Here is a 453,163-nt window from a genome sequence, read left to right on the forward strand (position 1 = left end):
CCGCCCACGATCACCGTGAAGCACCCCAGCACGATGTTGCCGCCATGCGCGGTCAGATCGCCGATGCGCGCTTGCGGCATGCTGCCGGTGATGACCGTGGCGCTTCCCTTCACGATCGTATCCGGCGGCCCGACACAAACGGCCATGTCCGAAACCCGCGCAGCAGGGAGCGCACCGATCAGGACGGTGGGCTGTCCCGGTGCCGAGATCGGTCCACCGACATGGGGTACGACGCCCGTAACCATGGGGCATACATGCATGTCGGTAAGTCGTGCAGCGGGCGGCATAAGTTACCCCGATCCGAATTCAAGCCACACGATAGTAGCAGTTGTGTGCGGTCGATTCAAAAAAAAGTGGAGTGCGCGCGCGAAAGCTGTAAGTTTGTTCTGGGCTTGGGGAATATTGAGGGTGGCACGTGCTCATTGACGATGAACGACGGGCTGCGGTGCTGGCGCCGATTAATGATTCGGTGGGTTCCGATGGTCGCAGCGACGAGGGCGATGCGGCCGATCTGCTTCGCGAAATCCGCTCGCAGCGCAAGGCGATAGTCCGTATCGAGCAAACGGCGGCGATGACCGACGACGATGTCGTCCTTCCGCCGGGCGCCTGGGACTGGGAAACGCTGGCGGAAAACGCACTGGATTATCTGGCGGAGCACGGCAAGGATCTCGAACCGATGAGCGTGGTGGTCGAGGCGGCCGCGCGCAGCGAGGGTCTCGGTGATCTTGCGGCGGCGATGGTTCTGCTGGCTGATCTTGTCGAAGCATTCTGGGACGATGGGCTCTATCCTGCCGAGGACGAGGACGGGCTCGAGACGCGCTTTCAGCCCTTGTCCGGGCTTTCCGGCGGCAGCAACGATCGCGATGGCGCGCTCATACAGCCGCTGCGCAATCTTGTGATCGCGCGCACCGGCGAGGGGGATCTGCGCTACCTCGACAAGGTCCGCGCCGACCTTGCCATGGCTGCATCGCAAGGGCTTACCGGCGAGGCGAAGACGGCTCGGCTCGATGAGGCGAGTACGCTGACCCGCGGGATCGAGTCGCACGCCCGTCGTCTTTCGGGCGAAGTGCTGGCACGTCAGGCGCGGCTCGCAGGGGAAGCCGAGGATGGCTGGCGGCGCGCGATCGGGTTCATCATCGACCGGACCAAGCCGCAGATGCCCGCCGCATCGAAGCTCGGTGATGAGCTTCGCGCCTTGCGCCAATGGTTGCTGACGATGGCGCCCACGCAGGCCGCCGAAGATGCGCCGGCAGGGCAGGCGGAAGCGGGCGCGGTCGCGGCTGCAGGTGAGGGCGGGGGCGCCCCGCAGGCAGGCGGTTTTGTCGCCGGCAAGATTACGCGCCGCGAGGATGCACTCAAGGCGGTTGCGGCTGCAGCAGATTACTTTCGGCAACATGAACCACTTTCACCGCTCGGTGAAACGCTACGCGAGGTTGACCGAAGGGCGCGCATGAGTCTTCATGACTTCCTGACGGAACTTATTCCAGACGATTCGGCGCGGCAGGATTTCTACTGGCGCTCTGGTATCAAGCCGCCGTCGGATGAAGAAGAGTCTTAAGACGAGAACTGAGAGGCAGCTCCGTCTTGGAGCAACGGGCTGGTAGTGCGGCGCGTGCGTAATCTAGGGAGATCGACATGGCTGACTCGGTACATGACAAGCTCAAGCGCGTGCGCAAGCCGCGGGTCCACATAACTTACGATGTGGAAACCGAAGGCGCCCAGGAGGTCAAGGAATTGCCCTTCGTCGTCGGCGTGATGGGTGATTTTTCGGGCGACTCCGCTGTCGCCAAGAAGAGCCTCAAGGAACGCAAGTTCGTCGACCTCAAGAAGGACAAATTCGATCAGGTTCTCGCCAAGATCGAGCCGGGCGTGAAGATGAAGGTCGAGAACACGCTCGAAAAGAATGGCAAGGAATTCGAGGTCAACCTCAAGTTCAGCTCGATGGACGACTTCGAGCCGGAAAAGATCGTCGAGCAGGTGGAGCCGCTGCGCAAGCTCATGGAAACCCGCAACCGGCTGCGCGATCTCATGGCCAAGGCTGACAGCTCGGAAGAGCTCGAAAACCTCCTCGAACAGATTCTCGGCGATCAGGACAAGCTGAGCCAACTCTCTGCCCAACTTGGCAGCAGCGACAAGCCCTCGGAGTAAGGCAATGGCAGAAATGGAAACCCAGGGCGGCGCAGCCGTCAGCACCGAGACCGTGAACGCGCCGGCCAGCTTGCTGGACGAAGCGATTGCCGTCACCAAGCAGACCGAGCCGACACGGGTCGAGGAACTGATGCGCACGCTCGCCGAAGAGGCGATGAGCGGTACGGTGCAGTTCAACAAGAACCTCACCGTTACGCTGCGCGATGCAATTGCCAAGATCGACGCGCAGATTTCCGAACAGCTCGCCGCGATCATGCATGCGGAGAAGTTCAAGAAACTCGAAGGCAGCTGGCGCGGTCTGCACTATCTGGTCAAGAACTCGGAAATCAGCACCTCGCTGCGGGTGCAAATGCTGAACGTCACCAAGAAGGAGATCTCCAACGATCTCGCCAAGGCGACGGACTTCGACCAGTCGACACTGTTCAAGAAGGTCTACGAGGAACAGTTCGGCATGGCGGGCGGCGAGCCGTTCGGCGCGCTGGTCGGCGATTTCTACTTCGGCAAGCATCCTGACGACATCGAACTGCTCACGAACATCTCCAGCGTCGCGGCTGCGGGCTTCACACCGTTCATTTCGGCGGCGGATGCCAATCTGTTCAGCATGGACAGCTTCAAGGAGCTCTCCAAGCCGATGGACATGAAGCAGATGTTCGAAACGGCCGACTACCAGAAGTGGAATGGCTTCCGGCAGACCGACGACTCGCGCTTCGTCACGTTGACGATGCCGCGCGTGCTCGCCCGCCTGCCTTATGGCCGCGACACCAAGAAGGTCGAGGCGTTCGAGTATGAGGAAGCGCCGCGCGATGCGAACGGTGCGCCCAAGGCAATGGATCACGATGACTATTGCTGGATGAACGCGGCCTATGCGCTGGCGGCGCGGATGACCGATGCGTTCTCCCAGTATGGCTGGTGCACCGCGATCCGCGGCGCAGAGGGCGGCGGCAAGGTTTCCAATCTGCCCACCCACGTGTTCCAGTCTGATGACGGTGATCTCGATACGCAGTGCCCCACCGAGATCGGCATCACGGACCGGCGCGAGAAGGAGCTGTCCGACCTCGGCTTCCTGCCGCTGTGCCACTACAAGAATACCGACTATTCGGTGTTCTTCGGTGCGCAGACCACGCAGAAGCCCAAGGCTTACGACCGGCCGGAGGCAACAGCGAATGCCGCGATCTCGGCGCGCCTGCCCTACATCATGGCGACCAGCCGGTTTGCCCACTACCTGAAGGTGATGGCGCGCGACAAGATTGGCTCGTTCATGGAGGCCAGCGACTGCGAGACCTGGCTGAACCGCTGGATCATGAACTACGTCAATGCGACGGAAGGTGCCGGGCAGGAATCGCGGGCCAAGTACCCGCTTCGCGAAGCGCGGGTAGAGGTGAAGGAAGTGCCGGGAGCGCCCGGTTCCTACAGCGCCGTGGCACACCTGCGGCCGTGGCTGCAGTTTGAGGAACTGACGACCTCAATGCGCCTGGTTGCCCGCATCCCGTCCGCGTCCTGATACGCGGCAGAACCGATGGCGTCGTCGCCAGCCAGGGCCGCAGTGCCTGACGCGGAGACGGCGCCAGCGGCCCAGTCGGCAGCAAGGGTTCACTCCGATCCGGGTGCGGTGCGCGCGCGTGCGAATGCACTGATCGCCCGGATCGACGGTGACCTTGGCCGGCAACTCGATGCGATCCTGCATCATCCGGCGTTCAAGAAGCTTGAGGCCCTTTGGCGCGGGGTTAAATGGCTGATCGACGATGTCGACGATCCAGCCGTCTGCATCCGCATCCTCGATGTGCGCTGGACCGAGATATCCCGCGACCTCGAACGGGCGCTCGACTTCGATCAGAGCAGCATCTTCGATCTGGTCTACAGCCAGGAGTTCGGCATGCCGGGCGGGCGGCCTTATGGCATGGTCGTTGTCGATCATGCCGTGTCGCACCGGCTCGGTCGCGGCAGCAAGGTCGATGATATCGAAGTGCTCGAGGGGCTGATGGGTGTTGCTGCGGCGGCGTTCACGCCTGTCGTGTTTGGCGTCGATCCGTCGATGCTTGCGCTCGACCAACTCGATGAGATCGATCTGCGGCAGGAACTGGGCGCGACATTCGCCGATCCGCAGTTCGCGCGCTGGAACCGTATGCGCTTGCGGCCGGACAGCCGCTTTCTGGCCGGAGTCGTCACGCGCGTACTTGTTCGCCGTCCACATCGCGGACGGGATCATCCCAGGCTTGGCTTCGTCTATGACGAGAAGGTGGCGGATACGCGCGACCTTCTGTGGCTCCATGGCGGCTTTGCCCTGGCCCACGTGGCGCTGCGCGCGCAGGCCAGGAACCGCTGGCCGGCGGCGATCCGCGGCACCGTGCCACCGGGTGAGGGGGGACTGGTCAATGGCCCGGTCCGCCACTTCCTGCAGAGCGACGAGCCCGGGTTCGTTGTCCGCTATCCCGTGGAAGCTGCCGTTTCGGAAGGACAGGAAGTGGTCCTGAACGACAATGGCCTTCTCGCGCTGCGGCAGATGCACCTGACTGGCAATGTCGCCTTCATGAATCTGCCCAGCCTGCACCGCCCACCCGATTACGATGGCGAGGCGGCGCGCATGAATGCCAAGATGGGCGGCATGCTCAACTATGTGCTGTGCGTTGCGCGATTTGCCCACTACCTGAAGGTGATCGCACGCGATTGGGTGGGGAAATACAATGATGCGGCCGAGTGCGAGCGCCTGTTGCAGCGCTGGTTGCAGAGCTTTGTCACGGCCAATGATGATGCGAGCCCGGAAATGCGCGTCCGCTATCCCTTGCGCGAGGGGCGCGTGAGCGTTGCCGAATTGCCCGGCAAGCCCGGCTGCTATGGCTGCGACATCTATTTGCGCCCGCATTATCAACTGGATCAGATCACGTCCGAGTTTCGCCTCACCACGGTAATCGGCACTGAAGGAGCTGGCTGATGGCGCTCACGATCACCCAGTCGCTGATCGATCGGCTGATCGATGATGATCCCAACGGATCGGCCGACCACTATGAAACCGAGGATGAGGCCATCGCCCGGTACAAGGTGGCGCTGCGGCGCGATCTGGAAAGTCTGCTCAACACGACGCGTCCGTGGCTGCCGGTGCTGGAACGCTATCCGGGGCTGGAGCGCACAATTGTCGCCTTTGGCATGCCCGATCTTTCAACCGAGGACATGTCGGTGCCGGCCGTGCGCGAACGCGTCCGGCGCGTGATCGCGCAGGCCATTCGCGAACACGAGCCGCGCCTGTCCTCGATCGACATCGAGATGGAACAAGGGCCAACCTCGCGCGGGATGCGCCTGCGCATCACGGCCGTGCTGACCGTGCTGCAAGGCGAGGAGCCGGTGACGTACGAAGCTTCCGTGCGCCCGGGCGACCGTGCAATTGAAGTGAAGCTCTCCGCATGATCGATGATCTGATTGCCTATTATCAGCGCGAACTCGACTACCTCAAACGCAACGCCGGTGCGTTTGCCGAAGCCTATCCCCGCTATGCCGCGCGGCTGCGCATCAGCCGCGATGCGATCGAAGATCCCCACGTCAACCGCCTGATCGAGTCGGTTGCGTTTCTCAACGCGCGGCTCCGGCACAAGCTTGATGAGGACTACTCCGAGCTTTCCGATGCCTTGCTGCTTACGCTCTATCCGCACCTGATCCAGCCGCTGCCCTCGCTTATGGTGGTGCGTCTTGAGCCTGAGGCGGAGCTGGCCGAACCCTCCGCGGTGCCCGAAGGCACGATCATCACCACCGAGGCGCTGGATGGCGTGGCTTGCCAGTTCCGGCTGTGCAGCGATACCCGGCTACTGCCGCTGCGCATTGCCGAAGCCTCCATGGTGGGGCCTCCGTTCGATGCACCGGTCACGGTCCCCGGCGCGCGCGGCATGCTGCGGCTCGTGTTCGAGACGACCAAGCCTGAGGTCGATCTCGCCGCGCTCGATATCGAGAATCTGCGGCTGTTCATCAAGAGCGATGGCCGCCGCGCCCAGATCCTGCTGGAGCAGCTTGGTGCCAACTTGCTGGGCGGCGGTGTGGCAACCGGGCCGAGCGACCCCAATGCCACGCTGCTGGGGCAGGACTGCGTGACCCTGCTGGGCCTCGATGAGGCGGGGCTGCTGCTGCCGCAGACCACAACCGCCCGCAAGTCCTACGGCCTGCTGCAGGAGCACTTCGCCTATCCGCAGAAGCACCTGTTCTTCCGGATTTCCGGGCTTGATCGCCGGTTGCTGGTCGCGACCGGCAGCCGCTTCGAGATATACCTGTTCTTCGACCGGGTAGCCGCCGAACTGGAGCGTGTGGTGCGCGCCGACGATTTCGAACTGCACGCCGTGCCTGCACTTAACCTGTTCCCGGTGGAAGCGGAGCCGATCCACCTCGACCATACCTCGGTTGAATACCGGATCGTGCCCGATGCCCGGGCCGAGGATGCACTCGAGGTGCATTCGGTTTCCCGGGTGATCCTGCAGACGGCCAATGGGGAACGGATCGAGGCGCCTTCGCTCTATTCCTTCGAGCCGGGCACCAATGCATCGAGCACCTCCTACCACGCGGTCTCGCGCCGCTCCAGCTTCAGCAAGGGCGGCGGGGACGATGTCTTCCTGACCATAGCGGATCTCGCGGCAAAGCTGCATGCCGACGATACGACCGTGGTGAACACGTCGATTCTGGCCACCAATCGCGAACTGCCGGCACGGCTGCCGTTTGGCGGCGGACGTCCGTGGCTCGATGTTGCGGGTACGATCAACGGTCTTGCCGGCGCCAGCGCGTTGACCAAGCCTACTCCGACACGGCGACCGACGCGTGGTTCTGCCGCGCATTGGAAGCTGATCGGCCAGCTCTCGCTCAATTACCTTTCGCTGGTGGGCAATGATCGTTCGGCGCAGGCCCTGCGGGAGGTTCTGGCGATCTACGATACGGGCAACACGCCCGACAGCGAGTATCTGCGCGAACGGCTCATCGGCATCTCCGCGGAGCCCGGTGTTGCCCGTCTGCGCTTTCGCGGGCACGCCGCGATGTGCTCTGGTATCGATGTGACGCTGGTGATCGATGACGAGCGGCTTTCGGGATCGGGATCCTTCCTGCTCTGCGCGGTAATCGAGCGCTTCCTCGCCGGCGCCTGTGCGCTCAACAGCTTCGTCCGCGTGACCGCACGGCTGCAGCGCGAGACGGGGGCGTGGAAGACCTGGCCTCCGCGCGTCGGCGACCGGCCGCTGGTGTGATGACGGGGCAAGGCGCCGACATGGGCGAAGCGCTTCGATGATCGCTGTCGGGACCCTGCTCGGCCGGCTGCGGCGCTCGACTTTCGTGCAGGCGGTGCGGCAGGCGCACGTCTGGGCCTGGTTGAACGGCAACGAGTCCGAACTCGGCCGGGATGCGCCGCCGGCGGCTGAACCGACCCGGCTTTCCGCGTCTGACCGCATGCATATGCCGGTGACGGACATCGCCCGCACCGACCATTGGTCCGAAGGCCCCGAAGCGGCTCGAAGCGGTCCGGCAGGCACATCGGACAGGCGCCTGAGCATCGTGGCCAACGTGATGGGCTTTGCCGGCGCAACACCGGCGCTGCCGCAAGCCTACAGCGAATTGCAACTGCAGCGCCGGCGCGCGCGCGATTTTGCCTTTTCCCACTTTCTTGCGCTGTTCGATCACCGCACGCTGTCATTTTTCTGGCGCATTGCGGAAAAGTACTCTTGGCCGCTTATGGCCGAGCGGGGCGCCCGGCAGAAGACATCGGACAAGGACGCGAAGGATGACATCCAGCGCGCGCTCGTCACGCTGGCTGGCGTGGCCAATGATGGGGCCCGCAACCGGCTTGATGTTCCTGATGCAGCGCTGGTCACGCTCGTTGGCCATCTGGCGGATGCCCGGCGTAGTGCCGCCAGCGTGCAGACCGTGCTGCAGGTCCTGACCGGTCTGCCGCTCCGCCTGATCGAGGGAACGCCGACCTGGATGGTCGTGCCCTTGTCGGAGCAGACCCGGATCGGCGGGCCTTTTGCCGGCTTTGCCCGGCTTGGTGAAGGGCCGGGGGCGGAGGGTGCCGGCGCGAGCGCGGCCGCGATGATCGGCTCCAGCGTTCTCGATGCGCAGCATCATTTCGTCGTGGAGGTGGGGCCGCTTTCATGGAGCAGGGTGCAGGAGTTTTGTTGCCATCCGGGAAATCGGCGCAAGATCGCCCAGATCTGCGCATTGGCGGCAGGCATCGAGCAGCGGCCTTCATTGCGGCTGCTGGTCGCGACATCCGCGATCCCCGAATTGCGTCTCGGGGCGAGCGATGAGCCGGCCATGCTTGGTTGGACGACGTGGTTGGGATCGCCGGTGCGAGCGAACGGAATTGCCGATGATTGCTTGATTCCGATCGATTCCGCAGCGCTTTCCTGAGGGTCAGCGTAGTCAAGGTTACGCTTACCATTACAATTATTGTCGCATCTCGCCGCTGTTGTCATTGTTCCTAAATGATCCGGTCCTTGATGGATTGATGCATATTCGGTTGACGCTGCCAAATTGACGGGCATTGTGTCCGCGTCTGGAAGTATGGTGATGGTCAGACTCGGACCCGCAAGGGTTCCGAGAGACACGAACAGGAACAGCCAATCCGGTAAATCCGGGCTCTCCAGCGGTTCGGGCCGAAAAGACACCAGGAACCATCGAGCGATTCGATGCGGGCGTGGTGAGGGAGGGGCAGAAACGTGGAGTTGAATCTCAAGAGTCTGATCGGGAAGCTGGATGATACCTGTCGGCAGGCGCTGGAGGCTGCTGCTGGCCTCGCGCTGTCACGGACGAATTACGACATCGAGATCGAGCATTGGCTCAACCGGCTGCTGGAGCGGCAAACCTCTGACGTGGCGGTGATCGCCAGCCACTTCGATGTGGATATCGGTCGGCTTGCGCAGGACATCAACCGGCAGATCGACGGGTTCAAGTCGGGCAATGGCCGCTCGCCGGCGATCGCGCCGAACCTCGTCAAGCTGATCCGCGAGGCGTGGTTGGTCTGTTCGCTCGAGTATGGCGCCGGGCAGATCCGTTCGGGCCATCTGCTGCTCGCACTGTTGACGACCACCGACCTGTCGAGCATCGCGCGCGACGCCAGCTCGCACTTCGCCAAAATCCCGGCGGAAACCCTTCGCGCGGCCTTTGCCGCGATTACCGCGAGCTCGGAAGAGGCTGTCGCGGCGACGGCGGCACCGGCCACGGGCAGCGGCAAGTCGGCTTCGCCGGTTCAGGCGGGGGCACCCGGCGGTGAGGCGTTGGCGAAATTCTGCATCGACCTCACACAGCAGGCGGCCGACGGGAAGATCGATCCGATCTTCGGGCGCGATCCCGAAATTCGCCAGATCATCGATATTCTCACTCGGCGGCGGCAGAACAATCCGATCCTCACGGGTGAGGCCGGTGTCGGCAAGACCGCCGTGGTGGAGGGCTTTGCGCTGCGCATCATTCAGGGTGACGTGCCCGAGAACCTGCGCAACATTCGTCTGCTCTCGCTCGATCTTGGCCTGCTGCAAGCAGGTGCAGGGATCAAGGGCGAGTTCGAGAACCGGCTGAAATCGGTGATCGAGGAGGTCAAGAAGAGCCCGATCCCGATCATCATGTTCATCGACGAGGCGCACACGCTGATCGGCGCTGGTGGGGCTGAAGGGCAGAACGATGCTGCCAACCTGCTCAAGCCCGCGCTGGCACGCGGTGAAATGCGCACGATTGCGGCGACGACCTGGGCGGAATACAAGAAGTATTTCGAGAAGGATCCTGCGCTCACCCGCCGTTTCCAGGTGGTGAAAGTCGAGGAGCCGAGCGAGGCGCTGGCTGTCGCCATGTTGCGCGGGCTGGTTCCCGTGCTGGAGAAGCACCACGGCGTTGCCATTCTGGGTGAGGCGCTGGAGGCAGCGTCAGGCCTCTCGCACCGCTACATCAGCGGGCGGCAACTGCCGGACAAGGCGATCTCGCTGCTTGATACGGCGTGTGCCCGTGTCGGCATCAGCCAGGTCGCCACGCCGGCCGCCGTGGAGGACCTGGAACGGCAGCTGGGTTTGCTTGATTCCGAAGTGCGGATGCTGGAGCGTGAAGGAAAGGCGGGCGCTGACGTCACAGCCAAGCTTGCGGAGAAATCCGCCGAGCGCGAGAAGATCGAGGCCGACAAGGCCGAGCGGACGGAGGCCTGGCAGGCCGAGCTTGAAGCGGTGAAGGCCGTAGCGGCGGCGCGCGCGGTTGCGGCGGATGCCGTCGATGGCACGCCCGAGGCAGAGGCCGCGATTGCAGCGCTGCGAGAGGCGCAGGCGAAGCTGGCAGAACTTCAGGGCGAAACGCCGATGATCCATGACGTTGTGGATTACAATGCCGTGGCAGAGGTGCTGGCAGGCTGGACCGGGATCCCCGTCGGCCGCATGGTCAACGACGAGATCCGCTCGGTGCTCAGCGTTGCCGAGAAGTTGGGGGAGCGTATCAAGGGGCAGCCCTATGCGCTCGACATGATCGCGCAGACCGTGAAAACGGCGCGTGCGGGCCTCGCCGATCCGCGCAAGCCGCTGGGCATTTTCCTGTTCTGCGGCACATCCGGTGTCGGCAAGACCGAGACCGCGTTGGCGCTTGCCGAACTGCTTTATGGCGGCGAGCAGAATGTCACCGTGATCAACATGAGCGAGTTCAAGGAGGAGCATAAGGTCTCCACGCTCGTCGGTGCGGCCCCGGGGTACGTAGGGTATGGCGAAGGCGGGGTGCTGACCGAGGCGGTGCGGCGCAAGCCCTACTCGGTGATCCTGCTCGACGAGATGGAAAAGGCGCATCCCGGTGTGCAGGATGTGTTCTACCAGGTGTTCGACAAGGGCATGATGAAGGACGGTCAGGGCCGCGATATCGATTTCAAGAACACCCTGATCATCATGACCTCGAACGCGGGCACCGACACGATCGAGGATCTGTGCCGTGCCAAGGGCAAGGACGAGGTGCCGGGGCCCGAGGAACTGGCGCAGGAACTGCGCCCATCGCTGCTCGAGTATTTCAAGCCCGCGTTCCTCGGCCGCGTGGTCACTGTGCCGTTCTTCCCACTCGAACCGGAAATCCTGCGGGAGATCGTGGTCATCAATCTCAATCGGATCCGGCGCCGGGTTACCTCGAGTTATGGTGCTGAATTCACGTGGGATGATGCACTTCTCGACCGTCTCGTCGCGCGCTGCACCGAAGTTGAAAGCGGTGCTCGCAACATCGAGAACATCCTCAAGCGCGGGTTGCTTGCAGACCTCGCCGGACAATTGCTGGAGCTCCGCGCCGAAGGTAAGGATGTCAGCAAAGTTGAAGTTACTGAAGGTGAAGGTTTGGATTACGCATTCAAGATTACGTGATAGTAGTAGTGTCATCGGGGATTACACCCGAACAGGAAGTCAATCGGAAGGAGGCTAATCATGGCTATTTATCTCAAGTTTGACAGCATCAAGGGTGGTGCTACCGACAAGGCGTTCAAGGACCAGATCGAACTGTCGAGCTTTCAGTGGGGCGCCGGCGTTGGCGTTGGCAGCCCACGCGGTGGCAATCGCACCTCGAGCGAACCGAGCGTCTCGGAAATCACGGCATCCAAGGTCCTCGACAAGTCCTCGGAAGGCCTGTTCAAGGCTCTCCTCAAGGGCGAGCCGGTGGGCAAGGGAACGGTCTCGTTCACTGCGGCGAGCAAGGGCGAGTCGGTTGCCTATCTGACGGTGGAACTGGAAGACGTGATCATCTCGGGCTTCTCGGTTTCGAGCGGTGGCGATGTGCCTTCGGAAAGCCTGTCGCTCAACTTCACGAAGTTCGACTGGTGCTACACCGACCGCGATGCAAAGCAGACTGGCAGCCCGACCCACCTGGTGTACAACCTTGCCGAGAACTCGGTCGGCTGATCTGGCTCCGTTCATACAGGCGGTTCCTGGTCGGGGCCGCTTGTTGAACGGGACCGGTATTCTGCCGCAGGCCAGCGATGGGTAAACACCTTCTCAATCTTCGCGTCCTTGCTGATGCGACGATCAGCGATTACTCGCTTCTGGGCTTCGAGGGGCGTGAGGAAATCTCGCAGCCGTTCGATTATCGGCTCGAACTCGTCACGAATGCCACGCCGAACCTTTCGCAATGGATTGGCAAACTCGCCGAGTTTGATATCGACCCGGGCATGGGCAATGCGCGGGTTTTTGCCGGGCGCATCTATGCAGCCCGGCACGTTGTCGATGGCGACGTCGGGCGCATCTTCGTCTCGGTCCGGCCCGCGTACCACGCCTTGTCATACGCCAAGGCCACGCAGTTCATTCAGGACAAGAGCAGCAAAGACATTTTCGAGTCGATGTGCACCGATGTGACCGGTCTGGTGAAGACCGTCTCGTTGCAGCCTGCGCCGCCCAAGCGCGGCTATGCCGTGCGCTACGACGAAAGCGAGATCGATTTCCTTGCGCGGCTGCTCGCGCAGGACGGCATCATGTATTTCTTCGCATACGATCGCAACTCGGGGCCGTTCCGCCACAAGATGATCGTGACCAACAAAACGGCCGATTACCTCGAAATCGACGGCAGTCCGCTGGAATTCGTCAGCAACAGTCCCATCGGTCATGTCGACGTTCTGGAGAGCTGTTTTGCGGCTTTGCCCAGCAAGTCAAAGCATGTGTCGTTCAATGTGAACAAGCTGGATACCCCGTTTGCATCGCAGTCGACCACCAGCCTTCAGTGGGGCGCGGTCTACACCCACGAGCACGAGACGATCGGCTTCGAGGCGCTGAGTGGGCAGGGTAATTCGAGCCTCGCAGGGGCAACCGACGAACATCACGACCAAGCTGCGAACTTTATCGAGGGAAGTTCTTTCGAGCACGGCATAACGGCCGGCGGCCGGGCCGAACTCAAGGGAGCGGACGATCTGCTGGCATCAAATTGGGTGGTATTTACCACAGTGGTTCATTCGGCGCGCGATCCATGGATGTTCGGCGACGACCAGCACGCCACATATCGCAACCGGTTCAGCGCGATCGCATCCTCGCAGCGATATCGCCCTCCGGTGAATGTGCCGCAGCGGCTGGCACCCGGGCCGCTTCTAGGGGTTGTTGCATTTGATGGCGCCACGGCGGGCGAGATCAAGGTAGACAAGGAATGGCGCGTGCCGGTCGCGATTTCCAATTCAAGGAATGATGGCAAGTTCGACGCGGTGGTTTGGCTGCCGGTGCAGCAACAATGGTCGCATTCCACGCATGGCGCACAGTTCTTTCCGCGCATCGGCGCGCGCGTGATTGTCGATTTTCTCTATGGCAATCCTGACCTGCCGATCATCACCGGCTGCATGTATACTCCATCGCAGGCCTATCCGTTCGATCCGGCCAGCAAGGTGACACAGTCGGGCTGGCGGTCTGTTACCGAGAAGAATGGCGGGATCAAGCAGGAGCTCTATTTCGAGGACAAGAGCGGCTCGGAGGAAATCAAGCTCTACACCGGGCGTGATTATCGCCGTGAGATCGATCAGGATGATTGGGGCACGGTTAAGCGCGACCAGACCCTGGAAGTGCAACGTGATCGCGTGCGCAAGGTGAAGGGCAAGGAGACGGTGGACGTCGACCAGACGCGAACCATCACAGTTCAGCAGAAAAACCTTCTTGAATCAAAGGCCGAGATCCAGCTTAAAGTCGGAGGTTCGACCATCACGCTCAAACCGGACGGGATCGAGATCAAGGCGCTGAAAATCACGATCAAGGCCGAGACCAAGGTGGAGATGCAAGGCGGGGCGCAATTCTCGATTTCCGGGCCCTTGGGCGAGGTCAAGGCCGATGGCATTCTGACCGTCAAGGGCGGCATGGTGATGATCAACTGATGTCCAGTTCCCCCATCTCAATTCCGCTGCGCTTTCAGCGAGCCGAACTTGAGGCCAAGGCAGACCTGGAGCCCGAAGGACGCGCCTTGCTCGCCGAGATCGGCCACCCCGAGCAGCTGGTGCAAGCCCTCATCGATAGTGGCAATGCGCGGGATGCGATCCATTCGCTCGTTTTGATCCTGCCGCACCGGCATGCGGTATGGTGGGGCTGCATGGCGGCAAGAATCCTGCCTAATCTTGATGCCCGTCGGGCAGATCTGGCCGCGCTGGTTGCAGCCGAGCGCTGGGTGCAATCAGGCAATGCCGCCGATGCGGAAGCTGCGGGGGAGGCTGCAGAAGCCACCAACCGCGATTTTGCGCCATCATGGGTGGCGACGGCGGCGTTCTGGTCGGGCCGGTCGATCGCTCCGCGCGGATTGCAGGCAGTGCCACCTGCTCCTCACCTTGCCGGGGTGGCGACGCGCATCGCCCTCAAGTTGCTGGCAACGGACCCGGCCCTGCAAGGCCGCATCGGGTTTGCCGATTTCCTGCCGCTGGGCATGGCATTGCTGGCCGGTGGCAACGGGGCAGATGCTCAGGCGGCCTTGCGTGATCGCGTGGCTCAATTGCCGCCTCCAGGGCGATAAGCCATGTGGACTTTGATCGTATCGCGCCTGAATGATCCGCCAGGCAGCTACCTCGACAAACGCCAGCTCGATGCGGGGCAGCTCATCGTGGGGCGGAGCAAGAAATCGGCCGATCTTGTGCTGCCCGACGAGCAGGGTTTCGTCTCGCGCGAGCACTGCGTGATCGCGGCGCTGGGGATCGACCTGTTCGTCACGGATACCAGCAAGAACGGCGTTGCGCTCAACACGCCGGGGCAGCGGATCCTGCCGGCCCAACCCGTGGCGATCCGCCCTGGTGACCGGCTCATCATCAATGACTTCGTCATCGCCGTGAGCACGCCCGAGGCAGCGCGGACGATGTCCATGACGCCGCCGCCCATGGCGCCGTTGCCGCAGACCAGCACCGCAGGGGACGACATCTGGGGCGCTGGTGAGGCCAATCCGTTTCTGGGAGACATGGGCGGCAGCAAGTTTGGCGATGGCGGCTTGAACTTCGGCAGCGAGGTGCATGATTTTCTCGCGGGGCCGGGCGGACTGGGCGTCAGTCCCGCCGCACCGCCGCCGCCGGATCCGCTTCCCCCGATGGGCAACTTCGGCTTTGGTGAGCCATTCGGTCAGGCCTACGAGGCGCGGCCGATCATGGCCGAAGTCGATCCGTTTTCCAGCAGCCTGGCGATCCCCGATGACTGGGCCAATCCGGGCAACGGTGTCGGGGATGGCTTGCCCATCCCGGATTTTGCGTTTGCTCCGCAAGGGCGCAGCCCGCCGCCGCCTCCTCTTCCCCCCATCGAGCCGGGTATCTCGAACCCCTTCGCGGGCCTTGATGCGCCGTTCGGCGTGCTTCCGCCGCTGGGCGAGGAATCGCAGCCCGACGCGCCTTTTGCTCCGATCGCTGCGCCTCTCCCCCCTGCTGTTTCACCGCCGCCGCCAACTGCACCTGCCGGTCCAAGCGGTTCTGCAAACTGGGCAGCCTTCTACGAAGGGGCCGGGTTCAGCCCGGAAGAGCTCAAGCTGCCACCGGATGCGATGTTCCGCCTCGGGGTGTTCTACCGGCAGGTGCTGCTCGCGCTGTGCGACATTCTGCAGGACCGCGCGACGTTCAAGGACGAGTTCCGGGTGGAGCGCACCCAGATGAGTGGCGGCCGCAACAACCCGCTCAAGCACTTGCCGGCGTTCGAGGCGGCAAAGGTGGTGCTGGGCAATCCGCTGCCGGGCTTCATGGACGGCGAGGAGGCGCTGCGCACCGCCTTCGAGGATATCAAGCGGCATCAGATGGCCATGCTGGCGGGCGTGCAGAACGCGCTCACCACGGTCTTCTCCCGGCTTTCGCCGGCCGAAATGGAAAAGCTGGTGGCCGCTGCCGAAGGCGACAAGAAGGGTCTTTTTTCGCGGCGCACAGATCGATGGTCGATCTATGTCACGATCTATGAGAACCTCCGCAAGGACGCGACGTCGAACGCGAATGGAGTCATGGGTTCGGCCTTTCGCGAAGGCTACGAGAAGTTCACGAAGTCTGTACGGTGAGACGCCGCGAAGGGGGTAGGATCGCGTGACGTGGGAAAACAAGCCGGTGTGGTCGGAGGGCATGTTTCTCCGGCCGCAGCACTTCCAGCAGTACGAACGTTTCGCGGGCGCACAACTGGAAGCGCGGATCGCGCCGCTGGTCGCGCATGGCTATGGCGTGCTGCAGATCGAACTCGGCGAAGGGGCGCTCAAGACCGGTAAACTGGTGATCAACCGCTGCTCGGGCGTGTTCGAGGACGGCACCCCGTTTCGCATTCCGGAGCAGGCGGCGGCGCCGATGCCGCTCGAAATCATGCGCGATGTGCGCGACGAGGTTGTGCACTTGTGCATCCCGGAAAGCCGCGCGGGCGTGGCAGACGTCGCGCTGGATCGCAGCGCACAGACCGAAACGCGTTTCGTCGCCGAAGAGTTCGAAGCGGTCGATACAATCTATGGCGGCAGTTCGCGGGTACCGATCAACGTCGGGCGTCTGCAACTTTCGCTGCGGACCGAATCCGAAGGACTGGACGGCTATACGACCCTGCCGATCGCGCGCGTGATCGAACGCCGCGCGGATGACAGCATCATGCTCGATGCAGGCTTCATTCCGTGCTGCGCGGCTGTCTCTGCCAGCCCGGTGCTGAGCGGCTTCATGAGCGAGCTGGAAGGCATGCTGCACCAGCGAGCCGAGGCGATTGCAGGACGTCTGGGCACGCCCGGCGCCAAGGCCGTGGCCGACATAACCGATTTCCTCTGGCTGATGGTGGCCAATCGGAGCGAGGCGATGCTCAAGCATCTCTCTGCCATGCCGGTGATCCACCCCGCCGATTTCTACGGTATGTTGTGCGCCCTTGCCGGCGAACTTTCGACCTTCACGCAGACATCGAACCGGCCGCAGTTCATGCCGCTCTACGCCCACCGCCAGCAGCGCGTGTGTTTTGATGCGGTGATCGCCGATCTTCGCCGGTCGCTGAGCATGGTGATCGATCCGATCGCAAGGGCCATTCCGCTCGTGCCGCGCGGGTTCGGCATTCAGGTCGGGCAGATCGAGGACCGTTCGCTCTTCACCTCCGCCACGTTCCTGCTGGCCGTTCGCGCCGGTGTGGATACCGAGCAATTGCGCGCAGGCATGCCGCGGCTCACGAAGATCGGTTCGGTCGAGCATATCCGCGATCTGGTCAATCGCCACCTTCCGGGGGCAGACCTGTTCCCGATGGCGGCGGAACCGCGCCAGATCCCGTTCCGGGCCAACACGGTCTATTTCACCATCAACACCCGCCACGAACAGTGGCAGGCTGTACGTACATCCGGGGCCGTCGCGCTGCATGTGGCGGGCGAGATCCCGGGGCTTGAGCTCGAAATGTGGGCTATCCGAGGACAACAGCAATGAGCGGTGAAGACGGCGACGACGCAACCGTTTTCCGGCCGGGCGGACAACCTTCCGCCACGCCGCCGGCACAAGGTGTGCCGCAGGCCTCACCGCCCGGCCGTCCGGTAACGCCTGCTGGCGCACCTGCAACGCCCCCTCCGCAGGGCTGGGGCGCGCCGCCCGCATCACCGTCGCCGCCCACCGGCATGCCGCAGCAAGGCGGCGGACGCATCGAATTCGCGCCCGGCGAGCCGGTGCTGCACGGGCCGGAACCTGTCGTGGCGGCTGCAGGCCGCCTGATCCTGCTGGCCAACCACATCAAGGGCCTGGCCGTCGGACCAGACCTTGAATCGCTGCGCCGGACAACCGTCGCGGAGCTGGATGCCTTCATCAAGCGCGCCCGTGCCTTGGGACTGGAGCCCAAGTCGGTGCAACTTGCGCACTACATCCTGTGCGCATTTATCGATGATGCGGTGATGTCCACGCCTTGGGGCGGGGCGAGCCAGTGGTCCACCCAGAGCTTGCTGGTTGTCTATCACAAGGACGCGCGCGGTGGTGACCGCATGTTCCAGTTTGCCGAACAGATGGAGCGCGATCCCAGCAGCGAACCGCGCCTCATCGAACTGCTGTACCAGTGCCTCGCACTCGGCTTCGAGGGACGTGCCGCACTTGATCCGCGCGGACAGAACCTGCTGACGCAGCGGCGCGCGGGACTTGCCGCGCTGGTGCAGCGCCAGCGCGCAGCCCCTACCGGCGAGATTTCACCCCAGTGGCGAGGCGCCACCGTCGCGTCCGGCCGATTCAGCGCAGTGATCCCGCTCTGGGCTGTGCTTGCCGGGCTCGGCGTGCTCGGGCTGATGATCTTTGCGGCCCTGCTGCTGCACTTGTCGAGCCGCGCGACCTCGGCGATCGAGGCTGTCGACCGCGCGGTCGGCAAGGCGACCGTCGCGCCGCCACCGCCGCCGCCCGCACAGGCCGAAACGCCGCTCTATGAGAAGTTTCAGGATATCCTCCGTCCGGATGTGGCTGCCGGACGGCTTGAACTGACGCGCGAGGGCAACGAGATCGTGATCCGGCTCCATAACCAGGGCCTCTTCGGTTCAGCGCAGGCGGATGCGTCCAGTTCGTGGAGCGATACCTTCGATCACCTTGCGCAGGCTGCGAACCTGACCAAGGGCCCGATCAAGGTGGAGGGCCATACCGACGATCAGGCGATCCATTCGTTGCAGTTCCCGTCCAATCAGGAGCTATCGGAAGCGCGGGCGCGATCCGTCGCGCAGGCGATCGAGGGGGCAGGGCTGACAGACGCTTCCCGAATGTCCATCGCCGGTTTCGGATCGACCCAGCCGATCGGTGACAATGCCACCGACGAGGGTCGCACGCGCAATCGCCGCGTCGAACTGCGCGTCGGCAACGATATCAACTGGCGGTAAGGAGACTGCGGTCATGAAAGCGCTGTTTCGCAATCGCTGGTTCTGGCGCGTGGTCGGCGCGCTGGCGATCGGCCTGCTGATTTTCTTTGTCGGTCCGCTGGTTTCCATTGCGGGCTTCCGGCCGTTCGGTTGGTGGCCGGTGGCACTGCTCTTTGCCTTGCTTCCGCTGATCGTGGTGGGCGTGTTGTGGGTACTGGGCCGAAGGGGCGAGAAGGCCAAGAACGCCGAGATGATGGAGGCGCTCAAGCCCGATCCCGGTGCCACCGATCGCGACGAGATTGCCGCCAAGCTCTCCGAAGCGCTCGACATGCTCAAGTCGACAAAGGTCGGCACGCGCGGGGCCTATGCCTATCAGTTGCCCTGGTATGCGATCATCGGTCCATCAGGCGCGGGCAAGACCACTGCCTTGCTCAACTGCGGGCTGGATTTTCCGACCGCCGTCGCGGGTGAATACCGGGCTTTGCGGGGGCAGCCCAAGACGCCGAACTGCGACTGGTGGTTCACCGACGAAGCGGTGCTGATCGACACCGCAGGGCGGTATGTCACGCAGGACGATGACGCGAGCGCCGATGCTGCGGGTTGGAAGTCGTTTCTGGAACTCTTGCAGAAGCACCGTCCGCTCCAGCCGTTGAACGGCGTGATCGTGGCGGTGCCGGCACCCGATTTCGTTGACCCTGCGAAAATGGCTGAGCACGCCCGCCACATCCGCGCGCGCCTCGCTGAAATCGGCAAGGAACTTGGGCTGAATCTACCGGTCTACCTGCTGGTGACCAAGGCCGATCTCCTCGCCGGCTTCCGCGAATATTTCCGGTCGAGCACTGACAGCGAGGCCGAGCAGGTGTTCGGTGCAACCGCCATCGGCGAAACGCTGGACAACGCCTCGGTGATGCAGGGCTTCGAGGGGCTGGTCAATTCGGTGGCTGCCAAGGTGGTCGAGCGGATGCAGAACGAGCCGCAGATGCACCTCAGGGCCCAGATCGCGAGCTTCCCCTCGCAGCTTGCCTCGCTGCAGGAGCCGATTGCCCGCCTGCTCGATGCGCTTGGCCAGAAAAGCCGCTTTGACGATGCCGCCCGGGTGCGCGGGGTGTACTTTGCGTCTTCGGTGCAGACCGGCAATCCGGTCGACCGGATCCTGATGAGCGTGGGCGCCCCTACCACCCATTCGGCTTATGCGGTGGGCACCGGGCGCAGTTATTTCCTCAAGCGGTTCTTCTCTGACCTGCTGATCCCCGAACAGGGTCTTGCGGGCCGGAACCCGCTGGCAGAGAAGCGGTCCGCCCGCAATTATACCTTTGCCGTCGCGGCATCTGTCGCGCTTCTCGTGGTGTGCTGCGGGATCTGGACATGGGGCTATTTCCGCAATCTCGCTCTGATCGATCGCGTGTTCGCTACCGCCGAAGCTTATGGCAACGTGCGGGCCAACGGCGGCGGCGGCGTGGACGAGGATGTCGCCGCGCTCGGCATACTGGGCAGCGCGACGAGCGACATGGCCGCAGCGAGCGACTTCGGGCTCGGGCTGGGGCAGGGCGGGCGGCTTTCCGCGGAACTCGGCGGCATCTATGGCCGCGATCTCAAGCGCCGGCTCACCCCGATCCTCGTCGGTCTGGCGGAGCAGCGCCTGACGGCGGACACGAGCAATCCCAGCGCGCTCTACGACGATCTCAAGTCCTATCTGATCCTCGGCGGTCAGGGACCTGCCATGGGCGAACACGTTGTCGCCTGGGTGCAGCCCGCATGGCTCGCGCGCGGGGGCGGCAATGCCGACAGCCAGGCGGGGGAACTCGCCCGCCACACCAAGGCCATGTTCGATGGCAACTTCGCGCCGCAGACTATCGATGCTGGCCGTGTCGAGACTGCGCGAACGGTGTTGCGCGCGCAGCCGGCGGCGGTGCGCGTCTATGGCCGCCTCAAGAGCAAGGCCATGGAGCAGGGTGCGGGGATGTGGACCGCGCGCGACAACGCCGGACCGCGCCCCGAGGTGTTTTTCGAGATGAGCGGCGGTTTCGCGACCGGAGCCGGCGTGCCCTCGCTGTTCACGCGCAGTGGCTACGACAAGATCTTCGTGCCGATCGTCGCCAAGGGCGCGTCGCTGCTTGAGGAGGAAAAGTGGGTTGTCGGCGATACCGGCACCGCCAAGATGTCGGCGGCTGAACTGGTCGGGCTGAAGGCCGATCTCGAACGGCTCTACTTTGCCGAGTTTCTCGATCGCTGGCAGTCCTTCATGTCATCCATCAAGGTCAAGCCGGTCAACTCGCTGGGCGAGAACGTGCAGCGCCTGCGTGATGGCGGCGGCCCGCTCTCGCCGATCAAGCCGCTGCTTGTCGCCATTGCCAAGGTCACCGACATGACCCCGAGCGCGGCTGCCGCGCAGGCATCCGGCAGATTGGCGGATGCGATCGGCCAGTCCGTGGGTCTCAGCGGGGCGAGCGGCGCCATGCCGGCAGGCTCTGCCGGCGGGCGGCAGCCGGTGGTCGATGCCTTCCTGCAACTGCGCATGTTCGTGGGCAAAGGTGACGGTGCTCCGCTCGATGCCTGGCTGCAATCGATGAACCAGTTGGCCGACAAGCTGAACGTGATCGCGGTCTTGCCCGGTGGCGGCGGGGAGACGGGCTCGCAGCAGAGCATGGATGCCAAGGCGGCGATCCTGCAGCTTGACCAGACGGGCAATTCGATGCCCGCGCCGGCGTCGATCTGGGCCAAGGCCGTAGCGAGCGACGCCAACGTGGCGCTGGGCGGAGCCCGGCTTGCGCAGATGGGCGCAGCGATGAGCGGGAGCTTTGGCGAGGCTTGCGCCAATGGGCTGGCGCGCGCCTACCCGGTGATGCCCGGATCGGCGAGCGATCTTGCCGTACCGGATTTCGCGCGGTTCTTTGCGCCGCAGGGCCTGTTCGCAAACTTCGTCAACACCGAGCTCAGCGGCTATCTTGATCGAACGCCGCCAAACTGGAGCCCCAAGGCCAATGCCAGCGAGATCGGCCTGACCGCCTCCACGGTCAGTGCGATGCAGGCGGCGGACACCGTGACGCACATGTTCTTCGGGGCAGACCCGACGAACCCGCACTTGTCCTATCAGATAGAGCCGGTGGCTTTGTCCGGCGCGGACAACGTGACCTTGCAGATCGATGGCCAGACCCTGCGCTACGATGGCAAGATGGCGGTGCCGATGTCGTTCGACTGGCCCGGCGCCGGGGGGGCTTCCGTCATCTTTGCCATAACGGGAGGAGCCCCCGCCCAGCGGACCTGGAACGGCCCTTGGGCCGTTTTTCGTATGGCGAAGGTGGCTGCGATCAAAGCCGGTGCCTCGCCGGTTATCGGGGAGGGCAGTCTGACCCAGGGCGGTGCGCGCTTCGATTTCCGCATCCGCACGCTGGCGGGTGCCAATCCGTTTGTGGTCGATCCATTCGTGAAGGTCGGTTGCCCATCGATCAGTGCACCATCGGGGGCGAAACCGGCGCTTTAGGTGCGGCCGGGATGTTTGTGTCTTGTGAAGCTTTCGCGCGCTGACCAATGCCAGAACAGGCACAGCGCGGGCTGATCGGAGGGAGAGGCGGCGGTGGCATTGGTTCGCGGACAGCGGATTTCAAGCGGCGGATGTATCAGCCGCCTCAATTGGGTCGGTGCGCGGGCGCCGGCTTTGATCGAGCAAGCACTGGGCTACCAGAAGGGGCGCCTCTCACTTGGCTATGCCATCGGGCTGCTGATCGAGCCGATCCGGGCCAATCACGTCGAGTTCGGTGGATTGACGCTGCGCTCGGGCGGTCGTGAGGGCGCACCGCTGAAGGATCCCGAGCAAGACCAGCTACGGGTGAGAGTGCATACACGTATGTTGCAGGAATACGGCTCCAACAGCGTGGCGAGAATGCTGGAGGACCTGGCCAGGGACCCGCGCAACCTCACGGGCGGCGAGCGGATCGTGAAAATCTACCCGGTCATCGAGCACAAGGGCGACAACCCGAAAGAAGAGTATCCGATGGGCGGAGGCGGGCCGCAGTTCATTCTGACCGGGCGGCACGACTTCCTGATCGCGGCGGTTGTCTCGGGCGATTGCATCGCCGCCACGGCAGCGGGCTGGAGTGTCTCGGTAGCAGAGAACGCGCCTTACGCTGGACGGGAGCGCCTGGCGAAATACCTGACGACCGCGACGATCTGATCGTCAGCGCGATTCCAGCGCACGAATGATCGGCACCATCGAGTGCGGGTGCGGTGCGATCGAAGCGACCCGGATTGTCTGCACCTCGGCACCGACATGGCGGCCAACCTGGCTGACCGGATCCCATTCCCCGCGAAAGTTCTGAATGGGTGAGAATGCCGCGTCGTTGCTGGCCGCAGCTGCCATGTTGAGAAGGTTGGTGAAGCCAAGGGTGCTCACACTCAGGACGCCGCCCCCGATGCCGCCGATCGCGCTGATCAGCGGATTGGACGACATCTGATTGAGCAGGTTCAGCACGCCGGGTGCGTTGAAGGTCATCCCCGGCACCTCGCAGATGGCCGCAACCAGCTGCACGAACGCACCGCCCAGCGAATGGCCGGTCAACCACAAGTTCGGAAACGACACCTTCATGCGAGAGGTGAAATCGACCGCCGTGTTGAGCTTCATCGCAAAAGCATTGAGGCTCAGCCCGATGCCGCCGGCATCAGCGATCACCCAATCCTGCCAGTTTGCAGAACCGCGGAACGAGATGACAGGAGGCCGGCCCCGCTGCGTGGGCACATAAAGCCCGGCGAGAAAGTTGCCGTCTTCCATGCGCCTTTGCAGCGTCCATTCACCTGTCATCGCCGAGGTCGACCCGTAGATATCCTGCGCCATCCGCGCGAGTGTCAGGTTAAGCGATTCCGGCATTCTCACGTCTCCATACCGCGCAGCAGCGCAGCGTCGTCACTTGGTAGTCAGGTTCAGTGCAATTACTTTTGCGCCACCGCCACCGGCGTCAGCATTGTCTTCCCGCCATCGCCGACCAGGAAGTAGGCGCCCCAGTAATAGGGGTGCGAATAGCGGCGCGTGTCGATCATCTGGACCTGCGCCACGCGCAGCGACTTCGCCATGCCGGCGGTGCGGCCTTCGCTGTAGAACCGGGCCATCAGCTCATCGGTTTCCTTGAGCACCGGCACGGCCCAGAAGGTCGCAAGCACGGCGCGCGCGCGCGCAGTGATGAACGAGCGGACCAGACCATCGAGCGCCGGCGAAGAGCTTTCGACACCCGCTTTGAGCGCGGTTTGCGTGCTGGCACCTGCGCCAGTATCGCACGCGGAGAGCACGACAAGGTTGGCGTTGAGGTTGAGCTTTGCCACTTCGTCGAACGAGAGCATCCCGTCCGAGAGTACCTGCCCGTTTGCCGCAGGGGCGGCGAGCGTCGTCAGCAGGGCGGGGGGCAGGTGCAGCCGGCACTGCGGCAGGTCCACTTGCGTTTCCGGCAGGCCGTGGGTGGCAAAATGGAGGACCTGATACTGGTCGAGCTGCGCTCCGGCAGTGCCGTTGAGCAGGTTCGTATCCGTGAAAGCACCGCGGATGATCTCCGGCGGATTGTCGGCGCCGAGCGCGGCAGCCGCAAGTCCGATCTCGCGCGAGCTGATCGGGGTGATCTGGCCGAGATATCGCGCCCAGGTGCCGTAAGTGATCGAGCAATCGAACGGCATCTTGCTGTCCGCCGCCATGCCGCTTGCCGCCTCTGGCATGGCATTCTCGCCGATGCCGAGGAACTTGCCTGGGGCGTTCGACGGGGTCACTTCCTTGCGCGTGCGCAGGAACGCGCGCGGAGAAAGCGCGATGTCGGATTCGGTGGTGCGCGAAAGGAAAGCCACCTTCGAGTAATCGCCCTTTGCGCGCTGGCCTTCATAGGCTGCGGCCGAGGCTGGATCGCTCACCAGAACCGCGAGAGGAAGCTGGCGCAGCTTGCCTGCCGGGTTGTAGTTGATGCGCTGCGCGGCAGCAACGGCGCTGGCCGCAGGGCCGGTGATCGCCTGGAAGAGCTTCGAAGCCTTGCTGACCTGGAACGGCCGGATTGTCCGGGTCGCTTCGTCGACGCGCGCGCTTGTCAGCACGGCATCGGCAAGCTTCTCGGTCTTGGCGGCGCCGCCATCGACCATGTAGATCCAGGTCTTGTCCTTGGCGATGACGATCCCGGCCATCTCGTTCTTGAGCAGCGCGATTTTGAGGTAGACCTCACCGGGGGCAAGCGCCTCGCGGATTTCGGCGATTGTGGCGGCTTCGTCCTGAAGAGCACCGATGCGGTTGTCCGAAAGCAGCTGACTGTTGATGCTCTCGCGCTCGTTTTCAGCGCCCTGCCGCTCTTTTTCGAGCGCATCGAACTCTGGCCCCGACGTGACCCCGATGTTCGCGATCTCGGTCCGGAGACGAACCAGCTGACGATTGAGCAAGGCACTCTTGCGCAGGAGCCCGGCGATCTTGTCGTCGGCGGAAATGACCTTCTGCAGCTGCGTGTATTCGCGCGCGATGGCGGGTTCACCGACCATCTGCATGGCACTGAAGAATTCCTCATCCCGCGTGGGCGAGGCGTCCGCCTTGGTCAGCAGCACGAAGTACCGCTCCAGTGCCGCGAGCGAGACATAGCCTGTGCCGGTCAGCTGCGGCAGAGACTCAACGGCCGCGCGGTAGTTGGCAAGCACTTGCTGCGGGCTGATGGACGGATCCCGCGAGGCGATGCTGGCGCGTTCCAGCCGGGTATCGGCGAGCAGCGGCGCGTTCTGGAAGGTGTCGCTGACCGGCTTCGCATCCGGGAACAGGCACCCGCCTCCAGTCGCACTGCCGCTGAGGGCGTTCACCGCGCAGTTGAGATGGACAAGCGCCTGGCTGGCCGCACCGGGTCCGCCGCGGCGCATCAGGATGCGGGCGCGCTGGCGCTCGACCATGGTCCGCAGCCAGACGATATTGTCGGGCGCATAGCGCGCCACCACAATCTGTGCGGCCTTGACCGCGATCTTGAGCGCCTGATCAGCCTCATCGATCCGGTTTGAACCGAGGTAGGCCGTGCTCAGCGCATTGAAGCGCTGGGCCTCGAGCAGCGACCGCGTCAGCTGGTTCTGATCGCTGAGTTCGGACTGCAGGTTGTCACCCGAGCGGGCCGACTCATCGTTCAGGCGGCTGAGCGTGATCGGATCATCCAGCGTGCCATCGGTCTTCTTGTTCTGCGTGAGCGCCGCGATCGCATCGGACCAGGCATGCTGGTTGATCAGGTCGAGCCCCTTGTAGATGCTGACCTGAAGCGTCTGCTGGTCACGCCGGGGCGAGGGCGGTGCCTGTTCCAGGAGGGCGGAGGCCACGGCGAAATCGCCCTGCGCGAGCTCGAACTGGCTGAGATTGGAATTGGCAAGGCCGGACGCGAGCCGCAGGTCGATCCGGGTCGATATGTCGGCCGATGCAAAGGCGCGCAGCGCATCGGTCAGCGTGCGGGAGGCATCGAGCAGACGGCCGGTCTGCAATGCTACGACGCCATCGGCCAGCGCCGCGTCGGCGGTCAGCGCCTGTGTCCCGCCGCTGCCTGTGGCGGTGTTGCCGGCGGGTACGGATGCCAGATCGAAGGTGGCCTTCTGTGACTGGTTGGCCGGCGGCGGGGCCGCGCCGAGTGCAACCACCCGCAGAACCGCTTCCATCGTGCCGGTGGCCGATTCCAGCGAAGCGCCTTGCCAGATCCGCCCATCCTTGGCGGTGAAGCGGATATCGATCGCGGTGCGCCCAAGCGTCGCATCAAAGCAGCGCCGGATCTTTGCCGGCCCGATGCCGGTGAGCGAGACGGACAGCGCGGCGCCGCATTGACCGGTGTCTGCCGGTTTGCCCAGCGGGCTGATGTAACCCTGAATATCGGCCGCTGCGATATCCCGGCAGGTGATCAGATAAGGCTGATCGGCGCTGTACTGAACGCCAGAGGCGTCCTTCCCCCACTTCCGTGCTGCGGAACAGCTGTCCCCGTTTGCATTGGTTCCGACGGCAAAGCGTTCCGGTCCAGGGGCCGCGTGGACCGTAGTGGGGGCAAGTATCAGCGAAGCCAGCGCACTGGCGGTGAAAAGCGCAGCCTTGGCACTCTGGGCGCGCGACTGGGGCATGATGCGGATCGGCATGGTGCTCAATTGCCTTTGTTTGCAGTGCAGGTGCTGTCGTCGGGGCGGCACTCGATGGAGTCGATGTCTACGGGCGCGTTCGCCACGTCGACAATGAGACCATCATTGCCGCGCCCGATCAGCGGACTGACCGCAATGGTCGCGGAGTTGTCCGCATCAAACAGCGCAACCTTGCGCTCGTCGTAGAAATTGAACTTGGGCTGGGCCACGTCCGTGGTGAGGCAGCCCTTGTCAGGCGCACCGATCACACAGCCGTTGATGCGTGAGTTGCTGCGGTTGATGCGCGAGATGTTGCTGGTGTCCGCCGGTTCGGAAAGCTGGATGACCTTGTTGGTCAGCAGCGCGGCTGTGTTCAACCTGAAGTTGTTGACCACACCGAACATCGCGAAACTGTTCGCCGCCGGGCTGTCTCCGGTGCTGAACAGCTGGAGCGCGAGTTCGGACTGGTTGGGCAGGCCGTTTGCGGTGCTGTTGATTTCCACGCCGTTTGATGAGGAAACCCGCGTATTCTGGAACACTGCGAAGTTCTTGTAGCTGATCTTCATGGCCTTGGCGGTCATGAAAACGCCGACCGGGAGAGCGGTGAAGTCCGTATAGATCAGCGAGTCTGCCGAGGCGACCTTGAGCGCAATTTCTGCATCGCTATTGCCGAGGATGTTGGTTGACAGGGCCTGTGTTCCAAACAGGATCTTCTCGCCGCGCAGGTCGATCGTTGCCGAGGGACCGAGGATCTTTGGCTGCTTTGTCCCATTGGTGACCATCAGGATCTGGCTGGCGAGGGTATCAGCCTTGCCCGGATCGCCAACCTGACCACCGATCTGGAGTGTTCGCGCGCCCGTGCCTTTAACGGTAACAACACCGGTGATCTCGATGACGTTGCCGGTGCCGAGCAGGCGGGTTGCGTCCTTGCCTGTCGCCTCGGACACGTCGAGCGTGCCAATCTCGAGCGCCTTGTTGCCGCTATCGACGATCACGTTGCCAGCAGCCAGCCGGCCGAACTCGGCGTTGTCGACCTTGAACTTGCCAGTCGAACTGCTGGCGACATCGCCCACGCTGACGCTTCCGGTGCCCGTGTTGCGCAGCAGGATCGTGCCGGTGAGGGCGTTGATGGTACCATTGATCGCAACATCCGATCCTTCGACGGTGATCGTGTTGCCAGTCGTGCCGGTTTCGGCGCCAAACTGCACGCCCGGAAGCTTCCCGGCGTCGGACAGGGTCAACTTCGCGCTCCGGGTGTTGGCGCCGGTAGCGGTTCCCTTGATGGAAGCGCCGCCGCTGCCAATGGTGACGGTATCCACAGCCGAGAGCGAGATATCATCGCCCGCCGCCAGCGAAGTGGTGACGGTAAGGTTGCCCTTCGTGGCCACTGCAACGTCTTCGCTTGCGGCGATCGTATCCGCCCTGAACTCGCTCCCGGTGAGCGCGGCGACTGAACCGCCAGCGGCGTTGACCTTGGCCAGTGTGACCTTGAGTGCCGCGTTGGCGATGACGTCGCCGTCGGTTGTGGTCAGGCTTGTGGCCGAAGTCACATCGCCCGCTGTGGCCCGCAGCCGGATCGTCGATTTGGCAAGCTGGCTGTCTTCGCCGCTTGCGACCCCGACGGATCCTACCGCACCTGGCGTGCCGAAGGTCACCGAAGTCCCGCGTGCGCCAGCTAGGCCGTTCGAAAGACCGGTGGTTAGGCTTACAGTTCCCGTGTCGGCCAGCAGATCGATATCGTCACCGGCCGTGGCCGAGGTGATGGCGATGCCCGTCCCAGCCTTCGCCGCGACGTCGACACCAGCGCCAAGCGTGCCGGCGGTGACGGTGCCGCCCGCCAGCAGGCCAATTGAGCCCGAGGCATTGCCGGTTGTAACGCCCACATTGCGGCCTGCACTGGCAAGCAGATTGCCGCCCGTTGCGCGTGCCGTGGCAAAGGTGATGTCGCGCGATGCGGCTGCTGTCACGTCGCCGTCGGTTGTGGTCAGGCTTGTGGCCGAAGTCACATCGCCCGCTGTGGCCCGCAGCCGGATCGTCGATTTGGCAAGCTGGCTGTCTTCGCCGCTTGCGACCCCGACGGATCCTACCGCACCTGGCGTGCCGAAGGTCACCGAAGTCCCGCGTGCGCCAGCTAGGCCGTTCGAAAGACCGGTGGTTAGGCTTACAGTTCCCGTGTCGGCCAGCAGATCGATATCGTCACCGGCCGTGGCCGAGGTGATGGCGATGCCCGTCCCAGCCTTCGCCGCGACGTCGACACCAGCGCCAAGCGTGCCGGCGGTGACGGTGCCGCCCGCCAGCAGGCCAATTGAGCCCGAGGCATTGCCGGTTGTAACGCCCACATTGCGGCCTGCACTGGCAAGCAGATTGCCGCCCGTTGCGCGTGCCGTGGCAAAGGTGATGTCGCGCGATGCGGCTGCTGTCACGTCGCCGTCGGTTGTGGTCAGGCTTGTGGCCGAAGTCACATCGCCCGCTGCGGCCCGCAGCCGGATCGTCGATTTGGCAAGCTGGCTGTCTTCGCCGCTTGCGACCCCGACGGATCCTACCGCACCTGGCGTGCCGAAGGTCACCGAAGTCCCGCGCGCGCCAGCTACCCCGTTCGAAAGACCGGTGGTTAGGCTTACAGTTCCCGTGTCGGCCAGCAGATCGATATCGTCACCGGCCGTGGCCGAGGTGATGGCGATGCCCGTTCCAGCCTTCGCAGCGACGTCGACACCAGCGCCAAGTGTGCCCGCGGTGACGGTGCTGCCCGCCAGCAGGCCGATCGAGCCCGTGGCATTGCCGGTTGTAACGCCCACATTGCGGCCTGCGCTGGCCAGCAGGTTGCCGCCCGTTGCACTTGCCGTGGCAAGGGTGATGTCACGCGATGCGGTTGCGACGATATTGCCTCTCGAGGTCGCAAGGCTGTTGGTCGAGGTCACATTGCCGGTCGCCGCCCGCAGCCGGATGGTGGACAATGCAAGCTCAGCCGGCTCGCTGTTGGCAACCGTAACCGAACCCACAGCGCCCGGCGTTGCGAACGAAACCGAGCTTCCGCGCGAAGCGATCACGCCATTCGAGAGGCCGTTCGCAAGGCTGATATTGCCAGCATCGGTCAGCAGGTCGATGTCATCACCTGCCGTCGCCGAGGTAATTGTCACGCCGTTTCCGGCCTTCGCCCCAACATCGACGCCCGCTATGAGGGTGCCACCGGTGACGGTGTTGCCAGCCAGGAGGCCAATCGAGCCGGTCGCGTTGCCCGTTGCAACATTCACATCCCGGCCCGCGCTGCCAAGGAGATTGCCGCCCGCCGCAGTCGCGCTGGTCAACCTGACATCGCGCGAGGCGCTGGCGACGATATCGCCGGCGCTGGTGGTGAGGCTGGTGGTTGAGACCACATCGCCCGAAAGCGCACGAAGATTGATCGAGGAGAGCAAGAGTGCTGCCAGTTCACCGCTATCAACTCTGACCGAACCTGCCGCTCCGGGCGTACCGAAGGTAACCGAAGTCCCCCGCGCACCTGCCGCATTGGTCGAACGGCCGGTCGTCAGGCTGACATTGCCCGTCGTTGCCTGCAGATCGATGTCGTCTCCCGTCGTCCCGGACGTGATGTTCACACCCGTGCCGGCCAGCGCGGCAATATCGACACCGGCATTGAGCGTGCCGCCGGTGGCGGTAGCCCCTGCCAGCAGGCCGATCGAGCCGCTCGCATTGCCCGTTACGAGACTTGCATCGCGGCCAGCGCTGCCGAAGATATTGCCGCCGGTGGCGGAACCTCTGGTGATCGACACGTCGCGGAACGCGGTGGCGATGATATCGCCGTCTGCTGTCGAGAGGTTTGTGGTCGAAAGAACGTCGCCCGCCACCGAACGCATCCGGATTGTTGAGGCGGTGAGTTGAGCGTCCTCGCCGCTCGCGACTGCGACCGATCCTGCTGCACCGGGCGTGCCGAAGGCAACCGAGGTTCCCCGCGCGCCTGCCGCGTTGGTCGAACGGCCGGTCGTCAGGCTGACATTGCCTGTCGTGGCTTGCAGATCGATGTCGTCTCCCGCCGTCCCGGACGTGATGTTCACACCCGTGCCGGCCAGCGCGGCAATATCGACACCGGCATTGAGCGTGCCGCCGGTGGCGGTTGCCCCTGCCAGCAGGCCGATCGAGCCGCTTGCGTTGCCCGTTACGAGACTTGCATCGCGGCCAGCGCTGCCGAAGATATTGCCGCCGGTGGCAGAACCCCTCGTGATCGACACGTCGCGGAACGCGGTGGCGATGATATCGCCGTCTGTTGCCGAAAGGTTCGTGGTCGAAATCACGTCGCCCGTCACCGAACGCAGGTTGATTGTCGACTGGCTCAGCGCCGCATCTTCGCCGCTGGCAACCGCAACTGATCCTGCCGCGCCGGGCGTGCCGAAGGTAACCGAAGTACCCCGCGCGCCGGACGTGTTCTTCGCAAGACCGGTCGCGAGGTTTACGTCGCCGTTGATTGCGACGAGGTCGATGTCATCGCCTGCCGTGGCAGACGTGATGGCAACGGGCGTCGACGTGAGAGCACCAGCCGTTCCGCCCTGTGCCCTGATATCGACACCGGCAACGAGCGCAGTGCCGGTTATGGCACCGCCGGCCAGCAGGCCGATCGAGCCGCTCGCATTTCCGGTCACGAGGTTGGCATCGCGGCCAGCGCTGCCAAAGATATTGCCGCCGGTGGCGGAACCCTTGGTGATCGAGACGTCGCGGAATGCGGTTGCGATGATGTTGCCATCCGCAGCCGTGAGATTTGTCGCCGAGGTCACGTCACCCGTTGCCGACCGCAGCCGGATCGTCGACTTGCCAAGCTCGTCATCGACTTCGCCGGAAACCACTTCCAGCAGGGCGCTGGTGCCCGGCAGACCGGCCAACCGCATGCGGCTGCCTCGCGGGCCGGTTCCCTTGGCGTTGGCGACAGTCAGCGAAAGATCGCCGTTCAGCGCGGCAACGTCGATGTCATCCCCGGCAGTGGCCGAGGTGATCGTCACGTTGGTCGCCGGGGATGCGCCGGAAGTCCCGCCCTGTACTCCGATGTCGGTACCAGCAATCAGCGTGGTGGCGGAGACCGAGCCTCCGGCCAGCATGCCGATCGAACCGGTGGTGGCCACACCTGTCGTGATCCCGATAGCCTTGGATGCGCTGATCTTGAGATCGATGGCGGCCTGAGCCTGCGTGGTCACATCGGCCGAGGTGTCGCTCAGCAACTGGATGGAACCTGCGGTGCTGGTGAGGTTGGTGGCGCGCAGCAGATCGGTGGTCGTGTCCGATCCGGTGCTGATGCCATCGAGGTTCTGTTTGGTGAGCGCGATCAGCTGCTTCGCGGTGCCGGTGCCGACCTGCAGCAGGCCGTCGCTGGCGGCTGCGGTGATGCCGCCGTCCTTTGCAATGGCGGTGGCGATGGTCAGCGCCCGGGCGTTGACGGTGATCTGGCCCGCTGCACCCGTGGCCGGATCGGGGTCCGCGCCGGTGCCGGCGGTGAGCGTGCCCAGCTGGGCAATGCCTTGCACGGCGTTGACCGTGATCAGCGCATCGGCGGGCTTTGCCGTCAGCGTTGCCGCGCCGAAGCCCTCCGCCAGCTTCGTTGCCGGACCGTTGATCTCCAGCGTCGTGCCGGTCGCTGCCGTGCCGCCCGTGGTGGCGAGATCGACCTGCCCGCTGGCAATGATCGTGCCGACGTCGAGTGTGTTGCTGGCCGCAAGGTCAATCGTCCCTGCATTGACCTTGTTGATCCGCAGCACGGTCGCGCCGCTGGTCACAGTCTTTACCAGACCGCCGTTGATTGTTCCGAACGCTCCGCTGCCCACATCGATCAGGACAGTCTTGCCATTGGCATCGACGATATTGCTTGCGGAGGTTGGGGTGTACCCATCGGCAACGCCCGTAACCGCGCCGAGCGTTGCTGCGGCGCTGAGATTGCCTGTGGCCGTGATGTTGCGAAGGCGAATGTCGCCAGCGGCAGCATTGGCGGTAAAGGTGCCTGAGTTTACGTCACCCGCAATCAGCGCGTTGGAAGCCGCCCCCGGCGTGCCGACCGATCCGGCCTTGATGCGCACGACATTGGCACCGGCCAGCGCGAGGTCATCGGGGGTGGTGAAGGACAGGCCGGCCACGGCCCCGGCGCTGCCCGAGGTCACATCGGCAAAGCGCGTGCCGTCGGTGCCGCCCGTCAGGGTCAGCTTGGTGAAGTTCAGCGAACCGGTGATATCGAGGTCGATATCATCGAGCGCCTTGACCGTGCCGAGCGTGGCATTGCGCCCGGCGCCCACGGTCACATCCTCGCTGTTCGACGTCAGCGTGGTCGCCTGCGTCACGTCACGACCCGCGCGCACGACCACGCTGCCGCCGGTTGCGGTCACGGCGGCGAGCGAGACGTCGTTCGACGCATTGACCAGCACGTCGCCTGCAGTGGTGCTCAGGCTGGTGGCCGAGGCGATGTCGCCGGCAGCCGAACGCAGCCGGATCGTCGATTCGCCAAGCTGGGCCTCGCCGCCGCTGGCGACCGTGATCGAGCCGGCCGCGCCCGGCGTGCCGAAGGACACCGAAGTGCCGCGCGTGCCGGGCGAGTTGTTCGAGAGCCCGTTGTCGAGCGTGAGATCGCCGTTCAGCGCGGCAACGTCGATGTCATCCCCGGCGGTGGCCGAAGTGATCGTCACGTTCGTCGGAAGCAGGGCGCCGGAAGTGCCGCCCTGTACCGCGATATCGGTACCGGCGGTGAGCGTGGTGGCGGTGATCGCACCGCCCGCCAGCAAGCCAAGGGAGCCTGCGGTGGCCTCGCCGGTGGTGATCCCGATGTCCTTGGCCGCGCTGATCCTGAGATCGATGGCGGCCTTGGCCTGCGTGGTCACGCTGGCCGACGTCTCGCTCAGCAGATCGATCGAACCTGCGGTGCTGGTGAGGTTGGTGGCACGCAGCAGATCGGTGGTCGTGTCCGTTCCGGTGCTGATGCCATCGAGGTTCTGTTTGGTCAGCGCGATCAGCTGCTTTGCCGTACCGGTGCCGACCTGAAGCAGGCCGTCGCTGGCGGTTGCGGAGATGCCGCCGTCCTTTGCAATGGCGGTGGCGATGGTCAGCGCCTGGGCGTTGACGGTGATCTGGCCCGCTGCACCCGTGGCCGGATCGAGGTCCGCGCCGGTGCCGGCGGTGAGCGTGCCCAGCTGGGCAATGCCCTGCACGGCGTTGACCGTGATCAGCGCATCGGCGGGCTTTGCCGTCAGCGTTGCCGCGCCGAAGCCCTCCGCCAGCTTCGTTGCCGGACCGTTGATTTCCAGCGTCGTGCCGGTCGCTGCCGTGCCGCCCGTGGTCCGCAGCGTGAGCGTGCCTGCCGTGCGCATGGTGCCAAGGTCGAGCGTGTTGATGGCGACGAGGTTGATCGCGTCGGCGGTGATGGACCGGGCGCGCAGGATCGTCGGCGTGGTGATCTGGGTCAGCGTCGAGGCGGTAATCGCACCGAACGAGCCCGAGCCCACATCGAGCAGCACTTTGTGCGTGCCAGCGGCGATCTCACCGCCGGTGGGGGCCGCATAGCCATCGGCCAGACCGGTGACCGAGCCGAGCGTCGCCGTGACACCGATGTTGCCATCGGCCGTCGCGGTACCGATGCGGATATCGCCCTGATCGGCGGTGAAGCTGAAGGCGCCCGATGCAGGGTTGCCGGCCGCATCCTTGACGATCAGCGCGTTGGAAGCCGCCCCCGGCGTGCCGACCGATCCGGCCTTGATGCGCACGACATTGGCACCGGCCAGTGCGGGGTCATCGGGGGTGGTGAACGACAGGCCGGCCACGGCCCCGGCGCTGCCCGAGGTCACATCGGCAAAGCGCGTGCCGTCCGTGCCGCCCGTCAGCGTCAGCTTGGTGAAGTTCAGCGAACCGGTGATATCGAGGTCGATATCATCGAGCGCCTTGACCGTGCCGAGCGTGGCATTGCGCCCGGCGCCCACGGTCACGTCCTCGCTGTTCGACGTCAGCGTGGTCGCCTGCGTCACGTCACGACCCGCGCGCACCGCCACGCTGCCGCCGGTTGCGGTCACGGCGGCGAGCGAGACGTCGTTCGACGCATTGACCAGCACGTCGCCCGCAGTGGTGCTCAGGCTGGTGGCCGAGGCGATGTCGCCCGCAGCCGAGCGCAGCCGGATCGTCGATTCGCCAAGCTGGGCCTCGCCGCCGCTTGCGACCGTGATCGAGCCGGCCGCGCCCGGCGTGCCGAAGGACATCGAAGTGCCGCGCGTGCCGGGCGAGTTGTTCGAGAGCCCGTTGTCGAGCGTGAGATCGCCGTTCAGCGCGGCAACGTCGATGTCATCCCCGGCGGTGGCCGAAGTGATCGTCACGTTCGTCGGAAGCAGGGCGCCGGAAGTGCCGCCCTGTACCGCGATATCCGTACCGGCGGTGAGCGTGGTGGCGGTGATCGCACCGCCCGCCAGCAAGCCGAGGGAGCCTGCGGTGGCCTCGCCGGTGGTGATCCCGATGTCCTTGGCCGCGCTGATCTTGAGATCGATGGCGGCCTTGGCCTGCGTGGTCACGCTGGCCGACGTCTCGCTCAGCAGATCGATCGAACCGGCGGTGCTGGTGAGGTTGGTGGCGCGCAGCAGATCGGTGGTCGTGTCCGATCCGGTGCTGATGCCATCGAGGTTCTGCTTGGTCAGCGCGATCAGCTGCTTCGCGGTGCCGGTGCCGACCTGGAGCAGGCCGTCGCTGGCGGTTGCGGAGATGCCGCCGTCCTTTGCAATGGCGGTGGCGATGGTCAGCGCCCGGGCGTTGACGGTGATCTGGCCCGCTGCACCCGTGGCCGGATCGGGGTCCGCGCCGGTGCCAGCGGTGAGCGTGCCCAGCTGCGCAATGCCCTGCACGGCGTTGACCGTGATCAGCGCATCGGCGGGCTTTGCCGTCAGCGTTGCCGCGCCGAAGCCCTCCGTCAGCTTCGTTGCCGGACCGTTGATCTCCAGCGTCGTGCCGGTCGCTGCCGTGCCGCCCGTGGTCCGCAGCGTGAGCGTGCCTGCCGTGCGCACGGTGCCAAGGTCGAGCGTGTTGATGGCGACGAGGTTGATCGCGTCGGCGGTGATGGACCGGGCGCGCAGGATCGTCGGCGTGGTGATCTGGGTCAGCGTCGAGGCGGTAATCGCACCGAACGAGCCCGAGCCCACATCGAGCAGCACTTTGTGCGTGCCAGCAGCGATCTCACCGCCGGTGGGGGCCGCATAGCCATCGGCCAGGCCGGTGACCGAGCCGAGCGTCGCCGTGACACCGATGTTGCCATCGGCTGTCGCGGTACCGATGCGGATATCGCCCTGATCGGCGGTGAAGCTGAAGGCGCCCGATGCAGGGTTGCCGGCCGCATCCTTGACGATCAGCGCGTTGGAAGCCGCCCCCGGCGTGCCGACCGATCCGGCCTTGATGCGCACGACATTGGCACCGGCCAGTGCGGGGTCATCGGGGGTGGTGAAGGACAGGCCGGCCACGGCCCCGGCGCTGCCCGAGGTCACATCGGCAAAGCGCGTGCCGTCCGTGCCGCCCGTCAGCGTCAGCTTGGTGAAGTTCAGCGAACCGGTGATGTCGAGGTCGATATCATCGAGCGCCTTGACCGTGCCGAGCGTGGCATTGCGCCCCGCGCCCACGGTCACATCCTCGCTGTTCGACGTCAGCGTGGTTGCCTGCGTCACGTCACGACCCGCGCGCACGACCACGCTGCCGCCGGTTGCATTGGCGCTGACGAGGCTCACATCCCGGGATGCATTGACCAGCAAGTCGCCGGCAAGGGCGCTGAGACCGGTTCCTGAGGTGATATCGCCGGCAGCCGAACGCAGCCGGATTGTGGATTCGCCAAGCTGGGTATCTTCGCCGGAAACCACATCCAGCGAACCACTGGCACCAGCCGTACCGGTAAGGGTTACCCGGGTATCGACTGCGCCGGTTCCTTTCGCGGTGCTGCTGTCCAGCGTGAGCGTACCGCTCAGCGCCGCAAGATCGATGTCGTCCCCGGCGATGGCTCTGGTGATATCGACGCCTGCTCCCGCGCGGGCTGCAATATCGACACCGGCATTGAGCTTGCCGCCTGTGATCGCGCCTCCAGCGAGAAGGCCGATCGAGCCGGTCGGGGTTCCCGGTCCGGCAAGGACCGTCGTCACGTCGCCGATCGAGATGTCGTTCTCGGCAGAAAGCAGCACGTTGCCGCCGTTGGTCGCGATCGTGTCGGAGGCGAAAATGTCGCTGTCGGCGCCGGCTGCCGAGAGCAGGATCGCCGCATCTGCATTGCCCACGGTCAGCTTGCCGGTGGAAATCGAACCCCCGGTGGACGTGATGGTCAGCGCCTGATCGACGGTGACGTCGCCCGTGGTGATCGCATCGGTCGCTTCAAGCGCGGTGCCGGCACCCGAAACCAGTCCGGATGCGATCACATCGCCCAGCGTGATCGCTGGGCCGCTGGTGACGCGCACCATGCTGCGCTTGAGCGGATCCGCTCCGGTGAGGCCGGCCTGCAACAGCGTGTTCGCGCCGAAATCGACTTCACCCGCGTCAGCCTTAAGGACGAGATCGGCGGCGCCCGTGCCGCCGGTGTCAGACTTGAGCGAGAGAGTGCCCAGACCTGTGATGTCGTCGGTCGTCGCGTTGATCGTGACGTTCCGGCCCGCGCTCTGGCTTACCGTCGTGGCGGCTGCGCCGAGCGTGACGGTCGTGCCCGTCGCTTTGAAATCGCGCCCTGCGGTGACGGCATTGGCCAGCGTAACGTCGGCCGCCGAATTGACGATGACGTCTGCGATCGAGCCGGTCGCGGCAAGGCTGCCGTTCACCAGGATCGAGGGCGCCGCATTGGTGCCATTGGTGATGGTGGCCGTATTTGTCCCCACCGTTGTCGTGGCAGTGGCAAGCGTGACCGTCCCGCCGGCTACCGAGGCGGTAAGCTTGGCGTTGGCGTCAACGTTCAGCAGTGCTGCGGTCAGGTTTGTCTTGAGGCCACCGGCGATCAGCACGGATTGCCCGGTCACGTTCTTGTTGATGTTGACAGCAGCCTGGCCGAGATCCGTACCGGCGTTGACCGTAAAGCTCAGGGGGTTGCCGAGACCAGCGGTGAACGTCACATCGCTGCCCGCGATCATCACGACCGACCCGCCAGTCGATGTGACGGAAGCGTCGTTGGTGATGTCCTGCCCAACAACCACGATCGATCCGGAGACGCTCAGACCTGCGCCGCCGATCGTGATCGGATTCGTGCTGGAACCTGAAAACGAGATGGCGGCGGTGTTGGCTGTTGTCTCGAACGCAGTCCGGAAAGCGGGATTGACGGTACTCGTGAAGCCAAGTGTCGACAGCATCAGGCTGCCGCTGGTGAGCGTGGCAGTGCCGTTGAAAGTGATACCGTCCTGATTGATCAGCCAGACCGAGATGTTCGAAGCTGCGGTGATCTTGCCGGTGCTGGTTATAGTGGAAGCACCCGAGCCGACCACGCGATTGGCCGCAACGAGGTTCGCGCCGCCGCCGGTTGAGATGTAGTTCACCGTGGCGTTGTCGATATTGAAGCTGGTGAAATCGATGATCCTACTCTTGGCGAGCAAGTCCACGGTCCGCAGGTCGGCGGCGGGGGTGGTGATCTTGGCACCGCCATTGTTCCATTCGCCGCTGCCGGCGACCACCTCGAGCCCTGTCGGGATCGGCAGTGTTTGTGCCAGCGCGGGGGTGGCAAGGTTAAGGCTGACTCCGACAAGTGCGGTGGACGTGAGCAGGGCGAAGCGGCGGGCGCGGCCCGAAGCCGAAAGGCGCGGATTATGGACGAGGGTCATGATGCCGCTCCCCTTCAAAAAAACTTGGACGTGAGCGAGACAAGCACCCGGTTCGAAGGCCTGGACTTGTCCGACGGCAGAAGCTTGTCGAGCGGATGCGCAAAGGTCACGTCGACCACCAGGCGCTGCGGCAGCACGAAGCGCAGTCCGCCGCCGACGGAGCGCAAGGTCTGGTTGGGGATTGCCGTGCCGGGATCGATGTTCTGGACGTGGACCCAGTCATAGAATGCCGAAGCTTCAACCCGCACCTTGGGGATCGGCAGGACAACGCGCGGTTCCGCCGTAAACCCATAGGCACGGTCGCCGCCGCTTGAGCCCGGATCGTAGCCGCGGCCGCGGGTGTAGTTGCCGAGCGAGAATTCCTCGAGGTTAAGAAGCGGGTCATTGGACCACTGGCCGAAACCGTTGAGGCCAAGATGGAAGGCGCCGACCGGATGGATATCGAGGTTCGCCTCACCCTTGATCACGAAAGCCTGCGGATTGCCGAAAAGACGCGATGGGGCTCCCTTTGCGGTGACCGCACCAATCTTCGTCGCGCCAAAAATGCCGATGCCCTTGCGCAGTTCGAGCGAACCTGTGGCATGCATCCATTCGGTGTCGCCGTTGGTGAAGCGGAAGTCTCCGTCCACGCGCCCGAACAGCACCCGGATCTTGTCGAGCGAGAAGGGGATGCGGCTGCCCGCCGCAAAGATCTGTGCGCGCTGATCGAGCATTTCAAAGCCGCCCGTCGCAACGATCGTCTGCTTGAGATTGCGGACAAGCGACTGGCTGATATCGAGGCCGCCGATGATCGACCGGGAGCGCAAGTCCAGATTCTTGATATCCGGGCGAGACCAGGCCAGGCTCGTACGCAGGCCTAGCCGCAGGCCGGAATCATTGAGCGCGAAATCGTGCCCTGCCTGCAGCACTCGGATCTCCTTGAGATCCTTCGAGTTCGAGAACGCCACGTAGGTCCGGTCCGAGCGACCGGTCAGCCCATAGACTTCGCCGCGGATCGAACCGATCCAGCGTCCAAGCTGATGCGAACCGTAGTTCTGGAAATTGACCAGAAGCGAATGGCGCTGCGTCGTGACATTCAGGGTCCCGATCATTTCGCCCGGTGCAGCATTCGCTGAGCTGAGCGTCAGGTTCACATCGAGGCCGGGAATGTCGCCGACAAGCAGAAGTTCGCGCACGGCATCGCGCCGATTCAGCGGGTCGATTGCGCGAATGCGCTCCACCGCTTTTTCCAGCTGCGTGCGGAAAGGACCGGGTTCGCCAACAACGCGCACTTCGATGATGTGCGCGGTAACGACCTGAATCTTCAGCACACCGTCGGTGATCTTCTGCGCCGGAATCTGTGCCAGCGCGATGTAACCAGCGGTGGCGAGACGTTCGTTGATCCGGTCCCGAATCTTGCAAACCACGCTCAGCTTGGCTTCGCCGTGCAAGTCCGCATCGACGCCCGCGAGCAGCGTGACCAGTTCGGCCGGCAGGGCCGAACCATCGGGCTTTTCCAGCGCAAGCGAGGAAATCGTCACGGGAATGTCAGAGTCGGAAAGGGCGCAGGGCAATTCCGCAATCGCGCCTCGCGTCTCTACCCTGATCTGCGTTTTCTTCGGGACATCCTTGGGCGGCACGCTCTGCTCAATCTGAGCGCGGCCGATCTGGTGAACTTGCGAAGTTTGCTCGGTGTCGGCAGCTGTCGGAATTTGTGATTGCGCCATAGCCGAAGTTGAGGCGCACAGGCCTACAAAAGCTATGGTCGAGCGAGTCAACACGCCAGTCATCGAACCCCCAATTCGGTAAGCAAGCATTCATGCTTATTGAATTTCTGAGCGGCCCGGTTTTTTGAGTTAATGGCCCCCGACTCGCGGTGCAGTCAACCGGCAAATGCGAAACATCAAATTAGTGTCTCTCGAGGATACAAGTGCGGCTGATTGGTATGCCTTCGACCCGTCTTCCAGATCTGAAAATCATGGGTTTAGGCCCAAGCCAGCCGAGCACGTCTTGATTGCGAACGGCCGCCTGCTTCGCGCGGCAACTGGAGTTGTTAGAAGGGATTTTCGTGGAATTTTTACGATGCGGGCCGGGATGCCGCCGTCTAAGTGAGCCAGCTTTCCGTCAGTTCGAGTATCACGTGCGATGAAAAATCTCTGGGAATCCTGCGGCGACTTTTTCACGCTGCTGGTGATCAACATCAGTGTCTATCTTCGACACCCGATCTGGATGGCACGCACTACCTTTCGGCAAAGGGCACTTCCCAACATAGCCGTACCTATGCGGTTTCGGGAAAAGCGCACGTGGCGCCTGATCTTCGACCAAAACCCGCTGTTTCATCTCTTTGGGCGCAAGATGGTGGCCAAGGAATGGATGATGAAACGCGCACCGGGGCTTGCTGCGGCCCGCACACTATGGTCTGTGAATTCGGTATCCGAACTACCGCTGGATGCCTTGCGCACGGGAATCGTTATCAAGGCGGACAGCGGATGGAACCAGAACCTCTTCCTCGACACCGATCCGGTAGATGTCGCATCAATCAAGACCCTGATAGGTGAGTGGCTCCGCGCACCCCAGACCGATAAATACGGCGGACGTTACTGGCCGAAAGCTGAGCAGAAAGTCTTTGCCGAAGAAATGATCATCAATCTCGATGGCCCTCTCATCGATCTGAACTTCTTTTGTTGCGATGGAAAGGTGGATTTCGGGGTTCTCACAGTCGGGGAAAAGACGGCTGACGAACGGATCGCCTATTTCACTGAAGACGGTCAGCGTATTATATCGATTATGCACGAACGTGGTTATCAACGTGCCTGGCTTCCCCTCGATTTTGCGGTTCCTGCCGGCTATGCCGAAGCCGCAAAAGCCGCAGCAGAACTTTCTGCCGGAATTGACTTCATCCGGGTCGACATCATGGTCGCCAATGGTCGGCCCTACGCTTGCGAGATGTCGCCGTTTCCCGGAGAAGCGGGCTATGACAGCACGGCTCTCTACAAGAACTGGGTCAAAAACTGGGATATCCGCCGCACCTGGTTCGTCAGCCAGCCCAAGCACGGCTTCCTGGAACGCTACCGACAGGCGCTCGGCAGGCGTCTTGGTGCAAATCAGGCGGAAGATGTGCCATTGGCGAGCTGCGATTGACCGGATTATCGCGGCAGGGCGCTATACGGCGAAAGCCATGGTTCCGATGGGCCGACCGTCCTGACACTTCCCAACAAATGTGGGGAAAAGTGTTGGAACGCACCGCGCGGCGCCAACACAAGGCGCTGCGGCGAAATCCGAATTTTCGAGAAGGTGGCTCCCTGAGTAGGATTCGAACCTACGACCACTCGATTAACAGTCGAGAGCTCTACCGCTGAGCTATCAGGGACCAGACCCGGATGCCCGGGGCAGGTGCGCGCTAATAGCAGGCGTTTCGGGTTTGGCAAGCGCCAGATTGCCCAAAAATCGTCATGGAAATTCAGACCAGAAACTGTTCGGCGAAAATCCGCTCGTCCAGGCTCCTGCCTTTGTCGAACAAGAGCGTGAGCCGGTGTTCTCGCGCGGCACTCACGCGCACTTCACTGATGTCGCGCACTTCCTTCTGGTCCGCCACCACGGAGACCGGCCGCTTTGCCGCCTCGAGGGAGCGGAACAGAATCTGGCAGCTTTCCGGCAGGATCGCTCCGCGCCAGCGGCGGGGGCGGAACGGGCTGATCGGGGTGAGCGCCAGCATCGCGCTGCCGAGCGGCAGGATCGGTCCGTTGGCCGATAGGTTATAGGCCGTGGAACCCGCCGGCGTCGCCACCAGCACGCCGTCGCACGAAAGTTCGGGCATCCGCACCTTGCCGTTGACCGAAACTTCGAGCTTCGCCGTCTGGCGCGTTTCGCGCAGCAGTGAGACTTCATTGATCGCCCAGGAAGAATAGGTCTCCCCCGTCTGCGTGATCGCCTCCATCCACAGCGGCGCAACCGCGACGCCGCGCGCCTTGGCGACGCGTTCGGCGATGGGACGGGAAGCCTTTTGGCGGTTCATCAGGAAGCCGACCGTGCCGAGATTGAGCCCATAGGCGGGGATCACGCGGCCCGTATCCAGCATGTGATGCAAGGTCTGCAGCATGAAGCCGTCACCGCCGAGCACGACGGCAATATCTGCCTCTTCAAGCGGCACCCAGTCATGCGACGCGACAAGGGCTGCCTCAGCCTCCTGCGCGCGGTCGGTGGGGGAGGCGAGCAGAGCCAGCCGGGGGCTATCGGGCATTGATCAAGGCTCTCCTCGGGTGCGGCGCTGATCTCAGCGTCCGCCGCGCACAGCGCGGCAATCTCTATCGACCGCGCAACTGATATGGAGCGACCCAAATCGGTGCAATGCCAAATGGCACAGCAAGGATGATTTCGCCGCACCAATCGCCTAAGACGGCGACGATGAACGGAACCATGCTACTTCCCGGCGATGATCGCGATGTCCTGACCGGCCTTCCCGGCCTAGAAACTGCGGCACTTTGGCTCGATGGCGCGGGGGACACCGGCTTCGTTCAGGCGATGATGGTAAGCTTGCAGCGCATGCCGGCGGTTAACCTTGCCTATGGCATGGCTGGCGGCGACCGCGTGCTGGTCGAGGTCGCGCGGCGGCTGAGGGATTTCGTGGCGGACGAGCTCGGCCCGAAGGCCATGGTGGCGCGCGCCGCAGGCGGAGCGTTTCTCGTCGCTTCTTGCGCAGCGCTTAGCCGCGAGCGCTGGCAGTGGCTGGCCGAAGCGCTGGGGCGCGCCATTGCGCGGCCGCTGATGGTCGATGGCGAGCGGCTGAGCCTTGCCCCCCGCATGGCGCTGCTGCGCGGCCGGCCGGGTGAGGCGGGCGCCGCACTGCTGGACCGGCTCGATCAGGTTTCGGGTGATCTCCAGCGCCGCAGCGGACGGCGCGTGCTTTGGGCGGACGGCAGCCATCCGGCCCGCGGGCGCAGCGCGGCCAGCCTCGAGGGCGATCTCCTCGGCGCGCTTCACCGCGACGAGATTGCGGTGCTGTTCCAGCCGCAGTTCAGCGTGGCCACCGGCGCGCTGGCGGGGGCGGAAGCGCTGGCGCGGTGGGAGCATCCCGGCTTTGGCCGCATCTGTGCCGAAACCCTATTCGCCGTGGCGGACCGGGGCGACCACGTGGCGCAGCTTTCGCGCCATATCGGCAAGCGCGCACTGGCCATGGCGGCCAGCTGGCCAACCCCGCTCCGGCTCTCGCTCAACGTCACGGCGGAAGACTTTGCCGTGGGCGACTTCGCGGCGAGCCTCAAGGCGGCGCTGGAGGCCAGCGCATTTCCTGCCGAACGCCTGACGATCGAGATCACCGAGCAGACGCTGATCACCGACTTCGAGGCCTGCGCCGCAGCGCTGCGCGAGCTCGCCGCGCTGGGGGTGAGCGTGGCGCTGGATGATTTCGGGACGGGGTTCTCCAATTTCCGCGCGCTGAAGGCACTCCCGCTCGATGCTCTCAAGCTCGACCGCTCTCTGGTGGTGGATATCGAGCAAGACCCGCGCGACCGGGCAATTCTTGCGGCTATGGTGGCGATGTCGCGCGCGCTCGGCCTCAAGGTGATTGCTGAAGGGGTCGAGACAGCGGGGCAGCTCGCGATCCTGCAGGACGAGGGCTGCGACCTGTTTCAGGGCTTCCTGCGGTCCGGTCCGATCTCTGCCGAGCAATTCGCTGCGATGGCGGTCGCCTGACCCGACCAGTTACTCGTCCTGATCGGGCGGGCGCTTGGCCCAGAACGTGCCGGTTTCGCCCAGCTTGCGGCCATAAGCGAAGAGAGTGCGCATGACCTGGGTATCGAAAAGGCCCTTTTCGGAGCGGGGGTAGTCCTTGTCGATGAAGCTGAGGTTGAAATCGACGCCGTGCTCCTTGGCGTAGAGGTAGCTGAGGTTCACCGTGCTCGCCATCGAGCGGCGCATGTTGAGCGTGATCGCCTGGCTCGCGATGGGCACGGTGCGCGGCTTCACAAGGTGGAATTCGCCGTTCAGCTTGTTGTTCACGATCATGTAGATGTGCAGGCGATTGAGTGCCGTGGGCAGTTTCCCCGCGACGATCGCTTGATCAGGCAGGGTGAGGATCTGCGCGGTGGTGCCGCCATCGACGTGCATTTCGCTGATTTCGCGCCCGTTCACCTCCGCCTTGATCATCACCGGCGCGAAGAAGGCGGGGATGGCCGAGGAGGCGAGGAGGACTTGCCGGAACAGGCCGTAGCGCCCCGGCGCCTTGCTGGCGGCAATCGCGCCCATGTTCCAGATGACCATGCGCTGCGCATCGAGATTGGCGGTGCCGACGAACAGCCGCCGCCCGCGCGCGTGCTCTGCGCCGATGCGGTCGATCAGGGCATCGGTCATCACTTCGCCGATCATCCGCGCGAGCGGCTTGGTGCTGGCGATGCTGGGGGAGAACGGGATCGCCAAGGGGAAGTGGTTCTTGTAGATATTCTTCGCCGAGATGGTGGTGAAGAGCGTTTCCAGCGTGGCATCCTGATCAGGGCCGAGGAAGGCGAAGGGCGCGATCAGCGCGCCGGTGCTGACACCGGTGACGACGGCAAATTCGGGCCGCGTGCCGGACTTGGTCCACCCGCCGAGCAGCCCCGCGCCGTACGCCCCGTTGTCCGATCCGCCGGAGAGCGCGAGCATCGAGCGTTCGCCGTTCGCGTCGCTATAGGCGGGCGCCATCAACCGCGCGGTGCCGGGTTCATCGCCCCAGAAGCGGGCACCTGGCATGCCGGTGATTGTTGCCTCGGCCTGCTGGCGTTCGTTGAACGGCTCGCGGCTGATCGTGGCGCAGCCCGCCAGCGCGAGACTGATGCCCAGCAGCGCAGCCTTTGGCGCGGCCATCGTGTTGTTCCCCAAACCCGTTACCCCTTGTTCGCGAACATGGCGGGAAAGTGTCCCGCGGCCTGCTGCGCGCCTTGGTGGCGGCGGCGAGGCGAGGTTCCTGGCTGCGCGCGAAAGCCGGGAACAAACGGGCGCTTAGCACAAGGCGGTGGAAACGGTGCACGCAATCGGATTGCGTCAGCTCCGGAAATCTGCCTCTCATCGAACAAGAGCACGAGGGAGGGACTGCGCATGACCGTCAAAGTGATCAGCATGGAGCCCGATCCCCTGGCGCCCTATGCCATCTCGCCGGGGTGGCAGGTGGGGAACCTGCTGTTCCTTTCAGGGCAGGCGGCGATCAGCCCGGAGGGTGCGATTGTCGGCGTGGGCGATTTCGAGGCGCAACTGGCGCAGACTTTCGCCAATATCGACGCCGTGCTGGCAGCGGGCGGTAGCGACCGCAGCCGGATCGTGAAAGTGACGATCTACCTGACCGACATGGGCAACTTCCCAGCCATCGTGGAAGCGCGGCGCAAGTATTTCACGCCGCCTTGGCCGGCGGATACGATTGTGGAGGTGAAGGGGTTGGCGCTGCCGGAGCTGCTGGTGGAGATTGATGTGATCGCGGTAGTGACGGGTTGAGGGGTTCTGGACGCGTTACCGTCCCGTTCATCCTCCTTCGGGGGAGGTTCGTTGCGACCGACGTTCGAGCGCTTTGCGATTGAGGAACCGGCGGGCGGGCCGTTCAATCGCCAGATACGAGATCGCGCCCATCCCGACCGCCGCGAGGAGAAGCACGATCGAGGGAATGCGCCACCCGTAGCGCATGATCGGCTGCTGCCAGAGGTATAGCGAGTAGGACAGGATCCCGAAGCTTTGCAAGACGGGGTGGGCAAGGCACTTTTTGAAGCCGGCGGGGGATGTGTCCACACCGTTTACCGCAAGCGCCAGAAGCACTGGACCAAGGGTGTAGCGCAGGATGTTGGGGCTGACAAAGAACAGCACCAGGCTGCAGCCCAGAACCCATGGAGACGCCGCGCCAAGAACACGAGCGACGCGCGGATCATCAAGGCTTTTCTCCTGTATCCAGAGGCGAAGCGCGGCGGAAAGCATGAGCGGGGCCGCGCTGACTTCGGTTCGCCAGTAGATCGCATGAACACCGTCCGGGTTGTTCAACCATAGCGGGATGGCCCGGGCCAGCGAAGCGAAGGCAAGCGCCGTGAGCAGCCATTTGGCGGCGGCGCGGTTGCGTGAGCCGAAGAAGGCGATCATCGCCAGAATGATATAGCAATGTTCCTCCACGCATAGCGACCAGAGATGCGCGAGATAGCGGGACTCCAGTCCGCCCCCGAGGGCTTGCGCATAGTTGATCGTGAAGGTCAGCGCAGCCAGATACTCCCACGGACGCATCACGACAAAGCCGCGCCAGGTGAACCAGATCACCGAATAGACGGCCATCACGTTCACGAAAACAATCAGTGTGGGCAGGATTCTGGCAGCTCTGCGCTGCAGGAACAGCGGCAGAGGCTGGCGCTGGACAAACAGGATATCGGCCATGAGCCGGCCGCTCAGCACGAAGAACAGGGTTACCCCGTATCCGCCGAGGACGAACAACGGCGGCAGGTAGACCGAAAGGAAGTGGCCGATCAGAACGGAGATAATCGCCAGGCCCCGCCATCCGTCGAGATAAAGGAGGCGCGGCGCTGCTTGGGAAGTGTCCCCGTGATCCTGATCCGCAAGGTACTGCGCCGGCCCCTGCATCCCGCTAAACCCTCTTTTCCGCGCGCGGCGCCATCACGCCAAGCTGCTCCGGCCCCATGTGGGACTTGGCCGGGTATCACCGTAACCCCCGATCTGGCTGACCGATATAGTCAACTTCCCGGCCATCGTGAAAGCGCAGCAGCGCTGTTCTGCGCTGCGCTGGCAGGGGGAGGCATGGGCTCAAGGTTCTGGCTTGAGGGGTTTGGGGATTTGGTAAACTGTCACCGCCATCTCCCGTTGGGGGAGGTTCTGGGGCTGTTGGATTTGGCGGCGCGGGGCTGCGGCTGTTGGGCAGAGGGGTGATCGCGCGACCGGTGCGGCGCCTGCACTGGCGCTGCGGGGAGGGCGTCGTGTTCTGCATGGGGCGAGTGGCCGGACGGGCAGAGGCCATCCGGCACAGCCTTTGTGTCGATCATGACCCGGGACCGGGGTAGCGGCTCGCTGGCGTACCGGTCTTTGCTCGCGCCCGGCTGATCGCGGGGCGGGAGCCATGATCCTGTGCTGGCGCGGTAGTTTGCCTGATCGAGGTCTTGGGGAAACCGCCCCACCTTGAACCCGCAGCCCGCACCGGTCGCGTGGGCCTTGCCTTGGGGGCAAGACCCGAAAGAGCGAAGGCAAGGCCGGCCAAGCCCGCTCCCGATCTGCGGGGGCATTTAGCCTATTTGGTTCGTTTTGTCAAGGGGGGAGGGTGCAGTTGGGGTTGGTGACCCTTGGGTGATTGGGATGCGCCTCAAATTTCGATGGTTCCGTCGATGCTGCTAAATTCCGAACCTGTCTCTAACGCTATTCCCACGCCCTCGATTCGCCTCGTAAAAGCAGAGTAAATGCCTGAAATTTAGGGGTTGTTGCACCTGTCACCGTAACTCGCGTAATCCGTCGCCGTAATCCAGAAAGACAAGGGGGTGATTCATGGGAGATCTATCGGCGTTTATCCGACCGCAAAAGTCTATAGAAAGGGCAAAGCAGGCTCTTTATAACGCAAAAAAGACGTTCTTCGAGTTCATGGACGGTCAAAATATTGAACCTATCCAAGTTTTTGATCAAAAAACGGGATATTATTGTTTAAAAACGGTCATAACTGGCCCGGTTCCTGATAACATTGAAGCTCAAATCAGCAGCGCAGTAACAACTACTAGACATGCATTTGATCAAATAATATTTTCAGCTTGTGAGGCGATAGGAAAGCCAACCAAGGGGTTATATTACCCTTGGGTCGATGAAGAGCGCCTTCTGGCGGCGAAGTTGTTTAGCAATAAGCAAAACAAAGAAATCATACCAGCTGATTTGTGGGATGTTATAAGAGCACAAGAACCGTACCCACACAGCGATGACACGCAGCGCGGAAACACTCTCATCCGCAACATGGCAATTCTAGCAAATCGAAAGCACACGGTTGGTATTGAGATCGGTTGCTTTCCTGCCATCAACAAAACTGAAATCGAAGCTCATGGATACGTAAAGGAAATGATTTTTGGTACAGAAATGATAATTCGGTCGGAAAATTTAGAGTTTGAATTTTTAAGATGGAAAGGCCAATCAAAATTTAATTACAGATTCTCACCAATATTCCATATAATTTTTAATCAAGATGCACCGGGAGACCTTGGTGAGCGAACCGCAATGTTATGTGTGCAACGATTTATAGAAGCAGCGCAAAAGGCAATCGATGATTTCAGGCAAAGGGCAAAAGAATTAGCCGCCATCTAGCTGCTTGTCTGCACCTGGGGTCGGCGTTGCGGTGACACGTGCAACGATACCGAAAGTCGAAAAGTGGAGGTATGCCGACTGATCTGGATTCTCGCCTTCGCGGGAATGACGAAAGTGGGGGAGGCTCGGGGAGGAATTCATGGGATGCAAGGGCTGTGGCCCTTGCCCGCCGGAGGCTTCTTTTTGCTTTAGGCCTCATGTTTTGGGCTTTCCCCTCTCCCAACCCTCTCCCCTGAAGGGGAGAGGGCTTTTGGGGGTCAGGCGCGTTTTCCGGCCCGTTTCGCGATTGCGCTGAGGCCCTTTGTCAGCTGCACCAGCCCGTTCAGCCGCGCTTCGGGGGTGCCCCATGCGCGATTGATGACCAGCTTGTTGTCGGGACGCAGTTTGGCGGTGCCTTTGAGGCGGTCGATGTAGGCGAAGAGGCCGGCGGGTTCGGGGAAGCTGTCGTTGTGGAACGAGACGAGCGTGCCCTTGGCGCCGACGTCGATCTTGGCGATGTGGGCGGCGATGGCCTGGCGTTTGATTTCGATGAGCTTGAGGAGGTTCTGCGTCGGGCCGGGGAGGGGGCCGAAGCGGTCGATCATTTCGGCGGCGAGGGCTTCGACGGCGTCGGCACCTTCGGCGTCGTTCATGCGGCGGTAGAGCGCCATGCGCACGGCGAGATCGGGGACGTAGTTTTCCGGGATCATGATCGGCGCATCGACGGTGATCTGCGGGCTCAGCGCGCTGCGTTCGCGCGCGAGGCCGATTTCGCCGGCCTTGGCGGCGACGATCGCGTCTTCGAGCATGGACTGGTAGAGTTCGAAGCCGACTTCGCGGACGTGGCCGGACTGTTCGTCGCCCAGAAGGTTGCCCGCGCCGCGCAGATCGAGATCGTGGCTGGCGAGCTGGAACCCGGCGCCGAGAGAATCGAGATCGCTCAGCACCTTGAGGCGCTTTTCTGCGATTTCACTCAAGGCCTGGTTCTCGGGGTAGGTGAGGTAGGCATAGGCGCGCAGCTTGCCGCGCCCGACGCGGCCGCGCAGCTGGTAGAGCTGGGCGAGGCCGAAGCGGTCTGCGCGGTGGAGCACGATGGTGTTGGCGCTGGGGATATCGAGGCCGCTCTCGACGATGGTGGTCGAGAGGAGCACTTCGTAGCGCTTCTCGTAGAAGGCGCCCATGCGGTCTTCGACTTCGGTGGGGCTCATCTGGCCGTGCGCGGAGACGTAGCGGATCTCGGGCACGTTGAGGCGGAGCCATTCCTCCAGATCGGGCATATCGGCAATGCGGGGGACGACGATGAAGCTCTGCCCGCCGCGCTGGTGCTCGCGCATCAGTGCCTCGCGCATGGTCACGTCGTCCCACGGCATGACGTAAGTGCGCACGGCGAGGCGGTCGACCGGCGGGGTCTGGATCGTGGAGAGTTCGCGCAGGCCCGACATCGCCATCTGCAAAGTGCGCGGGATGGGCGTGGCGGTGAGGGTGAGGACGTGGACGTCCGCCTTCAGTTCCTTGAGGCGCTCCTTGTGGACGACGCCGAAGCGCTGCTCCTCATCGACGATGACGAGGCCGAGGCGCTTGAATTCGAGGCCTTTGGAAAGGAGCGCGTGGGTGCCGATGACGACATCGACGGTGCCGGCGGCGAGGCCTTCCTTGGTGGCGGCGGCTTCCTTGGCGGGCACGAGGCGGCTGAGGCGGCCGACTTCGAGCGGGAAGCCGGAAAAGCGTTCGACAAAGGCGGTGTAGTGCTGGCGGGCGAGAAGCGTGGTGGGGGCGATGATCGCGACCTGCTTGCCGGCCATGGCGGCGACGAAGGCGGCGCGCAGGGCCACCTCGGTCTTGCCGAAGCCGACATCGCCGCAGACGAGGCGGTCCATCGGCTTGCCGCTGGCGAGATCGCCGAGGACGTCCTCGATGGCGCGTTCCTGATCGTCGGTCTCGGCCCAGGGGAAGCGGTCGACGAAGGGGCCGTAGCTGGCGGGATCGGGGGCGAGGGTATCGGCTTCGCGCAGGGCCCGGAGAGCCGCCGTCTGCATCAGCTGGCCGGCGATTTCGAGGATGCGCTCGCGCATCTTCGCCTTGCGGCGCTGCCATGCCTCACCGCCGAGCTTGTCGAGCTGGATGCCCTCGCTGTCGTGGCCGTAGCGGGAGAGAACGTCGAGGTTTTCGACCGGGATGTAGAGCTTGTCGCCGCCGTGGTATTCGAGCTGGACGCAATCGTGCGGGCTATCGCCGACATCGACCGGCACGAGGCCGATGTAACGGCCGATGCCGTGCTCCATGTGGACGACGAGATCGCCGGTGCCGAGCGCGGCGAGTTCGGCGAGGAAGGCGTCGGCATCCTTGCGCTTGCGTTTGGGGCGCACGAGCCGGTCGCCGAGGATGTCCTGTTCGGTGAGGACTTCGACATCGCCGCTGGAGAAGCCCTGCTCCAAGGGGAGGACGACGGCGGCGGGCTTGCCGGTGGCGGCGGCGCCGAGGGCTTCCTGCCAGGTTTCGGCGAGGATGGGAGGCGCTTTGCCGGCATCGCCGAGGAGGGACGCGAGGCGGGAGCGGGAGCCGGTGGAATAGGCCGCGACGACCGCCTTGCGCCCACGCGTGGCGAGCGCGGCGAGGTGCTTGGCGGCGGCTTCGTAGATATTGGCGCCGGATGCGCGTTCGGGGGCGAAATCGCGCGGGGGGCCGAAGCCGAAATCGAGGACGCGGGCGCTCTCCGGCTCCGCGAACTGGGTCATGCGGTGGACGGGCCAGCCCATCAGGGCGCGGTCGAACTCGTCGCGGGCAAGGTAGAGCGCGGTTTCGGCGAGCGGGCGGTAGGTGGTGCTGCCGCCGCGCGCGCTGCTTTCGGCGCGGGCCTGGCGGTAGTCGGCGATATCGGCGAGCCGCTCCTCGGCGGCCTTGGCGGCGGCGGCATCGAGGAGGATGAGATCGCCGTCAGCGAGGTGATCGAAGAGCGTGACGAGACGGTCTTCGAGAAGCGGGAGCCAATGCTCCATGCCGGCGAGGCGGCGGCCGTCGCTGACCGCCTGATAGAGCGGATCGCCGGTGGCGTTGGCGCCGAACAATTCGCGGTAACGCGTGCGGAAGCGGCGGATCGAGTCTTCGTCGAGCAGGGCTTCGCTGGCGGGGAGCAGCAAGTGCGATTGGACGGGCTGGACCGAGCGCTGGGTGGCGGGATCGAACAGGCGCATCGTCTCGATCTCGTCGCCGAAGAAATCGAGGCGCAGGCCGTGGGAAAGGCCGCTGGGGTAGAGATCGAACACGGAGCCGCGCACGGCGTATTCGCCCGAATCGACCACGGTATCGACGCGGGAGTAGCCCTGGCGCTGGACGAGGGCGATCAGGGCTTCGCGCGCGATCTCCTGACCCACACGGAGCGCGCGGACCGATTCGCGCACGCGGAACGGGGTGAGCGTGCGCTGGAGCAGCGCGTTGATCGTGGTGACGAAGAGCTGCGGGCCTTCTAGCGGCTGTTGCAGCGCATGGAGCGCGGCGAGGCGGCGGGCGCTGACCGACATCGCGGGGGACGCCCGGTCAAACGGAAGGCAGTCCCACGCGGGATATTCGGCCACGTCGAGCTCGGGCGCGAAGAAGGCGGCGCTCTGGGTGACGGCGCGCATGGCGGCATCGTCTGCCGCGATGAAGATCGTGCGCTTGGGCGTTTTGCCCGTGGCGGCAGCGCGGGCGAGATCGGCAAGGACGAGCGGCTGCGCCCCCCGGGCAATCGAGGCGAGGGTGAGCGGCGTCGTGGCCGACAGGATGCGGGACGGATCGGGCATGCGAAAAGGGGCCGCTTGGCTCAGCGCGGGATGTCGACGTAGTCGAGGCGGCGCATGGCGTCCATCTCCGGCCCCGCGAAGGCTTCGGGAACGGGCTGGGTGCCGAGCGCCCAGGCCATGATCTCGACGTCGTCTTCCTCAAGCAGGCGTTCGAACCAATCGAGCGCCGCCTCGTCCCAGCCCTTGTGGCGCGTGTCGAAGAAGCAGCCGATCATGTAGTCCGCCTCACGCGTGCCGCGATGCCAGGCGCGGAACTTCATCCGCGCGAGGCGGTGCTGGGGCGAAGAGTCGGGTTCGGTCATTCGCGCGCCGATACGCCGTGAAGGGCTTGCGGGGCAAGCTCCAAGCCGGACGCCTGAAGGGCAAAGAGGTTTCTCGCAGAGACGCAGAGGAAGCAGAGGGCGCAAAGACTGCATGGCGGGGACGCAGCGCGGAGTCTGATCACGACTTCCCGCCGTCCTTGAAGCCAGCGCGGCTTCGCCGCAAGACCAACATCTCTGCGAACTCAGCTTCCTCTGCGTCTCTGCGAGAAACCCTGTCTTCGACCCACTGCGAAGGGATGAACCCTTCAGGTCCGGAGCGCTGCCAGCACTTCGGTGCCGGTTCGACCCACCATTTCCTTGGCCAGTTCGCGCCGCAGAACTGTTTTCAGCTGGCCATGATAGTGCGGGCGCAATTCGCCCAAAGCGCGCGGCGAGGCGATGATCACGAGGTCCTGTATGCGGTGCGCCAGCACTTCGGCATTGAGCCATTGGACGACTGCCGCGCCGTGCTGTGCTTCGATCACCTGGCTGGCCGGATCGTGGCCGCTCATGTGCCCGTGCTGGCCGCCTGAGGCATGGCCGTGGAGATCGATTGTGGGCAGAGCTTGGGCTTCGAGGACGGGTTCGTTTTCGGTGCCGCTGTTGCGCAGCAAGGCAAAATGCGCACCATCGACGATAGCGACAATGGTTCCGTGAGGGATAAGCATTTTCGTGGGTTCCTGCGCTGTGAAGGTTCAGTGTGAACGCTTGAGAGGCCGTGATGGGCCCGAAGAAAACCCGCATCCATGCGTTTGATCAAATTGGTCGGGGTGTGGCGCTTAGCGGCAGGCGTGACTATGGAAGAGCACGATGCGTCCCGATCTGCTCAATCCGTTGTTTGCCGAGACCGAGGGCCTCAAAGGCGTGGGGCCGGGGCTGGCGCGGCCGCTGGGCAAGCTGGGCCTGACGCGGGTGCGCGACCTTGTCTATCACCTGCCGGACCGGTTCGTGGCGCGGCGGGCGGTGGGCAATCTCGATGAGGCGGCGATCGGCGAGCAGATCGTTATCGCGCTGACAGCACGCGAGCACCGACCCAGCACGGGGCGCGGGCCTTACCGGATCATGGCCGAGGATGCGCTGGGCAACTATGTCGCGCTCGTGTGGTTCGGTCGGGCGAGCTACAGCGCGAAGAAGCTGCTGCCGGTGGGCGAGAAGCGCTGGGTTGCCGGGAGGCTCGACCAGTATGGGCAGTCCTGGCAGATCGTGCATCCCGAGCATGTTGCCGAGGACAGCGCCGCGCTGGCGGGCTCGCTCAACGAGGCGGTCTATCCATTGGCCGAGGGGCTGACGCAGGGGCGGATCGGCGCGCTGGTGGGTCAGGCGATGGGACTAGTGCCGGAACTGCCCGAATGGATCGAGCCCGGGCTTTTGGCACAATCGGGCTGGCCTTCGTGGAAGGACGCGCTGGTGCGGGCGCACAAGGGCGCGGATGCGGCGGCGCGCGACAGGCTGGCCTATGACGAATTGCTGGCGAACTCGCTGGCCCTGATGCTGGTCAAGGCCAGCAACCGCACGCGGCGGACGGTGCCGCTGCGGGGCGATGGGCGGCTGCGCGAGAAGCTGCGGCTGCCTTTTGCGCTGACGGGGGCGCAGGCGCGCTCGGTAGTGGAAATCGAAAACGACATCGCGCAGGACGCGCCGATGTTGCGGCTGCTGCAGGGCGATGTGGGTTCGGGCAAGACGGCGGTTGCGCTGCATGCCATGCTGATCGCGGTGGAGGCGGGGGCGCAGGCCGCGCTGCTCGCGCCGACCGAAATTCTGGCGCGCCAGCATGCCGAAACCTTGCAGCGCATGGCGGCGGGGACGGGGGTGCAGATTGCGCTGCTGACCGGCAAGAGTTCGCAGCGTGGCGGAAGCAAGGCGCGCGAGGCGATCCTGATGGGGCTGCTCGATGGCAGCATCGATATCTGTGTGGGGACGCACGCGATCTTTCAGGAGAGCGTGACCTATCGCAATCTGGCGCTGGTGGTGATCGACGAGCAGCACCGCTTCGGCGTCGGCCAGCGGCTGATGCTGACGCAGAAGGGCAAGGCGACACCGCATTGCCTGGCCATGACGGCGACGCCGATCCCGCGCACGCTGACATTGGCGCAATATGGCGAGATGGAGGTCTCCAAGCTCGACGAGATGCCGCCCGGACGGCAGCCGATCGATACGCGCGTGGTGGCAGTGGAGCGCATGGCCGATGTGGTGGAAGGCCTCGCGCGGCATCTGGCGACCGGCGCGCAGGCCTATTGGGTGTGCCCGATGGTGCGCGAGAACGAAAACGCCGATCTGGCGGCAGCGGAAGCGCGCTTTGCGGAATTGCAGCTGCGGTTTGGGCAGGATGTCGTGCTCGTCCACGGGCAATTGCGGCCTGAGGCCAAGGATGCCGCGATGGAGCGCTTCGTGCGCGGCGAGGCCAAGCTGCTGGTGGCGACGACGGTGATCGAGGTGGGAGTCGATGTGCCGGCCGCGAGCCTGATGGTTATCGAACAGGCGGAGCGGTTTGGGCTGGCGCAATTGCACCAGCTGCGCGGGCGGGTGGGGCGCGGCTCTGCGAAATCGACCTGCCTCCTGCTGCGCGGGGATGCGCTTTCCGAAGTGGGGCGCGAGCGGCTTGCCCTTATGCGGGAGACGCAGGACGGGTTTCGGCTAGCCGAGGAAGACTTGCGGCTGCGCGGCGGGGGCGAGCTGCTCGGCACGCGGCAATCGGGCGATACGCCCTTTCGGGTAGCCGACTTTGAACAGATTGCCCGGCTGCTGCCCATGGCGCATGACGACGCGCGGCTGCTGATGGAGCGCGATGGCGGGCTGGCTTCCCAGAGGGGACAGGCGGCGCGGGCGCTGCTCTACCTGTTCGAGCGCGACTGGGGCGTGCAGCTGCTCAGAGGTGGGTAGTTCTGGAAGGACCGAGATTGAAGCGTGTTTCGGAAGCGGCCCGGGCTTTGGGATATGCGGGCCTTTTGCCGCAGTTTGCGGCGCTCCTGGCGGTGTTCAAGGGCGGGCCGTGGGCGTGGACGGGCCTCGCGCTGGCTTATGCCTATGCGGCCCTGATCTTCAGCTTTCTGGGCGGGGTGTGGTGGGGCATCGGGATTGCCCGGCCGGAAAGCCCGCGCTGGATTTTCCTTGCCGGCGTCATGCCTTCGCTGATCGCGCTGGCGGGGTGGTTTCCGTGGATGCTGGGATGGACCTGGCCGGGGCCGGAACTCATCGCGCTGGGGGTGTGCATCGCGCTTTCGCCGCTGGTTGACCTTGCCGTGGGGCTGAAGCCGAATGGCTGGTTGGCGCTGCGGCGCAACCTGTCCATCGGGCTGGGCGGACTTTCCGTGCTGATCGGGCTTATGGCGGAGCGGGCTTCAGGGATCTGAGCGAGCTTGCAGACGCTGCGCTCGCACGATCTGGATTGGGTCGCTTCGTTCGCAATAACGAAGGAAAGGGCCTGCTGCGGCCCATAGTGCTTGCAATTGGAACGAATTGGTCGGGGAAAGAGGATTCGAACCTCCGGCCCCTGCCTCCCGAAGACAGTGCTCTACCAGGCTGAGCTATTCCCCGACCGATCGTTCACCTCCGAAAGCCCGATGAGGGGCGTCCGGAAGCAAGGCAGGGGCGCGCTATAGGCGGGTGATTTGAGGGTGACAAGCACCCTTTTGCAGGATTTTGATTGGTTGGGACGGAGGGCTCAGGCGGCACGGCTGAACGCCGGTGTTACAGTTGGTACTGGGGCCTGCCTGTCGCCGGAAAGGCGGAAGCGGGCGACGAGGTCCTGCAGCGTTTCGGCCTCGCGCAGCAGGCTGTGCGCGGCGGCGTTGCTTTCCTCCACCATCGCGGCGTTCTGCTGGGTGACCTGATCGATGCGGTTGAAGCTGGCGCCGACGGAGCCGAGCGCCTCGACCTGCCCGGCAGATTCGCTGGCAATGCTGCTGATTGCGCCGCTGATTTCGCTGACCCGCTCGACAATCGTGCGCAGCACGGTGCCGGTTTCTCCGACGAGTTCGACACCGGTGCCGACTTGCGCCGAGGACGCGCCAATGAGGTCCTTGATCTCCTGCGCGGCATCGGCGCTGCGCTGGGCGAGCGCGCGCACTTCGGTGGCGACCACGGCAAAGCCCTTGCCCGCCTCGCCCGCGCGGGCGGCCTCGACCCCGGCGTTGAGCGCGAGGAGATTGGTCTGAAAGGCGATGCCATCGATGATCGAGACGATCTGGGCGATCTCGCTGGAGGACTGCTCGATAGCGGTCATCGCGGCAATGGCGCGTTCGACCACGGCGCCGCCGGTGGCTGCATTGGCCTGGGCTTCGGCGGTGGTGCGGCTCACCGCTTCGGCGCGGGCGGCGGTGGTGCGGATGCCGGAGGCGAGGGTGGTGGTCGCCTCGCTGTTGGCGGCGATGGCGCTGGCCTGTGCTTCGGTGCGGCGGGCCAGATCATCGGAGGCACTGCGGATTTCGGACGAACCGGTGGCGATCTGGTGCGCGGCGGCGGTGACGCGGCCGAGAAGCTGGTCGAGATCGGCGGCGGCTTTATTGAACGAGGTGCGCAGGGCTTCGTAGGCCGGGGGGAAGGGCTCTGTGATGCGCAGGGCAAGGTCGCCCCGGGCAAGTGCCTCAAGCCGGGAAGCGATGGCGCCGATCACGTCATTCTGCTCGCTGGCGGCGCGGCTGCGATCGGCGGCGGCTACGGCCTCGGCGCGCTCGGCCTGGGCGCGAATCTCGCCCTGGTGCTGGATATGGCGGGCGACCTGTTCGCACAGCACGACGAGGGCGCCGGTCTCGGCCACGACGACGACGGTGTGGAAGAGCACGCGGAAGAAGGCGGGGCCTCCCGTCCACACGATGCCGGGCGCGAGGAAGTTGGCGAGGAGGTGGTGGACGGCAGTGAGGGCGGCGGCGAGGATCACCGGGCGCCAATCGGCCATGGCGGCGAGCATCGCGAGCGCCGCAAAGAAGGTCATGTGGATATCGACCATGTAGGGCTGGCCGGACCATTGGTAGAGCAGGATCATCGGAAAAGCGGCAACGGCGCTGCCCATGGCAAGGCGGGTGCCGGCATCGGCGCGGCCTTGTGCGACAAGTGCCAGCGGGATCGCGCCGACAGCGGCGGCGAGGAGCAGCGGCAGCACGCCGGTGCTGGCCATCGCGGTGCCCACGCCAATGGCGAGGATGGCGAGCACGCAGACTGCGGCCAGGAGCCTTAGGCCATTGCGGCGGACGGCGAGGAGTTCATCCATGACGGCGGGTTTCCGGGGGCTGGCAGAGGAAGGATGGGATGGCGATAGCAAGCGCACCCTCGCGCAGCACGCGCAGACCGAAGCCGGGGGGCGGCGTGGTAAGGACAAGGCCGCCGAGCGGACCCGCGCCATTGAGTGCGGCGCCACGCGCGAGCGCCCAATCGAGCGCGGCATGGCGGTTTGCCGGCATGACCGGGAGATACAGCGCGGGCAGGCCGGGGCGGGGGGCCAGTTCGGCAGTGGCGACGACCAGGGTCAGCACGGCGCACTGCGCGGCAAGGGCAAGGCGGTGGCTTCGACCGGGGGCGAGGGAGGGGACCATTCCAGCGACATAGTCCGATCCGACCTTACGGCATGGAAGGGCAGAGTTAAGGTTAACTGCGTAGAGCAGGTGCTGGTCAGTACGGCGGGACGCGGCTAGACAGTGGACATGGCCACAGCCGCTTCCCCTTCGCGAGTCCCGGCGCAGCAAGCGCATCCCGAACAGCAATACCTCGACCTGATGCGCCGCATCTGGGAGGAGGGTGACGAACGGGTGGACCGCACGGGCGTGGGGACGCGGTCGGTGTTCGGCGCGCAGTTGCGGTTCGATCTGGCCGATGGCGCGATGCCGCTGCTGACGACCAAGCGCGTCTACTGGAAGACCGCGACGCGCGAATTCCTGTGGTTTCTGACCGGCCGCACCAATATCCGCGAGCTCTGCGCGCAGGGGGTGGAGATCTGGACCGACTGGCCGCTGGACCGCTATCGCCGCACGACGGGTGAAGACATTTCCCGCAAGGACTTTTCGGCGCGGATCGTGGCGGACGAGGCATTTGCGGCCGAGTGGGGCGATCTGGGGCCGGTTTACGGGAAGCAGTGGACGGATTGGCCGGTTTATGAACCCGCGGGGGACGGCCTGTTTGCGCGGCGGGCTTCGGGCGTGAACCAGGTGGCCGAAGTGGTCGAGAGCCTGCGGAAGAACCCCGGCAGCCGGCGCCATATCGTCGAGGGGTGGAACGTGGCGGAGCTGGACCGGATGGCGCTGCCGCCGTGCCACAAGACGTATCAGTTCCATGTCGCGGACGGGAAACTTTCAGGGCTGCTCTATCAGCGCAGTTGCGACGTGGCGCTGGGGCTGCCGTTCAACCTCTGGGGCGGGGCGCTGTTCATCAGGATGCTGGCGCAGCAGTGCGACCTTGAGCCGGGGGAACTGGTGTGGATGGGGGGCGATACGCACCTCTATCTCAACCATGCAGATCTTGTGGAAGAACAGTTGGCACGCCTGCCCGATGGTAGCCCGAAACTCGCTATCCATCGCCGGCCAGATAGTATCTTTGGATACCGGATTGAGGATTTCGAGGTGACCGGCTATGCCCCGCAGGCGCACATTGCGGCTCCGGTGGCGGTTTGATTGACTCGGAAAGCTGCGTGTAATATTATTATGCGATGAGCTAATAATGCGTCTCTCTGAGGAGGCGCGCCGGGAGTGAACGATGCTGGCAGTTTGCGCATGACCGAAGCTTCCCGCAGCAATCTCCCGCCATTGCAATTGCACGTGCCCGAACCGCGCTTTCGCCCCGGCGATGCGGTGGACTACAGCCATCTGGTGATCCCGCAGGCGGGTGCGCAGGCGCGGCCAGATGAAGGCTGCGCGGCGAGCGAGACGCATCCGCTGTGCCTCGATCTGGTGCGCGTGCTGGGTGAGGACCACAAGGCGGTCGGCCCGTGGGATCCGAAGCTCGATCCCGAAACCTTGCGGCGGATGCTGCGGTTGATGGCACTGACGCGGGCGTTCGACGACCGGATGTACCGCGGGCAGCGGCAGGGCAAGACCAGCTTCTACATGAAGTGCACCGGCGAGGAGGCCACCTCGATCGCCCCGGCCATGGCGCTGGCGAGCGATGACATGGTGTTTCCCAGTTATCGCCAGCAGGGCATTCTGATTGCGCGCGGCTATCCGATGGTCGACATGATCAACCAGATCTATTCGAACAAGGCGGACAAGCTGAAGGGCCGCCAGCTGCCGATCATGTATTCGGCGCGTGAGGCCTCGTTCTTCTCGATTTCGGGCAATCTTGCCACGCAGTATCCGCAGGCCGTGGGCTGGGCGATGGCGAGCGCGATCAAGGGCGACACGCGGATTGCGGCTTCGTGGCTGGGTGAGGGATCGACTGCGGAAGGGGACTTCCATTCGGCGATGACCTTCGCGGCAGTCTACAACGCGCCGGTGGTGTTCAATGTCGTCAACAACCAGTGGGCGATTTCGAGCTTTTCGGGCTTTGCCGGAGCGGAGCGGACGACCTTTGCGGCGCGGGCCATCGGCTATGGCATTGCGGGCATCCGGGTGGACGGCAACGATCCGTTGGCGGTCTATGCGGCAACGCGCTGGGCGGCCAACCGGGCGCGGGCGAACGGCGGGCCGACGCTGATCGAGCATTTCACCTACCGCGCGGAAGGGCATTCTACCTCGGACGATCCGGGGCAGTACCGATCAGTGCAGGAGCGCAGCGAGTGGCCGCTGGGTGATCCCATTGCGCGACTTGCAGCGCATCTGGAGGCGCTGGGCGAGTGGACGGCAGAGGCCCACGCCGCGATGGATCTGGAGCTGGCCGAGCAGGTCAAGGCCGCAGCGAAGGCGGCGGAAGCGAACGGCGTGCTGGGTCACGGCCTGCACCACCCGTTCCGCACGCTGTTTGAAGATGTGTTCGAGGAACTGCCGTGGCACCTCAAGGAACAAAGCGAGCAGGCGATCCGCGAACGCCGGATCAAATGGCCCGAGTGGAAGGAGGAGGACTCGTGAGCGAGCAGCCTTCCATGAAAAAGCTCAACATGATCGAGGCGATCAACGACGCGCTCGACGTGATGATGGGGCGCGACAGCAATATCGTCGTGATGGGCGAGGATGTCGGCTATTTCGGCGGCGTGTTCCGCGCGACGGCGGGGCTGCAGAAGAAGTATGGCCGCACGCGGGTGTTCGATACGCCGATCAGCGAATGCGGGATCATCGGCGTGGCGGTGGGGATGGGGGCCTATGGCCTGCGGCCCGTGCCGGAAATCCAGTTTGCCGACTATATCTATCCGGGGCTGGACCAGCTCGTCTCCGAAGCGGCGCGGCTGCGTTATCGTTCGGCGGGTGAGTTTACCGCGCCGATCACGGTGCGCTCGCCGTTTGGCGGCGGCATCTTCGGCGGGCAGACGCATAGCCAGAGCCCGGAGGCGCTGTTTACCCATGTTTCCGGGATCAAGACGGTGATCCCGAGCACGCCGCATGATGCCAAGGGGCTGTTGATCGCGGCGATCGAAGACAACGATCCGGTGATCTTCTTCGAGCCCAAGCGGATCTACAACGGGCCGTTCAATGGCTACTACGACAAGCCGGTGGAGCCGTGGTCGCGGCATCCCGATGGGGCGGTGCCGGAAGGGTACTACCGCATCCCGCTCGGCAAGGCGCGCGTGGTACGTGAGGGCGAGGCGATGACCGTGCTCGCCTATGGCACGATGGTCCATGTGGCCGAGGCGGTGCTGGCGGAGAAGGGCGTCGATGCCGAGATCATCGATCTGCGCACGCTGGTGCCGCTCGATATCGAAACGATCAAGGCTTCGGTCGAAAAGACCGGCAAGTGCCTGATCGTGCATGAGGCGACGCGGACGTCCGGCTTTGGCGCGGAGCTTTCCGCGCTGGTGCAGGAACGCTGCTTCTATCACCTCGAGGCGCCGATCGAGCGCGTGACGGGCTTCGACACGCCTTATCCGCACAGCCTTGAATGGGCGTATTTTCCGGGTCCGGTCCGCATTGGCGAGGCTGTCGACCGTCTATTGAAAGCCTGACGCGATGGGTACTTTCACGTTCCGCCTGCCCGATATCGGCGAGGGTATTGCCGAGGCCGAGATTGTCGCCTGGCATGTCGCCGTGGGCGATATGGTGGCCGAGGACGGGCGCGTTGCGGACCTCATGACCGACAAGGCGACGGTCGAGATGGAGAGCCCGGTGAGCGGGCGGATCATCTCGATTGCCGGGGATGTCGGCGACGTGATCGCGATCGGCTCGCCGCTGGTGGTGATCGAGACCGAGGGGGATGAGGCTGCCGAGCCTGCCGCTGAGGTTGGGAATGGTCCTTCGACAAGCTCTGAGCGAGCCGAGGTTGTGGTTGTGGAGCCGGTCGCGGCTGCGCCGGTGGTAGCGCCCGCTGCCGAGGTGCCACCGGCTGAGCCGGAGCCAGTCGCTGCGCGGGTCGTGCACGCGTCCAAGGTGCTGGCGAGTCCGGCAGTGCGGGCGCGGGCCGAGGGGCTGGGGATCGATCTGGGCGAGGTGCGGCCTTCGGAAGAGGGGCGCGTGCGGCATGCGGATCTCGACCAGTTCCTTGCCTACAATGCGGGCGGCGGGTTCCGGGCGGCGGGAGCGAAGCGGGCGGATGAGACCGTAAAGGTCATCGGACTGCGCCGGCGTATTGCCGAGAATATGGCGGCCTCCAAGCGCGCGATCCCGCACTTCACCTATGTCGAGGAATGCGACGTTACCGCGCTGGAGGAAATGCGTGCGCAGCTCAATGAGGGGCGGGGCGGCCCAAATGCAGTCAAGCCCAAGCTCACCATGCTGCCGCTGCTGATTACCGCGATCTGCAAGACGCTGCCGGACTTCCCGATGCTCAACGCGCGCTATGATGATGAGGCGGGCGTGGTGACGCGGCACGGCGCGGTGCATCTCGGTATGGCGACGCAGACGCCGGGCGGCCTCATGGTGCCGGTGATTCGCGACGCGCAGGATCGCAACCTGTGGCAGCTGGCGAACGAGATCGGTCGTCTGGCGGAGGCGGCGCGCAGCGGAACGGCGACGTCGGCCGAGCTTTCGGGCTCGACAATCACCGTGACCTCACTTGGCGCGCTGGGCGGGGTGGCGACGACGCCGGTGATCAACCGGCCGGAAGTGGCGATCATCGGCCCCAACCGGATTGTCGAGCGGCCGATGTTCGTGCCCGACGGGATGGGCGGCGAGCGGGTGGCGAAGCGCAAGCTGATGAACATTTCGATCAGCTGCGATCACCGCGTCGTGGATGGCTGGGATGCGGCGAGCTTTGTGCAGGCGCTCAAGCGGCTGATCGAGACGCCGGTGCTGCTGCTGGCGGATTAGCGCACGACGCCGCGCCAGGTCATCTGGCCATTGCCGGCGAGGGCCTGCGGACCCGGGATGCGCCAGCGCAAGTGGGTAACGTCTTCGGGATGGGCGGGGCGGCTGCGGCCGTCGCTGCCCCGGACGCTGAGGGCCTCGAGTGCGCCCCAGGTGCGGCCACCATCGACTGAGACTTCCTGAGTCTCTTCCGTGGCACCTGCAAAGGCGATTGTCCGTGGCAATGGGTTGGTGACGGTAAAGCCGCCATCCTTGCGCCCGGACCAGTTGACCACGAAGATCACGCGGTCGCCGGGACGGAGCTGATCGGCGCGTTCGAGAATGCGCGCGGTGCGGCCGCCGGGGGCAGGCTGGAAGCGCTCGACGAAGACATCGCTGGCAAACTGCACGCCGCCAGAAGGCTGGGCAGCGGCATGGGCTGCGGCCGGCATGAGCGCCGCGCTTGTCGCGCCTGCGACCAGCATCGCCGGAAGGACCGCCTTGTACATTTCCTGATCTGCCCCTTGGGCGCTCCCTGCGCCGCTGGGGCCATGGTTGGCACGAGGGCCGATAAAGTTTGGTTAATGCGGGTCTGCGGGCTTAGCACGCTGCTCAGTCAAGAGGGCACAAGCGGCCGAGTGCTGCGGGCAAAGAAAAAGGCACCCGGAGGTGCCTTTTTCGTTTTCCCAATGGCGCGAGTGACGGGACTTGAACCCGCGACCCTCGGCGTGACAGGCCGATACTCTAACCAACTGAGCTACACCCGCTCGCCTTGGGAGCGCCGCATTTATGGGAGGAGTCTCTGGCTGTCAACGCCCTAGTTCGGCAAAAATGCGGCTATTTTTGCGTAAGGGAAAAATCGTTTTAAATCAGCACCAGCGGCCGGTTTCCATCCAGATCAGGAAGCGGCGAAGGGGCAGGAGCCACACGGTTCCGAGAATCACGTAGACCAGCGTCTGCACGAGCACCGGCATCTTGCCGATGGGGCCAGCAAGGCCCGCCACGATCAGCGCATAGCCGAACAGGCCCAGAACCAGCGCGAGGATGCCGAAGGGCTTGCGCCAGGTGGGCTTGTAGCTTTCGGGTTCGTTCATCGTGCGTCCGTTCAGAAGGGGCCGTATAGCCGAGTGGGCGTTACCACCGCGGAGAGCGGCCTGTCATGCGCCTCTATTGGCAGGTTTTCGGCAAGCTGGCTGTCCCACGCCATGCCGATGGCGGGCGCATCGGGGTACTGTTCAAGCCAGCGATCATAGTAGCCGCCGCCTTGCCCGAGCCGAAGGCCGGCGGCGGTAAAGCCGATGAGGGGGACGAACAGGACATCGGGCGCCAGCGGCTCGGCATCGGCACGCGGCTGCTGGGCGCCGTAGGGATCGGGCTCCAGAAGTTCGTCGTGATAGGGCGAGGCCCAGTGGCGGAATTCCATTGGCGCGCCGCGGCGGGCGAAGAAGGGCATGGCAAGCTTGTGCCCCGCATCGTGGAAATGCCGGGCATAGGCGAGGGTTGGCGCTTCATCGCCGATCGCATGATAGAGGCCGATCGTGGCGCCGGCGGGTATCAGACGGACAAGCGCTGCGGGCGGTCGCATGAACAGCAGCGCCTTGATGCGCGGTTCGAGCGCGGCCACGTGGTCGCGTCGGGCGGCGCGCAGCGCATTGCGCAGGGCAGCCTTGGCGCTGGCGATATCGGAAGAGTTCAAGGCAATCTCTACAGTCTCTGGCCTTGGCGGAAGGGCACCGTGCCGGGGTGACGGGACCACCATGGGTCGTTTCCAGGAGAATCCTCTGACGCGTTCACGTCAGGTGGGGACCATATACCAGGGCCAGGGCCCGAGCAGGGACAGCCCCCAAGGATTTTGCTTATAGCCTCAGGGATTTCATGTGGCACGTGCCGGGCAGTACCCGTCGATCCCTATCTAGGGAATGTGCAGCACTTTCTCAAGTGCCGCTCTCAACCTTCAGCTTCTTCCAGATGGGCTGCGAGTTTCTCGACGCGCGCGGCGAGCGTTTCGATCCGTGCAAGGACTTCGGCAGAGGGCGATGCCGCCTCTGGCGCGCTTGCCTGCGTTGCTTCTTGCGGGGGCGGCATCTGGCGGTGCAGTTCGTGCAGTTCGTCCGCCAGCATGAGCGCGGCGAAGAGCAGCATGCGCGTCTCGCTCTGCCCGGCGCCGCCGCCGCTGTTCGTGACACGCTCGGCCACCATGCGGCCGAGCATCTCGATATGCGGTTCCTCGCCATCCGGCGCGGAGACGGTGTAGGGGCGGCCGCCGATCGTGAGGGTGACGTTGGTCATGAGATAGAGGTCATTGCGGGAGATTGGCCAGCAGGAGGTCCAGCTGCTGGATTTCCTGGCTCACCCGTTCCTTGAGCTTGCGGTGGCGGCTGCGCAGCTCGGCCACTTCGGCAGGGGCGGGGGTTGCGGCAACGGCAGCCTCGAGCCGGGCAATCGCCTGCTCGATCCTGTCCAGCGCCGCATCGAGCGGGGAATCCTGCGCCTCGGTCGTCATGGCCTGCTTCGCTAGCACAATTGCCTAGGCCCGCAAGCCGGGAACTGCCCGCCTTTCCCCAACCTTGACGCTACGGCCCCAGCCTTGACGCTACACAGTGCCGCTCCCAAAGAGAGCCCGCTGCCGAATCGGCCGCGCGCGTGAGCGGCCCGTGCCGCAGAATCGAAGGCAAGGACAGACGATGACGTTGGCTGGGGAACGGGATCAGGCCGTACTGGCGCCGATGGCGAATGCCATCCGCGCGCTGGCGATGGATGCGGTCGAGGCCGCCAATTCGGGGCACCCCGGCATGCCGATGGGCATGGCCGATGTGGCGACCGTGCTGTTTACCGAATTCCTCAAGTACGATCCCGCCGCCCCCAAGTGGACTGACCGAGACCGCTTCGTGCTTTCGGCCGGGCACGGCTCAATGCTGATCTACGCGTTGCTGCACCTGACGGGCTATGCCGCGCCGACGATCGACGACATCCGCAATTTCCGTCAGCTGGGCAGCCCTTGCGCCGGGCATCCCGAGAACGACATGCTCGAAGGGGTGGAGTGCACCACCGGTCCGCTGGGGCAGGGCCTGGCGATGGCGGTGGGCATGGCGATTGCCGAGCGGCACCTCAACGCAGCATTCGGCAGTGAACTGGTCGACCACAAGACCTGGGTGATCGCGGGCGACGGCTGCCTGATGGAAGGCGTGAACCACGAGGCGGTCGGCCTTGCGGGCACGCTCGGCCTCGGCCACCTCAACGTGCTGTGGGACGATAACAAGATCACCATCGACGGCGACACATCGCTTTCGACGACCGAGGACATTCTGGCGCGCTATGCCGCGAGCGGTTGGCACACCGCCAGCTGTGACGGGCATGACTTTGCCGATATCGCCCGCGCGCTGGCCGAAGCCGCCGCCGATCCGCGTCCGTCGCTGGTTTCCTGCCGCACGGTGATCGGCAAGGGCGCGCCCAACAAGCAGGGTGGGCACAATGTACACGGTTCGCCGCTGGGGAAGTCCGAGATCGAAGCCGCGCGCGAGTATCTGGACTGGACGGCAGCTCCGTTCGAGATACCGGCGGACATTCTGGCCAACTGGCGCGCTGCTGGTTCGAAGGGCGCCGCCGTGCGCGCCGAGTGGGAGGCGCGTGCTGCCGCCCATCCGCAGGGTGCTGAACTGGCTCGGCGCATGGCGGGCGAGTTGCCGGCGGACCTGGGTGCGAAGGACGCTTATATCCAGAGCCTGATCGCCACTCCGCCGACCGTCGCGACGCGCAAATCGAGCGAAATGGCGCTGGAGGCGATGACTGCGGTGATTCCCGAAATGGTCGGCGGTTCGGCGGACCTGACGGGTTCGAACAATACCAAGACCAAGTCGACGGGTCCGCTGACCAAGGACAGCTATGGCGGGCGCTATGTCTATTATGGCATCCGCGAGTTCGGCATGGCTGCCGCGATGAACGGCATGGCGCTGCACGGGGGCGTGATCCCCTATGGCGGCACGTTCCTCGTGTTCTCCGATTACTGCCGCAATGCAGTGCGCATGTCGGCGCTGCAGCATGTGCGGGCAGTCTATGTGTTCACGCATGACTCCATCGGCCTTGGCGAAGATGGACCGACGCACCAGCCGATCGAGCATGTCATGTCGCTGCGCATGATCCCCAATCTCCTCGTGTTCCGCCCGGCGGATGCGATCGAGACGGCAGAGGCCTGGAGCCTTGCGCTGGCGAACGCGCACCGCCCGACCGTGCTGGCGCTGACCCGGCAGAACCTGCCGCCGGTGCGCTTCGATGCCGAGATGAAGAGTGCGAAGGGTGCCTACCGCCTCGTGGGCGCAACGGCGCCGCGCAAGGTCGTGCTGCTGGCGACAGGTTCGGAAGTGGCGATTGCCATGGACGTGGCCAAGACGCTCGAAGCCGAGGGCGTGGGCGCGGATGTCGTTTCGTTCCCGTGCTGGGAACTGTTCGACGAGCAGGACGCGGCCTACCGCGCCGATGTGCTCCCGGCGGACGTGCTCAAGGTCTCGATCGAGGCCGGTGTGACGCTGGGCTGGCAGAAGTATGTCGGCGATGGCCTCACCATCGGCATCGACAGCTTTGGCGCATCGGCCCCCGCGCCGGTGCTCTATGACCACTTCGGCCTTGTGCCCGAGAAGATCGTGCCGCGCATCAAGGCGCGGCTGTCCTAGTTTCTTCGTCATTGCAGGCGAAGTGAGGCTATGCAGAGCTATTCATTCGAAGGCTCCGGATTGTTTCGTCACTTCGCTCCCTACAATGACGAAGGTGTGAACGGGTTTTTGAAAAGGAGTTAGTTCAATGGCGACGAAGGTTGCGATCAACGGTTTCGGGCGCATCGGGCGCAATGTGGCGCGCGCCATCCTCGAACGTCCGGACTGCGGGCTGGAGCTGGTTTCGATCAATGATCTCGCCAGCGCCAAGGCCAACGCCCTGCTGTTCAAGCGTGACAGCGTGCATGGCGCGTTTTCGGGCACGGTCGAGGTGGACGGCAACGACCTCGTCATCAACGGCAAGCGCATTGCCGTGACCGCCGAGCGTGATCCCGCCAACCTGCCGCACGGCGCGCAGGGCATCGACATCGTGCTGGAATGCACCGGCTTCTTCACCGACCGCGCTTCGTGCGAAAAGCATATCGCAGCCGGCGCGAAGAAGGTGCTGATCTCGGCGCCGGGCAAGAATGTCGATCTCACCGTCGTCTACGGCGTGAACCACGACAAGCTGACCGCCGAGCACACCATCGTCTCGAACGCTTCGTGCACCACCAACTGCCTCGCGCCGTTCGCCAAGGTGCTTAACGACAGCATCGGCATCGTGCGCGGGCTGATGACCACGGTCCACGCCTATACCAACGACCAGAAGATCCTCGACCAGATCCACGACGATCCGCGCCGCGCCCGCGCTGCCGCGATGAGCATGATCCCGACCACGACGGGCGCCGCCCGCGCGGTGGGTGAAGTGCTGCCCGAACTGAAGGGCAAGCTCGACGGTTCGGCGATCCGCGTGCCGACGCCGAACGTCTCGGTGGTGGACCTGACGTTCCAGCCGGCGCGCGACACGACCAAGGAAGAAGTCAACGCGCTGCTCAAGGCGGCATCGGAAGGCGCGCTCAAGGGCGTGCTGGGCTTCAGCGCCGAGCCGCTGGTTTCGATCGACTACAACCACGATTCGCACAGCTCGACCATCGACAGCCTCGAAACGTCGGTGATCGACGGCAAGCTGGTGCGCGTGCTTTCGTGGTACGACAACGAGTGGGGCTTCTCGAACCGCATGGTCGATACGGCCGGCGTGATGGGCGGGCTGCTCTAAGACCATGACCGCGGGACGGCTTGACGGGATTGCCCGGCACAAGGTGTCCCGCGGGCCGATGGAAACCCTCGAACGCGCCCGCGTGACCCCGGACAGGGGGCTCGAGGGCGATTGCCGGGGGCCGGTGCCGGAAGGCAAGAAGGGCAACCGGCAGATCACCGTGATCGAGGCCGAAAGCTGGGCTGCGGCGATACAGGACCTGGGCGGGGCGGATGGCCTCGTCTGGTCTGATCGCCGGGCTAATTTGCTTGTTTCGGGCGTGCGCCTGCCGCGCGAGGCGGGCAAGATTATCGCGATCGGCAAGGGCCTGCGCATCGAGGTGCGCTGCGAATGTGATCCATGCAGCCGCATGGACGCACTGCGCGAAGGCTTGCGCGCGGCACTCACGCCGGACTGGCGCGGCGGGATTTGCGGACGGGTGATCAGCGAAGGCGAAATTGCCTTGGGCGATGAAGTGAGGATCGAGCAATGAGCTTCAAGACGCTGGACGATATCGGTGATGTGCGCGGCAAGGTCGTGCTGGTGCGCGTCGACCTCAACCTCCCCATGCAGGACGGCGCGGTAACCGATGACACCCGCGTGCAGGCGGCCAAGCCGACGATCCTCGAACTCGCCGACAAGGGCGCCAAGGTGCTGCTGCTGGCGCACTTCGGGCGGCCCAAGGGCGAGCGCGTCTCGACCCAGTCGCTGAGCATGGTGATCGGTGCGGTGGAGCAAGTCCTTGGCCGCGAGGTGATGTTCGTTTCGGAGATTGCCGGGCCGGTGGTGCAGCAGGTCGTCGGTATCCTTCCCGAAGGCGGGATCGCCTGCCTTGAGAACACGCGGTTCTGGAAGGGCGAGGAAAAGAACGATCCAGAACTCGTCAAAGCGATTGCCGAGCACGCCGACATCTATGTGAACGACGCCTTTTCCGCCGCGCACCGCGCGCATGCGACGACCGAGGGTCTGGCGCATGTGCTGCCGGCCTATGCGGGCCGTTCGATGCAGGCGGAGCTTGAGGCGCTGGGCAAGGCGCTGGATCATCCCGAGCATCCGGTGGCAGCCGTGGTCGGCGGGGCCAAGGTTTCCTCCAAGCTCGATGTGCTGAAGCATCTGGTCGGCAAGGTCGATCATCTGATCATCGGCGGCGGCATGGCCAACACGTTCCTCGCCGCGCGCGGAGTCGATGTGGGCAAGTCGCTGTGCGAGCACGATCTGGCCGCTACGGCCGAGGCGATCCTTGATGCGGCGGATGCTTCGGGCTGCACGGTGCATCTGCCGTATGACGTGGTGGTCTCGGAGGAATTCGCGGCCAATCCGCCGAGCTTGCGCACCTGCAATGTGCACGAAGTGGCGGCGGACGAGATGATCCTCGATGTTGGCCCGGCAGCGACCGAGGCGCTGGCCGACGTGCTCAAAGTTTGCAAAACGCTGGTGTGGAACGGGCCGCTCGGCGCGTTCGAGACGCCGCCTTTCGACACCGCGACCGTTGCGCTCGCGCGCACGGCGGCAGCGCTGACCCGCGAGGGCTCGCTCGTTTCGGTGGCAGGCGGCGGCGATACCGTAGCGGCGCTGAGCCATGCCGGGGTGGCGGGCGACTTTACCTACGTTTCGACCGCGGGCGGCGCCTTCCTGGAATGGATGGAAGGCCGCGTGCTGCCGGGCGTGGCAGCGCTCGAAGCGTAACCCAACCGAATAAAACGCAATGGTGCCGCGCTGCGATATTGCAGTGCGGCAGAAACCGCATTATGGGCCGCGCATACGAATGCGCGCACCAGAGGGGCACACCATGAACTTTGCCGATATGAAGTCCAAGATCGCTGCGGGACAGGGCTTTATCGCGGCATTGGACCAGAGCGGCGGGTCCACGCCCAAGGCGCTGGCGGGCTACGGCATCGAAGCCGGTGCGTGGAACACGGATGAGGAAATGTTCGGCCTGATCCACGCAATGCGCGCGCGGATCATCCGGTCTGCCGCGTTCACGGGCGAGAAGGTGATCGGCGCGATCCTGTTCGAACGCACGATGGACGGCGACGTTGACGGGACGCCGGTTCCCGAGGCGCTGATCGCCAAGGGCGTGGTGCCGTTCATCAAGATCGACAAGGGTCTCGAAGACGAGGCCAACGGCGTGCAACTGATGAAGCCGATGCCGACACTGGACGCCCTGCTGGAGCGTTCGAAGGCGCTTGGCGTGTTCGGCACCAAAGAACGCTCGGTGATCAATTCGGCAAACCGCGAAGGCATCGCCGCCGTGGTCGCGCAGCAGTTCGAGATTGGCCGGCAGGTGCTCAGCCACGGCATGATGCCGATCATCGAACCCGAAGTGAACATCAAGAGCGAGACGCGCGCCGAGTGCGACACGATCCTCCTTGAAGAGACGCTGACGGCGCTTGACGGCCTGGCCGAGGGCGAGGAAGTGATGCTCAAGCTCTCGCTGCCGGTGGTGCCGGGCACGTTCGATCCGCTGGTGGCTCATCCGCGCGTGCTGCGTGTCGTTGCGCTGTCGGGCGGCTTCAAGCGGCCGGAAGCCTGCGTCGAGCTCGCCAAGAACAATGGCATCATTGCCAGCTTCAGCCGTGCGCTGCTGGAAGACCTGCGCGCGCAGATGAGCGACGCCGAGTTCGATGCCTCGCTCGGCGCGGCGATCGACGAGATTCATCGCGGATCGACTTTGAAGACTGCCTGAGCGAGCGGCGGTTTGCTCTGATGCGTGTGGGCCGCTAGGAGCAGGCAATGTCTGATCCTGCCTGCCAACTATACCTGATCTCGCCGCTCGATGTGGGCGGCACGTTTCCGGACCGGCTTGCCCGTGCACTCGATGCGGGGCCGGTCGCGGCGTTCCAGTTTCGCGTGAAGGACGTGGCCGAGCATGATGCGGCGCGGTTGGCGGAGCCGTTGCAGCGCATTTGTGCCGACTGCGAGGTGGCGTTTATCGTCAACGACTCGATCAGCTTTGCGAAGCGGCTCGGCGCGGATGGCGTCCATCTCGGGCAGGATGACGGCAGCGTGGCGGACGCGCGCGCGCGGCTTGGCAAGGCGGCGCAGATTGGCGTGACCTGCCATGCGAGCCGGCACCTGGCGATGGAAGCAGGCGAGGCGGGGGCGGACTATGTCGCCTTCGGGGCGTTTTTCCCGAGCGCGACCAAAGACACCAAGCACGTGGCCGAGCCCGACTTGCTGCAATGGTGGTCTCGGCTGTTCGAGCTGCCCTGCGTGGCGATCGGCGGGATCACGGCAGCCAATTGCGGGCCGCTGGTTGCGGCGGGCGCGGACTTCCTTGCGGTGAGCCATGCCGTTTGGGGCGGGGACGAGGCTATGGGCGTGCGCGCCTTGAACGAAGCGATCGCGAAGGCGGCGGGCTGAAAGGTCTACTCCGTCGGCGCGCCTTCGCCCGCGCTGTATTCATCGCGCACCGCACCGGCGCGGACGCAGCGCAGCCCCTCGCGCTTGCCATCGGGGCCAAGCTTGAGGAGCGAAAGGCCGACCTTGTCGAACCGGCGACCCGCGAATGGGCCAGATGTCATCGTGAACTTGGTGCCGAGCAGCAGGTAAGTGCCGCGCACCCCGCCGACCACGTAGCTGGAATCGGGCACGATGCTGAAGTTGTTTTCCGGCTGCGGGAGGGGCGGCGTCGTGGCGTCCCCCGGCAGCTCGCAGGTCCAGCGGCCTAGCGCTACTGTCAACATCGTGCCGCCTGGCGCGGCCCTCGCTGGCGCGGCGGCGAGGAGGCCCAAAGCGGAAAGAACAGCAATTGTGGCGACGCGGATCATGCTTGCGGGGCTAGCATGCGACGGCGGCTTGAAGCAATCGCCGCTTGGCGCTAAGGGCCGCGCTCCCGCACCCTTCTGGCGTGCATCCCAATTCCTCCATTCACTGGGGCTCTTTCCATCATGAAGATCAGCGGCGTGGACATCCGTCCGGGCAATATCCTGGAATACGAAAAGGGCATCTGGAAAGTTGCCAAGACCCAGCATACCCAGCCCGGCAAGGGCGGCGCGTTCATGCAGGTCGAGATGAAGAACCTGATCGATGGCCGCAAGACCAACGTCCGCTTCCGCAGCGCCGACACGGTCGAGCGCGTGCGCCTTGATACGAAGGACTTCCAGTTCCTCTACAAGGAAGGCGACGACCTGATCTTTATGGACGTGGAAACCTACGACCAGATCACGCTGCCGGCCGACCTTCTCGGCGAAGCTGTTGCGTTCCTCCAGGACGGCATGACCGTTCTCCTCGAAATGTGGGAAGAGCGCCCGATTTCGGTGCAGCTGCCCGAGCAGGTCGAGGCGACCATCGTCGAAGCCGACGCCGTGGTGAAGGGGCAGACCGCTTCGTCCAGCTTCAAGCCCGCGATCCTCGACAACGGCGTGCGCGTGATGGTGCCGCCGCATATTGCGAGCGGGACGCGCATTGTCGTCGACGTCTACGAGCGTTCGTACGTCAGCAAGGTGGGCTGAGCGATCATGTCAGCAATTTCCGGCCTGATGCGGGTGATGGAGAAGGCGGCCCGCAAGGCTGGCCAGCGGCTGCGCCGTGATTTCGGCGAGGTCGAGCATCTCCAGGTGAGCCGCAAGGGGCCGGCGGACTTCGTTTCGAAGGCCGATCAGGCCGCCGAGCGCACGCTGTGGGACGAGCTGCGCGCGGCGCGGCCCGGTTGGGGCTTCGTGCTCGAGGAAGGCGGCACGATCGAGGGGGAGCCGGGCAAGCCGCGCTTCATCATCGATCCGCTCGACGGCACCAGCAACTTCCTCCACGGCATTCCGCACTTCGCGATCTCGATCGCGGTGCAGGAGCCGACGCTGGATGGCAAGGGCTGGGGCGAAGTGACCGCGGGGATCGTCTATCAGCCGATCACCGACGAGAGTTTCTGGGCCGAGAAAGCCCGCGGTGCATGGCTGCAAGACCGCCGCCTGCGCGTTTCGGCGCGGCGCTATCTTGACGAAGCCCTGATCGCGACCGGCATTCCGTTCGCCGGGCGCGGCGATATGGGCGAGTGGACGCGAATCTATCACGAGCTGGGGCCGCGCGTGGCGGGAATCCGGCGCCATGGTTCGGCAGCGCTTGACCTTGCGTGGGTCGCTGCGGGCCGGTTCGACGGGTTCTGGGAGAGTTCGCTGCAGCCGTGGGACACGGCGGCGGGCTGCCTGCTGGTGCGCGAGGCGGGCGGGTTCGTTTCGGACTACCGCGGGCGTTCGCAGCCGATTTGCGACGAGACCGTGCTGGCCGGCAACGATGCGTTGCATTCGAAGCTGCACAAGCTGGTGGTGGGGGCGATCAAGACGGCTTGATGCCCCAGGCGGGGGCGGTTAAACCCCCGCGAAGTGCCCCTGTGGTGGAATGGTAGACGCGACCGACTCAAAATCGGTTATCGAGAGATGTGCCAGTTCGAGTCTGGCCAGGGGCACCATTTTCGAGTGAACTGAGAGCAAGGCAGGACTTGCGTTCTCGCTATGTTCGCATTAGGCCTTTGCCATGGCCAAGCCCAAACGCCGATATGTCTGCCAGGCTTGCGGCGGGGTTTCGCCCCGCTGGCAGGGGCAGTGCCCCGATTGCGGGGAATGGAGCACCTTGCAGGAAGATGCGCCGGAGACGGTGTTTTCGTCCAAGCATGATTTGTCGAGCGGCGGACGGCCGGTCGCATTCGTGGCGCTAGATCAGCCGGTGAAGCTGCCAGAGCGGCGCAAGACGGGGCTGGCCGAGTTCGATCGGGCGCTGGGCGGGGGCCTTGTACCGGGCTCCGCGATCCTGATGGGCGGCGATCCGGGGATCGGCAAATCGACACTGCTGCTGCAGGCGGCGGCGCGGGTCGCGGCGGCAGGCGGCGATGCGGTTTATATCAGCGGCGAGGAAGCGGCCGATCAGGTGCGGCTGCGGGCTGACCGACTGGGCCTTGGCGGCGCGCCAATCCGGCTCGCGGCGGCGACTTCGGTGCGCGATATCCTCACCACGCTGAACTCGATGGATCCGCCCGCGCTGGTGGTGATCGATTCGATCCAGACGATGTATTCCGACCAGATCGAAGGCGCGCCGGGGACGGTGAGCCAGGTGCGCGGCTGCGCGTTCGAACTGATCCGCTATGCCAAGGCGAGCGGGGCAGCGCTGGTGCTGGTGGGGCATGTGACCAAGGACGGCACGATCGCGGGGCCGCGCGTGCTGGAGCACATGGTCGACGTGGTGATGAGCTTCGAGGGCGAACGCAGCCACCAATACCGCATCCTGCGCGCGCTCAAGAATCGCTTCGGCGCGGTGGACGAGATCGGTGTGTTCGCGATGCAGGGGGCGGGGCTCGAGGAAGTGGGCAACCCGTCGCTGCTGTTCCTTTCGGGGCGGGAGAGCCCGGTGCCGGGGAGCGCCGTGTTTCCGGCGCTGGAAGGGACTCGGCCCGTGTTGGTCGAGATTCAGGCGCTGACGGTGCGGCTGCAAAGCGGCGCAACCCCGCGCCGTGCGGTTGTGGGCTGGGACAGTGGCCGGCTTGCGATGCTGTTGGCGGTGCTGGAGGCGCGCTGCGGGCTTAATTTCTCGAGCGCGGAAGTCTACCTCAACGTGGCTGGAGGATACCGGCTGACCGATCCGGCGGCGGATCTGGCAGTGGCGGCGGCGCTGATTTCGGCGCTTTCGGACAGGCCACTTTCCGGTGCGTCGGCGTGGTTCGGGGAGATTTCGCTCGCCGGCGAAGTGCGGCCAGTGGCGCATTCCTCGATCCGGCTGCGCGAGGCAGCGAAGCTGGGGTTCGACAAGGCGCATGGTCCGGCGGGCACGCAGGAGAAGGTGCCGGGGATCGCCTATGCCCCGATAACACTTCTGCCGAACCTGGTTGACCGCGTGATGGGCGGCTCGTAGATTTCGCATACGATGACCGGCTTCGATTATGTAGTTTTCCTGATCGTTGCGGTCTGCGCGATCGGCGGGTTCTTTCGCGGCTTTGTCGAGGAAGTCCTGTCCCTGCTCGCGTGGTGCGTGGGGCTCTTCGCCATTCGCTATGGCCACGAACCGTTGACGCACCTGCTTGCGCCGCACCTCAAGAACGAGACTGGCGCGGGCGTGCTCGCTTTTGCAATCCTGACCATCGTGCCCTTCTTTGCCGCGAAGATGATCGCCTCCTCGGTGGGCAGCGCGAGCCGCAGTTCTGTGCTGGGGCCGATTGACCGGGTGCTCGGCTTCGGGTTCGGGGCGATCAAGGGCTTTGTGATCATGGTCCTGGGCTTTTCGCTGCTCATCTTCGGTTATGACATCGTGTGGGGTCCGGACGGGCGGCCGACATGGATTACCGCCGCGCGGACCTATCCGTTCCTCAATGCCGCGAGCGAGGAACTGATGACGATCATCGACGATCGCCGCACGGAAGCCGCCGAGGCGGCGAAGAAGGCGGAAGCCGACAAGGACAGCGAGCTTGAGAAGGCGACGCGGGACGCGGCAAGGAAAGCGGCGCGGCGGGAATTGCAGCGGCGCATCAGCAAGGCGGCAAACGGCGAATGAACGCGCCCGGAAAGGCGCCGGCGCGCACGCTCTACACGCCGGAAATCCTTGGTGCGGCGACTGCGCTCGCCGGATTCGCGTGGGATGAGAGCCTGCCGCTGAGGGGCGAGGCGCGCTCGCGGCGATGCGGGAGCACGCTGGCGCTCGGGCTGGCGGTGGATGCCGAAGGGCGGATCAGCGCGCTGGGTCTGCGTCCGCACGCCTGTGCCATAGGTCAGGCAGCGGCCTTTGCCTTTGCGAGCGCCGCAAAGGGTCGCAGCCGGGAGCAGATTGCCGAGGCGCGCCGCGCGCTGGCGGATTGGCTGGCCGGGACTGGCGATAGGCCGGACTGGCCGGGAATCGCTTTGGTCGAGCCTGCGCTGGGGTATCCCGCGCGGCACGGCGCGATCATGCTCGCCTGGGATGCGGCGTTGGCGGCGCTGGAGTGAGGTGGGTCGCCGTTCCCCGCGCTTGCCGTTCTGGATTGCTTCGCCGAAGTGATCCTCGCAATCACGAAACGGAACGGCGGGATTTCTTTGTATTGGTGTACTTTCCCAGCGGCCCTGGCTTCGCTACAGCCCGCGTTTCAGGGTGAAGTGCCGGACGGTCTCAAGGTTGCCGGCAAGGGGATGGGAAACACTTGGGCATGCATGAGGTGAATGGCGCACCCGAACCGACTGCCGCGGAAATCCGCCTGGTGGTTGCGGCCTCGTCGGTCGGCACTGTGTTCGAGTGGTACGACTTCTTCATCTACGGCACGCTGGGTGCAATCCTCTCCAAGGCCTTCTTCCCCACCGGCAACGCCACGTTGGAAATGCTGCTGTTCTGGCTCGTCTTCGCGGTGGGCTTCGGGTTTCGTCCGCTGGGCGCGGTTCTGTTCGGATATCTGGGCGACAAGTTGGGCCGCAAGTACACGTTCCTCGTCACCGTCACCTTGATGGGCATTGCCACGGCGGGGGTCGGGCTGATCCCGCCCGCGTCCTCGATCGGCTACGCAGCACCGGCGCTGGTCATTCTGCTTCGTATTCTGCAAGGGCTGGCGCTCGGCGGCGAATATGGCGGCGCGGCGGTCTATGTCGCGGAGCATTCGAGCCCGGCGCGGCGTGGGTTCTTTACCAGCTTCATTCAGTCGAGCGTGGTGGGCGGCTTCGTGCTCAGCCTTGCGGTGGTGCTGGTGTGCAAAGGCGTGATGAGCAAGGAAATCTGGGAGGCTTGGGGCTGGCGCGTGCCGTTCCTGCTGAGCCTTGCGCTGCTGGCAGTTTCGCTGTGGATGCGGCTGAAGCTTTCGGAAAGCCCGGTGTTCAAGGCGATGAAGGACAGCGGCGAGATCGCCGGCAATCCGTTCATCGAGAGCATGACCTATCCCGGCAACGCCAAGCGCCTGTTCGTGGCGCTGTTCGGCGTGGCGGCGGGGCTGACGGTGATTTTCTACACCGCGATGTTTACGGGCCTGTCGTTCCTCAAGGGGCCGATGCGGGTCGACGATATGACCGCCGAACTGATCGTTGGCCTAGCCTGCGTGATCGGCATGCCGTTCAGCGTATTGTTCGGCTACATTTCGGACAAGGTGGGGCGCAAGCTGCCGATCGTGCTGGGTTACCTCGCGATGCTGGCGCTGGTGTTTCCGGTGTTCTGGATGATCGGCGCGGCAGCCAATCCCGGCCTTGCCGACATGGCGCGGCGCCAGCCGGTGGCGGTGAGCGGCCCCGATTGCGGCTACAATCCCTTCGCGGCCGAGCAGGCGACCAATTGCGGCAAGCTGCTGGCAGACCTGTCCGCCTCGGGCGTGCGCTACACGCTGAGCGAAACGGGCGCGCTGGCCATGACTATCGGCGCGAAGCCCGCTGCGCTCGAAGACTATCCCTGGGCCGAGAAGAGCGCCGCGCGCGGCAAGGTGCTGCAGGCCATGCTGGGCCAAGCGGGCTATGACTTTGCCAAGGTGAAGCCGGACTTTGGCCGCAGCGCGGTCATCGTGCTGGGCCTTGTCGTGCTGATGGCGCTGACCGGGGCGACCTATGGCCCGGCGGCTTCGGTGCTGGCGGAGATGTTCCCCGCGCGCATCCGCTACAGCTCGATGTCGATCCCCTACCACATCGGCACGGGCTATCTCGGCGGGTTCCTGCCGCTGATCTCGGCGCTGATCGTGGCCAAGACCGGCGATCCCTATGCTGGGCTATGGTACACCTGGGTCGTGGTGCTGGTGGCGTTCGTGGTCGGGATCTGGGGCCTGAAGGGCGGTCCGCCGAAGGACTTTGCCCACGATGATGCCTGAGGACGTGCCGTCGCTCCCTGCTGCGCTGCGGCTGCGGCTCGACAATGCGGCGCTGGCGGCGAACTGGACGGCGCTCGATACAATGTCCGGCGCGGCCCGGGCCGGGGCGGCGATCAAGGCGGATTGCTATGGACTGGGCGTGGCGGCCGCCGTGCCTGTTTTGGCGGCAGCAGGTTGCCGCGATTGGTTTGTTGCGCATTGGCAGGAAGCAGCGGCAGCCGCCCGGCTTGTCCCGGCGGGGCAGATCTCGGTGCTGCATGGACCGATGAATGACGCGGAAGCGGCCTATGCGCGGGCGCTCGGTGCAAGGCCGGTGCTCAATTCGCTGGCGCAGGTGCGGCGCTGGCTGGCAACAGGGGGCGGCCCGTGCGACCTGATGGTCGATACCGGCATGAACCGGCTCGGCCTGGCGCTCGGCGAGATCGGCGATGCGGCGGTGAGTGCGCTGGAGATCGACACCTGCATGAGCCATCTGGCAAGTGCGGACGAGGATTGCGCGCAGAATGCGGCGCAACTCGGGCGTTTTCGCGAGGTCACGAGTGCGGTGCGGGCTGAACGCTACAGCTTGTGCAATAGCGCCGGGATTGCGCTGGGCGGTGACTATCATTTCGACCTTACCCGGCCCGGCCTTGCGCTCTATGGCGGGGTGCCGCGCGGCGACTTTGCCGGGCAGATCGCGCAAGTGGCCTGGCCCGAGGCAGCGGTGATCCAGGTGCGCACACTCGCAGCGGGCGACTCGGTTGGGTACAACGCGACCTTTGTTGCACCAGCCCCGATGCGTGTGGGTGTAATTTCTGTGGGTTACGCGGATGGCTACCTGCGGTGCTGGTCTGGCCAAGGGTACGTGCTCTGGGAAGGCAGGCGGCTGCCGGTGCTCGGGCGCGTCTCGATGGACATGACGATCGTGGACCTCTCAACCGCAGAAAACTGCGGGGAAGGCGACTGGCTGGCGCTGGAATACGCGCTGCCGCAGGCTGCGGCGACGAGCGGACTTTCGCAATATGAACTGCTGACGTTGATGGGGCGGAGATTTGCCCGCAGCGATTGATTTGTCGTTATCTCGCCAAGATTTATTGCGCTGCACATACCGCATCTGCTAAAAGCAGATGCATAATCCCAACAGGGCGCAGATAAAAATGGCAAACGCAGGCAAGGACGGCGATACCGTCATCATCAAGAAGTACGCCAACCGGCGGCTCTACAACACGCGCACTTCGAGCTACATCACGCTTGACCACCTTGCCCAGATGGTCAAAGAAAACATCGAATTCAAAGTTTTGGATGCCAAGACGGGTGCCGATCTGACGCACACCATCCTCACCCAGATCATCATGGAAGAAGAAGCCAGCGGCGAACAGATGCTGCCGACGAGCTTCCTGCGCCAACTGATTGCCATGTATGGAAACTCCATGCAGGCCCTTCTTCCGGGCTATCTTGAAGCCTCGATGGAGCATTTCCGCGAGAACCAGGTCAAGCTGCGGAAGGCGATCGAGGAGAGCATCGGTGCCAATCCGCTGGCGCAAATCGCGCAGCGCAACATGGAACTGTTCAAGGCCGCAACTGCGGCATTCGTGCCCGGCGCGGTCCAGGCTGCCGATGCAGAGAAAGCCGCAGCGGCACCGGTTGACGATGAACTGGCCGTGCTGCGCAAGCAGATGGCCGACATGCAGAAGAAGCTGGACCAGCTCGCGGGCTGAAGAGGGCCGGGCATCCTCGTGATACGAGGATTGCCCGAATCCCGTTTGCGCCCTAACCGGCCAGCATGAGCCAGAACGCAACGATCAAGCACGCCCTGCCCGTCCTGCGGCAGGATGATTTCGCCCAGTGGTATCAGGCGGTGATCGCCGAAGCCGAACTCGCCGAGGAATCCGGCGTGCGCGGCTGCATGGTGATCAAGCCTTGGGGCTACGGCATCTGGGAACGCATCCAGAAGTTGATGGACGAACGCATCAAGGAAGCGGGCGTCGAGAACTGCTACTTCCCGCTGTTCATCCCGCTTTCCTATTTCGCGCGTGAGGCCGAGCACGTCGAAGGCTTTGCCAAGGAAATGGCGGTCGTCACCCACCACCGCCTGATCGGGGATGGCAAGGGCGGACTGGTACCCGATCCCGAGGCGAAGCTCGAAGAGCCGCTGATCGTGCGCCCGACTTCCGAAACAGTGATCGGTGCTGCCATGGCGCGCTGGATTCAGTCGTGGCGCGATCTGCCGATGCTGACCAACCAGTGGGCCAACGTCGTGCGCTGGGAAATGCGCACGCGCATGTTCCTGCGCACGAGCGAGTTCCTCTGGCAGGAAGGCCATACCGCGCACGCTGACGAGGTGGACGCGATGGCCGAGACGCTGCGCGCGCTGGAAATGTACCGCAGCTTTGCCGAGGACGTGCTGGCGATGCCGGTGGTCGCGGGTCCGAAGCCCGAGAACGAGCGCTTCCCCGGCGCGGTCGAGACGTTCTCGATCGAGGCGATGATGCAGGATGGCAAGGCGCTCCAGGCGGGCACTTCGCACTACCTCGGCACCACGTTCTCGCAAGCGGCGGGCATCCGCTATCAGGACAAGGAAGGCCAGCAGGCGCTGTGCCACACCACGAGCTGGGGCGTTTCGACGCGCATGATCGGCGGCGTGATCATGACGCACGGCGACGATGATGGCCTGCGCACGCCGCCGCGCATCGCGCCGCAGCAGATCGTGATTCTGCCGATGCTGCGCGACAACGACGGCGATGCGGCGCTGCTGGAATACTGCGCCGGTCTGCGCGCCAAATTGGCGGCGCTGACGGCGTTTGACGAGAAGGTGCGCGTGCTGCTCGACAAACGGCCGGGCAAGGCGACCGCCAAGCGCTGGGGCTGGGTGAAAAAGGGTGTGCCCTTGATCCTCGAGATCGGCGGGCGCGATGCGGAAGGCGGGCAGGTTTCCATGCTGCGCCGCGACCGGCTGTGGCGCGAGGATGGCAAGGCCAATTTCGTCGGCATGGCGCAGGATGATTTCGTCTCCTCGGCGGTGGACGAACTGGAGGCGATCCAGAGCGCGCTTTTCCTTGAGGCGCGGGATCGGCGCGATGCGCAGATCGAGCGCGGAATCAGCGATCTTGCAGGGCTCGCGGCGTTCTTTTCCGAGGACAAGGACTTTCCGGGCTGGGTGGAACTGTGCTGGTCGCGGCCGACAGGTGCCGCGCTGGACAAGGTGGTGGAGCAGCTCAAGGCCCTGAAACTCACGATCCGCAACACGCCGATGGATGCGGCGCCGGCGGAGGGGCTGTGCCCGTTTACCGGCGAGCCTGCGGTGGAGCGCATTCTGGTGGCGCGCGCGTACTGAACTTTGGGGCGGGGTCGGGGCTTGGTGTCTCGACTTCACTCGACACGAACGGAGGTTGGGGTATGGGTTGGAGCATGAAAAAGCTCCTCCCGTTCCTTCTCGCCACCCTGCCAGCCGCTGCTTTCGCGGCACCGGATGACGGCGTCTCCCAAGCCCGGCTCGAAGCCGATATCGCGCGGCTTGTCGCATTCGGCACGCGGCATACGCTTTCCTCGCAGGATGATCCGAAGCGCGGGATCGGCGCGGCGCGCAAGTGGGCGGAAGCCGAGTTTCGCAAGACAGGTGCGGCCTGCGGCGGGTGCCTCGAGATCGTGCTGCCCGAAACCGTGGTGCAGGGCGACCGTGTGCCCTCGCCGACTCGCCTTGTCGATGTCGTGGCGATCCAGCGCGGGACAGAGCGGCCCAATGAGGTCGTGATCGTGCAGGGGCACATCGACAGCCGCAACTCCGATCCGCTCGATGCCACAGGCACTGCGCCGGGCGCGAACGACGATGGTTCGGGCACCGCGCTGGTGCTGGAAGCGGCGCGGGTGCTTTCGAAGCAGAAGTATGCCGGAACGATCGTTTATGCCGTGCTCTCGGGCGAGGAGCAGGGGCTCTATGGCGGCAAGTTGCTGGCGGACTACGCGAAGCAGCAGGGCTGGACCGTCAAGGCCGTGCTGAACAACGATATCGTCGGCAATTCGCGCGGGTCTGATGGCCTGGTCGATGACGCCCATGTGCGCGTGTTTTCCGAAGGGCCGCGCGATGATGCGAGCGAGAAGGCGCGCGATGCGCAGCGTTCCATCGGCGGTGAGAACGACAGCCCCTCGCGCAATCTCTCGCGTTGGCTGGCGGGGCTCGGCGATAGCGGGCTGGCGGTGCGGCAGGTCTGGCGTGCGGACCGGATGGGGCGTGGCGGGGATCACCTGCCGTTTCAGGCCCTCGGCTATCCGGCGGTGCGGTTTACCGTGGCGGTCGAGAACTACGAGCGGCAGCACCAGAACGTGCGGACCGAGGCGGGGCGGCCGTTCGGCGATCTGCCCGAGGCGATGGACTTTCCCTATCTCGCCAAGGTGACGAAGCTTAACGTGCGCGCGCTGGCGGCGTTGGCGGGAGCCCCGATGCCGCCGGTGGCCAAGGTCATGGCGGCCGTGCAGACCTTTACCGAGGTGGCCTGGACGTCGGTGCCGGGTGCAGCGCGCTACCGCGTATGGCAGCGCAGGACAGATGCGCCGGGCTGGGAACTGAAGCCTTTGGCCGAGACGCCGGAGACGCATCTCCGGCTTGAGGGCGTGCGCGGGGATGACTGGTTCTTCGGCGTGAGCGCGGTGAGCGCGGACGGGGCGGAAAGCCCGGTGGCCTCTGCGGTGCCGGGCGGGGCCTATCTGCCGGAAGCCGCTGCCAAGCCCTGACCTTGCTATTGAGCCGCGCAGCGCTCACAGGTTTGTGATGGCAATTCGCAAGCAGACACCCACCGGGCCCGACGGCCTGCCCTCGCGCCAGCAAGTGCTGGATTTCATCGCCGCGAGCGAGGAACCGGCAGGCAAGCGGGAAATCGCCAAGGGCTTCGGGCTGAAGGGCACCGAGAAGATCGCGTTGAAAGCGCTGCTCAAGGACATGGCTGAGGAAGGCCTGATCGACGGCAACCGCAGCGCGTTCCACCGCATGGGCGGGGTGCCCAAGGTTACGGTGCTGCGCGTGCTGGAGATTGAAGACGGCCAGCCGCTGGCGATCCCGGATACCTGGCAGCCCGATGACGGCGCGCCGCCGCCGCGCGTGCGGATCATCGAGCCGCGCGGCAAGGGAAAGAGCGCGCAGGCCGCGCTCAAAGTGGGCGACCGGGTGCTGGCGCGGACCGAAGAAGCGGGCCGGGGCCTCATTGCGCATGTGATGAAGAAGCTGCCGACGCGGACCGAGCAGGTGCTGGGCGTTGTCGAGTTCGACGGGGCCGGCAAGCCGTGGCTCGCGCCTGTGGACAAGCGTGTGCGCAACGCTGTGGCTATCGCGGACTTGGGCGGGGCAGCAGAGGGCCAACTCGTGTTGGGCGAGCCCGTCAGCAAAAGCCCGCGCGCTGGGCTGAAGGTGACCGAGGTGCTGGGCGATCCGCTGGCGCCGCGCGCGTTCAGCCTGATCGCAATCCACAAGCACGGCATACCTTTCGTATTCCCGCAGGAGGCGCAGGACGAAGCGGCGCTAGCGGCGGGCATGGCGCTCTCCGAAGATCAGCGCGAGGACCTGCGCGCGCTGCCGATCGTGGCCATCGACCCGACCGACGCGCGCGATCATGACGATGCGATCTGGGCCGAACCCGATGGAGAAGGCGGCTTCCGCGCGGTCGTCGCGATTGCGGATGTGAGCTTTTATGTGCGGCCTGGCGGCGCGGTGGACCGCGAGGCGAGGAAGCGGGGCAATTCGGTCTATTTCCCCGACCGCGTCGTGCCGATGCTACCGCATGTGCTGAGCTCGGACGTTTGCTCGCTCAAGGTCGGCGCGGACCGGGCGGCGATGGCTTGCCACCTGACCATTGACGCTGAAGGCCGGGTGACGGGCTGGCGCTTCACCCGGGCGCTGGTGCGGATTGCCGAGGTGATTGCTTACGAGGAAGCGCAGCGGCGGATCGATGCGCGGGAGGCTGCGCCGCATCTGCAGAACCTGTGGGCGGCGTGGAGGCTGCTGGAAAAGGCCCGCACCAACCGCGATCCGCTGGAACTCGAACTGCCCGAACGGCGCGTGATGCTCGACGAGAAGGGCAAGATTGCCGAGATTGCCTTGCGCGAGCGGCTCGATGCGCACCGGGTGGTCGAGGACTTCATGATCGCGGCGAACGTGGCGGCGGCCAAGGCGCTGGAGGCCAAGGTTGCCCCGGTTGTCTACCGCATCCACGAGCCGCCGAGCCGCGAGAAGCTGGTGGCGCTGAAGGACTATCTCGCGACCTTGGGGCGAAAGCTCGCGCTGGGGCAGGTGATCACGCCGGGGCTGTTCAACCGCATGCTCAAGGACGTGACCGACGAAGCGGAAAAGGCGCTCGTGATGGAAGCTGTGCTGCGCAGCCAGACCCAGGCCTATTACGGGCCGCGCAATGCGGGGCACTTCGGATTGGCGCTGGGCAGCTATGCGCACTTCACCTCGCCGATCCGGCGCTATTCGGACCTTCTGGTCCACCGCGCGCTGGTGGACAGCTGGCACTTGGAGCAGCCGCGGCCCGAAGCGCGCGAGATTCCGGCCACCTCCGGGCTATCGGACCAGGACCGCAGCGATCTGGCACGGATCAGCGATGTGATCAGCAAGGCCGAGCGGCGCGCGATGGAAGCCGAGCGCGAGACGATCGACCGCTATGTCGCGGCGTGGCTTTCGGGCCGGGTGGGCGAGGTTTTCGATACGCGGATCACCGGCGTGCAGAAATTCGGCCTGTTTGCGACGATCATCGGGCTCGGCGGGGATGGGCTGGTGCCGGTCTCGACGCTGGGATCCGAGCGGTTCGCCCATGACGAGAAGCGGCAGGTGCTGGTGGGCGAGGAGACCGGCGAAACCTTTGCCATGGGGATGATCCTCAAGCTGCGACTTGCCGAGGCCAACCCCCTGACAGGCGCGCTGAAGTTCGAGCCGGTGGAACTGCCCGATGGCGCGGGGCGGATCGAGCCACGCGGGGGGCGACCGCATGACCGTGGACCGAAAAAGACCGGCGGTTTCATGCTGGGGCCGCGCGGGCGGCCGCGCAATATCCGCCATCAGGGGCGGCGCAAGTAGCTTTCTCCAGATCCGCTCACCCTGAGCTTGTCGAAGGGTGCTGGAGCGACCGTGGTGCAATGTGCTTCGACAAGCTCAGCACGAGCGGTCTGGGGGAGGGGACCTCTAACGGCGCCCGTCAGCTGAACGAATCGATGCCGCGTTCGTCGATGCCGCCGGGCACGATCATCAGCACGCAAGGCAGCTGCCCGAGGTGCGAGGTGAAATGGGTGACGAGGGGGCCGGGATTGCCATCGGCCGCTGCGCCCAGCACCAGCGCGGAGACTTCGGGATGCTCGCCGAGGTATTCGCGTACAACCTGCGGGCCGCTGCCGGTGCGCACGGCAACGGCGGGCTGGAGGCCTGATTCGCTGGCGAGACTGCCAGCAGCGGCGCGGGCGAGATCTTCGGCACGCTCGCGCGCTTCAGCCTCGATCGTCGCCTGAATGCTGCCGAACACGACGAATTCCTGCCGGGGCACGAGCGCGAGGATGTGGACGGTGCCGCCGGTGCGCACGGCGCGGCGCGCAGCAAAACGCAGTGCGCGAGCGGCTTCCTCGGTATCGTCCATGATGACGAGATAGACGCGGCTGGCCGCGCGCGCTTGTGCGCCCGGCGTGCCCTCAGCCTCGCTTGCCATGCCAACCATGCCTGCCCCCTTGCGAAATGGTCATTGTCCACGCCGATCGCATTGCCGGTCGTACTGCGGCGCTCTGCGTATTGGCCTAATTCGTATGCAGGGCAAGCACCAAGAGACTTGACCGGCCTTGCCCGGGTGGCGAAATGGCGCGCCATGTGCCAAGAGGCGCGCGCAAGGTGGGGGAGGCCAGATGGCTCCTCCCGGCGCAGGGCCTCGCAAACCAGGCCCCGGTAACCATAAGGGAAAAGAGCTGCCCATGCCGATCCAGATCAAGATGCCCGCGCTGTCACCCACGATGGAGGAAGGCACGCTGGCCAAGTGGCTGGTGAAGGTTGGCGACAAGGTTTCCTCGGGCGATATCATGGCCGAGATCGAGACCGACAAGGCGACCATGGAATTCGAGGCAGTCGACGAGGGCACCGTGGTGGCCATCGACGTGGCCGAAGGGACCGAGGGCGTGAAGGTCGGCACCGTGATCGCGACGATCGCGGGCGAGGATGAGGGCGATGCGGCTCCGGCAGCAGCCCCGGCACCTGTGGCAGCGGCTGCACCGGTGCCTGCTCCTGCGCCGGCTCCGGTTGCGGCGACGCCGGCTCCTGCTCCTGCTCCTGCTCTGGTGGCAACTGTTGGTGATCGCATCGTGGCGAGCCCGCTGGCCAAGCGCATCGCAGGCGAGAAGGGCATTGACCTCAACACGGTGACCGGTAGCGGCCCGCACGGACGGATCATCAAGGCCGATCTGGATGCGGCTCCGGCAGCGGCAGCGCCCGCAGCCGTGGCTGCGCCGGTTGCGGCAACTCCGGCACCTGTTGCCGCGCCTGCGCCATTCAGCACCGATATCCCGCACGAGGCAGTCAAGCTCTCCTCGATGCGCAAGACCATTGCGCGCCGGCTGACTGAAGCGAAGGCGACGGTGCCGCATTACTACCTCACGGTCGATATCAGCCTCGACAAGCTGCTCAAGCTGCGTGCGGAGCTGAATTCAGCGCTGGCGGGGCAGGGCGTGAAGCTTTCGGTCAACGACCTCCTCATCAAGGCGCTGGGCAAGGCGCTGATCCTTGCGCCTGATGCCAACGTCAGCTTCGCGGGCGATAACCTGATCCGCTATTCGCGCGCCGATATTGCCGTCGCGGTCTCGATTCCCGGCGGGCTGATCACGCCGATCGTGACGGGGGCTGACGTCAAGTCGATCTCGGCGATCCAGAAGGATATGGCCGACCTTGCCGCGCGGGCCAAGGCAGGCAAGCTGGCCCCGCACGAGTATCAGGGCGGCACGGCCAGCCTTTCCAACCTCGGCATGTTCGGCATCAAGCAGTTCGAGGCGGTGATCAATCCGCCGCAGGGCATGATCATGGCGATCGGGGCGGGCGAGAAGCGGCCCTATGTGATCGATGATGCGCTGGGGATCGCCACCGTCATGTCCGCCACCGGCAGCTTCGACCACCGCGCCATCGACGGAGCGGAAGGCGCGCAGCTGATGCAGGCGTTCAAGACGCTGATCGAAGCGCCGCTGGCCCTCGTGGCCTGAGAGCTTGCCTGATCATATTGAGAGCGGCGCGCCTGCACGAGCGGGCTAAAGCAGTTGCCGACCTGAAGGAGCATAAACGTGGCTGACCAATACGATCTTCTCGTCCTCGGCTCGGGCCCCGGTGGCTATGTCGCGGCGATCCGCGCGGCGCAGCTGGGCCTCAAGGTCGGCATCGTGGAGCGCGAGCTGCTCGGCGGAATCTGCCTCAACTGGGGCTGCATTCCCACCAAGGCGCTGCTGCGTTCGGCTGAAGTGTTCAACCAGATGAAGCATGCCGCTTCTTATGGCCTGGCGGCGGACAACATCCGCGCGGATATCGATGCGGTGGTGAAGCGTTCGCGCGGGGTGGCCAAGCAGCTGAACCAGGGCGTCACGCACCTGATGCGCAAGAACAAGATCACCGTGCACATGGGTACGGGCGTGCTCAAGGGCGCGGGTCAGGTCGAAGTGACGGGCGAGAAGGGCACGGAAGTGCTCTCCGCCAAGCACGTGATCGTGGCGACCGGTGCGCGCGCGCGCGATCTGCCGTTTGCCAAGGCCGACGGGGACCGCATCTGGACTTACCGCCACGCCATGGTGCCGCCTGCCATGCCGACCAAGCTGCTGGTGATCGGCTCGGGCGCGATCGGGATCGAATTCGCGAGCTTCTACAATGACATGGGCGCGGATGTTACGGTCGTCGAGATGATGGACCGGATCGTGCCAGTGGAAGATGCCGATGTTTCTGCGTTCCTCGAGAAATCGCTGACCAAGCAGGGGATCAAGATCCTGACCGGCGCAGGCGTGGAAAGCATTGCCACGAGCGCGGCAGGCGTGAAGGCGAAGATCAAGGGCAAGGAAGGCGCGGCAGCCGAACACGACTTCAGTCATGTTATCGTCGCAGTCGGCATCGTGCCCAACACCGAGAACATTGGCCTCGAAGCGCTGGGCGTTGCCGCCGAGCGCGGGATCATCGCCATCGACGGCTTTGGCCGCACCAATGTGCCGGGCGTGTGGGCTATCGGCGACGTGACGCCGGGGCCGTGGCTGGCGCACAAGGCGAGCCATGAGGGCGTGATTGCGGCGGAAGCCATCGCGCAGGCGCTGGGCAATACCGAAGTCCACCCGCACCCGATGGACCGGCTGAACATTCCGGGCTGCACTTACTGCCACCCGCAGGTGGCGAGCGTGGGCCTCACCGAGGCCAAGGCCAAGGAAGCGGGCTACGAGCTCAAGGTCGGCACGTTCCCGTTCATCGGCAACGGCAAGGCGATTGCGCTCGGCGAGGCCGAGGGCTTCATCAAGACCGTGTTCGATGCGGCAACCGGCGAACTGCTCGGCGCGCACATGATCGGCGCGGAAGTGACCGAGCTGATCCAGGGCTATGTCGTGGGCAAGACGCTCGAGACCACCGAGGCCGAGTTGATGCACACCGTCTTCGCGCACCCGACGCTTTCGGAGATGATGCACGAGAGCGTGCTCGCGGCGTACGGGCGCGCGATCCATATCTGATCCAGTGGCCGCCGTGCCCACGCATGACGTGATCGTGCTGGGCGCGGGTGCAGCGGGGCTGTTCTGTGCGGGCCTTGCAGGCCAGCGCGGGAAGCGTGTGGCGCTTCTCGATCATGCTGATGCGCCGGGCAAGAAGATCCTGATTTCGGGGGGAGGGCGGTGCAACTTCACCAACCTCCATACCGCGCCGGACCGCTATTTGTCGGAAAACCCGCATTTCGCGCGCTCGGCGCTCAGCCGCTATACGCCGGCGGACTTTATCGCGCTGATCGAGCGATATGGCATTGCGTGGCATGAGAAGACGCTGGGGCAGCTGTTCTGCGATGGCTCGGCCAAGCAGATCGTGGCGATGCTGGTGGAGGAATGCCGCGCGGGCGGGGTGGACTTGCGCTGCGGCGAGCCGGTGGGCGCGGTGGAACATGGTGATGGGCTGTTCCGCGTGGAATTTGGCGCGCAGACCCTGTCCGCGCCAGCGCTGGTGATCGCGACCGGTGGGCCCTCGATCCCCAAGATGGGCGCGAGCGGGTTTGCCTATGATCTGGCCCGGCGCTTTGGCCTGAAAGTGGTGCAGCCGCGCCCGGCGCTGGTGCCGCTGACGCTTTCCGGCGAGGACGTGCTGTTTCGCGAGCTTTCCGGGGTTTCAGCCGACGTGATCGCACGCGCAGGCAAGGCGGCATTTCGCGAGGCGGCCCTGTTCACGCATCGGGGGCTTTCGGGGCCTGCGATCCTGCAGGTTTCTTCGTACTGGCGGCCAGGCGAAAGCGTGGCGATCGATTTCCTGCCCGATCAGGCGCCGGACTGGCTGCTGGCCGCCAAGCGCGAGCGGCCGCGTGCGGCGATGGCGCGGGTGCTGGGCGCGGCGCTGCCCGAGCGGTTGGCGGGGCGGCTCGCCGAAAGCGTGGGCGTGGCGGGCGAGCTTGGCCAGACGCAGGACAAGGTGCTGCGCGCGGCAGAAGCGCGGCTGCGGCAATGGATATTCACGCCAAGCGGCAGCGAAGGCTTTGCCAAGGCGGAAGTGACGGCGGGCGGGATCAGCACGGCGGGGCTTTCCTCACGCACGATGGGCGCGAATGCCGTGCCGGGGCTCTATGCCATCGGCGAAGCGGTGGACGTGACTGGCTGGCTCGGCGGTTATAACTTCCAGTGGGCCTGGGCGAGCGCGCACGCCGCTGCGGCAGCGCTGGCGGAGGTTTCATGAAAGTTACCCGGCACTTGCGGGATTAAGCTTACGGTGGAACTATTCGGCAAGGTCCGGTGCGCGATGATGCATGCTCGGCCATTCAGGACCTCCAGCCGAGGGAGAGCGTCATGACGCAGTACACATCCAACGGCAGCGTAGGCTCCTTTGCCCTCTCCGGCGACGCATTCATCGATTCGCTCTTTTCACCTGACGCTGCGTTTCGCACGAAGTGGGCCGGGCAGGCGGGCGGCTCGACGCAGATCAGCTACAGCTTCGTGTTCCTGAACGGTTTCGCCTCGAAATTCGTGACCGGCTATGGCCCGGAACCGACCGCGACCCAGCATTTCGGCGTGACTGGCGCGCAGATTCCGGGGATCGACCTTGCCTTTCAGCGCTGGGCCGATGTCGCCAACGTGAAGTTCACGAAGATCACAGAAGACGCTGCGGGTAATGTCGGCGACATCCGCGTGGGTTACTCCTCTGCCGTAAGCCCGGACTATTGGGGCTATTGCCAGTGGATCTCCAACGGGGCCGGGCCGGCGCATGGCGACATCTGGATCGAGCCGGGGGTCAAGACGGGGACGTTCCAGCCTTACACCTACGATTTCCTCGCGATGATGCACGAAATCGGCCACGCGCTGGGGCTGGATCATCCGTTCGAGGGCAATATCATTCCGGCGGGCTATGACGACGCGCGCTACACGATCATGTCGTACACCCAGCCTGCAGGTAACTTCTACTTCAAGCCCGGATCGACCCAGGCGCAGTATCTCGTCATCTCACCGATGGTCTACGACATCGCGGCGGTGCAGAAGATCTACGGTGCGAACATGTCGTACCACACGGGCAACGACGTCTATACGTTCACGCCGAGCCAGCCGGTCTACCAGACGATCTGGGATGCGGGCGGAACCGATACGCTGGATGTGAGTGCGTTCAGCCTGGGCTGCACGGTCACGCTGGTGCCGGGGACTTATTCGCAACTGACGTATTCCGACACCCTGCTCGATGCCAATATCGGCATTGCCTTTGGCTGCACGATCGAGAACGCGCGCGGCGGGGCGGGCGCAGACACCATCACCGGCAACGACGCGGCCAATGTGCTTTCCGGCAATGGCGGGGCAGACACACTGTTCGGCGGGGCGGGCAACGATACGCTGGACGGCGGGTCCGGCGACGATACCGAGGCGGGCGGCGACGGCAATGACACCTTCAACGCCGGGGCCGATGGCGGCAAGGACAGCTTTGACGGCGGTAGCGGGCAGGACACGGTCAACTATGGCAAGGCGCAGGCGGCGGTCACGGTCGATCTGACGGCAGGAACTGCGGCGGGTACGGCTGCCGGAGACGTGGCGAAGGTTGGATCGGACACACTCGTTTCAGTCGAGGCGGTGATCGGCAGCGCGTTCAACGACACCTTGCTCGGGAGCGGCGGGAATGACGTGTTCGTGGGCGGTGCCGGGAACGACGTGATCGATGGCCGCGGCGGGATCGATACGGTGCTCTATACTTCTGCAACCGGGCCGGTGACCGTGAACCTTGCGCTGACGGGTGCGCAGAACACTGGAGCCGCCGGATGGGATACGCTGACGGCTGTGGAGAATCTGTCCGGATCGGCCTTCAACGATACCCTGACCGGCAACAGCGGCAACAACGTGCTGAACAGCTACGCCGGTGCCGACACCATGGCGGGCGGCCTTGGCAACGATATCTACGCTGTCGACAATGCCGGAGATGTCGTGATCGAGGCCATCGATGCCGGGCGCGACCTGATTGTTTCCTGGATCAGCCTGACGCTTGGCGCGAATGTTGAAAACCTGACGCTTTCCGGCTCGGCGGCGATCGACGGCACGGGCAACGAACTGGCGAATCTGATCAACGGCAATTCTGCGAACAACGTGCTTTCGGGCGGGGGCGGAAACGATCAGCTGCAGGGCGGTGGAGGCGCGGATATCCTGATTGGCGGGGCGGCGCGCGACGTGATGATCGGCGGTGCCGGTGCGGACACGTTCCGATTTGCCGGTGGTGACTTCGGGGGTCTCGCCATCTGGACGTGTGACCTCATCAGCGATTTCAGCCGCACGGATGGCGACCGGATCGATCTTGCGGCCGTCGATGCCAACAGCGCCAACGGCCCCGGCAACGATGCCTTTGCCTACATCGGCAGCAGCGCCTTCAGCAAGGTGGCCGGCCAGCTGCGCGTGGAAGTGATATCCGGCCTCAGCATCGTGCAGGGCGATATCAACGGCGACGGGCTTGCCGACTTCTGGATCCGCTGCAACGGCGCACCGGCGCTGGCGGCAGGCGACTTCGTTCTCTGATCCGGGACGAGGCGGCTATCTGCCGCCTTCCGCCGGGGCTGCATAGACCTGCTCACCGGCGATCCAGGTCGCCAGCACGCGCGTATCGTGGATCTGGCCGACCGGCACCGTCAGCGGGTTGCGATCGAGCACGATGAGATCGGCGAGCTTGCCGGGCTCCAGCGTGCCGCCCTTGTCGAGCCTGCCCATTTCGGCCGCCCCATTGCGCGTAAAGACCGCCAGGGCCTGCTCGCGCGTGATGCGCTGGCCCTCGTTGATCGGATCGCCGGTCGCACCGGGAACCTGCCACGTCACCAGCGTTTCGAAGGCGAGCCACGGATTGACCGAGGGGACCACCGGCCAATCCGAACCGGTGACGACATTGGCACCGCTCTCCAGCACGTCGCGCATCGGCCAGAGCCGCTTCATCCGCTCGGCGCCGACTGCCTTGGCGATGTCGACCGAGGTGATCGGGGTGGGCCACCAGATGTAGGGCGAGAGCTCCCAGGTGAAATGCAGTTCGTGGCCACGCGGGACATCGGCGGTATCGATGAAGGTGTTGTGGCCGATCTCGTGGTGCGGACCCGCATCGCCATTGGCCATCCGCGCGGCGGCAATAGCCTCGACCGCCTCGCGCACTGCGCCGTCGCCGGCCGCGTGGAATTTGACCTGAATGCCCTGCCGGTCAAACGCGGCGACGGCGGGAAAGAGCGTGTTCTCCGGGATCAGCTTGAGGCCGCGCCCTTCGCCGGGGCCCTGATCATCGTGCGGTCCGCCGCGATGCGCATAGGGCGAAAGCATGACGGCGGTGCGGCCTTCGAGCGGGACGCCGTCGAGGAACATCTTGACGCAATCGAGCTGGAGCCGGCCCGCGCTCCAGGCCTGGCGCTGGGGGATCAGGCCCTCGCTATCGCCCGAATTGGGGCCCCAGACGATGCAGCCGCGCGCGTACTGCTTGAGACCGCCGGACCTCGCATAGGCGGAGAGCCCCTCGATCATCTCGCGCCGCACGGCGGCATCGGTGAAGCCGACGATGCCGTAGGACAGCATCTCGTCGGTCGCGACCTTGATCGCCTGCACCTGCTGCTCGGTGGTGGCCTTGGGCATGAACCGTTCGATATCGCGCGCGGTGACTTCGCGCAGGACGCCAGTGGGCTCGCCCCTGGCATCGCGGTCGATCACCCCGCCGGGCGTGTCCTTGGTGGTGCGGGAGATGCCCGCAATGCGCAGGACCTCGGAATTGACCCACACGCTGTGCAGGCTCTCATCGTTGAGCATGACCGGATTGTTCGGTGCGGCGGCATCGAGCAGGCGCTTGTTCTGCTCGCCTGGCTTGAACGCGGCGCCGACCCAGCTGCCGCCGGTGATCCATTCACCGGGCTTTGCCTTGGCGGCGCAAGCCTTGACCGCAAGGGCGATGGCCTTGGCATCGGCACCTTGCGCGAAACGGCAGGAAAGCTTGTCGCGCCCGGCGAAGTAGGTGTGGACGTGCATGTCGTAGAGGCCGGGCATCACGGTGCGGCCAGCCAGATCGACGGTGCGGGCGGAAGGCCCGGCCATCGCGGCGATTTCGGCATCGGTGCCGGACGCGACGATGGTGCCGCCGGAAACGGCGAGGGCCTGCGCGGCGCCGGAGGGGGTGATCACGGTGCCGTGCAGGAAGACCAGATCGATTGGCGCGGGCTGCGCCAAGGCGGGGCCGCAGCCAAGGAGCGCCCCGGCCAGGAGGACTGCACGGAGCTTCGGAGCTTCAAATCGGATCATGCTTCACGAACTTTCACCATGGGGAGACGGGAGCGAATAGGCCTGCACGGGGCGCGGTGCGGCTTGGCCGATGCGGCCAAACTGGCGCAGCCCCCTTGCCCGTGCCCCGCACCATGCGGGATGGTCCGATCCGGAGGCGAACGCGGGGTCTTTGCGCATGGGACACGGGCGGGCATGCTGAAGCCAACGATCTCGGTCCTCGTGTTGCGCCACGTGGTCAATTGCCTCGACCTCGTCGGCTGCGATCCCGAACCGATGCTGGCGCGCATCGCCCTGCGGCGTGACGACCTCGACAACGCGCGCGCCGTCATGCCGCTTGAGGCGTTCCTCGGCTTTCTGGAATGCGCGGCGCGCGAGGCGGGCAATCCCTATCTCGGGCTGCAGGCGGGGCGATTGGGTGCGCTCAACAGTCTGGGCGCGCTTGGCTTTCTGTTCCTCAGCGCGCCGTCGCTGCGTGCAGCCTTCACCGGCTTTGCGGCCTATCTCGCGACGATCCAGGACGCGGTGCGCAACCGCTTCAGCGCGGATGAGGGCCTTGCCACGTTCGAGTACCTCATCACCGACCAGACGCTGCAATCGCGGCGGCAGGATGCGGAATTCTCGATCGCGCTGATGCACAACATGTGCCGCAACTATGTCGGCGGCGAGTTCGAATTGGTCGAAGTGCGCTTCGAGCATTCCTGCGTGGGCGACGAGCGGGTCTACCGGGAATTCTTCCGCTGCCCGGTGTTTTTCGATCAGGAGACCAATGCCTTTTGCTTCGAGGCGCGCTTTCTTGCGTGCACGAGCCCGGTAATCGATCCGGAGCTCTTCCCGATCGTGGAGGAGCATCTGCGCCGCCGCGCGGCGGAAAGTGCCCGGCGCGGCACGTCGTTCGGCGCGCTGGTGCAAGCGCTGGAGGCCAGTCCGCTCGACTGCGCGCCGCAGCTCGAGGAAGTGGCCGAGACCATGGGCGTTTCGGCGGCGACGCTGAGCCGGCGGCTGCGCGCGTAGGGGCTGCGATGGCGCGATCTCGTCAACGAACGGCGCATGCAGGCGGCGGCGCGGCTGCTGCGCCAGAGTCGCCGGGATGTGGCCGAGATCGCCCTGTCGGTCGGCTTTGCCGAAAGCGCGAGCTTCATCCGCCGCTTCGGCCGTCATTTCGGGATGACCCCGCAGGCCTATCGCCGCGCAGCCGGTGGGGACGTCAGCGCAAGGCAAACGCCACCATTGCATCGCTGAGCCGGGTGCCGAAGCCGCCGTGTCCTCCGGCGGAGACGACGACATACTGGCGGCCATCGGTGTGGCGAAAGGTCATCGGGGTGGCGGTGGCGGGCGCGGGAACGAAGGCTTGCCAGAGCTCGCGCCCGGTCTGGATATCGTAGGCGCGCAGGCGGCTATCGAGGCTGGCACCGATGAAGACAAGGCCGCCGCGCGTGACGATGGGGCCGCCCTGATTGGGCGCGCCCCACGCTGCGGGGGACGTGATCCCGCTGGAGAGTGTGAGGCGGCCGAAAGGGACTTGCCAGCGGGTCTGCCCGGTCTTCATGTCGATTGCGGTGAGGCGGCCCCACGGCGGCGGATTGCACGGCACGCCAAGCGGCGACATCAGCACCTCGCGCAGCATGACATAGGGCGAGCCCTGCATCTCGTAGTAGGAGACACCGGGCTTCAGATCGCGCTTGGCATCGAACTTGGCGCGCGGGACGAGGCGAACCGAAGCGGCGAGATTTGAGGAGTTGACCACCGCAAGCCCGCTTCCCGGATCATAGGCAAGGCCGCCCCAGTTGGTGCCGCCGAGAAAGCTGGGGTGCAGCAGCGAGCCGCGTACGCTGGGCGGGGTGAACAAGCCCTCATTCCGCAAGCCGGCGATGCGGGTGCGGCAGGCTGCCGTATCATAGCCGAGCAGGCCCCAGGCGTCGTCCGGGCGCAGGCGCTGCGAGGTGACAGCATGGGGAAGGAGCGGCATGGGCTGGGTGGGGGAGGCGCGCTCTCCCGGCATGTCGCTGGCAGGCACGCGGCTTTCGACGACCGGGAACAGGGGCTTGCCGGTAACGCGGTCGATCACGAAGATATTGCCGGTCTTGCTCGCCTGGATCACCGCTTCGGTGGCGCGCCCATCGTGGTCGATGGTGGCGAGAGTGGGCGCGGCGGGCAGGTCGTAGTCCCACAGATCGTGGTGGACGGTCTGGTACGACCACACCATGCGGCCGGTGCGCATGTCGAGCGCGACGACGGCGTTGGCATCGGGGACGCGGTCCAGGCGGTTGATGCCGAGCGTATCCCAGCTGGCGCTGCCGGTGGGGAGGAACAGCCAGCCCCGCTTGGCATCGACGGAGAGCGGTGCCCAGGCGTTGGCCGCGCCGGTGACAGCGGAGATATCGTCCGGGATCGGGTTCCATGTCCACAGCGGCTTGCCGGTCACCACGTCGAAAGCTCGAACGATGCCATCCAGCGAATTGCGGTACATGTTGTCCTGCACCGCCGTGCCCAAGGCCACCACATTGCCCCAGACGGCGGGAGGCGAAGTGTTCGCGGGCTTGCCTTCGCCCTTGTAGTCCATCGCGCCGAGGTCGACGCGGCCGTTCTGGCCGAAGCCGGTGCAGATGCGGCCGGTATCGGCATCGAGTGCATGGAGCACGGCGTTCTGTGCGCCGTAGAGAATGCGTTTGCCGCAGGGCTGGGCACGCGCCGCTGCTGTATCGGCCTGCCAGTAGGCGACGCCGCGGCAGTAGTTCTCGTGGTACATGTTGCCGGTGCGCGGCTTCTTCGGATCGAACGACCACAGCTCGCGGCCCGAAGCAGGATCGATCGCGACAGCGCGGCCAAACGGCGTGCAGCCATAGAGGCGGGCATTGACGTAGATCGGCGTCATTTCCCCGACCGTGGCGTCGACCTGTTCGGTGCCCACCGAGACTTCGCCCGAATGCCAGGTCCAGACGCGGCGAAGGCTGGCGACATTGTTGCGGTTGATCTGATCAAGCGCGGAGAACTTGGTGGAGGAGGGCTGGCCGCCGTAGCTCGGCCACCCGGCGGCATCGGCCTCGACGGCCGCGACATCTGCCTGGGCGGCGACCGCTGGCAAGTCCGGACTGCGATGGCAGGCAGTGGTGGCGGCGAGCAGAGCGACGCTGACGAGATGCCGCCACATGGCGTTCAGCCCTTGGCCCGCGCGAAGATCTTCTGCCCGCCGACCCAGGTCTCCAGCACCGTGGTCTTGTGGATCTCGGTCACCGGAATGGCGAGGGGATCGCGGTCGAGCACGAGGAAATCGGCGAACTTGCCGACTTCGAGCGAGCCCGCCTTGTCGGCGATCCCCATGCGCTGCGCGGCGTTGATCGTGAACATGGTGATCGCTTGCGGCAAGGTGATCGCCTCGGCGAGGCCATAGCTGCGCGCGCCGCCGCCGGGGTTGCGGCGGGTGACGGCGGTTTCGATGCCGATCCACGGATTGGGCGAGGGGACGACCGCCCAGTCCGACCCGGCAACGACCAGCGCGCCCGAGGCGAAGCCTTCGCGGATCGGCCAGACCCGATCGATGCGCGGGGAACCGACGGCGGTGGTGATATCATCGTTGATCGGCTGCGGATCCCAGAGATAGGGCGAGAATTCGACCGCGGCGTGCAGGGCCTTGAAGCGCGGCAGATCGGCGGGATCGACGAAGGTGGAATGGCCGACCTGATGCAGCGGGCCGCCCATGCCGTTGGCCTTGCGCGCTGCCTCGATGGCATCGAGCGAGGCGCGCACCGCGCGGTCTCCCGCGGCGTGGAACAGCACCGTGACGCCGAGCTTGTCCCATGCCGCGAGGTTTTTCGCCATGGCCAGCGGATCGAACAGCAGCAGGCCGCGCGCGGGGGCATTGGGCTGGCCGGCCTGATAATCCGCCAGCATCGCGCCTGTATGGCTTTCGGTCGGCACGCCGTCCGCGAAGACCTTGACGCAATTGGCGTTGAAGGTGGCGCGGGCGAATTGTGCCCGGTCTGCGAGCGTCTGCTCGAAGGCGGGATTGGGGCGGCCGGATTCGGAATAGGCGATGCAGGCCTGCACGCGCTGCTTCAGGACGCCTTTGTCTGCCAGCGCCGCATAGACCTCGAGGTCGTCGCGGTAGGCCATCGCCTCGACGTAGCCGACGACACCGAAACCGGCGAGCATCGCGAGGTGCGCGGAAAGCTGGCGCTCGGTTTCCGCCTGCGGCTGCGGCGGAACCTTGACGGTGAGCAGGCGGCCCGCCGTCTCGCGCAGAATGCCCGTTGGGTTGCCCGCGCTGTCACGCTCGATAATGCCGCCTTCGGGATTGGGCGTGCCTGGGCCGATCCCGGCGAGCGCCAGCGCGCGCGAATTGGCCCAGACGCTGTGGCCGCTGACATCGAAGAGCATGACCGGATTGTCTGGCGAGACGGCATCGAGCGTGGCGGCGGTGATCGGCGTCCCGGTCATCAGCGAGGACTGCCACTGGCCGCCGCTGACCCATTCGCCGGGCTTGGCCGCCTTGACGCAGGCGGCGACGAGTTCGATCAGGCGCTGCGGGCCGGCATCCTGAGGCACGCGGCAGCGGCCTTCATCGCCCTTGGCCTGGAGCACGGGATGGACGTGCATGTCGTAAAGGCCGGGGAGGACCGTGCGTCCCTTGAGGTCGATGACTTTCACGCCGTTGCCCGGCCAGCCCCTTGCCTGCGCCTGCGAGCCGATGCGCAGGATGCGGTTGCCGCGCACGTCCATCGCGCTGCGCCAGCCCTGCGGGGTGTAGATATGGCCATTGATGAAGCGCAGCACCGGCTTTGGCGCTGCTTGTGCGGTATGGGGCAGGGCGCAGGCGGCGGCGATAAGCCCGGCGAGCGCAAAGACGTGGCGTGAGATCTTCATACCGGCATTCTCCCCCATTCGGCTTTCGCCATTTGGCTGCGCCGCCAGCCAGTCCGGCAAGGCGGCGCGCCCGGTTTTCCTCAGTAGCGGTAGGACGCCGTCACGCCGAAGGTGCGCGGCCGCAGCGTTTCCCGGCGGAAGAATTCGAACGGGTTGGATGCCCGCTCGCGCCGGGTCCAGGTGGACTTGTCGAGGATGTTGTTGACGAAAAGCGAGATATCGAAGTTACCCGGTTTCACGCCGAGCCGTGCCGACCAGAAGGCGACCGCGGGCGGCAGCGTGAGCGCGGTATCGATCGCGCCGTTGCCGGGGTTGAGGTAGGGCGGCAGCTTGCTCTGCTTCGAGCGGTAGTCGAAATCGGATCGGATATAGCCGCCCTTCGCGCGGAACGCGTCGAAATCGTATTGCGCGTGGAACGAGGCTGTCCACGGCGCGCCGAGCACGGCATCCCCCTTGCTCACGAAGGGCGCCGCCGCAGTCGGGCCGCCGAACACGGTATCGCGGAACTTGGCATCGACGTAGCCGATTTCGGCCTGCAGCGTCAGGCGATTGGTCGGGCGCACTTCGAGCTGGAGATCGAAGCCGCGGCTGCGCGCCTTGCCGAGGTTGTTGGTGAACTGGAAGCCGCAGCTATTGAGCGCGACGGCCTGCTGGATGTCGTTCCAGTCGATCTGATAGACGCTCGCCTGCACGCTGCCGAGCCCGCCGAACCGGCTCTTCACGCCGACCTCGTAGCTCCACACCGAGTCCGACTTGAAGTTGGTCGGGCGGCCGCCAGGATAGCCGATGCTGGCCAGTTCCGGCCCGCAGAAAGTGCCGACCTGCGGGTTATAGCCACCAACGCGGAAACCGCGCGAGGCCGAGGCATAGAGCAGCGTATCGGGCGTCGCCTGGAAGTTGATGCCGAACTTGGGCGTGATCGGGTTCTCGCTCTGGCGGCCACGGTCATCGACCAGCGGGCCAACCACGAAGCCCTGCGCGATCGAGCGGATCGTGAACACGGTGTGGCTGTAGCGCAGGCCCGCAAGCACCGAGAGCTTGTCGGTAAGCTTGTAGGTGACCTGCCCGAACAGCGCCGCCTGCTCGTCGGTCGAAACCGCGTTCTGGTCATAGACCGAGAAGCCCGCGACCGGCGAAGGGCCGCCGAACAGGTAGACGGGCAGATAGGGATCGGTCACGACCTGGATCGAGGTTTGTTTCGCGTGCGAGTAGAACCCGCCGAGCACCCAGGTCAGCGGGCTGGCCGCATTGCTCGATTGCAGGCGAAGCTCGCCGGTCCAGTTCTTCTGCGCGACGACGAAGTCTGACGGAGCGTTCTGTTCGGGGAAGAACGGGAGCGCATTGACGCCGGTGAACAGAGTCTGGTCGAAGTTGGTGTAGTCCTGCACGAAGGACTGGCGGCGATCAAAGTAGGAGCCGACCGCGATAAGGTCCACCGCCCCGAGGCCGACGCTGACGTTGAGCGAGGTGAGCGTGAAGCGGTCCTTGCTGGTTTCGGGGAGCTGGTTGGCATTCCGGAACACGTGCTTGTCGTAGTTCGAATACGTCTCCCAGCTCTCGCCGCTGTCGGCCGCCTCGACGTTCTGGTAGAACACGGCAGGCGTGATCTTGACGTTGTCGACCGGCTGCCAGGTGAGGGCCACACGCGCGACATAGCTGTCGGTCGAGTTGGCGTTCTTCTGCACGACCTTGTTGGTGAACGAGCTGATCCGGTCCACGTAGCCGCCGTCGCGGCGGTAGTAGCCGCTGGCCGCGATGCCGAGTTTGCCCGCGACAAGCGGCGCGCTGACCGAGACGCCGCCTTCGCCGTTTGCCGCGCCGTGCTGGGTCGCGCTCGCTTCGGCGCGGCCATAGACCTTGAGGGTATCGAGGCTGGGCTGCTGCGTGATGAAGCGCACGGTGCCGCCTTCAGATCCGGCGCCAAACAGCGTGCCCTGGGGTCCGCGCAGCACTTCCACGCGGTCGAGATCGAAGACCACCGGGTAGGCATTGCCGCCGCCATAGCCGAGCTGACGGATCTGGATCGGCACATCGTCGATATAGATGCCGGTGGTTGCGGCGCCGACCGACGAGTTCACGCCGCGGATCGCGATGTTGGTCGTGGTGTTCGACTTCTCGAAGCTGACGCCCGGAGTCTGACGGATCACGTCGCTGAAGTTGCGGATGCCCCGGCTGTCGAGCGCTTCGCGTGAAAGCGCGCTGACGCTGAGGGGAACCTTGTTGATGCTTTCGCTCTTGCGGGTTGCGGTGACGATGATCTCGCCGCTGCTCTCCGCAGCGGTTTCGCCTTCGGTCCCCGCTGCCTGCGCCAGTGCGGCATCAGCCATGACCAGCGCGGCAAGCGCCGTGCCTGCTGCGAAAAAATTGGCGCTGCGCCTCGTGCTCATGTCGAAACTCCCCTGTCATGGCCCGCGCCTGCCTTGAGCGACGCGCATTCCCATCTGCACAACAGGCTATGGGCTGGAGAGGGATTGGCATTGACCGGAACCGGCAATGCACGGCGCATCTGCACGCTTCGGTATATTTCAGTGCTGTTCGCCCCTGGTTGGCCACATTTGCCAAGGTGCCTGCCAGGATCGCTCTGCGGGATCAGGCAGAGCCAAAGTCAGATGCGCAATGGAGGTAGCAGCGAACGGCGATCTGTCCGACTGGACGATCCCCGGCAAGATGGTGAAGGGTATGGGTGGGGCTATGGACCTTGTCGCGGGGGTCAACCATTTGCGAGTTCAGGCCAAACTTGCCAATGCGCGGATTGTCGCCGGTCGCTGTTCGATCTTCTTCACCCAGGCGTGCAGGACGGGAAAGTCTTTGAGATCGAAACCGGCATAATTGGCACTTCGTACCCACGAGAAATGGGCGATGTCAGCGACCGAGTAGGACTCGCCGTTCAGCCACTCAACCTCACCCAGTCGTGCTTCAAGCAGCCCGAGATGCCGGCCAGCCTCGCCTTCGAACCTTTCGGTGGCGTAGGGGGCAGGCGTTCTCAGTGATCGGAAATGCGCTGCGTTCCCCATCATAGGTCCAAGCCCTGCCGCTTGCAGGAACAGCCAGCTAAGCGTTTGTGCGCGCGCTGCCGGCGCAGTGCCTAGCAGGCCGCCGAAGCCCTGCGCGAGATAAAGGAGGATGGCGCCCGATTCAAAGACCGTTACGGGAGCAGCTGTGCCGTCCCGGTGCCGGATCGCTGGCACTTTCGCATTGGGATTGATCCGGAGGTACTCGGCGGAACGCAGTTCGCCCGAACCAAGTGCGATTGTCTTGAGTTCATACGGAACGCCAAGCTCCTCAAGCGCAATCGGCACCTTGATGCCATTGGGCGTGTTGGCGGTGAAAACTTCAATCATCGGAAGACCCCTGACCTGGGTTGTGATTACAGGATCTGCAACAGCGCTTCGGGCACCACGTCGCCGTAGTCTGACCCGCGCAGAAGTTCGCCAAGCGCATCATTGCCCATGCCCGATGCGGGCCGGTTCGATCGGAACAGGCGAGCAAGGAGATAAATCACAACTTCCTCGAAGCTAGAATCTGCCTCGCCCTTGCACCAATTACGGCCAGTTCATCCTCTGTTACGCCGAATTGAAGTGCGCAGGTGCGGGTCTTCAAGACCATTTCGGGCTCGCCCGCTTTCAAGGCACAAGCATAGGCGATGGCCGCCGCCGTTCGGGCCTCGAAGCTGCGCCCGCCGATTGCGGCATCGATCTCCGCACCAGTCAGACCTGATAGCCGGGCTTCGCGTTCAAGCTTGCTCAGCGTCTTGTCGCAGCCGCAATCACCAAGCATTGCCAGCTTCAACTGCGCAGCGACGCGTGCATGAAGGCGCTCAACCATGATGTTCAGCCCAGCATCGCGCCGCCGTCGGCCGCAACACAGCGGACCGCGCAATCGAAAGGGTCATCAGCGCGCCGATGTTGCAAAGAGCAGCGATGAGCGAACCTCCGGCAAGAGCGACGATCACGGTCGTTTGCCAGCGTAGCAGCCATTCCGAGTAAGGGGCGTTGGGGATCGCAAGGGTCATCTTGGACATGATTGTTTTCCGGCCCCGTCTGCAAGGGCACGCCGGCAGGCCGGTTGCCATTGCAGACAGGAGGTTAGCGATGGGAGGGCGCTGCGGGGAGCGTCAGAAATTGTAGCTCACGCCGACAAGCGTCTGATGGCGATCAAATTTTCCGCCACGGCTGCCGAGGTCGCTGAACCGGTATTCGGCGCGAGCCGAAATGTGATCCGTGATCGCATATTCGAGACCACCGCCGACTTGCCAGCCGTCGAGATTGGACGACAAGGTTGTTGGGCCGCCTGTCGTAGCCAGGGTGGTGCGGACGCGGTTGTTGGCATAGCCGCCGCGAACATAGACCAGCGCCTTGGGCGTGACGAGATAGCCTGCGCGTGCGGAGAGATCGAAGCTGTAGCGCGGGTCGACTGTCAGCGACCGTCCCGCAGACGTGGCGCTGGTCCGGTCATCGATGGTCGCGCTGAAACCGGCTTCGGCACCGACGACGATCCGATCAGTCGCCTTGACGTTGTAGCCGGCATAGCCACCAAGCACGAGCGCATCGCGCGAGACTGCATCAGTGATGGGCCGCGCCTCGATGCGGCCTGCGATCTCGCTGCGGTCATAGCCAGCGGTGACGCCGACATAGGGGCCGTTATAGGTTTCGGCGTGGGCAGGGGCGGCTGCTGATCCAAGCGCCGCAACAAGGGCCATCGACATCACAAGGGGCGAAATCACGAGGGGTGAAATCACGAGGGGCAAAATACGGTGGGACTTCATGTTAACTCTCCAGTTGGATTCCGGTTTGGGGTGAGCCGGAGATAGGCGCGCTGCGATGAAGTGATAATTGGCCTAATCTGGAAGATAATGTTCCGATTATCGGAATGAATTGCCTGATCGCCTGGTTCGCTCCCAGCTGAATCCGCAACCTCACTTATGCTCACAGCGCCAAATAGCGACCTGTGCAGCCGATAAATGCATTTTCCGGAATAATGACTTGCACATTTCAGGCGTTCTGATCTCGCCCGAGCAAGCGCATCTGGTGGTTCGACGGATGACCCGTCCGGCACCTGCTCTTGCCAAAGGACACGATCATGAAACTCTATTCCCACCCCATTTCCGGTCACGCCCACCGTGCGCGGCTGTTCCTCTCGCTGATTGGCGCGGATGTTGAGATCGTTACGGTCGATCTCGCCAAGGGCGAGCACAAGTCGCCGGAGTATCTGGCCAAGAACCGCTTCGGCCAGGTGCCGCTGCTGGAAGACGGCGGCGAGTTCATTTCCGATTCCAATGCCATCATGGTCTATGCCGCCAAGAAGTTCGGCCGCACCGACTGGCTGCCATCAGATCCGATCGGCAGCGCCAAGGTTCAGCGCTGGCTTTCGGTTGCTGCCGGCCAGATCGCGTTTGGCCCGGGCGCCGCTCGCCTCGTCACCATCTTCAAGGCCGGGTTCAATCCTGAAGAAGTGATCGCCCGCGCCCATGCGATCCTCGCGCTGATCGAAGCTGAGCTCGAAGGCCGCGACTGGATCGCTGCTGACCACCCGACCATCGCTGACGTCGCGCTCTACAGCTACATCGCCAGTGCGCCCGAGGGGAATGTCGACCTTTCCTCCTACGCCAACGTCAACTCTTGGCTTGCCCGTATCGAAGCGCTCTCCGGCTTCGTTGAATTCGCCAAGAACCCCGTTGGCCTCAACGCCTGATCGATCCGCTGCCGGGGCCGCCGCAGGGTGGCCCCGGGGCATTGCACAACTGGGGAGCCGAGCGATGACACAGCCACAACCTCACAAACCATCACCGTTTCACGCGGGCGAAGTTGCGCTGCAAAAGACGGTTGGTGTGGCGGAGCGGATGGAGAAATTCGGTCGGCGGGTGATCCGCGATTATATGCCGGACCAACACCGCAACTTCTACCCCCAGCTCCCCTTTGTCGTGCTCGGCTCGGTCGATTTATCTGGCGATGCCTGGGTTACGCTGTTGAGCGGCCGACCCGGCTTCATGACGAGCCCGGATCCGCATCACCTCGATTTCTCAGCGCATCCCGACCCGCAGGACCCGGCCACGGCATCGCTTGCCGATGGCGCTGCGGTGGGCTTGCTCGGCATCGAACTGCACACCCGGCGGCGGAACCGAATGAACGGCACGCTGCAGCAGCAGACCGATCGAGGCTTCGCCATCGCGGTTGAACACGCCTTCGGCAACTGTCCGCAGTATATCCAGCTGCGCGACTTCACCTTCGTGCGCGAACCAGACGACTTTGCCACCGTGCCCGCTGCGCAGAGCCTGGGCATCGATGATCCGCACGTGCGGGCGATGATCAGTGCCGCCGATACGTTCTTCGTCTCGTCCTATGTCGATGATGCGCAAGGCCGCCATGTCGATGCTTCGCACCGCGGCGGCAAGGCGGGCTTCGTGCGGATCAACGACGATGGCTCGTTGACCATTCCGGACTTTGCCGGGAACCTCCATTTCAACACATTCGGCAATTTCCTGCTGAATCCCAAGGCGGGCCTCGTCTTCCCCGATTTCGCAACCGGCGACATGCTGCACCTGACCGGCGATGCCGAAGTGGTGCTCGAATCGGCCGAAATTGCCGCCTTTCAAGGCGCCGAACGTCTTTGGGTGTTCCGCCCGCGCAAGATCGTGCTGCGACCGGCAGCCTTGCCGCTACGCTTTGCCATGCAGGCCGATGGGTGGTCGCCCAACAGCCTGATGACGGGCGATTGGCGGCAGGCGGCGGACCGGATCGCGGCGGAACAGCTCCGCAACTCCTGGCGTCCGTTCCGGATTGCGCGGATCGTTGATGAGAGCAGCGTCATTCGCTCGTTCTACCTCGAACCCGCCGACGGCAAGGGCATCGTGGCGCATGAAGCAGGCCAGCATCTGCCAATCCGCGTGCGTCCTGATGGCAGCGCCCAACCGGTGCTGCGGACATATACGCTATCAACCGCGCCGTCCGATGGCGCTTACCGCATCAGCGTGAAGCGGCAAGGGCTGGTCTCGAACCACCTGCACGATGATCTCGCAGTTGGTGACCTGATCGAAGCGCGCGCGCCAGCGGGCGAGTTTGTCATCGATCCGCTCGAAGCGCGCCCTGCGGTCCTGCTGGCCGCAGGTGTCGGGATCACGCCGATGCTGGCGATGCTCCGCAGCATTGTCTTCGAGGGGTTGCGCAAGCGCAGGGTCCGGCCGACCTTCCTGTTCATCGCCGCGCGGTCGCTTGCCGAGCGGGCCTTCGATCAGGAAATTGCCGCGCTGGAGGCGCAGGCGGGTGGCGCGGTGCGGGTCGTCCGGCTGCTAGAGCTGACCGAAGGCGCACGGCCTGGCATCGACTTTGATGGCGAGGGACGCATCAGTGCCGAGCTGTTCCGGCAGACCCTGCCGTTCGACGCCTATGATTTCTACATGTGCGGCCCCCCGCCCTTCATGCAGGGTCTGTACGATCAGCTCAGCGACCTTGGCGTTACCGATGCACGGATCCATGCTGAAGCCTTCGGTCCGGCCTCGCTCAAGCGCCGCGAGCCTGAAGGGGCCGCTAGCTTGCCCCCCGTTGCCGAGGTGCCAGTGCCAGTGGCCTTCGCCAAATCGGGCAAGGAAGCACGCTGGGATGCCGCTGCCGGGACCTTGCTCGATCTCGCTGAAGCGCGCGGCCTGACCCCCGATTACAGCTGCCGCGGCGGCAGTTGCGGAACCTGTGCCGTCAAAGTGCTGGCCGGCAAGGTGACCTATGCATCGCGGCCATCCGCCAAGATCGCCGCCGATCACGCGCTGATCTGCTGCGCGGTTCCCGCCGCCGTTGCCGCAGGCGGCGGTGACCGATTGATCCTCGACTTATAGTCCCCCTCAAACGTGATTGGAAACATCATGCTCTCCCGCCACTATGCCCTTAGCCAAGACGGTTCGTCGCTCTCACTGGCCCAGGCAACCAAGACCGTCCCGGATCTTGCCCCCAACAGCATTCTGATCAAGATTCGGGCGGCCAGCCTCAACTACCGCGATTTGCTGACGATGGGCGATGCAGGCGGGACGCGCGACGGCCTGACGCCCCTGTCGGATGCCGCTGGTGAGGTCATCGCGATCGGATCGTCAGTGACCAGGTGGAAAATCGGCGACCGCGTCAGCCCCAATTTCTTCCCGGCGTGGCTCGGCGGCGCATTCTCGCCAGTGCATCTGTCGAACGCACTGGGCGGCGGCCAGACCGACGGTGTGCTGTGCGAATATCTCGTGATCGATCAAGCCGCAGCGGTCGCCATTCCCGATCATCTGAGCTTTGTCGAGGCCGCCACCTTGCCCTGTGCGGGCGTGACGGCATGGCACGCGCTGTTCGAACGCGGCAAACTGACCGCTGGCGAAACCGTGCTGGTGCAAGGCACTGGCGGTGTTGCGCTGTTTGGTCTGCAACTCGCTGCGGCGCAAGGAGCCCGGGTCATTGTCACCTCGTCGTCCGATGCCAAACTCGAACGGGCGGCGGCCCTTGGCGCTTGGAAAACGATCAACTACAAAAACCAGCCTGATTGGGATCAGGCAGCGATGGCGCTGACTGGCGGCCACGGTGTGGATCATATCCTCGAACTCGGCGGGCCGGATACCTACGACCGCTCGATTGCCGCCATCGCGCCCGGCGGGAAGATTGCCCAGATCGGGGTGCTCTCCGGCTTCGGCGCGCAGCCCAATCTGACGCCGCTGCAATTCAAGAACGCCAGCATAAACGGTATCTGTGTCGGATCGGTCGAGCACTATGCGCGGCTGAACGCATTCATTGCCGAACACGCAATCCATCCCATCGTCGATCAGGTATTCGCGTTCGATGAAGCACCGCTTGCCTACGAGCAGCTTCGCGGTGCTGGCCACTTTGGCAAGATTGCGATCACTTTCGATCGCTGACCGCTTCCGACGCCGCGACCTCAATTGCCGGGAACCATGACGATGTCCAAACGTGTATTGCTGCTGCTTGCCGAAGGCTTCGAACCGCTAGAAGCCGCCGGATTTACCGATGTTCTGGGCTGGGCGAACATCGATGGCGATGAACCGATCGAACTGGTCTCGGCCGGTTTGCGGCCATGCCTTCGCGCCACGTTCGGCTTTTCGGTCGTGCCCGATGCTCTGGTTGCCGATCTCGATCTCGATACCTTCGATGCACTGGCCGTGCCGGGCGGCTTTGCCAGTGCCGGGTTTTACGAGGACGCCCTGTCTGAACCCTTCCTTGCGGTCATCCGCCATTTCGAAGCGCGCGAGAAGCCGGTGGCTTCGGTTTGCGTGGCATCGCTCGCGCTCGGCGCGGCGGGGGTTTTGCAGGGCAGGCGCGCGACCACCTACCATCAGGTGGGCGGCCAGCGCAAAGCCCAGCTTGAAGCCTATGGGGCGCAGTTCGTTGATCAGGCGATTGTCATCGATGGCAAGCTGCTGACATCAACCGGGCCCGGCACCGGGGTCGAAGTGGCTTTCGCTCTGCTGCGCCAGCTGACCTCGAAGCAGGTAGCCGATCAGATCCGCACCTTGATGCGCGTGCCGCGCCCCGATGCCATCTGGCAGATGACGCCGCAAGTTCCCACAGCATGACCCAGTGCCCGATGACGTCGCGTTCACGCCCGCTGTGAAGGCCGCGCACGCGCGCAAGGGATCGCGCGCGTTCTATCAGACCATGGAGATGGGTCAGTCGATCGATCACGGGCTCACCGCTTTCATCGCCAAAGTCTGCAGCTTCCATCTCGCTTCCGCGAGCAAGGAGGGGCAGCCATATATATCGAGGCGTGGGACACGAACTGACAGCAGCGCGTCCCGCAGATGTTCCATGCCGATGCCGTGCGTGAAGCGATTGACGAACGCGACTGGAGGATTGTGCTCCTGGAGCCCGAGCTCGCGGCATTGCGCGCTGCGCAATAGTCCCTTTCGCCTTTCTGCGGTTCTCGGCCCATCAGCCTTGGCCTAGATTTCAAGCGTTATCAGAGTCCCACTCCCATCCTGATAACCCCACCCGGATGCCTCCACCCGAGACCATCCGCATGCTGACCGGGCGGGGTCACTCCCCCTTTTGCCCCGCCCGGTCTTTCTTGTGCCATCCCGCCAATGGAGCCTGCCATGTCCCGCCCCCCGCTTCCCCCCTTCACCGAAGAAACCGCGCGCGAGAAAGTGCGTCTGGCCGAAGATGGCTGGAACAGCCGCGACGCCGCGAAAGTCGCGCTTGCCTATACCGAGGACACGACCTGGCGGAACCGCGCTGAGTTCCCGCGCGGGCGCGGTGAAGCGCAGGCGTTTCTGGAGCGCAAATGGGCAAGGGAGATCGACTACCGGCTGATCAAGGAGCTATGGGCATTCACGCAAAACCGCATCGCGGTACGCTATGCCTATGAATACCGCGACGACAGCGGCAGCTGGTTCCGCGCCTATGGCAACGAGAACTGGGAATTCGTGGAAGACGGCTTGATGCGTCGCCGTTTCGCCAGCATCAACGAACATCCCATCACCGAAGCAGAGCGTAAGTTCCGCTGGCCCTTGGGGCGCCGGCCAGACGATCATCCCGGTCTCTCTGATCTGGGTCTCTGAACTGGGGCTCTGACCGCGGTCAAGGCGCAGGCGCTACGCGCTTGCGCCTTTTGACTCCGGAAAAAGGTCCATGGCCTGAGCTTGCCAAACTATTCCGTATTCTGGAATATTCTTGCACCGCGCCGAAAGCCGGGGCACTGCTGTGCAAACACCGGACAGCGGGAAGTGGCATGGCCAAGCTTGAAGCAATGCAAACCTTCGTGAAGGTGGCGGAAACCAGCAGCTTCGCTGAGGCCGCCAGGCAGTTGCATATGAGTCCTCCGGCCGTAACGCGTGCTGTCTCGGCGCTTGAAGAACAGATCGGCACACGCTTGTTCACCCGTACGACACGAGTGGTCCGGCTGACTGAGGCCGGGAGCCGCTATTTTGAAGATTGCCGCAAGATCCTAGCCGATGTCGAGGAAGCGGAGGCTGCTGCTTCGGGGTCCTACGTCCGGCCGACCGGTGTCCTCAATGTGACGGCGTCCGTTTTGTTCGGCCAGCAGTTCATGGTGCCGATCCTGACCGAATTCCTGCGGGACCACCAGGATGTGACGGTCAGGGGCCTGTTCGTCGATCGGGTCGTCAACCTCGTCGATGAGGGCATCGATGTGGCGATCCGCATCGGCCATCTGCCGGATTCAAGCCAGAGCGCGGTAAAAGTTGGTAGGGTGCGGCAGGTGATCTGCGGCGCCCCGGCCTACTTCGCAGCGCACGGCGTGCCGCGCAGCCCCGCCGATCTGACCCAGCACAGCATCACCGCGGCCACGGGATCCTTCGCCGCGCTCGACTGGCAGTTCGGGCAGGACCAGAAGCAGCGCGTCCATGTGAAGCCGCGCTTGTTCTGCAGCACGTACGATGCGGTCATTCGCGCTGCGCTGGATGGCTGGGGGCTGGCGCGGGTGCTGTCCTATCAGATCGGTGAACATCTGGTTGCAGGCCGGTTGCAGACGGTGCTGGCTGACTTCGAGCAGGAGCCCCTGCCCATCCACATTGTCCACCCGGAAGGTCGGCGCGCATCTGCAAAAGTGCGCGCCTTCATCGATCTTGCGGCCGAGCGACTACGGGCGAACCGGTTGATCAACTAGGCGGTCGGGCTGGTGCGGCTTTCCGTTTTGCGGGCCAGCAGATAGTCGAGGGATATCCGGCCGGGACCGCGACCCATTATCGCAAGGGCCAGTGCGAACCAGCCAAGATGGGTTGAGAGGAATGCGTCGGGATAGACGAACAGCTGGATCGTCAGGGTCATGATGAACAGCCCGAGCGCTGCAAACCGTGAGCCAATTCCCAGGAGCAGCATCGCCGGCAGAAGGTGTTCGGCATAAGTCGCGAGATGAGCAGCGAGATCAGGAGCGATCAACGGCAGCCGGTATTCTTCCTCGAACAGGAAGTAGGTGTTGTCGGAAATGGTCAGCAGCCCCTCGACCTTGGTGCGGGCTGAACTCCAGAAGATCCCGGCAAGACCGCCGCGCAGGGCCAGTTGAACCAGATCGGTCGGTATTCTGTCGAGGAGGGCAACGGGGCTTGCGAGGGCGTTGGATTGCGGGCTCATGGATTTTCTCCGTGGTCGATAAGTGATGCGGGTACGAGAATTCCGGCGGCTGCCAGTTCGACAAATTGCGTCACGAGGCGGGTGGCCGCTTGCTGGTCTGCACAGTCTTCAAGCAGCGCTGCGAAACTCGATCCGTTGGCGACATGCACAAGCATCGCGTTCGCCTGTGCGTCGATCTGCATCGTCTCGACGGTTTCGATTGTGCCGCGGCGCCAGACCAGTGCAGTTTCCGGAAGCCAGTCATCCGGGGCGTGTTCGTGTTCATCCACCTGCGCTTGCCAGATCGAATGGACCGGAGAGGCTGAGGCTATGACGCGTACCGAGGGGTGCCAACGGACAGGATGTTCCAGCGCGGCCATCGCGCTCTCCGCGCCATCCACATCGAACCTGCCGGCGTCGGCTGCATGGTATGCTTGCACACGGGCAAATTCGAGGCGGGCTACGTCAGCCAGATAGGGATAGTCATCCAGTGCAGCGAAGTGCTTGATGAAGTCGGGGAACGCATCGCCATAGCGCGCCATGATGGGTGATCGGGGTGGATGCTGTTCGGCAAAAGTGCCGGCGAGCGCGGCAAAGAATTCCTCCCCGACGAGACGTTCGACCGCCGGGAATATCGAACGCAGCGCATTGCGCAGCGTGATCAGGTAGGTGTTGCGGTACACGTTGAAGCGACCACTTGCCGCACGCATGGTCGCGGCGGCTTCAGTCTGTGGGGCAAGGAGCGCCCGGGCGAGGAGCGATTGCATCACGCTACCTCGAATCGGGCTGCGCAGGCCTGAAAGTTCCGGACCAGCATGACTTCCTGCAAGAGATCCCCTAACGGTGGCACATTGTTGTCACGTTCGATCAGCACCGGCCGAGGGCCAGCGAGCGCAGTGACTTGTGCGAGGAGATCATAGACGGGCTCCGCAATCTGATCGCCATGACTGTCGATCAGGAGCGGTTGACCGGCCTCGTCCACGACACCTTCGTGCCCCGCGAGATGAATTTCGCCGACCCGCCCAAGCGGATAGCGATTGAGCCAGTCGCCAATCTCCCAGCCGTGGTTCTGGCTAGAAACGTAGAGATTGTTGAGGTCGAGCAGCAGGCCGCAACCGGTCTTGCGCGCGATTTCGCCAAGAAACTCGGCCTCGTGCCAGGTGCTGCGCCCATACTCCACATAGGTAGACGGGTTTTCCAGCAGTATGCGCCGGCCGAGATAGCCTTGCGCCAAATCGATGTGATCGATCACCCGACCCAGTGTGACGGTATCGTAGACCACCGGCAGGAGATCATTGAAATAGACCCCATCATGCGAGGACCAGGCCAGATGCTCGGAAAAGGATGCAGGCTGCGCGCGGTCCAGCAAACGGCGCAAGCGCTTGAGGTGGTCAAGGTCCAGCGGGGCTTCACCGCCAAGCGACAGGGCCACGCCATGGATTGACAGCGGCCAGGTTTCGGCAATCCGGTCAAGCAGGACGAGGTTCGGTCCGCCGTCGCTCATGAAGTTTTCGGCGTGGACTTCGACGAAGTCCACCGGCGAAGGATCGGCCAGAAGCGCTTGGCAGTGTTCGCGCTTGAGGCCGATCCCCACGCCCAGGGGCAGTCCGGCCAGCCCTGACGAGGGGATGGGCTCTTTCATGGTCGGTTGCTCCCTTGGCGTGTATCAGCGCCGAACTTCCTTGAATTCGGCAAGTTGGCCGAAGCCAGTCGACGAGGTGGCCGACTTGAGCGTGGTGCAGGTGCCCTTGGGTACCAGCTTCCAGGCGTTGCCTTGGTAGTCGCGCTTGGACGTGCCGGCGCAAGAAGTGCCAGGCCCGGCGGCGCAGTCATTGTAACCGGCCAGCGAAACGCCGAAGCACTTCTCCTGCGGCGGACGTCCTGCGGCGGAAGCCTGCGGTGCCAGACCGGCCAGCGCCGTCGCCACAGCACCGGCAATGAAGGCGGAACGGGTGATGTTCATGGTGTCAGATCCTTGAAAGGGGGAAAGCCGGCTGATGGCGGCGGGGCTAACCCCGCCGCCGGTTCTGGGCCAGTTCTGGCCCAGCGCGATCAGTTCAGCGAAGCGGGGGTCGCATTCTTGATGGTGGGCCATTCCTCGTTGGCCTTGGCGAGGTTGCCGGGAATGTCGCGCTGCCAGGCGACCGAGACGTCCGCGTTGACGTTGAGGTACAGCTTGCCATCGACGATCTTCCAGACGTTCGGATCGCCATCGAGCTTCTTGTGCAGGGCCACGCCCATGGCGCAGAAGCCGCCGTATTGCGGGGCAAAAGCGGCGGGGTTCGCCTGAAACTTGTGCAGGTTCTCGGCACTGGCGAAGTAGTAGCGCGCGCCATCATAGGTCGCCGTGAATTTCGTGCTGCCCTTCGCCGGCGCGCCTGCAGTGAAATAGGCAACCGGGTCATAGCCATGCAGCGCGATGCCCTGCTGGTCGGTGTTCACCGCGGCGGTTGAATCGTCGACAACCGCAAAAGCAGGGGTCGAGGGGATGGCGGTCGCTGCAACGACGAGGCCAAGGGCAGCAAGCAGGCTGCGGCTCGTGCGGGTGATCATGGTAGTGTCTCCAACTCTGGCCGTCGACAGATGGGACGGTCATTGGGTTTCTCCCGGTCATTCCGGGCGAGGCACTAACTAGACGCAGCAGTTCAGCGGATGAATGGACTTAGTGCGGAATGGATTGATGCGAGAATTGGAATAAAAAGGGCATGCAGGCGCAGAGACACTCGATGCGCCGGATAACGCCGGACCAAGGTCAAAGCGAGGGCATCCATCGGAAGGAGTGGGCGGATTGGATTGAACCGTTCCGGCGAACGCGAAGCGAGATGTCTCCGTAACGATTTCGAGGCTCCGATTCCGTCAGCCGTGCGCCTTCCACCGCAAAGGGGAGACAGGCAGCTTTCCGCCCTGCGAATATCGACGCTCCCGAGCTTCCCGGTTCCCCCAAGCGCGAGGACAGTCGCTTGCCCTATGCCAAGGGCTGGCGCGCTCGGGAGACCTTGCGGGCTTTCCTCGCAACCGGAGCGGTGCAGGTGCAGCGGCTCGGGGTCGATCGATATGGGAGGACGCTGGCGGTGATCCCTCGCCAGAAGTCCCGGGTCCTTCCCTTAGCCTGCCCCCCTTGCGAGGTAATTCAGCCCCCGATCCCATGCTGGTGACAGGTTCTGGAAAATGGTTGGCAAAAACCTGGCGCGCCGCTGGTGGTGATTTTGAAAAAGCGGGGCGCTCGACAATTCGCCCGCGTTCGATGCGAGCCGCCTACCGCCGCAAGTCTATCGTGGGCATATTCGTGGGCAAAGTTCCAAACCGTGAATTTTATCAAATAAAATCAAAGTTAAATGGCGGACAGGGTGGGATTCGAACCCACGGTGAGCTTCCACCCACGGCGGTTTTCAAGACCGCTGCCTTAAACCACTCGGCCACCTGTCCGCAGCGCCATGCGCGTCGGCATGCCGATAGCGGGCCGGTGGGGCCGCGCAAAGCAATTTTGCACGCCAAGGCCTGAGCGCGGTGCCTTGCGGCGCTTCCCACGCGATTCATCGATTGAGGGATTCCCAGCGCCGCCGCGCTGTGCGACTGTCATGGCACGATGCCAATGCCACTCCGTTTTCATGTTCCCCGCCTGCCTGGCCTTCTCCGGGCTGCGCTTGCCGCGCTGTTGCTATCGCTTTTGGCCGGACCCGCCGGAGCGCAGGGAGACGAGGCGGCGGCAGGTTTTCAGGGCTATCTCCAGTACCTTGCGGCCAAGGCGCGGGCGGATGGCGTGCGCGAGGAGACCATCGCCTCGGTGATGGCCGGCCTCACCGAAAACCCCCGCGTCATCGCGCTGGATCGCGCGCAGCCGGGGGCGTCCTCGTCGATCCCTGCCTTTGCCGGATATCGCCGCACGCATGTCGATGCGGCGCGAATTTCCGGAGGGCGGCGGCAGTATCTCGCCTCGGCCGAGACGCTGGCCGGCATCGAGCAGCGCTACGGCGTGCCGCCCAAGATCGTATTGGCGATCTGGGGGCATGAAACGAACTACGGTTCCTATACCGGCGATTTCGATCTCGCGCGCTCACTTGCCACACTGGCTTATGAGGGGCGGCGGCGGGCGCTGTTTGCGGAGGAGTTCATTGCGCTCCTCAAGATGGTCGACCGCGGCGTGCCGCGCGCCAAGCTTGTGGGCAGTTGGGCCGGTGCGTTCGGCAATCCGCAGTTCCTGCCCTCGGTCTATCTGCGCGTGGCGCAGGACGGCGATGGCGATGGGTTTGCCGATATCTGGGCAAGCAGGCCGGACACGCTCGCCTCGATCGCCAATTACTTCCGCGACGCCGGATGGCGGGCAGGGGAGCCCTGGGGCGTGGCGGCGGACGTGACGCTGCCGATCGACCGCCCATCGCTGGGCACGGCGCTGGCCAGCCCGCGCTGCCCGCAAGTCTTTGCGCGGCATTCGCGGTGGAAGACGGTGCGGGAATGGAAGGCGCTCGGTGTGGTGCCGCGCGCACCGACTCTGGCGGATGATACGCTCGCCAGCCTGCTCGAACCTGATGGCCCCGGCCAGACGGCTTACCTGCTAACCGGAAATTATCGAGTCATCCTCGATTACAACTGCTCGAATCTCTACGCCCTCTCGGTGGGACTTCTGGCTGATGAAATTGCCCGTTAACAGGAACAATGCGGTTCTGGCGCTGGCCTTGGTGCTGGCGCTGGGAGCCGGTTTAGCGAACGATGCGGCGGCGCGTGAGCGCAAGGCGGCGGCGCCCGATGTCATGGGGCCGGCGGGCGACTATCCGGTCACGCTGGGCGATGCCTTCGTGGTCGACGGCGTCACCTACACCCCGGCAGACACGCTGAACTACGATGCCGTGGGCAAGGCCCTCCCGATGGGCGCGGACGAAGGTGCTGCGCCGCGTATCAACGGCGCCCACCGCACGTTACCGGTCCCGAGCTATGTCGAAGTGACATCGCTTTCGAGCGGGCGGACGATCCTCGTGCGGATCGACCGGCGCGGGCCGATGAGCGGTGATGGGCTTGTTGCGCTCTCTCCGTTGGCCTGGGCGCAACTCGGCCTGCCGGGCGGTGCCTCCGCGCCGGTGCGGGTGCGGCGGGTCAATCCGCCCGAGCCCGAACGGGCGCTGCTGCGCGCAGGCCAGGCGGTGCCGCCACGTATGGATACACCGGCGGGTCTGCTGGCCGCGCTGCGCCGCAAGCTGGGGCTGGAGCCGCCCGTTGCGGACCTTCCGGTGACGATCCGTCCGGCGCAAGTCGATGGGGCAACCACCCCCCCGTTTGCGCCGCCGACCAAGTCTGCGCCGCCGGCCAAGCCTGCCCCGAAGGCGTCCCCTGTCTCCGAGAAGCCGGCTCCGAAACCCCTTGCCAAAACGGCTCCGAAGCCAGAGGCCGTCGCTCCTGCGCCAAAGCCTGCATTACCGGCCGCACCGCCAAAACGCCCTGCTGCGGCAACAGCGCGTTACTTTGTACAGATCGGCGCGTTTTCCCAGCGTTCAAATGCCGAGGCAGCTGCGCGCAAGGCGGGCGGATCGTTGGTGCAGGCAGGATCGCTGTGGCGTGTCCGCAGCGGGCCGTTTTCTGCCGGGGATGAGGCGGAACGCGGACTGGCGAAGGCGCGCGCCGCGGGCTATGCGGGTGCCCGGATCGTGCGCGACTAGTCTCGTCCGGCGCGGTCTCGCACTAAACGAGGACGGCGCTTGAAATCGAGGATCGTGACCGCTGTGCTGATCGCCGCGCTGGCCGCTCTGCCCGTGCGCGCGGCGGCTCCTGTGCCGGAGGCGGCACCGCAATCTGCGCTCGCGATGCCACAGGTTTCCGCGCCCATCGCCCTGCTGATTGATGTCAACGGTGGGCGCGTGCTGTTCGAGCGCCAGTCGCACCGGCGCTTTGTGCCGGCCTCGCTCACCAAGATCATGACGAGCTATGTCGCCTTCGAGCTGATCAAGGCGGGCAAGCTGAAGCTCGACCAGCGCTTCACGATGAGCCACGAGGCCTTCCGCAAGTGGCACCGGGTGGGCAGCACGATGTTCCTTGCCGATGGCAGCGACACATCTGTGGCCGAACTGCTGGAGGGCATTGTCACGGTTTCGGCCAACGATGGCTGCGTCGTGCTGGCGGAGGGCGTGGCGGGAAATGTCGGCGCGTTTACCGAGATGATGAATGCCGAAGCCAAGAAGCTCGGCATGAAGGACACCCACTACAACACCGCCAATGGCTGGATGGATGAGGGGGAGACGTATGTCTCCGCCGCCGATCTCGCCATTCTGAGCACCGCCCTGATCACGCGGCATCCCGATCTCTATGCACGCTTCTACGGGCACGAGAGGCTCTCCTTTCGCGGGATCGAACAGCCAAACCATAACCCGCTCTATGGCCATGTCGATGGCGCGGACGGGGTGAAGACGGGGTTCACCAACGAAGCGGGCTATGGCCTTGTCGGCTCTGCGATCCGTGACGGACGGCGGCTGATGATGGTGGTCGGAGGTTATGACCGTCCGGTTGACCGCACCAGAGAATCCCGCGCATTTCTCGAATGGGGTTTTGCGGCGTTCGAGGCGCATCCGCTTTTCGCGCAAGGGGCCAGAATCGGCACGGCCAAAGTGCAGGGCGGCGAGGTGCGCAGTGTCGGCCTCGCCGCGCCGCATCCGCTGGCGCTGACGCTGCCGAGGGGCGCTGGCGCGCGCTATGCGCTCAGTGTGCGCTACAAGGGGCCGCTGCGCGCACCGATTGCCAAGGGCGATGAAGTGGCAACCCTCGTCGTGCGAGTGCCGGGGGAAGGCGAGACGCGCCTGCCGTTGGTGGCGGCGGACGCCGTGCCCGAAGCAGGAGCGCTGGCGCGGCTGCGCAACGGCCTGCTGGCGATGCTGGGGCAATGACCGGCCAATGACCGGTAAGTTCATCGTTTTCGAGGGCGGGGAAGGGGTCGGTAAATCGACCCAGAGCCGCTTGCTGGCCGAGGCCCTGCGCGCGCGGGGGCTGGAAGTCGTCAGCACGCGCGAGCCGGGCGGCACGCCGGGTGCTGAGGCGATCCGGGCGCTGCTGCTCGACAAGGAGGGGCCTGGCTGGGGGACGCGGGCGGAAGCCCTGCTGTTTGCAGCGGCGCGCGCGGACCATGTCGAGACGCTCATCCGCCCGGCACTGGCACGCGGGGCCTGGGTGGTGTGCGACCGCTATCTGGATAGCAGCCGCGCCTATCAGGGCGGCGGCAGCGGGCTGGACGATGCCGATATACTCACCCTGCACAGGATCGGCAGCGCGGGGCTGCTGCCCGATTGCACAGTGCTGCTGACGCTCGATCCCGCCGAGGCCGCGAGGCGAGTGGAGCAGCGCGATGCCGGCGCGCTCGACCGGATCGGCGGGCGCGCGGCAGACTATCACGCGCGGGTCGCCGATGCCTTCCGCCGCTACGCCGAGGCCGAACCGGAGCGCTTCGCCCTGATTGCGGCCAACGGCGCGCCCGAGGCGGTGCATGCGCGGGTGCTGGCGGCGGTGGACAGCCTGTGTCCCTGATCGGTCATGACGAAGCGTGGAGCGTCTGGCGCGCGGCGCGGGCAGGGCAGCGCATGCATCACGGCTGGATTCTGGCGGGGCGTGAGGGTCTTGGCAAGGCCAGCTTCGCCCGCGCGGCGGCGGCGGAACTCGTCGCCGAACCGGGCGTGCCGCAGCCCGCACCGGAAATGCACCCCGACATCCACTTGCTGGAGCCGCTGCCCAGCAACGAGGATGAAGCGAAAAAGCGCGACGACGGGAAGGCCTATACCCGCAAGCGCAACATCAGCGTCGACCAGATCCGCGGCGTGCAGCGGCGGTTGGTGACGCGCCCAACGCTGGGGGCGCGGCGCGCGGTCATCATCGATGCGGCGGATGACCTGGAAAAGGGCGCCGTCAACGCACTGCTCAAGAGCCTCGAGGAACCGCCTGTCGGCACGTTCTTCCTGCTGGTGAGCCACCAGATCGGCCGTCTGCTCCCTACAGTACGGTCGCGCTGTACGGTGCTGCGGTTTCATCCGCTGGATCCGGACGAAATGGCGCGGGCGCTCACCCGGGCTGCGCCGGAATTGAGCGGAGCGGCGCTGGATGCGGCCATTTCCGCCGGAAGCGGCGCGCCCGGTGCCGCGCTTGCCTTTGCCGAGATGGGGCTTGGTACGGCTTGGCAGATCATGGTCCGGCTTGTCGCGGAAGGCGATCCCGATCTCTCGCTGCGGGGGGAGCTTTCAACCGCGCTTGGCCAGCGGCCCGATCGCGAGCGCCTGCTGGCTGCGATCGAGGCGGCGCGGCGCGTGCTGGTGGCGGCCATGGCCCGAAGCGATGACGCAACGCGCCTGCGGATCGTCGAGGCGCATGCGTCGCTGGCGACGCTCGCGGCGCAGGCGCCGACCTACAACTTCGAGCCCGCGCTGCTGCTTCTGGAAATCGGCGGCTTGCTGGCATCGGTGGTGCGCACTAGGGAGAGCGCGGCCTGAGGGAATCCGACCCCGCAGGCCTTCCCGCAGCCAAGGACAGTCGCAGCCCATGGGCGAGCCCTATTATATCACGACCGCCATCAGCTATCCCAACGGGAAGCCGCATATCGGCCACGCCTATGAGGCGATCGCCGCCGACGTGATCGCGCGCTTCCACAAGGCAATGGGGCGCGACGTGCGCTTCCAGACCGGGACGGACGAGCACGGCCTGAAGATGGCGCAGAAGGCCCGCGACATGGGCGTGACGCCGGCCGAGCTCGCTGATGAAATGACCAGTCATTTCATTGCGATGGCCGATGCTCTCAACGTCGATTACGACGTGTTCATCCGCACCACCGAGCCGCGCCACCATGCCGCGACGCAGGAACTGTGGCGGCGCATGGAAGCGAACGGCGACCTCTACCTTGATCGGTACGAGGGCTGGTACTCGGTGCGCGACGAGGCCTATTACGACGCGAGCGAGCTGATCGACGGGGAAGGGGGGGAGAAGCTCTCGCCCCAGAGCACGCCGGTCGAGTGGACGGTCGAGGAAAGCTGGTTCTTCCGCCTGTCGAAGTATCAGGAGCCGCTGCTCGCGCTGATGCGCGACAATGCCGATTTCATTCGCCCGGAAAGCCGGCGCAACGAGATGATTGCGTTCGTCAGCCAGGGGCTGCGCGATCTTTCGGTCTCACGCACCAGCTTTGATTGGGGCGTCAAGGTGCCGGGCAGCGACAACCATGTCATGTACGTGTGGGTCGATGCGCTGACGAACTACATCACCGGCCTCGGTTTTCCAGACGAATCAGGGGATTACGCGAAGTACTGGCCGGCCGATCTCCACCTCATCGGCAAGGATATCGTCCGCTTCCACACGATCTACTGGCCAGCCTTCCTTATGAGCGCCGGGCTGGCTGTGCCCAAGCAGGTTTTCGGGCATGGCTTTCTGCTCAACCGTGGGCAGAAGGAATCGAAGTCGCTCGGCAACGTGACCGATCCGCTGACGCTGGCCGAGCGGTTTGGCGTCGATGCGCTGCGCTACTTCCTGATGCGCGACGTGGTGTTCGGGCAGGACGGCTCCTATTCGCCCGAGGCGATCGTGACCCGCTGCAACGCCGAATTGGCGAACAGCTACGGCAATCTGGTGCAACGCACACTTTCCATGATTTTCAAGAACATGGACGGCGAAATTACCAAGTTTGCGAGCGCCGAGGCGGACGACCAGCTGCTCGCCACCGTGTTCGCGGCCTGTCATGACGACTTGCCGCGCGAGTTTGCCGCACTGAACTTCTCCGCCGGGATCGAGGCGTGGATGCGCGGCGTGTTCGCCTGCAACCAGTATGTCGACGAACAGGCGCCCTGGGCGCTGCGCAAGAGCGATCCGGAGCGGATGCGCGCCGTCCTCATGACACTGTTCATGGCGATCCGCGATCTCACCATCGCGATCCGACCGGTGGTGCCAACAGCGGCCGACAAAGTGCTGGATCAGCTTGGTATTCCGGGCGACGAGCGCGGCATCACCGCACTGACGCAGGCGGACTGGTTCCTCGCGCGCGTCGCCAACGGCGAGCGGCTTGCGGCACCGAGTCCGGCATTCCCGCGGCTCGAACTGGTCGAGGAAGACGCGGGCTGATGCTGATCGATTCGCACTGCCACCTCAACTACAAGGGCCTGATCGAAACGCAGGCCGAAGTGCTGACGCGCGCCCGCGCGCGCGGGGTGCAGGGTTTCCTCAATATCTCGACACGGCAGAGCGAATGGGATGCGGTGGTAGCGACGGCACACCGCGAGGCGGACGTCTGGGCCAGCATCGGTATCCACCCGCACGAGGCCGATGCACACGCCGATCTTGGCGCGGAGGCGCTGCGGGCGGCATCCTCCGATCCCAAGGTGATCGCGATCGGTGAGACCGGGCTCGACTACTTCTACGATCATTCCGACCGGCAGGTGCAGCAGGACCTGTTCCGCGTACATATCGGCGTGGCGCGCGAAACCGGCCTGCCGATCGTGATCCACACGCGCGATGCCGAGGATGACACGCTGCGGATCCTCAGCGAGGAAATGGCCAAGGGTACGTTCCCGGCGTTGATCCATTGCTTCACCGCGAGCGCGGAATTCGGCCGGGCTGTGCTCGCGCTTGGGCTCACGATCTCGATCTCGGGCATCGTGACCTTCAAGAATGCCAAGGACTTGCAGGCCTTTGCTGCCGAAGTACCCGATGATCGGCTGCTGGTTGAAACCGATTCCCCGTTCCTCGCGCCGGTGCCGCATCGGGGGAAGGTCTGCGAGCCGGCATTTGTTTCCGATACTTGCGCCTTTGTCGCCCAATTGCGGGGGACGACGGCGGAAGCGGTTGCCGAACAGACGGGCGCCAATTTCTTCCGCCTGTTTGGCAAGGCGCGGGCATGAAACTGACTGTCCTGGGGTCCGGGACATCCACGGGCGTGCCGCGCATCGGCAATGATTGGGGTGATTGCGATCCCGAGGAACCGCGCAACCGGCGCACGCGGGTCGCGATCATGGTCGAAGGCGTGGATGGCGGACGGATCCTCGTGGATACGCCCACGGACTTGCGCCACCAGTTGCTCGCGACCGGAATCGGGCGGATCGATGGCGTGGTGTGGACGCATGACCATGCCGATCACACGCACGGCATCGATGACCTGAGGCCGCTGCGCATGGGTCGCGGTGCGCCGATCCCCGGCTATGCCGCGGATGAGACGGTGCGACGGTTGCGGCTGCGCTTCGGTTATGTCTTTGCAGGGCAACATGGCTATCCGACGATCTGCAATCTCGACAATCTGGACCGTGTACGGATGGTCGCCGGCATTGGCGTAACGCATTGCCAGATGCCGCATGGTCCTGCGCAGACGACCGCTTTCCGCTTTGATCAGGACGGAAAGTCAATCGGTTACGCGACGGACTTCAGTGCGATTACCGGCGAGATGGTGGCACTGTTCGACCGGGTCGATGTGCTAGTGGTCGATGCCTTGCGCCGGCAGCCGCATCCCACGCACGCGCATTTGGCGATGTCACTTGAGCTGGTCGAAGCCTGCCGCGCGGGCCGCGCTGTGCTGACGCATCTCGACAAGAGCATGGACTACCGGACATTGTGCGATGAAACACCGGGGCACGTCGAGCCCGGCTATGACGGGATGGAAATCGAGCTGTGACACCGGACAAGTTCGTCGCACTGATCGGGATCGTGATGGCGCTGGTGCTTGTCTTGGCAAACGGCAGGTTGCGCGGGATGAAGCCGTCGTCGGGCATGATGATGGCTGGGGCTTGGGTTGTGATTATCCTGGCGGCAGCGCTGGCGTTTGCGGGGTATCGGCGCTGAGTCGTCACTCTTTCATTTAACATAATAAATATTATCGAACTCAAGGATCGGTCCTTATGCGCGTCTCTCCCGAGGTCTCCCCCGCTATGGATGCAGCCGCAGTTTCGGGAATTGCTCGGCTTCTGGCGATCATGGCGCGGCTCCGCGATCCCGCGACGGGCTGCGAATGGGACGTTGCCCAGAACTTCCAGACCATTGCGCCCTATACGATCGAGGAAGCCTACGAAGTGGCCGATGCGATCGAACGTGATGATCTGGCCGCGCTGTGCGAGGAACTCGGCGATCTTCTGCTCCAGGTCGTGTTCCATGCGCGCATGGCCGAAGAATTGGGCGCGTTCGATTTTGATGGCGTGGCCCACGCCATCTCGAACAAGATGACCGAGCGGCATCCCCACATTTTCGACAATGCGGCCGATCACGGCCAATCGCGTGAAGTGCGCTGGGAAGCGCAGAAGGCCGCCGAACGCGAAGCCAAGGGCGCAATGAGCGCGCTCGACGGCGTGGCGCTGGCGCTGCCCGCGCTGATGCGCGCGGAAAAGCTCCAGAAACGCGCCGCTCGGGTGGGCTTCGACTGGCCGGACACCGAAGGCCCGCGCGCCAAGGTGATCGAGGAGATCGGAGAGCTGGCTGCCGCCACGAACGCGGCCGAGCGGCTCGATGAAGCCGGTGATCTGCTCTTCGCCGCGGTCAATCTGGTGCGCAGATATGGGATCGCGCCAGAGGATGCGCTCCGCCATGGCAATGCCAAGTTCGAACGGCGGTTTCGTGGGATGGAAGCGCTGGCGGGATCCGATTTCCCCTCGCTTTCGCTCGAAGCGCAGGAAGCGCTGTGGCAGCAGGTCAAGGCCGCCGAGCGCTGACGCTTAAAGCTGGACGAAGCGCCCTAGCTCTCGCGGCGTCAGGCGCACGGTCAAACGCTGCACCGGCGCACCATTTTCGTCCTCGATCTGCACCTCGGACATCACTTCGCCGTGTGCGTGAAGCCACGCAAGCTTCTGGCCGTCCGCCATCGGCACCGAGAGTTCGAGTATCCGCGCGCCGCCGGTAAGCAATTCGCTCAGCAGCGCAACGAGCTTCTCGACCCCCTCGCCCGTTTGCGCCGAGATTGGCACGACCTGCCGATCGGGCACCCCGGCGGCAATCAGATCGCGGCGCATGGCGCTGTCATCTTCAGAGAGCAGGTCCCACTTGTTCCACGCCTCGATGATCGGAACCGACGCCCCCTCCTCCCCGATCACCCCCAGATCGGCGAGGATTTCCTCGACCTCGAGCTTCTGCGCGGATGTGGCGGGATTGGCGATATCGCGCACGTGGACGATGACGTCAGCCGCAGTGACTTCCTCCAGCGTCGCCCGGAAGGCGGCAACAAGCTGCGTCGGCAGTTCCGAAATGAACCCCACCGTGTCGGAGAGGATCGCCTTTTCGAGGCCCGGCAGGCGGATTGCCCGCATCGTGGGATCGAGCGTGGCGAAGAGCAGGTCCTCGGCCATGACATCCGCACCGGTCATGCGGTTGAAAAGCGTCGATTTTCCTGCGTTGGTATAGCCAACGAGCGCAATCACCGGCCACGGCGCGCGCTGGCGGCGCTCGCGGTGGAGCGTGCGGGTGCGGCGGACTTGTTCGAGCTCGCGCCGGATGCGGGCCATGCGGCCACGGATCAGGCGGCGGTCGGCCTCGATCTGCGTTTCGCCCGGACCGCCGAGGAAGCCGAAGCCGCCGCGCTGGCGTTCAAGGTGGGTCCAACTGCGCACGAGGCGGCCAGCCTGATAATCGAGGTGCGCGAGTTCAACCTGCAGCCGTCCCTCGGCCGTGGCGGCTCGCTCGCCGAAGATTTCGAGGATCAGCCCGGTGCGGTCGATCACCTTGCGTTCGAGCTTGTCCTCGAGGTTGCGCTGCTGGATTGCCGAGAGCGCGCCATCGACGATGACGAGTTCGGCATCAGACTGCGCAATGGCGACGGCAATCTTCTGGACCTGACCTTCGCCGAACAGGGTGGCGGGGCGGACCGTGCGGATTGGCAGCGCGAAGGCATCGACAACATCAATGCCGATCGCGCGGGCCAGCCCCTGCCCTTCTTCCAGACGGGATTCGGCGTCCAAACCGCCACGCTGGCGCAAATCGGGGAGGACAACGACGGCGCGGGCGCCGCGTGTCACTTCCCCGACAAGCTCGGTTTCCCGGCCGAATTCAAATCCGCTCATGCGGTTCGGCCTGTTTCAATGGTCAGGATGGTTCGCCGTCCCACTCACCGGAAAGGTCGACGTGGCCAGCGGGCTGGATCGTCGAAACAGCATGCTTGTAGGCGAGCTGCACATAGCCTTCGCGTTCAAGCAGCATGCAGAACAGATCGTAGGCAGCAACGCGGCCCTGAAGCATGACGCCGTTCACCAGAAACATCGTCACCTGCACGCCGGCATCGCGCACACTGGAGAGGAACACGTCCTGCAGCAGTCGCTTCTTCGCACCTTCGTCGTTGCTCGGCGCAAAGTGCGCGGCGGCAAGCTGCTGGCCCGGCATGATCGTCGAGATCGCATGCTTGTAGACCAGCTGCGACTGGCCATCGCGGCGCAGAAGAATGGAGAAGTTATCGAACCAGGTGACAATGCCCTGCAACTTGACGCCCTTCACGAGAAACATGGTGACGGGAATCTTGTTCTTTCTCAAGAAGTTGAGGAATACATCCTGAAGGTTCTGTCCCTTTCCGGCAACGAGCGAAACCGGCGGCGTTGCGGCGGCTTCGGGTGCGGGGGCGGTTTCAACCTTGGTGCGCGGGCGCGCAGAGAGGGTTCTGCCGGTCATTTTGGTATGTCCTTTCGTCTTTTTTTTGGTGCCGTAACGCTCTCGGGCGTTCAGACACGATCTGGCAGGGCCCGCACTCACCCTATTTCTTCATCGGCCAAAGCCGAATCTGATCAAGGGTTTGCGCGGCGCCACAGCCGGTCAGCAACCATCATCCTATGCCGGGTTCATGTCTTAGTATAGGGGCAAAATGGAGCAATCTGCGCGCCCGCGTGCTCTGGGCCCGCTCTGGGACAGCTCAATCCAGCTCTTCGTCCTCGCGCCGCTCGGCCATGCCGAGCAGCTTCAGCTTGCGGTGCAAGGCCGAGCGCTCCATGCCGATGAAGCTCGCGGTCTTCGAGATGTTCCCGGAAAACCGCCGGATCTGGACCTTGAGGTACTCGCGCTCGAAATTCTCGCGCGCCTCGCGCAGGGGCACCCCCATCAGCGCCGAAGTGCTTGAATCGCCGCCAAGCCGGGTGGTGACGATTTCGGCCGGCAACATATCTGCATCGATGCGGGTGAGCCGCTCGCGCGGGGCAAGAATGATCGTGCGCTCGACCACGTTGCGCAACTGGCGCACGTTGCCGGGCCAATCGTAGCTCTGCATCGCGGCGATAGCCTCGGGCGAGATCGCGGGTGGCTGCACGCCCTGTTCGTTGGCGTAGCGCGAGAAGAAATGGTCCGCGAGCGCGGGGATATCCTCGCGTCGCTCGATCAGTGATGGGATCGAGACGGGGACTACATTGAGCCGGTAGAAAAGGTCTTCGCGGAAGCGGCGCTCGGCGATTTCCTTTTCGAGCGGGCGCGAGGTGGAGGAAACCACGCGCACATCGACGCGGATCTGGCGGTGGCCGCCCACGCGCACGAACGATTGTTCGGTGAGCACGCGCAAGATGCGGGCCTGGCTGGAGGCGGGCATTTCCGCGACTTCGTCAAGAAACAGCGTGCCGCCGTCGGCCATTTCGAGCAGCCCGGCGCGCACCAGTTTGCCGTCGATTTCCTCGCCGAACAGTTCCTGCTCGAAGCGTTCCGGGGTGATACGGGCGGAATTGACAGTGACGAAGGCGTGATCGGCGCGCGGGCTCCACGAATGGAGCAGGCGCGCGGCGACTTCCTTGCCCGAGCCTGCCGGGCCGGTGATAAGGAGGCGGCTTCCGGTGTTGGCCACGCGCTTCAACGTTGCGCGCACGGCATTGATCGCACTGGAATTGCCGGTGAAGCCATCGGCCATCGAAAGGCCCTGCCGTAGCCGCGCGTTCTCGCGGCGCAGGCGTTCGGTCGCGGTCGCGCGCTCGACAAGGAGCAGCAGGCGCTCGGCCTCGAACGGCTTTTCGAGAAAATCCATCGCGCCGCGCCCGATCGCGGAGACTGCGGTATCGATGTTGCCGTGGCCGGAGAAGATGATCACCGGCAGTTCGGGTTCGCGCTTCTTGATCTCGTCGAGCACTTCAAGCCCGTCCATCGGGCTGCCGTGCAGCCAGACGTCGAGGAGGACGAGGCTGGGTCGGCGCTCGTCCACCGCGGCGAGCGCGGCGGTGCTGTCGGCCGCGGTGCGGCAGCCGTAGCCTTCGTCGCTGAGCACGCCGGCGACAAGTTCGCGGATATCGCGTTCGTCGTCCACGATGAGGATATCGAGTGCCATTGGTCGGTTGGTCCTGAAGGTCTGGTCTAGCGGTTGACGGGAATGGGCGTGGCAGGGGCTACCGGCGTATCGGTGACGGCCTCTGCCGCGGTGGGATTGCGGGCAAAGCGCATGATGACCGAAGTGCCGCCCGCTTCATTGGGAGCGAACGCCATGGCGCCGCCGTGCTCCTCGACGATCTTGTTGACGATCGCGAGGCCGAGCCCGGTGCCCTTCTCGCGCGTCGTCATGTAGGGTTCGAGAATGCGGTCGCGTTCGGCCGGCAGGCCCACACCATTGTCGGCGATGGTAACGGTGACGGCATGACGGTCTGCGGCGAGGCTCACCGCGATGCGGCCGCGATAGGCGATATCTTCCGCCTTGGCGCGTTGCTCGATTGCTTCGATGGCGTTCTTGAGCACATTGGTCATCGCCTGGCCGATCTGGTGGCGGTCGGCCTCGACAGGCACCTGCGCCTCGCCCTCGAAGGTGAAGGTGATGTCGCTGTGTGCCACTTCCTGCAGGAACAGCGCCTGCCGGACGAGGTCGCTGGCATCCTCTGCGCGGAACACCGGCTTGGGCAGGCGCGCAAACGAAGAAAACTCGTCCACCATCTGCCTCAGATCGCCAACCTGGCGGATGATCGTGGCGGTCAGTTCCTCGAACAGTTCGGGGTCGGTCTCGATCTGGCGGCGGTAGCGGTGCTTGAGGCGCTCGGTCGCCAGCTGGATCGGGGTCAACGGGTTCTTGATCTCGTGCGCGATGCGGCGGGCAACGTCGGACCATGCCGCGCGGCGCTGGTCGAGCAGCTGGCGGGTGATGTCCTCGAAGGTGATTACGTGGCCGTTGCGGTCTGCCGTGACCTTGACGGCCAGTGTCAGCAGGTCCCCGCCCTTGGCATAGTGAACAACGCCGCTGCGCTCGCCGCCGGCGACGAACTGGGCCAGTTGCGGCGCGATATCGGCCAGCGGTGCGCCGATGGGATTGGGGACGTTCTCATCCGCCCGCGCCGGCTGCAGCAAGGTCTGGGCCGAGCTGTTCATCAGGCGGATCGCGCCTTCGCGGTCGATCGAGACGATGCCCGCCGTGATCGATTCCAGCACCGCTTCGATGAAGGCGCGGCGCACCTCGAGCTGGGCATTGGCGCTAACGAGGGCCTGGGTCTGCGCCTCCAGCTGCGCGGTCATGCGGTTGAACGCGCGCGCAAGCAGGCCAACCTCATCGGTACCGTTGCCGGGCTGTACGCGCATCTCGAAATTGCCGCTGCCGACGTTACGCGCGGCCGAGACGAGTTCGATCAGCGGGGCCACCTGCCGGTCGGCAAAGCGCAGCGCGACCCATACGGCGAGCGCAACGAGCGCAAGGCTGATTACCAGCAGCGCGATGTTGAACCGCAGCTGCAGCGCGCGGGCGCGGCGGGAGAGGAAATCGTAGGCCTTGAGCACGCTTTGCGCACGCTGCCACTGGTTGAGCGCCAGCTGATCGGAATTGCGGGCAACATAGAGGTAGATGCCGCGCGTCCGGTCGACCGGGGTGACGGCCTCGATCCGGGCGGCCGAAGCGGTGACGACTACGGGCTCGCCCCCATCGATCCGCGCGAGCTCAGCCGGCGTGATCCGCTCGCGCTGCTCGCTGCGCGCCTGATCGACGATGGCAGCGGTACGCAGGGTGCCGTCAGGGCCCTTTTCGATGATCGCGGATTCGTTGAGCCTGCGGTTGATGACCTGCCACGAATAGCCCTCGGCGAACTCCTGACTGGTGATCGCTGCCTGCCCAAGATAATCGCGCAGGTCCCCCGCCATCGCAACGCTTTCGTTGCCAACATCGCGCAGCTTGTCCGCATAGTAGCCCCGCGCGAGGCTGTTGGCATTCTCCAGCATGCCGCGCGAGTTGTCTGAGAACCAGAACTCGACCCCTGACTGGAACAGCAGCGAGGCGAAAACCACCACGAGCAGCGTGGGGATCGCGGCGATGAGCGAGAAGAGCCAGACGAGCCGCACGTGGAGCCGCCCACTGCTTCCCAGCACGCTGCGCGCCGCGCGGCGCAGCGCGAGCCGGCGGCCGATGAGCACGATCAGTGCCATCGCGGGCACAAGAGTACCGATCAGCAGGCTGGCGGTGAGCCGCGAGGGCAGCAGTTGGTTGGCGTTGCCGTTGGAGGAAAGCGCCATCCAGGTGACAGTGACCATCAGCGCCAGCGCCATGGTCGCGGTCATTTCCAGCAGCCGGAAAACGTTGGCGCGGCGCATCATCACCAGAAGGCGGCGATACCACCTCGGTGAGCGCCGCATGCCGCCTTTGCCGTTCTGAACCATCGTTGCGGATGTACAACACTGCTGTTGCACCATTGCAAGCCGAATCGACGAAGCAACCTATAATCGCGGCAAACGACATGTGGCCCCCGGGTGACGGGGGTCCAGAAGCCGTCAGCCGCGCGCGACCGCTTCTTCTGGATCGATCGACAGTTCGGACAGGCGCTTGCGCAGCGTGTTGCGGTTTATCCCGAGCAGGCGCGCAGCGCGCAGCTGGTTGCCGCCGGTGGCCGCGAGCGCATGCAGGAACAGCGGGCGCTCGAACGCGGCAAGGGCGGCACTGTAGAGTTCGCCCTCGCCCGGCTTTTCCTGCGCGAGCCAGTTGGCCAGCGCTTCGGCGAAATCAGCGGCGACTGCCGGTGAAGCAAGGCCGGGTTGCGGCTGCGCGCGGTCCTGCGCCAGCAGCGGCTCGATGGTCGCCGCATCGATCACTTCGTCGCGGGCGAGCAGCGCGAGGCGATAGACGAAATTGCGCAGCTCGCGCACGTTGCCGCGCCAGGGCTGGCGTGCCAGCAGCGCGGCACCGGCTGCGGTAAGCTGGCGGCGGGGCAGCCCCTCACCCGCCGCGCGGACGAGGAAGTGGCGGGCCAGCGCTTCGATGTCGTCGGCCCGCTCCCGCAAGGGCGGCAGCGAAATCGGCACGACAGCGAGCCGGTAGTAGAGATCCTCACGGAACATGCCGGCGGCGATCATCGGTTCAAGATCGCGGTTGGTTGCCGCGACGATGCGGCAATCGAGCGTGATTTCCTCGGTCCCGCCGACACGGCGGATGCGGCCCGATTGCAGCGCACGCAGCAGCCGGGTCTGCGCTTCGAGCGGCATATCGCCGATCTCGTCGAGGAAGAGCGTGCCGCCGCGCGCTTGCTCGAACTTGCCGATGCGGCGGGTGACGGCCCCGGTAAAGGCGCCCTTCTCGTGGCCGAACAGCTCGCTTTCAATGAGGTCGCCGGGAATGGCGGCGGTATTGACGGCCACAAAGGGCCCCGCGCTGCGCTTGCCGAGCTGGTGGATCGCCTCGGCCACCAGCTCCTTGCCGGTGCCGGATTCGCCCAGGATCAGCACGGTCAGATCATTGCGCAGCACTCGCGTGATCATCCGATAAACCGTCTGCATCGCAAGGCTGCGACCGACGAGTGGCAGGCCGGGCGCAACGTCCTCGGCCACGTCATCGAGGCTGGCGCTCTCGCTGGCGCCAATCGCCTGCCGTACGGTGCGGACCAGTTCATCGAGATCGAAAGGCTTGGGGAAGTATTCGAAAGCGCCGGTATCGCTTGCGCGCACAGCTGTATCGAGCGTGTTTTGCGCAGACAGGATGATCACCGGCATGTGCGGGGCAGCCTCGCGCACGCGGCCCAGCGTTTCCATGCCGTCGCCGTCGGTCAGCACCACGTCGGTGAGCATCAGGCCGTACTGTCGCTCCGCGAGCAGCCCGTCACGATCGGCAATCGAAGCGCAACGAAAGACATCATAACCTTCGGCCTCGAGCGCGGCGGTGATGACGAGCGCGATGGAGGCATCATCCTCCACGAGCAGAATGCGGCTCTTCATGGCTTGGCGCTTCCGGCGACGGGCAGGTGCAGGCGAAAGTGCGTCCATCCGCGCAGATCGTCGCGGTCGTGCGTCACGCGCCCGTTCATTTCGCGCACCAGCTTCTGGACGAGGGCAAGGCCAAGGCCCTGCCCGTTTTTCTTGCCCGTCACGAAGGGATCGAAGATGTGATCGCGCAGCGCCGGATCGATGCCGGGGCCATTGTCGCTGACGCGCAGCTCGATCGGCAGGCGCAGCGGCTTGCCGCCCGGACCTGCGTGGAGCTGAATGCCGCTGGCAAAGCGCGTCCGCACGGCAATGCGCGGCTCGCGTGCGGTTTCGCAAGCCTCCCGCGCATTGGTGAAAAGGTTGAGCAGAACCTGCACTAGTGCATCGGGATTGGCCATGACCGGCGGGAGCGAGGGATCGAACTCCTCCTCGACCACGAACCCGCCATGTCCGGCGGCCACCACGGCCTGTGCGCGGCGCACCGCTTCGTGGAGATTGCAGGCCGTTCCCGGCTCGCGGCCCCGGCGGGAGAGCGACTGCATCTGGTCGACAAGCTTGGCGATGCGGTCGACTTCGCCGGTTATCAGTTCGGTCAGCGCACGGTCGGTTTCGCCCAGCTTGCGACCGAGCAGCTGCGCGGCGCCGCGGATACCGGCGAGCGGGTTCTTGATTTCGTGGGCGAGCACTTCGGGCGCGCGCAGCGGCGTGCCCTCCCCCGCCCCGGCACCGCCGCCGTCGCCGGAAAGCGCCTCCACACCGACACCTTCGCTGAGTGCGAGAAGCTGCCAGCCCGGGCAATAGGCAACCGGCGATGTCATGACGTCAATCCGGCGCGCGGGCGCACCGAGGATGCGGACGAGCGAATCGCGTGCCAGAAGCTGGGCCTCACCCTCGGCGAGGCGGCGCAGGATCAGCGGCTCTTCGAAGGCGAACACATCCTCAACAGCCTTGCCGAAGAGCCTGCGGGCGCCCTGCCCTGCCAGTTGTTCGGCGGCGGGGTTGGCGGCGGCGATGGTCAGATCGGGCGCAAGCGTGAACACCGCCAGCGGAAGGCTGGCAACGATGCGCTTGGCATCGGGCCGCGAGCTGTCGCCGACCTTGCGCCAGTCGGCCGGACCGCTCATGCCGCCGCGCGGTTTGCGGGGGCAGCCATGGCGCGGCCGTAGAATTCAGCCAGTGCGGCGAGCACGGCCTTGGGATCGTCGATGAAGTTCACGCGGTTGCGGAATTCGGCCGAACCCGGGATGCCCTTGGTGTACCAGCCGAGGTGCTTGCGCGCCATGTTCACGCCTGTAACCGTGCCATAGTGCTCGAGCATTGTGTGGTAATGCTCTGTGATCAGGGCATATTGTTCGGCGATGGCAGGGTCCGGGCGATTTTCGCCGGTATCCAGCCAGTGCATGACCTGGCCGAGCAGCCAGGGGCGGCCATAGGCACCGCGCCCGATCATCAGGCCGTCTGCGCCACTCTGTTCGATGGCCTGCGCGGCATCCTCGATCCCGCAGATGTCGCCATTGACGATCACGGGGATCGAGACGGCGTCCTTCACGCGGCGCACGAAGCGCCAGTCGGCCGAACCCTTGTACATCTGGTTGCGGGTGCGGCCGTGGACGGTGATCATCTGCGCGCCAAGATCCTGCGCAATGCGCGCAAGCTCGGGGGCATTGAGGCTATCATGGCACCAGCCCATGCGCATCTTGACCGTGACCGGAACCTTGACCGCCTTGACCGTCGCCTCAATCAGCGCGGTGGCGAGCGGGATGTCGCGCATCAGCGCCGATCCGCAATCGCCGCTGACGATCTTGCGCACCGGGCAGCCCATGTTGATATCGATGATCGCCGCGCCCTTGGCTTCGGAAATCCGCGCCGCTTCGGCCATTTGCGCGGGCTCGTTGCCCATGAGCTGCATCGAGACAGGCTCTTCGGTCGGGTGCCAAGCGGCCTTCTGGATCGACTGGCGCGTCTCGCGGATCGCGGCAGGGCTGGCGATCATCTCGGTCACGTTGAGGCCCGAGCCGAAGCGGCGGACCATGGTGCGGAACGGCAGATCCGAAACGCCCGTCATCGGCGCGAGCACCACGGGCTGCGCGATGCGCAAGGGGCCGACCATGATCGGCTTGAGCTCGGGCGGGGCGGGAAGTTCACTCATCAGGGTCTGCCTAAAAAAGAGGCATGCGCTTAGTCGATTGCGCGGTTTGCGGCAAGGACTGTAAGGGGCGGTGCATGAACGCGCCTTCCCCCGCATCCGTTGCCGCTGTTGTCGTTGCTGCCGGCCAAGGCCTGCGCGCGGGCGGAACGGTGCCGAAGCAGTTTGCGCAGTGGCGCGGAAAGCCGCTGGTGCGGCATTCGGTCGATGCGCTCGCCAAAGCCGGGGTTTCGCCCATCGTGGCGGTGATCCCCGCGAACTGGGAAGACACCGCAGCGGAAGCGCTCGCCGGGGTGCCGGGCGTTCGTTTCGTCCACGGTGCGGCGAGCCGGCAGGGATCGGTGCGCGCGGGGCTGGAGGCGCTGGCAGGCGATGCCCCCCGCCATGTGCTGATCCACGATGCGGCGCGGCCCGATCTCCCCGAAACGGTGATTGCGGCACTTGTGGCGGCGCTCAAGGGCCAGCCCGGCGCCATTCCGGTGCTGCCGGTGGTGGACAGCGTGGTGCGCGGGGCGGACGGTCTGCGCGGGGCCTTTGTCGAGCGCGATGGCCTCTACCGCGTGCAGACTCCGCAGGCCTTCAGCTTCGATGCGATCCTTGCGGCGCACCGGGCGTGGGACGGGGCTGCGGATGCAGGTGATGATGCCACCGTTGCCGAAGCGGCGGGACTGGCGGTCGCACTCGTTCCGGGTGACGAGCGGCTCAAGAAAGTGACCTTTGCGGAAGATCTGAAGGATGACGGCATGATACACCCCGCCGTGCGCACCGGCATGGGCTACGACGTTCACCGCCTTGCCGAGGGCGAGGAACTCTGGCTCTGCGGCGTGAAAATCGAGCATTCCAAGGGGCTTGCGGGGCACTCTGATGCTGATGTTGCGATCCATGCGTTGGTCGATGCACTGCTCGGTGCGGTGGCGGCGGGCGATATCGGCGATCACTTCCCGCCTTCGGATCCGCAGTGGCGGGGGGCCTCGTCCGATCTGTTCCTTGCCCATGCGGGAACACTGGTGGCCGGGGCGGGTTATGCCATCGGCAACGTTGATGTCACGATCATCTGCGAGGCTCCGCGTATCGGTCCGCACAAGGCGGCCATGCGGGCACGGCTCGCTTCGATTCTGGCGATTGACATAGCCGCAGTGAGCGTCAAGGCGACGACCACCGAGCGGCTCGGCTTCACCGGTCGCGGCGAAGGGATTGCGGCGCAGGCGGTGGCCACTGTCATCGCGCGCGGCTGAAGGAGTAGCGGTTGATGTCGCTGATACGGAACCTGGTCTGGGGCGCGGCGCTCGTCTCGCTGGGCGCAGCCGAAGTGGCGGCTGCGCAGGAACCGGCCTGCCTCAGTGAGCGCGAGGTGACGAGCCTTGTGACCTATGCGCTGCCGGTGGTGATGAATTCCACGATGAGGGCCTGCCGGCCGCAGCTCTCTCCGCAGGGCTATTTCGCGACACAGGGAACCTCGCTGGTGCAGCGCTATGCGGTGCGCAAGAGCGCGGCCTGGCCGGAAGCGCGCGCGGCGCTGGTCAAGCTCGGCGGCAATGACGACAAGCTCAAGGACATCGTCTCGAACCTTTCGGACGAGGCGCTGCAGCCTTTCGCGGAAGGCATGGTCTCGGTCGTGGTAACCAAGGGAATCAAGCCGGGCCAATGCAAGGCGATCGAGCGCGCGACGTGGCTGCTATCGCCCCTGCCCCCCGAAAACACGGCGGAACTGGTGACGTTCATCCTCGTTCTCTCGGACAAGCCGCAAGTGCGCGGCGCGGTGGGCGCGGCGAAGAAGTCCGACCTGCCGATCTGCCCGGCGGCCTGACCATGGACACGCTGCTTCCCCTTGAACTGACCACGCTTGCTGCGCGGGTGATTGCCGAAAACAAGGCTGCGGGCCGGATGGTGGCCGTGGCCGAAAGCTGCACCGGCGGGCTTGTCGCGGCGGCGCTCACCGAGATTGCCGGCTCGTCCGCAGTGGTCGACCGGGGTTTCGTGACCTATTCGAATGAGGCCAAGCACGAGATGCTCGGCGTCTCGACCGACCTCATCGACACGTTCGGTGCGGTTTCGGTGGCGGTCGCCTGGTCGATGGCGCAGGGCGCGCTCAAGCATTCGCGCGCGGCAGTGGCCGTGGCGATCACCGGGATCGCCGGGCCTGACGGCGGAACCGAGCAGAAGCCGGTCGGCACGGTGGTATTCGCCAAGGCCGAGCGCGGCGAGGACCCTGAGGCGGTGGTTGCCGAACAGAAAGTGTTCGAAACCGCCAAGACCCGTGCCGACGTGCGCCTTCAGGCCGCGCTGGTCGCGCTCGAGCTTCTGCTACCGTAGACCTTTTCCGCACGCGTTTCGAACGCGGCGACCATCTTGCGGAACGCGCGGTCGAGGTACTGGCCGGCGAGCGCTTCGAGGATCGCGCTGCGGAAGGTGAAATCGACGTTGAAGTCGATCACGCAGCCGCCTTCTTCGTCCGCGCGGAACTCCCAGGTGTTCGAGAGACGCTTCAATGGCCCATCGAGATACTCGACCGCGATACGGTTCGGGCGCTCCTTGATGACGCGCGAGGTGAACTTTTCGCGCAGCGCGCTGAAACCGACCATCATGTCGGCCACCATCTCGGTCTCGCTATCGGACTTGATGCGCGTGGCGACGACCCAGGGCAGGAACTCCGGGTAGCGCTTCACGTCGGCGACGAGATCGAACATCTCCTCGGCCGACCAGGCAAGCCGCCGCTGCTGGTTGATCACCGGCATGGGATCAGCCCCTCGCGGCGGCCTTGGCGAGCTGTGCTTCGCGGGCTGCGCGCATTTCGGCGAAATCTTCGCCCGCGTGGTAGCTGGAACGGGTCAGCGGACTCGCGGCTACTTGCAGGAAGCCCTTGGCGCGGGCGATCGCGCCATAGGCGGCGAAGGCTTGCGGTGTCACGAAATCGATAACCGGCGCGTGCTTGGGCGTGGGCTGGAGGTACTGGCCCATGGTCAGGAAATCGATCCCGGCAGAGCGCATGTCGTCCATCACCTGATGCACCTCAAGCCGCTGTTCGCCAAGTCCGAGCATGACGCCCGACTTGGTGAACACGCGCGGATCATGGTGCTTTACTTCCTCCAGCAACCGAAGCGAGGCGTAGTAGCGCGCGCCGGGGCGGATCGTGGGATAGAGGCGCGGCACAGTTTCGAGGTTGTGGTTATAGACGTCGGGCCCCGCGGCCATGATCGCCTCAACCGCCGCGCGCATCTTGCCGCGAAAATCAGGAGTGAGAATCTCGATCGTGGTGTTCGGCGTTGCAGCGCGCAGGGCCTGAATGACCTTGACGAACTGGCCCGCGCCGCCATCGGGCAGATCGTCGCGGTCAACCGAGGTCACCACGATATGCTCAAGGCCGAGTTTGGCGGCGGCTTCGGCGACATGGCCCGGCTCGCTCGCGTCGACCTTGCGCGGCATGCCGGTCTTGACGTTGCAGAACGCACAGGCGCGCGTGCAGACATCGCCGAGGATCATCACCGTTGCGTGCTTCTTCGTCCAGCACTCGCCGATGTTCGGGCAAGCCGCCTCTTCGCACACGGTGTTGAGCCCGAGGCTGCGCATGAGGCCACGCGTTTCCTCGTAACCCTTGCTGGTCGGTGCCTTGACCCGGATCCAATCGGGCTTGCGGGGGCGCGCAGGTCGATCGAGTTCTGGGCGATCTGGCGCGGCAATCGGGGACTGATCGTTCATGGCGGTTCAGATAGGCGCATGAAGCATGACTTGAAAGATGCATTCGTAGGCGGCAACAGGTCGCTTATGGCCAAACCCTTCTCCCCCGAGCTTGATCACCTGATCGAAGGCTATCGCCGCTTTCGCACAACTGGCTGGACCCCGCGCCTTGAGCGATGGCACCAGCTGCGCGAAGGGCAGGAACCGCCGGTGATGGTTATTGCCTGTTCGGACAGCCGGGTGGACCCGGCGCAGATCTTCGATACCGACCCCGGCGAGATGTTCGTGGTGCGCAATGTCGCCGCGCTGGTGCCGCCGTTCGAGACGTCGCCCGGCTATCACGGTGTATCCGCCGCGCTCGAATTTGCGGTGCAGGTACTGAAGGTGCGCAAGATCGTCGTGCTCGGCCACGGCATGTGCGGCGGCTGCCGCGCGGCGTTGACGCAGGAGCTGGCAGGCACCGAGCCGGGCGAAGGCGGCTTCATCAACGACTGGATCGGTCTGCTGAGGCCCGCGCGCGATGCGGTGGTCCACGCCCATGGCACCAGCGGCCGCCCGGCGGAGCGCGCGATGGAGCAGGCGGGCGTCAAGGTCAGCCTTGCCAATCTGCGGACGTTCCCCTGCGTGCGCCGCAAAGAGGCCGCCGGAGAACTGCGCCTGCGCGGGGCGTTCTTCGCGATTTCCGACGGAGTGCTTCACGTACTCGACGAGGATTCGGGCGAGTTCCTCGAAGCGAAGTGAGCGGCGCCCTCGCCACAAAAAAGGGCGGCCTTTGCGGGGCCGCCCTTTTCCGTTGGATTTGACCGCCTCAGCCGATCAGGGCTTGGACTTCTGATCCGCGAGAACCGAGAACAGGCGCGCGAGCGGTGCGCGCACGCCACCGACCTTGGCAAAGCTGGCCTTCGCCGCATCGAACTTGTCCTGATCGAGCTGTGCGATGCCCAGGCGAGTCTCTGCGCGGTCCATGTCGAAGGCACCGCCCTTGGTGAGCGCAAGCTGATAGAGCTCCTCGGCCTTGGCGGGGTTGTCATACGACAGGTAGGCATCGGCAGTGGCGACCGCGAGCTTGCCATCGGCGGAAGCGCGGGCGTCCTTCTCGAGACCGACCAGCGAAGCCTTGTCCGCTGCGATGCGGCCCTTGGCCTGCGAGAGCGAATCGCTGACAAACACGTCGCTGGCATCGAGCGCCTTCTTCGAAAGGCCGAGTTCGATGACCTTCACCGTTTCACCGGGCAGACGGCGCGGGTCTGCTGCCTGGACGTATTCGATGAATTCACGCGCGACGAACTGCTTGTCGTTGTCGAGCGCGCCGCTGCGGAGGAACAGGCGGCCCAGATCGAGTGATTCTTCCTTGCCGAAGCCGCCGAATTCGCGCGCGAGCTGGCCAGCGCCGAGCCAGTTGAGCGACGTGGGCTGCGCGGCGACTTCAAGCGTCGACCACTCGATCGCCTGCGGCCCGAGCTTCGCCTTGTAGGCAATGATCTTGGCGCGCGTGTACCAGTTGTCCGGCACGGTGCCGTTCGCCGCCTTGCGCGCATCGTACGCCATCTTGAGCGCTGCGATACCTTCGGCAGGCTTGCCCAGCTGCGTGTAGGAATCGGCGAGCATCTCAGCTGCCGCGTCTTCCGAAACGTTGCCCTGGATCGCCTTGGTCAGCGGCTCGATCGCGCCCTGATAGTCCTTCGATGCATAGGCAAAGTTGCCCAGATAGAAGTTGAAGGTCGGGATCTTGTCAGCTTCCAGCAGGCCGCTGTCGATCATGTTCTTGACGCCGCGCGAACGCATCGCCGTATCGTCGAGGAAACCGCCGAGTTGCACCGCGAACTGGCCGGCGGCGAGCTTGTCCTGGCCCGTCTTGGCGGCTGCTTCGGCCTTGGCGACCGCTTCCGCGGCACCGCCGAGCGTCGCCTTGATCTGCGCATCGGGCGTGCCCTTGGCCTTGGCGGCCTGCGCATCCTGCACCAGTTTCTGAACTGGGCCGGCTACGGCGATGAATTCCTTGGAATAAGTGCCGCCCTTGGGGGCTTCCTTTTCCTTCGCGATGGCAGGCGCAGCGCCGAGCAGGACGCCGCCTGCGGCCATAACCGCCATGGGGCCGGTCGAAAGCGCCACTGCCAGCGCAGCACGAGCTGCCACGAATTTCATTGCATTACCCCGCATCACTTCATCTCCTCCTGGCCCAAGCCGGCAGACCGGACCGGTCCCCTGATCGTTCGTGCCCCGGGCCGTATCCCAAAACATCGGCAGAATGGGCATGTCTCTCACTCCGTCCGCGCGAACCTCTGGCGCGAAATCGCCGCCTTGGCAACGCCTTGCTGCACTGGAACCCACCGGGTGAACCCGGATTGAATACCAATTCGTCTCATTGTTCAGGAATAGCGCGAACAGGTGCTCGCATATGTGGATAAGGCGGCCGGGACCGGGCCGTTTTCTGGTGTTTGGCGGGGCTTTGGCCTAGTGCCAAGGACATCCCTGAACAGAAGCGAAAAAGCCCAACGTGAGCGATGACACTGGCCTGATCGACCCACCCGCCCCGCTGCCGGACCACGAGTTCCAGCGGATCGACATTGTCGATGAAATGAAGACGAGCTACCTCGATTACGCGATGAGCGTGATCGTGAGCCGCGCGCTGCCCGATGTGCGCGACGGCCTGAAGCCCGTCCACCGCCGCATCCTGTGGACGAGCCACGAGAACGGCTTCACCTCGACCAAGGCCTATCGCAAGTCCGCGCGCATCGTCGGCGATTGCATGGGCAAGTACCACCCGCATGGCGACAGCGCGATCTACGACGCGCTCGCGCGCATGACGCAGGACTGGTCGATGCGCCTGCCGCTGATCGATGGTCAGGGCAACTTCGGCTCGATGGATCCCGATCCGCCGGCCTCGATGCGCTACACCGAGGCGCGGCTCGCCAAGGTTGCCGATGCGCTGATGGCGGATATCGATAAGGATACAGTCGATTTCCAGCCCAACTACGATGGTTCGGAAAGCGAGCCGCAGGTGCTGCCGGCGCGGTTCCCCAACCTGCTGGTCAACGGCGCGGGCGGCATCGCGGTCGGCATGGCGACCAATATTCCGCCGCACAACCTTGGCGAAGTGATCAATGGCTGCCTTGCCTATATGGCGAACCCGGCGATCACCACGGATGAACTGATCCAGATCATCCCCGCGCCCGATTTCCCGACCGCGCCGCTGATCCTGGGCACGAGCGGTGCGCGCAAGGCCTATCACGAAGGGCGCGGCTCGATCGTGATGCGCGCGCGGCACGAGATCGAGGACACCAAGGGCGGACGGGGCGAAGGACGCAAGTCGATCGTGCTCACTTCGATCCCTTATCAGGTGGGCAAGAACGGCCTGGTCGAGAAGATCGCCGAAGCCGCCAAGGACAAGCGGATCGAGGGCATCTCGGACATCCGCGACGAATCGAACCGCGAAGGCGTGCGCGTGGTCATCGACCTCAAGCGCGATGCAACGCCGGAAGTCGTGCTCAATCAGCTGTGGCGCAACACGCCCGCGCAATCGAACTTCCCGGCGAACATGCTGGCAATTCGCGGCGGGCGTCCCGAAATCCTCACGCTGCGCGACATTATCGAGGCCTTCGTCCAGTTCCGCGAGGAAGTGATCCAGCGCCGCACCAAGTTCGAGCTGAACAAGGCGCGCGACCGGGCCCATATCCTGCTCGGCCTCGTGGTCGCGGTCTCGAACCTCGATGAAGTGGTGCGGATCATCCGCGCCTCGGCCAATCCGGCGCTGGCGCGCGAGACGCTGATGGCGCGCGAATGGCCGATCGGAGAGATCGCGCCCTATATCCGCCTGGTCGAGGCGATCGAGGACGAGGCGCTGGAAGGCGAAGGCGGGAGCTACCGCCTGAGCGAAACACAGGTCCGCGCGATCCTTGATCTGCGGCTCCACCGCCTCACCGCGCTGGGCCGCGACGAGATCGGCGCCGAGCTCGAAGTGCTTTCGAAGGCCATTGCCGAGTACCTCGCGATCCTTGCCGACCGCGAGAAGCTCTATGCCGTGATGCGCGAGGAACTCGTCGCGGTACGCGATGCCTACGCTACGCCGCGCCGCTGCGAGATCACTGCGCCTGCCGACGGGATCGAGGACGAAGACCTGATCGAGCGCGAGGACATGGTCGTCACGATCACCCTCGACGGCTACATCAAGCGCACCCCGCTCTCCACCTTCCGCGCGCAGAACCGGGGCGGCAAGGGCCGCAGCGGCATGGCGACCAAGGAAGAGGATGCGGTGGCGACGATGTTCGTCACCTCGACCCACACGCCGGTGCTGTTCTTCTCGACTGCGGGCAAGGTCTATCGCCTCAAGGTCTGGCGCCTGCCCGAAGGCGGGCCGACGACGCGGGGGCGGCCGATGGTCAACCTGCTCCCCGCGCTGGACGCAGGCGAGACGATCGCAACCGTCCTGCCGCTGCCCGAAGACGAGGCGGAATGGGGCAAGCTCTCGGTCGTGTTCGCGACAGCAAAGGGCAATGTGCGCCGCAATGCCATGGATGCCTTCGCCAACATCCCCTCGAACGGCAAGTTCGCGATGCGCTTCGAGGAAGGCGACGACGACCGGCTGATTGGCGTCGCACTTCTCGAGGCAAGCGATGACGTGCTGCTGGCGACGCGTAGCGGCAAGGCCATCCGCTTTGCGGGCGACGAAGTGCGCGAGTTCACGAGCCGCACGTCTACCGGTGTGCGCGGCATGACGCTCAAGGGCGATGACGAGGTGATCTCGCTTTCGATCCTGCACCGCGTGGGCACGAGCGCCGAGGAGCGCGAGGAATACGTCCGCTTCGCGCCGTGGAAGGGTGAGAAGGAAGGCGAGCCTGCGCTGACGGCCGAGCGCATGGCCGAATTGCAGGCGCGCGAGCAGTTCATCCTGACGGTTTGCGCCAATGGATACGGCAAGCTCTCATCGGCCTACGAATACCGGCGGACGGGTCGCGGCGGCCAGGGCATCACCAACATCGACAACATCGCGCGCAACGGGCCAGTGGTGGCGAGCTTCCCGGCAAGCCAGGCGGACCAGCTCATGCTGGTGACCGATCAGGCGAAGTTGATCCGGCTGCCGCTGGATACGCTCCGAGTGATCGGGCGCGGCTCGGCGGGTGTGCGGCTGTTCAACGTTTCGGGCGACGAAAACGTGGTGAGCGCAGTGCGGTTGGCCGAGGAAGAGGGCGAACCCGAGGCTGAGCCTGAGGCCGAAGCATGAGCGAACTGCCGCAAGTTGCCTTCAAGGTGCTGATTGCAGCGCAGATGGACCTGCTGGAACATGACGGCGTGTTTGCCGGGGCACCGATCGATCTGGCGGATGGCTACATCCATCTTTCAACCGCTGATCAGGTGACCGAGACGGTGGACAAGCACTTTGCCGGGCAATCGGACCTGCATATCGCGGCGGTCGATCTGGCAGTTCTGGGCGATGCGGTGAAATGGGAGCCCTCGCGCGGGGGGCAGCTGTTTCCGCACATCTACGCGGCGCTCCCGCTCAATGCCGTGTTGGCCTATGGGCCGCTGGAGCGCGATGCCGACGGGGCGGTGCGGCTGCCGGTGGCGGGTTAGAGAAGAACCCTCACCCCAATCCTCGTCATTCCCGCGAAGGCGGGAAACCAGAGATCCGAACGCAGCATATGCCGATCTGGATTCCCGCCTGCGCGGGAATGACGAAGCTAGAGCGCGGTGAATTCGCCCTTGGCGCGCAGCGCGCCGATCACGCCCACGGTGATGAGGAACTGGCCGAAGTAGTAAAGCGGCCAGACCAGCAGATGCGGCACGGCGCTTTCCGCCATCGGGCCCATGCGCGCAAAGATCAGCAAATCCGATAGCGCGAACATCGCAGCGCCCAGCGCGACGCGCTGGCGCGGAAAGTCACTGGCGAAAGCGGCGGCTGTCATGCCGCCGAGGCCGAGCGCGTAGAACGCGACTTCCGGGCGGCCTGTCAGTGCAAGGCTGGCAACGGGAATGGCGAGGAGCACGACGGCAGCCACGGCCTTTTCGCCCTGCCCCATGCTGCGGCGATGCTTGAGATAAAGCGTGATCGCGGCCATGTGGCCCAGCAGGAACGCTAGAGCGCCACCGGTAAAGCTCACTTCCAGCACCATGTCGCCCAGCGCGCCGAGAGCCATGACGAGCGCAATGCGATGCGCATCGGCCACCGGGTGGTGGCGCCACGCGTATGCGGCGAGCAGGCTGACGCCCGCACCCTTCCACAGGATCAGATAGAGGCCGGGAATCCAGCTTCCTGCCACGAACCAGTAGCTGATGCCCGCGATCAGGCTGGCAAGCAGCCAGGGCCGTTGTTCGATCAAGGCGCGCTGCGGCATGGTCCCCCTTCCCTTCCGGGCTCCTCCCTAGGGCTTGCCGCGCGGGGGACGCAATGCCAATGCGCGTTTCATGACGCATCAGGTTCATATCATCGGCGGCGGCATGGCCGGAAGCGAAGCGGCGTGGCAGCTCGCGCGGCGGGGCATTCGCGTGCGGCTCTCGGAGATGCGCGGCGGCGGTGACAGTACCGCTGCGCACAACAGCGATGGGCTGGCGGAGCTCGTCTGTTCCAACTCGTTCCGTTCGGACGATGACGAGAAAAACGCGGTCGGCCTGCTGCATTACGAAATGCGGCAATGCGACAGCCTGCTGATGGCGGCGGCGGCCAAGGCGCGGGTGCCGGCAGGCTCGGCGCTGGCGGTGGACCGCGAGGTGTTCTCGGCGGAAGTCGATGCCATGCTGCGCGCGCAGCCGACATTGGAGATCGTGCGGGAGCGGGTCGATGTACTGCCTTCGGACGGCCTCACCATCGTGGCGACGGGGCCGCTGACGGCCCCTGCCCTCGCCTCCAGCATCGGCGCGGCTACCGGCGCGGAGAGCCTTGCCTTCTTCGATGCGATTGCACCGATCGTCTACCGCGAGTCGATCAATATGGACATCGCGTGGATGGCCTCGCGCTGGGACAAGGGCGCGGAAGCCAGCCTTGCGATGGGCGGCGATGGGCGAGACTACATCAATTGCCCGATGACCCGGCTCCAGTACGAGGCGTTTCGCGAGGAATTGCTCGCTGGCGAGAAGACCGAGTTCAAGGAATGGGAGGCCAATACCCCCTATTTCGACGGCTGCATGCCGATCGAGGTCATGGCCGCGCGCGGGGTGGAAACCTTGCGCTTCGGGCCGATGAAGCCGGTGGGGCTCGACAATCCGCACTGGGCGACGGCAGAGCATCCCAGCGGGCGCTGGCCCTATGCCGTGGTGCAGCTGCGGCAGGACAACAAGCTGGGAACGCTTTGGAACATGGTGGGCTTCCAGACCAAGCTCAAGCATGCCGAACAAGTGCGCGTGTTCCGCACGATCCCTGGGCTGGAACAAGCGGAGTTTGCGCGGCTTGGCGGGCTGCACCGCAACACGTTCCTCAATTCGCCCACTTTGCTCGACCGCCAGTTGCGGCTGAAATCGGCAGCCCATATCCGCTTTGCCGGGCAGATCACCGGGTGCGAGGGCTATGTCGAGAGCGGCGCCGTGGGTTTGCTGGCGGGGCTGATGACGGCGGCCGAGATTGCTGGACGAGAGTGGACTGCCCCGCCGCGCACCTCTGCGCTGGGCGCGCTGCTTTCCCATATCACCGGCGATGCCGAGGCCGAGACGTATCAGCCGATGAACGTGAACTTCGGGCTGTTTCCACCGCCGGATCCTTCAACCAAGAAGAAGCAGCGCAAGGAGGCCTATACCGCGCGGGCGAAGGCCGATCTGGCGGGGTGGGTGCCCAAGGTGGTTTAGAAGGGTTTCGCGCAGGGACGCGGAGGAAAAAGAGGGCGCAGAGACGTTGTGCCAGACAGGATGACATCACTCGGTCTCGTCGGCCCGGACTTGATCCGGGCCTTGGCTTTCTCTTTGGCGCCGCGCCAGAAGAACAGCCCAACCCCGTGTCAAGCACGGGGTGACGGAAAGAGATAAGCGTAAGGTCATTTGCGTCTGGTACTGTTTGGAATTCCGCGAATGCGGCCGCTTTCCTGCCTGATTGTCTTTCTCTCTGCGATCTCTGCTTCCTCTGCGTCTCTGCGCGAAACCCCTTCTTTTTCAGCACCTGCAGACCGCCTTTTTGGCTTTCTTAGGCTTGGTCGTCGCAAACTCCTCCCGTGACAAAGCACCATCCCCGTTCTTGTCCGCACCCTTGAAGCGGTTGTCGGTGGCGACGGACCATTCGTCGAAGGTCAGCAGATTGTTGCCGTCGACATCGAGCTTGCGGAAATCCTTGATTCGCGGGCTTACCATTTCGGTGCGGGTGATCTTGCCGTCGCGGTTCTTGTCGAGCCGGTCGAAGCGCTTCGCCTCGCGGCTTTGCTCGCTGGCTTCGGGGAGGCCGGGGCCGACCGCATCGCCCGCGTCGGAATCGGGGAGTTCCTCGTCGGCCGCCGGCGCGGAGGAGAGCGCGAGGTGGCTCGGCGCGGCGGGCGGCGTAACGGCCGCACGGCCCTGCCACCAGAACAGGCCCGAGGCCACGAGCAACAGCGCGCCAAGCGCGCCCACAAGTATTCGGTTCATGCGGGGCCTCCCCAAGGGACAGCCGTCAGGATAGGCGGCATGAGGCGCGGACGGCAGAGGCAAGCCCTGCCATTTTGGTGAGAGTTTCAGCGCCCGATCAGGCCGAGGCGGAGGATCACGAGGAAATCGCGCAAGGGGCTGCCGGGCCGCCCCGCCGCCTCGCGCAGCGCCATGCCGCGCAGGACCACCAGCGGACGCAGCTTCCCCGGCAGGATCGGTGCGCGCTCGCCGGGGGATTCCAGCCCGAGCCATTCGGCTGCGGCACGCCGAACCGCCTCATCGGAACGCACCCCGCTCAGCCGCGCCAGCGCACAGACCGCCTCGACCCGCGCCTTGCCGAGCTCCGCGCCGCCATCCTCGCCCACAATTCGGGCTTCCCACCCATCAACGAGGCCGCGCAGCGCGGGGCGTTCGGCATCCCATGCGTGCAGCAGTGCCAGCAGCGGCTCGCCCAGCGGCCACGCACTGGCGGGCTGTTCAAACCGGTCGCGCCACCAGGCAAGGCGCAGCTGGATCATCAGCGGATCGCGCCCCTCGCGCGCGGCATCGGCTAGGCGCCGATCAAGGAGCAGGAAGCCTTCCCACAGCGCCTGACAGCGTCGCGGCGCATAGAGCACCGCGAGCCGTTCAGGTGGGCTGAGTTCGATATCGCCGGAAGCAGGCTCCATCAGATCAGCGGTAGCAGACCTTCTTGACCGCCGCGATCACCCGCGCGGTATCGACCAGCGCGAGCTTTTCGAGGTTGGCGGCGTAAGGCAGCGGCACATCTTCGTTGCAGACGCGCAAGACCGGAGCGTCGAGGTGGTCAAAGCCCTCTTCCATCACGATGCTGATGATTTCCGAAGCAATCGAGCAGACCGGGAAGCCTTCCTCGACCACGACCATGCGGTTGGTGCGCGCCAGGCTTTCGAGCACGGCTGCCTTGTCGAGCGGGCGCAGCGTGCGCAAGTCGAGTACTTCGGCCTCGATGCCTTCGGCGGCGAGCTTCTCGGCAGCGTCGAGCGCAAGGGCAACGCCGATCGAGTAGGTCACGATGGTGACATCGCGGCCCGGGCGCATGGTGCGCGCCTTGCCGATGGGGACGGTGTAATCATCCAGCTGCGGCACATCGAAAGCGCGGCCATAGACCAGCTCGTTTTCGAGGAAGACGACTGGATCGGGGCTGCGGATGGCGGACTTGAGCAGGCCCTTGGCGTCAGCCGCGTCATAGGGCGCGATGACGATCAGGCCGGGGACCGAGGCGTACCACGGCGCATAGTTCTGGCTGTGCTGCGCGCCGACGCGCGCAGCGGCGCCGTTGGGGCCGCGGAACACGATGGGGCAGCGCATCTGGCCGCCGGACATGTAATTGGTCTTGGCCGCCGAGTTGATGATGTGATCGATCGCCTGCATGGCGAAGTTGAACGTCATGAACTCGATGATCGGGCGCAGACCGCCCATGGCAGCGCCCGTGCCAATGCCGGCAAAGCCGTATTCGGTGATGGGTGTGTCGATCACGCGGCGGGGGCCGAATTCCTCGAGCAGACCCTGCGTGACCTTGTAGGCGCCCTGATATTCGGCGACTTCCTCGCCCATCACGAAGACGCGGTCGTCGGCGCGCATTTCCTCGGCCATCGCGTCGCGCAGCGCTTCGCGGACCGTGGTCGAAGTCATCGCGGTCCCGGCCGGGACTGCGGCGACGGGAGCCGGAGCAGCGACAGGCGCTGGCGGCGGGGGTGCCGCCACGACCGGCGCAGGGGCCGGAGCTGGGGCTGGCGCCGAAGCGGGTGCGGGCGCAGCCGGTTCGTCATCGCCGGTGATCGTGGCAATCACGGTGCCGACCTTCACGCCTTCGGTGCCTTCGGCCACCATGAGCGCGCCGATCACGCCCTCGTCGACCGCTTCGAATTCCATCGTCGCCTTGTCGGTCTCGATCTCGGCGAGAATGTCGCCGGACTTCACCGTGTCACCAGGCTTGACCAGCCACTTGGCGAGGGTGCCTTCCTCCATCGTCGGGGAAAGCGCGGGCATCTTGAGATCAATCGCCATGTCAGTAGGTCCCCACCAGCACGTCGGTATAGAGTTCGGCGGGCGCCGGTTCGGGCGAACTCTCGGCAAAATCGGCGGCTTCGGCGACGATCTGGCGGATCTTCTTGTCGATGGCCTTGATCGCGTCCTCGGTCACGCCGCGGCGCAGCAGATCCTGCTTGGCGCCTTCGATCGGGTCGTGATGATCGCGCATTTCCTGCACTTCCTCGCGGCTGCGGTACTTCGCCGGGTCCGACATCGAGTGGCCGCGATAGCGATAGGTGTTGAGCTCCATCAGCACCGGCCCATTGCCGCCACGGACATATTCGAGCGCGACCTCGGCAGCGGCGCGAACTTCGAGCACGTCCATGCCGTTAACGTCCATGCCAGGGATGCGGAAACCTGTGCCGCGGCGGTGGAAGTGCGTTTCAGCCGAGCCGCGCTTGACCGCGGTGCCCATGGCGTAGCCATTGTTTTCAACGACGAAGACGATGGGAAGCTGCCACAGGGCGGCCATGTTGAAGGTTTCGTAGACCTGGCCCTGATTGGCCGCGCCATCGCCGAAATAGGCCATGCAGACGCCGCCATCAGCCCGGTACTTGTGCGCGAAGGCGAGGCCCGCGCCCAGTGGCACTTGCGCGCCGACAATGCCATGTCCGCCGTAGAACTTGTGGTCGGTCGAGAACATGTGCATCGAGCCGCCCTTGCCCCGGCTGATACCCGCGCCGCGCCCGGTAAGCTCGGCCATGATCACCTTGGGATCGATGCCGTAGGCCAGCATGTGGCCGTGATCGCGGTAACCGGTGATAACGCTGTCGTGGCCCTCCTTGAGCGCCGACTGCAGGCCGACGGCGACCGCTTCCTGACCGATATAGAGGTGGCAGAAGCCGCCGATGAGGCCGAGGCCATAGAGCTGGCCGGCCTTTTCCTCGAAGCGGCGAATCAGCACCATCTGTTCGTAGAAGTGAAGCAACTCCTCGTCGCTCGCGTCGAAGCGCTTGTTGTTGGCGTGGGCCTGCTGGAGGCTGCGCAGCGCGAAGGTGGCTTCATCTTCGGGCGCAATGGCCGGAGGGACTGGGCTTGCCGCAGTGGGAGCGGCTTTGGGCGCAGCCGGCGACTTTGTCGCTTTGGTTACGCGCGGCTTGGCGGACTGGGCCAATGCGGTGGTTCCTTGTCTGGCAGCCTGGGGAGGGCACATGTCATGGCAGCAGCCCGTCCAAGGGGAGCGCCACAAGCGCCGCTATAGGACCAAGTGCCTGAAATCCGCAACGGTCAAGGCTTGGCGCCGCCGCTTTCGTATACCTATTCGAGAGGTATTCCGACGCAGCTACGCGCGAGGCAAGCCTGCCGCCATGCGGCGCAGAATCCAACGATTTAGGGAAATGGTGCACCCGGAGCGATTCGAACGCCCGACCCTCAGATTCGTAGTCTGATGCTCTATCCAGCTGAGCTACGGGTGCGTGGAAGCGCGCCTCTATAGCCGCCTCCCGGGCTTGGCAACCCCTAATGACGGTTTTTTAGATTGCGCTGCAATGCGGCGGCCAGTGGCACGTCGAGCGGCGGCATGGAAAGTGCAGATAGCGCCTCGGCATTCAGCCATTGCAGCTCGGCACCCGGCTCGGGCACAGGCACGCCTTCCCAGCATCGGCAGGTGTAGAGAAGGAGCACCAGCGGCCGCGTGCTTTCCTGTTCTGAATTCGCGGCGAACGTCAGCGGCACCAGGTCGGCTGCCTCGATGGTGATCGACAGTTCCTCCGCGATCTCCCGGACAAGGGCGGAGTCAGGCCCCTCACCCGGCTCCACCTTGCCGCCAGGAAACTCCCACAAGCCACCATGGGCGCGGCCTTCGGGCCGGCGCTGCATCAGCACCCGGTCCGCGCCATCAAGCAGGGCCAGAGCAACGACGATCAGCAATGTCGGGTTCGCTGCCATGACCGGCGATTCCATTTATCCTTTGTTAGCCTTGCCTCCCCTAGAATATACCTAGACGCGGACAGGGGTATCCGATTGATGTGGGACTTTGTCCGAAAGCCACTGGTGGACAACACAGGGGCCACCGCCATCGAGTATGGCCTGCTCATCGGTGTGATCGCAATGACGATGTTTTTCGGCATGAGCGGCTTTGTGAATTCGCTTTTCACGATGTACAACACGATCGATGCCAATATCACCAAGGCCAAGAAGTAGCCTCGCTTGCGCTGCACAACGCTGCGCGCATCGGGCACCGCCCGTCTGGACACGCCGCAGAGCGCAGCAAGGCCGGTATAAACACAAGATGTGATGTCTTTACGTTTTGTCAGGGAATGCCGGATATTTTGACACTTGCAATTTCGTGCGGCCGGGGGGTCGTAGAAGCGGAAGAGCACGTCAGCAGCGCAAGTTGCTAGGTGGAGGACCATTCGCATGACACTTATCAAGACGCTTCTTCGGGACGAAGAAGGTGCCACGGCCATCGAGTATGGCCTTATTGCTGCGCTGATCGCAGTTGCCGCGATTACGGCCATGGGGGCTCTGGGCAACTCGCTCTCGAACACCTTCACGCAGGTTTCGACCAAGATGCAGAACGCGCAGGACGGCAAGGGTCCGTTCTAACCGCGCGCGGTTTTGTAATCTGGCGATGAAGTCGGGGGTGTGGGTTTCCACGCCCCCTTCTTCGTGTGCGGGATCGGGTTATCCTCTGCGCATGGACTGCCGGATAACTTTACAGAACCTGCACCGCCTGCCGGGCCACGTGGCCGACCAAGCCCGCCCGGTTGCGCGCTGGGATCAGTAGACGATCAGCTTGACCCGTGCTCCGGGGACAAGCGGGCTTGCCGCATCGAGCGCGTTGAGCACCAGAAACCGGTCAAGCGGCCGATCATCGTAGGCCATCCGGCGGGCCAGCGATTGCACCGTATCGCCCTTCTTCACGGTTACCACCGTGAGCCGCCGTGCGCGCACCGCGCCAGCCTCGCCAATGGTGATCCGCCGCATCGAGGAGAACATCGGGTCGAACGCACCGGCCTGCCCGGCTGCGCTGATCGTGGTGAAGTGGAACGCCTGGCCCGGCCCCCAAGCATAGGCGAACACGACGACATCGCGCGCGCCATCGCTGGTATTGACCCGGGTCATGCCATAGGCCGCCGGGATGCCGTTGACCGTGGTGCTGCGCACTTCATTGGGCGCGACGCGCTGCTGGTCTGAAAGGCCCGCAAAGACCGCACGGACATAGGCATCGAGGTTGCCCGAGTAGGGCGCTGTGGACATCTCGCCCTTGCCCGATTGGCCGCTGATCGCAACCGAGCGGGTGCCGTTGACGAGATAGAAGCCCTGCGGCGCCTGGAAGCTCATGCGGAAACCGGGATGGAGGAACTTGCGCCCATCGACCACGCCCTGCTTGGGATCATCCCCATAGGTGATGCCCTCGACGCGGGTCAGGAAGAGATCGCGATTGGTCGTGCCGCGCGCATTTGTCCCGGCCAGCGCCAGCGCCGCCGTGACGCGTGAGGCGGGATCGGGGTGGGTGCTCGCCCATTCCGGCACCTTGTCGGTGGTGCCGGTGAGCTGGGCATCGAGCGCCGTCTGCTGGGCGAGGCTGCGCAGCACCGAACCCATCGCGCGCGGATCATACCCGGCGCGCTTCAGATAGGTGACGCCGAGCGCGTCCGCCTCGCTTTCCTGTCCGCGCGAATAGCGCAGGGTGAGGAGCTGGCTGCCGGTGGAGAAAATCTTCTGCCCGAGCTGGCCGAGCGCCGAATTGCCCAGCACTGCGCCGGCGAGGACCGAGCCGAGCACCCCGAGGATGCTGTTGCGCGTCGCGGCGCTTTCGCGCTTCTGCGAATGGCGGGCAGCGACATGGCCGACTTCGTGGCCGAGCACGCCGGCAAGCTCCGCCTCGTTGTTCATCAGCGCGACGAGCTGGCGCGTGACGTAGACATAGCCGCCGGGGATGGCGAAGGCATTGTTGACGGGCGAATTGAGCAGCGTGACGGTAAAATCGCTGCGCGCATTGCCGAGGCCGGACTGGAACGCGATCGTCTTGCCCACGCCTTCGACATAGGTCGCCTGCGGCCCAGTCACCGGGCCACCGAATTCGGCGAGCAGCTGCGGATGGGCCTTGGCACCTTGCGCCTTGTCCGCCGCGCTGATCGTGGCGACGGTGCCTTGCGCGTCTGCACGCGAGATCGGCACGGCAGGCCCTGCGAGGACGAGGCCGCCAGCCCCGGCAGCCAGCAGGAACGCGCGAAACGGGCGGTTGGTCATTGTTTCTCCCCTGTGCCTGCGGTGCGCGGGACCCAGGGTCCGGCACCACCATTAGCATGATGCCAGTCTAGCCATGCCAATGGTGTCAAGACCAGAGGCATTTGCTTCGGAAAGGTTCGCCTGCCCTCAGGCGCCGATGCGCAGGAACCGTTCGGCGCGCAGGGCGCGCAGCGTATCGGCCGGTTTGCCCGCGAGCGCGGCAAGTTCATCGGCAATCGCCTTGCCGAGCGCGAGCACGGCGGCGGTGCCATCGCGGTGCGCGCCGCCGACGGGCTCTGGCACGATCCGATCAATCACGCCAAGTGCGAGGAGATCTTGCGCGGTCATGCGCATGGCCTCTGCGGCCTCGGGTGCCTTTTCGGCGGTGCGCCAGAGGATCGACGCACAACCTTCGGGCGAGATCACCGAATAGACCGCGTGTTCGAACATGAGCACGCGTTCTGCGCTGGCGAGCGCGACCGCGCCGCCCGAGCCGCCCTCACCCACGATCGCGGCAACCATCGGCACGCCCAGCGCAAGGCAGGCTTCGGTGCTGCGGGCAATCGCTTCGGCCTGACCGCGCTCTTCCGCCTCGACCCCGGGGAACGCGCCCGAGGTATCGACCAGCGTGACGACCGGGAGACCGTAGCGGCTCGCCATTTCCATCAGGCGCACCGCCTTGCGGTAGCCTTCGGGCTTGCCCATGCCGAAGTTGTGGCGGATGCGGCTCTGCGTATCGTGGCCCTTTTCGTGGCCGATCAGCATGACTGCACGGCCTTCGAGCGTGGCGAAACCGCCGACGATGGCGTGATCCTCGCCAAACTTGCGGTCACCCCCAAGCGGCATGAAATCGGTGAAGGCCTTGCTCACGTAGTCGCGGAAATGGGGCCGCGAGGGGTGGCGAGCAACTTGCGTCTTCTGCCACGGCGTCAGCGAGCGGTAGGTGCTGGCGAGCAGCTCGGCAGACTTGGCTTCGAGCCGGCGGATTTCGGACGCGATGTCGAGCGCGCCCGTCTGCGCCGTCTCGCGCAGCTCGGCAATGCGCGCCTCGAGCGCGGCAATCGGCTTTTCGAATTCGAGATAGGAAATCATCCGCGCCGCGCTAAGGCTGGCTGGCCGCTGGGTCAACCTTTTGCGCCGTGTTTTGCGCCGCCGCACCCATTCCTGGGCCCAGCGGATGGCGGCTGTTGACCAGCGCGACGAGCCTTGCGGCATCGACATGGGTGTAGATCTGGGTCGTCGCGATATCGGCATGACCGAGCAGGGTCTGCAGCACGCGCAAGTCTGCACCGCCTTCAAGGAGATGCGTGGCGAAGGCGTGACGCAAGACATGCGGGCTGACCTTTTCCGGGTCGAGCCCGGCCCTGAGCGCCAGATCGCGCAGGAGCTGGAACAGGCGCACCCGCGTGAGATGGCCCCCACCTTGAACCTTGGTGCGCGGGCTGGGAAAGACCCAGCGCCCACCCTTTGGGCGCAGCGCCAGCCAGCGCGTGAGCGCGGCACCCGCGCGCGCGCTGACCGGGACCATGCGCTGCTGGCCGCCCTTGCCGGTGATCATCAGGAACGGCGCGTCGCGCGGGATGGCGGCCAAAGGCAGCGAGACAAGTTCGGTGGCGCGCAGGCCCGAGCCATAGAGCAGTTCGAGGAGGGCGAGCATGCGGGCCCCCTCCCCTGCCTGCGCCTCGCTCTCCGCCAGGGTGAACAGCGCGGCGATCTCGCCGTGCCCGAGCAGGCGCGGCAGCGGACGGCGGATGCGCGGGCGCGGGAGCGCGGCGGAGGGATCATCACTGCGCAGGCCCTCGTCCGCAAGGAAACCGTAGAACTGGCGCAGCGCCGAAGCTTTGCGCGCAAGGCTGGAGGGCGCCAGATCGCGCCAGGCTTCGGCAAGGCCGGCGATGGCCTCGTTGTCAGCGATCACGAGATCGCCGATCTCCTCGCGCGCCGCTCTGAGGTCCCGCCCATAGGCGGCGAGCGTGTTGGCGGCGGCGCCGCGTTCGGCGGCGAGCATCGCAAGGAAAGCCTCGATCGGATCGTGCGAGGGTTCCGGCGCCATCGCGCGTCAGACCCGCGCCACGGCCTCCGCCGCGATCATCCGCGCCTCACCCTCCAGCCCGGCACGGCGCAGCGCGGCGACGATGTGGTAGAGATGCAGCGGGGTCATCTTGTCCCACCCGCTGCCCTGCATCCCGAACCCGGCGAGCAAGGCTACCAATACGGTGTTTTCCGAGGCGGCGGCGGCATCGATGGCGCGAGTCCAGCGCGTCTCGCGCGCAAGGTCGAGCTTCAGATCGTCGGTCACGCGGCGCGCGGTGGCGGGATCGACCCGGCCGAGGCCCATCAACCCGGCCAGGAGGAAGCGCGAGCGCAAGCCGCCGGTGCTGGTATCGCCCGATTGGAACGTACCCAGCGTATCGGCGCTGATCGCGGCGGACTTGGCGGGCGCGGCCAGTGCGATGAGGCCCCAGGCCTCGCTGCCGACGGGGACCATGCTGGCCCAGCGGGCCGCGTTGCGATCGAGCCCGGCGGTGAGCATCGAGGCGATGAGCCCCTTGGCATCACCGGAAAGATTGGCATCGGGCGTGATGCGTGCAGCGGCATAGGCGGTGAGGACGAGGCGCGAATAGGCGCGGTCCGGATCGCTGGCATCGCCCCAGAGATTGCGGATGGCCGCGAGCCGGTCAGCCACGTCGGCGGCGAGATAGGCGCTGCGCAGCGTATCGGCGAGCGGACCCCACGTGCGGTCAGGTTCGTCCAGCGCGCGGATCTCGCTGTAGAGATCGACCATGGCGGCGGACGACAGAATGCCGCGCTCGGCCGCGATATCGGCGGCTGCGGCGCGGGCGGTGAGCGGGAGCATCGGCGCGCGCACCGCAAGGACGGCATAGGCCGCGCCCGCCTGCTTGCGCAGCGCTTCGGGCGGTTCGAGGCCGGTGGCGAGCGCAAGGCCAGTGCGCCAGGGCGTGAGACTGTCCACCCCGGCCCACTCGATCTTCACCGCACGGTGGCCCTGGCTGGCCGCTCCGGCAAACTTCTGGGCGAGCAGGATGTCGATCTTGGGCGCGGTGCCCTTGCGCATGGCGTTGTCGAGCACGGCAAGCGCAGGCGCGCCCTCTCCGCCGGTGAAAGCGGTGCAGATCGCGCGGGTCAGCGTCCAGTCCCAGCCCGGCCGGCCGGCGGCGGTGAGCGCGGTGATCGGGCAGAGGCCGACCGGATCGGCGGTAGCAAGGAAGCTCCCCATCGCCGCATCCTCGAGCGTCCGGGTGTAGAAGCCGCTATCGACTTCCTGCACCATGGCGCGCGCGGCATCGGCTTCGCCCATGCGCAGCAGCACTTGCGCGCGCAGCGCCGCCCAGTCTGCACCGTTCATGCCGACGGGCGTATCGAGCCGGCTCGCGAGGGCGCGGCGGAGCAAGATGTGGCCCCAGCGCGAGACGAGATCGCCGCGCATGCTCGTCAGCAGTCCAGCGACGAAGGGGCCGTTCAGATAGTGGCTCGAGACGGCAGGGAAGCCGCCATCCGCCTGATCGAAGAAACCGACGCGAGAAAGGCTGCGCTGCGCGTGCGGGGGAATGTCCGCACGCGGCTTGGCGCTGGCGATCAGTTGGTCGATCAAGGCCGGATCGATGTCGCCCGTTCCATTGGCGGCAGCAACCGGGGCGGCGGCTGCCGGTGCAGGGTTGCCGGGGAGCGGCTGAACCGTCGGCACGGAAACGGCCTGCGCGGTGGGCGACGAAGCCGGGCGTTGCACGTTGACAACGGCAGGTGCGCCCGTCCGCGTCGGTGCGGGTGCGCTGGCAGCCGGGCGCGGCGGCGACTGCGGTTTGCGCACTGGCGCGGCGGGCTTGTCGTCAAAACCCGGTGGAAGCAGCGATTCCTGCGCGGTGACGGCAATCGCCGAAAGCGCGCCGATGGCAGCGCAGGTCAGGGCAACAAGGCGAACGCGGCGACGGCTCACAGAGCGGCCTGTGCGCTCGGCGCCGCAACGGGCGTCTCGATCCAGCGTGTCGGCTGCGTATCCCCCATGAACCATGCCAATGCCAATATCGCCACCATCATCAAGAGGCCGAACAATGCCAGAATTCGAGCCTTCACCAAACACGCTCCTGCGGCCGCTGACCTTGCCCGCCTTCGGGGCGTTGCCGCAGCTCTTGCACAACACCTGCTCAACCCTTGCACTCGCCCCTAGCGCAACTATAGGCGGCGCGGCAATGGAGCACGAAGACCCCTCCTTCTCAGCCGCCGCGGTCCAGCGGCTGGCGGCCCGCATCGATCGGCCGATCGTGCTGGTCGGCATGATGGGCGTGGGCAAGACAACCGTGGGGCGCAGGCTCGCCGCGATGCTGGGCGTGCCCTTCTGCGATGCCGACGAGGAGATCGAGAAGGCGGCGCAGATGTCGATCCCGGAGATCTTCGCGCAATTCGGCGAACCCTATTTCCGCAGCGGTGAGCGCCGGGTGATCGCAAGGCTGGTGGGCGAGGACGGCGCGCCGGTGCGCCGCGTGCTGGCGACCGGCGGCGGCGCCTTTGTCGATCCCGAAACGCGCGCGCTGATCCTGCGGCGCGCGATCGCAGTGTGGCTCGACAGCGATCTCGATACGCTTGTCATGCGGGTGGGGCGCAAGGGCAACCGCCCGCTGCTGAAGACCGGCAATCCGCGCGAGATCCTGGCGAAGCTCAAGGCTGAGCGCGGCCCCTCCTATGCCGAAGCGCCGATCCATGTGAAGAGCGGCAACCAGCCCCATCAGGCGACCGCGCTCACCATCCTGAAGGCAATCGATGCATGGCTGTAATCCCCGTCAATATCGCAGGCGCGCCTTATGAAGTGCGGATCGAGACCGGGCTTCTGGCGGCAGCCGGCCAACACTGCCGCCCGTTCATTCGCGGCGGCAAGGTGGCGGTTGTGACCGACGAGCGCGTGGCGGCCGCCTGGCGCGAAACGGTTGCGGGTTCGCTCCTGGCCGCAGGCATCGCCAGCGCATGGCTCGTGCTCCCCGCTGGCGAGACGACGAAGAGCTGGGAACACCTTGCCCGCACGGCCGACTGGCTGCTCGAGCAGGGTGTGGAGCGCAAGGACAGCGTGATTGCGCTAGGCGGCGGAGTGATCGGCGATCTGACGGGCTTTGCCGCTTCGATGGTGAAGCGAGGCTGCGGGTTCATCCAGATGCCGACGACTCTGCTGGCGCAAGTCGATTCGAGCGTGGGCGGCAAGACCGCGATCAACACCGCGGCGGGCAAGAACCTTGTCGGCGCGTTCCATCAACCGGTGCTGGTGCTGGCCGATCCGCTGGCGCTCGATACACTGCCGCCGCGCGAGACGCGGGCGGGCTATGCCGAGGTGGTGAAGTACGGCCTGATCGATGACGCCGCGTTCTTCCATTGGTGCGAGGCCCACGGTCCTGCGCTGCTGGCGGGTGATGCCAAGGCACGCGAACATGCGATTGCCACGAGCGTCGCTGCCAAGGCGCGGATTGTGGCGGCGGACGAGAAGGAAACGCTGGGCGTGCGGGCGCTGCTCAATCTGGGGCATACCTTCGGGCACGCGCTGGAGGCCGAGACGGGCTTTTCGGACCGGCTGCTCCACGGCGAGGGCGTTGCGCTCGGTTTGGTGCTGGCGGCGCGCTACTCGGCGCGGATCGGGCTGATGGCCGGGCAGGATGCCGAGCGCGTCGCGGCCCATATCGGCGCGGCGGGGCTGCCAGCTTCGCTTGGGACGCTGGGCCTCAGCTGTGACGGCGCGCGGCTCAAGTCGCATATGCTGCACGACAAGAAGATGGACGCGGGCACCCTGCCCTTCCTGCTGATGCGCGGGATCGGCGAGACGTTCCTGGCCAACGACGTCGATCTGGTGGACGTCGCCGCGTTTCTCGACGCGGAGCTCGCGCGAGGGTAAGTCTCGGGCTCCTCAAAATCGCCAATCAAGCAACCATTCGTGTCGAGCGAAGCCGAGACACCAGACGCTGCGCCAAGTGACTCGGCTTCGCTCGACACGAACGGGAACAAGGGGCTGAAGTCCTAGAAAAGCCGCGCGCCGTTGGGCACTTTGCCGTCCGGTGCGAAGAGCACAACGCGGCCCTCTTCGTCCGGAAAACCGACTGTCAGCACTTCGGACATCATCTTGCCGATCTGGCGCGGGGGGAAGTTCACCACCGCAGCGACCTGCCGGCCGACAAGCTCCTCGGGCGAATAGAGCGCGGCGATCTGCGCGCTCGAACGCCTCACGCCGATGCCCTCTCCGAAGTCGATCGCCAGCTTGAGGCTGGGCTTGCGCGCTTCGGGGTAAGGCTCGGCACTCACGATCGTGCCCACGCGGATATCGACCTTGAGGAAATCGTCAAAGCCGATGAGGTCTGCCGCAGGGGCTGATGGATCGTGTTCGAGATGCACTTACTTACCCTTGAATTCTGCTTTGCGCTTTTCGAGGAAAGCGCGGATGCCTTCCGTGGAATCTTCGCTGTCACCCGCCTTCCACTGGCCTTCCGCCTCGATCAGCAGTGCGGCGGGGAGATCGGTTTCAAGCGCGCGCGCCACATTCTGGCGCATCACGCCGAGGGCCACTGTCGGCCCGTTGGCGAGCCGGTCGGCCAGCGCCATGGCTTCGTCGGCCAGCGTGGCATCGTCGACCGCCTTGTAGATCATGCCCCATTCCTCGGCCTTTTCCGCGCCGACGCGTTCGCCCAACATCATCATCTGTAGCGCGCGCGACTTGCCGATCAGGCGCGGCAGGACCCAGCTGGCACCGCCATCGGGCACGAGGCCGATGTTGACGAACGCCTGGAGGAAATAGGCGCTCTTCGCCGCGAGCACGAAATCACCCATCAGTGCGATCGAGCAGCCGACGCCGGCGGCGGGGCCGTTGACCGCGGTGACCAGCGGAACGCCGAGGCGCGAGAGCTTGGCGATCATCGGGTTGTAATGCTCGGTCAGCGCCTTGTAGCTGCCCGCGCCGCCCGCAACGCTGCGCTTGCCGGTGGCGGCAAGATCGGCACCGGAGCAAAACGCGCGCCCTTCGCCCGTGATCACCACCGCACGCGCGCCTTCGAGATCATAGAGCGCGTCGCCGATTTCGACGGCCATGTTGGGCGGGCAGGCATTGAGCCGCTCGGGCCGGTTGAGCACGATGCGGCGGACAAGGCCGACATTTTCGACGCGGATCGTTTCGTAGGACATCGCTCTTTCCCTTAATCGTTCGGTTAAGAGAATGGCTAAGCCAGCCTTGCCACCTTGGCAAGCAGGTTCAGCTGGTCCTCATAAAAGCGCCAAGGTTAGGGTCCAGGGTTCAGGAATGCGCCTGCGCGAAGGCGGCTGCCGCCCCGAACAGGCCCGGCTGCGGGTGCGTGATCAGCTTGACCGGCATGGCCGCCATCAAGCCCTCGAAGCGGCCCTTGGCGCTGAAGCGTTCGGCAAAACCGGAACGCACGAGCGTATCCTTGATCCTGAGTCCAAGCCCGCCCGCCATGACAAGCGCGCTGGCGCCGTGCGCGAGCGCGAGATCGCCCGCAACACTGCCGAGCGAGAGGCAGAACCGGTCGACCGCAGCAGCAGCAAGGCTGTCTTCCCCGCTGGTGCCGAGCGCCCAGAGTTCCTTGTCGGTAAGCGAGGTGATCGCCCTGCCCTCAATGCTGGCCAGTGTCTCATAGATATCGACGATGCCGGGACCGGCCACCACTCGCTCAGCCGAAACGCGGCGGTGTCGGCCGCGCAGCCGGGCGAGGATAGCGTCCTCGATCTTGTCGAGCGGGGCATAGTCGATGTGGCCGCCCTCGGTCGGCTGGACATGGTAGGAGCCGCGCTGGCGCCAAAGCTGCGCGACGCCGAGCCCGGTTCCGGGGCCGACAACGCTGATCGTACCTTCCTCGGGCAGCAGCACATCGGGGCCGCAAAGATGAATGAAATGGGCTTCATCCGCCTGCGCCACGGCATGAGCGACGGCGGCGAAGTCGTTCACGACAACATAATCCGGCGCGCCCAGCTTTTCGGGGATCAGCGCGGGACGGATGATCCAGGGGTTGTTGGTAAAGCGGATCAGCTCGCCCCCGACCGGCCCCGCGACCGCGATAGCCACAGCGGGCGGCAGCGTGCCGCCGGAGAGGCGCGCGAATTCTTCCCAGGCTAGCTGGAAACTGGGATGATCGGCGGTCTTGAGCGTGACCGCCTCACCCAGCGAGGCAACACGCCCGGCCTCGACTTCGGCCATCGCAAAGCGGGCGTGCGTTCCGCCGATATCGACCGCGACCAGTTGCATGTCCCACTCCCCCTAGTGTGCGCGCTGCTCTGCGGCAGGCGCTTATCTATGCATCAAAGCCCCGCGAGCGCCAGCATTGCCGAACCGCCGCGTTCTGCGGGATCAGCGAAGTGGCGCATCATGGCGAAAAGCTCGCGGCCGACGCCGATGGCCTCGTCCGGCGCTTCGGCGGGTATGCGAGCGGCCCATTCGGCCTCGTCCACCAGCGCGACAAGTTCGCCGGAATCCGCGCAAACGCGTACCACGTCGCCATCCTTGAGAAGGGCAAGCGCACCGCCCTTCTTGGCTTCGGGCGAGACGTGGATGGCGGCCGGCACCTTGCCCGAGGCGCCCGACATGCGGCCATCGGTAACGAGCGCGACGCGGAAACCGCGGTCCTGCAGCACACCGAGCGAGGGGGTGAGCTTGTGCAGTTCGGGCATGCCGTTTGCGGCCGGGCCCTGAAAGCGCACGACCACGATCACGTCGCGCTCAAGCTCGCCTGCCTTGAAGGCCTTCAGCACATCGTTCTGATCGGAGAACACGCGGCACGGTGCCTCGATCGTCCAGCGGCTGCGATCGACCGCGCTGACCTTGATCGTGCCGCGGCCGAGATTGCCGTGAACGAGGCGCAGGCCGCCTTCGGGCTGGAACGGTTCGGCCACCGGGCGCAGCATCGCGGGATTGAGGCTTTCGCGCGGCGCGGGATCCCAGCGCAGCGTATCGCCATCGAGCACCGGCTGCTGCGCACCTTCGAGCAGCGATTCGCCATAAACGGTGCGGATATCGCCGTGGGCTAGGCCGGCCTCGACCAGCTCGCGGATCACGTAGGGCATGCCGCCTGCTTCGGCGAAACCGTTCACGTCGCCCGAACCATTCGGATAGATGCTGGCGACGAGCGGGACAGCGCGGGAGAGTTCGTCCATGTCGTCCCAATCGATCTGCACCCCGGCGGCGCGGGCGATGGCGGGGAGATGGATGACGTGGTTCGTCGAGCCGCCGGTGGCAAGCAGGCCGACGATGGCATTGACGATGGCCTTTTCATCGACGCAGTGGCCCAGCGGGCGATAGTCGTCGCCATCCCACGTGATCTCGCTGACGCGGTGGACAGCGGCGCGGGTCAGTTCCTGGCGGAGCTTGGTGCCGGGATTGACGAAACTGGCACCGGGCATGTGGAGGCCCATCATTTCCATCATCATCTGGTTGGAATTGGCGGTGCCATAGAAGGTGCACGTCCCGGCGGAATGGTAGCTGGCGCTTTCACTTTCGAGGAGTTCGTCGCGCGTCGCCTTGCCTTCGGCATAGAGTTGGCGGATGCGCTGCTTTTCCTTGTTGGCAAGGCCCGTCTGCATCTGGCCAGCGGGCACGAGGATTGTCGGCAGGTGGCCGAAGCGCAGCGAACCGATCAGGAGGCCCGGCACGATCTTGTCGCAGATGCCGAGCAGCAGCGCCGCCTCGTACATGCCGTGGCTGAGGCCGACTGCCGTGCCCATCGCGATATTGTCGCGGCTGAACAGCGAAAGCTCCATCGAAGCCTGACCTTGCGTCACGCCGTCACACATCGCGGGGACGCCGCCTGCAACCTGCGCAGTCGCTCCGACTTCGCGGGCGAAGATCTTGATCTGCTCCGGATAGCGGCCATAGGGCTGGTGCGCCGAAAGCATGTCGTTGTAAGCAGTTATCACGCCGATGTTAGCGCTTTTTCCAGTGCGCAGCGCGATCTTGTCGTCACCCGCAGCGGCAAAGCCATGCGCGAGATTGCCGCAGGAAAGCACGTCGCGATTGACGCCGGCATCGCGGGCGCGGGCGATCAGATCGAGATAGGCGCTGCGGCTCTGCGCCGAGCGGGCGATGATCCGGTCAGTGACCTTGGCGACAACAGGATTGAGGGGCATCATTCGCTCCAGTAGATCGTGATGGGCGGGCCATAGCCCCGCAGAAAGTCTGAGACGGGATAGGCGTCGGAACCGGCGAGAACCTTCTCGATCAACGCCTTCTTCGACGCGCCGGTAACGACGAGGATAATCTCGCGAGCGGCCTTCAATGCGCGCTTGTTGAGCGTGAGCCGGTCGAACGGGGCTTCCGGCGGCAGCGGGATCGGGGTGGTGGCGATCACCGTCGGGCCGGGGCGGACGAGCGCATGCATGTGCGGGAAGAGCGAGGCGACATGGCCATCCTCGCCCATGCCGAGCCAGACGAGATCGAAGGGCTGAACCTGCACACCTTCTTCAAGACGCTCGAACACCGCGCCGGTTCCGGCGAGCGCTGTATGGAGCTTGCCGAAATTGCTCGCCGGATGATCATCGGGCACACGCCGATCATCGGTCAGCGCAATGGTCGCACCAGTCCAGTCGAGGTCTTGTTCTGCGAGCAGCGCGAAAACCTTCAGCGGAGTGGAACCGCCGGTGAAGGCAAGCCGCTTGGGGCCGGGCTGCGCCAGCACGCGGGCGATATGCGCGGCGACAGCGACGGCATCGCCGGGTTTGGCCCAGGTGACGTCAGTCATGCCAGCTGCGCCCGTCGCGCTCGGTCAGCGCGATGCCGGCGTTGGGGCCCCAGCTGCCGGCGGCGTAGGGCCGCACTTCAAGGCCCGTCTCCGCCCAGACGCGGCGGATCGCATCGACCCAGGTCCACTGCGCCTCGACCTCGTCACGCCGCACGAACAGGGTTTGCTCGCCTTCGATGAGATCGAGCAGCAGGCGTTCGTAGGCTATGCGGCGGCGGGCCTTGGCAAAGGCGGTGGTGAGCGAGAGGTCGAGGTTCACTTCGCGCAGCACGATCCCACCGCGATCAAGCCCGGGTTCCTTGGCCATGACCTGAAGGCGCACGTATTCCTCCGGCTGCAGGCGGATGACCAGGCGGTTGGCGCCCAGTTTGCCGCCGCGGCCCGAGAAGATGTTGTGCGGCACGCCCTTGAACTGGACGACGATCTCGCTGCGCCTCTCGGCCAGACGCTTGCCATGGCGGAGATAGAACGGCACGCCCTGCCAGCGCCAGTTATCGACGTGCGCCTTGATCGCGACATAGGTCTCGGTGTCGGAAGGCTTGCCGAGATCCTCGAGGTAGCCCGTGACGGCACTGCCGCCGACCGCACCCGCGCCATATTGGCCGCGCACCATTTCCTCCGCCTTCACCGGGCGCAGCGCGCGCAGGACTTTGACTTTCTCATCGCGGATCGACGTCGCATCGAACTCGACCGGCGGCTCCATCGCGGTAAGCGCGACGAGCTGGAGCATATGGTTCTGCACCATGTCGCGTAAGCCGCCGGTATCGTCGTAGAAGCCCTTGCGGCCCTCAAGGCCGACCGTCTCGCTCACCGTGATCTGGACATGGTCGATCCCGGCGCTGTTCCACAGCGGCTCGAACATCATGTTGGCAAAGCGCAGCGCAAGGAGGTTCTGGACCGTTTCCTTGCCGAGATAGTGGTCGATCCGGAAAATCTGCTTTTCCGAGAAACCCGCCGCGACCGCGTCGTTGATTCGGCGGCTGGAGGCCAGATCGTTGCCGAGCGGCTTTTCAAGGCCGATGCGCACCCCTTCGTGGGCGAGCCCGGCAAGGCGCAGGCCTTCGATGGTCGGCTCGAAAAGCGCGGGCGCGGTGGAGAGGAAGATCGAGAGGCCGCAGGAAGTGTCACCGAGCTTTTCGGCAAGCCCCGCGAAGCCTTCGGGCTTCGAGGCATCGAGCGTCTGATATTCGAGCCGCTCAAGGAAGCTTGCCAACTTGGAATCATCGCGGCGGTCGGCGGGGAGGAACTCCTCAAGCGCGGCGCGGGCCATTTCGCGAAATTCGCCGTCGTCGTGGACCGAGCGCGCGGTGCCGACGATGCGCAAGGTGGGATCGATCAGGCCGTCTTCGTGCAACGCATAGAGCGAGGGCAGCAGCATGCGCCGCGAAAGATCACCGGTTGCGCCGAACAGGAGCAGGGCGGAACAGCTGGTGGCGGCCATGGGCGGCAAACTCCTCATCCGGGCCTTTTGATGCGGGGCCCGCAAGGCTCCCCTAGACCCGAATGCCCGGGGCTTCAGCACGCATAAGTATGCGAGTTGGAATGGACAAGCCTCAGCGCCGGAAGAGCCAAGCCAGGATCTCCGGCAGGCGTGCCGCCCAGGCGTTTTCCTCGTGCTCGGCCAGCGGGTAGACGCGGCTCTCGAAATCGGTGCCGCGCTTCCAGCCCAGCTTCACGAACTCGGCGTCGATGGGTTCCTGATAGGGCGCGTAGAAGGCATCGAGCGTGCCGGTGCCGTGGTCCATCCAGATGCGCCGGCCAGCGGCCGCGCCCAGTGTACGGTCGAAAAAGCCGGTCCACAGGCCCAGCGTTTCGGGATTGAAGCCCTTCACCGTATCGGGGCCGATGGCAGGCCAGTGCGAACTGACGCAGGCGGCCTGCCCATAGACATCAGGGCGCGCGGCGATGGCATAGCAGCTCATCAGGCCGCCCATGCTGGAGCCGGCGATGGCGGTATCCTCGCGGCCTGGGCGTGTGCGGAAGGACGCATCGACCCAGCCTTTCAACGGCCCCGCCAACCACGCCAGATAGGCATCCGAGATCACCGGGCCGCCGGCAATTTCGTCCATCTTCGCCTTCAAGCCCGGCGACGCGGCATCATAGGCCGGGCGCGGCAAATACTGGCGGAAGCGGTCCTTACCCGGCGCCCAGATGCCAACGATGATGCGTGGTTCGATCCCCTGCCCCATGACCTTGAGCATGGCCTTGTCGGCCGCCCAGATCTTGTTGAAGTTGGAGTTCTTCAGATCGAACAGGTTGTGCCCGTCGTGCATGTAGAGGACGGGATAGCGTTTCCCGGACGTGTCATAGCCCGGCGGCAGCCAGATCGTGAGGCGCTGGGGCGGCAGGCCTGCCGCCTGTACCTCGGTATATTCGATGCGGCGCCCGGTATCCTCCTGCGCTACGGCCAGCCCCGGCAGGAGAAGCGCCGCGAGCAGCAGGAGAAGCCGCCGCACGGTCACTTGCCCGAGTGCAACCGGATCGCCGCGCCGCCGCCGGGTGCGAGCCAGAGCGGCAGTTTGTCGCCCTTCTTCAGCGTCAGCGTTGCATAGGCGATCTTGTGCCGGGCGTCGGTCTCGTATGTCGCGCCCTCGCCGTCCTTGTAGATGGTCGCAGTATAGGTCTTGCCCGGATCGAGGAAATCCATCGCGAGCGTGACATCGCGTGCCGAGTGGCCGTTGACCCCGCCGACATACCAGTCCTCGCTGTTGCGATCCTTGCGCGCGAAGATCGCGTAATCGCCCACTTCACCCGCAATGAGGTGGCTCTCCGACCAATCGGCCGGTACCTGACGGATGAACTCCAGTTCCTTGGGATGCGCCGCAAGGCTTTCGATGAAGTCCGAGGCCATCTGGATCGGCGAATAGATCGCGAGATAGAGGCCGAGCTGCTTCGCGAGCGTTGAGGCGAGCGGCACGTGGTTCGCGCCTTCGAGGCTCAGCATCCCCGGCGTGAAGTCCATCGGCCCGGAGAGCATGCGGGTATAGACCAGCGTCGGCTCATGGTCCGGCCCGTTGGCGAACTGACCCCACGCGTTGTACTCCATCCCCCGCGCGCCTTCACGGTCGATCCAGTTAGGCCAGGTGCGGCGAAGGCCGGTGTCCTTGACCGGCTCATGCGCATCGATCGCCACTTGGTACTTGGCCGCAGTCTCGACCACCTTCATGTGGTGCTGAACGTTGCGCTGGCCTTCGTGCCACTCCATGCGCGTCTCGCCCGGGGCATCGCCGGGGGCCACGATACCGCCCGCATCCGCAACATAGCCGGTCTTGACCGAATGCATGCCGAGCGACTGGTAGAGCTTCATCGCCGGTTCGAGCTGCGCTTCGTAGTTGGCGATGTTGCCGCCGGTCTCGTTGTGGCCGATCAGCTGGACCTTGTTCTTCGCTGCATAAGCCGCCACCGCCTTCAGATCGAAATCGGGCACAGCCTCGGTGAAGCTGAAGTCTTGCCCGTGGCCGAACCAGTCACCGTTCCAGCCCTTGTCCCAGCCTTCGACGAGGAGGCCACCGAAGCCGTTCTTCCTGGCAAAATCGATATACTGCTTGGCACGCTCGGTGGTGGCGCCGTGGCGCGGGCCTTCGGCCCAGGTCCAATCACCACGGATCATGCCCCACCAGATGCCGATGTACTTCATCGGCTTGAACCAGGAGACATCGCCGATCTTGTTGGGTTCATTGAGATTGAGCTCGAGATCGTTCTCGACAAGGCCGGCCGCGCTATCGGCGATGCGGATCGTGCGCCAGGGGGTGTTGAACGGCAGATCGCGGATAACCGCCGCCCCGCGCGAGGATGGCGCAAGCGTCGTGCGGAACAGCTGGCGTTCGGCGCGCTTGAAATACATCGCGGAGTAATCGACCAGCGCCGCTTCGTGGAATGCGAGGTGCGTCCCGTCCTCGAGGCGCATGGTGATCGGCGTCTGCGCAGTTGCTACAGCGTCGATCGGCGTGCGCTGATAGATCTGTTCCTCGCGGTTCCACTCAAGGCCGGCGACCCAGAACGCAGTGCCGGGCTGCGCGACGTCGAACTCGGTCCACTCGTCGCCGATCTTCATCGTCTTGAGGCCGGGCTGCTCGGGCAGTTCGTAGCGGAAACCGAAGCCGTTATCGAACAGCCGGAAGCGCACGTTCATCTTGCGGCCGGCGTAGTCCGCGTTCTGTTCGAGGTGGACGAGCACTTCGTTGTGATGATCACGCACGAAGCGGCGTTCACCCCACGGCTGTTCCCATGTGCTGTCAGCGCTCGCGGTTTCAGAACCGGTGATGCGGAAGCCGCGCACCAGATTCAGCCCGTCGGTCAACGTGAAGCCAAGCTTAGACGCGCCGATCAGAAGCTTGCCTTTGCGCGAGAGCGAGTAGACCGGGCGATCCGAGCCATCGGTGGTGACGGTGAGCACGAGCGTGCCATCGGGCGATGCGGCGGTTACCTGAGCCTTTGGCGGCGCGGCCTGCGCCAGTGCGGCGGAAGGAAGCAGCGCAGCAGCGGCGAGCGCCGAAAGAGTGGCCTTGACGGTAAACCGGAGCATGGTCTGGGTCATTCCTCGATCAAAAGCGCGCCAAAGGGCGGCAGGGTTCCGGGTGCGGCACCGTTGACGGCGCTCAGCACGCGACCAGCAGGAGAGGCTGCAGCGGGCCAGGGCGCCGCCAGATGCCCCATGTTGAACACGCCCGTAACGCGCGAACCTTCGGCGCTGCGGCGAATTGCGAGCACATTGCCACCTTCGTGGAGCACGGTGAAATCACCGGCGCGCATGGCCATGTTTTCCTTGCGCAGCGCCAGCAGCGCGCGCGTCAGGTTGAGGAGTGAAGCGGGATCTGCGTCCTGCCGGTCCACCGCGCGCGCATGGTTCTCTGCACCCAGCGGCAGCCACGGCGTGCCTGTGGTAAAGCCCCCCTGTTCGCCCTGCGCCTGCCACGGCAGCGGAGTGCGCGCGCCATCACGCGAAAGCGTCAGCGGCCAATTGGCGATCGCTTCCGGGTCCTGCACCTGCTCAAAGGGTATCTCGACTTGCGTGAGGCCGAGCTCTTCGCCCTGATAAATGATGATGTTACCGCGCAGCGAAGCGAGCAGCATGGCCTTCATCCGCGCGAAGGCCTCCACATCCTGCGGTGCGCACCAGCGCGACAATGCACGCGGCGCATCGTGGTTCTCGAAGGCCCAGCTCGGCCAGCCCGTGCCCGGAGCATCGGGCCATTTGGCCTGCGTATCGGCCACAAGCTGCGGTGTCAGGCGGTCGGCGTAGAGGAAATCGAAGCCGTAGGCGCTGTTGAGACGCTCCTCGCCGGCAGTGAACTCCTTCATTTCCGTCTCGGCGAGATCGCCGCCGACTTCCGCGAGCGTAAACACCGCACCATACCGGTTGCACAGACCCCTGAGCCGTTCGATGAAGCCGACAATGCCCGGGTGCGACTGGTTGTAGATCTTGAGCTGATAATCGAACGGGCGGGTGCGGCGGCGACCGTCGTAGGGCGCGGGCGGATTGTTGCGCAGCGCCGGGTCGTGCATCAGGAAATTGAGCGCATCGATGCGGAAGCCGTCGACGCCGCGATCAAGCCAGAACTGCATCACGCCGAGCAGCGCATCCTGCACGGCCGGATTGTGCGCGTTGATCTGGGGCTGGCTGCTGAGGAAATTGTGCAGGTAATACTGGCAGCGGCGCGCGTCCCACGTCCATGCCGGGCCGCCGAACACCGACTGCCAGTTTGACGGCGGCGAACCGTCTTCCTGCGGATCGGCCCAGACGTACCAATCGGCACGCGGGTTGTCCTTGCTCTGGCGGCTTTCCTCGAACCACGGATGCTGATCCGAGGTATGGGCATAGACCTGATCGATGGTGACCTTGAGGCCGAGTTCGTGCGCGCGCGCGACCATCTTGTCGAAATCGGCGAGCGTGCCGAAGATCGGATCGACGTCGCAGTAATCCGCGACGTCGTAGCCGAAATCGCGCATCGGCGAGGTGAAGAAGGGCGAGACCCAGATCGCATCGACCCCGAGCACGGCGACATGATCGAGCCGCTGGGTGATCCCCGGCAGATCGCCGATCCCGTCCCCGTTCGCATCGCAGAAGCTGCGCGGATAGATCTGGTAGATGGCAGCGCCCCGCCACCACGGCAGATCGTCCGGTGCGGGGTTTGGCTGAGCAAGGCGTTTTGCTTGAGTCATCGGGTAGTCTGTGTCCCTGGGGAGGAAGGGAGAAGGCGGCACACCGCGCTGCCGAACGCGGGAAGATCGAGCGTGACGCTGCCCGGTGCAGCAACGCGCGCCGGGCAGACGCCGAACAGCGTTTCGAGCGTTTCGGCCGAAGTACCGACAACACTGGCGGCATGGATCGGGGCATCGGAGGTGTTGAAGGCGATGAGATACTCGGCGCCGCTCTCGGGATCGAAGCGCGAGACGCTGAACAGGCCCGGTTTCTCCTCATAACCGCGCACCACCTGCCGCCCGCGCGCAAGCGCCGGGTGCGCGGCGCGCAGGGCGGCGAGATCGCGGATCAGGCGGTAGAACGGGTGCGCGGGATCGAAGTGGTCCGCGCTGGCTGGGCGGGTTGTGTCAAGCACGGGATTGTCGAGGTAGCTCGCCGTTCTGCTCGGGAACATGTCCTCGCGCGAATCCGTGTCGTTGCCATCACCGATAAAGCCCTGTTCGTCGCCATAGTAGATCACCGGCGAACCGCGCAGCGTGAGCAGCATAACATGGGCGAGGCGGACGCGGGCCTCGAGTTCGGCTAGGCCGATTCCGGGCCGGTCATGGCGGACGAGCGAGGCAAAGCGGCCCATGTCGTGATTGCCAAGGAACGTCGGCATGGCGAGCGCCGCTTGCTCGCCCCCTTCGTAGAGCACGTCGCCGTCGAACAGTTCGGCCAGCACGCTGGTGCCCTTGCCCTGCCCCAGCACCGCGCGGACCGAGCCTTCGAAGGCGAAATCGAGCACAGCCGGATAGCCGTCGCGCCGGGTATACTGCGCGATATAGCCGTTGCTCGGCTCCTCCCGCGCGACTTCGCCGAAGATCGTGAAGTTGGGAATGCCTCTGGCCTTGGCGGTCTCAAGCATGGCCGGGATGAACGCCTGCCAGAAGCCGGGGTCGACATGGCGCGCGGTGTCGATTCGGTAGCCGTCTATGCCGAAGTCTTCGATCCATTGCCGGTAGATAGCGATCATGCCCTCACGAACGCGGGGATGTTCGGTGAACAGATCATCCAGACCGACGAAATCACCGAAACGGGCACTCTCGCCGGTGAAGGTGGTGTCGCCGCGGTTGTGGTAGAACGCCGGATCGTTGAGCCATTCAGGCACTTTGACGTGCGCTTCACCGGCAGGAACGAAGGGTGTATAGGCGAAGGCGGGATCGATGAGCTTTGCAAAGTTGGCGGGCGAGGAATCCTGATCCCCTGCGAAACCTGCATTGATCGCCGGCCCGTTTACGCCGGCCTTGCGCGAATAGGGGTAGTCCGCGCGGGACCGATAGGGGAAGCCGCCGGCGGCATTCGGCTCGCGGAACTGGATCACATCGGCCGTATGGTTGGCGATAATGTCCATGTAGACCTTGAGCCCGCGCGCATGGGCGGCATCGACCAGCGCCTTGAAATCGGCGTTTGTGCCGAAGTGCGGATCGACGCGGGTAAAGTCGGTGATCCAGTAGCCGTGATAACCGGCACTCTCCAGCCCCGGCACCCCCTGCACCGGCTTGTTCTTGAACACCGGACCGACCCAGACTGCGGTCGCGCCAAGGCCCCTTATGTAGTCAAGCCGCTGGATCAGGCCCTTGAGATCGCCACCATGGTAAAAGCTCTTCGAGGCAGGATCGAAGCCGGTCTTGAGCCGGTCGCCCTTGAGGCCGCCGCGATCGTTGGCAGGATCGCCGTTCTCGAACCGGTCGGGCAAAAGAAAGTAGATCACCTCGCCCGCCGCCGGGCGCACGCGCACAGCATCGAGCGGTACATCGGCGCGGGCAGGCGCGCTGGCTGCAGCGAGCACGGCCAATGCGGCAAGGCCTACCCAGCGCTTCACGCGGCGGCGCCCAGATTGAGCGGCGGCGCGGCGCAATGGCGGGCGATGAAATCGGCATGGCCGGGATAGCGCTCCACCTCGCGGACGTAGAGCCCGTTCAGCGTTTCGAGATAGGACTTGAGATCGGCCTCGTCGATTGTCTCGGCCAGCGCGTGGCTGCGCTGCGGAACGATCCCCTGCCCCGCCATGACCTGGAACCAGCCCACTTCGCCGAACAGCTCGTCCCCGTGGCGGAAGATATGGCCGTTGGCGCGAAACAGCTCGATGCGGTCGCTCAGCGTATCAGGCAGCGCCAGCTCGCGCATCGCCTGCCAGAATGGTTCGGGCCGCTGGTTCACGTGGTAGTGCAGCACGATGAAATCGCGGATGCGCTCCATCTCGAAGGTAAACTGGCGGTTGTATTCATTGCGCGCGGCCTGGGTCTGGTCCTTGCCGGGCAGGAACTTGAGGATGCGCGAGATCGCGGTCTGGATAAGGTGGATGCTGGTCGATTCCAGCGGTTCAAGGAAGCCGCTGGAGAGCCCGACCGCGATCACATTGCCGCGCCACGCCTCGGCGCGGCGCCCGGTGGTGAAGCGGATGGGCCTGGGATCCGCAAGCGCGGGGCCATCGAGGTGGGCAAGCAGGCTGTCCGCCTCCTCTTCATCCGAGGTGAAAGCGCTGCAATAGACGCGGCCATTGCCGGTGCGGTGCTGGAGCGGAATGCGCCATTGCCACCCCGCTGTATGCGCGGTGGCGCGGGTATAAGGGGTGAAGTCCGGGGCACGGCCGCTCGGCACGGCCAGCGCGCGGTCGCAGGGTAGCCAGTGGCTCCAGTCGACATAACCGCTGCCCATGGTGCCACCGATCAGGAGGCCGCGAAAACCGGTGCAATCAATGAAGAGGTCGCCGGAAATCTCCTCGCCCGAGGCAAGGGCAAGCGCCGTGATGTCGCCGCTCAGCGGATCTTGCCGGACCTCGGAAATCCGGCCTTCGCGCCGGGTAACGCCGCGGCTTTCCGCGAACTGGCGCAGAAACGCGGCATAGAGCCCCGCGTCGAAGTGGAACGCGTGCGGCATTTCGGGGATGTTGCGGCTGGTCAGCGGTGCGCCGCGATGCATGCGGCCCGCGCGTGCAGCAAGATCGTTGATTGCATAAGCGCCATGTGGCCCGGCAATGCCGAGTCGACGGCCCCGCGACCAGTAGTGGTGGAAGGCGCAGAGCCCGACATCGCGGCCGACATCGCCGAATGCATGCATGTAGCGCTCGCCCGGCGCACCCCAGCCCACGAATTCGATCGCGAGCTTGAAAGTGGCCTGCGTGGCGCGGATGAAGGCGTCCTCGTCGATCCCGAGCGCCTGATTGAACATGCGGATCTGGGGGATCGTGGCCTCGCCCACACCGACGGTGCCGATCTCTTCGGATTCGACAAGCGTGACGGTGAAGCCGGTATCAAGGAAATGGCCGAGGGCGGCAGCCGTCATCCAGCCCGCAGTGCCACCGCCGGCCACGACGATACGAACGGGGTCGGTGTTACCTCCGCTGCCGCTGGTCTCAGTGCTGCGCATCGCAGGCTCCCTGTAGCCCGACTGACGGGGCGGTCCGGATGGTGAATTCGGGCGCCGGGCGGCCATCGACACACATGGCAGGCGCGGCGGTTCTGTCGCGGCTGCCCGGTAACCGGGCAGCCTGGAGACAGCTTTTCATCGTTTCAGGCATGGGCGGAAGGTACCGGGCGGATGGACTTGCAGCAAGCCATCCGCCCGAACCCCGCATAGGCATTAGAACTTGTAGCTGAGCCCGATGTAGAAGTCCCGGCCGTAGCGCTGGTAGTCGATCACCTGGCGCGGATCGTTGTTCTGGTAAGTGATGAACGGACGATCGGTGAGGTTGCGCGCCTGGAACAGGATCGAGAGGCCTTCGAGCGCCGTACCGGGCTGGAAGTCATACCCGATCTGGGCGTCGAGGATGCCTTCCGCCTTCGCCGTGCGGTAGGTCGGGTTGGCCGACAGACCCGCGACTTCGGCGAGGAACTTCGAGCGGTAGCGATACGAAGCGCGGACCTGGAAGCCGTGCTTTTCGTAGTAGACCGAGGCGTTGCCAACCCAGTCCGACAGGCCCGGAAGGGTAATCGGGTTGGTCGGATCGCTGTTCAGGCGGATCGTACTGTCAGTGTACGAACCGCTGCCATAGAAGCCGAAGCCGTCAAGCGAGGGCGAAACCAGCGAGAACGGCAGCGAGAGCGTCAGTTCTGCGCCCTTGAGCGAGCCGCCGCCATCGTTGAGCGGCTGCGAGACAACGCCGACCGTGGTTGCGAGCTGATCGCGGATAGCTGCCGGCAGCGAGGCCGCGACGGTCGCGAAGTCGAACGGCAGGTTGCGCTGCGGGTTCACGAAGTCGGTCAGCTTCTTGTAGTAGCCGGCCAGCGACACGTAGCCGCCCTTCGGGAAGTAGTGTTCGACCGAGACGTCCACGTTAGCCGCACGATAGGGACGCAGCTGTGCGTTGCCACCGGTCGACTGGAAGAATGGGCGGGTAGGATCGTTCGAGCCAAGGTTCTGGAAGTTGAAGTTCAGCTCCTGGTTGACCCGCTCCTGATCGAGACGCGGACGAACCATGCTGAGCGAACCGGCCAGCTTGACGTAGGTCGCATTGGCAACTTCGAGCGAGAAGTTCGCGCTCGGCAGGACGCGCCAGAACTTGCCGCCGCCCGTGGCAGGCACGACGAGCACGGTTCCGGTGGCCGAGTCGAAGTTCGAGATCGAACCGGTCGAGCTCTGATCGGTGTAGACCGCCTGCACGCCGATCGAGCCCGTGAGCTTCTTGCCGCCGACGTCGCCGTCAAGCTTCACCATGGCGTAACCGGTCCACACCTTCTCGGTGACGGTGTTGTCGCGCACCAGCGAAACCGGGCGGTTGTCGTAGACCGAGGCCAGCGAGTTGTTGAGGAGGTAGACAGGATTGAGCGCGAGCATCTGCGGCACGCCGAGGTAGGCGAGCGGCACGGTGCCGACGACGGCCTGATCCGGAATGGCGGCAAACTTCGGGGTCCCGCTGTCCACCGAGCAGTCGCTGCCGGCGCCCTTGGGGCACAGGAAGAACGAGGTAAACGCCGAGGTCTTCTTGCGGCGGCTGAAGTTCGCGCCGATCTGCCAACCCGCGAGCGGGCCCGCGCCTTCGAGCGAACCATCGAGGTCAGCCCGCAGCGAAAGCAGATCGTCCTTGAACTTCGGACGGTTGAGGAAGCCCGCCTGCACGACGGCCTTGGTGCCGTTGTAGCCCCAACCGCGCGGGTCGGTCAGGCCGAACAGCGACTTGTCGGCGTAGTTGAGCGTCGGGACGATATCGAACGTGCCGTTGGGATTGGCCGAAATCTTGAGCGTGTCCGAAGCGCCGGTCGCACCGTAGCCGGTGCCGGTGTAGGTCTCGAGCAGATCGTCGGTGCGCTTGGCGGTGCTGTAGGACGCGTCGACGGTCAGATGCATCGTGTCGCTGAGACCGATGACGTTGTTCCAGCCAATCGAGAAGTTGTCGGCCTCACGCTTGTTGCGGTCGTTGCGCTGCACGGCGTGAACGCCGGAAACGGTGGCCTGCGTGACGAGGCCGTTGTCGACCGTGTAGCCGGGCTGCACCGTGGCGCCCGAACCCCATGCCGGCGCGATCGGGAACTCGATGCCGCGCAGGATCTGGGTTTCCTTGAAGTGCGAATAGAGCACGTCGAGGGTCGAGTGGAAGTTGTCGCTCGGTTGGTATTCCAGCGTGGCGACGGCGCCGTAGCGCTGCAGCTTGTTTGACTGGACGTAGGGCTTGGCGCCGCCGAGGAACAGGTTGCCGCCGGCTGCGCCTTCGTTCGGGAAGCCCCAGGCGTTGTAGCGCTCGTTCTGCGAGGGCGCGTCGGTGGCCGAGACGCCGATGGCGATGCCGAAGGTGTCGTTTGCGAACTTGTCGACGTAGGCGGCCGAAGCGCGGTAGCCATAGCGGCTGCCATCGGGGTTGAGCTTCTTCTGGCCGTTCATCTGGCCGCGCAGCTGCACCGAAACGATGCGGTCCTTCTGCGCAAGAGGGCGCAGCATGCGCAGGTCGACCGTGCCGGCGATACCAGCAGCGACCAGCGAGGGGGTTGGGGCCTTGTAGACGACGACGTTCTTGAAGAATTCGGCCGGGTACTGGTCGTACTCGACGCCGCGGTTATCACCGACAGTGACCTGCTCGCGGCCGTTCAGCAGGGTGGTGCCGAAATCGGGGCCGAGGCCGCGGATCGATAGGCGCTGATCGCGGCCTTCGAGACGCTGCGAGGTGACGCCGGGCAGACGGGCGAGCGAATCCGCGATCGACACGTCGGGCAGCTTGCCGATGTCTTCGGCCGAGAGCGCTTCGACGATGGTCGGCGCGCCGCGCTTGATCGAGGCCGAGGCGTTGAGCGAGGCGCGGTAGCCGGTGACGACAATCGCGCCATCATCGGCGGCGGGCGCTTCGGCAGCGGCCTGCGGCGCAGCATCCTGCGCGAAGGCAGGTGCAGCAAGAGCGGCAGCGGTCAGCGCAATTGCCGAACTGCCCAGACGGATAGCAAAAAGGGTGTGGTTAGCCATGGAAATCAGATCTCCCCCATGCGGCCAGATCGTGGCCTCGACGTTGTCGGAACGCGGTTTTTCCGGGTTCAGTACGAGGCGCTGGGTAGGCCCGGCACGACAAGGAACGAATATGGCATACGTATACCATCGGAATTCCGGGAGTTTAGCGCACTGTGGTGAGGCCGATTTGTCACGCACGGCGCCTGCACAGCGCTCTGAAAGCCATGAGTCCTCCGGGGCAATTGCGTCCATGCATTTCCATGCGTAGACTGCAGCATCGTTGACCAGGCGGGGGAAAACCGCGGCGGCGCGGAGGAGGTTGCACGCGATGGGCCGCAGGCCTTCCAACAAGCCGACCAGTTTCGACATCGCTTATCTGGCGGGGGTTTCGCAGCCGACGGTGAGCCGGGCGCTGCGGGGCAGCAAGTCGGTCAGCCTTGCCACGCGCCAGAAGATCGAGGCGATTGCGCGCCAGCTTGGCTACACGGTCGACAAGAACGCCTCGTCGCTCCGCTCGCAGCGCTCCAACACGCTGGCGCTGCTGTTTTTTGAGGATCCGACGCCGGACGAATCGGGCATCAATCCGTTCTTTCTCGCTATGTTGGGTTCGATCACGCGGCATTGCGCGGCGCGCGGACTCGATCTGCTCATCTCGTTCCAGCGGCTCGATGATGATTGGCACAAGCGCTATCAGGATAGTCACCGCGCCGACGGGCTGATCCTGCTCGGCTATGGCGACTACACGCTTTATGAGAGCCGTCTGCGCCAGTTGGTGCGCAGCGGCGCGCATTTCGTGCGCTGGGGCGCGGTGGAGCCCGACACGATCGGTGCGACGGTGGGCTCCGACAATTTCGGCGCAGGGCGGCTGGCGGGCGAGCACCTGCTGGCGCGCGGGCGGCGGAAAATCGCCTTTCTGGGGCAGGCAGACAGCCACTATCCCGAGTTCAAAAACCGCTACGAGGGGCTGGTTCGGGCAGTAGAAACCGCAGGCCTCACGCATGATCCCGATCTCGTCGTACCGGCGATTTCATCCGAGGAGCTGGGTTATCAGGCCGCGCGCAAGCTGCTGAAGAGCGGCAAATCCTTTGACGCCATTTTTGCCGCGAGCGACCTGATCGCAATCGGGGCGATGCGGGCGCTCGCCGAAGCGGGCCTCAGCATTCCCGGCGATGTCGCGCTGGTCGGCTTCGACGATATTCCGGCCGCCAGCCTCACTTCGCCGCCGCTGACAACGGTGATGCAAGACATGCGGCATGCCGGTGTCGCGCTGGTCGAGACGGTCATGGCGCAAGTCGAGGACAAACCCCCGCCCTCGCCCTTCCTGCCCACCCGGCTCGTGGTGCGCGGCAGCACCGGCGGATAGTCCGGATCGGAATAATCATGCAGGCATATGGATGACATTCGTATGCATTGCTGCCGAGGGCCCTTCGCTGGCCTAGGGATCAGGCAGAGATAACAAAGCAGATGCATCCGCTACACGGGCGCATGGGGGAGCCGAACGGCGTGACAACTCGTCAGAAACCGCAGCAGTCCTTTTGGGGACTGTGGAATGTGAGCTTCGGCTTTTTCGGCATCCAGCTCGCGTTCGGGCTGCAGAACGCCAATGTCAGCCGCATTTTCCAGTCGCTCGGCAGCAGTGTCGACGATCTTGCGTTCCTGTGGATCGCGGGGCCGGTGACGGGCCTGATCGTGCAGCCGTTGATCGGGCATTACTCGGACCACACCTGGGGACGTTACGGACGGCGGCGGCCCTACTTCGTGGCAGGCGCGGTGTTTTCGGCGCTGGCGCTGCTGGGCTTGCCGCAAGCGGGCGTGCTGCTGGTGGCCGCCGGGTTCCTTTGGCTGCTCGACGCATCGCTCAATATCGCAATGGAACCTTTCCGCGCCTTTGTGGGCGACATGACGCCCGACGACCAGCGCGCACAGGGTTTTGCGCTGCAGACCTGGTTTATCGGCGCGGGTGCGGTGATCGGCAGCCTGCTGCCGGCCGTTTTCGCGCACCTCGGGATCGCCAATACCGCGCCAGAAGGCGTGGTGCCGGATTCGGTGCGGCTAAGCTTCATGATCGGCGCGGCGGCGATGGTGCTGGCGGTGGCGTGGACGGCCTTTCGCGTGCGCGAATACAGCCCCGAGGAAATGGCGGCATTCAACACCGACCATGCCAATGCCGCGCAGCATGGGCAGCCGCTGGTCTATTCGGCTCGCGGGCCGATGTGGCTCTTGATCGGTGCCGGTCTGCTGGCGATCGTGAACGAAATGGGGCTCGACAAGCAGCTCTATGTGCTGGGGGGCGGCCTCGCCCTCTTCGGCGTTGCGCAGATCGTGCTGCGCGCCACCAAAGCCGGTGGTGCACTGGCGGAAATCATGAGCGACCTTGCGCAAATGCCCGCGCAGATGCGCCAATTGGCGGTGGCGCAGTTCTTCACCTGGACCGCGCTGTTCATCCTGTTCATCTACACGACCCCGGTCGTCACCCGGAACGCCTTCGGGGCGACTGACACGACGGGCGCGGCCTATAACGCGGGCGCGGACTGGGTGGGCGTGATGTTCGCGTTCTACAACGGCGTCGCCGCGCTCGCGGCGTTCCTGCTGCCGGTGCTCGCAAAGCGGATCGGGAATGCGCGCACGCACGCGCTGTGTCTGCTCGGCGGCGGAGTGGGCTTTCTGCTGCTGCTCGTGCTGCGCGACGCATGGCTGCTGCTGCTGCCGATGGTGTTTATCGGCATTGCCTGGGCCTCAATCCTGGCGATGCCCTATGTGATCCTCACCCGCGTGCTGCCGCCGCACAAGTTCGGCATCTATATCGGCGTGTTCAACATCTTCATCGTCGTGCCGCAGCTGATGGTCGCGACGATCATGGGGGGAGTGATCCGCAGCTTCTTCCCGACCGACCCCAAGTGGACCATGCTGGTGGGAGCGGTGGTGATGGCGGCGGCCGCACTCGCGATGCTGCGCGTGCGCGAGGAAAAGCCAGCCTAATACTGGAACGCCGCCTCAGGCACCGCGTCCATCAACGCCTCGTTCCGTTCGCGCATCTTGTCGCGGAATTCGCCATGGGTGACGATGTAGAGCCGATTGGCGAGAATGCCTTCGGCGACGACCTCGCCCACGGTGGCGGGGTCCATCCAGTCATTGCCGGGCGGGCGTTCCAGCAGGCTGGCCTCGCTCCGTGCGAAGCCGCTGCCCTCGCGCAGGTGCGCCGGGCGGTTGAGCGCAGCCTCATGGATATTCGAGCGCACGAAGGCGGGGCACAGGACCGACATGCCGATGCCCTTCCCGGCGAGTTCCTCGCGCATGTTTTCCGTCAGATTGAGCACTGCCGCCTTGCCCGCAGCATAGATCGCAAAGTTCGACGGCATGCGGACCGCTGCGGCAAGTGATGACACGTTCACCACATGCCCGCCGCGCCCGTGCGCAATCATGCGCGGCAGGAAGCTCTGCAGGCCATTGATCACGCCGCCGAGATTGACGCCCAGGCCGTAGTCCCAATCGGCGTATCCGGCTTCGAGCAACGGTCCTTCGACACCGACACCGGCATTGTTGACAAGAATGTCGATGCCGCCGAGCTCGATATCCATGCGTTCGGCGACGGCGGCAAAGGCAGCGCGATCGGTGACATCGAGCGTCAGCGCAGCAACGCTGCTGGCGAAGCCGGCTTCCCGGATATCCACCAGCGCGCGGTCGATGTGATCGGGCCGAAGATCGGCGATGACGACGAAGGCGCCGCGCTCTGCCAGCGCCTTGACGATCCCGAACCCGATTCCGCTGGCACCACCGGTGACAAAGGCCCGCTTGTCATGGAAGCTGCGCATGGGGCCTCCCTTCAGCCCTGATAGACCCAGTAGCGCGGGCCGAAGCGTGCTTCGAGCTCGGCGAGCTTGGCCTTGTGGATTGCCTGGATTGCAGTTGGGGTAGTCGCTTCCTCGGCGGGAACTTCCTCGAGGCGGATGCTGGTCGGGTCCTCGTAGAGGTGCTCCCCGGCGAGGCGGGCCTTGTCGTCATAGGGCCAGATGAACGCCTGTCGGCTGGAGACATGGTAGAGCGCATCGGCCCTGGGCGCATCGTAGCCCATCGCCTGCAAATCTGCGCCGCGCGCAAGCTGGTGGAAGGTGATCTCGTCGCAGATGCCCCAGTCGTTCACCGCGAGGCGGTCGTCGGAATGCCACAGCACCGCCTGCCCGACGCTGTTGTAGAAGCCCTTAACGCCTTCCTTGCCTACGATCACGGCGGGGTTGGCGCCCCAGGTGACACGATAGACAGGGTGATCGACCATCATGTCGCTGGCGGTGATATCCTCATAGAGACCAGCCCCTTCGAGATGCACGTGGCGCCAGAAGTTGAGCAGGATGGCCTTGTGCAGCGGGTTGGAGGTTGCGCCGAAGAGCGCCTCGGTTGGGTCCATGCATTCGAATACAGCGCGCTCGATGGCGTTCGTCGGCAGGGTCGTCGCGATGTTCATCGGCCTCTCCTTGTCTGTTCTGGTTCAGGTTCCCGGCGCGATCAGCACCTTGCACTGCTGCGTGCGGCGGCGCAGCGCCTCGAACACGGTGGGAGTGCTGGCGAGCGGGATGGTTTCGGTGACAAGGAGGCGCGGCTCGGCAGCGCCCCGGTCCAGCGCATCGAGCGCGGCGTGGTATTCGTGAGCGGTGAAGAAGGCCGAGGTGACGAGGCGCACTTCCTTCGAAAGCATGGCGAAGCTGTTGAAGGTATCGGGCACGGTGCATAGGCCAAGCAGCACGATGGTGCCGCGCGCGCGGACTTGCTCGACGGCTTGCGCAATGAGGCCGGGAACGCCGACGCATTCGAATACTACGTCCGCCTTGCCGCCCAGCGCACGCTCCGCTGCGCCGATGGGATCGGTGCGATCCGCGACGAAATCGTGCGCACCCATGGCAAGGGCGCGGTCCTGCTGCCAGGTGGCGACATCCTGCACCACGACGCGCCCGGCTCCCATGCGCCGCGCCCAGAAGGCGGCGGCGAGGCCGATGGGACCCGCGCCGAGGATCAACACCTTGTCGCCGATATGCATGCCCGCCATGGCAACCCCGTGGAGCGCGACGGCGAGCGGTTCGATGATTGCGCCATCGGCCAGACTGGCGGATTTCGGCAGCTTCACGCACTGGTTGGGCTTGGTGAGGGCAAATTCGGCATAGCCGCCGCCCTGCAGGCCGAAACCATCGCACCATGAGACATTGCCCGCGAGGCAGGCGGGACAACGGCCGCAGCTCTTGAGCGGGCTGACCGCCACGAGATCGCCCTTGGCAAGGCCTTCTACGCCTTTGCCGAGTTCGACGATCTCGCCCGCGAATTCATGCCCGAGGATCGAGCCTGCGCCCTGCCCGTAGGCCGGGTCCTCGGTCATGTGCAGATCGGAGCCGCAGATGCCGCAGCGGCCGACCTTCACCACGACCTCGCCTTCGCCGGGCTCCGGATCGGGCACGGTTTCGATGCTCAGCGGCTTGTGCAGGCCCTGCATGACGGCGGCGCGCATGGGGTTCGCTCCTCAGTGCGCGGTCTGGCCGCCATCGATGGCGATGGTGGCACCGTTGATGAAGCTTGCAGCATCCGAGAGGAGGTGCAGCACGGTTCCGGCGATTTCCTCCGGCTGCGCGGCGCGGCCGCTGACATTGCCGGCGAAGAAGGCGGCCCGGAAGTTCGGGTCATCAGCCCAGTGCTGTGTCATCGGGGTTACGACAAAGCCGGGGGCGATGGCGTTCACGCGGATGTTCGCTTGCGCGTATTCAACCGCCGCCGCTTTGGTGAGGCCGGAGACGGCGTGCTTCATCGCGCAGTATACGCTCATGTTCGGGTCCGCGATCAGCGCACCGACCGAGGCGGTGTTGACGATGGCGCCGCCGCCCACTTTCAGGAAATGGCGGATTTCGGCTTGCATCGCGAAAAACACGCCCTTGAAATCGACGTCGATGGCGAGGTTCATCTCCTCCGGCGTCACTTCATGGATCGGGCGCTGCGGGGGCAGAATGCCGGCGTTGTTGAAGGCGGCGTCCAAGCGGCCATAGCGATCGAGGCAGGCCGCCACGAGCGCGTCCATCGCGGCGGGATCGGTGACATTGGCGTGCATGAACGACGCTTCACCACCCGCCTGCTTGATGATGGCCACGGTTTCTTCGGCACGGGAATCGATATCGCCGATGATGACCTTGGCACCAGCACCGGCAAGCGCAACGCAGGCGGCGCGGCCGATTCCAGTGGCTCCGCCGGTTACGAGGACGGCCTTATCGGCGAAGGTCATTCGGTCCATGCGGCCTGCTCCCCCTTGGCAACGCGCGCGGAATTGCCGAGCAGGAAATCGCCCAGCACATCGACCGCATCCGGGAAGGCCTTCTTCACGCGGGCGCTGAGGTCGGCGCTGTCCTTCGAGGCGGCGACCAGCTTCGGCCACTCCGCGATATAGCGGCGGGTGAATTCAAGGCCCGATGCGTCGTTCGGCGTGCCCGGCTTGTCATGCCCGGCCACCACAATCTCGGGCTTGAGCGCGATGAAGCTGTCATTCGCCTTGCCCCAGGCGGCAATGGCAGCGGCGTCATGCTCGCCCATCCAGAGGTACATCTGGTTGTAGACGAGATCACCGGGGAACAGCGCCTTGATCGAAGGTGCCCAGAGCGCCGTGGCGTGGACATGATCGCCCTGCACGGGGCCGAGGACTTTCAGTTCCTTGCCCTCCAGCAAGATCGTGTCACCCTCCATCGCGGCAGGCGCGGTGGGATGGCGCGGGGCGTTGACGCCGAGGACCGGATACCAGCGCTTCACCTTGAAGGGCAGCGAGCGCCAGATATCGGCGGCGACCACCGGGTGCGCGACGATCTTTGCGTCCGGGAAGGCATCCTGCAGCACTTCCATTGCGAAGAAGTGATCGGGATGGTCATGGGTGATGAAGATCGTGGTGAGGTGCTTGCCGCTATCGAGCACCATGGCGACGACGCGGTAGGCATCGGCGCGGGTGAAGGGCGCATCAACGAGGACCGCATCCTTCTCGCCCTTGATAAGCGCGATATTGGCGAAAAGCGAGCCGCCGCTGGTGCGCAAGGTTTCGACCGTGAGCGGCTTTTCCTGCGCATGCGCGGTGGTGGAGAGCAGCGCGGCGGCGAGCGCCAGAAGCGTTTTTCTGATCATCATGCGATCCCTGATTTGCCGGGGGCGAGGATGTGGTTTGGATCGAGCGCATGCTTGAGCTTGGCGTTGAACGCGCGGTTCACGGTGCCGAACTGCTGCGCAACAAGGTCCATGGCATGAACGCCGGTGCGGTAGCTCGCCCAGCCCTTTTCGCCGAAGCCGATGACGAGTTCGCGGTAGCAATCGTCCGCGCGCTTTTCTTCGGCGGGGTCAGACTTGTCGTAAAGCAGCGCGATGATGTGGTGGAGTTCGCGGCTGCCGATGGCAAAGGCGGCGGTATAGTCGAAGCCGTGCTTGCCCAGGATCTGCTTGGCGAGTTCGACCTGTCCCTGCGTTTCGCTGCCTTTGGCGGGTGCGACCGGCGCAAACCACGCAAGGCCGCCACCATTGCCACGCCAGCGCGCGAGGCCGATCTCGTCGAGATTGAGGCCGCCCTGCATGAGGGTGGCGTGATGGTGGAACCACGGGTTGTCCGCCATTTCAGCCTCGGTCAGCACTTCGCCGTCGATTGCGGCAAAGGCGGCGCGGATGATCTTCTCGCTTTCCGCGATCATTCCTTCCGTGCCGTAGAGCGCGATATAGGTGTTCCACATGCCGAGGTTGTTGGCTGTGGCAGCCTTGGAAACGGCCTCGTCCGTGATCGGGCCGGCGCCGTCCCAAACCTCGCTGCGGCGTTTGAACATGGCCAGCTGATAGGCGCCGCCCATCATCAGCACCACGTTGGGCACGATGTTGGCAATGCGCAGCGGACGCATTGCCTCGACGATGCGGGCGACGTCCTCCATCTTCTTGTGGCGGATGACGAAGGGTTTGTAGACCGGCGGCGCGGGCATGAGCCACATGCCCATCTTGGTCACGATGCCGAAGTTCGATTGGGTGAAAAGGCCATCGAGATAGGGCCCGTAGCCCCATTTGAACGCCTGCCATGCGGACGGGTTCTTTGTCGAGCCCATTCCGGTGCGCAAGATCTCGCCATCCGCGAGGACGACTTCCATGCCGCACTGGACCATGAAATGCTCGCCATAAGGCGTATACCCCACGCCGCGATCGAGCGTGTTGCCGACCGGACTGGCGATGGGGCCAACCGTGGGTACGTCGATCCACAGCGGAAGGTTGTTCTCGACCAGATAGTCCTTGAGCTGGCGGTAGGTTACGCCGGGCTCCACGAGCGCGGTGCAGAGCTCGGGATCGACCGAGATGATGCGGTTCATGCGCTTCAGGTCGAGGATCATCTGCCCTGGCATGGCAGTTGTGGTCTGGCCATAGCCCATGTTCTTGCCAGTGGAGACCGGCCAGATCGGCTGGCGGAACTGGTTGGCGATCTTGACGATGGCCTGCACCTGCTCGACGTCTTCCGGACAGACCGCGCCGACGGGGACATGCTTGCCGAAGGGATCGGGCGTGTAGGACTTCTTCCACGGCGCAACGGCCTCGGGATCGGCGAAGACCCAATCGTCGCCGACGACCTTGCGCATGGCGGCGACGGCGCCCTTGAAATCGGCCTTCTTCACGCCGGGCGCGAGGACTGCCTTCGCCTTGGCGCCGGTGCCAAGGCCAACAGCGGCGGCGGAGGCCGCGCCCGCACCGAGGAGGCTGCGGCGATCGAGATTGACGGTCATTGGCCGTGCTCCTTGGGATCGGCAGTGCTGGTCTGGACCCAGGCGGCCAGTGCCTTGAGCTCGGCGGGCGTCACTTCGGTGGGGCGGAAGGCGGGCATCGCGTTCTGACCGTGGCGGACCATGTATTCGACCGTTTCGGCAGGAAGGCCCCTGCCCCGGATCACCGGGCCGACGTTCTTGCCGTGGCAGTAGCCGCAGACTGCTGCGTAGACCTGTTCGGGGCTGCGCTGCGCCTGGACTTCGCCCAGCTTCTGCGCGGCCTGCGCCGTGCTGGCGAGCGCGATGCCAGCGGCGAGGATCAGCGCGCGCTTCACTGGTACTTCCCCAGCATCATGCCGCCGTCGATCACGACGTGGCTCCCGGTCATGTAGTCCGAGGCGTCGGAGGCGAGCAGCAAGGCCAACGGCTTGAGCTGTTCGGTTTCAGCCACCGCACCCAGCGGCACGATGGCATCCCAGGCCTTGCGCGCGACAGGGTCCTTCTTGAGCCAGCCCCCGCCGATATTGGTGACGAACGGTCCCGGCGCGATGGCATTGATGCGGATGCGGAACTCGGCGAGTTCCAGCCCCAACGCGCGCACCATGTGCAGTACGCCGGCCTTGGCGGGCATGTAGGGCAGGCCGACAATCGGCTCGGTGACGAGCCCGGCGTTGGAAGCCGTGCAGATGATCGAGCCGCCGCTGCGGCCATTGGCGCGGCCAGTCTGCTTCATCACCCGAACGGCATTGCTAACGGTGTAGAACACGCCCGAAAGGTTGACCGAAATCGACTTGTCCCAGCGCTTCGGGTCGTACGTATCGACCTGGCCATCGGGATTGCGGTGCCCGGCGGGGTTCCAGAAACCGGCACCCGTATCGATCCCGGCATTGGCGAAGGCGATGTCGAGCCCGCCATAGGTCTTGGCATGGGCATCGAACGCGGCGGCCACAGCCTCAAAGTCGGACACATCGAGGCGGTCCGCGCGGGCTTCGTATCCGGCCTCGCGCAGACGGGCGGCTTCCCGCTCGGCGCCTTCAGCGTCGATATCGGTCAGCGTGACCATGGCACCGGCTTCCGCCATGGCTTCGGCATAGGCGAGGCCGATGCCTGAGGCCGCGCCCGTGACAAGCGCAGAGCGGCCCCTGATGTCGAAACGGTCCAGAATTGCCATTGTCGTTGTATCCTCTCCTTCCGCAGCGGCCCTATTCGGCGGCTTGCGGTTGTCGTTCCCGGTCTATCAGGCGTTGCAACATGCGGCGCGCGCGCACCCCGCCGCCATCGCCGTTCAGGATGAGCGGGCGCAGATCCCAGAAATCGAGCCCACGCATCAGGCGGTGGCTGTCGCGGATCAGCGGCATGTCCTCCTGCTCGAAGGCAAATTCGAGTGCGCCGCGCATACCTGCCGTGAACTCGGCATCGCCCAGCGCGAAATCGCGCGCGGTGGCCCAGAAGTAGTGGGTCGTGTCGGGCGTTTCGGGCGTGAAGGCGTGCAGCGAGGGCAGCAGCGTGCAGTCTTCGCGCGGGGTGCCGGGCGGGCCAGCGCGAAAATCGAAATAGAGCACAGCGGGGGCGTGCCAGACGACCCAGCCATAGAAATCCTGCTTGGCCCCAACGCGCCCCAGCATCCCGCCGATGCCCTCGGAGAGGTAGTCATCGAGACGGATGTATTCCGCGTGGACCGTCTCGCCGTCCTGCCAGAACTTGCGGGTCCCCTCGGTGAAGGCTGCGGCGACCAGCGCGGGATGGACAAAGTTGGCGTGGCTCAGGTCGAGGATATTGTCGCTGTAAAGCTCGTAGTGCCCTTCCGCCACGGTTGCTCCGCGCACGGCTTCCCACTTTGGATCGGAGAGCCAGCTGAAATCAGGGATCAGTGCGGGATCGGCCTTGTCCGCCTCACCCATCCAGATCCACAGCAGCGCGTGGCGCTCCACGAGCGGATAGACCTGAAGCTTGCTTTCCGGCAGCTGGCCGCCGGGATGCGGATTGTGGACGCAGGCACCGCTGCCATCGAAGCGCAGGCCATGGTAGGGGCACATCAGCGCGCCTTCCACCACCTTGCCCTGCCCCAAAGGCGCAAACCGGTGCGGGCAGCGGCCCGAAACGGCATGGGCCTTGCCCTCCCCATCGCGAAACAGGGCAACCGGTTCTTCAAGGAACACGCGCTGCTGGGGCGCCGCGCCCAAATCCGTGGCCCAGCCCGCCACGTACCACGTGTTGCGCAGATACGTGCCGACCGGCTCCGCACCGAGTTTGGGGACCCCAGCGTCGCTCATGTCAGCCGCTCCCTCAGAGATAGAGCTGCTTGTTGATCGGGATATTGTTCTCCCGGCAGTAGGTCTCGTAGTGGTTCATGAACCACCACACATCGAGCGTTTCGACATGGTTGCCGTGCTCGTCGAAGAACTCGTTGGCGCCCTGCATGTGGAACAGCGCCTTCATGCCGTTCGGATCATCGGTAACGAGCGTGTGCGCGGTGCCGGGGGTTTCGGTGATGAACTCGCCCGGCTTGCACACCCAGTCGTACTCAAGATAGCGGAACGAGCCTTCGAGCCCGATCGCCCAGACGCGGCCGCGGTGCTTGTGTGTGCCGATCACCCCGGGGCCCTTGATCCACAGGATGTTGACGTAGACGTTATCACGCACGTCAAAAGCGAGGTGCCGGATCGCGGCGTTATCGCCGAAGGGAACCCACGGGCTCTCGGTTTCCGAGGCGCCGACGTAAGTGCCTTCGACGCCCTTGGACTTGATCAGCGCACCGTAAAGCTCGGGCACATCGACGATCTTGTAGGCCCCGGACGGCGGGGCAGTCATGGTGGCCATCGGGCGATCCCTCAGAGGTAGAGCTTGGGATTGATGGGAATGTCGTTTTCCCGGCAGTAGGTCTCGTAGTGATTGATGAACCACCAGACGTCCGAGGTGTCAGCGTAGGCGCCGTTCTCGTCGAAAAAGTCGATCGGCCCCTGCATCCACCCGAACAGCTTCACGCCGTCGGGATGCTCGGTGACGAGGGTGTGGCTTTCGCCGGGGACTTCGAGGATCAGCCCGCCGGGCGAGGCGACCCAGTCGTATTCCAGATAGCGCACGCTTCCTTCGAGGCAGACCATCACGATCGTGCCGCGATGAAGGTGCGTACCGATCGTTCCGGGGCTCTTCACCCAGAGGATGTTCGAGAAAATGCCCTGTCGCACGTCGAAGGCAAGGTGCTTGATCGCGGCGTTGTCGCCGAAGGGAACCCAGGGGCTGTCGACGTCGGTCTGTGCGTCGATGTAGCGCCCGCCCGGGCTCAGGCGCGCAACCAGCTCCTTGTGCGCGAACCCGACATCGACGATGGCCTTCTTGCTGGAAGGCGGTGCAGTCATGGCATTCATTGGGAAGCGCTCCTTTTAGCGGATCAGCGTATCGACGTAGTCGGCACCGATGCCGACCCGGTCGTAATGCTCGCGCGCGTTCTTGATGTAGTCAAACACATCGAAGTGCCCGGTGGTGTTGCCATCATCATCCAGCCACATCAGCGGCCCGGAGACGACGAAGAACACTTTCATCGGGTCCTCGTGCTCGTAGCAGACCAGCGTGTGGCTCTCGCCCGGGGTTTCATAGACGAAGTCGCCCGCGGTCGCGGTCCACTCATGCTCAAGATAGGCCCACTTGCCGCTGATCGTGTAGGCCCAGATCGGGTGCGGGTGATAGTGGCGGTTCACCAGGCCCGCCGATTTCGACATGAGCACATCGGCCCACATGTTCTTGGAGGGGCTGATCCAGACGGGCTTGGAGCTCACCGTCTCGCTGATCGGCACCCAGTAGCGCTCATCGCCCTCGGCGATCTTCGACAGATAAACTTCGGGAAGGCTGCCTTCGCGGAACACCTTGTCGACCGGCTTGATGCCTTTCCAAAACTCGGAGTGGGCGGTTTCAGGCACGTTTGACTCTCCCTGGGTGAGAAGGGCGGGCGCACACGGCGCCCGCCCCCTGATTTGTCTGCCTCAGAACTTGAGGCCAAGCTTGACGTACCATTCGCGCGGACGGCTGTAGGTGCCGTAGATCTGACCACCCGCGATCTGCGCCTGCCCGGTCACCAGATAGCGTGTATCGGTCAGGTTGGTCCCGCCAACGGTCAGGTCCCAATGCTCACCCGGCTCCTTGTAGGTAACCGAGCCGTTGAGGATGTCCGTGCCCGGACGCTGCAGCAGATACGCGCGCTCGGTGTCGTTCCACAGCGACGAGGAGTGCGTGTAGTCGGCGATGAAGATCAGCTTGCCGCCGTTCTTGAACGCCGCTTCGTAGCGCGGACTGATGTTGAACTTCCACTTCGGCGTCTTGGGCAGATCGGCGCCCGGGAACACACCGGCCTGGAACGGGTTGGCCGCGACCTGCGCCGGTGCCAGAACCGAGGTGTACTTGGCATCGAGATGGCCGATCGACGCGTTGATGGTGAAGCCATCGACCGGCGCCGCGGTCACTTCGACCTCGAAGCCCTTGATCTTGGCATCGCCCGCGTTCTGAATTGTCGGCGAGACGCCCTGCTGGAAGTTCAGCTGGATGCCCTTGTAGTCGGTCTGGAAGACCGCCGCGTTCACCTGCAGACGGCGGTCGATCAGGGTCGACTTGACGCCCAGTTCATAGGTCGTGGCCTTTTCCTCACCGAAGCCCGGAGCATAGGGCAGCGGGTTGGACAAGCGGGTGGTCCAGCCACCGGTCTTGTAGCCCTTCGACCAGCTGGCATAGACCATCACGTCGTCGTTGGGGTGGAACTGCACGCCGACCTTCGGCGCGAAGTTGTTGAACTTCTTCTGCTGCGTTCCCGCAATGTAGTAGCGCAGCGGCTGCCCGGCGTTCGGGAACCCGGCGGCGATGCGGCAAGCATCGCTGATCGGGTTGATATTCGCGCAGGCCGGCGGGCCGGCGTCGATCCCGGCAAGGAAGTTCAGGATCTTGTAGGTCAGGCCGTTGGCGTCCGACTGGAAGCCCTCGAAGGTCTTGTCTTCGTGCGTGTAGCGGCCGCCCACCGTGATGCCGAACATGTCGCTGAACTTGTAATCGACCTGACCGAAGAACGCATAGTTCTTGGTCGCGAGATCGTTCGGACCATCGACCTGGAGCAGGCCTTCGGCGAACGTCACATAGTCATGCAGGTTGCCCGCTTCCTTGAAGTAGTAGGCGCCCAGCACGTAGTTCAGCTTCTTGTCCATGGCATTGCCGAGGAGCTGGAGCTCCTGGCTGAACTGCCACTGCTCGGTGGTGAAGCTGGTGTGGAGGAAGTTGAGCGGCGACCCGTCAAGATCGGTGCCCACGTTCCAGTGCAGCTCGCGGTAACCGGTGATCGACTTGATCGTGAGCGAATCGCTCAGATCGTAGGCCATCGTGAGCGAGCCGCCGTAGGACTTCAGCTTCGAGTAGTTGTTGCCGTTGGCGTAGCTCGTGTCGATGTTGCCGGTCACGAAGCGGTTGTCATAAGGCAGACGGTTGTTGCGCGGATCCGCATCGACATTCACGCCGTAGACGCTCGGATTGTCGAAGATCGAATTGAGGCCGCCGATGCCGCCGATGTAGGCGAACGCGGGCGGGCCGCCGCCGCAATCGGTGCTCGAGGCGATGATCGCGCAGTTGTAGGTGCCGGCGAAGACCGCGGGGGTCGTCGTGATCAGCGTGTTGGCGATCTGGCTCTGGTCGACGTTGGTGTAGTCCGCCGACAGCGTGGCGGTGAACGGACCCCTGTCGAACTTCAGCTTGCCGCGCAAGTTCCAGTTGTTGTCGCCGCCTTCGGTGCCGAGCCCGATGTTGTTGAAGCCCGCAGCCTTGTAGTTCTGGATGTTGGTCGAGGCATAGTTGCCCGCGCCCGGATAGGCGATGCGCTTGAGGTAGCCGGTGCGGTTCTTGGTCGAGAAGCTCACCGAGGCGCCGAGGCCGTCCGTGATCGGCAGGTCGACCGTGCCGCGCGTCTGCACGAGGCTGAAGCGGCCGACGGTGACATCGCCCTTGAAGCGGAATTCCTTGCCCGGATCGTGCGTGACGATCGAGATCGCGCCGCCGATGGTGTTGCGGCCGAAGAGCGTGCCCTGCGGTCCCTTGAGCACTTCGATACGCTCGACATCGGGCAGGTCCTGGTTCGCGCCGACCGAGCGGGCGAGATAGACGCCGTCGAGATAGATGCCGACGCCCGGATCGATGTTGAAGGCGAAGTCGTTGGCGCCGATGCCGCGGATATAGGCCGAAAGCACTGCCGTCGAACCCGAGAACGGCGTACCGGCATCGAGCGTGACGTTGGGCGCGATGTTCGAAAGCGCCGCGACGCTCGTCACCGAGCGTTCCTGCAGCGTATCAGCGGTGAAGGCGGAAATCGCGATCGGCACGTCCTGAACGTTTTCCGCACGCTTCTGTGCGGTCACGACGATTTCCGCGATGCCGCCTTCAGGGGCAGCCTCAGCCTGGGCCTGCGGTGCGCTCTGCGCGAAAGCCGGACCGGCCAGCGCGGCTGCGAGCACGGCAAGTGATACCGATGTTCGTCTCATGTTGCTCTCCCTATCCTAATGTCACTGCCCGCTTCGCCCCCTGGCGGCCGGACATGCGCATTCGAATTCATACGCCGCTTCGGACCTATCGGCTTGGACTGGAGCGCAAGCTGATCAGGACTGGAGCGCAAGATCGTACTGTTTCCGGCACCTATTTGCGCCGCCATTCACGTGGTGAAACGCCAAAGCGCTGCCGAAACGCACGGGCAAAATAGGCGCTGTCGTTGAAGCCCAGTTCGAAGGCGACTTCGGTGATGCTGGCATCGGGCGCGGCGCCGAGCCGCTCGGCGGCGCGGGCAAGGCGGCGTTCGAGGATATAGGCGCTGGGGGTCGTGCCCATGCTGGCGAACAGGTTCTGGATGGTGCGGACCGATGCGCCGCAAGCGGCGGCGAGGTTGAGCGTGCGCAGCGCCGGATCGGCCAGCTGCGCCTCGACAATCCCCAGCACGCGGCGGCTCAGCGCGCTGTCTGCCGAAGGTACTGCGGCATCGGGCTTGGTCGCCCCGCGCATCGCCAGCGCAACAAGATCATAGAAGACCTGGCTGACCCCCTCCTGCCAATCCGGATCTGCAAAACCCTGCTGGCTCTGCCGCCAGAGCGAGAGCAGGAAATCGTGAAACACGCGCGCGCCGGGAGTGCCCCCGCTCATGCGCTGGCGCAATGCATCGTCAAGGCCGGGGAAACGTTCGGCAAGCGGAGCGCGCGGGAACTCCACGACCAGCAATTCGTGCGCGGCGAGATCGATCGCGTAAGCCTCATGCGGCGAGGCGATCACGAAATCGCCCGCACCCAGCATGGTCTCGGTGCCGCTCTGGCGGTGGCTGCTGGAACCCCGGCACTGGAGGTGGAGGATCAGCCGTTCCTCAGGCGTGTAGCGCGGATCGCGGCCAACGAACGAGGCGGTCGAGCGCGGGCGGATCATCGCAAGATCGCCGACCTGCCAGGTCCACATCTCGCCGGTGAAATCCTCGCTGGCGCTTTTCACGTAAGTGCCGCTGTAGACCCGGTCGACCAGCGCATTCCAGAACGCGAGCCGTTCGGGCGGGGCGATGCCATCGGTGGCGAACTTCTGCACTGCGGTCATGGCGGGCACATCCTTGGCAGAGAGGATCAGGGGCAGAGAGGATCAGGCGAGAGAGGATCAGGCAGGGGCAAGATTGCGGCGGGCGACTACGCGCGGTGCGGATTCAACGAGGCCGAGCGCGCAAATTCCGGCGAGAATGCATAGCACCAGCATGAGCCAGAGCGCGGCGGAGAGGCCGTAGACGTCGGCCAGCGCGCCGGCGAGGAAGGGGCTGAGCACGCCGCCCAGCACCTCGCCGGTGCCCATCACGACGCCGGTGAGCGTAGCCGTCAGGCGCGGATCGACCGATTCCGATGGGATCGTCGCCATGAACATCGGGAACAGGCCGTTAAGCCCCCACCCGAAGAAGAAGATCGCCGCCAGAACCCAGGGCGAACCGGTGTAGTAGAGCCCGCCCAGCGGCAGTATCACGCCCAGGAATGCGAAGCCGATCATCACCGGGCGGCGGCCGATCGCGTCTGAAATGGCCGGAACGACAAAGCTGCCGAGGCCCGCTGAAAGCCCCAGTGTCGCCATGATCCAGCCCATCGTCTCGGGCGCGAAGCCGCGTACCTTGGTGAGGTAGAGCGGCATGAAGGCCCAGCACACCACGAGGTAGGAAACAAGCAGCACAGAGATGATCGCGCAAAGAACGACATTGCGGTGGCGGAAGGCCTCGCCCAGAGGGACTTTGGGCTGGGCTTCGTCATGCACTTCGGCAGGCGGCTCTCGCAGGGTGAACCAGATCAGGATCGCCGTGATGAGGCCGGGCGCGGCAGCGAGATAGAACCCCTCGCGCCAGCCATAGGCAGCGGCAACGGGCACGAGCAGCAAAGGCGCCAAGCCGGAGCCGAGCAGGTTCGAGCCGAGGTTCTGCGCCACGCCCATCGCCAGACCTCGCCGTTCGGGAGCGACTTCGCTGACGATCATCGAATGGCTGACCGGCATGACGCCGCCTTCCGCCGCCCCCATCAGGAGCCGCGCGCCGAGGAGCATGAAGAACGAGGAGGCAAGGCCTGAGGCAAACGAGCACAGGCAGAACGCGATCGTCGCGACGACGACCACCGGCTTCTTTGAACCGAGCTTGTCCGAAATGCGCCCGACTGCGAGGCCGGACAGCGCCCACGTGAGCGACAACGCCGAACTGAACATGCCCACTTGCGTGTTGCTGAGGTGCAGATCGGGCTGCACGAACGGCATGAGGAAATTGAGCGCGTTACGGTCGAAGAACAGGATGCCGAAGTTGAGGCTGAGCAGCCCGACAACCCAGGCCTGATAGCCGCCGCTGGCGCGCTGCGAAGAGACTGCGGCACCGCTCACAGGAACGACCTCACGGGGTCGGTCTGGCCGTCCCACTCCTGCGCCGCTTGCCACTGCGCGGTGAAGAGCGTGTTCATGCCTTCCGTCGCCGGGATCAGCTCGAGAAAACCGGGCGCTGCCGGATCGGCGCTTTCGAGATAGGCGACCGAGCCACCGGTCGGCACCGGCGCGCGGAATGCAAGGGTGTGGCCGCGCTCAAGATAGCCGGGCAGTGCGGCATCGACATCGGTGAAGGCGATGCCGAAGTGATGGAAGCCGTAGCCGCGTTCCTCGATGGTTTCGCGGTAGACGGACGGGTTATCGTCAAGCGGCTGGATCAGTTCGATCTGCATGTGCCCGGCAAAGCCCATCGCGATGGCGACATCGGCCTGCGACGGCTGCCCGCGATAGACCTGCCCCTCGCCCAGAAAGTGATCGAGCAGGAAGAACGGCCCTGCCCCGCAATCGCGCTGAAAGTGGGAGATTGCGGCATGGATATCAGCCACCACGAACGCGGTTTGCACCACGCCGCCGATGCGCTGTCCAAAGCCCAGTGCCAGACCCATGCCTCTTTGTTCCCTACCCTTGTGCCCGCAGTTTGTCCGGCTGGGCTGTTATGGTTCGGGCCTTGCGGCCCCTTGTCAGAGCGTGATCACCACCTTGCCGAACAGCGCGCTGGATGACTGGTAGCGATAGGCTTCGATCGCGTCCTCGATGGCGAACGTGCGATCGATTACCGGCTTGATCCTGTGCGCATCGATGAAGGCATTGAGCCGGCTCGCCATGCCGCGCGATCCGACGAAGATGCCGCGGATCGAGCCGCCCTTGAACATCAGCGGGTGCGGATTGGTATCGCCTTCGCGCGTCAGGACGCCGATCAGCGCGATCTCGCCGCCGAAGCCGACCGCCGTTATGCTCTGCTTGAGCGTGCCTGCGCCGCCGACTTCGACCACGTGGTCGACCCCGCCGCCGGAGAGATCGGCGGCAGCCGTGCCCCAGGCCGGGACTTCGCGGTAATTGATCGTCTTGTCTGCACCGAGCGCGGCGACGCGGGCCAGCTTCTCGTCGGAAGAGCTGGTTGCGATCACCTGCGCCCCCGCTGCCTTGGCGATCTGCAGCGCGAGCAGCGAGACGCCGCCCGTGCCAAGCACAAGCACGCTCTCACCCGCGCGGACCGGATGTGGCCCTTCCATCAGGGCGTTCCACGCGGTGACACCCGCGCAAGGGAGACAAGCCGCTTCCTCGAACGAAAGACTATCCGCCAGCGGCACGACGCCGTGTTCCGGCAGGACGACGAGATCCTGCAGCATGCCGGTGGCCGGAGGTGCTCCGAGCGCAGGACCTGCTCCGGGATTGGGCGGGCCATCGATCCAGTTCTGGAAGAAGGTTCCGGCAACGCGGTCACCCGGCTTCACCGAAGTGACCCCTCCCCCGACCGCGACGACTTCGCCCGCGCCATCGGACAGCGGCACGGTATCCACCGCCACGGTGCCGCCCATGTAGAAGCCCAGCGGAATGATCTGGTCGCGATAGTTGAGCGAACAGGCGCGCACGCGCACCAGCACCTCGCCGTGGCCCGCCTGCGGCTCGGCAACATCGCGCAGGGCCATGTCGTCTAGCGACGACGCGCCTGCCCGGATCACCCACTGCCGCATGCCTTGTGCCTCCCTCTTTATCGAGGCGGGATAGTCGCACAGGCAGCCGCCGATTTAATCAGCAACACAAACAGATTTCACTGGATGCAATTGGAATGCAAGGCCGAGCACAAGTGTTTGATCAAGCGAGACTTCCCGCAGCGACCAACCCTGCCGATTGCGCAGCAACGGCATGCCCGATCGCCTGCGCCGTCTGGTGCAGCGCATCGAGATGGCGGTGCATCACCGCCTCGTCCGTCCCACGCTTGGCCGGCCAGGTGAGGTTGATCGTGGCAATCGGTGCGCCGTTCGCGAGGATCGCGACCGCCATCGAGCGCCGCCCGTCGCGCAGCACGAGTTGCTTCGACCGGTCCGGCCAGGGGTGCATCGGTTCGCGCAGGGCATAGCCGCGCTCGCGGGTTTCCTTGAGAATCGCGCGCAGGTCGTCCTCGCTGCCGGGCGCGGCATCCTTGGGCCGCAGGCGCGCGATGATCGCCTCGCGCTCGTTCTCGTCGCAGGCGGCAAGATAAGCGCGGCCGGTGGCGGTGTGGATATAGGAAAGTTTCACGCCCACCGGGCCGAGAATGGCGGAGTCGAGCCGGAACAGCGGGCTGTTGGTCTCGAGAATCTCCATGTGATCAAGGCGCGGGACGCCCAGCACGGAAGGCCATGCCACCTTGGTCGAAAGCGCCTTCATGTAGGGCGAAGCGATTTCAGCGATATGCTCGACCGCGCTGCCGGTTCCGCGCGCTGCGGGGCCGAGATGCGGGAGATAGGCCCCATCGGCGAGGCGCTGCCAGACAAGGCCCTTGCGCCCCAGCGTCAGCAACATGCGCAGCAAGGTTGCCTTGGGAAGCTTCAGCGCCTGATGGAGTTCGTGGAGGCTGACAGCCCGGCGCGCCTGCACTTCGATCAGCACATCAAGCCCGCGTTCAAGCGCGCGCACCGTCTTAACCTTGCGTTCCAGCATCGTCTATTCCCGGTGTTTTCGGCGCTGGCCGGTGCCGGAAGGCCCGTCAGCGTGTTTCACCTTATGCAACGCGCACTTCGCATACCGTGGTGCAAAGTCAACCGCGATGTCGCACTCTTGAGGAAGGGAGACGAGGGATAGCCATGGCCGAGACCACATTGCCGAGCGTCATGCTCATCGTGACGCAGGACACCAAGGAAGAGGAAGCCCGCTTCGTTCGCGCCGTGCTGGAAGCAGCGGGCGTGCGTGTCGTGCATCTTGATCCAAGCGTGCGGCGCAGCGTCGGCGGGGCCGAGATTTCGCCCGAGGACGTGGCGGCAGCAGCCGGCACGACCATCGAGGAGGTCCGCGCGCTGGGCCACGAAGGCAAATGCCAGGACGCGATGATCCGCGGCGCGATTGCCGCAGCCCATGCCTGGAACGCCAAGGACCCGATCTCCGGCATTCTCGCGGTTGGCGGTTCGATGGGCTCGGCACTGGCGGGCGCGCTCATGCAGAGTTTCCCCTATGGCCTGCCGCGCATGATCGTCTCGACGATGGCCTCGGGTTTCACCAAACCCTACATGGGCGTGCAGGACATCGCGATGATGAACGCGGTGACCGACATTTCGGGCCTCAATTCGATCAGCCGCGATGTGTTCCGCAACGCGGCCAACGCGGTTGCAGGCATGGCCAAGGGCTATGACCCCAAGGCGGCGGCGGAAAAGCCGCTGGTGCTGATCACCACGCTCGGCACCACCGAGGCAAGCGTGAAGCGTATCCGCGAGGCACTGGAAAGCGATGGCTGCGAGGTGATGGTGTTCCACTCCTCGGGCGCAGGCGGGCCGACGCTCGACGGGCTGGCAGCGGGCAAGGATGTCGCGCTGGTGCTCGATCTATCGCAGACCGAGATCCTCGACCATATCTTTGGCGGCCTCGCCGATACTGGCCCGGACCGGGGCCGTCCGGCGCTGCTCAAGGGCATCCCGACGATCCTCGCACCCGGCAATGCCGACTTTATCATCGGCGGGCCGATTGGCGCCGCACGCGAGCAGTTCCCGGGCCGCCGCTATCACGAGCACAACCCGCAGCTAACCGCCGTGCGCACGACATTCGAGGATCTCAAAAAGCTGGCCGATCACCTCGCTGCCAATGTGCGCGATGCCAAGGGGCCGGTCCGCGTGTTCACCCCGCTCCACGGCTTTTCCAACCATGACAGCCCCGCCGGGCACCTGATGGACCCGAGCGTGCCGCCACCGTTTGCCGAGTACTTGCGCGCGGTCATGCCGGCCGAGGTCCCGGTGACTGCCGTGGACGCCCACTTCAACGACACCGCCTTTTCCGACGCGATCATCGCCGCCTCGCGCGAGATGCTGGCCGCGGCCAAGGCCTGAACGGACACAATCATGAGCGACGACCTGCCGCTGACTGCCGAAGATGTCGCCGAGATTGCGGCGATCATCGAGGCCTCGCCCTACCGTGAGCTGGACCTTTCGACCCGCCGCTTCCGCCTGCGCCTTGCGCGCGGCGATGGCGGCGAAGCGGGCCTGACGCAGGAATGGCAATGGGCGGGCAGCGCGCCTGAAGCGGCGGCCGCCGTGGCTGAACATGCAACCGATCCCGATGCCGTTCCCGCCCCGCTGCCGGGCACCTTCTATCACGCACCGCAGCCGGGCGCGCCGCCGTTCGTGGCGGTCGGCGATGAGGTCGGGCCGGAAACGGTCGTCGGCATTGTCGAGACGATGAAGCTGATGAACCCGGTCCACGCCGGACGCGCGGGGCGGATTGCCGAAGTGATCGTCCCCAATGCGACGATGGTCGCCAAGGGCCAGCCCTTGTTCCTGCTCGCCTGAGCGGAAGGCCGAAAACCATGATCCGCCGACTGTTCATAGCCAATCGCGGCGAGATCGCGCTGCGCGTCATCCGCACCGCCAAGGCGATGGGGATCACCACCGTGCTGGGTGTTTCCAGCGCCGATGCCGCCTCGCTCCCCGCGCTGATGGCAGACGAGACCGTGCTGCTCGGCCCCGGACCTTCATCGCAAAGCTATCTGGCTATCGATACGGTCGTGGCGGCCATGATCGCGGCAGAGTGCGATGCGGTGCATCCGGGCTACGGCTTCCTTTCGGAGAATGCCGCTTTTGCAAGGGCTGCGGCGGAGGCGGGCATCCGCTTCGTCGGGCCCGAAATCAAGACGCTGGAGGGCATGGGCGACAAGCTGGCCGCCCGCGCCCTCGCGCTGGAGGCAGGCCTGCCGGTGCTCCCCGGCGGCGAGGCGGCGACGCGCGAGGCGGTTCATGCCCGCGCGGCCGAGATCGGCTATCCGCTGCTGCTCAAGGCCGTGGCGGGCGGCGGCGGCAAGGGCATGCGCCGGGTCGACCGCGCCGAAGACCTCGATGCGGTGCTCGATATGGCGCAGGCCGAAGCGCAGGCGGCGTTTGGCAATGCTGCGGTTTATGTCGAGCGCTTCGTTGCCAAGGGACGGCATGTCGAGGTCCAGTTGCTGGGCGATGGCAGCAGCGCCATCCATCTCGGCACGCGCGATTGTTCGATCCAGCGGCGGTTTCAAAAGCTGGTGGAAGAGGCCCCTGCCCCCGCCATGCCCGAGGCCGCGCGCGCGGGGATCGAAGACGCAGCTGTGCGGCTCGCGCGGCACATCGGCTATCGCGGTGCGGGAACGGCCGAGTTCCTCGTCGATGCGACCGACTTCTCGTTCTATTTCCTCGAGCTCAACGCGCGCATCCAGGTCGAGCATCCAGCTACCGAGGCGATCACCGGCGTCGATCTGGTCGAGCAGCAATTGCTGGTGGCTGCGGGCAAGCGCCTCACGCTTACGCAGGCCATGGTGCGCCCGGTCGGCCATGCCATCGAAGTGCGGATCAACGCCGAGGATCCGGACGCCGATTTCCGCCCTGCACCGGGCCGGATCACCCGGGCTGCATGGCCTGCAGGACCAGGAATCCGTGTCGACACGCATATCGCCGCGGGCGGAGAAGTGCCGCCGTTCTACGATTCGCTGCTCGGCAAGCTGATCGTCCATGCGCCTAGCCGCGAGGAGGCGGTCGCACGGCTCAAGGCGGCGCTGGCCAGCATCCGCATTGAAGGCGTGCCCACCACCGCCGGACTTCACGCCCGCATCGCCGCCGATCCGCGCTTTGTGGCAGGCGGGGTCGACACCGGATTTTTGACAGGACTTGCGCAATGACAACGCTCAGGCTGGTCGACGTGACCATGCGCGATGGCAACCAAAGCCTGTGGGGCGCCACCGGGCTCAACACCGCGCACATGCTGCAGGCCGCCGCGCTCACCGAGGCCTGCGGCTTCCGGGCGATCGACTTCGTCTCGTCAAGCCACATGGCGGTCGCGGTGCGGTACTTCCAGAACAACCCGTGGGAGAGACTGCGGCGCATGGCCTCTGCCATGCCGACAACGCCGCTGCAGTTCATCACCACGGGCCTGCGCTTCATTGCCTGGCAGCAGGCGGACCCGGAATTCATGCGCCTCGTTTACCGCGCGCTGCAAGTGAACGGGGTCGGCCGTTTCGTGCTGCTCGATCCGATGCACGAAGTGCCCGCGGTGATCGAGGCGGCGCGGCTGGTGAAGGAGGAAGGCGACGCCGAGGTGATGTGCGCCCTCACCTTCACCTTGTCCGAATTCCACACCGACCAGTTCTATGCCGATTTCGCCCGCGCGGTTGGCCAGAGCCCGGACATCGACCTGTTCTACATCAAGGACCCCTCGGGCCTGCTGTCGCTCGACCGGGTGCGCACGCTCGTGCCTGCGGTTAAGGCGGCGATCGGCAACCGCCCGCTCGAGATCCACGCCCACACCACCATCGGTCAGGGCATGCTCTCCAGCCTCGAAGCCGCCAAGCTCGGCATTTCGGCCATCCATGTTGGCATCGGCGCGGCGGGGGATGGGTCCTCGCTGCCCGAGGCTAACCGCATGCTCGCCAATCTCGAGGAGGCGGGCCACACCGTCGAGATCGACCGGGCGGCGCTGGCGAAGCTGACATCCTATTGGAACCGCCTCGCGCTTGCGGAAAACCTGCCTTTCGGTCAGCCGCAGAACTTCGACGCAAGCTTCTTGCGCCACCAGATCGCCGGCGGCGTGATGACGACGACCGCACGCCAGCTTGCTGAGCTAGGCCTCGCAGACCGCCTGCCCGCCGTGATTGCCGAAACCGAGCAGGTCCGCGCAGAGCTCGGCTATCCGATCATGGTCACGCCCTTCCCGCAAATGGTCATGAGCCAGGCGCTGTTCAACGTGATCGGGGATCGCCGCTATGCGCAGGTTTCCGATCAGGTCATCCGCTATTGCCTCGGCAAGTTCGGCAAGCCGACTTCGCCGATCGACCGCGATGTGCTGGCCGCAATTATGGACCGGCCCCGCGCCCGCGAACTGGAAAACGAGCCGACCTTCCCCGCGCTCGGCGATCTGCGCCGCCAGTTCGGCCATGCCATGCCCGATGAGGAATTCCTGCTGCGCGCAGTCATGCCACCCGAGCAGGTCGATGCCATGCTCGCCGCAGGCCCCTCGCGATCGACCTACACCCCCGAGGCCGCCCCGGTCATCGCGCTGCTACGCAAGCTGGCCGCCAAACCCACCGCGCGCGACCTAGTGATCGAGCGCGGGTCCTTCCGCCTTGCCCTTCATGCCGGAGCCAGCCTGTGACCATTTCCCCCGAGAACGCCGCGCGGCTGAAGGATGCCGCCGGGTTCGTGTTCGACATGGACGGCACCATCGCGCTGGGCGACGCGCAAAGCGGAGGGCACAACGCCCTGCCCCATGCGGTGGCGTTGCTAGAAGCGCTGAAGGCGCGCGGCACGCCCTTCGTGGTCTTCACCAATGGCACGGCCAAACCGCCTGCGGCCTATGCCGCATCGCTGCGCAACGCCGGCTTCCCCGTGGAAGACGGTCAGATGCTGACGCCTTCGTCCTCTACCGCCGATTGGCTAAAGCGCTCCGGCGTGGGCAAAGTGCGTGTACTGGGCAATGCCGGGTGCCGCGCGCCGCTCGATGATGCGGGCCTCGACGTCGTAGGGCCGGACGAGGCCGCCGAAGGTGTCGAGGCGGTCTACACTGGCTGGTTCCGCGAGTTCGATTTTCCGGCGCTCGAAGCCGCCTGCGATTCGCTCTGGAAGGGCGCGAGGCTGCTGACTGCGAGCAATGTGCCCTTCTTCGCGACGGCGAATGGCCGCGCCATCGGCGCCAGCTATCCGATCAACGCGATGCTGACCGCAATGACCGGCAAGCGGCCGCGCATCCTCGGCAAGCCTTCCCGCGTGGCGTTCGATACGGCCCGGGTGCTGATGGGCTTGCCGCGCAGTGCTGCAAAGCAGATGGTCGTGGTGGGGGATGACCCTGCGCTGGAGATGCGCATGGCCAATGCCGTGGGCGCGCTATCCGTCGGCATGGCAACCGGGATCATGGCCAAGGGAGCAGAGCTTCCCGAGCGAGATCGTCCTGCGGTGCTGCTCGACAGCCTGCAGCCGCTGCTCGACCTGCTCTAACGCCGACGCGCGGTAGGTGCGTGGAAATCGGCTGGCTTGCTCGCGACCCAGGCAACGAATTTCGCGATCACGGGCTTCGCGCGCAAGGCATCTGGATCATTCCCGATCCGGCCCAGTTCGCCATTGCTGAACTGGGCATGGAGCGTGCGGTGGCAGATCGGATGGACCTCCACCGTCTCGCGCCCGCCACGGCTTTTCGGCACGGGGTGGTGCCATTCAACCTTGCGGCCAAGTGGCCTTTCGCAAAGCCAGCAGGCCTCTGGCATCGCTATTCGGTGCCTTGCGGCTCGTCGGTCATGCGGCCTGCGCGCCAGAGAAAAAGGCCCGCGCCGATGATGATCGCAGCGCCAAGCAGCGCGGTCGCATCGGGGTGTTCGCGAAACAGCAGCCAGCCATAGAAGCCCGCCATGATCAGCTGGAAATAGGTCATCGGCGCGACCGTGGCGGCGCCTGCGCGCGAAGTTGCCATGTAGATCAGGGCATGCGCGCTGCTACCGGTGACCGCGATGGCCGCGCTTTTGCCGATCACGCTCCACGGCGGCGCGCCGACATGCAGCATGGCGATGCCGCTCAAGTGTCCCATAAGGGTGAACACCAGCAGGAACAGCGTAGCAAAGATCGCGACATTGACCTGCATGGCGAGCGCCGAGCCGCGCCCGAGCACCGCGCGGTTGCCGATGATCAGGAGCGCCATGCCGCAGGCCGCAAACAGCGGCAGCACGGCCGCCGGGCCGATCGCGGCGAAATTGGGCCTGAGCACGATCAGCACCCCGGCAAAGGCGACAAGGCTGGCGATCCACGTCTCGCGCCGCATCGGCTCACCGATGAGCGCAGCGGCGAGCAGCGCTGTCACCATCGGACTGGTGAACGAAATCGCGGTCGCCTCGGCAATCGGCATGATCTGCACGGCGGTGAAGAATGTCGTGGCCGAGAACGCAACGCCGAACCCGCGCGCGGCGTGCCAGCCCAGATGGTCCATGCGGAAACCCGCCCAACCCTCTCGCCAGAGCAGGAACGTGCCAAGGCCGATAGTGCCGATGATGTAGCGCAGCGCCGCAATAGCCGGCCCCGGCCAGAGCCCGGCCATGGACTTGACCAGCGTATCACCCGTGGAAAGCAGCGCAAACCCGCCCAGAGCCAGCAGCAGTCCGTCTCTTGTCCGATTGCGCAATGGCCCCTCCGTCACCCAGCCTCATTGCTGGACTTGGCCCCGGCTGCAACCCTCGATACTGGTCTTGTTCCACAATCGGTGCCATGGGGTTGCATCGCAGGCCCGTTAAGGCTTCTTTACGGCTTGTTTACCAAGCTTTGCGTATGGTTCAGCGCATCGCAGGAGACATTTTGATGGTGGATCAGCCCGGGCGGGATACCGCAGCCGCGCTGCACGGGTCGGCCCCTTCTTCCGCGCTGGCCCCCGCGCTGTCTGTCGTCGTGCCATGCTACAACGAAGCCGAGGGGCTTCAGGAACTGCACCGCCGGCTGGTGGCCGCGATCGAACCCATCTTCGCGCAGGATTTCGAGATCGTCCTCGTCAACGACGGCTCACGCGATGCGACCTGGGCGGGCATGGTCGCGCTCTCGGATGCCGATCCGCGCGTGCTCTGCGTCAATCTGGCGCGCAATCACGGGCATCAGCTCGCGCTGACCGCCGGCCTTGCGCAGGCGGCCGGCGAGCTTGTCTTCGTTCTCGATGCAGATCTGCAAGACCCGCCCGAACTGATCGGCCCGATGCTCGAGCTGATCCGCGCCGGCAACGATGTCGTCTATGGCCAGCGCCGCAAGCGTGACGGCGAGACCGCGTTCAAGCGCGCGACCGCCGCGGCGTTCTACCGCGTGCTCGACCGGCTCGTCGATGTCGATATTCCGCGCGATACCGGCGATTTCCGGCTGATGACGCGCCGGGTCCTCAATGTGCTGCAGGCCATGCCGGAGCGTTACCGGTTCGTGCGCGGCATGGTCAGCTGGGTCGGTTTCAAGCAGGTCGCCCTGCCCTATGACCGCGATGCGCGCTTTGCGGGCGAGACCAAGTATCCGCTGCACAAGATGATTTCCTTCGCGATCGACGCGATCACCAGCTTCTCGGTCGCGCCCTTGCGCATCGCTTCATGGATGGGTGTCTGCGCTGGTATCGGGGCGATGCTCATGCTCGCTTACGTGCTCGGCGCGTGGGTCATGGGCTATGCGATCAGCGGCTGGACCTCGACGCTGGCGGTCATCCTCGTGCTGGGCTCTACCCAACTGATGATTCTCGGCATCATGGGCGAGTATCTCGGCCGCATGTACATGGAAGCCAAGCGCCGCCCGCTCTACGTCATCGACGAAGTGCATGGGGTGCGCGGCGTGCGCGGCAATGCCGTCCACCAGCTTCACGACACCATCAGGGAGCGAGTCCATGGGTGAAGCCATGCCGCTGCACGCAGATGCAGAGTTCAACGCCGAGTTCGACAGGGTCGCGCAGGACTACCGCGCCCAGCACGCCCAATCGACCGGCGTTTCCGAAGACGCGCTGGACTACTTCGCCAGCTACAAGATCGAGTATGTGCAGCAACTGTGGCGCGAACGGGGCCGCAGTCCGCGCACGATCATGGATTTCGGCGCCGGGATCGGCAACGCGCTCGCCCCGATGCACGAGGCCTTTCCGGAGGCCGAGATCATCGCCCTCGACGTCTCGCGCGCCAGCCTCGATCTCGTCGAAGCGCAGGCGATCCCCAACGTGCGCACCCTTGCCTATGATGGGCTCAAGGTTCCGTTGCCTGATGCGAGCCTCGACTGCATTTTCATCGCCTGCGTGTTCCATCACATTCCGGCTGAACATCACGTCGCGCTGCTCGCCGAACTGCGCCGCGTGCTGCGGCCCGACGGGGTGCTCGTGCTGTTCGAGCACAACCCGCTAAACCCCCTCACCCGCCTTGCCGTTGCGCGCTGCGAGTTCGACCGCGATGCCGTGCTGATCGGCGCGCGCGAAATGCGGCGGCGGCTGGTGGCCGGCGGCTTCGTCCGCGCGGCGAGCAAGTTCTGCCTGTTCTTTCCGCCGGCGCTCGGGCTGCTTCGCCCGCTGGAGCGTTTTCTCGGCTGGCTGCCGCTTGGCGCGCAGTACCACCTCGTCGGCAGCTGAGCGCAAGTTCCCATCATTTCTGCCTCGCGGGATTGCGTTAACCATACCTTGAGGGGTGCTGCGTATCCTGTCCGGGATGCTCAACCCACCCTTGCCCGCAATCGGTGCCGAGGCACCCGCTGAACTAACCCGCTCGCACACCGTGCTGCTGGAAAGCAGGACGCTGGCGCTGGGCCTGGTCGGCTTCCTGCTGCTCGATCAGGTCCTGCTGCTGGCCTTGCTCGGGCTTTCACCGTTTGTTGTCAGTGGAGCAGCGGCCGGTTCGGCCGCACTGTGCGCCGCGCTCTGGCGGCTGCGCGGATGGGGCGAGGGCGCTGCGGTGCAGCCGCGCACGATTGGCCTCCTGTTTGCTGGCGCGCTTGTCCTGTTCATCCTTGGCGGTGAAGGGAGCTTTGTCTACGCGAACACCGATTGGCAGGTTCGCTACGCCGTCCTCAACGACCTTGTCTCCCACCCCTGGCCATGGGTCTACGAGACCGCCGGGGGGCTGACGATGCTGCGCTGCCCGGTGGGCATCTATCTGGTTCCCGCGCTGGTCGGAAAGCTTGCCGGACCATGGGCGGCGCAGATCGCGCTGCTGGTGCAGGATGCCGCGCTGCTGACCGGCCTCGGCGCGCTTGCTGCACCTATCTTCTCGGGCATGAGGCGCCCTTGGATAACCCTGTTGCTGGTGCTGGGCTCCAGCGGGCTCGATGTCATCGGGCAGCGCCTTTATGGCGGCAGCGTGCTGGTCCATCTCGAGCAGTGGGACGAGATGCAGTATACGGCGGTGGTGACGCTGGCCTATTGGGTCCCGCAGCACGCGCTGGCCGGATGGATCGGGGCCGCGTTCTACCTCAGCTGGCGCGCCGGCAAACTGCCGCTCGCTGCGCTGTTGTGCCTCGTTCCCGCACTCGCGCTGATGTCGCCGCTTGGCGGGCTGGGCATCGTGCCGTTCGTGATCGCGGCGTCCTTGTCGGAACTTGTGGCCCGGCGCATCGGTATCGCCGAGATTGCCCTGCCCGCGGTTTCGGTCGCGCTCGCCCTGCCCTCGCTGCTCTATCTGGCCAGTGGCCTTGGCGGGGTCTCGACCGGGACCTCGCATTATGCAGTGGAAGTCTACGTCCTGTTCTATCTGGTCGAGGTCGTGCCGTTCCTGTGCGTGGTGTGGCTCTCGCGCAGATCATGGAACCTTGACCGGGTCACCGTGCTGCTGAGCGTTGCGATGCTGCTGGTGCTGCCGTTCGGCCGGGTCGGTGAGAAGATCGACTTCATGATGCGAGTCTCGATTCCCTCGCTCGTCTTCATTGCCATTGTCATGGCCGGCGTGCTTCGGTCCTCCCCCGCCGCGCAGGACAAGGACGGAAAAGCCGCCCGCCGGATCGCGATCTGCCTGTTCCTGATCGGACTTGCGGTGCCAATCGGCGAAACGGCGCGCGCCATCCTGCTGCCTCGCGCGCCGGAAGTGCGCTGCGGCTACTACGGCGTCGTGCCGACAGGTTACCCCACCTATATCGCGCCCTATGACCGGATGATCGGTGCGATTCGCCCCGAACACCCCGCGATTGTGCCGATCCGGGAACCGTCCAAGTGCTGGGATATCGCCTGGCCGGACGCCGCAAGGCCCGGTTTTCCGGAGTATGTGCCGCTATGATGGGCCTCCACCGCCCTCGGCTTTCGCAGCGTCTGTGCGAAATCGGGATGAGTTTAGGAAATCCTGAAGGTTTCGGCGGTATTCACCACGCATCGGAAGATCGTGCTGACCATTGTCGGCGCAAACCTACCGTTACGAGAACAGGGAAATCTGCATGAGCGCATTTGGCCGCAAGTCCGGAGTCAGTGGGGGCAGCACTGCCATGCGCCCCTCGTTCGGCGTGGCGCGTCCGATGAAATCGGGCGAAGGTTCGGCAGCACCTATTCCGGTGCCGATGGGGGGCGAACAGTTCCCGCCGCTTCCGAACATGGACGCCGCCGATTCCGGGGCAAACAACAAGTCCGACGCGCTGACGCGGCTTGCTGACCGCGCCAACGGGGTCAACGAGCCGGGCTATCAGGCAGAGGGCTTCGAGGCGTCGGTCCACAAGATCAAGGAACAGGTGCTCCCGCGCCTGCTCGAACGCGTCGATCCCGAAGCGGCGGCAACGCTGACCAAGGAAGAGCTTTCCGAGGAATTCCGCCCGATCATCATGGAAGTGCTGGCCGAGCTCAAGGTCACGCTCAACCGGCGCGAACAGTTCGCGCTGGAAAAGGTGCTGATCGACGAGCTGCTCGGCTTCGGTCCGCTGGAAGAACTGCTCAACGACCCTGAAATCTCCGATATCATGGTCAATGGTCCCGAACAGACCTACATCGAAAAGAAGGGCAAGCTGGTCATCGCGCCGATCCGGTTCCGCGATGAAAGCCACCTGTTCCAGATCGCCCAGCGCATCGTGAACCAGGTCGGCCGCCGCGTCGACCAGACCACGCCGCTCGCCGACGCCCGCCTCAAGGACGGCAGCCGCGTCAACGTGATCGTGCCGCCGCTCAGCTTGCGCGGTACCGCGATCTCGATTCGTAAGTTTTCCGAGAAGCCGATCACGCTCGACATGCTGCGTGATTTCGGTTCGATGTCGGACAAGATGTGCACCGCGCTCAAGATCGCGGGCGCGTGCCGCATGAACGTCGTCATCTCGGGCGGTACGGGTTCGGGTAAGACGACCATGCTCAACGCCCTTTCCAAGATGATCGATCCGGGCGAGCGCGTGCTCACGATCGAAGACGCGGCCGAACTTCGCCTGCAGCAGCCGCACTGGCTGCCGCTCGAAACGCGTCCGCCGAACCTGGAAGGCCAGGGCGCGATAACCATCGGCGACCTTGTGAAGAACGCTCTGCGTATGCGTCCTGACCGCATCATCCTGGGCGAAATTCGCGGCGCGGAGTGCTTCGACCTCCTCGCCGCGATGAACACCGGTCACGATGGTTCGATGTGTACGCTCCACGCCAACAGCCCGCGCGAATGCCTCGGCCGTATGGAAAACATGATCCTGATGGGCGACATCAAGATCCCCAAGGAAGCCATCAGCCGCCAGATTGCCGAATCGGTGGACCTCATCGTGCAGGTGAAGCGCCTGCGCGACGGTTCGCGCCGCACCACCAACATCACCGAAGTGATCGGGATGGAAGGCGATGTGATCGTGACGCAGGAACTGTTCAAGTTCGAGTATCTCGACGAGAACGAAGACGGCAAGATCATCGGCGAGTTCCGCCCCTCGGGCCTGCGTCCCTATACGCTCGAAAAGGCCCGCCAGTTCGGGTTCGATCAGGCCTACCTCGAGGCCTGCCTCTAACCTGGCATCGTAAACGCTTGATCCGCGTAGCCCCTGCCTTATGGGCGGGGGCCATGCCGCCCACGCAACGCCCGATCTATGCGCTCGCCCTGCGCCTTATGGCCATGGCGGCAATTTCGGTCATGCTGCTGCTGGTCAAGCTGAGCGGCGAACATGGCATCTGGCTGCCCGAAACCCTGTTCTGGCGCCAGTTCTTCCCCGGCATTGCGCTGCTTGGCTGGCTCGCGACGCGAGGACAGATTGATCGCCTGGCCACAAAGCGCCCCTGGATTCACGCGCGGCGCGCGCTGATCGGCGGGCTCGGCATGTTCCTCACGCTCGGCGTGGTGCAGATCCTGCCGCTGGCGGAGGCGACTGTGCTGGGCTTCACCGCACCGATCTTCGCGGTGCTGCTGGCAGTCGTGCTGCTGCGCGAAAAGGTGGGCATCTGGCGGTGGACTGCCGTGCTCCTCGGGCTCGCCGGCGTTGTCATCATTGCTGGCCCCGACCGCGCGCACCTGCCGCTGCTGGGCCTTGCAACAGGGATCGGCGCGGCCTTCATGGTGGCACTCATCTCGATCCAGCTGCGCGATCTCGGCCGCACCGAAGAGCCGGTCAGTGTGGTGTTCTGGTTTTCCGCCTTCTGCACCCCGCCGTTCGCGCTGTTCATGCTGCACACCGGCTTGCCGCACCACGACCTTGCGGGTTGGGCCATGCTTGCCGGTATCGGTGCGACAGGGCTCATGGCGCAGCTGCTGATGACGGCGGCGCTGCGCTATGGCAGCGTCTCGAGCGTCATCGTCATGGACTATTCGCAGTTTGGCTGGGCGACGCTGTGGGGCTGGCTGTTCTTTGCGCACCTGCCCCCGGCGCAGACCTGGATCGGCGCCCCCGCGATCATCGCGGCGGGGCTGATTATCGCCTGGCGCGAACAGGTCCGCGGAAGCCGCGCCGGGGAGCGCTCCCCGGCCGCCTAGTTGACCTGCCGGTCCATGCCTTCCCAATAAGGTTCGCGCAGGTTTCGACGCAGTATCTTGCCGGAGGGGTTTCGCGGAAGCGCGGGGATCACATCAACCGACTTGGGCACCTTGAACCCGGCGATACGTTCGCGCGCCCAGGCGATCACGCTCGCCTCATCGACCTCGCAGCCCTCGCGCGGGACGACGCAGGCCTTCACCGCCTCGCCCCAGCGCGCATCGGGCACGCCGATCACCGCGACTTCGGCAACTTGCGGATGGCCATAGATCGCGCTTTCAACTTCGGCCGGGTAGACGTTCTCGCCGCCCGAGATGATCATGTCCTTGATGCGGTCCTGAATGAAGACATAGCCGTCCTCGTCCATGTAGGCGGCATCGCCGGTGCAGACCCAGCCATCGGGCGTCAGCGTCTTCGCGGTCGCTTCGGGCAGCTGCCAGTAGTGCAGCATGTTGGCACTCGAGCGCGTCTGGATCTCGCCCACGGTGTGGCGGGGAACCTCCTTGCCCTCGCCATCGACGATGCGGATCTCGACGCCTGGCGAGGCCTTGCCCGCGGAGCGCATGCGGGCATTTCCGGAAAGTTCGTGGTCCGAAGGCGGCAGGACTGCGATCGTGCCCGTCGTCTCGGTCATGCCATAGCACTGCATGAAGGCGGCGTTGGGGATTGTCGTCACCGCCTGCCGCAGCAGTTCGAGGGGGATCGGGGCGGCTCCGTACATCACGTACTTGAGGCGCGTGAAATCGGTCTCGGTCGCTTTGGGATGCTGGATCAGCATCTGCAGCGCGGCGGGTACTATGAAGAACCGGGTTATCCCCTGCCCGATCGCATCAAGCGCGCCTTCGGCGGTGAATTCAGCCTGCACGATGGCGCGCACGCCGCCGCAGAAGGCCATCGTGCCAAGCCCGGTGCCGCCGATATGCGCGCAGGGCATGCAGACGAGGATCGCCTCATCATCCTCCCATTCGGCCCAGGGCAGCCCGGCATCGAGCGCCGGTGCGCGCAGGCCCATGAAATTGCGCTGGCACAGCACCGCGCCCTTGGGCTTGCCGGTGGTGCCCGAGGTATAGAGCTGCAGAAAGGCAGCCTCGGGCTCCGCCGCCACGATCGGATCGGCAGGCGCTACAGGGATCGCCGCGCGGGCTTCGTCTTCTTCGATAACGCCCGGTTTCTGCGGTGCAACGGCGGCGAGTTCATGTGCCACCGCTTCGAACCCCTCACCCGCAAACACCAGCTTCGCGCGCGTGTCCTCAAGGATATAGGCCATCTCGGCAGGAGCGAGCCGCCAGCCAATCGGCACCATCACCACGCCGATCCGCCCGCAGGTCAGCAGCATCTGGAAATAGAGATCGCAGTTCTTGCCGATCCACGCGATCCGGTCCCCCTTTACCACCCCCCTTGCCGCGAGGAATGCGGCGAAGCGGCGCGAGAACACTTCGATTTCCGCATAGGTTGTCTTGCGGCCATCCTGCTCATGTGACACCGCATCGGGCCTCTGATCCGCCCAGTGCCGGAAGAACGCGTCGAATGTCTCGAAACCTGCTGTCTCGCGCATGTGGTCACCCTCGTCCTGATGTCGCTGGTTTCTGGCCTGCTCAGTCCGCGTTCACCTTGCCACTGGCAGGGACGCACTGACCGCGGCAGCCCCCGCGACTTAACCACGCGATTAAAGGGACAAGACCCATGGTACGCAAGGTGATTTTTTCGATCGCGCTCACCAGCATGGTGCTGGGGATGGCAGCCTGCAAGACGGTGAAGGGCCTCGGCGGCGATATACAGTCAGTAGGCCAGGCCGGATCGGATGCCATTCACAAGAAATGATGCGGCCTAGACGTTGCTGAGGCCTTCGGGACGCTCTCCAAAGAGCCTCGCGTAGCAATCCATCGCGTACTTGTCGGTCATCCCGGCCATGAAGTCTGCGATATGGCGGCTGCGCGCAGGTTCAATCTCCGGCAGGCCTTCGCGCCAGCTATCGGGGAGGTTCTCCGGCGCGGCGCGATAGGTCGCAAAGAGGCGCGCGATGACTGCGCGCGCACGGTCGGCCGTGCCAACCTGCTCGGGATGCAGATAGAGCGACTTGTACATGAAGGCCTTCAAGGTGCGCTCTTCCGCCGCCATCGCGGGTGAGAAGCCTGCAAGCGTGCGGCCTGCTGCGCGCACTTCGTCGCAAGTCTGTGCGCCGCTGTCCTTAAGGCGGCGCTGCGTTTCGCCGATGACGTCATTGACCATCCGCCCGATCTGCCCGCGCACCAATTCGCGCAGCAGTCGGTCGCGCGGGGCGCCGGGGAAGCGGGCCTCGATATCGCGCCACTGGGCTTCGAGTGACGGCAGCGTGAGCAGCGTATCGAGCGTGAGGAACCCTGCGCGCAGGCCATCATCGATGTCGTGGTTATCATAGGCGATGTCGTCGGAAATCGCCGCAACTTGCGCTTCGAGCGAGGCGTGTTGCGCAAGATCGAGCGGGAACGCGGCATCGAGTTCGGCGAGCGCCCAGGTCGGCTGGTAGACCGGGCCATTGTGCTTCGCGAGGCCCTCCAGCAGCTCCCAGGTGAGATTGAGGCCATCGTGCCGGGGATAGGGGCTTTCCAGGCGCATCAAAACGCGCAGCGTGTTTGCGTTGTGATCGAAGCCGCCGTGCTTGGCCATGGCTTCTTCCAGCGCATCCTCGCCTGCATGGCCGAACGGCGGATGGCCGATATCGTGCGCGAGGCAGAGCGCTTCGGTGAGATCCTCGTCCAGCCCGAGCGCGCGGGCAATCACGCGGCCGATCTGCGCGACTTCAAGGCTATGAGTGAGGCGCACGCGGTAGTGATCGCCATCGGGCGCGATGAACACTTGCGTCTTGTGGCGCAGGCGGCGGAAGGCAATCGAGTGAATGATGCGGTCCCGGTCGCGCTGGAACACGCTGCGGGGCCCGCGCACGGTCTCTCCGGCCAGCGTGAACTCGCGGCCGCGCGAGCGTTCGGGATCACAGGCCCAAGGTGCGCGCTCCGTCACGATGTGACCTGCATGTTTGAGATGGACCTCCAGGCTGAGCGGATGTCGCGCCCTAGCCCGGCTTCCTCTCGGGCGCCAGACCACTGGCGCACAGCAGCGCGGAACTGACGGTGACTTCGACCAGCTGCCGGTCGCCCACGCGGCGGACGGTTATCACGTAGTCCGCAATCGAGCGCTTGGGGCTTTGCAGCGCTTGCAGCTTGCGCAACTGACCGAGCGTGAGGCGGTCTGTCATCCGCTCCGCCATGCAGGCAGCGTTAGGCTGCGAGAGGCCAGCGTCCATCAAGGCCGAGCGCACGCGCCCTTCGGCCAGCTTGGCCGGGGTGCAACCTGCCAGCGCAATTGCCAGCACGGCTGCGATCCCCGACCAGCACCGCATCAGTGGGCGAGCGCCTTGTTGATGTCTTCGACCATCTTCTTGGCGTCGGCAAGGAGCATCATGGTCTGGTCCATGTAGAACACGTCGTTGTCGACGCCGGCATAGCCCACGCCGCCCATCGAGCGCTTGATGAACATGACCGTCTTGGCCTTGTCCACGTCGAACACGGGCATGCCATAGATCGGCGAGGACTTGTCGGTCTTCGCCGCCGGATTGACCACGTCGTTGGCGCCGATGATGAACGCCACGTCCGCCTGCGCGAACTCGCCGTTGATGTCCTCGAGCTCGAAGACTTCATCGTAAGGCACGTTCGCTTCGGCGAGCAGCACGTTCATGTGGCCAGGCATGCGGCCCGCGACCGGGTGGATGGCGTATTTCACATTGACGCCGGACTTCTTGAGCAGATCGCCCATCTCGCGCAGCACGTGCTGGGCCTGCGCCACCGCCATGCCGTAGCCCGGGATGATGATGACGTTTTCGGCTTCCTTCATCAGGTAGGCCGCGTCTTCAGCCGCGCCGCGCTTCCACGGACGCTGCACCTTGGCCGCGCCGCCGCTGCTCGCTTCCGGTGCTGCGCCGAAGCCGCCCGCGATCACCGAGATGAAGCTGCGGTTCATCGCCTTGCACATGATGTACGAAAGGATCGCGCCCGACGAGCCCACCAGCGCGCCGGTGATGATCATCGCGGTGTTGTGGAGCGTGAAGCCCATCGCCGCCGCGGCCCAGCCCGAATAGGAATTGAGCATCGAGACGACCACCGGCATGTCTGCGCCGCCGATCGGGATAATCAGCAGGAAACCGATGGCGAAGCTGAGCGCGGTGATGACCGCGATCACCCACGGGCTCTGGTCCACAGTGAAATAGCCGACGAGGCCAATGATGCCGAGCAGGGTGCCCAGATTGATGGCGTGACGACCGGGCAGCATGATCGGCGAACCGCTCATGTTGCCGTTCAGCTTGAGGAACGCGATGACCGAGCCCGAGAACGTAATCGCACCGATGGCGATGCCGAGACCCATCTCGATCCGGCTCTGCACCTCGATCACCCCGTCTGGTCCGGCAATGCCGAACGCGATCGGGTTGAGGTAGGCAGCAAGGCCGACGAGCACCGCGGCCATGCCGACGAGGCTGTGGAACGCCGCCACGAGCTGCGGCATGTCGGTCATCTTGATCTTGCGCGCGGTGACGAAGCCGAGGCCGCCACCGACGGCAATTGCGCCTGCGATTTCAGGCAGGCTGGCGAGGCCGTGCGTAGCCAGCGTGGTGACCATCGCAATGGTCATCCCGATCATGCCGTAGCGGTTGCCCGCGCGCGACGTGGCGGGGCTCGAAAGCCCGCGCAGTGCCATGATGAACAGGACGCCAGCAACCAGATAGGCGAGCATGGCCCAGGGAGGAGTGGTGATGTGCTCCATCACTTCTTCTCCTTCTTCTTGTACATCGCCAGCATGCGCTCGGTGACAGCAAAGCCGCCGAAGATGTTGACCGAAGCCAGCACCACGGCCAGCAGCCCCAGCCACTTCGAAACGACCGATCCCTCAGCCGCGCCGGCAACCAGCGCGCCGACGACGATGACCGAGGAGATGGCGTTGGTGACCGCCATCAGCGGCGTGTGCAGCGCGGGCGTGACCGACCAGACAACGTAATAGCCCACAAAGCAGGCCATCACGAACACGCTTAAGATTGAAATGAAGTCCATGTCAGCCCCCCTCAGCCGAGCAGTCGTTCGTTGACGACCTTGCCGCCTTGCGTCAGGCGCACGGCATTGCCGATTTCCTCGTCGAGCACAGGCTTGCCCTGCTCCTTGTCCCAGAAGGCCGAGAGGAAATTGAACAGATTACGCGAAAACAGCGCCGAAGCGTCTGCCGCCAGATGCGTTGCGGTGTTGGAATAGCCGATGATCTTGACGCCGTGCTTTTCGACCACTTCGTCCGCAACCGACCCTTCGACGTTGCCACCTGCTGAAACGGCGAGATCGAATATCACCGAGCCGGGCTTCATCGTTGCGATCTGGGCATCGGTGATCAGGCGCGGCGCGGGCCGGCCGGGGATCAACGCGGTGGTGATCACGATGTCCTGCTTGGCGATATGGCTGGAAACCAGTTCGGCCTGTGCCGCCTGGTATTCCGGGCTCATCTCGGTGGCATAGCCGCCCGCGCCTTCACCCTCGATCCCGGCCACGTTCTCCACGAAGATCGGCTTGGCGCCGAGCGACTGGATCTGCTCCTTGGTGGCCGAGCGCACGTCCGTGGCGGAAACCTGCCCGCCAAGGCGGCGCGCGGTGGCGATCGCTTGAAGGCCGGCGACGCCGACACCCATGACGAAGACCTTGGCTGCCGAAACGGTGCCTGCCGCGGTCATCATCATCGGGAACGCGCGGCCATAAAGATCCGCCGCCACGATCACGGCCTTGTAACCGGCAAGGTTCGATTGCGAGGAGAGGATGTCCATCGACTGCGCACGCGTGATGCGCGGCATGAACTCCATCGCCAGCGCCTCGTACCCGGCAGCGGCATAGGCATCGACGCGCCCGCGCTTGGCGAAGGGCTCGAGCCCGGCGACAATCCACGCCCCGGGATTGGCCCCGGCAAGAAGATCGACTTCCGGCCCCTGCACGCCCAGCACGATATCCGCGCCGGCTGCCGCCCCGCTCGCCACGATCTCGGCGCCAGCGGCCTGATAGGCCTCATCGCTGATCGAGGCGGTCAGGCCTGCCCCCGTTTCCACGCGCACGGCCGCACCGAGACCGATGAATTTCTTCACCGTCTCGGGCGTCGCCGACACCCGGTTCTCACCGCTGGCCCGCTCGCGCAGGACCGCGATCGTTGTTGTCGCCCCCATGCGCGGGCTCAGGCGATCAGATATACGACGAAGAGCACGATCAGCGCGATCACCGGCGTGGCGACCTTGATCATGCCAACGAAGCTCTCGTACGTGGCCGTCGCTGCCTTCATGTTGTTCCCGGCATTGTTAGTGGCGCCCATGACAAACCCTTCCTGATTGCGTTTTAAACGACCAATTGACCGCATCCTCTAGCGGCGGCGCAACCCCGGCTCAAGCGGAACCGGAGGGTTTGCACTTAATCTGGTCTTTACCCAATTGGGCTAGACCCCGGCACTATGCAAAAGGACCGGGAAAGCCATGGCAGAGCCCACTGATCGGCTGCTCATGCTGATTGACGACGAACCAGCGCAGTGCCGCCTCATCTCGGCACTGGCCGCGCGTGAGGGATGGCGCACGATCATCGCTCGCGATTCCGAGACGGCGATTGCTACGCTCGGCACGCGGCAGGGCATGCAGCTCGATGCAATCATTCTGGATCAATGGGTTCCGGGTGACGGCGCGTGCGCCCTGATTGCCGAGCTCAAGGCGCGCCGACCCGCGCTGCCCATCCTCATGATCACCACCAGCGCTTCGCCGCTGCTCGCGGTCGAGGCGATGCGTGCTGGTGCTTCGGACTATCTGATCAAGCCGGTTGCCCCCGATCGGCTGCTCCTGGCACTGCGCACGGCAACCCGGCGTGAGGAATCGCCCGAAGAGCTGCAACCGCTCACCGAAAAGTTCACCGGCACGCTCGATTTCGATTCGATGATCGGAGCTGCCCCCAGCTTCCGCGCCGCGCTGGCCGTCGCCGCAAAGGCCGCGCGCACCCAGAACACCGTGCTGATCGAGGGCGAAAGCGGCACCGGCAAGGAAATGCTGGTGCGTGCGATGCATGCGGCCAGCCCGCGCGCCAAGGCGCCCCTGCGCATCGTCAATGCCGGCGGCATTCCCGCCAACCAGATCGAATCGGTGTTGTTCGGCCACGAAAAGGGCGCCTTCCCCGGCGCGTTCGAGCGCCATGTCGGCACACTGCAACATGCCGATGGCGGCACATTGGTGATCGACGAGATCGATCGGCTGTGTCTTTCGGCGCAGGCCCGGCTCGCCCAGTTCCTCCAACGCGGCGACATCCAGCCCATCGGCGCGCGCCACAGCTTCCGGCTCGACGTGCGGGTCATCGTGTGCAGCAACGCCGCACTGGATGATCTGGTCGAGGCACAGTTGTTCGATCCGGTTCTTCTCGAAGCGCTGAGCACGGTTCACGTGCACCTTCCGGCCTTGCGTGAGCGTGCGGCGGACATTCCCGCACTTGCCCGCCACTTCCTAACACGCATCGGCGAACAGCCTGGCCTGAGGCCACTTGGCATCACCGATGGCGCGCTGGCGCTGCTTGCGGCCTACGACTGGCCGGGCAATGTCCGCCAGCTGCAAGCGACGCTGTTCCGCGCCGCCGTGTTCTGCGACGGCGAGGCCCTGACGGCTCAGGACTTCCCCAACCTGTCAAACATGATCGGCGAAACGCCGCGATCCGCCCCCGCCCAGAGCGAAGGCGCGGGGGTCACGCTCTATGCTGCGGACGGCAACTTGCGCCCGCTGGAAGAGATCGAAGCCGATGTGATCCGCCTCGCCATCGGCCACTATCGCGGGCGCATGACCGAAGTCGCCCGGCGGCTCGGGATCGGCCGCTCGACGCTCTATCGCAAGCTTTCGGAGCTCGGGATCGACAACGTCGCTTGATGCGGATGCATTGCGGAGGTTAGCTTGCCGTCATGGCAGGCGACTTCGACTTTTCGGGCAAGGTGCGGCGCTACGGCGGGAATGTCAGCGACCCGGCAGCCGTGAGGCGGTGCTTGCTGCGCTGGCGCAGCAGACCTCGCCGCTCGGCCGGTTTGCGAGCGCAAAGGAAATTGCCGGCCAGATCGGCTTCCTCCTGTCCAATATGGCAGCGTCCACCACCGGCGCAGTGCTGGTAAGCGATGGAGGATTCTCGCTCTGAGGATCGATCCGCAATGACCAGAGCCCGGCATGGAACCGGGTCATCCCGAGGAGAGAGCATGATGGCTGGGCAGAAGCTGCTGGAAGGCATTCGCATTGTTGACCTGACCAGCGTGGTGTTCGGCCCCTATGCCACCGAAACGCTGGCCGATCTCGGAGCGGATGTGATCAAGGTCGAGGTGCCGGGAGGCGATATCTTCCGCCATGCCGGCAAGCCCGCTGCGACGACCGGCATGGGACCCTGCACGCTCAATCTCAACAAGGGCAAGCGCAGCCTCGCGCTCGATCTGAAGAGCGATGAGGGCAAGGCAGCGCTTGCCGCGCAACTCGCCGAAGCGGACGTGTTCATCCACAATGTGCGCGGCAAGGCGATCGAGCGACTGGGCTTTGGGTATGAAGCGGTCAAAGCCATCAGGCCCGACATCATCTACGTGCACTGCACCGGCTTCGGCTCGGGCGGACCCTATAGCGATTTGCAGGCCTACGACGACGTGATCCAGGCCGCGACCGGCACGGCCAATCTGCTTGGGCGAGTCGATGGCAATCCGGTTCCGCGCTTTCTGCCCTCCCTCATCGCCGACAAGGTGTCGGGCCTGCACGGCGCCTACGCCGTGATGGCGGCGGTGATCCACAAGCTGCGCTTTGGCGAAGGGCAGTTCGTTGAAGTGCCGATGTTCGAAGCCTTCACGCACTTCATGATGCAGGAGCACCTCTACGGGCAGACGCTGGTGCCGCCAAAGGAACCCGCCGGTTATCCGCGTCAGCTCGATCCGTTCCGCCAGCCCTTCCCCGCCAAGGACGGCTATGTGGTGATCGTGCCCTACACGCCCGATGCGATCGATACCGTGATCGAACTGCTCGAAGCGCCCGAACTCGCCGTGGACCCGCGCTTCATCGACTACCCCTCGCGTATGCGCAACATCAGCGAATTCTACGAGGAAATGGCCAAGCGCACGCCGAAGCTGACCATGGCGGAATGGGCTGCAAAGATGGCCGAGCACCAGATCCCGGCGATGCCGGTGCGCGATCTCGATGACGTGACCGAGGATCCGCATCTCAAGGCGGTCGATTTCTTCCAGCAGCGCACCCACCCGACCGAGGGCGAATACCTCAAGATGCGCAGCCCGGTGACCTTCTCGGTGGGGAGCTTCGAGGTGAAGCCCGCGCCGCGGATCGGCGAGGACAACGAGGCGCTTGGCGCACCGCCGCTGCCGGTCAGGCGCCGAGCTGGCTGAAGTCCGTCAGCGCCGCATCGCGCAGGCCGCGCCAGACGCGCAGGGCCTGCACAGTCTCGGCCACATCGTGGACGCGGACCATCTGTGCGCCCGCATCGAACCCTTTCGCCGCCAGCAGCAGCGAGCCGCCAAGCCGCTGGTGCGCTGGTGCCTCGCCGGATAGCGCGCCGATCATCCGCTTGCGGCTGGCCCCCAGCAGCAGCGGCTGGCCGAGCGCATGGAACAGCGGCAGCGCGTTGATCAGCGCCAGATTCTCGGCAAGCGACTTTCCGAAGCCGATGCCGGGATCGAGCAGGATCTTATCGCGCGCGATGCCCCCGGCCACCGCTGCATCGCGCCGTTCGCGCAAGCCATCGAACACATCGAGGACCACGTCGGCATAGTGGCCATCTGCATGAAGGTCCTTTTCCGCGCCGGGCGCGTGCATCAGCACAACCGGCACGCCGCTGGCCGCGACAACTTCCATCGAGCGCGGATCGTGGCGCAGCGCGGAGACATCGTTGACGATATGCGCACCCGCCGCGAGCGCTTCTGCAATCACGGTCGATCGGCGGCTGTCGATGGAAATGGCAGCGCCGCTTGCGGCCAGCTTGGCGATGACCGGGACGACGCGCTTGACCTCGTCGCCTTCCCAGACGGCCGGGGCGCCGGGACGGGTTGATTCGCCGCCGACGTCGATGATCGCCGCGCCTGCCTCCAGCATGCCTGCGGCATGTTCCAGCGCGGCCACCGGCTTGTCGAGAAACTTGCCTCCATCGGAAAAGCTGTCGGGCGTGACGTTGAGGATGCCCATGACCTGCGGCTGATCGAGCCGCAGCGTGCGCGCGCCGCAGATGAGGGGGCCATGCTGAGCCTTGAGATTGGCCCACTGCGCGGCGGCTTCGGCAGCCAAGGTATCGGGAAGCGCGCCCAGCACGGCGTTCGCCTCGTCAGCACTGAAGCGGCGCCGGGAAACGACCTTGCCGCCATCGCGTACGATCAGCGCAAAGCGCGACCCGTAGACAAGCCCGCCGGCAAGGCGGATCGCTCCGCCCTCCTCGCTCTGCGGACTCTCGGCAAAGGCGTTCGGGCGAAGGTAGAGTTTTTGCGCCATGGGAGCGGTCTAGCGCGCGCGGCGGCGCGCGGCGAGGCGAACCGCACGCAGGACCATCCCCTTGGTCCAGCGCGCATGGCAACGCAGCACCAGCGGATCGGGCATCATACCCAGCAGCGGCAGCATGTCAGTCCTCGACCGCAAGCAGATAGAGCTGGCGCAGCGCGTCGAGCGGCTTGACCTCGCCCTCGTGCTCGATGTGCCAGAAGGTCCAGCCATTGCAGGCCGGCGCGCCTTGCACCGCCGAGCCGACCCCGTGAATCGAGCCGGACGCGGCTTCGGACAGGATCGAACCATCGGCGCGTACATTCGCGGTCCAGCGGCGATTGCGATCGAATAGCTGCGCGCCCGGCGCGATCATGCCGCTTTCGACAAGCTGGCCGAACGCGACGCGCGGTGCGCTGCGCTTGCTCATCATCGTGGTGAGCGCGCTCTCATCGAGCGGGAGCGCAGCAGCAATGCGTTCTTCGGCCACCGCGATATAGCTTTCCTCGCGCTCGCAGCCGATCCATTCACGGCCGAGGCGGCGGGCGACCGCGCCCGTCGTGCCCGTGCCGAAGAAGGGATCGAGCACGACATCGCCGGGTTTGGTGGTGGCGAGCATCACGCGGTAGAGCAGGGCCTCGGGCTTCTGCGTCGGGTGCGCCTTCACGCCGTCCTTGCGGATTCGCTCCGGGCCGCCGCAGATGGGCAGCACCCAGTCAGACCGCATCTGCAGTTCGTCGTTGAGCGTCTTCATCGCGCGGTAGTTGAAGGTGTACTTCGCCTTCTCGCTACGCGAGGCCCAGATCAGCGTTTCGTGCGCGTTGGTGAAGCGGGTGCCCTTGAAATTGGGCATGGGGTTCGCCTTGCGCCAGACGATGTCGTTGAGGATCCAGAAGCCCAGATCCTGCAGAAGCGCGCCGACGCGGAAGATGTTGTGATACGATCCGATCACCCAGATCGCGCCATCGGGCTTCAACAGCCGGCGTGCCTCGGTGAGCCATTCGCGGGTGAAGGTGTCATAGCGCTCGAAACTGTCGAACTTGTCCCAATCGTCGGTAACGGCATCGACATGGCTGCCATCTGGCCGCGCGAGATCGCCGCCGAGTTGCAGATTGTAGGGCGGATCGGCGAAGATCAGGTCGATCGAGCCGGAAGGCAGTTCGCGCATCCGTTCGATGCAATCACCGCGCAGGATCTGCCCGAGCGGAAGCGCCAGTTTGCTGACCGCTGCCGCTGCATTACTACGCAGCGCTCGCGCTGCCGCCTTTGCCTGACGTTCCTTTGCCAGAACCACCATTACCGCCTTGTCCCCTGCTGATGCAGCCCGACTGGTGAATCATACGCGACTCGCCGTCAAGCGGCGACTCGCCGGATTTTCGCGAGTCGCGACACCTTGCAGGGAGAGAACGGAACGAGTCCGCGTCTATATCTGGAGTCCGCCCGATCCGCCGGACGCCATATCTGGTGGGTGTGGCTGGCCGGATTCACCGGCGAAAAAAGTTTCGGCGGGCTCAGCCGATGACCGCTGCCACCGGGGCAAAGCTGCGGCGATGATGGGGGGTCGCACCGTGGCGGCGCAGAGCGGAAAGATGCTCCGCAGTTCCATACCCGGCGTTGCGCTCCCAGCCATAGTGCGGAAACGCCTCGGCTGCGGCCCGCATCAGGCGGTCCCGGTGCTCCTTGGCAAGGATCGATGCTGCGGAAATGCAAGGTTCGCTGGCATCGCCTTTCACGATGGCGCGCGCGGGCCATACCCACTCCGCGCAGCGCCTTGCCGGTGTCATGTTGCCATCGATCAGCACCATGCCAATTCCGCTTTCGCCCAGCTGCGCGGTAAGCGCGGCCACCGCGCGGGTCATCGCGAGCATCGTCGCGGCGAAGATGTTGAGCCGGTCGATCTCCTCCACATCGGCAATGCCAAGGGCCCAGTGGCAGGTCTCCCGGATCGCAGGCTCTAGCCTGGCGCGGCGCGCAGCGCTGAGCACCTTGGAATCGGCCAAGCCCTGCGGCGGCGCGGCCCCAAGTACGACGGCGGCGGCCACAACGGGCCCCGCGAGCGGCCCGCGCCCTGCTTCGTCGACGCCCACGACCAACCCGGATTGCAATGCCGGTCCGTTTCCGGCGCTGACAGCGATCCCGTTCGCTGGCATGGTGCCCGGCATGAAAAGATCAGTCTCTACGGGTTTGGCCATGGCCGCTCTCTTCTCCGAAAAGTCCGCCAATCTCAAGCTGGCCGGGAGCTTGTCCCTTGCCCTTTGACCCCGGCCGCGTCGATTGTTGGATCTTCGACCTCGATTACACCCTCTATCCCCCGGCCTGCGGCCTGTTCGGCCAGATCGACCAGCGGATGGGGCAGTTTATCGCCAACCTCCTGGGCTGCGATGCGACCGAGGCCAAGCGCATCCAGAAGATGTATTTCCACGATCACGGCACGACGCTCGCGGGGCTGATGCACTACCATGCGATCGACCCGCGCGAGTTCCTCGATTTCGTGCACGATGTCGACATGTCGGTGCTGGCGCAGGCGCCGCGCCTTGCCGAGCGTATCGCGGCCCTGCCCGGGCGGCGGCTGATCTTCACGAATGGCGACAAACCCTATGCCGAACGGGTGCTGTCGGCACTCGGCCTCGACGGTCTGTTCGAGGGCATGTGGGATGTCATCGCGATGGACTACAAGCCCAAGCCCGAACCATCGGCCTACCACGGGCTGATCGAGGCGTTCGGCTTTGATCCCGAACGTGCGGTGTTCGTCGAGGATTCGGCGCGCAACCTGCCCCCGGCCAAGGCGCTGGGCATGCAGACCGTCTGGATCGATTGCGCCAGCGAATGGGGCGACCGGGCGAAGGATGATGCAGCCATCGATCTCGTGATTGACGATCTGCCGCAATGGCTCGATTCGCTTGCCCGCGAGCGTGCGCTCGGTTAGGCCGCGCGCTCTGATTTCCCCGGGAGCCCCGATCATGACCGCAGAGCTGCAGGCCGCCATCGAAACCGCGTGGGAGGACCGCGCCAACGTCACGCCCGCGAGCGCTGCGGTGCGCGAAGTGGTGGATGCCGCGCTCGAACTGCTCGATAGTGGCAAGGTCCGCGTGGCCGAGAAGCTGGATGGGGAATGGATCGTCAACCAGTGGCTCAAGAAGGCGGTGCTGCTCTCGTTCCGCCTCAATGACAACGCGGTGATCGAGCATGCCGCAGGCGGCGCGCCGGCCTACGATAAGGTTCCCTCGAAGTTCGCAGGCTGGGGCGAAAACCGCTTCCGCGAGGCGGGTTTCCGCGTCGTTCCCGGTGCGGTCGCGCGGCGCGGGGCGCATATCGCCAAGGGCGTGGTCTTGATGCCGAGCTTCGTGAACATCGGCGCCCGCGTGGATGAAGGCACGATGGTCGATACCTGGGCAACGGTCGGCTCCTGCGCGCAGATCGGCAAGAACGTGCATATCTCCGGCGGCGCCGGGATCGGCGGGGTGCTCGAACCGCTGCAGGCTGGCCCGGTGATCATCGAGGACGGCGCCTTCATCGGCGCGCGTTCAGAAGTCGCCGAAGGCGTGATCGTGGGCGAAGGTGCCGTGCTTTCGATGGGCGTGTACCTCGGTGCCTCGACCAAGATCGTCGACCGCGCGACGGGCGAGGTCCACATGGGCCGCGTGCCGCCCTATGCCGTGGTCGTGCCCGGCGCCATGCCCGGCAAGCCCCTGCCCGATGGTACGCCCGGGCCGTCGCTCTACTGCGCCGTGATCGTGAAGACGGTCGACGCGCAGACCCGGAGCAAGACCGGCATCAACGAATTGCTGCGCGACTGAGCCGCACCCGCACCCTGATGCGCTGGGTTCTGGCGCTGCTCTATGCGCTTGCCGGGGTGCTGCATCTGCTCGCCCCCCGCCCGTTCCTCGGCATCATGCCGACATGGGTGCCGCAGCCCGAACTGGTGATCGCGCTGACCGGCGTGGCCGAACTTGCGGGCGCGGCGGGCTTGGTGCAGCCGTGGTCTCCGGCGTTGCGCAGGGCTGCGGGCTGGGGCCTCGCGGCTTATGCTGTCTGCGTATTCCCGGCCAACATCGTTCACTTCATCCGCGACATGGCGCGGCCCGATCACGGGCTGGGCCTTGGCTATCATGTGCCGCGGATGTTTCTGCAGCCGGCCCTCGTGTGGCTGGCCTTATGGGTTTCGGGCGTCCTGCCCTTTCGGGAAGCAAACAAGTCATGAGCGGCGATGAAGACTACATCTACGACGAAGACAGCGGTGAGTGGCTGCCGGCATCCGAGCTTGCCGCCAAGCGCGCGGCGGAAGGCACCGTCGAGGTTCGCGATGCGGTGGGGAACCTTCTTGCCGATGGTGACCAGGTGACACTGATCAAGGATCTTGAAGTCAAGGGCGCGGGGCAAACGCTGAAGCGCGGGACGCTGATCAAGTCGATCCGGCTGACTGGCGACGCGCAGGAAATCGACTGCCGGTTCGACGGGATCAAAGGCCTCGTCCTGCGCGCCGAGTTCGTGAAAAAGCGCTGATCTTCGCTGCGCTTGCTTGGCCTCGCCGAGCGCGCAGATCGGGGGACGGAACAGGCAAGTTGCGTGTTTTGCAACTGGAACGGCGTTCATTACATTTGCGGGCAATTGTGCGCTGCACCATATCGCTCTCAACAAGAAAACAGGGGTGCTCGAAGGCAAATTCTTCCGGTTTCAAAGGAGATTTTGCCATGTTTCTCAAGTCCTTCCAGATCGCTGCCGCTGCTGCCCTGATCGCTGCTCCGGCACTCGCTCATGCTGACGAGACTGCCGCGAAGTTCACCCACGAGGGTGTGACCTACACCTACACCACGCAGGTGGCTGGCGGCGAGCGCGTGATCCGCGGCACCGCTTTCAACGGCAAGGCCCCGTTCGAACTGCATGTGCGCGGCCGCTATGTGACCGGCACGTTCAACAACCAGGCGGTCGAATTCACGCAGGCCGAAGCCCGCGCGCTGGGCATCCAGGTGGCCTCGAACTGATCCTGACGGGGCAGTAGCTGCCCTGATGGCAAAGACGCTGACAAAGCCCCCGACGAACGCAATTCCGGCGCTCTGCGGGGGCTTTTTCGTGCCCGCACGCCATGCCCCGCCGGGATTGCTGGCCAAGCAGGGCCCAAAGGCCTAGGGCTGATCTCCGGCCATACCGTCCGGACGGAGAGCGAGCATGGCCAAAAGCCAGAAAAAATCGAACCGCGAAGTGCGCAAGCCCAAGGCGGAAGCACCCAAGAAGCAGAACGCCTCCAATCCCAGCCAGAAGCCGGGTGTGGTCGCCGGGCTCGACAACATGAAGAAGAGCACCTGACCGATCGGGCCTGTCACCAGCGGAAATGCTGTGGCATGGGCCGATGATGAACGAGCCCCCTGCCCCGCTGCGTATTCTGGTCGATGGCGATGCCTGCCCGGTCAAGGACGAGATCTACAAGGTCGCGTGGCGGCATGACGTCGCCGTCGTGGTGGTGAGCAATGCTCCTTTCCGTGTGCCGGTGCATCCGCTGGTGCGGCGCGTGGTGGTGAGCGACGGGTTCGATGCTGCGGACGACTGGATCGCGGCGGAAGCCACCCCAAACTGCGTCGTGGTGACCGCCGATATCCTGCTGGCGGATCGCTGCCTCAAGGCCGGGGCGCAAGTGCTGTCTTCCACCGGCAAACCCTTCACCGCAAACTCCATCGGCGGCCAGATCGCCACCCGCGCGATCATGGCGGACCTACGCGCGGGGGGTGATGTGATCGGTGGGCCGGCCCCGTTCTCCAAGGCCGACCGCTCTCGCTTTCTCTCTGCACTCGATGCGGCACTGGTGCGGTTGAAGCGCCTGTAGCCTGCGTGTTCAGGCTTCGCGGACGTGCTGGCGGAACCAGTCGGCGAGTTCTTCCTCGGTGAGTTCGCCGGCGGCGAGGGCGAGAATGGCGATGACCAATTCGGCGTCGGTCGCGGTAAGCACAAAGCCGTTGAGCATGAGAAAGGTTTCCGCAACGACCGCTGCGGTGCGCTTGTTACCATCAACAAAGGGATGGTTCCGAGCAATGCCGTAAGCATAGGACGCGGCTAGCGCGGTGACATCGGGATTGCCGTAATCGGCCAGATTGCGTGGTCGGGCGAAAGCGCTTTCAAGCAGGCCATCATCGCGCACACCCTCTGCCCCGCCATGTTCGGCAAGCTGTTCGGCATGCGCCGCACGCGCCACTTCGGGCGCAACCCAGATCCAGCCTGTCGGCATGGTTACTTGGCGAGTTCGCGCAAGGCCCGCTTGCGGCGCGCCATGACTTCGCGCGCCGCTGCCATCTGCGCTTCGAAGTCTGGCTCTTCGGCACGCAGTTCGATACCGCCCGGCGTGGTCACGACCGAGAGCGTCTCACCCACCTCTGCGCCGAGGTGCGTGAGCACCTCACGAGGGAGGATGATCCCGGCGGAGTTGCCGATCTTGGTGATCTTGAGGGTCGCGTTCATACGTAAGTTATAACGCCAGAGGGATGAGTTGGCAATAAGGACCGCTGCGTAGGCGCGTGTGCCCCAGAAGCCCCAGCCCCTCCGTCAGCCCTGCGGGCCGCCACCTCCCCGAGACGAGCTCGGGGAGGGATTGAGGTTATTCCGCAGCCGGCAGGTAAAGCTCGCTGCCAGCTTCGCGGTACTTTTCGCTCATTTCGGCCATGCCGGCTTCGGCTTCGGCCTCGTTCGCCACGAACGTCGCGATCTCCGCGTTTTGCTTGGCGGCAAACTCCCGCACTTCCTGCGTGATCTTCATCGAGCAGAACTTGGGGCCGCACATCGAACAGAAGTGCGCGGTCTTGGCGCCTTCGGCGGGGAGCGTCTGGTCGTGGTACTGCTCGGCGGTGTCCGGATCGAGTGACAGGTTGAACTGGTCGCGCCAGCGGAACTCGAAGCGGGCGCGGCTGAGGGCATCATCGCGCAGTTTGGCGGCCGGGTGGCCCTTGGCAAGATCGGCGGCGTGGGCGGCGAGCTTGTAGGTGACGACGCCGACCTTGACGTCATCGCGGTCGGGCAGGCCAAGGTGCTCCTTGGGCGTCACGTAGCAGAGCATCGCGGTGCCGAACCACCCGATCATCGCGGCGCCGATGCCGCTGGTGATATGGTCGTAGCCGGGCGCGATGTCGGTCACGAGCGGCCCGAGCGTGTAGAACGGGGCTTCGCCGCAGGCCACCAGTTGCTTGTCCATGTTCTCCTTGATCTTGTGCATCGGCACGTGGCCGGGGCCTTCGATCATGACCTGCACGTCCTGCTCCCATGCGCGCTTGGTGAGCTCGCCCAGGGTGTAGAGTTCGGCGAACTGGGCTTCGTCGTTGGCATCCGCCACCGAGCCCGGGCGCAGGCCATCGCCCAGCGAATAGGCGATGTCGTAGGCCTTCATGATCTCGGTGATCTCGTCGAAATGCTCGTAGAGGAACGATTCCTTGTGATGCGCGAGGCACCACTTGGCCATGATCGAACCGCCGCGGCTGACAATGCCCGTCACGCGCTTGGCGGTGAGCGGGATGTAAGGCAGGCGCACGCCGGCGTGGATCGTGAAGTAATCGACGCCCTGCTCCGCCTGCTCGATAAGCGTATCGCGGAAGATCTCCCAGGTGAGGTCTTCGGCAATGCCGCCGACCTTTTCGAGCGCCTGGTAGATCGGCACCGTGCCGATCGGCACGGGGCTGTTACGCAGGATCCATTCGCGCGTGTCATGGATGTTGCGGCCGGTTGAGAGGTCCATGACGGTGTCCGCACCCCAGCGGACCGACCAGACCATCTTTTCGACTTCGTTCGCAACGTCGGAAGCGACGGCCGAGTTGCCGATATTGGCGTTGATCTTGACGAGGAAGTTGCGGCCGATGGCCATAGGCTCGGATTCTGGGTGGTTGATGTTGCTGGGGATGATGGCGCGGCCGCGGGCGACTTCGTCGCGCACGAATTCAGCGGTGACGTAGTCGGGGATCGAAGCGCCCCAGTCCTGCCCATCGCGAACGAGGGCTTCCTTCAATTGGCGACGGCCGAGGTTTTCGCGGATGGCGACATATTCCATCTCGCGCGTGATGATGCCCTGGCGGGCGTAGTGCATCTGGCTGACATTGGCGCCGGCCTTGGCGCGCAGCGGCTTCTGGACGACATTGGGGAAGCCGGGGACGCCGCCGGAGCGATCAGGGCCGAGCTGGCCGTTGTCCTCGGGCTTTACCTCGCGCGCGCTGTATTCCTCGACATCGCCGCGGCCCATGATCCACTCGCGGCGCAGCTGCGGCAGGCCCTTGGCGATATCGATCACGGCATTGCTGTCGGTATAGGGGCCGGACGTATCGTAGACGCGCAAGGGGGGCTCGCCCGAAGAAGGTTCAAGCGAGATTTCGCGCATCGCGACCGTCAGCCCCGGGAAGCGCGGGCTTTCGACATGGATCTTGCGGCTGCCGCGGATCGGGCCGGTGGTGACACCGATCGGCGTGGCTTGTGGGCCATCTTCGAGGCGGGAGTTGATATCGGCCATCTTTCACACTCCTTGTGCGGGCGGAAAGCGGGCGTTAGGCCACAAGGCCGACCGCTCCCTCCGCCCGTGCTAACGGGTTCAGGTTCGACGGGTCGGGCGATGCTAACCGCCCCTCTCAGCCAAGCGGCTCCCCGGGGATGGATGCGTTCTAGAACGCTTGCGCGGTGCCGTCCACATGCTTTGGGACTAGACTTTAAGCGGTCGCTTAAACATACTTTGGCCTGAATGACCCGGCGCGGCAGGCGCGGGGCATACGGAGCAGGATCATGGCGAGCCAGACTCTTACGCGCGAACGGGCGATTAACCCCTATGATGTGAGCGCCGACGCGCTTTACACCGAGGACACCTGGCGCGAGCCGTTTGCGTTCCTGCGGCGGGAAATGCCGATCAGCTGGCGGCCAGAAAGCCCGTTCGGCGGGTACTGGTCGGCGGTGACGCTGGAGCACATCCAGGAAATCGAGTTGATGCCGGACGTGTTCTCTTCCTCGTGGAAGCGGGGCAACATCACGATTGCCGAATCGATCAACGAAAGCGAGTTCCCGAATTTCATCGCGCAGGATCCGCCGATCCATACCGCGCAGCGCAAGGTGATCGCGCCTGCGTTCAGCCCGGGGCAGATGATCAAGCTGGAAGCCCAGGTCCGTGAGCGGGCGAAGATGCTTTTCGATGCGCTGCCCCTCGGCGAGACGTTCGACTGGGTTGAGCAACTGGCTATCCCGCAGACGCTGGGCATGCTGTGCAGCCTGTTCGACTTTCCTTTCGAGGAATGGCGCGATCTCAAGCGCTGGTCCGACTATGGCAGCGGCGTTTCGGCGGACAACCTGACGCCGGAGTACCGCGCGGAATGGATGAAGCAGATGGGCGAGATGCTCCAGCGCTTCGACCGCGAACTCGATGCGCGGCGCGCATTGCCGCCTACGGACGATCTGCTGAGCCGGATGGTCCATTCAGAAGCGATGGGGCAGCTGCCGGCGCTGGAGCGGCTGGCCAATATCGCGCTGCTCATCGTGGCGGGGAATGATACGACACGCAATTCGATCAGTGGTTTGGTCGAGGCTCTTCATCTTTATCCCGAGGAGCTGGAAAGGCTGCGCACGGACCCGACGCTGAGCACCAATGCCGCGCAGGAAATCATCCGCTGGCAATCGCCCGTGACCCACATGCGCCGCACCGCGACGCGCGATGTGGAAGTGGGCGGGCAGCTCATCCGCGAGGGCGAGAAGATCGTGATGTGGTACATTTCAGGCAACCGCGATGAGAGCGTGTTCCCGGATGCCGAGCGGTTTGACGTGACCCGCGAGAACGCGCGGCGGCATATTGCCTTTGGCCATGGCATTCACCGCTGCGTCGGCGCGCGGCTGGCCGAAGTGCAGATCGCGGCGGTGATCGACGAGATCGTGACGCGGCGGCTGAGGGTCGTGCCCATGGGCGCGCCGACGCGGCTGGCGAGCCCGTTCCTGCATGGCTTCAGCGCAATGCCGGTGCGCCTCGAGCAGGATTGAGCCGCCATGACCAATGCACGGGTCTGCATTATCGGGGCGGGCTGCTCGGGGATAACGGTCGCCAAGCGGCTGAAGGACTATGGCATCGCTTACGAGGAGTTCGATGCCTCCGACGATATCGGCGGGAACTGGTACTACAACAATCCCAATGGCTTATCGGCCTGTTATCAGACCCTGCATATCGATACCTCGAAGTGGCGGCTGGCCTTCGAGGACTATCCGGTGCCGGCGGATTGGCCCGACTTTCCACACCACTCGCAGCTCCTGCAGTACTTCCGCGACTACGCCGATCATTTCGGGCTGCGCGAGGCGATCACGTTCAACACGCGGGTCGAAAAGGCGACGCAGCTGGCGGGCGGCGGCTGGGAGGTGCGGCTTTCCAGCGGCGAGACGCGGACGTACGAGGCGCTGGTGGTGGCGAACGGGCACCACTGGGCGGCTCGGATTCCGGAGTATCCGGGCACGTTCGATGGTGAGCAGCTTCACAGCCATTCCTATCGCAGCGCGTTCGAGCCAGTGGACTGCCGGGGCAAGCGCGTGCTGGTCGTCGGCATGGGCAATTCGGCGATGGATATCGCCTCCGAACTTTCGCAGCGCGCGATTGCTTCGCGGCTCTTCGTTTCGACCCGGCGCGGGGTCTGGGTGCTGCCCAAATATTACAAGGGCCAGCCAATCGACAAGAACCCCGCCCCGGCGTGGATGCCGCGCAAGGTGCGGACGGCGCTTGGCACGCGCATGATCAAGAACCTCGTCGGCAAGATGAGCGACTATGGCCTGCCCGAGCCCGAGATCGGCCCGTTTGACGCCCACGCCACGGTTTCGGGCGAGTTCCTGCTGCGCGCGGGATCGGGCGACGTGGTGATGAAGGGCGGAATCGAGCGACTGGACGGCGACGGCGTGGTGTTTCAGGACGGCACCCGGGAGCAGATCGACGTCATCGTCTGGGCCACGGGTTATGACATCCGCTTTCCGTTCTTCGATGATCCTTCGCTCTGCGCCGATAGCGACAACCGCCCGCCGCCGCTGTTCAAGCGGATCATGAAGCCCGAGGTGCCGGACCTGTTCTATGCGGGGCTTGGCCAGCCGCTGCCGACACTGGTGAACTTTGCCGAGCAGCAATCGAAGCTGATCGCGGCCACTTTGGCGGGCGCTTACGCCCTTCCCCCCGCGGACGAGATGCACCGGATCATCAAGGCCGACGAGGCATACCACACCGGGCATTACTATGCGGCGCGGCGGCACACGATCCAGCTCGATTTCGATGCCTATGTGCGCGATCTGAAGAAGGAAATCGCGCGGGGGATGGGGCGGGCGAAGGCGGCCTGAGGGTACAACCTCGATCACCCCCAACCCCCTCCTCTGAAGAGGAGGGGGGAGCGCACAGCTATTCGGCGGCTTCGAGGGCGGCCGCTTCAGCCCGAACGCCGTCATACACGAACTCGCTCGCGGCAGGATCGATGTAGGGGATCTCTTCCTTCTCGCTCCAGTAATCCTGGTTGTGCTGCCATTCGGGCTTGTCGCCCCGCTTTGGCATGCGGTCGAGATCGCGCATGAGGTAGGTGGGATTGAAGTTGTCAGCATCGATCCACGGCAGGATCTTCATGTCCTTGTCTTCTTCACGCAGCGCCACTTCGACCTTGTGAACACCTGCAGAATCCATGTGATTGAGGAGCTTGCAGACAAAATCTCCGACGATGTCGACGCGCAGGGTCCACGAGGCGCGGAAGTAGCCGAAGACCCAGACGAGATTGGGCACGCCGGTGAACATCATGCCGCGATAGTTGACGGTATCAGCCCAGTTGACTGCCGCACCATCGACCTCGAACGGGATTTCGCCCAGCACGGACAGGCGGAAGCCGGTGCAGGCGACGACGATATCGCCTTCGATTTCCTGCCCCGAGCTGACGCGCAGGCCCTTGTCGGTGAAAGTCTCGATCGTATCCGTCACCACAGAAGCATTGCCCGCGACGACCTGCTTGAACATGTCGCCATCGGGAAGCTGGGCGAGCCGCTGCTGCCAGGGGCGATACTTCGGCGTAAAGTGCGGCTCGAAATCGAAATCCTCGCCCACATAGCCGCGGATCAGCGCGCGCAGGTCTTCGGCCATGGCCTCGGGCTCCTCGCGGCTGCGGCGGTCCATCTCGTAGAAATTGTAGATGTAGTCCTGCCGCACGACGCGGTGGATCGTCGGCTCGTCAACGCCGATCGTGCGCAACCGGTCGGCCAGTTCGCTGACATTGGGCGCGCAGTAGAACCACGTCGGCGAGCGCTGGACCATGGTGACCTTGGCGCCGGCTTCGCAGAGCGCCGGGACGATCGTCGCTGCCGTGGCGCCCGAACCGATGACGATGACGTGCTTGCCGGCAACGTCGGTCTGCGGGTCCCACAGCTGGGCGTGGACGAACTGGCCCTTGTAGCTCGCCCTGTTCGGCCAGTCCGGAATGTAGGGCGTCTTGTGATCGTAGTAGCCCTGGCACATCCACAGGAAGCCGGCGGTGAACACCACTTCGCTGCCATCCTTGCGGCGGGCATGCACCGTCCACTGGCTGTCCGCGCTCGACCAGCTGCACGACGTGATGGTGTGGCCGTAGCGAATGTGCGGGGTGATGCCGTTTTCCTCGATCACTTCGCCCATATAGGTGAGGATGGCTTCGGCCGAAGCGATCGGAGCCCCGGTCCACGGCTTGAAGCGGTAGCCGAAGGTGTAGAGATCGGAATCGGAACGGATGCCGGGATACTTGTGGGTCTCCCAGGTGCCGCCAAACGTGTCCTTGCTTTCCAGGATGGCGTAGGTCTTGCCCGGGCACTGGTCCTGCAGATGCTTTGCGGACCCGATGCCGGAAATGCCGGCTCCGACGATCAGGACGTCGACATGCTGTGCAACCTGCTCTGCCATCACACTCTCCTTGTTGGCGGCCTTGACCCTTCTTGCGCCGCCCGCGTGCTTGCCGCGTGCGTTCGTGGGGCCAACTGGACCGATTGCGGCGGTTCTCGCCATCTGGCAGCGAGGAGGCCTTGATCCGCATCAAAACGCAACAGGATTCTCGCTTGAGTCCATCCCGCGAAAGCGAAAGATTGCCAATTGTTCATGTGCCGGATCGGTCGGCGAAATCTGCAGGACGGCAGATAGGCATTGTCCTGCCGGCCTGCCTTCAACTCCACACGTTCTGGGCCGACCGCCGCGACAATCCCTGGGAGAAGGGCAACTCCCCGGTTGCCCTTTGCAAGATCCCGGGGATGGCCACCTCCACCGCCATCCCCGGGACCCCACTTGCCTTGGGGCGCTTCGCCTATCCCCCATCTTCACGAACGGGCAGGGCCGCGCAGGTTGCGCCGCTGCGGCCCAGCGCCTATCGGCTGAGGCGATGAATGCACGGCGCTGCGATATCGCGATCCTGGGCGGGGGCCTCGCTGGTGGCCTGATCGCGCTTGCGCTCGCTCGCTATCGTCCCGATCTTTCGCTGCTGGTCGTGGAGCAAGGCACCTGCCTTGGCGGTAATCACGTGTGGTCGTTCTTCGCCACCGATACCGATCACGAAGCGACCGAACTGCTCGCGCCGATGATCGAGGCGACCTGGGCGGACTACAACGTCCATTTCCCGCGCCACAGCCGGCACCTGCAAACCCGCTACAGCGCCATGACCTCCGAGAAGTTCGACGCGGCGCTGCGGGCGGCGCTGCCGGAGGATGCCATCCTCACGGCGCAAGCGGTGAAGAGTTGCAGCGAGACCGAAGTCATGCTGGGCGATGGCACGCTGGTCGAGGCCGGCGGGGTGATCGACACGCGGGGGTTGCGCGATGTTTCGCACTTCACCGGCGGATGGCAGAAGTTCGTCGGCCGCAAGTTCAAGTTGAAGGCGCCGCACGGCCTTGAACGGCCGATCGTGATGGACGCGACGGTCGAGCAGATCGACGGCTATCGCTTCATGTACGCCCTGCCCTTCGCGCCCGACGTGGTATTTCTGGAGGACACCTACTACTCGGACAGCAGCGTGCTGGACCGGCCGCTACTCGAGCAGCGGATCGACGCCTATCTCGCGGCGCGGGGATGGGAAGTCGAAGCGCTGCTGGGCGAGGAACACGGCGTGCTGCCGGTGGTGGCAGGCGGCGATTTTGCCGGTTTCTGGCGCGATGGCGGCGAGGATACGGCGCGGGCCGGATCGCGCGCGGGGCTGTTTCATTCGCTGACGAGCTACTCGGTGCCCGATGCGGTCCGCTTCGCGCTGGCGCTGGCGCACCATGATGTGCTCGATGGTGCAGGTCTCAAGGCATTCTCTGCCAAGTGGGCTAAAGGGCACTGGGAAAACCAGTCCTACTACCGCATGCTTTCGGCCTTGCTGTTCGGCGGGGCTTATCCGCAGGAACGTCTTCGCATCCTGGAGCGTTTCTACACGATGAAGCCGCAACTCATCGAGCGGTTCTATTCGGGGCGATCAACCTCGTACGACAAGTTTCGCATTCTGGCGGGCATTCCGCCAATCCCGATCCCGCGGGCGCTCGGCACCATCACGGGGCTGGGCCGGCAGCCAGCCCCGCTCAAGTTTTCAGGAGCCTAGAGTCTCATCATGAAGAAAGTAGCCGTCATCGGTGCCGGTTTCGGCGGACTGGCGCTGGCAATTCGCCTGCAGTCGGCAGGGATCCAGACCACCGTGATCGAAGCGCGCGACAAGCCGGGCGGGCGTGCCTATTACTGGGAGCGTGATGGGTTCACCTTCGACGCAGGGCCGACGGTGGTGACCGATCCGCCGTGCCTCAAGGAGTTGTGGGCGCTTTCAGGCCACGACATTTCCGAGGATGTCGAGCTGGTGCCAGTCAAGCCGTTCTACCGGCTTAACTGGGCCGACGGGACCAACTTCGATTACACCAACGACGAGGCCGTGCTGAACGCCGAGATCGCGAAGCTGAGCCCGCGCGACGTGGCCGGCTACGCCGAATTCCTGAAGTTCTCCGCAGGAGTGTTCGAGGAAGGCTACGTCAAGCTCGGCTCGGTACCGTTCCTCGACTTTGCCTCGATGATCAAATCCGCGCCGCCGCTGATCCGCTATCAGGCCTGGCGTTCGGTCTACTCAATTGTCTCAAGCTATATCGAAAACGAAAAGCTGCGCGAGGCGTTCAGCTTCCACTCGCTATTGGTCGGCGGCAACCCGATGACCGCGAGCGCGATGTATGCGCTTATCCATAAGCTGGAGAAGGACGGCGGCGTTTGGTGGGCCAAGGGCGGCACCAACAAGCTGATCGCCGGCATGGTCAAGCACTTCAAGCGCCTCGGTGGCACTGTGCGACTGGGCGATCCGGTCGTGCACATCCATTCGCTGGGCGACCGGGTGACGGCGGTAGAGACGAAGAGCGGCTGGCGCGAGAGCGTGGATGCGGTCGCCTCCAACGGCGATATCGTTCACTCCTACGCCGATCTCATGCCCGATAACGGCCATGCGCAGCGGCGCGCAAAGTCGCTGAAAAAGAAGAAATTCTCGCCTAGCCTGTTCGTTGTGCACTTCGGTGTGGAAGGCACCTGGCCGGGCATTGCGCACCACATGATCCTGTTCGGTCCGCGCTACAAGGGCCTGCTCGACGACATCTACAAGCACGGCGTGCTGCCCGAGGATTTCTCGATCTATCTTCACCACCCCTCGGTCAGCGATCCGAGCATGGCGCCGCCGGGGATGAGCACGTTCTACGCGCTCGTGCCGGTGGCCAATATGGGCAAGCTGCCGATCGATTGGGACGAGATCGGGCCGCAGTTCGAAAAGCGCGTGCTCGACGAGGTGGGCCGCCGCCTGATCCCGGATATCCACAGCCGGATCGTGACGAAGTTCTCCTATACGCCCAAGGACTTCTCGATCGATCTTTCGGCGCATCAGGGCAGCGCGTTCAGTCTGGAACCGCTGCTTACGCAATCCGCGTATTTCCGCGCGCACAACCGTGACGACGCGATCAAGAACTTCTATCTGGTCGGCGCGGGCACTCATCCGGGTGCAGGCATACCCGGCGTGGTCGGCAGCGCGAAGGCGACTGCAGGGCTGATGATCGAGGATTTGCTGGGGGCGTGAGAGAAGAGTGAAACGGCTGGCAGTCTATTGCGGTTCGGCATCGCCGGCAGATGCGCGCTATGTTGCGCTGGCACGCGATGTGGGGGCCGAATTGGCCTCGCGCGGGATCGGTGTGGTCTATGGTGGCGGACGGCTGGGCCTGATGGGCGCGGTGGCTGCAGGTGCGCTGGAGGCGGGCGGCGAGGTGATCGGCGTGATTCCCCGCGCGCTGGCCGAAGCCGAGGTCGCCAATCCCGATTGCACGAGCCTGACCATCGTGGAGACCATGCACGAGCGCAAGCAGGCCTTCACCGATCTGTCGGACGGGTTTCTAACCTTGCCCGGCGGGGTGGGCACGATGGATGAACTGTGGGAAGCGGTGAGCTGGTCGCAGCTCGGCTATCACAGCAAGCCGGTAGGCCTGCTCAATGCCTTCGGGTTTTACGACAAGCTGCTCGCTTTCCAGACGCACATGATCGAGGTCGGCTTCATCCGGCCGGTGCATGGCGGGATCATTCTGGCCGAGCATGCGCTCGATGTCCTGCTGGCGCGGATGGCGGCTCATGTGCCGCACACGCCGATCATCCAGATGTCCGCGAAGGACTTGTGAGGCGGCGTGCCTGAACCTGCTGCAGCGCTGCCGGGACCGGATCGCGCTGCCCTCGTTGCCCATGCCCGTGAGACCATAGCGCGGGGATCGAAGAGCTTTGCGGCGGCCTCGCAGCTGTTTGACCGAACGACGCGGGAGCGGGTCTGGCTGCTCTATGCCTGGTGCCGCGCCTGCGACGACATTGCCGACGAGCAGGACCTCGGCGGCGAACTGGGGTCGACGCCGGGGGGTGATGCCGCAGCGCGGCTCGCGCAGATCCGGCGGCTGACCGATCTTGCCATGGCGGGTCTGCCGACCGGCAACCCGAACTTCGATGCGCTGGGCGTGGTCGCGCGCGAATGCGGGCTGACGCGGGGCATGGCTGAGGATGTGATCGACGGCTTTGCCTTGGATGCCGAGGACTGGACCCCGCGCAGCGAGGCAGACCTTCTGCGCTATTGCTTCCATGTCGCAGGTGCCGTCGGCGTGATGATGGCGGTTGTCATGGGCGTGGCGCCCGATGATGACGACACGCTCGACCGCGCCTGCGATCTGGGGCTGGCCTTCCAGCTCGGCAATATCGCGCGCGATGTGGCGGAGGATGACCGCGGCGGGCGCTGCTATCTGCCCGCCGAGTGGCTGGCGGAGGCGGACATCCCGCCGGGCGAGCAGCTGCGCCCGTGCTACCGCGCGGCGCTGGTCGAAGTGGCGCAGCGGCTGGCGGCGCTGGCGGCGGACTACGAGGCCTCGGCGCGGGTCGGCGCGGCGCGGCTTGGCTATCGCCAGCGCTGGGCGATCCTTTCGGCGGCGGGCATCTATGGCGCGATCGCGCGTAAGGTGGCGGCAGGCGGCCCGCGGGTGTGGGATGCCCGCGTGTTCACGTCGCGCGGGGAGAAGATCCGATGGGTGCTGCGCGCCGGGCTTCAGGCGCTCGTAAGGCCGGGCGCCGCACCGCATCCAAAATGGTCGCGCATGAGCCTCAAGGCACTGGTCAACGCAAAGGGGGCTGGTCGGCCGGCAGCATGACCGTGCGCCGGTCACCGGCGAGATCGGCGACAAGGCGCGCGGCGGCAATGCGGCCGGACATCGTGACCATCGGAATGCCCGGCCCCGGGTGTACGCTGCCACCCGCGAGGTAGAGCCCCGGGACTTTCCCCCGCGCCCCGGCGCGCGCAAAGCTGCCCATCATGCCGTGGTTGGCACGGCCATAGAGTGCGCCGCCGCTTGCCGGGAAGAGCGCGTGGAAGCCGGACGGATCGGTAATGACGGGCTCGTCAGTTGCCGTAAGCTCGAGTCCGCAATCCTTCATGAGGCCGACACAGCGACTGGCGAGATCGGCGATCCGGGTATCGGGCAGCGGCCCCATGTCACCATCAGCAGGTGCATTGATCAGCGCGAGCAGGCGCTCGGGGGTGCCTGCGGGGTGGTCGCTCCCCTCCCCCCGGTCCTGCGCACAGAGGTACACCGTGGGGGTTTGCGTAATGCGGCGATCCTTGAAGATGGCGTCGAACTCCGCGCCATAATCGTCCGCGAAAAAGACGTTGTGATGGGCAAGATCGAAGCCCGAAGTCCGTGCCGATAAGCACCATGTGACGGCGGACAGCGAACGCTTGTGCGGCGCCGTCGCGGGAACCGGGCGGACCTCGTCGGTCAGCGCGGAGATATCGCCGTTGAATACCACGGCATCGGCGGCGAGGCGTTCACCGCCCGCCAGCTCTACCCCGGCAACGCGGCCGCCTTCGACGACAATCCGGTCCATCTGCGCGCCGAAGCGGAAGGTCGCTCCGTGCTTTGCGGCAAGCCCGGCAATGACGCGCGCGACTTCGTGGATGCCGCCGCGCACCAGCCAGACGCCTTGCTGTTCGACATGGGCGATCAGCATCAGCGTGGCGGGCGCGGCCCAGGGCGAGGAGCCGACATAGGTGGAATAGCGCCCGAACAGCTGGCGCAGGCGCGGATCCTTGAAGTGATCGCCCAGCGCGCCCCACAAGGTGCGCATGGGCACGGTGCGCATCAGCGCGGGGATGCCGAAGGGGCCAAGCCGCGCGACGAGGCCGGGGATCGAGGGCCGCTCGGCCGCGATGAACGAGGCGGCAAGCGTCTTGTAGATATCGGCGCTGCGGGCGCAGAAATCGAGATAGGCGCGGGCTTCGGCGGCCCCGGCAAAGTCTCCGATGGCATCGGCGGAGCGGTTCACATCGGCAAAGAGATCGAGGTTGCCGCCGTTTTGCCAGGCGTGGCGGGCGAGGGTTTCGGCCGGAATCAGGCCGAGATGGTCCTCCAGCCGCTCACCTGCATCGCCGAACAGGCCATCGAAAATCCAGCGCATGGTGAAGACGGTGGGGCCGGCATCGATCGACAGACCACCGCTTTCTACCCGGCGCATCTTTCCGCCGACGCTCGCGGCGCGTTCGACGACGGTGACATCGAGACCTTGCCGGGCAAGATCGGCAGCGGCGGCAAGGCCGCCCATGCCGGCGCCGACAACAACGACCCTCTTCGCAGCCACGTCAGTCCGAAGCCGCGACGCGGCGCGAGCGCAGCCCCGGGATCACGCTGATGCCCGCCTTCTGGTCGATGCGGATGCGGTGGTAGATGAGGATAATCAGGCCGGTGACGAGCGGGACCGACCACATCGCCGGATGTAGCGCGAGCGCGGGGAACAGGCGCACCGAGCCGAACGCGAGGAAGGCGGTATAGACCGAGATGCCCGCGCCGACGAGCGCCTTCACATGTTCCTTGAGCCACATCACCGGCGAGGGATTGCGCGAATAGAGGAAAACGAGATTGGTAATGCCCGTCGCCATGCCGACGACCGAGATGAGCATCATCAGCGGCTGATGGATGCGCGCGCCGTCCCACGCGCAGACGATGGCGGCGATCATCACCAGGACCTGCAGCGCCACGTTGAGCGGGGTGCGGTTGGCCGCGACATTGCGGCGGTTCTGCACGCAGAGCCAGCCATACCAGGCGAGATTGAGCGTGAGGATGGCATTGTGGAGCATCATCACGCCGAAAATGCCGCGCACGAAATCGGCATCGAACTTGCCGACAAGGTGCGGGTGGACGGCCATCGGATCGTAGAGTGTGAAAAGGCTCATCACGAGCGCAAGGCAGCCGGTGATGAGGATCGCCTTGGTGAAAATGCGTCCCCACTTGCGGTGGTTCACATCGCCCTTGCGGCCGACGACCGGAACCCAGAAGGCGATGGCCCCGGTCGCCCCGGCGGCGATATGGGCCGCTATCAGGCAGCGGAACAGCAGCAGTTCCATCACTTCCCCCGGTTTGTCGTGTCGCGACTATTCCACTGGACAGGGCCGGTGTAAACATAAGATGACACCGGGAGATAATCCGGGGAGTCCTGTGAGCCAGACTGCCAGTTCCGCTCGTTATCGGCCGCCGCGCCCGACTTCACTGGGCGCGGTGACCGCGCTGCTGCGCGTGGCGCTGCGTGGGGATGGCGATCTGCTCAGCCTGCTACCGGCCAGCGCCTATCGCTGCGATGTCGGCCCGCTGGGCTATTCGCGGCGCTCGATCCTGATCGTGAACCGGCCTGACGAAGTGCGGCGGGTACTCTCCGATCCCGAAGGCATCTTTCCCAAGAGCGACCTGATGGTCGACGCCCTCGCCCCGCTGATCGGCGATTCGATTTTCGTCTCCTCGGGCGATGTCTGGCAGCGGCAGCGGCGGATGATCGATCCGGCCTTCACGATGATGCGGGTGAACCGCGCATTTCCGGCGATGCAGGAAGGCGCGCAGGCCTGCGAGGAGACGCTGGCCACGCGGGCGGCGGACGAGGCCGCGTTCTCGCTCGACCTTACCATGAGCCACCTGACGGCGGACATCATCTGCCGCACGGTGTTCAGCACCGGGCTGGAAACCGGGGCGGCGCACGATGTGTTCGATGCCTTCACCGTGTTCGAGCACAGCGTCGCACAAGTCGAGATCCGCCGGCTGATCATGGCGCCAGCCTGGACTCCGGTGCCGCAAAAGGACTTCGTGCTCGAGGCCTGCCGCCGCATCCGGGGGCATCTGGGTGATCTGCTCGATACCCATGTGGGGCCGAACGGCGAGCATTTCGACGATATCGCCGCAGCCGTCATCGCGGCTCGCGATGATTTCACGCGTACCGCGTTTACCCGCGAGGAGCTGATCGACCAGCTTGGCGTGCTGTTTCTGGCGGGGCACGAGACGAGCGCAAGCGCGCTGACCTGGGCCTTCTATCTGCTGGCGATGCAACCACAGCTGGTGGCGCGGGTGCGGCAGGAAATCCGCGAGGTTGCGGGCGAGGACGGGCCGATCGGATTCGAGGAAACCAAGCACCTGCCGACGATCCGCAACGTGTTTCGCGAGACGCTGCGGCTCTATCCGCCGATCACTTTCCTGCCGAGGGTGGCGACCGAGGCGACGACAATCGGGGGCCGCAAGGTGAAGCGCGGGGCGCTGGTGATGGTGGCCCCATGGGTGCTGCACCGGCATCGGCGCTTCTGGAAAGACCCGGATGTGTTCGATCCCGACCGGTTCCTGCCCGCGCGCGAGAGCGAGTTGACGCCGGGGGCCTATATCCCCTTCGGACAGGGCCCGCGCGTCTGCGCCGGGGCAGCTTTCGCGCTGACCGAGGCGGTGCTGCTGATCGCGCGGCTGTTTCGCCGGTTTGATTTCCATATCGAGGACGCAGGCGCCGTGCGCCCGGCGGCGCGGCTGACAACGCGGCCGGCCAAGCAGATCATGGTGCGGGTGGCGCCAGTGACCGAGCGGGCGTGAGGTCATGACGACAGTGCTGCTCACGCTGGGGCGGCTGCCCAAGGCGCTCGATCTGGCGCGGGGTTTCAGCATGGCCGGCTGCCGGGTGTTGGTGGCAGAGCCCTATGGCTGGACGCTGGCAGGAGCCTCGCGGCACGTAGCGCGCGAATTCAAAGTGCCGCCGCCAAGCGCAGGAAAGACGGCTTATCTGGCGGCGCTCGCTCAGTTCGCGGAGCGCGAGGGTGTGGACCTTGTGGTGCCTGTCTCGGAAGAGACCATGCATGTGGCACATCTGGCGGGCATGCTGCCGGAGGGCACACGGCTGTTCACGATGCCGCCGCGCGAAGTGCTGGCGCTGCATGACAAGGCCAGCTTTGTGCAAAAGGCGGCGGCGATGGGGCTGGCGGTGCCCGAAAGCGCGCCATTGGGGAGCGCGCAAGCCGAGGCGCTCGCGCAGTCTGGTCCGGTGGTGGTGAAGCCGGTCTATTCGTGTTCGGGCAATGGCCTCAGCATCCTGCGCGGCGGAGAGCCCCTGCCCCCGGCCAATCCGGCGCAGCCAATGGTGGTGCAGCGGTTTGTCGAGGGGCAGGAGCACAGCACCTGCACGATTGCTCAAGGCGGCCGCGTGGTGGCGACCATAGTCTACCGCGGAGCGCTTATGTCCGGCTCGGTCGCGGTGGCGTTCGAGCGGGTGGACGTGCCGGCAATCGAAGCATGGGTCACGCGCTTTGTGGCGGAAACGGGGTGGAGCGGGTTCATCTCCTTCGACTTCATCATCGACGCGGCGGGTGTGCCCTACGCCATCGAGTGCAATCCGCGCGCGACAAGCGGGGTGCATTTCTGGGAAGGCGCGGACATTGCCCGTGCGGTCCTGGAACCCGGTTGGTCTGGGCCGGTGCGGGTGCGGCGAGAGCGGACCTTGCAGCAGTTCTATGCCTGCCTGACCGAGACGCAGGGGGCGATGCTGCGGCGCAAAGGCTTCCTCCCCGCGCTCAGAACCCTCGTTACCGCACGTGATGTGAGCTGGGACAGGCGCGACCCCTGGCCGTTCCTGAGCATGATCGGCACTTCGTGGCCGATCATCTGGCAATCGATCACCAAAGGCGCCCGGTTCGGCGAGGTGGCGACAGTCGACGTGGGGTGGTACGAGGACTGACGCGATTTTTTCTGCGTGATGTAACGTTTTGCGAGGCCGGACCGAACCGGTCTGTGCGGCGCTTGCTCTTCCATCCCGGTAGGGCATGCTTGACGGCTGCGCGCGGCTTGGCGGGAGCGGGAACTTGGCGACACACACTGCTGACAGCGAGGCCGGCAGACCGGCAAGCCGGGCGGAGGCGGGCGCGTCGCCGCTGATCTACCGCACGAAACTGCCGGTGCGGATATGGCACTGGATCAATGCCCTTTCCATCTTCGTGATGCTGATGAGCGGGATGATGATCTTCAACGCCCATCCCCGGCTCTATTGGGGCGAGTATGGCGCGAACCTCGATACGCCGTGGCTGGTTATCGGCAACCGGGGCACCAGCGGTTTCCTCTATGTGCTGGGGATCGAGATCCCGACGACGGGCGTACTTGGTTATGCGCAGAACACGGCGAACGCCTTCCCGCCGCTGGTCACGATCCCGTCTACCTACAGCCTTGCAGACGCGCGGCAGTGGCACTTCGCGTTTGCCTGGGTGCTGCTGATCAGCGCAACTCTGTTCATGCTTTACAACATTGTTTCCGGACACTTGCGGCGTGATCTTGCCTTGAAGCGTGAAGAGCGCAGCCTTTCGCACTTGTGGCACGACGTCAAGGAGCATGCCCGGCTGCGCTTCCCCACCGGCGAGGCGGCGCGGGCCTATAATCCGCTGCAGAAGATCGCTTATCTGGTCGTGCTCTTCGTACTAATCCCGGTCGCAATCCTGACGGGCTGCACGATGTCGCCCACGCTGAACGCGGCCTTCCCGTGGCTGGCGGAAGGGTTTGGCGGGCGGCCCTCGGCGCGCTCGATCCATTTCCTCTGCGCGGCCGGGTTCGCGCTGTTCATCGCGGTGCATCTGCTTGCGGTGGTGTTGGCAGGGCCGTTCAACGAACTGCGTTCGATTATCACAGGCTGGTACCGTCTGCCGAAGGAGCGTTCGAAATGAGCGACGACAAGACAGGGATTATCGTGCCCGCGCCCTCTTCGCTGATCACCCGGCGCAACGCGCTGATGGGCGGCGCGGGGCTCCTGCTGGCGGGCTGCGACCAGATCAACGCCTCGCCCACGGTGAAATCGTTTCTCAGCCTCGGCGAGAAGACGACCCACAGCGCGCAGCGTCTCGTAACGGACCGCAATGCGCTGGCGAAGGAGTTCAGCCGGGCCGAAATGTCACCGGTATTCCGGCAGAACGGCAATCAGAACCCAGGGACGAGCGAGTACAACGTGCTCGCCGCCAACAAGTTCGCCGACTGGACGCTGAGCGTGGACGGCATGGTGGCACATCCGCTGCGCATCAGCCTGGCGCAGATGATGGCGGCACCGCGCCGCACGCAAATCACCCGGCACGATTGCGTGGAAGGCTGGAGCGCTATCGGCGAATGGTCGGGCGTGCCGCTCGGCCTGATCCTGAAGCGCGCGGGAATGTCGTCCAACGCGAAATATGTGGTGTTCCATTGCGCGGACAGCACCGGGGGCATTCCGTACTACGAGAGCATCGACATGATCGATGCCTTCCACCCGCAGACGATCCTGGCGACGCACATGAACGGCGAACTGCTCACCGTGGGCCACGGCGCGCCGCTGCGCCTCAGGGTCGAGCGGCAGCTGGGCTACAAGCAGGCCAAGTATGTCATGCGCGTCGAGGCGGTTGACTCGCTTGACGGCATCCACGGTGGCGGCGGTGGCTATTGGGAGGATCACCGCGGTTATCAGTGGTTTGCAGGGATCTGAGGGGCGAGCCCCCTACCCCCGTCAGACCTTCACGATACCGCGTTCGATCAGGCTCTTTGCGCAGTCGATGATCGATTCCTCCGCCGGGCGGGTCTTCCAGCCGAGGCGTTCGAGCGCGTGGGCCGCGCTGGCATCGCGCACGTTGCCAAGCTCACCGACGACCTGGCGGATCAGCGGATTGAACTTTGCGGCAAAGCGGACGAGCCAATCGGGCAGGCGCCGGGTGGGCACCCGGCGCGCCTCCAGCGGCATGTTCGCGCGCAGGATCTGCGCAACCTCGATCATTTTGAGGAACGGGCCCGAGGCAATGAAGCGCTCGCCGTCCAGCCCCGGTTCGGTGAGCACGCGGACGTGGAGATCGGCCAGATCGCGCACATCGACAATGCCGAAACCGAGATCGGGGCAACCGGGGAGCGCACCCGAAAGCAGCTGGTTGACCATCTCGATCGAGGCGGAGAAATCAGGGCTCCAGACCGGGCCGAGCACGGCGGCGGGGTTGATGGAGAGGAACTCCATGCGGGTCCCGTCTTCCCTGGCGCCCTCTTTCGCCATCCACTCACGCGCGGCGCGTTCGGCGACGGTCTTGGATTTGACGTAGGCATAAGCATCGCGGCTGTGGATGTTGGTCCAGTCGGCCTCGGTGAAGTGGTGGTGACCCTTGCCGTGGCCATAGGCGATGGCCGCGACCGATGACGTCTGGACGAAACGCGTGACACCGGCGGCCTTGGCGATGCGCAGGGTGCGCACGGTGCCCTCGCGGGCGAGGATGATGAGTTCATCGGGATTGCGCGGCGGTTTGCTGCTGAAGGGCGAGGCGACGTGCAGCACATGGCTACAGCCCTCCATTGCTTCCGCCCAGCCGGCATCGGCGGTGAGATCGGCGGCGAAGAATTTCAGCGTCTCTGCCGTGCCGCCGAGCAGCGGACGCAGCTCCGCCTCGCGCTTCAGGCTGCGCACGGTGGCGTGGACCGTCCAGCCTTCGGCCAGCAACTGCTGGATGATGAACCCGGCGATATAGCCGCTGCCGCCGGAGACGAGAACTGTCTTGCTCATGGCTGTTTCCTTCAGAAGCGGAGCATGATGGAGCGGGCTAGCGCAGGCGATACGGAATAGACCGCGCGCAGCACCTTCACCATGCCGACATTGGCCTCATCCTTGCCGCTTTCCATCGCGGAGATGATCTGGCGGGCGCATTCCTCCGGGCTGAGCTTGTTGCTGCCGCGCCCGGCGGTCATCGCGGTATCGACGAGCGGAGGCATCGCCTCGAGTACGTGAATCCCTGTGCCCTTGAGCTGGGCGCGAAGAGCCATCGAGTAGCTGCGCAGCGCGGCCTTGGTGGCACAGTAGAGCGGCGAGCCCGCATTGGGCGCGATGGCGAGCCCGGACGTGACGTTGACGATCATCGCCTCGGGACGGGCGCGCAAGGTGTCCATCAGCCTGCCGATCAGGCGGATCGGCGCATGCACATTGAGCCACAGCGTGCGTTCATCGTCCGCTTCGAGCGGCGGCGCCTCGCGGAAATCATGCGCCGCGCCCATGCCGGCGTTGTTGATGAGGACATCGATGGGCCGGCCGGCGAGACCGGCAATGACGGCCTCCGCCCCTTCCGGCCCGGCGAGATCGGCTGCGATGACTTCGAAGCCCTCTGCCTGGGCGGCAGCGATCCGCTCCGGCGTCCGTCCCGTAACGATAAGAAGCGCGCCTTTGCCCCGCAATTGGCGGGCAAGGCGCAGGCCGATGCCATCGGTCCCGCCGGTCAGCAGGATGGTCTTGCCTTGAAGGTTCACGCAGTGCTCCCCGAATATCTTTTCGGGAAGACTAGCGGGTCGGTTGCATTGCGCAACCTTCACTTCATGAGCACGAGTTCCTCGGCCATCGATGGGTGCAGCGCGATCGTGGCATCGAAATCGGCCTTGGTCAGCCCGGCCTTCACCGCGATGGCGGCAGCCTGCAGGATCTCCGGCGCTTCGGGGCCGATCATGTGGATCGCCAGCACCCGATCAGTCGCGGCATCGACGATCATCTTGTAAAGCCCGCGCTCGGGCCGATGGCCGAAGATGTTCTTCATCGGCCGGAAGTCCGACGAATAGACCTTGATCGATCCGTACTTGTTGCGGGCCTGCCCCTCGGTCGGGCCGACCCCGGCGAGCGGAGGCTGCGAGAACACGGCGCTCGGGATGCAGCTGTAGTCGATCGTTACGTGCTTGCCGCCGAACAAGCGGTCGGCAAAGGCCTGGCCTTCGCGGATGGCGACGGGGGTGAGTTGCACGCGGTCCGTTACGTCACCCACCGCATATATGCTGGGGCAGCTCGTCTGGGCGCGCTCATCGACGAGGATCTCGCCGTGATCGCCCAGTTTCACGCCGGCGGTTTCAAGGCCGAGCCCGTCCGTCTTGGGGCGGCGGCCGGTGGCAACGAGGACCTGATCGGCCAGGATCGGATCGATCTGGCCTTTGAGCCAGACTTCGAGAAGCCCGTCCTCGCGCTTGACGACTTTGTCGAACGGGCAGTTGAAGCGGTACTGGATGCCGCGCGCCATGGTGATCTGGAGCAGCCGGTCGCGCAGGGCTTCGTCATAGGTGCGCAGCAGCGTCTCCGAGCGATTGACCACCGTTACGTGACTGCCGAGCGCGTTGAAGATGCCGGCAAACTCCATGGCGATATAGCCCGCGCCGGAAATCACCACGCGCCGTGGGAACGTTTCGAGATGGAACACCTCGTTCGAGGTGATGCAGTGCTCGGACCCTTCGAATTCCGGCATGACCGGCCAGGCGCCCGTCGACACGAGAATGTGCTTCGCGGTGATCTCGCGACCCGAAGCAAGCCGTACCGAATTGGGGCCGGTGATGACGGCACGCTCAAGATAACGCTCGACCTTGTGGGTTTCGAGCGTGGAGGTGTAGGCAGCGTTGAGCCGATCAACATCGCGCAGCACGGCATCGCGCAGGGTCGGCCAGTCGAATGTGGTGTTCTCGACAGTCCAGCCGTAGTTGGCGGCGTCCTGCAATTCCTCGGCGAAGTGCGAGCCGTAGACGAGCAACTTCTTGGGCACGCAGCCGCGGATCACGCAGGTCCCGCCGACACGGAACTCCTCCGCTACCGCGACGCGCGCGCCATGGCTGGCGGCAACGCGGCTGGCACGCACGCCGCCAGACCCGGCACCGATGACAAAGAGATCATAATCGTACTGGGTATCGGTCATGCGAAGGCTCCTCAGGCGTGCGTCCATATGGGTATCGGGGGGCGCTGCGACAATGCCTCATTGCCAAGGTTTCGCAGCCCGCAAGCCATCGGCGCGGAACATGGGCGGCGGCTGGCGCGTTATTGCGCCACGCGGCCAATCCGGCCGCTCCGGGAAGGGCTGCCATGCAACACGAAGGCGAAGAGGTGCATATCGACACCGAAGAAGTCAGCGGCGGAGACAAGGACAGGAGCCTCGTCAAGATGGTGGTGATCGGCACGCTGCTGGCGATCGGGCTGCTGTCGGCGGTCTGGATCACAGGTGCAGTGCGGTTCGATCAGGCGCATCCGACAGCCGAAGCGACCGCTATGCCCTGATCAGCCCAAGACCTAACCGTCGATGCCCGCCGCAGCGAGTAGCGCCGTGGTCGAGGCATCGAAGGTGGCATCGCCAGCCTCGATCGACTTGGCGATGGCCTTGCCGAGCTCGACGCCGAACTGATCGAATGGATTGATGCCGAGCATCATTGCCGAGACGAACGTACGCTGTTCGTGGAAGGCGATCAGGCTGCCGAGCGTGGCGGCGCCCAGTTCGTCGCACAGGATCGTGGCGGAGGGGCGGTCGCCCGGATAGTCGCGCGCCAGATCGTCGCCGCCTGCGTTGCCGGCCATCAGCGCGGCGCCCTGCGCAAAGCAGTTGGCAAGCAGGGTGCGGTGGTGCGCCGGGTCGAAATCGTGGCCGGGTACGCTGACGGCGAGGAAATCGACCGGGATCAGATGCGTGCCCTGATGGAGCAGCTGGAACACCGCGTGCTGGGCATCCGTGCCGACGCCGCCCCAGGTGACGGGGGCGCTGGGCCGCGCGAGCGGGGTGCCGTCAGCCGTCACGCGCTTGCCGTTCGATTCCATTTCGAGCTGCTGGAGGTAGCTCGGGAGCAGCGCGAGGCGTTCGTCATAAGCAAAGACCGCGCGGCTGCCGCAGTGGCGCGCCTGCGTGTAGTAAAGATCGGCGAAAGCGGCGCGGATCACGACGTTCTCAGCGGGCGCAGTTTCAAGGAAGTGGCGGTCGATCGCGGCAGCGCCGGCGAGGAAGGCGGCAAACCCGTCCCAGCCTAGCGCGAGCGCGATGGGAAAGCCGATCGAGGACCACAGCGAATAGCGCCCGCCCACCGTTTCGGCGAAGGGCAGGACGCGGGTTTCATCGACGCCCCAGGCCACGGCCTTGTCCGGCGCGGCAGTGAGCGCGACGACGCGACCGTAAGGATCTTGCACCCCGCCCTCACGCAGCCAGTCGAGCGCGCTGGTGGCGTTCATCAGGGTTTCGGTGGTGGTGAAGGTCTTGGAGGCGACCGCGATCAAGGTGGTGGCGGGATCGCACTGGGCGACGGCCGCCGCAAGTGCCGCGCCATCAACGTTGGAGACGACATGGACCGCGACCTTCGCATTCTCGCGCGCCAGCGCATCTATGGCGAGCGCGGGGCCGAGGGCGGAACCGCCTATGCCGATGTGGATGAGGCTCTTCACCTCCCCCAACAGGCCTTCGTGGATCGCCTCGACCAGCGCAGCCATGCGTTCATGGAAGCGCTCGGCTTCCTCGGCCGCAGCGGGATTGCCGACGCCGCGTTCGGCCATGTGGGTGGCGGCGCGGCCTTCGGTGTTGTTGATGAGCGCGCCAGCAAACAGAGCCTCGCGGCTGGCGGCAAGATCGACCGCTTCCGCAATCTGACCGAGCAGGGCTTCGACTTCGTGCGAAAGGTGCGTCTTCGACCAGTCAAAACGAATCGGGCCGCCGGGGAGATCGAGCACCGCCGCGTACCGGTCGAGGCGCGCGGGATCGGCGAAAAGCTCCGTCAACGTGGGGCGAGGCAGGCTTTCAAGCGCAGTCCAGAGCTTCGCAGTATCGGTGGCGGCCATGTCGTGTCGTCTCCTGGGGATATGCGGGCGTACCCCGCCCATTCGACCAAGCGCAAGGTATCGCCGACCGGCGCGGCTGCTAAATTCGTCTGCATGGGCTTATCCGTGCAGTCTGCGCTTGACGGATGCGAGGCCCCTCCACATGACCGCTGCGATGACAGAACCCTCCGAAAACACGCCCGATAGCACGGCAACCGTGGCGCCTGCGGTGCAGAATGCGCCGCCGCCAGCTGCGAACAAGAAGAAGCAACGCAAGGAAGACAGCTTCCCGGTGTTCGTGATCAAGCTGGTGCTGATCGTGGCATTCTTCCGCAGCTTTGTGTTGTCGCCGTTCAACATCCCTTCGGAATCGATGCTGCCCCGGCTTGAGAACGGCGATTACCTGCTGGCGGCCAAGTGGCCATTTGGCTTCTCGTCGTATTCGCTGCCCTTCAGCCTGCCGCTGTTGCCGAACCGGATACTGGCGAACCAGCCCTTGCGCGGTGACGTGGTGATCTTCAAGGCACCGCCGGGCAATGACGTGGACTATATCAAGCGCGTCATCGGGCTGCCGGGCGATACCGTGCAGATGATCGGCGGGCAGCTGCACCTCAACGGCGTTCCCGTGCCCAAGGTCAAGGTTGCGGATTTCGTGATCCGGCAGTCGCCCAACACCAGCTGCATCGCGCCCGAGTTCGAGGCGGTGGAGCCGAACGGGATCCAGAGCTGCCACTATCCGCAGTTCCGCGAGACCTTGCCGGGCGGCAAGTCTTACAACGTGCTCGATCTGGGCTACCGGCCGCAGGATGATACGCCGCCGGTGGTGGTGCCGGCAGGGCACGTGTTCCTGATGGGCGACAACCGCGACAACTCGATGGACAGCCGATTTCCGGCGGTCGAGGGCGGCGGGATCGGGCTCGTGCCGCAGGACAACCTGATCGGCCGCGCCACGATCGTGATGTGGTCGACCGACGGCAGCGCCAACTGGTTCCTGCCCTGGACCTGGTTCACTGCGTTGCGCAGCGAGCGGATCGGGGGCATGTTCTGAGCGCGAACCTGACGGAAGAGACGGCCGGCTTCATTGCCGCGCTGACCGGCAAGGCCCCTGCCCGGCCCGACTTGTGGCACGAGGCGCTGACCCATGGATCGATGGGCGAAGCACGCGATTACCAGCGGCTGGAGTTTCTGGGCGACCGCGTGCTCGGACTTGCCATCGCGGAATGGCTGCACGAACAGAGCGAAGCGGCGGAAGGCAAGCTGTCGCAGCGTTTGAACGTGCTCGTCAGCCGCGAGACCTGCGCTGAGGTAGCGCGCACGCTGGGCGTAGTGCCCCACATCCGGCTCGGCAAGCAGGCGCGTGGCGATGGCGCGGGGCAGAGCGACAATGTGCTGGGCGATGTGATGGAAGCGCTTATCGGGGCCTTGTTCCTCGAACGCGGCTTCGATTCGGCGCGCGCTTTTGTGCGCAAGTCGTGGGAACCGGCGATGGCGGGCGGCGCGGGGCAGCGCAAGCACCCCAAGGCAGCACTGCAGGAGTGGGCGGCGGGCAATCGCCGCAAGCCGCCGGTCTACACGCTGCTGGAGCGCAGCGGACCGGATCATGCGGCGGTATTTACCGTTCAGGTCGAAGTGGCCGGTATCGGTGCCGAACAGGCAACAGGTTCAAGCAAGCAGGAAGCCGAGCGCGGCGCAGCAGCGGCGTTCATGGCGCGCTATGGGTGATACGAACATGACGGAACATTGCGGACTCGTGGCGGTGATTGGCGCGCCCAACGCGGGCAAATCAACACTGGTCAACGCGCTCGTCGGCCAGAAAGTGGCAATCGTCTCGGCCAAGGCGCAGACAACGCGCGCCCGGCTGATGGGGATCGCGCTACAGGATCTGCCGGACGGTGAGCGCGTGCAGCTCATTCTGGCCGACACGCCGGGCCTGTTCGAGCCGCGGCGGCGGTTGGACCGCGCCATGGTGCATGCCGCGTGGGAAGGCGCAGACAGCGCCGACGCGATTCTGCTGGTAGTCGATGGCCGCAAGAAGAAGCGCGACTATCTGGAGCCCATCCTGGAGAGCCTGAAGGATCGCACTGAGCGCAAAATCCTGGTGCTCAATAAGGTGGATGCGATTGCCAAGGAACCGCTGCTGGAAATGGCAGCGGAGCTGGCGCCGCAGGGCGGGTTCGATGAGGTGTTCTTCGTCTCGGCGCTGACCGGTGACGGGGTGCCGGAGCTGAAGATGAAGCTGGCCGAACGGATGCCGGTGGGCGCCTGGCATTATCCTGAGGATCAGGTGTCCGATGCGAGCGAGCGTCTGCTCGCCGCGGAAATCACCCGCGAGCAGCTTTATCGCCAGCTGCACGACGAATTGCCGTATGACAGCGCGGTGCGGCCCGAAAGCTACGCGACGCGGCGCGATGGCTCGATCGAGATCCACCAGCAGATCGTGATCGCGCGCGACAGCCAGAAGGCGATCGTGCTCGGCAAGGGCGGCTCGAAATTGAAGGCTATCGGCGAGGCATCGCGCAAGGAACTGGCCGAATTGCTGGGCGTGAAAGTCCACTTGTTCCTCCACGTGAAGGTGGAGGAAGGCTGGGCCGAGGCCAAGGAAATCTACGAGGAAATCGGGCTCGACTGGGTGAAGTAAGGGAGGCGGCGATGGGGGCGGCGTTTGCACTGGTGCTTCCGGGCGTGGGACTGCTTCTCGTCATGATCGCGCTGTGGCGCCTTGGCGTGGCGCTGCACCGGCGGGCGGGAACGGGCACCGAGACCGCAGGCGAAAGCTATGTGCTCTCGGGCGCATTCGGTCTGCTTGCGCTGCTCATGGCCTTTGCCTTCAGCCTTGCCATCGGCCGTTACGAGACGCGGCGGCTGCTGGTGATCGAGGAAGCCAATGCCATCGGCACGATGTCGACCCGGCTGGCGCTGCTAGAAGAACGCCAGCGCGCGCCGCTTGCGGCGGATCTGGCGCACTACGCAAGGACACGCGCGGCGGTGGGCCGCAATGCCCCCGATGAGGCGTGGCAGGCGGCACACGCAGCCAGTGCGCGCGAATGCGGAACGTTTGGCGATGCGCTGTTCGCCGCGCTGCGTTCCATGCCGCCCGATACGCGCGGGCCAGTGCTGGTGCAGGCCTACAACGCGATGTGTGACATAACGACCGAGCGCCATGCCGCGCGATCGGCCCGGCTTCCCAGCGAAGTGCTGGCGCTGCTGGCGCTTTACTGCTGCGCCTGCACGGCGCTGCTCGGCTTCACCACCGGACGCGCGGACTGGCGCAGCGGGATCAGCTCTGTGCTGTTCTTCTCGCTGCTGGCGGCAGCGTACGTAACGATCCTCGATCTCGACAGCCCGCGTAGCGGCGCGATCATCGTGCCGCAGGAAGAGCTGGACAACCTGGCGCAAAGCCTGCGCTGAGGCGCCTTGGAAGGACTACTGCATGATACAGCGCGAACTGCTCGGTACGGCTGAGGTGCCGGGTGGCACCGAACTCAGGCTCTTTCGCCACGACCGCGATTTCATGATCGTGATGGGTCAGAACGAGCTGATGAGCAGCCGGATGAGCGGATCGGAAATCGCGCTCGCCACAGAGACGATTCGGCGGCTGAAAGGGCGCCCTGCTCCGGCGCTGCTGATCGGCGGCTATGGCATGGGCTTTACCTTGCGCGCTGCGCTGGAGGTGCTTGGGCCAAAGGCAGAGCTGGTGGTGGCCGAATTGGTGCCCGAGATTATCGATTGGGCGCGCGGGCCGATGGCGGAAATCGCGGCCGGATGCCTCGACGACCCCCGCGTGCGGCTGATCATGGGCGATGTGGGCAGCGTGATCGACGGGGCGCAAGGCGATTACGATGCGATCCTGCTCGATGTCGACAATGGGCCGGACGGCGTTGTGCGCGATGGCAACGGCGCGCTTTACAGCAGTTCAGGGCTGCGGGCAGCGCGGCGGGCGCTCACCGCCGGCGGGGTGCTGGCAGTGTGGTCGGCGGGTCCGGACCCGGCGTTTACGCGGCGGCTGGAGAAGAACGGTTTTTCGGTCGAGGACATCCGCGTGGCAGCGCGCTCGAACGGCAAGGGGCCAAAGCACACGATCTGGTTCGCTACACCGCGCTGAGATCCCCCTCATCCAAGCCCTCTCCCGCTGAAGGAGAGAGGGCTTGGATGAGGCGTTACGTTGCGGATTTCTTCGCTGCGGCTTTCTTGGCAGGCGCTTTCTTTGCCGCAGGCTTCTTGGCCGGAGCCTTGGCGGCAGCCTTCTTCGGCGCGGCTTTCTTCTTCTTGCCCTTGGCGGGAGCAGCGGCAGCGCGGGCGTCTATGAGGGCGATCGCCTGTTCGAGGGTCAGGTCCTCTGGCTTTACGTCCTTGGGCAAGGTGGCGTTGGTGGTGCCATCGGTGACATAGGCACCGTAGCGGCCGGCCAGCAGCTTCATCTCACCGCCCGAGGTCGGGTGCGGGCCGAACGTGTTGATCGGTTCGATCGGCGCGCGGCTGCCCCGCGCCCCTGCCCCGGCGGCGGCTTCGGCAAGCTTCACCACGGCGGCGTTCATGCCGGTCTCAAACACTTCGGCTGTCGACTTAAGCCGGCCATACTTTCCATCATGTGCGAGGTATGGGCCATAACGCCCTATACTTGCGGTGATTATCTTGCCGGTTTCCGGATGCACGCCAATTTCTCGCGGGAGCGATAGCAGCTTGAGCGCCCATTCGAGATCGAGCTCGGGAATGTCCTTGGGAATCGAAGCACGCTTGGCTTCCTTGCCATCGCCAAGCTGGATGTAGGGCCCGAAGCGGCCGGTGCGACGGGAGACGTCAAGGCCGCTGACCGGATCCTTGCCGAGCCCGGAATCTTCACCTTCGCCGCCCTCACCCTCACCGCCGCCTTGCGCGAACTTGCGGGTGAACTTGCACTCGGGATAGTTCGAGCAGGCAACGAAGGCGCCGTAGCGCCCGCCGCGCAGCGAGAGGCGTCCTGCCTGGCACTTGGGACAAAGGCGCGGATCGCTGCCGTCCTCGCGCTTGGGGAAGAGATAGTCCTCGAGGAAGGTATCGAGTTCGGCGGTCACCTCGCTCGGCTTCTTCTCCATCACCTCGTCGGACTTGGGCTTGAAGTCGCGCCAGAAGGCTTCGAGCACGGCTTTCCAAGCGGCGCGTCCACCAGAGACGTCGTCGAGCTCGTCTTCCATGCCGGCGGTGAACTGATACGCAACGTAACGCTCGAAAAAGCGTTCGAGGAAGGCCGTCAAGAGGCGGCCGCTTTCCTCGGCGAAGAAGCGGTTCTTCTCGGTGCGGACGTAGTTGCGGTCCTTGAGCACCTGCAGCGTGGCCGCATAAGTCGAGGGACGGCCGATGCCGAGCTCCTCAAGCCGCTTGACGAGGCTCGCCTCCGAATAGCGCGGCGGCGGCTGGGTGAAGTGCTGGGTGGCATCGACGCCGCGCTTGGCGGGCGTGTCGCCAGGGTTCATCACGGGGAGCAGGCTGCTCTCGTCCTCACCGTCCTCCGCGCCATCGGCCTTGCTATCGCGGCCTTCCTCGTAGACCGCGAGAAAGCCGGGGAACTTGACGACCTGCCCGGTGGCGCGCAGCTCGTGCTTGCCGGTGCCTTCGCGCAAGGTGACGGTGGTGCGCTCGATCAGCGCGGTGGCCATCTGGCTCGCCATCGCGCGCTTGTAGATGAGGTCGTAGAGCCGGGCCTCGTCACCCGTGCCGTAACGGTCAGCGCCAAAGTCGGTGGGGCGGATCGCCTCGTGGGCTTCCTGTGCGTTCTTGGCCTTGGTTTCGTAGTGGCGCGGCTTTTCGGGGAGGTAGTGCCCGGAATAGCGCGAGCTGATCGCCGCGCGCGCCGCTTGAATCGCGCTGGAGTCCATCTGCACACCGTCGGTGCGCATATAGGTGATCGCGCCCGCCTCATAAAGCGTCTGCGCCACCCGCATGGTGTGACTGGCCGAGAAGCCGAGCTTGCGCGCGGCTTCCTGCTGCAAGGTGGAGGTGGTGAACGGCGGAGACGGGTTGCGGCGAACCGGCTTGGTCTCGACATCCTCGACGCGGAAGGTGGCGGCCTCGACCAGCGCCTTGGCGCGCAGGGCAATCCCTTCGTTACCTAACGAGAGGCGCTCCAGCTTCTCGCCCTCGAAGCGCACGAGGCGCGCCTTGAACGGGGTGCCGCCCTGCTCGAGCGTGGCGACGACCGACCAGTATTCCTGGGTCTTGAAAGTCTCGATCTCGCGCTCGCGCTCGACGATCAGGCGCAGCGCGACCGACTGGACGCGGCCAGCAGACTTGGCGCCGGGGAGCTTGCGCCAAAGCACGGGCGAGAGCGTGAAGCCGAACAGGTAATCCAGCGCGCGGCGGGCAAGGTACGCGTCGATCAGATCCTGATCGAGCTCACGCGGGTGCTTCATCGCCTCGGTGACGGTGGCTTTGGTGATCGCGTTGAACGTGACGCGCTCGACTTCCTTGGGCAGCGCCTTGCGCTTGGCCAGCAGCTCGCGCACGTGCCACGAGATCGCTTCGCCCTCGCGGTCAGGGTCGGTGGCGAGGATCAGGCGATCGGCGGCCTTGGCCGAATCGACGATGGCCTTCACCCGCGCCGCCTTGTCGCCATAGAGCTCCCAATCCATCGCGAAGTCCTCGTCCGGGCGCACCGAACCGTCCTTCGCTGGGAGATCGCGGACGTGGCCGTAGGACGCGAGGACCTTGAAGCCGGGGCCGAGATACTTCTCGATGGTCTTGGCCTTGGCCGGGGATTCGACGATCATGAGGGTCTTGGGGACAAGTTGCATGGGGTGTGGCTGAACTTTCCTGCTTCACGTACGCGCGAGGGTGGAGACCCTAAGCGCCCCGCGTCAAGCGCCGCGTTCTGCGCAGCTTTTCAGGAAAGTCCAGTCCGGAACGCCCGCTGTCACTTCAAGGCGTTGATCTGGCCGATCAGCACATCGTTGGCGAGACCGGCTGCCTTGCCCGCGCCGTCCTCGTAATTGCCGGGCTTTGCCTTGAATTCGAACTTGCGGGTCTTGCCGAACATCATGCCGCCATGGCCCATCGCCGCCATGAGCCCGCCCGCAACGTTGGCGGCGGCCTGCGTGGTCTTGGCCGTGCCGCTGGAGGCATCGCGCTTGTCGATGAAATCGCCATCGACCGAGACCGGCTGATTGAGCGTGACCGTCGTCGTCTTGCCGTTGGCGCCGAACACGGTCATCCGGCTATAACCCGGCACCACCGAGAGATTGGCGTTGACCTCAAGCCCGCCGAAGCTGAACGCGCCGGGGCGCTTCTGGTCCGAAAAATCGATCAGGTACGTGACGTCGACGACCGGCACACCTGCCGCCTTGGCGTATTGCGAGAGGGCATAGCCGGCCTGGCCGGCATCCATCGCAAGGCCCATGCTGGAAAGGCCGCTGCCCTGGAAATCGCCCGCGACCATGATCAGCGTGGGCAGCACGGCGGGCTTCACATAAATCGCCTTGCCCTTGCTGTTCTTTTCGAGCGCGATTCCGACATCGAGCGGCGAGGTCTGGCCATGGGGCTTGGCCATTTCGGGCGCCGCGAAGACGGCGGCAGGATCCTTGACCACAAGGCCCGCCGCGGCAAGCTTGGCGGTGAAATCGGCGTAGGCGGCATCGGCGATCTTCTGCATCATTTCAGGCGTGACGCCGACGAGCGAAGACTTGGCCTTGGTGGTGCCGCCGAACGCGCCCATCAGGCCGCCGGTCGCCTTGGTCTGGTCGGTCGATTCGAAAATGAAACCCACGTTGAAAGCCGCGACGGCGACTCCCGTGGCGCCCTTCACGGCTTCCTTGCCGGAAATCTTTACCGGCGCATTGTCTCCCGCATAGGCGACACCGGGCAGCGTGAGCGATGTGAACGCAAGCGCCAAGGCAATGGAATTGCGGCTTTTCATGATCCTGTCCCCCTGTCCTCGCCGTCCGGCAAGGTCCGAATCGGATCATAATAGGTAAAAATCGGTAGCGTCAATTGGTGCCGAACCATTGCCCTTCGGCGGCGCAGGTTCTGCCAGTTCAGGCGAGCGAGACGCGTCCTCCGGCATGGCGGATAAGGCGGCCGGTGAGTTCCAGTTCGATCAGCGCCATCTGCACGGCGCCTGCGCTGGCACCGCTCTGGCGGATGAGCTCATCCGTGGCGACAGGAGCAATGCCGAGGAGATGGGCGATCTCGGCAGGGCAATCGTCGTCATCCGGTTCAGGGGCAAAATGCGCGGAATGCGCGTCCATCCCGGCCCAGACCGGCTCGCGCAGCTTGAGCCGCGACGGTCCGTCAAAGCGTTCGAGAAGCTCGGCGATATCGTCAGCGGACTGCACGAGGATTGCCCCGTCGCGGATCAGTTCGTTGCACCCGCGCGAGCGGCTGTCGAGCGGGGAGCCGGGGACGGCCATGACTTCGCGCCCAGCTTCGGCAGCGAGGCGGGCGGTGATCAGCGAGCCGGAGCGCGGCGCGGCTTCCACCACGACAGTGCCGGCGGCGAGCCCGGCGATGATCCGATTGCGAAAAGGGAAATGGCGGGCGAGCGGTTCGGTGCCCGGCGGCATTTCGGCAAGCAGCAGCCCGCGCCGGGCGACGTCTTCCTGCAGTTCGGCATGTTCGGGCGGGTAGGTAACATCGATCCCGCTGGCGATGACGCCAATCGTGCCGCCGCCTTGGCCCATGGCAGCGAGCGCACCGCGATGGGCGGCTGCATCGATCCCGCGCGCAAGGCCGGAGACGACAGCATAACCCCGCGCCGCCAGCGCAGCGCCATAGTCCCGCGCAAGGCGGCACGCCCCGGCAGAAGCATTGCGCGCACCGACGAGGGCGACCGCGCCTTGCCCCAGCAGCGAGAGGTCGCCGCGCCAGGTCAGCACCGGCGGCGGCGTTTCCAGCGCGGAAAGAAGCCGCGGATAGGCGGGGGAATCGTGGAAGAGATAGCCTCCGCCAGCGGCGTGCAGGCGGGCAATCTCGGCTTCGACCTGGTCGGCAGAGATCGGACGGTAGGGCGCCCCGCCCCGCGCGGCGAGATCGGGCAGCGCATCGAGCGCGGCGGCGGCATCGCCGAAGCGGCGCAGGAGCTGGAAATAGCTGACGGGGCCAATGCCGGGCGAGCGCAGCAGGCGGATGCGCGCAAAGACGTCAGCAGCAGACAGCTCAGGACCGGGGAGGTTCATCCCTTTTGTCCGATGCGCGGCTCGGTCCCGGCGCGCAGGCGGGCGATGTTGGCGCGGTGCCGCCACAGCACGATGGCCGCCACGATCGAAAGGCCAATCATCGCATAAAACAAGCCCAGACCGACCGTGAGATTGCCGATATCGGTGCGAGGGATGCGGAGAAGCAAAAAGGCGCTTACAGGCGCGGCCAGTGCGGCGCTCATCCCTCCCACCGATGAGATCCGTGTCAGCAGCGTCATCACCAGCCATGTTGCAGCGGCGGCGGCCCCGATCCGCCAGTCCAGCGCAAAGCTGATCCCCAGCATCGTGGCAACGCCCTTCCCGCCCTTGAATCCGAGCCATATCGGGAAGCAGTGACCGATCATTGCGCCCAAACCAGCCAAGGTGGCGAATAAGGAACTATCCGCGAACCACCAATCCGCCAGGACCACCGCCAGCGCCCCTTTGCCAGCGTCAAGTAGCAAGGTGGCGGCAGCCAGCCCCTTGCGGCCAGTGCGCAGCACGTTGGTCGCGCCGATGTTGCCCGAGCCAATGGCGCGGATGTCTCCCCCGCCCGCAAGGCGCGTGAGCAGCAGACCGAACGGCACCGAGCCGAGAAAATAGCCAGCGAGAAACACGGCTGCGATCAAGAGAAATGGAGAGTTCATGCGCCCGGTCTTAACCGCCACCGGGCACAAAGGGGAGAGGCATGCTTTCCTTTTTGCCGCCGTTCCCGATAGAAGGGTGTCCGATGACCGTTGCCCCCGCTTCCGCAGATCCAGCCTCACCGATCCTGCTCTTCGATTCCGGTGTCGGCGGCCTTTCGGTGCTCGGCAAGGTGCGCAAGGTGCTGCCGCAGGCGCCGGTCATGTATGTTTCCGATAACGCCGGTCTGCCCTATGGCAGCAAGACCGAAGCGCAGATCGCAGCGCGTGTTTCGGGGTTGCTCGGCCGATTGACCGAACGGTTTCACCCGCGCCTCGTCTGCATCGCCTGCAACACCGCCTCGACCATTGCGCTCGCTTCGGTGCGAGAAGTGCTCGAAGTGCCGATCGTCGGCACCGTTCCCGCGATCAAGCCTGCCGCCGCGATGACGCAGACCGGCGTGATCGGCCTGCTCGGCACCGAAGCGACGATCCGGCAGGGATATGTAGACCGGCTTGAGGCCGAGTTCGCGGCCGACAAGCGCTTGCTGCGCCACGGCGCGCCCGAACTTGTCGCAGCAGCCGAAGCCAAGCTGCGCGGCGAACCGGTCGATCCTGCCGTGTTCGCCCGCGCCGCCGCCGCGCTGCGCGCCATGCCGGACGGCACGCGAATCGACACGGTGGTGCTGGCCTGCACGCACTTCCCGTTGCTCGAAGCGGAACTGGCCGACGCATTCGGACCCGGCGTGCGCTTTATCGATGGCTCCGACGGGATCGCGCGGAGGATCGCGTTCCTGACCCAAGGTGAGGCCTGGGCACCGAGCAAAACCGGAGACCTTGCGCTGTTCACCAGGGATGACCCCGAGGATGAGCGGCTCATGCCCGCATTGGCACACTATGGCATCGCCCGGCGGCTGGCGTTCTGACCGGATCAGGGATATCGGACTGACCATGTTTACCCGGATTGCCCTGCTGCTGATCCTGCTTGTCGCGGTGCCCTATTACTGGCTGCTGATGGACCCCGGCCCGACCTCGGTTGCGCCGCGCACAATCGACATCGCGCGTCTGCGCAGTCTGGCCGAGAGCCAGCAGGGGCAGCGGCCGGTGGGAATCCAGTATGCCGCAGTGGCGACGGACAATGAACCCGGCACGCTGCTGGTTGCGGGCGGCGGCCTGAGGACCGACGAAACGGCGGTTTTCATCTGGCGCCTGATCACGCCCGGCGGCGATACCGTCATCAATTCGGGTCTGACCGAAGACCAGTCGCTGGCGACTGGCTACGATGGCTATCACCCCGAAATGCAGCAAACCGCAAACGGCTGGCTGCGCTCGGCACGGCGGATCATTTTCACCAGCGAGGACATCGATCACATCGGCGGACTGGTTTCGCTGGTGCTGGCGGACCGCAAGATCGCCGGCAAACTGATCGGCAATCCCCGGCAGATCGATGCGCTGAGAGCGCTGGCGCCGGTGCTCATGGATTCGCTCAGTCCGGCGCCCGCAGCTCTGGCCGATCCGGCCGGTTATGCCGCAATCGCCCCAGGCATCGCGGTCATGCGCACGCCCGGCTATCTTGACGGGACGCAGATGATCTACGTCCGCCTCCAGAATGGCCGGGAGCTTCTGTTTGCCGGAGACTCCGCGCCGATGCGCCGGAATGTCGCCTGGCAGCGCCCCAGTTCGCGGTATGTTGCGGAATGGCTCGGCAGTGAGGATCGCGCCGCCACCCTCGGCTGGATCAAGGGACTTGCCTCGCTCAAGCAGCGCGAGCCCGGCCTGACGGTGGTCTACGGACATGACTTCGGCTGGCTGAAGGACAACGCGCAGCAGTTGCAATTTGCCGCAGCGCCTGCCGGCCCGCTCCCCGCACCGGCGCGAAAGGCCGTGCGGTAAGCCGCCTTCCCACGCTGGAATATGACCCAAATGCCGCTGGCATTGGCGTTGCAAGCGGCGTAAAGCGCCGCTCGCCGCTCCGGCCCGACATGGTCTGGCGGTTGTTCTGGCGCACCATGGAGACAGGTTTCAGGGCGCGTATGGCGCAGATGTGCGTGACAACTGGTTCATAGGGAGCCGTGGGTGAATTACGATCAGGTTTTCGATTCCGCGATCGAGCGTCTGCATACGGAAGGTCGTTACCGCGTCTTTATCGACATTCTGCGCAACAAGGGTGCCTACCCGAATGCCCGCTGCTTTGCCGGGCACAATGGCCCCAAGCCGATCACCGTCTGGTGCTCGAACGATTACCTTGCGATGGGCCAGCACCCCAAGGTCATCGGCGCGATGGAGGAAGCGCTCCACGATGTGGGCGCAGGCTCCGGCGGTACGCGCAACATCGGCGGCAACACCCATTATCACGTCGATCTTGAAGCCGAACTTGCCGACCTGCACGGCAAGCAGGGCGCGCTGCTGTTCACCAGCGGCTATGTCTCGAACGACGCCACGCTTTCGACGCTTGCCAAGATCCTGCCCGGCTGCGTGATCTTTTCGGACGAACTCAACCACGCCAGCATGATCGCCGGCATCCGCAATTCGGGCGCAGAGAAGCGCGTGTTCCGTCACAATGACGTGGCGCATCTGGAAGAACTGCTGGCCGAGTGCGATCCAGCGATCCCCAAGCTGATCGCCTTCGAAAGCGTCTATTCGATGGACGGCGATGTCGCCCCGATCCACGCGATCTGCGACCTGGCCGAAAAGTACAACGCCCTCACCTACATCGACGAAGTCCACGCGGTCGGCATGTACGGTGCGCGCGGTGGCGGCATTTCCGAGCGTGACGAGGCCGCACACCGCATCGACATCATCGAAGGCACGCTGGGCAAGGCCTTCGGCGTGATGGGCGGCTATATCGCGGCGGACTCGCGGATCATCGACGTGATCAGGAGCTATGCTCCGGGGTTCATCTTCACCACCTCGCTTTCGCCCGTGCTGGCAGCAGGGGTGCTGGCGGCAGTGCGCCACCTCAAGGCCTCAAGCGTTGAACGCGAAGGCCAGCAGGCCGCCGCCTCGTTCCTCAAGCAGGCCTTTGCCGATGTGGGCTTGCCGGTGATGCCTTCGACCACGCATATCGTGCCGTTGATGGTCGGCGATCCCGTGCGCGCCAAGAAGGTGAGCGACATCCTGCTCGCTGAATACGGCGTCTACGTGCAGCCGATCAACTATCCCACCGTGCCGCGCGGGACCGAACGCCTGCGCTTCACGCCGGGGCCGGCGCATACCGAAGCGATGATGATCGAACTGACCGAAGCGCTGGTCGAGATCTGGCAGCGCCTTGAACTGGAAAAGCGCAAGGCCGCCTGAACCCGCCTTGCCTGCGCCGCCAAGCCGATAGGTAATTGCACCTAAGGCCGGGTGGCTGGAGAAATTTCCCACTGCAACAAACTGTTGCTGCGTTCGTGCAGTGCCCTTGCCATGTGGCAGGGATGCATCACTTACGTAAGTTAAAGCAGTTGATAAGATTCAATGACTTGAATGGCCATCACGTTCCAGCCATTTTGAATCTTCTGCATGGGGGAAATCATGTTTCTCAATCGTTCGTCACGCACTGCGCTCAATCTTGCCGTTTCCACGCTCGCTCTCGTCGGCGTCCTACCCACCATTGCCTATGCACAGGCAGAGCCGCAGCCCGATGCTGCTGCGGCAGCCGATGCCCCGCCGCCCGAGAGCATCGTGGTGACCGGCACGCGCCTGCGCCGCCCGGATTACCAGACCGCGAGCCCGACGGTTTCGTTCGGGAAGGACCTGCTCGAAAAGCAAGGTGTCACCAATGTCACGACCTTCCTGACCACGGCGCTGCCCGCGCTTGTCGGTTCATCGACCTCGCGTGACAACTCAGGTGACCGTGCCGGCATCGGCTACACCGGCCTGAACTTGCTCAATCTGCGCAATCTGGGTGTCGATCGCACGCTGGTGCTGATCAATGGCCGCCGCCAGGTTGCTGGTGTCGAGGGTTCGCAGGCAGTCGACATCAACACGATCCCCGTCAGCCTGATCGAGCGCGTGGACGTGCTGACCGGTGGCGCCTCGGCTATTTACGGCGCGGACGGCGTGACCGGCGTGGTCAACTTCGTTCTCAAGCAGAATTTCGAGGGCGTGAGCGCGCAAGCACAGGCCGGGATCAGCAAGTACGGCGATTCCGGCGACCGGTTCGCAGCCATCACCGCCGGGCACAACTTCGACGGCGGGCGCGGCAACGTGACGCTGGCGTATGAATTCGGCGACAGCGATCGGCTGCAGACGCGGGATCGCCCGCAGTACACGGGATCACGTTCGATCGGCTTCTACCGCAACCCGGACTACACGCCCAATACCCCGGGCGTTTACAGCCGCATTCCGCTGAACGACGTGCGCTACGAATGGTCGTCGCGCATGGGCGCAGTCGATGTCAACTTCGACGGCGTGCCGGACTACCGCGGCGACGGCAAGCCCTACAACCTCGGTCAATCAATCCCTGGCGGTTATTCGCGCGGGAGCGACGACACGCTCGTTTCCGACTATGGCAACGATCTGTTGCCCGCGATTACGCGCCATGTGGTCAATCTCAATGCGCGCTACGAAGTGTCGAGCGCCTTCAAGCTGTTTGCCGAAGCCAAGTACGCAGCGACCAAGTCGTATTCGCTCGGTCAGCCGACGTTCGATTATTATATCTATGTGCCGGAAGATAACCCCTACATCCCGGCGAGCATTCGTTCAGCGATCGATCCCGAGCTCGGCGGCGTGCTGGTCACGCGGGATAACTTCGACCTTGGCCAGCGCGGTGAAAACATCAAGCGCGATACCTTCCGATCGGTGATCGGGGCCGAAGGCGATCTCTCATCCTCACTGCACTATGAAGTGTCCTATGTGTTCGGTCGCACGACCGTGACCAACCGCTTCGTCAACGACCGCTACACCGACCGCTTCAATGCTGCGCTCGATGCGGTGCGCGATCCGGCGACTGGTCAGGTGACCTGCCGGATCAACCTCGATCCCACCGCCGGAAGCGCGGTGACGTTCCAGCCGGGTGAATGCCGGCCCATCAATCTTTTTGGTGAGGGCGTAAGCGACCCGGCCGGCGTCGATTTTGTACGCGCCAACACGACCGAGCGTTCGCGCATCACCCAGCACGTTGTGAACGCTTCGTTGTCCGGAGACACGCGCAGCTTCTTCTCGCTTCCCGGCGGTCCGGTGGGCTTCGTGGTCGGCGGTGAATACCGCAAGGAAAGCTCGCGGTTCGTTCCCGACGAGTTGGAGCAGCAGGGCCTGACGTTCTCGAACAAGTTGGCGATCAGTCAAGGCAAGTTCGATGTGAAGGAAGTGTTCGGCGAACTCGACCTTCCGCTGCTCAAGGACAAGCCTTTGGCCTACGTCCTCGATATCAGCGGCGCGGTGCGTTATGCGGACTACTCGTCGACCGGTGGCGCCACGACCTGGAAGGTCGACGCAGCCTGGGCGCCGGTGCGTGACATCCGCTTCCGTGGCACGATCTCGCAGGCTGTCCGCGCGCCCAATATTGGCGAACTCTATGGCGCGGCCGGGCAGACCTTTACCTTCTTTGACGACCCCTGCCTGCCGTCCAACATCGGACTCGGCACTTCTAGCCGCGCGGCCAACTGCACCGCGCTTCTCACCGCAGCGGGTCTCAGCCCGCCGGAGATTGCCAATTTCGAGGACACCCGCACTGTCAACATTTCGGGCACCAGCGGCGGCAATCCCAACTTGCAGCCGGAAAAAGCACGGACCTGGACGGCCGGCGTGGTGCTGCAGCCGAGCTTCGTTCGCGGCCTCGCCATCGCGTTCGACTGGTACGACATCAATCTCAAGCAGGCGATCAACACGGTCGATGCGCAGAAGCTCGCCGAGCTCTGCGTCGATCAGCCGACGATCAACAATCCGTTCTGCGCCTCGCTGGTGCGCGCGCAGGGCAGCGGCCTCATCGTCGACTACACGGTGCAGCCGCAGAACGTTGCCTCGTTCCGCACCTCGGGCCTCGAAGTCAATGTGAACTACAGCTTCCGGCTCGAGAATGTCGGCGATTTCCAGCTGAAGTTCGTCGGTAACTACCTCAACAAGCTCACTTTCGTCGATTCGCCGGGTGCTGCGCCGCGCAGTACGCTGGGCGAGACCTATCAGCCGCAGTACCAGGCCTTTGTCAGCGCGAGCTACCAGCGCGGGGCGTTCGGCTTCAACTACAGCCTTTCGTGGTGGGACAAGACCCTGCGCTATTCGGCCGACCGTCTGGCGGGCAATCCGAACTACGTCGATCCCAAGTACGCCTGGTACAAGCAGCGCTGGGTGCACAACATCTCGGCCAACTTCACGGTCAACAAGAGGATGGAGTTCTACGGCGGCGTGAACAACCTGTTCAACCAGCAGCCTGATCTCGGTTCGACCACCTATCCGACCGAAACGAGCGGGACGTCGCTCTACGCGGGCTTCCGCGCTAAGTTCTGATGCTTTGACCTGCGGGGAGCAGACCACACGTCCGCTCCCCGCACGGCACAACCCCAAACAAGAAAGGCCCCGCGAGTGATCGCGGGGCCTTTCCTTTGCGACCCGGACTTCAACCGGTGTTCTTGATTGTCAGCGCAGCGAAACGACGTTGTCCGATACGCGCGGATCGCGGCGATCACCGCGGTACTGGCTGGCCATCGGCTCGTCCGAGACTTCGAAGACCTCGGTCGCGCCGAAGCCGTTGAACGCGGTCTTCATGGCCGCGCCGTAGGCTCCGAGCATGCCGATCTCGATGAAATCGCCAGCCTTGATGTCCGTCGGAAGCGCGAAGGGCCCTTCCATGTGGTCCATGTCGTCGCAGGTCGGGCCCCAGAAGCTGAAGTCCGCCTGTTCGGTCTCGCCGTCCTCGTTCGCCGCGCTCTCACGCAGCAGGCGGACGGGGAAGCGCCAGCCCACGTGTGCGGCATCGAACAGCGCGCCATAAGCGCCGTCGTTGATGAACAGTTCGGTGCCCCGGCGCCGTTCGACGCGCACGATCATCGAGTTGTATTCGGCGCAGAGCGCGCGGCCCGGCTCGCACCACAGTTCGGCCGAGTAGGACACCGGCAGCGATTCATAGGTGCGGTCGATCACGCCGAAGTAATCTTCGAGCGGGGGCGGTTCCATGCCCGGGTAGATCGAGGGGAAGCCGCCGCCGACATCGATGATATCGACCGTGACCGATGCATCGACGATCGCCGCGCGGACGCGCTCGAGCGCCTGGACATAGGCGTGCGGGCTCATCGACTGGCTGCCGACATGGAAGCACACACCGAGCGAATCGGCGACCTGACGCGTGGCCTGCAAAAGTTCTCCAGCGCCAGTAAGATCGCAGCCGAACTTCGAGGCGAGGCTGAGCTCGGAGCCTTCAGACGAGACGCGCAGGCGCACGCAGAGCGTCAGATCCTCAGGCAGCACGCCGCCATTGGCCTTCGTGGTCGCTTCGCTGATCTTTTCCAGTTCCTCGATCGAATCGAGGCTGAACACGCGCACGCCGTGATCGCGGTACGCCTCGATGATCGCGCTCGGCGTCTTGACCGGATGCATGAAGCACAGCGTGGCATCGGGCAGCGCCGCGCGCGCCATGCGCACCTCGGCAACCGAAGCCACGTCGTAATGCGTGATCCCGGCATCCCACAGCACGCGGAGCAATTCCGGTGAGGGATTGGCCTTGACCGCATAGAGCGAGCGCCCCGGAAACTTCTCGACGAAGAAACGGGCAGCGCGCGCCGCAGCGTGCGGACGGTTCAGAATGGCAGGTTGGTCGGGCGCGGCTGCGCCGACTACAGCCAATGCATCAGGATGGATGTGCAACTCAAGGGACCCCCAAACGGAAAAATGCGACAAAGCTGCCTTGCGGTTTGGAAGTCCCCATGGGGCAGCGAGGGGGTAAATAGCCCCCCCGCCCTGAACATCAAGTGAAAAAATGGGCACCTCACGTTGATGTCACAAAGGTGAAACAGTTTCGGGGCGAGGCGCGGAAAACCTTAAGCCATCAAGGCTTGCGCGAGCGCGCGCCATGCCGGCAGCGAGTGCGGGTCGTTCGCACCGTTCGCCGCCGTGGGGTGCGAGGCGAATCGCGCGACCACCATTTCGGCCACAGGGTCGATCCACAGGGTCTGCCCGTGAATGCCGCGCGCGCTGAAACAGCCGTGGTTATCGTGTGCATGCCACCACTGGCTGCCGTAGCTCCACCCTCCAAGCAGCGGATAGCCCGTCTTGTTGAACCGCTCCGGATCACCGCCCTGCCGGATGCGTTCGACATCCGCCGCCGGGATCACGCCGAGCCCGCCGAGGCGCAGCGCCTCCCCGAAGCGCGCCAGATCCTCGAGCCGCAGATTGAGGCCCCCGCCGGCGAAAGGCGATCCGATCTCGTCGACGATCAGGTCCGCATCACCCACCATGCCAAGCGGCTGCCACAGGCGCTCTGACAGCACTTGCGTGAAGGGTTTGCCAGTGACGCGGGTGATGAGCCACGCCAGCACATCTGTGTTGGGTGTGCGGTAGACGAAACCTGCCCCGTGGGTGCCCTGCCCGGGGACGGTGGTGAGATAGTCCACAGGTTGTGCGGCCCGGTGTAGCTGGCCGGGCGCGGCGTGAGCCCGAGCGCGGCGCTGTAGGCCCCGATCCCGGAGTTCGGATTGCCGTACTCCTCCGAGAAATCGAGCGCGGTCGTCATGTGCAGGACCTGGCCGATGGTGGCGCTGCCGAAGCCGCTGGGGGCGAGTTCGGGGATCACGCTAGTGATGGGGGCAGCGAGATCGATGCGCCCTTCCCCCACCAGCATCTGCACCAGCGTGCCGACGAAGCTCTTGGTGACGGAAAAGGCGATATGGCGCGTTTCCGGGCCGGTTACGCCGAACCAGCGTTCGAACACAACTTCGCCCCTGTGGAGCACGAGAATGCCATCGGTGAAGGCCGATAGAAGCGATTCCTCAAAACTGATTTCGGCGTCCGCGCCCAGCGGGGTGAATCGCACTGCGCCCAGATCGGCCCGCAGCGCACGGGGAAACGGCGCGCCCTCTCCGCTGGCCACGACGCGCGCGGTGGGGCAGAAGCTGCGCATGTTGGAATAGGACCAGCGGATCATCGGGAAGCGCATGTGATCGGCGCGCGCGCCGAGGATGCGCTTTTCAGGTGGCGGCGGGGCACCGACCATCCAGCCTATGGTAACAGGGTCGCTGGTCACGCCATCGAGCTGCACGTCCGCCATTCCATCTCTCCGCCTTGTTTTATCGTGGCGGAGACGATGCCTCAGGAAACGGGTTCAGGAAAGACGGGCGCGGAAGTCCTCCCACGAAAAACGCTTCACGCATTCGAGCGCATCGGTCTCGCTGTCCCACAGCCAGATCGAGGGGAGCGGCACACCGTTGAAGGTCGTGGTCTTGACCATCGAATAATGCGCCTGATCGAGGAAGGCGAAGCGCGTGCCGGGCTCGGCAAGGCCCGGCTTGCGGTAATCGCCGATGACGTCACCCGCGAGGCACGAGGGGCCGCCGAGGCGAACCGGGACGTCACCTTCCCCATCCTCGTACTCGTCGATAGGCAGTTCGCCGAGCATGGCCGGGCGATAGGGCGCCTCGATTACATCGGGCATGTGGCAGGTGGCGGAAATGTCCGTCACGCCAAGTTGCATGCCGTTGACGTGGGAATCGAGCACGGTGCCGACGAGAATGCCCGCATCGAGCGCGACGGCCTCGCCGGGTTCAAGGTAGATCTCGCAGCCAGTTTCGGCCTTAACCGCCTGCAGGAAGGCGACAAGTTCATCACGCTGGTAATCGGCGCGAGTAATATGGTGGCCGCCACCGAAGTTCAGCCATTTGAGTTGGCCGAAATAAGGCGCGAGGTAGGGCTTCAGGGCGGCCCAGGTGCGTTCGAGCGGCTCGAAGTCCTGCTCGCACAGGGTGTGGAAATGGATGCCGCTTACGCCTTCGAGGTGTTCGGGCTTCAACTGGTCGATGGGGAAGCCAAGGCGCGAATGGGGCGCGCAAGGATCATAACGCGGCACTTCACCTTCGGCGTGCAAGGGATTGATGCGCAAGCCGATATCGAATGGCTCGCCTGCAGCACGTGCGGCCGCGATTTCACCGGCAAAGCGGGCATGCTGGCCGGGCGAATTGAAGATCACATGATCCGAGTGCTGGAGGATTTCGGGCAAGTCCTCCGCCTTGTAGGCCGCGCAGTAGGTCGCAATCTCGCCAGCGTAGTAGTCTGCAGCAAGCCGCGATTCCCAAAGGCCCGAGGTGCAAACGCCGTCGAGGTATTCCCCGATCAGCGGGGCAACGCGCCACATCGAGAAGGCCTTCAATGCGGCGAGGACCTTGATCCCTGCGCGGTCACGCACATCGGCGAGAATGCTCAGATTCTGCCTGAGGCGCGCAGCATCGACCACGAAGGCCGGGCTATCGACGCGCGTCAGGTCGAAATGGGCAAAGGCGCCCGGATCGCCGGCTCTGGTTTCCATCGGTCCTGTCCCTTCATCCAAACGGCGAGCGGAACACGAGCGCCGCGCCGGCCACGATCAACACGAAACCTGCCAGCTGCGACAGATTGGGCCGCGTGCCGAACAGGAAATAGGCGACACCCACGAAGGTCACGAGGGTGATCGCTTCCTGCATCGTCTTCAACTGCGCCAGCGAGTACCGGCTCGCCCCGATCCGGTTGGCAGGCACGGCAAGCATGTACTCGAACAGCGCCAGCGCCCAACTGGAGAGGACCGCGATCCACAGCGCCCGGTGCGGCGCCTTGAGATGCGCGTACCAGGCAATGTTCATCACGATGTTGGAGCCGACCAGCATCAACGGCGGAAGCCAGAGCGAAGTCGGCATGCCCTCAGAACTCCAGCGGCCCCTCAAGCTCCTTCACCTGCCACGGCAGGCCATGCTTGTTCAGCATGTCCATGTAGGGATCGGGATCGAACTGTTCGATGTTGAACACGCCGGCCCCACCCCAGGTGCCGGTGACAAGCATCGCCGCACCGATCATGGCGGGGACGCCCGTGGTGTAGCTGATCGCCTGGTTGCCGGTTTCGGCATAGGCCTCTTCGTGATCGCAGATGTTGTAGATGTAGAAGGTCTTTTCCACCCCGTCCTTCAGGCCCGTCGCGATATCGCCGATATTGGTCTTGCCCTTGGTGAGCGCGCCGAGGCTGGCGGGTTCGGGCAGCACGGCCTTGAGGAACTGGAGCGGCACGATCTCCTTGCCCTCGTACAGGACGGGGTCGATCCGCGTCATGCCCACGTTCTGCAGCACGGTGAGGTGGGTGATATAGGCATCACCGAAGGTCATCCAGAAGCGGATGCGCTCGATCTCGGGCAGGTGATGCGCGAGGCTTTCGAGCTCCTCGTGGTACATCAGGTACATGTTCTTGGGGCCGACCGCTTCGAAATCGAAGGTCTGGCGGATGGTGAGCGCTGGCGTTTCCACCCACGCGCCCTTCTCCCAGCGGCGCGCCGGGGCGGTGATTTCGCGGATGTTGATTTCCGGGTTGAAGTTGGTCGCAAACGGCTGGCCGTGATCGCCGCCGTTGCAATCGAGGATATCAAGCGTGCGGATCGTATCCAGCTTGTGCTTCTTGAGCCAGGTGGCGAAAACTGACGTCACGCCCGGATCGAAGCCCGAGCCGAGCAGCGCGGTGAGGCCGGCAGCCTTGAAGCGCTCCTGATAGGCCCACTGCCACTTGTATTCGAACTTGGCCTCATCGATCGGCTCGTAGTTCGCGGTGTCCATGTAGTTAACCCCGGCGGCGAGGCAGGCCTCCATGATATTGAGGTCCTGATAGGGCAGCGCGAGGTTGACGACGAGCGCGGGCTTGAGCTCATTGAGCAGCGCGGTGGTGGCGGCAACGTCATCGGCGTCGAGCTGATAGGTCGCGACATAGCGGCCGGTGCGCTCCTTGACCGAGGCGGCAATCGCCTCGCACTTGGGCAGCGTGCGGCTGGCGAGCGCAACTTCGCTGAAGATATCGGGGTTCATCGCCATCTTGTGAACGGCAACCGAGCCGACGCCGCCTGCGCCGATGACAAGGACCTTGGCCATAGGGAAACTCCAATCCGGATCGGCGCAGCAACGGCTGGCACATTAAGGTTCGCGCCTTTAAGGGAACCGCATGACAAACCCAAGTCCCGAAATCGCCCCTGCCCCTTCTGTCCGCCTGCCGACCCGGGAGGGCGTGCTGCGCGCTGCCGCCAAAATGAACGCGCTGCTGCCGCATACGCCTCTCCTGCCGCTCGAATTGCCAGACGGTAACATCGCGTGGTGCAAGGCCGAATGCCTGCAACCCATGGGTGCCTTCAAGATCCGCGGTGCATGGCACCGGCTTACAGAACTGACGGAAGAAGAGCGGGCACGCGGCGTGGTTGCAGTCTCCAGCGGCAACCATGCGCAAGGTGTTGCCTGGGCCGCGCGGCGGCTGGGCATTTCGGCGACCATCGTGATGCCCTCAGATGCCCCGCAGATCAAGCTTTCGGAGACCCGGAGAATGGGTGCCGAGGTGATGCTGTACGGGCGGCTGACAGAGTCTCGCGACGCCATTGCAGCCGAGATTTGCGCCGAACGGAACTGCGTGCTCGTCCATGCCTATGGCGATCCCTGGGTGATCGAAGGGCAAGGCAGCACCGGGATTGAGATTGCGAGCCAGATGGAATGCTTTGCGGGTGGCGCACCGACCCGGATCATTACCCCGGCCGGTGGCGGTGGCCTCGCCTCCGGCCTCGCGCTTGCATGCCCTGACGCTGAAATCGTACCCGTTGAGCCTGACGGATGGGACGACATTTCGCGCAGCCTCGCGGGCGGATCCATTGTCGACGTTGGTGCCAATCCGCCGCCTACGTCCTGCGACGCACTGCAAGCGATCGCGACTTTCCCGATCAATTTTGCAGTCATGGCGTCACACGGCATGAAGGGCGTCGCGGTGACCGATGCGGAAGTTCGTGCAGCGCAGGCCTATGCCTTCAGCAAATTGCATCTGGTCGTCGAACCGGGCGGTGCGGCAGCGCTGGCGGCAGTGCTCGCAGGTAAGGTTTCGGTCGACGGACGGACAGCGGTGGTCCTTTCCGGCGGAAACGTTGATCCTGCCGCCTTCGCCAGCGTGATCGCGGACATCTGATCAGTTGCAATTGACAATCGACCTGTCGCTGGCCACTCCTCTGCGCGGGCGGGCAACAGGAACTTTTTACAATGCAACGAGAAATGCTGGCACCGGCTGCTGTGCTGGTCCTTTGGACGCTGGTGATGTTGATCTGGCTCGGCCGGACAAGATTGCCGGCGCTGCGCCGCATGGGCGGGCTTGGCAATCTTGCGCCGGGTGGTCGAGGGCAGGAACTCGAGCCTGTCATCCCCGCTCAGGTCGCCTGGAAGTCGCACAACTATACCCACCTGCATGAACAACCGACGCTATTCTATGCCGTGTGCGTGATCCTGGCGATGACGGGTGCGACGTGGATCGATGTGCTGCTGGCCTGGGGATACGTCGGCGTGCGGATCGCACACTCGCTATGGCAAGCCATGGTCAACACGATCCCGGTGCGCTTCACGCTTTTCATGGTCTCAAGCGCCCTGTTGTTGGCCCTTGCGATCCGCGCTGCTGAGAATACGCTCTTGCCATGAACAATTAAGAACGACGGGGGACCACAATGACGGACATGGAAATCCTGAAGCCGGTAGTGGCGCTGGCCGCGTGGACGATGGTGATGTGGGTGTGGATGTATGCCACCCGCATCCCGGCGATCACCGCGTTGCCCAAATCCGATGATCCCAAAGCCGATGTGGGCTGGACGGGCGCAAAGCTCGAAGGACTGATTGCTCCCCACATTCAGTGGAAGGCGCATAATTACAACCACTTGCATGAAGCACCTACGGTGTTTTATGCGATTGCAATCGTGCTCGCGCTTACCGGGCAGGGCAACGGTGTCAATCTGATCATCGCGTGGGCCTATGTCGCACTGCGTGTGGTCCACTCGATCTTCCAGTCGACCGTGAACAAGGTCGCGCCGCGCTTTGCGCTTTTCGCTCTTTCAAGCGTGGCGCTCATGGCGCTGATCCTGCACGCCGCGATGACGGTGTTCAGGGCCTGACGAACAGGCTCGCCAGCTCGACGTGGGTGGACCAGCGGAACTGGCCCACCGGCACGAGCCCGGCGAGCCGATAGCCGCCCTCGATGAGGGTCACGGCGTCCTTGGCCCAGCTGGCCGGGTTGCAGCTCACATAGACCACGCGCGGCACCACGGAGGTCGCGAGCGCCGCCACCTGCTCGCGCGCGCCGGCGCGGGGCGGATCAAGCAGCACGGCGGCGAAGCGATCGAGCTCAGCCTTCTGCAGCGGATTGCGGAACAAGTCGCGGTGGAGCGCGTGGACCGGCTTCCCGTTCATGCGCGCCGCAGCCTGGCAGGCCATATGCGCATCGCGCGCGGCCTCGACCGCGAGGACCTTGGTGCCGGGCCCGGCCAACGCGAAGGCGAAGGTCCCCAGGCCTGAGAACAAATCGGCCACGGTGGAAGCGCCTTCCAGCCAACCTTGAGCCGCCGTCACGAGTGCCTCTTCGCCATCATGCGTGGCCTGCAGGAACGCACCGGGCGGCAGGCCGACCGGCACTCCGCCAAGCGTTACGGTAACGGGATCGGGCTCCCACACCGTCTCCGGCCCATCGCCCTGATCGAGCGTGAGGCGGGCAACGCCATTGTCGCGCGCAAAATCGAGCAGGCCTTCGGTCTGCGCGAGCCCTTCCATCTTGAGGCCGGCCATATCGACTGTCGGCCCCTGATCGGCCAGAGTCAGCGCGATATCGACGGAAAGGCTACGCTCGCTGCGCGTTTCGAGCAGGCGGCGTAGGGGGCCGATCAGTGCGGCGAGCTCGGGCGCGAGAACCGGGCATTCCTTGCAATCGACGATCTTGTGCGAACCCTGCTCGCGAAAACCCAGCACGACGCGCTTGCCGATGGCTTGCGCATGGAGCGTGGCGCGGCGGCGTGTGGCGGGCGGGGACAAGTGCGGCGGCGCGACTTCGCCCGGATCGAGGCCCTGCCCGCGTGCAGCGCCCTCAACCCGGCCACCGACATAAGCGGCGAGCGCGCTTTCCGAGAGGTGCTGGAGTTGGCAGCCCCCGCAGGTCGGAAAGTGCCGGCATGACGGCGCCGCATGGTCCGGACCGGGCGTCAGCGTGCCGTCCGCCTCAAGCACGTCACCGGGCGCGGCAAGCGCAACGTAACGGCCGTCAACCGTCTGGCCTTCGCCCTTGGCGGCGACGCGAATGATAAGGCCGGGGTTGTTCATGGACACGCGGCGCTTAGGGCATAACCCGTGGCCGCCGCAAGGTCTCCGGCAGTAAAGGCAGATCCGCAGCGCCGCGCGGCTTCGCCGTGGAGCCACAGGCCTTCCTGCGCGGCGAGGAAGGAGTCCCCGTGGACGGCAAGGCGGCTCGCGATAATTCCGGCGAGGACGTCGCCGCTGCCTGCGACCGAAAGCCAGGCGGAAGCGCGGGGGGTGACGATGACGTCACCGCCTGGGCTGGCGATCAGGCTGTCCGGACCTTTGAGGAGGACAACGGCCTTCGCGGCCTTTGCCAAGGCCAGCGCGCGGGCGCGGCGGGTGCCGGTGGCGGCAAGGCCGAAAGCAGCTTCGAGCGCAGCCATTTCGCCTTCGTGCGGGGTGAGCACGCGCGGGGCGGTGCCGGGGCTTTCCGGGCGCAGCAGCACCAGCGCATCCGCGTCAATCACGATGGGGCGATCTGCGGAAAGAGCAGCGGCAAGACGGGCCACGGCTTCGGCGCTCCTCCCCAGCCCCGGACCGACGAGCAGGGCGGCAATGCGCGGATCGGCAAGCGCGGCAAGATCGCTGACGTCACAGACCAGCGCAGGCGGGACGCCTTCGGGCCGCGCGGGGGCGAGCAGTTTGACGTAGCCCGCTCCGGAGCGTTGCGCGGCTTCGGCCGAGAGCAGCGCCGCGCCGGGCATCATGCCGGCGACAACCGCGAGCAGGCCGCGCTTGTACTTGTGCGCATCCGGCGCAGGCGGCACGATGCGAGGCCTGGCGAGCACCCGCGCCGCGCCCGGCACCGCCGCCACGCCGATATCGACAAGCCGCAGCGCACCCATCAGCGGAGCGGCGGGCATGGCATAGTGCGCGTGCTTCCAGGCGCCGAGCGCAACCGTTACGTTACAGGCCGGAAGGCCGGGATTGAGCACAGCGCCGCTATCCGCCTCGATCCCGCTGGGGAGATCGGCGGCGATGCGCAGAGTGTGGGTATCCGCAAGACCGGTGAGCAGCGCCAGCAAGTCGTCCGGCAAGGGCCGCGAGAGGCCACTGCCGAAAAGGCAGTCGAGCAGCAGCGCGCCTTCTGGGAACGCGCCGGGCGCATGGACTTCGCCTGCGAAGAGCGCGCGCGCCGTGCGGGCCTCCGACGTCATGGGTTCACACGCGGCGATCACGGTGACGGGAACGCCCTGTTCCATCAGGCAGCGCGCCGCAACGTAACCATCGCCGCCGTTGTTGCCAGGACCGCAGAGCACCGTGACCGGACGCCCGCTCCCGAGCCGCCGCGCCCACTCACCGAGCGCGCGGCCCGCCACTTCCATCAGCGTCTGCGCAGGTATGCCGCCGTCGATGAGGGCCGCTTCGGCGGCGCGCATCGCGGCGACGTCGAGGACCTGGTTTGGGTCAGCCGGCATCCTGCGTGCCGCTCGTGCGGATAATGCCGGAGAGATCGCGCACACCGCCGCGCGCGGCGCTGGTCGTCATCAGGGCATAGGCCTGCAGCGCGAGGCTGACCTTGCGCGGGCGCGGCTTCACCGGCTGCCATCCGCGCGCTTCGGCGGCCTTGCGGCGCTCGGCGAGCGTGGCGTCATCGACCATGAGATTGATCGAGCGGGCGGGAATATCGATCTCGATGCGGTCGCCCGTTTCGACAAGGCCGATCGTGCCGCCCTCGGCCGCTTCGGGCGAGCAATGGCCGATGGAGAGGCCCGAGGTGCCGCCCGAGAAGCGTCCATCCGTAACGAGCGCGCAGGCAGCGCCGAGGCCTTTGGACTTGAGGTAGCTCGTGGGATAGAGCATTTCCTGCATGCCCGGGCCGCCGCGGGGGCCTTCATAGCGGATGAGGACAACGTCCCCCGCTTCGACCTGCCCGGTAAGAATCGCGGTGACGGCGGCGTCCTGGCTTTCGTAGACCTTGGCCGGGCCGCTGAACTTGAGGATCTTCTCGTCGACGCCGGCCGTCTTCACGATGCAGCCATCCTTGGCGAGGTTGCCGAAGAGGACTGCAAGCCCGCCATCCTGGCTGAACGCATGCTCGGCTGAACGGATCACGCCATTCTCGCGGTCGAGATCGAGTTCCTTCCAGCGGCGCGATTGACTGAAGGCGACCTGTGTTGGCACGCCGCCGGGCGCCGCTTTAAAGAATTCATGCACTTGCGGGTCATTGCTACGAGAGATGTCCCACTTCTCGATCGCCGCCGCCATGGTCGGGCTGTGGACGGTCGGCAGGTCGGTATGGAGCAGCCCTGCCCGCTCCAATTGGCCAAGGATTGCCATGATCCCGCCAGCGCGATGAACGTCTTCCATATGGACGTCGGACTTGGCCGGCGCGACCTTGGAGAGGCACGGGACGCGGCGCGAAAGGCGGTCGATATCGGCCATGGTGAAGTCGACGCCGGCCTCGTGCGCAGCCGCCAGCAAATGGAGCACGGTGTTGGTCGACCCGCCCATCGCGATATCGAGGCTCATCGCGTTCTCGAACGCACGGAAGCTGGCGATCTGGCGAGGGAGCACGCTCTCGTCGTTCTCTTCGTAGTAGCTGCGGCACAGCGCGACCGCGCGGCGACCCGCTTCGCGGAACAGGCGCTCGCGGTCGGCGTGCGTTGCCAGCACCGAACCGTTGCCGGGGAGCGATAGGCCGAGCGCCTCCGTCAGGCAGTTCATCGAGTTGGCCGTGAACATGCCCGAACACGAACCGCAAGTCGGGCACGCCGAACGCTCGATGGTCTGGACTTCCTCGTCAGTGTACTTCTCGTCTGCTGCGGCGACCATCGCATCGACGAGATCGAGCGCGACTTCCTTGCCGTTGAGGACAACCTTGCCCGCCTCCATCGGCCCGCCCGAGACGAACACCGCGGGCACATTGATGCGCATCGCGGCCATCAGCATGCCGGGGGTGATCTTGTCGCAGTTCGAGATGCAGACCATGGCATCGGCGCAGTGCGCATTGACCATGTATTCGACGCTGTCGGCAATAAGATCGCGGCTGGGGAGCGAATAGAGCATCCCGTCGTGGCCCATGGCGATGCCATCATCGACCGCGATCGTGTTGAATTCCTTGGCAACCCCGCCCGCAGCCTCGATCTCGCGCGCGACGAGTTGGCCGAGGTCCTTGAGGTGGACGTGGCCGGGAACGAACTGGGTGAAGCTGTTGACGACCGCGATGATCGGCTTGCCGAAATCGCTGTCCTTCATGCCCGTGGCGCGCCACAGTCCGCGCGCGCCCGCCATGTTGCGGCCGTGGGTGGTGGTTCTGGAACGATAGACCGGCATTGGCATTCTCTCTCGAAGATTGGGATTCGCCCTCAGGCGATCATGCAGCGCACCTACCGCAAGCGGGCTTTCGGGTCGAAAGTAATCTCCGCAACCATCCTGCGGATCACCCCTATGCGCCGAGCGCGATGGCAACCTGATTGGCGATGCGGGCGAGGCGTTCGGCCCACAGGGCGTGGTTGGCAGGGTCCGCAATCTGGTCCTGCCGCACCTCGATGCCGAAATAGGGCCGTCCTTCGGCCTCGGCGTGGCGGTTCATGGTCGCGTTGAGGAGGCGGCCCGAATAGGGCTCCTGATCGCCGACGATGAGGCCCTCGGCTTCAAGCAGCGGGATCGCGAGGCGCGAGGCGCGGTCGTCCTCGTTGTAGAGCACGCCGACCTGCCAGGGGCGTTGCTGCGACGGATTACTTGCGAGCTGCGGCGTGAAGCTGTGGAGCGAGAGGATCAGCGATGGCGGTGCTTCGTCGAGCAGCTTGGCGAGTGCTTCACGATAGGGCCGGTAGAAGCGCGCGAGGCGGGCTTCGTGGCCGGCATGGTCGAGGGCGTTCCCGGGGATTGCGTGCCCGTCGCTGGCGATCGGGCAGACGGTGGGGCCATGCTCATCGCGGTTGAAATCGCACACGAGGCGGCTGACCCCGCCCAGGAACGCGGCGATGCCGGGGCGCTGGGCCATATGGGCGGCCACACCTGCAACGCCGATATCAACAGCGATATGCTGCTTCAGCAGCGCGGGAGCGATGCCGAGATCGATATCGGCGGGAACCCGGTTCGATGCGTGATCGGACACCACGAGAATGCCGCCAAAACGCGGTGTACCGAGGATTTCGTAGGCTTCAGACTTCATGATTTCCTTTAGCCGTTCGTGTCGAGCGAAGTCGAGACACCACGCACGTCGCATAGTGTCTCGACTTCGCTCGACACGAACGGGATGGAGTTAGCGAAGCTTGCCAGCAAGACGCCACCATGCCGCTGGCATTGTCTTGGCAGCGGCGTCTCGCGCCTCCGGCGTGTCGTAGAGCGCGAAGCATGTAGCGCCGGAGCCGGACATGCGGGCAAGCCATGCGCCGCTGGCAGCGAGGGTGGCGATGACGTCAGCGATTTCGGGAACGAGCGCGATGGCGCTGGGTTCCAGATCGTTGCGGCCATCCAGCGCAATGGTGCGCAGATCGCCTGATGGCATGGGGCCGCGGTCGATCCCGTCCCAGCCCTTGAACACCGGGCCGGTGGCGAGCGGGATGCGCGGGTTGATGAGGAGGACCGGGGTTCCGGCGAGATCGTTGGGCACAGGTTCAAGCTCGGTGCCGGTGCCGCGCCCGATACAGGCCTTGCTGAGCACGCAGGCAGGCACATCCGCCCCAAGCTTCGCAGCGCGGGCGTGCCAATCATCCGGCAGCCCGTGCTCCCGTTCGACCATGCGGAATACCGCGCCGGCATCGGCCGAACCGCCGCCGAGACCTGCCGCGACGGGTAGCCGCTTTTCAAGCGTCACGGCCCAACCCTTGCCATGGGGCAAGGAATTCAAGGCTTTGGCGACGATATTGCCGAAAGGATCGGAAAGTCCCGTGGCAAACTCGCCCACCACATGAAGGCTGTCTGCGCCCGCAGGTTCCGCTTCCAGTTCATCGCCCGCATCGACGAACGCGAACAGCGTCTCGAGCTCGTGATAGCCATCCTCGCGGCGCCGCCTGATGTGGAGCGCAAGGTTGATCTTGGCGTAGGCGGTTTCCCTCACAATTCCTCCTCCTCCCCGTTCCGGGGAGGAACTGGCTCACATGTTCGGATAGTTCGGACCGCCGCCGCCTTCGGGCGTCACCCATTCGATGTTCTGCGTCGTGTCCTTGATGTCGCAGGTCTTGCAGTGGACGCAGTTCTGCGCGTTGATCTGGAGGCGCGGGTTGCCGTCTTCGCCGGTGAGGAATTCATAGACGCCTGCCGGGCAGAAGCGCGCCTCAGGCCCAGCATAGAGCGGCAGGTTGATCGCGGTCGGAACGCTCGGGTCCTTTAGCACGAGGTGGCACGGCTGGTCCTCCTCGTGGTTGGTGTAGGAGAACGAGACCGAGGTCAGGCGGTCGAAGCTGATCACGCCATCGGGCTTGGGGTACTCGATCGGCTTGAACAGATCGGCGCGCATCGTGTGCTCGCTGTCCTTGTGGTGCTTCATCGCGCCGATCGGATTCACCTTGAGCACGCGCGCCCACATGTCCGCGCCGGCCAGCACGGTGCCGAGCGAGCCGCCGAACTTGGCAACCAGCGGCTGCGCGTTCTGGACGAGCTTCAATTCCTTGGCGATCCAGCTTTCCCGCACGGCGCTGTCGTATTCGCCAAGCTCATCCAGCTCGCGGCCATTGGCCATGGCAGCGGCAATCGCCTCGGCGACGAGCATGCCGCTCTTCATTGCGGTGTGGCTGCCCTTGATGCGCGGCACGTTGACGAAACCTGCCGAGCACCCGATGAGCGCGCCGCCCGGGAAGGCAAGGCGCGGCACCGACTGCCAGCCACCTTCGTTGATCGCCCGCGCGCCGTAGGACACGCGGCGGCCGCCTTCGAGGATGGCGCGGATCGCCGGATGCTGCTTCCAGCGCTGGAATTCCTCGTAAGGGTAGACGTAGGGGTTCGCGTAATCGAGCGCGGTCACAAAGCCCAGGGCGACCTGGTTGTTCGCCTGATGATAGAGGAAGCCGCCGCCCCACGCATTGCTTTCCGAAAGCGGCCAGCCCTGCGTGTGGATCACGCGGCCGGGCACATGCTTTTCAGGATCGATGTCCCACAGTTCCTTGATGCCGATGCCGTAGACTTGCGGCTGGCAATCGCGCTCAAGGTCGTACTTGGTCTTGAGCTGCTTTGTGAGGTGTCCGCGCGCACCCTCTGCAAACAGGGTATATTTTGCAAGCAGCTCCATGCCCGGCTGGTAGTCCGGCTTCTTGCTGCCATCCTTGGCGATGCCCATGTCGCCGGTGGCGACACCGCGCACCGCTCCCTTGTCGTCATAGAGAATTTCGGCGGCGGGGAAGCCCGGGAAGATCTCGACACCGAGCTCGGTCGCCTGATCGGCCAGCCAGCGGCAGAGGCTGCCAAGGCTGCCGGTGTAGTTGCCGTGGTTCGACATGAAGGGAGGCATCGGCCAGTGCGGCAGCGCCGTCTTGCCGGAGCGGGTAAGCACCCAGTGCCAGTTGTCGGTGACGGGGGTTTCCGCCATCGGGCAGCCCGCCTCTCGCCATTCGGGCAGCAACTCGTCGAGCGCCTTGGGATCGACCACCGCGCCCGAGAGAATGTGCGCGCCGATTTCCGAGCCTTTTTCAAGGATACAAACCGCAATCTCGGAATTGACCTGCTTGAGGCGGATCGCCGCTGCAAGGCCCGCAGGCCCGCCGCCGACAATCACGACGTCATACGGCATCGATTCCCGTTCGCTCATTCTCTCTCGCTCCGACCCCATATCGGGCACGCTGTGCCCCGAAAGCTTAAGTCCCTGCCTTGAAAGCTGCGGCCAGCAAGGTCAAGACCGCTTGGTGATGGGACAACTAGACACAAGTGACAGGTCGTTGGGCAAGGCGCTCGAAGCCGCGCTCGGCTGGTGGGCCGAGGCCGGGGTCGAAATGGCCTTTGTCGATGCGCCGCAGGACTGGCTGGCGGCTGAGGCTCCGGCGCCTGCGACCAAAGCGGCGCCAGCCCTTCCGCCGACCGAGAAGCGGCCGCCGCGCGTCTCCGCGCAGGCGGCAGAAGCTGGGCCGATTGCTGAAGATCGCAGCGTATGGCCTCAAAAACTAGAAGATTTTGGCGCCTGGTGGCTCTCCGAACCATCGCTTGCGCCGCGCGGCGCAAAGCGGCTCGCTCCGGTTGGGCGCCATGGCGCGAGACTGATGGTTCTGGTGCCCATGCCGGCCGAGGACGACAGCGAGGCCCTGCTTTCGGGCCGGTGCGGCAAACTGCTCGATGCGATGCTATCCGCCATGGGTATCGATCCGGGCGATGTCTACCGCGCCTCGGCCCTTCCCGCCCGAATCGCCTTGCCCGATTGGGCAGGACTGGGCAGCGCTGGCCTTGGTGACGTGCTGAAACGACATGTCGCACTCGCCGCACCGCAGCATATGCTGGTATTCGGCCGCGCCGACATCTCGGCGCTATTGGGGCACGGCTCAGCGCATAATGCTCACCATTTACGCGCACTTAACCATGAGACTGGCACAGTTATGGCGGGTTTCGAATACGATCTCGAGACTTTGCTGGCCAAGCCGAGCTGGAAGGCTGGGGTCTGGCAGCGCTGGTTGGACGGGGCAGCAGCGGACGTTGCTGCGGCATGAAAACAAGAGCTGACAGACTGAAACGGGAAGAGATCCGGAGTGGGATATTCGTGCGGGGCCAATCGTTGATGAAAGTGAGCCGCACCGCCATGCTTGCTGTGGCCGCCGTGCTTGCGATCGGTACGGCCGCCCCGGCTGCCGCCAATAGCGCCGCCGCCGAATATTTCCGATCGCGCGCTGATCGCACGTCGGTCCCTGCCCTGCTCAGCCAGGAAGACCGCGCCTACTACAAGCAGATGTTCGGCGCGATCGAGCGCGAGGATTGGACCACGGTGCAGACGCTGCTTACGCAGCGCGCCGATGGCCCGCTCCACGCCGTGGCGCGAGCGCAATACTACCTCGCGGCGAGTTCGCCGCGTGCCGAACTGGCGCCGCTGACGCAAGTTCTGTCCACCGCTCCCGAATTGCCTTGGGCCGAGCAACTGGGCCGCCTTGCTCTCAAACGCGGCGCGACGGAGCTACCCGCCCTCCCCAGCGCACAGCCGATGGTCTCGCTCCCCGGCCTGCCCAAGCGCATCAAGCCGCGCCCAGTAGCGGATGGCACGATGTCCGATAGCGTGGCGCTGGCGATCCAGGACCGCATCAAGAACGACGATCCGCTCGGCGCGCGCGTGCTGCTCGACGGGATCGAGTCCAGCCTCTCGGTCGAGGCACGGGCCGAATGGCACCAGCGCGTGGGCTGGGCTTTCTATATCGAGAACGACGACGCCAATGCGCGCAATGTCTCGCTGGGCGCGCTGCAGGGGGCGAACGGGCCGTGGGTAGCCGAAGCGCTGTGGACGGCCGGGCTCGCTGCCTGGCGGCAGGGCGATTGCCAGAACGCAGCGGCTAGCTTCGAACAGGCGGCCGGCGTCGCGCAGAACGATGAACTAAACGCCGCCGCCAACTATTGGGCCGGGCGCGCGTGGATGCGCTGCCGGGCGCCGGAAAAGGTTGCCACTGCGCTGCGCAGCGCGGCGCGGCTGCGCGATACGCTTTATGGCATGATCGCCAGCGAAGCGCTCGGCCTCAAGGAAACCAGCCTCGCCTCGGCGCCGGACTTCACCTCGGAAGACTGGCAGCAGCTCCGTCAGGTCAGCAACGTGCGCCTTGCGGTGGAACTGGCCGAGATCGGCGAAGATGGCCTTGCCGACGAACTGCTGCGCCATCAGGCCCGGATCGGCGATCCCTCGCTATACGCGCCGCTTTCGCGCCTTGCGCGCGATCTCGGCCTGCCTGCAACGCAGCTGTGGATGGCCTACAACGCGCCGTCCGGTGCCAAGGCCGATGCCGCCGCGCGCTTCCCTGCGCCGCGCTGGGTGCCGGCGACGGGCTGGAAGGTCGATCCGGCGCTGCTGTTTGCCCATTCGCTGCAGGAATCGAACTTCCGCACCGCCGTCGTCAGCCCTGCCGGCGCGCGCGGGCTGATGCAGGTCCTCCCCGGCACCGCCCGTGGCCTGACCCGCAATGAACCGGCCATGGTCGGCCGCGAGAAGCAACTCGACCTGCCGGACGTCAACATGGCGTTCGGCCAGGGGTATCTGGTGCAGCTCAAGGATTCCGGCGCGACCGGCGGGCTGCTGCCCAAGGTGATCGCGGCCTACAACGCCGGACCGATGCCGATCGCGCGCTGGAACAGCGAGATCCGCGACAATGGCGATCCGTTGCTGTGGATGGAATCGATCCCCTATTGGGAAACGCGCGGCTACGTTTCGATCGTGATGCGCAATTACTGGATGTACGAGCGCCAGGCCGGTGGCCCTTCGGAAAGCCGCATCGGCCTTGCACAGGGCATGTGGCCGAAGTTTCCGGGCCTGACCGGCGCGGAAAGCGTTAGGATGGCTTCGCGTGGCAATTGACACTTCGCGCACCTTCAAGCCGATCAACATCGCGGTCCTGACCGTTTCGGACACGCGAGGGCCGGAGGACGATACCTCCGGCGATATCCTCGCCGAACGGGTCAAGGGCGCGGGCCATCATCTCGTCGCGCGGGCGATCGAAAAGGACGATGCCGGCCGCATCGCGAGCCGCCTCAACAACTGGATCGATGATCGCAGCGTGGATGCGGTGGTGATCACCGGCGGCACCGGCCTGACCGGCCGCGATGTGACGCCGGAAGCGCTCGACCGCGTGAAGACCCGCGATATTCCGGGCTTTGGCGAGCTGTTTCGCTGGCTCAGCTTCAAGACTATCGGCACCAGTACCATCCAGTCGCGCGCCTGCGCGGTGGTGGCGCGGGGCACATATATCTTCGCCCTCCCCGGCTCCAACGGGGCGGTGAAGGACGGCTGGGACGGTATCCTTGCCGAGCAGCTCGACAGCCGCAACCGGCCCTGCAACTTCGTCGAGCTCATGCCCCGCCTGCTCGAAAAGTAGGCTCACCGCACCTAGTACCGCTGCGAGCCCTCGCAGCAAGACGTCACGTCCGCCGCAGCACCATGACCGTGTTGGCATGCATCGGCAGCGGTCCGTAGACCATGCGGATTGCGCGGTCGCATCCGCTGCGCACAACATCTTGCGCCTTGCGTGCGATGCGGCCGGGGAGGCCACCGGCATAGGGCCGGAATGGCCGCCCGGCATAGACCACCTCGAGCGCGAGGCCCTGCGCCATCTGTTCGACAATCGGGGCCGACAGCACGGAAACGTGCGTCTGGTCGCCATGCTGGATCGGCAGCGAAAGCGGGCTCTGCCCGTTCGGAAAGCGGGCGAACAGCAATCCGCCAGGCTCCAGCAGGCGCGCGGCGGCGGTGAGCAGTTCGCTGTTCTGAGCGCGCGTCAGGTGTTCCATCACATCGATCGCGGCGATCACCCGAAGGCGGCCCGGCAGGACGTCCTTCCACGCGTTGAAGTCCAGCGGAAGGAGCCCCACGCCGGCAGCCACGGCCTTTTCCCGCGCAGCTGCCTGGACTTCCGATCCGAAGATCCGCGCGCCCTGGGCAGCTGCCCACCCGAGGAAATTGCCATTGCCAAAGCCGACTTCGGCCACCAGCGCGCCCGCCGCCACCACACCGCCCAGATAGTGCGCGAAGAACTGTGCATCGGTCGCCGAGGGCTGCATGAACGGTGTATCGTCCCAGCCCTTGAGCGCCTGATAGTGAAGATAGCCGTCTTCCATTGCATGCTCCGTCCACCCGTTCGCCGACAGAAGCGGACTGACGCCAGCGTCGCAATCTCAGTCGGCCCCGAAATGGAGCTAGAGCGGCAGCGCGAGCGCTGAAAAAGCGCTGGAAATCGCGATATGTTCTTTATATGTTCCCTCCATGGGCAGATCCGATTCCATTGTTCGCGGGCGCGGGGCGCAATCGGCGCGCGTGCCCACGCGCTTCGGATTGAACACGCGGGAGGCTGACGGCGACTGGCTCGATGCCGCGAGCAGCGTCGATGGACCCGGCCCCAAGCTGCGCACAACGGTGACCGAGGAGTTCCCCAAAACGGCCATCGCCTGGAACACTTCGCCCGACATCCCATTCGATCGCTCGCTCAATCCCTATCGCGGGTGTGAACATGGCTGCGTCTATTGCTATGCGCGGCCAACGCATGCCTGGCACGATCTCTCGCCGGGCCTCGATTTCGAGACGAAGCTGTTTGCCAAGCCTTCCGCGCCCGATCTGCTGCGCAAGGCTTTCGCGGCGCGCGGATACCGCCCTGCCCCGCTGGCGCTCGGCACCAATACCGATCCCTACCAGCCAATCGAAGCGCGCTACCGCATCACCCGCCGCGTGCTGGAACTGTGCCTTGAAACCGGGCATCCGGTGACCGTCACCACCAAATCGGCGCGGGTCCTTGATGATCTCGATCTGCTGACTGCGCTGGCGGAACGCGGCCTCACCGCAGTTTCGATTTCGGTCACCAGCCTCGACCCAAGGCTCTCGGGGATTCTGGAGCCGCGCGCTTCGGCCCCGGCCAAGCGCCTCGCCGCGCTCGAAGCGCTCGCGAAGGCTGGCGTACATGCCAATGTCTCCGTCTCCCCGATCATTCCGGCGATCACGGACAGCTTTATCGAGGAGATCCTTGCCGAAGCGGGTGCGCGCGGGGTCCAGTCGGCGAGCTGGATCATGCTGCGCTTGCCGCACGAAGTAGCGCCGCTGTTTCGCGAGTGGCTCGATCTGCATTTTCCGGACCGCGCCGCCAAGGTCATGGGAATTGTCCAATCGGTGCGCGAGGGCAAGGACAACGATGCGCGCTTCTTCAGCCGGATGAAGCCGACGGGCGTCTGGGCCGATCTGGTGCGGGGCCGCTTCCGGCTGGGGATGAAGCGCGCCGGTATCCCGCAGGCCAAGCCAGTGCTCGATTGCAGCCAGTTCCGCGCCCCTAGCCGCGACGGACAGCTGGACCTGTTCTAATCCGGTCGCTCGCCCGTGGGGAGATAGCGCCGCTCACCGGAGATAGGATCGTACCAGACTTCGAGGATCTGGCCGGACTGGTGATCGATCTCGCGCTCAGCCGTCAGCTGCCAGGTGCCGCGAGGGCGGCGTCTGCGCTCGAGGTAACCCGCGTCGAACACGGTGCCGACCGCGATCATCGCGGCGAGCAGGAACAGCGGGAAACCGCCGCCATCCTTGCCGGCCGCCTGCATCAGCACGCCGCCGATCGCGGCAAGCGCGGCAACGACCAGCGCGACGATGCGGCCGTTCTGCGTCACGCCATCATCCTTGGGGCTTCAGCTTGACCGCCGTGCCATAGGCGACAACTTCGTTCATCGTCTGACCGATGGAGCCTGAATCAAAGCGCATCATCACAACCGCGTCCGCGCCCATCAGCGCCGCGTTCATCACAAGGCGGTCGATGGCATGGCGGCGCGTGTCTTCCACCAGCGCCGAGTATTCCTTGATCTCGCCGCCGATGATCGAGCGAAGCCCGGCGACAATGTTGCCGCCAAGGCCCCGGCTGCGCACCACCACGCCGAAGACCTGCCCGAGGCATTCGGTCACCTCACGGCCAGCGACGTTTTCAGTGGTGGCGATGATCATCAGGCGAGGCTTTCCCTTGGAGCAAAACGCACAAGCCGCGATGTGGCGACGGCTGCCTGTCGGTGGACGACGACCGGAGCATAGTCCGGATCCTTGACCATGCCCATGAAGGATGCAGCATCAGGATAGGCCATGACGAAGGTTTCGTCCCATTCCCATTCGGCAGGCCCGGTCACCATCGCCTCGAACCCGCCGGCCCAGACGATGTGTCCGCCGGAACGGGCCAGCACTGGCTGGATCGTGCGCATGTACTCGCGGTAGGCCTCCGCACCCGTCAGGCCCTTGTCAGCCAACGGATGGCCTTCGGGATAGGCGGCAAGTTCGCGGAAGCGGACGAGGTTGAGCATATGGATCGGCGTGTCGCGCGGCAGGGCCTTGAACTTCGCGAAGTTCTCGCGGCTGGGATCGATATAGGCTTCGGTCATATCAGGCGCTCCACTGCCAGTCGCGGAACTGGTCCCGCAGGTCTTTCTTGCTGATCTTGCCGGTGCCGGTGTGGGGAATTTCATCCACGAAGGCGACCGCATCGGGCAGCCACCACTTGGCGACCTGGGTGCCAAGATACTCGCGCAGACCATCCGGGCAGACATCCACGCCGGGCTTCTTCACCACCACCAGCAATGGCCGCTCATCCCAGCGCGGGTGATAGACACCGATGGCGGCGGCCTCAGCCACGCCGGGGAAGCCGATGGCCGCGTTTTCAAGCTCGACCGAGCTGATCCATTCGCCGCCCGATTTGATCACGTCCTTGGTGCGGTCGGTCAGCTGCAGGGTGCCGTCGGGGTGGATCACCGCGACATCGCCGGTGTCGAACCAGTTCTCGGCGTCGGTCGCGGGGCTTTCGGCCTTGAAGTAGCGTCCGACGACCCAGGGGCCGCGCACCTGCAGCGCGCCCGAGGCCTTGCCATCGCGGGGCAGTACCTTGCTGTAATCATCGAGATCGACACAGCGCAGCTCGACGCCGAAGGGCACGCGGCCCTGCATCGCCTTGACCGTGACTTGCTCGTCGAACGAGAGCTCGTCCCAGTTCGAGGTTTCGGTGCCGGTCGTGCCGATGGGCGAGGTTTCGGTCATGCCCCAGGCATGGGCGACGCGCAGGCCCTTCTTCATGAAGCGCTCGATCATCGCGCGCGGCATCGCTGAGCCACCGCAGACGATGGTGTGGAGCGAGGCCGGAATGTCCTTGCTGTTGGCGTCGATGTACTGGAGCAAGCTGAGCCAGACCGTGGGCACACCCGCCGAGGTGGTGACCTTCTCACGCTCCATCAGCTCGCAGAGCACCGATGCCTCGTTGACTGCGCTGTAGACGAACTTTGCACCCGCCGCCGCCCCGGCCCAGGGCAGGCCCCAGCTCGCGGCATGGAACATCGGCACGATCGGCAGCGCGACAGTGCGGCAATCCATGCCGAAGACCTGCGGGGTCATCGCGGTCATGGCGTGGAGTACGGTCGAGCGGTGCTCATAAAGCACGCCCTTCGGGTTGCCGGTGGTGCCGCTGGTGTAGCAGAGCATGCAAGGATCGAGCTCGTCGCCATCGACCCATTCGCCCTCGCCGTCTTCGCTGGCGATCCAGTCCTCGAAATGCTCGGCCGGGCCGCTGCTGTCGAAGCAGATGTAGTGCTCGATCGTTTTCCAGCGCGGCTTCATCCGTTCGATGATCGGCGCGAAGGCAGCATCGAACAGCAGGACGCGGTCTTCGGCGTGGTTGGCGATGTAATCGAGCTGATCGTCGAACAGGCGCGGGTTGATCGTGTGAAGCACCCCGCCGACGCCGACTGCGCCGTACCATGTCACGAGGTGGCGGTGGTGGTTCATGGCGAGGGTTGCGACGCGGTCGCCCGGTTTGATCCCCAGCTTTGCGAGCTTTTGCGCCATCCGCATCGCATCGTGGCGGATGCCGGCCCAGGTGGTGCGGGTCTCGCTGCCATCGGCCCAGCGCGAGACGATCTCGCGGCCACCATGTTCACGCGCGGCATGATCGATGAAACGCGTAACGCGCAGCGACCAATCCTGCATGGCGCCCAGCTGCATGCCTTACTCCCCTTTTGCGTTGATTGTTCTATTCGACGAGCCGCAGATGCCGGTCCGGCCTTGCGGTGAGGGCCACATTGGCAAGCCCTTCCACCGGAATCAATCGCTCGATTACATCCGAATCAAGTGAGAAATCATTGCCGAGCCGCATGACCGGTTCGCGCGACGTACCAGTGCGCAGGCGGGCGATCACTTCGCCCCTTGCGCCCTCGGCGCGCGGCAGCAGGAGCGCGAGTTCGGACATGGCTTCGGGCCTGGTCACATCAAGCTTCAAAAGCATGCGCGCGGCGCTGCTGACCGAAGCCAGCGGGCGCGCGCCGCGCACGGTTATGCGCGGTGGCTCATCCGGGTTCGGGCGGTCCAGCTCGACATTGAGGAGGACGCAGGTCCCCTCGCGCGCCCATTGCTGGAAGGGCTCGACAAGGCTTTCCTCGAAGCACGAGGCGGAGAACTGCCCGGTGCTGTCCGAAAAATCGGCGGCAATAAAGTCATTGCCCTTTTTCGTCTTGCGCCGGTTCACGTTCTCGACCAGCGCGGCCATGACGGCGCCGGTGCGGGAGCCCCCGGCGTCCCCGTCGCCGCTCATCAGACTGCCATAGCTGCGCGCGCCATTGGCGGAGGCAACGGCGCGATATTCGGTGACGGGGTGCGCGGCGAAATAGAACCCGAAGGTATCACGCTCTGCCGCCATTTGATCGGCGCGTGACCAAGGCGGCGTCTCGGCAAGGCGGGTCGCCGGGACGGCATGGTCCTCTGCGCCGAACAGCCCTGCCTGCCCGGATGTGCGCGAACGGACGGCTTCGTCCGCCACAGCCATCAACAGCTCCGCGTTGGCCGTGATCTGCGCACGGTTGGGCTCCAGCGCATCGAACGCCCCGGCGGCGGCGAGCGCTTCGAGTCCACGCCGGTTCATCGCGCCCGCAGGCAAGCGTCGGAACAGGTCATCAAGACTGGTATAGGGGCCGCTTGCCTCACGCTCCGCGACGATGGCGTCCATCGCCTTCTCGCCGACATTGCGCAGCCCGGCGAGCGCATAGCGCACGGCATAGCCATCTTCGGTGCGCTCGACGGTGAATTCGGCTTCGGAGCGGTTGATATCCGGCCCATGGAGCGCGATCCCCGAGCGCCGCATGTCATCGACGAACACGGCCAGCTTTTCCGATTGGTGCATATCGAAGCACATCGAGGCGGCGTAGAATTCGTGCGGATAGTGCGTCTTGAGCCAGGCCGTCTGATAGGCGAGCAGCGCGTAAGCAGCGGCGTGGGACTTGTTGAAACCGTATCCTGCGAACTTGTCGATCAAGTCGAATAGCTCGTTGGCCTTCTTGGCGTCGATCCCCGATACGGTCAGGCAACCATCGACAAAGCGCTGGCGCTGCGCGTCCATTTCGGCCTGGACCTTCTTGCCCATGGCGCGGCGCAGCAGGTCGGCATCGCCCAGCGAATAGCCCGCGAGGATCTGCGCGGCCTGCATGACCTGTTCCTGATAGACGAAGATCCCGTAGGTCTCGGCGAGGATCACCGAGAGCTTTTCGTGCGGGTACTCGATCGCTTCCAGACCGTTCTTGCGTCGGCCGAACAGCGGGATATTGTCCATCGGGCCCGGGCGGTAGAGCGAGACGAGCGCGATGATGTCGCCGAAATTGGTGGGTTTCACCGCCGCCAGCGTGCGGCGCATGCCTTCCGATTCCAGCTGGAACACGCCGACCGTATCGCCCGACTGGAGCAGCTTGTAGACCTGCGCATCATCCCACGCGAGCCGGTCGAGATCGATCTGGATGCCGCGCTTGGCCATCAGATCGACCGCTTTGCGCAGCACTGACAGCGTTTTCAGGCCAAGGAAGTCGAACTTCACAAGGCCCGCTTCCTCGACGAATTTCATGTCGAACTGCGTGACCGGCATATCCGAGCGTGGATCGCGGTAGAGCGGGACGAGCTGCGCCAGCGGCCTATCGCCGATGACCACGCCCGCCGCGTGGGTCGAACTGTTGCGCGGCAGACCTTCCAGCTGCATCGCCAGATCGATCAGGCGGCGCACTTCGGGATCGCGGTCATATTCGCGCTTGAGGTCGGCAATGCCATTCAGCGCGCGGGGCAGCGGCCAGGGGTCGGTCGGATGGTTGGGCACCATCTTGCAAAGGCGGTCGACCTGCCCGTAACTCATCTGCAGGATGCGCCCCGTATCGCGCAGCACCGCGCGGGCCTTCAGCTTGCCGAAGGTGATGATCTGCGCGACGTGATCATCGCCGTATTTGCGCTGGACGTAGCGGATCACTTCGCCGCGCCGCGTTTCGCAAAAGTCGATATCGAAGTCCGGCATCGAGACGCGTTCCGGGTTGAGAAAGCGTTCGAACAGCAGCCCGAGCTTGATCGGATCGAGATCGGTGATGGTGAGCGCCCACGCGACCAGCGAACCCGCCCCCGAACCGCGCCCCGGCCCCACCGGAATGCCCTGTTCCTTGGCCCACTTGATGAAGTCGGCCACGATCAGGAAGTACCCGCCGAAGCCCATGCGGTTGATGATGCCGATCTCGAATTCGAGCCGGTCGCGGTACTGCTTCACCTCGTCCCAGTGGCCCTCGGCGCGCAGGACCTCGACAGGCAGGCTGTCCATTTCCTCGACCGGACAGGTGAGCGCTGCGGCGAGTTCCTCGGCAGCGGCATCAGGGTAGTAGGGCTTCATCCGCGCGACGAGACCGGTGCGCGAATCCGCCGCCATCATCCGCGCCTCGCCTTCCTTGTCGCCGGCGAGGCTGGGGAGGATTGGCTTGCGGTAGGGCGGCTTGTAGGCGGTGCGCTGCGCAACGACGAGGGTGTTGGCGAGCGCTTCGGGAAGATCGGCGAAGATCTCTTCCATCATCGGCGCGGGCTTGATCCACCATTCCTTTGAGGAGCGTGGGCGATCGGTGGAATCGACGTGGGTGGAGCTGGCGATGCACAGCATGGCATCGTGGGCATCGTAGAATGCACGCTCGGCAAAGCAGGCCGGATTGGTCGCGACGAGCGGGAGATCACGGGCATAGGCAAGATCGATCAGCGCGTCTTCAGCAGCCATTTCCGCGGGATCATTGCGGCGGGCGAGCTCGATATAGAGGCGCTCGGGGAACAGGGCCTCGATCTCGGCGAGATAGGCTTCGGCGGCGGTCTGCTGGCCATCGGCGAGCAGGCGGGTGAGCGCCCCCTCCCCCGCCGCTGTCAGGCAGAGCAGGCCATCGGTGTGGCCCGCGAGTTCGGCCAGCGGCACATGCGGTGCAAATTCCAGCGGGCGCGCAAGGTGCGCCTGGCTGACGAGGTGGCAGAGGTTGTCGTACCCCACCGCATCCTGCGCATAGAGCGCGAGCCAGTCGATGGTAGGCGCGCTGGCCCCGAAGCCAGTGTTCGCCGCCCCTTCCCGCGCCGGACGGGCGACCGCAAGCATGGTGCCGATGACGGGCTGCACGCCCATATCGAAGCAGGCCTTGGCAAAGGCAACGCTGCCATAAAGCCCGTTGCGGTCGGTAATCGCAATCGCCGGAAACCCCCGCTCCGCCGCCGTCTTGGCAATCGCCTTGGGATCGATCGCGCCATCGAGCATCGTGTAGGAGGAGAAGATGCGCAGCGGGACGAAGGGGGCGTGGGGCATGCGAGGCACGCTAGGGCGCGGGGGGTGATTCTGCGAGGGTTCGGGTCAGCATTATCAACCGGGAATACCTCCCGTTGGTGTCGAGCGAAGTCGAGACACCAGGCGCTGCGTGTGGTGTCTCGACTTCGCTCGACACCAACGGCTGTGGGAGATCCGTTAGAGCAAAGCCTCGATATCCGCCGCCAGCTTCTCCGGCTTGTCCGTGGGCGCATAGCGGCGCACGACCTTGCCATCCCGCCCGATCAGGAACTTGGTGAAGTTCCACTTGACCGCCTTGGTGCCGAGCACGCCCGGCGCCTCGGACTTGAGCCAGTTGTAGAGCGGATCGGCGCCGTCGCCGTTGACTTCGATCTTGGCCATGAGCGGAAAGCTGACCCCGAAGTTGACCTTGCAGAAGCTTTCGATCTCGTCCGCCGTGCCCGGCTCCTGCCCGCCGAACTGGTTGCAGGGGAAGGCCAGCACTTCGAAGCCGCGCTCGCCGTACTTCTTCCAGAGCACTTCGAGCCCGTCGTACTGCGGGGTGAAGCCGCATTTGGAGGCGGTGTTGACGACGAGGAGGACCTTGCCGGCCTTGTCCGCAAGGCTGAGGTCCTTGCCGCCGGGAACCTTGACGGTGAAATCGGCGATGGTCTGCGGGTTGGTCATTGTGCGGCTCCCCTCGTGTGCTTTCGCCGCAGGCTGGCACGCGGCCGCGCGCGGATCAAGCGGGGAGCGTTACGCGAGCAAACCCTCGTGCAGCCGCACCACGCGGTCCATGCGCAGTGCAAGCCGCTCGTTGTGCGTGGCGACTAGGGCGGAACTGCCCTCCCCGCGCACCAGCTTGAGGAACTCGGCGAGCACCTTGTCGGCAGTTGCCTCATCCAGATTGCCGGTGGGCTCGTCCGCCAGCACGAGGCCGGGGCGGTTGGCGAGCGCGCGGGCGACGGCGACGCGCTGCTGCTCGCCGCCCGAAAGCTGGCTGGGCCGGTGCGTGAGGCGGTGGCCGAGGCCAAGCGCGGTGAGCAACTCTTCCGCCCGCGCCTTCGCCTCACCAGCGCCCTTGCCGGCGATCAATTGCGGCAGGACCACGTTTTCGGTCGCGTTGAAATCGGGCAGCAGGTGATGGAACTGGTAGACGAAACCAAGGTGATCGCGGCGCAGCGTGGTGCGCGCATCCGCCGAAAGCGCACTGGCTTCGACACCGGCGATCTCGATCTGCCCGGTAAAGCCGCCTTCAAGCAGGCCGACCGCCTGCAGCATGGTCGATTTGCCCGAGCCCGAAGGGCCAAGCAACGCGACGATCTCACCGGGGCGGATGGCCAGATCGATGCCGCGCAGGACTTCGATCGTTTCGTCGCCTTGCGAAAAGCTGCGCCGAAGATCGACGAGGCGCACGAATGGGACTTCTGGCAGCTCACTCATAGCGCAGCACCTGCACGGGATCGGTGCTCGCCGCCGTGAGCGCCGGATAGAGCGTCGCGAGGAAGCTGAGCACGAGCGCCATCACGCAGATCACCGTGATCTCGACCGGATCGCTGCGGCTGGGCAATTCGGTGAGAAAGCGGATCTGCGGATCCCACAGCGGCTGACCAGTGAGATACTGCACGCCGTTGACCACACTCTGGCGGAAATAGAGAAACACGAGGCCAAGGCCGAGGCCCACCGCCGTCCCCAGCGCGCCGATGATGAAGCCGATGGTGACGAAGACCTTGAGCAGGCTTTTCCGGGTTGCTCCCATGGTGCGCAGGATCGCGATATCACGCGTCTTGGCGCGCACCAGCATGATCAGCGAGGAGAGGATGTTGAACACCGCCACCAGCACGATGATCGAAAGCACCACGAACATCGCCACCCGCTCGACCGCCAGCGCCTCGAACAGGCTGGCGTTGATCGTCTTCCAGTCGGTCACTTGCGCGCGGCCCGCGAGCGCCTGCTTGATCGGCGCGAGGGTCTGCGCGGCGGTATCAGCGTTGGTCGTGGTCACCTCGATCATGCCGATGGTATCGCCCGTGAGCAGCAGGGTCTGCGCATCCGCAATCGGCATCACGACATAGGCGTTATCGTAATCATAGACGCCGATCTCGAAGATCGCGGCGACGCGGTAGCCGATCTGGCGCGGCACGGTACCGAAGGGGGTGGAGCGGCCCTGCGGATTGATGATCGTGATCGTATCGCCGATCTGCGCGCCAAGACTTTCGGCCAGGCGTGAGCCGATGGCGACATTGGTCGAACCGGCGCGGAGCTCGGCGAAATTGCCGACCACGCGCTTGGCGGCAAGGCGCTTTAGATCGGCGGCGGTATTGCCGCGCACGAGGATCGCTTCGACCCGCCCGTTGAAGGTGGCCAGCAGCGGCTGCTCGATCAGCGGGCTCGCGCGGGTGACGCCCGGCGTCGCCTCGACCCGCTTCAGGATATCCTGCCAGTCATCGAGCCGCCCGCCATAGGCCTGGATGATCGCATGCCCGTTGAGGCCGACGATCTTGTCGAGGAGTTCGGCGCGAAACCCGTTCATCACGCTCATCACGATGACCAGTGCGGCAACGCCAAGCATGACCGCGACGAGGCTGATTCCGGCCACCATGGCAATGAATGCTTCGCCCCGGCCCGGCAGCATGTAGCGCTTGGCGATCGTCCATTCGAAGGGCGAGAGGATCAAGTGCAGGCTCGCTTCAGCATGTGTGCCGCCATCTAGGCGCAAGCGCGGGGCGTGGCAACCGTGTCCACGAGGCGGTGCTGCGGTTTGGAGACACTTGCGTTACGCCCCAAAGCTCGCCACATGGCGCGCTGAAGGCGTCGGTACGGGCGCCGCAGCGCAGAATCCGGAACGCCCATGAACCACACCGATCCCCTTTGCGGCGCGGCCCATCCTTTTTACGACGAGAACGGCGACAAACTCCGCGAGGAATGCGGGATTTTCGGCGTTCTGGGCGCGCGTGACGCAGCTGCCATCGCGGCCCTCGGGCTCCATGCCCTGCAGCATCGCGGGCAGGAAGCCGTCGGCATCACCAGCTTCGACGGGCAGGAATTCTACTCCCGCCGCGGCCTTGGCCACGTCGCGCAGAATTTTTCGAGCGGACAGGCCATTGCCGAACTGCCCGGCAATATGGCCGCGGGCCATGTGCGTTATTCGACGACGGGCGGCTCGGGCCTGCGCAACGTTCAGCCGCTGTTTGCCGATCTGGCCACCGGCGGCTTTGCCATCGCGCACAACGGCAACATCTCGAACGCGATGACGCTGAAGCGCGATCTTGTCGCCAAGGGCGCGATCTTCCAGTCGACTTCGGACACCGAGGTGATCATCCACCTCGTCGCGACGAGCCGCTATCCCACGCTGCTTGACCGCTTTATCGACGCCCTGCGGCTGGTGGAGGGCGCCTATTCGCTGATCTGCCTCACCAATGAGGGCATGATCGCCTGCCGCGATCCGCTCGGCATCCGCCCGCTCGTCATGGGCAAACTGGGCGATGCAGTGGTCTTCGCGAGCGAGACGGTCGCTCTCGACGTGATCGGCGCCGATTTCGTGCGCGAGGTCGAGCCGGGCGAGATGATCCAGGTGGATCATGACGGCGCAATCCGTTGCCACCGCCCGTTCGGCCATCCGAGCCCCCGCCCCTGCATTTTCGAACACGTCTATTTCAGCCGCCCGGATTCGCTGATGGGCGGCCGCTCGGTCTACGAAGTGCGCAAGGCGATCGGCGCAGAGCTGGCGCGGGAATCGGCGGTCGATGCCGATCTCGTGATCCCGGTGCCGGACAGCGGCGTTCCCGCTGCGCTGGGCTTTGCCAATCAGTCGGGCATTCCCTTCGAGCTTGGCATCATCCGCTCGCACTATGTTGGCCGCACTTTCATCCAGCCCTCGGACGGCGCCCGCCATGCCGATGTAAAGCGCAAGCACAACGCGAACCGCGCGCTGGTGGCGGGCAAGCGCATTGTGCTGATTGACGATTCGATCGTGCGCGGCACCACCTCGATGAAGATCGTGCAGATGATGCGCGATGCCGGCGCAAGCGAGGTTCACTTCCGCGTGGCGAGCCCGCCGACCGAGCATTCGTGCTTCTACGGCGTCGACACGCCAGAGCGTTCCAAGCTGCTCGCCGCGCGCATGGACGTGGAAGCGATGGCAAAGTTCATCCACGCCGATAGCCTTGCCTTCGTTTCTATCGACGGGCTCTACCGCGCTGTCGGCGAAGCCTCGCGCAACAAGGCCTGCCCGCAATATTGCGACGCTTGCTTCAGCGGGGAATATCCCACGCGCCTGACCGATCTAGTTGGCCGTGACGGTGCGGACCAGTTGCCGCTGCCGGTGGGCAAGGTGGCATGAGCGTGACCGGACCGCTCTCAGGCCAGCTCGCGCTGGTAACCGGCGCAAGCCGGGGCATCGGCGCCGCGACCGCCAAGGCGCTGGCTGCAGCGGGCGCGCACGTGATCCTCACCGCGCGTGCGGGCAAGGATCTCGAGGCGACCGAGCAGGCGATCTACGAGACGGGCGGCAACGCCACGATCGCGCCCGTCGATCTTGCCGAACCGGACGGCATTGCACGGCTTGCCGCAGCAATCGGCCGGCGCTGGGAGGCGCTCGACATTCTGGTGATCAACGCGGCGGTACTGCCGACGCTGACCCCGGTGTGGCAGATCGAACCCAAGGACCTCAGCCGCGCGATGACGCTCAATGTGCTGGCGACCCAGTCGCTGATCGCGGGCTTCGATCCCATGCTCAAGAAGAGCCCCGACGCGCGCGTGATCGGCGTGACCTCCAGCGTCGGCTCCGCCCCGCGCGCCTATTGGGGCGCTTATGGCGCGACCAAGGCGGCGTTCGAGAACCTGCTCGATGCCTATGCGCAGGAAGTGCGCAACCTTTCGGCGATTCGCGTCGCGATCCTCGATCCGGGCGCGACCCGCACTGCGATGCGCGCCAAGGCCTATCCGGGCGAAGATCCGGCGAGCGTGAAGGCGCCCGAAGTGGTTGGCGATTTCATCACGAAGCTTGTTGGTGAATCGTTTGCCAGCCCGAGCCGCGTTTCGGTTAACCAGCCCCGGGAACCAAAGGTCCTAACAAACGGTTAAGCGCGTCTGGCGATAGTCTGCTCACGTCTTCCCGCGGGGGAAGGCGCGACTCGGCTCAGGACAATCGCCATGCACATGGACTGGGATCCTTACGCGAACGAAGCCTATTTTCACGCGACCCAGGAAGATCGCTGCGCGCCGCGCAACAAGGTCAACATTCCGGCAAGCCTGCGCGCTTCAGGTTCGAAAAGCTTTCATACCGTGGTGCATGATCTGTCGCTCGGCGGCTTCTCCGCCACCGCGCTCAACCGCATGCATGTCGGCACGACCTGCTGGCTCACACTACCCGGGCTGGAATCCCAACAGGCCGAGGTCATCTGGTGGCTGCGCGGGCAGGTCGGCTGCGCCTTTGCCCACCTTCTGAGCCCGATTGTCTACGACAACATTATCCTGCGCTACCGCGGAGACGGGGTCTATCGTCCAGTCGCCTGACACGGGATGGTAAAACTTTTCTTAATACTTTTCAATAAACCTCAAGCTCGCTTGAGGAGAGTCACTTGGCTGACGGTGATGCCGCCCCCGCAAAGCCGGCCTCGCAGTACATGAGGTAGAGGCGCCAGCGCCGCATGGGGCGATCCGGCAGGCTGGGCAACCGGATGACGTCATTTGTCCCAAGCTCAGCTGCGATCGTTCCATTCGGCATAGGCGGCAAGCGCGCGCGCGCGGGCCTCGGCATGGCCGACGATGCGTGGTGGATAAGCGCGTGGGCGGACATCGGGATCGTGGATCGCGCTGTCGCCGAGATTCGCAATCTCCGGCACCCACTGGCGGATATAGGCGGCAGCATCGAACTTGGGGCTCTGGGTGAGCGGCGCCATGATCCGCACGAACATGTTGGAATCGACGCCCGTCCCCGCGCTCCACTGCCAGTTCACCGCGTTCGAGCCGTAGTCGGCATCGACCAGCGTATCCCAGAACCAGCGTTCGCCCTCGCGCCAGTCGATCAGCAGATGCTTGATCAGGAAGCTGGCCGCGATCATCCGTACGCGGTTGTGCATCCAGCCCGTCGCCCAGAGCTCGCGCATCCCGGCATCGACGATGGGATAGCCGGTTTTGCCCTGCTGCCAAGCCTTGAGGCCTGCGGCATCCTCGCGCCACGGGAAGCTGGTGAAAGGCTCGCGCGCCGGTTTGCCGGCATAGTCAGGCAGCTGGAAAATCACGTTCTGGGCATAGTCGCGCCAGCCCAGCTCGCCGAGGAAGGTGCCGACCGAGCCGCCCCGATCCATCGCCGCGTGCCAGATCGTAGCCGGCGATATCTCACCGAAATGCAGATGCGGCGAAAGGCGCGAGGTGCCGGGGACGGAGGGCAGGTTGCGGCGCTCGGCATAAGCACGGGCGCGGGGCATGAAAGCCTCGAGCCGCGCGGCGGCCCCTGCCTCGCCCGGTGTCCATTCGGCGCGCATGCCGCCAGCCCAATCCGGCTTGGTGGGCAGGAGGTTCCAGTCGGCCAGGGTGTCCGAGGCCGGCCATGCGTCTGGCGCAGGCAGACGGCTCGGCGCGGGGCTTGGCGCCGCAGGCGGCATGCGGGCTTCGAGCGCGCGCCAGAACGGGGTGTAGATCTTGTAAGGCTGGCCGCTCCCCGTCGTCACCGAACCTGGCGGGGCGAGATAGTTGCCATCGTGGCGATGGAGCGTGAGCACCTCGCCCACCGCGCGCTCGGCATTGCGCCACCACGGTTCGTAGTGGCGCAGGCAGTGGACGGTCTTCGCTCCCGTCTCACGCGCAAGATCGGCCAGCACGTCCTCGCAGCGTCCGCGCCGCAGGATCAGCCGTGAGCCTTTGGCCCGAAGGTCGGCATCGAGACTGGCAAGGCTGTGATGCAGCCACCAGCGCGAAGCAGCGCCCATGCGGCGGTGCTTGGGCGTCTCGTCATCGAGAACATAGACCGGGATCACCGACCAGGCGGCGGCAGCAGCGGCAAAGGCAGCCTGATCGGCAAGACGCAGATCGCGGCGGAGCCAGACGATGGTGGGCGTGGTCATTTGGGGGGCTTTGCACTCCGAAAGCTTGGATGGGGTACCTGCACCTTCGGGCGCAGGATCAATACTCGATCCTGCAGTGAAGCACATGGACGCTGAAATTGCGGCTCAGCGCCGGGCCGGTAAACCGCGCGTCACCGAACGTTACGTCCGCGCATCGATAATCCGCCTCGATCCTTGCCATTGGCAGTTGCGACCATGCGAGGAAATTGCGCGCCTGCGTAGTCTGCGGTGATGCCGCGATGGCGCGAGGGTCGGTCATGTTATCCGCCACGGGCTTGCCGTATTCGGTAAGGCCAGTGAGTCTTTTCAGAGGATCGTAGGATCCGAACGTGATCGCGTCGTTCTGCCGCCAGACCACATCGCGGCGCCAGAACGCCAGCGGCTCGGGCGAAGCGAAGACCCGGTCGGGATGGGCGTAGGGCGCATCAAGGCTCGGGGCGCGCCATGCCTGCGCGGAAATCGCCACGTTGAGGCCGATGAAGGCAAGCCCCGCCGCGAGCGCAGTGACCGCCGGCACACCCGAACCGCGCCGCCGCGCGAGCCAGATACCGAAGCCCAGAATCGCCAGCAGCCACGGCGAGATGATGAACAGACCGTCGGTATGGAACCAGCGCTCGCTAAACGGCGAGAGCAGTTGCACAGCATAGATGTTCTGCAGATCGAGCAGCGGATGGGTGAGTGCGGCGATCCAAGTCATCACGAGCAGCCAGCCAAGGTGCAGTGGCGGCGCATCTGCGGGCGCGGGCCGGCGCTTGCCCCAGACCCAGAGCGACAAGGCCAGCAGCGGCGGCAGGACAAGCACGCCGCCGATCAGCCCATGCGTGAAGCCGCGGTGCGTCGCGAGCGGCTCCCACGGCACCCACCCGAACAGGACGTCGATATCCGGCAAATTCGCCGCGAGGACCAGCGGCGCCGTGCCGAACCGGGTGCGGCGCTTCAGGCCGGCTTCAGCCAGCGCCCACCCGACCAGGCTGTGCGTTATGTTGTCCAGCGGCAGCTACCTTCTCAGGCCTGATCGGCGGAAACCGTCCAGGTCTGGCCCTTGCTGAGGAGGGCGGCGAGGTTGGCGGACTTGCCTGCCGAAGCGCGGGCGCGTTCCTCGATGACAGCCGCCTCGAAAGTCGGACGCGGATCGTCGTAGATCACGCCGAGCGCCATCGGGAACGGGCCGAAGGGCATCTCGACAAGGAGATGCGCCATGGCGCGGTTCTTCACGTCATGCACGCGCACGCCGGCGGTCTCCCAATCCCCGTCCACCACATCGACGACCTTGAGCGACAAGGTATCGGTATCGAGCGCGATGCCCTTGGTGCCCTTGTTGAACAGCATGGGTTCGCCGTGCTTCAGCCAGAGTTGGCCCATGGCGGCACCGGCCTTCTCGGTGAAATCGGCGAAGACGTCCTTGTTGTAGACGATGCAGTTCTGGAAGATTTCCACGAACGCTGCACCCTGATGCGCGTGCGCTGCCTTGAGCACCGCCGGTAGTTCCTTCGAGACATCATAGGCCCGCGCAATGAAGCGCCCGCCCGCACCCAGCGCGAAGGCGCAGGGGCTGGCGGGACGGTCCACCGAACCCAGCGGCGTGGTGGGCGAGACGGTGCCCATGCGGCTTGTGGGCGAATATTGACCCTTGGTCAGGCCGTAGATCTCGTTGTTGAACAACAGGATCTGCGTGTTCAGATTGCGGCGCAGCACGTGCATTGTGTGGTTGCCGCCGATCGACATGCCGTCGCCATCACCTGTCACAAGCCAGACATCGAGTTCCGGATTGGCGAGCTTGAGGCCGGTCGCGAAGGCGGGGGCGCGGCCGTGGATCGTGTGGAAGCCATAGCTTTCAACGTAATAGGGGAACCGGCTGGAGCAGCCGATGCCCGAGACGAACACGGTTTTCGCCGGGTCAGCTCCGATTTCCGGCAGCGTGCGCTGCACCGCCTTGAGGATCGCGTAGTCGCCGCAGCCGGGGCACCAGCGGACTTCCTGATCGGTTTCCCAGTCCTTGAGCGTGGTCTTGATGGGGGTCATGTCGTTCATGGCTTCGCTTCCCTCAGGCCAGCGCCGCGGCAATCGCCGCTTCGATTTCGGCAATGGTGAACGGCTGCCCGCTCGTCTTGTTGAGCGGCTTGGCGTCGATCAGGAACTGGTCGCGCAGCACGGTCTTGAACTGGCCGGTGTTCATTTCGGGCACCAGCACCATCTCGTAGCTCTTCAGCAATTCGCCAAGGTTTTCCGGCAGCGGCCAGACGTGGCGCACGTGGATGTGGCTCACATCGAGGCCCTTGCGGCGGGCGCGGCGCACGGCCTGATGGATCGGGCCATAAGTCGAGCCCCAACCCACCAGCGCGAGCTTGCCGCCGGCTTCGCCGATAGTGATGTCCTGCGCCGGGATACCTGCGGCAATGCCGTCGATCTTGCCCTTGCGCGCGTCGGTCATGGTCTGGTGGCTGGCGGGCGAATAGTCGATGTTGCCGGTGCCGGGGTTCTTCTCGATCCCGCCGATGCGATGCATGAGGCCGGGCGTGCCGGGCTTGATCCACGGCCGCGCGCCCTTCCCATCGCGCGCATAGGGCAGCACCGCGCCATCGGGGCCGTTAGGTTCTTCGAGGAACTTGACCGGAAACGGCTCGAAACCGGCGGGATCGGGTACTTTCCACGGTTCGGCGGCATTGGCGATATAGCCGTCGGTCAGCAGCATGACCGGGGTCATGTACTGCACGGCGAGGCGGCAGGCCTCGATCGCGCACTCGAAGGCATCCGAAGGGCTGCGCGCGGCGACCACCGGCATCGGCGCGTCACCATTGCGGCCATAGACGGCCTGATAGAGGTCCGATTGTTCGGTCTTGGTCGGCAGGCCGGTCGAAGGACCGCCGCGCTGCGAATTGACGATGACGAGAGGCAGCTCGGTCATGATCGCAAGCCCCATCGCCTCACCCTTCAAGGCGATGCCGGGGCCGGAGGACGAGGTCACGCCAAGGTGCCCACCATAGGACGCGCCGATCGCGGCCGCGATCGCGGCGATCTCATCCTCGGCCTGGAAGGTGGTGACGCCGAACTCCTTGAGCCGCGCGAGGTTGTGGAGGATCGCCGAGGCCGGGGTGATCGGATAGCCGCCGAAGAACAGTTCCAGACCTGCAAGCTGCGCACCGGCCACAAGGCCGTAGCTGATCGCCTCCGCGCCAGTCACCGTGCGGTAGAGGCCCGGCTCGCTAGCGGCGGGGGCGAGGTGATACTGCTTGAGCGGGCCGGAAAGCTCCGCCGTCTCGCCATAAGCGTGGCCGGCGTTGAGCGCCGCGATATTGGCGTCAGCCAGCACCGGCGCCTTGGCGAACTTGGTCTTGAGCCAGTCGATCAGCGGCTGCCGGTCACGGTCGAACATCCATAGCGCCAAGCCCAGCGTCCACATGTTCTTGCAGCGCAGCGCTTCCTTGTTGCCAAGGCCGAAGGGCTTCACGGCTTCCAGCGTCAGCGCCGAGATGTCGAACGCCAGCACCTGCCACTTTTCGAGGCTGCCATCCTCGAGCGGGCTGACGTCGTACTTGGCCTTTTCGAGGTTGCGCTTGTTGAACTCGCCGGTGTCGGCGATGATCAGGCCGCCAACCTTGAGTGCGCCGACGTTGGTCTTGAGCGCGGCGGGGTTCATAGCGACGAGCACGTCGGGCGCGTCGCCAGCGGTATCGATCTCGGTCGAGCCGAAGTTGATCTGGAACGCCGAGACGCCGAACAGCGTGCCCTGCGGCGCGCGGATTTCGGCAGGGAAATCGGGGAAGGTCGCCAGATCGTTGCCGGCAAGCGCGGTCGAGAGCGTGAACTGCCCGCCGGTGAGCTGCATGCCGTCACCCGAGTCGCCCGCAAAACGCACCACAACCGCATCGGGCGCGGCGGAACGCTCGCTCCCGCCGGTGTGGCCTTCGGGTTCGCTCTCAAGAACTGTCGCCATATGATCCTCTGCTATCCGCGCTGGCCGGTCTCAGGCCTGCCGCGTCCTTTTGCGCACCTTGCTTCGCTTTGGGGCGCCTATGCCCTCATCTAGCGGTGCGCAAAGAAGAAAAACTGATGCACCGCAAATCTTGCACTCGTTCATGAATCCGGTTGCCCCCGCCCGTCAAGCTCGCAAATAACAGTCTTGTCAGTTGGCAGCCTTGCCGACTCAAGCGAACAAGACCGCCACGAGGAAGAGGAATCCAATGTCAGACACTGCCAGCAGCCCGTATGTCCGGCCCGATGTGAAGGGCTTCCTCGATTTCATGGCCTCGGTCCCCGGCCCCACCATGTCGCAGATGGGCCCCGAAGGCGCGCGGGCGAGCTATGTGCAGATGGGCGTGCTGGCAGAAGCCGAACCGCGCGAGCTGGCGGTGATCAAGGACCTCTCCTGCCCCGGACCTGCGGGCGAGATCCCGCTGCGCTTCTACGATGCGCGCGAAACGCGCGAGCCGGGCCCTGCGGTGATGTTCTTCCACGGCGGCGGCTTCGTGATCGGCGATCTCGATAGCCACCACTCGCTCTGCACCGAAATCGCGGCGGAGCTCGATCTGCCGGTGATCGCGGTGCATTATCGCCTTGCGCCCGAGCACCCGTTCCCCGCCGCGCCGGACGATTGCGAGGCCGCATCGCGCTGGGTTGCGACAAGCCCCCAAGCGCTCGGCCGCACCATTACCGGCCTCATCCCCATGGGCGACTCGGCGGGCGGCAACCTCACCATCGTCATCACGCAGGCGCTCGCTGAAAGCCCGGCGGCGGTGCCGGTGGTGCTGCAGGTGCCGATCTATCCGCTGAGCGACGACAAGCCCGACCACGCCTCGTTCCAGCAGTTCGCGGACGGCTTCGTGCTGACTGCCGAGACGATGGCATGGTTTTCGGACGCCTATAAGGCGGAACTCGGCAACCCGCGCGCCTATCCGATCTATGGCAACCATGCCGATACTCCGCCAACAGTGCTCGTCACCGCCAGCCTCGATCCCATCCGCGACAGCGGCCGCGTCTATGGTGCAGAGCTGATCCGCGCGGGCGCCGAAGTCGTGTTCCTCGAGATGAAGGGCACGACCCACGCCTTTGCTCAGCTGCGCAAGGCGTACCCCAGCGCCAATGGCGACATGCAGCGCATCTTTGCCGCTGTCCGCCTGCTGCTGGGCCGGGCCTGATGAGCAAGGATCCTGCCGGGCTCCCCTACCGCCCCTGCGTCGGGGTGATGCTGGTCAATGCCGAAGGCCGGGTCTTCGTCGGCCAGCGTATCGACAGCAAGGAAGGGGACGCCTGGCAGATGCCGCAAGGCGGAATCGACGAGGGTGAGGAACTCCATCCCGCAGCCTTGCGCGAACTGGAGGAAGAGACCGGCGTCACCGCCGACCTCGTCACGATCCTTGCCGAGAGCCGCGAAGAGTATCTCTACGACTTGCCGGAGCACCTGATCGGCAAGCTATGGGGCGGGCGCTACCGGGGTCAGCGCCAATACTGGCTGCTGGTGCGTTTCAACGGCATGGACGAGCAGATCCGGCTCGATGCGCACAAGCACCCGGAATTCCTCGCCTGGCGCTGGGTCGAGCCCGAGCAGCTGCCCGACCTCATCATCCCGTTCAAGAAGCGGGTCTACCGGCAGGTCGTCGAGGAATTTCGCGCGCTGATCTGAGCCGCGCCTCAGTTGTCCTCGACCGCGGGATCGGGCTTCACCGCATCGGCAGAGACCACCCGCGTGATCGGCCCCTTGGCGATGATGTTGGCGAGGTTCTGCGCTTCGGGGCAAGTCCGGCCGCACAGGCCTTCGAGCCGTGCGAGATTGCCCTTGGCTTTGTCGAGCGCGCCCTTCTCCGCCATCGCCCCGCCTTCGCCTGACAGCGCGGCGAGGTTGTTGGGATCGCGCTCCAGTGCTTCGCGGTAATAGTGGATCGCCTTGCCCTGCATGCCGGCCGCGCGTGCAGCGTCACCGAGGGCGAGGAAGGTGGTCGGATTGCCCGGATCGACTGCGAGGGCGGCTTCGAAGCTATCGGTGGCGGCTTCGATATCGCCGCGCCCGAGAAGGTCACGCCCGGTTTCGACGAGGGCCTTCGCGCGGGGGTCTGTCGGCAGCGAGACACCGGCCGTTCCGGCGCTTCCCGTAACCAGCACGAGAAGGGACAAGGCAACCCCCAAAGGCATGTAGCGCATCAACAACTCCCAGAGCCGGCCATGCGGCGCGCGTGGTCCCCCGGCGTCCATTATCCTGCTGTCTATCATAGCCGGTGGAGTGTTGCGAAGAAAAACCCGTCCGTCGAATCGTCCCAAGGGGTAAGCCTAAGGCCCGCGCCACGCGGGCTTCCCGCACCCACATTCTGGTCGGCTGCACGCCAGCCAGGATTACGGCCGAGGAACGCGCCGACTACATCCGGCCCTTCGGCATCGAGCAGCGAACAGACGACATAGGTCAGCCGACCGCCGGGCCGCACCAGTTCGGCGCCAATCTGCAACACTTCGGCTTGCGCGCGGGCATAGCGGACAAGGCTTTGCGGGGTGAGCCGCCACCGCGCTTCGGGGCCGCGCCGCCAGGTGCCAGTGCCTGAACAGGGTGCATCGACCATCACTGCATCGGCCCTGCCCTGCCACTCAGCAAGCGCCGCCGCCTCCCGGCCGGGATCGAGGAGGCGCGTCTCCACCTGCGCACCGGCCCGGTGGGCGCGCGGCCCTAGTCGGGAGAGACGGGTACGGTCGATATCGCAAGCGATGAGGTGGCCCTCGCCCTGCATGGCGGCGGCGAGTGCAAGGGTCTTGCCCCCCGCTCCGGCACAAAGATCGACCACGGTCTCACCCGGACAAACCTCAAGCGCGCTGCAGGTCAGCTGGCTGCCGGTGTCCTGCACCTCGAACAGCCCTTCCGCGAAGGCGGGCCAGGTTTCGACCGGGGTGCCGCCGGGCAGGCGCAGCGCGTCGGGCGCCTGTGTCGTGGTCGCCGGGATCGGCAGTGCTGCCATCAGCCTGTCGCGCGTGGTCTTGAGCCGGTTGGCGCGCAGATCGAGCGGCGCGCGGCCCAGCAGGGCAGCGCCTTGCTCAGGCGGGATGCCCGAGGCCAGGAGCCGTTTCTCCAGCCACGCCGGGGCCAGCCCGGTTGCCGCCACCGGCTCGCCGGAAAGGATGGGCGCGGGCCCATAGCGCGAGCCATCGAACAGCGCGGTGAGCACCGGATCGTCCTTGGCGAGCGCGAGCATGGCGGCGCGGCCGGTCTCGGGCACTTCGCCGCACAAGCGGATCGCGTTCCACGCCAGATCGCGGATCGCGCGGCGGTCCTTGGAGCCGATGAAGCGGCGCGTCTTGAGCCATTCGGCGGCGACACGCTCGGCCGAGGCGCCTTCACGCCGCACCGAGGCGATCACCGCATCGAGCACTTCGATCGCCGATTGCACCCGCGCTGCGGGGGTCATGGCTGAGCCTTCAGCAGCAGGTCAGCGCGAGGGATAGTTCGGCGCCTCACGCGTGATCGCCACATCGTGGACATGGCTCTCGCGCAGGCCCGCATTGGTGATGCGCACGAACTGCGCATTGGTGCGCAGATCCTCTAGCGTCGGGCTGCCGGTGTAGCCCATCGCCGCCTTGATGCCGCCAACGAGCTGGTGGACAACATCCTTGGCCGGACCCTTGTAGGGCACCTGGCCTTCGATGCCTTCGGGCACCAGCTTCATCGAGTCCTTGATGTCCTGCTGGAAGTACCGGTCCGCCGAGCCGCGCGCCATCGCACCGACCGAGCCCATGCCGCGGTACGACTTGTAGGCACGGCCCTGATAGAGGAACGTCTCTCCGGGCGCTTCCTCGGTCCCCGCCAGCATCGAGCCGACCATGATCGTGCTGGCGCCCGCTGCCAGCGCCTTGGCCGCATCACCCGAAGTGCGCAGGCCGCCGTCGGCGATCACCGGTACGCCCGATTTGGCCGCTTCGGCGGCGCATTCGAGCACGGCGGTGAGTTGCGGCACGCCGACACCGGCGACAATGCGCGTGGTGCAGATCGAGCCCGGCCCGATGCCGATCTTCACGCCGTCCGCACCCGCATCGATCAGCGCACGCGTCGCTTCAGCGGTGGCAACGTTGCCGGCGATCACCTGCACGGTGTTCGACATGGCCTTCACGGCCTCGACCGCGCGGGCAACGTCGCGGTTATGGCCGTGCGCGGTATCGATGATGATCACATCGCATTCGGCCTCGACCAGCGCGCGGGTGCGCTCAAGGCCCTTTTCACCGACCGTGGTGGCCGCCGCCACGCGCAGGCGGCCGCTCGCATCCTTGGTCGCGTCCGGATAAGTGACCGCCTTCTCGATGTCCTTGACGGTGATCAGGCCGATGCAGCGGAAGGCATCGTCGACCACCAGCAGCTTCTCGATCCGGCGCTGATGCAGCAGGCGGCGCGCTTCATCGCCCGAGGTGCCGAGCTTGACCGTGGCGAGGTTCTCGCGCGTCATCAGTTCGTGCACCGGCTGCAGGGGATTGTCGGCAAAGCGCACATCGCGGTTGGTGAGTATGCCGACGAGCTCGCCGCTCGCCTCCACCACCGGAATGCCGCTGATCTTGTTGGCGCGCATGATCGCCTGCGCATCACCCAGCGTGGCATCGGGTGTGACGGTGATGGGATTAACCACCATGCCGCTTTCGAAGCGCTTGACCGCACGGACGGCGGCGGCCTGCTGCTCGACCGTAAGGTTGCGGTGAAGCACGCCGATCCCGCCGAGCTGCGCCATGACGATCGCCATGTCGGCTTCGGTCACCGTGTCCATCGCAGCGGAAATTACCGGGATGTTGAGCGTGATCGAGCTGGTCAGGCGCGTGCGGGTATCGGCCTGCGTCGGCACCAGGTCCGATGCGCCGGGGCGCAAGAGGACGTCGTCGAAGGTAAGGCCGAGAGGGATATCCATGGGGTGCGCCACTTGCCGTTAGGGGAGAATCGTGGCGGCCCATGTAATCAAGCAGGGCGGTTTAGGCTAGCCCCGGGGGCCTACTTTGCACTTGGGGCCGTGCCGATGCCTGGCCCGATGCTTGGCCCGATGCTGGGCCCAATGCTTGGCCACGCCTTTGGGTCGGCGAAAAAGCGCACCAGTTCGGTCTGGATCAGCACATCGTCGACCATCCCGCCATAGATGACGCGCGAGGCATCATCTGCGGGGCGATGGTAGATATTGTCCATGAAGGCCTCGAGCCGCACCGGGTCCGAATAGCTGGTGCTGACCATGACCGAGGGGACATCGTGCTGCATCAGCGCCCAGCTGTCCTGCCGCCGGGCAAACGCATTGGCCGCGTCACCTGACGCAAGCTTGCGCTTCATCGTCTTGAGCACTTTGGCGATGCCCGGATCGAGGGGGCTCATGCCATGCCCCACAACGCTGACCGGCAGCCCGGCCGGAACCAGCCCGGTGCTGTCGACGTTGAAAGCCGCGACGACGTTGCCAAGCGGCAGCGGCGGATTCTCGGCAAAGGCCTGCGCGCCAAGCAGGCCAAGCTCTTCGCCAGTGGTTGCGACAAGGTAGACGTCGCGGTCCAGCGGCTTGCCGGCGGAAAGCTGGCGCGCGACTTCGGTGATGACCGCGAGGCCGGAGGCATTGTCCACCGCACCGGGACAGATCAGCTTTTCGGCCGGCGGCGCCGCGCATTTGCCGAAGTGGTCCCAGTGCGCCATCAATACGATCGCGCCTGAGCCCGGGCGGCGGCCCTCCAGCTTGCCGATCAGATTGTGCGTCTTGATTCGCGTTTCGCGGCTGGTGGCCTCGAACGATCCGGTGATGCCAAGCGGCCTGGCGCTGAAGCCCGGCGCGGCACCGGCGGCATGGAGCGCGGCAAGATCGGGCGCTCCGGATGCAGCGAGGACCTGGCTCGCAGTATCGGCCGAAAGAAACACCTCGATATCGCCGCCAAGGCGTTCGCCGGACAGCGCATAACCGGCCCGGCGGCGGAGGGCCATCACGTCTTCAAGCGTGCGTTCGCCATCGAGCACGGTGAGCACCGCCGCCGCGCCGCTCTCCAGCAGCTTGCCCGCGCGGTCCACCGGACGCGCCGCCGCGCCGCCGGGGCCGGGCTTTGCAGGTTCGGGCGGCGGGGCTTCGCTATCAAGGATCACCGCCACGCGCCCCGCCAGCTCGGTCCGGGCGCCATCCCCGCCGGTGGTTTTGCCGACATAGACGAGCGGGGCGTTCTCGATCAGGCTTCGCAGGCCCGAGGTCACAACGAAATATCCGCCCTCGGCAATCGCAATCCGCCGCTTGCCCCGCATGAACTGCGCGCGCGAACCCTGCGGCACGCGTTCGACCAGCTCGACCGGAGCAAACCAGGCATTGCCGGGATCGTTCGTGCCCGATTCCAGCCCGATATCGAACCACTGTCGGGCAAGGTAGCGCAGCGTCAGCGTCTCACCGGGCGTACCCGGTTCGCGGCCGCCATATTCGTCACTGGACAGAGTGGTGACATGCTGGCGCAGCTGCGCCTCGATCTGCTGGAGCTGGCGCTTGGTGGGTGCCGCAGCGCTGGCCATGAGAGGCAGGATCGAGAGCGCCGCGAGGCAAATTCCCGCCAAACGCCTGCGCTGCCGAAGCCGGACATCGGTGGGGGTAGAGGTGATCATGGCAAGCGGTTCACCCACAACGACTCATCGCTATCCCCGAACGGCCTAACGTGGTCACCTTGCTGGCAAAAGCGGCGGACCTGCGCAAGTTCCCTCTGCCGCGAGGGCAATCTGGCGCTACCCTCTTGCAGGCCGGGCCGGGTTGTGGGCAATCCGTTGCAGGGAACAGGAGACCAGACAATGCGGCTCGATGATTTCGACAATTCGATCGAGGTCGAGGACCAGCGCGGCGGTGGCGGCGGATTTGGCGGACCGGGCGGCAAGATAGGCTGCGGCAGTCTGATCATCGCGCTGGTGGGCGCGCTGGTTTTCGGGATCAATCCGCTGCAGACGCTGGGCACCTTGCAGAACATGCAAGGGTCCGCGCCCCCGCAACCCTTGCCCGGCAAGCCCGGAAGCCTTGCCGAAAGCTGCACGGTCAACGCCTTCAGCCGCGAGAGTTGCAATGCCCTCGCCTCACTCAACAAGACGTGGAGCCCATTGTTCGCCAAGGCAGGAATCGACTTCAAGGCGCCCAAGCTGGTGTTCTATTCGCGCGAGGGGCAATCGGGCTGCGGAGAAGCGCAGAGCGCGATGGGTCCGTTCTATTGCCCGGCGGACGAGGGCATCTACATCGACACCGATTTCTACACCGAGATGGACAAGCAGCTTGGCGCAGGCGGCGATTTCGCGCGGGCCTATGTCATGGCGCACGAATACGGCCACCACGTGCAGAACCTTGTCGGCACCTCGGCGCAGGTGACCGAGGCGCAGCGGCGTAATCCGCCGATGGCCAACCGCTTGTCGGTAAAGCTCGAACTGCAGGCCGATTGCTATGCGGGCGTGTGGGCCGCGCGCAACAAGGACAAGATCGAGCCCGGCGATATCGAGGAAGGCCTGCGCGCTGCGCACCAGATCGGTGATGATACGCTGATGGCCTCGGCCGGGCGCTCTCCGGTAGAATCGGCCTTTACCCACGGCAGCAGCGCCCAGCGCATGGCGTGGCTGCGCAAGGGGCTGGAAACCGGCAACGAGGATGCCTGCGATACGTTCAGCACAGGGTCAGCGCAGGGAACACAATAGGGCCTCAGCCATTGTGATGGCAAAGCGGGGACCAATCATGAAATACAGCCATTTAGCCATCGCCCTCCTGTTCGGAGCGGCGGCCAATACGGCCTCCGCGCAAACGGTGGTCGCACCGTCGAACGTGACGGCCGGGGATGTCGCAGCGTCGCCGCTCGACAACCTCAACCTCAGGAAGGAAGAGATTCCGCCGATCCTGATCGCGGCGCGCGAGGACACCTACGGCGTTTCCGGCATGCGCACCTGCCGCGCGATCGCAGCCGAAGTCGGACGGCTCGACGCCGTGCTCGGACCCGATATCGATGTCGTCACCGACAAGACGCGCGGCGAAAAGCGCGGCAATGCCGTGGGTCAGGTGGCGAAATCGGTGATCAGCAGCTTCATCCCGTTCGGCGGGGTCTTGCGCGAAGTGACGGGCGCCGCCTCGCGCGAGCGGTTGTGGCAGGTGGCGCTCTATGCCGGGGCGAGCCGCCGGGCCTTCCTGAAGGGCTATGGCCAGGCGCGCGGCTGCCGTTATCCGGCGCGCGCGGCAACCGCAGCGCAGCTCGCTGCGCTCCAGGCGGCAGAAGCGACGGGGACCGCAGCGCCTGCGCCCGAGCCAAAGGCCAAGCCCGCCAAGCGCACGAAAGCCCGCCGCCGCCGCTGAAGATCAGTCGCGCGCGCTGGAAAGAGCGTTTGCCACGTCGCGTTCGGCCTTGTCGAGCGCGGCGAGCGCCTGCGCGCGGGCGCCTGCGGGCATGTCCTTCTCGCGCATGACTTCCCTGCGCGCTTCGGCAATCTCCTTCCTCGCCTCGGCAATGCTGGCGCGGGCCTCTGCCATGCTGGCGCGTGCTTCGGCCATGCCTTCGGCGACTTCGCGGTCGATTTCGGCGCGATCCACATAAGGCGCTTCGGGCGGAGTCGGAACTTCGGGAGGAGCAGGCGGCGCAGGGGGTGCAGGCGGTGACGGGGGCGCGGGCGGTGACGGCGGGCTCATGCCGCTGTTCATCGACGACTGCGCCGCGGCCACGCCGCCGAGCGCGAGCAGCGCGGTGCCTGCTGCGATCAGGGTCCATTTGCGAAGATGCATCGGGCAGATCCTCTCGGGGTTCGTTGTCTGATGCCCTCGGTCTGCCCAGCCCTGCCGCCCGCGTCTGCCGCGCTTCGTCAAACGGCAGACAGGAACCGGACGAACGTCGGGCGATCTCCCGTCAGGGCTTGGGCTCGACGATCAGATAGACCCCGGTGGTCTTGCCGATATTGAGGCCCTCGTGCCAATCGATCCCGTCGCTCCACCAGCTGTCTCCGGCCTTCAGCTCGCGCACCACGGTGCCGCTCGCGGTGGTGATGCGCATGGTCGAGCCCTGGAGGATATAGCCCCAATGCGGCGCATGATGGTGCCGTTCATGCCCCCAGCCCGGCGGGAACGTGCAGCGCAGGGTGCGCAGGCGTTCGTTTTCCTTGAGCACGACGCAGACATGCTGGCCCTTCCAGCCCGCCTCAAGCGGATCGGGCAAGGCGCGCGACTCTGGGGCCGCAACGGCAATGGCCGGACCTGCCACGAGGGCAAGCCCGGCCATCAGAAACCATGTCCCACGCCCCATCGCAAACAGGGCGGGCATGATCAGTATACGCGCTTCTTCGGCTTGATGTACGCAACGTCGTCGGTGAGCGTGTATTCATGGACCGGGCGGTAATCGAGCTTCACCGTGCCGCCCTTGCCGCCCCAGCCATCGAACCAGCTGGCGGTGTGCTTCATCCACTCGGCATCGTTGCGCTCGGGGTAATCCTCGTGCGCATGGGCACCGCGGCTTTCCTTGCGGTTCGAGGCCGAATGCATCGTCACGGCCGCCTGCGAGATCAGGTTGTCGAGCTCCAGCGTTTCGATGAGGTCCGAGTTCCAGATCAGCGAACGGTCCGAAACCTTGATGTCCTGCATCCGCTCATAGGTGGCGGCGAGTTTGACCTTGCCTTCGTCCATCAGTTCGTCGGTGCGGAACACCGCCGCATGAGCGGACATCGTGCGCTGCATCTCGATCCGCACTTGCGCAGTGGGCGAGCCGCCATTGGCGTGGCGGAAGGTATCGAGCCGGGTAAGCGCAAGGTCGGCGCTGTCCTTGGGCAGGGCCTTGTGCGACGAACCTGGCTTGATGATCTCCTTGAGCCGCAGACCCGTGGCGCGGCCGAACACGACCAGATCGATCAGCGAGTTGGAGCCAAGGCGGTTTGCGCCGTGGACCGAAACGCAGGCCGCCTCACCCACCGCAAACAGGCCGGGGATTACCGTTTCCGGATTGCCGTCTGCGCCGATGGTCACAACTTCGCCGTGGTAGTTACAGGGGATGCCGCCCATGTTGTAGTGTACCGTCGGCACGACCGGCAGCGGCTGGCGCGTCAGGTCGACGCCCGCAAAGATCTTGCCGCTTTCGGTGATACCCGGAAGCCGCTCGGCCAGAACGCCCGCGTCGATGTGATCGAGGTGCAGGTAGATGTGGTCCTTGTGAGGGCCAACGCCCCGCCCTTCGCGGATTTCGAGCGCCATCGAGCGCGACACGACATCGCGGCTGGCGAGGTCCTTCGCGGAAGGTGCATAGCGCTCCATGAAGCGCTCGCCTTCGGAGTTGGTGAGATACCCGCCCTCGCCGCGCGCGCCTTCGGTGATGAGCACGCCCGCGCCATAGATGCCGGTGGGGTGGAACTGGACGAATTCCATGTCCTGCAGCGGGAGCCCCGCCCGCAGCACCATGCCGCCGCCATCGCCGGTGCAGGTGTGGGCCGATGTCGCGGTGAAATAGCTGCGGCCATAGCCGCCCGTCGCCAGCACCACGGCATGGCTGCGGAAGCGGTGGATCGAGCCATCATCCATGCACATGGCGATCACGCCGCGGCATTCGGGCACGCCGTTCGCACCGGGCTCCATGATCAGATCGATCGCGAAGTATTCGATGAAGAAGTCCGCGTCGTACTTCAGGCTCTGCTGATAGAGCGCGTGGAGCATGGCATGGCCGGTGCGGTCCGCCGCAGCGCAAGTGCGCTGCACCGGCGGGCCTTCGCCCATGTTCTGCATGTGGCCGCCGAACGGGCGCTGGTAGATCGTGCCTTCCGCATTGCGGCTGAACGGCACGCCTGCGTGCTCGAGCTCGTAAACCGCAGCAGGGGCTTCGCGCACCATGTATTCGATCGCGTCCTGGTCGCCGAGCCAATCGGAACCCTTGACCGTATCGTACATGTGCCAGGTCCAGTGGTCCGGGCTGTTGTTGCCGAGGCTGGCGGCGATGCCGCCCTGCGCCGCAACGGTGTGCGAACGCGTCGGAAAGACCTTGGTGATGCAGGCGGTGCGCAGGCCGGCCTGAGCCGAACCCATCGTGGCGCGCAGGCCCGAACCGCCCGCGCCGACGACGACGGTGTCATAGGTATGGTCGATGATCTTGTAGGCAGAATTGGAAGCCATGGCTCAAGCGCCCCCGAGAGCGATGCGCACGACCGAGACGATACCGAAGGCAGCGCCCGCGAACGGCACGATGTTGACGAGAAGCCAGGCCGCGATCTTGCCGCCCTCTTCGTGGATGTAGTCTTCGAGCATGACCTGCACGCCAAGACGCGCGTGCTGGAAGGTGTTGATCATGATCAGGATCAGGGCGGTCGCCGGCAGGGGCTTGGCCGCCCAGGCATGGACCGTGGCGTAATCGTGGCTGGGCATCAGCGCGAGGCTGATCATCAGGAACGGGATCAGCACGAGATTGCCAACCGCCGTCAGCCGCGACGACAGGAAGTGGTGCGTGCCGTGGTGGCTGGAGCCGAGGCCGCGTACGCGGCCGATGGAAGTACCGTTACCCATGAAATGTCCTTGAGAAGGGTATGGATCGCAGGATCGGAAAGAAGGATCAGTGCAGCAGCACGACAGCCCAGAACACGCTGGTTGCCGCCACCGAGAACAGGATCGTGAGCGAGGACCAGCGCGCATTCGCTTCGAGTTCGTAACCTGCGCCGATATCGAGCACGAAGTGGCGGATACCCGTCGCCATGTGCTGGAAAAAGGCCCAGGTCAGGCCGACCAGAACGACCTTGCCGAGAATGGCCGTCACGGTCTGGATGCCGCCGGCGGGTGCGAGCCACACCCAGTCGAGGAACGTCTGATAACTCGCCGGACCGCCCGCCAACGCGCCGATCCACCAGAGCAACAGCGCGAGGCCAACGAAGGCAAGACCGTTGCCCGTGATGCGGTGCAGGATCGAGACCAACATGGCCGGACCCCAGCGCCAGATTTCGAGATGCGGCGAAAGTGGCCTTTTGCCGGGCGCCTGCGCCATAGAACCCCCTAAAATGATTAGCCAAACCTGCCATGCCCTTGGAGCACAGCGCGATGCCGATTCGTATTAGCCCAAATGCCAGTGCGTGCAACTATCGCGGTAGGGCAATCGCGCTGCCCCTGTTGCAGCGGCCCCATTCACTGGTAGAGCGCTCCGCATGGAAACACCTGCCATTCTCGTGACCGGCTCGACGCGGGGCATCGGCGCCGCACTGGCCGAAGCACTTGCCGCCCGCGGTGCCGCTATCATCCGCCATGGTCGCAGCAGCGCCCCCGGCGTCGTCGGTGCCGATCTCGGCGCACCGGCAGCAGCGGAAATGCTGTGGGAACAAGCGCTCGACATGGCTGGCGGCGCGATCGACGTGCTGGTCAACAATGCCGGGCTTTTCGCGGCCAACCCCATCGATGCGTCCGATATCGCCTGGCTTGATGGCTGGGAAGAGACGCTGCGGATCAACCTGACGTCCGCCGCGCAGCTTTCCCGCCTCGCAGTGCGCCACTGGCAGGCGCGCGGTGTGGCGGGGCGCATCGTCCATATCGCCAGCCGCGCCGCCTATCGCGGAGATTCGCCCGCGCACTGGCACTATGCGGCGGCGAAAGGCGGGATGATCGCCATGCACAAGACCATCGCGCGGGGCTATGCCGCGCAAGGGATCCTGAGCTTTGCGGTCACCCCCGGCTTCACCAATACGGATATGGCGGGGGACTATCTCGCCAGCAGGGGCGGCGCCGGCCTCCTCGCCGATATTCCGCTGGGCCGCGTCGCCACGCCGGAGGAAATCGCCGCCATCGGCGTGTTCTGCGCGCTCGATGCGCCGCCGAGCATGACCGGCGCGGTGATCGATGCCAATGGAGCCAGCTTTGTTCGCTAGGGCGCTCACCATGGCGGTGCTCGCGCTGGCCCCGGGCCTTGCGCTCGCCAAGCCCGCCAAGGCAGGGCCGGACCGCGCCGCGACGAAGGCTCTCGTGCAGCAGTGCGAAGGCAAGGAAGATTTTTCCGCCCCCGCACCGACCGCCCGGCTTTACGCCAACACATACTACGTGGGCACCTGCACCGTCAGCGCGCTGCTGATCACCTCGCCGCAAGGCCATGTCCTCGTCGATGCGGTGACCGAGCAGGCCGCGCCCGCGATCCTCGCCAATATCCGCGCACTGGGCTTCAAGCCCGATGATGTGCGCTGGATCGTGACCAGCCATGAACACTTCGACCATGTTGGCGGGCTTGCTGCGCTGAAGCAGGCAACCGGCGCGAAGGTCGCGCTCAGCGCAGCGGCGGCGGCCGTGCTGGCCAAAGGCAAAGTCGATCCGGCGGATTCGCAGGCCGGCTGGCTCAAGGAACACGATTTCGCGCCCGTGAAGGCTGATCGCATTGTCGCGCCGGGCGCGGTGGTAGCGGTTGGCCCACTGCGCCTGACCATGACGGCAACGCCCGGCCACACGGCCGGCTCCAGCAGCTGGACCTGGCAAAGTTGCGCCGGGAAACAGTGCCAAACCGTTAGCTATATCGACAGCATTTCCGCGCTGGCCGCCCCGCCCTATCGCTTCAGCGACCACCCCGAAGTTGTCGCCCGTTTTCGCCGCACGTTTGCAGCCATAGCGGCGCGGCGCTGCGGCATTCTCGTCACGCCTCACCCCTCGGTCAGCCATTTGTTCGAGCGGATGCTGGGCGATGAACCGCTTGCTTCTCCCGATGCTTGCCGCAGTTATGCGGCGATGGGCCGCAAGGGGCTCGATGCCCAGCTCGCCAAGGAAACAACCAAGTGAGCTGGAAAATCACCGTCCGCGCCGCAGCCGAAATCGTGCGCGCAGCCCTCGTCGCGCATGAGGACGCCGAGGACTGGGACTACGCCATCGTGCTGGGCGGCGGGCAGATCGCTCCGGACGAGCCCGATGCCTGGCAGCTTGAAGCGTGGCTTGAACACAAGCCGACCTTCGCGGACAAGGCCGCCATTGGCGCGCTGTTTGCCGATGAAACGCCCGAACTGATCATCGAGGAACTGGCCGACGCCGACTGGGTCACGCTCAGCCAGCAGAATGTGGAGCCGATCCACGAGGGGCCATTCCACGTCCGCACCCCGGACCATCCGCCGGTTCCGGGCCTGCGGGACTTCGTCATTCCGGCCAGTCAGGCGTTCGGCACCGGCCACCATGAGACGACCTCGGGCTGCCTCGCCATGCTGGCGCATATCAAGGCGCAGGGCCTGATGGTCCGCAACCTTGCCGATATCGGCACCGGCACCGGCCTGCTGGCCTTTGCCGCGCTGCATCTGTGGCCGCGCGCGCGGGCGACGGCGAGCGATATCGATGCGGTCTGCGGGCCGGTCGTGGCGGAGAATGCCGCGCTCAACGGGATTGCGCTGGGCGATGGCCCCGGAAAACTTGCGATGGTGATCGCGCCGGGCATGGAGCATCCCCTGCTGCGCGCCGCTGCGCCCTACGATCTGCTGATCGCCAATATCCTCGCCGGGCCGCTTGCCGAACTGGCACCCGATTTCCGCAAGGTCGTTGCGCCCGGTGGCAGCGTGCTGCTGGCGGGGCTGCTCACAACGCAGGAACCGACCGTGCGCGCCGCCTATACCCGCGCGGGCTTTTCGCTGCGTGCGCGCATGCAACGCGGCAACTGGTCGATCCTGTGGCTCAGGCGGCGGACAGCGCGCTGAGCAGCAGCGCCAGGGCATTGCTGGTGAAGGCGATCATGTTGGCGAGCCGGTCGTCGTGCCCGGTCTCGACAATCATCGCCGCCTCGTAGTCCGGCCCCACTACCGCAGCGGCACTGGTGCCCGATGCCACGCCCAGCGGGTGGACGCCCGGCCCTGCCGCGCCGGTTTCCGCCACACCCCAATCGCTTTCGTACCGCGCCCGGATGAGCCGCGCCTGCGCCAGCGCATAGGCCTCGGTCGCCGAGGTCAGCCCGCGCAGGGAGCCCGGCTCGTGCCCCAGCACGAGGCGGCGGCCCTTGAGCGTGTAGATCACCCCGCCGCCGCGATAATAGGCCGAAGCACCCGGCATCGCGAGCAGCGCGGCGGAAATGAGCCCGCCCGTTGCGCCATCGACGACAGCGATCGACTGGCCACGCGCCTTGAGGAGCTTGCCGGCTTCAGTGCCGATGGGCGTGAGGTCTTCGAAGGTCATGTCTGGTTTATCCCGCTGCCTTGACGATCTCGGCCCAGGCCGCCTCGTCGATCACTTCGATGCCGAGCGCCGCGGCCTGCTTGAGTTTCGAGCCGGCACCCGGTCCTGCCACGACCAGATCGGTCTTGGCCGAAACCGAGCCCGCTGCCCGCGCGCCGAGTGCCTCGGCCTGCGCCTTGGCCTCGTCGCGGCTCATCGTTTCCAGCTTGCCGGTGAACACCACTGTCTTTCCCGCAACCGCGCTGGCCTTGGTCTCGACGATATAATCGGGCGGTGAGACTTCGCAGAGCAGGTCGTCCCACACCGCCACATTGTGCGGCTCGTGGAAGAAATCGCCAAGTGCCTCGACCACCACGGGGCCGACGCCTTCGATTCCGAGAAGTTCCGCCACCGCTTCGGCATCCTCTGCCTTCGCCCGCATCGCCACATCGCGCAGCGCGGGGAGCGTGGTGAAGCGCTTCATCAGATCGCGTGCCGTCACCGCGCCGACATGGCGGATGCCGAGCCCGAACAGCAGCCGCGCCGCATCTGGCGTGCGCTTGGCCTCGATGGCAGCGAGCAGGTTGTCCACAGACTTGTCCTTCCACCCCTCGCGCCCGACGATCTCGTCACGGCGGCGGCGAAGACGGAAAATGTCGGCGGGGCTCTCCAGCCAACCGAGCCCGAAGAACTCGATGACTGTCTTCTCGCCCAGTCCCTCGATATCGAGCGCGGCGCGGCTCACGAAGTGCCTGAGCCGCTCGACCCGCTGGGCCGGGCAGATCAGGCCGCCAGTGCAGCGCACATCGACTTCGCCTTCCTCGGCCACGGCTTCGGACTGGCATTCCGGGCAGTGATCGGGGAACTGATAGGCCTCGCGCGGCTCTTCGCGCGTCAGGTTATCGACAACTTGCGGGATCACGTCACCCGCGCGCTGGAGCACGATGCGGTCGCCGACGCGCAGGCCCAATCGCCCGATCTCGTCGCGGTTGTGCAGCGTGACATTGGTGACGGTAACCCCGCCCACCAGCACCGGACGCAAGCGGCCGACCGGAGTCAGCTTGCCCGTGCGCCCCACCTGAATGTCGATCGCCTCGATCACCGTCTCGGCGCGCTCGGCGGGAAACTTGCGCGCAAGGCCCCAGCGCGGTGCCTTGGCGACGAAGCCGAGCCGCTCCTGCCAATCCAGCCGGTCCACCTTGTAGACCACGCCGTCGATATCATAGGGCAGCCCCGGCCGCCGCGTGCCGATGGTGCGGAAGTGTTCGACCATCGCCGCGACCGAACCGCAGCGCACCAGCAGTGGCGAAACCGGCACGCCCCAGGCCGCGATCTGCTGCATCACCTCGTACTGCGTCTCACCCGGCACCGCGCTCGCCGCGCCCCAGCCATGGGCGAGGAAGCACAAGGGCCGGCTCGCCGTGACGTTCGCATCCTTCTGGCGCAACGACCCCGCAGCGGCATTGCGCGGATTGGCGAAGAGCTTCTCGCCCTTCTCCTCTTGCGCCGAGTTCAGCGCCGCAAAATCGGCCTTGGCCATATAGACCTCGCCGCGGATCTCGAACACGGCGGGGGCATCGCCCGCCAGCACCTGCGGAATATCGCGGATATGCGCGACGTTGGCCGTCACATCCTCGCCAACCTGCCCGTCGCCGCGCGTGGCGGCGCGTACCAACCTGCCGTTTTCATAGCGCAGCGAGCAGGAGAGGCCGTCGATCTTGTCCTCGGCGGTCATCACCACATCTGCATCGGGCGAAAGCGCGAGGAAACGCCGCACGCGGGCAACGAATTCCTCGACTTCCTCATCCGAAAAGGCGTTGTCGAGGCTCATCATGCGAACTTCGTGGGTCACCTTGCCAAGCGGCGAGGCGACCACTTCATGCCCAACCTTGCGGCTGGGGCTGTCTTCGCGGATCAGGTGCGGGAATGCCGCCTCAAGCTCGGCATTGCGGCGCACGAGCGCATCGTATTCGGCGTCGCTGATCTCGGGCGCGTCCTGCGCATGATAGAGCCGGTCATGATGCGCGATCTGGCGCGCAAGGCGCATCAGTTCGTTGGCGGCATCAGCTTCGGACATGGTCATGGCTCGGCCCTCCCCAGCACTGTCACCACCAGCGAAATCCGTGCGCGGAAGCCGAGCGATTCGTAAAGCCGGATCGCGTGGGTGTTGTAGGCATAGCTGTGCAGGAACGGCGTATCTCCGCGCTCGGCAAAGCCTGCCAGCACGCGGCGGATCATCCGGCCGGCGAGGCCCCTGCCCTGCCGGTCCGGCGCGGTGCAGACGCCGCTCAGTTCGGCCAGGCCGGGCGCGGGGCGCATGCGTTCGCCAGCCATCGCGATCAGGCGGCCATCCTCGCGCAGACCGTAGTAGGGGCCATAGCGGTGGGTGTGCGAGCGCCAGGGGCCGGGCTGCGTTTCCAGCGCAAGCGCACTCATCTCGGGCGCATCCGCTTCGCCGAGCAGCAGCAGTTCAGGATCAACGACGAAGGTCTCGAGCGGACCATCGGCTATCATCTGCAGCAACGGCGCGGTGCGCAGCACGCGAGTTCCGGGCGGGGCGACTTGCTCCGCGCCTTCCAGCAGCCAGATTTCGTCATCACTGCTCGTCAGGAGCCCCGCGAGTTCCGCTTCGTGCCCCGGCGCGGCGGCAGCGAAAGGGCCATAGGTCGGGTCGATCCGGCAGACCGTGCCGCGCACCACGGCAAGCGCGGCCTGCGGGCCATTGAGCAGCGACCAGATCGGGCGGTCAAGCGAATGCGCGTCCATGGGGAGGCGGCTCAGGCCTGTTCGAGCAGGCGTTCGGCCTGCGCGCGCGCTTCGGGCGTGATCTCCGCGCCGGAGAGCATGCGGGCGATTTCCTCCTGCCGCCCGCCCGCATCGAGCTGGACGACGGAAGTGCGCGTGACAGTGCCTTCGGAAGACTTTGCAATCAGGTAATGCGCCGTGCCGCGCGCGGCCACTTGCGGGCTGTGCGTGACTGCCAGCAACTGCCCGCCCGCCGCAAGCCGCGCAAGGCGCTCGCCGATCGCGCTGGCAACCGCGCCGCCGACGCCGCGGTCGATCTCGTCGAAGATCACCGTCGCCGCGCCGCCCTCTTCGGCCAGCGCGACCTTGAGCGCGAGAATGAAGCGCGAAAGCTCGCCGCCAGAGGCGATCTTGGCGAGCGGCGCGAAGTCCGCGCCGGGGTTGGTCGAGATCAGGAACTCGGCGGCATCGACACCATGCGGGCCCCAGCGATCCTCCGGCAGGCGCACGACCGCGGTGCGGAAGCGCGCGGCATCGAGCTTGAGCGGGGCCAGTTCGGCCGCCACCGCCGCATCTAGCCGCCGCGCCGCCTCGGCCCGGGAGACCGAGAGGCTTTCCGCCTTGGCGCGGTAATCGAGGCCTGCATCCTGCGCGGCGCGGGCGAGGCCGGCAATCGAGGCCTCACCACCCTCGATCTGATCGAGCGCGGCGCGCATTTCGGCCATGCGGGCGGGAAGCTCGTCAACGCTGCAACCATGCTTGCGGCCTGCGGCGCGCAGATCGAACAGCCGCGTTTCGATCCGGTCGAGCAGCAGCGGATCGTGCGAGAGGGCTTCGGCGGCTTTCTCCAGCTTGTCCTCGGCCTCGCTCGCCTCGATCACCGCGCGGTCGAGCGCTTCCATCGCCTCGGTCAGCAAGGGGTGTTCATGCGCGATCCGGTCAAGCCGGCGCGAGGCGCTGCGCAGGGTTGCGAGCGCCGAATCGGAGCCGGTCCACAGGTGCTGCAGCTCGGCGAGATCGCCCGAAAGCCGCTCGCCCTTCTGCATCGACGCACGTTGCTGCGCGAGTTCGGCTTCCTCGCCAACTTCGGGCGCAAGCTGCGCGAGCTCCGCGAGATGGGCGACCAGCAGGTCCTGCTCCGCCGATGCCGCAGCAAGGCGGGCCTGCGCTGCGGCCAGCGCATTTTCCGCCGCGCGCCACTTTTCCCAGGCCGCGCCGACTTCGCTGACGTCGGCCCGCGCATAGCGATCCAGCAGCGCACGGTGCCCCCGCGCGTTGACGAGGCCGCGATCATCGTGCTGGCCGTGGAGCTCGACCAGACTACGCGCGAGCTCCCGCAGCAGCGCAACGCTGACTGCCTGATCGTTGACGAAGGCGCGGCTGCCGACCGCCCCTGCACCGCTCGCCCCGCCTTCCGCGCGCAAACGGCGTCGGATGATCAGTGGTTCGCCCGGCTCCACCGCGATCTCGGCTTCGGCCAGCGCCGAGGCCAGCGCATCGGGCAACCGTGCGAACTCGAATGTCGCGGTCACGCTCGCCTCATCCGTCCCGGCGCGGATCAGCCCGCCATCGGCACGATCACCGAGCACGAGACCCAGCGAATCCAGCAGGATCGACTTGCCCGCACCCGTCTCGCCGGTGAGCACGCCAAGCCCGCGCCCGAACGCAAGGTCGAGCGCTTCGATCAGGACAACATTGCGAATGGACAGACCCGTAAGCATCGCCGCCGATCCTTACCCAGTCCGCCGCCCCGCGTCACCCTGCTCGCGAGGAGAACGCACCATGTTGGCAAAGCTGTGGATAAACCCGGGCATTGGGGCGTTGTAAGACAGTGGCATGACAGGGTGCAACGTGGACGACATGCGATCGTGACAGGGATCCGGCTCAGTTAGCAAACTGATAGGGATCTCGCCGATGACGCGCCGCGCACAGGCCTGGGGATTTTCCCCCGCTGCCACCGAACTTGTCAGGTCCATTCCCGCCTGGCTCGATCTGCCAGAGCCGCGGGGATTCCGCCCCAAGCGCAAGGTGCGCACGGTGTGGGTTTCCGACATTCACCTCGGCACGCGCGGCTGCAACGCCGAGATGCTGCTCGATTTCCTCGCCTCGATCGAATGCGAGACGCTTTATCTGGTGGGCGACATCGTCGACGGCTGGCGACTCTCGCGGGGGTGGTACTGGCCGGACGCGCACAACGAAGTGGTGCGCCGCGTGCTCAAGATGGCGCATCGCGGCACCCGTGTGGTGCTGATCGCGGGCAACCATGACGAGATGTTGCGGCCTTACGCGGGCATGAGCTTTGGCGGGGTGGAAATCGCGCTGGAAGCAGTCCACCTGACGGCGGACGGGCGCCGCCTGCTGGTGACGCATGGCGACAAGTTCGATGGCGTGGTGCTCTATGCCCGCTGGCTCGCCTTCCTCGGGGATCAGGCCTATTCCGTGCTGCTGCGTGCCAACCGCTGGTTCAACGCGGTGCGCCGCCAGTTCAAGCTGCCCTACTGGTCGCTCTCCGCCTACCTCAAGAAGCGAGTGAAGAACGCGGTGCAGTTCGTCTGCGCGTTCGAGGAAGCCGTGGCCCACGCCGCGCGCGACATGGACGTCGATGGCGTCATCTGCGGGCACATCCATTGCGCCGAGATACGCCAGATCGGCGACGTGACATACTATAACGACGGCGACTGGGTCGAAAGCTGCACCGCGCTGGTCGAGGATCACGCCGGTGCGATCACGATCGTCGATTGGGCGGCCATCTGCTTTGAAGAAGCCTTCGCCAAGAGCACCCAGGACGCGGCCGAACCCTCGCGCATCAAGGAAGACGCATGAAAATCGCCCTGTGCACCGATGCGTGGCACCCGCAGGTCAACGGGGTTGTCCGCACGCTGGCCACCACCATCGAGCGGGTGAATGCGCGCGGGCACGAGGTCATGCTGGTCACGCCGAACCAGTTCTTTACCTTCGGCCTGCCCGGCTACCGCGAGATACGCCTTGCAATGCTGCCGCGCTTCCGCACCCGGCGGATGCTGCGTGATTTCGATCCCGATATCGTCCACATCGCCACCGAAGGCCCGATCGGCTGGGCGGCGCGGGGCTGGTGCAAGGCGAATGGCGTGCCCTTCACCAGCGCCTTCCACACGCGCTTTCCCGATTATGCCGCCGTCCGCACGGGGCTCAGCGCTGACCGGTTCTGGCCGATCATGCGGCGTTTCCATGCGGCGAGCCATGCCGTGCTGGTGTCGACGCCGACGCTTGCGGCCGAACTTGCCGGCCATGGCCTTTCGCAGGCGACGCCGTGGTCGCGCGGGATCGATGCGAACCTGTTTCACCCCGGCCATGCGCCGCTGGATGTGCTGGCCGATTTGCCGCGCCCCATCATGCTCAACGTCGGCCGGGTCGCGGTCGAAAAGAACCTCGTTGCATTCCTCGATGCCGATGTTCCGGGCACCAAGGTGGTGGTCGGCCATGGCCCCGATCTTGCGCAATTGCGGGCACGCTATCCGCAGGTGCGCTTCCTCGGCGCGCTTTCGGGCACGCCGCTGGCACAGGCCTATTGTTCGGCCGACGTGTTCGTTTTCCCGAGCCGGACCGATACCTTCGGCCTCGTCATGATCGAAGCCATGGCCTGCGGGCTGCCGGTGGCTGCCTATCCGGTGCCGGGTCCGATCGACGTGGTCGGCGTGAACGGCCTCGGACCGGACGGCAATCTCCCGCAGCCGGTCGGCGCGCTGGAGGAGGATCTCGCCAAAGCCATCACAGCCGCGCTGGCCTGCAGCCGCGAAGCGGCAGCGGCGCACGGCGGCAGCTACAGTTGGGACCACGCAACCGACCAGTTCCTCGGCGCGCTCGGCAGCGCCGTGCGGACCCGCACCATCAGCAGAGCGGCGTGATCAGCCGCCCTGCAATCAACTGGCGGTGGTACCGGGCGCCTTCTCGTTCATGAGCTTGTAGGCGCGCTCGTACCATTCGTTGCCCGGATAGTTGCTGCCGAGTACAGCCGCCGCCTTCTGCGCCTGTTCTGGAAGGCCCAGCACGAGGTAGCTTTCGACGAGGCGATAGAGCGCCTCGGGCGTGTGGCTCGTCTGCTGGTACTTCTCGACCACGGTGCGGAAGCGCAAGGTGCCCGCGAGCCACTTGCCGCTGCGCTGATAAAAGCGGCCGATCTCCATTTCCTTGCCGGCAAGGTGATCGTTGACGAGATCGAGCTTGAGCCGCGCATCGATGGCGTAGGTCGTGTTGGGATAGCGGCGCGAGACTTCGGTCAGCGCGGTCAGCGCCTGCTGGGTGATCTTCTGGTCGCGCGTAACGTCGCTGATCTGCTCGTAATAGCACAGGGCGACGAGGTAGTAGGCGTAAGGCGCGTCCTTGTTGCCGGGATGGATTGAAAGGAAGCGCTGCGCGGACTGCACCGACTTCGCATAGTCGCGCGCGGCGTAGTAACTGAACGCGCTCATCAACTGGGCGCGGCGGGCCCAGGGCGAATAGGGATGCTGGCGCTCCACTTCGTCGAACAGCGCCGCGGCCTGCTTGGCATCGCCGCGATCGAGCCGATCCTTCGCCGCAGCATAGAGCGTATCGACGTCGCGCGCGACGTAGGCGACATCCTTCTTCGCCTTGGTGCCCGCACAGCCGGCGGTGAGCCCGAGCAAGGCGGTGGCGGCGGCGAGTGCGAGGAGGCGCAGCGGGCTGCGACCATGGCTGACGTCTGAGACTGAGGCGATCATGGCGGTGCTATAGCCAGCAGGCGACTGAACGCCAAGTGAAGTTCGCCGCTTTTGCCGCTTCGCTTACGCGGCCTGTTCCTCGAACGGCGGTACGAGCGTTATCGGATCGGCGAGCGTGATCCTGTCGAGCATCGCGGCCATCTCATCGCGCAGCTGCAGCATCAGGCCGCGCAGGCGGCAATCGGCTTCGGGCAGGCAATTGTTGCAGGATTCGTGCGCGTTGCGGCTGGCGCAAGGCGTGAGCGCGAGGCTGCCGCGCGTGAGCCGGATGATATCGCCATAGCGAACATCAACCGGCGGCAGCGCGAGTTCGTAGCCCCCTTCCCGGCCGCGATGCGAGATCACGATGCCCTCGCGCGCCATCTCTGACAGGATGACGGTGAGGAACTTGCGCGGGATGTTCTGCGCTTCGGCAATCGCGTCAAGCCGCACCGGCCCCTGCCCGAACGTATCGGACAAGTGCTGGAGGGCGCGGATCGTGTAACGCGTCTTCTGCGATAGCATGGCCCCAATTTGAGCCGAGGCGAGCGAAAGTCAACTCCGGGAGTAGAAATACCCCCATCCGCCGTTATCCTACAACAGGCGTAACCGGACGGACCGCGAAGACGCCGAAAGCGACAATCACGCCGTAGCACAGCGCTGGGAGCACGAGCGCCGTGGTAAGGCTGCCGGTCGCATCGGCCAGCGCGCCGGTCGCGAGTGGGACAACCGCGCCGCCAAAGATCGCGACGTTGATGATGCCCGAGCCATCCGCCGCGCGCTTGCCCAGACCTTCACAGGCCAGCGTGAAGATCGTCGGGAACATGATTGAGTTCATCAAGCCGATGGCGAGCAGGCTGTAGGCCGCGATGAGGCCCGATGTGTGGGTCGAAACCGCCAGCAAGGCGATGGCGCCCGCAGCGCAGCCGGCCAGCGTCTTTGCAGGGCTGACCACGCGCAGCAGCGCCGAGCCGATGAAGCGGCCGACCATCGCGCCGAACCAGTACTTCCAGATCTCGCCGCCCGCCGCCTCGTGATCGATGCCCATGACGGAGGGGAGCGCAAGGTAGTTCACGATGAGCGAGCCGATCGAAACCTCGGCGCCGACATAGAGAAAGATGCAAAGCGCGCCGAAGCCGAAGCGCGGACGCGACAACAGCGCCAGGCTGGCGGCCAGCGAGCTATCCTCGTGGCGTTCACCCTTCAGGCGGTTGCGGTTGGCCCAGACGACTGCGGCGACCAGCGCGAGGCTGACGGCGAGGCCGATGTAGGTGTTGACCACAAGGCGGCTCTCGGTGACGCGGTAGGCATCGAGCGCAGGGCCGACCAGCTGATCGACCTTCACGTCCTTGATCTTGCCAAGGATCACGCTGGCGCCGATCAGCGGAAAGAGCACGGTGCCGAGCGAGTTGAACGCCTGCGCAAACGTAAGCCGGCTGCTGGCGGTGCGCGCGGGGCCGAGCAGCGAGATCAGCGGGTTCGAGACGACCTGAACCAGCACCACACCGCTTGCCAGGATGAACAGCGCGAAGAGGAACAGTACGTAGAGCGCGCTTTGCGAGGCCGGGATGAACAGGAGGCAGCCCGCCATCATGGTGAGCAGGCCCACCGCCGCGCCGCGCATGTAGCCGATGCGCTTGACCAGCCAGGCACCCGGCACGCCGATCACGGCATAGGCAGTGAAGAAGCAGAACTGCACCAGCATGGCCTGGGTGTAGTTGAGCGTGAAAAGGTCCTTGAGTTTCGGAATGATCACATCGTTGAGCGAGGTGATGCCGCCGAAGAGGAAGAACAGCGCCATGACGAAGATGCGCAGTTCGGGCGCATCGATATTGCCGGCATCGGTTGCGGAAGCGGAATCAGCGGCGGCTGTCGGGGCCATGGCCATGGGGTCTAACTCTCCTTGCGGCCGATTATCCGCCGGCCCTGCCGCATCGTTTGTGCCAAGGCGCGCGGGAAAGTCCACCTGCTCTTGCGGCGCATACGTATCGCCGTCGTGGACAAAATCGCAGGAAGATCGCGCGATTTCCGCAGCTTCATACGACAAGCCCCGCTCCGACACAGTCGAAGCGGGGCTGAAAAGTGAACGTTATCAGCGATGTCTTACTTCGCTGCCACCTTGAGGTAGGCGATGACATCGGCGCGGTCCTGCGGGTTGCTGAGGCCCGGGAAAGCCATGCGCGTGCCGGGGACATACTTCATCGGAGCGGTAAGGAACGCATCGAGCGTGTCCGGACCCCAGGTAACGCCCTTGCCCTTCATGCCCGCCGAGTAGCTGAAGTTGGCGAACGTGCCCGCCTTGCGACCGACAACGCCCTTGAGGCTGGGCCCCATGCGGATCGCGCCGGTGTTGAGATCGTGGCAGGCCGCACAGCGGGCGAAGACCGTCTTGCCGCGCGCCGCATCGCCCGCCGGACCCGCCGCCTGTGCTGCACTGGCCGCAGTGAGAGCGGCAAGCGTCGCTGCGCCGAGCGCGATGAAACCAAGACCCGTCTTCGAAATCGTCATGAGAAACTCCCCTGTATGACCATCATCCGTTTAGGACAAGCGGCCTGTATCCGAGCTTAATGTCCTGTTTGTCTGCGTGAAAGGCTCAGGTCCGGTTCGGTGCCGAAAGGTAGACCTTGATGATGAGCCGATAGAGCTCCGAACGTTCGTCCGCCGTGAGCGGGCTGAGCAGCTCGGCCTCGTCCGTAAAGATGATCTCGCGCGCGGCGGTGAGCGTTGCGGTGCCGGTCTCGGTGATCCACAGTCCGCCGGCGCGGCGATCGAGCTTCGAGGGTTCGGACACGAGATGCCCGTTCATGGTCAACTGACGCACGAACTGGTGAACGGTGGGCCGCTCGATCTTGAAGAAGCGTGAGAGATCAGATTGCTTGACCCCCGGGTTGGCGTTGACAAGCCAGAGGATCGCGACCTGCTTCGGCGTGACTTTGAACGATTCCAGCTGGCGTTCGAGCCGCGAGAGCAGCAGCGTGTTGATCGTGCCGACATGGATGCCCAGCACCTGATCCAGCCCGTCAAGATCCAGACCGGGCGTGACGGCCTGCCGGCTGAGAGGCGCTGGGCGCGTCACTGTTTCGGTGGACCTCGTTGTCTCGATCGACAAAAGCGGGCCTTTCTGTCTCGCTGGGGCTGTCTGCAGCCGTTTCCTTAAGGTGCGACGCAGCCTGACGCAAATCTTTGTCGCAGTGCAGCGTGAAACGATTGCGATTGTCGGCAGAGACCCAGCGAGCAGGCGCGCTTCAGTGTCTGATCAGGTAATCGAAGGCCGAAAGTGCGGCCTTGGAGCCCTCACCCATCGCAATCACGATCTGCTTGAAGGGCACGGTGGTGACGTCACCCGCCGCGAACACGCCGGGCAGGCTGGTCGCCAGATGGCTGTCGATCTCGATCTCGCCCCGGTTCGTCATGGCAAGCGCGCCGTGCAGCCATTCGGTGTTGGGGACGAGGCCGATCTGCACGAAGATCCCTTCGAGTTCGACCGTGTGGACTTCGTCAGTCTTGCGGTCGCGGTAGACGAGCCCGGTCACCTTCTCGCCGTCGCCGGTCACTTCGGTGGTGAGCGCCGAGGTGATCACGGTGACATTGGGCAGGCTGCGCAGCTTGGTCTGCAGCACCGCATCGGCGCGCAGTTCGCTGTCGAACTCGATCAGCGTGACATGGGCGACAATGCCGGCAAGGTCGATCGCCGCTTCGACACCAGAATTGCCGCCACCGATCACCGCGGTGCGCTTGCCCTTGTAGAGCGGGCCATCGCAGTGCGGGCAATAAGCGACGCCCTTGTTGCGATACTCGTCCTCGCCCGGCACGCCGATCTGCCGCCAGCGTGCGCCGGTGGAGAGGATGACGGTCTTCGCGCGCAGGCTCGCGCCGCTTTCCAGCTCGACCGTGGCGAGGCCATCGCCGTTGGCGGGCTTGAGACCGACCGCTTTCTGCAGGTTCATCACGTCGACATCGTAGTCCTTCACGTGGCTCTCCAGCTGCGCGACAAGACGCGGGCCTTCGGTGTGCTGGACCGAGATGAAGTTCTCGATGCCCATAGTATCGAGCACCTGCCCGCCGAAGCGCTCGGTGACGACACCGGTGCGGATGCCCTTGCGCGCGGCGTAGATCGCCGCCGCAGCCCCGGCCGGCCCGCCGCCGACGATCAGCACATCGAACGGATCTTTGGCAGCGATCTTTTCCGCCGCGCGGGCGACGGCGCCGGTATCGAGCTTGGCGACGATCTGGGCAAGGTCCATGCGGCCCTGACCGAACAGTTCGCCGTTCAGGAACACCTGCGGCACAGCCATGATCTTGCGCCGCTCGACTTCTTCCTGGAACAGCGCGCCATCGATGGCGACATGCGTGACGGCCGGATTGAGCGCGGCCATGATGTTGAGCGCCTGCACGACATCGGGGCAGTTCTGGCAGGTGAGCGAGAAGAACGTCTCGAAGTGCAGCGGGCCTTCAAGACCGCGCACGGTTTCGAGGAGATCCGCCTCTTCCTTGGGCGGGTGGCCGCCAACGTGCAGCAGCGCGAGGATCAGCGAGGTGAACTCGTGCCCGAGAGGCAGGCCAGCGAAGGTGACGCGCGGTGCTTCACCCACGGCGCCGATGGCAAAGCTGGGGCGGCGGACATCTGTGCCGTCGAAGCGCGCGGTGACCTTGTCCGAAAGGACCGCGATTTCCTCGACGAGGCCGCGCATCTCGTCGCTCTTTGCGCCCTCGCCAAGGCTGGCGACGAGCTCGATCGGGCGGCGCAGGTTGCCGAGATAGGTCTTGAGCTGGGCGGTGGTGGCGGTGTCGAGCAGCGACATGGGCGCAGGTTCCTTGAAATCAGCAGGGCAATCAGGGGGGGCAATCAGCAGGCAGGCGGGTTCGTTCGCGCCGGAGCGAATACCGGCGCGCGGGGAAGACATGTGCGAGCAAAACGAGGCCGGGCGGCGGCGGAGGGGGAGGGAAAGACCGCCGCCCGGCGGGTTGCGAGAGGCCGTGCGGGGGGAGTGCCGGCGCTCTCGCGAAGGGTCATCAGTTAGATCTTGCCGACGAGATCGATCGACGGAGCGAGGGTCTCGCCGCCTTCTTCCCACTTGGCCGGGCAGACCTGGCCGGGGTGCTCGCGCCAGTACTTGGCGGCCTTGATCTTGCGCACGAGTTCAGCCGCGTTGCGGCCCACGCCCTCAGGCGTGATCTCGATCAGCTGGATCACGCCGTCCGGATCGACGACGAAAGTGCCGCGGTCAGCCAGGCCGACGCCGGGGCGCAGGTTGTCGAACGCGTTGGTCAGCGCGTGGTTCTGGTCACCCACGAGGTAGTAGGTGATCTTGCCGATGGCCGGCGAGCTATCTGCCCAGGCCTTGTGGCTGAAGTGCGTGTCGGTCGAGACGCCGAACACTTCGACGCCCATGCCCTGCAGCTCGGCATAGTTGTCCTGCAGGTCTTCCAGCTCGGTCGGGCAGACGAAGGTGAAATCGGCAGGGTAGAAGAAGAACACCGCCCACTTGCCGGCGATGTCTGCCTCGGTGATGTCGACGAACTTGCCTTCCTTGTAGGCCGTGTTGGCGAAGGGCTTGATCGGGGTGTTGATCAGGGACATCAGCTTTCCTCTTTCTGGCGGGCCGGGATGGTCCGCGTGAATGGCAGGGGCGCATTTAGCGCGAGTCGGTACGCGGCGCTAATGATCAATCCTGAGCAGATTGATTGACTGGATCGATCAATGAGGCGCGCGCTGCTCCCTGCCCAAGATGGTTACCGGTGCCGTCGCCATCAACAGGCATTGGGCCGCTCGATGAGCCGAGCTGGTGGAGGAATAAAGCCTGCTGCACCCACGCGCTGATCGGCTAAGGTGCGGCATCTTGCAGCAACCGGATGAGGGAACCACCACGATGGCATCGAACAATCCCTGGCACCACATGCGAAGCGCTGGTGTGGCCGACGATATCGATTTCGAGATCAAGGGGCAGGAACTGCAATTCGTCGAGATCGAACTCGACCCCGGCGAAAGTGCCGTGGCCGAAGCCGGAGCCTTCGTGTGGAAGGACAGCTCGATCGAGATGACCACCGTCTTCGGCGATGGCAGCGCGGACCAGGGCAGCGGCTTCATGGGCAAGCTTCTGGGAGCGGGCAAGCGCCTGCTGACGGGCGAGAGCCTGTTCACCACCGTCTTCACCCACACCGGCCATGGCAAGGCGCGCGTGGCCTTCGCCTCCCCCACCCCGGGCGCGATCCTGCCGCTCAAGCTTTCGGACCTCGGCGGCACGCTGATCTGCCAGAAGGACAGCTTCCTCTGCGCCGCGCGCGGGGTGAGCATCGGGATCGCCTTCCAGCGCCGGATCATGACCGGCCTGTTCGGCGGCGAAGGCTTCATCATGCAGAAGCTCGAAGGCGATGGCTGGGTTTTCGTGCAGATGGGCGGAACGCTCACCGAACGCACGCTGGCGCCGGGCGAGGAACTCCACGTCGATACCGGCTGCCTTGCGGCCTATACGCCGGGCGTGACCTTCGACCTGATTGGTGCGGGCGGGGTGAAAAGCGTGCTGTTCGGCGGCGAGGGCCTGTTCTTCGCGCGGCTGACCGGGCCGGGCAAGGTGTGGATCCAGTCACTTCCGTTCGCGCGCCTTGCCGGACGGATGCTGGCGGCGGCCATGCCTGGCGGCGGGCAGAACCGGGGCGAAGGCTCGGCGCTCGGCGTGCTGGGGGATTTCATTCAGGGCAACAACTGAGCATGGCGGGAGGCGGTTGATGCCGCCCTGGATCCCCGCCTGCGCGGGGATGACAAAGTAAAGATGAGTCTACCCACAAACCTCGTCATTCCCGCGCAGGCGGGAATCCAGAGCAGCACACGCTTCATTTCGGGAAATGCAGGGAGGCGCTGCGGGCACCTCCCCTCGCCTGCGGCCCTCAGAACGTGACCTTCACCGTGCCGCCGAAGGTGCGCGGATCACCGATATTGCCCACGATCAGGCCGGTATTGCCCGGCGCGACCGCAAGCTGATCGTAGTAGTTCACGTCGAACGCGTTGCGGACCCAGCCAAACACGTCGATCCCCTGCTCGGTGCGGAAACCGAGGCGGAAGTTCGAAAGCGCATAGCCATCGACATTGGTATAGGCCGAAGGGCTGGCGTTGGATGACCACGACGACCGGTAGCTGCCGTCGAAGCCAAGATAGACCTGGCCTTCCTTGCCCAGCAGCGTGACCGGCACATTGCCTTCCGCGCCGTAGGAAAACGCCCACTTCGAGACGCCCGGAAGGCGCGAGCCCGAAATGTCGCATTGCGCGGGGCTGATGCCCGGCGTGCCCGCAGGCGCGGTCGGGCCAGTCGGCACGCCGTTCGCATCGAGCGGCTGGGCAGTGCCGCCGGAAAGCTCGGGCGGGCACGGCGCATTGGTGAATTTCACGAACTTGGCATCCGTGTAGGCACCGTTGCCGTAGATGTTGAAGCGCTCGCTGGGGCGGAACGACGCGTCGAACTCGAAGCCCTGCGACCGCGCCTTGTCGGCATTGGCGAGATAGCCCCGGATCAGGCCGACCGCGAAGTTCGAGACCTGCGACTGGTAGTTGCTCACATCGGTGCGGAAGGCGGAGAGGTTGAAGGTCACCTTGCGATCAAGGAACTGGGTCTTGATCCCCACTTCGTAGTGATTCACCGATTCCGGCTTGATCGTGGCCAGATCGAGCAGCGGCACGCCGGTCACGGCATCGGCCGGCACACCGTTGAGGTTGATGCCGCCCGTCTTGAAGCTCTTCGCGTAGGTTGCGTAGAGGTGGACATCACGCGTGACATCCCAGGCAGCGGTCACGTCGCCCGAGAAGTTCCAGTCGCTGAAGTTGGCGAGGAACGACTGCGGGGCCAGCACGGCCAACTGCGCCCGTTCGCGCGCGGTGTTGAGGCTCCTGCCCGCCGCGTCGGACTTGAACACGAGCGTGTTGCCCGCACCATCCGTCACGACCGAGTTATAGCTGCCTTCCTTCTTGTCGTAGTTAAGGCGGAAGCCCGGCTGGATCGAGACCGTGTCGGTCAGCTTGTAGATGATCTTGCCGAAAATCGCGGCGCTGGTGTTCTTGAAGCTGATGTCATTGTTCGCAGTCAGGCCGTCGAGCACGGTCGGATCACGCGACAGTGCATTGCTGGGGGCAATCAGCCACCGGCTGGCAGCGGCGCCCTGCTGCTGGATGCCGCGCGTGCGGATCTTCTGGTAGAACCCGAAGGCACCCAGCGTATAGCCCAGCTTGCCGGTTTCGCCCGAGAGCCGCAGTTCCTGCGAATACTGGTCCTGATGCGAGGGATTGTTCGATTTCGAGGTGATCGGAAGCCCCAGGAAATCACGGTCGTTCGACGGATCCCAATCCCAGTAGCGCCAGGCGGTGACCGAGGTGATTGTGCCGATACCGGTATCGATCTTCGCACGCAGCGAAACCCCGCCGATATCGTTCTTCGCGTGCAGCGGGCTGTCGACGTCGGTCACGCGGTCGAATGCGTTGGTACTCGGCACGGCGTAGTTGAACGCGGCGGCGAGCGCATCATACTGGCGGTTGAGCGGACGCTGGGTGGCGCCGGTGCGCACATAGACCTGCGTGCAGCAGATGGGGTTCTGGTGGCTGTAGTCACCCGCCAGCGTGATCTCGACGCCATTCGACGGCTTCCACAGCAGCTGGCCGCGCAGGCCGAGGTTGTCCTGCGAATTGACCTTGAGGTTCGAGGTCACGTTGAAGATCGTGCCGCGGCGATCCGTGAGCGAGCCGGCGATGCGCAGCGCGACCGTATCGGACAGCGGCGCGGAGAGGGCGGCCTTGGCCTGGAAGAAGCCGAGATTGCCGGCGCTCAGCTCGATGCGGCCTTCGGGTTCGAACGAGGGCTGGCGGCTGGTGATGTTGATCGCGCCCGCCGTGGTGTTCTTGCCATAGAGCGTGCCCTGCGGCCCGCGCAGCACTTCGATCTGCTTCACATCGAGGAAGTCGAACGTGCTGCTGGCGACGCGGGCCATGTAGACGTCGTCGACATAGATGCCCACGCCCTGCTCGATGCCATCATTGGTGAGGCCGAGCGGCGCGCCTAGGCCGCGGATATTGACCGAGGTGTTGCGCGGGTTGGACGAGGTGAACTGCAGCGTCGGGGTGAGTTGCTGGAGGCGGCCGACATTGAACGCGCCGGTTGCGTCGATGTGATCGCCGCCGACGACCGAGATCGCGAGCGGCACATCCTGCGCAGTTTCGGCGCGGCGGCGCGCGGTGACCACGATGGTATCGTTGTCGCTTTGGCCAGTGCCGACCGAGGTGGTCTGGTCAGCCGGTGCCACAGTATCGGCAGTGGTATCGGCGGCAAGCGCCGGAGTGGCGGCAAGCGGCAGAATGGCCGCCCCCGCGAGAAGGAGAACACGCAAAGTCATCGTCGATCCTTTGTCTGGGTCTCACGATGCCTCCGGTGGTCCGGTGGGCGGTGTGATAGGTCTTGGTGGTTGGTTGATCAGGTCAGCTGGGCTTGAGGCGCTTCTTCTCGGTCACGTCGATCTGGACGACGCGGCCCTCATGCACGGTCAGGGCGACCGTGCCGAAACGCAGGCCGGTGAGCGCCTCGCGCACGCTGGCGAGGCTTTCCTCGAGGTGGCGCTGGGCATCGCCATTGCTGGTGCCGGGCGCCTGGTTGGGTGTTGTCATCGGGCTTCTCCTTGGATCTGGTCTCCATCAGCGGTGAACATGCGCGCGCGGTGGGGGTTGAAGCGGATCGTTTCGCCGAGCCGGGGTGCATCGCCGCTGCTCGGCAGATCGAGCTCGACGAACTGGCCGCTTCCTGCGAGCAGCCCTTCGGCCCGCCACACCGCGCCCTTGCGGAACACGTTGTCGACGATCAGCGCCTCGGCGCCGTCTGCCGCGAGGGTGATCTCGTGCGGGCGGAAGTGGATTTCCCCGCCCCCAGAGAGACCTTGGGCGGGCAAGCGGTTGGTTTCGCCCACGAAGTGCGAAACGAAGGGCGTCTCGGGGTTCATGTAGACCGCGTCGGGCGCGCCGATCTGTTCGATGCGGCCCTTGTTCATGACGACGACGCGGTCGGCGAGTTCGAGCGCCTCCTCCTGATCGTGCGTCACGAAGATCGAGGTGAGCCCCACCTGCTTGTGCAGATCGCGCAGCCAGCGGCGCAGGTCCTTGCGAACCTTGGCATCGAGCGCGCCGAAGGGTTCGTCGAGCAGCAGCAGACGCGGTTCGATCGCGAGCGCGCGGGCAAGCGCGACGCGCTGGCGCTGGCCGCCCGAAAGCTGGCCGGGATAGCGGCTGCCGAGGCCTTCCAGCTGGACAAGGCGCAGCAGCTCCTCGGCGCGCGCCTGCCGGGCGGCCTTGGCCATGCGGTGCTTGCCGCGCCGCACGCTGAGCCCGAAGGCGACGTTGTCGGCCACCGTCATGTGGCGGAAAAGCGCGTAGTGCTGGAACACGAAGCCGACATGGCGGTCCGCAACCGGCATGCGCGAGACATCCTCGCCGCCGAGCTGGACCGTACCGCCATCCTGAAACTCGAGCCCGGCGATGATGCGCAGGAGCGTCGTCTTGCCCGAGCCCGAAGGGCCGAGCAGCGCGATGAACTCGCCCGGCGCGACATCGAGATCGATGCCGTGCAGCGCCGGATATTCGCCGAAGCGCTTGGTGATGCCACGAAGGTGAATCAATGCCGTGCTCCTGCATGGAGGCCGAAGCGCCATTCGAGCACCGTCTTGGCGACGAGCGTCACCAGGGCGAGCAGCGCGAGGAGAGAGGCGACCGCGAAGGCGCCGACGAAGTCGTACTCGTTGTAGAGAATCTCGACATGGAGCGGCATCGTGTTGGTCTCGCCCCGGATATGGCCCGAGACAACCGAGACCGCGCCAAACTCGCCCATGGCCCGCGCGTTGCACAGCAGCACGCCGTAGAGCAGGCCCCAGCGGATGTTGGGCAAGGTGACGTGCCAGAACGTCTGCCAGCCCGAAGCGCCCAAGGAGATCGCGGCTTCCTCATCGTCCTTGCCCTGTTCGAGCATGAGCGGGATGAGCTCACGCGCGACGAACGGGAACGTGATGAACACCGTCGCCAGAACGATGCCGGGGACCGCGAAGATGATCTTGAGATCGTGCTCGGCCAGCCACGCGCCGAACAGGCCGTTGGCGCCAAACAGGAGCACGAAGATCAGGCCCGAGACCACGGGAGAGACCGAGAACGGAAGGTCGATCAGCGTGATCAGCAGTGCCTTGCCGGGGAACTGGAACTTGGTGATCGCCCAACTCGCGGCCACTCCGAACACCATGTTGAGCGGGACCGCGATGGCCGCGATGATCAGGGTCAGCCGGATGGCGGCAAGCGCATCGGGCGTGTGCAGCGCATCGAGGAACGGCCCAATGCCCTGCTCCAGCGCCTCGCTGAACACCGCAAGCAGCGGCAGCAGCAGGAAGAAGCCAAGGAAGACGAGCGCGAGGGTGATAAGCGCAGCGCGCGCCAGCGGGCTTTCGGTGGTGGGTGCCATGCTCATGCGCCCATCCTCCGCCGGCTGGCGGCCTGGATCAGGTTGATCAGCAGCAGCACCGCGAACGAGGCGAGCATCATCACCACGGCAATCGCGGTGGCGCCGGCATAAGCGTATTGTTCAAGCTGGGTGACGATCAGCAGAGGCGCGATCTCGGTGCGGCCGGGCATGTTGCCCGAGATGAAGATCACCGAGCCGTATTCCCCCACCCCGCGCGCGAAGGCGAGCGCGAACCCGGTGAGCAGAGCGGGGCCGATGGCGGGGAAGATCACGTGGCGAAAGGTCTGCCAGCGCGTGGCGCCCAGCGTTGCGGCGGCTTCCTCGACCTCGCGGCCAAGATCGGCGAGCACCGGCTCGACCGAGCGGACGACGAACGGCAGACCAATGAAAACGAGCGCGATCGAAATGCCGACCCAGGTGAAGGCAACCTTGATGCCGAGCGGCTCCAGATACTGGCCGATCCAGCCACCGGGCGTATAGAGCGCGGTAAGCGCGATGCCGGCAACGGCGGTCGGCAGCGCGAAGGGCAGGTCCACCAGCGCGCTCACCACCTGCTTGCCGGGAAAGCTGTAGCGCACGAGCACCCAGGCAACGACGAGGCCGAACACCGCGTTGACCAGCCCCGCCATCGCCGCCGTGCCGAAGCTCAGCTGATAGGCGGCCATCGCGCGGGGGCTCAAGCCGACGGCGACGAACTCCGCCCAGCCCATGCCGGCGGCCTTGAGGAAGATCGTGGCGAGCGGGATCAGGACAATCAGCGTCAGCCACGCGAGGGTGAAGCCGAAGCTGAGGCCGAAGCCGGGCAGCACGGACGGCTGCCTCCAGCGCTGGATCGATGCGGACATGGAGCGGCGCGCCTACTTCTTGGCGTAGATGCGGTCGAACACGCCGCCATCGTCGAAGAACGTCTTCTGCGCCTTGGCCCAGCCGCCGAAATCCTTGTCGATGGTGACCATCGGAATCTCGGGGAACTGCGCCTTGAACTGCTGCGCGATGGCCGGATCGCGCGGGCGGTAGAAGTTGTGCGCGATCGCGGTCTGCGCCTCGGGCGTGTAGAGATAGCGAAGATAGGCCTCGGCGACTTCGCTCGTGCCGTGCTTCTTGGCATTGGCGCTGATCACCGCAACCGGCGGTTCGGCAAGGATCGACAGCGACGGCGTGACGATCTCGAACTTGCCCTTGCCGAGCTTCTTCTCGGCGAGGAACGCTTCGTTTTCCCATGAGATCAGCACATCGCCGATGCCGCGTTCGACGAAGGTCGTGGTCGAGCCGCGCGCGCCGCTATCGAGTACGGGCACGTGCTGGAAGAGCTGCTTCACATAGGCTTCGGCTGCTGCATCGGAGCCGCCCGCCTTTCGGCCATAGGCCCAGGCCGCGAGGAAGTTCCAGCGCGCGCCGCCGCCGGTCTTGGGATTGGCGGTGATCACTTCGACACCGGGCTTCACAAGGTCGCCCCAGTCCTTGACGCCCTTGGGATTGCCCTTGCGCACGAGGAACACGATGGTCGAGGTGTAAGGCGCGCTGTTGTCAGGCAGTGCCTTCTGCCAATCGGCCGGGAGCAGCTTGCCCTTCTCCGAAATGGCGTCGATGTCATAGGCGAGCGCGAGCGTGGCGACATCGGCCTCAAGCCCGTCGATGATCGCGCGGCTCTGCTTGCCCGAGCCGCCATGGCTCATGCGGAAGGTGACGTCCTTGCCGGTCTTCTGTTTCCAGAACGCGGCAAAGGCCGGATTGATCGCCTGATAGAGCTCGCGCGTGGGATCGTAGGAGACGTTGGTCAACTCGATTGCGCCGTTCTTGCTGCCCCCACCCGAGCAGCCAGCCAGCATGAGGCCGAGGCCCAACGCGCCCGCAAAGACCGCGCGTCGGCGAAGGGGGCGGCCAAAGGGAAAGGTTGTGTCGCGAGTGGTCATGCTTCGTACTCCCGTTGGCGTCAGCCCCGGGGTGGCCCCCAGCGCGTCGGGTCGTCACTAAACTCAATAAATAAGATAGACATTAGAGTTCTGCTTGGGGGCGACAAAGAGAAGCTTTTGGCTGCGCCGACAGACCTGCTGGCGCGTCCTTACCTTTCGATTCGCCCCCGAATTCCAGCATCAGGTTATCTCAACTCATAAAGTAGAGAATAGGCACGCGCCCAAGCGAGGCAAAATGTCGATGAAATGAGTAGACATTCATTCCTACAACGCGCCTACCCCCCGCGCGGTTCCTGCGCGGCGCGCGCGCAAAGGTCCGGCAAAACCCCCGCGCCCCCCTTGCCTGTCCCGCCCCGCCTCGTGCTATGCCAAGCGCATGTCATCGCACTGTCGCAATCGGCCACCATGCCGCGCCGCGATCCGCCGCACTCCGGCGGACATCGGGGAGAGCATGGACCATGGATGATCCGCAGACGGCGGTAAGCGGCGTTGCAGCAGCAACCAGCCCAGCCGGTGAGGGTGCAGCAAATGCCCCTGCCCCGCCGGCCTATCGCTACTTCAACCGCGAGCTGAGCTGGCTGGCGTTCAACCGCCGCGTGCTCGCCGAAGCGCAGAACCCCAATTATCCGGTGCTGGAGCGGCTGCGCTTCCTCTCGATCTCGGGCAGCAATCTCGACGAATTCATGATGGTCCGCGTCGCAGGCCTCGCCGCGCAAGTCCGGCAGGGGATCGACGAGCTTTCGATCGATGGCCTCACGCCGACCCAGCAGCTGCACGCGGCCTATCGCGGGGTCGAAGAACTGGTGCGCGCGCAGCAGGCGATCCTGGCCGATCTGACCGGCCAGCTGGACGCGGCGGGCATCCGCATCGTCGGGAACCGCAAGCTCGACAAGGTGCAGTCCGACTGGCTGGCGCACTACTTCGAGGAACATGTCTTCCCGGCATTGACGCCGCAGGCGATTGATCCGGCGCACCCCTTCCCCTTCATCAACAACCAGGGCACCGGCATCCTCTTCACGCTTTCGCGGCTGGCGGACGGCGAAGCGGTGACCGAGATGATCCTCGTGCCCCCCGCGCTGCCGCGCTTCGTGCGCATGCCGGGGCAACCGGCCTGCTGGATCAGCATCGAGGAGCTGATCCTGCGCGGTGCGGGCAAGCTCTTCCCCGGTTTCCGCATCCAGGGCCACGGCACCTTCCGCGTGCTGCGCGACAGCGACATCGAGGTCGAGGAAGACGCCGAGGATCTCGTCCGCTATTTCCGCACCGCGATCCAGCGGCGGCGGCGCGGCAAGGTGATCCTGCTGCAGGTTCAGGAAAACTTCGATCCCGAGGCCGAAGCCCTGCTGCGCGACAAGCTGCGGCTCGATCATGCCATGGTGATCAAGGCGGGCGGGCTGCTGGCGATGAACGGGCTTTCGGTGATCGTCGATACCGACCGGCCCGAATTGAAGTTCGAGCCCTACATCCCCCGCTATCCCGAACGCGTGCGCGAGCACGACGGCGATTGCTTTGCCGCGATCCGCACCAAGGACCTCGTGATCCATCACCCGTTCGAAAGCTTCGACGTGGTGGTCGATTTCCTCCGGCAGGCCGCCTCCGATCCGGACGTGGTGGCGATCAAGCAGACGCTTTACCGCGCGGGCAAACAGTCCGCGGTGATCGCGGCGCTGATTGCCGCGGCGGAAGCGGGTAAGTCGGTAACGGCGGTCGTCGAACTCAAGGCGCGCTTTGACGAGGAGCAGAACCTCCACTGGGCCAGCCAACTCGAACGCGCGGGCGTGCAGGTGATCTACGGCTTCGTCGATTGGAAGACCCACGCCAAGGTCTCGATGGTCGTGCGGCGCGAGGGTGATGGCTACCGCACATACTGCCACTTCGGCACGGGCAACTATCACCCGGTGACGGCGCGCATCTACACCGACCTCAGCTTCTTCACCGCAGACCCCAAGTTCGGGCGCGATGCCGGGCTGCTGTTCAACTTCATCACCGGTTATATCGAGCCGAAGGCGACCGAGATGCTGGCGATCGCGCCCATCGGGGTGCGCCGCAAGCTTTATGAATGCATCGACCGCGAGATCGCGCTGGCCGGGGCCGGCAAGCCCGCATCGATCTGGGCCAAGCTCAACGCGCTGACCGACAGCCAACTCATCAACCGGCTCTATGCGGCGAGCAGCGCAGGGGTGGAGATCAATCTGATCGTGCGCGGCATCTGCTGTCTGCGGCCCGGCGTGCCGGGGCTTTCGGAGCGAATTCGGGTCAAGTCGGTGATCGGCCGGTTCCTTGAGCACAGCCGCATCTGGGCCTTCGGCAACGGCGCGCCGCTGCCGAACCGGCGGGCGCGGGTGTTCATTTCCTCGGCCGACGGGATGACCCGCAATCTCGACCGCCGGGTCGAAGTGCTGGTGCCAATCAGGAACCCCACGGTGCACGATCAGGTGCTCGATCAGGTCATGCTCGCCAATCTGCTCGATACCGAGCAAAGCTGGATCCTCGATGCGGACGGCACCTACCATCGTGCCGATCCGGGGCAGACGCCGTTCAACGTGCATCGCTATTTCATGACCAACCCCTCGCTCTCCGGGCGCGGCGCGGCGCTGAGCAAGGGCCGCAAGGTGCCCAAGCTGGCGCTGCGGCGTGGCGGAATGCCGCCCCAGTAACGCCATGACCCGCTTTACCCGCAACTCTGCCTATGTGCCCACCCGGGCGATCATCGACATCGGTTCCAACACCGTGCGTCTCGTCATCTATGGCGGACCGGCGCGCGCACCCGATGTACTGCACAACGAGAAAGTGACCGCGCGGCTGGGCAAGGGTGTGGCCGAAAACGGCAAGCTGGGCCAACGCGCGATGGGTGCGGCGCTGGCGAGCCTGGCGCGCTATCGCACGCTGCTCGATCTGAAGGGCATCACCGAGGTCGATGTCGTGGCGACGGCGGCGGCACGCGATGCGGTGAACGGCCCCCAGTTCCTCGACCAGATCCGCGCGCTCGGCCTTTCGCCACGGCTGCTGAGCGGCGAGGAGGAAGCGATCACCAGCGCGCACGGCGTGATGGGTGCGTTTCCGGGCGCACAGGGCGTGGTGGGCGATCTCGGCGGTGGCAGCCTCGAACTTGTCGATGTCGATGCAGACGGCTGCCGGCACGGTACGTCGCTGCCGTTGGGCACGCTGCGCCTGCCGGGGCTGCGCGCCGGGGGCGAGCGCGCATTCGGGCAGACCATCGCGAGGATGCTCAAGCGCGCGGACTGGCGGGCGGCTCCGGGTTCGACGCTCTATCTCGTCGGCGGATCGCTGCGCGCCTTTGCGCGGCATGCCATGACCATGTCCGGCTGGCCGATCGACGATCCGCATGGCTTCGAGATTGCCGCACCGCAGGCACAGGCGCTTGCCAAGGCGCTTGGGAAACGCAAGCCGGAAACACTGCTGCCGGTGCCCGGGCTTTCAAGCGCGCGCCTTGCCGCGCTGCCCGATACGGCCGCGCTGCTCTTCGTGCTGATCCGCGCGCTGCAGCCGGGGCGGTTGGTGTTTTCATCCTGGGGCCTGCGCGAAGGTGTGCTGTGGGACCGCATGGCACCGGCTGTGCGGATGCAGGATCCGCTGGTCGCGGGTGCGGCCGCCTTTGCGACCGACTACGGCATCTCCGCCGGTACTGGCGCGATGGTGACCGGCTGGACCGCTGCGGCAAGGCTGCCTGCTGCAGCAGCCGGGACGGAGCACCTGCGCCTTACCGCTACGATGCTGTGCCTCGCCACCGCCATGGTCGAGCCGAACCTGCGCGGCGACCTTGCGCGCGAATGGGCGCTGCGTAAGCGCTGGATCGGGGCGTCTCCGGCGGACCGGGCAATGCTGGCGGCCGCGATGATCGCCAATACCGGGCGCTCGGACCTGCCGGCAGATCTTGGCCTGCTGGCATCCCCCGAGCAGCTGCGCGAGGCGCAGGCCTGGGGGCTCGCGACGCGGCTGTGCCGGCGTTTCAGCGGCAATACCGCGCAAGGGATCAGCGGCAGCGCACTGCGCGTTGAAGGCAGCGCGCTGGTGCTCGCTGTGCAGCCGCAGATCGCGGTGCTGGTGAACGAAGGCGTGGAGCGTGATCTCAAGACGCTCGCCGCGCATCTCGGGCTGAAGGCGCAGGTGCGCTAGCGCCCCAGGCTCACCACCACCCTTCGACAAACTGAGGGTGAGCGGGGTTTGGTCGTCAACTCACGTTCCGGCAGCCTGCTCCTTCGCCGCCTCCGCCTCGGCGGCTGCAAGAACGCGCAGGACATTGCCCGACCAGATCTTGGCGACATCGGCCTCGCTGTAGCCGGCGGCGAGCAGCGCCTTGGTGATCTTCGGCAAGTCGGCGATATCTTCCAGCCCCGTCACGCCGCCGCCGCCGTCCCAATCGAGCCCGATGCCGACATGATCGACACCCGCGACCTGCAAGGCGTGGAGGAGATTGGCCATCACGTCCTCGAAGGTGGCGCGCAGTTCCGGGTACTTCGCGTCAATGGCATGGCGCTCGGTGAGCATGGACTGGCGCTCGGCGGTGGTGAGCTTGCGGTCTTCGGGGTACTTTTCCTCGAGCGCCTTCATCGCGGCCTCGCGCTCCGCGCTTTGCTTGAGGCCCTTCACATAGACCGAGTTGATCTGGATGACCCCTCCGGCCGCAGCGAGTGCCTTGAGATGCGCATCATCGATGTTGCGCGGGTGATCGAACACCGCCTTGCAGCCCGAATGCGTAAGCACCAGCGGCGCCTTCGAGAGGCGCAGCGCATCATCGAGCGCGCGGTCGGAGCTGTGCGACAGATCGGGGACGACACCGAGGCGGTTCATTTCGGCAAGCAACTGGACACCGAGCGGGCTGAGCCCATCCCACTTGGCCTTGTCGGTCGAGCTATCAGCGAACTGGTTGGTGCGGAAATGCGCAAAGCCCGCAATGCGCACGCCCATTGCGTAGAAGCTGCGCAGAAGCGTGGGATCATCGCCGAGCGGCCAGGCATTCTCGATCGAGAGGTAGACCACGCGCTTGCCGCTCGCCTTGTTCGCGGCGGCATCGGCGGCCTTGCTGGCGAGCGCGAAGCTTTCGGGGTGGGCGGCGACCATTTCGCGGATCGCCACGCCGCGCATCAGCGCAAAATCGCGCGCCTTGCGGGTAGATTCCGCGTCGAGCGGCCCTTGCGGGGTATAGATCGCCCAGAACCCGCCATCGAGCCCGCCCTGCTTCATGCGCGGCAGATCGACCTGCGTGTAATCCTGCGCCACCTTGTGCGCATCCATGATCGACCAGCCGGGAAGTGCGAGGGAGGCGGGCGTATCGAGGTGGGTGTCAAGCGTCAGCAGCCGCTGCTGGAGCGCACCGGCAGGGTCCGCAGCCTTTTTCGGCGCGCTATTGGCGGGGCCGGCGGCGATGAGTGCCAATGCGGCGGAAGCGGCGAGCAGGAGCGTTCGGGTTTGCATGTGAGCAACCTTCGCGCTGCCGCCGCGAATGTCAATCAGGCGGGATCGGCATCACCCTGCGCATCGGGCCGCGCGGCGGCAAAGGCGGGATGCGCAAGCGCGGCGGCTTCGATCGCTTCCAGCCGGGGATAGTCGGTCCGCGCGCCGAAGCGGCGAGCATTGGCCAACTGCGGGATCAGGACGACATCGGCCAGCGTGATCGCCGCATCGAAGCAGAACGGGCCGCTGCGGTCCTCGATCAGGCGCGAGCAGGCCGCGAGCCCGCTCTCCATCACTTCGCGCGCCCAACCATCGACCGTCGCAGAATCGAGCCCGCGCGAGCGCAGCATGCGCAGCACGCGCAAGTTCTGCACCGGGTGGATATCGCAGGCTATGGCCATCGCGAACGCGCGGATGCGGGCGCGCTCCAGCGGGTCTGTCGGCAGGACTGGCGGCTCGGGATAGCGTTCCTCGAGGTATTCTATGATCGCAAGGCTCTGCGTGAGCACCGCGCCATCCACTTCGAGCGCCGGCACCAGGCCCTGCGGATTGCGCGCGACATAATCGGGCGCGGTCTGTTCGTTGATGCGCAGATCGTGCGGCGCAGCGTCCCACGCAAGCCCCTTGAGCGCGAGCACGATGCGCACCCGCCATGCGGCAGAAGAGCGCCAGTAGGTGTGGAGGACAAGTTCCATGCCCGCGGCAAATAGCGCGGAATTCCGCCGCATGTCATCATTTCCATCGGGTTAAAGGAAAAGTAGTCATTGTGGATGTATATAGAGAGCGTCCGTCATTCCGGACAGACCACCGGGAGCAAGCATGGCCGCCGAACTGCCCGAGCAACGTCCACAGCAGGAGCGCCAGTCAGAGCGCCGCCCGCTGATGGTGCGCGTGCAGTATCGGCGCTCGATCGTGCGGCTCGCAGCGCAGATCCTTGATCTTTCGTGCCACGGCCTGCGCCTTGCCGGCATGGAGCGGCTGCGCGTGGGCGAAAGCGTGTGGATCACCCTCCCCGGCCTGCCACCGCGCCAGGCCAAGGTTGTCTGGGTCGACCGCTTCGAGGCGGGATGCGCCTTCATCGAGCCGCTGCACGAGGCTGTGTTTGATGCGATTGTCGCCGGGCACATGCACTGATTTATGATCCGAACCTGCGGTTCGGATGAGGCGGCACCAGCCCGCTCCCCCCGCCCGGCCACCCACGAGAGTAACCTGAATGGGTGGCCGGGCGGGGGAGCGGGCTGGTGCCGCCTCGAAATCCGCTCTTTCGCGGATTTCGCGAATCGACTGCTTTCAAGCCGCCCCCGCAGTGAGTAGGGGACGGGAATGCTTCGCCTTACCGAACTCAAGCTGCCCCTCGATCACACGACTGCCGATCTCGAAGCCGCGATTGCCGAGCGGCTGGAGATCGAGCCTGCCGCCTTGCTGCGCTACACCGTGGCGAAGCGTGGCAACGATGCGCGTCGCAAGTCGGCGATCAAGCTGGTCTATGCGATCGACGCGAGTGTGACCGACGAAGCCGCTGTGCTCGCGCGCCATGCGGGTGACGTGCAAGTCCGCCCTACCCCCGATACCGCCTACCGCTTTCCGGTGATGGCTCCGGCGGGCTGGCAAGGCCCGCGCCCGGTCGTCATCGGTGCAGGCCCCTGCGGCCTGCTCGCCGCGCTGATCCTTGCGCAGATGGGGCTGAAGCCGATCATCATCGAGCGCGGCAAAGCGGTGCGCGCGCGGACCAAGGACACCTGGGGGCTGTGGCGGCGCAGCGAGCTGACGCCGGAATCGAACGTCCAGTTCGGCGAAGGCGGCGCGGGCACGTTTTCGGACGGCAAGCTCTATAGCCGGATCAAGGACCCGCGCCATCTCGGCCGCAAGGTGCTGACCGAGTTCGTCAAGGCGGGCGCCCCGCCGGAAATCCTGACCGAAGCGCACCCGCATGTCGGCACCTTCCGGCTTGTCACGATGGTCATGTCGATCCGCGAGACGATCGAGGCGCTGGGCGGCGAATACCGCTTCGAGACGCGGGTCGAGGATTTCGTGATCGGCAAGGACGAGCGCGGCGAACGGCAGCTGGAAGGCCTTGTCCTCTCTACCGGCGAAGTGCTGCCCGCGCGGCGGGTGATCATGGCGGTGGGCCATTCCGCACGCGACACCTTTGCCGTGCTGCACAGCGCGGGCGTGCATATCGAAGCCAAGCCCTTTGCGGTGGGCGTGCGCATCGAGCACCCGCAGCGACTGGTTGACGTGGCGCGGTATGGGCCGGGCGCGGGGCATCCGATCCTGGGCCCGGCGGCCTATTCGCTGGCGCATCAGGCGAGCAACGGCCGCTCGGTCTACAGCTTCTGCATGTGTCCGGGCGGGCGCGTGGTGGCAGCAGCTTCCGAACCGGGCCGCGTGGTGACCAATGGCATGAGCCAGTATTCGCGCGCCGAGTTCAACGCCAATTCCGGCCTCGTCGTCGATATCAATCCCGAGCGTGACTATCCCGGCGGGCCGCTCGCGGGCGTGGCGTTCCAGCGCAAGTGGGAGGAGCTCGCCTATGTGGCAGGTGGCAGCAACTACTGCGCGCCGGGGCAGAAACTGGGCGATTTCCTTGCCGGGCGGCCTTCGACCAGTTTCGGCTCGATCACCCCGTCGTACCAGCCGGGGGTCACGCCGACCGACCTTGCGCAGTGCCTCCCCGATTTCGCGATTGCCGCGATGCGCGAGGCGCTGCCGGTGTTCGGCCGTCAGATGCCGGGTTACGACCATCCCGACGTGGTGCTGACGGGGGTGGAAACGCGCACCTCATCACCCGTCAGGATCACGCGGGGGGCCGATCTCCAGAGCCTCAACACCCCTGGCCTTTACCCGGCGGGCGAAGGCGCGGGCTATGCGGGGGGCATTCTTTCAGCAGCGGTGGACGGCATTCGGGTCGCCGAGGCGCTGGCGCTCGAACTTCTGGGTCAGGCGCCTGCTGCACGCGCATAGGCGCTGAGCAGCGACTCCCGCAGCGCGCCAAGCGGGGGCACATCGAGCCCGCCGAGCTGCGCAATGCCGACGATCTCGTCCGCGCCGTAGCACTGCGAGAGGACGATCGCTTCGCCCTTCACCTTCTTGTCGAGCGGCTTTGACCAGAAGGTGTAGACCGTTGGCAGCGCGCGTTCGGTGGGGTCTTCATCGACCACCATGGCCAGGCGGCCCGAGCGCAGCTCGACGAAGGCGCCGATCGGATAGATGCCGACCATCTCGATAAAATCGACCATGATCACGGGATCGAGGCCCTCGCAATGCTCGCCCATATGGCGGATCGCCTCGGCCGGATCGAGCCCGAGGCAACCTTGTTTGCCCGCGACGAGCAGATCGTAGGTGTCACAGATCGCTGCCATGCGCGATAGCTGGTCGATGTCGTTTCCGGCAAGGCGGTGCGGATAGCCGCTGCCATCGAGCCGCTCGTGGTGGCGCAGGCAGACCTTGAGCACCGTATCGGGAATGTCACCCGCCGCTTTCAGCAAGGCATGGCCTGCCAGCACATGCTGGCAATGCGCATCAGTTTCGAGATCGGTGGTGCCACCGGCCCAGACATCCTCCGGGTGCGGCGGGCCACCGGTTTCCTGATTGGCTCCGATATCCATGAGCAGGCCGGCCATGCCCGCATCGCGTGTTTCGGAGACGGAGAGGTTCATCTGGCGGGCCAGCGCGATCATCAGCGCGCTGGTGGCGAGCGCGTGGCGATAGGTTTCCTCGCTATCCTCGCGGCAGCGCAGAAGGCCGTTGAAGGCATAGAGATTGCGCTGCACCGAGGCGTAGATATCGTCGATCAGCGGATCGACCGTGCGTGCGCTGATCCCGCGGCCGAGGCGCGCTTCGATGAACACGCGGCTGACCAGCTTGGAATGGCGCTCAGCGATCTTGCGCGCGGTGCCGAATTCCTTCGCGGTGGCAACGCGGGCGGCCGCAAACTTGTTGGCCGTGGGGCGCAGCGGCGCCAGCGGCATGCCGCGCGAGGGCAGCGGGGCAGCGCCCGCCGTGGCCACCTCGCGCTCGGGCACATTGTTCAGCCCGCGCTCGGTATCGATGATCACAGCTTCAACCGCGCTTCCCTGCAGCACTTCGAGCATCCACATCTCTTCGAGCAAGAACTTGCTCTTCCAGAAGGGATGCTTGAACCAGCTCCCCTCCAGCTTCTGGATGAACATACCGAGCCGGAGCTCGGAGATTTCGACGCGTTTCAGCATGGTCTGATGTTCATGCCACCGGTGTGGCTGAAAGCGGCTGACTGTGCAGCTACGCAATAACCCTGGTCGGTGCGTGCAAAGGGCAATTCCCCCGCCGCGAATTCTTGGCTAGCGTTGGAAAGACAAGCAGAATGACGAGGATGGCCAGATGAGCAGTGCGCATGGCGCGACCCAGAATCCCGGAATGGACGCGGAGGTCTTCGCCCAGTTCCTGGAGCAATTGCAGCGCTATGTGCGCGAGCGGCTGATCCCGGCCGAGGCGCAGGTCATCGCGGGCGATGCGATCCCCGATGACCTTCTGGCCGAAATGCGCGAGATGGGCCTGTTCGGCCTGACGATGCCCGAGGAATACGGCGGCGCAGGCATGAACATCAGCCAGTATATCGAGACGATCCACGCGATCAGTTATGCCATGCCGGCGTTCCGCTCGATCATCTCGATCAACATCGGCATGGTCTGTTCGGCGATCAAGAATGCCGGCACGGCGGAGCAGAAGGCCGAATGGTTGCCAAGGCTGGCGGCGGGCGAAATTGCTGCATTCGGGCTGACAGAACCCGGTTCGGGTTCGGATTCAGCAGGCCTTGCGACCATGGCGGTGCGTTCGGGCAACGGTTATGTGCTCAACGGCACCAAGCGCTACATCACCAATGCGCCCTACGCCAAAGTGGGGCTGATCATGGCGCGCACGAGCAAGGAGAACCTGCCGCGCAACGCCCATGTTTCCGCGTTTCTCGTGCCGCTCGATACGGCGGGTATCACGCGCGGCAAGTCCGACAGAAAGATGGGCCAACAGGGCAGCCATATCGGCGATCTCATCCTCGAGGATGTCTACGTCCCCGGTGAAGCGCTACTTGGCGGCGAGGAAGGCAAGGGCTTTGCCACAGCCATGCAGAGCCTCGACAACGGGCGGCTTTCGGTGGGGGCCGCCGCGACCGCGCAGGCGCGGCGCTTCCTCGATACCGCGATCCGCTATGCCAATGAACGCAAGGCCTTTGGTGAGCCGATCGCGCAGTTCCAGCTGATCCAGGCCATGCTGGCGGACAGCCAGGCCGAAATCTACGCCGCGCAGTGCATGATGCGCGATGCCATCGCCAAGGCAGACGCGGGGCAGAAGATCCTGATGGAAGCCGCCGCGTTCAAGATGTTTGCCTCCGAAATGTGCGGGCGCGTGGCAGACCGCTGCGTGCAAATCCACGGCGGCGCGGGCTATCTCGCCGAATATGAGGCAGAACGCTTCTTCCGCGATGCGCGCATCTATCGCATCTACGAAGGCACCACGCAGATCATGCAGCTGGTGATCGCCAAGCAGATGCTGAAGGACTTTGCGGCAGGCGTCAGCTGACTCCTAAACGTCCGGCGTGTTGCAGGCTTCGGCATCCGGCACGCCCAGCGCCACGAACTGATCCAGCAGCCAGCGCGCGGCGGGTCCAGGAGGGGTGTCTCGCCGCCAGATCGCGGTGAAGCGATAAGCGCCGCCCGGATGATCGGGCATGGCGAGGCGGACCAGCGTGCCCGCCGCCAGATCGCCCTCGATCATCGGCAGCGGCATATTGCCCCAGCCGATCCCTTCGCGCAGCAGCGCGTGCTTGGCGCCCAAATCGGCCAGCCGCCAGGTCTTGGGGCTGACGACGCCAAAATCGCGGCCTGCCGTCGTGCCGGAACGGTCCGAAAGCACGAGCTGGATATAGTCTCGCCCCGCGCCGGGGAGGATTTCGGTCATGCGGCCCAGCGGATGGTCGGGCGCAGCGACAGGGACGAGCAACGTGGCACCCGCGACCTTCCCATCAATTTCGGGAACTTCGGTCGCCAGCGGGCCAGAGACGCCGATGGTGGCAGTTCCGGCCAGGACCATTGCACTGATCGCGCCGAGCGCCTCGACATGGAGCCTGAGCTGCACGGTCGGGAACTCGGCAGCAAACCCGCGCAAGACAGCGGCCAGCCGCTCGGGCGGGACCATGACATCGACCGCAAGATCGACTTCGGCCTCCAACCCGTCGAGCAGGCCCTTGACCTTGGCGCGCAGGCCGTCGACCCCTTGCGCAATGGCTCGGGCCTCGGCCAGCAGCGCGCGGCCGGCCATGGTGAGCTGCGGCTTGCGGGTCCCTTCGCGGTCGAATAGCGAGACACCGAGCTGGGCTTCGAGATTGGCCACGCCGTAGCTGATCACCGAAACCGCACGGCCCAGATTGCGTGCAGCGCCGGCGAAGCTGCCGGTATCGACGATCGTCAGGAAGATGCGCAGCTGATCGAGCGTAGGGGTGCCGGGATTGGCCATCGTTCGGCTCCATAGAACAAATCAGTTCAATTTATCCCACTGATCAGGAAAGCAGGCAAGCGCTATATCGGCTCCAACGAAAGCGCCCCTCCCCTTCCCGGCAGGCGGCGCCGGACAGGAGACAAGACCATGATCGAACTGCGCCCCTTCGCCAGCCTTGGCGGTGAGAACCACGGCTGGCTTGATGCCAAGCACCACTTCTCGTTTGCAGGATACCATGATCCGGCGCGGATGCACTGGGGCAACCTGCGTGTGTGGAACGACGATACCATCGCGCCCCGCACCGGCTTCCCGCCCCACCCGCATCGGGACATGGAAATCATCACTTACGTGCGCGAAGGCGCGATCACCCATGAGGACAGCCTGGGCAACAAGGGCCGGACCGAAGCGGGCGATGTGCAGGTGATGAGCGCGGGCACCGGCATTCGCCATTCGGAATACAACATGGAGGATGTGACGACCCGCATCTTCCAGATCTGGATCATGCCCACCCGCAGCGGCGAGGCCCCCGGTTGGGGCGCACGACCCTTCCCCAAGGGTGAACGCGCCGGGCAGTTCGTAACGCTGGCCTCGGGCTATGAAGGCGACGGCGATGCCCTGCCGATCCGCACCGACGCCCGCGTGCTCGGCCTGACGCTGAAGGCTGGCGAAACCGCGAGCTACCCGCTCGGAAGCGACCGCAAGGCCTACCTTGTACCGGCGACCGGCGCGGTGAAAATCGCGGACGTGACCGTGAATGCCCGCGACGGCGCGGCGATTCGCGACCTTGACGTGCTGACGCTGACCGCACTGGAAGACAGCGAAATCGTGATGGTCGACGCGGCCTGACGTGCAAGCGGGGAGTTTCGGACCCCATCCGGGCTCCCCGCAAGCCGCTTGTTCAGAATTATCGCTCGAATCGCATCAATGAAAGACCATCCATAACGGATCGTTTACCGCTTTTGGTCCATTATGGCATGAAGGCGCAGGATCGGCGCCGAGTGGCTCGTTCAAGGTGATGGTGCGGTAGATGTCCTTCATGGCTCCCATTCCACCGACTGACCAGGTTGTGCGCGAGCAGCGCCAGCCCCGCATCATCCGCGCGCGTCTGGTGCATCGCGATGGCGAAGTGCAGGATATCGTGATCCGCAATGTCTCGGCCACCGGGCTCGGCGCCAGTGCCCGCGGCCCTGCGCCAGTGCGCGGCGAACGCGTGCTGGTGGTGCTGCCCGGCGAGCAGGAAGTGAACGGTATCGTCCGGTGGTTTGGCGGCCACACCTTCGGCATGCAGCTCGACGCACCGCTCGATCTCGAAGCGCTGGGCCGTGCGCTGCAGCGGCAGGCGCATGTCGCGCAGGTCTCGGGCGAATGGAAGGTCGAGAACCGCCATCGCGTGATCACCCCGATGACCGATCCTTCACGCATTCGCCGCGTTTGATCGCCATCACCCAGGCTGAACCTCTACATCAGACTTGCTTAATGGCAGGCGGCTACCCCCGCGCCGGTTGACGGCCCCCGTGCGTGCGCCATGCTGCGCGGCGATGACCAGACAGATCGAAGAACCCGCCCGCCGGATCGACGTGATCCATGAGACCGACGTGCTGGTCGTAGGATCGGGGCCAGGTGGCCTCGCCGCCGCGCTCGCCTCGGCGCGTGCGGGGGTGAAGACCACGCTGGTCGAACGCTATGGCTGCTTCGGCGGGAACATCACACAAGTCGGCGTCGAAGGCTTCGCCTGGTATCGCCACCCCGAAACCATCGACAGCGAAGGCATCGGCCGCGAGTTCGAAGACCGCGCGGTGGCAATGGATGCAGCGCTGCCCGAACCGCAATCGATCAGCCACGCGCTCGATGCCGAAGCCTTCAAGCATGTTGCGGACGTGCTGGTGGAGGAAGCGGGCGTGATCCCGATGCTCCACCGGCTGGTGGTCGCACCGATCATGGAAGGCGACGTGATCCGGGGCGTGATCGTGGAAAGCAAGGCTGGGCGCGAGGCGATCCTCGCGCAGCGGGTCATCGATGCGACCGGGGACGCCGACCTTGCCTTTCGCGGCGGCGCGCCGACCATAAAGCATCCGGTCGACGAGATGATGTCAGTCTCGGTCATGTTCTCGATGAGCGGGGTCAACAAGGCGCGCTTCATCGAGGCGGTGAAGGCCGATCCGCAGACCTATGGCGACTGGTCCGGCGGCGGCGAGTGGGACATCACCACCAGCGGCAAGGAGGACGCAATGTTCTCGCCTTTCCTGCGCAAGCCCTTCCGGCAGGCGCTCGCCGCCGGCCTGCTGCCGCCCAACCTTGCGACGATCGCGGGCACCTGGGGCACGGTCTCGGATCAGGGGGACCTCACTTACCTCAACCTCGTTCACCACTATCTGGATGGCACCGACCCGGACAGCCTGACGCGCGGCGAAATGCACGGCCGCCGCGATGCGATGCATGCCATTGCCGCGCTGCGCGGCTTCATGCCGGGGTGCGAGGGGGCCAAGCTGCGCAACTTCGGCATGACGCTGGGCGTGCGCGACACGCGCAAGATCGACGCGGCCTACAACATGACCGGCGATGATGTGCGCGGCGAAGGACGCTTTGACGATTCCATCGGCATCTTCCCCGAATTCATCGATGGCTACGGCCTGCTGATCCTGCCGACAACGGGGCGCTATTTCCACGTGCCCTATCGCTCGCTGGTGCCCAAGGGGGTTACGAACCTGCTGGTTGCGGGCCGCGTGATCGGCGGGGACAAGGTGAGCCACGCCGCCGTGCGCAACATGATGTGCTGCGCGGTTTCCGGGCAAGGCGCGGGCGTGGCGGCAGCGATTTCGGTGAAGACCGGACGAGATTTCGATGCGCTGGATATTGGCGCGGTGCAGGCGGAGCTCAGGCGGCAGGGCGCGCGGATTCATTGATCGGAGGGTATTGCCGAGCCGCTCTGGACCCCCGCCTGCGCGGGGATGACGAAGACAAAAACCACTCGTCATCCTCGCGCAGGCGGGGATCCAGAGCGAACAAACGCAGCTTTTTACGCGCCGATCAGCGGCAACGCTTCGTCCCAGAAGTGGTGGAGGCTCTGCGCAAAGCTCGACGGAACATAGACCACGCAGGCGTCATCACTCTCCACATGGAGCCGCACGCCGACATGGTCGATGACCGTGGCAGCGGTGGCGCCCACCGGTAAAGCGGCAGCGCTGGTATCGAACACTCCGCCTTCCAGAAGAAGCTCGCGCCAACCTGGGCCAGCAATGCGGAAGCGCACGACGCCGCCGCCGATGCCGGTAAGGGCGCCGTCATCCCCCAGCGTATCGGCCAGCACCGAGACATCGCCCTCGGCCAACCACACCGTCGGTTCGAAGCGCATCAGCGTGATGGAGGCATTGGCCGCGCTGCGGCCCATGACGGGCAGCGCGAAACCGAGCGCCTTCTGCACGCGCGTAGCGACCGCCTGAGGATTTGCCCAAATCTCCAGCGCATGGAGCGGCGCGGCGGGGAGCTCTGTGATCGAAGTGGGATCAGTCACGATAGCGCTCTCCGGCGGGATCATAGAAGTGTGGCGAAGTCACGCGCACCCGCGCCTTTTCACCGCGCGTCGGCGATGTCACGACAAGCTCCTCACCGTGGCGTCCATGCCCGCCTTCAAGCAGCGCGAGCGCGATGGCTCCGCCCTCCAGAATGCGGCGGGCCGCGGCGGTTACATGACCCTGCGGCGATTGGCCCGCGCGCTGGATCAGCATACCGCCCTCGGGGATCGGACCATCAAGGCTGACGAGGCCGACAAGGTTATTGCGGTTCGGCGCACCGAGGGCTGGGCGCGTGAGGCCCGCCGCACCGATAAAACCGCCCGCCTTGTTGAGCATGCCGCCAAGGCCGAGATCCTGCGGGGTAGACCGGCCATCGACTTCTCCGCCGACGACCACGTGGCCCTTCTCGATCCGCAGCAGTTCCATCGCTTCGAGGCCATAGGGCACGCCGCCCTCGGCGCGGGTCGCGGCCTCGATGGCTTTCCAGACGGCGGCGGCATGGCTCGCCTCGACATGGATCTCGAAGGCGCGCTCACCGCTGTAGCTGGCGGCAAGGACATGGACTGGAACGCCCGCCAGCACGCCGGGGGCATAGCCCATGTGGCGCGGCGGTTCTGCGCCGATGAGCGCAGCGAGAATGGCGCGCGCACGGGGGCCAGCCAGCGCGATGCCGGCGTAGTGCTCCTGCACATTGACGACCGAACACTTGAGATCAGGGCGCAGCACTTGGCGCACATAGGAGAGGTGCCCGGCCATGCGGTCTGCCCCGCCGGTCGAACTCGTCAGCAAGTAGCGGTTTTCCGAGAGGCGCCAGACGGTGCCGTCATCGAACACGAAGCCGTCTTCGCGCAGCATGAAGGTGTAGCGCCCGCGCCCGACAGCGAGCTTGCCGACGTTGGTCGCGCAGACGAGTTCAAGAAGCTTTGCCGCGTCAGGGCCGCTGACTTCGAACTTGCCGAGCGTGGAGACATCGCTGAGGCCTGCCACGGTGCGCACGGTGCGTGCCTCGCGCAGGGCTGCCTGCGCCAGGTTTTCGCCATCCACCGGGTAGGCGCGCGGGCGGAACCAGTAGCCCAGCGGCTGCCAGATCGGATCGTGCGCTTCGTGCAGCGCATGCAAGGGTATCCGGCGCACGTGTGCCCCCGCATTGCGTGCGCCGGCGCCTGCCAGAAGGCCCATGGTGACGGGCGTGAACGGCGGGCGAAAGGTGGTGAGGCCGGCCTGCGGGACGGTCACGCCCTGCTTTTCGGCAAGGCGCGAGAGTGCGACCATATTGCTGGTCTTGCCCTGATCGGTCGCCATGCCCAGCGTGGTGTAGCGCTTCAGGTGCTCGACCGAGCGGTAGCCTTCCTGCCAGGCGAGATCGATATCGGCGAGGCTGACATCGTTCTGGAAATCGACGAAGCTCTTCTTGGCCTTGCCCGCAGGCGCCACGGCGGGCGCTGTGGGCGGCGACAGGGCGCGGCCCACGGTTTCGCACACTTGCGGCGTTTCACCTGGGATGAAGGCCTGTGCCCCCTCGTTCCAGACAAGCTTGCCGCCCGCCTGCATGTGAAGGTGCGACACGGGCACGAAGCCGCCGGAGACGGCGATCAGGTCAGCATCGAAGCTCTGCTCGCTACCACCGATCACGGCCGTGACCTTGCGCAGCGCGTGCTTGCGGCCGGTGACGCTGGCGGGCCGCGCATCGTAATGGACGCTTACGCCAGCAGGTGCAGCGGGGCCAGAAGCGCGGGCATCGAGCAGGGTAACGACTTCTGCGCCTGCTTCGACAAGGGCCTGCGCCGTGAGATAGGCATCATCGTTATTGGTGGCGACAACAACACGCTTGCCCGGAAGCACCCCCCAGCGGCGCACATAACTGCGCACGGCCTGCGAAAGCATGACGCCGGGATGGTCGTTGTTGGCAAAGGGCACCGGGCGTTCGATCAGGCCGGTGGCGAGCACCACCCGCCCTGCCCGCACATGCCACAGCCGCTGGGCGAAGCCGTGCGCCGGCACTTCGCCGGGTTCGACAAGCCTCTGGGTGAGCGTGAGGAAGTTGTGGTCCCAGTAGCCCGAAGCCGTGGTGCGCAGGAGGACCTCACCGCCCAGAGCCTTGATCCGCTCGACCATCGCGGCAGCATCGATGGCCGGATCGGGATCGCGCAGCAGCGAGCCGCCGGGGGCAACATCCTGCTCGACCAGCATGACCCGGCTGCCAGCCTCTGCAGCTTCGAGCGCGGCCTTGAGGCCGGCGGGACCGGAGCCGACGACGAGCACATCGCAGAAGCCGGCGCGCTGGGAGAAGTTGTCCGGATCGGGCTCGGTCGGCGCATTGCCGAGGCCGGCGGCGCGGCGGATGAAGCCCTCGTAGCGCATCCAATGCTTCGCTGGGCCGAAGAAGGTCTTGTAGTAGAACCCGGCGCCGAGTGCAGGCGCGGCGAGGCCAAAGATCGACGCAACGTCGAACGAGAGGCTGGGCCAGCGGTTCTGGCTCATGGCGACCATGCCTGGATAGACGAACACATCGGTTGCGCGGGTATTGGGTTCGGTGCGGCCACCCTTCCCCACCGTGACAAGCGCATTGGGCTCCTCGATCCCGGCGGACATGATCCCGCGCGGGCGGTGATACTTGAAGCTGCGCGCGACGAGGCCGACGCCGTTCGCCAGCAGCGCGGCGGCGAGCGTATCGCCCGGGCGCGCGTGGTAGGTCGTGCCGTCGAAGGTGAACGGGATCGTTTCTTCGCCGGTCTTGGTGCGTGCGGGGCCGCTCATGCCAACGCCTCCGGACCGATGGCCTTCACCGCTTCGATCACATGGGTGACGCGGTGGCGAGTGAGCACCATCCAGGCGCGGCAGCCATAAGTGTGGCGCCAGATTTCATCGTCGAGGCCCATCGGATTGGCGCGCGTGTAGAGCGCCTGCATCGCGGTGTGCGCATCGGCGGCGGGATCGACGACGGAATCGGTCGTGCGCTCGTAAGTAAACTCGGTCTGAGCACGCGGGCCGCAGTGGGGACAGGTGATCTGGTACATCTTGCAGCCTGTCTCAGCGATGGTTCGGCATGGGGCCGACCGCAGTTTCGTCGATGGTTGCCCCGGTCATGAAGCGTTCGAGGCTGAAGGGTGCGTTGAGCGCGTGCGGCTTGCCGGTGGCGAGCGTGTGGGCATAAGTCCAGCCCGAGGCGGGCGTCGCCTTGAAGCCGCCGTAGCACCAACCCGCGTTGAGGTAGAGGCCGTCGATCGGCGTTGTCCCGATGATCGGCGCGCCGTCAAAGCTCATGTCCGTCACACCCGACCAGGTGCGCAGCATCCTGAGGCGTGAGAGCGCGGGCATGCAGGTCACCGCCTGCGCGATGGCATGTTCCTTGATCGTCGGCTGGCCGCGGCGGGCATAACTCGGCCAGTTGTCCGGATCACCGCCCATGACGATGCCGCCCTTGTCGGACTGGCTGATATAGAAGTGGAGCGACTGCGACATAACGACGGACTGGACCATCGGCTTGACGCCTTCGGTAACGAGCGCCTGCAGGGTCTGCGATTCAATCGGCAGCTTGAGGCCCGCAAGCCCCGCGACATGGCCGCTGTGGCCCGCGACGCAGATGCCGGTGCGGCCCGCGAGGATGCGGCCGCGCGTGGTCTCGACGCCGGTGATCTTGTTGCCATCGCGCACGAAGCCGGTCACTTCGCACTTCTGAATGATATCAACGCCCAGCGCATCGGCGGCGCGGGCATAGCCCCAGGCGACGGCATCGTGCCGCGCGGTGCCAGCGCGCCACTGGATGAGCGCGCCGTCGATGGGGAAGCGAGCATTGCGGGAAAGGTCCAGCAGCGGCTCGATCTTGGCGATCTGCTTGGGGCTCAGGAGTTCGGCGTCGATCCCGTCGCAGCGCATGGCATCGCCGCGTTCGGCGAGCTTGATCATGTCGCCATCGTTGTGGCCGAGGAACATCGCGCCGCGCGGGCTGAACATGACGTTGTAATTGAGATCGTCGCTGAGATTGTGCCACAGCTTGAGCCCGAACTCGAAGAAGTTGTGGAGTTGCGGCAGACGGTAGTTGGAGCGCACCAGCGTGGTGTTGCGCCCGACATTGCCGCCGCCGATCCAGCTCTTTTCCAGCACCGCGACATTGCGGATGCCGTGGACTTTGGCGAGGTAATAGGCGGTGGCAAGCCCGTGCCCGCCGCCGCCGATGATGATCACATCATAGCTCGCGCGCGGCTCCGGATCGCGCCACGCCGGTTCCCAGTGCTTTTGCCCGTTGAACGCACCGCGCAGCAGGCTGAAGGCGGAATAGGGCGTCTTCATGCGGCGATTTCGGCTCTCGCAGGCTGCCAGCCGCGCTGCTCGCGCCAGTCTGCGCCGATGCCGTCGAAGCGCGAGAGGCTCAGCTTGGCGACATCGGTGAAGCTGCACTGCCCATCGACCACCAGATCGCGCACAGCATGGCCCGAGGCGGGCGAGAGACCGAAGCCGACGCCCGACATGGTGACGACGGTGACGTTCTCGGGATCCTTCATGCGGTCGATGATCGGACGGCCATCGGGCGTGTTCTCGACAATGCCCGCCCAGGAGCGGATCACGTTGAGATGCGCAGCCTTGGGGAACAGTTCCGCCACGCGCCGCGCAAGGTTGCGCGTGAGCGGCGAGGAGGGACGTGCGGGCGGACCGGCCTCGAACGTTTCGAGCCATTCATGCGGGCCGCCGCCATAGGCGAGATTGCCGCGCAGGGTCTGGCGGCCATAGAGGCCGTTGCCGTCGACGCCGCCGATGGGCATCATCGGCGCGGGTTCGGTGACGATCATTTCGGCGCGCGCGGCGGCGAGCGGAACCTCGACCCCAAGCTTGGCCATTAGCGCCTGAATCTGTGGGCCCGCGGCGACAACCACGGCATCGCATTCGTGCCGGCCGCTGGTGGAATGGACCGCGATGACCTTGCCGCCCTCGGTCTCGAACCCTGTCACGGGGCTGTGCTGGACGATGCGCCCGCCCAGATCCTGCAGCGCCCAGGCATAGGCCTGTACCGAACGTTGCGGATTGGCGTGGCCGCCAAAGCGGTAGTGCATGCCGCCAAGGCAATTGTCGCCCGCCAGCGGCACCATCGCACGCACCTGATTGCCAGTCAGCAGATCGACACGGTAGCCCATGTCGTTGTTCATCTTGGCGAGGTAATGATATTGATTCAGCTGCTTGGGGCTGATCGCGATGACGAGGCGTTCCTGCTGGTGCTCGGTCGGGTAGCCGAGCAGTTCGTCCATGTGCGGCCACATGCGCTGCTCTTCCTCGAACAGCGGGCTCTGGTAGTGCGAGGCGCCGCCGCCATTGCGGCCCGAGGCTTCCCAGCCGACTATGCCCTTGTCGAGCACCGTAACCTCAGCACCCGAACGCGCGAGCCACCAGCCTGCGCTGAGACCGGAGACGCCGCCGCCGACAATGACGACTTTCATCTTCGCCGCGGTGCCGGCGATCTTCGCCATGGTTTCCTGCGGCGTTTCGCTGGGGGTGGGCATACCGACGTAAGACATTTTAGAGGCTCCACCCTTCGGCGATGGCTTGCTGGTGCTCACGCTCACGCGGCGTGTCGATATCCCGGTAGGGCACCCATTGCGTCGGGATGCCGAACCAGACGTCCCACCCGGCGCGCATGTCTTCGCTCTCTTCCCAATCGGCCAGAATGCGCAAGGGCAGTGGGCGGACGGGCGCGCGGTGCGTGGCGAGCGGGACCGTGCCGAACGGGCCGTTCGCGGCCATCGCCAGCATCATCGCCACCTGATCACGGCAGCGGCGGCCCTGACACACGCCCATGCCTGCGCGGGTGAGGCGCTTGATCTGGTCAGGGTTGGGCGGGCCATCCTTGATCAGTGTATCGAGCGAACGCGCAGCCATCGGCGCCGGGCGCTCCAGATAGCGCGGGGGCTGCACGCCGAGCAGATCGGCGCGGGTCACTTCCTCGCACTGGCACACGATGGTGTCCGGCGCGGAGAGCTTGCCGAGCTCGCGCGCCCATTCCATGCGGTATTCGACATGGTCGAAGCCGGTATCGGCAAGCCCGGCACAATCGCCAACGCAAGTGACGCCCGCGTTCTCGCCCGGGATATAGCCGCCGCGCGCGCCATCGAGCACGCGCTTTCCGCCCATCGCATCGATCAGCTCGATCGAGGGGACGAGGCCGATGGCGAGGACCACGGTATCGACCGCGATCTCCGCGCCCGAGCGTAGGCGAACACGCTCCACCCCGTCGATGCCGCCGATGGCTTCGGCTGGGGCGTCTTCGAGATAGAACGGGATCTGCGCGGCGCGGACGGCTTCTGCCAGCACGGCATCGCCTTGCGGCGCGTTGCGTACTTCGACCACACCCGCGACATCGACGCCTTTCTCGCGGGCGAGGAGCGCGGTGTTCAGTGCGAGATCGTGGCTGCCAACGATCAGCACGCGTTTGCCCGCGAAGGCTTCGTAGCGGGTGAGCAGACGCTCAAGCGCGGCGGCGCCCATCACGCCCGGCTGGTTCCAGCCCGGAAAACCGATGGCAAGATCGCGCGCACCAGTGGCGAGGACGAGTTCGCCGTAGCCGACGATCCAGCCGCGGTCCTTGTCGGCCAGCGCGACGACGTTTTCCGGAAGGCCGGTAATGCCGGGGCCGTTGCGATAAACGCCCCACGCACTGGTGCCGAGAAGAACTTCGACGCCAGCTTCCATGGCGGCTTCGAGCATCGGCTCGCTCATGAACACGGTTTCGAGCATGCGCTCGGCGTTCTGCGTCGCCGCGGTCATGCGGCCGCCGAACAGTAGCGGCACATCGTTGCCCATTGCCGCGCCGGGGATGGGGTTCTCGTCGACGAGGAGGACCGACTTGCCCTCACCTGCCCCGGCGATGGCGGCGGCAAGCCCGGAGGGTCCGGCGCCAACCACGACCATGTCGTAGCGCGCCTCGGGCGCAGGAAGCTTGGTGCCGATCGCGTGGGGATCGGTTCCATTGTTGACGTGCATGGTTCTAGACAGCCTCGAGCGCCTGGGAGAGATCCGCGATGATATCGTCGGCATGTTCGAGCCCGACGGACAGGCGCATGGTTCCGTCGGTGATGCCGCCCGCAAGCCGCCCCTCGCGCGAGACGGCATAGTGTGTGGTGGTCGCCGAATGGCAGATCAGCGTTTCCGATCCGCCAAGACTGACCGCGAGTTTGAGCAGCCTGAGCGCATCCAGCATGCGGAACGATTCCGCCTCGCCGCCATGGAGATGGAACGAGAACGTGGAACCCGCGCCCTTGCACTGGCGATCATAGACGGCGCGCGCCGGAGTGCCCTCGGCAAGGAAGCCGAGGTAAGTGACGCCAGCCACCTTGGGATGATCGCGCAGGAATTCGGCGACCTTTTGCGCGTTCGACATCGCTCGCTCGATCCGCACCGAAGCGGATTCGAGGCTGCGCACCACGAGCCACGCGGTAAACGGATCGAGGTGATTGCCCCAGGTTGTGCGCAGGGTGCGCAGCTGTTGGATCAGCTCAAGCTTGCCGCTCACCCCGCCTGCCAGCAGATCGCTGTGCCCGGCACAGTACTTGGTGAGCGAGGTCAAGTTGAGATCGACGCCCTGTTCGATCGGGCGCTGCGCGAAGGGTCCGAGCAACGTGTTGTCCACCACCACGAGCGGGCGGCGACCGGTTTCGCGGCCGATCTCGTCCGCCACCGCGACCATGAGATCGAGATCGACGATCGCGGCGGTCGGGTTCGCCGGGGTTTCCGCCACGATCAGCGCCAGCGGCCCCTTGGCGAGCGCGGCGCGAGCGGCGGCGCGCACGGCATCGGGATCGCAGCCGTCGGTATAGGTTTCAACGTGCGTGCCAAAGCCCGGCATGACCGAGCCATAGAGCATGTCCACCCCGCCATAGATCGGGCGGCCATGGAGCACGCTGTCCCCAGGCTTCACGAAGGTGAGCGCGATCGAGGAATGCGCGGCCATGCCCGAGGAGAACGCAGCGGCAGCTTCCGCGCCATCAATGGCGGCGAGGCGCGATTCCAGAATGTCGAGCCCCGGATGGCCGAGGCGCGAGTAGATATGCCCCTCACCCTTCTTGCCCGCCAACGGCCCGGTGCCATCAAAGAACGCCTCGTGGACATCTTTGGCGTGCTGGGCGCTGGGATAGATGAAGGTCGAGGTGAGGTAGACCGGCGGCTTGACCGCGCCAAGCGCCTCGGCCGGATCATAGCCGAAAGCGACAGCGAGCGTTTCGGGCCTCAAGCCCCTGGAAGAATCAGCTACCATGCGTCTCGACATACTTGCGGGCGGTGGCGCAGTACCAGTCCGTAAAGCGCAACGCGAGCATCTCGGCCTCTTGCGAATAGGGTCCGGGCATATAGCCGGGGCTGTTCACACCGAGCTGGTTGTTCTCCGCAAGTTCCTTGTCCTGCAGGTTGGTGCGCGTCCACAGGTCGGCAAGTTCATCGACCGAGTAGTCCACGCCTTCGACCGCATCCTTGTGGACAAGCCACTTGCCGGTCACCGCGGTTTCATGCGGCCCAACCGGCATCGCGCTGAACATGAAGGTGTGGTCGGCGGTCGAATGGGTGAAGCAGTGCGGATCGATGGCAAGGCGCATCGAGCCGATGTCGCCGCCGTTGAGCTCGCACATCAGCTTCTTGACGAGGTGCTTGCCGTCCATCGAGAGCGAGACGACCTCCGGGTTGAGCGCAAAGCGGGCGAGCTGCCACCAGTCGCCCTCGATCGCTTCGGTGGTGAGGCCCACAGCCGCCATCTGCTCGTGGAAGCTGGCGAGCCGGGTATCGCCATCGACATCGAAGTGCCGCTTGAGACCGACCGGGAAGGTTCGCGCCAGCTCCGGATGGCCGGTGGCGCAGTGGTAGCACTCGCGCCCGTTCTCCATCACGAGCTTCCAGTTGGCGTACTCGGTGATCGTGCTCGAGAACGCGAGCTTGGCATTGCGAAGATCATGCGGCGCGAGGTATTCTTCGAGCCGCAGCGCGAATTCGTTGAACGGCGGCGGGTTGTCGTCGAAGCAGATGAAGAGGCAGCCGGCGACGCGCTCAAGCTGGATCGGGCGCAGGCTGTGGGCGGCCTTGTCGAACCCATCTTCCATCCGCATTGCCGAAAGCAGTGAGCCATCCAGTTCATAAGTCCAGCGGTGATAAGGGCACACGATCTTGGGCGCAGATCCGCTGCCCGCCGCACAGAGGATCGAACCGCGATGGCGGCAGGTGTTGTGGAACGCGCGGATCTCGCCGTCGCGGCCCTTGACGATCAGCACCGGCCACTTGCCGACCATCTGCGAAATATAGCTGCCCGCCTTGGGCAGCTCGCACTCGAAGCCGGCCATGAGCCAGCTGGTGCCGTAGATGGCGGTCATGTCGAAGTCGAAGACTTCAGGCTCGTTATAGAGCGCCTGGGGTAGGCAGTGCCCTTCCGGCCGCTGGGCCAGAAGCGAGCCGATCCGGCTGAGGTCGATCATTACGTGAAGTTTCCCGAAGTCGCGAGGTACGGATGAGGTACCGGGTGGACCAACCGCGCGAATGCAGCCAATCGGATTTCCTTATGCCGCCATGGAAAATTGACAAAATGGCATGGGCCATGGCCGCCTGATGCGTTGCCGGGCCCTTTGCGGATGGTTCCAGATTCGTCCAATCTGGATTAAATTTCTGTTATATCAATAATTTGCGGCAGTATACCCAGTCACGCGCGGCGAGGAGGACCAAAAAGCCACAATCCCCCGCGACGTTGGGACGCCGCAATCTGGGGGTGGATTTAGGCCCTGCTTTGACCTAGGCTTGCCCAAACGCGGTAAAGCGTGAGCCAAAACGGGGAGTAAAATCAGGGAATTGCCAGCATGAGGGGGATCGGACCAGAATGGTCGATCCGGATTGAAGCGGCAGACACAATGCCCTTGCCCCCTTTCGGCTATCTCCTGACGACTGTCTCCGCTTTTGTTCGGCCTGCTGTGCTTTGACGGGATGCGGCTTTGTGCCGACAGGGAATGGAAACGATGGGGGTATCAATGAAATCTCGGTTTATGTTGTCGTGCGCAGCCGCGGCCGTCGCGCTGGGCTCGGGCGATTTCGCGCTCGCGCAGAATGCTGAACCGCAGGCAGACGCCGCCGCCAGCAGCGATGTGATCATCGTTACGGCGCAGCGCCGTGACCAGTCGATCCAGGACGTGCCGCTGACCTTGCAGGCGTTCAGCACCGATACGCTGAGCAAGCTCAACGTCACCTCGATCGAAGGTCTGCTCAAGTACACGCCGAACGTCACCTTCTCTAACAACGGTCCGGGCCAGGGCGCGATCTTCCTGCGCGGCCTTTCGGCCGGTTTCGCCGGTCAGCAGTCCTCGGCGACCATCGGCGGCTTCCCCAACGTGGCGCTGTATCTCGATGACCAGTCGATGCAGTTCCCGGCGCGCAACGCCGACGTCTATCTGGCGGACATGGAGCGCGTCGAAGTGCTCGAAGGCCCGCAGGGCACGCTCTTTGGTGGCGGCGCGCAGGCCGGTGTGGTTCGCTACATCACCAACAAGCCCAAGCTGAGCAAGTTCGAGGGCCGCTTCGAAGGCAGCTTCGGCGGCACCGCCGGCGGCACGACCAACGGCTCGTTCAACGCGATGATCAACCTTCCGATCGTCGAGGACAAGCTGGCGATCCGCGCGGTTGCCTACACCGACCACCGCGGCGGCTACATCGACAACAAGCTCTCGACCTTCACCCGTCTGCCGAGCGACCTTGGCTCGTACTACCTCGCCTATCAGGGCAACGGCAACCAGCTGACGCCTGACCAGCAGAGCCGCCAGGGCAAGTACAGCAACGCCGCGCTGGTCGAAGACAACTTCAACCCGGTCGACTATACCGGTGGCCGTCTGGCGCTTGCTTGGCAGATCGCGCCGGATTGGGACCTGCTCGTCACGCAGGCCTACCAGAAGCTGGAATCGAAGGGCACCTTCGCGGTGCAGACCTACACCTACGACTACCAGCCGCTGACGGGCCTCTCGGCCACGCTGTTCTCGCCCCAGTACAACAAGGACGACTACTGGAACACGGCCTGGACGCTGAACGGCAAGATCGGCGACAACATCAAGGTGATCTACACCGGCGCCTATCTCAAGCGTCACATCTCGCAGCAGGGTGACTACACCAACTACGCCCGTGCGACCTACGGCATCTTCTACCAGTGCACCGGCGGTGCAAACTACTACTGGAACGTCGGCGCGGCGCCCTATTGCTACGAGCCGAACAGCCGCTGGAACGACAAGGTCCGCAACACCCACGAGAGCCACGAAGTGCGCCTTTCGTATGACAGCAGCCGGTTGCATGCGATCGTCGGTGGGTACTACGAGAACTTCAAGATCCAGGACAACATGGACTGGTCCTACACGACCATTCCGAACTGCGGTCTCGACTTTGTTAAGGCGACATCCGATGGTGAATCGCCTGCGGTGAACCCGGTCTGCCTTGGCCAGGTCGCACCCAACCCGAATGCAACGCTCAACGTGCCCGGTCCCCGCGCACCCGGCGTTTCGTTCGGTCAGGACATCACCCGCGGCTACAAGCAGTATGCAGCGTTCGGCTCGATCGATTTCGATATCACCGACAATCTGACGATCACCGCCGGCACCCGCTACTACTACTACGACAACTTCCAGAAGGGCTCGGTCTACTCGTCGTTCAACGGCGGGTGCTACCAGGTTGCTGTCTGCACCACGGGTTCGAACCTCGATGCGCTCGGCCTCAAGTCGACGTACAAGGGCTTCCGCAGCAAGGGCACGATCACCTGGAAGCCGCAGCAGGGCACGATGCTGTACTTCACCTACAGCGAAGGCTTCCGTCCGGGCGCATTCAACCGCGGTCCTTCGGCCCGTGTGCGCGATCCGATCGCACCGCACGCACCCCAGCTTCTCGTTCCGGCCGCCTATTCGCCGGATAACCTGATCAACTGGGAAACCGGCCTGAAGACCGATCTGTTTGACGGCAAGATGACCTTCAACCTGTCGGGTTACTACATGGAGTGGAAGAACATCCAGATCGGGTTCTTCAACCCCGCCGCAGGCTTCGGCAACACCGCCTTCGCAACGAACGGCCCGACCTATCACATCAAGGGTCTTGAGGCGCAGATCTTCGCGCGTCCGATGGAAGGTCTGACCATCAACGGTTCGGCGACCTACAACGAAAGCAAGCAGGCCAACGCGCCTTGCTTCATCGCCAACAACCCCGGTGTGTCGAGCTTCGGCCAGTGCATCACGCAGGTGTTCGTGGGCGGTCAGGTCAAGCCGGTGCAGAGCCCGTTCGGCAACGTCGGCAGCATCACGCCGTTCAGCCCCAAGTTCCAGGGCAACATCCGCGCCCGCTACGAATGGTCGGGCAAGGGCGGCATGGACTGGTTTGTTGGTGCAGGCGTGAATTACATCAGCACGCAGTACAACCAGCCTTCGACCTATCCTGACGGTAACGTCCCGGGCAACGGCAACGGCCTGAGCCCGAACGGGATCATCGTTCCGGCCACGACCGTGCTGCGCTACAAGATGCCGGGCTATGCGCTGACCGATGCGCAGATCGGCTTCACGCGTGACAACTGGACGGTGACGATCTTCGGTGACAACCTGTTCAACAGCCATGCTTCGACGTTCACCAACTCGTCGCAGTACATCAAGACGTCGACGATCGTGCGTCCGCTGACCTACGGCATCAAGATCGCAACCAAGCTGTGATCGAAGGCTGATGAAGGGAGGGGTGGCGTGGCAAGCGCCACCCCTTGCTTCTGGCGGCACACGAAACTGGATGGGCGAGTTTGATGGACACGCGCGGCGATGGCCGACAGGAAAGTGCGTAGATGGCCACGCAAGCTGACCTGACCCATTCTGAGAATACCCACCCTGCCCCGTCTACTGCGGCTCCGCCGGAGTCAGAACTGAGGGCGCTTCATGCGCTTCAGGCCAAGGGTGACTATGCGGCAGCGGCAAGCGGAGCAAAGCGCCTCCTTGCGTCCGCGCCGGACAATCGCGATCTCCTGCTGATCGAGGCGCATTCGCTGCGCATGATGCAGCAGACCGATGCGGCGCTTGCCGCGCTTGATCGGCTCGCGGCGCATCACCCCAATTTCAGCCAGTTATACCTTGAACGCGGGCTCTGCCATGTCGCCCGGCGCGATGCGCCAGCGGCAATCTTCGATCTGCGCACTGCAGTCACCGCCAATCCGGCTCTGGCGATGGGCTGGCGCATGCTCGACGGGCTCTACCGGATGACCGGGGACACGCGCAGCGCTGGGCTTGCCGCACGGCACTTTGCCCATCTCGCCAGCCTCCCGCCACCAATCGTCCAGGCCAAGGTGCTGTTTGGCGACGGGGAGATCGATGTCGCTGAAACGCTGATCCGGCGGTTCTTGATGGAGGCGGGCAACCACCCCGAAGCCATGCGCCTGCTGGGCCAGATCGGCCACCGGCGCAATGTGCTCGATGATGCCGAGGCGCTTTACGAGGGCGTCCTCGCCATGGTGCCAGACCATGACGAGGCGCGGCACGAATACGTGCAGGTGCTGATCGCCCGGCACAAGTTCCCGCAGGCGCGCGAGGCGCTGGAGCCGCTGCTGAAGCGCGATCCACGCGGGCACGCGCACCGCATCCAGGCCGCGACGATCCGGGTCGGGCTTGGCGATTTCGAAAGCGTGATCCCCGAATATCGCGCGATGATCAGCGAGATTTCGGGCGAGACGCTCGAAACCCGCGTCCGCCGCGCCGATCTCAACCTGTGGCTCGGCCATGCGCTCAAGACCGAAGCCCGCACGGCCGAAGCCATCGATGCCTATATGGCCGCGACCGCCGACCGGCCTGATTTCGGCGATGCGTGGTGGAGCCTCGCCAACCTCAAGACCTACCGGTTCTCCGCCGAATCCATCGCAGTGATGCAGGCGCGGCTCGATGATCCGGCGACGGCGGATGTCGACCGCATCCACATCGCCTTCGCGCTGGGTAAGGCGCTGGAGGATGCCGGGGACTACGAGGCCTCGTGGGCTGCCTACGCGCGCGGCAATGCCATGCACCGCGCGGGCAATGGCTATCTCCCCGAAGTGTTCGAGACCAACACGCGCGAGCAGAAGCGTGTGTGTACACCCGCTTTCTTCACCGCGCGCGAGGGTTGGGGGCTGGACGATCCCTCCCCCATCTTCGTGCTCGGCCTGCCGCGTTCGGGTTCGACCTTGCTTGAACAGATCCTCGCCTCGCACTCGATGGTCGAAGGCACGCAGGAACTGCCCGATATCCAGCGGATCGTGCACGAATTGCAGGGCCGCGAACTCAACTTCGACAAGCCGCTCTATCCCGGATCGCTGCTCGATCTGGATGCTGACGCGGTGCGCCGATTCGGCGAGCAGTATATCGCCGACACGATGCCCAATCGCATCCTCGGCCGGCCCTTCTTCATCGACAAGATGCCGAACAATTTCCGGCACGTGGGCCTGATCCACCTGATCCTGCCGAACGCCAAGATCATCGATGCACGCCGCGATGCGATGTCGTGCTGCTTCAGCAACCTCAAGCAGCTGTTCGCACAAGGGCAGGAATTCACCTACGGGATCGAGGACATCGCCCGCTACTACAAGACCTATCTCGAGCTGATGGACCACTGGGATGCGGTGCTGCCAGGCCGGGTCCTGCGCGTGCAGCACGAAGACGTGGTCGAAGACCTTGAAGGCAGCGTGCGGCGCATCCTCGATTACTGCGGCCTCCCCTTCGAAGATGCCTGCGTCGAATTCCACAAGACCAAGCGCTCGGTCCGCACGCCGAGCTCGGAACAGGTGCGCCAGCCCATCTTCCGTGACGGGCTCGATCAATGGAAGAAGTTCGAGCCCTGGCTTGAGCCGCTCCGCGAGGCACTCGGGCCAGAGCTGGCGCCAAAGCCGCGCCACGACGATCAACAACAAGCCTAATCGGGACAGGACAAGCCAATGGCAGCAATAGGCGCAACATCAGCCCCCGCAGGCGAGGAAAATGCCTCGGTAGCCCTGCGCTGGTACGTGCTGTTCGTGATGATGCTGGCCTATACGATCAACATCGCGGACCGCTACGTGATGTCGACCGTGCTCGAGCAGATCCGGCTCGACCTGCACCTCAGCGATGGCGGCGTGGCCTTCCTCACCGGTGTTTCGCTGGCGCTGTTCTATGTCAGCATGGGCATTCCGCTTTCCTGGATCGCCGACCGCTACAACCGGCGCAACCTGCTCGCGATCTCGATCACCTTGTGGTCGGTGATGACCACGCTGTGCGGACTTTCGCGCGGCTATGTCCAGCTTCTGCTGGCGCGCATGGGTGTGGGCATCGGCGAGGCCGGCGGCACGCCTTCGTGCAACTCGATCATTTGCGACTATTTCCCCGCCGCCCGTCGTCCGATGGCGCTGACGATCTTCTGCCTCGGCGCGCCCATTGGCGCGTGGATCGGTGCGGACATGGCGGGTGCCGTGGCCCATGCCTATGGCTGGCGTGCGGCGTTCCTCGTGCTCGGCATTCCTGGCGTGCTGCTTGCGCTGCTCATCATGGCGACGATCCGCGAGCCCAAGCGCGGCTGCCTCGACGTGGTGCAGAGCGACGACAACCCGACCCTGATGGAAACAATGCGCTTCTGTCTGCAGCAGCGCTCGGCGGTTCACGTTATGATGGGCAGCGGGCTTTCCGCGCTGTGGGGCTGGGGCCTGATGTGGTTCATCCCGACGTTTCTGCAGCGGACTTACGGCCTCGACGTGGGCGCAGCCGGCGCCATCGTCGGGCCGATCCACCTCGTGATGGGCATCGGTGCGCCGCTGCTGACTGCGTGGATGCTGGCGCGCCCGTCCTACACCGATCCGCGCAAGATCGTCTATCTGCTGGGCGCGGTGACGGCGGTGGCAACGGTGCCCTCGATCCTCGCGATCTACACGCACAACCTTGCGCTCGCGACCGTTTCGCTGTGGCTGTTCATTCCGGGCATCTACTTCTACATCGGCCCCGCCTTCGCGCTCGGCCAGAATCTGGCGCCGCCGAAGATGCGCGCGATGTTCAGCGCGATTGCCCTGCTGATCGCGAACGTGTTCAACCTGATCGTCGCGCCGCAGGGCGTTGGCTTGCTGAGCGACTATTTTGCCGGCCCTGCTGGCCCCGATGCGGCATCACTGCGCTCGGCGCTGCTGATCCTTGCCCCCACGGGCTTCTGGGCCGCGTTCCATTACTTCATGGCGGCCAAAACGATCGTCGAAGACCAGAAGCGAGCCATCGGATATGTCTGAACTGAACCCCCTCCCCTCGTACATCAACGGCGCATGGGCCCTTCCCGCCACCTCGACAGCTGTTTTCGAGGCGATCAACCCCGCGACTGAAGAGCCCTGCGCGCGGGTAGCGCTGTGCGGGCCGGACGATGTGGACCGCGCGATGGCGGCAGCGCGCAGCGCGTTCGACGGCTATTCGTCGCTCAGCCTCGACGCGCGGCTGGCGCTGGTCGAAAAGCTGATCGCCGTGTTCGAAGCGCGCTATGACGAGATGGTCACCGCGATCAGCACCGAAATGGGCGCGCCCTACGATCTGTCCTTCAATGCGCAGGCCGAATGCGGGCCAGGCCACCTCAAGGAAACCGTGAAGGCTGCGCGCGAGATGGTGTGGGAGCGGCCGCTCGGCGGGCGCGGTCGGCAGGTGCATGAAGCCGTCGGCGTCTGCGCGCTGATCACGCCGTGGAACTGGCCGATCAACCAGCTTGCCGCCAAGATCGGCCCGGCGCTGGTTGCGGGCTGCACGATGGTGCTGAAGCCGAGCGAGATCGCACCGCTTTCCGCGCAGCTCTTCGCCGAATTCATCCACGAGGCAGGGTTCCCGGCGGGTGTGTTCAACATGGTCCACGGCACCGGCCCCGGCATCGGCGATGCGCTGACAAGCCATCCGGAAGCGGACATGGTCTCCTTCACCGGCTCCACCCGTGCGGGTATCCAGGTGGCCAAATCGGCGGCCGAGACGGTCAAGCGCGTCAGCCAGGAACTGGGTGGCAAATCGGCCAACGTGGTGTTTGCCGATGCGGGGCTGGAAGCAGCCATTGCACGCGGGGTGCGCCACTGCTTCAATAACTCGGGCCAATCCTGCAACGCGCCGACCCGCATGCTGGTCGAAGCTTCGGTCTATGAAGAGGCCGTCGCCATCGCAAAGAAGGTGGCCGAAAGCGTCAAGCTTGGCGATCCGATGGAGAAGGGTCCGCATCTCGGCCCGGTCGTCAGCAAAGTACACTACGACAAGATCCAGCGCCTGATCGAGGCCGGGATCGCCGAAGGCGCGACACTGGTGACAGGCGGCCCGGGCCGCGCTGATGGGTTCGACCGTGGCTACTATGTGAAGCCGACAATCTTCGCCGATGTGAATAACGAGATGACCATCGCGCGCGAGGAGATCTTCGGTCCGGTGCTCGCCATGATCCCGTTCGATGATGAGGCGGAGGCCATCCGCATCGCCAACGATACGCCCTATGGCCTTGCTGGCTATGTGCAGAGCGGCGACGTTGAGCGCGCCCGGCGCGTGGCCCGCAAGATCCGCGCCGGCAGCGTTTATGTGAACGGCGCGGGTCAGGACTATTGCTCGCCCTTCGGCGGCTACAAGCAATCGGGCAACGGGCGTGAATGGGGCGAATTCGGCCTCCACGATTACCTCGAAATCAAGGTGATCAACGGCTTCGAGGCCGCATGAAGCTCGCCGATATCGAGACATTCGTCGTCGGAAACCCGCCGCCGCATTTCGGCGGGCGCTACTTCGTGTTCGTGAAACTGACCACGGCCTGCGGGATCAGCGGGATCGGGGAGGCTTATTGCGTGCCGTTTTCGCCGCATCTTGTGGCGAAGATGATCGAGGACGTCTTCGCGCGCTATGCGGCGGGGCGCGAACCGCACGATATCGAAAACCTGTGGCGGCGCGTCTATTCAAGCGGGTTTACCCAGCACAGTGATCTTTCGCTGATGGGCGTGCTGAGCGCGCTGGAAATGGCCTGCTGGGATATCGTGGGCAAGGCGGCGGGGCAGCCGGTTTACAAGCTGCTCGGCGGGCAAGTGCATGAGCGGCTGCGGGCCTACACATATATCTACCCGCGCCCCGGCGATCAGACCGACGTCTACCACGATCCCGATCTCGCAGCGGAGCGTTCGGCGGAATATCTCGCCATGGGCTTTACCGCACTGAAGTTCGATCCGGCGGGGCCCTATTCGGCGTTCGACGGTCGGCAGTTGTCGCTGGAGGCGCTCGACCTCAGCGAGCGCTTTGCAAACACGCTGCGCGAGGCGGTCGGCAGCAAGGCAGATCTGCTGTTCGGCACGCACGGTCAGATGACAGCGGCAGGCGCAATCCGGCTGGCGAAGCGACTTGAAGCGGCAGATCCGCTGTGGCTCGAAGAACCAATCCCGCCCGATGCGCCCGAGGAAATGGCCAAAGTCGCGCGCGCGACTTCCATTCCCATCGCGACCGGTGAGCGGCTGGCGACCAAATACGACTTCGCGCGCCTGCTCGATGCTGGCAGTGCGGCGATCCTGCAGATGAACCTTGGGCGCGTGGGCGGGCTGCTAGAGGCGAAGAAGATCGCCGGCATGGCCGAAGTGCGCCACGTGCAGATTGCCCCGCACCTCTATTGCGGGCCAGTGGTGGGCGCAGCAAACATCCAACTTGCAACCGCGACACCCAACTTCCTGATCCTCGAAAGCATCGAGGAATGGGGCGGTTTCCATTCGGAAATCCTCAAGACTCCGATCCGCTTCGAAGAGGGCCACGTGATCCCGCCGACAGCGCCGGGCCTGGGCGTGGAACTGAACGAGGACGTGGCGCGCGCGCATCCCTATACCGGGGATATACTGCACCTGGAAATGACGCAGCATCCAGTAAGATGACCGAAACCTTCGATTATATCGTGGTGGGCGCAGGCACCGCCGGGTGCGTGCTGGCCAATCGGCTGACCGAGGACGGCCAGTCCACCGTTCTGCTGCTGGAGGCAGGCGGCAGCGATCTTTCGATCTGGATCCAGATGCCGATCGGCTATGGCCGCACCTTTTTCGACAAGCGCATCAACTGGATGTACGATACCGAAGCAGTGCCGGGGCTTGGCGGGCGCAGCAGCTACTGGCCGCGCGGCAAGGTGATCGGCGGCTCGGGCTCGATCAACGCGATGGTTTATGTGCGCGGGCAGCCGCGCGATTTCGATGACTGGCGCGCGGCGGGCAATTCCGGCTGGGGGTGGGACGACGTGCTGCCGTTCTTCACCAAGTCCGAGGATTTCGACCGCTACAGCGCGCACCACGGACGCGGCGGGCTGCAGCACGTAACGGAAATCACCCCGCACGTTCATCCCGTCTGCCATAGTTTTATCGAGACGGCAGAGGGCCTCGGTTTTCCGGTGACGAGCGATTTCAACGGGAGCAATCCCGAAGGCGTCGGGTTCTACCAGATCAATACGCGCGGCGGCTGGCGTGCCTCGACTGCCAATGCCTTCCTGCACCCGGCGCTGAAGCGCAAGAACCTCATGCTGCGCACAAAATCGCAGGCAACGCGGGTGCTGATTGAAGGCTCGCGGGCTGTTGGCATCGAGTACCGGCGCGGCGGCAAGCTGCATCAGGTGCGGGCGCGGCGCGAGGTCATCCTCTCGGGCGGCGCGATCAATTCGCCGCAATTGCTGATGCTGTCCGGCATCGGTGATGGCGCGGCGCTGGCGCAGCATGGCATTGGCGTGCAGTGCGATTTGCCCGCCGTGGGGCGCAATTTGCAAGACCATCTGGCGGTCTCCTATTTCTACAAGGTACGCACCGCCACGCTGAATGACGAGCTCCACCCGCTGCTCGGCAAGGCCCAGGCGGCGCTGCGCTTCGCATTCGACCGGCGCGGGCCGCTTTCGCTGAGCGTGAACCAGAGCGGCGGTTTTGTGCGCAGCGCGCCGGATGCGCCGAAGGTCGATTTGCAGCTCTATTTCAGCCCGGTGAGCTATACCAAGACGCCGCTCGCCGCGCGCAAGCTGCTCAATCCCGATCCGTTCTCGGCGTTCCTGCTTTCGTTCAATCCCTGCCGTCCGACGAGCCGGGGCCACCTGGCGCTGCGCTCAGCCGATCCGCTGGCCTATCCGGTGATCCAGCCCAACTACCTCTCGACCGAAACCGACATCGCAGAAGTGCTGGCGGGCAACCGCCTGCTGCGCCAGATCGCCGCAAGCCGCCCGCTGGCCGACATGATCACCGAGGAACTGATCCCCGGCCCGGCAGTGCAAACCGAGGAAGACCAGCTCGCCGATTTCCGCGCGCGGGCGGACACGGTCTATCACCCCACCGGCACCTGCGCGATGGGGCCAGACACGTTGACTTCGGTGGTCGATGCACGGCTGCGGGTGCACGGGACGGAAGGTTTGCGCGTGATCGATGCCTCGATCTTCCCCAACATCACCAGCGGCAACACCAATGCGCCGACGGTGATGGTGGCGGAAAAGGGCGCGGCAATGGTGCTGGAGGATGCGCGAAACTAGGGGTGCGCGAGAACAGGGACAGTCCGCCAAAAATGGGGACTGTCCCTATTTTTCATCAGCGGCGCGGAACCACTTCGTAGCCCTGCTCCTCCGGCTCATCATCGACCATCTGATCGGGAAAGCCCGTGCCCAGCACCTTGATGCCGACCGGTTCTTCATAGCGGCGGATGATGTTGGGCGAAAACTCGCGCGGGCCAAAGGCGGCTTCGCCTTCCTTGAACAGCCGCACGATCAGCGGGGACATTTCCACCGGCACGCCGGTTTCCTGCGCGATCTTGTCGAACAGGCCGACGTCCTTTGAGACGAGGTCCATCGTGAAGTTGATATCGCGGCTGCCGTTGAGGATAACCTGCGATTCCGTCTCGTGGACGAAGCTGTTGCCCGAGGAAATGCGGATCGCCTCGTACGTCGTGTTCATGTCGAGCCCGACCGCCTTGCACACCGTCAGCGCCTCGGCGAGCGCGACAAGGTGCGCTGTGCAGAGGAAGTTGGTCATGACCTTGAGCTGCGATGCGGTGCCCCAATCGCCGGTGTGCAGCACGCGGCGACCAAGCGTCGTGAGCACGGGCAGCACGCGCTCAAAGCCTTCGCGCGGGCCGGCGGCGAAGATCGAGATATTGCCGGTATCGGCGCGGTGGCAGCCGCCCGAGACGGGGCATTCCATGAACAGCCCGCCGCGCGCTTCGACCAGCGGGCCAAGGCGCAGAACTTCGGCATAATCGGTGGTGCTCATTTCCATCCACACCTGCCCCGGGCGCATCACGGCAAGAAAGCCGTCTTCGCCTTCGGCCACGGCAGCGCTGGCAGCAGGTGAAGGCAGGCAGGTGATGATCACATCCACCGCCTCGCCCAGCGCGGCAGGGCTCACCGCTTCCTTGGCACCGCGCGCGACATATTCGGCGACGAGCTCGGGATTGAGATCGCGCACGGTGACGTCATGGCCGTTGCGGATCAGGCTGCCTGCGAGCTTGCCGCCGACATTGCCGAGGCCGATGAAACCGATCTTCATGAGGAATTACACTCCGGGTATCAGCACGATCTTGCCGACGTGCTTCTTTTCAAGAAAGGCGCGCTGCGCCGCGACGATTTCGGAAAGCGGATATGTGGCCGCAACCACCGGCCTGATCTCGCCGCGCTCGATATAGCCTACGAGATTGGGAAACACCTCCGGATCGAGGATCGTGCAGCCGTAAAGCGTCAGGTCCTTGAGGTAGAGCGTGCGCAGATCAAGCTCGGCAATCGGGCCGGAGATCGCGCCCGCCACGCCGTAGCGGCCGCCGCGCTTGAGTGCATCGAGCAGGGCGGGAAAGCCCTCGCCGCCGGCAACATCGATCACCACATCGAACGTTTCGCACTCGAACCGGCACCCACGTGGTTCGACTTGGGTCGCACCCAGTGCGCGCACGCCGTCAGCCTTGTCGGTGCTGGCCAGCGCAGTGATTTCGGCCCCCCGGCGCTTGGCCAGCTGCACCGCCGCCGAGCCGACCCCGCCCGACGCCCCTGTAATCAGCACGCGTTCGCCCGCGGCCAGCGCAGTGCGGGTCAGCATGTTTTCCGCCGCCGAATAGGCACAAGGGAACGAGGCGAGTTCGACATCGGTCAGCGCAGTTTCGATGGGGTGCGCATGCGGAGCGGGAACGCGGGCAAATTGCGCAAAGCCGCCATCCACTTCGGAGCCGAAATAGGTGGCTTCGAAACGGCTCGCACCGCGGAACACCGGCTCGACCAGTACGCGTGTGCCGATGCGGGCGGGATCGATCCCCTCCCCTACGGCCACGATCCGGCCAGCAGCATCCGCGCCCTGAATGCGCGGAAACTGCGGAACTGCCCCGGTCCAGCCCGAATCTTCGGTTTTCGCCTCGGCAAAGCCGTCGTCGCCACCTGCTTCGGTGGCGACCGTAACAGCCTTCGAATACCACGCGGTGCGGGTGTTGATATCGGTGTTGTTGACCCCGGCCGCGCCGACACGGATCAGCACTTCGCCCCGGCCAGGCTGCGGCACGGATACATCGGTGCGGTAGGACAGGCATTCAAAGCCGCCGTTGCCGGTAAGCAGGACGGCGGACATGGTGGCGGGGACCGGCTCCATCGGGTCAGCCGATCGCCGGGAGCTGGGATTTAAGCCAATCAAAGTGCGCATAGGACATGCCGCGATAATCGTCCCACCCGCGCGCGGTTTTCTCCGCCACTTCGTCCGACAGCACATTCAGCGGCTGCCCGCTGGCATAGGCGAGCAGCAAGGTCTGCGCGGCCTTTTCGAAGAAGTAGAGGTCTTCGAAGGCTTCGGCCACCGTTGCGCCGGTGCAGGTGATCCCGTGATTGCCCATCAGCAGCGTCTTGTGATTGCCCAGCGCCGCAGCAAGGCGTTCGCCTTCTTCGGCCTCGTCGGCAATCCCGCCAAAACCCTGATCGATCGCAAGGCGATTGAAGAAACGCGCCGTGTTGTTGTCGAGCGGCAGCATGCGCGGATCGGCCAGCGTGGCCAGCGCCGTCGCGTGCGGCGGGTGGCAGTGGATGATCACGCGCGCGGCGGGGCACTGGCGGTGCACGGTGCCGTGGATCGTCCAGGCCGAAGCATCGGGCGCGTCGGGGCGGTTCATCACGTCCGGATCGTCGGCATCGAGCAGCATCAGGTCATCCGGCTTGATGCTGGCGAAATGCTGCCACTTGCGGTTCAAGAGGAACTGTTTGCCATCCGCCGAGACCGCCGCGCTGAAGTGATTGCCAACGGATTCCGACCAACCCATCAGCGCAGTGATGCGAAAGGCAGCCGCAAGATCTTCGCGCAGCGCCGCGACTTCGGCCTCGGTCACTTGAAGCGGCCTTCGCTCGTGAGCGCGCGGTAGGTGCTGCGCATCTCGCCGCGATCAGCATAAGTCCCGCGCAGATAGCGCGCGCCGCTGGTGGCGGAATAGGCTTCGCGCCCATGCACGATGCGGTGGTTGTCGAACACGATGCATTCGCCCGCATTGATGCGGAAGCGCATAAGGTACTTATCCGATTGCAGCATCCGGCCGAAGCGGCAGAACGCCGGGTAGTAGCGATCAAGCACATCCTGCGGCAGATCGAACACATCGGCCATGTGCTGGCTGATGGTGACGCCCGAAACCTCGCCGTGCGCGTCAAGCTCGATCACCCGCTGGCGCGAGCGGACGTCATAGGTGTCGTGCTCGCAGTAAAAGGGCACTTCGGTTTCGGCGAGGAGCTTGAACTCTTCCGGATAGAGTTCACGGAAGTCATTTGCGACCGCCACGCCGTCAAGGAACAGGTTGGCCCCGCCCTCCACGCTGTTGGCGCGGCAATGGAGGAACTGGACTCCGGGAGCCATGTCCTCGGCCGGGGTATCAGTGTGAAGTTCGAGCGCCTTGGCGGTGTAGGCAAGGTTGGTCGGTTCGATATGGGTCATCACATCAAAGTATTCGCCGAAGAACGTCGGGCGCACGTGGCCCATCAGCTTGACGAGATCGGTAAGGCCCTCGTCGCTGTCGGGCATGTCCGTCACCAGCGCGACGCCTTCGACGATCAGCGCTTTCAGCCATCCGGCGACCTTGGCCTTGTCGGCCATCAGCTCAGCTTGCGGGAAACGGGCGACGTTTGGATAGTGGTCGGCATACCACGCCCGGCGCGGCAGATCGGACGGATCGTGGCGGCGCTTGCCCTCGGCATAGCTGGCGAGCCAGCTCAGCGGATAGCGGCTCGTGTGGTTTTCGCCGTCCCATGCGATTTCAAGCGCATCGCCCACCACTTCCGCTCGGCGCGGGCGCGGCGCGGCATCCAGATGGAAGATATCGAACACACGCTCGCGCGTCTGGCTGTCGAACGAGGTGGGGCAGTTGTCGCGCAACCAGTAGTTGTTGAAATAGGCCGACTTGCCGCCGGGGAGCATGACTTCGAGCCCGGTTTCGGTGAGCGTGACCGGTGCTGCGGACGAGGTGGTGGTGGTCATGTATGCCCCCGCTGGGAAGTGTGGCGGCCTGTCTGCCGCTCTCTTGCACCGCGACATTAGCCCGGAATGGACCGGCCAAGCAGTGCATCATCAACAATCATATATCGGATCAATGACGGTAATGCACTCGCATCAGTTGCTGCCGAGGAGGTCTTCCGCCCACGGAAGCTGCGCGAGGACGGGGGGCAGGCTTTCCTTGCGGATCGTCTCCCCGGCGAGCTTGGCGGTCTCCATGGCGAGATCGCCCAATTCGCCCGCGCGGCTGACAACCTGGATGCGGCGGGCGAAGCGCGCGCGCGGCAGCGGCTCGACGCGCAGCTCCGGGATCAGCGCGGGCATCGCGGCAAGGCACAGCAGCGAGGTGATGCTCCAGCCGATGCCAAGCGCGACCGCGTTCAGCTGCTGCGGCACGATATCGACCTCGATCACGTTGGGCAGGCGCAGCCGCATGCGGGTCAGCTGGCTTTCGATCCGCTGCCCCATGCCGGTATCGAGCGAATAGCGCACGAACGGCAGGCCCTCTGCGGCAGCAATCGGATCGGCCACGCCGCGAAAGCCCGGCGGAAACACGAGCACGAAGGGATCATCGAGCACATCGTGGTGGACGACGCCTTCCTGCTTTTCGAGCACGCTGCTGCCGGTGATCAGGAGATCAACGCGCCGAGCGAGGAAATCCTGCTGCTGGTTGAGCGAGATGCCCGAGCGCACCCGCCAGCGCGCGACGCGGGGCCCCAGCCGATTGAGCAGCGGCCCGGTGAGCAGGATCGCCAGCGATTCCGCCATCGCCACGGTCACCTTGTCGATCGGCTGGTTGGCGCCTTCGCGCACCTCATCGACCATCGTGCGCGCTGTGGCGAGCAAGTGCGTTGCACGTTCATATAGCGCGCGGCCTGCGGGCGTGAGGCCAAGCGGGCGCAGGGCGCGATCAAACAGAGTTGCACCGATGCCCTGCTCCAGCCGTGCGATGGTCTGCGAGACGGCGGACTGGGTGATGCGCAGCTGCTGGGCGCTCGCGGTCATCCCGCCCAGTTCGACGGTGAGGACGAAGACTTCCAGCGCGTGGAAATCGAACTCGGCGGGGAGCAGCATCGGACCTCACAATAAAATTGCGTGAACCCTCATATTATAAACTGTTATCCTGCGGCAAGAACGTTCGTGCAAGCAACGCGGATTGACGTAGATCAATGCGCGGAGCAAAATGCCAATGTCGCAAGGGAGTAGCCGAGATCGCGCCTGATCGCCTCATCAACCGCCGCTGGCTGCCGCTGAACGCACTCCGCGCGTTCGAGGCGGTGGGACGGCACATGAGCTTCACCGCAGGCGCGCAGGCGCTCACCGTGTCGCAGAGCGCGATGAGCCGACATGTCAGCAGCCTGGAGGACCTGATCGGCCGCCCGCTGTTCGAGCGCGGCCCGACCGGGCTCAAGCTGACTCCGGCGGGCTCGATCCTGCTTCCGGTCGTGAGCAAGTGCCTCGACCGGATGGAGCAGACGATCAACACGATCCGCAACAAGGATCTCGAAAGCCGGCCGATCCGGCTGCACATTCCGCCTTCCCTGCTCTACCAGAACGCACTGCCGCTGCTGGCCCAGTTCCACAAGGAACACCCCGAGATCCGCATCGACGTGGTGACCTCGAACGTCACCGGCGCCCCGCGCGACAACGTGGACATGGCGGTGGTGTTCGACCGGCCCAATGTCGATGACAGCGTGGCTGACCTCTTGTGGATGGTTCGCGTTGCCCCGTTGTGCTCGCCCGAAACGGCCGTCACCCACAAGGGCAAGAGCCTCGAGCAGTTCCTCCACGACAACGAATTGCTGCATGTGAAGCTGGAAGGCGAACCGCGCGGTCTGCTGTGGTCGAGCTATGCGGCGCAGCAGCGCCTCGCGATCGAAGCGGGCGACGGGCTCGCGTTTGATACCGCGTTTTCAGCGGTGCGCTATGCCATCGGGGCTTCGGGCGTCGTGCTCGCGGATATCGACATGTTCGCGCAGGAAATCGCAAGCGGGCAGCTGGTCATGCCATACGACCGCGTTTCAGCGGATGGCTTTGGCTACTATCTCAAGACCCACGCCGAAGACCTCGGCGATCCGGCGATCTACCTCCTGCGCGAGTGGATCATCCGGCACTTCTCGAACAGCATGGGCCGAGATGCTCCTGCCCCGACCGAGATGGTGCCGGAAATGCGCGGCTGAGGGCTAACCTTCGTCGAAGCGTTGACAGCGATCCAGAGCCGTCGCGCCTTGCTGCCCTGGATCCCCGCCTTCGCGGGGATGACGAGGTTTGTATCTCGTCTTGTCCAGCTATCCTTCGTCATCCCCGCGAAGGCGGGGATCCAGAGCGGCTTGGCATAGCGCTTCGGATCGTGCGGCAATGCCATGCCGACGAAGCTCATGTGACAGGCTTAAGGTGACGGCGGCAAATGCTTCAGCAACAGCCCGTCCTGGTGGTCCTTGACGAAGCCCTTCCACGTCGGGTTCGCGCCGCCTTCGCTCACCGCATCGTAGCGCTTGTCATCGCTCGTCCACTTCGCGCCATCAGATTCCTCTGACGGCACGGCGAGATACTCGGCCTTGGCCGCCTCACCCTTGAGCTGCAGATCGAGGAAGGCGGTGATGAAGTGGAGCGCGATGCTGTTGACACGCGGCTTGCGCCACATGCGGTCCTCGAACCAATCGAAATCCCAAACGGTGCCGCGCATTTCCGCCGGCGCGGGATTGGTGCCGATGGCGTGTCCAGCGCCCTTCAGCGCGAGCAGCCAGCGGTCCGAACCCTTGGCATCGCGGAAGATCGCGGCGGGGCCGGGATCATAGCCCACAGTGCGGTCCGCCGTGCCGGCCACGATGAGCAGCGGTGCCTTGATGCCAGACAGACCGGTTGCGCCCCAGGCCGCCCAAGGCGCGCCGCCTGCGGGCGCGATGGCGACAACCGCCTTGATTGCTGGGTCATGCAGTGCGGCCGCTTCCGCGCCGTTTCCGGTATAGCGCTCGACCAGCACGGAGGGCAGCCGTTTGACCGCAGGGCTTCCAGCATCAAGCGCTGCCCCGGCCACGGTCAGCGCGCCATAGCCGCCGAACGAATAGCCCGCAAGCGCGATGCGGTTGGTATCGCCGAGGTTCCCAAGCAGTCCATTGCGGATGCGGCGCAGCACGTAAGTGATATCGAGCGGGCGGCGGATCAGCGTAGCGGGCGTTTTCGCCGTGTCCGTGATCGCCGGATCATGGTGCCGGATCGCGACGACGACATAACCCTTGGTCGCGAGGTTCTCACCCAGCCACGAGAGCATCACCGGATCGTTGTTGTAGCCATGCGAGAGCAGCACGATCGGATAGCCCTGCCCTGCAGGCCTCGCATCGGTCACCGCAAGCGCGGGGACCGTGAAATAGGCCGGCGGCTTGGGCGGCTCCGAGACGAGGCTCGCCCGGTAGGTCGCGCGCCGGTCCTTGGGGCCAACGCAGGCGGGATACCAGATCACCAGCGGCATCGTCCGATCGGCGCGCACCAGCGCGCCTTTGGCAAGGCTGCCGAGCGGATCGACCGCGTCCTTGTCGACCACGGTCTTCTCGATCACGCCAACGCCGTTGGGGCCGAGCGCCGCAAGTGCGGGCGCGCCGACTTCGGGAATGCTGGGTGGGGGCGCCGCTTGCGCGGGTGCCGCAGCGACGGACGAGGCGGTAAGCATCGCCGCGAAAACGGAGAGCGGCCTCAAGCGCGAATCGTCCGAAATGCCGGGCGGCAGGCATCGCAAGGCCCGCATCCGGCGTGAATCGATGGGTTCTCCCGGTCAATCGCCGGGTATGGCCTTGCCTCTCGCATAGCCCCTGTTACCGCATTTACCTGCAGTTACGCCATCTTGTATTCGCATCCCCGGTTGCGCTAGCTGCATTTGTCCGACCACGCGCGCGTGGCTAAGGAGCGGACGCCACCACATCAGTGCCGCAATGGCAGGCAGGAGCAACCACGTGCCGGATCCGGAAACCTATGACCTGCTGATCGTCGGCGGGGGGATCAATGGCGCGGGGATTGCCCGCGATGCCGCCGGGCGCGGGCTTTCGGTGCTGCTGGTCGAGCAGGAAGACCTTGCCAGCCACACCTCATCGGCCAGCACCAAGCTGATCCACGGGGGGCTGCGCTATCTCGAATACTACGAGTTCCGCCTTGTGCGCGAAGCCCTGATCGAGCGCGAGCGGCTGCTGGGCATGGCCCCGCACATTATCTGGCCGCTCGCTTTCGTGCTGCCGCAGATGAACTCCCCCCGCCCCGCCTGGCTCGTGCGGCTGGGGCTGTTCCTTTACGACCATCTCGGCGGCCGCAAGAAGCTGCCGGCAACGCGTACGGTGAACCTTGCACGATCGGTGCTGGGCAATGGCCTGAAGCCGGGCGCGAAAACGGCGTTCGTCTATTCCGATTGCTGGGTCGAGGACAGCCGCCTCGTTGTGCTCAACGCGCGCGATGCGGCGGAGCGCGGCGCGCGGATCGAGACGCGCACCAAGCTGGTTTCCGCGATGCGCGAGGGCGCGCTGTGGAAGGCAGAGATCGCCAGCGGTAGCGGAACCCGCACGGTGCTGGCGCGCGGCCTTGTCAACGCGGCGGGCCCGTGGGTCGAGGATGTGCTCCAGCGCGCGGCCAGCGCCAGCCAGGATCGCGGCGTGCGCCTGATCAAGGGCAGCCACATCATCGTGCCCAAGCTCTACGAAGGCGATCACGCCTTCCTGCTCCAGAACCCGGACCGCCGCGTCGTTTTCGCGATCCCATACGAGCACGATTTCACGCTGGTCGGCACCACCGACGAGCCGTGGGAGCAGCTTCCCGGCAAGGCGCAGATCTCGCCCGAGGAAACCGACTACCTGTGCGAGACGGTGCGCCGCTATTTCTCGCGCGAGATCCACCCGAAGGATGTGGTGTGGAGCTATGCCGGCATCCGCCCGCTCTATGACGATCACGCGGCGAATGCCTCGGCAGTGACGCGCGACTATGTGCTCGATCTCGATGGCGGCGACGGCAAAGCGCCGCTGCTCAGCGTGTTCGGCGGCAAGATCACCACCTATCGCAAGCTCGCCGAGCATGCGCTGGAAAAGCTGGTGCCCTTCTATCCGGGCGCCACAGGGGACTGGACCGCCGGTGTCGACTTGCCCGGCGGTGATATTCCCGGCGATGACTTCGAAGCCTTCGCCGCGCAGCTGGCATCCGCGCATCCCGGCCTGCCGCGCGCGCTGCTCACCCGGCTCGCCCGCGCTTATGGCACGCGCGCGCGGGCCATCCTGGGCACTGCGCAGACCATGGAATCGCTCGGCGCCGATTTCGGCGGCGGCCTGACCCAGGCTGAAGTCGATTATCTCGCTGTGCAGGAATGGGCCTGCACCGCCGAAGACGTGCTCTATCGCCGCAGCAAGCTGGGCCTCCATGTGCCGCCAGGCACGGCGGATGCAGTCGAGGCTTATCTTGCGGGGCAAAATCCCAGAACGAGCGCGCCAAACGCTTAACCAACAGGAACCGCGCAGGCGTGCGGCTTGCCATGGTTGATAAGCGGTAAGCCCCGCAAAACGGCGCTTTGGCGCTGCGGGATAGTCCGCGCGGGGGTTTAGACGCACCTTCAGACGGTGTTGGCATTGCTGAATGGGTCATCCCTTACCGCGCGAGCCCCAGCCCCATGCCCCGCTTTACCGACCTTTCCACCGTCGCGCGCATCGGCGCCAGCACCAAACCCTTCATCAACGCGCTGCTCCCCTCGCAGGCGGCGTTCCGGGTGGTCTGGTCGGGCAAGGATTCCGCCGGCACCACGCAGGTAAGCTACAGCTTCCCCTGGGCGGACGGCGCCGCCAGCCAGTTCGCCAACCCCTATGGGCGCGGTGAAAACACGGCGGCGGTAACGGGCGCGGTGACAAGCGGGCAGGCCGCGATGATCACCAAGGCCTTCGGCGCCTGGTCGGAGATTGCCAACATTACCTTCACGCAAGTGGCAGAGACCGCTGGCGGCACGGTCGGCGATATCCGAATCGCCTTCTCCTCGGCGGTTTCAGCGGGGTACTGGGGCTATTCCCTCGGCGTATCGGACGGGCGCAGCAATGCGCACGGCGATATCTGGATCGATGATGCCATCATCGGCCAGTCCTTTGCGCCGGGCACCTACAACTACATGGCGATGCTGCACGAGATCGGCCACAGCCTCGGCCTCAAGCATCCGTTCGAGGCGCCCAAGATCCCGGCGGGATACGACAACCAGCGCTACACGATCATGTCGTATACCGCGCCCGAGAAGGTGTGGTGGACAAACCCCGCAACGGGGATCGCCGAGTTCCTCGTCAAGACGCCGATGGTCTACGACATTCAGGCGATCCAGGCGCTCTACGGCGCGAATATGACGACGCGGACCGGCAACGATACCTATGCCTTCAATCCCGCCGCGCCTTCGTTCGAGGCGATCTGGGATGCGGGCGGAACGGACACGTTCAGCGTCGCAGCGTTCACCAACGGCTGCACGGTGGACCTGACGCCGGGGGCCTATTCGTCGCTGGCGTACAGCGGCGTTTCACTCACCAACAACATCGGCATCGCGTTTGGCTGCTCCATCGAGAACGCGATCGGCGGCGCGGGCGCGGATACGCTGCTGGGCAACGAACTTGCCAACACCCTCGATGGCGGCGCGGGAGCGGACACGCTGCGCGGCAATGGCGGCAACGATGCGTTGCTGGGCCGCGTCGGGAACGACCTGCTCGATGGAGGAGCGGGCAACGACACGCTTTCCGGCGGCGAGAATGACGACGTGCTGATCGGCGGAGCTGGGAATGACACACTCGATGGCGGCGCGGGCAACGATACGGCGAGCTATGCCTCGGGCAGCGCGGCCGTCCGCGTGAGCCTTGCCATCAGCGGAGCGCAGGCCACCGGCGGCGGCGGAAACGACACATTGATCGGGATCGAGAACCTCATTGGCGGCACTGGGGCAGACATTCTCATCGGCGATGGCGCGGCCAATGTGCTCGACGGCGGGAACGGGGCGGATCAATTGATCGGCGGTGGCGGCAGCGATATCCTGATCGGCGGCGGCGGTCGAGATATGCTCGAAGGCGGCGAAGGCGGCGACGTGTTCCGCTTTGCGGCGATGGGCGACCTTTCCGGCACCACCGTGACGAGCGCCGATACGATCCTCGATTTCAGCCGCGCGCAGGGGGACCGGATCGATCTTTCCGGCATCGACGCCGTGAAGCAGACCAGCGCCGTCAACGACGCCTTCACGTGGATCGGCAGCGGGGCCTTCACCAAGGCTGCGGGTCAATTGCGCTACGTCGTGACCAATGGCGTCGGCCTCGTCAGCGGCGATATCGACGGCAACGGCACGGCGGACTTCGCGATCCGGATCGAAAAGGCACCGGCCCTCACCGGCCTCGATTTCATCCTCTAACTGCGCACCACCTTGAGCGGCACGCCCTGATACGACAGGCCGGACAGCAGGCTTTCCTGTTTCATGATCACGCTGCCCGGGCCGACATGCGCGCCCTCGCCCACCACGCAGCCATAGAGCGGTACGGTGCCGGCACCGATCGTCGCGCCCGCCATGATCTTCACCTTGTCCACCTTGAGCACGCGGTCCTCGAAGGTGTGCGCCTGGAAGAACGCCGTTACCGTCGCGCCGTCCCCGATCTCGATCATGTCGGGATCGACGACTTGCGAGAACTGCGGCCCCAGCACCGCGCGCTTGCCGATCTTGAGACCCATCAGGCGCAAGTAGATCGTCAGCAGGAACGTGCCCTCAAGCTGCTGCAGGATCGCATTGGCATAGCGCGCCCAGGCCACGAACACGAAGTCCCACCGGCTGGCCCAGCAGGACCACAGCGCGTGCTGGCCCGGCTTCACCCGGCCCATCAGCGTCCACTTGAGCACAGTGACCGCGAGCAGCAGCGCAAGCAGCGGGGCCAGCGTCGCCAGCGGAATCACGATCAGTGCGAACTCGAGGTCGTTCGCTTCCGGCGCGCCTTCCACCAGCAGTTTGTACCACAGCACCGTTGCCAGCAGCGTGCCGACCGGCAGCACGAAGCGCAGCATTTCCCAGAACACGCGGTTGCAATAGCGGATCAGCGAGGGATCATGCGTAAGGCTGCGGTCCATCTCCACCACCTGCCGGCGCGGCAGATCGAAGCTAGGCCGCCCGAAGCGGGATTGGCCGGTGGCGATTTCATTGGCGTGGGCGACCGTGCTGATACCGATCAGAATATCGTCCGGCAGCACTTCGCCCGCCGGGATCACCGCATGGTTGCCAAGGAAGGTGTTGCGCCCGAGCACGATCGGCGCGAGCCGCACCGTGCCGCGCGTGATCTCCGGTCCGCCGAGGTAAATGCCGTCGGCAAAGAAGGTCTCCGCACCGATGGTGACGAGTTCGGGCGTCACATCGAAGATTGTGCTGATCTCGCACTTTTCGCCGATATTCGCGCCCGCAAGCCGCAGCCATTGCTTCCAGAACAGCGTGCCTGAAAGCCACTGCCCGGCATTGAACGTCGCAGCCGATTTCAGCCAGACGCGGATGTAGGCAAGGCTCCAGCGGTCGATCACTCCGGGCTTCACGCGGCCCATCGCGCGGACCATCAGCGCGCTCCAGACAAGGCTGACGGGCACACTGACCACAGTCACCCCGAAGACGACCGCGAGCACCTGCGGATCGAGCTTCGGCGCGTAGATCCAGACCCAGATTTCTTCCGAGCCGACACCGAGGAGGTAGCACAGCAGCAAGGCAAGAAGACCGGCGGGCAGCGCGCCGAGCATCGTCGCGATCCCTTCAGCGGCCAAGGTCGCCAGGCCGTGCATGACAGGGTTGAGGTGCAAACCAGCGCCGGTAAGCGCAGGCGCTTCGGGTGCCGGGCCGACGCGGCCGGCCGGCACGCCGTCCCAAAGCTCGCATGGCGGCACCGTGGTGCCCGGGTTCACCACCGAGAGCGGCGCAATCACGCTGCCCGCGCCGATGCGGCAATTCTGCTCCACCGTGGCGCGCGTCTGCAGGGTGGCATCGGCCTCGATCACGATGCGCCCGACGACGATATCGCCCCGGTCGTATTCGACGAGGCCGATATGGGCGTCCTGCCCCAGCGTCACGTTGTCGCCGATCTCAAGCAGATCCCAGCCGCCGCGATGGAGATGAACGCCGCGATGGATATGCACGCCGCGCCCGATCTTGGCGCCCAGCAGGCGCAGCACCGCGTTCTGGAATACCGTGCCTGAAAGCATCGGCCACGGAATCAGCCGCGCCGATTGCACGGTGACCCAGTGGCGGAGGTAATAGGTGCTCCAGACCGGCGCGCGGACCGGACGGTAGCGCCCAAGCGCGATCCACTTCACGAGGAGCGTGAACCCCACCGAAACCGGCAGATAAAGCGCAACGCCCGCCACCGTGATCAGCGGCGTGAGCAGCACGAAGGCAACAAGATCGAGCTTGTCGAACAACAGCGGAAACAGCACCCAGGCGGCAGCCCAGCTCACCCAGCCGCCAAAGGCAATTTCTCCAGCCAGCCAAGCGATCTGGACGATATTGGCGAGAACCGGCCGTGCCTCGCCCTCGCGCACCAGCACGGGCGCTCTATGCTGCGCAGCATTGGCGGAAGCGGCATTTGCTTCCTCACCCAGTGCGGCGAGCGCGCGGATGGTGCGCGCCGCATAGATATCGCTGACCGTGACCCAGTCTCCGGCGCCGCCCTCGCGCAGCAGCGTGACCAGCAGCGCGGCGCTCAGGGAGTCGCCGCCGAGGTCCTCGAAGAAATCGTCTTCGACCGACACGCCGTCAGGACGTGTCAGGATATCGGCGACGGCGGCGGCAAGCGCGGCTTCGAGCGGGGTCGCCGACGGCACGATATCGCGCACAGGCCCCGCATCGGCGGAAAAGGTCATCGCAGGCAGCGCCGCGCGGTTGAGCTTGCCGCCAACCGTGGTTGGAAGCTCGGCGAGCATGCCGATGCGGCGGGGCACCATGTAGCTCGGCACCGTGCTGGAAAGCTGCGTGCGCAGATCGTCCAGATCGAGCGCGTCCACGCCCTCGCCCGGCACGACATAGGCGACGAGTTCGGGCACGCCGCCGGCTTCCTGCAGCCGCGCTGCCGCCGCGCGCACGCCGGGCAGCGCGGCAAGGCGCGCCTCGATCTCGCCGAGTTCGACGCGGTAGCCACGGATCTTGACCTGCGCGTCGATGCGCCCATGGTAGAACAGGTTGCCGTCCGGCTCGCGGTGGACGAGGTCCCCAGTTCGGTAGATCCGCCCGCAGGTGGGGTGATCGACGAACTTCTCGGCAGTCAGGTCCTCGCGGTGGCGATAGCCGCGTGCAACGCCCGCGCCGCCCATGCACAGCTCGCCCTGCTCGCCCTCTGCGACCGGCTCAAGGTCTTCGCCCAGCACGAAGGCCTCCATTCCCGGCACCGGGCGGCCGATGGTGATCGGCCCGCCGGGGACAATGTCACCGCGCAGGCAGGTCACCGCACATTCCGTGGGGCCATAGCCGTTGACCATGCGGCGACCCTTGGCCCAGCGGTCGGCTATGTCACGCGGCAGCGCCTCGCCGCCAACGTAGAGCAGCCTCAGATCGGGCAGTGCCGCTTCGGGATCGCGGCAACCGCTGCTACGCAGCAAAGTCGGCGGCGGGCAGAACACGGTGGCGCGTTCGCGCTGAAGCCATGCGACGATATCGGGGCCAAGCCGCGCGGCCTCGTCGTCCATCACTACCAGCGTCGCACCGGAGGCGAACGCCAGCCAGATTTCCTCGATCGAGGAATCGTAGGCCGCAGACGAACCCTGGATCACGCGGTCTGCGGGCGTAAGACCGAATTCAGCGAGATCGGATGCAACAAGATTGGCCACATTGCGGTGCTCGACCATCACGCCCTTGGGCTTGCCGGTCGTGCCGCTGGTATAGATCACATAGGCCAGCTGATCGGGGCGCACTTCGGTAGGCAGCGTCGCGCCTGCAGGCGGCGCCTCCATTGCAAGCTCTGCCGCCAGAAGCAGTGGCACCGCGCCCGCTATGGGCCCAAGCCGCTGCGCACCGACCGCATCGGTCAGCACCGCGACCGCATCAGCATCCTCTAGCACTTCGGCGATGCGGTCATCGGGAAACGAAGGATCGATCGCGGTATAGGCGCCGCCCGCCTTGAGCACGGCGATCTGCGCCACATAAAGCATCGGCGAAGTGCGTGGCAGCTGCAGCGCGACGATCCGCTCCGGTTGGAGCCGCGGCGCGAGATGAAGCGCGAGCCGGTCAGTCAGCGCCGCAAGCTCGGCGTACGTCATCACCTGCCGTTCGGGACGGGTGCGCGCTGGCGGCACCTCGATCGCGGTGCCATCCGGATAGCGCGCAGATGCTTCGGCAAGGAACGCGTGGAGCAAGGCTGGATGGACTTGGGGTGCTGGGAGCATGGCGCCCCTCTATCGCTGCGGCAAAGGCGGTCAAGCGATGGATAGCCCCGAATCCGTGGAGCAAGTCCCCATGCCATGGGGATTTTGCGCCCAGCGGAGCCTTGTGCCAGAACGGGTGCATCGCATCGAAGCGGGAGATCCGGGTTTGCACATTTATGCGAGAAGGATTGCGGCGGGGCTGGCCGCCATACTGGCGGTGCTCGCCGCATCGGATGCTGCAGCGCGGGCGCTGGACGTCTATCTCGAAGGCGATCCTTCCGGCCCCGCCCCGGCACCAGTTTCGGGCGGATTGCTGCTGATCGGCGGCGGAGACCACAGCGCCGAGGCGATGCGCTGGTTCATCGCCAAGGCGGGACATGGCCATATCGTCATCCTCCGGGCCTCGCAGCATGGCGAGGCGAGCACCGAATTCTACCGCGAACTGGGCGGCGTCCGCTCGGCTGAAACCTTCGTCACGCATTCCCGCTCCGCCAGCCGCGACCCGCATCTGCTGGACGCTTTGCGCAAGGCGGACGGCGTTTTCATCGCGGGCGGCGATCAGGCGCGCTATGTGCGGCGCTGGCGCGGCACGCCGATTGCAGCCGCGCTCGATGCCCACGTCCGCGCGGGCAAACCGCTTGCCGGCACCAGCGCCGGGCTCGCGGTGCTGGGCGAATATCTCTACGGCGCAATGGACGGCCAGAGCCTGACGGCCTCGCAGGCGCTGGCCGACCCTTACGGCAAGGGTACCACGATCGAAACCGGGTTCCTCCATCTCGATCTGCTCAAGGGTGTGATCACCGACAGCCACTTCACCCAGCGCGAGCGGCTCGGCCGGCTGTTTGCGTTTATCGCCAAGGCGCAGGCAAGCCGCCCGGCCGATGCGCCACCGCTGATTGGGCTGGGCATCGATGAAGGCGTGGCGCTCGCGGTGGAACCGGACGGGACCGGGCGGGTCTATCCATCAACCCCCGGCACCGGCGTATGGGCAGTTTACGGCGCAGGAATCGGGCGCGCTGCTGCGCCCGGGGCGCTTGTAGCCACGCGGATCCATGTCACCATCGCCGGGCCGCAATCGGTGGTGCATCTGCCGTCGGGCGCAGTCGGAAATCCGATCGCAGAGAAGGACTACAGCGCAAACGGCGGAGCGATTGCGCCGCTGCCGTGATCCCGCTCAGACGCCAAACAATCGGCGCGCGGCGGCGTCGCACAGCGCGACGCAGCGATCGCGCGGAGTGCGCTGGTCTGAAAGGTAGTATTCGATCCACAGCCCGTCGAGCACCGCTGAAAGCAGCGCAATCGCATCGGCCATCGGCAGCGCTTCCGCCCGCACCGGAAGCGCTGCGACGAGGCGTTCGAGCAGCGCGCGCTGGCGCAAGTTGAAACTGTCAGAAACGGCTGCGAAATCGGCGCGGCTGCGGGCCTGCTGCCAGAACACCATCCACGCGCCGATGATATCGGGCCCGGCCCACTCATCCGAAAAGACCGCAAGGAAGTACCGGTGGAGCGCATCAAGCGGGTCCGCCGCATGGGGCATGGCCGCCGCCTCCAGCTGCGCGAGCATATCCTCGCAGAGCTGTTCATAGGTCTCGAGCAGGAGGTTGTCCGGATTGCGGAAATAGTGCCGCAGCAAGCCATGGCTAACCCCGGCCCTCCGGCAGATTTCGCGTCCCGTGGTCCCCTTGGCACCGAGCTGGGCGAGGCAGCTGACCGTCGCCGCCACAAGATCGGCGCGCCGCACCAGCGGAGAAGCGCGGCGACGGCGAAGGGGTGCCAGCGGTTTCAGGGCCGTGCTCGCCATGGTCAGGCCGCTCGCCGCGCGGAGCGCTGGCCGAGGTAATAGACCAGCGTGCCGCTGCCCAGCAGCACGGCGGTGAGGCCCAGGATCTTGATCACCGCAAGCAGCTTGTTGGGCTCGTCCGTTGCCGGGAAGCCCGCCAGTACCAGCGCGGTGAGCGTGGTGGCAAGCCCGATGCAGGCGAAGACCGTGGACGTCACGCGCCCGCCGGGCAGCCGGGTGACCCCCGCTTCGGCAGGACGGCCCTGCAGGCGGATCACCGCGAGGAAGACCAGCGCGAAAGGCAGGAAGGCAGCGATGATTCCCATGCTCACCAGAACGTCATACGCGCCTTTCACGCCGGTACCAGCCTGGCCGAGTATGCACAGCACTGCGCCAAGCCCGCACTGCACGAGAATGGCGACGTAGGGCGTGCCCCACTTGGGATGGACCTTTGCAAAGACCGGCGGGAGCAGCCGGTCGATCCCCACCGCAAAGGGAATGCGCGCAGCGCACGAAAGGAACCCGCTCGCCGCGCCGAGATTGCCGAGCGTGATGAGCAGCGCCAGCGGCACCACGATCCAGCCCGCCCCCACCTTCTGCGCCGCCACCGCACCCGCCTGGATCAGGCCCTGCAGCGTGTTGACCTCGCCCGCGGGCATCGCCAGCAGCACGGCGAACGTGCCGATGATATAGCATGAGACGATCACCACCCCCGCGATGGGCAACGCGCGCGGGATCGTGCGGCGCGGGTCCTTGATCTCGCCGCTCATGAACGAGGCGGTCTCCGCGCCGGAGAGCGCAAAGGCAATCGCCGCCCACATGATCATGTGCTGGATATCGAAGACCGGCACGAACGATTGCGGCGTGAACTCCGTCGCCGAGCCGAACTGCCACCAGGCCATCCCGCCCAGCACGATCACGATCAGCGCCGGCCCCCACATGCCGACCGCGCCCAGATTGTGCAGCCAGCGCCCGAAGCGCAGGCCAAAGATGTTGATCGCAGTGATGAAGGCCAGCGCGCCCAGCGCAAAGCTCATGAAAAACACTGGACTGCTGCGCAGATGGAGCCAGCTCGTCCCGCCGATGTAGATCGCGTTGCCCGCATCGAAATAGAGCACGCTGGGGAAATAGGGGAGGTTCGAGGTGAAGTAGCTCCACCCCGCCATGAAGCCGACGTATGGCCCGAAGGCCTCGCGCGTCCAAATGTAGAGCCCGCCTTCCTGCGGATAGCGCGAGGAGAGCTCGACGATGGCGAGCACGAACGGCAGGTAGAAGCACAGCAGCGCCCCCACCCAGATCACGATCGAGCTCGGCCCGAAGGCCGCCGCGGTCGCGATCCAGCGCAGGCTGACGCCGGTGACCACGTAGAACATCGCAAGATCGGCAACGCCCATCACTTTCGCCGGATGGGGCGCGCCGCCGGCCATCAGCGCCGGCCCTGCTTCTTGGTATCGCGCAGCACCTGCATCGCCGCGTTATGCCCCGGTGCGCCGGTCACGCCTCCGCCGGGATGCGCGCCGGCCCCGCAGAGGTAGAGCCCCTCGACCGGCGTGCGATACTGCGACCAGCGCGGCACCGGGCGCATCGAGAACAGCGCGCCGGGGTGCAGGTCGCCATGGAAGATATTGCCTTCGGTCAGGCCGTAGATCCGCTCCAGATCCAGCGGGGTCAGCATCACGCGGCCGAGGATCAGCTCACGCAGGTTCGGCATGTGGCGGCTGATCTGGCTGATGATCGATTCCGCCAGCGCCTCGCGCTTTTCGTCCCACGTGCCCTCGCGCAGGTTGTAGGGCACGTACTGGATGAAGCAGGTCAGCATATGATGCCCCGGCGGGCAGAGGCTGTCGTCAACGAGGCTGGGGATCACGCAATCGATCCACAGCTCCTCAGGCACATCGCCGAAACGGGCGATATCGGCGCAGCGCTGCGCGCCCTCCAGCGTGGGCGCGATGGTGAGGAGTGCGCGCTCCAGCGGCGTCGCATCCGGGCTGCGGCCGATCACCGTGGGCTCGCCCGAAAGCGCGATGTTGAGCTTCGCCGCCGGGCCGCCCATCTTGATCGCGGCAATATCGCGGCGGAAATCATCCGGCAGATCGGCCTTGGCGAGCAGCGCAAGGAACGTGCGCTTGGGATCGGCGTTGGACAGCACGACCTTCCCGCGCACCTGCCGCCCGTCGAGCAGGGTCACGCCGGTTGCCCGCCCGGCGAACACGTCGATGCTGCCGACCGGCGCACTCGTTTCGATCACCGCGCCAAAGCCGCGCGCGGCGGCTGCAATCGCGCCCGAAACCGCGCCCATGCCGCCCATGACATGGCCGTTGAAACCCTGCACCGCATGGTCCCCGCCCGCCAGCAGATGGAACAAGAGGCCCACTGCCGAACCTGGTTCATAGGGTCCGCCGTGTTTGCCATAGACGTTGTTGGCCAGGATCATGCGCTTGGCGGCATCGGATTCGAAGTGCCGATCAAGGAACTCGCCAAGGCTGCCGGTGAGGAACTGCACCATCTCGCCGATCTCGGTGCCCTTGATGCGGCGGAAGCGGCGGATCATCCGCAGCCCTTCGCGCAGGCGGTCGAGCCCGCGCGCGGCAAGGTCTGGCGGGGATTCGAGGAAGAAGGGCTGGAGATAGGCGGCAAGCGCCTTGAGCTTGCGGTCGACTTCGAGGAAGGCCTCCGCATCACGCGCGGAAAAGCGGGCGATTTCCTGCGCGGTCCGCTCCGGATCCGCCCACCAGCGGATGATTTCACCTTCACCCAGTGGCACCGTCAGGATCGGATCGCAGGCCACCATGCGCAGGCCGTGGCGGCCGAGATCGAGGTCGCGGATCACCGTCGGCATCAGCATCGAGGCGATGTAGGACGTGAACGAAACCCGGTGGCCGGGGATGACCTCCTCGGTCACGCAGGCACCGCCGATGATGGACCGTGCCTCCAGCACCAGCACCGAACGCCCCGCCTTGGCCAGGTAGGCCGCCGCGGTCAGCCCATTGTGCCCCGCGCCGACAATGATCGCATCCCAGACCTTGCCCGTCACATCCATGGCCGCGCTGCTCATCCCCCTCGCTTTCTGGCTGGATGAGTGCCGCAATGGTGCTTATAAGGCAAGCGTCTAATAAGCGATGCGGAGCAAGCGGCGATGAACGTTCAGCAAGGCAATGGCGGAATGGAGCAGTCGCTCGAAAGCACCGCCTACCTCACCGCCGAGGCCTTCGCGCGCGACAAGGCGGCGATCTTCCACCGCCAGTGGTTCTGCGCAGGCCGCGAGGAAGACATGCCCGGCCCCGGCGATCACCAGGTGCTCGATGTAGCGGGCGAAAGCGTGATCGTGGTGCGCGGCAAGCAGGGGGCGCTCCATGCGCACTACAACGTCTGCCGCCACCGCGGCGGGCGGATGTGCGACGCAGTCAGCGATGCGCGCTGGGGCGTCACGCTCGATGCCGGGGTTGTCGGCAAGACGATGATCCGCTGCCCGTACCACGGCTGGTCCTATGCGCTGGATGGCCACCTGCTGGCAGCACCGCAGCTGCAGGACGCGCCGGGTTTCGACAAGAGCCAGTTCGGCCTGCATCCGGTGGCGGTCGAGACCTGGGGCGGGTTCGTTTTCCTCAACCTCTCGCCCGAAACCGCGCCCGATTTCGCGGCGCTGGCCGAACCGGCGCGCCGCCTCGCCAACTATCCGCTTGCCGATCTGCGCACCGCGCAGACGATCCGCTACGAGGTGCGCGCCAACTGGAAGCTGATCCTCGAAAACTACAACGAATGCTATCATTGCCCCGGCGTCCACCCGGAGCTCACGGCGATCGTGCCCGCGTTCAAGGTGCGGGGCGGGATCGATCTCGATTGGGAAGCCGGCATCCCGCACCGCGAGGGCGCTTACACCTACACGATGACAGGCACGACCAGCCGCGCCCCCTTCCCCGGCCTTTCCGAGGAAGAAAAGGTGCGCCACAAGGGCGAGCTGATCTATCCCAACCTCATGTTCAGCGTCAGCTGCGATCACGCCGCCGCCTTCCTGCTGTGGCCCTTGGCGGCAGATCGCACCCTGATCGAATGCCGCTTCCTGTTCCACCCCGACGAGATGGCCAAGGCGGATTTCGACCCTGCGGACGCGGTGGACTTCTGGGACCTCGTCAATCGGCAGGACTGGGCGGTGTGCGAACGCGTCCAGTCCGGAATCGCGGCGCGCGTTCACACGCACGGCTACTACGCGCCGATCGAGGACCTCAGCCTCGATATCCGGCGCTACATCGAACGCTGCGGCGAACCCTGAGCGCGCGGGCGCTCAGCTCGCCGCCATCCACCGCTCGCGCTTGCGATAGAGCGTCGAAGGGCTGACGCCGAGCGCCTTGGCCGCCGAGGGCAGGCTGCCGCCTGCATTGTCAATCGCCGCCTCGATGGCGATGCGCTCCAGCTCGTCGAGCGTGAGCCCTTTCACTGCATTGACCACGGCCAGCACATCGGTCGCACGATCGATCTCGACTGGTGAGCGCGCGCCGACTGGTGCAGGCTGCTGGGCTGCGGCAGGCGGCGCGGTGACCTGGCTGGAGAGCGGAAAGGCCGAGGCCGGCAGATCGGGGCCCATGTGGAGCACCGCTGCACGGCGCATCACGTTCTGCAGTTCGCGCACGTTACCTGGCCACCGGTACTGTTCCAGCGCGGCAAGCTGGGCAGCGGCGAGCGGGTTGAAGGTCTTGCCTTCCTCACGCGCAAAACGCTGGAGAAACCCTTCGGCAAGTTCGCGGACATCGCCGACGCGCTCGCGCAGGGGCGGCATATGCAGCGGCACCACGGCGAGGCGGTAGAACAGGTCTTCGCGAAACCGCCCTTCCGCCACTTCGCGCTCCGGATCGCGGTTGGTCGCGCAGACGATGCGGACGTCGACTTCCTCGATACGGTTGGAGCCGACGCGCTGGATCGAGCCGGTCTGCAGGAAGCGGAGCAGCTTGACCTGCAACGGCAGCGGCATCTCGCAGATTTCGTCGAGGAACAGCGTCCCCTTGTGCGCCGCCTGCGCCGCGCCAACGCGGTCGCTCACCGCCCCGGTGAACGAGCCCTTGAGGTGACCGAATATCTCCGATTCCAGCAAGTTCTCAGGGATAGCGCCGCAGTTCAGCGCAATGAAAGGGCCGCCGGCCCGTCCGCTCGCACCGTGGATGGCTTCGGCACAGACTTCCTTGCCGGTCCCGCTCTCACCGGTGATGAACACCGTGGCACGGCTTGAGGCAACGCATTCGATCTGGCGGTAGACTTCCTGCATCAGCGGCGAATTGCCGATGAACGTGCCGGGTTTGGCTTTCTTCGCCTTCTGCGGGGCACCGGTGGGCGCAATGCGGCTGGCGGATTTGCCAAGTTCGATCGCGCTTGCCAGCACCGCAAGCAGCCGGGCACCGGCAATCGGCTTTACGAGGAAATCGAACGCCCCGATCCGCATCGCCTCGATCGCGCGCGAGAGCGAACCGTCGGCCGTGACGACGATCACCGGATAGGTCTCGCAGATGCCCGGATTGGCGCGCAGCCATTCCAGCCCGTCCGCATCGGGCAGCTGGAGATCCAGCAGGATGGCGCCGAAGTCCGGCGTTTCAGCAAGCGCCGCGAGCGCCGCCGCAGCGGAATGCGCCACGAACGGCTGGTGCCCCGCCTTTTCGATCTGGGCTGCGTAGGCCATTGCCAGAGAGGCAAGGTCCTCGACGATCAGAATTTTCTCGCGCGCCATACGCTGATCCACTTCATGCTGCCGCTTGCATTATGCAAACGCAGTGCTTTCCAATTCGCAACCGTTCGCCTGATCAGCGGCTGCCGGAGCAGCAGGTGCTGATAAAGCGATCGGCGTGTCCCTTTGCGAAAGTGCGGCAAGCTCGCGCGATCGTCGCATGGGCCCGCACTGACGAATGATCCGTGCTCCGCAGGAAGCGTGCCAAGCCCGGAAACATTTGTATTTCGGCCGCTTCGCATACCGCGATTCGCGTTTCGCAACGGCATGTCTTCGCAAAATGCATACGCAATTCTACGCATATTGCAATGATCCGATCTCGCCTGGACCCCGGTCATCTCGCGTTTCGCGCAGTTTTGCGTAGGTTCTCATGCAGAATGCGAAGCTGGCACGCGCCTTGCTGTCTCCTAAAGCACATCAGGAGATGACCATGAATTCCCGAACCACCCTCAGCATGCTGCTGTGCACTGCGCTTCTCGGCGGATGCGCGACGATGCCGACTCCGGCCAACCTGCCCGGCGCACGGTTCCAGCGCGAACAGCAGCTGGAAAACCAGCCGCTTGCCACCTGCGCCGTGCCGGGCGCGCCGGGCGTCATCGCCCACCTCGTGCATGTCGATGCCAATGTCTTTTCCGGAAGCCCCGATCTCGTCGGCCCAGGTGACCGCTTGAAGCTTGCCGTCGCCGGTGATGCTGAAACGCTGACCGGCAGCTATGTCGTGGCTGCAAACGGCCGCCTCACCATCCCGTTTCTGGGTGAGATCGTGGCAGCCGGCCGCCCGGTGAGCGCGGTGGAACGCGAAGTCCGCCAGCGCCTGATCGCCGGCGCGCTTGTCCGCGACGTGGCCGGCGGCGTGAAGCTGGCTCAGGTCGAAGCCGCCGGGGTGCAGGTCTCGGTCGAAGGTGCGGTGTTCGAACCCGGCCTCGTCCGCGCCGGCGAACGCGCCGCAGACGCGCGCGCGACGACGGTCGACCATCCGGCTGGGGGTGATTTCAATTCGGGCCGTTCGCTTTCGGCCGCACTGCGCGCTGCGGGCGGCATCCGCCCCGATGCCGCAGCACAGGCCGTCTATCTCGTGCGCGGCGATAGCTACGCGGTGATCGACGTGACCCCGGCCTTCACCGGCGGTGTCCCGGCCGATCCGCAGCTCGCCGCCGGGGACCGCATCATCGTGCCGTCCGCAGGCTGCTTCCAGGCCGATTACGTCCGACCCAGCAGTGTGACCGCCCCGGGCGTGCGTGTCTATCTCTCCAACCTCTCGCGTCCGGCCAGCAGCAACTCGGCTTCGGCGATCAACAGGGATTCGACGAGCTTCCCCTATGGCACGCGCATGTTGCAAGGCCTCGTTTCCGCCAACTGCGTCGGCGGCTCGGCGATGAACGCGGGCCGCAAGGCCGTGCTCATCTCGCGCAATCCGGTCACCGGGCGCTCGGTGGTGATCGCGCGTTCGGTGGAAGGCCTCGTGCGTAGTTCGGATCGCGACGATCTCAACCCCATGCTCATGCCCGGCGATGCCATCGCTTGCTACGACAGCGACGCGATGACCTTCGTCGACGCAGTGGGCGTGGTCGGCAACCTGCTCGGGCCTGCCGTGCTGGTCAACGGTCTCAAGAAATGAGCCAGAAGCACATCCGCATGCTGGACCGCCGCCGCGAATGGCTGCGCCGGGTCCTTCTCCCCCACCTCCCCGCCGTGGGCCGCTACCAGCGCTATGTCCGGAGCATTGCCCCGGTGCTGGGCGTGATCTGGTTCGCCACTGCGGCCTATCTGCTGATCGTGCCGCGCAGCTATACCAGCGAGTTCAGCCTGATCGTGCCGGGTTCCGGCGTGGGCAGTTCGCTCAACGTGGAATCGATCGGGCAAGCCCAGTCCTCGTCCAGCTCCGCCTTCTCGAGCTCGACCCTGAGCCCGACCGAAAACTACAAGCAGCTGCTTTCGGCGGACATCACCCAGCGGGCAGCCGCCAAGCTGACCGGCGAGGACGGCGATCTCTTTCCCGATCCGGTCATCAAGCTCGTCGACCAGACCAATCTCATCCACGTCAGCATCACCGGCCGCACCGCACAGCAGGCCAAGGCCCGCGCGGATGCGCTGCAGAACGCCTTTCTCGCCCGGCTCGACATGCTGCGCGCCGACGAGGCGACCAAGCGCGAGGAATCCGACGTCAAGCGCCTCGTCGAGCTCTCGAACAAGGTGCAGACCGCGCAGCGCAAGCTGATCTCCTTCCAGGCGAGCCATGGCCTTGCCACGCTGGAGCAGTTCAACGCACGCATCACTGCGGTCGATGCCCTCCACGACAAGGAACGCGACGTGCGCATGCAACTGCGCCAGTATGCCGGGACCGCCGGGCGGCTTTCGGGCAGCCTTGGCAGCAACCCGCATGCCGCCGATATCGCCATGCGGCTGCGCGGCGATCCGGTGTTCCAGCAGCTCGCCGATCGCTACGCCACCAGCAATGCCCAGGCGAGCGAGAAGTCGGCCACGCTGGGTGAACGCCATGTCGAGATGGCCAAGGCGAACGGTGAGCGCGATGCCCTGCGCGCGGCACTTGTGATGCGCGGACGGCAATTGACCGGCCTTTCGGAAGGCGCGATCATGGCCGGCATCGACATGCAGGTGGCGGACGGACGGTCCAACCTGATGCAGGCAATGACTGTCAACGATGCGCAGGCCGCCGGCGCCGGTGCGGCCCTGGCCGAAATCCGGGGCGATCTCGCCCGCGCGCAAGCCCAATCGCCCGCGCTGATCGAGCAGGCGTCCGAGCTTGCGGACCTCCAGCGCGATCACCACGTCGCCGAGGCGGTGTTCTCCTCCGCCCTTGCCCGCATCGATACCAACAAGCAGGACCCGTTCGCATCCTATCCGCTGGTCCAGACGCTGGCCTCGCCATCGCTGCCCACGCGCCCCTCGAGCCCGTCTCTGGTGATAGCTCTCGCCGGTGCCCTAGCGGCAAGCATCCTGACACTGCTAGCATTCGCGCTGGCATGGCTGCGGCAACCCCTCCTCGAGCGCATGTTGCGGAAAGGCTGATCACCGGCACGATCGGCGCGACCTGGATCCTGTGGATCACGGGCGGCCTCTACTTTGCAGGGCCAGTGCTCGGTTGGGCGCTGGCCCTGCTTGCTGTGCGGGCCTGGTACTATGCCCCTGCCCTGCCCGCGGCTGAACGCCCCGGCCAGTTGCCGCCAGCGATCTGGGCATGGCTGATCGGCATGGCAGCTATGCTGGTGATCCTCTTCATCGGGCACACCCAGTTCCACCTCGGCACCGGGCAGACGATCAAGTCGGCCGTCGGCTGGGCAAAGGGCTGGGCCTTGCTGGCGCTGTTTCCGCTCGCCGGGTTTGCGCTGCCGATCCGCGTGGAGGCGCTTTCGCGTGCGGTCTGCCGGCTCAGCCTGCAGACGCTGATCCTCCTGCCACTGTTCCTTGCTGCGCCCTTTGTCGGCCTGCCACAAAAGCTCTGGGTCTCCCCGCTCGCTGTGCTGGGCGGATCGGGCAACGAGTACTTCGCCGCCATCCTCTACACCATCGAACCCGGTGTCGGCACTGCACGCTGGCAATTCTTCGCGCCGTGGTCGCCCGCCGCCGGCATGGTCGCGGTCATCCATTTCCTGCTGGCGCGGATGGAGCCCGATGCGAAATGGCGCTGGACGGGCTATGCCGCCTCGTTGCTCGTCGCCCTGCTGTCGCAAAGCCGCCTCGCGCTGATTGCGCTGGCGGTGATCGTCCCGCTGGCATGGCTGGCGGGCAAAGTGCGGCAGCCGGTGCTGTGGTTCTGCGCCGCCGGGCTGGTGCTGATGGGATCATGGTTCTCCCCCCAACTGCGCGCACTGGTCGATCAGATGACGAGCGATTTCTCAAGCGCACGCGCCGATTCCTCGCGCGTGCGGGCGGCGCTTGGCCGGATCGCGGTGCAGCGCTGGCAATCGGAAGCCTATTGGTTCGGCCACGGCATCGTCGAGCGCGGCCCGCACATGGTCGAATACATGCCGATCGGCAGCCACCACACATGGTTCGGCCTGCTCTTCGTCAAAGGGCTGGCGGGCGCTATCGCCCTGGCCGTGCCGATGGTCTGGACCCTCGCCGCCACGTTTCGCGCCGCGATGGACAGCAAGGTCGGCCAGCTCGGCTTCGCCATGGCGCTGACCTACTGGCTCTACAGCTTCGGCGAAAACCTCGAGGTGCTCACCTACATCGCCTGGCCCGCGCTGCTCGCCATCGGCGTCGCGCTCAGGCCGTCACCGGAACTCCGATCGGCCGCGCCTGACGCGGCACCAGCCGCCGGATAAGCCGCGCCCATTCGCGCTGCCGGTCCAGCCCGCAATCCTGCGCAGAGCGCCGCGCCGCGCGCGCCATCACGCCAAGGCGCTGGTTGTCGAGCGTGGCAAAGGCGCGCGCAAGGGCATCGGGATTGGTGAAATCGATCACGAGGCCCGCACTGCCCACCTGTTCCGGCAAGCCATCTACCGGCGCGACAAGAATCGGACGCCCCGCCTCGCGCGCCTCGCAGGCGACCTGGCCATAGGCTTCCCAGCGTGAGGGTACGGCGACGAGATCACAGCCGCGCAGGAATCCGGCGACATCATCGATCTTGCCGGCAAAGCGGATATCGGGCGAGTTACCAGCAAGTTGGCGCAGTTCGTCTTCCATCGGACCGAACCCGCCGATGACAAGCTCCGTGCCCGGCAGCGCCCCGGCACGGTGCGCGCCGATCAGGTTCTCAAGGCCCTTCTGCTCGTGGAACCGGCCATAGGCACCGATCACGAGCGGGCGTTCGCACGAGAAATCAGGCAGCGGCAGCGTGCAAAGCCCGGGATTCTCGGCATGGGGATAGATGACATCGACCTTGTGCCAGGGCAGCTGTGCCACTTCGCGCAGCCAGTCCGCCTGCCCGCAGGAGACGCAGACCACCTGATCCACCAGCCGCAGCGCGATGCGCAGCATGAGGCGGAAGCGGCCCTTCTGCTCGACCTTCAGCGCTTCCCACGCGCGGGTATAGCTGTGCTCCACGTGCATGATCCGCGCCTGCGGATTGCGGACCCGCAGCGAGAGCAAGAAGGCGATGCGGCGCCAGTTGGGCGGGAAATGCACCACGATGATATCGGCATCGAGCCGGGGCGCGATCAGCGCATCGGGGCGCACCGCCACCACGCTGCAATCGGCCGCGTCGGCCACGATCTGCGAGGAAAAGATGCCGAGCCCGCGCGAAACGCCGCCGAAGGCGAAATCGTCGAGCAGGTTGACGAGCCGGGGCTTGTGATGGTGCCTGTTCATGCCACCAGCCTCCCGCCGACGGCCATCGCGGCCAGCCGGGCAAAGCGATCGGGGCCGATTATCCGCCCGGCCAGCGCAGCCACCACGGTCACCAAGGTCTTGACCGGCTCCTCAAGCAGCGGGCGGCGATTGCTCGCCATCGCCTCGCGCAGCAGCGCCAGGGCCATGCCGGGATCGCCCAATTGGACAGCGCGGCGCGCCAGATAGCGCAGCTGATAGGCGCGGGCGCGGCTGACGTGCGTGCCGGCAAATTCGGCCGCATAGCCGGTGAGGCGCGCGACAACCTGTTCCCAGCTCTGATATTGGCGCACGACCTGCGACGAGAGGCCCCCGCCATTGACGCGGTATTCGGTAAGCGCGGGCTCGATCCCGGCGAAGCGGACCCCGCCCGCGACCGAAAGGCGCAGCCACATCTCGATGTCTTCCGACTGGCGCAGGCTTTCATCGAAGTAGCACACCCGCGCCGGTTCCTCCGGATGGGGGAACGCAACGGTTTCCAGCGCCGCGCGGCGGATCACCGGGGCCGAGCCATTGCCCACCGGATTGCGGCAGAAGATATCCGCCGCCTCGATGCCATCGAGCTTCGGCGTCTGCACAAGACGCATCGGGCGGCCATCGCGATCGATGAACCGCGAGGGCGAGAAGCTCACGCCGATCTCGGGATTGTGGTCGAGATGGATCACGTGCAGCGCCAGCTTCTCGGGCAGCCAGCGATCATCGGAATCGAGCAGCGCGATATAGGCGCCGCGCGCTTCGAGAATGCCGCTGTTGCGCGCGCCGGCAAGGCCTCGGTTGGCCTGGACGACGATGCGCAGGCGCGGATCTTCGTAAGCGCGCACGATCTCCATGCTGCGATCGCTGCCACCATCGTCAACGACGATGAGTTCGAAATCGGTGAAGGTCTGCGCGAGCACGGAATCAATCGCCTCGGCCACATAGGCTTCGACATTGTAGACCGGCATGACGACGGAAACGGTCGGGTTCATGAGATTATCCTCGGGAGAAAGGTGTTCAGGCAAAGACATGGCGGCGCATCGCGCGCGGCAGAATGGGCGCGGCAAATGAGCCCGCGAGCGTGCCGAGGCCGCGGCGGCGATCGGCAAGAAAGGCGCGGGGCTCCGTGCGCAGGCCCGCAAGCGCATAGGACAGCGCCTTGACCGGCGACCCGCCCGACCGCAGCGTGCGGCGCGCAAGATAGCGCAGATAGAGCGCTTCGAGCGCCGCCAGCGCCGGGCCATCGAGATGCCGACGCGCCAGCAGCTGCCAGCCAGCCTTCATCCGGTCGAAATCCATCGAAAGGCCATCCGGGCTGAACCGGTAGCCCACGAGCACGGCATTGATCGCCTCGATCCGGCTCCCGCGTGAGAGCAGCCGCGCGACGAATTCCTGATCCTCGGCGTGCGACAGGCCGGTATCGAGCCCGCCCGCAGCGATGAACGCATCGCGCCGCACGACAAGGTTCGACATCGTGCAGACCGGATTTTCGCCCAGCACCTCGATCAGGCGCAGCGGACCCCTGCCGACCGAAGACAACGTGCGGCACGCATCGAGCGTGGCGGCGTGCTGCGGCAGAAAGCCGATCCGCGCATAGCTCGCCGCAAGCTTCGCATCGCTGCGGTGGCGCGCGACGTGCGCAGCAAGCTTGTCCGCCGCCCAGAGATCGTCGGCATCGATGAAGGCAATCAGCTCGCCTCGCGCCAGTTCGACACCGAGATTGCGGGCGCTCGAAACACCGCCGTTCGGGCGCGAGACGAGGTGAATGCGCGGGTCGACTTCGGCCAGCGGCATCAGCCGGGTGAGCGTATCATCGGTCGAGCCATCGTTGACGATGACGAGCTCGAACGCGGTGAAGGTCTGCGCCAGCACCGAGGCGATGGTCGCGCTGATCGTGGCAGCGGCGTTGTAGACCGGCATGACAACGGTAACGTGCGGGGTGTTTCCTTGGGCGCTCATGCGGGCTGCTCCGTGGCGGGGATGGCGGGCAAAGTCCGGCGCAGGGCCGGTGCGAGTGTGATGGCGGCGGAAATGGCCGCGGCAAGCAGCGTGCCGGTGACCAGCCCGATCACCGCAGCAGTCAGGCTGCCGGTGCGGGCGCCGATGTAGAGCCCGCCCAGCGCGAGAGTGAGGCCAAGTAGGCTGCGCCCGGCATCGCTGCCCACGCGGCCTTCGGCGCGCAGCCAGTTGGCAGTGAGAACCGAGGCCAGCTGGGCAACGCCGGCAAGGCACAGGATCGCGATCAGCGGAGCCGCAAAGGCCCAATGCGCGCCGAACACGAGCGGCACATAGATCGGAGCGAGCAGCGCCTGGGCCGCAACCAGCGGCACAAACAGGGCGACACCGCCGATCAGCACGCTCCGCAGCACGGCGAGGCGGCGCGGACCCGATGGCGCCGCGCAAAGCATCGGGAACGAGACCGTCCCGAATGCGCCGACCAGCGAAGAGACGATGCCCAGCCCGGCGTTGTAGGCAAAGTAGTAGGTGCCAAGCGCGGAGCTGCCCATGGTGGCGACGATCACCAGATTGTCGCCCTGCTGGCGCAGCGCGGTCAGGCCCTCGGCAACCAGCACGCCGCCGCCGAAGCGGACCATGCCGCGCCAGCAGGCGTGACCGGCGTGGGCGTCGTGCTGCCAGGGACGGTTGCGGCGGGTCATCACCAGCCAGACCGGCGCGGTGATGAGCTTGGGCAGGACCACCGACCACGGGCTCGGCCATGCCAGCAGCAGCACGGCGGTCAGCACGTGGTCCGCGATCGCCTGGCTTGCTGCGGTGCGGGCTAGCGCGGCATTGCGGCCCTCGCGCATGGCAAGGTAGCACTGGACGAGGCCGGCCGGCATCACCGGATAGACCAGCGCCAGCACCGCCAGCATGGCCGCCGGTCCGGCCGCGCCGAAGCCGAGCCAGAGGACTGCGGCGACTGCCGTCTGGACCGTGACGAGCACGAGCGCCCAGCCCCAGAACAGGCGGCGCGCGGTGTTGCAGACCGCCGCCAGTTCGCCGTCCGCCGCCGCGATGATGCGCTGGCCGATGCCGATCCCGCTCAGCACGCGGATCAGCTCGAACAGGGTCAAGGCCAGCGCCGCTTCACCGACAATGGCAGGCGCGAGCTGCCGAGCAATAACCACGGTGGTTACAACGCGGACAACCCGGTTGGCAAGCTCGGCACCGCCGTAGGCGCCGAAGCCGCGCATGAGCGGCCCTGTCAGCGCGGCGCGGAGCCGGGATAGAGACTGATCAACCTGTTGTGGCACGATACCGCCTTGTGCAAATGCGAAAGTTGCACTGGTATCTTCAAGGCTCGTGCCGTTATTCTATATCACTGTTTTTATTTGTTTTATATAGATTCAATCGAAACAAATTCGCAAAATGGCGATGCAAAATGCAACGATCTCCTTCCAACCGTGCCGTATTGCAATTTTGAGACAATGAGCCTGCCCCCCGCAATCGGCAGCAAGCGCAGATTTCCGCGCCTTGAACCGACTTGGCACAGCATCTGCACCAGCGGCCTCCAATCCCACTGGAGGCATTCATGCTCAAGCGTTTCGATATCATGCAGGACGGTTTCGCGCCTGCCCGGCCGGCTCCGGCCCCCTTGTCCGTCCGTCCCGGCGATGCGCCCGCATCGCGCCTGTTCGGCCTCGATCTTGTCAACGGCTCGCTTTCCGGCGCAGCCAATGCAATCGTTGCCATGGCGGAAGGGCGCGCGCCCATCACGGTCCAGTTCATCAATGCCCACTGCATCAACATGCTGAACCTCGACGCCGACTACCGCGCCGCGCTCGCCAAGGCAGACTATCTGCTCCCCGATGGCAGCGGCATGGCCATCGCCGCGCGCCTCGCCGGTGAGCCAATGGGCGAAAATCTCAATGGCACCGATCTTTTCCCGGAAGTGTGCCGCCGTGCCGCGCAGCGCCGGCAGTCGATCTTCCTGCTGGGCGGCAAGCCCGGCATCGCGGCGGCGGCGGCGGGCACGATGGTCTCTGCCCATCCCGGCCTGCGCATTGCCGGCACGCGCGACGGGTACTGGTCCGCTGCCGAGGAGGACCGCGTGATTGCCGAGATCAACGCCTCGGGCGCGGCGATCCTCATGGTCGGCCTTGGCGTGCCGCTGCAGGAAAAGTGGATTGCCAGGGTGCGCAGCCGCCTCACCGCGCGCGTGGTCATGGGGGTCGGCGGCCTGTTCGATTACTACTCCGGCGCCGTGCCGCGCGCGCCGCTCGCCTTGCGCAAGCTGGGCTGCGAATGGGCTTGGCGCCTGATGCAGGAACCGCGCCGCCTTTTCATGCGCTATGTCGTTGGCAACCCGCTGTTTCTGATCGCCGCCGCAACCCACGCCTGGCAGGCGCGCGGACATGCCGAGGCTTTGTCCGAACGGCTCAAGCGCGGCTTTGATCTTGCCGCCGTCTTCGCCGCGCTGGTCCTGTTCCTCCCGCTCTTCGCGATCATCGCGCTCGCCATCACGTGTGAGGACGGCGGGCCGGTGTTCTTCCGCCAGACCCGCATCGGCAAGCGGGGTCTGCCGTTCCGCATGTGGAAGTTCCGCTCCATGGTCGTCGATGCGGAGGCGCGCCTTGCCGGGCTCGCCGCGCAATCCGATCGCGACGACACCTGCTTCAAGATGCGCCGCGATCCGCGCGTGACCCGCGTCGGCGCGCTGCTGCGCCGCCTCTCGCTCGACGAGTTGCCGCAGCTGCTCAATGTCGTCTCGGGCGAGATGTCGCTGGTCGGTCCGCGCCCGGGCCTGCCGCGCGAAGTGCTTGCGCTGGCGCCCCATCAGCGCGAGCGACTGGCGGGCCGCCCCGGCCTCACCTGCACCTGGCAGGTTTCCGGCCGGGCGGAGATCCCGTTCGAGCAGCAGGTGCGGCTCGATATCGAGTACCTGCGGACGCGTTCGTTCCTGAAGGACATCGTGCTGATCCTGCGCACGGTGCCTGCAGTGCTGACCGCGCGGGGGGCCTATTGAAGCCGGGCGACCGCCGCGCGCAGAGCCGCAAGGCTCGCCTCGCGGCAGTCGCGCAGGTCTGCTAGCGCTGCCGCGGTGGCAAGATCGCCGGCGCAACGCTCAAACAGCAAGGTCATGCCGAAGTTGCCGCAAATGCCTTTCAGCGAATGACGCGCCCGGCTTTGCTCGGTGGCATCACCGTCCTGCCACGCCTGCACCAGCCGCTCGGTCCACTCCGTGGCATCGGCGGCGGCGGCATCGAGCAGCAGTTCGCAGGTATCGGGGTCCATCCCCCCGAACAGCCCATCCACCGCTTGCGGATCGACCAGATCCGCGCCCGCTTCAGACAACATCGCAAGAAACTCCGTAAAAGCGGCGCGCTCAGCGGCAGACCGATTTGATGGCGCGGTAAAGCTCGTCGAGGACGATCGGCTTCTTGACGACGCCGATCGCGCCGGCTGTCATCATCGGCGCGAGTTCCGCCCGCCCCGAATAGGCGGTGAGCGCGATGATCGGCGTGCGGCTGACCGCGCCCGGGATTGCCTTGATCCGGCGCGTGGCCTCCGGTCCATCAAGCACCGGCATGCTCATGTCCATCAGGACAACATCGAACTCCCCGCGCCGAACCGCCTCAACCGCTTCCTCGCCGTTGGTGACAAGCTCGACATCGCAGCCAAGCTTGCCCAACATGCCGCGGGCCACGATGCGGTTCGTTTCGACGTCTTCCGCCACCAGCACGCGTAGCCGCCCGCCATCGAAGCGGCGCAGGCGCTTTTCCTCTTTCTGCTTGGCCGCCGTCGGCCCATCGACCTCGACAAAGGGCAGCTCCACCCAGAAGCAGGAGCCAACGCCGCCGGGCCCGACCTCCACGCCGATACTGCCGCCCATCAGCTCGACGATGCGGCGGCAGATCGCCAGGCCAAGGCCCGATCCGCCCGCCTGCACGTCGGCGGTGTGCAGCTGTCCGAAATCCACGAAGATTTCCGCACGTCGTTCGGGCGGAATGCCGATGCCGGTATCGATCACCTCAAAGCGGAAGCGGTCATCGGCAACCGGACCAACCAGCACGCGGATCCCGCCGCGCCGGGTATATTTGACGGCATTGCTGACGAGATTGTCGATGATCTGGCGCAGGCGGTAACGGTCCGCCACGATCCATTCCACCATCGGCCTGGCATAGCCAAATGCCGCGCGCTCCAGTTCGAGCGTGAGGCCCTTGTGGCGCGCCGCGCGCGCCCAGAAGCCGATGGACGTGCCAAGGAACGTCCCAACTTCGAGCGGAAAGGCTGCGAGCGTCAACTTCCCGGATTCGGCCTGCTCCAGATCGATGATGTCATCCAGCAGCATCCGCAGCTGATCGCCGCTGGCCCGCATCAGCCGCAGCATTTCATGCTGGCTTTCGCTGAGGCCGGCATCGTCGAACAGTTCGAGCATGCCGATCACGCCGTTCATCGGCGTGCGGATGTCGTGGCTCATCATTGCAAGAAACCGGGTTTTGGCGGCATTCGCCCGCTCGGCCACTTCCCGCGCGGCCCGCAGTTCGACCGCGAGCTGCTCCAGCTCGCGCATGCGGCGCTGGTCGCGCTGGCGCAAGGCTTCGGATTCGTTGGCCGCCTCGATCTCACGCGTGATGTCCTGCACCGTGATGAACACCAGCGCGCGGCCGAGGTCCTCGTCGATCGAGGTTTCGGCAAGCGCCCGGATCATGCGATTGGCTTCGCCGTCACTCTGGCCGGCGATGCGAAACTCCAGCATCCGGTCGCAGTCGGCCAGATGCGTGCAGCTCCCGCAAGCCTCGGTGCTGCAAACCTGGCTCACGCCGTCCTGGTGATTGAAAACGCCGCTCCGCTTGAGCTCCAGCGCGCGGCTCGTCAGCCGCTTGGACCACTCGAACACCTTCTGGCGTTCTTCCGGGACCACCCGATCGAGCATCGGGTGCGGGCTGTCCACGCTCATCGCGCCGTCGATCTCGGCAAGGCCGGGGAGGCCAAGCAGGGCCTGGCAGTAGGGCGAAAGCTCGCCCTTGAAGGCCTCGGCATCCCAGATCATCGTGCCGAAGCCCGCCACGCGCTGCGCTTCGAGCAACTGGCGCATGCGCTGGCCCAGTTCGATGCGCAGGCGCTCGCGCTTGGCCTTCAGCTGCTCGTTGGCTTGCGCAAGGACCCGGCTCTTGATCTCAAGCAGCGCCTCGGCCTGCGCACGTGCGGACTCCGAACGCGCAAGGCGGCGGCGCATCAGCGCCAGTTCCGCTGCGAGTTCTTCCGCCGTCATTGCCGCTGCCGCATCCATGCCCATCACTACCCGTTGCGGACCGCTTTCTAGTGGTCTCCGGTTAATACCCTACTTGCGCTGCAGGATGAAGCGCGCCGCATGTGGCCCCGGCGTTTGCTCATCCCGCAGGATGACAAGGTCATCACCGAAGTGATCGATGTAGCCCCGGATCAGGCCATGCGCGACTTCGGCGAACGGGCGGTGCGAGGCGTAGCTGACGAGCAGGTCCTGCCCATCCACCTCGGCAATCACGCGCGGTGTCAGCGCATCGGGGTAGAGCTTGGTCACTTCCTTCTGGTGGATCCCGTCGATCGCCTTGAGAAAGCTGATCGCATCGGAGTAGCCGACGAAGAACTGGGGATATAGCGCGGCAAACCGCGACGAGAGCCAGTAGCCATAGGCATCGGCCAGAACATCGACCGGCCGGCCGGTGATCTCGACCAGCTGGCCGATCATGGCGAGAGCCTGAACGTGGGGATAGTTGCCGACGCTGGTATAGCTCCCTTCACCCGGAAGCTCCGCCTGTACGATCATCCGATCAGCAATGGCCGGGGAATAGGTCTCCTCCACCCAATGGATGAGCTCGGAGAATATAACGCCCTTCATGTGGTTACCCCGGAGTGAATGCCGATCACCGGGTATGAAGCAAGCAACGTGCCATGGGCTCAAACGCCCTGCCACACAGGCAATCGAGCCTGCTCATTCCAAAGCTTCTTTGCAATTTGCACGGACAATCATTGCATTTTGCAATGATGCGGTTGCAAATTGCAATGCGACAGGTCAGGCCGGAATGTGCGAAATCGTAAACCGCGCGGACTTGCCGCTGGTATCCAGATCCTCGCGCGCAATCGTATGGTGATTGCCGAAGTGCGCCACGAACCCCTCGATCAACCCGTGCGCCAGCGGCGCGAAAGGGCGGTGCGAGGCATAATCAAGCTGCATCCCGCCTGCGATTAGGCTCGAATGGACCTGCGGCGGCTGCGCTTCGGGATAGAGCCGCGTCACTTCCTCGTGGATGTGCGGCCCCACGCCCGCCAGCAGGCTTTCCGCATCGGGATAGACGCCAACCAGTTCCGGATAGAGCGTCACAAACCGCCCGGCGAGCCAGTATCCATAAACGCGGGCCAGATCGCCAAGCGGTTCGCCGGTCAGTTCGGCCAGCGCACCGAAAAGCGCCAGCGCCTCGCCATGCGGATAGTTCCCGACCGAGGTGTAGGCGCCGTCGTTCGGAACGCCCGATTGCACGATCATCTGATCGACCATTGCCGGTGAATAGGCATCTTCCGCCCAGGCCAGCATCTCGGAAAAAACCAGTCCCTTCATGCCGCGCAGATCGCATGCCAAGTGTTACGTGACAAGATGTCCGCTGGAATTGTTACGGTTAACGCAGATTGGCATGATTTATGCTGATTGCCAGGAGTGACGTTGAAGCGTTGCCAGACCGCCCCCGCCCACCATGCCGCCGCCGGGCGAAACCGCTACGAAGACAGGACATAACACACATGGACGAGACCATTTCACGCGTCATGGCCCTGCTGCTGGGCCGCGCGCCCGGCTTTGATGCCATCATGCTGACGGTATCGGCCAGTAACCTCCTCAAAGGCGCGGCGCTGATTGCGGCGGCCAGCTGCCTCTGGATTGCCCCCGCCGGAGGGGCGACACCGGGCAACCGCATCGGCCTTGCCGCCGATCGGGCGATCCTGGCCTCCGCGATGCTGGCAAGCTGCGTGGGCGAAGTCATCGCGCTGGCGCTCGCCAAGCTCATGCCCTTCCGCCTGCGCCCCTACCTGCAGGAAGACCTCGCCATGCATGTTCCGCAAGGATTGCGCGATCTAGCGCCGAGGATGATGGAACAGAGCTCCTTTCCCAGCGATCACGCGGTCCTGTTCTTCGCGATGGCCACCGGGCTCTGGCTGGTGAACCGCCGCGCCGGGTGGTTGGCCTATGCCTACGTCGCCACTGTCATTGCCCTGCCGCGGCTCTACCTCGGCCTGCACTTCGCATCGGACATCCTCGTCGGCGGCATGATCGGCGTGACGGTGGTGCTCGTCGGCGTCCGCCTGATGGCCGACAGCGCGCCGATGCGCTGGCTTGCGGCCCAGACATTCGAGCGGCCGGTGCTGGTCAATCCGGTGCTGATGCTGATCACCTTCCAGATTGCGACCATGCTCAGCGACATGCGGGACTTTGCCGACCTGGCGGGGCATCTGACCGGACTGGACGACGACAGGCCCCAGATCACGGCCTTGAACACGGCGGCATCCGGCACAGCGCACTCGCTGTAGGGAACCGCGCGATCATAGCCCGATCTTCACCCCCACCCGCAAGGTGCGCGGTTCGACCACGCGGCTGAGGCGGCCTTCCACCGGGGCGGCATCGAACGCGGGTATGTATGATTCGTAGAAATACGCGATGTCCTTGTCGCGGCTGTTCAGCACATTGAGCAGATCGGCATAGAGCTCGATCCGCCCCAGCTTGCGCGCGGCGCGCAAGTTGAACACGGTGCTGCCCTTGTCACGCAGCGAATTGTCTTCAACGAGCGGCGAAGGCCCGAGGTGGCGCATGCGCAGCGCCGCTTCCCAGCCGCCGCGAATGAACGAGACACCCGCCGAAGCGGCATTTTCGAAGGCATTGGGAATATGATCGCCATTGTCATAGCGGGCGTGACTGGCGGTGAAGTTCGCATCGAGCGCCAGCCACGACGCGGGCCGCCAGAACCCGACGAGTTCGATCCCGTGGCGGTGGCTCGCACCCGAGGGCTCCACCGCGTTGGAATCGCCGACGAAGCGTAGTTCGCTGGCGACATTGAGCGCCCACCATGTCGCGGTGACTGTGGCGGTGCCGCGCTGGAGGCGAAGGCCCGCCTCGTGCCCGCGCCCGCGCACCAGTAGCGGCACGCGTGCGGCGGCGTTGACCGCGCCGCGCGCGTCGTTTGAATGGAAGCCCTCACCCCAGTTGAGGTAGAGTTCGGCCCAGGGTGCTGGGCTCCATGCGGCGGCGAGTTTGGGCGAGGCAAGGGTCTGGCTGGCGGTCCCCTGCCCCAGCGCAGCAGCTCGGGATCGCGCGCTTTGACCGAGGCATGGTACCAGTCGCCGCGCAATCCTGCGGTCAGGCGCAGGCCCGGCAGCGGGCGCAGCGTGGCCGTGCGAGCGCAGGTTCATCTGCACGTCGTCGATATAGGTGGTGAAATCCGATCCATGATCGAGATTGAACCCGCGCAGGAAATACTGGTTGGCCTTGCCGCTGCCCGAATGCTGCGCGGCGACCATGCCCGGGATCGCCTCGAGCAGTTCGGAAACCTTGAGCAGCGGGCGCACCAGCAGGTCCGCGCCGGAAATGCTGCCCTCGCTGGCGGCAGCGGCGGTGCCAATGCGCGTCTCGCCCCGGCCGAACACGACGATCTGGGGCGGCGTGTCTGCCGCCCTTTCCGCCTCATCCGCATGGGCCGGGAACGCGGCTAGCGTCGCTGCCAGCGCCGCAGCCACGGCAAAGGCCGGCGCGCACATATCTGATCGCCCCATCATGCCGGTGGCTATGCCGCAGCTGGCGGCGCTTGCCTTCCAACATTGCACTACAAGCTTGTGCGCAGCGGGCATAAGCACCGCCGGTGCCAAGCATATGCCAAACGCATTGTTCCGGTGCCCCCACCCACCGACTTAGTTCTGAAGGCGGCCGCACGGTGCGGCGCTGCGCCCATGCCTGATGGAGCGCGCAGGATAGCGGGGCACGTATTCGATGATTTCCGAGTGGCTGGCGGAGCTGCAATACCGGCTGGGCGCGACGCTCGATGCCTCGGGCAAGATCGTGCCCGATACTTCGTGGAGCGCACAGCTGCTTTCCTCCGAGCGGCTGTGGATGATGATCGAGGGCACGCATCTGATCACGCTGATGGTGTTCGCCGGGACGATCCTGTTCGTCGATCTGCGCCTGCTCGGCATTGCGCTGCGCACGACGCCGGTTTCGCGCATATCGGATAGCCTGCTGCCGTGGACAGTCGGCGGTTTCCTGGTCTTGCTCATCACCGGCTCTGCGCTCTTCTTCTCCAACCCGCTGGAATATTACCACAATCTGGCGTTTCGCCTGAAGCTGGCGTTCCTCCTCGCCGCCGCGCTCAACATCTTCTGGTTCCATCTGCGCGTGCAGTCCAATCGTCCCGAATGGGATACTGCGGAGCACCCCCCCCCGCCCGCGTCCGCGCTGCCGGGGCGACCTCGATCGCGCTTTGGTTTCTCGTCATCTTCGCCGGGCGCTACATGGCCTACGACTGGGTGACCTGCATGAACCCCGGCGCCTTCGTCAGCGCCATGGCCCAGTGCGCGGTACACGACGCCGCGCTCGAGAAGATCGACCGGGAGATCGCCCAGTGATCCACTTCGCCGCCATCAATTTCCGCGATCTCCTCCCTTCGCTCCAAGGCCCGCTCGATGCGCTGGCGCAGGTCGAGTTCATCAAGCAGCTCAACCAGACGACCTGGCTCTTCGCGATTGTCGAGACCTTCCATGTTCTCTCCATGGTGGCGCTCGGCGGCGCGGTGCTCGTCCTCAATCTGCGGCTGCTCGGCGGTGCGCTGGGCGATGTGCCCGCCACCCGCGTCGAGCGCGCGACGCGGCCGTGGCTGATCGGCGGCACCATCGGGACGGTGCTCACCGGGCTCTACATGGGGCTGGCAACGATCGTTACGCTGCTGCCAAACGGTGCCTTCTTCGTGAAGATGATCGCGCTTGTTGCGGCGATCCTGCTCAGCCTGGCGGTTTCGCGGCAGGTGCGCAGCGGCACGGACGAGGCCGCACCGCCGCCCTTGCTGCTGGCGGGGGCCGCTATCGCGCTCTGGCTTGCCGCACTGGTGCTGTTTGGCGTGACAAGCGTGTTGAGCTCGGGCGCGCTGCTTGTCGCGCTGGCCGGGTTTGCGTTGTTCGCCGCAGTCCTTTCGGAATATCGCCGCGCCTATCTCGGCCTGCTGGCGCTGATCGCGGCGCTTGCCATCAGCCTCACGCTCACCGGCAATCCCTCGGCGGGGCTTGTCGCGTTCGTTCTCGCGCTCGGCGGGGCGGTGCTGACCGGCGCGCTCGAATCGCGCCACACCGCCGCGCCCTTCCTTGCTGCGCCGCGCCTTGCTGCGTTTTCTTCCTCGCTTGCCTGGGTCACGGTTGCAGCGGCCGGTCGCTGGATCGGTTTCAGTTGAATGAATTTGTATGGGTGCTGAAACTCAATTTTTATTGACCGAACATAAACCATGTTTCGGCCAATACTGTTTTGTCCACAGGTGATCTGGAATAATTAGCTTATTACAAATCCTTGGTTTTCGTTCTTTATTGAACCGTTAATTGCCTCTCATTGATCCTTTTCTCAGTGGGGGCCCAAGTGCAATTCACCATCAAGACTTCTGCCACGTCCGGCCGTCGCGCCATTTCGCAAATCGCGCTCGCTGCCGCGCTGGTTGCGCCACTTCCAGCTGCCACCGCCTTCGCACAAGAAGCCGCTGCACAGGCCCCCGCGCCTGCCGCGCCAAAGCTTTCCAAGGCCCAGATCGATGCCCTGCTCACCACGCCAGACAAGGTCGTGTTCATCGACGTGCGCCGCGCTGACGAGATCAGCGAGATCGGCAGCCTGCCGGTGATCCTCAACATCCAGATTTCCGAGCTCGACCGCTTCCTCGCCTACATCCCGCGTGACCGTCAGGTCGTGACGATCTCGAACCATGCCGGACGCGCCGCCAAGGCTGCCGCGCTGCTCCTGGCCAAGGGCTTCAATGTTGCCGGTGCTATCGGCATTCAGGACTACATTGCCGAGGGCGGCGCGGTCTACGGCCAGAAAATCGTGACGCCCGAGATTCCCGGCGTCGTCAAGGCGGGCACCCGCGTTGAAGTGATCCGCGAAGGTTTCGATGGCACCGAAGGGCCCATCGCGCTGGCGGATGGCTCGGTGCTCTTCACCGAAAACCGCGCCGACCGCCTCGTGAAGATCGGCACAGACGGAACAGTCTCGACCTTCCTCGAAAAAACCGGCGGCGCCAACGCTCTGGCACTTTCGGCCAAGGGCGAGTTGCTCGCCGTGCAGACCGCGCCGTCCGCCATTGCCGTGCTGCAACCGGTGAAGAAGGTGCTGGCCGACAAGTTCGATGGCAAGCCGCTCAACCGGCCCAACGACCTTGCGCTCGCCCGCAGCGGCAACATTTACTTCTCCGATCCCGGCGCGCCTGCGGCGGCGGGCACTCCTCCGCCAGCCGTTCCGCCCAAGACCGGGTTCTACTGGCTCGACAAGAAGGGCAAGGTCCACCTCGTCGCCGACGATATCCGCCGCCCCAACGGTGTTGCGCTCAGCCCCGATGAAAAGACGCTCTATGTCGCCAACACGGCGGGCGAATATCTCCTCGCCTGGACGGTGCAGCCCGATGGCAGCCTGACGGCGCGGCGCGATGTCGTGAAGCTGGCGGGCTTCAAGACCACCCCCACCGGCCCGACCAGCGGCGCGGACGGCATCGTCGTCGATCAAGATGGGCGGGTCTATGTCACCAGCACGCTGGGCATCGAGGTGTTCTCGCCCGAAGGCCAGCCGCTCGGCGTGATCAAGCTCGCCAAGCAGCCCCAGAACCTCGCGTTCGGCGGCAAGGATCACAACCAGCTCGTCATCGTCGGGCGCGGTTCGGCCTACCGCATCGCCACGCTGACCAAGGGTGTCGACCGCCCGGGCAAGTGACCCGGTGCGCGCCCCTTTTGCAGAACAGGACCTACATCATGACGTTCGTCACTCCGTCCGTGCGCTCGGCGCTCGCCCTCCTGCTGCTAACCGCACCGCCCGCCGCCTATGCCCAGGTTGCGCCAGCTCCTGCACCTGACGCCGCCGCAACCGACGCAGCCGTACCCGATGCTGCCGCCGATGCGGGCGAACCCATCGTCGTCACCGCGCGCAACCGTGCGGAAAACCTCAATGACGTGCCGATCCCGATCTCGGTGCTCGGCGGCGAGACCATCGCCCAGCAGCGCGCCTTCACGCTGGCCGACCTCACCCAGCGCGCGCCGGGCCTCACCGCAACGACTCCCAACGCGCGCCGCACCGGCGTTTCGCTGCGCGGCATCGGCAAGACGAGCGGCAACGACAACATGGAAGCCGCCGTCGGCGTGATCGTCGACGACGTGTTCCTCGGCCACGTGGGCATGACCTATCAGGACTTCACCGATCTCCAGCAGGTCGAGATCCTGCGCGGGCCGCAGGGCACGCTGCTCGGCAAGAACACCTCGCTCGGCGTGATCAAGTACACCAGCAAGGCACCCTCGTTCACGCCCGAAGGCTCGCTCGATCTCGAGACCGGCTTCACCCGCCGCGCGTTCAAGGCGCGCGGGTCTTACTCCGGCCCGCTGGTCGGCGATGTCCTCGCCTACCGCGCGTCATTCTTCTTCGACAAGCAGGACGGTGACATCCTCAACGTCAACCCCGCGCTCGGCGGGCGCTGGCATGAACGCAAGCGCTGGGGTGGCCGCGTGCAGGTGCTCTTCAAGCCGAGCGACCGCTTCTTGCTGCGCCTCAATGCCGATCTTGCCGAGACCAACGAGAACAGCAACACCAAGCCCTTCATCGTCGATCCCGCCACGCTCGACGATGGCTCGGTACGCACCACGACCTATACCACCCGCCTCGCGCGCGGCTATTTCGGCGGGTACAAGCCGATCATCGGCTCGCTCGATACGATCGACGTCGATCAGGCGCTCCCGCTGATCACGCGCAACCAGGGCGTCTCGCTGGTAGCGACGTGGGATGCGGGGCCGTTCGAGATCAAGTCGATCTCGGCGCTGCGCGATTTCCACTTCGATGCGAATAACGACAGCGAGCAGACCCGCTTTGCGATCAACCGCGGCGGTACGCTGGTCGATACCCGGCAGCTCTCGGAAGAACTGCGTCTGTCCGGCAATCTGGGCTCGCAGATCACCTTCCAGACCGGTCTCTATTTCTACAAGATCGATACCGAGACCACGAGCCGCACGCTCTATGGCGCCGATGCCGGTGCGTTCTACGCCACCAACGCCCAGTACCGGACGCTCAATTCGGCAGCAGGCTTCGTCTTGCTGCAGCAATCGCTGCGGAACGTCCGCTCGACCACCTACCAGAACCCGGTGTCCAACAGCCAGGCTGCCTTCGCGCAGGCCGACTGGAAGCCGCTTCCGGGCCTGACGATTACCGGCGGCCTGCGCTACACGCGCGAGCAGAAGCGCAGCATCTCCACCAAGGCGGCGAGCTTCGTCGATGGCAGCGCGCTGGTTTCGACCGGCAACGCCACCGCCGACGCGATCCGCGCGAGCCAGCTGGGCGTCAACTACACCGATGTGATTGGCGATCCGATCCATCAGGACTCGTTCGCCTGGCTGATCAACCCCAGCTACAAGCTTGGGCCTGATCTGCTGCTCTATGCCTCGGCCAGCGGTGGCGGGAAATCGGGTGCGGTCGCCTTCGACAACAACGGCAACCAGCGCAACGTCAACGCCGAAAAGACCACCGACTTCGAGCTCGGCCTCAAGGGTGATCTGCTCGATCACGCGCTCTCGCTCAGCGTGAACCTCTACTACACCAAGGTGCGCGACTATCAGGCGACCACCAGCATTCCCGATCCGATCTCACCGATCGGGTTCAGCTCGGTGCTCGGCAACATTCCGGGCCTGCGCGCGCGGGGCGTGGAGTTCGAGGCTTCGGCGCGGCCGGTCGAGGGTCTCACGTTCAACCTCGCGGTCGGCTACAACGATGCCAGGTACACTGACTGGTCGACCGCAACCTGCCCGCGCAACGTGGTGACCACGGCGGCAAACCCCACCTGCAACAACACCGGCAAGCAGATCGTCGGCGCGCCGCTGTGGACCGTGATCACCGGCTTCGATTTCGAGCGCGAGATCGGAAATTCGGGCATCTCGTTCCACGCCTTCGGGATCGACACCTACCGCACCAGCCACAATCTTGAGCAATTGCTTTCGCCCTACGGGTTCCAGAAGGCTTATCACCTGACCGACGCGGGCATCGGCATCATCACCAATGTGGCGGGTCACAAGACCGAGCTCAGCGTGGTCGGCAAGAACGTGTTCGACACCAAGTACACCACCAGCGTCAACGATTTCAGCAACAACGCACCGGTTGGCTACGATGGCATCGGCCCCCGCCGCTACATCGGCCTGCTGCTGCGCACCAAGTTCTGATGGAGGCCAGAATGATCACACGGACACACCTGCTCGCCGCTGCCGCGCTTACCGGCATGACCGCGCTTCCTGTCGCCAGCCTTGCCCATCATGCCTTCGCAGCGGAATTCGACAGCTCCAAGCCGCTCGTCCTCAACGGGGTCGTCACCAAGGTCCGCTTCGTCAATCCGCACAGCTGGATCTACATCGACGTCCGCAACAAGGATGGCTCGGTCACCAACTGGGGCTTCGAATTCGGCACGCCGAGCTCGCTGCGCGCCAGCAACGTGAGCCGCGATGATGTTCACGCCGGAGTGCCGATCCGCCTCGCGGGCTACAAGGCCAAGAACGGCGGCCCCTTCGGCTATGCAACCACCATCGTGCTCCCCAGCGGACGCAAGGTGCAGACGGGCAGCGCGCCCGATGCCCCGCCGCCGCCGGTGAGCTGATCCGATGGCGAGCAGCACCCTGAAACCGCTTGGCGCGGCGCTCCTCCTGGCCGCGCTCGCATGGCCGGTGTCGAGCCCGGCAGAGACCGGGCCGGCGCCGGCCACCGCGACCGCGCCAATCCCGCGCACAGCCGAGGGCAAGCCCGACCTCTCCGGCATCTGGCAGGTGCTGGGCGAGGCAGAGTATGATCTGGAACCCCATGCCGGGCGGCGCGATGCACCGCCGGGGCCCGGCGTGGTCGATAGCGGCACGATCCCCTATCGCCCCGAAGCCCTCGCGCAGCGCCAGCGCAATTTCGAAGCGCGCGGCAAGGATGATCCGCGCCTGAAATGCTTCGTGCTCGGCGTTCCGCGCGGGGTCTATTATCAGGCGCCCTTCCAGATCTTCCAACGCCCGGCCGATCTCACGCTGGTCCACCAGTTCGGCAATCAGGTGCGCACGATCCGCACCGATGGCTCGCTCCATCCCGCAGAGCAGCATCAGGAACTGTGGCTGGGCGACAGCCGGGGACGCTGGGACGGCGATACGCTGGTCGTGGATGTCACCGACTTCAACGAGGAAACCTGGCTCGACCGCGCCGGCAACTTTCACAGCGAGGAACTGCATGTGATCGAGCGCTGGACGCTGATCGATGCCAACACGATCGACTACCGCGCCACGCTGGACGATCCCAAGGTCTACACGAAACCGTGGACGATCAACGTCCTGCTCCACCGCCGCCGCGACAGGGGTTTCCAGCTGATCGAGGACTATTGCTACACCCTCGATTACGCGCCGTTCTACCCGCACAAGGAGGGCAAGTGATGAAGCGCCTGCTGCTTTGCACCGCCGCGCTGGGGCTGATGGCGATCGCACCGGCTGCCCGGGCGCAGACCGCACCGGCTCCTGCAAACGCCGCCGCGCGCTGGGAAAAGACCGTGCCGGTCATCGCCTCGGGCGACTGGACGGGAGCGCGCCTGCCCGATGGCCAGCCCGATGTCGGCGGCTTCTGGTCGAACACCATCTCCAACCACAGCAACTTCACCGATCCGCAGGCCGGCCCTCCGGGCGAACCCTCGGCGGCGGCCAAGCTGCCGCGCGATCAGCGCGCGCCCAGCCGCGTCTCTGATCCCGCCGATGGCCAGATCCCCTACCTTCCTGCCGCCCGCGCGCTGCAGGAGGATTTCGCGAAGAACTTCCCCAACCCGGTGAAGCCCCGCTACATCGAGCCGCTGGCCCGCTGCGCCCCGGCGGGGGTGCCCAAATCGTTCATGTGGCACGGCTATGAAGTGCGCCAGTACCCAGGATACGTCGTGATCCTGTTCGATTCCGGCACCCGCGTCATCAAGCTGGATGGATCGCCGCACCTGCCGCCGCAGATCAAGCTGTGGAACGGGGATTCGCGCGGGCACTGGGAAGGCAACACGCTCGTCGTCGATGTCACCAACAACAATGGGAAGGCGCTGTTTGGCCGTTACGGCGATTTCATGAGCGAGAACGCGAAGGTCGCCGAACGCTTCGTGTTCGATCCGGCGGGCCAGCGCTTCAACTATATCGCCACGTTTACCGATCCCACAGTCTACACCCGGCCCTGGACAGCGAGGATCCCCGCACGGCGGTTTACTGCGGCGGACACGCCCGATGGCTGGCACTTCGATGTGAAGCCGGTCAACCAGCCGGGGAAGCCGCTGCGCTACGAACATGCCGAGCGGATTTGCGCGGAAAACAACGGCCCCTTCGGCGGCGGCGCGGTCGGCGTGCCGTCCGAAGAGGCCGTAATCAGCCGCTAGGGAACCCGGCCGCGCCCACCAGCGAAAGGCCTGCTCCGGCAACGAACTGACGGCGATCGAGAATGGACATCAGGGAAACTCCTCCAGCCTTCAACGCCCGGCGGCGGCGGCAAACGCACGCGCCTTGTCCAGCTCGGCCGGACCGCCCTCTCCGAACAGCAGATCGGAGCGCTCGGCAAAGCACGCGATTGCCGGAACCGCTGCCCCGGCGGGCGCCCGCTTGCGGCCGCTCAGCACGTGCGGATCGAGATGCGGGGCAAGCATCGCGATGAACTGATAGGCGTAATTGCGCAAGAGACTGCCCTTGCGCAGCGCGATCTTGGTGCTGCTCGTGCCGAAAAAGCCCGCCGTGGCTGGAACCACCGCCAGGTTTTCAAGCTGCCCGTTCTCGATCGCCATCTGCGCGATGATGCCGATCCCCGCGCCCAGCCGGACGTAGGTCTTGATCACATCCGCATCCATCGCGCGCAGCCGCAGATAGGGCTCCAGCCCTGCCCGCTCGAACACCTGCTGCACTTGCGATCCGCCGGAAAATTCGGCGCTGTAGGTGATGATCGGATAGCGCGCGAGATCGGCCAGCTTAGGCGCCTCCAGTTCCAGCAGCGGATGACCCTTGGGTGCGATGGCGACATGCTGCCAGGTGAAGCAGGGATGGGTCTCAAGCTGGGGATAGCCGTCCACCGCCTCGGTCGCCACGCCGATATCCGCCTCGCCGCGCAGCAGCGCTTCGGCCACGAAGCTCGGCGTCCCCTGCAGCAGTTCCACCTCCACGTCGGGAAACTGCGCGCCGAAGCGCAGCAGCAGCCTGGGCAGCACGTAGTTGGCCTGATTGTGCGTCGCCGCGATGATCAGGCGGCCCTTGTCAGCCTCGGCAAACTGCGCCGAAAGCCGCTTGAGATTGTCCGCTTCCTGCAGCAACCGTTCGATCACCTTCGCAGCGCTTTCGCCGGCCGGTGTCAGGCCAACCAGCCGCTTGCCGCGCCGCACGAAGATATCGACCCTCAGCTCCTGCTCCAATTCGCGGATCTGCTTGCTCACCCCCGATTGCGAGGTGAACAGTTCGCCCGCGACCTTGGTCAGATTGAGATCGTTCTGAACCGCTGCGCGCACGTAACGCAGTTGCTGGAAATTCATGCCCCGACCCTCACTGGAAGCCCCTCACTCGCGGTGGAGAAACATCCTGCGCAGGGTAGCATCTGTGTCTATTGATTTAGTAGAGATTGGCACAAAGCTCAAGTCAAAAAATGCAATGCTTATGTCCCGGCGGAACAAGCCGTGCCGGAATATCGCGCTTGCTCATATGCATATGAGGAATCGTTGGCAGGGACACGGCGGGCCAGAGCCTATGGTGTTGCCGGTCGTCCACGGGGGTTCCCATGCCACGCTTCATTCTTTGCGCCGCCGCCCTGCTCGCGCTTGGCGCTTCCGTGCTGCGCGCTGCCGAGCCGGCTGGCGCGCCGCTCCCACTGCCCGAACTGATGGGCCATGTCATGCAACGCAATGCGGTGCAGCTCTGGGCCTGGACCGAGACCGAGACTGACGCTGGTGGAACCCGCTCGGGCGAGCCGCGCTCCGCCGAAGCGTGGGAGGACGCCGAGAGCGACGCGCTGACCCTGCGCCAGCTCGCGCAGGTCCTGAAGGCGCCGCCCTATGATCCGGGCGATCCCCGGTGGGCAAAGCTTGCGTCCGATCTCGAAGCTGCCGCCAGCGCCAGCGCCGATGCCGCCGAGCGCAAGGACGTCAGCGCACTGTTCAAGGCTGGCGAGGCGATCAACGACCGCTGCGTCGCCTGCCACCTCGTCTTCGCGCCCCAACTGGAGGTCAAGCCCGCGCCGGTGCCGCTGTGATGCGTCAGAGATCGAACCGCAGTTCGGCAAGGAAGCGCCGCCCGGTCGAATACTGGAACGCCCCGTTTGCAGCGACCTGCCAACCGTAGTCGTCGAGCACATTTGCGACCTGCAGCCGGAGCAGGCCCTTCGCCTTCACCACGCTTAACCGATAGCGCAGCCCCAGATCGATGGTTTCGCGCGGCGGAGCAGAAAGCTCATTGCCGATATTGCCGATTCGCGCGGAAAAGCTCTCGGCTGCGAGATCGAGCGACAGCGGGCTCTTCCCGCCGCCCAGCCGCCAGTCGATGGTGGCGATGCTTCGCCGGCGGATGCTGCCGATCGGGCGCAGGCCGATCCTGCCGCTATCGACCAGTTCGCCGCTGATGCGCGAATCCAGCAGGACATTGCCAAGCACCATCGTAAGCCCGGGCCGAACGCTGCCCGTCAGCGACATTTCGACGCCCCGGTTGGAGGAGGAGCCCAGCTCGCGGTAATTGGCCTGCTCGTCGAGGTTGTAATAGGGCTTGGTGATCGTGAACACGCCCGCCACGAGGCTGAGCGCCGGTGTCACCGCATAGCGCAGCCCAAGGTCGGTCTGCTGCGTGCGGATCGCCGGTGGCACCGCGCCGCGGTTTGCGGCATTGGCAGGCGCCACCGCCACTTCCTCGAAGCCGCGCACATGCCCGCCGTAGATCGCCAGCGTGGGCGTGAGATTGAGCGATCCGGTCACGCTGCCCATCACCGGCCGGTCGCGCACCGAGGTGACCAGCCCTGCCGAGACGAATGTCAGGGTCTTGCGATAGCGCGAGCCCGATATCCCGATATCAAAGAGGAAGCGCCCCGGCGCGGTCAGCGTATAGCCCAGCCCGAGCGTGGCCTGCCCGAACGCGTCCGTATCATCCGGTCCGAACGCGAAGACGGGGCGTGGTCGCTCGTCGGCGAAATTGAGGCTGCTCTCGCCCAGCGCGATCCGCTGGACCCCGCCGAAGCGCCGGTTGCCGGTGCGCCCGCGAAAGCTCACGATCAGGCGGTGCGCCAGCGACGGCTTCCCGAATGTGCGCGTCAGCCGCGCTTCGCCCGAAAGCGTCCGGTCGAGATTGTTGGCGTCCGCCACCATGATCCGGTTCGGCGTCGTGCCATCGGGCCGCATGCCCGCAAACAGATCGGTGAAGTTGGCATCAAACCGCCGCTCGGCGCGGAACAGGCCGGCCTCGAAGTTCCAATTGCCGAAGGGCAGCCGGGCCAGCGCGCCCATCAGTTCCTGGGTATTGTCGCGCTTGCTCCAGCTCTGCCCGATCATCGCGCGGCGCTGGATCTGCGGTGGCAGATAGTCTCCGCCGGGGAAGATCGAAGGCGCGGCCTCGTCGTCATAGGTCCGCGTCCGCCCATAGAACGCTGCCACGCGCGCACCGGCATAAGGCTCCCAGGAAAGCCCGCCCGAGGCGATGTAGGACTTGAAATTGCCGCCCTCGTGGCGGTTCTGCCGCCGGATCGTGCCGCCGAGATAGACCTTGAGTCCCTCGGCCACCGGCTGCAGCACATCAAGGTTGAGCACGCGCGAGCCGAACTGCGCGCGCTCGAAACCCAGCGTCACCTGATCGGCCTGCCCACTGACGGAAAGATCATAGTCGACGATCCCGGTCGGCGCGGGGAACGGATAGCCCTGCGCCGAAATACCCACGCGCACCTTGCTGCCCCGGATCAGCCGGTTCGGCGGCCGGTCGACCGGTGCAAAGTAGAGCCCGTCGATCCGCGTGTTCCCGGCATCGACCGGGTTGAACCCGCGCACATCGTCGACCGTGTAAAGCCCGACGCGTTCATTGCCGATCGCCTGGCCAAACGCATCGCCCGCACTTGTCGCGGCATTGTCGTCCACGCGCTGGGCAAAAACCGGCTGGGGATCCCCGAACACCGCCGCCGCAGCCGCCACCAGCCAGGTATCACGGACAGTCGGCCTCAACCGGCGCGCACGCGGACGTGGAAACTGGTGCATGATCTTTCCGGCATGAGCGACAAACGCAAGCTGGTTCAGGGACCGCAAACAATCCGCAAAGCCGGTGATCGGCAGCCCCCTCCCGCTGTCTAGGAAGCCGACTGTCCGCGATAAAGCAAGCGCTGCTCATATGCTTATGACCAGCAACTCTATCGTGATGCGAGCCCGCAACCAGCCAGGCCGGTATCCCAGATGCAGTATTCGGTCTTGCGCAGCGGCAGCTTGCGCCGCGCAAAGTTGCCATCGAGCGGTGCCCGGCGCCCGGGCTTTCGCCGCGCGGGGGACCATATGGCGTTCGCGGCATTGCCGCTGCCGAGCAGGTCCAACATGTCGCGCACTGATTTTACGGCATTTTTTCCCATGAACGCAGCAGTACACTGCGTAGGGTGTACCCCATTCTCTCGCCTCTGATCCGCGGCCCGTTAGCCTGTCTCGCAATGATCCTCTGGCATGGACTGCGGTCCTGCCGAGGCTTCCGGCGCGCGCCGTTCGAGCGGCATATTCCAGCGCCGTCCAGCCGCAAGCGAGGGCGCCATTGGGGAACCTTTATGGGAACCTTCGCCATTCGGCTGAAAAAATATCAATAAATCAAGGGCACTTGGCGGAGAGGCAGGGATTCGAACCCTGGATACGGTTGCCCGTATGCCGCATTTCGAGTGCGGTGCATTCGACCACTCTGCCACCTCTCCGCGAAGTGTCGTTGAGCCGGCCGAAGCCGTCCCGGTCGAGGAAGCGCGCCGTTAGCGCATGGCCCGGCGCTTGCCAAGGGGAAACATGTTACACCTGCCCTACAATCCACGGCCTTGCACCATGGCTCGCTTGTTTCCGCTCCGCAGCGCCCTATATTCGCATCCATGGATAGAGCGATTTTCTTTTCGCCCCAGGCTGGCCGTGAGATCACGGCTCCTCATGTTTCACGAGCGCGGTTCGCCATCGGCGACGTCGTCCGGCACAAGCTGTTCGATTTCCGCGGGGTCATCTTCGATATCGACCCGGTCTTTGCGAACAGCGAGGAATGGTACGAATCGATTCCGGCCGAGATCCGCCCGCCGCGCGAACAGCCGTTTTATCACCTCCTCGCGGAGAACGACGAGAACAGCTACGTCGCCTACGTCAGCCAGCAAAACCTGATGTCTGATGCGGAAGGCGGCCCGGTAGACCATCCCTCGGTGCACGAAATGTTCGATGCCTTCCGCGAAGGGCGCTACCGCCTGCGCCGGGGCCTCTCGCACTAAGGCCGGGGACGGCGGCAGCGCGGCCGCCCGTCCCCGCGAGGCTCAGGCCTTCAACTTCCAGCCCGACTGGAAGATGTAATAGATCGCGATCCATAGCACGAGATTGAGCACGCCGAGCCCGATCGCGCCGTGCAGCACGGCCTCGTTGGTCGTGCCGATATCGCTCTGCCCCAGAAAGCCGAAGCGGAAGCCCGAGATCACGTAGAAGATCGGGTTGAAGCGGCTGATCGTCTGGAACGTGGGCGAAAGATTGCTGATCACGTAGAACGTGCCAGAAAGCATCGACATCGGCGTGATCACGAAATTGGTGATTGCCGCATTGTGATCAAACTTTTCCGCCCAGAGTGAGGTCAGCACGCCGATCAGGCCGAGGAGAATCGACCCCATCAGGCCAAACCAGATCACTGCCCAGGGGTGATGAACAGTAAGGTCCACGCCCGGCCAGAACAGCATTGCGCCCGCGACGGCGAAGCCCACGAGGATCGCACGCGTGACCGCGGCCGCCACCAGCGCGAGAATCAGCTCGGCATTAGAGATGGGCGGCATCAAGTAGTCGATGATCGTGCCCTGGATCTTGCCGACGAGCAGGCCGAAGCTCGAATTGGCGAAGGAGTTGTTGATCATGCCCATCGCGATGAGGCCGGGAGCAACGAACGTGGCGAAGGGCACGCCCAGCACGATGCGGCCACCGCCGCCCAGGGCGAGGGTGAAGATCATCAGATAGAGCAGCGTCGTCACCGCTGGTGCCCAGATCGTCTGGGTCTGCACCTTGAAGAACCGGCGCACCTCCTTCATATAGAGGGTCCACAGCCCCAAGCGATTGAAGCTGCGGAAGCGCACTTCGCCCGGCGGCGGGAAATCCCCCGCTCGGCTGGGTTGTTCTGTTGGAAAAGCGGCCCCGGTCAGGGGCATCGGTTGATCGGCCATGCCCGGTGCGGTATCGCGCATGCCGGGTCAAGGCAAGGCATTGCAACGCGGGCCCCACCGGGTTTGCCCGCGCATGAAGTTGGGTCCTGCGGCAAGATGCGCCGGCAGGACGGGTTTTGAAGGATTTGAGACGGCATGAGCTGGACGGACGAGCGGATCGAGAAGCTGACCAAGATGTGGGAGGGCGGTGCGACCGCCAGCCAGATCGCCGAAGAACTGGGCGGGGTCAGCCGCAACGCCGTGATTGGCAAGGCGCACCGGCTTGGCCTCAAGGCGCGCCCTTCACCTGTCAAGCCCAACGAAAAGAGCGAGGCGGCGCCCGCCAAGGCACCGCGCCCGGCACCCGAACCGGCCGCGCCAGTCGAACCGCGCGTCGCAGCGCCGCGTCCGGCCCCAACCGCGCCGGCCAGCCCACCGCCCGCGCCGCGTGCCCCCGTCGTCGCACCGGTCCAGGCTGCCCCCCCGCCCGCCGCGCCTGCGCCAGCCGCTGCCACAGATGCGCCGCCGGCCCCGCCGCAGCCGCGCATCGTCTCGGTCGGCCCGGGCGGCTTCCTCCGCCAGGGCCCGGGCGATCAGCAGGCGCCGATTCCCCCCGCCCCGCCGCGCCGCCTCGTGCCCGCACGGCCCAGCCAGGAAGTGGCCGACAAGACCGGGCTGCTCGATCTCAACGACCGCATCTGCCGCTGGCCGATGGGCCACCCGGGCGAGCCCGATTTCCACTTCTGTGGTGACAAGGTGAATCCCGGCTTCCCTTACTGTGTCGAGCATTGCGGCCGGGCCTATCAGGCACAGCTGCCGCGCGGCCATCGCCGTCCGCCGCCGCCGATGCCCTTCGGCGGGCCGAGAGTGCGCTGAGCAAGGCTGTCACTTAGGTCCGTTCCGGGCCAAAAACCACGAATTGCCGTCACCTTTCGCTTCTACGGGTGGTTAACCTCGCGCCGATTGTGCCGTTCTCGTTGGTATGAGCGGAGAGACATCAGGTGCGAACGCGCGCAAGTCGCGCTGGTGGCAGTGGTTCAGCGGCAGCACAGCCGATGATGCAAAGGAGCAGGGTACCGACACGGCACCCGCCTCCGGCACGCGCGAGTTGACAGTGCGCGAAGTTTGGCTGCCGGCCAAGCGGCGCATGATCAGCAAGATCGCCGATTTCCTGATCGATCATGATCTTGAAGTCCTGCCGAGCACGCTGACGGTCGCTTACGAATGCGTCACTGGCGGCGCGCCGCGCCTTGCTCAGCTGATCCTCGAACGCACCGAGAAAGGTCTGCCGATCACGCTCGGCTGGATCGAGGAGCAGCGCGGCGAATCCACGCATGACAAAAACGGCGAAGCGCTGGCTGTGCTGATGGGACGCCTGGAAGACAGTCTCGACGAATTCAGCAAGACCACCAGCGGCGCGCGCAATGCTACGAATGAATACAGCAGCGCGCTCCGGCAGCATGTCGACGAGCTCGAGGGCGTCGGCCGCGCCGGGGTCGTCATCACCGAGCTCGCCGCGCTGACCCGCGCGATGATGGAGCGCAGCATCGCCATGGAGACCGAGCTCGCCTGCAGCGAGCGCCGCGCGCAAGTGCTGCAGACCTCGCTCGAGGAGACACGGCGCGTCGCCGATATGGACCACCTGACCGGCCTCCCCAATCGCCGTGCCTTCGATCACATGCTCGAACGCGAGATGCGCGATGCGCGCGATGCCGGGGAATCGCTTTGCCTCGCATTTGTCGATATCGATCACTTCAAACGCGTGAATGATACGCACGGCCATCCCGCAGGCGACCGCGTGCTCAAGTTCGTTGGCGAAACGCTCAACCGCATCGCCGATGCGCGCTGCTTTGTCGCGCGGCATGGCGGCGAGGAATTTGCCGTCATCTGGCGCAACCACACGGTCGACAAGGCGTGGAAGAAGCTGGATTCCGCGCGGGAGGAAATCGCCGGCCGGCGCCTCGTCAACCGCGCCAACGATACGCCGTTCGGCAAGATCACCTTCTCGGGCGGGATCGCAGACGCCTTCGCCTATCCGGACAAGAGCGCCGCGCTGAAGGCGGCAGACGAAGCGCTCTATCTCGCCAAGCAATCCGGCCGCAACCGCATCTTCACGGCCGGCGAGAGCCCGGATCCGCAGGCAAAGGCGGCTTGAGCAGGAAGATCACATAGCCTGCAAAGCGCCGATCACGCGCCAGCGCTGCGGGCGGCGTCCACTCGCCGCCCTCCACCAGCGCGATCTTGTGGCGCAGCGGCAGCGTGTCGATCCGGCGGAACCACGCGGCATAGCCGGGGATTGTCGTCCGGCCCTGATAGGTCTGGACCACAACTTCATCGACCAGACCCGCCAGGCGCGCCAGTTCCGCCGGATCGCCGTTCGCGCTCCAGTCGAGCAGGCCGGTAATCGAAAGCCGCGTGCCCGGCGGCAATTCGCGGCGCACCTGCTCAAGGAACGCGCGGTAATGGCCAAGCCCCGGTGTCGCCGCATCAAAATCGATCTGCAGCCCTTCCAGCCGGTTTCCCGCCGCCCGCCAGCGCTCCAGCATCGCGCGCACCGCATCCCAGATGGGCGCATTCCAATCGAGCCGCTCGGCCCGCACCGTCAGCCAGACCTTCGCTCGGCGCACGTGCGGCACGCCCGCCCGCATGTCGACAAGCCGCGCCGCGCCGCCGCGCCGGATCTCGCCGCCGAGGATGTAGAGTTCGCGTGCATTGGCCACTACCGGTGGCGGCGGCACCCCGGCCCAGAGGAAGAACTGATCGTAGCGGGCCGGATCGACCGGTTGCGGTGCCTCCGCGCGCTGGCAAGCCCCCAGCATCAGCGCCGCAAGCAGCGCCGCCCCGCCGCGTCTCACCAATAGTACTTCAGCTTCTGCGCCCACGAGCTCTTCGGGAACTCGCGCTTCAGCCGGTCGTACCAGCCCTTGCGCTGCGCGATCGGCACATCCTCCCCGCCGCAGCTGTTGTAGCCCGAGGGGCCGTAGCAATTGACCGCGCGGTAGAGCGCATAGGCGCGATCATCCGGCGCGCTGCGCGCATCGGTGATCACTGCGGCGTAGATCGCCCCGCGCGCCAGCGGCTTGCCGGGATATTCGTTCGCCGCCCCGCCCAGCGCGCCGCGCGAAGGCGGCGTATCGAGCGTGCTGAAACCGTCAAAGCCATTCAGCCGCCAGAACTCGCCGAGGCACAGCCGCGCATGCACATCCTGCGGATTGGCGGCCAGCGCGGCGACAGTCCCTTGCAGGGCGGGACAGGCGAAGCCGGCCTGCGCGGTGCGGCCCTTCACAAACAGCCCCAGCGGCGTGGCCGAGCCGGGCGCAAAGCCCCACAGCCCGTCGGTCGGGGCATCACCGCGCGCCAGCGGCTGGTTGGTCCGAAAACCGGCATAGTCCCCCCGGCTCAGCTGCTTGTAGAGCAGCGTGAACAGCGCCGCGTCGCGCTCGGTCTGCGCGCGCTCGACATCGAGCGCTACCCGGCGCAGCAGCCCCGGCCCTGCGGAATGCATCAGCAGGATCTCGCGCACCATGCGGTCGGTGATCGGCGAACCCGGCGCAAAGACTTGCGCAAGCTTGCCGTGGCGCTCCCAGTTCATCGCCAGGCCCAGCTCGACCGTGGGCCGCTGCCACAAGGCTTTCGCCCCGCCGAGCAGTTCGAGCCAGAAACCGGCCTCGTTCGGGTCACCCTTCGCCGCCAGCACCTGCCCGCGCAGCACCTGCCGGCTGAATGCAAGCGGCGTATAGGAGGGCCGTTTCGCATCGTCCGGGATCAGCTGGAGCACGCGCGCATAGTCCTTCGCGACGTAGAACGCGTGGTTCGCCTGCAGGAAGCTGTAAAGCTGCGGTGCGCGCAGGAAGCTAGCCTGCTGGCTGGCCAGCGCGTCGGCCCCAAGCGGCGTTTCCGTGCCCGACGAATAGCGATCATCCGGATCGGCGACGCGCATCGCCTTGAGGTCGGCCGCCGCCAGCAGCAGCAGCCCGCCCCCCAGCGGATTGGGATTATCGCTGTTGGAGAGGTACTTGCCGTCCACCTCGTTGATCAGGTCGACAAGCGGCTCACCGTCCTTCGGTGCCTCGGCCAGCACGCTTTCATAGCGCTGACCCAGCGCGGCAAAATCGCCGGACAGCCACATCGCGCGCCGCTCCAGCCCCCGTGCAGAGGCGGCATAGCGGCCCTTGGGATAGGCCTTGAGATAGTCTGCCAGCGCCGCGCGCGCGCGCAGAGCAGCCGCTTTGTCGACCGCCTTCAGGCCATCGAAATAACCGTACTCGCCCATGCTGTGCAGCAGCGCCTCGCCCAACCAGGCGCGGGCGACCATGTAGCGCGCGGTCTCGGCTACCCACGGATCCGGCGCACCGACCAGTGCCGCGTAGCCGCCCGCTGCTTCGCTATAGCGCGTCGCATGGAATGCGTCTGAAGCTGCCAGATAGCCGAGAAAGGCCTTGCCCGGCGCACTGCTGACCGCAACACCCGGCAGCACGGCAGGCAGCGAGGAATCGGCGCAGCGTGCAACCAGTTGCGTTCTCGCGGTGCTCAGCGCGGTTCGGTCGCTTCCCGGCAAAGCCCGGTTCGCCGCAAGCGCCTCGTTGAACTCGGGCGATGCGGCGCGAAACGCCGGACAAGGTCCATCGATGACGTTCGCCGGCGGTTCGGCCTGAGGATCGAGCGCAGGCCCCCATGTCCGCGTCAACATGCCCCAATCGAGGAACATGTGGCCAAAGCCTTCCTCGTCGTATTCCGGCTTAGGATAGTCGCCGCCGCCCGTCACCGCGCCGGTCAGGCCCAGCCCGGCCGAATCGCGCAGCATGGCCAGCAGGTTGACGCGGCTGTCGTTCCCCGGCGCGATCACGACCCGGTTGTGGCAGGCCTGCGCCCCGCCAAACAGCGACCACGTGGGATCGCAGCCCACATCGGCACAGGCCAGCGCCGCGCCCGATGAGGCGAGCAATCCCGCCATGGCCACGCTTCTGGTCAGCCTCAGCCGCATCGTCGTCTCTCCTCGCTTCACCTGCCCGCCCATGGTTCCCCGCCGCCCGCGCCAAGGCAAGAAAAAAGGGCCCGCGTTGCCGCGAGCCCTCCTTTCATCTGGCTTGAAGCCGGAGCGATCAGTCGTCCGACTTGAGGAACGCCGGGATATGATCCCCGCCGCCCTCACCGCCGCCACGCGGACCACGGTCACGACCGCCGCCGCCATCACGGCGCGGACCACGGTCGCCGCGCGGGCCACCGGGACCACGACGGTCACCGCGATCACCACGGTCGCTGCGCTCGGGGCGCGGCTCGCGGGGCGGACGGGTGTCTTCGAGCTCGGCACCAGTCTCCTGATCGACGACGCGCATCGAAAGGCGAACCTTCCCGCGCGGATCGATCTCGAGCACCTTGACCTTCACGGCCTGGCCTTCCTTGACCACATCGGTGGGCTTTTCTACGCGCTCGTTGCGCATCTCGGAGACGTGGACGAGGCCGTCCTTGCCGCCCATGAAGTTCACGAACGCGCCGAAATCGACGATGTTCACGACCTTGCCATCATAGACCTTGCCGACTTCGGCTTCTTCCACGATGCCGAGGATCCACTTCTTCGCGGCCTCGATCTGGTTGATGTCGGACGAGCTGATCTTGATCAGGCCCTCGTCGTCGATATCGACCTTGGCGCCGGTTTCAGCCACGATTTCACGGATCACCTTGCCGCCGGTGCCGATGACTTCGCGGATCTTCGACTTGTCGATCTGGATCGTCTCGATGCGCGGTGCGTGGGCCGAAAGCTCGGTACGAGCCGAACCCAGCGCCTTGGTCATCTCGTTCAGGATGTGGGCGCGGCCTTCGCTCGCCTGATGCAGCGCCTTGGCCATGATCTCGCGCGTGATGCCCGCGATCTTGATGTCCATCTGCATCGTGGTGATGCCAGCGCTGGTGCCGGCCACCTTGAAGTCCATGTCGCCGAGGTGATCCTCGTCGCCCAGAATATCCGAAAGGACGGCGAATTCGTCGCCTTCAAGGATCAGACCCATCGCAATGCCCGAAACCGGACGCTCGATCGGCACGCCCGCATCCATCATCGAAAGGCAGCCGCCGCAGACGGTCGCCATCGAGGAGGACCCGTTCGACTCGGTGATGTCCGAGAGAACGCGGATCGTGTAGGGGAACTCATCCTTGGTCGGCAGCACAGGGTGCAGCGCGCGCCATGCCAGCTTGCCATGGCCCACTTCGCGGCGGCCCGGAGCGCCGAAACGCCCAACTTCGCCAACCGAATAGGGCGGGAAGTTGTAGTGCAGCATGAAGCGCTGATACGACAGGCCGTCGAGGCCGTCGATCATCTGCTCGGCGTCCTTGGTGCCCAGCGTGGTGGTGCAGATCGCCTGCGTTTCACCGCGCGTGAAGAGCGAGGAACCGTGCGTGCGCGGCAGGAAGCCGACGATCGATTCGATCGGACGGACCTGCGTGGTGGTGCGTCCGTCGATGCGCGTGCCGTCCTTGAGGATGGCGCCGCGCACGATGTCGGCCTCGACCTTCTTCATGGTCTTCATCGCGACCATCTGGGTCTGCGGACCTTCCGCAGCAAAGGCTTCCTTGGCCTTGGCGCGCGCCTCGTTCAGCGCATTCGAACGCGCCGACTTGTCGGTGAGCTTGTAGGCAGCCGCCACATCGGCGCCGACGAGCGCCTTGAGCTTGGCCTTGATGTCCGCCGTGTTGTCGGTGAGGTCGATTTCCCACGGATCCTTGGCGGCCTTCTCGGCCAGATCGATGATCGCGCCGACAACCTTGCGGATCTCGTCATGCGCAAACATGACCGCGCCGAGCATTTCGTCCTCGGTGAGTTCCTTGGCTTCGGATTCGACCATCATCACGGCCGCATCGGTGGCGGCGACGACGAGATCGAGGCGGCCGGTGGCAACTTCGCTCAGCGACGGGTTGAGCTGGTACTCGCCGTCCTTGAAGCCGACGCGGGCAGCCGCGATCGGGCCCATGAACGGCACGCCCGAGATGGTGAGCGCTGCCGAGGCGGCGATCATCGCGACCACATCGGGCTCAGTCTCGCCGTCATAGCTCAGCACCTGGGCGATGACGTTGATCTCGTTGTAGAAACCTTCGGGGAACAGCGGACGCACCGGGCGATCGATCAGCCGGGAAACCAGCGTTTCCTTTTCCGTCGCGCCGCGCTCACGCTTGAAGAAGCCGCCCGGGATGCGCCCGGCGGACGAGAACTTTTCCTGATAGTGCACGGTCAGCGGGAAGAAGTCCTGGCCTTCCTTGACCTTCTTGGCGGCGGTCACCGCGCAAAGCACAACCGTTTCGCCATAGGTGGCGAGGACCGCGCCGTCAGCCTGACGGGCAATGCGGCCGGTTTCCAGAGTGAGGGTCTTGCCGCCCCACTCCAGCGATACTGTCTTGACGTCGAACATGCGTTTTCCTTCGAGCCCGCGCACCAAATTGCGCACGGGGTTTGCTGCCGGGTGTGCCGTCCCGGTCCGGTGCGGGGCCTGTTTGCGGCCCCCGGATTGCCCGCCTGCCGAATTGCAAAGCGGGTGCCAGATGCAAAAAGCGGCCCACGTGGGGGCCGCTTTCCGCTTGGTTACTTGCGCAGACCGAGCTTCTGGATGAGGGCATTGTAGCGCGCCACATCCTTCTTCTTCAGATAGTCCAGCAGCGAGCGCCGCTTGTTGACCATCATCAGCAGCCCGCGGCGCGAATGGTTGTCCTTGTGGTGAGCCTTGAAGTGCTCGGTCAGGGTCTGGATGCGGCTGGTCAGGATCGCGACCTGGACTTCGGGCGAACCCGTGTCGTTGGTGCCGCGCGCGTTGCCCGCAATGACTTCCTGCTTCTTTTCTGCGCTAATCGACATTTTTCATCACTCCGCGACATCGGGAAGGTTGAACCCCCGCGCGACGGTCAGGACGGAGCCTGAAAGCTCAACCAAGGCCACCGGCACCTTGCCGCTGCGCACCCAGTAAAGCCCGTCGTTATGGGGCAGCCCGTCAAGAACGCGGCCCTGGCGGACCGCTCTTGCCTGCTCGGGCGAAAGGTCAAGAGCCGGGATGTCGACCAGCCCTGCCTCCAGCGGCAAGAGTATGTGTTCAAGGGGAGCGCCCTTACCCACCTCGTTCAATTTGTCCAGCGAAATCGCTTGAGCGAGATCGAACGGCCCGGCGCGCAGGCGGCGCAGCATCGTCACATGGCCGACGGTGCCAAGCGCATGCGCGATATCGCGAGCGAGGCTGCGAATGTAGGTGCCCTTGGAAACGTGGGCGATGAGGGTGGTCTCCCCGTCGCCCGCAGCGCCAATCTCAAGGCTATGCACCGTCACCGCGCGGCCCTTCAGTTCAACCGCCTCCCCCGCCCGCGCGAGATCGTAAGCCCGCTCGCCATCCACCTTGATTGCGGAAAAGGCCGGCGGCACTTGTTCGATCGGCCCGGTAAAGCGCGGCAGCACCGCCTCGATGTCCGGCCGCAGCGGCCGCACATCGCTCGCCGCGATGACCTTGCCTTCGAGATCGAGCGTATCGGTCTCCTCGCCGAAGCGCAGCGTGAAAGCATAGACCTTGCTCGCATCCAGCATCCGCCCGCACAGCTTGGTCGCCTCGCCCAGCGCAATCGGCAATACGCCCGTCGCCAGCGGATCAAGCGTTCCGCCATGGCCGACCTTGACCTTGCCGTAACCCGCCTGCCGCAGATTGCGCTTCACCGCCGCCACGGCCTGCGTCGAGCCAAGCTCCAAGGGCTTGTCGAGAATGATCCAGCCATTCACCATGCCAGCGGGCTCAATCGAGTTCCGGCCCGGCAACCAGCGCCACGATATGTTCGAACTGGTTCAGCATCCATTCCATCGGCGGGCCGACCACCCGGTCGACGATGTGGAGCCCCGGGAACAGCCACGGCAGCACGATGAACACCGCCATGAACAGCGGAATGCCGATCGGCTCGATCCGGTCGAGCAGCCGCACACCTGCGGCCGGGGCGAGCCCGCGCACGATGCGCGAGCCATCGAACGGCGGCAGCGGAAGCAGATTGAACGTGCCGAGGAACACATTGATCGCGATGAAGTTCTTGAGATTGTCGACCACGAACATCGTCGTCGGGCCCGGCGCAGCTTGCGGATCCAGCTGGCGCAGCAGCAACCCGAACGCCACCGCAGAGAGCGCCGCCAGCACGAAGTTCGTCAGCGGCCCTGCCGCCGCGACGAACGCCATATCGCGCTTGGGATTGCGCAGCCGCGCGTAGCTTACCGGCACCGGCTTGGCCCAGCCGAACACCGGCAGGCCCAGCAGCTTGAGCATGCCAGGCAGGATCAGCGTGCCCATGGGATCGACATGCCGCAGCGGATTGAGGCTCAGCCGACCGCGCTCGTAAGCTGTCGGATCGCCCAGCAACCGCGCGGCCCAGCCATGGGCGATCTCGTGCAGCACGATGGCAAACACCATCGGCACGATCACCGTGGCTGCAACATAGAACGGATTGGTCACGTGCGCGCCGCCTGCCAGTCGTCCCGCAGCAAGCCATAGATCACGGTATCGCGCACGCGCCCCGTCCAGGTCTTGCGTTCGCGGCGCATCACGCCTTCTTCCACCGCACCAAGCTTGCGCACAGCAGCGCGGCTGCGGGTGTTGATCACATCGACCTTGAACACCACCCGCTCAAGCCCGCAGGCGAACGCATGATCGATCATCAGTCGCTTGAGCCGCCGGTTGAAGCCGGTGCTGCGCAGTCCGGGCACGATGAAGCTGTTGCCGATCTCGATCGACCAACCCGGATCGCCGAACGCGATCCACGCCGTCATGCCGACCACGGTGCCCTCCATCAGGACGGCATAGACGCAGCGCCCCGGCAGGCTGGCGAGCAGGCTATCGAACTGCGGATCGAAATGTTCGCCCACGTAGCAAAAGGGATAGATTTCCCAGATCTCGCTGTCCTTGGCGCAAGCCGCGCGCAACGCCTCGCGGTGCGCCTCGCGCAGCGGTTCGAGGCGCAAGTTGCCTTCCTCCAACGGGATGTAGAGTTCGCCGCCGCTCATGGTGCGATGATCTGAAGCGGGAGGTGACGGAAAGGGAGGCTTGCCATAACCTTGCTCACATAGGCATTGCGCGGCGAATGCCAAGCGCTGGCAGATGCCGCGGGCCGGCAAATTCGCGGCGAGCGAACCGGCTGGCACGTCGGTTGTTGCCTCGTCACGCTGCGTTCACTCCCCGTCTGCTTCAAGGATCGCCATGCACCGCCTGCTTCCCCGCTTGCTGCCAAGACTGCTCATCGCCCTCGCCGCGGTGATGGCGATGCTCCAGCCAGCGCAAGGCGCCGCCGGCGATCTGCGCTATGTGATCGACCGCAGCGCCAGCCAGGTCGATGCCAAGGTCGCCTTCTTCGGGATTGCCTCCAAGACCGCGAAGTTCCCGGACATGTCGGGCACCTTCAACCTCTCTTTCGCCGATCTCGAAGCGCTGGACATGGTCGTCGATATCGACGCACGCACGCTGACCACCGGAGATTCGCAGACCAAGACGCTGCAAGGCAAAAGCTTTTTCGATGTCGCGCATCATCCCACGGTGCGCTTCGTCGGGCGGCGGCTGAAGATGACGGGCGAGAAGACCGCTGAAGTCGAAGGCGATATCACCGCGCGCGGGATCACCCGGCCGATCAAGCTCGCCGTGACCTTCTCGGTCCCACCCTTTTCCACCGGCGGCACGCAGCCGATCTCGATCGTCGGCACCGGCGTGATCGATCGCCGCCAGTTCGGGATGACGGCCTTTCCGTGGATCATCGGCGCGATGGTCAACGTGACAATCCGCGCGAGGATGGTGCCGGGTTAATCTTCTGCAGCCAGATCCCGTTGCACTTTGGGATCGGCGAGCAGCTTGTCGATATGGCCCGCCACATCGAAGCTCTCGTCTGCCAGAAACTTCATCTTTGCCGCGTATTTCAGCCGCAGGCGCTGAGCCACTTCCTTCTGGAAGAACGCCGTGTTGGTGCGCAGCGCCTTCAGCACGGCCTCCTCGTTCGCCCCTAGCAGCGGCTTGATATAGGCCGTCGCGTGGCGAAGATCGGGTGACATGCGCACTTCCGTCACCGAGACCGAATGTGCGGTGAGCACCTCGTCATGCACTTCCTGGCGCATCAGCAGTTCGGAGAGGATGTGGCGCACCTGTTCGCCCACCTTGAGCAGGCGGACAGAGCGGGTTTCCGGGGATGCAGGCTGCTTTGCCATGTATTCTGATCCTTCAGCCCATCTTCGCCAGTATGCGGGCGAGCGAGCGTACATTGCGCGCCGTGCCGCGCCGACCGAGCCGCCGTTCGAGAAACGCACCCGTCATCCGGCTAGCCGAAACGCCTTCGACAAAATCAATATAGAGCGCGCGCGGGCCAAGTGCGAGCCTTTCGGGACCGCGCTCTGCCTGATCGGCCACCAGCACGCGGAACTGCGCCGGATCGGCCTCGCCATCAAGGAACATGGTGTGGACGTTGGCGTCCGCGCCGTGCCCGGTGAACGGGTTGTCCTCGATGCTGCTGCGGATTTCCTCCACGCTGCGCACCGCAACAATGCTGCGCATATCAAATTTGGCGCGCACGAGACGCTCCAGCATTTCCTCAAGCCCCGCCGTCGGCCGCTCGTCATGATCGAACAGCACGTTGCCGCTCGCCACCACCGTCTCGATATTGGCGAGCCCTTCGCCTTCGAACGCCGCGCGCAGCTCCGCCATCGTCAAGCGATTACCGCCGACATTGATCGAACCAAGCAGAGCGACGTAGCGGGGCATTCCGTTCTCCCCCCTCCCGCAAGCGGGAGGGCGATACGGATCACAGCGTGCGCACGCGCTCCTCGACCTCGAAGACTTCAAGCTGGTCGCCCGGCTTCACGTCGTTCGTATCGGCCAGCACCACACCGCACTCGAGGCCGGCGCGCACTTCGGGCACGTCGTCCTTGAAACGGCGCAGCGAGTGGATGAGCGTCTGCGAGATAATGACATCGTTGCGCGTAAGGCGCGCGTTGATGCCCTTGCGGATGAAGCCCTCGACCACGAGCAGACCCGCGGCCTTGTCGCGCTTGCCGGCAGGGAACACTTCCTTGACCTCGGCACGGCCCACCACGGTCTCGATCCGCTCCGGCCCGAGCTGGCCGGCCATTTCGAGGCGGATGTCGTCCGTCAGCTGATAGATCACGTCAAAGTACTTCATCCGCACCTTGAAGCGTTCGACCAGTTCGCGTGCCTTGGCGTTGGGGCGCACGTTGAAGCCGATGATCGGCGCGCCGCTCGCCTGTGCGAGGTTGACGTCGCTTTCGGTGATCGCGCCCACGCCCGAAGCGAGGATGCGGACCTTGATCTCGTCGGTCGAGATGCGATTGAGCGCATTGACGATCGCTTCGGTCGAACCTTGCACGTCGGCCTTGATAACCACCGGATACTCGATGACCGCCTGCTTGGCGGCAAGCGCGGAGAACATGTTCTCCAGGCTTGTCGGCGCCTGCGCGGTGCGCTTGGCGGTCGCGCGTTCCTGGCGATAGGCCGCAACCTCGCGGGCACGCGCCTCGTTCTCCACCACGGTCAGCGTATCGCCTGCCATCGGCACACCGCCGAGGCCGAGCACCTCGACCGGCAGCGAAGGCGGCGCTTCCTTGATCTGGCGGCCCTTGTCGTCAAGCATCGCGCGGACGCGGCCCGACTGGGTGCCAACCACCAGAATGTCACCGACCTTGAGCGTGCCGCGATTGACCAGCACGGTCGCGAGCGGACCCTTGCCCTTGTCGAGCTTGGCTTCGATCACGGTCGCTTCGGCAGCGCGGTCCGGATTGGCGCGCAGTTCGAGCAGTTCGGCCTGGATCAGGATCTTCTCGATCAGCTCGTCCATGCCCTGCCCGGTCTTGGCCGAAACCTCGACGTCCTGCACATCGCCCGACATTTCCTCGACCACGATCTCGTGCTCGAGCAGACGTTCGCGGATCTTCTGCGGGTTGGCCTCGTGCTTGTCGGCCTTGGTGATCGCCACGATCATCGGCACGCCGGCCGCCTTGGTGTGGTTGATCGCCTCGATCGTCTGCGGCATCAGCCCGTCGTCCGCTGCGACCACCAGAATGACGATGTCCGTCACGTTGGCACCGCGCATGCGCATTTCGGTGAAGGCTTCGTGGCCCGGGGTATCGAGGAAGGTGATGTGATCACCGGCCTTGGTCTTGATCTGGTAGGCGCCGATATGCTGCGTGATGCCGCCAGCCTCGCCGCGCACCACGTCGGTGCCGCGCAGCGCATCGAGCAGGCTGGTCTTGCCGTGGTCGACATGGCCCATGATCGTGACAACCGGCGGACGCGGCTGCAGCGTTTCTTCGAAATCGACGTCGGCCGCGCTGTCGATATCGACATCCGATTCCGATACGCGCTTGATGTTGTGGCCGAATTCGGTGACGAGCAGCTCGGCGGTGTCCTGATCGATGGTCTGGTTGATGGTGACCATCATGCCCATCTTGAACAGTGCCTTGACCAGATCCGCAGCCTTTTCGGCCATGCGGTTGCCCAGTTCCTGCACCGTGATCGCCTCGGGCACCACCACATCGCGGACCTGCTTTTCGCGCGGCTGCGATTGACCTGCAAAGTGCGCGCGCTTTTCCTTCTCGCGCGCCCGCTTGAGCGCAGCGAGGCTGCGGGCGCGGGCGCCCTCGTCCTCGTTGAGAGCGCGGGTAACGGTGAGCTTGCCGGCCTGGCGGCGATCGCCCGCACCCTTGTCACGCGGGGCATGCGCCGGCTTCTTCGCCGCCGGTTCAGGCCGCTTGGGCGCGACGACGGGGGTGAAACGGCGCGGCGCGGGCTGCGCGGGTTCGGCAGCAGCAGCAGCAGCAGCGGGTGCTTCGGCTTCGGCAGGCGCAGCCGGGGCCGCGACAGGCGCCTCGACCGGAGCGGGAGCCTGAGCCGGGGCAGCGGGGGCCTCGGCAACCGGGGCCTCGACCGGGGCAGCGGCCGGCACTTCGGCGGGAGCCGCAGCTTCAGCCTCACCGGCCTTGCGTGCTTCGGCGGCGCGGCGCGCTTCCTCGAGCGCGCGCAGGCGCTCTTCCTGTTCGCGGCGGTTCGCGGCTTCAAGCGCCTGCTGGCGGGCTTCCTCAGCCTCGCGCAGCAGCCGGGTCTGCATTTCCTGGCGCGTCTCGAGCGAGGCGGCACGCGGCGGCGGCGGAGGTGCCGGCGCGCGGACGGGCTGCGGCGCAGGTGCGGCGGGCGCGGCAACGGGCGCCTCGGCCGGTGCGCCGGCAGCAGCCACTTCACCCGGGGTGCGCGGCATCAGCTTGCGCCGCTTGACCTCGACGACAACCTTGTTGGTCCGCCCATGGCTGAAGGTCTGCTTGACCTCGCCGGCCTCGACCGAAGTCTTCAGGCCAAGCGGCCTGCGGCCGAGCGTCGGCTTCTTGTCATCGCTCATCGAAACTATATACCCTTCGTATCAATATCTTCGCACGCTGCCGAAGCAACGTCCGCCGTGTCTTGTTCAGACCCTAGAAAGTGCAGCAGGCGCCGCAGCGGCACCGCGATCCGCTGCGCCGCAGCGGCATCGACCAGCGCCAGGTGAACCACGTTGTCGCGGCCCAATGCCACAGACAGCGCTGCCCGGTCCAGCGGCAAGATGATGCCTTTGAGGCCGGTTCCTTCCGCTTCTTCGCCCACGCGCCAGGCCTGAGCCAGCTTGTTCGGACCGTCGGTTCCGGCATCGCTGGCATGGGCAAGCCATTTCACCGCACCGGCCCGCGCGCTCTGCGCGATCTTCTCGGTTCCCAGCAGCATGTTGCCCGCCCGCAGCTCGATGCCGAGGCGATCGGTCAGCGCGCGGGTGAGCGCAGCGCGGGTCCGCTCGGGGAGATCGGCCGGAATGGAAAGCGACGCACCCTTGAAGGCCCGCGCCAGCGCGCCGCGCAGCTTGCCATTGGCAACGGCCGTCGCCAGCTCGGCCTCGCCCACCCCAATCCACGCGCCCCGCCCCGGCGCACGCGCCAAGGCATCGGGAAGCACATCACCGGTGGGTGAAATCGCCAGCCGCACAAGCTCGCCGCGCGCATCATGGCGCCCGGTCAGCACGCATTTCCGCTCCGGCTGGGCTTCCTTTGCGGAAGTCCCGGCCGGCTTGCTGCCAATCCTGTCGGAGCTCAGCGTGTCATTGTGAGGATTCCGCATGGGCGGCCTCCTCATTTGCCGGCTCGTCTTCGAACCAGTGCGCACGCGCGGCCATGATGATCTCGTTGCCCTGCTCTTCCGAGAGGCCATACTCGCCGAGCACGCCGCCCTTGTCCTCGCTGCGCTCACTGCGTTCGCGGTCGCGGCGGGTCTCGTTCGGGTTGTTGTTGCGGCGGCGCTGCTCGCCCCCGCGCTTCTTGGCAATGAGTTCGTCGGTGGCGAGATCGGCGAGGTCGTCGAGCGTCTTGATGCCCGCCTTGCCGAGCGTGACCAGCATGGCTTCGGTCAGATGCGGCAGCTCGGCCAGATCGTCCTCGACGCCAAGGCCGCGGCGCTCCTCACGCTGCGCTTCCTCGCGGCGCTCCAGCGCTTCGAGCGCACGGCTCTGCAGTTCCTGACCGAGTTCCTCGTCGAAGCCTTCGATCGCGGCGAGTTCGGCGATGTCGATATAGGCGACTTCCTCGAGCTCGCTGAAGCCTTCGGCCACCAGCAGCTGCGAAAGCGTCTCGTCCACATCGAGCTCTTCCTCGAACATCTTCGAGCGCTCGGCGAATTCCTTCTGGCGCTTCTCCGAAGCTTCCGCCTCGGTCATGATGTCGATGGCCGAACCCGTCAGCGACGAGGCCAGACGCACGTTCTGGCCGCGCCGACCGATGGCGAGGCTGAGCTGATCATCAGGCACGACGACCTCGATGCGGCTTTCTTCCTCGTCGATCACCACGCGGCTCACGGTCGCGGGCTGCAGCGCGTTCACCACGAAGGTCGCGGTGTCTTCGCTCCAGGGGATGATATCGATCTTCTCGCCCTGCAATTCCTGCACGACGGCCTGCACGCGGCTGCCCTTCATGCCGACGCAGGCGCCAACGGGGTCGATGCTCGAATCGCGGCTGATCACGCCGATCTTGGCGCGGCTGCCCGGATCGCGGGCGGCGGCCTTGATCTCGATGATGCCATCGTAGATTTCGGGCACTTCCTGCGCGAAGAGCTTCTTCATGAATTCAGGGTGCGCGCGGCTCAGGAAGATCTGGGGACCGCGGTTCTGGCGCTCCACCTTCATGATCCATGCGCGGACGCGCTCGCCCACGCGCGGCACTTCGCGCGGGATCTGCTGGTCACGGCGGATCACACCCTCGGCGCGGCCGAGGTTGACGATCACGTGGCCGAACTCGACCGACTTGATCACGCCGGTGATCACTTCGCCGGCGCGGTCCTTGAACTCTTCGTACTGGCGATCGCGCTCGGCATCGCGGACCTTCTGGAAGATCACCTGCTTGGCCGACTGCGCATCGATGCGGCCCAGTTCAACCGCAGGCAGCGGATCGACCAGGAAATCACCGACCTTCGCGCCGGGCTGGAGCTTGTCAGCTGCCTTAAGATCGATCTGCTTGAAGTAGTCCTCGACCTCTTCGACCACTTCGACGACGCGCCACAGGCGCAGATCGCCGGTGCGCGGATCGAGCTTGGCGCGGATGTCGTTCTCGGCACCATAGCGGTTGCGCGCGGATTTCTGGATCGCTTCTTCCATCGCCTCGATCACGATGGATTTGTCGATCATCTTCTCGGTCGCGACAGAGTTCGCGATCGCGAGCAGCTCGGCGCGGTTGGCGGAAATCGCACTGGCCATGGCTTAGTCTTCCTGTTCCTCAACGATGTCATCCACGCCGCTGGTATCCAGCGGCCGCGATGCGGCGATCAGCTTATCGGTCAGGATAAGCTTGGCATTGGCGACGAGGTTGAATGGTACATCATATACCACGCCATCGTCGCTCACTGAAATCATCTCTTGGCCAGCGTCAAAGCCGACAAGATCACCCCGGAAGCGCTTGCGGCCCTCCAGCAGCTCCGTCAGCTCGATCCGCGCTTCGTGACCCGTCCAGGCGGCAAAGTCCTTTGCGCGGGTCAGCGGGCGGTCGATCCCCGGCGAGCTGACCTCGAGCCGGTAGGCCTCTTCGATCAGCACATCACCCGCTTCCTCCAGCGCATCGATGCGGTCGGACATGCGGCGCGAAAGCGCGGCGCAGTCGTCGATCACCAGCTGGCCGGTCTCGGGCCGCTCGGCCATGATCTGGAGCGTGTGCTCTTCATCACCGATCTCGCCGCCCTTGAAATAGCGCACACGCACGAGATCGAAGCCGAGGCTGGCAGCCTCTTCTCCGGCGATCTCGGTAATCCGTGCGATATCGTTCATGCGTGCTCCTGAGGCCCAGCGCCGCAAAGGCAGCGGGTCTGGTGCCGGCCCCTTTCGGCGCCAGCCCGGACTTTGCCTTCACAATGTCGGGATGAATTCGCCCTAAGCGCACGTCCCGAAAAAGGCAAGCGCCAAGATTGCGCGACAGACCGCTCCTGAAAGTCGGTGAAATTTCCCACACTTTGGCGTGTCGATAAGTAGAACCTGTTAGCCAATAATCCAGAATCCGCGCATTTCCGCCATTTCTCGCATTTGGCACGGCCTATGCAATGCTCCTGGCATACGCCGGACAGACTGGACGGCGCCACACTCGGATCAAAGAAGGGAACCACCACATGACCACCATCCGCAACTTCACCGCCCCGATCTTCAGCGCTGCTGCCGCGATCGCCCTCTCCTTCGCTCTCGTCAGCGGCACGGTGACCAGCCCGGTCCAGAGCCAGCTGCACACCGCCACCGTCAGCTCGGTGTACGCGGCATGAGCGACCTGCGCTTCGAGGACCACGCGGTCCGCTCGTCCGTCAGCCCCTCCAGCCATGCCTCCGGGGGCTTCCGTCTCAACAAGCAGCGCGGCAAGATCATGGGCGTCAGCGCCGGTATCGCCGATTACTTCGGGATCGATGTCACGCTGGTGCGCGTCGCCTGGTTGATCGGCACGCTCGTCGGCTTCGGCTCGCTGATCCTGATCTACCTTGCCATCGGCCTGATCGCAGATTGAGCCGCCCCACCAGCATCCCCCCCAGCCTCCCCATTTGCACGTCGTGCAAGTGGGGATCGGCTGTTTGATCAGGCCATGCGTCACGGCCTCCTTCCGCCCAGGCCCTCCAAGCGCGCCGTGGTTACCACTAGGGAAACCTGAAAACCGTTTGAATTCATGACCTGACAATTTTCATTCGCGCTGATGGTTATTTCGCAGCAGAATGGCTATCCAATATCGGACTCCCGTAGAGTCGAACTTCATGGTTTCGATTGCATCCGCTGGAGGTAACCTCGCATGGCCGTTCAAGATCTGGTCGCTCCCTTTTCTCAGGTCGGTGTCATGGCAGGCTCCGCCAATGCCGCTGCCACGCAGGGCGCCTGCCACAATTTCTCGCTGCAATGGATCGCCGCGATGTATGCCGATTCCACGCCTGCCAATGCTGCCAAGCGGATGGCCGCTCTCAGCAAGGGCAAGGGCGGTGCGGCAATGGTCACCCAGACGATCTTCGGCAATGAATGGACCCGCCAGAGCGCAGAGGCCGCCGACAAAGGGGTGGCAGCCTGGCGCGGCCTGCAATTTGTCGAGGATGTCGTCCCGTACGAGGGCTATACGCAGGCACAGTTCCTTGATGGCCTCAACACCACCACCATTGCCGGGGTGATCTACAGTTTCTGGTTTACAGGCTCCGTGGTGGGCGCTTCGGGAGGGGCACATACGATCGCCTTCTTCCGCAAGATGAAGACCGGCCGCCTCGGCAAGGCTGACAACCAGATTTACTCCTTCGACCCCAATTTCGGCGAATGCCTCTCCGTTGAAGGTGGGATGAGCGGCTGGATCACCACCTTGCTCGCCAATTATGGCCCGTGCCAATATCACTGGATGCGCGCCTTCTCGAAGCTCTGAGCGCGCGCGCCGCCGGTGATTACCTACGCCGGCGGCGGCACCAGCCCGATCAGGCGCAGCACCACGGCCTGCGCCAGCATCACCAACAGCCAGTACCCGCAATCGATCAGCGCTGTGCGGCTCGCAAGCGCCCGCATGCGGTAGGACGCGGCAAGGCTGGGCACCACGAAGCCCAGCCAGATGACCACCGCGCTGCCAATCGTCATCGTCCACACGCTGCCCTTGGGGGGCGCCAGGATCAGTGCGCCGGCCAGAATCGCGCAGAGCCACGCCTCGGCGAGGAAGGCCGTCACCAGTGTCCCTGCCCAGCCCGGCCCAAGGATCCGCCGCCGATCCACCGCGACCTGATAGAACATCCCCAGCACCAACCCCACCACGGTCGCCGCCAGGATCGCCCCGCCATTGAGGACGATGTAGATCATCAGGCGTCTTCGGCGCTCGCAAAGGGCGAGAAGCTGATATCGGTATCGAACACGTCGACACCTTCGTGCTGCTTGAGGAAGCCGACCACTGCGTACGTCACCGGCGTCAGCACGATCTCCCAGATCACCTTGAGCGCCCAGTTGGTGAACATCACGTGGATCACGTCCGCCGTCTGCCACGTGCCGAGGAAGGCGATCGGATAGAACAGCGCGCTGTCCACCGCTTGGCCGAAGATCGTCGAACCCCAGGTGCGGGTGAACAGATACTTGCCACCGGTCCACACCTTCATCCGCGCCAGCACGAAGGAATTGACGAACTCGCCCGCCCAGAACGCCGTGACCGAGGCGATCACGATGCGCCAGGTGCTGCCGAACACCGAATCATAAGTCGTCTGGCACACCGCCCCGGCCGAGGTCTTCGCCACGATCTCGGCAAAGCGCGGATCGCCGCTCGAAGCGCAGCCCCAGCCGTCCGATGGCGGCATGGCCACCACCACGAAGCTCATGAAGGCCATGAACAGCAGCGCGAAGAAACCCACCCACACGCAGCGCCGCGCGTGGGCATAGCCATAGACCTCGGTCAGCACGTCGCCCAGCACGTAGGACACCGGGAAGAACAGGATGCCCGCGCCAAACGTGTAGCCCCCCACATTGGTCAGCTTGGCCGCCCCGATCAGGTTCGACAGCAGCAGGATCGCGACGAACGCGGCCATGAGATAATCGAAGAAACGGAAGTGGCGGCGGGCGCCGGCGCTGCCTTCAATGCGTGCGATGCGGTGCTGGTTCATGGTTTGCGTTGCTATCGTGATTTGCGCGGCAGGCAAAGCGGCCTTATGAGGCACGGCCAGAGGTAACTCCCCAAGGGACCACAGTGCGCGCCCTTAGCTCAGCTGGATAGAGCACCGGCCTTCTAAGCCGGTGGCCGCAGGTTCGAATCCTGCAGGGCGCGCCACCCCTTTCCGCCATTGCGGCTCTTTTTTCGGCAAACTCGGCCTAATTGGTTACCCGCACTCCAAACGCGCGTTAACACCTCGCCCGTAACTCTCCTTCAACGATGGAGAGAACGCCATGCCGACAGAACGCTCCGGTCATTGCACCGAATATCGTCACCACGATGCGCATTTGCGCACGTTTCATCCAGCGTGATTACCCAGGCATCTGGCCGGATTCATTCGCCTAATACATGAACTTGCCTGCGGGATTGAGCGGACATCCAGATAATTCGCTCCGTCTCTCACCCTCGCCCGCCAGAAACCAAGCCAGCATCATCCGTCCACATCAAGCGCAAAAGCCCGATGGAGCCAGCCGTGAAGCACCAGAGTCCGTCTCAACATCCGCGCGACAACCGCGAACGCCGGCTGCTGAAGGGGCAAATGCAGACCGATCGCTTGCCGGGGTTCGAGATCGTCATCCGCAACATCTCGGCGCGCGGACTGTGCGCGACATGCAAGGGCCTGCCGCCCGTCGTCGGCGAGTTCGCCGAGATCCATTTGCCCGACAACCGCACGGTCATGGCCAATGTGCGTTGGACAAACGACCAGATATTCGGCGTCGAGTTCGAGGAACCGATCAATCTTGCCATCATGATGGATACCCTGCAGCGGCTACGTGATCTTGCTGATCGCAACGCGAGCTGGGAAGTGAAGTCGAAGCACCGCGTCAGCGATCACCGCCCCGACGTGGCGATGCTGCGCCGCCTCTGAGCCCGTCCCGGCCACCGGGCAGAAATCGCTCGGCAGATCAGAACCCTGCATTTGCCACCAAAATGGCTACTTCCCTCTCCTTGGCAGCAATTGCGTCAAACTCGCCACCGCAATGGCACCGTTATCGATGGTGACTCCCGACAAAGACAAGTAGGCAACCCTTACTAGTGAACTTCTGCACGGGTCAGGGAAATGAACGATAGAACAGTAGTTTATGTCATTGAAGACAGCGTTCATCTGCGGGCCGAAATCTCGCACAATCTGGGTTCCTTGGGGATTCGCAGCATTGTCTTTAACGATGTCAGCGAACTTCCCGCAAAGATCGATCGCGCCGTCATCTTCCTGTTCCGGCACGAGTCTTCGTGCCGCACCCTGATCGACTCGTACCGGGCCGACCGCGCGCCGGTTTCGGCCAAGGTCGAGTTCTCGTGCAATGCCGGTTTCGAGAAGGCCGTTGCCGCGATCCGCGAGGGCGCTTCGGATTTTGTGGTCTGGCCATCGGAGCCCGGCCTGCTCGACCGCGCCATTCGCCGCGCCGAAGACGATCTGCGCCGCAGCCAGCCCGCCAAGGCCATGGGTGGCCGCGCCAAGGAAAAGGTCGCCATGCTCACTTCCCGCGAACGCCAGGTGCTGGGCAAAGTCATCGATGGCTTCACAACCGAACGGATCGCCGCCAAGCTTTCGATCAGCCCGCGCACGGTCGACATCCACCGCCGCAACGTTCTCTCGAAGCTCAACGTGCGCAACACCGCGCAGGCCATCGTGATCGCGCTCAGTTCGGGCGAGTTTCAGCCGGCGGGCGATGAATTCGCCATGAACCCGGCCTATGCTTGATCGCCTCCCGGGCGCAGTGGCGCGCGGGGCGAGCGTTTTGGTATGCCGCACTCTCGATCGGCACGCGCCCGATGCGGTGATCAGGACGAACGGCTTGTTCCTCTACGGCCGGTGCCGCTTCTGCAGCACCGTAATCACCCGCAGCGGCACACTCGCCTGGCGCACGGCGCCTGCCGTCGATGAGGCCTACCTCGCTGAAATGAGGAACGTTTCCCAGTAATCCCTTCGGGTCGCACAGGGTCACCTGCCGAAGGATTCGCGCGCAACCGTCCCCAAGCGTTGCGTGCCAAGAACAGAAGAGCGACGCCCGGCCATGCACCATGTCCGGGCGCAATGCCTCCGTCATTGACCTGACAGCGGGCGCAACCCTTGCCGGACGTTGCCCGTGTTGATCGCATCCGTTGCGAGCGGGCGATCGCGTCATACGGTCACGACCTCGGAGCCGGGAGGGGCGAGTTCCCCGTCCTTCCCGGCCCTGCACTCGCAACCGGGTTAACACATATCAGAGGTTTGCGGATCATACCTGAGACGCGTAGTCTGGTTACACAGATCGCCATGTCGGGGGGCAAGGCGCCTGAGCCGGGTTATCCGGTCCACAATAGCAAGCGCCGTTCGCAAAGGCGCCATAAGGGGGCGTGGGGAGAATGGCTGAAAGGCGCATCGATGCGCGGGTTTGGCCGCCCGCAGCAGCAGCACTGGCAGCGGTTCTGGTGATCGCCGAGCTGCGGTCGGTCGTCAGTTATCCTGCCCTGGCCTTGATCGCACTCGCTTTCGTCGTGCTCGTCTGGGGTGTCGTCCATCTGCTGGTGGTGCGCGCGCAGCTGCTCGGCCAGCTCGATGTCGCCCGCATTGCCGCCAATGCGATCGACCAGATCATCTGGATCGAGGCCTATCCTTCCGGCGAGACTGCCTTTGCCACGGCCACGTATGAACAGGTCTGGGGGCACGATGCCCTCACCCTGTTCCAGGCTGCCGAATCGCGGCTCGACGCCGTCCATGCCGCAGATCGCCAGCGCGTGCGGCGCGAGATCCGGGCCGGGCAGGCCGGGCTTGAAACCTTCCGAACCGAGTTCCGCATGAAGACCGCTTCGGGCGAAGAGCGCGTCATGCACGTCAAGTTCTACCCGCACGAACTCAAGGGCAAGCGCACCGGCTACTGGATCGGCTTTGCCACCGATGTCACCGAAGAGCGCCGCACCCACGCCAGCATGATGCGCAATCGCCGTGCGCTCAGGGCCCTCGCGCTGGTGAATGCCGCGATCTCGCGCGCGCAATCGCGCTCCGAACTGCACAAGCTGGTCTGCCAGAGCCTCATTGACGGCGAAGGCTATGCCGCAGCGTGGATCGGACTCCGGGAAATCAGCCCGGTCGACAAGATCCGGGTCACCGCGCATGCCACGAGCCACGCGGACTACATTACCGCGCTGGATATCCGCCCCAATGATCCGGTGCTCGGCCAAGGCCCCACGGCCAAAGCAATGCGCGAGGGCGAGGTGTCCGTCTCCCTTTCCGTGGCCGAAGATCCCGAACTGGCGCCCTGGCGCGAGGCGGCGCTCAGCCGCGGCTTTCAGGCGATCGCCGCCTTCCCGCTGATGCACGACGGTCGCGCGTTCGGCACGCTCACGCTCTATTCCGACGAGCCGGGCGCGTTTGCCGATGACGAGATCCGGATTCTCGAGGAAATGAGCGTCAGCCTCGCGCAGGGCCTCGTCATGATCGAGGCAAAGAACGAATTGCTGAACAGTCGCAAGATGGAGCTGATCGGCCAGATTTCCGGCGAACTTTCTCACGATTTCAACAACATTCTTGGCATCATTGCGACTCACGCGGAAATCGGCGGACGCGAGGCTGAAAGCGATGCCGCGCGCGACCGCTTCGGCCTGATCGCGCAGGCGGCGCTGCGCGGTGTCGATATCACGCGCTCGCTGCTGGGCATCGCACGCCACCCGCGCGGCATCCCTGAACTGGCCGACGTCAACAACCTGACCATGCGCCTCATCGCGCTGATCCGCGCCGCAGTCGGCCCCGGCATCGATGTGCAGGTGCAACTCTGGGACATGCCGCTGCCGGTCGAAATCGATCCCGCAGGCTTCAACAATGCTCTGGTGAACCTTGCCATCAATGCCCGCGATGCAATGGGCGAGCATGGCGTGCTCACCTTGCGCACCTGGTTCAGCGATGCTCCCGAAGGTTGCCCCAGCCGCGAAGGCCTGCCCGCCGGCCTGCGCACCGCGCCGCTGGTCATCGTCGAAGTTGCAGATACCGGCTCGGGCATGACCGAGGACGTGCGCGAGCGTGCATTCGAGCCGTTCTTCTCCACCAAAGGCCCCAACAAGGGCACCGGGCTCGGCCTTGCGGCGGTGCTCGGCTTTGCCGTCCATCACGGCGGCACCGCCCGCGTGCTCAGCAGCAGCCCCGAAGGCACCATCGTCCAGATCGTGCTTCCCGCCCGAACCGGCGCAGCGATTGCCGGCAGCCGCCCGCCGCCGGTCGCGCTGCCCGCGCCGAAGCCCGCCAAGCTGCGCGTGCTGATCGTGGACAACGAGCCCGATCTGCTCAGCGGCATGGTCGAAACGCTCAGCCTTGCCGGCCACCTGCCGACCGGCTTCACCACCTCGCGTCAGGCGCTGGAGGCCCTTTCACGCCAGAAGTTCGACGTGCTGATCTGCGATCTGCTGCTGGACAATGGCGAGGACGGTACCGTGCTTGCCCGGCAGGCCGCGCAAGGTGATCCGTGCATGCGCGTGATCGTCATGTCAGGCAATGCCGCGCGGCATGCCGAATCCGATCTTGCCTGGCCGCTGCTCGAAAAGCCCTTCTCGGTCGATATGCTTATAAGTCAGCTGCAAACCAGACCGATCGCGGCGAAGGCGGACTTGGTGCCTAGGCTGTAGCGATACCCGCCAGCTTCGCGTGGGCCGCCGACAGTGCCTGTGACAGAGCAGGCTGAGATCAAGCGGCTTGCGCAGCATGCGCCAGTGCGGCTGCAGCAGGCTTTCGTCGGGCAGATAGCCGCTCATCAGGATGATCCCGATGCGCGGGTGCCGCGCCTCCACTTCATGGGCAAGTTCGACCCCGCTGCGCTCAGGCATCACCACGTCGGTCAGCAGGATATCGAAATCGTCGTTCGCAAGCGCCTCGACCGCCTCCGCCGCATTGCAAGCGGGAGTGGCGATATAGCCGTCCATGCGCAGGATCTCGACCACGGCGTCAAGCGCGTGGACTTCGTCCTCGACGACCAGCACCCGCAAGGTCCGCGCCGTCTGCGGTCTCGCGATACCGGGCATGGGCGCGCCGAAAGGCTCCGCCTCGTCGGTTTCACGGCTGATCGGCAAGTAGATGCAGATGTCGGTTCCCGCCTCCGGCAGCGCCGTGATCCTGGCATCTCCACCGATCGACCGCGCCCAGGTGCGGACCGAGCGCAGCGGAAAGTCCGCGCCATCGGGCCGCGCAAGCGCCTGCGGATCGAGCATGAGCCGCGCGGCTTCCTCATCGATCCCCGGGCCATCGTGGATCACCTTGATCACGATCCAGTCCTCACGCGGCGGCCCCGCGTCGGGTCCCGGCCCCCTATCCGACCGATAGGTCGAAATCGTGATCGAGCCGCCATCGGGCATCGCGCCGCGCGCGTGGACGATCACGTTGGTCAGCATGGTGACCAATTCGGTACGCCCGACGCGGACTGCCGCCTGCGCCGCGCTGCCGATGAAATCGAGCGAGAAATCCGCTGGCAGCGCAGCGGCAAGGAAGGCCAGGTTCGATCGGATCGTCTGGTCGACCGGAAGCGGCGCCGCTTCCACGTCACGGTGGCCGGTCAAGCGCTCCAGCGAGAGCACGAGGTCGCCCACATGCCGCGTCGCCGCCTCAATCGCGGCCCTGCCCGCCTCGGCACTGCCGCCTGACCGCGCGAGGTTCGCCACATTGAGCCGGATGATCGAAAGATAGTTGGCGAGGTCATGGACGATGTAGCGCCCGAGGCGTTGCGTGCGGTCAAGCAGTTCCAGCGCTTCGGACTGTGCATTGGCCAGATCGATCGCCGCCTGCCGCGCTTCTGCCAGCAGGGCGCGCTGCATGCCGATCAGCGTCAGCGCCGGGACCGAGGCGTCGATCTGCGAGAAGTCCGAAATGTGCAGTCCCTGGCCTTCGATGATGAAGTCTTCGGGCACGATGTTGAGCGCCAGCAGGAAGCCGCCGTCCTCGGTCGAGAAGACGATGCCGGCAAGGCGGATGTTCTTGCGCTTGCAGAACAGTTCGAGCCGCTCCGGCGTATCCGCCATCGTCGGGATCGCGACCTCAAGCGGCGCGGCGTGATCATCGTCGCGGTCCTGCCGCAGTGAAAACAGATCCGCGATCTGCACGCCCACCGCCACCGCCGTATCGCGGTTGTGGTAGAACGGGC

The 453,163-nt window shown here is 65.2% G+C and carries 394 protein-coding genes, 8 tRNA genes, 3 pseudogenes and 1 riboswitch (2 of these 406 running past the window's edge); of the genes and pseudogenes, 186 read left to right on the forward strand and 219 right to left on the reverse strand.

Annotated elements, in window-relative coordinates:
* Positions 1-245, reverse strand: partial view of a PAAR domain-containing protein gene (locus ACO06X_RS01095; RefSeq protein ID WP_421838183.1) — the 5' portion only. Its footprint begins 4 nt before the window's first position; only the first 245 of its 249 coding nucleotides appear in the window; its start codon is at positions 243-245; its stop codon lies off the left edge, out of view.
* Positions 246-415: 170 nt separating this feature from the next.
* Here ACO06X_RS01095 and ACO06X_RS01100 point away from each other — a divergent pair, with 170 nt between their 5' ends.
* The 16 genes from ACO06X_RS01100 (at position 416) to ACO06X_RS01175 (ending at position 22,999) form a co-directional block, all read left to right on the forward strand.
* The gene (locus tag ACO06X_RS01100) at positions 416-1,558 is read left to right on the forward strand and encodes an ImpA family type VI secretion system protein (RefSeq protein ID WP_421838184.1); all 1,143 of its coding nucleotides are present in this window, start codon (positions 416-418) and stop codon (positions 1,556-1,558) included.
* A gap of 77 nt (positions 1,559-1,635) precedes the next feature.
* Entirely contained in the window at positions 1,636-2,148 is a 513-nt protein-coding gene (gene tssB / locus ACO06X_RS01105) for a type VI secretion system contractile sheath small subunit (RefSeq protein ID WP_298164464.1), read from the forward strand.
* Positions 2,149-2,152: 4 nt separating this feature from the next.
* On the forward strand, positions 2,153-3,649 hold the full coding sequence (gene tssC / locus ACO06X_RS01110) for a type VI secretion system contractile sheath large subunit (RefSeq protein WP_421838185.1): 1,497 nt from the start codon (positions 2,153-2,155) through the stop codon (positions 3,647-3,649).
* Positions 3,650-3,664: 15 nt separating this feature from the next.
* Positions 3,665-5,077: a type VI secretion system contractile sheath large subunit gene (gene tssC, locus ACO06X_RS01115; protein WP_421838186.1), complete on the forward strand. Its 1,413-nt coding sequence runs from the start codon at positions 3,665-3,667 to the stop codon at positions 5,075-5,077.
* Positions 5,077-5,547, forward strand: coding sequence for a type VI secretion system baseplate subunit TssE (gene tssE / locus ACO06X_RS01120; protein WP_421838187.1), 471 nt, complete (start codon positions 5,077-5,079; stop codon positions 5,545-5,547). Before tssC (ACO06X_RS01115) ends, tssE begins: the two co-directional genes overlap by 1 nt.
* A complete protein-coding gene (gene tssF / locus ACO06X_RS01125; RefSeq protein WP_421838188.1) occupies positions 5,544-7,355 on the forward strand; it encodes a type VI secretion system baseplate subunit TssF in 1,812 nt (603 codons plus the stop codon). Before tssE ends, tssF begins: the two co-directional genes overlap by 4 nt.
* Positions 7,356-7,392: 37 nt before the next feature.
* On the forward strand, positions 7,393-8,514 hold the full coding sequence (gene tssG / locus ACO06X_RS01130; protein WP_421838189.1) for a type VI secretion system baseplate subunit TssG: 1,122 nt from the start codon (positions 7,393-7,395) through the stop codon (positions 8,512-8,514).
* A gap of 308 nt (positions 8,515-8,822) precedes the next feature.
* Positions 8,823-11,468: a type VI secretion system ATPase TssH gene (gene tssH / locus ACO06X_RS01135; protein WP_421838190.1), complete on the forward strand. Its 2,646-nt coding sequence runs from the start codon at positions 8,823-8,825 to the stop codon at positions 11,466-11,468.
* Between the two features lie 60 nt (positions 11,469-11,528).
* Positions 11,529-11,999 (forward strand): Hcp family type VI secretion system effector, encoded by a 471-nt coding sequence (locus ACO06X_RS01140; protein WP_421838191.1) that lies wholly within the window; start codon positions 11,529-11,531, stop codon positions 11,997-11,999.
* A 77-nt stretch (positions 12,000-12,076) separates the two neighbouring features.
* Positions 12,077-13,939: a type VI secretion system Vgr family protein gene (locus ACO06X_RS01145; RefSeq protein ID WP_421838192.1), complete on the forward strand. Its 1,863-nt coding sequence runs from the start codon at positions 12,077-12,079 to the stop codon at positions 13,937-13,939.
* Complete coding sequence (locus ACO06X_RS01150) at positions 13,939-14,565, forward strand: DUF6931 family protein (protein WP_421838193.1); 627 nt, start codon at positions 13,939-13,941, stop codon at positions 14,563-14,565. Before ACO06X_RS01145 ends, ACO06X_RS01150 begins: the two co-directional genes overlap by 1 nt.
* 3 nt (positions 14,566-14,568) lie before the next feature.
* Complete coding sequence (tagH, locus tag ACO06X_RS01155) at positions 14,569-16,068, forward strand: type VI secretion system-associated FHA domain protein TagH (protein WP_421838194.1); 1,500 nt, start codon at positions 14,569-14,571, stop codon at positions 16,066-16,068.
* A gap of 25 nt (positions 16,069-16,093) precedes the next feature.
* Positions 16,094-17,437, forward strand: coding sequence for a type VI secretion system baseplate subunit TssK (gene tssK / locus ACO06X_RS01160; RefSeq protein ID WP_421838195.1), 1,344 nt, complete (start codon positions 16,094-16,096; stop codon positions 17,435-17,437).
* Entirely contained in the window at positions 17,434-18,849 is a 1,416-nt protein-coding gene (gene icmH / locus ACO06X_RS01165; protein ID WP_421838196.1) for a type IVB secretion system protein IcmH/DotU, read from the forward strand. Before tssK ends, icmH begins: the two co-directional genes overlap by 4 nt.
* Positions 18,850-18,862: 13 nt before the next feature.
* Complete coding sequence (tssM, locus tag ACO06X_RS01170; protein ID WP_421838197.1) at positions 18,863-22,309, forward strand: type VI secretion system membrane subunit TssM; 3,447 nt, start codon at positions 18,863-18,865, stop codon at positions 22,307-22,309.
* 93 nt (positions 22,310-22,402) lie between these two features.
* Positions 22,403-22,999 carry a hypothetical protein gene (locus ACO06X_RS01175; RefSeq protein WP_421838198.1) on the forward strand — a complete coding sequence of 199 codons (597 nt, stop codon included), beginning with the start codon at positions 22,403-22,405 and terminating at the stop codon, positions 22,997-22,999.
* 3 nt (positions 23,000-23,002) lie between these two features.
* On the opposite strand, the gene ACO06X_RS01180 is transcribed toward ACO06X_RS01175, so the two are convergent.
* The 4 genes from ACO06X_RS01180 to ACO06X_RS01195 all read right to left on the reverse strand — a co-directional run bounded on the left by ACO06X_RS01180 (position 23,003) and on the right by ACO06X_RS01195 (position 40,186).
* Positions 23,003-23,689: a hypothetical protein gene (locus tag ACO06X_RS01180; RefSeq protein ID WP_421838199.1), complete on the reverse strand. Its 687-nt coding sequence runs from the start codon at positions 23,687-23,689 to the stop codon at positions 23,003-23,005.
* A 62-nt stretch (positions 23,690-23,751) separates the two neighbouring features.
* A complete protein-coding gene (locus ACO06X_RS01185; RefSeq protein ID WP_421838200.1) occupies positions 23,752-26,922 on the reverse strand; it encodes a CHAT domain-containing protein in 3,171 nt (1,056 codons plus the stop codon).
* Positions 26,923-26,927: 5 nt separating this feature from the next.
* A complete protein-coding gene (locus tag ACO06X_RS01190) occupies positions 26,928-38,666 on the reverse strand; it encodes a beta strand repeat-containing protein (protein WP_421838201.1) in 11,739 nt (3,912 codons plus the stop codon).
* A gap of 14 nt (positions 38,667-38,680) precedes the next feature.
* The gene (locus ACO06X_RS01195) at positions 38,681-40,186 is read right to left on the reverse strand and encodes a ShlB/FhaC/HecB family hemolysin secretion/activation protein (RefSeq protein ID WP_421838202.1); all 1,506 of its coding nucleotides are present in this window, start codon (positions 40,184-40,186) and stop codon (positions 38,681-38,683) included.
* 604 nt (positions 40,187-40,790) lie between these two features.
* Here ACO06X_RS01195 and ACO06X_RS01200 point away from each other — a divergent pair.
* Positions 40,791-41,786, forward strand: coding sequence for an ATP-grasp fold amidoligase family protein (locus tag ACO06X_RS01200; protein WP_421838203.1), 996 nt, complete (start codon positions 40,791-40,793; stop codon positions 41,784-41,786).
* A 154-nt stretch (positions 41,787-41,940) separates the two neighbouring features.
* Here ACO06X_RS01200 and ACO06X_RS01205 read toward each other — a convergent pair.
* Together ACO06X_RS01205 and ACO06X_RS01210 are read right to left on the reverse strand one after the other, a co-directional pair.
* Positions 41,941-42,015 (reverse strand) — tRNA-Asn (locus ACO06X_RS01205).
* Positions 42,016-42,105: 90 nt separating this feature from the next.
* Complete coding sequence (locus tag ACO06X_RS01210; RefSeq protein ID WP_421838204.1) at positions 42,106-42,885, reverse strand: NAD kinase; 780 nt, start codon at positions 42,883-42,885, stop codon at positions 42,106-42,108.
* Between the two features lie 164 nt (positions 42,886-43,049).
* Between ACO06X_RS01210 and ACO06X_RS01215 the strand changes: the two genes are divergently transcribed.
* Positions 43,050-44,336, forward strand: a complete 1,287-nt coding sequence (locus ACO06X_RS01215) for an EAL domain-containing protein (RefSeq protein WP_421838205.1) — start codon at positions 43,050-43,052, stop codon at positions 44,334-44,336.
* Between the two features lie 9 nt (positions 44,337-44,345).
* On the opposite strand, the gene ACO06X_RS01220 is transcribed toward ACO06X_RS01215, so the two are convergent.
* Positions 44,346-45,482 carry a patatin-like phospholipase family protein gene (locus ACO06X_RS01220; RefSeq protein WP_421838206.1) on the reverse strand — a complete coding sequence of 379 codons (1,137 nt, stop codon included), beginning with the start codon at positions 45,480-45,482 and terminating at the stop codon, positions 44,346-44,348.
* A 231-nt stretch (positions 45,483-45,713) separates the two neighbouring features.
* Here ACO06X_RS01220 and ACO06X_RS01225 point away from each other — a divergent pair, with 231 nt between their 5' ends.
* Positions 45,714-46,103, forward strand: a complete 390-nt coding sequence (locus tag ACO06X_RS01225; protein ID WP_421838207.1) for a RidA family protein — start codon at positions 45,714-45,716, stop codon at positions 46,101-46,103.
* Between the two features lie 27 nt (positions 46,104-46,130).
* Here the strand turns inward: ACO06X_RS01225 and ACO06X_RS01230 are convergent, their stop codons facing one another.
* On the reverse strand, positions 46,131-47,222 hold the full coding sequence (locus ACO06X_RS01230; RefSeq protein ID WP_421838208.1) for an acyltransferase family protein: 1,092 nt from the start codon (positions 47,220-47,222) through the stop codon (positions 46,131-46,133).
* A 909-nt stretch (positions 47,223-48,131) separates the two neighbouring features.
* On the opposite strand from ACO06X_RS01230, the gene ACO06X_RS01235 reads away from it, so the two are divergent.
* Complete coding sequence (locus ACO06X_RS01235) at positions 48,132-48,929, forward strand: hypothetical protein (protein WP_421838209.1); 798 nt, start codon at positions 48,132-48,134, stop codon at positions 48,927-48,929.
* Between the two features lie 257 nt (positions 48,930-49,186).
* Here the strand turns inward: ACO06X_RS01235 and mfd are convergent, their stop codons facing one another.
* From mfd to ACO06X_RS01250, 3 genes are all read right to left on the reverse strand, one after another.
* Positions 49,187-52,687, reverse strand: a complete 3,501-nt coding sequence (gene mfd / locus ACO06X_RS01240; protein WP_421838210.1) for a transcription-repair coupling factor — start codon at positions 52,685-52,687, stop codon at positions 49,187-49,189.
* 20 nt (positions 52,688-52,707) lie between these two features.
* Complete coding sequence (locus ACO06X_RS01245; RefSeq protein WP_421838211.1) at positions 52,708-52,989, reverse strand: succinate dehydrogenase assembly factor 2; 282 nt, start codon at positions 52,987-52,989, stop codon at positions 52,708-52,710.
* A 266-nt stretch (positions 52,990-53,255) separates the two neighbouring features.
* Positions 53,256-53,657 carry a host attachment protein gene (locus ACO06X_RS01250; protein WP_421838212.1) on the reverse strand — a complete coding sequence of 134 codons (402 nt, stop codon included), beginning with the start codon at positions 53,655-53,657 and terminating at the stop codon, positions 53,256-53,258.
* A 142-nt stretch (positions 53,658-53,799) separates the two neighbouring features.
* Here ACO06X_RS01250 and recG point away from each other — a divergent pair, with 142 nt between their 5' ends.
* Together recG and ACO06X_RS01260 are read left to right on the forward strand one after the other, a co-directional pair.
* On the forward strand, positions 53,800-55,869 hold the full coding sequence (recG, locus tag ACO06X_RS01255; RefSeq protein WP_421838213.1) for an ATP-dependent DNA helicase RecG: 2,070 nt from the start codon (positions 53,800-53,802) through the stop codon (positions 55,867-55,869).
* A gap of 17 nt (positions 55,870-55,886) precedes the next feature.
* Positions 55,887-56,339: a DUF3429 family protein gene (locus ACO06X_RS01260; RefSeq protein WP_421838214.1), complete on the forward strand. Its 453-nt coding sequence runs from the start codon at positions 55,887-55,889 to the stop codon at positions 56,337-56,339.
* 107 nt (positions 56,340-56,446) lie between these two features.
* On the opposite strand, the gene ACO06X_RS01265 is transcribed toward ACO06X_RS01260, so the two are convergent.
* The 3 genes from ACO06X_RS01265 to ACO06X_RS01275 all read right to left on the reverse strand — a co-directional run bounded on the left by ACO06X_RS01265 (position 56,447) and on the right by ACO06X_RS01275 (position 58,517).
* Positions 56,447-56,523 (reverse strand) — tRNA-Pro (locus ACO06X_RS01265).
* A 127-nt stretch (positions 56,524-56,650) separates the two neighbouring features.
* Positions 56,651-58,195 carry a methyl-accepting chemotaxis protein gene (locus ACO06X_RS01270; RefSeq protein ID WP_421838215.1) on the reverse strand — a complete coding sequence of 515 codons (1,545 nt, stop codon included), beginning with the start codon at positions 58,193-58,195 and terminating at the stop codon, positions 56,651-56,653.
* Positions 58,188-58,517 (reverse strand): hypothetical protein, encoded by a 330-nt coding sequence (locus ACO06X_RS01275; protein ID WP_421838216.1) that lies wholly within the window; start codon positions 58,515-58,517, stop codon positions 58,188-58,190. Before ACO06X_RS01275 ends, ACO06X_RS01270 begins: the two co-directional genes overlap by 8 nt.
* A 108-nt stretch (positions 58,518-58,625) precedes the next feature.
* Between ACO06X_RS01275 and thyA the strand changes: the two genes are divergently transcribed.
* The 4 genes from thyA to ACO06X_RS01295 all read left to right on the forward strand — a co-directional run bounded on the left by thyA (position 58,626) and on the right by ACO06X_RS01295 (position 63,305).
* Positions 58,626-59,588 (forward strand): thymidylate synthase, encoded by a 963-nt coding sequence (thyA, locus tag ACO06X_RS01280; protein ID WP_421838217.1) that lies wholly within the window; start codon positions 58,626-58,628, stop codon positions 59,586-59,588.
* A 99-nt stretch (positions 59,589-59,687) separates the two neighbouring features.
* Entirely contained in the window at positions 59,688-60,977 is a 1,290-nt protein-coding gene (locus ACO06X_RS01285; protein ID WP_421838218.1) for a 3-methyl-2-oxobutanoate dehydrogenase (2-methylpropanoyl-transferring) subunit alpha, read from the forward strand.
* A gap of 14 nt (positions 60,978-60,991) precedes the next feature.
* The gene (locus ACO06X_RS01290; protein ID WP_421839828.1) at positions 60,992-62,005 is read left to right on the forward strand and encodes an alpha-ketoacid dehydrogenase subunit beta; all 1,014 of its coding nucleotides are present in this window, start codon (positions 60,992-60,994) and stop codon (positions 62,003-62,005) included.
* A gap of 4 nt (positions 62,006-62,009) precedes the next feature.
* Positions 62,010-63,305, forward strand: coding sequence for a dihydrolipoamide acetyltransferase family protein (locus tag ACO06X_RS01295; RefSeq protein ID WP_421838219.1), 1,296 nt, complete (start codon positions 62,010-62,012; stop codon positions 63,303-63,305).
* Here ACO06X_RS01295 and ACO06X_RS01300 read toward each other — a convergent pair.
* The 6 genes from ACO06X_RS01300 to ACO06X_RS01325 all read right to left on the reverse strand — a co-directional run bounded on the left by ACO06X_RS01300 (position 63,302) and on the right by ACO06X_RS01325 (position 65,784).
* Positions 63,302-63,790, reverse strand: a complete 489-nt coding sequence (locus ACO06X_RS01300) for a hypothetical protein (RefSeq protein ID WP_421838220.1) — start codon at positions 63,788-63,790, stop codon at positions 63,302-63,304. The two genes, ACO06X_RS01295 and ACO06X_RS01300, sit on opposite strands and share 4 nt — an antisense overlap.
* Positions 63,791-63,971: 181 nt before the next feature.
* A tRNA-Asp gene (locus ACO06X_RS01305) sits at positions 63,972-64,048 on the reverse strand.
* A gap of 102 nt (positions 64,049-64,150) precedes the next feature.
* The gene (locus ACO06X_RS01310) at positions 64,151-64,375 is read right to left on the reverse strand and encodes a DUF2842 domain-containing protein (protein WP_421838221.1); all 225 of its coding nucleotides are present in this window, start codon (positions 64,373-64,375) and stop codon (positions 64,151-64,153) included.
* A gap of 11 nt (positions 64,376-64,386) precedes the next feature.
* On the reverse strand, positions 64,387-64,977 hold the full coding sequence (locus ACO06X_RS01315; RefSeq protein ID WP_421838222.1) for a 5-formyltetrahydrofolate cyclo-ligase: 591 nt from the start codon (positions 64,975-64,977) through the stop codon (positions 64,387-64,389).
* 251 nt (positions 64,978-65,228) lie between these two features.
* Positions 65,229-65,570 (reverse strand): cell division protein ZapA, encoded by a 342-nt coding sequence (locus ACO06X_RS01320; protein ID WP_421838223.1) that lies wholly within the window; start codon positions 65,568-65,570, stop codon positions 65,229-65,231.
* A gap of 10 nt (positions 65,571-65,580) precedes the next feature.
* Positions 65,581-65,784: a hypothetical protein gene (locus ACO06X_RS01325; protein WP_421838224.1), complete on the reverse strand. Its 204-nt coding sequence runs from the start codon at positions 65,782-65,784 to the stop codon at positions 65,581-65,583.
* A 181-nt stretch (positions 65,785-65,965) separates the two neighbouring features.
* Here ACO06X_RS01325 and tkt point away from each other — a divergent pair, with 181 nt between their 5' ends.
* The 6 genes from tkt to thiE all read left to right on the forward strand — a co-directional run bounded on the left by tkt (position 65,966) and on the right by thiE (position 72,425).
* Entirely contained in the window at positions 65,966-67,948 is a 1,983-nt protein-coding gene (gene tkt / locus ACO06X_RS01330) for a transketolase (protein ID WP_421838225.1), read from the forward strand.
* Between the two features lie 127 nt (positions 67,949-68,075).
* Positions 68,076-69,083, forward strand: coding sequence for a type I glyceraldehyde-3-phosphate dehydrogenase (gap, locus tag ACO06X_RS01335; protein WP_421838226.1), 1,008 nt, complete (start codon positions 68,076-68,078; stop codon positions 69,081-69,083).
* Between the two features lie 58 nt (positions 69,084-69,141).
* A complete protein-coding gene (locus ACO06X_RS01340) occupies positions 69,142-69,555 on the forward strand; it encodes an MOSC domain-containing protein (RefSeq protein WP_421838227.1) in 414 nt (137 codons plus the stop codon).
* A complete protein-coding gene (locus tag ACO06X_RS01345) occupies positions 69,552-70,748 on the forward strand; it encodes a phosphoglycerate kinase (RefSeq protein ID WP_421838228.1) in 1,197 nt (398 codons plus the stop codon). The genes ACO06X_RS01340 and ACO06X_RS01345 overlap by 4 nt, the downstream gene beginning before the upstream one ends.
* A 103-nt stretch (positions 70,749-70,851) precedes the next feature.
* A complete protein-coding gene (locus ACO06X_RS01350) occupies positions 70,852-71,748 on the forward strand; it encodes a fructose bisphosphate aldolase (protein ID WP_421838229.1) in 897 nt (298 codons plus the stop codon).
* A 47-nt stretch (positions 71,749-71,795) separates the two neighbouring features.
* Complete coding sequence (gene thiE, locus ACO06X_RS01355) at positions 71,796-72,425, forward strand: thiamine phosphate synthase (RefSeq protein ID WP_421838230.1); 630 nt, start codon at positions 71,796-71,798, stop codon at positions 72,423-72,425.
* Positions 72,426-72,430: 5 nt separating this feature from the next.
* On the opposite strand, the gene ACO06X_RS01360 is transcribed toward thiE, so the two are convergent.
* Positions 72,431-72,832: a hypothetical protein gene (locus ACO06X_RS01360; protein WP_421838231.1), complete on the reverse strand. Its 402-nt coding sequence runs from the start codon at positions 72,830-72,832 to the stop codon at positions 72,431-72,433.
* A 120-nt stretch (positions 72,833-72,952) separates the two neighbouring features.
* On the opposite strand from ACO06X_RS01360, the gene efp reads away from it, so the two are divergent.
* The 12 genes from efp (at position 72,953) to ACO06X_RS01420 (ending at position 85,828) form a co-directional block, all read left to right on the forward strand.
* Positions 72,953-73,516, forward strand: coding sequence for an elongation factor P (gene efp, locus ACO06X_RS01365; RefSeq protein ID WP_298174793.1), 564 nt, complete (start codon positions 72,953-72,955; stop codon positions 73,514-73,516).
* A 6-nt stretch (positions 73,517-73,522) separates the two neighbouring features.
* Entirely contained in the window at positions 73,523-74,347 is an 825-nt protein-coding gene (locus ACO06X_RS01370) for an inositol monophosphatase family protein (protein ID WP_421838232.1), read from the forward strand.
* A gap of 35 nt (positions 74,348-74,382) precedes the next feature.
* A tRNA-Leu gene (locus tag ACO06X_RS01375) sits at positions 74,383-74,466 on the forward strand.
* A gap of 65 nt (positions 74,467-74,531) precedes the next feature.
* Positions 74,532-75,899: a DNA repair protein RadA gene (gene radA / locus ACO06X_RS01380; RefSeq protein ID WP_421838233.1), complete on the forward strand. Its 1,368-nt coding sequence runs from the start codon at positions 74,532-74,534 to the stop codon at positions 75,897-75,899.
* A 12-nt stretch (positions 75,900-75,911) separates the two neighbouring features.
* Positions 75,912-76,535, forward strand: coding sequence for a CvpA family protein (locus tag ACO06X_RS01385; RefSeq protein ID WP_421838234.1), 624 nt, complete (start codon positions 75,912-75,914; stop codon positions 76,533-76,535).
* On the forward strand, positions 76,532-76,963 hold the full coding sequence (locus tag ACO06X_RS01390; protein WP_421838235.1) for an iron-sulfur cluster assembly scaffold protein: 432 nt from the start codon (positions 76,532-76,534) through the stop codon (positions 76,961-76,963). The genes ACO06X_RS01385 and ACO06X_RS01390 overlap by 4 nt, the downstream gene beginning before the upstream one ends.
* Before the next feature lie 197 nt (positions 76,964-77,160).
* Complete coding sequence (locus tag ACO06X_RS01395; protein ID WP_421838236.1) at positions 77,161-78,786, forward strand: MFS transporter; 1,626 nt, start codon at positions 77,161-77,163, stop codon at positions 78,784-78,786.
* Complete coding sequence (gene alr, locus ACO06X_RS01400) at positions 78,776-79,834, forward strand: alanine racemase (RefSeq protein ID WP_421838237.1); 1,059 nt, start codon at positions 78,776-78,778, stop codon at positions 79,832-79,834. Before ACO06X_RS01395 ends, alr begins: the two co-directional genes overlap by 11 nt.
* Positions 79,835-79,922: 88 nt before the next feature.
* Complete coding sequence (gene phaR / locus ACO06X_RS01405) at positions 79,923-80,483, forward strand: polyhydroxyalkanoate synthesis repressor PhaR (protein WP_421838238.1); 561 nt, start codon at positions 79,923-79,925, stop codon at positions 80,481-80,483.
* Positions 80,484-80,548: 65 nt separating this feature from the next.
* A complete protein-coding gene (locus ACO06X_RS01410) occupies positions 80,549-82,099 on the forward strand; it encodes an aminoacyl--tRNA ligase-related protein (protein WP_421838239.1) in 1,551 nt (516 codons plus the stop codon).
* A gap of 74 nt (positions 82,100-82,173) precedes the next feature.
* Positions 82,174-83,493 (forward strand): M28 family peptidase, encoded by a 1,320-nt coding sequence (locus ACO06X_RS01415; RefSeq protein WP_421838240.1) that lies wholly within the window; start codon positions 82,174-82,176, stop codon positions 83,491-83,493.
* 37 nt (positions 83,494-83,530) lie between these two features.
* Positions 83,531-85,828: a ribonuclease R family protein gene (locus tag ACO06X_RS01420; protein ID WP_421838241.1), complete on the forward strand. Its 2,298-nt coding sequence runs from the start codon at positions 83,531-83,533 to the stop codon at positions 85,826-85,828.
* Positions 85,829-85,946: 118 nt separating this feature from the next.
* Here the strand turns inward: ACO06X_RS01420 and ACO06X_RS01425 are convergent, their stop codons facing one another.
* On the reverse strand, positions 85,947-86,447 hold the full coding sequence (locus ACO06X_RS01425; protein WP_421839829.1) for a universal stress protein: 501 nt from the start codon (positions 86,445-86,447) through the stop codon (positions 85,947-85,949).
* A 256-nt stretch (positions 86,448-86,703) separates the two neighbouring features.
* Between ACO06X_RS01425 and ACO06X_RS01430 the strand changes: the two genes are divergently transcribed.
* The 4 genes from ACO06X_RS01430 to ACO06X_RS01445 all read left to right on the forward strand — a co-directional run bounded on the left by ACO06X_RS01430 (position 86,704) and on the right by ACO06X_RS01445 (position 92,967).
* Positions 86,704-87,975 (forward strand): pyruvate dehydrogenase complex dihydrolipoamide acetyltransferase, encoded by a 1,272-nt coding sequence (locus ACO06X_RS01430; protein ID WP_421838242.1) that lies wholly within the window; start codon positions 86,704-86,706, stop codon positions 87,973-87,975.
* Between the two features lie 78 nt (positions 87,976-88,053).
* Complete coding sequence (lpdA, locus tag ACO06X_RS01435) at positions 88,054-89,466, forward strand: dihydrolipoyl dehydrogenase (RefSeq protein ID WP_421838243.1); 1,413 nt, start codon at positions 88,054-88,056, stop codon at positions 89,464-89,466.
* Positions 89,467-89,470: 4 nt separating this feature from the next.
* The gene (locus tag ACO06X_RS01440) at positions 89,471-90,664 is read left to right on the forward strand and encodes an NAD(P)/FAD-dependent oxidoreductase (protein ID WP_421838244.1); all 1,194 of its coding nucleotides are present in this window, start codon (positions 89,471-89,473) and stop codon (positions 90,662-90,664) included.
* A gap of 110 nt (positions 90,665-90,774) precedes the next feature.
* On the forward strand, positions 90,775-92,967 hold the full coding sequence (locus ACO06X_RS01445; RefSeq protein ID WP_421838245.1) for a M10 family metallopeptidase C-terminal domain-containing protein: 2,193 nt from the start codon (positions 90,775-90,777) through the stop codon (positions 92,965-92,967).
* Positions 92,968-92,982: 15 nt separating this feature from the next.
* On the opposite strand, the gene ACO06X_RS01450 is transcribed toward ACO06X_RS01445, so the two are convergent.
* Positions 92,983-94,710: an amidohydrolase gene (locus ACO06X_RS01450; protein ID WP_421838246.1), complete on the reverse strand. Its 1,728-nt coding sequence runs from the start codon at positions 94,708-94,710 to the stop codon at positions 92,983-92,985.
* Between the two features lie 120 nt (positions 94,711-94,830).
* Here ACO06X_RS01450 and ACO06X_RS01455 point away from each other — a divergent pair, with 120 nt between their 5' ends.
* Both ACO06X_RS01455 and ACO06X_RS01460 read left to right on the forward strand, forming a co-directional pair.
* Positions 94,831-95,703: an AraC family transcriptional regulator ligand-binding domain-containing protein gene (locus ACO06X_RS01455; protein WP_421838247.1), complete on the forward strand. Its 873-nt coding sequence runs from the start codon at positions 94,831-94,833 to the stop codon at positions 95,701-95,703.
* 3 nt (positions 95,704-95,706) lie between these two features.
* Positions 95,707-95,931 (forward strand): helix-turn-helix domain-containing protein, encoded by a 225-nt coding sequence (locus ACO06X_RS01460; RefSeq protein ID WP_421839830.1) that lies wholly within the window; start codon positions 95,707-95,709, stop codon positions 95,929-95,931.
* Here ACO06X_RS01460 and ACO06X_RS01465 read toward each other — a convergent pair.
* From ACO06X_RS01465 to ACO06X_RS01475, 3 genes are all read right to left on the reverse strand, one after another.
* Positions 95,897-97,840 carry a pyrroloquinoline quinone-dependent dehydrogenase gene (locus tag ACO06X_RS01465; protein WP_421838248.1) on the reverse strand — a complete coding sequence of 648 codons (1,944 nt, stop codon included), beginning with the start codon at positions 97,838-97,840 and terminating at the stop codon, positions 95,897-95,899. The genes ACO06X_RS01460 and ACO06X_RS01465 overlap by 35 nt on opposite strands.
* 5 nt (positions 97,841-97,845) lie before the next feature.
* Positions 97,846-99,552 (reverse strand): amidohydrolase, encoded by a 1,707-nt coding sequence (locus ACO06X_RS01470; protein ID WP_421838249.1) that lies wholly within the window; start codon positions 99,550-99,552, stop codon positions 97,846-97,848.
* 80 nt (positions 99,553-99,632) lie between these two features.
* Positions 99,633-101,939, reverse strand: coding sequence for a TonB-dependent receptor (locus ACO06X_RS01475; RefSeq protein ID WP_421838250.1), 2,307 nt, complete (start codon positions 101,937-101,939; stop codon positions 99,633-99,635).
* Positions 101,940-102,165: 226 nt separating this feature from the next.
* On the opposite strand from ACO06X_RS01475, the pseudogene ACO06X_RS01480 reads away from it, so the two are divergent.
* Positions 102,166-102,279, forward strand: a pseudogene (locus ACO06X_RS01480) (succinyl-CoA--3-ketoacid-CoA transferase); the annotation flags it as partial.
* On the opposite strand, the gene ACO06X_RS01485 reads toward ACO06X_RS01480, so the two are convergent.
* The 5 genes from ACO06X_RS01485 to ACO06X_RS01505 form a co-directional block, all read right to left on the reverse strand.
* Entirely contained in the window at positions 102,279-102,893 is a 615-nt protein-coding gene (locus ACO06X_RS01485) for a glutathione S-transferase family protein (RefSeq protein WP_421838251.1), read from the reverse strand. The pseudogene ACO06X_RS01480 and the gene ACO06X_RS01485 overlap by 1 nt on opposite strands.
* 26 nt (positions 102,894-102,919) lie before the next feature.
* Positions 102,920-103,054, reverse strand: a complete 135-nt coding sequence (locus tag ACO06X_RS01490; RefSeq protein WP_421838252.1) for a hypothetical protein — start codon at positions 103,052-103,054, stop codon at positions 102,920-102,922.
* Entirely contained in the window at positions 103,051-103,377 is a 327-nt protein-coding gene (locus tag ACO06X_RS01495) for a hypothetical protein (RefSeq protein WP_421838253.1), read from the reverse strand. The genes ACO06X_RS01490 and ACO06X_RS01495 overlap by 4 nt, the downstream gene beginning before the upstream one ends.
* A complete protein-coding gene (locus ACO06X_RS01500) occupies positions 103,370-103,573 on the reverse strand; it encodes a hypothetical protein (protein ID WP_421838254.1) in 204 nt (67 codons plus the stop codon). The genes ACO06X_RS01495 and ACO06X_RS01500 overlap by 8 nt, the downstream gene beginning before the upstream one ends.
* A 93-nt stretch (positions 103,574-103,666) precedes the next feature.
* The gene (locus ACO06X_RS01505) at positions 103,667-104,251 is read right to left on the reverse strand and encodes an outer membrane protein (protein ID WP_421838255.1); all 585 of its coding nucleotides are present in this window, start codon (positions 104,249-104,251) and stop codon (positions 103,667-103,669) included.
* 380 nt (positions 104,252-104,631) lie between these two features.
* On the opposite strand from ACO06X_RS01505, the gene ACO06X_RS01510 reads away from it, so the two are divergent.
* The 6 genes from ACO06X_RS01510 (at position 104,632) to ACO06X_RS01535 (ending at position 111,150) form a co-directional block, all read left to right on the forward strand.
* Positions 104,632-105,243: a glutathione S-transferase family protein gene (locus tag ACO06X_RS01510; protein ID WP_421838256.1), complete on the forward strand. Its 612-nt coding sequence runs from the start codon at positions 104,632-104,634 to the stop codon at positions 105,241-105,243.
* A gap of 64 nt (positions 105,244-105,307) precedes the next feature.
* Positions 105,308-107,377, forward strand: a complete 2,070-nt coding sequence (locus tag ACO06X_RS01515) for a pyridoxamine 5'-phosphate oxidase family protein (RefSeq protein ID WP_421838257.1) — start codon at positions 105,308-105,310, stop codon at positions 107,375-107,377.
* Positions 107,378-107,404: 27 nt separating this feature from the next.
* Complete coding sequence (locus tag ACO06X_RS01520; protein WP_421838258.1) at positions 107,405-108,424, forward strand: zinc-dependent alcohol dehydrogenase family protein; 1,020 nt, start codon at positions 107,405-107,407, stop codon at positions 108,422-108,424.
* A gap of 42 nt (positions 108,425-108,466) precedes the next feature.
* Positions 108,467-109,099 (forward strand): DJ-1/PfpI family protein, encoded by a 633-nt coding sequence (locus ACO06X_RS01525; RefSeq protein WP_421838259.1) that lies wholly within the window; start codon positions 108,467-108,469, stop codon positions 109,097-109,099.
* 519 nt (positions 109,100-109,618) lie between these two features.
* On the forward strand, positions 109,619-110,083 hold the full coding sequence (locus tag ACO06X_RS01530; protein WP_421838260.1) for a DUF1348 family protein: 465 nt from the start codon (positions 109,619-109,621) through the stop codon (positions 110,081-110,083).
* A gap of 170 nt (positions 110,084-110,253) precedes the next feature.
* Complete coding sequence (locus tag ACO06X_RS01535) at positions 110,254-111,150, forward strand: LysR family transcriptional regulator (RefSeq protein WP_421838261.1); 897 nt, start codon at positions 110,254-110,256, stop codon at positions 111,148-111,150.
* Here ACO06X_RS01535 and ACO06X_RS01540 read toward each other — a convergent pair.
* The 5 genes from ACO06X_RS01540 to ACO06X_RS01560 form a co-directional block, all read right to left on the reverse strand.
* The gene (locus ACO06X_RS01540) at positions 111,147-111,614 is read right to left on the reverse strand and encodes a DoxX family protein (protein WP_421838262.1); all 468 of its coding nucleotides are present in this window, start codon (positions 111,612-111,614) and stop codon (positions 111,147-111,149) included. The genes ACO06X_RS01535 and ACO06X_RS01540 overlap by 4 nt on opposite strands.
* A complete protein-coding gene (locus ACO06X_RS01545) occupies positions 111,611-112,360 on the reverse strand; it encodes a DNA-binding domain-containing protein (RefSeq protein WP_421838263.1) in 750 nt (249 codons plus the stop codon). The genes ACO06X_RS01540 and ACO06X_RS01545 overlap by 4 nt, the downstream gene beginning before the upstream one ends.
* Positions 112,360-113,235 (reverse strand): DUF692 domain-containing protein, encoded by an 876-nt coding sequence (locus tag ACO06X_RS01550; protein ID WP_421838264.1) that lies wholly within the window; start codon positions 113,233-113,235, stop codon positions 112,360-112,362. The genes ACO06X_RS01545 and ACO06X_RS01550 overlap by 1 nt, the downstream gene beginning before the upstream one ends.
* A 24-nt stretch (positions 113,236-113,259) precedes the next feature.
* On the reverse strand, positions 113,260-113,556 hold the full coding sequence (locus tag ACO06X_RS01555) for a DUF2282 domain-containing protein (RefSeq protein ID WP_421838265.1): 297 nt from the start codon (positions 113,554-113,556) through the stop codon (positions 113,260-113,262).
* 89 nt (positions 113,557-113,645) lie between these two features.
* Entirely contained in the window at positions 113,646-114,146 is a 501-nt protein-coding gene (locus tag ACO06X_RS01560; RefSeq protein WP_421838266.1) for a YHS domain-containing (seleno)protein, read from the reverse strand.
* A 359-nt stretch (positions 114,147-114,505) separates the two neighbouring features.
* Between ACO06X_RS01560 and ACO06X_RS01565 the strand changes: the two genes are divergently transcribed.
* Positions 114,506-114,748 (forward strand): hypothetical protein, encoded by a 243-nt coding sequence (locus ACO06X_RS01565; protein WP_421839831.1) that lies wholly within the window; start codon positions 114,506-114,508, stop codon positions 114,746-114,748.
* A gap of 181 nt (positions 114,749-114,929) precedes the next feature.
* On the opposite strand, the gene ACO06X_RS01570 is transcribed toward ACO06X_RS01565, so the two are convergent.
* A tRNA-Ser gene (locus ACO06X_RS01570) sits at positions 114,930-115,019 on the reverse strand.
* A 166-nt stretch (positions 115,020-115,185) separates the two neighbouring features.
* On the opposite strand from ACO06X_RS01570, the gene ACO06X_RS01575 reads away from it, so the two are divergent.
* From ACO06X_RS01575 to mazG, 10 genes are read left to right on the forward strand one after another with little or no spacing between them, the layout of a single operon-like run.
* A complete protein-coding gene (locus tag ACO06X_RS01575; RefSeq protein ID WP_421839832.1) occupies positions 115,186-116,238 on the forward strand; it encodes a lytic murein transglycosylase in 1,053 nt (350 codons plus the stop codon).
* Positions 116,222-117,241 (forward strand): SPOR domain-containing protein, encoded by a 1,020-nt coding sequence (locus tag ACO06X_RS01580; RefSeq protein ID WP_421838267.1) that lies wholly within the window; start codon positions 116,222-116,224, stop codon positions 117,239-117,241. Before ACO06X_RS01575 ends, ACO06X_RS01580 begins: the two co-directional genes overlap by 17 nt.
* 54 nt (positions 117,242-117,295) lie before the next feature.
* On the forward strand, positions 117,296-118,459 hold the full coding sequence (locus ACO06X_RS01585; protein ID WP_421838268.1) for a D-alanyl-D-alanine carboxypeptidase family protein: 1,164 nt from the start codon (positions 117,296-117,298) through the stop codon (positions 118,457-118,459).
* A 7-nt stretch (positions 118,460-118,466) separates the two neighbouring features.
* A complete protein-coding gene (gene tmk / locus ACO06X_RS01590; protein WP_421838269.1) occupies positions 118,467-119,093 on the forward strand; it encodes a dTMP kinase in 627 nt (208 codons plus the stop codon).
* A complete protein-coding gene (locus ACO06X_RS01595; RefSeq protein WP_421839833.1) occupies positions 119,090-120,046 on the forward strand; it encodes a DNA polymerase III subunit delta' in 957 nt (318 codons plus the stop codon). Before tmk ends, ACO06X_RS01595 begins: the two co-directional genes overlap by 4 nt.
* A gap of 49 nt (positions 120,047-120,095) precedes the next feature.
* The gene (gene metG / locus ACO06X_RS01600) at positions 120,096-121,658 is read left to right on the forward strand and encodes a methionine--tRNA ligase (protein WP_421838270.1); all 1,563 of its coding nucleotides are present in this window, start codon (positions 120,096-120,098) and stop codon (positions 121,656-121,658) included.
* Positions 121,658-122,434 (forward strand): TatD family hydrolase, encoded by a 777-nt coding sequence (locus ACO06X_RS01605; protein WP_421838271.1) that lies wholly within the window; start codon positions 121,658-121,660, stop codon positions 122,432-122,434. Before metG ends, ACO06X_RS01605 begins: the two co-directional genes overlap by 1 nt.
* Positions 122,431-123,198 (forward strand): MBL fold metallo-hydrolase, encoded by a 768-nt coding sequence (locus ACO06X_RS01610; protein WP_421838272.1) that lies wholly within the window; start codon positions 122,431-122,433, stop codon positions 123,196-123,198. Before ACO06X_RS01605 ends, ACO06X_RS01610 begins: the two co-directional genes overlap by 4 nt.
* On the forward strand, positions 123,195-123,365 hold the full coding sequence (locus ACO06X_RS01615) for a hypothetical protein (protein WP_421838273.1): 171 nt from the start codon (positions 123,195-123,197) through the stop codon (positions 123,363-123,365). The genes ACO06X_RS01610 and ACO06X_RS01615 overlap by 4 nt, the downstream gene beginning before the upstream one ends.
* A 56-nt stretch (positions 123,366-123,421) precedes the next feature.
* Positions 123,422-124,225 carry a nucleoside triphosphate pyrophosphohydrolase gene (mazG, locus tag ACO06X_RS01620; protein WP_421838274.1) on the forward strand — a complete coding sequence of 268 codons (804 nt, stop codon included), beginning with the start codon at positions 123,422-123,424 and terminating at the stop codon, positions 124,223-124,225.
* Positions 124,226-124,228: 3 nt separating this feature from the next.
* Here mazG and hflX read toward each other — a convergent pair whose 3' ends face one another.
* From hflX to dusB, 7 genes are all read right to left on the reverse strand, one after another.
* Complete coding sequence (gene hflX / locus ACO06X_RS01625; protein WP_421838275.1) at positions 124,229-125,566, reverse strand: GTPase HflX; 1,338 nt, start codon at positions 125,564-125,566, stop codon at positions 124,229-124,231.
* Between the two features lie 22 nt (positions 125,567-125,588).
* Entirely contained in the window at positions 125,589-126,164 is a 576-nt protein-coding gene (gene hfq, locus ACO06X_RS01630) for an RNA chaperone Hfq (protein ID WP_421838276.1), read from the reverse strand.
* 238 nt (positions 126,165-126,402) lie between these two features.
* Positions 126,403-127,788 carry a sigma-54-dependent transcriptional regulator gene (locus ACO06X_RS01635; protein ID WP_421838277.1) on the reverse strand — a complete coding sequence of 462 codons (1,386 nt, stop codon included), beginning with the start codon at positions 127,786-127,788 and terminating at the stop codon, positions 126,403-126,405.
* 26 nt (positions 127,789-127,814) lie between these two features.
* Positions 127,815-130,082: a sensor histidine kinase gene (locus tag ACO06X_RS01640; protein ID WP_421838278.1), complete on the reverse strand. Its 2,268-nt coding sequence runs from the start codon at positions 130,080-130,082 to the stop codon at positions 127,815-127,817.
* A 111-nt stretch (positions 130,083-130,193) separates the two neighbouring features.
* Positions 130,194-131,627 (reverse strand): sigma-54-dependent transcriptional regulator, encoded by a 1,434-nt coding sequence (locus ACO06X_RS01645; protein WP_421838279.1) that lies wholly within the window; start codon positions 131,625-131,627, stop codon positions 130,194-130,196.
* Positions 131,624-132,739, reverse strand: coding sequence for a two-component system sensor histidine kinase NtrB (locus ACO06X_RS01650; protein ID WP_421838280.1), 1,116 nt, complete (start codon positions 132,737-132,739; stop codon positions 131,624-131,626). The genes ACO06X_RS01645 and ACO06X_RS01650 overlap by 4 nt, the downstream gene beginning before the upstream one ends.
* Positions 132,736-133,764: a tRNA dihydrouridine synthase DusB gene (dusB, locus tag ACO06X_RS01655; RefSeq protein ID WP_421838281.1), complete on the reverse strand. Its 1,029-nt coding sequence runs from the start codon at positions 133,762-133,764 to the stop codon at positions 132,736-132,738. Before dusB ends, ACO06X_RS01650 begins: the two co-directional genes overlap by 4 nt.
* Before the next feature lie 74 nt (positions 133,765-133,838).
* Between dusB and ACO06X_RS01660 the strand changes: the two genes are divergently transcribed.
* The 3 genes from ACO06X_RS01660 to ACO06X_RS01670 are packed head-to-tail and all read left to right on the forward strand — an operon-like array spanning position 133,839 to position 136,074.
* A complete protein-coding gene (locus tag ACO06X_RS01660) occupies positions 133,839-134,996 on the forward strand; it encodes a bifunctional 2-C-methyl-D-erythritol 4-phosphate cytidylyltransferase/2-C-methyl-D-erythritol 2,4-cyclodiphosphate synthase (protein ID WP_421838282.1) in 1,158 nt (385 codons plus the stop codon).
* A gap of 14 nt (positions 134,997-135,010) precedes the next feature.
* On the forward strand, positions 135,011-135,568 hold the full coding sequence (locus tag ACO06X_RS01665) for a hypothetical protein (protein ID WP_421838283.1): 558 nt from the start codon (positions 135,011-135,013) through the stop codon (positions 135,566-135,568).
* A 2-nt stretch (positions 135,569-135,570) separates the two neighbouring features.
* The gene (locus ACO06X_RS01670; protein ID WP_298174754.1) at positions 135,571-136,074 is read left to right on the forward strand and encodes a CinA family protein; all 504 of its coding nucleotides are present in this window, start codon (positions 135,571-135,573) and stop codon (positions 136,072-136,074) included.
* On the opposite strand, the gene ACO06X_RS01675 is transcribed toward ACO06X_RS01670, so the two are convergent.
* Positions 136,035-136,496 (reverse strand): type II toxin-antitoxin system RatA family toxin, encoded by a 462-nt coding sequence (locus ACO06X_RS01675; protein WP_421838284.1) that lies wholly within the window; start codon positions 136,494-136,496, stop codon positions 136,035-136,037. The genes ACO06X_RS01670 and ACO06X_RS01675 overlap by 40 nt on opposite strands.
* Before the next feature lie 4 nt (positions 136,497-136,500).
* Positions 136,501-137,457, reverse strand: a complete 957-nt coding sequence (gene lipA / locus ACO06X_RS01680) for a lipoyl synthase (RefSeq protein WP_421838285.1) — start codon at positions 137,455-137,457, stop codon at positions 136,501-136,503.
* A 66-nt stretch (positions 137,458-137,523) separates the two neighbouring features.
* Between lipA and ACO06X_RS01685 the strand changes: the two genes are divergently transcribed.
* A complete protein-coding gene (locus ACO06X_RS01685) occupies positions 137,524-138,177 on the forward strand; it encodes a carbonic anhydrase (protein ID WP_421838286.1) in 654 nt (217 codons plus the stop codon).
* 75 nt (positions 138,178-138,252) lie between these two features.
* Here ACO06X_RS01685 and ACO06X_RS01690 read toward each other — a convergent pair whose 3' ends face one another.
* A complete protein-coding gene (locus ACO06X_RS01690; RefSeq protein ID WP_421838287.1) occupies positions 138,253-139,596 on the reverse strand; it encodes a hypothetical protein in 1,344 nt (447 codons plus the stop codon).
* A gap of 337 nt (positions 139,597-139,933) precedes the next feature.
* Here ACO06X_RS01690 and gyrA point away from each other — a divergent pair, with 337 nt between their 5' ends.
* Together gyrA and ACO06X_RS01700 are read left to right on the forward strand one after the other, a co-directional pair.
* The gene (gyrA, locus tag ACO06X_RS01695) at positions 139,934-142,657 is read left to right on the forward strand and encodes a DNA gyrase subunit A (RefSeq protein ID WP_421838288.1); all 2,724 of its coding nucleotides are present in this window, start codon (positions 139,934-139,936) and stop codon (positions 142,655-142,657) included.
* A complete protein-coding gene (locus tag ACO06X_RS01700) occupies positions 142,654-143,007 on the forward strand; it encodes a DUF952 domain-containing protein (RefSeq protein ID WP_421838289.1) in 354 nt (117 codons plus the stop codon). Before gyrA ends, ACO06X_RS01700 begins: the two co-directional genes overlap by 4 nt.
* A gap of 107 nt (positions 143,008-143,114) precedes the next feature.
* Here ACO06X_RS01700 and ACO06X_RS01705 read toward each other — a convergent pair whose 3' ends face one another.
* Positions 143,115-143,768 carry a lysoplasmalogenase family protein gene (locus tag ACO06X_RS01705; protein ID WP_421838290.1) on the reverse strand — a complete coding sequence of 218 codons (654 nt, stop codon included), beginning with the start codon at positions 143,766-143,768 and terminating at the stop codon, positions 143,115-143,117.
* A 70-nt stretch (positions 143,769-143,838) separates the two neighbouring features.
* Here ACO06X_RS01705 and trmFO point away from each other — a divergent pair, with 70 nt between their 5' ends.
* Entirely contained in the window at positions 143,839-145,209 is a 1,371-nt protein-coding gene (trmFO, locus tag ACO06X_RS01710) for a methylenetetrahydrofolate--tRNA-(uracil(54)-C(5))-methyltransferase (FADH(2)-oxidizing) TrmFO (RefSeq protein ID WP_421838291.1), read from the forward strand.
* A gap of 300 nt (positions 145,210-145,509) precedes the next feature.
* Here trmFO and ACO06X_RS01715 read toward each other — a convergent pair whose 3' ends face one another.
* From ACO06X_RS01715 to ACO06X_RS01740, 6 genes are all read right to left on the reverse strand, one after another.
* Positions 145,510-145,974, reverse strand: coding sequence for a hypothetical protein (locus ACO06X_RS01715; protein WP_421838292.1), 465 nt, complete (start codon positions 145,972-145,974; stop codon positions 145,510-145,512).
* 86 nt (positions 145,975-146,060) lie between these two features.
* Positions 146,061-146,642 (reverse strand): hypothetical protein, encoded by a 582-nt coding sequence (locus ACO06X_RS01720; protein WP_421838293.1) that lies wholly within the window; start codon positions 146,640-146,642, stop codon positions 146,061-146,063.
* 4 nt (positions 146,643-146,646) lie between these two features.
* Positions 146,647-148,002, reverse strand: coding sequence for a pyruvate dehydrogenase complex E1 component subunit beta (locus ACO06X_RS01725; RefSeq protein WP_421838294.1), 1,356 nt, complete (start codon positions 148,000-148,002; stop codon positions 146,647-146,649).
* 1 nt (position 148,003) lies between these two features.
* On the reverse strand, positions 148,004-149,140 hold the full coding sequence (pdhA, locus tag ACO06X_RS01730; protein WP_421838295.1) for a pyruvate dehydrogenase (acetyl-transferring) E1 component subunit alpha: 1,137 nt from the start codon (positions 149,138-149,140) through the stop codon (positions 148,004-148,006).
* Between the two features lie 224 nt (positions 149,141-149,364).
* Positions 149,365-149,441: transfer RNA gene (locus ACO06X_RS01735), tRNA-Arg, on the reverse strand.
* 43 nt (positions 149,442-149,484) lie between these two features.
* The gene (locus tag ACO06X_RS01740) at positions 149,485-149,928 is read right to left on the reverse strand and encodes a (deoxy)nucleoside triphosphate pyrophosphohydrolase (protein WP_421838296.1); all 444 of its coding nucleotides are present in this window, start codon (positions 149,926-149,928) and stop codon (positions 149,485-149,487) included.
* A gap of 90 nt (positions 149,929-150,018) precedes the next feature.
* Between ACO06X_RS01740 and ACO06X_RS01745 the strand changes: the two genes are divergently transcribed.
* Both ACO06X_RS01745 and ACO06X_RS01750 read left to right on the forward strand, forming a co-directional pair.
* Positions 150,019-150,168, forward strand: coding sequence for a Flp family type IVb pilin (locus ACO06X_RS01745; protein WP_421838297.1), 150 nt, complete (start codon positions 150,019-150,021; stop codon positions 150,166-150,168).
* A gap of 216 nt (positions 150,169-150,384) precedes the next feature.
* The gene (locus ACO06X_RS01750; protein ID WP_421838298.1) at positions 150,385-150,573 is read left to right on the forward strand and encodes a Flp family type IVb pilin; all 189 of its coding nucleotides are present in this window, start codon (positions 150,385-150,387) and stop codon (positions 150,571-150,573) included.
* Positions 150,574-150,747: 174 nt separating this feature from the next.
* Here ACO06X_RS01750 and ACO06X_RS01755 read toward each other — a convergent pair whose 3' ends face one another.
* The 5 genes from ACO06X_RS01755 to ACO06X_RS01775 form a co-directional block, all read right to left on the reverse strand.
* Positions 150,748-152,223 carry a M48 family metalloprotease gene (locus tag ACO06X_RS01755; protein WP_421838299.1) on the reverse strand — a complete coding sequence of 492 codons (1,476 nt, stop codon included), beginning with the start codon at positions 152,221-152,223 and terminating at the stop codon, positions 150,748-150,750.
* Between the two features lie 126 nt (positions 152,224-152,349).
* The gene (locus tag ACO06X_RS01760; protein WP_421838300.1) at positions 152,350-153,294 is read right to left on the reverse strand and encodes an acetyl-CoA carboxylase carboxyltransferase subunit alpha; all 945 of its coding nucleotides are present in this window, start codon (positions 153,292-153,294) and stop codon (positions 152,350-152,352) included.
* 10 nt (positions 153,295-153,304) lie between these two features.
* Positions 153,305-154,255, reverse strand: coding sequence for a tyrosine recombinase (locus ACO06X_RS01765; protein ID WP_421838301.1), 951 nt, complete (start codon positions 154,253-154,255; stop codon positions 153,305-153,307).
* A gap of 6 nt (positions 154,256-154,261) precedes the next feature.
* Positions 154,262-156,157, reverse strand: a complete 1,896-nt coding sequence (locus ACO06X_RS01770) for a hypothetical protein (RefSeq protein WP_421838302.1) — start codon at positions 156,155-156,157, stop codon at positions 154,262-154,264.
* Entirely contained in the window at positions 156,154-156,294 is a 141-nt protein-coding gene (locus tag ACO06X_RS01775) for a hypothetical protein (protein ID WP_421838303.1), read from the reverse strand. Before ACO06X_RS01775 ends, ACO06X_RS01770 begins: the two co-directional genes overlap by 4 nt.
* Positions 156,295-156,410: 116 nt before the next feature.
* On the opposite strand from ACO06X_RS01775, the gene ACO06X_RS01780 reads away from it, so the two are divergent.
* Together ACO06X_RS01780 and aroB are read left to right on the forward strand one after the other, a co-directional pair.
* Positions 156,411-156,992, forward strand: coding sequence for a shikimate kinase (locus tag ACO06X_RS01780; protein WP_421838304.1), 582 nt, complete (start codon positions 156,411-156,413; stop codon positions 156,990-156,992).
* Positions 156,983-158,092, forward strand: a complete 1,110-nt coding sequence (gene aroB, locus ACO06X_RS01785) for a 3-dehydroquinate synthase (protein WP_421838305.1) — start codon at positions 156,983-156,985, stop codon at positions 158,090-158,092. The genes ACO06X_RS01780 and aroB overlap by 10 nt, the downstream gene beginning before the upstream one ends.
* Positions 158,093-158,214: 122 nt before the next feature.
* Here the strand turns inward: aroB and ACO06X_RS01790 are convergent, their stop codons facing one another.
* The 12 genes from ACO06X_RS01790 to ACO06X_RS01845 form a co-directional block, all read right to left on the reverse strand.
* Positions 158,215-158,586 (reverse strand): tRNA-binding protein, encoded by a 372-nt coding sequence (locus ACO06X_RS01790; RefSeq protein ID WP_421838306.1) that lies wholly within the window; start codon positions 158,584-158,586, stop codon positions 158,215-158,217.
* Positions 158,587-159,369 carry an enoyl-CoA hydratase-related protein gene (locus ACO06X_RS01795; protein WP_421838307.1) on the reverse strand — a complete coding sequence of 261 codons (783 nt, stop codon included), beginning with the start codon at positions 159,367-159,369 and terminating at the stop codon, positions 158,587-158,589. It lies immediately after the preceding gene.
* A gap of 109 nt (positions 159,370-159,478) precedes the next feature.
* Complete coding sequence (locus ACO06X_RS01800; RefSeq protein WP_421838308.1) at positions 159,479-160,444, reverse strand: glucokinase; 966 nt, start codon at positions 160,442-160,444, stop codon at positions 159,479-159,481.
* A gap of 53 nt (positions 160,445-160,497) precedes the next feature.
* Positions 160,498-162,318, reverse strand: a complete 1,821-nt coding sequence (gene edd, locus ACO06X_RS01805; RefSeq protein WP_421838309.1) for a phosphogluconate dehydratase — start codon at positions 162,316-162,318, stop codon at positions 160,498-160,500.
* The gene (locus ACO06X_RS01810) at positions 162,318-162,929 is read right to left on the reverse strand and encodes a 6-phosphogluconolactonase (RefSeq protein ID WP_421838310.1); all 612 of its coding nucleotides are present in this window, start codon (positions 162,927-162,929) and stop codon (positions 162,318-162,320) included. Before ACO06X_RS01810 ends, edd begins: the two co-directional genes overlap by 1 nt.
* Positions 162,922-164,370 carry a glucose-6-phosphate dehydrogenase gene (gene zwf, locus ACO06X_RS01815; RefSeq protein WP_421838311.1) on the reverse strand — a complete coding sequence of 483 codons (1,449 nt, stop codon included), beginning with the start codon at positions 164,368-164,370 and terminating at the stop codon, positions 162,922-162,924. Before zwf ends, ACO06X_RS01810 begins: the two co-directional genes overlap by 8 nt.
* Positions 164,371-164,482: 112 nt before the next feature.
* Complete coding sequence (locus ACO06X_RS01820) at positions 164,483-165,385, reverse strand: alpha/beta hydrolase (RefSeq protein WP_421838312.1); 903 nt, start codon at positions 165,383-165,385, stop codon at positions 164,483-164,485.
* A gap of 2 nt (positions 165,386-165,387) precedes the next feature.
* Positions 165,388-167,466: a glycoside hydrolase family 97 protein gene (locus ACO06X_RS01825; protein ID WP_421838313.1), complete on the reverse strand. Its 2,079-nt coding sequence runs from the start codon at positions 167,464-167,466 to the stop codon at positions 165,388-165,390.
* The gene (locus tag ACO06X_RS01830) at positions 167,463-169,091 is read right to left on the reverse strand and encodes an alpha-amylase family glycosyl hydrolase (RefSeq protein WP_421838314.1); all 1,629 of its coding nucleotides are present in this window, start codon (positions 169,089-169,091) and stop codon (positions 167,463-167,465) included. The genes ACO06X_RS01825 and ACO06X_RS01830 overlap by 4 nt, the downstream gene beginning before the upstream one ends.
* Positions 169,088-170,935, reverse strand: coding sequence for an alpha-amylase family glycosyl hydrolase (locus tag ACO06X_RS01835; RefSeq protein ID WP_421838315.1), 1,848 nt, complete (start codon positions 170,933-170,935; stop codon positions 169,088-169,090). Before ACO06X_RS01835 ends, ACO06X_RS01830 begins: the two co-directional genes overlap by 4 nt.
* On the reverse strand, positions 170,932-172,482 hold the full coding sequence (locus ACO06X_RS01840; protein WP_421838316.1) for a tryptophan halogenase family protein: 1,551 nt from the start codon (positions 172,480-172,482) through the stop codon (positions 170,932-170,934). The genes ACO06X_RS01835 and ACO06X_RS01840 overlap by 4 nt, the downstream gene beginning before the upstream one ends.
* Positions 172,483-172,695: 213 nt before the next feature.
* Positions 172,696-175,503 carry a TonB-dependent receptor gene (locus tag ACO06X_RS01845; RefSeq protein WP_421838317.1) on the reverse strand — a complete coding sequence of 936 codons (2,808 nt, stop codon included), beginning with the start codon at positions 175,501-175,503 and terminating at the stop codon, positions 172,696-172,698.
* A gap of 310 nt (positions 175,504-175,813) precedes the next feature.
* Between ACO06X_RS01845 and ACO06X_RS01850 the strand changes: the two genes are divergently transcribed.
* Both ACO06X_RS01850 and ACO06X_RS01855 read left to right on the forward strand, forming a co-directional pair.
* Positions 175,814-176,848: a LacI family DNA-binding transcriptional regulator gene (locus ACO06X_RS01850; RefSeq protein ID WP_421838318.1), complete on the forward strand. Its 1,035-nt coding sequence runs from the start codon at positions 175,814-175,816 to the stop codon at positions 176,846-176,848.
* A 122-nt stretch (positions 176,849-176,970) separates the two neighbouring features.
* Positions 176,971-178,464, forward strand: coding sequence for an MFS transporter (locus ACO06X_RS01855; RefSeq protein WP_421838319.1), 1,494 nt, complete (start codon positions 176,971-176,973; stop codon positions 178,462-178,464).
* On the opposite strand, the gene ACO06X_RS01860 is transcribed toward ACO06X_RS01855, so the two are convergent.
* From ACO06X_RS01860 to ACO06X_RS01945, 18 genes are all read right to left on the reverse strand, one after another.
* Entirely contained in the window at positions 178,461-179,297 is an 837-nt protein-coding gene (locus ACO06X_RS01860; protein WP_421838320.1) for an SDR family NAD(P)-dependent oxidoreductase, read from the reverse strand. The genes ACO06X_RS01855 and ACO06X_RS01860 overlap by 4 nt on opposite strands.
* 11 nt (positions 179,298-179,308) lie before the next feature.
* The gene (locus tag ACO06X_RS01865; RefSeq protein WP_421838321.1) at positions 179,309-179,944 is read right to left on the reverse strand and encodes a hypothetical protein; all 636 of its coding nucleotides are present in this window, start codon (positions 179,942-179,944) and stop codon (positions 179,309-179,311) included.
* A gap of 24 nt (positions 179,945-179,968) precedes the next feature.
* Positions 179,969-180,976: an alcohol dehydrogenase catalytic domain-containing protein gene (locus ACO06X_RS01870; RefSeq protein WP_421838322.1), complete on the reverse strand. Its 1,008-nt coding sequence runs from the start codon at positions 180,974-180,976 to the stop codon at positions 179,969-179,971.
* Positions 180,977-180,988: 12 nt separating this feature from the next.
* Positions 180,989-181,747: an SDR family NAD(P)-dependent oxidoreductase gene (locus ACO06X_RS01875; protein ID WP_421838323.1), complete on the reverse strand. Its 759-nt coding sequence runs from the start codon at positions 181,745-181,747 to the stop codon at positions 180,989-180,991.
* Positions 181,735-182,619 (reverse strand): MBL fold metallo-hydrolase, encoded by an 885-nt coding sequence (locus ACO06X_RS01880; protein ID WP_421838324.1) that lies wholly within the window; start codon positions 182,617-182,619, stop codon positions 181,735-181,737. Before ACO06X_RS01880 ends, ACO06X_RS01875 begins: the two co-directional genes overlap by 13 nt.
* Positions 182,619-184,238, reverse strand: coding sequence for an FAD-binding oxidoreductase (locus ACO06X_RS01885; RefSeq protein ID WP_421838325.1), 1,620 nt, complete (start codon positions 184,236-184,238; stop codon positions 182,619-182,621). Before ACO06X_RS01885 ends, ACO06X_RS01880 begins: the two co-directional genes overlap by 1 nt.
* Entirely contained in the window at positions 184,235-184,552 is a 318-nt protein-coding gene (locus ACO06X_RS01890) for a c-type cytochrome (RefSeq protein ID WP_421838326.1), read from the reverse strand. Before ACO06X_RS01890 ends, ACO06X_RS01885 begins: the two co-directional genes overlap by 4 nt.
* Positions 184,549-185,388: an SDR family NAD(P)-dependent oxidoreductase gene (locus ACO06X_RS01895; protein WP_421838327.1), complete on the reverse strand. Its 840-nt coding sequence runs from the start codon at positions 185,386-185,388 to the stop codon at positions 184,549-184,551. Before ACO06X_RS01895 ends, ACO06X_RS01890 begins: the two co-directional genes overlap by 4 nt.
* 31 nt (positions 185,389-185,419) lie before the next feature.
* Positions 185,420-186,490, reverse strand: a complete 1,071-nt coding sequence (locus ACO06X_RS01900; RefSeq protein ID WP_421838328.1) for a Rieske 2Fe-2S domain-containing protein — start codon at positions 186,488-186,490, stop codon at positions 185,420-185,422.
* A 13-nt stretch (positions 186,491-186,503) separates the two neighbouring features.
* A complete protein-coding gene (locus ACO06X_RS01905) occupies positions 186,504-187,037 on the reverse strand; it encodes a 2,4'-dihydroxyacetophenone dioxygenase family protein (RefSeq protein ID WP_421838329.1) in 534 nt (177 codons plus the stop codon).
* Between the two features lie 11 nt (positions 187,038-187,048).
* Entirely contained in the window at positions 187,049-187,585 is a 537-nt protein-coding gene (locus ACO06X_RS01910) for a 2,4'-dihydroxyacetophenone dioxygenase family protein (protein WP_421838330.1), read from the reverse strand.
* Between the two features lie 15 nt (positions 187,586-187,600).
* Positions 187,601-188,134, reverse strand: a complete 534-nt coding sequence (locus tag ACO06X_RS01915) for a 2,4'-dihydroxyacetophenone dioxygenase family protein (RefSeq protein ID WP_298172971.1) — start codon at positions 188,132-188,134, stop codon at positions 187,601-187,603.
* Positions 188,135-188,197: 63 nt separating this feature from the next.
* Complete coding sequence (locus ACO06X_RS01920; RefSeq protein ID WP_421838331.1) at positions 188,198-190,723, reverse strand: TonB-dependent receptor; 2,526 nt, start codon at positions 190,721-190,723, stop codon at positions 188,198-188,200.
* A gap of 151 nt (positions 190,724-190,874) precedes the next feature.
* Positions 190,875-191,807, reverse strand: coding sequence for a helix-turn-helix domain-containing protein (locus tag ACO06X_RS01925; RefSeq protein WP_421838332.1), 933 nt, complete (start codon positions 191,805-191,807; stop codon positions 190,875-190,877).
* A 57-nt stretch (positions 191,808-191,864) separates the two neighbouring features.
* Positions 191,865-193,106 carry an MFS transporter gene (locus ACO06X_RS01930; protein WP_421838333.1) on the reverse strand — a complete coding sequence of 414 codons (1,242 nt, stop codon included), beginning with the start codon at positions 193,104-193,106 and terminating at the stop codon, positions 191,865-191,867.
* Entirely contained in the window at positions 193,103-193,651 is a 549-nt protein-coding gene (locus tag ACO06X_RS01935; RefSeq protein ID WP_421838334.1) for a VOC family protein, read from the reverse strand. Before ACO06X_RS01935 ends, ACO06X_RS01930 begins: the two co-directional genes overlap by 4 nt.
* 75 nt (positions 193,652-193,726) lie before the next feature.
* Positions 193,727-194,740, reverse strand: coding sequence for a zinc-dependent alcohol dehydrogenase family protein (locus tag ACO06X_RS01940; RefSeq protein ID WP_421838335.1), 1,014 nt, complete (start codon positions 194,738-194,740; stop codon positions 193,727-193,729).
* Between the two features lie 121 nt (positions 194,741-194,861).
* Positions 194,862-195,689 carry an IclR family transcriptional regulator domain-containing protein gene (locus tag ACO06X_RS01945; RefSeq protein WP_421838336.1) on the reverse strand — a complete coding sequence of 276 codons (828 nt, stop codon included), beginning with the start codon at positions 195,687-195,689 and terminating at the stop codon, positions 194,862-194,864.
* Positions 195,690-195,832: 143 nt separating this feature from the next.
* On the opposite strand from ACO06X_RS01945, the gene ACO06X_RS01950 reads away from it, so the two are divergent.
* The 5 genes from ACO06X_RS01950 to ACO06X_RS01970 are packed head-to-tail and all read left to right on the forward strand — an operon-like array spanning position 195,833 to position 201,181.
* Complete coding sequence (locus ACO06X_RS01950) at positions 195,833-197,062, forward strand: Tm-1-like ATP-binding domain-containing protein (protein ID WP_421838337.1); 1,230 nt, start codon at positions 195,833-195,835, stop codon at positions 197,060-197,062.
* A 12-nt stretch (positions 197,063-197,074) separates the two neighbouring features.
* The gene (locus tag ACO06X_RS01955; protein WP_421838338.1) at positions 197,075-197,521 is read left to right on the forward strand and encodes an acetyl-CoA carboxylase biotin carboxyl carrier protein; all 447 of its coding nucleotides are present in this window, start codon (positions 197,075-197,077) and stop codon (positions 197,519-197,521) included.
* 17 nt (positions 197,522-197,538) lie between these two features.
* Positions 197,539-198,873, forward strand: a complete 1,335-nt coding sequence (locus ACO06X_RS01960; protein ID WP_421838339.1) for an acetyl-CoA carboxylase biotin carboxylase subunit — start codon at positions 197,539-197,541, stop codon at positions 198,871-198,873.
* Positions 198,870-200,342, forward strand: coding sequence for a biotin carboxyl carrier protein (locus tag ACO06X_RS01965; protein ID WP_421838340.1), 1,473 nt, complete (start codon positions 198,870-198,872; stop codon positions 200,340-200,342). Before ACO06X_RS01960 ends, ACO06X_RS01965 begins: the two co-directional genes overlap by 4 nt.
* Positions 200,339-201,181 (forward strand): HAD-IIA family hydrolase, encoded by an 843-nt coding sequence (locus tag ACO06X_RS01970; protein ID WP_421838341.1) that lies wholly within the window; start codon positions 200,339-200,341, stop codon positions 201,179-201,181. Before ACO06X_RS01965 ends, ACO06X_RS01970 begins: the two co-directional genes overlap by 4 nt.
* On the opposite strand, the gene ACO06X_RS01975 is transcribed toward ACO06X_RS01970, so the two are convergent.
* Together ACO06X_RS01975 and ACO06X_RS01980 are read right to left on the reverse strand one after the other, a co-directional pair.
* Positions 201,178-201,447: an HNH endonuclease gene (locus ACO06X_RS01975; RefSeq protein WP_421838342.1), complete on the reverse strand. Its 270-nt coding sequence runs from the start codon at positions 201,445-201,447 to the stop codon at positions 201,178-201,180. The two genes, ACO06X_RS01970 and ACO06X_RS01975, sit on opposite strands and share 4 nt — an antisense overlap.
* Before the next feature lie 2 nt (positions 201,448-201,449).
* Positions 201,450-202,352 carry a DMT family transporter gene (locus ACO06X_RS01980; protein ID WP_421838343.1) on the reverse strand — a complete coding sequence of 301 codons (903 nt, stop codon included), beginning with the start codon at positions 202,350-202,352 and terminating at the stop codon, positions 201,450-201,452.
* A 173-nt stretch (positions 202,353-202,525) separates the two neighbouring features.
* Between ACO06X_RS01980 and ACO06X_RS01985 the strand changes: the two genes are divergently transcribed.
* The 5 genes from ACO06X_RS01985 to ACO06X_RS02005 all read left to right on the forward strand — a co-directional run bounded on the left by ACO06X_RS01985 (position 202,526) and on the right by ACO06X_RS02005 (position 208,557).
* Complete coding sequence (locus ACO06X_RS01985) at positions 202,526-203,581, forward strand: glycosyltransferase family 2 protein (protein WP_421838344.1); 1,056 nt, start codon at positions 202,526-202,528, stop codon at positions 203,579-203,581.
* Positions 203,574-204,296 carry a class I SAM-dependent methyltransferase gene (locus tag ACO06X_RS01990; protein WP_421838345.1) on the forward strand — a complete coding sequence of 241 codons (723 nt, stop codon included), beginning with the start codon at positions 203,574-203,576 and terminating at the stop codon, positions 204,294-204,296. Before ACO06X_RS01985 ends, ACO06X_RS01990 begins: the two co-directional genes overlap by 8 nt.
* 76 nt (positions 204,297-204,372) lie before the next feature.
* On the forward strand, positions 204,373-205,929 hold the full coding sequence (locus ACO06X_RS01995; protein ID WP_421838346.1) for a hypothetical protein: 1,557 nt from the start codon (positions 204,373-204,375) through the stop codon (positions 205,927-205,929).
* Between the two features lie 154 nt (positions 205,930-206,083).
* The gene (locus ACO06X_RS02000) at positions 206,084-207,601 is read left to right on the forward strand and encodes a CpaF family protein (RefSeq protein ID WP_421838347.1); all 1,518 of its coding nucleotides are present in this window, start codon (positions 206,084-206,086) and stop codon (positions 207,599-207,601) included.
* A 53-nt stretch (positions 207,602-207,654) separates the two neighbouring features.
* Positions 207,655-208,557, forward strand: coding sequence for a DMT family transporter (locus tag ACO06X_RS02005; protein WP_421838348.1), 903 nt, complete (start codon positions 207,655-207,657; stop codon positions 208,555-208,557).
* Here the strand turns inward: ACO06X_RS02005 and ACO06X_RS02010 are convergent.
* On the reverse strand, positions 208,554-210,110 hold the full coding sequence (locus tag ACO06X_RS02010; RefSeq protein WP_421838349.1) for a long-chain-fatty-acid--CoA ligase: 1,557 nt from the start codon (positions 210,108-210,110) through the stop codon (positions 208,554-208,556). The genes ACO06X_RS02005 and ACO06X_RS02010 overlap by 4 nt on opposite strands.
* A gap of 167 nt (positions 210,111-210,277) precedes the next feature.
* Here ACO06X_RS02010 and ACO06X_RS02015 point away from each other — a divergent pair, with 167 nt between their 5' ends.
* On the forward strand, positions 210,278-210,376 hold the full coding sequence (locus tag ACO06X_RS02015; RefSeq protein ID WP_421839834.1) for an Entericidin EcnA/B family protein: 99 nt from the start codon (positions 210,278-210,280) through the stop codon (positions 210,374-210,376).
* Positions 210,377-210,382: 6 nt separating this feature from the next.
* On the opposite strand, the gene ACO06X_RS02020 is transcribed toward ACO06X_RS02015, so the two are convergent.
* Genes ACO06X_RS02020 through ACO06X_RS02040 form a run of 5 tightly spaced genes read right to left on the reverse strand, consistent with a single transcriptional unit; the run spans position 210,383 to position 214,772 of the window.
* The gene (locus ACO06X_RS02020) at positions 210,383-211,585 is read right to left on the reverse strand and encodes a deoxyguanosinetriphosphate triphosphohydrolase (protein WP_421839835.1); all 1,203 of its coding nucleotides are present in this window, start codon (positions 211,583-211,585) and stop codon (positions 210,383-210,385) included.
* A 19-nt stretch (positions 211,586-211,604) separates the two neighbouring features.
* Positions 211,605-211,931: a hypothetical protein gene (locus ACO06X_RS02025; protein ID WP_421838350.1), complete on the reverse strand. Its 327-nt coding sequence runs from the start codon at positions 211,929-211,931 to the stop codon at positions 211,605-211,607.
* The gene (locus tag ACO06X_RS02030) at positions 211,931-213,346 is read right to left on the reverse strand and encodes an NAD(P)(+) transhydrogenase (Re/Si-specific) subunit beta (protein WP_298170194.1); all 1,416 of its coding nucleotides are present in this window, start codon (positions 213,344-213,346) and stop codon (positions 211,931-211,933) included. Before ACO06X_RS02030 ends, ACO06X_RS02025 begins: the two co-directional genes overlap by 1 nt.
* Positions 213,346-213,630, reverse strand: a complete 285-nt coding sequence (locus ACO06X_RS02035) for a proton-translocating transhydrogenase family protein (protein WP_298170191.1) — start codon at positions 213,628-213,630, stop codon at positions 213,346-213,348. Before ACO06X_RS02035 ends, ACO06X_RS02030 begins: the two co-directional genes overlap by 1 nt.
* 11 nt (positions 213,631-213,641) lie before the next feature.
* Positions 213,642-214,772: an NAD(P) transhydrogenase subunit alpha gene (locus ACO06X_RS02040; protein ID WP_421838351.1), complete on the reverse strand. Its 1,131-nt coding sequence runs from the start codon at positions 214,770-214,772 to the stop codon at positions 213,642-213,644.
* A gap of 300 nt (positions 214,773-215,072) precedes the next feature.
* Between ACO06X_RS02040 and ACO06X_RS02045 the strand changes: the two genes are divergently transcribed.
* The 3 genes from ACO06X_RS02045 to ACO06X_RS02055 all read left to right on the forward strand — a co-directional run bounded on the left by ACO06X_RS02045 (position 215,073) and on the right by ACO06X_RS02055 (position 217,984).
* Positions 215,073-216,491, forward strand: a complete 1,419-nt coding sequence (locus ACO06X_RS02045; protein WP_421838352.1) for a sigma-54-dependent transcriptional regulator — start codon at positions 215,073-215,075, stop codon at positions 216,489-216,491.
* A 109-nt stretch (positions 216,492-216,600) separates the two neighbouring features.
* Entirely contained in the window at positions 216,601-216,750 is a 150-nt protein-coding gene (locus ACO06X_RS02050; RefSeq protein WP_421838353.1) for an SDR family oxidoreductase, read from the forward strand.
* Between the two features lie 61 nt (positions 216,751-216,811).
* Complete coding sequence (locus ACO06X_RS02055) at positions 216,812-217,984, forward strand: CaiB/BaiF CoA transferase family protein (protein ID WP_421838354.1); 1,173 nt, start codon at positions 216,812-216,814, stop codon at positions 217,982-217,984.
* Here ACO06X_RS02055 and folP read toward each other — a convergent pair.
* The 3 genes from folP to ACO06X_RS02070 form a co-directional block, all read right to left on the reverse strand.
* Positions 217,965-219,077 (reverse strand): dihydropteroate synthase, encoded by a 1,113-nt coding sequence (folP, locus tag ACO06X_RS02060; RefSeq protein ID WP_421838355.1) that lies wholly within the window; start codon positions 219,075-219,077, stop codon positions 217,965-217,967. The two genes, ACO06X_RS02055 and folP, sit on opposite strands and share 20 nt — an antisense overlap.
* Before the next feature lie 127 nt (positions 219,078-219,204).
* On the reverse strand, positions 219,205-220,359 hold the full coding sequence (locus ACO06X_RS02065) for a site-specific DNA-methyltransferase (protein ID WP_421838356.1): 1,155 nt from the start codon (positions 220,357-220,359) through the stop codon (positions 219,205-219,207).
* 214 nt (positions 220,360-220,573) lie between these two features.
* Complete coding sequence (locus ACO06X_RS02070; RefSeq protein ID WP_421839836.1) at positions 220,574-221,212, reverse strand: ribonuclease HII; 639 nt, start codon at positions 221,210-221,212, stop codon at positions 220,574-220,576.
* Between the two features lie 98 nt (positions 221,213-221,310).
* Here ACO06X_RS02070 and ACO06X_RS02075 point away from each other — a divergent pair, with 98 nt between their 5' ends.
* From ACO06X_RS02075 to ACO06X_RS02105, 7 genes are all read left to right on the forward strand, one after another.
* The gene (locus ACO06X_RS02075; RefSeq protein WP_421838357.1) at positions 221,311-221,988 is read left to right on the forward strand and encodes a pyrimidine 5'-nucleotidase; all 678 of its coding nucleotides are present in this window, start codon (positions 221,311-221,313) and stop codon (positions 221,986-221,988) included.
* 34 nt (positions 221,989-222,022) lie between these two features.
* The gene (dapD, locus tag ACO06X_RS02080) at positions 222,023-222,859 is read left to right on the forward strand and encodes a 2,3,4,5-tetrahydropyridine-2,6-dicarboxylate N-succinyltransferase (protein ID WP_421838358.1); all 837 of its coding nucleotides are present in this window, start codon (positions 222,023-222,025) and stop codon (positions 222,857-222,859) included.
* A gap of 17 nt (positions 222,860-222,876) precedes the next feature.
* Positions 222,877-223,263: a DoxX family protein gene (locus ACO06X_RS02085; protein ID WP_421838359.1), complete on the forward strand. Its 387-nt coding sequence runs from the start codon at positions 222,877-222,879 to the stop codon at positions 223,261-223,263.
* Positions 223,260-223,565, forward strand: a complete 306-nt coding sequence (locus ACO06X_RS02090; RefSeq protein ID WP_421838360.1) for an alkylphosphonate utilization protein — start codon at positions 223,260-223,262, stop codon at positions 223,563-223,565. Before ACO06X_RS02085 ends, ACO06X_RS02090 begins: the two co-directional genes overlap by 4 nt.
* A 188-nt stretch (positions 223,566-223,753) precedes the next feature.
* A complete protein-coding gene (locus ACO06X_RS02095; protein WP_298170103.1) occupies positions 223,754-224,044 on the forward strand; it encodes a hypothetical protein in 291 nt (96 codons plus the stop codon).
* 184 nt (positions 224,045-224,228) lie between these two features.
* Positions 224,229-224,366 (forward strand): hypothetical protein, encoded by a 138-nt coding sequence (locus ACO06X_RS02100; protein ID WP_421838361.1) that lies wholly within the window; start codon positions 224,229-224,231, stop codon positions 224,364-224,366.
* Positions 224,367-224,409: 43 nt separating this feature from the next.
* Positions 224,410-224,880, forward strand: a complete 471-nt coding sequence (locus ACO06X_RS02105; RefSeq protein WP_421838362.1) for a YaiI/YqxD family protein — start codon at positions 224,410-224,412, stop codon at positions 224,878-224,880.
* 9 nt (positions 224,881-224,889) lie between these two features.
* Here ACO06X_RS02105 and ACO06X_RS02110 read toward each other — a convergent pair whose 3' ends face one another.
* The 3 genes from ACO06X_RS02110 to thiC form a co-directional block, all read right to left on the reverse strand.
* Positions 224,890-225,279 carry a type II toxin-antitoxin system death-on-curing family toxin gene (locus ACO06X_RS02110; RefSeq protein ID WP_421838363.1) on the reverse strand — a complete coding sequence of 130 codons (390 nt, stop codon included), beginning with the start codon at positions 225,277-225,279 and terminating at the stop codon, positions 224,890-224,892.
* 2 nt (positions 225,280-225,281) lie between these two features.
* A complete protein-coding gene (locus tag ACO06X_RS02115; RefSeq protein ID WP_298170092.1) occupies positions 225,282-225,509 on the reverse strand; it encodes an AbrB/MazE/SpoVT family DNA-binding domain-containing protein in 228 nt (75 codons plus the stop codon).
* 136 nt (positions 225,510-225,645) lie between these two features.
* Positions 225,646-227,535, reverse strand: a complete 1,890-nt coding sequence (gene thiC / locus ACO06X_RS02120; protein WP_421838364.1) for a phosphomethylpyrimidine synthase ThiC — start codon at positions 227,533-227,535, stop codon at positions 225,646-225,648.
* Positions 227,536-227,573: 38 nt separating this feature from the next.
* Positions 227,574-227,679, reverse strand: a riboswitch (TPP riboswitch).
* A 122-nt stretch (positions 227,680-227,801) separates the two neighbouring features.
* Here thiC and ACO06X_RS02125 point away from each other — a divergent pair.
* Positions 227,802-229,037 carry a cytochrome P450 gene (locus tag ACO06X_RS02125; RefSeq protein ID WP_421838365.1) on the forward strand — a complete coding sequence of 412 codons (1,236 nt, stop codon included), beginning with the start codon at positions 227,802-227,804 and terminating at the stop codon, positions 229,035-229,037.
* Between the two features lie 6 nt (positions 229,038-229,043).
* Positions 229,044-230,363, forward strand: coding sequence for a flavin-containing monooxygenase (locus tag ACO06X_RS02130; RefSeq protein ID WP_421838366.1), 1,320 nt, complete (start codon positions 229,044-229,046; stop codon positions 230,361-230,363).
* A gap of 58 nt (positions 230,364-230,421) precedes the next feature.
* Here the strand turns inward: ACO06X_RS02130 and ACO06X_RS02135 are convergent, their stop codons facing one another.
* Positions 230,422-231,933, reverse strand: a complete 1,512-nt coding sequence (locus tag ACO06X_RS02135; RefSeq protein ID WP_421838367.1) for a flavin-containing monooxygenase — start codon at positions 231,931-231,933, stop codon at positions 230,422-230,424.
* Positions 231,934-232,402: 469 nt separating this feature from the next.
* Between ACO06X_RS02135 and crtY the strand changes: the two genes are divergently transcribed.
* From crtY to ACO06X_RS02155, 4 genes are read left to right on the forward strand one after another with little or no spacing between them, the layout of a single operon-like run.
* Positions 232,403-233,593 (forward strand): lycopene beta-cyclase CrtY, encoded by a 1,191-nt coding sequence (gene crtY / locus ACO06X_RS02140; RefSeq protein WP_421838368.1) that lies wholly within the window; start codon positions 232,403-232,405, stop codon positions 233,591-233,593.
* 9 nt (positions 233,594-233,602) lie between these two features.
* A complete protein-coding gene (locus tag ACO06X_RS02145) occupies positions 233,603-235,087 on the forward strand; it encodes a phytoene desaturase (RefSeq protein WP_421838369.1) in 1,485 nt (494 codons plus the stop codon).
* A 7-nt stretch (positions 235,088-235,094) separates the two neighbouring features.
* The gene (locus ACO06X_RS02150) at positions 235,095-235,676 is read left to right on the forward strand and encodes a TIGR00730 family Rossman fold protein (protein WP_421838370.1); all 582 of its coding nucleotides are present in this window, start codon (positions 235,095-235,097) and stop codon (positions 235,674-235,676) included.
* Between the two features lie 27 nt (positions 235,677-235,703).
* A complete protein-coding gene (locus ACO06X_RS02155) occupies positions 235,704-236,681 on the forward strand; it encodes a phytoene/squalene synthase family protein (RefSeq protein ID WP_421839837.1) in 978 nt (325 codons plus the stop codon).
* Here the strand turns inward: ACO06X_RS02155 and crtD are convergent.
* Both crtD and ACO06X_RS02165 read right to left on the reverse strand, forming a co-directional pair.
* Positions 236,647-238,164: a 1-hydroxycarotenoid 3,4-desaturase CrtD gene (gene crtD, locus ACO06X_RS02160; protein WP_421838371.1), complete on the reverse strand. Its 1,518-nt coding sequence runs from the start codon at positions 238,162-238,164 to the stop codon at positions 236,647-236,649. The two genes, ACO06X_RS02155 and crtD, sit on opposite strands and share 35 nt — an antisense overlap.
* Position 238,165: 1 nt before the next feature.
* Positions 238,166-238,927, reverse strand: coding sequence for a hypothetical protein (locus tag ACO06X_RS02165; RefSeq protein ID WP_421838372.1), 762 nt, complete (start codon positions 238,925-238,927; stop codon positions 238,166-238,168).
* Between the two features lie 91 nt (positions 238,928-239,018).
* Here ACO06X_RS02165 and ACO06X_RS02170 point away from each other — a divergent pair, with 91 nt between their 5' ends.
* From ACO06X_RS02170 to ACO06X_RS02185, 4 genes are all read left to right on the forward strand, one after another.
* Positions 239,019-240,419, forward strand: a complete 1,401-nt coding sequence (locus ACO06X_RS02170) for a cytochrome P450 (RefSeq protein WP_421838373.1) — start codon at positions 239,019-239,021, stop codon at positions 240,417-240,419.
* Between the two features lie 4 nt (positions 240,420-240,423).
* Positions 240,424-241,554, forward strand: a complete 1,131-nt coding sequence (locus ACO06X_RS02175) for an ATP-grasp domain-containing protein (protein ID WP_421838374.1) — start codon at positions 240,424-240,426, stop codon at positions 241,552-241,554.
* A gap of 124 nt (positions 241,555-241,678) precedes the next feature.
* Positions 241,679-242,527, forward strand: a complete 849-nt coding sequence (locus tag ACO06X_RS02180) for a cytochrome b/b6 domain-containing protein (protein ID WP_421838375.1) — start codon at positions 241,679-241,681, stop codon at positions 242,525-242,527.
* Positions 242,524-243,312 (forward strand): molybdopterin-binding protein, encoded by a 789-nt coding sequence (locus ACO06X_RS02185; RefSeq protein ID WP_421838376.1) that lies wholly within the window; start codon positions 242,524-242,526, stop codon positions 243,310-243,312. Before ACO06X_RS02180 ends, ACO06X_RS02185 begins: the two co-directional genes overlap by 4 nt.
* 21 nt (positions 243,313-243,333) lie before the next feature.
* Here ACO06X_RS02185 and ACO06X_RS02190 read toward each other — a convergent pair whose 3' ends face one another.
* The 3 genes from ACO06X_RS02190 to gorA are packed head-to-tail and all read right to left on the reverse strand — an operon-like array spanning position 243,334 to position 246,514.
* Complete coding sequence (locus ACO06X_RS02190; RefSeq protein WP_421838377.1) at positions 243,334-244,365, reverse strand: NAD-dependent epimerase/dehydratase family protein; 1,032 nt, start codon at positions 244,363-244,365, stop codon at positions 243,334-243,336.
* 11 nt (positions 244,366-244,376) lie between these two features.
* Positions 244,377-245,099 (reverse strand): SDR family oxidoreductase, encoded by a 723-nt coding sequence (locus ACO06X_RS02195; RefSeq protein ID WP_421838378.1) that lies wholly within the window; start codon positions 245,097-245,099, stop codon positions 244,377-244,379.
* Positions 245,100-245,158: 59 nt separating this feature from the next.
* Positions 245,159-246,514: a glutathione-disulfide reductase gene (gorA, locus tag ACO06X_RS02200; protein ID WP_421838379.1), complete on the reverse strand. Its 1,356-nt coding sequence runs from the start codon at positions 246,512-246,514 to the stop codon at positions 245,159-245,161.
* 164 nt (positions 246,515-246,678) lie between these two features.
* Between gorA and ACO06X_RS02205 the strand changes: the two genes are divergently transcribed.
* Positions 246,679-246,870 carry a hypothetical protein gene (locus tag ACO06X_RS02205; protein WP_421838380.1) on the forward strand — a complete coding sequence of 64 codons (192 nt, stop codon included), beginning with the start codon at positions 246,679-246,681 and terminating at the stop codon, positions 246,868-246,870.
* A 12-nt stretch (positions 246,871-246,882) separates the two neighbouring features.
* Here ACO06X_RS02205 and pgi read toward each other — a convergent pair whose 3' ends face one another.
* A complete protein-coding gene (gene pgi, locus ACO06X_RS02210; RefSeq protein WP_421838381.1) occupies positions 246,883-248,406 on the reverse strand; it encodes a glucose-6-phosphate isomerase in 1,524 nt (507 codons plus the stop codon).
* Positions 248,407-248,560: 154 nt separating this feature from the next.
* Between pgi and lepB the strand changes: the two genes are divergently transcribed.
* Genes lepB through ACO06X_RS02235 form a run of 5 tightly spaced genes read left to right on the forward strand, consistent with a single transcriptional unit; the run spans position 248,561 to position 252,487 of the window.
* A complete protein-coding gene (lepB, locus tag ACO06X_RS02215; RefSeq protein ID WP_421838382.1) occupies positions 248,561-249,433 on the forward strand; it encodes a signal peptidase I in 873 nt (290 codons plus the stop codon).
* Positions 249,430-250,107, forward strand: a complete 678-nt coding sequence (gene rnc, locus ACO06X_RS02220) for a ribonuclease III (RefSeq protein ID WP_421839838.1) — start codon at positions 249,430-249,432, stop codon at positions 250,105-250,107. Before lepB ends, rnc begins: the two co-directional genes overlap by 4 nt.
* Before the next feature lie 7 nt (positions 250,108-250,114).
* Entirely contained in the window at positions 250,115-251,023 is a 909-nt protein-coding gene (gene era / locus ACO06X_RS02225) for a GTPase Era (protein ID WP_421838383.1), read from the forward strand.
* Between the two features lie 11 nt (positions 251,024-251,034).
* Positions 251,035-251,793, forward strand: coding sequence for a hypothetical protein (locus tag ACO06X_RS02230; RefSeq protein WP_421838384.1), 759 nt, complete (start codon positions 251,035-251,037; stop codon positions 251,791-251,793).
* A 22-nt stretch (positions 251,794-251,815) separates the two neighbouring features.
* Positions 251,816-252,487 carry a spermidine synthase gene (locus tag ACO06X_RS02235; RefSeq protein ID WP_421838385.1) on the forward strand — a complete coding sequence of 224 codons (672 nt, stop codon included), beginning with the start codon at positions 251,816-251,818 and terminating at the stop codon, positions 252,485-252,487.
* 55 nt (positions 252,488-252,542) lie between these two features.
* Here the strand turns inward: ACO06X_RS02235 and topA are convergent, their stop codons facing one another.
* From topA to plsY, 4 genes are all read right to left on the reverse strand, one after another.
* Complete coding sequence (gene topA / locus ACO06X_RS02240; protein ID WP_421838386.1) at positions 252,543-255,128, reverse strand: type I DNA topoisomerase; 2,586 nt, start codon at positions 255,126-255,128, stop codon at positions 252,543-252,545.
* 143 nt (positions 255,129-255,271) lie between these two features.
* Positions 255,272-256,270, reverse strand: a complete 999-nt coding sequence (locus ACO06X_RS02245) for a hypothetical protein (RefSeq protein WP_421838387.1) — start codon at positions 256,268-256,270, stop codon at positions 255,272-255,274.
* A gap of 118 nt (positions 256,271-256,388) precedes the next feature.
* The gene (gene dprA / locus ACO06X_RS02250; protein WP_421838388.1) at positions 256,389-257,528 is read right to left on the reverse strand and encodes a DNA-processing protein DprA; all 1,140 of its coding nucleotides are present in this window, start codon (positions 257,526-257,528) and stop codon (positions 256,389-256,391) included.
* Positions 257,525-258,175 (reverse strand): glycerol-3-phosphate 1-O-acyltransferase PlsY, encoded by a 651-nt coding sequence (gene plsY, locus ACO06X_RS02255; RefSeq protein WP_421839839.1) that lies wholly within the window; start codon positions 258,173-258,175, stop codon positions 257,525-257,527. Before plsY ends, dprA begins: the two co-directional genes overlap by 4 nt.
* Positions 258,176-258,258: 83 nt before the next feature.
* On the opposite strand from plsY, the gene murI reads away from it, so the two are divergent.
* The 4 genes from murI (at position 258,259) to ACO06X_RS02275 (ending at position 264,580) form a co-directional block, all read left to right on the forward strand.
* On the forward strand, positions 258,259-259,077 hold the full coding sequence (gene murI, locus ACO06X_RS02260; RefSeq protein ID WP_421838389.1) for a glutamate racemase: 819 nt from the start codon (positions 258,259-258,261) through the stop codon (positions 259,075-259,077).
* Positions 259,049-260,044 carry a hypothetical protein gene (locus ACO06X_RS02265; protein WP_421838390.1) on the forward strand — a complete coding sequence of 332 codons (996 nt, stop codon included), beginning with the start codon at positions 259,049-259,051 and terminating at the stop codon, positions 260,042-260,044. Before murI ends, ACO06X_RS02265 begins: the two co-directional genes overlap by 29 nt.
* A 183-nt stretch (positions 260,045-260,227) precedes the next feature.
* Positions 260,228-261,448, forward strand: coding sequence for a 5-aminolevulinate synthase (hemA, locus tag ACO06X_RS02270; protein WP_421838391.1), 1,221 nt, complete (start codon positions 260,228-260,230; stop codon positions 261,446-261,448).
* 219 nt (positions 261,449-261,667) lie between these two features.
* A complete protein-coding gene (locus ACO06X_RS02275; RefSeq protein ID WP_421838392.1) occupies positions 261,668-264,580 on the forward strand; it encodes a TonB-dependent receptor domain-containing protein in 2,913 nt (970 codons plus the stop codon).
* 129 nt (positions 264,581-264,709) lie between these two features.
* Here ACO06X_RS02275 and ACO06X_RS02280 read toward each other — a convergent pair whose 3' ends face one another.
* From ACO06X_RS02280 to ACO06X_RS02305, 6 genes and pseudogenes are all read right to left on the reverse strand, one after another.
* Positions 264,710-265,933, reverse strand: a complete 1,224-nt coding sequence (locus tag ACO06X_RS02280) for a type III PLP-dependent enzyme (protein ID WP_421838393.1) — start codon at positions 265,931-265,933, stop codon at positions 264,710-264,712.
* Positions 265,934-266,106: 173 nt separating this feature from the next.
* Positions 266,107-266,679, reverse strand: a complete 573-nt coding sequence (locus ACO06X_RS02285) for a serine hydrolase domain-containing protein (protein ID WP_421838394.1) — start codon at positions 266,677-266,679, stop codon at positions 266,107-266,109.
* A gap of 137 nt (positions 266,680-266,816) precedes the next feature.
* Positions 266,817-267,332 (reverse strand): annotated as a pseudogene (locus ACO06X_RS02290) (serine hydrolase); the annotation flags it as partial.
* A 54-nt stretch (positions 267,333-267,386) separates the two neighbouring features.
* Positions 267,387-268,583 (reverse strand): carboxynorspermidine decarboxylase, encoded by a 1,197-nt coding sequence (locus tag ACO06X_RS02295; RefSeq protein WP_421838395.1) that lies wholly within the window; start codon positions 268,581-268,583, stop codon positions 267,387-267,389.
* A 13-nt stretch (positions 268,584-268,596) separates the two neighbouring features.
* Positions 268,597-268,947 carry a DMT family protein gene (locus ACO06X_RS02300; protein ID WP_298169990.1) on the reverse strand — a complete coding sequence of 117 codons (351 nt, stop codon included), beginning with the start codon at positions 268,945-268,947 and terminating at the stop codon, positions 268,597-268,599.
* A gap of 4 nt (positions 268,948-268,951) precedes the next feature.
* Complete coding sequence (locus ACO06X_RS02305) at positions 268,952-270,157, reverse strand: saccharopine dehydrogenase family protein (protein WP_421838396.1); 1,206 nt, start codon at positions 270,155-270,157, stop codon at positions 268,952-268,954.
* Positions 270,158-270,227: 70 nt separating this feature from the next.
* Here ACO06X_RS02305 and ACO06X_RS02310 point away from each other — a divergent pair, with 70 nt between their 5' ends.
* From ACO06X_RS02310 to ACO06X_RS02320, 3 genes are all read left to right on the forward strand, one after another.
* Complete coding sequence (locus ACO06X_RS02310; RefSeq protein ID WP_421838397.1) at positions 270,228-271,226, forward strand: threonine ammonia-lyase; 999 nt, start codon at positions 270,228-270,230, stop codon at positions 271,224-271,226.
* Positions 271,227-271,309: 83 nt separating this feature from the next.
* Positions 271,310-271,726, forward strand: a complete 417-nt coding sequence (locus ACO06X_RS02315) for an MAPEG family protein (RefSeq protein ID WP_421838398.1) — start codon at positions 271,310-271,312, stop codon at positions 271,724-271,726.
* 26 nt (positions 271,727-271,752) lie between these two features.
* Entirely contained in the window at positions 271,753-272,193 is a 441-nt protein-coding gene (locus tag ACO06X_RS02320; RefSeq protein WP_421838399.1) for an MAPEG family protein, read from the forward strand.
* On the opposite strand, the gene ACO06X_RS02325 is transcribed toward ACO06X_RS02320, so the two are convergent.
* The 6 genes from ACO06X_RS02325 to ACO06X_RS02350 all read right to left on the reverse strand — a co-directional run bounded on the left by ACO06X_RS02325 (position 272,183) and on the right by ACO06X_RS02350 (position 280,055).
* Entirely contained in the window at positions 272,183-273,388 is a 1,206-nt protein-coding gene (locus ACO06X_RS02325) for a class I SAM-dependent RNA methyltransferase (RefSeq protein ID WP_421839840.1), read from the reverse strand. The two genes, ACO06X_RS02320 and ACO06X_RS02325, sit on opposite strands and share 11 nt — an antisense overlap.
* Entirely contained in the window at positions 273,385-274,782 is a 1,398-nt protein-coding gene (locus ACO06X_RS02330) for an NAD(P)H-hydrate dehydratase (RefSeq protein WP_421838400.1), read from the reverse strand. The genes ACO06X_RS02325 and ACO06X_RS02330 overlap by 4 nt, the downstream gene beginning before the upstream one ends.
* Positions 274,772-276,640, reverse strand: a complete 1,869-nt coding sequence (gene ilvD / locus ACO06X_RS02335) for a dihydroxy-acid dehydratase (RefSeq protein ID WP_421838401.1) — start codon at positions 276,638-276,640, stop codon at positions 274,772-274,774. Before ilvD ends, ACO06X_RS02330 begins: the two co-directional genes overlap by 11 nt.
* Positions 276,641-276,752: 112 nt before the next feature.
* Positions 276,753-277,484 carry an N-formylglutamate amidohydrolase gene (locus ACO06X_RS02340; RefSeq protein ID WP_421838402.1) on the reverse strand — a complete coding sequence of 244 codons (732 nt, stop codon included), beginning with the start codon at positions 277,482-277,484 and terminating at the stop codon, positions 276,753-276,755.
* Between the two features lie 90 nt (positions 277,485-277,574).
* Positions 277,575-278,372, reverse strand: a complete 798-nt coding sequence (locus tag ACO06X_RS02345; RefSeq protein ID WP_421838403.1) for a 4-(cytidine 5'-diphospho)-2-C-methyl-D-erythritol kinase — start codon at positions 278,370-278,372, stop codon at positions 277,575-277,577.
* A 36-nt stretch (positions 278,373-278,408) separates the two neighbouring features.
* Positions 278,409-280,055, reverse strand: coding sequence for an electron transfer flavoprotein-ubiquinone oxidoreductase (locus ACO06X_RS02350; RefSeq protein WP_421838404.1), 1,647 nt, complete (start codon positions 280,053-280,055; stop codon positions 278,409-278,411).
* A gap of 97 nt (positions 280,056-280,152) precedes the next feature.
* On the opposite strand from ACO06X_RS02350, the gene ACO06X_RS02355 reads away from it, so the two are divergent.
* The 3 genes from ACO06X_RS02355 (at position 280,153) to moaB (ending at position 283,296) form a co-directional block, all read left to right on the forward strand.
* Positions 280,153-280,941 (forward strand): hypothetical protein, encoded by a 789-nt coding sequence (locus ACO06X_RS02355; protein WP_421838405.1) that lies wholly within the window; start codon positions 280,153-280,155, stop codon positions 280,939-280,941.
* A 68-nt stretch (positions 280,942-281,009) separates the two neighbouring features.
* Positions 281,010-282,779, forward strand: a complete 1,770-nt coding sequence (locus ACO06X_RS02360; protein WP_421838406.1) for a transglycosylase SLT domain-containing protein — start codon at positions 281,010-281,012, stop codon at positions 282,777-282,779.
* Positions 282,769-283,296: a molybdenum cofactor biosynthesis protein B gene (gene moaB, locus ACO06X_RS02365; protein ID WP_298169961.1), complete on the forward strand. Its 528-nt coding sequence runs from the start codon at positions 282,769-282,771 to the stop codon at positions 283,294-283,296. The genes ACO06X_RS02360 and moaB overlap by 11 nt, the downstream gene beginning before the upstream one ends.
* A gap of 43 nt (positions 283,297-283,339) precedes the next feature.
* Here moaB and ACO06X_RS02370 read toward each other — a convergent pair whose 3' ends face one another.
* Entirely contained in the window at positions 283,340-284,035 is a 696-nt protein-coding gene (locus ACO06X_RS02370) for a class I SAM-dependent methyltransferase (RefSeq protein WP_421838407.1), read from the reverse strand.
* Between the two features lie 145 nt (positions 284,036-284,180).
* On the opposite strand from ACO06X_RS02370, the gene ACO06X_RS02375 reads away from it, so the two are divergent.
* A complete protein-coding gene (locus ACO06X_RS02375; RefSeq protein ID WP_421838408.1) occupies positions 284,181-285,263 on the forward strand; it encodes a PA0069 family radical SAM protein in 1,083 nt (360 codons plus the stop codon).
* On the opposite strand, the gene ACO06X_RS02380 is transcribed toward ACO06X_RS02375, so the two are convergent.
* From ACO06X_RS02380 to ACO06X_RS02415, 8 genes are all read right to left on the reverse strand, one after another.
* The gene (locus ACO06X_RS02380; protein ID WP_421838409.1) at positions 285,260-285,562 is read right to left on the reverse strand and encodes a hypothetical protein; all 303 of its coding nucleotides are present in this window, start codon (positions 285,560-285,562) and stop codon (positions 285,260-285,262) included. The genes ACO06X_RS02375 and ACO06X_RS02380 overlap by 4 nt on opposite strands.
* Before the next feature lie 4 nt (positions 285,563-285,566).
* Positions 285,567-285,890, reverse strand: a complete 324-nt coding sequence (locus tag ACO06X_RS02385; RefSeq protein ID WP_298169951.1) for a YbjQ family protein — start codon at positions 285,888-285,890, stop codon at positions 285,567-285,569.
* Complete coding sequence (locus tag ACO06X_RS02390) at positions 285,890-286,315, reverse strand: DUF1330 domain-containing protein (RefSeq protein ID WP_421838410.1); 426 nt, start codon at positions 286,313-286,315, stop codon at positions 285,890-285,892. The genes ACO06X_RS02385 and ACO06X_RS02390 overlap by 1 nt, the downstream gene beginning before the upstream one ends.
* 1 nt (position 286,316) lies before the next feature.
* Positions 286,317-287,921: a long-chain fatty acid--CoA ligase gene (locus tag ACO06X_RS02395; protein ID WP_421838411.1), complete on the reverse strand. Its 1,605-nt coding sequence runs from the start codon at positions 287,919-287,921 to the stop codon at positions 286,317-286,319.
* A gap of 28 nt (positions 287,922-287,949) precedes the next feature.
* Entirely contained in the window at positions 287,950-291,543 is a 3,594-nt protein-coding gene (gene dnaE / locus ACO06X_RS02400; RefSeq protein ID WP_421838412.1) for a DNA polymerase III subunit alpha, read from the reverse strand.
* 156 nt (positions 291,544-291,699) lie between these two features.
* Entirely contained in the window at positions 291,700-292,188 is a 489-nt protein-coding gene (locus tag ACO06X_RS02405; protein WP_421838413.1) for a glutathione peroxidase, read from the reverse strand.
* Between the two features lie 69 nt (positions 292,189-292,257).
* Complete coding sequence (locus ACO06X_RS02410; RefSeq protein ID WP_421838414.1) at positions 292,258-292,944, reverse strand: ABC transporter ATP-binding protein; 687 nt, start codon at positions 292,942-292,944, stop codon at positions 292,258-292,260.
* On the reverse strand, positions 292,937-294,178 hold the full coding sequence (locus ACO06X_RS02415; protein WP_421838415.1) for a lipoprotein-releasing ABC transporter permease subunit: 1,242 nt from the start codon (positions 294,176-294,178) through the stop codon (positions 292,937-292,939). The genes ACO06X_RS02410 and ACO06X_RS02415 overlap by 8 nt, the downstream gene beginning before the upstream one ends.
* 174 nt (positions 294,179-294,352) lie before the next feature.
* Here ACO06X_RS02415 and purF point away from each other — a divergent pair, with 174 nt between their 5' ends.
* The 3 genes from purF to ACO06X_RS02430 all read left to right on the forward strand — a co-directional run bounded on the left by purF (position 294,353) and on the right by ACO06X_RS02430 (position 297,018).
* Positions 294,353-295,843: an amidophosphoribosyltransferase gene (gene purF / locus ACO06X_RS02420; RefSeq protein ID WP_421838416.1), complete on the forward strand. Its 1,491-nt coding sequence runs from the start codon at positions 294,353-294,355 to the stop codon at positions 295,841-295,843.
* A complete protein-coding gene (locus tag ACO06X_RS02425) occupies positions 295,840-296,586 on the forward strand; it encodes an SDR family NAD(P)-dependent oxidoreductase (protein ID WP_421838417.1) in 747 nt (248 codons plus the stop codon). Before purF ends, ACO06X_RS02425 begins: the two co-directional genes overlap by 4 nt.
* Before the next feature lie 69 nt (positions 296,587-296,655).
* Positions 296,656-297,018, forward strand: a complete 363-nt coding sequence (locus ACO06X_RS02430) for a PilZ domain-containing protein (protein ID WP_421838418.1) — start codon at positions 296,656-296,658, stop codon at positions 297,016-297,018.
* Between the two features lie 185 nt (positions 297,019-297,203).
* Here the strand turns inward: ACO06X_RS02430 and ACO06X_RS02435 are convergent, their stop codons facing one another.
* The 4 genes from ACO06X_RS02435 to ACO06X_RS02450 are packed head-to-tail and all read right to left on the reverse strand — an operon-like array spanning position 297,204 to position 302,502.
* Complete coding sequence (locus ACO06X_RS02435; RefSeq protein WP_421838419.1) at positions 297,204-298,568, reverse strand: cryptochrome/photolyase family protein; 1,365 nt, start codon at positions 298,566-298,568, stop codon at positions 297,204-297,206.
* 58 nt (positions 298,569-298,626) lie between these two features.
* Positions 298,627-299,565: a metal-dependent hydrolase gene (locus ACO06X_RS02440; protein ID WP_421839841.1), complete on the reverse strand. Its 939-nt coding sequence runs from the start codon at positions 299,563-299,565 to the stop codon at positions 298,627-298,629.
* 8 nt (positions 299,566-299,573) lie between these two features.
* On the reverse strand, positions 299,574-300,599 hold the full coding sequence (locus ACO06X_RS02445) for a 2-oxoacid:ferredoxin oxidoreductase subunit beta (RefSeq protein ID WP_421838420.1): 1,026 nt from the start codon (positions 300,597-300,599) through the stop codon (positions 299,574-299,576).
* A gap of 13 nt (positions 300,600-300,612) precedes the next feature.
* On the reverse strand, positions 300,613-302,502 hold the full coding sequence (locus ACO06X_RS02450; protein WP_421838421.1) for a 2-oxoacid:acceptor oxidoreductase subunit alpha: 1,890 nt from the start codon (positions 302,500-302,502) through the stop codon (positions 300,613-300,615).
* A gap of 247 nt (positions 302,503-302,749) precedes the next feature.
* On the opposite strand from ACO06X_RS02450, the gene ACO06X_RS02455 reads away from it, so the two are divergent.
* Together ACO06X_RS02455 and ACO06X_RS02460 are read left to right on the forward strand one after the other, a co-directional pair.
* Positions 302,750-303,703 (forward strand): alpha/beta hydrolase, encoded by a 954-nt coding sequence (locus ACO06X_RS02455; RefSeq protein ID WP_421838422.1) that lies wholly within the window; start codon positions 302,750-302,752, stop codon positions 303,701-303,703.
* A complete protein-coding gene (locus tag ACO06X_RS02460) occupies positions 303,703-304,188 on the forward strand; it encodes an RNA pyrophosphohydrolase (protein ID WP_421838423.1) in 486 nt (161 codons plus the stop codon). The genes ACO06X_RS02455 and ACO06X_RS02460 overlap by 1 nt, the downstream gene beginning before the upstream one ends.
* A gap of 8 nt (positions 304,189-304,196) precedes the next feature.
* On the opposite strand, the gene ACO06X_RS02465 is transcribed toward ACO06X_RS02460, so the two are convergent.
* The 4 genes from ACO06X_RS02465 to ACO06X_RS02480 form a co-directional block, all read right to left on the reverse strand.
* Positions 304,197-304,703, reverse strand: a complete 507-nt coding sequence (locus tag ACO06X_RS02465; RefSeq protein WP_421838424.1) for a tetratricopeptide repeat protein — start codon at positions 304,701-304,703, stop codon at positions 304,197-304,199.
* 65 nt (positions 304,704-304,768) lie between these two features.
* Positions 304,769-305,950, reverse strand: coding sequence for an RsmB/NOP family class I SAM-dependent RNA methyltransferase (locus tag ACO06X_RS02470; protein ID WP_421838425.1), 1,182 nt, complete (start codon positions 305,948-305,950; stop codon positions 304,769-304,771).
* Between the two features lie 21 nt (positions 305,951-305,971).
* Positions 305,972-307,429: an IMP dehydrogenase gene (gene guaB / locus ACO06X_RS02475; RefSeq protein ID WP_421838426.1), complete on the reverse strand. Its 1,458-nt coding sequence runs from the start codon at positions 307,427-307,429 to the stop codon at positions 305,972-305,974.
* Between the two features lie 80 nt (positions 307,430-307,509).
* A complete protein-coding gene (locus ACO06X_RS02480; protein ID WP_421838427.1) occupies positions 307,510-309,126 on the reverse strand; it encodes a M28 family peptidase in 1,617 nt (538 codons plus the stop codon).
* A gap of 180 nt (positions 309,127-309,306) precedes the next feature.
* Here ACO06X_RS02480 and ACO06X_RS02485 point away from each other — a divergent pair, with 180 nt between their 5' ends.
* Both ACO06X_RS02485 and ACO06X_RS02490 read left to right on the forward strand, forming a co-directional pair.
* The gene (locus ACO06X_RS02485) at positions 309,307-310,188 is read left to right on the forward strand and encodes a neutral zinc metallopeptidase (RefSeq protein WP_421838428.1); all 882 of its coding nucleotides are present in this window, start codon (positions 309,307-309,309) and stop codon (positions 310,186-310,188) included.
* A gap of 37 nt (positions 310,189-310,225) precedes the next feature.
* The gene (locus ACO06X_RS02490; RefSeq protein WP_421838429.1) at positions 310,226-310,834 is read left to right on the forward strand and encodes a hypothetical protein; all 609 of its coding nucleotides are present in this window, start codon (positions 310,226-310,228) and stop codon (positions 310,832-310,834) included.
* A gap of 3 nt (positions 310,835-310,837) precedes the next feature.
* Here ACO06X_RS02490 and ACO06X_RS02495 read toward each other — a convergent pair whose 3' ends face one another.
* The 5 genes from ACO06X_RS02495 to sdhC all read right to left on the reverse strand — a co-directional run bounded on the left by ACO06X_RS02495 (position 310,838) and on the right by sdhC (position 314,477).
* A complete protein-coding gene (locus ACO06X_RS02495; RefSeq protein WP_421838430.1) occupies positions 310,838-311,257 on the reverse strand; it encodes a hypothetical protein in 420 nt (139 codons plus the stop codon).
* A 121-nt stretch (positions 311,258-311,378) separates the two neighbouring features.
* Positions 311,379-311,789: a cupin domain-containing protein gene (locus ACO06X_RS02500; RefSeq protein ID WP_421838431.1), complete on the reverse strand. Its 411-nt coding sequence runs from the start codon at positions 311,787-311,789 to the stop codon at positions 311,379-311,381.
* A gap of 2 nt (positions 311,790-311,791) precedes the next feature.
* Positions 311,792-313,618, reverse strand: a complete 1,827-nt coding sequence (sdhA, locus tag ACO06X_RS02505; protein ID WP_421838432.1) for a succinate dehydrogenase flavoprotein subunit — start codon at positions 313,616-313,618, stop codon at positions 311,792-311,794.
* Between the two features lie 3 nt (positions 313,619-313,621).
* A complete protein-coding gene (gene sdhD, locus ACO06X_RS02510; protein WP_421838433.1) occupies positions 313,622-314,005 on the reverse strand; it encodes a succinate dehydrogenase, hydrophobic membrane anchor protein in 384 nt (127 codons plus the stop codon).
* Positions 314,006-314,051: 46 nt separating this feature from the next.
* Positions 314,052-314,477, reverse strand: coding sequence for a succinate dehydrogenase, cytochrome b556 subunit (sdhC, locus tag ACO06X_RS02515; RefSeq protein ID WP_421838434.1), 426 nt, complete (start codon positions 314,475-314,477; stop codon positions 314,052-314,054).
* A gap of 157 nt (positions 314,478-314,634) precedes the next feature.
* Between sdhC and ACO06X_RS02520 the strand changes: the two genes are divergently transcribed.
* Genes ACO06X_RS02520 through ACO06X_RS02530 form a run of 3 tightly spaced genes read left to right on the forward strand, consistent with a single transcriptional unit; the run spans position 314,635 to position 317,136 of the window.
* Positions 314,635-315,348 (forward strand): SDR family NAD(P)-dependent oxidoreductase, encoded by a 714-nt coding sequence (locus ACO06X_RS02520; protein ID WP_421838435.1) that lies wholly within the window; start codon positions 314,635-314,637, stop codon positions 315,346-315,348.
* Positions 315,349-315,358: 10 nt separating this feature from the next.
* On the forward strand, positions 315,359-316,240 hold the full coding sequence (gene bla / locus ACO06X_RS02525) for a subclass B3 metallo-beta-lactamase (RefSeq protein WP_421838436.1): 882 nt from the start codon (positions 315,359-315,361) through the stop codon (positions 316,238-316,240).
* The gene (locus ACO06X_RS02530) at positions 316,237-317,136 is read left to right on the forward strand and encodes a 50S ribosomal protein L11 methyltransferase (protein WP_421838437.1); all 900 of its coding nucleotides are present in this window, start codon (positions 316,237-316,239) and stop codon (positions 317,134-317,136) included. Before bla ends, ACO06X_RS02530 begins: the two co-directional genes overlap by 4 nt.
* Here the strand turns inward: ACO06X_RS02530 and ACO06X_RS02535 are convergent.
* The 4 genes from ACO06X_RS02535 to recN are packed head-to-tail and all read right to left on the reverse strand — an operon-like array spanning position 317,114 to position 322,053.
* Positions 317,114-317,608, reverse strand: a complete 495-nt coding sequence (locus tag ACO06X_RS02535; protein ID WP_421838438.1) for a CinA family protein — start codon at positions 317,606-317,608, stop codon at positions 317,114-317,116. The genes ACO06X_RS02530 and ACO06X_RS02535 overlap by 23 nt on opposite strands.
* A gap of 7 nt (positions 317,609-317,615) precedes the next feature.
* Positions 317,616-319,670 (reverse strand): NAD-dependent DNA ligase LigA, encoded by a 2,055-nt coding sequence (ligA, locus tag ACO06X_RS02540; protein ID WP_421838439.1) that lies wholly within the window; start codon positions 319,668-319,670, stop codon positions 317,616-317,618.
* A complete protein-coding gene (locus ACO06X_RS02545; RefSeq protein ID WP_421838440.1) occupies positions 319,667-320,353 on the reverse strand; it encodes a GNAT family N-acetyltransferase in 687 nt (228 codons plus the stop codon). Before ACO06X_RS02545 ends, ligA begins: the two co-directional genes overlap by 4 nt.
* Positions 320,354-320,364: 11 nt before the next feature.
* Complete coding sequence (gene recN / locus ACO06X_RS02550; protein WP_421838441.1) at positions 320,365-322,053, reverse strand: DNA repair protein RecN; 1,689 nt, start codon at positions 322,051-322,053, stop codon at positions 320,365-320,367.
* Between the two features lie 193 nt (positions 322,054-322,246).
* Between recN and ACO06X_RS02555 the strand changes: the two genes are divergently transcribed.
* Both ACO06X_RS02555 and ACO06X_RS02560 read left to right on the forward strand, forming a co-directional pair.
* Positions 322,247-323,155, forward strand: a complete 909-nt coding sequence (locus ACO06X_RS02555; protein WP_421838442.1) for a UDP-2,3-diacylglucosamine diphosphatase — start codon at positions 322,247-322,249, stop codon at positions 323,153-323,155.
* On the forward strand, positions 323,152-324,216 hold the full coding sequence (locus ACO06X_RS02560; protein ID WP_421838443.1) for a glycosyltransferase family 4 protein: 1,065 nt from the start codon (positions 323,152-323,154) through the stop codon (positions 324,214-324,216). The genes ACO06X_RS02555 and ACO06X_RS02560 overlap by 4 nt, the downstream gene beginning before the upstream one ends.
* 15 nt (positions 324,217-324,231) lie before the next feature.
* On the opposite strand, the gene ACO06X_RS02565 is transcribed toward ACO06X_RS02560, so the two are convergent.
* The 7 genes from ACO06X_RS02565 to ahpC form a co-directional block, all read right to left on the reverse strand.
* Positions 324,232-325,050 (reverse strand): outer membrane protein assembly factor BamD, encoded by an 819-nt coding sequence (locus tag ACO06X_RS02565; protein ID WP_421838444.1) that lies wholly within the window; start codon positions 325,048-325,050, stop codon positions 324,232-324,234.
* A 63-nt stretch (positions 325,051-325,113) separates the two neighbouring features.
* A complete protein-coding gene (locus ACO06X_RS02570) occupies positions 325,114-325,554 on the reverse strand; it encodes an RrF2 family transcriptional regulator (protein ID WP_421838445.1) in 441 nt (146 codons plus the stop codon).
* A gap of 64 nt (positions 325,555-325,618) precedes the next feature.
* On the reverse strand, positions 325,619-326,917 hold the full coding sequence (locus ACO06X_RS02575; RefSeq protein ID WP_421838446.1) for a sugar MFS transporter: 1,299 nt from the start codon (positions 326,915-326,917) through the stop codon (positions 325,619-325,621).
* 215 nt (positions 326,918-327,132) lie between these two features.
* Positions 327,133-327,537, reverse strand: coding sequence for a c-type cytochrome (locus ACO06X_RS02580; protein ID WP_421838447.1), 405 nt, complete (start codon positions 327,535-327,537; stop codon positions 327,133-327,135).
* Between the two features lie 85 nt (positions 327,538-327,622).
* On the reverse strand, positions 327,623-328,105 hold the full coding sequence (locus tag ACO06X_RS02585; RefSeq protein WP_298166974.1) for a MarR family winged helix-turn-helix transcriptional regulator: 483 nt from the start codon (positions 328,103-328,105) through the stop codon (positions 327,623-327,625).
* Positions 328,106-328,274: 169 nt separating this feature from the next.
* Positions 328,275-329,831, reverse strand: a complete 1,557-nt coding sequence (gene ahpF, locus ACO06X_RS02590; protein WP_421838448.1) for an alkyl hydroperoxide reductase subunit F — start codon at positions 329,829-329,831, stop codon at positions 328,275-328,277.
* A gap of 215 nt (positions 329,832-330,046) precedes the next feature.
* Positions 330,047-330,610, reverse strand: a complete 564-nt coding sequence (ahpC, locus tag ACO06X_RS02595) for an alkyl hydroperoxide reductase subunit C (RefSeq protein ID WP_298166977.1) — start codon at positions 330,608-330,610, stop codon at positions 330,047-330,049.
* Positions 330,611-330,899: 289 nt separating this feature from the next.
* Here ahpC and ACO06X_RS02600 point away from each other — a divergent pair, with 289 nt between their 5' ends.
* Positions 330,900-331,736 carry an AIM24 family protein gene (locus ACO06X_RS02600; RefSeq protein WP_421838449.1) on the forward strand — a complete coding sequence of 279 codons (837 nt, stop codon included), beginning with the start codon at positions 330,900-330,902 and terminating at the stop codon, positions 331,734-331,736.
* A 178-nt stretch (positions 331,737-331,914) separates the two neighbouring features.
* On the opposite strand, the gene ACO06X_RS02605 is transcribed toward ACO06X_RS02600, so the two are convergent.
* From ACO06X_RS02605 to ACO06X_RS02630, 6 genes are all read right to left on the reverse strand, one after another.
* Positions 331,915-334,401 carry a TonB-dependent receptor gene (locus ACO06X_RS02605; RefSeq protein ID WP_421838450.1) on the reverse strand — a complete coding sequence of 829 codons (2,487 nt, stop codon included), beginning with the start codon at positions 334,399-334,401 and terminating at the stop codon, positions 331,915-331,917.
* An 82-nt stretch (positions 334,402-334,483) separates the two neighbouring features.
* Positions 334,484-334,669 carry a YezD family protein gene (locus ACO06X_RS02610; RefSeq protein WP_298166984.1) on the reverse strand — a complete coding sequence of 62 codons (186 nt, stop codon included), beginning with the start codon at positions 334,667-334,669 and terminating at the stop codon, positions 334,484-334,486.
* Positions 334,666-335,670, reverse strand: coding sequence for a sulfate/molybdate ABC transporter ATP-binding protein (locus ACO06X_RS02615; RefSeq protein WP_421838451.1), 1,005 nt, complete (start codon positions 335,668-335,670; stop codon positions 334,666-334,668). Before ACO06X_RS02615 ends, ACO06X_RS02610 begins: the two co-directional genes overlap by 4 nt.
* Entirely contained in the window at positions 335,667-336,503 is an 837-nt protein-coding gene (cysW, locus tag ACO06X_RS02620) for a sulfate ABC transporter permease subunit CysW (protein ID WP_421838452.1), read from the reverse strand. Before cysW ends, ACO06X_RS02615 begins: the two co-directional genes overlap by 4 nt.
* On the reverse strand, positions 336,500-337,342 hold the full coding sequence (gene cysT / locus ACO06X_RS02625; protein ID WP_421838453.1) for a sulfate ABC transporter permease subunit CysT: 843 nt from the start codon (positions 337,340-337,342) through the stop codon (positions 336,500-336,502). Before cysT ends, cysW begins: the two co-directional genes overlap by 4 nt.
* Before the next feature lie 12 nt (positions 337,343-337,354).
* The gene (locus ACO06X_RS02630) at positions 337,355-338,410 is read right to left on the reverse strand and encodes a sulfate ABC transporter substrate-binding protein (protein ID WP_421838454.1); all 1,056 of its coding nucleotides are present in this window, start codon (positions 338,408-338,410) and stop codon (positions 337,355-337,357) included.
* A 458-nt stretch (positions 338,411-338,868) separates the two neighbouring features.
* Here ACO06X_RS02630 and ACO06X_RS02635 point away from each other — a divergent pair, with 458 nt between their 5' ends.
* Both ACO06X_RS02635 and ACO06X_RS02640 read left to right on the forward strand, forming a co-directional pair.
* Positions 338,869-341,067 (forward strand): RNA degradosome polyphosphate kinase, encoded by a 2,199-nt coding sequence (locus ACO06X_RS02635; protein WP_421838455.1) that lies wholly within the window; start codon positions 338,869-338,871, stop codon positions 341,065-341,067.
* A gap of 4 nt (positions 341,068-341,071) precedes the next feature.
* Positions 341,072-342,547 (forward strand): exopolyphosphatase, encoded by a 1,476-nt coding sequence (locus tag ACO06X_RS02640; protein WP_421838456.1) that lies wholly within the window; start codon positions 341,072-341,074, stop codon positions 342,545-342,547.
* Between the two features lie 60 nt (positions 342,548-342,607).
* Here the strand turns inward: ACO06X_RS02640 and ACO06X_RS02645 are convergent, their stop codons facing one another.
* Both ACO06X_RS02645 and maiA read right to left on the reverse strand, forming a co-directional pair.
* The gene (locus ACO06X_RS02645; RefSeq protein WP_421838457.1) at positions 342,608-343,846 is read right to left on the reverse strand and encodes a dipeptidase; all 1,239 of its coding nucleotides are present in this window, start codon (positions 343,844-343,846) and stop codon (positions 342,608-342,610) included.
* A 35-nt stretch (positions 343,847-343,881) separates the two neighbouring features.
* Positions 343,882-344,553 carry a maleylacetoacetate isomerase gene (gene maiA / locus ACO06X_RS02650; protein ID WP_421838458.1) on the reverse strand — a complete coding sequence of 224 codons (672 nt, stop codon included), beginning with the start codon at positions 344,551-344,553 and terminating at the stop codon, positions 343,882-343,884.
* A gap of 91 nt (positions 344,554-344,644) precedes the next feature.
* Between maiA and ACO06X_RS02655 the strand changes: the two genes are divergently transcribed.
* Both ACO06X_RS02655 and ACO06X_RS02660 read left to right on the forward strand, forming a co-directional pair.
* Positions 344,645-344,959 carry a PilZ domain-containing protein gene (locus tag ACO06X_RS02655; protein WP_298173513.1) on the forward strand — a complete coding sequence of 105 codons (315 nt, stop codon included), beginning with the start codon at positions 344,645-344,647 and terminating at the stop codon, positions 344,957-344,959.
* Between the two features lie 189 nt (positions 344,960-345,148).
* On the forward strand, positions 345,149-346,789 hold the full coding sequence (locus ACO06X_RS02660) for an FAD-dependent protein (protein WP_421838459.1): 1,641 nt from the start codon (positions 345,149-345,151) through the stop codon (positions 346,787-346,789).
* On the opposite strand, the gene ACO06X_RS02665 is transcribed toward ACO06X_RS02660, so the two are convergent.
* A complete protein-coding gene (locus ACO06X_RS02665; RefSeq protein ID WP_421838460.1) occupies positions 346,765-348,036 on the reverse strand; it encodes an HD-GYP domain-containing protein in 1,272 nt (423 codons plus the stop codon). The two genes, ACO06X_RS02660 and ACO06X_RS02665, sit on opposite strands and share 25 nt — an antisense overlap.
* A 148-nt stretch (positions 348,037-348,184) precedes the next feature.
* Between ACO06X_RS02665 and ACO06X_RS02670 the strand changes: the two genes are divergently transcribed.
* The gene (locus ACO06X_RS02670) at positions 348,185-349,378 is read left to right on the forward strand and encodes an acyl-CoA dehydrogenase family protein (protein ID WP_421838461.1); all 1,194 of its coding nucleotides are present in this window, start codon (positions 348,185-348,187) and stop codon (positions 349,376-349,378) included.
* Between the two features lie 3 nt (positions 349,379-349,381).
* Here the strand turns inward: ACO06X_RS02670 and ACO06X_RS02675 are convergent, their stop codons facing one another.
* Positions 349,382-350,311, reverse strand: coding sequence for a LysR family transcriptional regulator (locus ACO06X_RS02675; RefSeq protein ID WP_298173505.1), 930 nt, complete (start codon positions 350,309-350,311; stop codon positions 349,382-349,384).
* A gap of 129 nt (positions 350,312-350,440) precedes the next feature.
* On the opposite strand from ACO06X_RS02675, the gene ACO06X_RS02680 reads away from it, so the two are divergent.
* The 3 genes from ACO06X_RS02680 (at position 350,441) to ACO06X_RS02690 (ending at position 353,196) form a co-directional block, all read left to right on the forward strand.
* A complete protein-coding gene (locus ACO06X_RS02680; RefSeq protein WP_421838462.1) occupies positions 350,441-351,139 on the forward strand; it encodes a pirin family protein in 699 nt (232 codons plus the stop codon).
* A gap of 190 nt (positions 351,140-351,329) precedes the next feature.
* Positions 351,330-351,728 (forward strand): PilZ domain-containing protein, encoded by a 399-nt coding sequence (locus ACO06X_RS02685; RefSeq protein WP_421838463.1) that lies wholly within the window; start codon positions 351,330-351,332, stop codon positions 351,726-351,728.
* 103 nt (positions 351,729-351,831) lie between these two features.
* Entirely contained in the window at positions 351,832-353,196 is a 1,365-nt protein-coding gene (locus tag ACO06X_RS02690; protein WP_421838464.1) for an FAD-dependent oxidoreductase, read from the forward strand.
* Between the two features lie 113 nt (positions 353,197-353,309).
* Here the strand turns inward: ACO06X_RS02690 and ACO06X_RS02695 are convergent, their stop codons facing one another.
* From ACO06X_RS02695 to ACO06X_RS02730, 8 genes are read right to left on the reverse strand one after another with little or no spacing between them, the layout of a single operon-like run.
* Positions 353,310-353,804, reverse strand: coding sequence for a sarcosine oxidase subunit gamma (locus tag ACO06X_RS02695; RefSeq protein ID WP_421838465.1), 495 nt, complete (start codon positions 353,802-353,804; stop codon positions 353,310-353,312).
* Entirely contained in the window at positions 353,797-356,562 is a 2,766-nt protein-coding gene (locus ACO06X_RS02700) for a 2Fe-2S iron-sulfur cluster-binding protein (RefSeq protein ID WP_421838466.1), read from the reverse strand. The genes ACO06X_RS02695 and ACO06X_RS02700 overlap by 8 nt, the downstream gene beginning before the upstream one ends.
* Positions 356,559-356,822 carry a sarcosine oxidase subunit delta gene (locus ACO06X_RS02705; RefSeq protein ID WP_421838467.1) on the reverse strand — a complete coding sequence of 88 codons (264 nt, stop codon included), beginning with the start codon at positions 356,820-356,822 and terminating at the stop codon, positions 356,559-356,561. The genes ACO06X_RS02700 and ACO06X_RS02705 overlap by 4 nt, the downstream gene beginning before the upstream one ends.
* 13 nt (positions 356,823-356,835) lie before the next feature.
* Positions 356,836-358,095, reverse strand: coding sequence for a sarcosine oxidase subunit beta family protein (locus tag ACO06X_RS02710; protein ID WP_421838468.1), 1,260 nt, complete (start codon positions 358,093-358,095; stop codon positions 356,836-356,838).
* On the reverse strand, positions 358,092-359,312 hold the full coding sequence (locus ACO06X_RS02715; RefSeq protein ID WP_421838469.1) for an NAD(P)/FAD-dependent oxidoreductase: 1,221 nt from the start codon (positions 359,310-359,312) through the stop codon (positions 358,092-358,094). The genes ACO06X_RS02710 and ACO06X_RS02715 overlap by 4 nt, the downstream gene beginning before the upstream one ends.
* Before the next feature lies 1 nt (position 359,313).
* On the reverse strand, positions 359,314-360,774 hold the full coding sequence (locus ACO06X_RS02720) for an NAD(P)/FAD-dependent oxidoreductase (RefSeq protein ID WP_421838470.1): 1,461 nt from the start codon (positions 360,772-360,774) through the stop codon (positions 359,314-359,316).
* 4 nt (positions 360,775-360,778) lie between these two features.
* Positions 360,779-362,020, reverse strand: a complete 1,242-nt coding sequence (locus tag ACO06X_RS02725) for a cystathionine gamma-synthase family protein (protein ID WP_421838471.1) — start codon at positions 362,018-362,020, stop codon at positions 360,779-360,781.
* A 13-nt stretch (positions 362,021-362,033) separates the two neighbouring features.
* Positions 362,034-363,245: an aromatic ring-hydroxylating oxygenase subunit alpha gene (locus tag ACO06X_RS02730; protein WP_421838472.1), complete on the reverse strand. Its 1,212-nt coding sequence runs from the start codon at positions 363,243-363,245 to the stop codon at positions 362,034-362,036.
* A gap of 558 nt (positions 363,246-363,803) precedes the next feature.
* Between ACO06X_RS02730 and ACO06X_RS02735 the strand changes: the two genes are divergently transcribed.
* From ACO06X_RS02735 to ACO06X_RS02760, 6 genes are all read left to right on the forward strand, one after another.
* Complete coding sequence (locus ACO06X_RS02735; RefSeq protein WP_421838473.1) at positions 363,804-366,485, forward strand: TonB-dependent receptor; 2,682 nt, start codon at positions 363,804-363,806, stop codon at positions 366,483-366,485.
* A gap of 122 nt (positions 366,486-366,607) precedes the next feature.
* On the forward strand, positions 366,608-368,698 hold the full coding sequence (locus tag ACO06X_RS02740) for a tetratricopeptide repeat-containing sulfotransferase family protein (protein WP_421838474.1): 2,091 nt from the start codon (positions 366,608-366,610) through the stop codon (positions 368,696-368,698).
* Between the two features lie 18 nt (positions 368,699-368,716).
* Positions 368,717-370,027 (forward strand): spinster family MFS transporter, encoded by a 1,311-nt coding sequence (locus tag ACO06X_RS02745; protein WP_421838475.1) that lies wholly within the window; start codon positions 368,717-368,719, stop codon positions 370,025-370,027.
* The gene (locus ACO06X_RS02750) at positions 370,020-371,462 is read left to right on the forward strand and encodes an aldehyde dehydrogenase family protein (protein ID WP_421838476.1); all 1,443 of its coding nucleotides are present in this window, start codon (positions 370,020-370,022) and stop codon (positions 371,460-371,462) included. The genes ACO06X_RS02745 and ACO06X_RS02750 overlap by 8 nt, the downstream gene beginning before the upstream one ends.
* A complete protein-coding gene (locus ACO06X_RS02755) occupies positions 371,459-372,646 on the forward strand; it encodes a mandelate racemase/muconate lactonizing enzyme family protein (RefSeq protein ID WP_421838477.1) in 1,188 nt (395 codons plus the stop codon). Before ACO06X_RS02750 ends, ACO06X_RS02755 begins: the two co-directional genes overlap by 4 nt.
* Entirely contained in the window at positions 372,643-374,262 is a 1,620-nt protein-coding gene (locus ACO06X_RS02760) for a GMC family oxidoreductase (RefSeq protein ID WP_421838478.1), read from the forward strand. The genes ACO06X_RS02755 and ACO06X_RS02760 overlap by 4 nt, the downstream gene beginning before the upstream one ends.
* A 55-nt stretch (positions 374,263-374,317) precedes the next feature.
* On the opposite strand, the gene ACO06X_RS02765 is transcribed toward ACO06X_RS02760, so the two are convergent.
* The 5 genes from ACO06X_RS02765 to ACO06X_RS02785 all read right to left on the reverse strand — a co-directional run bounded on the left by ACO06X_RS02765 (position 374,318) and on the right by ACO06X_RS02785 (position 379,297).
* Positions 374,318-375,271 (reverse strand): NAD(P)-dependent oxidoreductase, encoded by a 954-nt coding sequence (locus ACO06X_RS02765; protein WP_421838479.1) that lies wholly within the window; start codon positions 375,269-375,271, stop codon positions 374,318-374,320.
* Between the two features lie 6 nt (positions 375,272-375,277).
* Positions 375,278-376,351, reverse strand: coding sequence for an alcohol dehydrogenase family protein (locus ACO06X_RS02770; RefSeq protein WP_421838480.1), 1,074 nt, complete (start codon positions 376,349-376,351; stop codon positions 375,278-375,280).
* A 4-nt stretch (positions 376,352-376,355) separates the two neighbouring features.
* Positions 376,356-377,075, reverse strand: a complete 720-nt coding sequence (locus ACO06X_RS02775; RefSeq protein WP_421838481.1) for a class II aldolase/adducin family protein — start codon at positions 377,073-377,075, stop codon at positions 376,356-376,358.
* Entirely contained in the window at positions 377,072-378,208 is a 1,137-nt protein-coding gene (locus tag ACO06X_RS02780; protein WP_421838482.1) for a TauD/TfdA family dioxygenase, read from the reverse strand. Before ACO06X_RS02780 ends, ACO06X_RS02775 begins: the two co-directional genes overlap by 4 nt.
* Positions 378,209-378,340: 132 nt before the next feature.
* A complete protein-coding gene (locus tag ACO06X_RS02785; protein WP_421838483.1) occupies positions 378,341-379,297 on the reverse strand; it encodes a LysR family transcriptional regulator in 957 nt (318 codons plus the stop codon).
* 176 nt (positions 379,298-379,473) lie between these two features.
* Between ACO06X_RS02785 and ACO06X_RS02790 the strand changes: the two genes are divergently transcribed.
* Positions 379,474-380,403, forward strand: a complete 930-nt coding sequence (locus tag ACO06X_RS02790; protein ID WP_421839842.1) for a LysR family transcriptional regulator — start codon at positions 379,474-379,476, stop codon at positions 380,401-380,403.
* A gap of 209 nt (positions 380,404-380,612) precedes the next feature.
* Here the strand turns inward: ACO06X_RS02790 and ACO06X_RS02795 are convergent, their stop codons facing one another.
* Positions 380,613-381,917, reverse strand: a complete 1,305-nt coding sequence (locus ACO06X_RS02795) for an alpha/beta hydrolase family protein (protein ID WP_421838484.1) — start codon at positions 381,915-381,917, stop codon at positions 380,613-380,615.
* Positions 381,918-382,149: 232 nt separating this feature from the next.
* On the opposite strand from ACO06X_RS02795, the gene ACO06X_RS02800 reads away from it, so the two are divergent.
* Both ACO06X_RS02800 and ACO06X_RS02805 read left to right on the forward strand, forming a co-directional pair.
* Positions 382,150-383,691 (forward strand): glycerol-3-phosphate dehydrogenase, encoded by a 1,542-nt coding sequence (locus tag ACO06X_RS02800; RefSeq protein ID WP_421838485.1) that lies wholly within the window; start codon positions 382,150-382,152, stop codon positions 383,689-383,691.
* A 167-nt stretch (positions 383,692-383,858) separates the two neighbouring features.
* Positions 383,859-385,610: a M10 family metallopeptidase gene (locus ACO06X_RS02805; protein ID WP_421838486.1), complete on the forward strand. Its 1,752-nt coding sequence runs from the start codon at positions 383,859-383,861 to the stop codon at positions 385,608-385,610.
* Here ACO06X_RS02805 and ACO06X_RS02810 read toward each other — a convergent pair.
* Entirely contained in the window at positions 385,607-389,596 is a 3,990-nt protein-coding gene (locus tag ACO06X_RS02810) for an amino acid adenylation domain-containing protein (RefSeq protein WP_421838487.1), read from the reverse strand. The genes ACO06X_RS02805 and ACO06X_RS02810 overlap by 4 nt on opposite strands.
* A gap of 145 nt (positions 389,597-389,741) precedes the next feature.
* On the opposite strand from ACO06X_RS02810, the gene ACO06X_RS02815 reads away from it, so the two are divergent.
* Entirely contained in the window at positions 389,742-390,743 is a 1,002-nt protein-coding gene (locus ACO06X_RS02815) for a cyanophycinase (protein WP_421838488.1), read from the forward strand.
* Positions 390,744-390,749: 6 nt separating this feature from the next.
* Here the strand turns inward: ACO06X_RS02815 and ACO06X_RS02820 are convergent, their stop codons facing one another.
* From ACO06X_RS02820 to ACO06X_RS02830, 3 genes are read right to left on the reverse strand one after another with little or no spacing between them, the layout of a single operon-like run.
* Entirely contained in the window at positions 390,750-391,376 is a 627-nt protein-coding gene (locus ACO06X_RS02820) for a TetR/AcrR family transcriptional regulator (RefSeq protein ID WP_421838489.1), read from the reverse strand.
* 2 nt (positions 391,377-391,378) lie between these two features.
* A complete protein-coding gene (locus ACO06X_RS02825; RefSeq protein WP_421838490.1) occupies positions 391,379-392,782 on the reverse strand; it encodes an APC family permease in 1,404 nt (467 codons plus the stop codon).
* The gene (locus ACO06X_RS02830) at positions 392,782-394,410 is read right to left on the reverse strand and encodes a phytoene desaturase family protein (RefSeq protein ID WP_421838491.1); all 1,629 of its coding nucleotides are present in this window, start codon (positions 394,408-394,410) and stop codon (positions 392,782-392,784) included. The genes ACO06X_RS02825 and ACO06X_RS02830 overlap by 1 nt, the downstream gene beginning before the upstream one ends.
* An 81-nt stretch (positions 394,411-394,491) precedes the next feature.
* On the opposite strand from ACO06X_RS02830, the gene ACO06X_RS02835 reads away from it, so the two are divergent.
* Entirely contained in the window at positions 394,492-395,625 is a 1,134-nt protein-coding gene (locus ACO06X_RS02835) for an aromatic ring-hydroxylating oxygenase subunit alpha (protein WP_421838492.1), read from the forward strand.
* Between the two features lie 12 nt (positions 395,626-395,637).
* Here the strand turns inward: ACO06X_RS02835 and ACO06X_RS02840 are convergent, their stop codons facing one another.
* The gene (locus ACO06X_RS02840) at positions 395,638-397,068 is read right to left on the reverse strand and encodes a sigma-54-dependent transcriptional regulator (RefSeq protein ID WP_421838493.1); all 1,431 of its coding nucleotides are present in this window, start codon (positions 397,066-397,068) and stop codon (positions 395,638-395,640) included.
* A gap of 427 nt (positions 397,069-397,495) precedes the next feature.
* On the opposite strand from ACO06X_RS02840, the gene ACO06X_RS02845 reads away from it, so the two are divergent.
* The 3 genes from ACO06X_RS02845 to ACO06X_RS02855 are packed head-to-tail and all read left to right on the forward strand — an operon-like array spanning position 397,496 to position 401,354.
* Positions 397,496-398,683, forward strand: a complete 1,188-nt coding sequence (locus ACO06X_RS02845; protein ID WP_421838494.1) for a polysaccharide biosynthesis/export family protein — start codon at positions 397,496-397,498, stop codon at positions 398,681-398,683.
* Positions 398,680-400,095, forward strand: a complete 1,416-nt coding sequence (locus ACO06X_RS02850) for a GumC family protein (RefSeq protein ID WP_421838495.1) — start codon at positions 398,680-398,682, stop codon at positions 400,093-400,095. The genes ACO06X_RS02845 and ACO06X_RS02850 overlap by 4 nt, the downstream gene beginning before the upstream one ends.
* Positions 400,050-401,354: an O-antigen ligase domain-containing protein gene (locus tag ACO06X_RS02855; protein ID WP_421838496.1), complete on the forward strand. Its 1,305-nt coding sequence runs from the start codon at positions 400,050-400,052 to the stop codon at positions 401,352-401,354. The genes ACO06X_RS02850 and ACO06X_RS02855 overlap by 46 nt, the downstream gene beginning before the upstream one ends.
* On the opposite strand, the gene ACO06X_RS02860 is transcribed toward ACO06X_RS02855, so the two are convergent.
* The 4 genes from ACO06X_RS02860 to ACO06X_RS02875 are packed head-to-tail and all read right to left on the reverse strand — an operon-like array spanning position 401,296 to position 405,587.
* Complete coding sequence (locus ACO06X_RS02860; protein WP_421838497.1) at positions 401,296-402,339, reverse strand: glycosyltransferase family 4 protein; 1,044 nt, start codon at positions 402,337-402,339, stop codon at positions 401,296-401,298. The two genes, ACO06X_RS02855 and ACO06X_RS02860, sit on opposite strands and share 59 nt — an antisense overlap.
* A complete protein-coding gene (locus ACO06X_RS02865) occupies positions 402,336-403,364 on the reverse strand; it encodes a glycosyltransferase family 2 protein (protein WP_421838498.1) in 1,029 nt (342 codons plus the stop codon). The genes ACO06X_RS02860 and ACO06X_RS02865 overlap by 4 nt, the downstream gene beginning before the upstream one ends.
* Entirely contained in the window at positions 403,351-404,292 is a 942-nt protein-coding gene (locus ACO06X_RS02870; protein ID WP_421838499.1) for a glycosyltransferase family 2 protein, read from the reverse strand. Before ACO06X_RS02870 ends, ACO06X_RS02865 begins: the two co-directional genes overlap by 14 nt.
* The gene (locus ACO06X_RS02875; protein ID WP_421838500.1) at positions 404,289-405,587 is read right to left on the reverse strand and encodes an oligosaccharide flippase family protein; all 1,299 of its coding nucleotides are present in this window, start codon (positions 405,585-405,587) and stop codon (positions 404,289-404,291) included. Before ACO06X_RS02875 ends, ACO06X_RS02870 begins: the two co-directional genes overlap by 4 nt.
* Before the next feature lie 278 nt (positions 405,588-405,865).
* Here ACO06X_RS02875 and ACO06X_RS02880 point away from each other — a divergent pair, with 278 nt between their 5' ends.
* Positions 405,866-407,299, forward strand: coding sequence for a WecB/TagA/CpsF family glycosyltransferase (locus tag ACO06X_RS02880; RefSeq protein WP_421838501.1), 1,434 nt, complete (start codon positions 405,866-405,868; stop codon positions 407,297-407,299).
* Here the strand turns inward: ACO06X_RS02880 and ACO06X_RS02885 are convergent.
* The 4 genes from ACO06X_RS02885 to ACO06X_RS02900 all read right to left on the reverse strand — a co-directional run bounded on the left by ACO06X_RS02885 (position 407,293) and on the right by ACO06X_RS02900 (position 410,872).
* Entirely contained in the window at positions 407,293-407,631 is a 339-nt protein-coding gene (locus ACO06X_RS02885; protein ID WP_421838502.1) for a hypothetical protein, read from the reverse strand. The genes ACO06X_RS02880 and ACO06X_RS02885 overlap by 7 nt on opposite strands.
* Positions 407,632-407,659: 28 nt before the next feature.
* Entirely contained in the window at positions 407,660-409,567 is a 1,908-nt protein-coding gene (locus ACO06X_RS02890; protein ID WP_421838503.1) for an ATP-binding protein, read from the reverse strand.
* Positions 409,568-409,618: 51 nt separating this feature from the next.
* Positions 409,619-410,155 carry a heme NO-binding domain-containing protein gene (locus ACO06X_RS02895; RefSeq protein ID WP_421838504.1) on the reverse strand — a complete coding sequence of 179 codons (537 nt, stop codon included), beginning with the start codon at positions 410,153-410,155 and terminating at the stop codon, positions 409,619-409,621.
* Between the two features lie 174 nt (positions 410,156-410,329).
* Positions 410,330-410,872: a heme NO-binding domain-containing protein gene (locus ACO06X_RS02900; protein WP_421838505.1), complete on the reverse strand. Its 543-nt coding sequence runs from the start codon at positions 410,870-410,872 to the stop codon at positions 410,330-410,332.
* Positions 410,873-411,051: 179 nt separating this feature from the next.
* Here ACO06X_RS02900 and ACO06X_RS02905 point away from each other — a divergent pair, with 179 nt between their 5' ends.
* A complete protein-coding gene (locus ACO06X_RS02905; RefSeq protein ID WP_421838506.1) occupies positions 411,052-411,834 on the forward strand; it encodes a phosphatase PAP2 family protein in 783 nt (260 codons plus the stop codon).
* 12 nt (positions 411,835-411,846) lie between these two features.
* On the opposite strand, the gene ACO06X_RS02910 is transcribed toward ACO06X_RS02905, so the two are convergent.
* Positions 411,847-413,055, reverse strand: coding sequence for a TonB-dependent receptor domain-containing protein (locus ACO06X_RS02910; protein ID WP_421838507.1), 1,209 nt, complete (start codon positions 413,053-413,055; stop codon positions 411,847-411,849).
* Positions 413,056-413,284: 229 nt separating this feature from the next.
* On the opposite strand from ACO06X_RS02910, the gene ACO06X_RS02915 reads away from it, so the two are divergent.
* From ACO06X_RS02915 to ACO06X_RS02945, 7 genes are all read left to right on the forward strand, one after another.
* Positions 413,285-413,821 (forward strand): DUF6644 family protein, encoded by a 537-nt coding sequence (locus ACO06X_RS02915; RefSeq protein WP_421838508.1) that lies wholly within the window; start codon positions 413,285-413,287, stop codon positions 413,819-413,821.
* Positions 413,822-413,912: 91 nt separating this feature from the next.
* Positions 413,913-414,731 (forward strand): DUF6644 family protein, encoded by an 819-nt coding sequence (locus tag ACO06X_RS02920; RefSeq protein WP_421838509.1) that lies wholly within the window; start codon positions 413,913-413,915, stop codon positions 414,729-414,731.
* Between the two features lie 179 nt (positions 414,732-414,910).
* Entirely contained in the window at positions 414,911-416,245 is a 1,335-nt protein-coding gene (locus tag ACO06X_RS02925; protein WP_421838510.1) for an SMP-30/gluconolactonase/LRE family protein, read from the forward strand.
* Between the two features lie 38 nt (positions 416,246-416,283).
* Complete coding sequence (locus ACO06X_RS02930) at positions 416,284-418,725, forward strand: TonB-dependent receptor (protein ID WP_421838511.1); 2,442 nt, start codon at positions 416,284-416,286, stop codon at positions 418,723-418,725.
* A gap of 11 nt (positions 418,726-418,736) precedes the next feature.
* A complete protein-coding gene (locus ACO06X_RS02935) occupies positions 418,737-419,153 on the forward strand; it encodes a DUF6152 family protein (RefSeq protein WP_421838512.1) in 417 nt (138 codons plus the stop codon).
* 4 nt (positions 419,154-419,157) lie between these two features.
* The gene (locus tag ACO06X_RS02940; protein ID WP_421838513.1) at positions 419,158-419,958 is read left to right on the forward strand and encodes a hypothetical protein; all 801 of its coding nucleotides are present in this window, start codon (positions 419,158-419,160) and stop codon (positions 419,956-419,958) included.
* Positions 419,958-420,923: a hypothetical protein gene (locus ACO06X_RS02945; RefSeq protein ID WP_421838514.1), complete on the forward strand. Its 966-nt coding sequence runs from the start codon at positions 419,958-419,960 to the stop codon at positions 420,921-420,923. The genes ACO06X_RS02940 and ACO06X_RS02945 overlap by 1 nt, the downstream gene beginning before the upstream one ends.
* Before the next feature lie 90 nt (positions 420,924-421,013).
* Here ACO06X_RS02945 and ACO06X_RS02950 read toward each other — a convergent pair whose 3' ends face one another.
* Positions 421,014-422,057: a LysR substrate-binding domain-containing protein gene (locus ACO06X_RS02950; protein WP_421838515.1), complete on the reverse strand. Its 1,044-nt coding sequence runs from the start codon at positions 422,055-422,057 to the stop codon at positions 421,014-421,016.
* Between the two features lie 242 nt (positions 422,058-422,299).
* Between ACO06X_RS02950 and ACO06X_RS02955 the strand changes: the two genes are divergently transcribed.
* The gene (locus ACO06X_RS02955) at positions 422,300-422,770 is read left to right on the forward strand and encodes a hypothetical protein (RefSeq protein ID WP_421838516.1); all 471 of its coding nucleotides are present in this window, start codon (positions 422,300-422,302) and stop codon (positions 422,768-422,770) included.
* A gap of 4 nt (positions 422,771-422,774) precedes the next feature.
* On the opposite strand, the gene ACO06X_RS02960 is transcribed toward ACO06X_RS02955, so the two are convergent.
* The 3 genes from ACO06X_RS02960 to ACO06X_RS02970 form a co-directional block, all read right to left on the reverse strand.
* On the reverse strand, positions 422,775-424,745 hold the full coding sequence (locus tag ACO06X_RS02960) for a hypothetical protein (RefSeq protein ID WP_421838517.1): 1,971 nt from the start codon (positions 424,743-424,745) through the stop codon (positions 422,775-422,777).
* Positions 424,746-424,894: 149 nt separating this feature from the next.
* Positions 424,895-425,083, reverse strand: a complete 189-nt coding sequence (locus tag ACO06X_RS02965) for a hypothetical protein (RefSeq protein ID WP_421838518.1) — start codon at positions 425,081-425,083, stop codon at positions 424,895-424,897.
* 261 nt (positions 425,084-425,344) lie between these two features.
* A tRNA-Ser gene (locus ACO06X_RS02970) sits at positions 425,345-425,434 on the reverse strand.
* A gap of 165 nt (positions 425,435-425,599) precedes the next feature.
* Here ACO06X_RS02970 and hspQ point away from each other — a divergent pair.
* Positions 425,600-425,980 carry a heat shock protein HspQ gene (hspQ, locus tag ACO06X_RS02975; RefSeq protein ID WP_298174208.1) on the forward strand — a complete coding sequence of 127 codons (381 nt, stop codon included), beginning with the start codon at positions 425,600-425,602 and terminating at the stop codon, positions 425,978-425,980.
* A gap of 42 nt (positions 425,981-426,022) precedes the next feature.
* On the opposite strand, the gene ACO06X_RS02980 is transcribed toward hspQ, so the two are convergent.
* Complete coding sequence (locus tag ACO06X_RS02980; RefSeq protein ID WP_421839843.1) at positions 426,023-426,907, reverse strand: ABC transporter permease; 885 nt, start codon at positions 426,905-426,907, stop codon at positions 426,023-426,025.
* Positions 426,908-427,042: 135 nt separating this feature from the next.
* Between ACO06X_RS02980 and ACO06X_RS02985 the strand changes: the two genes are divergently transcribed.
* Both ACO06X_RS02985 and ACO06X_RS02990 read left to right on the forward strand, forming a co-directional pair.
* Positions 427,043-427,762 carry a GcrA family cell cycle regulator gene (locus ACO06X_RS02985; RefSeq protein WP_421838519.1) on the forward strand — a complete coding sequence of 240 codons (720 nt, stop codon included), beginning with the start codon at positions 427,043-427,045 and terminating at the stop codon, positions 427,760-427,762.
* Between the two features lie 106 nt (positions 427,763-427,868).
* Positions 427,869-429,041 carry a GGDEF domain-containing protein gene (locus tag ACO06X_RS02990; RefSeq protein WP_421838520.1) on the forward strand — a complete coding sequence of 391 codons (1,173 nt, stop codon included), beginning with the start codon at positions 427,869-427,871 and terminating at the stop codon, positions 429,039-429,041.
* Here the strand turns inward: ACO06X_RS02990 and ACO06X_RS02995 are convergent.
* The 7 genes from ACO06X_RS02995 to ACO06X_RS03025 all read right to left on the reverse strand — a co-directional run bounded on the left by ACO06X_RS02995 (position 428,998) and on the right by ACO06X_RS03025 (position 436,889).
* Positions 428,998-429,741, reverse strand: coding sequence for a DUF3142 domain-containing protein (locus tag ACO06X_RS02995; RefSeq protein WP_421838521.1), 744 nt, complete (start codon positions 429,739-429,741; stop codon positions 428,998-429,000). The two genes, ACO06X_RS02990 and ACO06X_RS02995, sit on opposite strands and share 44 nt — an antisense overlap.
* Positions 429,738-431,870 carry a hypothetical protein gene (locus tag ACO06X_RS03000; RefSeq protein WP_421838522.1) on the reverse strand — a complete coding sequence of 711 codons (2,133 nt, stop codon included), beginning with the start codon at positions 431,868-431,870 and terminating at the stop codon, positions 429,738-429,740. The genes ACO06X_RS02995 and ACO06X_RS03000 overlap by 4 nt, the downstream gene beginning before the upstream one ends.
* A 118-nt stretch (positions 431,871-431,988) precedes the next feature.
* Positions 431,989-434,283: a polyribonucleotide nucleotidyltransferase gene (gene pnp, locus ACO06X_RS03005; RefSeq protein WP_421838523.1), complete on the reverse strand. Its 2,295-nt coding sequence runs from the start codon at positions 434,281-434,283 to the stop codon at positions 431,989-431,991.
* Between the two features lie 170 nt (positions 434,284-434,453).
* Positions 434,454-434,723 (reverse strand): 30S ribosomal protein S15, encoded by a 270-nt coding sequence (gene rpsO, locus ACO06X_RS03010; RefSeq protein ID WP_298174220.1) that lies wholly within the window; start codon positions 434,721-434,723, stop codon positions 434,454-434,456.
* Positions 434,724-434,729: 6 nt separating this feature from the next.
* On the reverse strand, positions 434,730-435,629 hold the full coding sequence (truB, locus tag ACO06X_RS03015) for a tRNA pseudouridine(55) synthase TruB (protein ID WP_421838524.1): 900 nt from the start codon (positions 435,627-435,629) through the stop codon (positions 434,730-434,732).
* 10 nt (positions 435,630-435,639) lie between these two features.
* Positions 435,640-436,341, reverse strand: a complete 702-nt coding sequence (locus tag ACO06X_RS03020; RefSeq protein WP_421838525.1) for a site-2 protease family protein — start codon at positions 436,339-436,341, stop codon at positions 435,640-435,642.
* Positions 436,338-436,889 (reverse strand): GNAT family N-acetyltransferase, encoded by a 552-nt coding sequence (locus ACO06X_RS03025; protein ID WP_421838526.1) that lies wholly within the window; start codon positions 436,887-436,889, stop codon positions 436,338-436,340. The genes ACO06X_RS03020 and ACO06X_RS03025 overlap by 4 nt, the downstream gene beginning before the upstream one ends.
* A gap of 193 nt (positions 436,890-437,082) precedes the next feature.
* Between ACO06X_RS03025 and ACO06X_RS03030 the strand changes: the two genes are divergently transcribed.
* Positions 437,083-437,679 carry a YceI family protein gene (locus ACO06X_RS03030; RefSeq protein ID WP_421838527.1) on the forward strand — a complete coding sequence of 199 codons (597 nt, stop codon included), beginning with the start codon at positions 437,083-437,085 and terminating at the stop codon, positions 437,677-437,679.
* On the opposite strand, the gene rbfA is transcribed toward ACO06X_RS03030, so the two are convergent.
* The 6 genes from rbfA to rimP are packed head-to-tail and all read right to left on the reverse strand — an operon-like array spanning position 437,676 to position 444,202.
* Complete coding sequence (rbfA, locus tag ACO06X_RS03035) at positions 437,676-438,074, reverse strand: 30S ribosome-binding factor RbfA (RefSeq protein WP_298174230.1); 399 nt, start codon at positions 438,072-438,074, stop codon at positions 437,676-437,678. The two genes, ACO06X_RS03030 and rbfA, sit on opposite strands and share 4 nt — an antisense overlap.
* A 13-nt stretch (positions 438,075-438,087) precedes the next feature.
* Positions 438,088-438,624, reverse strand: a complete 537-nt coding sequence (locus tag ACO06X_RS03040) for a DUF1697 domain-containing protein (protein WP_421838528.1) — start codon at positions 438,622-438,624, stop codon at positions 438,088-438,090.
* A 40-nt stretch (positions 438,625-438,664) separates the two neighbouring features.
* Entirely contained in the window at positions 438,665-441,268 is a 2,604-nt protein-coding gene (gene infB / locus ACO06X_RS03045) for a translation initiation factor IF-2 (protein WP_421838529.1), read from the reverse strand.
* Positions 441,269-441,273: 5 nt separating this feature from the next.
* Complete coding sequence (locus tag ACO06X_RS03050; protein ID WP_421838530.1) at positions 441,274-442,014, reverse strand: DUF448 domain-containing protein; 741 nt, start codon at positions 442,012-442,014, stop codon at positions 441,274-441,276.
* On the reverse strand, positions 441,995-443,638 hold the full coding sequence (nusA, locus tag ACO06X_RS03055) for a transcription termination factor NusA (RefSeq protein WP_421838531.1): 1,644 nt from the start codon (positions 443,636-443,638) through the stop codon (positions 441,995-441,997). Before nusA ends, ACO06X_RS03050 begins: the two co-directional genes overlap by 20 nt.
* Before the next feature lie 3 nt (positions 443,639-443,641).
* Positions 443,642-444,202, reverse strand: a complete 561-nt coding sequence (gene rimP, locus ACO06X_RS03060; protein ID WP_421838532.1) for a ribosome maturation protein RimP — start codon at positions 444,200-444,202, stop codon at positions 443,642-443,644.
* A 335-nt stretch (positions 444,203-444,537) separates the two neighbouring features.
* On the opposite strand from rimP, the gene ACO06X_RS03065 reads away from it, so the two are divergent.
* From ACO06X_RS03065 to ACO06X_RS03075, 3 genes are all read left to right on the forward strand, one after another.
* Positions 444,538-444,684 (forward strand): hypothetical protein, encoded by a 147-nt coding sequence (locus ACO06X_RS03065; RefSeq protein ID WP_421838533.1) that lies wholly within the window; start codon positions 444,538-444,540, stop codon positions 444,682-444,684.
* The gene (locus tag ACO06X_RS03070) at positions 444,681-444,920 is read left to right on the forward strand and encodes a PspC domain-containing protein (RefSeq protein WP_421838534.1); all 240 of its coding nucleotides are present in this window, start codon (positions 444,681-444,683) and stop codon (positions 444,918-444,920) included. Before ACO06X_RS03065 ends, ACO06X_RS03070 begins: the two co-directional genes overlap by 4 nt.
* A 276-nt stretch (positions 444,921-445,196) precedes the next feature.
* A complete protein-coding gene (locus tag ACO06X_RS03075; RefSeq protein WP_421838535.1) occupies positions 445,197-445,805 on the forward strand; it encodes a hypothetical protein in 609 nt (202 codons plus the stop codon).
* A 23-nt stretch (positions 445,806-445,828) separates the two neighbouring features.
* Here the strand turns inward: ACO06X_RS03075 and ACO06X_RS03080 are convergent, their stop codons facing one another.
* Positions 445,829-446,227 carry a hypothetical protein gene (locus ACO06X_RS03080; RefSeq protein WP_421838536.1) on the reverse strand — a complete coding sequence of 133 codons (399 nt, stop codon included), beginning with the start codon at positions 446,225-446,227 and terminating at the stop codon, positions 445,829-445,831.
* Positions 446,227-447,015, reverse strand: a complete 789-nt coding sequence (locus ACO06X_RS03085; RefSeq protein ID WP_421838537.1) for a queuosine precursor transporter — start codon at positions 447,013-447,015, stop codon at positions 446,227-446,229. Before ACO06X_RS03085 ends, ACO06X_RS03080 begins: the two co-directional genes overlap by 1 nt.
* Before the next feature lie 87 nt (positions 447,016-447,102).
* On the opposite strand from ACO06X_RS03085, the gene ACO06X_RS03090 reads away from it, so the two are divergent.
* The 5 genes from ACO06X_RS03090 (at position 447,103) to ACO06X_RS03110 (ending at position 451,658) form a co-directional block, all read left to right on the forward strand.
* Positions 447,103-447,179: transfer RNA gene (locus ACO06X_RS03090), tRNA-Arg, on the forward strand.
* A 343-nt stretch (positions 447,180-447,522) separates the two neighbouring features.
* Entirely contained in the window at positions 447,523-447,930 is a 408-nt protein-coding gene (locus ACO06X_RS03095; RefSeq protein ID WP_421838538.1) for a PilZ domain-containing protein, read from the forward strand.
* Positions 447,931-448,122: 192 nt separating this feature from the next.
* Positions 448,123-448,764 (forward strand): response regulator transcription factor, encoded by a 642-nt coding sequence (locus ACO06X_RS03100; RefSeq protein WP_421838539.1) that lies wholly within the window; start codon positions 448,123-448,125, stop codon positions 448,762-448,764.
* A complete protein-coding gene (locus ACO06X_RS03105; RefSeq protein ID WP_421838540.1) occupies positions 448,757-448,984 on the forward strand; it encodes a hypothetical protein in 228 nt (75 codons plus the stop codon). The genes ACO06X_RS03100 and ACO06X_RS03105 overlap by 8 nt, the downstream gene beginning before the upstream one ends.
* Before the next feature lie 424 nt (positions 448,985-449,408).
* Positions 449,409-451,658 carry a GAF domain-containing protein gene (locus ACO06X_RS03110; protein WP_421838541.1) on the forward strand — a complete coding sequence of 750 codons (2,250 nt, stop codon included), beginning with the start codon at positions 449,409-449,411 and terminating at the stop codon, positions 451,656-451,658.
* Between the two features lie 120 nt (positions 451,659-451,778).
* Here the strand turns inward: ACO06X_RS03110 and ACO06X_RS03115 are convergent.
* Positions 451,779-453,163, reverse strand: a pseudogene (locus tag ACO06X_RS03115) (response regulator) (its annotated part continues 94 nt past the right edge of the window); the annotation flags it as partial.

This window comes from Novosphingobium sp. (assembly GCF_965229225.1).
Taxonomy (GTDB): Bacteria; Pseudomonadota; Alphaproteobacteria; order Sphingomonadales; family Sphingomonadaceae; genus Novosphingobium.

Excerpts from the sequence above, each read along its gene's own strand:
- tssB (WP_298164464.1), top strand. The coding sequence starts at position 1,636 with ATGGCTGACTCGGTACATGACAAGCTCAAGCGCGTGCGCAAGCCGCGG.
- tssC (WP_421838185.1), top strand. The coding sequence starts at position 2,153 with ATGGCAGAAATGGAAACCCAGGGCGGCGCAGCCGTCAGCACCGAGACC.
- tssC (WP_421838186.1), top strand. The coding sequence starts at position 3,665 with ATGGCGTCGTCGCCAGCCAGGGCCGCAGTGCCTGACGCGGAGACGGCG.
- tssE (WP_421838187.1), top strand. The coding sequence starts at position 5,077 with ATGGCGCTCACGATCACCCAGTCGCTGATCGATCGGCTGATCGATGAT.
- tssF (WP_421838188.1), top strand. The coding sequence starts at position 5,544 with ATGATCGATGATCTGATTGCCTATTATCAGCGCGAACTCGACTACCTC.
- tssG (WP_421838189.1), top strand. The coding sequence starts at position 7,393 with ATGATCGCTGTCGGGACCCTGCTCGGCCGGCTGCGGCGCTCGACTTTC.
- ACO06X_RS01140 (WP_421838191.1), top strand. The coding sequence starts at position 11,529 with ATGGCTATTTATCTCAAGTTTGACAGCATCAAGGGTGGTGCTACCGAC.
- ACO06X_RS01145 (WP_421838192.1), top strand. The coding sequence starts at position 12,077 with ATGGGTAAACACCTTCTCAATCTTCGCGTCCTTGCTGATGCGACGATC.
- ACO06X_RS01150 (WP_421838193.1), top strand. The coding sequence starts at position 13,939 with ATGTCCAGTTCCCCCATCTCAATTCCGCTGCGCTTTCAGCGAGCCGAA.
- tagH (WP_421838194.1), top strand. The coding sequence starts at position 14,569 with ATGTGGACTTTGATCGTATCGCGCCTGAATGATCCGCCAGGCAGCTAC.
- icmH (WP_421838196.1), top strand. The coding sequence starts at position 17,434 with ATGAGCGGTGAAGACGGCGACGACGCAACCGTTTTCCGGCCGGGCGGA.
- tssM (WP_421838197.1), top strand. The coding sequence starts at position 18,863 with ATGAAAGCGCTGTTTCGCAATCGCTGGTTCTGGCGCGTGGTCGGCGCG.
- ACO06X_RS01180 (WP_421838199.1), bottom strand. The coding sequence starts at position 23,689 with ATGCCGGAATCGCTTAACCTGACACTCGCGCGGATGGCGCAGGATATC.
- ACO06X_RS01185 (WP_421838200.1), bottom strand. The coding sequence starts at position 26,922 with ATGCCGATCCGCATCATGCCCCAGTCGCGCGCCCAGAGTGCCAAGGCT.
- ACO06X_RS01190 (WP_421838201.1), bottom strand. The coding sequence starts at position 38,666 with ATGACCCTCGTCCATAATCCGCGCCTTTCGGCTTCGGGCCGCGCCCGC.
- ACO06X_RS01200 (WP_421838203.1), top strand. The coding sequence starts at position 40,791 with ATGAAAAATCTCTGGGAATCCTGCGGCGACTTTTTCACGCTGCTGGTG.
- ACO06X_RS01210 (WP_421838204.1), bottom strand. The coding sequence starts at position 42,885 with ATGCCCGATAGCCCCCGGCTGGCTCTGCTCGCCTCCCCCACCGACCGC.
- ACO06X_RS01215 (WP_421838205.1), top strand. The coding sequence starts at position 43,050 with ATGAACGGAACCATGCTACTTCCCGGCGATGATCGCGATGTCCTGACC.
- ACO06X_RS01220 (WP_421838206.1), bottom strand. The coding sequence starts at position 45,482 with ATGGCCGCGCCAAAGGCTGCGCTGCTGGGCATCAGTCTCGCGCTGGCG.
- ACO06X_RS01225 (WP_421838207.1), top strand. The coding sequence starts at position 45,714 with ATGACCGTCAAAGTGATCAGCATGGAGCCCGATCCCCTGGCGCCCTAT.
- ACO06X_RS01230 (WP_421838208.1), bottom strand. The coding sequence starts at position 47,222 with ATGCAGGGGCCGGCGCAGTACCTTGCGGATCAGGATCACGGGGACACT.
- ACO06X_RS01235 (WP_421838209.1), top strand. The coding sequence starts at position 48,132 with ATGGGAGATCTATCGGCGTTTATCCGACCGCAAAAGTCTATAGAAAGG.
- mfd (WP_421838210.1), bottom strand. The coding sequence starts at position 52,687 with ATGCCCGATCCGTCCCGCATCCTGTCGGCCACGACGCCGCTCACCCTC.
- ACO06X_RS01245 (WP_421838211.1), bottom strand. The coding sequence starts at position 52,989 with ATGACCGAACCCGACTCTTCGCCCCAGCACCGCCTCGCGCGGATGAAG.
- ACO06X_RS01250 (WP_421838212.1), bottom strand. The coding sequence starts at position 53,657 with ATGCTTATCCCTCACGGAACCATTGTCGCTATCGTCGATGGTGCGCAT.
- recG (WP_421838213.1), top strand. The coding sequence starts at position 53,800 with ATGCGTCCCGATCTGCTCAATCCGTTGTTTGCCGAGACCGAGGGCCTC.
- ACO06X_RS01270 (WP_421838215.1), bottom strand. The coding sequence starts at position 58,195 with ATGGATGAACTCCTCGCCGTCCGCCGCAATGGCCTAAGGCTCCTGGCC.
- ACO06X_RS01275 (WP_421838216.1), bottom strand. The coding sequence starts at position 58,517 with ATGGTCCCCTCCCTCGCCCCCGGTCGAAGCCACCGCCTTGCCCTTGCC.
- thyA (WP_421838217.1), top strand. The coding sequence starts at position 58,626 with ATGGCCACAGCCGCTTCCCCTTCGCGAGTCCCGGCGCAGCAAGCGCAT.
- ACO06X_RS01285 (WP_421838218.1), top strand. The coding sequence starts at position 59,688 with ATGACCGAAGCTTCCCGCAGCAATCTCCCGCCATTGCAATTGCACGTG.
- ACO06X_RS01290 (WP_421839828.1), top strand. The coding sequence starts at position 60,992 with ATGAAAAAGCTCAACATGATCGAGGCGATCAACGACGCGCTCGACGTG.
- ACO06X_RS01295 (WP_421838219.1), top strand. The coding sequence starts at position 62,010 with ATGGGTACTTTCACGTTCCGCCTGCCCGATATCGGCGAGGGTATTGCC.
- ACO06X_RS01300 (WP_421838220.1), bottom strand. The coding sequence starts at position 63,790 with ATGTACAAGGCGGTCCTTCCGGCGATGCTGGTCGCAGGCGCGACAAGC.
- ACO06X_RS01310 (WP_421838221.1), bottom strand. The coding sequence starts at position 64,375 with ATGAACGAACCCGAAAGCTACAAGCCCACCTGGCGCAAGCCCTTCGGC.
- ACO06X_RS01320 (WP_421838223.1), bottom strand. The coding sequence starts at position 65,570 with ATGACCAACGTCACCCTCACGATCGGCGGCCGCCCCTACACCGTCTCC.
- ACO06X_RS01325 (WP_421838224.1), bottom strand. The coding sequence starts at position 65,784 with ATGACGACCGAGGCGCAGGATTCCCCGCTCGATGCGGCGCTGGACAGG.
- tkt (WP_421838225.1), top strand. The coding sequence starts at position 65,966 with ATGACGTTGGCTGGGGAACGGGATCAGGCCGTACTGGCGCCGATGGCG.
- gap (WP_421838226.1), top strand. The coding sequence starts at position 68,076 with ATGGCGACGAAGGTTGCGATCAACGGTTTCGGGCGCATCGGGCGCAAT.
- ACO06X_RS01340 (WP_421838227.1), top strand. The coding sequence starts at position 69,142 with ATGGAAACCCTCGAACGCGCCCGCGTGACCCCGGACAGGGGGCTCGAG.
- ACO06X_RS01345 (WP_421838228.1), top strand. The coding sequence starts at position 69,552 with ATGAGCTTCAAGACGCTGGACGATATCGGTGATGTGCGCGGCAAGGTC.
- ACO06X_RS01350 (WP_421838229.1), top strand. The coding sequence starts at position 70,852 with ATGAACTTTGCCGATATGAAGTCCAAGATCGCTGCGGGACAGGGCTTT.
- thiE (WP_421838230.1), top strand. The coding sequence starts at position 71,796 with ATGTCTGATCCTGCCTGCCAACTATACCTGATCTCGCCGCTCGATGTG.
- ACO06X_RS01360 (WP_421838231.1), bottom strand. The coding sequence starts at position 72,832 with ATGATCCGCGTCGCCACAATTGCTGTTCTTTCCGCTTTGGGCCTCCTC.
- efp (WP_298174793.1), top strand. The coding sequence starts at position 72,953 with ATGAAGATCAGCGGCGTGGACATCCGTCCGGGCAATATCCTGGAATAC.
- ACO06X_RS01370 (WP_421838232.1), top strand. The coding sequence starts at position 73,523 with ATGTCAGCAATTTCCGGCCTGATGCGGGTGATGGAGAAGGCGGCCCGC.
- radA (WP_421838233.1), top strand. The coding sequence starts at position 74,532 with ATGGCCAAGCCCAAACGCCGATATGTCTGCCAGGCTTGCGGCGGGGTT.
- ACO06X_RS01385 (WP_421838234.1), top strand. The coding sequence starts at position 75,912 with ATGACCGGCTTCGATTATGTAGTTTTCCTGATCGTTGCGGTCTGCGCG.
- ACO06X_RS01390 (WP_421838235.1), top strand. The coding sequence starts at position 76,532 with ATGAACGCGCCCGGAAAGGCGCCGGCGCGCACGCTCTACACGCCGGAA.
- ACO06X_RS01395 (WP_421838236.1), top strand. The coding sequence starts at position 77,161 with ATGCATGAGGTGAATGGCGCACCCGAACCGACTGCCGCGGAAATCCGC.
- alr (WP_421838237.1), top strand. The coding sequence starts at position 78,776 with ATGATGCCTGAGGACGTGCCGTCGCTCCCTGCTGCGCTGCGGCTGCGG.
- phaR (WP_421838238.1), top strand. The coding sequence starts at position 79,923 with ATGGCAAACGCAGGCAAGGACGGCGATACCGTCATCATCAAGAAGTAC.
- ACO06X_RS01410 (WP_421838239.1), top strand. The coding sequence starts at position 80,549 with ATGAGCCAGAACGCAACGATCAAGCACGCCCTGCCCGTCCTGCGGCAG.
- ACO06X_RS01415 (WP_421838240.1), top strand. The coding sequence starts at position 82,174 with ATGAAAAAGCTCCTCCCGTTCCTTCTCGCCACCCTGCCAGCCGCTGCT.
- ACO06X_RS01420 (WP_421838241.1), top strand. The coding sequence starts at position 83,531 with ATGGCAATTCGCAAGCAGACACCCACCGGGCCCGACGGCCTGCCCTCG.
- ACO06X_RS01425 (WP_421839829.1), bottom strand. The coding sequence starts at position 86,447 with ATGGCAAGCGAGGCTGAGGGCACGCCGGGCGCACAAGCGCGCGCGGCC.
- ACO06X_RS01430 (WP_421838242.1), top strand. The coding sequence starts at position 86,704 with ATGCCGATCCAGATCAAGATGCCCGCGCTGTCACCCACGATGGAGGAA.
- ACO06X_RS01445 (WP_421838245.1), top strand. The coding sequence starts at position 90,775 with ATGACGCAGTACACATCCAACGGCAGCGTAGGCTCCTTTGCCCTCTCC.
- ACO06X_RS01450 (WP_421838246.1), bottom strand. The coding sequence starts at position 94,710 with ATGATCCGATTTGAAGCTCCGAAGCTCCGTGCAGTCCTCCTGGCCGGG.
- ACO06X_RS01455 (WP_421838247.1), top strand. The coding sequence starts at position 94,831 with ATGGTCCGATCCGGAGGCGAACGCGGGGTCTTTGCGCATGGGACACGG.
- ACO06X_RS01465 (WP_421838248.1), bottom strand. The coding sequence starts at position 97,840 with ATGTGGCGGCATCTCGTCAGCGTCGCTCTGCTCGCCGCCACCACTGCC.
- ACO06X_RS01470 (WP_421838249.1), bottom strand. The coding sequence starts at position 99,552 with ATGAAGATCTCACGCCACGTCTTTGCGCTCGCCGGGCTTATCGCCGCC.
- ACO06X_RS01475 (WP_421838250.1), bottom strand. The coding sequence starts at position 101,939 with ATGAGCACGAGGCGCAGCGCCAATTTTTTCGCAGCAGGCACGGCGCTT.
- ACO06X_RS01485 (WP_421838251.1), bottom strand. The coding sequence starts at position 102,893 with ATGATTGAAGTTTTCACCGCCAACACGCCCAATGGCATCAAGGTGCCG.
- ACO06X_RS01495 (WP_421838253.1), bottom strand. The coding sequence starts at position 103,377 with ATGGTTGAGCGCCTTCATGCACGCGTCGCTGCGCAGTTGAAGCTGGCA.
- ACO06X_RS01500 (WP_421838254.1), bottom strand. The coding sequence starts at position 103,573 with ATGTCCAAGATGACCCTTGCGATCCCCAACGCCCCTTACTCGGAATGG.
- ACO06X_RS01505 (WP_421838255.1), bottom strand. The coding sequence starts at position 104,251 with ATGGCCCTTGTTGCGGCGCTTGGATCAGCAGCCGCCCCTGCCCACGCC.
- ACO06X_RS01510 (WP_421838256.1), top strand. The coding sequence starts at position 104,632 with ATGAAACTCTATTCCCACCCCATTTCCGGTCACGCCCACCGTGCGCGG.
- ACO06X_RS01515 (WP_421838257.1), top strand. The coding sequence starts at position 105,308 with ATGACACAGCCACAACCTCACAAACCATCACCGTTTCACGCGGGCGAA.
- ACO06X_RS01520 (WP_421838258.1), top strand. The coding sequence starts at position 107,405 with ATGCTCTCCCGCCACTATGCCCTTAGCCAAGACGGTTCGTCGCTCTCA.
- ACO06X_RS01525 (WP_421838259.1), top strand. The coding sequence starts at position 108,467 with ATGTCCAAACGTGTATTGCTGCTGCTTGCCGAAGGCTTCGAACCGCTA.
- ACO06X_RS01530 (WP_421838260.1), top strand. The coding sequence starts at position 109,619 with ATGTCCCGCCCCCCGCTTCCCCCCTTCACCGAAGAAACCGCGCGCGAG.
- ACO06X_RS01535 (WP_421838261.1), top strand. The coding sequence starts at position 110,254 with ATGGCCAAGCTTGAAGCAATGCAAACCTTCGTGAAGGTGGCGGAAACC.
- ACO06X_RS01540 (WP_421838262.1), bottom strand. The coding sequence starts at position 111,614 with ATGAGCCCGCAATCCAACGCCCTCGCAAGCCCCGTTGCCCTCCTCGAC.
- ACO06X_RS01545 (WP_421838263.1), bottom strand. The coding sequence starts at position 112,360 with ATGCAATCGCTCCTCGCCCGGGCGCTCCTTGCCCCACAGACTGAAGCC.
- ACO06X_RS01550 (WP_421838264.1), bottom strand. The coding sequence starts at position 113,235 with ATGAAAGAGCCCATCCCCTCGTCAGGGCTGGCCGGACTGCCCCTGGGC.
- ACO06X_RS01555 (WP_421838265.1), bottom strand. The coding sequence starts at position 113,556 with ATGAACATCACCCGTTCCGCCTTCATTGCCGGTGCTGTGGCGACGGCG.
- ACO06X_RS01560 (WP_421838266.1), bottom strand. The coding sequence starts at position 114,146 with ATGATCACCCGCACGAGCCGCAGCCTGCTTGCTGCCCTTGGCCTCGTC.
- ACO06X_RS01575 (WP_421839832.1), top strand. The coding sequence starts at position 115,186 with ATGCCACTCCGTTTTCATGTTCCCCGCCTGCCTGGCCTTCTCCGGGCT.
- ACO06X_RS01580 (WP_421838267.1), top strand. The coding sequence starts at position 116,222 with ATGAAATTGCCCGTTAACAGGAACAATGCGGTTCTGGCGCTGGCCTTG.
- tmk (WP_421838269.1), top strand. The coding sequence starts at position 118,467 with ATGACCGGTAAGTTCATCGTTTTCGAGGGCGGGGAAGGGGTCGGTAAA.
- metG (WP_421838270.1), top strand. The coding sequence starts at position 120,096 with ATGGGCGAGCCCTATTATATCACGACCGCCATCAGCTATCCCAACGGG.
- ACO06X_RS01605 (WP_421838271.1), top strand. The coding sequence starts at position 121,658 with ATGCTGATCGATTCGCACTGCCACCTCAACTACAAGGGCCTGATCGAA.
- ACO06X_RS01610 (WP_421838272.1), top strand. The coding sequence starts at position 122,431 with ATGAAACTGACTGTCCTGGGGTCCGGGACATCCACGGGCGTGCCGCGC.
- mazG (WP_421838274.1), top strand. The coding sequence starts at position 123,422 with ATGCGCGTCTCTCCCGAGGTCTCCCCCGCTATGGATGCAGCCGCAGTT.
- hflX (WP_421838275.1), bottom strand. The coding sequence starts at position 125,566 with ATGAGCGGATTTGAATTCGGCCGGGAAACCGAGCTTGTCGGGGAAGTG.
- hfq (WP_421838276.1), bottom strand. The coding sequence starts at position 126,164 with ATGACCGGCAGAACCCTCTCTGCGCGCCCGCGCACCAAGGTTGAAACC.
- ACO06X_RS01635 (WP_421838277.1), bottom strand. The coding sequence starts at position 127,788 with ATGGCACTCGATATCCTCATCGTGGACGACGAACGCGATATCCGCGAA.
- ACO06X_RS01640 (WP_421838278.1), bottom strand. The coding sequence starts at position 130,082 with ATGGTTCAGAACGGCAAAGGCGGCATGCGGCGCTCACCGAGGTGGTAT.
- ACO06X_RS01645 (WP_421838279.1), bottom strand. The coding sequence starts at position 131,627 with ATGAAGAGCCGCATTCTGCTCGTGGAGGATGATGCCTCCATCGCGCTC.
- ACO06X_RS01650 (WP_421838280.1), bottom strand. The coding sequence starts at position 132,739 with ATGAGCGGTCCGGCCGACTGGCGCAAGGTCGGCGACAGCTCGCGGCCC.
- dusB (WP_421838281.1), bottom strand. The coding sequence starts at position 133,764 with ATGAGTGAACTTCCCGCCCCGCCCGAGCTCAAGCCGATCATGGTCGGC.
- ACO06X_RS01660 (WP_421838282.1), top strand. The coding sequence starts at position 133,839 with ATGAACGCGCCTTCCCCCGCATCCGTTGCCGCTGTTGTCGTTGCTGCC.
- ACO06X_RS01665 (WP_421838283.1), top strand. The coding sequence starts at position 135,011 with ATGTCGCTGATACGGAACCTGGTCTGGGGCGCGGCGCTCGTCTCGCTG.
- ACO06X_RS01670 (WP_298174754.1), top strand. The coding sequence starts at position 135,571 with ATGGACACGCTGCTTCCCCTTGAACTGACCACGCTTGCTGCGCGGGTG.
- ACO06X_RS01675 (WP_421838284.1), bottom strand. The coding sequence starts at position 136,496 with ATGCCGGTGATCAACCAGCAGCGGCGGCTTGCCTGGTCGGCCGAGGAG.
- lipA (WP_421838285.1), bottom strand. The coding sequence starts at position 137,457 with ATGAACGATCAGTCCCCGATTGCCGCGCCAGATCGCCCAGAACTCGAT.
- ACO06X_RS01685 (WP_421838286.1), top strand. The coding sequence starts at position 137,524 with ATGGCCAAACCCTTCTCCCCCGAGCTTGATCACCTGATCGAAGGCTAT.
- ACO06X_RS01690 (WP_421838287.1), bottom strand. The coding sequence starts at position 139,596 with ATGCGGGGTAATGCAATGAAATTCGTGGCAGCTCGTGCTGCGCTGGCA.
- ACO06X_RS01700 (WP_421838289.1), top strand. The coding sequence starts at position 142,654 with ATGAGCGAACTGCCGCAAGTTGCCTTCAAGGTGCTGATTGCAGCGCAG.
- ACO06X_RS01705 (WP_421838290.1), bottom strand. The coding sequence starts at position 143,768 with ATGCCGCAGCGCGCCTTGATCGAACAACGGCCCTGGCTGCTTGCCAGC.
- trmFO (WP_421838291.1), top strand. The coding sequence starts at position 143,839 with ATGACGCATCAGGTTCATATCATCGGCGGCGGCATGGCCGGAAGCGAA.
- ACO06X_RS01715 (WP_421838292.1), bottom strand. The coding sequence starts at position 145,974 with ATGAACCGAATACTTGTGGGCGCGCTTGGCGCGCTGTTGCTCGTGGCC.
- ACO06X_RS01720 (WP_421838293.1), bottom strand. The coding sequence starts at position 146,642 with ATGGAGCCTGCTTCCGGCGATATCGAACTCAGCCCACCTGAACGGCTC.
- ACO06X_RS01725 (WP_421838294.1), bottom strand. The coding sequence starts at position 148,002 with ATGGCGATTGATCTCAAGATGCCCGCGCTTTCCCCGACGATGGAGGAA.
- ACO06X_RS01740 (WP_421838296.1), bottom strand. The coding sequence starts at position 149,928 with ATGGAATCGCCGGTCATGGCAGCGAACCCGACATTGCTGATCGTCGTT.
- ACO06X_RS01750 (WP_421838298.1), top strand. The coding sequence starts at position 150,385 with ATGACACTTATCAAGACGCTTCTTCGGGACGAAGAAGGTGCCACGGCC.
- ACO06X_RS01755 (WP_421838299.1), bottom strand. The coding sequence starts at position 152,223 with ATGACCAACCGCCCGTTTCGCGCGTTCCTGCTGGCTGCCGGGGCTGGC.
- ACO06X_RS01760 (WP_421838300.1), bottom strand. The coding sequence starts at position 153,294 with ATGATTTCCTATCTCGAATTCGAAAAGCCGATTGCCGCGCTCGAGGCG.
- ACO06X_RS01765 (WP_421838301.1), bottom strand. The coding sequence starts at position 154,255 with ATGGCGCCGGAACCCTCGCACGATCCGATCGAGGCTTTCCTTGCGATG.
- ACO06X_RS01780 (WP_421838304.1), top strand. The coding sequence starts at position 156,411 with ATGGAGCACGAAGACCCCTCCTTCTCAGCCGCCGCGGTCCAGCGGCTG.
- aroB (WP_421838305.1), top strand. The coding sequence starts at position 156,983 with ATGGCTGTAATCCCCGTCAATATCGCAGGCGCGCCTTATGAAGTGCGG.
- ACO06X_RS01795 (WP_421838307.1), bottom strand. The coding sequence starts at position 159,369 with ATGTCCTACGAAACGATCCGCGTCGAAAATGTCGGCCTTGTCCGCCGC.
- ACO06X_RS01800 (WP_421838308.1), bottom strand. The coding sequence starts at position 160,444 with ATGCAACTGGTCGCGGTCGATATCGGCGGAACGCACGCCCGCTTTGCG.
- edd (WP_421838309.1), bottom strand. The coding sequence starts at position 162,318 with ATGCCCCTCAATCCTGTTGTCGCCAAGGTCACTGACCGGATCATCGCC.
- ACO06X_RS01810 (WP_421838310.1), bottom strand. The coding sequence starts at position 162,929 with ATGACTGACGTCACCTGGGCCAAACCCGGCGATGCCGTCGCTGTCGCC.
- zwf (WP_421838311.1), bottom strand. The coding sequence starts at position 164,370 with ATGGCCGCCACCAGCTGTTCCGCCCTGCTCCTGTTCGGCGCAACCGGT.
- ACO06X_RS01825 (WP_421838313.1), bottom strand. The coding sequence starts at position 167,466 with ATGACCCAGACCATGCTCCGGTTTACCGTCAAGGCCACTCTTTCGGCG.
- ACO06X_RS01830 (WP_421838314.1), bottom strand. The coding sequence starts at position 169,091 with ATGACTCAAGCAAAACGCCTTGCTCAGCCAAACCCCGCACCGGACGAT.
- ACO06X_RS01840 (WP_421838316.1), bottom strand. The coding sequence starts at position 172,482 with ATGCGCAGCACTGAGACCAGCGGCAGCGGAGGTAACACCGACCCCGTT.
- ACO06X_RS01845 (WP_421838317.1), bottom strand. The coding sequence starts at position 175,503 with ATGGCTAACCACACCCTTTTTGCTATCCGTCTGGGCAGTTCGGCAATT.
- ACO06X_RS01850 (WP_421838318.1), top strand. The coding sequence starts at position 175,814 with ATGGGCCGCAGGCCTTCCAACAAGCCGACCAGTTTCGACATCGCTTAT.
- ACO06X_RS01855 (WP_421838319.1), top strand. The coding sequence starts at position 176,971 with ATGGGGGAGCCGAACGGCGTGACAACTCGTCAGAAACCGCAGCAGTCC.
- ACO06X_RS01860 (WP_421838320.1), bottom strand. The coding sequence starts at position 179,297 with ATGCGCAGCTTCCATGACAAGCGGGCCTTTGTCACCGGTGGTGCCAGC.
- ACO06X_RS01865 (WP_421838321.1), bottom strand. The coding sequence starts at position 179,944 with ATGAACATCGCGACGACCCTGCCGACGAACGCCATCGAGCGCGCTGTA.
- ACO06X_RS01870 (WP_421838322.1), bottom strand. The coding sequence starts at position 180,976 with ATGCGCGCCGCCGTCATGCAGGGCCTGCACAAGCCGCTGAGCATCGAA.
- ACO06X_RS01875 (WP_421838323.1), bottom strand. The coding sequence starts at position 181,747 with ATGGACCGAATGACCTTCGCCGATAAGGCCGTCCTCGTAACCGGCGGA.
- ACO06X_RS01880 (WP_421838324.1), bottom strand. The coding sequence starts at position 182,619 with ATGATCAGAAAAACGCTTCTGGCGCTCGCCGCCGCGCTGCTCTCCACC.
- ACO06X_RS01885 (WP_421838325.1), bottom strand. The coding sequence starts at position 184,238 with ATGACCGTCAATCTCGATCGCCGCAGCCTCCTCGGTGCGGGCGCGGCC.
- ACO06X_RS01895 (WP_421838327.1), bottom strand. The coding sequence starts at position 185,388 with ATGGCAATTCTGGACCGTTTCGACATCAGGGGCCGCTCTGCGCTTGTC.
- ACO06X_RS01900 (WP_421838328.1), bottom strand. The coding sequence starts at position 186,490 with ATGAGCGACGCTGGGGTCCCCAAACTCGGTGCGGAGCCGGTCGGCACG.
- ACO06X_RS01905 (WP_421838329.1), bottom strand. The coding sequence starts at position 187,037 with ATGGCCACCATGACTGCCCCGCCGTCCGGGGCCTACAAGATCGTCGAT.
- ACO06X_RS01910 (WP_421838330.1), bottom strand. The coding sequence starts at position 187,585 with ATGAATGCCATGACTGCACCGCCTTCCAGCAAGAAGGCCATCGTCGAT.
- ACO06X_RS01920 (WP_421838331.1), bottom strand. The coding sequence starts at position 190,723 with ATGAGACGAACATCGGTATCACTTGCCGTGCTCGCAGCCGCGCTGGCC.
- ACO06X_RS01925 (WP_421838332.1), bottom strand. The coding sequence starts at position 191,807 with ATGACCGCAGTGCAGAAGTTCGCCACCGATGGCATCGCCCCGCCCGAA.
- ACO06X_RS01935 (WP_421838334.1), bottom strand. The coding sequence starts at position 193,651 with ATGGGTCTGGCACTGGGCTTTGGACAGCGCATCGGCGGCGTGGTGCAA.
- ACO06X_RS01940 (WP_421838335.1), bottom strand. The coding sequence starts at position 194,740 with ATGCGGCAGTGGGTGATCCGGGCAGGCGCGTCGTCGCTAGACGACATG.
- ACO06X_RS01945 (WP_421838336.1), bottom strand. The coding sequence starts at position 195,689 with ATGCTGGAACGCAAGGTTAAGACGGTGCGCGCGCTTGAACGCGGGCTT.
- ACO06X_RS01950 (WP_421838337.1), top strand. The coding sequence starts at position 195,833 with ATGGCCGAGACCACATTGCCGAGCGTCATGCTCATCGTGACGCAGGAC.
- ACO06X_RS01955 (WP_421838338.1), top strand. The coding sequence starts at position 197,075 with ATGAGCGACGACCTGCCGCTGACTGCCGAAGATGTCGCCGAGATTGCG.
- ACO06X_RS01960 (WP_421838339.1), top strand. The coding sequence starts at position 197,539 with ATGATCCGCCGACTGTTCATAGCCAATCGCGGCGAGATCGCGCTGCGC.
- ACO06X_RS01965 (WP_421838340.1), top strand. The coding sequence starts at position 198,870 with ATGACAACGCTCAGGCTGGTCGACGTGACCATGCGCGATGGCAACCAA.
- ACO06X_RS01975 (WP_421838342.1), bottom strand. The coding sequence starts at position 201,447 with ATGCCAGAGGCCTGCTGGCTTTGCGAAAGGCCACTTGGCCGCAAGGTT.
- ACO06X_RS01985 (WP_421838344.1), top strand. The coding sequence starts at position 202,526 with ATGGTGGATCAGCCCGGGCGGGATACCGCAGCCGCGCTGCACGGGTCG.
- ACO06X_RS01990 (WP_421838345.1), top strand. The coding sequence starts at position 203,574 with ATGGGTGAAGCCATGCCGCTGCACGCAGATGCAGAGTTCAACGCCGAG.
- ACO06X_RS01995 (WP_421838346.1), top strand. The coding sequence starts at position 204,373 with ATGCTCAACCCACCCTTGCCCGCAATCGGTGCCGAGGCACCCGCTGAA.
- ACO06X_RS02000 (WP_421838347.1), top strand. The coding sequence starts at position 206,084 with ATGAGCGCATTTGGCCGCAAGTCCGGAGTCAGTGGGGGCAGCACTGCC.
- ACO06X_RS02005 (WP_421838348.1), top strand. The coding sequence starts at position 207,655 with ATGCCGCCCACGCAACGCCCGATCTATGCGCTCGCCCTGCGCCTTATG.
- ACO06X_RS02010 (WP_421838349.1), bottom strand. The coding sequence starts at position 210,110 with ATGCGCGAGACAGCAGGTTTCGAGACATTCGACGCGTTCTTCCGGCAC.
- ACO06X_RS02015 (WP_421839834.1), top strand. The coding sequence starts at position 210,278 with ATGGTGCTGGGGATGGCAGCCTGCAAGACGGTGAAGGGCCTCGGCGGC.
- ACO06X_RS02025 (WP_421838350.1), bottom strand. The coding sequence starts at position 211,931 with ATGCGGTGCTGGTCGGGGATCGCAGCCGTGCTGGCAATTGCGCTGGCA.
- ACO06X_RS02030 (WP_298170194.1), bottom strand. The coding sequence starts at position 213,346 with ATGGAGCACATCACCACTCCTCCCTGGGCCATGCTCGCCTATCTGGTT.
- ACO06X_RS02035 (WP_298170191.1), bottom strand. The coding sequence starts at position 213,630 with ATGGACTTCATTTCAATCTTAAGCGTGTTCGTGATGGCCTGCTTTGTG.
- ACO06X_RS02040 (WP_421838351.1), bottom strand. The coding sequence starts at position 214,772 with ATGGGGGCGACAACAACGATCGCGGTCCTGCGCGAGCGGGCCAGCGGT.
- ACO06X_RS02045 (WP_421838352.1), top strand. The coding sequence starts at position 215,073 with ATGGCAGAGCCCACTGATCGGCTGCTCATGCTGATTGACGACGAACCA.
- ACO06X_RS02055 (WP_421838354.1), top strand. The coding sequence starts at position 216,812 with ATGGCTGGGCAGAAGCTGCTGGAAGGCATTCGCATTGTTGACCTGACC.
- folP (WP_421838355.1), bottom strand. The coding sequence starts at position 219,077 with ATGGCGCAAAAACTCTACCTTCGCCCGAACGCCTTTGCCGAGAGTCCG.
- ACO06X_RS02065 (WP_421838356.1), bottom strand. The coding sequence starts at position 220,359 with ATGGTGGTTCTGGCAAAGGAACGTCAGGCAAAGGCGGCAGCGCGAGCG.
- ACO06X_RS02070 (WP_421839836.1), bottom strand. The coding sequence starts at position 221,212 with ATGCCAGCGAACGGGATCGCTGTCAGCGCCGGAAACGGACCGGCATTG.
- dapD (WP_421838358.1), top strand. The coding sequence starts at position 222,023 with ATGACCGCAGAGCTGCAGGCCGCCATCGAAACCGCGTGGGAGGACCGC.
- ACO06X_RS02085 (WP_421838359.1), top strand. The coding sequence starts at position 222,877 with ATGCGCTGGGTTCTGGCGCTGCTCTATGCGCTTGCCGGGGTGCTGCAT.
- ACO06X_RS02090 (WP_421838360.1), top strand. The coding sequence starts at position 223,260 with ATGAGCGGCGATGAAGACTACATCTACGACGAAGACAGCGGTGAGTGG.
- ACO06X_RS02095 (WP_298170103.1), top strand. The coding sequence starts at position 223,754 with ATGTTTCTCAAGTCCTTCCAGATCGCTGCCGCTGCTGCCCTGATCGCT.
- ACO06X_RS02100 (WP_421838361.1), top strand. The coding sequence starts at position 224,229 with ATGGCCAAAAGCCAGAAAAAATCGAACCGCGAAGTGCGCAAGCCCAAG.
- ACO06X_RS02105 (WP_421838362.1), top strand. The coding sequence starts at position 224,410 with ATGATGAACGAGCCCCCTGCCCCGCTGCGTATTCTGGTCGATGGCGAT.
- ACO06X_RS02110 (WP_421838363.1), bottom strand. The coding sequence starts at position 225,279 with ATGCCGACAGGCTGGATCTGGGTTGCGCCCGAAGTGGCGCGTGCGGCG.
- ACO06X_RS02115 (WP_298170092.1), bottom strand. The coding sequence starts at position 225,509 with ATGAACGCGACCCTCAAGATCACCAAGATCGGCAACTCCGCCGGGATC.
- thiC (WP_421838364.1), bottom strand. The coding sequence starts at position 227,535 with ATGGCCGATATCAACTCCCGCCTCGAAGATGGCCCACAAGCCACGCCG.
- ACO06X_RS02125 (WP_421838365.1), top strand. The coding sequence starts at position 227,802 with ATGGCGAGCCAGACTCTTACGCGCGAACGGGCGATTAACCCCTATGAT.
- ACO06X_RS02130 (WP_421838366.1), top strand. The coding sequence starts at position 229,044 with ATGACCAATGCACGGGTCTGCATTATCGGGGCGGGCTGCTCGGGGATA.
- ACO06X_RS02135 (WP_421838367.1), bottom strand. The coding sequence starts at position 231,933 with ATGGCAGAGCAGGTTGCACAGCATGTCGACGTCCTGATCGTCGGAGCC.
- crtY (WP_421838368.1), top strand. The coding sequence starts at position 232,403 with ATGAATGCACGGCGCTGCGATATCGCGATCCTGGGCGGGGGCCTCGCT.
- ACO06X_RS02145 (WP_421838369.1), top strand. The coding sequence starts at position 233,603 with ATGAAGAAAGTAGCCGTCATCGGTGCCGGTTTCGGCGGACTGGCGCTG.
- ACO06X_RS02165 (WP_421838372.1), bottom strand. The coding sequence starts at position 238,927 with ATGGAACTGCTGCTGTTCCGCTGCCTGATAGCGGCCCATATCGCCGCC.
- ACO06X_RS02175 (WP_421838374.1), top strand. The coding sequence starts at position 240,424 with ATGACGACAGTGCTGCTCACGCTGGGGCGGCTGCCCAAGGCGCTCGAT.
- ACO06X_RS02185 (WP_421838376.1), top strand. The coding sequence starts at position 242,524 with ATGAGCGACGACAAGACAGGGATTATCGTGCCCGCGCCCTCTTCGCTG.
- ACO06X_RS02190 (WP_421838377.1), bottom strand. The coding sequence starts at position 244,365 with ATGAGCAAGACAGTTCTCGTCTCCGGCGGCAGCGGCTATATCGCCGGG.
- gorA (WP_421838379.1), bottom strand. The coding sequence starts at position 246,514 with ATGACCGATACCCAGTACGATTATGATCTCTTTGTCATCGGTGCCGGG.
- ACO06X_RS02205 (WP_421838380.1), top strand. The coding sequence starts at position 246,679 with ATGCAACACGAAGGCGAAGAGGTGCATATCGACACCGAAGAAGTCAGC.
- pgi (WP_421838381.1), bottom strand. The coding sequence starts at position 248,406 with ATGGCCGCCACCGATACTGCGAAGCTCTGGACTGCGCTTGAAAGCCTG.
- lepB (WP_421838382.1), top strand. The coding sequence starts at position 248,561 with ATGACAGAACCCTCCGAAAACACGCCCGATAGCACGGCAACCGTGGCG.
- era (WP_421838383.1), top strand. The coding sequence starts at position 250,115 with ATGACGGAACATTGCGGACTCGTGGCGGTGATTGGCGCGCCCAACGCG.
- ACO06X_RS02230 (WP_421838384.1), top strand. The coding sequence starts at position 251,035 with ATGGGGGCGGCGTTTGCACTGGTGCTTCCGGGCGTGGGACTGCTTCTC.
- ACO06X_RS02235 (WP_421838385.1), top strand. The coding sequence starts at position 251,816 with ATGATACAGCGCGAACTGCTCGGTACGGCTGAGGTGCCGGGTGGCACC.
- topA (WP_421838386.1), bottom strand. The coding sequence starts at position 255,128 with ATGATCGTCGAATCCCCGGCCAAGGCCAAGACCATCGAGAAGTATCTC.
- ACO06X_RS02245 (WP_421838387.1), bottom strand. The coding sequence starts at position 256,270 with ATGAAAAGCCGCAATTCCATTGCCTTGGCGCTTGCGTTCACATCGCTC.
- dprA (WP_421838388.1), bottom strand. The coding sequence starts at position 257,528 with ATGAACCTCCCCGGTCCTGAGCTGTCTGCTGCTGACGTCTTTGCGCGC.
- plsY (WP_421839839.1), bottom strand. The coding sequence starts at position 258,175 with ATGAACTCTCCATTTCTCTTGATCGCAGCCGTGTTTCTCGCTGGCTAT.
- murI (WP_421838389.1), top strand. The coding sequence starts at position 258,259 with ATGACCGTTGCCCCCGCTTCCGCAGATCCAGCCTCACCGATCCTGCTC.
- ACO06X_RS02265 (WP_421838390.1), top strand. The coding sequence starts at position 259,049 with ATGGCATCGCCCGGCGGCTGGCGTTCTGACCGGATCAGGGATATCGGA.
- ACO06X_RS02275 (WP_421838392.1), top strand. The coding sequence starts at position 261,668 with ATGTTTCTCAATCGTTCGTCACGCACTGCGCTCAATCTTGCCGTTTCC.
- ACO06X_RS02295 (WP_421838395.1), bottom strand. The coding sequence starts at position 268,583 with ATGGAAACCAGAGCCGGCGATCCGGGCGCCTTTGCCCATTTCGACCTG.
- ACO06X_RS02300 (WP_298169990.1), bottom strand. The coding sequence starts at position 268,947 with ATGCCGACTTCGCTCTGGCTTCCGCCGTTGATGCTGGTCGGCTCCAAC.
- ACO06X_RS02305 (WP_421838396.1), bottom strand. The coding sequence starts at position 270,157 with ATGGCCAAGGTCCTTGTCATCGGCGCAGGCGGCGTCGGCTCGGTTGCC.
- ACO06X_RS02310 (WP_421838397.1), top strand. The coding sequence starts at position 270,228 with ATGACAAACCCAAGTCCCGAAATCGCCCCTGCCCCTTCTGTCCGCCTG.
- ACO06X_RS02315 (WP_421838398.1), top strand. The coding sequence starts at position 271,310 with ATGCTGGCACCGGCTGCTGTGCTGGTCCTTTGGACGCTGGTGATGTTG.
- ACO06X_RS02320 (WP_421838399.1), top strand. The coding sequence starts at position 271,753 with ATGACGGACATGGAAATCCTGAAGCCGGTAGTGGCGCTGGCCGCGTGG.
- ACO06X_RS02325 (WP_421839840.1), bottom strand. The coding sequence starts at position 273,388 with ATGAACAACCCCGGCCTTATCATTCGCGTCGCCGCCAAGGGCGAAGGC.
- ACO06X_RS02330 (WP_421838400.1), bottom strand. The coding sequence starts at position 274,782 with ATGCCGGCTGACCCAAACCAGGTCCTCGACGTCGCCGCGATGCGCGCC.
- ilvD (WP_421838401.1), bottom strand. The coding sequence starts at position 276,640 with ATGCCGGTCTATCGTTCCAGAACCACCACCCACGGCCGCAACATGGCG.
- ACO06X_RS02340 (WP_421838402.1), bottom strand. The coding sequence starts at position 277,484 with ATGAAGTCTGAAGCCTACGAAATCCTCGGTACACCGCGTTTTGGCGGC.
- ACO06X_RS02350 (WP_421838404.1), bottom strand. The coding sequence starts at position 280,055 with ATGAGCGAACGGGAATCGATGCCGTATGACGTCGTGATTGTCGGCGGC.
- ACO06X_RS02355 (WP_421838405.1), top strand. The coding sequence starts at position 280,153 with ATGGGACAACTAGACACAAGTGACAGGTCGTTGGGCAAGGCGCTCGAA.
- ACO06X_RS02360 (WP_421838406.1), top strand. The coding sequence starts at position 281,010 with ATGAAAGTGAGCCGCACCGCCATGCTTGCTGTGGCCGCCGTGCTTGCG.
- ACO06X_RS02370 (WP_421838407.1), bottom strand. The coding sequence starts at position 284,035 with ATGGAAGACGGCTATCTTCACTATCAGGCGCTCAAGGGCTGGGACGAT.
- ACO06X_RS02375 (WP_421838408.1), top strand. The coding sequence starts at position 284,181 with ATGGGCAGATCCGATTCCATTGTTCGCGGGCGCGGGGCGCAATCGGCG.
- ACO06X_RS02385 (WP_298169951.1), bottom strand. The coding sequence starts at position 285,890 with ATGATCATCGCCACCACTGAAAACGTCGCTGGCCGTGAGGTGACCGAA.
- ACO06X_RS02390 (WP_421838410.1), bottom strand. The coding sequence starts at position 286,315 with ATGACCGAAGCCTATATCGATCCCAGCCGCGAGAACTTCGCGAAGTTC.
- ACO06X_RS02395 (WP_421838411.1), bottom strand. The coding sequence starts at position 287,921 with ATGCAGCTGGGCGCCATGCAGGATTGGTCGCTGCGCGTTACGCGTTTC.
- dnaE (WP_421838412.1), bottom strand. The coding sequence starts at position 291,543 with ATGCCCCACGCCCCCTTCGTCCCGCTGCGCATCTTCTCCTCCTACACG.
- ACO06X_RS02405 (WP_421838413.1), bottom strand. The coding sequence starts at position 292,188 with ATGACCAACCCGCAGACCATCGCCGATTTCACCGTCAAGGTTCCCGGC.
- ACO06X_RS02410 (WP_421838414.1), bottom strand. The coding sequence starts at position 292,944 with ATGAGTGAGCTGCCAGAAGTCCCATTCGTGCGCCTCGTCGATCTTCGG.
- purF (WP_421838416.1), top strand. The coding sequence starts at position 294,353 with ATGAACCACACCGATCCCCTTTGCGGCGCGGCCCATCCTTTTTACGAC.
- ACO06X_RS02425 (WP_421838417.1), top strand. The coding sequence starts at position 295,840 with ATGAGCGTGACCGGACCGCTCTCAGGCCAGCTCGCGCTGGTAACCGGC.
- ACO06X_RS02430 (WP_421838418.1), top strand. The coding sequence starts at position 296,656 with ATGCACATGGACTGGGATCCTTACGCGAACGAAGCCTATTTTCACGCG.
- ACO06X_RS02435 (WP_421838419.1), bottom strand. The coding sequence starts at position 298,568 with ATGACCACGCCCACCATCGTCTGGCTCCGCCGCGATCTGCGTCTTGCC.
- ACO06X_RS02445 (WP_421838420.1), bottom strand. The coding sequence starts at position 300,599 with ATGAACGACATGACCCCCATCAAGACCACGCTCAAGGACTGGGAAACC.
- ACO06X_RS02450 (WP_421838421.1), bottom strand. The coding sequence starts at position 302,502 with ATGGCGACAGTTCTTGAGAGCGAACCCGAAGGCCACACCGGCGGGAGC.
- ACO06X_RS02455 (WP_421838422.1), top strand. The coding sequence starts at position 302,750 with ATGTCAGACACTGCCAGCAGCCCGTATGTCCGGCCCGATGTGAAGGGC.
- ACO06X_RS02460 (WP_421838423.1), top strand. The coding sequence starts at position 303,703 with ATGAGCAAGGATCCTGCCGGGCTCCCCTACCGCCCCTGCGTCGGGGTG.
- ACO06X_RS02465 (WP_421838424.1), bottom strand. The coding sequence starts at position 304,703 with ATGCGCTACATGCCTTTGGGGGTTGCCTTGTCCCTTCTCGTGCTGGTT.
- ACO06X_RS02470 (WP_421838425.1), bottom strand. The coding sequence starts at position 305,950 with ATGACCCCCGCAGCGCGGGTGCAATCGGCGATCGAAGTGCTCGATGCG.
- guaB (WP_421838426.1), bottom strand. The coding sequence starts at position 307,429 with ATGGATATCCCTCTCGGCCTTACCTTCGACGACGTCCTCTTGCGCCCC.
- ACO06X_RS02480 (WP_421838427.1), bottom strand. The coding sequence starts at position 309,126 with ATGATCACCTCTACCCCCACCGATGTCCGGCTTCGGCAGCGCAGGCGT.
- ACO06X_RS02485 (WP_421838428.1), top strand. The coding sequence starts at position 309,307 with ATGCGGCTCGATGATTTCGACAATTCGATCGAGGTCGAGGACCAGCGC.
- ACO06X_RS02490 (WP_421838429.1), top strand. The coding sequence starts at position 310,226 with ATGAAATACAGCCATTTAGCCATCGCCCTCCTGTTCGGAGCGGCGGCC.
- ACO06X_RS02495 (WP_421838430.1), bottom strand. The coding sequence starts at position 311,257 with ATGCATCTTCGCAAATGGACCCTGATCGCAGCAGGCACCGCGCTGCTC.
- ACO06X_RS02500 (WP_421838431.1), bottom strand. The coding sequence starts at position 311,789 with ATGCCCGCCCTGTTTGCGATGGGGCGTGGGACATGGTTTCTGATGGCC.
- sdhA (WP_421838432.1), bottom strand. The coding sequence starts at position 313,618 with ATGGCTTCCAATTCTGCCTACAAGATCATCGACCATACCTATGACACC.
- sdhD (WP_421838433.1), bottom strand. The coding sequence starts at position 314,005 with ATGGGTAACGGTACTTCCATCGGCCGCGTACGCGGCCTCGGCTCCAGC.
- sdhC (WP_421838434.1), bottom strand. The coding sequence starts at position 314,477 with ATGGCGCAGGCGCCCGGCAAAAGGCCACTTTCGCCGCATCTCGAAATC.
- ACO06X_RS02520 (WP_421838435.1), top strand. The coding sequence starts at position 314,635 with ATGGAAACACCTGCCATTCTCGTGACCGGCTCGACGCGGGGCATCGGC.
- bla (WP_421838436.1), top strand. The coding sequence starts at position 315,359 with ATGGCGGTGCTCGCGCTGGCCCCGGGCCTTGCGCTCGCCAAGCCCGCC.
- ACO06X_RS02535 (WP_421838438.1), bottom strand. The coding sequence starts at position 317,608 with ATGACCTTCGAAGACCTCACGCCCATCGGCACTGAAGCCGGCAAGCTC.
- ligA (WP_421838439.1), bottom strand. The coding sequence starts at position 319,670 with ATGACCATGTCCGAAGCTGATGCCGCCAACGAACTGATGCGCCTTGCG.
- ACO06X_RS02545 (WP_421838440.1), bottom strand. The coding sequence starts at position 320,353 with ATGGACGCGCATTCGCTTGACCGCCCGATCTGGTCGCTGCTCAATGGC.
- recN (WP_421838441.1), bottom strand. The coding sequence starts at position 322,053 with ATGCTTACGGGTCTGTCCATTCGCAATGTTGTCCTGATCGAAGCGCTC.
- ACO06X_RS02555 (WP_421838442.1), top strand. The coding sequence starts at position 322,247 with ATGACGCGCCGCGCACAGGCCTGGGGATTTTCCCCCGCTGCCACCGAA.
- ACO06X_RS02560 (WP_421838443.1), top strand. The coding sequence starts at position 323,152 with ATGAAAATCGCCCTGTGCACCGATGCGTGGCACCCGCAGGTCAACGGG.
- ACO06X_RS02565 (WP_421838444.1), bottom strand. The coding sequence starts at position 325,050 with ATGATCGCCTCAGTCTCAGACGTCAGCCATGGTCGCAGCCCGCTGCGC.
- ACO06X_RS02570 (WP_421838445.1), bottom strand. The coding sequence starts at position 325,554 with ATGCTATCGCAGAAGACGCGTTACACGATCCGCGCCCTCCAGCACTTG.
- ACO06X_RS02575 (WP_421838446.1), bottom strand. The coding sequence starts at position 326,917 with ATGGCCATGGCCCCGACAGCCGCCGCTGATTCCGCTTCCGCAACCGAT.
- ACO06X_RS02580 (WP_421838447.1), bottom strand. The coding sequence starts at position 327,537 with ATGACGATTTCGAAGACGGGTCTTGGTTTCATCGCGCTCGGCGCAGCG.
- ahpF (WP_421838448.1), bottom strand. The coding sequence starts at position 329,831 with ATGTCGCTGCTCGACACCGCCACCACCGCCCAGCTCAAGACCTATCTC.
- ahpC (WP_298166977.1), bottom strand. The coding sequence starts at position 330,610 with ATGTCCCTGATCAACACCCCGATCAAGCCCTTCGCCAACACGGCCTAC.
- ACO06X_RS02600 (WP_421838449.1), top strand. The coding sequence starts at position 330,900 with ATGGCATCGAACAATCCCTGGCACCACATGCGAAGCGCTGGTGTGGCC.
- ACO06X_RS02605 (WP_421838450.1), bottom strand. The coding sequence starts at position 334,401 with ATGACTTTGCGTGTTCTCCTTCTCGCGGGGGCGGCCATTCTGCCGCTT.
- ACO06X_RS02610 (WP_298166984.1), bottom strand. The coding sequence starts at position 334,669 with ATGACAACACCCAACCAGGCGCCCGGCACCAGCAATGGCGATGCCCAG.
- cysW (WP_421838452.1), bottom strand. The coding sequence starts at position 336,503 with ATGAGCATGGCACCCACCACCGAAAGCCCGCTGGCGCGCGCTGCGCTT.
- cysT (WP_421838453.1), bottom strand. The coding sequence starts at position 337,342 with ATGTCCGCATCGATCCAGCGCTGGAGGCAGCCGTCCGTGCTGCCCGGC.
- ACO06X_RS02630 (WP_421838454.1), bottom strand. The coding sequence starts at position 338,410 with ATGACCACTCGCGACACAACCTTTCCCTTTGGCCGCCCCCTTCGCCGA.
- ACO06X_RS02635 (WP_421838455.1), top strand. The coding sequence starts at position 338,869 with ATGGATGATCCGCAGACGGCGGTAAGCGGCGTTGCAGCAGCAACCAGC.
- ACO06X_RS02640 (WP_421838456.1), top strand. The coding sequence starts at position 341,072 with ATGACCCGCTTTACCCGCAACTCTGCCTATGTGCCCACCCGGGCGATC.
- ACO06X_RS02645 (WP_421838457.1), bottom strand. The coding sequence starts at position 343,846 with ATGCAAACCCGAACGCTCCTGCTCGCCGCTTCCGCCGCATTGGCACTC.
- maiA (WP_421838458.1), bottom strand. The coding sequence starts at position 344,553 with ATGCGGCGGAATTCCGCGCTATTTGCCGCGGGCATGGAACTTGTCCTC.
- ACO06X_RS02655 (WP_298173513.1), top strand. The coding sequence starts at position 344,645 with ATGGCCGCCGAACTGCCCGAGCAACGTCCACAGCAGGAGCGCCAGTCA.
- ACO06X_RS02660 (WP_421838459.1), top strand. The coding sequence starts at position 345,149 with ATGCTTCGCCTTACCGAACTCAAGCTGCCCCTCGATCACACGACTGCC.
- ACO06X_RS02665 (WP_421838460.1), bottom strand. The coding sequence starts at position 348,036 with ATGCTGAAACGCGTCGAAATCTCCGAGCTCCGGCTCGGTATGTTCATC.
- ACO06X_RS02670 (WP_421838461.1), top strand. The coding sequence starts at position 348,185 with ATGAGCAGTGCGCATGGCGCGACCCAGAATCCCGGAATGGACGCGGAG.
- ACO06X_RS02675 (WP_298173505.1), bottom strand. The coding sequence starts at position 350,311 with ATGGCCAATCCCGGCACCCCTACGCTCGATCAGCTGCGCATCTTCCTG.
- ACO06X_RS02680 (WP_421838462.1), top strand. The coding sequence starts at position 350,441 with ATGATCGAACTGCGCCCCTTCGCCAGCCTTGGCGGTGAGAACCACGGC.
- ACO06X_RS02685 (WP_421838463.1), top strand. The coding sequence starts at position 351,330 with ATGGCTCCCATTCCACCGACTGACCAGGTTGTGCGCGAGCAGCGCCAG.
- ACO06X_RS02690 (WP_421838464.1), top strand. The coding sequence starts at position 351,832 with ATGACCAGACAGATCGAAGAACCCGCCCGCCGGATCGACGTGATCCAT.
- ACO06X_RS02700 (WP_421838466.1), bottom strand. The coding sequence starts at position 356,562 with ATGAGCGGCCCCGCACGCACCAAGACCGGCGAAGAAACGATCCCGTTC.
- ACO06X_RS02705 (WP_421838467.1), bottom strand. The coding sequence starts at position 356,822 with ATGTACCAGATCACCTGTCCCCACTGCGGCCCGCGTGCTCAGACCGAG.
- ACO06X_RS02710 (WP_421838468.1), bottom strand. The coding sequence starts at position 358,095 with ATGAAGACGCCCTATTCCGCCTTCAGCCTGCTGCGCGGTGCGTTCAAC.
- ACO06X_RS02715 (WP_421838469.1), bottom strand. The coding sequence starts at position 359,312 with ATGTCTTACGTCGGTATGCCCACCCCCAGCGAAACGCCGCAGGAAACC.
- ACO06X_RS02720 (WP_421838470.1), bottom strand. The coding sequence starts at position 360,774 with ATGCACGTCAACAATGGAACCGATCCCCACGCGATCGGCACCAAGCTT.
- ACO06X_RS02730 (WP_421838472.1), bottom strand. The coding sequence starts at position 363,245 with ATGATCGACCTCAGCCGGATCGGCTCGCTTCTGGCCCAGCGGCCGGAA.
- ACO06X_RS02735 (WP_421838473.1), top strand. The coding sequence starts at position 363,804 with ATGTTGTCGTGCGCAGCCGCGGCCGTCGCGCTGGGCTCGGGCGATTTC.
- ACO06X_RS02740 (WP_421838474.1), top strand. The coding sequence starts at position 366,608 with ATGGCCACGCAAGCTGACCTGACCCATTCTGAGAATACCCACCCTGCC.
- ACO06X_RS02745 (WP_421838475.1), top strand. The coding sequence starts at position 368,717 with ATGGCAGCAATAGGCGCAACATCAGCCCCCGCAGGCGAGGAAAATGCC.
- ACO06X_RS02750 (WP_421838476.1), top strand. The coding sequence starts at position 370,020 with ATGTCTGAACTGAACCCCCTCCCCTCGTACATCAACGGCGCATGGGCC.
- ACO06X_RS02755 (WP_421838477.1), top strand. The coding sequence starts at position 371,459 with ATGAAGCTCGCCGATATCGAGACATTCGTCGTCGGAAACCCGCCGCCG.
- ACO06X_RS02760 (WP_421838478.1), top strand. The coding sequence starts at position 372,643 with ATGACCGAAACCTTCGATTATATCGTGGTGGGCGCAGGCACCGCCGGG.
- ACO06X_RS02765 (WP_421838479.1), bottom strand. The coding sequence starts at position 375,271 with ATGAAGATCGGTTTCATCGGCCTCGGCAATGTCGGCGGCAAGCTCGCA.
- ACO06X_RS02770 (WP_421838480.1), bottom strand. The coding sequence starts at position 376,351 with ATGGAGCCGGTCCCCGCCACCATGTCCGCCGTCCTGCTTACCGGCAAC.
- ACO06X_RS02780 (WP_421838482.1), bottom strand. The coding sequence starts at position 378,208 with ATGACCACCACCACCTCGTCCGCAGCACCGGTCACGCTCACCGAAACC.
- ACO06X_RS02785 (WP_421838483.1), bottom strand. The coding sequence starts at position 379,297 with ATGCTGCTCCCCGCCGAGTTCGATTTCCACGCGCTGGAAGTCTTCGTC.
- ACO06X_RS02800 (WP_421838485.1), top strand. The coding sequence starts at position 382,150 with ATGGCAGGCAGGAGCAACCACGTGCCGGATCCGGAAACCTATGACCTG.
- ACO06X_RS02805 (WP_421838486.1), top strand. The coding sequence starts at position 383,859 with ATGCCCCGCTTTACCGACCTTTCCACCGTCGCGCGCATCGGCGCCAGC.
- ACO06X_RS02810 (WP_421838487.1), bottom strand. The coding sequence starts at position 389,596 with ATGCTCCCAGCACCCCAAGTCCATCCAGCCTTGCTCCACGCGTTCCTT.
- ACO06X_RS02820 (WP_421838489.1), bottom strand. The coding sequence starts at position 391,376 with ATGGCGAGCACGGCCCTGAAACCGCTGGCACCCCTTCGCCGTCGCCGC.
- ACO06X_RS02825 (WP_421838490.1), bottom strand. The coding sequence starts at position 392,782 with ATGGCCGGCGGCGCGCCCCATCCGGCGAAAGTGATGGGCGTTGCCGAT.
- ACO06X_RS02830 (WP_421838491.1), bottom strand. The coding sequence starts at position 394,410 with ATGAGCAGCGCGGCCATGGATGTGACGGGCAAGGTCTGGGATGCGATC.
- ACO06X_RS02835 (WP_421838492.1), top strand. The coding sequence starts at position 394,492 with ATGAACGTTCAGCAAGGCAATGGCGGAATGGAGCAGTCGCTCGAAAGC.
- ACO06X_RS02840 (WP_421838493.1), bottom strand. The coding sequence starts at position 397,068 with ATGGCGCGCGAGAAAATTCTGATCGTCGAGGACCTTGCCTCTCTGGCA.
- ACO06X_RS02845 (WP_421838494.1), top strand. The coding sequence starts at position 397,496 with ATGAATTCCCGAACCACCCTCAGCATGCTGCTGTGCACTGCGCTTCTC.
- ACO06X_RS02850 (WP_421838495.1), top strand. The coding sequence starts at position 398,680 with ATGAGCCAGAAGCACATCCGCATGCTGGACCGCCGCCGCGAATGGCTG.
- ACO06X_RS02855 (WP_421838496.1), top strand. The coding sequence starts at position 400,050 with ATGGCTGCGGCAACCCCTCCTCGAGCGCATGTTGCGGAAAGGCTGATC.
- ACO06X_RS02860 (WP_421838497.1), bottom strand. The coding sequence starts at position 402,339 with ATGAACAGGCACCATCACAAGCCCCGGCTCGTCAACCTGCTCGACGAT.
- ACO06X_RS02865 (WP_421838498.1), bottom strand. The coding sequence starts at position 403,364 with ATGTCTTTGCCTGAACACCTTTCTCCCGAGGATAATCTCATGAACCCG.
- ACO06X_RS02870 (WP_421838499.1), bottom strand. The coding sequence starts at position 404,292 with ATGAGCGCCCAAGGAAACACCCCGCACGTTACCGTTGTCATGCCGGTC.
- ACO06X_RS02880 (WP_421838501.1), top strand. The coding sequence starts at position 405,866 with ATGCTCAAGCGTTTCGATATCATGCAGGACGGTTTCGCGCCTGCCCGG.
- ACO06X_RS02885 (WP_421838502.1), bottom strand. The coding sequence starts at position 407,631 with ATGTTGTCTGAAGCGGGCGCGGATCTGGTCGATCCGCAAGCGGTGGAT.
- ACO06X_RS02890 (WP_421838503.1), bottom strand. The coding sequence starts at position 409,567 with ATGGATGCGGCAGCGGCAATGACGGCGGAAGAACTCGCAGCGGAACTG.
- ACO06X_RS02895 (WP_421838504.1), bottom strand. The coding sequence starts at position 410,155 with ATGAAGGGCGTTATATTCTCCGAGCTCATCCATTGGGTGGAGGAGACC.
- ACO06X_RS02900 (WP_421838505.1), bottom strand. The coding sequence starts at position 410,872 with ATGAAGGGACTGGTTTTTTCCGAGATGCTGGCCTGGGCGGAAGATGCC.
- ACO06X_RS02905 (WP_421838506.1), top strand. The coding sequence starts at position 411,052 with ATGGACGAGACCATTTCACGCGTCATGGCCCTGCTGCTGGGCCGCGCG.
- ACO06X_RS02910 (WP_421838507.1), bottom strand. The coding sequence starts at position 413,055 with ATGTGCGCGCCGGCCTTTGCCGTGGCTGCGGCGCTGGCAGCGACGCTA.
- ACO06X_RS02915 (WP_421838508.1), top strand. The coding sequence starts at position 413,285 with ATGATTTCCGAGTGGCTGGCGGAGCTGCAATACCGGCTGGGCGCGACG.
- ACO06X_RS02930 (WP_421838511.1), top strand. The coding sequence starts at position 416,284 with ATGACGTTCGTCACTCCGTCCGTGCGCTCGGCGCTCGCCCTCCTGCTG.
- ACO06X_RS02935 (WP_421838512.1), top strand. The coding sequence starts at position 418,737 with ATGATCACACGGACACACCTGCTCGCCGCTGCCGCGCTTACCGGCATG.
- ACO06X_RS02940 (WP_421838513.1), top strand. The coding sequence starts at position 419,158 with ATGGCGAGCAGCACCCTGAAACCGCTTGGCGCGGCGCTCCTCCTGGCC.
- ACO06X_RS02945 (WP_421838514.1), top strand. The coding sequence starts at position 419,958 with ATGAAGCGCCTGCTGCTTTGCACCGCCGCGCTGGGGCTGATGGCGATC.
- ACO06X_RS02950 (WP_421838515.1), bottom strand. The coding sequence starts at position 422,057 with ATGAATTTCCAGCAACTGCGTTACGTGCGCGCAGCGGTTCAGAACGAT.
- ACO06X_RS02955 (WP_421838516.1), top strand. The coding sequence starts at position 422,300 with ATGCCACGCTTCATTCTTTGCGCCGCCGCCCTGCTCGCGCTTGGCGCT.
- ACO06X_RS02960 (WP_421838517.1), bottom strand. The coding sequence starts at position 424,745 with ATGCACCAGTTTCCACGTCCGCGTGCGCGCCGGTTGAGGCCGACTGTC.
- hspQ (WP_298174208.1), top strand. The coding sequence starts at position 425,600 with ATGGATAGAGCGATTTTCTTTTCGCCCCAGGCTGGCCGTGAGATCACG.
- ACO06X_RS02980 (WP_421839843.1), bottom strand. The coding sequence starts at position 426,907 with ATGGCCGATCAACCGATGCCCCTGACCGGGGCCGCTTTTCCAACAGAA.
- ACO06X_RS02985 (WP_421838519.1), top strand. The coding sequence starts at position 427,043 with ATGAGCTGGACGGACGAGCGGATCGAGAAGCTGACCAAGATGTGGGAG.
- ACO06X_RS02990 (WP_421838520.1), top strand. The coding sequence starts at position 427,869 with ATGAGCGGAGAGACATCAGGTGCGAACGCGCGCAAGTCGCGCTGGTGG.
- ACO06X_RS03000 (WP_421838522.1), bottom strand. The coding sequence starts at position 431,870 with ATGCGGCTGAGGCTGACCAGAAGCGTGGCCATGGCGGGATTGCTCGCC.
- pnp (WP_421838523.1), bottom strand. The coding sequence starts at position 434,283 with ATGTTCGACGTCAAGACAGTATCGCTGGAGTGGGGCGGCAAGACCCTC.
- rpsO (WP_298174220.1), bottom strand. The coding sequence starts at position 434,723 with ATGTCGATTAGCGCAGAAAAGAAGCAGGAAGTCATTGCGGGCAACGCG.
- truB (WP_421838524.1), bottom strand. The coding sequence starts at position 435,629 with ATGGTGAATGGCTGGATCATTCTCGACAAGCCCTTGGAGCTTGGCTCG.
- ACO06X_RS03025 (WP_421838526.1), bottom strand. The coding sequence starts at position 436,889 with ATGAGCGGCGGCGAACTCTACATCCCGTTGGAGGAAGGCAACTTGCGC.
- ACO06X_RS03030 (WP_421838527.1), top strand. The coding sequence starts at position 437,083 with ATGCACCGCCTGCTTCCCCGCTTGCTGCCAAGACTGCTCATCGCCCTC.
- rbfA (WP_298174230.1), bottom strand. The coding sequence starts at position 438,074 with ATGGCAAAGCAGCCTGCATCCCCGGAAACCCGCTCTGTCCGCCTGCTC.
- ACO06X_RS03040 (WP_421838528.1), bottom strand. The coding sequence starts at position 438,624 with ATGCCCCGCTACGTCGCTCTGCTTGGTTCGATCAATGTCGGCGGTAAT.
- infB (WP_421838529.1), bottom strand. The coding sequence starts at position 441,268 with ATGAGCGATGACAAGAAGCCGACGCTCGGCCGCAGGCCGCTTGGCCTG.
- ACO06X_RS03050 (WP_421838530.1), bottom strand. The coding sequence starts at position 442,014 with ATGCGGAATCCTCACAATGACACGCTGAGCTCCGACAGGATTGGCAGC.
- nusA (WP_421838531.1), bottom strand. The coding sequence starts at position 443,638 with ATGGCCAGTGCGATTTCCGCCAACCGCGCCGAGCTGCTCGCGATCGCG.
- rimP (WP_421838532.1), bottom strand. The coding sequence starts at position 444,202 with ATGAACGATATCGCACGGATTACCGAGATCGCCGGAGAAGAGGCTGCC.
- ACO06X_RS03065 (WP_421838533.1), top strand. The coding sequence starts at position 444,538 with ATGACCACCATCCGCAACTTCACCGCCCCGATCTTCAGCGCTGCTGCC.
- ACO06X_RS03070 (WP_421838534.1), top strand. The coding sequence starts at position 444,681 with ATGAGCGACCTGCGCTTCGAGGACCACGCGGTCCGCTCGTCCGTCAGC.
- ACO06X_RS03075 (WP_421838535.1), top strand. The coding sequence starts at position 445,197 with ATGGCCGTTCAAGATCTGGTCGCTCCCTTTTCTCAGGTCGGTGTCATG.
- ACO06X_RS03080 (WP_421838536.1), bottom strand. The coding sequence starts at position 446,227 with ATGATCTACATCGTCCTCAATGGCGGGGCGATCCTGGCGGCGACCGTG.
- ACO06X_RS03085 (WP_421838537.1), bottom strand. The coding sequence starts at position 447,015 with ATGAACCAGCACCGCATCGCACGCATTGAAGGCAGCGCCGGCGCCCGC.
- ACO06X_RS03095 (WP_421838538.1), top strand. The coding sequence starts at position 447,523 with ATGGAGCCAGCCGTGAAGCACCAGAGTCCGTCTCAACATCCGCGCGAC.
- ACO06X_RS03100 (WP_421838539.1), top strand. The coding sequence starts at position 448,123 with ATGAACGATAGAACAGTAGTTTATGTCATTGAAGACAGCGTTCATCTG.
- ACO06X_RS03105 (WP_421838540.1), top strand. The coding sequence starts at position 448,757 with ATGCTTGATCGCCTCCCGGGCGCAGTGGCGCGCGGGGCGAGCGTTTTG.
- ACO06X_RS03110 (WP_421838541.1), top strand. The coding sequence starts at position 449,409 with ATGGCTGAAAGGCGCATCGATGCGCGGGTTTGGCCGCCCGCAGCAGCA.